Source organism: Streptomyces diversicolor, from assembly GCF_057537855.1.
In genome coordinates, this window is sequence record NZ_BAAJXA010000001.1 from 1 (window position 1) to 461373 (window position 461373).

At 72.5% G+C, this 461373-nt stretch carries 371 protein-coding genes, 3 tRNA genes, 12 pseudogenes and 2 riboswitches (1 of these 388 only partly in view); of the genes and pseudogenes, 218 read left to right on the top strand and 168 right to left on the bottom strand.

Going from position 1 to position 461373, the window contains the following annotated elements:
- Positions 1–229: 229 nt before the first annotated feature.
- From AC27LF_RS00005 to AC27LF_RS00020, 4 genes are all read right to left on the bottom strand, one after another.
- Positions 230–1333, bottom strand: a complete 1104-nt coding sequence (locus AC27LF_RS00005; RefSeq protein ID WP_479660488.1) for an ATP-grasp domain-containing protein — start codon at positions 1331–1333, stop codon at positions 230–232.
- Between the two features lie 304 nt (positions 1334–1637).
- Positions 1638–1865, bottom strand: a complete 228-nt coding sequence (locus tag AC27LF_RS00010) for a hypothetical protein (protein WP_479660489.1) — start codon at positions 1863–1865, stop codon at positions 1638–1640.
- A 185-nt stretch (positions 1866–2050) separates the two neighbouring features.
- Complete coding sequence (locus tag AC27LF_RS00015; protein ID WP_479660552.1) at positions 2051–2599, bottom strand: M48 family metalloprotease; 549 nt, start codon at positions 2597–2599, stop codon at positions 2051–2053.
- A 32-nt stretch (positions 2600–2631) separates the two neighbouring features.
- Positions 2632–3288, bottom strand: a complete 657-nt coding sequence (locus AC27LF_RS00020; RefSeq protein ID WP_479660490.1) for a helix-turn-helix domain-containing protein — start codon at positions 3286–3288, stop codon at positions 2632–2634.
- Positions 3289–3520: 232 nt separating this feature from the next.
- Between AC27LF_RS00020 and AC27LF_RS00025 the strand changes: the two genes are divergently transcribed.
- Complete coding sequence (locus AC27LF_RS00025; RefSeq protein WP_479660491.1) at positions 3521–4192, top strand: MmyB family transcriptional regulator; 672 nt, start codon at positions 3521–3523, stop codon at positions 4190–4192.
- A 245-nt stretch (positions 4193–4437) separates the two neighbouring features.
- Here AC27LF_RS00025 and AC27LF_RS00030 read toward each other — a convergent pair whose 3' ends face one another.
- Complete coding sequence (locus tag AC27LF_RS00030) at positions 4438–5220, bottom strand: cache domain-containing protein (RefSeq protein WP_479660492.1); 783 nt, start codon at positions 5218–5220, stop codon at positions 4438–4440.
- A gap of 33 nt (positions 5221–5253) precedes the next feature.
- On the bottom strand, positions 5254–6012 hold the full coding sequence (locus AC27LF_RS00035; protein WP_479660493.1) for a FadR/GntR family transcriptional regulator: 759 nt from the start codon (positions 6010–6012) through the stop codon (positions 5254–5256).
- 95 nt (positions 6013–6107) lie between these two features.
- Between AC27LF_RS00035 and AC27LF_RS00040 the strand changes: the two genes are divergently transcribed.
- The 12 genes from AC27LF_RS00040 to AC27LF_RS00095 all read left to right on the top strand — a co-directional run bounded on the left by AC27LF_RS00040 (position 6108) and on the right by AC27LF_RS00095 (position 22508).
- A complete protein-coding gene (locus AC27LF_RS00040) occupies positions 6108–7145 on the top strand; it encodes an ABC transporter ATP-binding protein (protein WP_479660494.1) in 1038 nt (345 codons plus the stop codon).
- A 25-nt stretch (positions 7146–7170) separates the two neighbouring features.
- On the top strand, positions 7171–8370 hold the full coding sequence (locus tag AC27LF_RS00045; RefSeq protein WP_479660495.1) for an ABC transporter substrate-binding protein: 1200 nt from the start codon (positions 7171–7173) through the stop codon (positions 8368–8370).
- Between the two features lie 4 nt (positions 8371–8374).
- Positions 8375–9280, top strand: coding sequence for an ABC transporter permease (locus AC27LF_RS00050; RefSeq protein WP_479660496.1), 906 nt, complete (start codon positions 8375–8377; stop codon positions 9278–9280).
- A gap of 10 nt (positions 9281–9290) precedes the next feature.
- The gene (locus AC27LF_RS00055; RefSeq protein ID WP_479660497.1) at positions 9291–10106 is read left to right on the top strand and encodes an ABC transporter permease; all 816 of its coding nucleotides are present in this window, start codon (positions 9291–9293) and stop codon (positions 10104–10106) included.
- An 865-nt stretch (positions 10107–10971) separates the two neighbouring features.
- Complete coding sequence (locus AC27LF_RS00060) at positions 10972–11970, top strand: LacI family DNA-binding transcriptional regulator (protein ID WP_404032719.1); 999 nt, start codon at positions 10972–10974, stop codon at positions 11968–11970.
- Between the two features lie 119 nt (positions 11971–12089).
- On the top strand, positions 12090–13442 hold the full coding sequence (locus AC27LF_RS00065; RefSeq protein ID WP_479660498.1) for an ABC transporter substrate-binding protein: 1353 nt from the start codon (positions 12090–12092) through the stop codon (positions 13440–13442).
- A 5-nt stretch (positions 13443–13447) separates the two neighbouring features.
- Entirely contained in the window at positions 13448–14401 is a 954-nt protein-coding gene (locus tag AC27LF_RS00070; protein ID WP_479660499.1) for a carbohydrate ABC transporter permease, read from the top strand.
- Positions 14398–15273, top strand: a complete 876-nt coding sequence (locus AC27LF_RS00075; RefSeq protein ID WP_479660500.1) for a carbohydrate ABC transporter permease — start codon at positions 14398–14400, stop codon at positions 15271–15273. The genes AC27LF_RS00070 and AC27LF_RS00075 overlap by 4 nt, the downstream gene beginning before the upstream one ends.
- A 30-nt stretch (positions 15274–15303) precedes the next feature.
- On the top strand, positions 15304–16911 hold the full coding sequence (locus AC27LF_RS00080; protein WP_479660501.1) for a glycoside hydrolase family 13 protein: 1608 nt from the start codon (positions 15304–15306) through the stop codon (positions 16909–16911).
- 174 nt (positions 16912–17085) lie between these two features.
- Positions 17086–19263: a discoidin domain-containing protein gene (locus tag AC27LF_RS00085; RefSeq protein WP_479660502.1), complete on the top strand. Its 2178-nt coding sequence runs from the start codon at positions 17086–17088 to the stop codon at positions 19261–19263.
- A 293-nt stretch (positions 19264–19556) separates the two neighbouring features.
- A complete protein-coding gene (locus AC27LF_RS00090) occupies positions 19557–21608 on the top strand; it encodes a phosphocholine-specific phospholipase C (RefSeq protein ID WP_479660503.1) in 2052 nt (683 codons plus the stop codon).
- Between the two features lie 66 nt (positions 21609–21674).
- Positions 21675–22508 (top strand): LURP-one-related family protein, encoded by an 834-nt coding sequence (locus tag AC27LF_RS00095; RefSeq protein WP_479660504.1) that lies wholly within the window; start codon positions 21675–21677, stop codon positions 22506–22508.
- On the opposite strand, the gene AC27LF_RS00100 is transcribed toward AC27LF_RS00095, so the two are convergent.
- Positions 22491–23456, bottom strand: a complete 966-nt coding sequence (locus AC27LF_RS00100) for a DMT family protein (protein ID WP_479660553.1) — start codon at positions 23454–23456, stop codon at positions 22491–22493. The two genes, AC27LF_RS00095 and AC27LF_RS00100, sit on opposite strands and share 18 nt — an antisense overlap.
- A 5-nt stretch (positions 23457–23461) precedes the next feature.
- Positions 23462–24259 carry a phosphatase PAP2 family protein gene (locus tag AC27LF_RS00105; protein WP_479660505.1) on the bottom strand — a complete coding sequence of 266 codons (798 nt, stop codon included), beginning with the start codon at positions 24257–24259 and terminating at the stop codon, positions 23462–23464.
- Between the two features lie 222 nt (positions 24260–24481).
- Between AC27LF_RS00105 and AC27LF_RS00110 the strand changes: the two genes are divergently transcribed.
- A complete protein-coding gene (locus tag AC27LF_RS00110) occupies positions 24482–25096 on the top strand; it encodes a TetR/AcrR family transcriptional regulator (RefSeq protein WP_479660506.1) in 615 nt (204 codons plus the stop codon).
- Between the two features lie 783 nt (positions 25097–25879).
- Here the strand turns inward: AC27LF_RS00110 and AC27LF_RS00115 are convergent.
- A complete protein-coding gene (locus AC27LF_RS00115) occupies positions 25880–26884 on the bottom strand; it encodes a DUF2510 domain-containing protein (protein WP_479660507.1) in 1005 nt (334 codons plus the stop codon).
- Positions 26885–27134: 250 nt separating this feature from the next.
- On the opposite strand from AC27LF_RS00115, the gene AC27LF_RS00120 reads away from it, so the two are divergent.
- Entirely contained in the window at positions 27135–29816 is a 2682-nt protein-coding gene (locus AC27LF_RS00120; RefSeq protein ID WP_479660508.1) for an ATP-binding protein, read from the top strand.
- A 204-nt stretch (positions 29817–30020) separates the two neighbouring features.
- Here the strand turns inward: AC27LF_RS00120 and AC27LF_RS00125 are convergent, their stop codons facing one another.
- Positions 30021–31091 carry an ATP-dependent DNA ligase gene (locus AC27LF_RS00125; protein ID WP_479660509.1) on the bottom strand — a complete coding sequence of 357 codons (1071 nt, stop codon included), beginning with the start codon at positions 31089–31091 and terminating at the stop codon, positions 30021–30023.
- 89 nt (positions 31092–31180) lie between these two features.
- On the opposite strand from AC27LF_RS00125, the gene ligD reads away from it, so the two are divergent.
- Complete coding sequence (gene ligD / locus AC27LF_RS00130; protein WP_479660510.1) at positions 31181–32206, top strand: non-homologous end-joining DNA ligase; 1026 nt, start codon at positions 31181–31183, stop codon at positions 32204–32206.
- A 62-nt stretch (positions 32207–32268) separates the two neighbouring features.
- Here ligD and AC27LF_RS00135 read toward each other — a convergent pair whose 3' ends face one another.
- Together AC27LF_RS00135 and AC27LF_RS00140 are read right to left on the bottom strand one after the other, a co-directional pair.
- Complete coding sequence (locus tag AC27LF_RS00135) at positions 32269–34416, bottom strand: OmpL47-type beta-barrel domain-containing protein (protein ID WP_479660554.1); 2148 nt, start codon at positions 34414–34416, stop codon at positions 32269–32271.
- 47 nt (positions 34417–34463) lie between these two features.
- On the bottom strand, positions 34464–36944 hold the full coding sequence (locus AC27LF_RS00140) for a ThuA domain-containing protein (RefSeq protein ID WP_479660511.1): 2481 nt from the start codon (positions 36942–36944) through the stop codon (positions 34464–34466).
- Between the two features lie 189 nt (positions 36945–37133).
- On the opposite strand from AC27LF_RS00140, the gene AC27LF_RS00145 reads away from it, so the two are divergent.
- Complete coding sequence (locus tag AC27LF_RS00145; RefSeq protein WP_479660512.1) at positions 37134–38117, top strand: multicopper oxidase domain-containing protein; 984 nt, start codon at positions 37134–37136, stop codon at positions 38115–38117.
- A 315-nt stretch (positions 38118–38432) separates the two neighbouring features.
- Positions 38433–39470 carry a LacI family DNA-binding transcriptional regulator gene (locus AC27LF_RS00150; protein WP_479660513.1) on the top strand — a complete coding sequence of 346 codons (1038 nt, stop codon included), beginning with the start codon at positions 38433–38435 and terminating at the stop codon, positions 39468–39470.
- Between the two features lie 16 nt (positions 39471–39486).
- Here AC27LF_RS00150 and AC27LF_RS00155 read toward each other — a convergent pair whose 3' ends face one another.
- Positions 39487–40278, bottom strand: a complete 792-nt coding sequence (locus AC27LF_RS00155) for a VOC family protein (RefSeq protein ID WP_479660514.1) — start codon at positions 40276–40278, stop codon at positions 39487–39489.
- A gap of 268 nt (positions 40279–40546) precedes the next feature.
- Between AC27LF_RS00155 and AC27LF_RS00160 the strand changes: the two genes are divergently transcribed.
- Positions 40547–40792 carry a WhiB family transcriptional regulator gene (locus tag AC27LF_RS00160; RefSeq protein WP_479660555.1) on the top strand — a complete coding sequence of 82 codons (246 nt, stop codon included), beginning with the start codon at positions 40547–40549 and terminating at the stop codon, positions 40790–40792.
- Positions 40793–40852: 60 nt separating this feature from the next.
- Positions 40853–41344, top strand: a complete 492-nt coding sequence (locus AC27LF_RS00165; protein WP_479660515.1) for a peptidylprolyl isomerase — start codon at positions 40853–40855, stop codon at positions 41342–41344.
- 68 nt (positions 41345–41412) lie between these two features.
- Here AC27LF_RS00165 and AC27LF_RS00170 read toward each other — a convergent pair whose 3' ends face one another.
- The 4 genes from AC27LF_RS00170 to ssgD all read right to left on the bottom strand — a co-directional run bounded on the left by AC27LF_RS00170 (position 41413) and on the right by ssgD (position 45823).
- Positions 41413–42387, bottom strand: coding sequence for an acyl-ACP desaturase (locus tag AC27LF_RS00170; protein WP_479660516.1), 975 nt, complete (start codon positions 42385–42387; stop codon positions 41413–41415).
- Between the two features lie 226 nt (positions 42388–42613).
- Positions 42614–43390 (bottom strand): dimethylargininase, encoded by a 777-nt coding sequence (gene ddaH, locus AC27LF_RS00175; protein WP_479660517.1) that lies wholly within the window; start codon positions 43388–43390, stop codon positions 42614–42616.
- Between the two features lie 100 nt (positions 43391–43490).
- Positions 43491–45107: an ABC-F family ATP-binding cassette domain-containing protein gene (locus tag AC27LF_RS00180; RefSeq protein WP_479660518.1), complete on the bottom strand. Its 1617-nt coding sequence runs from the start codon at positions 45105–45107 to the stop codon at positions 43491–43493.
- A 302-nt stretch (positions 45108–45409) separates the two neighbouring features.
- A complete protein-coding gene (gene ssgD, locus AC27LF_RS00185) occupies positions 45410–45823 on the bottom strand; it encodes a spore wall synthesis regulator SsgD (protein ID WP_479660519.1) in 414 nt (137 codons plus the stop codon).
- Positions 45824–46106: 283 nt separating this feature from the next.
- On the opposite strand from ssgD, the gene AC27LF_RS00190 reads away from it, so the two are divergent.
- The 8 genes and pseudogenes from AC27LF_RS00190 (at position 46107) to AC27LF_RS00225 (ending at position 54896) form a co-directional block, all read left to right on the top strand.
- On the top strand, positions 46107–46829 hold the full coding sequence (locus AC27LF_RS00190) for an endonuclease V (protein ID WP_479660520.1): 723 nt from the start codon (positions 46107–46109) through the stop codon (positions 46827–46829).
- 118 nt (positions 46830–46947) lie between these two features.
- Positions 46948–47094 carry a morphogenic membrane protein MmpA gene (mmpA, locus tag AC27LF_RS00195; protein ID WP_479660521.1) on the top strand — a complete coding sequence of 49 codons (147 nt, stop codon included), beginning with the start codon at positions 46948–46950 and terminating at the stop codon, positions 47092–47094.
- A 101-nt stretch (positions 47095–47195) separates the two neighbouring features.
- Positions 47196–48350 carry a CaiB/BaiF CoA transferase family protein gene (locus AC27LF_RS00200; protein WP_479660522.1) on the top strand — a complete coding sequence of 385 codons (1155 nt, stop codon included), beginning with the start codon at positions 47196–47198 and terminating at the stop codon, positions 48348–48350.
- 130 nt (positions 48351–48480) lie between these two features.
- The gene (locus AC27LF_RS00205; RefSeq protein WP_479660523.1) at positions 48481–49695 is read left to right on the top strand and encodes an acetyl-CoA C-acetyltransferase; all 1215 of its coding nucleotides are present in this window, start codon (positions 48481–48483) and stop codon (positions 49693–49695) included.
- A gap of 40 nt (positions 49696–49735) precedes the next feature.
- Complete coding sequence (locus tag AC27LF_RS00210) at positions 49736–51931, top strand: 3-hydroxyacyl-CoA dehydrogenase NAD-binding domain-containing protein (protein WP_479660524.1); 2196 nt, start codon at positions 49736–49738, stop codon at positions 51929–51931.
- A 139-nt stretch (positions 51932–52070) separates the two neighbouring features.
- Positions 52071–52244, top strand: a pseudogene (locus tag AC27LF_RS00215) (transcriptional regulator); the annotation flags it as partial.
- Positions 52245–52422: 178 nt separating this feature from the next.
- The gene (locus tag AC27LF_RS00220) at positions 52423–53889 is read left to right on the top strand and encodes an amino acid permease (protein WP_479660525.1); all 1467 of its coding nucleotides are present in this window, start codon (positions 52423–52425) and stop codon (positions 53887–53889) included.
- A 98-nt stretch (positions 53890–53987) separates the two neighbouring features.
- Entirely contained in the window at positions 53988–54896 is a 909-nt protein-coding gene (locus AC27LF_RS00225) for a PfkB family carbohydrate kinase (protein WP_479660526.1), read from the top strand.
- A 54-nt stretch (positions 54897–54950) separates the two neighbouring features.
- Here AC27LF_RS00225 and AC27LF_RS00230 read toward each other — a convergent pair whose 3' ends face one another.
- On the bottom strand, positions 54951–56444 hold the full coding sequence (locus AC27LF_RS00230) for a M1 family metallopeptidase (RefSeq protein WP_479660527.1): 1494 nt from the start codon (positions 56442–56444) through the stop codon (positions 54951–54953).
- A 322-nt stretch (positions 56445–56766) separates the two neighbouring features.
- Positions 56767–57681, bottom strand: a complete 915-nt coding sequence (locus tag AC27LF_RS00235; protein WP_479660556.1) for an FAD-dependent oxidoreductase — start codon at positions 57679–57681, stop codon at positions 56767–56769.
- 121 nt (positions 57682–57802) lie between these two features.
- On the opposite strand from AC27LF_RS00235, the gene AC27LF_RS00240 reads away from it, so the two are divergent.
- The gene (locus AC27LF_RS00240; protein WP_479660528.1) at positions 57803–58843 is read left to right on the top strand and encodes an oxidoreductase; all 1041 of its coding nucleotides are present in this window, start codon (positions 57803–57805) and stop codon (positions 58841–58843) included.
- A 35-nt stretch (positions 58844–58878) separates the two neighbouring features.
- A complete protein-coding gene (locus AC27LF_RS00245) occupies positions 58879–60519 on the top strand; it encodes an ABC-F family ATP-binding cassette domain-containing protein (RefSeq protein ID WP_479660529.1) in 1641 nt (546 codons plus the stop codon).
- A gap of 286 nt (positions 60520–60805) precedes the next feature.
- Here AC27LF_RS00245 and AC27LF_RS00250 read toward each other — a convergent pair whose 3' ends face one another.
- Complete coding sequence (locus AC27LF_RS00250) at positions 60806–63196, bottom strand: Tex family protein (RefSeq protein WP_479660530.1); 2391 nt, start codon at positions 63194–63196, stop codon at positions 60806–60808.
- A gap of 169 nt (positions 63197–63365) precedes the next feature.
- Between AC27LF_RS00250 and AC27LF_RS00255 the strand changes: the two genes are divergently transcribed.
- Entirely contained in the window at positions 63366–64325 is a 960-nt protein-coding gene (locus AC27LF_RS00255) for a GlxA family transcriptional regulator (RefSeq protein WP_479660531.1), read from the top strand.
- 98 nt (positions 64326–64423) lie between these two features.
- The gene (locus AC27LF_RS00260; protein ID WP_479660532.1) at positions 64424–65074 is read left to right on the top strand and encodes a DJ-1/PfpI family protein; all 651 of its coding nucleotides are present in this window, start codon (positions 64424–64426) and stop codon (positions 65072–65074) included.
- Here the strand turns inward: AC27LF_RS00260 and AC27LF_RS00265 are convergent.
- A complete protein-coding gene (locus tag AC27LF_RS00265) occupies positions 65046–65801 on the bottom strand; it encodes an enoyl-CoA hydratase/isomerase family protein (RefSeq protein WP_479660533.1) in 756 nt (251 codons plus the stop codon). The genes AC27LF_RS00260 and AC27LF_RS00265 overlap by 29 nt on opposite strands.
- Positions 65802–66025: 224 nt before the next feature.
- On the opposite strand from AC27LF_RS00265, the gene AC27LF_RS00270 reads away from it, so the two are divergent.
- Positions 66026–66520 (top strand): ATP-binding protein, encoded by a 495-nt coding sequence (locus tag AC27LF_RS00270; protein ID WP_388720664.1) that lies wholly within the window; start codon positions 66026–66028, stop codon positions 66518–66520.
- Between the two features lie 6 nt (positions 66521–66526).
- Here AC27LF_RS00270 and idi read toward each other — a convergent pair whose 3' ends face one another.
- The 3 genes from idi to galE all read right to left on the bottom strand — a co-directional run bounded on the left by idi (position 66527) and on the right by galE (position 69407).
- Complete coding sequence (gene idi / locus AC27LF_RS00275) at positions 66527–67120, bottom strand: isopentenyl-diphosphate Delta-isomerase (RefSeq protein ID WP_479660534.1); 594 nt, start codon at positions 67118–67120, stop codon at positions 66527–66529.
- 251 nt (positions 67121–67371) lie between these two features.
- Positions 67372–68298 (bottom strand): cation diffusion facilitator family transporter, encoded by a 927-nt coding sequence (locus AC27LF_RS00280; RefSeq protein WP_479660535.1) that lies wholly within the window; start codon positions 68296–68298, stop codon positions 67372–67374.
- Between the two features lie 134 nt (positions 68299–68432).
- The gene (gene galE, locus AC27LF_RS00285) at positions 68433–69407 is read right to left on the bottom strand and encodes a UDP-glucose 4-epimerase GalE (protein WP_479660536.1); all 975 of its coding nucleotides are present in this window, start codon (positions 69405–69407) and stop codon (positions 68433–68435) included.
- Between the two features lie 313 nt (positions 69408–69720).
- On the opposite strand from galE, the gene AC27LF_RS00290 reads away from it, so the two are divergent.
- The 20 genes from AC27LF_RS00290 (at position 69721) to AC27LF_RS00385 (ending at position 90811) form a co-directional block, all read left to right on the top strand.
- Positions 69721–71550: a DUF5941 domain-containing protein gene (locus AC27LF_RS00290; RefSeq protein ID WP_479660537.1), complete on the top strand. Its 1830-nt coding sequence runs from the start codon at positions 69721–69723 to the stop codon at positions 71548–71550.
- Positions 71547–72308, top strand: coding sequence for a phosphocholine cytidylyltransferase family protein (locus AC27LF_RS00295; protein WP_479660538.1), 762 nt, complete (start codon positions 71547–71549; stop codon positions 72306–72308). The genes AC27LF_RS00290 and AC27LF_RS00295 overlap by 4 nt, the downstream gene beginning before the upstream one ends.
- Positions 72296–73357, top strand: coding sequence for an iron-containing alcohol dehydrogenase family protein (locus tag AC27LF_RS00300; protein WP_479660539.1), 1062 nt, complete (start codon positions 72296–72298; stop codon positions 73355–73357). Before AC27LF_RS00295 ends, AC27LF_RS00300 begins: the two co-directional genes overlap by 13 nt.
- Positions 73335–74114 carry a CDP-alcohol phosphatidyltransferase family protein gene (locus AC27LF_RS00305; protein WP_479660540.1) on the top strand — a complete coding sequence of 260 codons (780 nt, stop codon included), beginning with the start codon at positions 73335–73337 and terminating at the stop codon, positions 74112–74114. Before AC27LF_RS00300 ends, AC27LF_RS00305 begins: the two co-directional genes overlap by 23 nt.
- A gap of 50 nt (positions 74115–74164) precedes the next feature.
- Positions 74165–75010, top strand: a complete 846-nt coding sequence (locus tag AC27LF_RS00310; protein WP_388720666.1) for a glycosyltransferase family 2 protein — start codon at positions 74165–74167, stop codon at positions 75008–75010.
- A gap of 61 nt (positions 75011–75071) precedes the next feature.
- Positions 75072–76001, top strand: a complete 930-nt coding sequence (locus AC27LF_RS00315; RefSeq protein WP_479660541.1) for an ABC transporter permease — start codon at positions 75072–75074, stop codon at positions 75999–76001.
- On the top strand, positions 75994–76782 hold the full coding sequence (locus tag AC27LF_RS00320; protein WP_479660542.1) for an ABC transporter ATP-binding protein: 789 nt from the start codon (positions 75994–75996) through the stop codon (positions 76780–76782). Before AC27LF_RS00315 ends, AC27LF_RS00320 begins: the two co-directional genes overlap by 8 nt.
- Before the next feature lie 359 nt (positions 76783–77141).
- Positions 77142–78044 (top strand): squalene synthase HpnC, encoded by a 903-nt coding sequence (gene hpnC / locus AC27LF_RS00325; protein ID WP_479660543.1) that lies wholly within the window; start codon positions 77142–77144, stop codon positions 78042–78044.
- On the top strand, positions 78041–78991 hold the full coding sequence (gene hpnD / locus AC27LF_RS00330) for a presqualene diphosphate synthase HpnD (protein ID WP_479660544.1): 951 nt from the start codon (positions 78041–78043) through the stop codon (positions 78989–78991). The genes hpnC and hpnD overlap by 4 nt, the downstream gene beginning before the upstream one ends.
- Positions 78991–79137 carry a DUF6380 family protein gene (locus AC27LF_RS00335; protein WP_479660545.1) on the top strand — a complete coding sequence of 49 codons (147 nt, stop codon included), beginning with the start codon at positions 78991–78993 and terminating at the stop codon, positions 79135–79137. Before hpnD ends, AC27LF_RS00335 begins: the two co-directional genes overlap by 1 nt.
- Positions 79134–80561, top strand: a complete 1428-nt coding sequence (hpnE, locus tag AC27LF_RS00340; RefSeq protein ID WP_479660546.1) for a hydroxysqualene dehydroxylase HpnE — start codon at positions 79134–79136, stop codon at positions 80559–80561. The genes AC27LF_RS00335 and hpnE overlap by 4 nt, the downstream gene beginning before the upstream one ends.
- Positions 80561–81694, top strand: coding sequence for a polyprenyl synthetase family protein (locus AC27LF_RS00345; RefSeq protein WP_479660547.1), 1134 nt, complete (start codon positions 80561–80563; stop codon positions 81692–81694). Before hpnE ends, AC27LF_RS00345 begins: the two co-directional genes overlap by 1 nt.
- A 116-nt stretch (positions 81695–81810) precedes the next feature.
- Positions 81811–83838: a squalene--hopene cyclase gene (shc, locus tag AC27LF_RS00350; RefSeq protein WP_479660548.1), complete on the top strand. Its 2028-nt coding sequence runs from the start codon at positions 81811–81813 to the stop codon at positions 83836–83838.
- Positions 83838–84479, top strand: coding sequence for a phosphorylase family protein (locus tag AC27LF_RS00355; protein WP_479660549.1), 642 nt, complete (start codon positions 83838–83840; stop codon positions 84477–84479). The genes shc and AC27LF_RS00355 overlap by 1 nt, the downstream gene beginning before the upstream one ends.
- A gap of 5 nt (positions 84480–84484) precedes the next feature.
- Positions 84485–85507, top strand: a complete 1023-nt coding sequence (gene hpnH, locus AC27LF_RS00360; protein ID WP_479660550.1) for an adenosyl-hopene transferase HpnH — start codon at positions 84485–84487, stop codon at positions 85505–85507.
- 4 nt (positions 85508–85511) lie between these two features.
- Positions 85512–86675 (top strand): flavodoxin-dependent (E)-4-hydroxy-3-methylbut-2-enyl-diphosphate synthase, encoded by a 1164-nt coding sequence (ispG, locus tag AC27LF_RS00365; RefSeq protein ID WP_487227776.1) that lies wholly within the window; start codon positions 85512–85514, stop codon positions 86673–86675.
- Between the two features lie 28 nt (positions 86676–86703).
- The gene (gene dxs, locus AC27LF_RS00370) at positions 86704–88608 is read left to right on the top strand and encodes a 1-deoxy-D-xylulose-5-phosphate synthase (protein WP_479662004.1); all 1905 of its coding nucleotides are present in this window, start codon (positions 86704–86706) and stop codon (positions 88606–88608) included.
- Positions 88605–89990: an aspartate aminotransferase family protein gene (locus AC27LF_RS00375; protein WP_479662003.1), complete on the top strand. Its 1386-nt coding sequence runs from the start codon at positions 88605–88607 to the stop codon at positions 89988–89990. The genes dxs and AC27LF_RS00375 overlap by 4 nt, the downstream gene beginning before the upstream one ends.
- Before the next feature lie 102 nt (positions 89991–90092).
- Positions 90093–90692 carry a helix-turn-helix domain-containing protein gene (locus AC27LF_RS00380; protein WP_479662002.1) on the top strand — a complete coding sequence of 200 codons (600 nt, stop codon included), beginning with the start codon at positions 90093–90095 and terminating at the stop codon, positions 90690–90692.
- On the top strand, positions 90689–90811 hold the full coding sequence (locus tag AC27LF_RS00385) for a DUF6126 family protein (protein WP_479662001.1): 123 nt from the start codon (positions 90689–90691) through the stop codon (positions 90809–90811). Before AC27LF_RS00380 ends, AC27LF_RS00385 begins: the two co-directional genes overlap by 4 nt.
- A gap of 47 nt (positions 90812–90858) precedes the next feature.
- On the opposite strand, the gene AC27LF_RS00390 is transcribed toward AC27LF_RS00385, so the two are convergent.
- The gene (locus tag AC27LF_RS00390) at positions 90859–91656 is read right to left on the bottom strand and encodes a tyrosine-protein phosphatase (protein ID WP_479662000.1); all 798 of its coding nucleotides are present in this window, start codon (positions 91654–91656) and stop codon (positions 90859–90861) included.
- A gap of 668 nt (positions 91657–92324) precedes the next feature.
- A riboswitch (cyclic di-AMP (ydaO/yuaA leader) is annotated at positions 92325–92482 on the top strand.
- A gap of 4 nt (positions 92483–92486) precedes the next feature.
- Here AC27LF_RS00390 and AC27LF_RS00395 point away from each other — a divergent pair.
- The 6 genes from AC27LF_RS00395 (at position 92487) to AC27LF_RS00420 (ending at position 100351) form a co-directional block, all read left to right on the top strand.
- Positions 92487–93461 carry a M23 family metallopeptidase gene (locus AC27LF_RS00395; RefSeq protein WP_479661999.1) on the top strand — a complete coding sequence of 325 codons (975 nt, stop codon included), beginning with the start codon at positions 92487–92489 and terminating at the stop codon, positions 93459–93461.
- Positions 93462–93708: 247 nt separating this feature from the next.
- Positions 93709–94494 (top strand): SGNH/GDSL hydrolase family protein, encoded by a 786-nt coding sequence (locus AC27LF_RS00400; protein ID WP_479662006.1) that lies wholly within the window; start codon positions 93709–93711, stop codon positions 94492–94494.
- An 843-nt stretch (positions 94495–95337) separates the two neighbouring features.
- Complete coding sequence (locus AC27LF_RS00405; protein ID WP_479661998.1) at positions 95338–96522, top strand: MBL fold metallo-hydrolase; 1185 nt, start codon at positions 95338–95340, stop codon at positions 96520–96522.
- 656 nt (positions 96523–97178) lie between these two features.
- Positions 97179–98114: an extracellular solute-binding protein gene (locus tag AC27LF_RS00410; RefSeq protein ID WP_479661997.1), complete on the top strand. Its 936-nt coding sequence runs from the start codon at positions 97179–97181 to the stop codon at positions 98112–98114.
- A 28-nt stretch (positions 98115–98142) separates the two neighbouring features.
- Complete coding sequence (locus AC27LF_RS00415; RefSeq protein WP_479661996.1) at positions 98143–100050, top strand: ABC transporter ATP-binding protein/permease; 1908 nt, start codon at positions 98143–98145, stop codon at positions 100048–100050.
- A gap of 79 nt (positions 100051–100129) precedes the next feature.
- The gene (locus AC27LF_RS00420) at positions 100130–100351 is read left to right on the top strand and encodes a hypothetical protein (protein WP_479661995.1); all 222 of its coding nucleotides are present in this window, start codon (positions 100130–100132) and stop codon (positions 100349–100351) included.
- A 226-nt stretch (positions 100352–100577) separates the two neighbouring features.
- Here AC27LF_RS00420 and AC27LF_RS00425 read toward each other — a convergent pair whose 3' ends face one another.
- The gene (locus AC27LF_RS00425) at positions 100578–100967 is read right to left on the bottom strand and encodes a hypothetical protein (protein ID WP_479661994.1); all 390 of its coding nucleotides are present in this window, start codon (positions 100965–100967) and stop codon (positions 100578–100580) included.
- 142 nt (positions 100968–101109) lie between these two features.
- Complete coding sequence (locus tag AC27LF_RS00430; protein WP_479661993.1) at positions 101110–102330, bottom strand: metallophosphoesterase; 1221 nt, start codon at positions 102328–102330, stop codon at positions 101110–101112.
- Between the two features lie 179 nt (positions 102331–102509).
- Between AC27LF_RS00430 and AC27LF_RS00435 the strand changes: the two genes are divergently transcribed.
- The gene (locus AC27LF_RS00435) at positions 102510–102692 is read left to right on the top strand and encodes a hypothetical protein (RefSeq protein WP_479661992.1); all 183 of its coding nucleotides are present in this window, start codon (positions 102510–102512) and stop codon (positions 102690–102692) included.
- Positions 102693–102831: 139 nt separating this feature from the next.
- On the opposite strand, the gene AC27LF_RS00440 is transcribed toward AC27LF_RS00435, so the two are convergent.
- On the bottom strand, positions 102832–103749 hold the full coding sequence (locus AC27LF_RS00440) for an endo-beta-N-acetylglucosaminidase H (RefSeq protein WP_479661991.1): 918 nt from the start codon (positions 103747–103749) through the stop codon (positions 102832–102834).
- 580 nt (positions 103750–104329) lie between these two features.
- Here AC27LF_RS00440 and AC27LF_RS00445 point away from each other — a divergent pair.
- Positions 104330–107050 (top strand): SdrD B-like domain-containing protein, encoded by a 2721-nt coding sequence (locus AC27LF_RS00445; protein ID WP_479661990.1) that lies wholly within the window; start codon positions 104330–104332, stop codon positions 107048–107050.
- A gap of 199 nt (positions 107051–107249) precedes the next feature.
- Here AC27LF_RS00445 and AC27LF_RS00450 read toward each other — a convergent pair.
- Positions 107250–107673: pseudogene (locus AC27LF_RS00450) on the bottom strand (DNA polymerase III subunit beta family protein); the annotation flags it as partial.
- Between AC27LF_RS00450 and AC27LF_RS00455 the strand changes: the two are divergent.
- Positions 107645–108046: pseudogene (locus tag AC27LF_RS00455) on the top strand (transposase); the annotation flags it as partial. The pseudogenes AC27LF_RS00450 and AC27LF_RS00455 overlap by 29 nt on opposite strands.
- Before the next feature lie 106 nt (positions 108047–108152).
- Positions 108153–108422, top strand: coding sequence for a polymorphic toxin type 27 domain-containing protein (locus AC27LF_RS00460; protein WP_479664405.1), 270 nt, complete (start codon positions 108153–108155; stop codon positions 108420–108422).
- An 814-nt stretch (positions 108423–109236) separates the two neighbouring features.
- Here AC27LF_RS00460 and AC27LF_RS00465 read toward each other — a convergent pair.
- Genes AC27LF_RS00465 through AC27LF_RS00475 form a run of 3 tightly spaced genes read right to left on the bottom strand, consistent with a single transcriptional unit; the run spans position 109237 to position 120778 of the window.
- Positions 109237–110163 carry a ricin-type beta-trefoil lectin domain protein gene (locus AC27LF_RS00465; RefSeq protein ID WP_479661989.1) on the bottom strand — a complete coding sequence of 309 codons (927 nt, stop codon included), beginning with the start codon at positions 110161–110163 and terminating at the stop codon, positions 109237–109239.
- Between the two features lie 29 nt (positions 110164–110192).
- Positions 110193–112799, bottom strand: coding sequence for a right-handed parallel beta-helix repeat-containing protein (locus tag AC27LF_RS00470; protein ID WP_479661988.1), 2607 nt, complete (start codon positions 112797–112799; stop codon positions 110193–110195).
- Complete coding sequence (locus AC27LF_RS00475; RefSeq protein ID WP_487227775.1) at positions 112796–120778, bottom strand: hypothetical protein; 7983 nt, start codon at positions 120776–120778, stop codon at positions 112796–112798. The genes AC27LF_RS00470 and AC27LF_RS00475 overlap by 4 nt, the downstream gene beginning before the upstream one ends.
- Before the next feature lie 211 nt (positions 120779–120989).
- Here AC27LF_RS00475 and AC27LF_RS00480 point away from each other — a divergent pair, with 211 nt between their 5' ends.
- Genes AC27LF_RS00480 through AC27LF_RS00490 form a run of 3 tightly spaced genes read left to right on the top strand, consistent with a single transcriptional unit; the run spans position 120990 to position 122642 of the window.
- The gene (locus AC27LF_RS00480; RefSeq protein WP_479662258.1) at positions 120990–121919 is read left to right on the top strand and encodes a serine/arginine repetitive matrix protein 2; all 930 of its coding nucleotides are present in this window, start codon (positions 120990–120992) and stop codon (positions 121917–121919) included.
- A 37-nt stretch (positions 121920–121956) separates the two neighbouring features.
- Positions 121957–122268: a hypothetical protein gene (locus AC27LF_RS00485; protein ID WP_404036370.1), complete on the top strand. Its 312-nt coding sequence runs from the start codon at positions 121957–121959 to the stop codon at positions 122266–122268.
- 47 nt (positions 122269–122315) lie between these two features.
- The gene (locus AC27LF_RS00490) at positions 122316–122642 is read left to right on the top strand and encodes a WXG100 family type VII secretion target (RefSeq protein ID WP_479662257.1); all 327 of its coding nucleotides are present in this window, start codon (positions 122316–122318) and stop codon (positions 122640–122642) included.
- Between the two features lie 315 nt (positions 122643–122957).
- On the opposite strand, the gene AC27LF_RS00495 is transcribed toward AC27LF_RS00490, so the two are convergent.
- From AC27LF_RS00495 to AC27LF_RS00505, 3 genes are read right to left on the bottom strand one after another with little or no spacing between them, the layout of a single operon-like run.
- A complete protein-coding gene (locus AC27LF_RS00495; protein ID WP_479662256.1) occupies positions 122958–127538 on the bottom strand; it encodes an FtsK/SpoIIIE domain-containing protein in 4581 nt (1526 codons plus the stop codon).
- Positions 127535–128704, bottom strand: coding sequence for a hypothetical protein (locus AC27LF_RS00500; protein WP_479662255.1), 1170 nt, complete (start codon positions 128702–128704; stop codon positions 127535–127537). Before AC27LF_RS00500 ends, AC27LF_RS00495 begins: the two co-directional genes overlap by 4 nt.
- Before the next feature lie 16 nt (positions 128705–128720).
- Complete coding sequence (locus AC27LF_RS00505; protein WP_404036381.1) at positions 128721–129236, bottom strand: sigma-70 family RNA polymerase sigma factor; 516 nt, start codon at positions 129234–129236, stop codon at positions 128721–128723.
- Between the two features lie 1034 nt (positions 129237–130270).
- Between AC27LF_RS00505 and AC27LF_RS00510 the strand changes: the two are divergent.
- The 11 genes and pseudogenes from AC27LF_RS00510 to AC27LF_RS00560 form a co-directional block, all read left to right on the top strand.
- Positions 130271–131884: pseudogene (locus AC27LF_RS00510) on the top strand (sensor histidine kinase); the annotation flags it as partial.
- Positions 131885–133376: 1492 nt separating this feature from the next.
- Positions 133377–133811 (top strand): roadblock/LC7 domain-containing protein, encoded by a 435-nt coding sequence (locus tag AC27LF_RS00515; protein WP_479662253.1) that lies wholly within the window; start codon positions 133377–133379, stop codon positions 133809–133811.
- Positions 133812–133813: 2 nt separating this feature from the next.
- Positions 133814–134185, top strand: a complete 372-nt coding sequence (locus tag AC27LF_RS00520) for a DUF742 domain-containing protein (RefSeq protein WP_479662259.1) — start codon at positions 133814–133816, stop codon at positions 134183–134185.
- Positions 134163–134762, top strand: coding sequence for a GTP-binding protein (locus AC27LF_RS00525; RefSeq protein ID WP_479662252.1), 600 nt, complete (start codon positions 134163–134165; stop codon positions 134760–134762). The genes AC27LF_RS00520 and AC27LF_RS00525 overlap by 23 nt, the downstream gene beginning before the upstream one ends.
- Before the next feature lie 178 nt (positions 134763–134940).
- Positions 134941–135969 carry an L-threonine 3-dehydrogenase gene (gene tdh, locus AC27LF_RS00530; protein WP_479664402.1) on the top strand — a complete coding sequence of 343 codons (1029 nt, stop codon included), beginning with the start codon at positions 134941–134943 and terminating at the stop codon, positions 135967–135969.
- Between the two features lie 60 nt (positions 135970–136029).
- The gene (locus AC27LF_RS00535; RefSeq protein WP_479661739.1) at positions 136030–137223 is read left to right on the top strand and encodes a glycine C-acetyltransferase; all 1194 of its coding nucleotides are present in this window, start codon (positions 136030–136032) and stop codon (positions 137221–137223) included.
- Between the two features lie 31 nt (positions 137224–137254).
- The gene (locus AC27LF_RS00540; protein ID WP_479661740.1) at positions 137255–138157 is read left to right on the top strand and encodes a LysR family transcriptional regulator; all 903 of its coding nucleotides are present in this window, start codon (positions 137255–137257) and stop codon (positions 138155–138157) included.
- A 73-nt stretch (positions 138158–138230) separates the two neighbouring features.
- Complete coding sequence (locus AC27LF_RS00545) at positions 138231–138797, top strand: helix-turn-helix domain-containing protein (RefSeq protein ID WP_479661769.1); 567 nt, start codon at positions 138231–138233, stop codon at positions 138795–138797.
- Positions 138794–139318 (top strand): GNAT family N-acetyltransferase, encoded by a 525-nt coding sequence (locus AC27LF_RS00550; protein WP_479661741.1) that lies wholly within the window; start codon positions 138794–138796, stop codon positions 139316–139318. The genes AC27LF_RS00545 and AC27LF_RS00550 overlap by 4 nt, the downstream gene beginning before the upstream one ends.
- A 39-nt stretch (positions 139319–139357) precedes the next feature.
- Entirely contained in the window at positions 139358–139717 is a 360-nt protein-coding gene (locus tag AC27LF_RS00555; protein ID WP_479661742.1) for an MmcQ/YjbR family DNA-binding protein, read from the top strand.
- Positions 139718–139793: 76 nt separating this feature from the next.
- Positions 139794–141089, top strand: a complete 1296-nt coding sequence (locus AC27LF_RS00560) for an MFS transporter (protein WP_479661743.1) — start codon at positions 139794–139796, stop codon at positions 141087–141089.
- Between the two features lie 80 nt (positions 141090–141169).
- Here AC27LF_RS00560 and AC27LF_RS00565 read toward each other — a convergent pair whose 3' ends face one another.
- On the bottom strand, positions 141170–142081 hold the full coding sequence (locus tag AC27LF_RS00565; protein WP_479661744.1) for a transketolase family protein: 912 nt from the start codon (positions 142079–142081) through the stop codon (positions 141170–141172).
- A 34-nt stretch (positions 142082–142115) separates the two neighbouring features.
- Positions 142116–142823: a transketolase gene (locus tag AC27LF_RS00570; RefSeq protein ID WP_479661745.1), complete on the bottom strand. Its 708-nt coding sequence runs from the start codon at positions 142821–142823 to the stop codon at positions 142116–142118.
- 146 nt (positions 142824–142969) lie between these two features.
- Here AC27LF_RS00570 and AC27LF_RS00575 point away from each other — a divergent pair.
- Positions 142970–143043, top strand: a tRNA-Pro gene (locus tag AC27LF_RS00575).
- Positions 143044–143236: 193 nt separating this feature from the next.
- On the opposite strand, the gene AC27LF_RS00580 is transcribed toward AC27LF_RS00575, so the two are convergent.
- Positions 143237–146668 carry an FG-GAP-like repeat-containing protein gene (locus AC27LF_RS00580; protein WP_479661746.1) on the bottom strand — a complete coding sequence of 1144 codons (3432 nt, stop codon included), beginning with the start codon at positions 146666–146668 and terminating at the stop codon, positions 143237–143239.
- 477 nt (positions 146669–147145) lie between these two features.
- Between AC27LF_RS00580 and AC27LF_RS00585 the strand changes: the two genes are divergently transcribed.
- Positions 147146–155407, top strand: coding sequence for a ricin-type beta-trefoil lectin domain protein (locus AC27LF_RS00585; RefSeq protein WP_479661747.1), 8262 nt, complete (start codon positions 147146–147148; stop codon positions 155405–155407).
- On the top strand, positions 155385–156227 hold the full coding sequence (locus tag AC27LF_RS00590; RefSeq protein ID WP_479661748.1) for a hypothetical protein: 843 nt from the start codon (positions 155385–155387) through the stop codon (positions 156225–156227). The genes AC27LF_RS00585 and AC27LF_RS00590 overlap by 23 nt, the downstream gene beginning before the upstream one ends.
- A 235-nt stretch (positions 156228–156462) precedes the next feature.
- On the opposite strand, the pseudogene AC27LF_RS00595 reads toward AC27LF_RS00590, so the two are convergent.
- The 3 genes and pseudogenes from AC27LF_RS00595 to AC27LF_RS00605 all read right to left on the bottom strand — a co-directional run.
- Positions 156463–156752, bottom strand: a pseudogene (locus AC27LF_RS00595) (hypothetical protein); the annotation flags it as partial.
- 279 nt (positions 156753–157031) lie between these two features.
- The gene (pabB, locus tag AC27LF_RS00600; RefSeq protein WP_479661749.1) at positions 157032–159140 is read right to left on the bottom strand and encodes an aminodeoxychorismate synthase component I; all 2109 of its coding nucleotides are present in this window, start codon (positions 159138–159140) and stop codon (positions 157032–157034) included.
- 32 nt (positions 159141–159172) lie between these two features.
- Positions 159173–159883 carry a methyltransferase domain-containing protein gene (locus tag AC27LF_RS00605; protein WP_479661750.1) on the bottom strand — a complete coding sequence of 237 codons (711 nt, stop codon included), beginning with the start codon at positions 159881–159883 and terminating at the stop codon, positions 159173–159175.
- A gap of 186 nt (positions 159884–160069) precedes the next feature.
- Between AC27LF_RS00605 and AC27LF_RS00610 the strand changes: the two genes are divergently transcribed.
- Positions 160070–162037, top strand: coding sequence for a helix-turn-helix domain-containing protein (locus AC27LF_RS00610; protein ID WP_479661751.1), 1968 nt, complete (start codon positions 160070–160072; stop codon positions 162035–162037).
- Here the strand turns inward: AC27LF_RS00610 and AC27LF_RS00615 are convergent.
- Entirely contained in the window at positions 162013–163152 is a 1140-nt protein-coding gene (locus AC27LF_RS00615) for an IS701 family transposase (RefSeq protein ID WP_479661752.1), read from the bottom strand. The genes AC27LF_RS00610 and AC27LF_RS00615 overlap by 25 nt on opposite strands.
- 234 nt (positions 163153–163386) lie before the next feature.
- Here AC27LF_RS00615 and soxR point away from each other — a divergent pair, with 234 nt between their 5' ends.
- Complete coding sequence (soxR, locus tag AC27LF_RS00620) at positions 163387–163842, top strand: redox-sensitive transcriptional activator SoxR (protein ID WP_479661753.1); 456 nt, start codon at positions 163387–163389, stop codon at positions 163840–163842.
- Here the strand turns inward: soxR and AC27LF_RS00625 are convergent.
- Positions 163805–164821, bottom strand: coding sequence for a Gfo/Idh/MocA family protein (locus AC27LF_RS00625; protein ID WP_479661754.1), 1017 nt, complete (start codon positions 164819–164821; stop codon positions 163805–163807). The genes soxR and AC27LF_RS00625 overlap by 38 nt on opposite strands.
- Positions 164818–166125, bottom strand: coding sequence for an NDP-hexose 2,3-dehydratase family protein (locus AC27LF_RS00630; protein ID WP_479661755.1), 1308 nt, complete (start codon positions 166123–166125; stop codon positions 164818–164820). Before AC27LF_RS00630 ends, AC27LF_RS00625 begins: the two co-directional genes overlap by 4 nt.
- A gap of 257 nt (positions 166126–166382) precedes the next feature.
- Between AC27LF_RS00630 and AC27LF_RS00635 the strand changes: the two genes are divergently transcribed.
- From AC27LF_RS00635 to AC27LF_RS00650, 4 genes are all read left to right on the top strand, one after another.
- Positions 166383–167855, top strand: coding sequence for an MFS transporter (locus AC27LF_RS00635; RefSeq protein ID WP_479661756.1), 1473 nt, complete (start codon positions 166383–166385; stop codon positions 167853–167855).
- A gap of 103 nt (positions 167856–167958) precedes the next feature.
- Positions 167959–168264: an antibiotic biosynthesis monooxygenase family protein gene (locus AC27LF_RS00640; RefSeq protein WP_479661757.1), complete on the top strand. Its 306-nt coding sequence runs from the start codon at positions 167959–167961 to the stop codon at positions 168262–168264.
- A 32-nt stretch (positions 168265–168296) separates the two neighbouring features.
- Positions 168297–169196 (top strand): LLM class flavin-dependent oxidoreductase, encoded by a 900-nt coding sequence (locus tag AC27LF_RS00645; protein ID WP_479661758.1) that lies wholly within the window; start codon positions 168297–168299, stop codon positions 169194–169196.
- A 153-nt stretch (positions 169197–169349) separates the two neighbouring features.
- Positions 169350–170195: an AfsR/SARP family transcriptional regulator gene (locus AC27LF_RS00650; RefSeq protein ID WP_479661759.1), complete on the top strand. Its 846-nt coding sequence runs from the start codon at positions 169350–169352 to the stop codon at positions 170193–170195.
- A gap of 91 nt (positions 170196–170286) precedes the next feature.
- Here the strand turns inward: AC27LF_RS00650 and AC27LF_RS00655 are convergent, their stop codons facing one another.
- Positions 170287–171417 (bottom strand): nucleotide disphospho-sugar-binding domain-containing protein, encoded by a 1131-nt coding sequence (locus AC27LF_RS00655; protein ID WP_479661760.1) that lies wholly within the window; start codon positions 171415–171417, stop codon positions 170287–170289.
- 162 nt (positions 171418–171579) lie between these two features.
- Here AC27LF_RS00655 and AC27LF_RS00660 point away from each other — a divergent pair, with 162 nt between their 5' ends.
- Positions 171580–172641, top strand: a complete 1062-nt coding sequence (locus AC27LF_RS00660; RefSeq protein ID WP_479661761.1) for a glucose-1-phosphate thymidylyltransferase — start codon at positions 171580–171582, stop codon at positions 172639–172641.
- The gene (gene rfbB / locus AC27LF_RS00665; protein WP_479661762.1) at positions 172638–173627 is read left to right on the top strand and encodes a dTDP-glucose 4,6-dehydratase; all 990 of its coding nucleotides are present in this window, start codon (positions 172638–172640) and stop codon (positions 173625–173627) included. The genes AC27LF_RS00660 and rfbB (AC27LF_RS00665) overlap by 4 nt, the downstream gene beginning before the upstream one ends.
- A gap of 65 nt (positions 173628–173692) precedes the next feature.
- On the opposite strand, the gene AC27LF_RS00670 is transcribed toward rfbB (AC27LF_RS00665), so the two are convergent.
- The 9 genes from AC27LF_RS00670 to asnB (AC27LF_RS00710) all read right to left on the bottom strand — a co-directional run bounded on the left by AC27LF_RS00670 (position 173693) and on the right by asnB (AC27LF_RS00710) (position 184073).
- Entirely contained in the window at positions 173693–174880 is a 1188-nt protein-coding gene (locus AC27LF_RS00670) for a 3-hydroxybenzoate 6-monooxygenase (protein WP_479661763.1), read from the bottom strand.
- Entirely contained in the window at positions 174880–175227 is a 348-nt protein-coding gene (locus AC27LF_RS00675) for a hypothetical protein (protein WP_479661764.1), read from the bottom strand. Before AC27LF_RS00675 ends, AC27LF_RS00670 begins: the two co-directional genes overlap by 1 nt.
- On the bottom strand, positions 175224–177098 hold the full coding sequence (locus AC27LF_RS00680) for an anthranilate synthase family protein (protein WP_479661765.1): 1875 nt from the start codon (positions 177096–177098) through the stop codon (positions 175224–175226). Before AC27LF_RS00680 ends, AC27LF_RS00675 begins: the two co-directional genes overlap by 4 nt.
- On the bottom strand, positions 177095–177772 hold the full coding sequence (locus tag AC27LF_RS00685; RefSeq protein ID WP_479661766.1) for an isochorismatase family protein: 678 nt from the start codon (positions 177770–177772) through the stop codon (positions 177095–177097). Before AC27LF_RS00685 ends, AC27LF_RS00680 begins: the two co-directional genes overlap by 4 nt.
- Entirely contained in the window at positions 177769–178548 is a 780-nt protein-coding gene (locus AC27LF_RS00690; protein WP_479661770.1) for a 2,3-dihydro-2,3-dihydroxybenzoate dehydrogenase, read from the bottom strand. Before AC27LF_RS00690 ends, AC27LF_RS00685 begins: the two co-directional genes overlap by 4 nt.
- A 55-nt stretch (positions 178549–178603) precedes the next feature.
- Positions 178604–179776 carry a 3-deoxy-7-phosphoheptulonate synthase gene (locus tag AC27LF_RS00695; protein WP_479661767.1) on the bottom strand — a complete coding sequence of 391 codons (1173 nt, stop codon included), beginning with the start codon at positions 179774–179776 and terminating at the stop codon, positions 178604–178606.
- Positions 179777–179984: 208 nt separating this feature from the next.
- Positions 179985–181286, bottom strand: coding sequence for a multidrug effflux MFS transporter (locus AC27LF_RS00700; RefSeq protein WP_479661768.1), 1302 nt, complete (start codon positions 181284–181286; stop codon positions 179985–179987).
- A 236-nt stretch (positions 181287–181522) separates the two neighbouring features.
- Positions 181523–182215 carry a DsbA family oxidoreductase gene (locus AC27LF_RS00705; RefSeq protein ID WP_479658003.1) on the bottom strand — a complete coding sequence of 231 codons (693 nt, stop codon included), beginning with the start codon at positions 182213–182215 and terminating at the stop codon, positions 181523–181525.
- 4 nt (positions 182216–182219) lie between these two features.
- Positions 182220–184073, bottom strand: a complete 1854-nt coding sequence (gene asnB, locus AC27LF_RS00710; RefSeq protein ID WP_479658002.1) for an asparagine synthase (glutamine-hydrolyzing) — start codon at positions 184071–184073, stop codon at positions 182220–182222.
- Between the two features lie 264 nt (positions 184074–184337).
- On the opposite strand from asnB (AC27LF_RS00710), the gene AC27LF_RS00715 reads away from it, so the two are divergent.
- Entirely contained in the window at positions 184338–185450 is a 1113-nt protein-coding gene (locus AC27LF_RS00715) for a transaldolase family protein (RefSeq protein ID WP_479658001.1), read from the top strand.
- An 800-nt stretch (positions 185451–186250) separates the two neighbouring features.
- The gene (locus tag AC27LF_RS00720) at positions 186251–188065 is read left to right on the top strand and encodes an ABC transporter ATP-binding protein (protein WP_479658000.1); all 1815 of its coding nucleotides are present in this window, start codon (positions 186251–186253) and stop codon (positions 188063–188065) included.
- A gap of 41 nt (positions 188066–188106) precedes the next feature.
- Here AC27LF_RS00720 and AC27LF_RS00725 read toward each other — a convergent pair whose 3' ends face one another.
- The 5 genes from AC27LF_RS00725 to AC27LF_RS00745 all read right to left on the bottom strand — a co-directional run bounded on the left by AC27LF_RS00725 (position 188107) and on the right by AC27LF_RS00745 (position 193119).
- A complete protein-coding gene (locus AC27LF_RS00725) occupies positions 188107–188634 on the bottom strand; it encodes an NUDIX hydrolase family protein (RefSeq protein ID WP_404029879.1) in 528 nt (175 codons plus the stop codon).
- A gap of 41 nt (positions 188635–188675) precedes the next feature.
- Positions 188676–189821 (bottom strand): amidohydrolase family protein, encoded by a 1146-nt coding sequence (locus AC27LF_RS00730; protein WP_479657999.1) that lies wholly within the window; start codon positions 189819–189821, stop codon positions 188676–188678.
- 2 nt (positions 189822–189823) lie between these two features.
- Complete coding sequence (locus AC27LF_RS00735; RefSeq protein ID WP_479657998.1) at positions 189824–191227, bottom strand: type I glutamate--ammonia ligase; 1404 nt, start codon at positions 191225–191227, stop codon at positions 189824–189826.
- A gap of 37 nt (positions 191228–191264) precedes the next feature.
- A complete protein-coding gene (locus AC27LF_RS00740) occupies positions 191265–192077 on the bottom strand; it encodes an SAM-dependent methyltransferase (RefSeq protein WP_479657997.1) in 813 nt (270 codons plus the stop codon).
- Between the two features lie 232 nt (positions 192078–192309).
- Positions 192310–193119 carry an alpha/beta hydrolase gene (locus AC27LF_RS00745; RefSeq protein WP_479657996.1) on the bottom strand — a complete coding sequence of 270 codons (810 nt, stop codon included), beginning with the start codon at positions 193117–193119 and terminating at the stop codon, positions 192310–192312.
- A gap of 130 nt (positions 193120–193249) precedes the next feature.
- Here AC27LF_RS00745 and AC27LF_RS00750 point away from each other — a divergent pair, with 130 nt between their 5' ends.
- Together AC27LF_RS00750 and AC27LF_RS00755 are read left to right on the top strand one after the other, a co-directional pair.
- Positions 193250–194437: a thiolase family protein gene (locus tag AC27LF_RS00750; RefSeq protein WP_479657995.1), complete on the top strand. Its 1188-nt coding sequence runs from the start codon at positions 193250–193252 to the stop codon at positions 194435–194437.
- A 218-nt stretch (positions 194438–194655) separates the two neighbouring features.
- The gene (locus AC27LF_RS00755) at positions 194656–195429 is read left to right on the top strand and encodes a sulfite exporter TauE/SafE family protein (protein ID WP_479657994.1); all 774 of its coding nucleotides are present in this window, start codon (positions 194656–194658) and stop codon (positions 195427–195429) included.
- A 74-nt stretch (positions 195430–195503) separates the two neighbouring features.
- On the opposite strand, the gene AC27LF_RS00760 is transcribed toward AC27LF_RS00755, so the two are convergent.
- Positions 195504–196319: an HAD-IIA family hydrolase gene (locus tag AC27LF_RS00760; RefSeq protein ID WP_479657993.1), complete on the bottom strand. Its 816-nt coding sequence runs from the start codon at positions 196317–196319 to the stop codon at positions 195504–195506.
- A 165-nt stretch (positions 196320–196484) separates the two neighbouring features.
- Here AC27LF_RS00760 and AC27LF_RS00765 point away from each other — a divergent pair, with 165 nt between their 5' ends.
- The gene (locus tag AC27LF_RS00765) at positions 196485–197243 is read left to right on the top strand and encodes a cobalt-precorrin-6A reductase (protein ID WP_479657992.1); all 759 of its coding nucleotides are present in this window, start codon (positions 196485–196487) and stop codon (positions 197241–197243) included.
- 39 nt (positions 197244–197282) lie between these two features.
- On the opposite strand, the gene cobF is transcribed toward AC27LF_RS00765, so the two are convergent.
- Both cobF and AC27LF_RS00775 read right to left on the bottom strand, forming a co-directional pair.
- The gene (gene cobF, locus AC27LF_RS00770; protein ID WP_479657991.1) at positions 197283–198056 is read right to left on the bottom strand and encodes a precorrin-6A synthase (deacetylating); all 774 of its coding nucleotides are present in this window, start codon (positions 198054–198056) and stop codon (positions 197283–197285) included.
- Between the two features lie 226 nt (positions 198057–198282).
- Complete coding sequence (locus tag AC27LF_RS00775) at positions 198283–198828, bottom strand: DUF309 domain-containing protein (protein WP_479657990.1); 546 nt, start codon at positions 198826–198828, stop codon at positions 198283–198285.
- Positions 198829–198942: 114 nt separating this feature from the next.
- Here AC27LF_RS00775 and AC27LF_RS00780 point away from each other — a divergent pair.
- Positions 198943–199016 (top strand) — tRNA-Pro (locus tag AC27LF_RS00780).
- Between the two features lie 355 nt (positions 199017–199371).
- Here AC27LF_RS00780 and AC27LF_RS00785 read toward each other — a convergent pair.
- Together AC27LF_RS00785 and AC27LF_RS00790 are read right to left on the bottom strand one after the other, a co-directional pair.
- Positions 199372–200355: a hypothetical protein gene (locus tag AC27LF_RS00785; RefSeq protein ID WP_479657989.1), complete on the bottom strand. Its 984-nt coding sequence runs from the start codon at positions 200353–200355 to the stop codon at positions 199372–199374.
- Positions 200356–200362: 7 nt separating this feature from the next.
- Complete coding sequence (locus AC27LF_RS00790) at positions 200363–200803, bottom strand: peptidase inhibitor family I36 protein (protein WP_479657988.1); 441 nt, start codon at positions 200801–200803, stop codon at positions 200363–200365.
- 311 nt (positions 200804–201114) lie between these two features.
- Between AC27LF_RS00790 and AC27LF_RS00795 the strand changes: the two genes are divergently transcribed.
- Positions 201115–202266 carry a sensor histidine kinase gene (locus tag AC27LF_RS00795; RefSeq protein WP_479657987.1) on the top strand — a complete coding sequence of 384 codons (1152 nt, stop codon included), beginning with the start codon at positions 201115–201117 and terminating at the stop codon, positions 202264–202266.
- On the top strand, positions 202263–202919 hold the full coding sequence (locus tag AC27LF_RS00800; protein ID WP_479657986.1) for a response regulator: 657 nt from the start codon (positions 202263–202265) through the stop codon (positions 202917–202919). The genes AC27LF_RS00795 and AC27LF_RS00800 overlap by 4 nt, the downstream gene beginning before the upstream one ends.
- Positions 202920–203029: 110 nt before the next feature.
- Here AC27LF_RS00800 and AC27LF_RS00805 read toward each other — a convergent pair whose 3' ends face one another.
- The gene (locus AC27LF_RS00805; protein ID WP_479657985.1) at positions 203030–203302 is read right to left on the bottom strand and encodes a hypothetical protein; all 273 of its coding nucleotides are present in this window, start codon (positions 203300–203302) and stop codon (positions 203030–203032) included.
- 229 nt (positions 203303–203531) lie between these two features.
- Between AC27LF_RS00805 and AC27LF_RS00810 the strand changes: the two genes are divergently transcribed.
- The 4 genes from AC27LF_RS00810 (at position 203532) to AC27LF_RS00825 (ending at position 207239) form a co-directional block, all read left to right on the top strand.
- Positions 203532–204332, top strand: a complete 801-nt coding sequence (locus AC27LF_RS00810) for an AfsR/SARP family transcriptional regulator (RefSeq protein ID WP_479657984.1) — start codon at positions 203532–203534, stop codon at positions 204330–204332.
- A 107-nt stretch (positions 204333–204439) separates the two neighbouring features.
- Positions 204440–205213, top strand: coding sequence for a thioesterase II family protein (locus tag AC27LF_RS00815; RefSeq protein WP_479657983.1), 774 nt, complete (start codon positions 204440–204442; stop codon positions 205211–205213).
- A gap of 232 nt (positions 205214–205445) precedes the next feature.
- A complete protein-coding gene (locus tag AC27LF_RS00820) occupies positions 205446–205859 on the top strand; it encodes a DUF4260 family protein (RefSeq protein WP_479657982.1) in 414 nt (137 codons plus the stop codon).
- A 144-nt stretch (positions 205860–206003) separates the two neighbouring features.
- Complete coding sequence (locus AC27LF_RS00825; protein WP_479657981.1) at positions 206004–207239, top strand: cytochrome P450; 1236 nt, start codon at positions 206004–206006, stop codon at positions 207237–207239.
- Positions 207240–207785: 546 nt separating this feature from the next.
- Here the strand turns inward: AC27LF_RS00825 and AC27LF_RS00830 are convergent.
- The gene (locus AC27LF_RS00830; protein WP_479657980.1) at positions 207786–209048 is read right to left on the bottom strand and encodes an FAD-dependent oxidoreductase; all 1263 of its coding nucleotides are present in this window, start codon (positions 209046–209048) and stop codon (positions 207786–207788) included.
- Between the two features lie 195 nt (positions 209049–209243).
- On the opposite strand from AC27LF_RS00830, the gene AC27LF_RS00835 reads away from it, so the two are divergent.
- From AC27LF_RS00835 to AC27LF_RS00880, 10 genes are all read left to right on the top strand, one after another.
- A complete protein-coding gene (locus AC27LF_RS00835; RefSeq protein ID WP_479657979.1) occupies positions 209244–211178 on the top strand; it encodes an HAD-IIIC family phosphatase in 1935 nt (644 codons plus the stop codon).
- Positions 211179–211352: 174 nt separating this feature from the next.
- Positions 211353–213158, top strand: a complete 1806-nt coding sequence (locus AC27LF_RS00840; protein ID WP_479657978.1) for a fatty acyl-AMP ligase — start codon at positions 211353–211355, stop codon at positions 213156–213158.
- Position 213159: 1 nt separating this feature from the next.
- Entirely contained in the window at positions 213160–215262 is a 2103-nt protein-coding gene (locus AC27LF_RS00845) for an acyl-CoA dehydrogenase family protein (RefSeq protein WP_479657977.1), read from the top strand.
- Positions 215256–217043: an acyl-CoA dehydrogenase family protein gene (locus AC27LF_RS00850; RefSeq protein ID WP_479657976.1), complete on the top strand. Its 1788-nt coding sequence runs from the start codon at positions 215256–215258 to the stop codon at positions 217041–217043. The genes AC27LF_RS00845 and AC27LF_RS00850 overlap by 7 nt, the downstream gene beginning before the upstream one ends.
- Positions 217044–217145: 102 nt before the next feature.
- On the top strand, positions 217146–217430 hold the full coding sequence (locus tag AC27LF_RS00855; protein ID WP_388704254.1) for an acyl carrier protein: 285 nt from the start codon (positions 217146–217148) through the stop codon (positions 217428–217430).
- Positions 217430–220492 (top strand): type I polyketide synthase, encoded by a 3063-nt coding sequence (locus tag AC27LF_RS00860; RefSeq protein ID WP_479657975.1) that lies wholly within the window; start codon positions 217430–217432, stop codon positions 220490–220492. Before AC27LF_RS00855 ends, AC27LF_RS00860 begins: the two co-directional genes overlap by 1 nt.
- Positions 220489–221520, top strand: coding sequence for a 3-oxoacyl-ACP synthase III family protein (locus tag AC27LF_RS00865; protein ID WP_479657974.1), 1032 nt, complete (start codon positions 220489–220491; stop codon positions 221518–221520). The genes AC27LF_RS00860 and AC27LF_RS00865 overlap by 4 nt, the downstream gene beginning before the upstream one ends.
- Positions 221517–221783, top strand: a complete 267-nt coding sequence (locus tag AC27LF_RS00870) for an acyl carrier protein (RefSeq protein ID WP_479657973.1) — start codon at positions 221517–221519, stop codon at positions 221781–221783. Before AC27LF_RS00865 ends, AC27LF_RS00870 begins: the two co-directional genes overlap by 4 nt.
- Positions 221780–222640, top strand: a complete 861-nt coding sequence (locus AC27LF_RS00875) for a 2-oxo acid dehydrogenase subunit E2 (RefSeq protein ID WP_479657972.1) — start codon at positions 221780–221782, stop codon at positions 222638–222640. The genes AC27LF_RS00870 and AC27LF_RS00875 overlap by 4 nt, the downstream gene beginning before the upstream one ends.
- Complete coding sequence (locus AC27LF_RS00880; protein WP_479657971.1) at positions 222546–223397, top strand: 4'-phosphopantetheinyl transferase family protein; 852 nt, start codon at positions 222546–222548, stop codon at positions 223395–223397. The genes AC27LF_RS00875 and AC27LF_RS00880 overlap by 95 nt, the downstream gene beginning before the upstream one ends.
- A gap of 49 nt (positions 223398–223446) precedes the next feature.
- Here the strand turns inward: AC27LF_RS00880 and AC27LF_RS00885 are convergent, their stop codons facing one another.
- The 7 genes and pseudogenes from AC27LF_RS00885 to AC27LF_RS00915 form a co-directional block, all read right to left on the bottom strand.
- The gene (locus tag AC27LF_RS00885; protein ID WP_479657970.1) at positions 223447–226218 is read right to left on the bottom strand and encodes an AfsR/SARP family transcriptional regulator; all 2772 of its coding nucleotides are present in this window, start codon (positions 226216–226218) and stop codon (positions 223447–223449) included.
- An 8-nt stretch (positions 226219–226226) separates the two neighbouring features.
- The gene (locus AC27LF_RS00890; protein WP_479657969.1) at positions 226227–227234 is read right to left on the bottom strand and encodes an AfsA-related hotdog domain-containing protein; all 1008 of its coding nucleotides are present in this window, start codon (positions 227232–227234) and stop codon (positions 226227–226229) included.
- Positions 227235–227567: 333 nt separating this feature from the next.
- A pseudogene (gene fdxA, locus AC27LF_RS00895) lies at positions 227568–227834 on the bottom strand (ferredoxin); the annotation flags it as partial.
- Positions 227831–228886: a 2-oxoacid:ferredoxin oxidoreductase subunit beta gene (locus tag AC27LF_RS00900; protein WP_479657968.1), complete on the bottom strand. Its 1056-nt coding sequence runs from the start codon at positions 228884–228886 to the stop codon at positions 227831–227833. The pseudogene fdxA and the gene AC27LF_RS00900, both read right to left, overlap by 4 nt.
- Entirely contained in the window at positions 228876–230714 is a 1839-nt protein-coding gene (locus AC27LF_RS00905) for a 2-oxoacid:acceptor oxidoreductase subunit alpha (RefSeq protein WP_479658012.1), read from the bottom strand. The genes AC27LF_RS00900 and AC27LF_RS00905 overlap by 11 nt, the downstream gene beginning before the upstream one ends.
- A 1193-nt stretch (positions 230715–231907) precedes the next feature.
- The gene (locus AC27LF_RS00910) at positions 231908–232516 is read right to left on the bottom strand and encodes a response regulator transcription factor (protein WP_404029766.1); all 609 of its coding nucleotides are present in this window, start codon (positions 232514–232516) and stop codon (positions 231908–231910) included.
- 80 nt (positions 232517–232596) lie between these two features.
- Positions 232597–233784, bottom strand: coding sequence for a sensor histidine kinase (locus AC27LF_RS00915; RefSeq protein WP_479657967.1), 1188 nt, complete (start codon positions 233782–233784; stop codon positions 232597–232599).
- Between the two features lie 488 nt (positions 233785–234272).
- On the opposite strand from AC27LF_RS00915, the gene AC27LF_RS00920 reads away from it, so the two are divergent.
- The 11 genes from AC27LF_RS00920 to AC27LF_RS00970 all read left to right on the top strand — a co-directional run bounded on the left by AC27LF_RS00920 (position 234273) and on the right by AC27LF_RS00970 (position 246414).
- The gene (locus AC27LF_RS00920; protein ID WP_479657966.1) at positions 234273–235559 is read left to right on the top strand and encodes an activator-dependent family glycosyltransferase; all 1287 of its coding nucleotides are present in this window, start codon (positions 234273–234275) and stop codon (positions 235557–235559) included.
- A 47-nt stretch (positions 235560–235606) separates the two neighbouring features.
- A complete protein-coding gene (locus AC27LF_RS00925) occupies positions 235607–236179 on the top strand; it encodes a dTDP-4-dehydrorhamnose 3,5-epimerase family protein (RefSeq protein ID WP_479657965.1) in 573 nt (190 codons plus the stop codon).
- A gap of 123 nt (positions 236180–236302) precedes the next feature.
- A complete protein-coding gene (locus AC27LF_RS00930) occupies positions 236303–237370 on the top strand; it encodes a glucose-1-phosphate thymidylyltransferase (protein ID WP_479657964.1) in 1068 nt (355 codons plus the stop codon).
- A complete protein-coding gene (gene rfbB, locus AC27LF_RS00935; protein ID WP_479657963.1) occupies positions 237367–238353 on the top strand; it encodes a dTDP-glucose 4,6-dehydratase in 987 nt (328 codons plus the stop codon). The genes AC27LF_RS00930 and rfbB (AC27LF_RS00935) overlap by 4 nt, the downstream gene beginning before the upstream one ends.
- A complete protein-coding gene (locus AC27LF_RS00940) occupies positions 238340–239338 on the top strand; it encodes an NAD-dependent epimerase/dehydratase family protein (RefSeq protein ID WP_479657962.1) in 999 nt (332 codons plus the stop codon). Before rfbB (AC27LF_RS00935) ends, AC27LF_RS00940 begins: the two co-directional genes overlap by 14 nt.
- A gap of 2 nt (positions 239339–239340) precedes the next feature.
- Positions 239341–240669: a lipopolysaccharide biosynthesis protein RfbH gene (gene rfbH / locus AC27LF_RS00945; protein ID WP_479657961.1), complete on the top strand. Its 1329-nt coding sequence runs from the start codon at positions 239341–239343 to the stop codon at positions 240667–240669.
- Positions 240670–240711: 42 nt separating this feature from the next.
- Positions 240712–241455 (top strand): NAD-dependent epimerase/dehydratase family protein, encoded by a 744-nt coding sequence (locus AC27LF_RS00950; RefSeq protein ID WP_479657960.1) that lies wholly within the window; start codon positions 240712–240714, stop codon positions 241453–241455.
- Between the two features lie 43 nt (positions 241456–241498).
- Positions 241499–242896 (top strand): NDP-hexose 2,3-dehydratase family protein, encoded by a 1398-nt coding sequence (locus AC27LF_RS00955; RefSeq protein WP_479657959.1) that lies wholly within the window; start codon positions 241499–241501, stop codon positions 242894–242896.
- Positions 242897–242910: 14 nt separating this feature from the next.
- The gene (locus tag AC27LF_RS00960) at positions 242911–243879 is read left to right on the top strand and encodes a Gfo/Idh/MocA family protein (protein WP_479658011.1); all 969 of its coding nucleotides are present in this window, start codon (positions 242911–242913) and stop codon (positions 243877–243879) included.
- A 73-nt stretch (positions 243880–243952) separates the two neighbouring features.
- The gene (locus AC27LF_RS00965; protein ID WP_479657958.1) at positions 243953–245134 is read left to right on the top strand and encodes a macrolide family glycosyltransferase; all 1182 of its coding nucleotides are present in this window, start codon (positions 243953–243955) and stop codon (positions 245132–245134) included.
- Positions 245135–245349: 215 nt separating this feature from the next.
- Complete coding sequence (locus AC27LF_RS00970; protein ID WP_479657957.1) at positions 245350–246414, top strand: alpha/beta fold hydrolase; 1065 nt, start codon at positions 245350–245352, stop codon at positions 246412–246414.
- A 133-nt stretch (positions 246415–246547) separates the two neighbouring features.
- Here the strand turns inward: AC27LF_RS00970 and AC27LF_RS00975 are convergent, their stop codons facing one another.
- Both AC27LF_RS00975 and AC27LF_RS00980 read right to left on the bottom strand, forming a co-directional pair.
- Positions 246548–248410, bottom strand: a complete 1863-nt coding sequence (locus AC27LF_RS00975) for a glycoside hydrolase family 76 protein (protein WP_479657956.1) — start codon at positions 248408–248410, stop codon at positions 246548–246550.
- A 128-nt stretch (positions 248411–248538) separates the two neighbouring features.
- Entirely contained in the window at positions 248539–250008 is a 1470-nt protein-coding gene (locus AC27LF_RS00980) for a glycoside hydrolase family 76 protein (protein WP_479657955.1), read from the bottom strand.
- A gap of 345 nt (positions 250009–250353) precedes the next feature.
- On the opposite strand from AC27LF_RS00980, the gene AC27LF_RS00985 reads away from it, so the two are divergent.
- Both AC27LF_RS00985 and AC27LF_RS00990 read left to right on the top strand, forming a co-directional pair.
- A complete protein-coding gene (locus tag AC27LF_RS00985) occupies positions 250354–251019 on the top strand; it encodes an NUDIX domain-containing protein (protein WP_479657954.1) in 666 nt (221 codons plus the stop codon).
- A gap of 75 nt (positions 251020–251094) precedes the next feature.
- Positions 251095–252081 carry an aldo/keto reductase gene (locus tag AC27LF_RS00990; RefSeq protein ID WP_479657953.1) on the top strand — a complete coding sequence of 329 codons (987 nt, stop codon included), beginning with the start codon at positions 251095–251097 and terminating at the stop codon, positions 252079–252081.
- 40 nt (positions 252082–252121) lie between these two features.
- On the opposite strand, the gene AC27LF_RS00995 is transcribed toward AC27LF_RS00990, so the two are convergent.
- The 4 genes from AC27LF_RS00995 to AC27LF_RS01010 all read right to left on the bottom strand — a co-directional run bounded on the left by AC27LF_RS00995 (position 252122) and on the right by AC27LF_RS01010 (position 255681).
- Complete coding sequence (locus AC27LF_RS00995; RefSeq protein WP_479657952.1) at positions 252122–253021, bottom strand: carbohydrate ABC transporter permease; 900 nt, start codon at positions 253019–253021, stop codon at positions 252122–252124.
- Positions 253018–253998 (bottom strand): carbohydrate ABC transporter permease, encoded by a 981-nt coding sequence (locus tag AC27LF_RS01000; protein ID WP_479657951.1) that lies wholly within the window; start codon positions 253996–253998, stop codon positions 253018–253020. The genes AC27LF_RS00995 and AC27LF_RS01000 overlap by 4 nt, the downstream gene beginning before the upstream one ends.
- Positions 253995–255308, bottom strand: a complete 1314-nt coding sequence (locus AC27LF_RS01005) for an ABC transporter substrate-binding protein (RefSeq protein WP_479657950.1) — start codon at positions 255306–255308, stop codon at positions 253995–253997. Before AC27LF_RS01005 ends, AC27LF_RS01000 begins: the two co-directional genes overlap by 4 nt.
- Before the next feature lie 202 nt (positions 255309–255510).
- Positions 255511–255681, bottom strand: coding sequence for a hypothetical protein (locus tag AC27LF_RS01010; RefSeq protein WP_479657949.1), 171 nt, complete (start codon positions 255679–255681; stop codon positions 255511–255513).
- Positions 255682–256024: 343 nt separating this feature from the next.
- Between AC27LF_RS01010 and AC27LF_RS01015 the strand changes: the two genes are divergently transcribed.
- The 4 genes from AC27LF_RS01015 to AC27LF_RS01030 all read left to right on the top strand — a co-directional run bounded on the left by AC27LF_RS01015 (position 256025) and on the right by AC27LF_RS01030 (position 259683).
- Positions 256025–257044: a sugar ABC transporter substrate-binding protein gene (locus AC27LF_RS01015; protein WP_479657948.1), complete on the top strand. Its 1020-nt coding sequence runs from the start codon at positions 256025–256027 to the stop codon at positions 257042–257044.
- The gene (locus tag AC27LF_RS01020) at positions 257044–258120 is read left to right on the top strand and encodes an ABC transporter permease (RefSeq protein ID WP_479657947.1); all 1077 of its coding nucleotides are present in this window, start codon (positions 257044–257046) and stop codon (positions 258118–258120) included. Before AC27LF_RS01015 ends, AC27LF_RS01020 begins: the two co-directional genes overlap by 1 nt.
- Before the next feature lie 4 nt (positions 258121–258124).
- Positions 258125–259033, top strand: a complete 909-nt coding sequence (locus AC27LF_RS01025; RefSeq protein ID WP_479657946.1) for an ATP-binding cassette domain-containing protein — start codon at positions 258125–258127, stop codon at positions 259031–259033.
- 458 nt (positions 259034–259491) lie between these two features.
- On the top strand, positions 259492–259683 hold the full coding sequence (locus AC27LF_RS01030; protein ID WP_479657945.1) for a hypothetical protein: 192 nt from the start codon (positions 259492–259494) through the stop codon (positions 259681–259683).
- Between the two features lie 46 nt (positions 259684–259729).
- On the opposite strand, the gene AC27LF_RS01035 is transcribed toward AC27LF_RS01030, so the two are convergent.
- The 3 genes from AC27LF_RS01035 to AC27LF_RS01045 form a co-directional block, all read right to left on the bottom strand.
- On the bottom strand, positions 259730–260734 hold the full coding sequence (locus AC27LF_RS01035) for a Gfo/Idh/MocA family protein (protein ID WP_479657944.1): 1005 nt from the start codon (positions 260732–260734) through the stop codon (positions 259730–259732).
- 128 nt (positions 260735–260862) lie between these two features.
- A complete protein-coding gene (locus AC27LF_RS01040) occupies positions 260863–261639 on the bottom strand; it encodes an SDR family oxidoreductase (RefSeq protein WP_479657943.1) in 777 nt (258 codons plus the stop codon).
- Positions 261640–261735: 96 nt separating this feature from the next.
- Positions 261736–262902, bottom strand: coding sequence for a phytanoyl-CoA dioxygenase family protein (locus tag AC27LF_RS01045; RefSeq protein WP_479657942.1), 1167 nt, complete (start codon positions 262900–262902; stop codon positions 261736–261738).
- A 121-nt stretch (positions 262903–263023) separates the two neighbouring features.
- Here AC27LF_RS01045 and AC27LF_RS01050 point away from each other — a divergent pair, with 121 nt between their 5' ends.
- A complete protein-coding gene (locus tag AC27LF_RS01050; protein ID WP_479657941.1) occupies positions 263024–264055 on the top strand; it encodes a LacI family DNA-binding transcriptional regulator in 1032 nt (343 codons plus the stop codon).
- Here the strand turns inward: AC27LF_RS01050 and AC27LF_RS01055 are convergent.
- Positions 264036–265196, bottom strand: a complete 1161-nt coding sequence (locus tag AC27LF_RS01055) for a Gfo/Idh/MocA family protein (protein WP_479657940.1) — start codon at positions 265194–265196, stop codon at positions 264036–264038. The two genes, AC27LF_RS01050 and AC27LF_RS01055, sit on opposite strands and share 20 nt — an antisense overlap.
- A 112-nt stretch (positions 265197–265308) precedes the next feature.
- Between AC27LF_RS01055 and AC27LF_RS01060 the strand changes: the two genes are divergently transcribed.
- Positions 265309–266319 carry a LacI family DNA-binding transcriptional regulator gene (locus AC27LF_RS01060; protein ID WP_479657939.1) on the top strand — a complete coding sequence of 337 codons (1011 nt, stop codon included), beginning with the start codon at positions 265309–265311 and terminating at the stop codon, positions 266317–266319.
- Here AC27LF_RS01060 and AC27LF_RS01065 read toward each other — a convergent pair.
- The gene (locus AC27LF_RS01065) at positions 266309–266653 is read right to left on the bottom strand and encodes a cupin domain-containing protein (RefSeq protein WP_479657938.1); all 345 of its coding nucleotides are present in this window, start codon (positions 266651–266653) and stop codon (positions 266309–266311) included. The two genes, AC27LF_RS01060 and AC27LF_RS01065, sit on opposite strands and share 11 nt — an antisense overlap.
- Positions 266654–267023: 370 nt before the next feature.
- Positions 267024–267602, bottom strand: a complete 579-nt coding sequence (locus AC27LF_RS01070) for a TetR/AcrR family transcriptional regulator (RefSeq protein ID WP_479657937.1) — start codon at positions 267600–267602, stop codon at positions 267024–267026.
- A 187-nt stretch (positions 267603–267789) separates the two neighbouring features.
- Here AC27LF_RS01070 and AC27LF_RS01075 point away from each other — a divergent pair, with 187 nt between their 5' ends.
- On the top strand, positions 267790–269217 hold the full coding sequence (locus AC27LF_RS01075) for an MFS transporter (RefSeq protein ID WP_479657936.1): 1428 nt from the start codon (positions 267790–267792) through the stop codon (positions 269215–269217).
- Between the two features lie 45 nt (positions 269218–269262).
- Positions 269263–269336, top strand: a tRNA-Pro gene (locus tag AC27LF_RS01080).
- A gap of 99 nt (positions 269337–269435) precedes the next feature.
- Here AC27LF_RS01080 and AC27LF_RS01085 read toward each other — a convergent pair.
- Complete coding sequence (locus AC27LF_RS01085) at positions 269436–269999, bottom strand: tyrosine-type recombinase/integrase (RefSeq protein ID WP_479657935.1); 564 nt, start codon at positions 269997–269999, stop codon at positions 269436–269438.
- A gap of 6 nt (positions 270000–270005) precedes the next feature.
- Entirely contained in the window at positions 270006–270653 is a 648-nt protein-coding gene (locus AC27LF_RS01090) for a hypothetical protein (protein WP_479657934.1), read from the bottom strand.
- Between the two features lie 727 nt (positions 270654–271380).
- On the opposite strand from AC27LF_RS01090, the gene AC27LF_RS01095 reads away from it, so the two are divergent.
- The 8 genes from AC27LF_RS01095 (at position 271381) to AC27LF_RS01130 (ending at position 277393) form a co-directional block, all read left to right on the top strand.
- Entirely contained in the window at positions 271381–271752 is a 372-nt protein-coding gene (locus tag AC27LF_RS01095) for a hypothetical protein (protein WP_479657933.1), read from the top strand.
- Between the two features lie 1399 nt (positions 271753–273151).
- Positions 273152–273316: a hypothetical protein gene (locus tag AC27LF_RS01100; RefSeq protein WP_479657932.1), complete on the top strand. Its 165-nt coding sequence runs from the start codon at positions 273152–273154 to the stop codon at positions 273314–273316.
- A 254-nt stretch (positions 273317–273570) separates the two neighbouring features.
- Positions 273571–273927 carry a hypothetical protein gene (locus AC27LF_RS01105; protein WP_479657931.1) on the top strand — a complete coding sequence of 119 codons (357 nt, stop codon included), beginning with the start codon at positions 273571–273573 and terminating at the stop codon, positions 273925–273927.
- Positions 273928–274267: 340 nt separating this feature from the next.
- Complete coding sequence (locus AC27LF_RS01110) at positions 274268–274648, top strand: hypothetical protein (RefSeq protein ID WP_479657930.1); 381 nt, start codon at positions 274268–274270, stop codon at positions 274646–274648.
- 391 nt (positions 274649–275039) lie between these two features.
- Positions 275040–275342, top strand: a complete 303-nt coding sequence (locus tag AC27LF_RS01115) for a hypothetical protein (protein ID WP_479657929.1) — start codon at positions 275040–275042, stop codon at positions 275340–275342.
- Positions 275343–276236: 894 nt separating this feature from the next.
- Complete coding sequence (locus tag AC27LF_RS01120; RefSeq protein ID WP_479657928.1) at positions 276237–276518, top strand: hypothetical protein; 282 nt, start codon at positions 276237–276239, stop codon at positions 276516–276518.
- Positions 276505–276915: a type II toxin-antitoxin system VapC family toxin gene (locus AC27LF_RS01125; RefSeq protein WP_479657927.1), complete on the top strand. Its 411-nt coding sequence runs from the start codon at positions 276505–276507 to the stop codon at positions 276913–276915. The genes AC27LF_RS01120 and AC27LF_RS01125 overlap by 14 nt, the downstream gene beginning before the upstream one ends.
- Positions 276916–276988: 73 nt before the next feature.
- Complete coding sequence (locus tag AC27LF_RS01130; protein WP_479657926.1) at positions 276989–277393, top strand: hypothetical protein; 405 nt, start codon at positions 276989–276991, stop codon at positions 277391–277393.
- Between the two features lie 182 nt (positions 277394–277575).
- Here AC27LF_RS01130 and AC27LF_RS01135 read toward each other — a convergent pair whose 3' ends face one another.
- From AC27LF_RS01135 to AC27LF_RS01150, 4 genes and pseudogenes are all read right to left on the bottom strand, one after another.
- Positions 277576–278115 (bottom strand): hypothetical protein, encoded by a 540-nt coding sequence (locus AC27LF_RS01135; protein WP_479657925.1) that lies wholly within the window; start codon positions 278113–278115, stop codon positions 277576–277578.
- 308 nt (positions 278116–278423) lie between these two features.
- A pseudogene (locus AC27LF_RS01140) lies at positions 278424–279038 on the bottom strand (IS256 family transposase); the annotation flags it as partial.
- Positions 279039–279290: 252 nt separating this feature from the next.
- Entirely contained in the window at positions 279291–281030 is a 1740-nt protein-coding gene (locus AC27LF_RS01145; RefSeq protein WP_479657924.1) for an AIPR family protein, read from the bottom strand.
- Positions 281031–281270: 240 nt separating this feature from the next.
- Positions 281271–281882: a GNAT family N-acetyltransferase gene (locus AC27LF_RS01150; protein ID WP_479657923.1), complete on the bottom strand. Its 612-nt coding sequence runs from the start codon at positions 281880–281882 to the stop codon at positions 281271–281273.
- Between the two features lie 461 nt (positions 281883–282343).
- Between AC27LF_RS01150 and AC27LF_RS01155 the strand changes: the two genes are divergently transcribed.
- Positions 282344–283024: a phosphatase PAP2 family protein gene (locus AC27LF_RS01155; protein WP_479657922.1), complete on the top strand. Its 681-nt coding sequence runs from the start codon at positions 282344–282346 to the stop codon at positions 283022–283024.
- Between the two features lie 7 nt (positions 283025–283031).
- On the opposite strand, the gene AC27LF_RS01160 is transcribed toward AC27LF_RS01155, so the two are convergent.
- The 21 genes from AC27LF_RS01160 to AC27LF_RS01260 all read right to left on the bottom strand — a co-directional run bounded on the left by AC27LF_RS01160 (position 283032) and on the right by AC27LF_RS01260 (position 310681).
- On the bottom strand, positions 283032–284357 hold the full coding sequence (locus AC27LF_RS01160; RefSeq protein ID WP_479657921.1) for a glutamate-1-semialdehyde 2,1-aminomutase: 1326 nt from the start codon (positions 284355–284357) through the stop codon (positions 283032–283034).
- A gap of 7 nt (positions 284358–284364) precedes the next feature.
- A complete protein-coding gene (rfbC, locus tag AC27LF_RS01165; RefSeq protein ID WP_479657920.1) occupies positions 284365–284916 on the bottom strand; it encodes a dTDP-4-dehydrorhamnose 3,5-epimerase in 552 nt (183 codons plus the stop codon).
- Entirely contained in the window at positions 284913–286151 is a 1239-nt protein-coding gene (locus tag AC27LF_RS01170; protein ID WP_479657919.1) for a polysaccharide pyruvyl transferase family protein, read from the bottom strand. Before AC27LF_RS01170 ends, rfbC begins: the two co-directional genes overlap by 4 nt.
- Entirely contained in the window at positions 286148–287095 is a 948-nt protein-coding gene (locus AC27LF_RS01175) for a glycosyltransferase family 2 protein (protein WP_479657918.1), read from the bottom strand. Before AC27LF_RS01175 ends, AC27LF_RS01170 begins: the two co-directional genes overlap by 4 nt.
- The gene (locus AC27LF_RS01180; RefSeq protein ID WP_479657917.1) at positions 287092–288399 is read right to left on the bottom strand and encodes an MATE family efflux transporter; all 1308 of its coding nucleotides are present in this window, start codon (positions 288397–288399) and stop codon (positions 287092–287094) included. The genes AC27LF_RS01175 and AC27LF_RS01180 overlap by 4 nt, the downstream gene beginning before the upstream one ends.
- Entirely contained in the window at positions 288396–289649 is a 1254-nt protein-coding gene (locus AC27LF_RS01185) for a DUF4910 domain-containing protein (RefSeq protein WP_479658010.1), read from the bottom strand. Before AC27LF_RS01185 ends, AC27LF_RS01180 begins: the two co-directional genes overlap by 4 nt.
- Before the next feature lie 17 nt (positions 289650–289666).
- A complete protein-coding gene (locus tag AC27LF_RS01190; RefSeq protein WP_479657916.1) occupies positions 289667–290692 on the bottom strand; it encodes an NAD-dependent epimerase/dehydratase family protein in 1026 nt (341 codons plus the stop codon).
- Between the two features lie 3 nt (positions 290693–290695).
- The gene (locus AC27LF_RS01195; RefSeq protein WP_479657915.1) at positions 290696–291343 is read right to left on the bottom strand and encodes a PIG-L deacetylase family protein; all 648 of its coding nucleotides are present in this window, start codon (positions 291341–291343) and stop codon (positions 290696–290698) included.
- Complete coding sequence (locus AC27LF_RS01200) at positions 291340–292134, bottom strand: glycosyltransferase family protein (RefSeq protein ID WP_479657914.1); 795 nt, start codon at positions 292132–292134, stop codon at positions 291340–291342. The genes AC27LF_RS01195 and AC27LF_RS01200 overlap by 4 nt, the downstream gene beginning before the upstream one ends.
- Positions 292135–292145: 11 nt before the next feature.
- Positions 292146–293381: a class I SAM-dependent methyltransferase gene (locus AC27LF_RS01205; RefSeq protein WP_479657913.1), complete on the bottom strand. Its 1236-nt coding sequence runs from the start codon at positions 293379–293381 to the stop codon at positions 292146–292148.
- On the bottom strand, positions 293382–294605 hold the full coding sequence (locus tag AC27LF_RS01210) for a glycosyltransferase family 4 protein (protein ID WP_479657912.1): 1224 nt from the start codon (positions 294603–294605) through the stop codon (positions 293382–293384).
- A 2-nt stretch (positions 294606–294607) separates the two neighbouring features.
- Positions 294608–295930, bottom strand: a complete 1323-nt coding sequence (locus tag AC27LF_RS01215) for an O-antigen ligase domain-containing protein (protein ID WP_479657911.1) — start codon at positions 295928–295930, stop codon at positions 294608–294610.
- A gap of 1 nt (position 295931) precedes the next feature.
- Positions 295932–297461 (bottom strand): right-handed parallel beta-helix repeat-containing protein, encoded by a 1530-nt coding sequence (locus AC27LF_RS01220; RefSeq protein ID WP_479658009.1) that lies wholly within the window; start codon positions 297459–297461, stop codon positions 295932–295934.
- 18 nt (positions 297462–297479) lie between these two features.
- Positions 297480–299447: a heparinase II/III family protein gene (locus AC27LF_RS01225; RefSeq protein WP_479657910.1), complete on the bottom strand. Its 1968-nt coding sequence runs from the start codon at positions 299445–299447 to the stop codon at positions 297480–297482.
- Positions 299444–301639 carry a bi-domain-containing oxidoreductase gene (locus AC27LF_RS01230; RefSeq protein WP_479657909.1) on the bottom strand — a complete coding sequence of 732 codons (2196 nt, stop codon included), beginning with the start codon at positions 301637–301639 and terminating at the stop codon, positions 299444–299446. The genes AC27LF_RS01225 and AC27LF_RS01230 overlap by 4 nt, the downstream gene beginning before the upstream one ends.
- Positions 301640–301687: 48 nt before the next feature.
- Positions 301688–303622 carry an asparagine synthase (glutamine-hydrolyzing) gene (gene asnB / locus AC27LF_RS01235; protein ID WP_479657908.1) on the bottom strand — a complete coding sequence of 645 codons (1935 nt, stop codon included), beginning with the start codon at positions 303620–303622 and terminating at the stop codon, positions 301688–301690.
- 3 nt (positions 303623–303625) lie between these two features.
- Positions 303626–305179 (bottom strand): Wzz/FepE/Etk N-terminal domain-containing protein, encoded by a 1554-nt coding sequence (locus tag AC27LF_RS01240; protein ID WP_479657907.1) that lies wholly within the window; start codon positions 305177–305179, stop codon positions 303626–303628.
- On the bottom strand, positions 305176–306543 hold the full coding sequence (locus AC27LF_RS01245) for a Wzz/FepE/Etk N-terminal domain-containing protein (protein ID WP_479657906.1): 1368 nt from the start codon (positions 306541–306543) through the stop codon (positions 305176–305178). Before AC27LF_RS01245 ends, AC27LF_RS01240 begins: the two co-directional genes overlap by 4 nt.
- Positions 306540–307805, bottom strand: coding sequence for a glycosyltransferase family 4 protein (locus AC27LF_RS01250; RefSeq protein WP_479657905.1), 1266 nt, complete (start codon positions 307803–307805; stop codon positions 306540–306542). The genes AC27LF_RS01245 and AC27LF_RS01250 overlap by 4 nt, the downstream gene beginning before the upstream one ends.
- Positions 307795–309120 (bottom strand): nucleotide sugar dehydrogenase, encoded by a 1326-nt coding sequence (locus AC27LF_RS01255; protein ID WP_479657904.1) that lies wholly within the window; start codon positions 309118–309120, stop codon positions 307795–307797. Before AC27LF_RS01255 ends, AC27LF_RS01250 begins: the two co-directional genes overlap by 11 nt.
- A gap of 82 nt (positions 309121–309202) precedes the next feature.
- A complete protein-coding gene (locus AC27LF_RS01260) occupies positions 309203–310681 on the bottom strand; it encodes a sugar transferase (protein WP_479657903.1) in 1479 nt (492 codons plus the stop codon).
- Positions 310682–311596: 915 nt separating this feature from the next.
- Here AC27LF_RS01260 and AC27LF_RS01265 point away from each other — a divergent pair.
- Positions 311597–312520, top strand: a complete 924-nt coding sequence (locus tag AC27LF_RS01265; protein WP_479658008.1) for an alpha/beta fold hydrolase — start codon at positions 311597–311599, stop codon at positions 312518–312520.
- Between the two features lie 67 nt (positions 312521–312587).
- On the opposite strand, the gene AC27LF_RS01270 is transcribed toward AC27LF_RS01265, so the two are convergent.
- Positions 312588–313424 (bottom strand): hypothetical protein, encoded by an 837-nt coding sequence (locus tag AC27LF_RS01270; protein WP_479657902.1) that lies wholly within the window; start codon positions 313422–313424, stop codon positions 312588–312590.
- A 281-nt stretch (positions 313425–313705) separates the two neighbouring features.
- On the opposite strand from AC27LF_RS01270, the gene AC27LF_RS01275 reads away from it, so the two are divergent.
- From AC27LF_RS01275 to AC27LF_RS01320, 10 genes and pseudogenes are all read left to right on the top strand, one after another.
- On the top strand, positions 313706–313825 hold the full coding sequence (locus tag AC27LF_RS01275; RefSeq protein ID WP_479657901.1) for a putative leader peptide: 120 nt from the start codon (positions 313706–313708) through the stop codon (positions 313823–313825).
- A gap of 94 nt (positions 313826–313919) precedes the next feature.
- Positions 313920–314810: a glutathione S-transferase C-terminal domain-containing protein gene (locus tag AC27LF_RS01280; protein ID WP_479657900.1), complete on the top strand. Its 891-nt coding sequence runs from the start codon at positions 313920–313922 to the stop codon at positions 314808–314810.
- 77 nt (positions 314811–314887) lie between these two features.
- Positions 314888–314997: riboswitch (SAM riboswitch) on the top strand.
- A gap of 390 nt (positions 314998–315387) precedes the next feature.
- A complete protein-coding gene (locus AC27LF_RS01285; RefSeq protein WP_479657899.1) occupies positions 315388–316368 on the top strand; it encodes an amino acid ABC transporter permease in 981 nt (326 codons plus the stop codon).
- Positions 316365–317153, top strand: a complete 789-nt coding sequence (locus AC27LF_RS01290; RefSeq protein WP_479657898.1) for an amino acid ABC transporter ATP-binding protein — start codon at positions 316365–316367, stop codon at positions 317151–317153. Before AC27LF_RS01285 ends, AC27LF_RS01290 begins: the two co-directional genes overlap by 4 nt.
- Positions 317154–317346: 193 nt before the next feature.
- Positions 317347–318366 (top strand): ABC transporter substrate-binding protein, encoded by a 1020-nt coding sequence (locus AC27LF_RS01295; RefSeq protein WP_479657897.1) that lies wholly within the window; start codon positions 317347–317349, stop codon positions 318364–318366.
- A gap of 114 nt (positions 318367–318480) precedes the next feature.
- Positions 318481–318564, top strand: a complete 84-nt coding sequence (locus AC27LF_RS01300; protein WP_487231262.1) for a putative leader peptide — start codon at positions 318481–318483, stop codon at positions 318562–318564.
- 81 nt (positions 318565–318645) lie between these two features.
- Positions 318646–319848, top strand: coding sequence for an LLM class flavin-dependent oxidoreductase (locus tag AC27LF_RS01305; protein WP_479657896.1), 1203 nt, complete (start codon positions 318646–318648; stop codon positions 319846–319848).
- 20 nt (positions 319849–319868) lie between these two features.
- Positions 319869–321248: an NtaA/DmoA family FMN-dependent monooxygenase gene (locus AC27LF_RS01310; protein ID WP_479657895.1), complete on the top strand. Its 1380-nt coding sequence runs from the start codon at positions 319869–319871 to the stop codon at positions 321246–321248.
- The gene (locus AC27LF_RS01315; protein ID WP_479657894.1) at positions 321245–322336 is read left to right on the top strand and encodes an LLM class flavin-dependent oxidoreductase; all 1092 of its coding nucleotides are present in this window, start codon (positions 321245–321247) and stop codon (positions 322334–322336) included. The genes AC27LF_RS01310 and AC27LF_RS01315 overlap by 4 nt, the downstream gene beginning before the upstream one ends.
- Positions 322333–322608 (top strand): annotated as a pseudogene (locus tag AC27LF_RS01320) (LLM class flavin-dependent oxidoreductase); the annotation flags it as partial. The gene AC27LF_RS01315 and the pseudogene AC27LF_RS01320, both read left to right, overlap by 4 nt.
- Before the next feature lie 155 nt (positions 322609–322763).
- On the opposite strand, the gene absR1 reads toward AC27LF_RS01320, so the two are convergent.
- Complete coding sequence (gene absR1, locus AC27LF_RS01325; protein WP_479657893.1) at positions 322764–323864, bottom strand: beta-glucuronidase AbsR1; 1101 nt, start codon at positions 323862–323864, stop codon at positions 322764–322766.
- Between the two features lie 94 nt (positions 323865–323958).
- On the opposite strand from absR1, the gene AC27LF_RS01330 reads away from it, so the two are divergent.
- Positions 323959–325896 carry a LuxR family transcriptional regulator AbsR2 gene (locus AC27LF_RS01330; protein WP_479657892.1) on the top strand — a complete coding sequence of 646 codons (1938 nt, stop codon included), beginning with the start codon at positions 323959–323961 and terminating at the stop codon, positions 325894–325896.
- A gap of 217 nt (positions 325897–326113) precedes the next feature.
- Here AC27LF_RS01330 and AC27LF_RS01335 read toward each other — a convergent pair whose 3' ends face one another.
- Entirely contained in the window at positions 326114–328678 is a 2565-nt protein-coding gene (locus tag AC27LF_RS01335; protein WP_479658006.1) for a CHAT domain-containing protein, read from the bottom strand.
- 168 nt (positions 328679–328846) lie between these two features.
- On the opposite strand from AC27LF_RS01335, the gene AC27LF_RS01340 reads away from it, so the two are divergent.
- The 3 genes from AC27LF_RS01340 to AC27LF_RS01350 all read left to right on the top strand — a co-directional run bounded on the left by AC27LF_RS01340 (position 328847) and on the right by AC27LF_RS01350 (position 331550).
- Positions 328847–330292: a S8/S53 family peptidase gene (locus tag AC27LF_RS01340; RefSeq protein WP_479657891.1), complete on the top strand. Its 1446-nt coding sequence runs from the start codon at positions 328847–328849 to the stop codon at positions 330290–330292.
- Positions 330289–330927 (top strand): RNA polymerase sigma factor, encoded by a 639-nt coding sequence (locus tag AC27LF_RS01345; protein WP_479657890.1) that lies wholly within the window; start codon positions 330289–330291, stop codon positions 330925–330927. Before AC27LF_RS01340 ends, AC27LF_RS01345 begins: the two co-directional genes overlap by 4 nt.
- A 161-nt stretch (positions 330928–331088) precedes the next feature.
- Positions 331089–331550: a hypothetical protein gene (locus tag AC27LF_RS01350; RefSeq protein ID WP_479658005.1), complete on the top strand. Its 462-nt coding sequence runs from the start codon at positions 331089–331091 to the stop codon at positions 331548–331550.
- A gap of 68 nt (positions 331551–331618) precedes the next feature.
- Here AC27LF_RS01350 and AC27LF_RS01355 read toward each other — a convergent pair whose 3' ends face one another.
- The 5 genes from AC27LF_RS01355 to AC27LF_RS01375 all read right to left on the bottom strand — a co-directional run bounded on the left by AC27LF_RS01355 (position 331619) and on the right by AC27LF_RS01375 (position 338494).
- Complete coding sequence (locus AC27LF_RS01355) at positions 331619–332416, bottom strand: N-formylglutamate amidohydrolase (protein WP_479657889.1); 798 nt, start codon at positions 332414–332416, stop codon at positions 331619–331621.
- 163 nt (positions 332417–332579) lie between these two features.
- On the bottom strand, positions 332580–334799 hold the full coding sequence (locus AC27LF_RS01360) for an NADP-dependent isocitrate dehydrogenase (RefSeq protein ID WP_479657888.1): 2220 nt from the start codon (positions 334797–334799) through the stop codon (positions 332580–332582).
- A 575-nt stretch (positions 334800–335374) separates the two neighbouring features.
- Positions 335375–336463 carry a mechanosensitive ion channel family protein gene (locus tag AC27LF_RS01365; protein WP_479657887.1) on the bottom strand — a complete coding sequence of 363 codons (1089 nt, stop codon included), beginning with the start codon at positions 336461–336463 and terminating at the stop codon, positions 335375–335377.
- A 220-nt stretch (positions 336464–336683) separates the two neighbouring features.
- Positions 336684–337448, bottom strand: a complete 765-nt coding sequence (locus AC27LF_RS01370) for a crotonase/enoyl-CoA hydratase family protein (RefSeq protein ID WP_479657886.1) — start codon at positions 337446–337448, stop codon at positions 336684–336686.
- A gap of 68 nt (positions 337449–337516) precedes the next feature.
- On the bottom strand, positions 337517–338494 hold the full coding sequence (locus AC27LF_RS01375; protein ID WP_479657885.1) for a lysylphosphatidylglycerol synthase transmembrane domain-containing protein: 978 nt from the start codon (positions 338492–338494) through the stop codon (positions 337517–337519).
- Between the two features lie 196 nt (positions 338495–338690).
- On the opposite strand from AC27LF_RS01375, the gene AC27LF_RS01380 reads away from it, so the two are divergent.
- The gene (locus tag AC27LF_RS01380) at positions 338691–339035 is read left to right on the top strand and encodes a GNAT family N-acetyltransferase (protein WP_479657884.1); all 345 of its coding nucleotides are present in this window, start codon (positions 338691–338693) and stop codon (positions 339033–339035) included.
- Positions 339036–339594: 559 nt separating this feature from the next.
- Here the strand turns inward: AC27LF_RS01380 and gndA are convergent.
- On the bottom strand, positions 339595–341034 hold the full coding sequence (gene gndA, locus AC27LF_RS01385) for an NADP-dependent phosphogluconate dehydrogenase (RefSeq protein ID WP_479657883.1): 1440 nt from the start codon (positions 341032–341034) through the stop codon (positions 339595–339597).
- A 306-nt stretch (positions 341035–341340) separates the two neighbouring features.
- Between gndA and AC27LF_RS01390 the strand changes: the two genes are divergently transcribed.
- The gene (locus AC27LF_RS01390; protein ID WP_479657882.1) at positions 341341–342558 is read left to right on the top strand and encodes a transglycosylase family protein; all 1218 of its coding nucleotides are present in this window, start codon (positions 341341–341343) and stop codon (positions 342556–342558) included.
- Here AC27LF_RS01390 and AC27LF_RS01395 read toward each other — a convergent pair.
- Positions 342548–343732 (bottom strand): DMT family transporter, encoded by a 1185-nt coding sequence (locus AC27LF_RS01395; RefSeq protein ID WP_479657881.1) that lies wholly within the window; start codon positions 343730–343732, stop codon positions 342548–342550. The genes AC27LF_RS01390 and AC27LF_RS01395 overlap by 11 nt on opposite strands.
- 318 nt (positions 343733–344050) lie before the next feature.
- On the opposite strand from AC27LF_RS01395, the gene glgA reads away from it, so the two are divergent.
- The 5 genes from glgA (at position 344051) to AC27LF_RS01420 (ending at position 352418) form a co-directional block, all read left to right on the top strand.
- Positions 344051–345202, top strand: a complete 1152-nt coding sequence (gene glgA / locus AC27LF_RS01400) for a glycogen synthase (RefSeq protein ID WP_479657880.1) — start codon at positions 344051–344053, stop codon at positions 345200–345202.
- Between the two features lie 52 nt (positions 345203–345254).
- Entirely contained in the window at positions 345255–346475 is a 1221-nt protein-coding gene (glgC, locus tag AC27LF_RS01405; protein WP_479657879.1) for a glucose-1-phosphate adenylyltransferase, read from the top strand.
- 442 nt (positions 346476–346917) lie between these two features.
- Positions 346918–349239: a GH92 family glycosyl hydrolase gene (locus AC27LF_RS01410; protein ID WP_479657878.1), complete on the top strand. Its 2322-nt coding sequence runs from the start codon at positions 346918–346920 to the stop codon at positions 349237–349239.
- 145 nt (positions 349240–349384) lie between these two features.
- On the top strand, positions 349385–350728 hold the full coding sequence (locus AC27LF_RS01415) for a wax ester/triacylglycerol synthase family O-acyltransferase (RefSeq protein WP_479657877.1): 1344 nt from the start codon (positions 349385–349387) through the stop codon (positions 350726–350728).
- 193 nt (positions 350729–350921) lie between these two features.
- The gene (locus tag AC27LF_RS01420; RefSeq protein ID WP_479657876.1) at positions 350922–352418 is read left to right on the top strand and encodes an SDR family NAD(P)-dependent oxidoreductase; all 1497 of its coding nucleotides are present in this window, start codon (positions 350922–350924) and stop codon (positions 352416–352418) included.
- 314 nt (positions 352419–352732) lie between these two features.
- Here the strand turns inward: AC27LF_RS01420 and AC27LF_RS01425 are convergent, their stop codons facing one another.
- A complete protein-coding gene (locus AC27LF_RS01425; protein WP_479657875.1) occupies positions 352733–353149 on the bottom strand; it encodes a hypothetical protein in 417 nt (138 codons plus the stop codon).
- A 460-nt stretch (positions 353150–353609) separates the two neighbouring features.
- Here AC27LF_RS01425 and AC27LF_RS01430 point away from each other — a divergent pair, with 460 nt between their 5' ends.
- Positions 353610–353786 (top strand): hypothetical protein, encoded by a 177-nt coding sequence (locus AC27LF_RS01430; protein ID WP_479657874.1) that lies wholly within the window; start codon positions 353610–353612, stop codon positions 353784–353786.
- Positions 353787–353841: 55 nt separating this feature from the next.
- Positions 353842–354333, top strand: a complete 492-nt coding sequence (locus tag AC27LF_RS01435) for a GNAT family N-acetyltransferase (RefSeq protein WP_479657873.1) — start codon at positions 353842–353844, stop codon at positions 354331–354333.
- Between the two features lie 128 nt (positions 354334–354461).
- Here the strand turns inward: AC27LF_RS01435 and AC27LF_RS01440 are convergent, their stop codons facing one another.
- Positions 354462–355883: a lipase maturation factor family protein gene (locus tag AC27LF_RS01440; RefSeq protein WP_479657872.1), complete on the bottom strand. Its 1422-nt coding sequence runs from the start codon at positions 355881–355883 to the stop codon at positions 354462–354464.
- Positions 355884–356021: 138 nt separating this feature from the next.
- Between AC27LF_RS01440 and AC27LF_RS01445 the strand changes: the two genes are divergently transcribed.
- Genes AC27LF_RS01445 through AC27LF_RS01455 form a run of 3 tightly spaced genes read left to right on the top strand, consistent with a single transcriptional unit; the run spans position 356022 to position 359283 of the window.
- The gene (locus AC27LF_RS01445) at positions 356022–356609 is read left to right on the top strand and encodes a hypothetical protein (RefSeq protein WP_479657871.1); all 588 of its coding nucleotides are present in this window, start codon (positions 356022–356024) and stop codon (positions 356607–356609) included.
- Positions 356610–356669: 60 nt separating this feature from the next.
- Positions 356670–358388 (top strand): SpoIIE family protein phosphatase, encoded by a 1719-nt coding sequence (locus AC27LF_RS01450; RefSeq protein WP_479657870.1) that lies wholly within the window; start codon positions 356670–356672, stop codon positions 358386–358388.
- A gap of 31 nt (positions 358389–358419) precedes the next feature.
- Positions 358420–359283, top strand: coding sequence for an Fpg/Nei family DNA glycosylase (locus AC27LF_RS01455; RefSeq protein ID WP_479657869.1), 864 nt, complete (start codon positions 358420–358422; stop codon positions 359281–359283).
- A gap of 121 nt (positions 359284–359404) precedes the next feature.
- On the opposite strand, the gene AC27LF_RS01460 is transcribed toward AC27LF_RS01455, so the two are convergent.
- The 3 genes from AC27LF_RS01460 to AC27LF_RS01470 form a co-directional block, all read right to left on the bottom strand.
- The gene (locus AC27LF_RS01460) at positions 359405–360058 is read right to left on the bottom strand and encodes an anti-sigma factor family protein (RefSeq protein ID WP_479657868.1); all 654 of its coding nucleotides are present in this window, start codon (positions 360056–360058) and stop codon (positions 359405–359407) included.
- 174 nt (positions 360059–360232) lie between these two features.
- Complete coding sequence (locus tag AC27LF_RS01465; RefSeq protein WP_479657867.1) at positions 360233–360748, bottom strand: hypothetical protein; 516 nt, start codon at positions 360746–360748, stop codon at positions 360233–360235.
- A 134-nt stretch (positions 360749–360882) separates the two neighbouring features.
- Positions 360883–361431 (bottom strand): sigma-70 family RNA polymerase sigma factor, encoded by a 549-nt coding sequence (locus tag AC27LF_RS01470; RefSeq protein ID WP_479658004.1) that lies wholly within the window; start codon positions 361429–361431, stop codon positions 360883–360885.
- Positions 361432–361662: 231 nt separating this feature from the next.
- Between AC27LF_RS01470 and AC27LF_RS01475 the strand changes: the two genes are divergently transcribed.
- Positions 361663–362817, top strand: a complete 1155-nt coding sequence (locus AC27LF_RS01475) for a CapA family protein (protein ID WP_479657866.1) — start codon at positions 361663–361665, stop codon at positions 362815–362817.
- Here the strand turns inward: AC27LF_RS01475 and AC27LF_RS01480 are convergent.
- Positions 362804–364234 carry an amino acid permease gene (locus AC27LF_RS01480; protein ID WP_479657865.1) on the bottom strand — a complete coding sequence of 477 codons (1431 nt, stop codon included), beginning with the start codon at positions 364232–364234 and terminating at the stop codon, positions 362804–362806. The genes AC27LF_RS01475 and AC27LF_RS01480 overlap by 14 nt on opposite strands.
- 403 nt (positions 364235–364637) lie before the next feature.
- Positions 364638–365108, bottom strand: coding sequence for a universal stress protein (locus AC27LF_RS01485; RefSeq protein ID WP_404030841.1), 471 nt, complete (start codon positions 365106–365108; stop codon positions 364638–364640).
- 90 nt (positions 365109–365198) lie between these two features.
- On the opposite strand from AC27LF_RS01485, the gene lysX reads away from it, so the two are divergent.
- Complete coding sequence (gene lysX, locus AC27LF_RS01490; RefSeq protein WP_487227774.1) at positions 365199–368483, top strand: bifunctional lysylphosphatidylglycerol synthetase/lysine--tRNA ligase LysX; 3285 nt, start codon at positions 365199–365201, stop codon at positions 368481–368483.
- A gap of 106 nt (positions 368484–368589) precedes the next feature.
- Positions 368590–369429 (top strand): polysaccharide deacetylase family protein, encoded by an 840-nt coding sequence (locus AC27LF_RS01495; protein ID WP_479660201.1) that lies wholly within the window; start codon positions 368590–368592, stop codon positions 369427–369429.
- Positions 369430–369452: 23 nt separating this feature from the next.
- Here AC27LF_RS01495 and AC27LF_RS01500 read toward each other — a convergent pair whose 3' ends face one another.
- On the bottom strand, positions 369453–370124 hold the full coding sequence (locus AC27LF_RS01500; RefSeq protein WP_479660202.1) for a class F sortase: 672 nt from the start codon (positions 370122–370124) through the stop codon (positions 369453–369455).
- Between the two features lie 334 nt (positions 370125–370458).
- On the opposite strand from AC27LF_RS01500, the gene AC27LF_RS01505 reads away from it, so the two are divergent.
- The gene (locus AC27LF_RS01505; RefSeq protein WP_479660203.1) at positions 370459–371133 is read left to right on the top strand and encodes a hypothetical protein; all 675 of its coding nucleotides are present in this window, start codon (positions 370459–370461) and stop codon (positions 371131–371133) included.
- Between the two features lie 162 nt (positions 371134–371295).
- On the opposite strand, the gene AC27LF_RS01510 is transcribed toward AC27LF_RS01505, so the two are convergent.
- Positions 371296–371856 (bottom strand): hypothetical protein, encoded by a 561-nt coding sequence (locus tag AC27LF_RS01510; protein ID WP_479660204.1) that lies wholly within the window; start codon positions 371854–371856, stop codon positions 371296–371298.
- Between the two features lie 225 nt (positions 371857–372081).
- Positions 372082–372846 carry a bestrophin-like domain gene (locus AC27LF_RS01515; protein WP_479660205.1) on the bottom strand — a complete coding sequence of 255 codons (765 nt, stop codon included), beginning with the start codon at positions 372844–372846 and terminating at the stop codon, positions 372082–372084.
- 191 nt (positions 372847–373037) lie between these two features.
- On the opposite strand from AC27LF_RS01515, the gene AC27LF_RS01520 reads away from it, so the two are divergent.
- The 4 genes from AC27LF_RS01520 (at position 373038) to AC27LF_RS01535 (ending at position 378204) form a co-directional block, all read left to right on the top strand.
- Positions 373038–373373, top strand: a complete 336-nt coding sequence (locus tag AC27LF_RS01520; protein ID WP_479660206.1) for a hypothetical protein — start codon at positions 373038–373040, stop codon at positions 373371–373373.
- A gap of 605 nt (positions 373374–373978) precedes the next feature.
- On the top strand, positions 373979–374935 hold the full coding sequence (locus AC27LF_RS01525; RefSeq protein ID WP_479660279.1) for an SCO0930 family lipoprotein: 957 nt from the start codon (positions 373979–373981) through the stop codon (positions 374933–374935).
- A 309-nt stretch (positions 374936–375244) separates the two neighbouring features.
- The gene (locus AC27LF_RS01530) at positions 375245–376063 is read left to right on the top strand and encodes an SAM-dependent methyltransferase (RefSeq protein ID WP_479660207.1); all 819 of its coding nucleotides are present in this window, start codon (positions 375245–375247) and stop codon (positions 376061–376063) included.
- Positions 376060–378204 (top strand): putative bifunctional diguanylate cyclase/phosphodiesterase, encoded by a 2145-nt coding sequence (locus AC27LF_RS01535; protein ID WP_479660208.1) that lies wholly within the window; start codon positions 376060–376062, stop codon positions 378202–378204. Before AC27LF_RS01530 ends, AC27LF_RS01535 begins: the two co-directional genes overlap by 4 nt.
- Before the next feature lie 407 nt (positions 378205–378611).
- Here AC27LF_RS01535 and AC27LF_RS01540 read toward each other — a convergent pair whose 3' ends face one another.
- Positions 378612–379499, bottom strand: a complete 888-nt coding sequence (locus tag AC27LF_RS01540; protein WP_479664442.1) for a LysR family transcriptional regulator — start codon at positions 379497–379499, stop codon at positions 378612–378614.
- A gap of 130 nt (positions 379500–379629) precedes the next feature.
- Here AC27LF_RS01540 and AC27LF_RS01545 point away from each other — a divergent pair, with 130 nt between their 5' ends.
- From AC27LF_RS01545 to AC27LF_RS01565, 5 genes are all read left to right on the top strand, one after another.
- Positions 379630–380301 (top strand): succinate dehydrogenase, encoded by a 672-nt coding sequence (locus AC27LF_RS01545; RefSeq protein ID WP_479660280.1) that lies wholly within the window; start codon positions 379630–379632, stop codon positions 380299–380301.
- A gap of 1 nt (position 380302) precedes the next feature.
- Positions 380303–382261, top strand: coding sequence for a fumarate reductase/succinate dehydrogenase flavoprotein subunit (locus tag AC27LF_RS01550; RefSeq protein ID WP_479660210.1), 1959 nt, complete (start codon positions 380303–380305; stop codon positions 382259–382261).
- Positions 382258–382998, top strand: coding sequence for a succinate dehydrogenase/fumarate reductase iron-sulfur subunit (locus AC27LF_RS01555; protein ID WP_351739529.1), 741 nt, complete (start codon positions 382258–382260; stop codon positions 382996–382998). The genes AC27LF_RS01550 and AC27LF_RS01555 overlap by 4 nt, the downstream gene beginning before the upstream one ends.
- A 440-nt stretch (positions 382999–383438) precedes the next feature.
- The gene (locus AC27LF_RS01560; RefSeq protein WP_479660211.1) at positions 383439–384209 is read left to right on the top strand and encodes a GNAT family N-acetyltransferase; all 771 of its coding nucleotides are present in this window, start codon (positions 383439–383441) and stop codon (positions 384207–384209) included.
- Positions 384209–385066, top strand: coding sequence for a lysophospholipid acyltransferase family protein (locus AC27LF_RS01565; RefSeq protein ID WP_479660212.1), 858 nt, complete (start codon positions 384209–384211; stop codon positions 385064–385066). The genes AC27LF_RS01560 and AC27LF_RS01565 overlap by 1 nt, the downstream gene beginning before the upstream one ends.
- Before the next feature lie 66 nt (positions 385067–385132).
- Here the strand turns inward: AC27LF_RS01565 and AC27LF_RS01570 are convergent, their stop codons facing one another.
- Complete coding sequence (locus tag AC27LF_RS01570; protein WP_404030879.1) at positions 385133–385324, bottom strand: antitoxin; 192 nt, start codon at positions 385322–385324, stop codon at positions 385133–385135.
- 156 nt (positions 385325–385480) lie between these two features.
- Here AC27LF_RS01570 and AC27LF_RS01575 point away from each other — a divergent pair, with 156 nt between their 5' ends.
- A complete protein-coding gene (locus AC27LF_RS01575) occupies positions 385481–387955 on the top strand; it encodes an ATP-dependent Clp protease ATP-binding subunit (RefSeq protein WP_479660213.1) in 2475 nt (824 codons plus the stop codon).
- A gap of 15 nt (positions 387956–387970) precedes the next feature.
- On the opposite strand, the gene AC27LF_RS01580 is transcribed toward AC27LF_RS01575, so the two are convergent.
- A complete protein-coding gene (locus tag AC27LF_RS01580) occupies positions 387971–388984 on the bottom strand; it encodes an LLM class flavin-dependent oxidoreductase (protein ID WP_479660214.1) in 1014 nt (337 codons plus the stop codon).
- Positions 388985–389304: 320 nt separating this feature from the next.
- Here AC27LF_RS01580 and AC27LF_RS01585 point away from each other — a divergent pair, with 320 nt between their 5' ends.
- Positions 389305–389793, top strand: a complete 489-nt coding sequence (locus AC27LF_RS01585) for a phosphatase domain-containing protein (protein ID WP_479660215.1) — start codon at positions 389305–389307, stop codon at positions 389791–389793.
- A gap of 36 nt (positions 389794–389829) precedes the next feature.
- Here AC27LF_RS01585 and AC27LF_RS01590 read toward each other — a convergent pair whose 3' ends face one another.
- The gene (locus AC27LF_RS01590) at positions 389830–390045 is read right to left on the bottom strand and encodes a dodecin (protein WP_479660216.1); all 216 of its coding nucleotides are present in this window, start codon (positions 390043–390045) and stop codon (positions 389830–389832) included.
- 257 nt (positions 390046–390302) lie between these two features.
- On the opposite strand from AC27LF_RS01590, the gene AC27LF_RS01595 reads away from it, so the two are divergent.
- Entirely contained in the window at positions 390303–391559 is a 1257-nt protein-coding gene (locus tag AC27LF_RS01595) for an extracellular solute-binding protein (RefSeq protein WP_479660281.1), read from the top strand.
- Positions 391560–391589: 30 nt separating this feature from the next.
- On the opposite strand, the gene egtD is transcribed toward AC27LF_RS01595, so the two are convergent.
- The 6 genes from egtD to AC27LF_RS01625 form a co-directional block, all read right to left on the bottom strand.
- On the bottom strand, positions 391590–392552 hold the full coding sequence (egtD, locus tag AC27LF_RS01600; RefSeq protein WP_479660217.1) for an L-histidine N(alpha)-methyltransferase: 963 nt from the start codon (positions 392550–392552) through the stop codon (positions 391590–391592).
- Positions 392549–393325: an ergothioneine biosynthesis protein EgtC gene (gene egtC, locus AC27LF_RS01605; protein WP_479660218.1), complete on the bottom strand. Its 777-nt coding sequence runs from the start codon at positions 393323–393325 to the stop codon at positions 392549–392551. The genes egtD and egtC overlap by 4 nt, the downstream gene beginning before the upstream one ends.
- On the bottom strand, positions 393325–394641 hold the full coding sequence (egtB, locus tag AC27LF_RS01610; RefSeq protein WP_479660219.1) for an ergothioneine biosynthesis protein EgtB: 1317 nt from the start codon (positions 394639–394641) through the stop codon (positions 393325–393327). The genes egtC and egtB overlap by 1 nt, the downstream gene beginning before the upstream one ends.
- Complete coding sequence (gene egtA / locus AC27LF_RS01615; RefSeq protein ID WP_479660220.1) at positions 394638–395981, bottom strand: ergothioneine biosynthesis glutamate--cysteine ligase EgtA; 1344 nt, start codon at positions 395979–395981, stop codon at positions 394638–394640. Before egtA ends, egtB begins: the two co-directional genes overlap by 4 nt.
- Before the next feature lie 693 nt (positions 395982–396674).
- Positions 396675–397121: a type II toxin-antitoxin system PemK/MazF family toxin gene (locus AC27LF_RS01620; protein ID WP_479660221.1), complete on the bottom strand. Its 447-nt coding sequence runs from the start codon at positions 397119–397121 to the stop codon at positions 396675–396677.
- A gap of 121 nt (positions 397122–397242) precedes the next feature.
- Positions 397243–397743, bottom strand: a complete 501-nt coding sequence (locus tag AC27LF_RS01625) for a MarR family winged helix-turn-helix transcriptional regulator (protein WP_479660222.1) — start codon at positions 397741–397743, stop codon at positions 397243–397245.
- Between the two features lie 190 nt (positions 397744–397933).
- On the opposite strand from AC27LF_RS01625, the gene AC27LF_RS01630 reads away from it, so the two are divergent.
- Both AC27LF_RS01630 and AC27LF_RS01635 read left to right on the top strand, forming a co-directional pair.
- On the top strand, positions 397934–399151 hold the full coding sequence (locus AC27LF_RS01630) for a cytochrome P450 (protein ID WP_479660223.1): 1218 nt from the start codon (positions 397934–397936) through the stop codon (positions 399149–399151).
- A gap of 31 nt (positions 399152–399182) precedes the next feature.
- Entirely contained in the window at positions 399183–399389 is a 207-nt protein-coding gene (locus AC27LF_RS01635; RefSeq protein ID WP_479660224.1) for a ferredoxin, read from the top strand.
- A 616-nt stretch (positions 399390–400005) separates the two neighbouring features.
- Here the strand turns inward: AC27LF_RS01635 and AC27LF_RS01640 are convergent.
- Positions 400006–400452 (bottom strand): ATP-binding protein, encoded by a 447-nt coding sequence (locus AC27LF_RS01640; protein ID WP_479660225.1) that lies wholly within the window; start codon positions 400450–400452, stop codon positions 400006–400008.
- A gap of 311 nt (positions 400453–400763) precedes the next feature.
- Between AC27LF_RS01640 and AC27LF_RS01645 the strand changes: the two genes are divergently transcribed.
- The 6 genes and pseudogenes from AC27LF_RS01645 to AC27LF_RS01670 form a co-directional block, all read left to right on the top strand.
- Positions 400764–401636 carry a helix-turn-helix domain-containing protein gene (locus AC27LF_RS01645; protein ID WP_479660226.1) on the top strand — a complete coding sequence of 291 codons (873 nt, stop codon included), beginning with the start codon at positions 400764–400766 and terminating at the stop codon, positions 401634–401636.
- A complete protein-coding gene (locus AC27LF_RS01650) occupies positions 401633–401884 on the top strand; it encodes a DUF397 domain-containing protein (RefSeq protein WP_479660227.1) in 252 nt (83 codons plus the stop codon). Before AC27LF_RS01645 ends, AC27LF_RS01650 begins: the two co-directional genes overlap by 4 nt.
- A gap of 43 nt (positions 401885–401927) precedes the next feature.
- Positions 401928–402737, top strand: a complete 810-nt coding sequence (locus AC27LF_RS01655; RefSeq protein WP_479660228.1) for an SAM-dependent methyltransferase — start codon at positions 401928–401930, stop codon at positions 402735–402737.
- A gap of 119 nt (positions 402738–402856) precedes the next feature.
- The gene (locus tag AC27LF_RS01660; RefSeq protein ID WP_479660229.1) at positions 402857–403270 is read left to right on the top strand and encodes a VOC family protein; all 414 of its coding nucleotides are present in this window, start codon (positions 402857–402859) and stop codon (positions 403268–403270) included.
- A 107-nt stretch (positions 403271–403377) separates the two neighbouring features.
- Positions 403378–404403: an alcohol dehydrogenase gene (locus AC27LF_RS01665; protein WP_479660230.1), complete on the top strand. Its 1026-nt coding sequence runs from the start codon at positions 403378–403380 to the stop codon at positions 404401–404403.
- A 125-nt stretch (positions 404404–404528) separates the two neighbouring features.
- Positions 404529–404753: pseudogene (locus AC27LF_RS01670) on the top strand (ATP-binding protein); the annotation flags it as partial.
- 155 nt (positions 404754–404908) lie between these two features.
- Here the strand turns inward: AC27LF_RS01670 and AC27LF_RS01675 are convergent.
- From AC27LF_RS01675 to AC27LF_RS01685, 3 genes are all read right to left on the bottom strand, one after another.
- Positions 404909–406234 (bottom strand): MFS transporter, encoded by a 1326-nt coding sequence (locus tag AC27LF_RS01675; protein WP_479660231.1) that lies wholly within the window; start codon positions 406232–406234, stop codon positions 404909–404911.
- A complete protein-coding gene (locus AC27LF_RS01680; RefSeq protein ID WP_479660232.1) occupies positions 406231–406842 on the bottom strand; it encodes an ArsR/SmtB family transcription factor in 612 nt (203 codons plus the stop codon). The genes AC27LF_RS01675 and AC27LF_RS01680 overlap by 4 nt, the downstream gene beginning before the upstream one ends.
- A 174-nt stretch (positions 406843–407016) precedes the next feature.
- The gene (locus AC27LF_RS01685) at positions 407017–408438 is read right to left on the bottom strand and encodes a hypothetical protein (RefSeq protein WP_479660233.1); all 1422 of its coding nucleotides are present in this window, start codon (positions 408436–408438) and stop codon (positions 407017–407019) included.
- A 113-nt stretch (positions 408439–408551) separates the two neighbouring features.
- Here AC27LF_RS01685 and AC27LF_RS01690 point away from each other — a divergent pair, with 113 nt between their 5' ends.
- Together AC27LF_RS01690 and AC27LF_RS01695 are read left to right on the top strand one after the other, a co-directional pair.
- Positions 408552–409781, top strand: a complete 1230-nt coding sequence (locus AC27LF_RS01690; protein WP_479660234.1) for a molybdopterin-dependent oxidoreductase — start codon at positions 408552–408554, stop codon at positions 409779–409781.
- The gene (locus AC27LF_RS01695; protein WP_479660235.1) at positions 409745–410290 is read left to right on the top strand and encodes a hypothetical protein; all 546 of its coding nucleotides are present in this window, start codon (positions 409745–409747) and stop codon (positions 410288–410290) included. The genes AC27LF_RS01690 and AC27LF_RS01695 overlap by 37 nt, the downstream gene beginning before the upstream one ends.
- Here AC27LF_RS01695 and AC27LF_RS01700 read toward each other — a convergent pair.
- The 3 genes and pseudogenes from AC27LF_RS01700 to AC27LF_RS01710 form a co-directional block, all read right to left on the bottom strand.
- On the bottom strand, positions 410179–410916 hold the full coding sequence (locus AC27LF_RS01700; RefSeq protein ID WP_479660236.1) for a class I SAM-dependent methyltransferase: 738 nt from the start codon (positions 410914–410916) through the stop codon (positions 410179–410181). The two genes, AC27LF_RS01695 and AC27LF_RS01700, sit on opposite strands and share 112 nt — an antisense overlap.
- Positions 410913–411530 (bottom strand): TIGR04282 family arsenosugar biosynthesis glycosyltransferase, encoded by a 618-nt coding sequence (locus AC27LF_RS01705; RefSeq protein ID WP_479660237.1) that lies wholly within the window; start codon positions 411528–411530, stop codon positions 410913–410915. Before AC27LF_RS01705 ends, AC27LF_RS01700 begins: the two co-directional genes overlap by 4 nt.
- A gap of 407 nt (positions 411531–411937) precedes the next feature.
- Positions 411938–412633: pseudogene (locus AC27LF_RS01710) on the bottom strand (glycosyltransferase family 2 protein); the annotation flags it as partial.
- Positions 412634–412747: 114 nt separating this feature from the next.
- Between AC27LF_RS01710 and AC27LF_RS01715 the strand changes: the two are divergent.
- Together AC27LF_RS01715 and AC27LF_RS01720 are read left to right on the top strand one after the other, a co-directional pair.
- Entirely contained in the window at positions 412748–413497 is a 750-nt protein-coding gene (locus tag AC27LF_RS01715; RefSeq protein ID WP_479660238.1) for a response regulator transcription factor, read from the top strand.
- Positions 413494–414606 carry a sensor histidine kinase gene (locus AC27LF_RS01720; protein WP_479660239.1) on the top strand — a complete coding sequence of 371 codons (1113 nt, stop codon included), beginning with the start codon at positions 413494–413496 and terminating at the stop codon, positions 414604–414606. The genes AC27LF_RS01715 and AC27LF_RS01720 overlap by 4 nt, the downstream gene beginning before the upstream one ends.
- A 26-nt stretch (positions 414607–414632) precedes the next feature.
- Here AC27LF_RS01720 and AC27LF_RS01725 read toward each other — a convergent pair whose 3' ends face one another.
- Positions 414633–415634: an NAD-dependent epimerase/dehydratase family protein gene (locus tag AC27LF_RS01725; protein WP_479660240.1), complete on the bottom strand. Its 1002-nt coding sequence runs from the start codon at positions 415632–415634 to the stop codon at positions 414633–414635.
- 231 nt (positions 415635–415865) lie between these two features.
- Here AC27LF_RS01725 and AC27LF_RS01730 point away from each other — a divergent pair, with 231 nt between their 5' ends.
- The 5 genes from AC27LF_RS01730 (at position 415866) to crcB (AC27LF_RS01750) (ending at position 419243) form a co-directional block, all read left to right on the top strand.
- Complete coding sequence (locus AC27LF_RS01730) at positions 415866–416675, top strand: hypothetical protein (RefSeq protein ID WP_479660241.1); 810 nt, start codon at positions 415866–415868, stop codon at positions 416673–416675.
- Between the two features lie 743 nt (positions 416676–417418).
- Entirely contained in the window at positions 417419–417826 is a 408-nt protein-coding gene (locus AC27LF_RS01735; protein WP_479660242.1) for a hypothetical protein, read from the top strand.
- 177 nt (positions 417827–418003) lie between these two features.
- Positions 418004–418126 carry a hypothetical protein gene (locus AC27LF_RS01740; protein WP_479660243.1) on the top strand — a complete coding sequence of 41 codons (123 nt, stop codon included), beginning with the start codon at positions 418004–418006 and terminating at the stop codon, positions 418124–418126.
- 160 nt (positions 418127–418286) lie between these two features.
- Positions 418287–418775, top strand: a complete 489-nt coding sequence (crcB, locus tag AC27LF_RS01745) for a fluoride efflux transporter CrcB (protein ID WP_479660244.1) — start codon at positions 418287–418289, stop codon at positions 418773–418775.
- Positions 418776–418868: 93 nt separating this feature from the next.
- Complete coding sequence (gene crcB / locus AC27LF_RS01750; RefSeq protein WP_479660282.1) at positions 418869–419243, top strand: fluoride efflux transporter CrcB; 375 nt, start codon at positions 418869–418871, stop codon at positions 419241–419243.
- A gap of 19 nt (positions 419244–419262) precedes the next feature.
- On the opposite strand, the gene AC27LF_RS01755 is transcribed toward crcB (AC27LF_RS01750), so the two are convergent.
- The 4 genes from AC27LF_RS01755 to AC27LF_RS01770 form a co-directional block, all read right to left on the bottom strand.
- Complete coding sequence (locus AC27LF_RS01755; protein ID WP_479660245.1) at positions 419263–419760, bottom strand: universal stress protein; 498 nt, start codon at positions 419758–419760, stop codon at positions 419263–419265.
- Between the two features lie 36 nt (positions 419761–419796).
- The gene (locus AC27LF_RS01760; RefSeq protein WP_479660246.1) at positions 419797–421026 is read right to left on the bottom strand and encodes an SLC13 family permease; all 1230 of its coding nucleotides are present in this window, start codon (positions 421024–421026) and stop codon (positions 419797–419799) included.
- 166 nt (positions 421027–421192) lie between these two features.
- Positions 421193–421648 carry a MarR family winged helix-turn-helix transcriptional regulator gene (locus AC27LF_RS01765; protein ID WP_479660247.1) on the bottom strand — a complete coding sequence of 152 codons (456 nt, stop codon included), beginning with the start codon at positions 421646–421648 and terminating at the stop codon, positions 421193–421195.
- An 820-nt stretch (positions 421649–422468) separates the two neighbouring features.
- Positions 422469–423026, bottom strand: coding sequence for an NADPH-dependent FMN reductase (locus tag AC27LF_RS01770; protein ID WP_479660248.1), 558 nt, complete (start codon positions 423024–423026; stop codon positions 422469–422471).
- Positions 423027–423124: 98 nt separating this feature from the next.
- On the opposite strand from AC27LF_RS01770, the pseudogene AC27LF_RS01775 reads away from it, so the two are divergent.
- Positions 423125–423793: pseudogene (locus tag AC27LF_RS01775) on the top strand (TetR/AcrR family transcriptional regulator); the annotation flags it as partial.
- A 14-nt stretch (positions 423794–423807) separates the two neighbouring features.
- On the opposite strand, the gene AC27LF_RS01780 reads toward AC27LF_RS01775, so the two are convergent.
- Both AC27LF_RS01780 and trxA read right to left on the bottom strand, forming a co-directional pair.
- Positions 423808–424266: a hypothetical protein gene (locus AC27LF_RS01780; protein WP_479660249.1), complete on the bottom strand. Its 459-nt coding sequence runs from the start codon at positions 424264–424266 to the stop codon at positions 423808–423810.
- A 396-nt stretch (positions 424267–424662) separates the two neighbouring features.
- A complete protein-coding gene (gene trxA, locus AC27LF_RS01785; RefSeq protein WP_479660250.1) occupies positions 424663–425166 on the bottom strand; it encodes a thioredoxin in 504 nt (167 codons plus the stop codon).
- A 17-nt stretch (positions 425167–425183) separates the two neighbouring features.
- Here trxA and AC27LF_RS01790 point away from each other — a divergent pair, with 17 nt between their 5' ends.
- Entirely contained in the window at positions 425184–426611 is a 1428-nt protein-coding gene (locus AC27LF_RS01790; RefSeq protein WP_479660251.1) for a dihydrolipoyl dehydrogenase family protein, read from the top strand.
- 19 nt (positions 426612–426630) lie between these two features.
- Here the strand turns inward: AC27LF_RS01790 and AC27LF_RS01795 are convergent, their stop codons facing one another.
- The gene (locus tag AC27LF_RS01795; RefSeq protein WP_479660252.1) at positions 426631–427275 is read right to left on the bottom strand and encodes a peptide deformylase; all 645 of its coding nucleotides are present in this window, start codon (positions 427273–427275) and stop codon (positions 426631–426633) included.
- 150 nt (positions 427276–427425) lie between these two features.
- Here AC27LF_RS01795 and AC27LF_RS01800 point away from each other — a divergent pair, with 150 nt between their 5' ends.
- Positions 427426–428838, top strand: coding sequence for a PepSY-associated TM helix domain-containing protein (locus AC27LF_RS01800; RefSeq protein WP_479660253.1), 1413 nt, complete (start codon positions 427426–427428; stop codon positions 428836–428838).
- Positions 428839–429472: 634 nt separating this feature from the next.
- On the opposite strand, the gene AC27LF_RS01805 is transcribed toward AC27LF_RS01800, so the two are convergent.
- On the bottom strand, positions 429473–429820 hold the full coding sequence (locus AC27LF_RS01805; RefSeq protein ID WP_479660254.1) for a tetratricopeptide repeat protein: 348 nt from the start codon (positions 429818–429820) through the stop codon (positions 429473–429475).
- Positions 429821–429886: 66 nt separating this feature from the next.
- Positions 429887–430852 carry a pirin family protein gene (locus AC27LF_RS01810; RefSeq protein WP_479660255.1) on the bottom strand — a complete coding sequence of 322 codons (966 nt, stop codon included), beginning with the start codon at positions 430850–430852 and terminating at the stop codon, positions 429887–429889.
- A 189-nt stretch (positions 430853–431041) separates the two neighbouring features.
- Between AC27LF_RS01810 and AC27LF_RS01815 the strand changes: the two genes are divergently transcribed.
- The 3 genes and pseudogenes from AC27LF_RS01815 to AC27LF_RS01825 all read left to right on the top strand — a co-directional run.
- Complete coding sequence (locus tag AC27LF_RS01815; RefSeq protein WP_479660256.1) at positions 431042–433387, top strand: MFS transporter; 2346 nt, start codon at positions 431042–431044, stop codon at positions 433385–433387.
- 400 nt (positions 433388–433787) lie between these two features.
- Positions 433788–434153 carry a cupin domain-containing protein gene (locus tag AC27LF_RS01820; protein ID WP_479660257.1) on the top strand — a complete coding sequence of 122 codons (366 nt, stop codon included), beginning with the start codon at positions 433788–433790 and terminating at the stop codon, positions 434151–434153.
- 130 nt (positions 434154–434283) lie between these two features.
- A pseudogene (locus tag AC27LF_RS01825) lies at positions 434284–434454 on the top strand (TetR/AcrR family transcriptional regulator); the annotation flags it as partial.
- Between the two features lie 204 nt (positions 434455–434658).
- Here AC27LF_RS01825 and AC27LF_RS01830 read toward each other — a convergent pair.
- Both AC27LF_RS01830 and AC27LF_RS01835 read right to left on the bottom strand, forming a co-directional pair.
- Positions 434659–435969, bottom strand: a complete 1311-nt coding sequence (locus AC27LF_RS01830) for an FtsX-like permease family protein (protein ID WP_479660258.1) — start codon at positions 435967–435969, stop codon at positions 434659–434661.
- A 3-nt stretch (positions 435970–435972) separates the two neighbouring features.
- Positions 435973–436758: an ABC transporter ATP-binding protein gene (locus AC27LF_RS01835; protein WP_479660259.1), complete on the bottom strand. Its 786-nt coding sequence runs from the start codon at positions 436756–436758 to the stop codon at positions 435973–435975.
- A gap of 183 nt (positions 436759–436941) precedes the next feature.
- On the opposite strand from AC27LF_RS01835, the gene AC27LF_RS01840 reads away from it, so the two are divergent.
- From AC27LF_RS01840 to AC27LF_RS01850, 3 genes are all read left to right on the top strand, one after another.
- Positions 436942–437622 carry an ABC transporter permease gene (locus AC27LF_RS01840; protein WP_479660260.1) on the top strand — a complete coding sequence of 227 codons (681 nt, stop codon included), beginning with the start codon at positions 436942–436944 and terminating at the stop codon, positions 437620–437622.
- Positions 437619–438290: an ABC transporter permease gene (locus AC27LF_RS01845; protein ID WP_479660261.1), complete on the top strand. Its 672-nt coding sequence runs from the start codon at positions 437619–437621 to the stop codon at positions 438288–438290. Before AC27LF_RS01840 ends, AC27LF_RS01845 begins: the two co-directional genes overlap by 4 nt.
- A gap of 270 nt (positions 438291–438560) precedes the next feature.
- On the top strand, positions 438561–439718 hold the full coding sequence (locus AC27LF_RS01850; protein WP_479660262.1) for an ABC transporter substrate-binding protein: 1158 nt from the start codon (positions 438561–438563) through the stop codon (positions 439716–439718).
- A 293-nt stretch (positions 439719–440011) separates the two neighbouring features.
- Here AC27LF_RS01850 and AC27LF_RS01855 read toward each other — a convergent pair whose 3' ends face one another.
- On the bottom strand, positions 440012–441166 hold the full coding sequence (locus AC27LF_RS01855) for an ATP-binding cassette domain-containing protein (RefSeq protein ID WP_479660263.1): 1155 nt from the start codon (positions 441164–441166) through the stop codon (positions 440012–440014).
- A gap of 314 nt (positions 441167–441480) precedes the next feature.
- Here AC27LF_RS01855 and AC27LF_RS01860 point away from each other — a divergent pair, with 314 nt between their 5' ends.
- Positions 441481–444498, top strand: coding sequence for a family 78 glycoside hydrolase catalytic domain (locus AC27LF_RS01860; RefSeq protein ID WP_479660283.1), 3018 nt, complete (start codon positions 441481–441483; stop codon positions 444496–444498).
- A 185-nt stretch (positions 444499–444683) separates the two neighbouring features.
- Here AC27LF_RS01860 and AC27LF_RS01865 read toward each other — a convergent pair whose 3' ends face one another.
- The 6 genes from AC27LF_RS01865 to rhaI all read right to left on the bottom strand — a co-directional run bounded on the left by AC27LF_RS01865 (position 444684) and on the right by rhaI (position 452722).
- Entirely contained in the window at positions 444684–445325 is a 642-nt protein-coding gene (locus tag AC27LF_RS01865) for a LutC/YkgG family protein (protein WP_479660264.1), read from the bottom strand.
- Positions 445322–446854: a LutB/LldF family L-lactate oxidation iron-sulfur protein gene (locus AC27LF_RS01870; protein ID WP_479660265.1), complete on the bottom strand. Its 1533-nt coding sequence runs from the start codon at positions 446852–446854 to the stop codon at positions 445322–445324. Before AC27LF_RS01870 ends, AC27LF_RS01865 begins: the two co-directional genes overlap by 4 nt.
- Entirely contained in the window at positions 446851–447606 is a 756-nt protein-coding gene (locus AC27LF_RS01875) for a (Fe-S)-binding protein (protein WP_479660266.1), read from the bottom strand. The genes AC27LF_RS01870 and AC27LF_RS01875 overlap by 4 nt, the downstream gene beginning before the upstream one ends.
- A 72-nt stretch (positions 447607–447678) precedes the next feature.
- A complete protein-coding gene (locus AC27LF_RS01880; RefSeq protein ID WP_479660267.1) occupies positions 447679–449127 on the bottom strand; it encodes a rhamnulokinase in 1449 nt (482 codons plus the stop codon).
- A complete protein-coding gene (locus AC27LF_RS01885) occupies positions 449124–451160 on the bottom strand; it encodes a bifunctional aldolase/short-chain dehydrogenase (RefSeq protein ID WP_479660268.1) in 2037 nt (678 codons plus the stop codon). Before AC27LF_RS01885 ends, AC27LF_RS01880 begins: the two co-directional genes overlap by 4 nt.
- 401 nt (positions 451161–451561) lie before the next feature.
- A complete protein-coding gene (rhaI, locus tag AC27LF_RS01890) occupies positions 451562–452722 on the bottom strand; it encodes an L-rhamnose isomerase (RefSeq protein ID WP_479660269.1) in 1161 nt (386 codons plus the stop codon).
- A gap of 262 nt (positions 452723–452984) precedes the next feature.
- Here rhaI and AC27LF_RS01895 point away from each other — a divergent pair, with 262 nt between their 5' ends.
- The 8 genes from AC27LF_RS01895 to AC27LF_RS01930 form a co-directional block, all read left to right on the top strand.
- Positions 452985–454502, top strand: coding sequence for a sugar ABC transporter ATP-binding protein (locus AC27LF_RS01895; protein WP_404039361.1), 1518 nt, complete (start codon positions 452985–452987; stop codon positions 454500–454502).
- Positions 454499–455614, top strand: coding sequence for an ABC transporter permease (locus tag AC27LF_RS01900; RefSeq protein ID WP_479660270.1), 1116 nt, complete (start codon positions 454499–454501; stop codon positions 455612–455614). The genes AC27LF_RS01895 and AC27LF_RS01900 overlap by 4 nt, the downstream gene beginning before the upstream one ends.
- Positions 455607–456581 (top strand): ABC transporter permease, encoded by a 975-nt coding sequence (locus AC27LF_RS01905; protein ID WP_479660271.1) that lies wholly within the window; start codon positions 455607–455609, stop codon positions 456579–456581. The genes AC27LF_RS01900 and AC27LF_RS01905 overlap by 8 nt, the downstream gene beginning before the upstream one ends.
- 95 nt (positions 456582–456676) lie before the next feature.
- A complete protein-coding gene (gene rhaS / locus AC27LF_RS01910; RefSeq protein ID WP_479660272.1) occupies positions 456677–457756 on the top strand; it encodes a rhamnose ABC transporter substrate-binding protein in 1080 nt (359 codons plus the stop codon).
- Positions 457757–457840: 84 nt separating this feature from the next.
- Positions 457841–458161 (top strand): L-rhamnose mutarotase, encoded by a 321-nt coding sequence (locus AC27LF_RS01915; protein ID WP_404039371.1) that lies wholly within the window; start codon positions 457841–457843, stop codon positions 458159–458161.
- Positions 458162–458300: 139 nt separating this feature from the next.
- Positions 458301–459320, top strand: coding sequence for a LacI family DNA-binding transcriptional regulator (locus AC27LF_RS01920; protein WP_479660273.1), 1020 nt, complete (start codon positions 458301–458303; stop codon positions 459318–459320).
- Between the two features lie 98 nt (positions 459321–459418).
- Positions 459419–460720, top strand: a complete 1302-nt coding sequence (locus AC27LF_RS01925) for an alpha/beta fold hydrolase (RefSeq protein WP_479660274.1) — start codon at positions 459419–459421, stop codon at positions 460718–460720.
- Positions 460721–460815: 95 nt separating this feature from the next.
- A protein-coding gene (locus AC27LF_RS01930) for a pentapeptide repeat-containing protein (protein ID WP_479660275.1) crosses the window boundary here: on the top strand, positions 460816–461373 show its 5' portion. The gene runs 282 nt beyond the window's last position; 558 of the gene's 840 nt are visible here — the first part of the coding sequence; its start codon is at positions 460816–460818; its stop codon lies off the right edge, out of view.

Sequence of the window (461373 nt, forward strand, 5' to 3'; positions counted from 1 at the left end):
GCAAGGGGCGCGGGGAACTGCGCGAGCAACCACAACTCACCCGCAGCCGTCCGACATCCCTGCCCCCCGGTTGGCCGACGCGTTTGCGCACACGGCCGCAGGTTGCCGACGAGGCCCAGCGCCCCGCAGGGGGGGCGCGAGCAACCACAACCCACCCGCAGCCGCCGAACCGCGCCAACACCCCCACTTCCGGCGCACTACCCGCGCCGCCCCCGCCCCGCAGGGACGGTCAGCCCAACGGCAGCACCACAGCCGCCGAAACCGCCGGAGGCAACGGTGAGGTCTCCTCCGGCCGCGGCCGGTCGACCGGAACGGCCCGCACCGGACGCGGCCCCGACACCACCGTGTAGTCCTGCCCGAGGAACGGCGGCACGATCTGCCCGGGGTCCTCCCCGAGCGCCAACTGCACCGCCGCCCAGGGGGCGTTGATGCCGCACAGGGACAGCTGGTACAGGCCGCCCGCGGGCCGTGTGTTGACGTCGAGCAGCACCGGCCGGTCGCCGTACATCCGGAACTGGATGTTGGACAGATGGTGCAGCCCGAAGCCCTCGGCGATCAGCCGGGCCGGCTCCAGCCACTGCTCGTGGAGCGTGAACCCGCGGCGGCGGCCGTTCTTGGTGCGGCCGACGGCCAGCCGGACGCGGTTGTCCGGCCCGGTCAGGCAGTCCACGGACACCTCCGGCTGCTCAAGGCGCGGCATCACCAGCCAGTCCACCGGATGGTCGGCCCGGCGGAGCGCGGAAACGACCAGGTCCAGCTGGACGTAGGGACCGGGGAACCCGCCGAGGTGCAGCAGCGAGAAGGGGCTGCGGGTGATCACACGGAAGCCCACCCCACCGGCGCCGGAGGCCGGTTTGAAGCATGCCGTGTGCCCGCCCGCCTCCAACTCCTCGACGGCGGCGATGAGTTCGTCGGCCGTCCGGACCCGCTGGAACGGCGGCACCGGCACCCCCACCGAGCGGACCGCCTCGTACGCGGTCGCCTTGTCCTCGAAGACGGCGATCGCCTGCGGGGTCGGCGCCAGCAGCGCCGTGCCGGCCGCCTCGAACTCGCCGCGGTGCGCGACGACGGCCGCCTGGTGCAGCCGGGGCACGAACACGTCGATGCCACGCCGGGCGCACTGGTCCAGCGCGTACTCGACATACCCGGCAGGCGACAGGCCCTCGGGTTCCAGGTCGGCGGTGTCGGCGGCGGCGAGCACGGGGGAGTCGGCGTCCCCGTGGGTGGCGTGGATCTCGACCGCGCGGTCGCTCGGGTTTCTGCGCAGCTGATCCATGAAGAACACGTTCTCCGCGTACGTGCGGTTGAGCCAGACGCGTACGCGAGAGAGCATGCAGGCCGCCTTTCGGGGTTTTCGGGCAGGGCGCAGCCGCCCGTGCCCGGGCAAGGTGGTGGGAGGGACACCGAACCGCCCGTGCTGAGGGAGATCGGGACGGTGGTGTTGGGGCGATCATACGGCTTTCCGGAGGCCCGTCTGCAACGTGCGTGTTACGGATTCCCCCCTGCCGGGTGTCGGTTCTTGCGCAACGCGGATCCCGCCGTCCGGACGCCCGCCGCCGGCCCTGCGTCCGGACGGCGGGCGGTGTCACCGGAGCGCCCGCCGCGCCGCGACCCGCGCGGCGCGGCGGCGCCGCCGCTCAGGGCCGCGGGCACCAGGTGTGCAGCAGCCGGAAGAACGCCTCCTCGTTGCCGGCGAGTCCCGCGTCCGTCAGGGCCTGTTCCGCCTCGGCGAGCGCCTGGGGCGGGACCAGGAACGGCCCGCCGCCGTCCGGTGGGCCGTCGAAGGCGGCGCGCACCGTATGGAGCAGCCGGAGATAGGACTGTACGGCGGTACGCTCGCGGTCGGTCAGTACGGCGGTGGTCATCGGTCGGCTCTCCCCGGGTCGGCTCTGCGGTCACGCGCCGGGACGGCGCGTACGCCGCGCGTGGCGGCGGCGCACCTCCAGCTTGCCGTCCGCCACTGACAACGCCGTCCGTCCACACCCGTTGTCGCCCGCTCGGCCGAGCCGGAACCCGCTGGGACCGCCGCGTGCCGTGCGGCGGGGCGGTCTCAGCCCTGGGGGCCGCGGTAGCCCAGGGACGCCTCGATCCGGCCCGCCAGATGGTCGCGTTGCGCGGGGCCGCGCAGCGCCGAACCCGTCAGCCACGTACGGCACTTGCTGGCCAGGAGCAGGCCGAAGGTCTCGGCCTCGCGCTCGTCGTGGAGGTCGAAGCGGGTGCGTGCGGCGACCCGGTGCACCGCCGCCTGGAGGGCGGCCCGGCCGGTGTCGCCGGCGCCGTCGCCGAGCAGCCGCGCGGTCACGGCCGCGCCGCCGACCTGATGGCCGCGGTGCCCGGCCTGCATGTGCCACAGCTCGTGGCCGAGAATCACCAACTGGTGGTCGGGCGCGGTGCGTTCCTCGACCACGATGAGGTCCTGGTCCGTCATGTCCAGCCACAGCCCGCTGGCCGTCCCGGTCGGGAAGACGGCCGTACGGAAGTGGACGGGACGGCCGCGGCGGCGGCTCATCGCGTCGCACAGGGCGGTGTAGAGATCCCGCGGACGGGCAGGCGTGGGCAGTGTCAGTTCTCCGAGCAGCGCCCCGCACAGCCGTCGCATGTCCTTGCCGATGCCCACGTTCCTCCCCCGGCTCACGACTCGGGCCGCTTGACGCTCTCCAGGAGCATGTCCAGCCACTCGGCGACCTTGTCCCGGTGCTGGTCGGTGGGCAGCTGCGCGGCGCGCCAGGCGATGCCCCGCACCCCGTGGTCCTGCAGCAGCCGTTCCAAGGGGTCCGCGGCGGCCTCGGCCGCCGCCCGCTCGCGGTCGGCGAGCTTTTGCAGCAGTTCCTGCTCGGTGCGCTGGAGGGCGCCCGCGACGGCCTCGGGGTCCTCCGCGGTGAGGAATCCGGCGTGCACGCGGAAGAAGCGCTGGAGGGCGTCGCAGTGCTCCATGGTGGGCCGGCGGTCGCCGTTGATGAGGGCGCCGGCCTGCTGCCGGGACATGCCGGCGCCGTCGGCGATCTCCTGCTGGGTGTACTTGCGTCCGTTGGGTTTGAGCCGGGTGCGGCGCAACAGGTCAAGGCGTTGCAGAAAGCGGGCCTGCACATCGGGTTCGCCCGCGGACCTGCCGCTCAGCAGGGCCCTGACGACGGGCTCGGGGACGCCGCAGGCGACGGAGAGCCGCGGGGCGTCGAAGACGTCGGGGTGCGGCACGCCGAGCCGGTCGGCGAGCGCGGTGACGCGGGCGACGACGGCCGGCAGCTGGGCGGTCGCCGCGGCGCCCGGATCCTCGTAGCCATCCGTCACCGACAGAACTCCTACGTCTCTCAAGGGATTCAGTGCCCTGCCACCAGAGATTGCCGTGAACTTCCCGGAGGGTAGCCCGTGCCTCGAACCCACATCCAGGTCTCGCCACAACTGTGGCCAATTTCAGCCGTCAACGGCCCCGAAATGCCACGATAGTTGACATGACTGTCGTCGGGGCAGCAGGATCACCTCGCCGCGTGAAGGCCGCATAGGCAAGAGGGGTGACCTCCCGATGGCATATCAGGCAGGTGGGCAGCGGCCGGCGCCGCGGCCGGTCCCCGAGGGCCGCGAGGCCCAGGCGTACCTCCAGGACTACGCCACGCTCCTCGAATCCGTGCCGTTCCCGTCCCTCGTCGCCGACCACCGCTGGGACGTGGTCCTCACCAACGGCGCGTTCGAGACGCTGTTCCGCGGGATCGGCCCGCATCCCACGGCCATGCCCGGTGACAACTTCCTCCGCTTCGTCCTGTTCCACCCCGACGCGGGCACGGTCCTCAGGGACCACGAGTCGAGCTGGGCCCTGCCGATGCTGGCCCACTTCAAGTGCGCCCTGGAGCGGTACGCCCACGACCACGGACTCCAGGCGGTCCGCCGGGAGATCGCCCAGGACCCGATCATGGAGGCGGCCTTCCGGCAGGGCCTGCCGCACTGGATCCGCGCGGTCGGCGAGGGCGCGGCCGAGCACGACGGCGCCGTCCGTCCGCTGCTGCACCCGGACCCGCGCTGGGGTGCCACCGACTGCCGGATCGTGATCGACACCCCGAAGACCCTTGGGGACCTCGGCTACCTCCGTCTCACGCTCGTGCTGCGCGACCCCCGCCGCCCCGCGGTCACCGCGCGCCGCCCGCGCCGCGCCCCCGGCACGGCCACCCATCTGACCGTCGTACCCACCCCGGAGCCCTGACCCGGCACCGCCGGCGTTCAGGTCGCCGACGGCGCCGGGCGGGTCCGCCGCGCGCCGGCTGAGCGCTCCGCCGGATGTACCGCGGCGCGCCGTCGCTCGTCCGCGGCACCGTCGTGGCCGGCCGGTCCCCGAGTTCTCGACTTCGCTCGCACAGGGGGACCCCCATCGCGGCGGGGCCGTATATCGATACGGTCCCGCGCCCCTTCGGGCCGCTGTCGAACCGCGGCGTACGTCACCGGACCCGCTCACCCCGCCGCCACGACCAGCACCAGCGGGACGTCACGGCAGGGCACCAGCCGCCGCCCGCCGGACCGCTCGGCTCGCGCCCGCTTGAGGACGGCCGCGAAGTCGGGCCCCCTGGTGAGCGATCCGGCCAGATGGGCCGGGTCCGCGGAGGCCGCCACCCGGCCGCGGGCGTTCACCAGATGGGCGGGGCCGGGCAGCCGGCGCAACAGGGGCAGCGCGGCGGCCTCGAAGTCACGCAGGCGGACATCGGCCGCGGCCACACCCGTGAACCGGCCGGCCACCCTGACCGGCGCGGACAGGGTGAGGATGTACTCGGCGGAGCAGAGGTAGTCGACATACGGCCCGACCACGGCCCGCAGCCCCGTGTCCCGGGGCAGCGCGAACCAGTCCCAGTGCGTGTAGTCCGCGTACGCCGACCGCTCGGGATCGAGCAGCGGCGCGAGCGGCCGTACGTCCCCCTCGGCGCTGGTCTGCCACCACTCAAGCCAGGCCGGTACGTCGGCCAGCAGGCCCGGCGCGGCGATGAAGCCGCTGCCGCAGACCAACTCCTGCCGGGCGAGCCGCAGATGCAGTCCCGGCCGCAGGGCGGCCAGATCGGCGGAGCCCGGCGGCCGGCCCCGCGCGGCGACGCTGGTCAGCAACTCGGCCGTGTCGGCGCGGGTCTGCGCGACGGCGTCGAAGACCGCCTCCAGTACGGCGCCCACCCGGGCCGCGACCCGTTCCTCCGCCCGCGCGTCGAGCGTGGCGGGCGCGGCGCCGACGGGTCCGTGGCTGCTGCGCATGGCGCCCTCCAGCGGACGGGGACCGGCGGGTCCCTACAGGGTGAGCCGCACCGCGATCAGCCGCGCCGTCGACTCCTGCACGCACCGCTCGGCCAGCGAACCGGCCGAGGCGTGCGCCCCATCCTGCACGGCCGCGATCACACGGAGTTGACGGTCTGCGACTTCTTCACGATATTCGTCGTCCCCGAGCACGAGACAGAGCAGCGCACCGACCTCCGTCTGCAGGGCGACCTGCTCCCGGGTGAGGCGGGCGGACTGGGCCGCCGCCGCGAGTTCCACATGGAAGCGGCCGTACACCCGGCTGCGGGCCGCCGGGTCCGCGGCCTGGGCCAGTTCCCCGGCGGTGCGGCGCAGCGGGGCCAGGTCGTCCGGCTCGGTGCGCCGCGCCGCGAGCCCGGCCGCCGCGCCGGACAGCGCCGCCCAGTGGTCGCCGAGATCGCGCAGTTCCTCCGTGCTCCAGCCGCGCAGCCGGGCCCGGAGCCGGTCCGCGCCGGGGAGTTCGGGCAGCGAGACGAAGCTGCCGCCGCCACGGCCCCGCCGGGTGGTGACCAGGCCCTGCTGGCGCAGCGCCATCAGCGCCTCCCGCAGCGTCACCGTGGACACCCCGAGCCGGCCGGCCAGTTCGCTCTCGCCGGGCAACTGCTCCCCGTCGGCGAGCAGTCCGAGTTCTATGGCGTCACCGAGCCGGTGCACGACCGCGTCGACCCGTGCCCGGCTGCCCACCGGGGCGAAGACGGCCCGGCGGGCGCCGCCGCCGTACCTCTGCTGTTTCACGGTCACCACCCTGCGCATTGACCCAGGCTTTACCCCGAGGCGGTCTTGAGCTTTGAACTATGACTTCATATGTTTCTGGGCAACGACCGCGAGCGCCAGAAAGGTTCCCGCCCATGGAGGGAAGCGCGATCCGGCTGCAGGGACTGCGGAAGTCCTTCGGCGAGACGACCGCCGTGGCCGGGATCGACCTGGAGGTCAGGGAAGGGGAGTTCTTCTCGATGCTCGGCCCGTCCGGCTCGGGCAAGACGACGGTCCTGCGGCTCGTGGCCGGCTTCGAGACCCCGACCGAGGGCCGGATCGAACTGGCCGGTCAGGAGGTCACCGGCCGCGCCCCCTTCGAGCGGGACGTGCACACCGTCTTCCAGGACTACGCCCTCTTCCCGCACATGACGGTCGAACAGAACGTCGCCTACGCCCTCAAGATACGCAAGGTACCCAAGGCCGAACGCCTCGTGCGGGCCCGCAAGGCGCTCGCCGAGGTCCGCCTGGACGGCTACGGCAAGCGGCGTCCCGGCCGGCTCTCCGGCGGCCAGCGCCAGCGCGTCGCGCTCGCCCGCGCCCTGGTGGGCCGGCCCCGCGTGCTGCTGCTCGACGAGCCCCTGGGCGCCCTCGACCGCACACTGCGCGAGCAGATGCAGGCCGAACTCAAGGCGCTGCAACGGGAGGTGGGCATCACCTTCGTCTTCGTCACCCACGACCAGCAGGAGGCCCTGGCGATCAGCGACCGCATCGCCGTCTTCCACCAGGGCCGCGTCGAACAGGTCGGCACCCCCGCCGAGATCTACGAACGCCCCGCCACCCCGTTCGTCGCCTCCTTCGTCGGCACCTCCAACCTGCTCGCAGGCGAGGCGGCCCAGCGCGTCGTCGGCACCCCCGGCACCTACAGCATCCGCCCCGAGAAGATCCGCCTGCTGAAGGAGTCCGCCGTCGCCGACGAACCCGGGCACGCCACCACCACCGGCACCGTCGCCGAGGTCGTCTACCTGGGCGACACCACCCGCTTCCTGGTCGACCTCGACGCCGGCGGCCGGCTCACCGTGCTCCAGCAGAACCTTCAGACCACCGCCGAGGACGTGGCCGCCCACCGCGGCGCCCGGGTCCGCCTCCAGTGGCACAGGCGCCACACGGTCCACGTGCCCGCCCCCCGTTGAAACCGCCCGACGTAGGGAGAACCGCGTGCGCCCCATCCGAACCCTCCAGACGACGGCCACCGCCGCGCTGCTCCTGGCCGTCACCGCCTGCGGCTCCTCCGGCTCCGGCGGCGGCCGGGCGTCCGGCGGCCTCAACCCGCCCGACCTGAAGGCGCCGACGAAGCTCGGCGCGAGCGAGGGCAGCGTCAATCTGATCGCCTGGGCCGGCTATGTGGAGGACGGCTCCAACGACCCGAAGGCCGACTGGGTCAGCGGCTTCGAGAAGGAGACGGGCTGCCAGGTCCACTCCAAAGTGGCCGCCAGTTCGGACGAGATGGTCAAACTGATGAAGACGGGGGAGTACGACGCGGTCTCGGCCTCGGGCGACGCGTCCCTGCGCCTCATCGCCTCCGGGGACGCCGCCCCCGTCAACACCGCCCTTGTGCCGAACTACAAGGACGTCTTCGCCGACCTGAAGACGCAGCCATGGAACTCCGTCGACGGCAGGGCCTACGGCATCCCGCACGGCCGGGGCGCCAACCTCCTCATGTACAACACGCGGAAGGTCACCCCCGCACCGACATCCTGGGCCGCCGTCTTCGACGACGCCGGCCGCCACAAGGGCCACGTCACGGCCTACGACTCGCCGATCTACATCGCCGACGCCGCGCTCTATCTCAAGGCCACCCGGCCCGAGTTGGGCATCAAGGACCCCTACGCGCTCGACCAGAAGCAGTTCGACGCCGCCGTCGCGCTGCTGAAGAAGCAGAACGCAGACATCGGCGAGTACTGGAGCGACTACCTCAAGGAGGTCTCCGCCTTCAAGAGCGGCGACTCCGTCGTCGGCACCACCTGGCAGGTCATCGCCAACCTCGCCGCCGATGAGGGCGCCGCGGTCAAGGCCGTCGTACCGAAGGAGGGTTCGACCGGCTGGTCGGACACCTGGATGGTCTCCGCCAAGGCCAAGCACCCCGACTGCGCCTACAAGTGGCTCGACTGGATCGTCTCGCCGAAGGTCAACGCCCAGGTCGCCGAGTACTTCGGGGAGGCACCCGCCAACGCCAGGGCCTGCGCCGAGACCACCGACAAGAACTTCTGCACCATCTACCACGCGGCCGACACGGCCTACTGGAAGCGGATCGCCTTCTGGAACACGCCCATCGAGCAGTGCCTCGACGGCCGCACCGACGTGACATGCGTGCCCTACGCCCGGTGGGTCCAGGCGTGGACCGAGATCAAGGGCTGACGCCATGACCGCCGTCGCGCAGGGCACCGGGCGCGGCACCCCGGACCCCGGACCGCTCGGGCGGCTCGCCGGGGCGCTGCACCGCCGCCCCCGCCTCCGGCTCGCCCTGCTGCTCAGCGCCCCGCTGCTGTGGCTGGCCGTGCTCTACCTCGGCTCGCTGGCCGTGCTGTTCGTCTCCGCGTTCTGGACGACGGACTCCTTCACCTCCGAGGTGGTGAAGGTCTGGTCGACCGACACCTTCCGCACGCTGCTGACCACCCCCGTCTACCGGCAGGTGGTCCTGCGCAGCATCGGCGTGGCCCTCGCGGTCACCGCCCTGTGCGCGGTGATCGCCTTCCCGGTCGCCTTCTACACCGCACGGGTCGCCCGCCCGCGCCTGCGCCCGCTGCTCGTCGTCGCCATCCTCACCCCGCTGTGGGCGAGTTACCTGGTCAAGGTGTACGCCTGGCGGCTGATCCTGTCCCAGGGCGGGCTCGCCGACTGGATGCTGGCGCCGTTCGGGCTCGGCGGGCCCGGGTTCGGACTCCCGGCCACCGTGCTGACCCTCACCTACCTCTGGCTGCCGTACATGATCCTGCCCGTCCACACGGCGCTGGCCCGGCTGCCCGACCAACTGCTCGACGCCTCCGCCGACCTCGGGGCACGCCCGGGGCGCACCTTCCGCTCCGTGGTGCTGCCGATGGTGCTGCCGTCGGTCGCCGCCGGATCGGTGTTCACCTTCTCGCTCAGCCTCGGCGACTACATCACCGTGCAGATCGTCGGCGGCAAGACCCAGCTGATCGGCAACCTCGTCTACTCCAACATCGAACTGAACCTGCCCATGGCCGCCGCGCTCGGCACCGTCCCCGTCGTCGTCATCGTGCTGTACCTGCTGGCGATGCGCCGCACCGGCGCGCTGAGCAGCCTGTAGAGGAGCCGCCGTGCAACTCTCCCGTACCGCGCGGATCGCGCTGCGCGTCGCCGCCGGGTTCGGCTTCGCCGTCGTCTATGTGCCCCTGCTGCTGGTCCTCGTCAACTCGCTGAACCCGGACCGCAGCGCGAGCTGGCCGCCGCCCGGGCTGACCGGCCGCTGGTGGTCGGCCGCCTGGCACAACGCGGGGGCGCGCGCGGCGCTGTGGGTGTCCGTCAAGGCGGGCCTCGGGGCCACGGCCGTCGCGCTGGTGCTGGGCACGCTGATCGCCTTCGCGGTGGCCCGCCACCGGTTCTTCGGGCGGGACACCGTCTCCTTCGTGGTCGTCCTGCCGATCGCGCTGCCCGGCATCGTCACCGGCATCGCGCTCAACTCGGCTTTCGGTACGGTCCTCGAACCGCTGGGCGTGGGGCTCGGACTGTTCACCGTGGTCGTCGGGCACGCCACCTTCTGCATCGTGATCGTCTTCAACAACGTCGTCGCCCGGCTGCGGCGCACCTCCGCCGTGTACGAGGAGGCGGCGATGGACCTGGGCGCGCACACCTTCCGCGCGTTCCTCGACGTCACCTTTCCGCTGGTGCGCTCCGCGCTGTTCGCGGGCGGGCTGCTCGCCTTCGCGCTCTCCTTCGACGAGATCGTGGTCACCACCTTCACCGCGGGGCCCGGTATCCAGACCCTGCCCCTGTGGATCTTCGAGAACATGACCAGGCCGCAGCAGGCACCGGTGGTCAACGTGGTGGCGGCGGTGCTCGTCCTGCTCTCGGTGATCCCGATCTACCTGGCTCAACGCCTGTCATCGGACACGGCGACCGAGAGCCGGATCTAGTTGCCGCCAAGCGCTCCGCTGGACATGCCGTGATATGCCGTCGGTCGTCTACGGCGCCGTCGTGGCTGGTCGCGCAGTTCCCCGCGCCCCTTCGGGGCGCTGTCGAACCGCAGCGGACCTTACTGGACCTGCTTGGCGGCGGAGAGTGCCGTCCCCGCCGGCCCCGGCCGCGCTCCGCTGGACATGCCGCGCTATGCCGTCGGTCGTCTACGGCGCCGTTGTGGCTGGTCGCGCTGTTCCCCGCGCCCCTTCGGGGCGCTGTCGAACCGCAGCGGACCTTACTGGACCTGCTTGGCGGCGGAGAGTGCCGTCCCCGCCGGCCCCGGCCGCGCACCGCGCACTTCGGCCGCGCACCGGCGCGGCACCGCGTAGGGCCACCTCCCGTTCCGCGCAGGCCCGCGTCACCGCCCCTCCGCGCGCAGGAACCGAACCTTCCACGGCGGTCCCACCCGGCGGGGCGCTGCGCAAGCCGGACGTGAAGCGGGTCCGTGGCGGCCATGACGGCGACGAGTGCGATCACAGGCCCGGGACGGGCGGAGAACGCCGGAAACCCCTGGACCTCGCGGAACCGCCTGGCCCCTCCAGAACCGCCTGGCCCCCTGACGCCTGGCGAGCCCCGGCAACGGCGGCAACCCCGGTAATTCCCAGGACCCCGGGCACCCCGGGAACGGCCGGAACCCCGGCAATCCTCAGGACTCCGGGCACCCCGGGCACCCCGGGCACCCCGGGAACGGCCAGAACCCCGGCAACCCCCAGAACTCCCGGGAGCACCGGGGACCGTCGGCGAGGCGGGGCAGCATGCGCGGGGTGTTCCCGCAGGTCTCCTACGCAAGCGGCTTGCGTAGCTTGCGCTAGGCTTGCGGGTATGACGCGACGACTTGCGGAAGTGGCCAAGAAGGTCGGGGTCAGCGAGGCCACGGTCAGCCGGGTGCTCAACGGCAAGCCCGGAGTCTCCGAGGCCACCCGGCAGGCGGTGCTGTCCGCCCTCGACGTCCTCGGCTACGAGCGGCCCACCCAACTGCGCGGTGAGCGGGCCCGGCTCGTCGGCCTCGTCCTGCCCGAGCTGCAGAACCCCATCTTCCCGGCGTTCGCCGAGGCCATCGGGGGCGCGCTGGCCCAGCTCGGGCTCACCCCGGTGCTGTGCACCCAGACCAAGGGCGGGGTCTCCGAGGCGGACTACGTCGAACTGCTGCTGCAACAGCAGGTCTCCGGCGTGGTCTTCGCCGGCGGCCTGTACGCGCAGGCGGACGCGCCGCACGACCACTACCGGCAGCTCGCCGACCGCAACATCCCGGTGGTGCTCGTCAACGCGGCCATCGACGACCTCGGTTTCCCGGGCGTGTCGTGCGACGACGCGGTCGCCGTGGAGCAGGCATGGCGGCACCTGGCCTCCCTCGGGCACGAGCGGATCGGCCTGGTGCTCGGGCCGGGCGACCACGTTCCCTCGGCGCGCAAGCTCGCGGCGGCCCGCGCCCTCGCGGGCGGGCTGCCCGACGCCCACGTGGCCCGGGCGATCTTCTCCATCGAGGGCGGCCACGCGGCCGGGGCCAAGCTGATCGACCGCGGGGTCACCGGCTTCATCTGCGCCAGCGACCCGCTCGCGCTGGGCGTCGTACGGGCCGCCCGGCGCAAGGGGCTCGACGTGCCCGCACAGGTCTCCGTCGTGGGCTACGACGACTCCGCGCTGATGAACTGCACGGAACCGCCGCTCACCACGGTCCGCCAGCCCATCGAGTCGATGGGCCGGGCCGCGGTCGAGCTGCTCAACGCGCAGATCGGCGGCACCTCCGTACCGGCCGACGAGCTGCTGTTCGAGCCGGAGCTGGTGGTCCGCGGCTCCACCGCGCAAGCACCGCGTGCCTGAGATCCAGTAGATCCCATCGACTGTCGAATAATTACAGATTCTGCGCGACATCTTGCGAAGCGCTGTTGCCGGTGCTTGAGTGTGCGACGCCCACAGCTCCTGTCCAGAGGGGTCCACCGATGTCAAGCACCGGCCTGAGCCGCACCTTTGTCGCGATCGGCGTCTGTTCCTGCCTTGCCCTCGCCGCCTCGGCCTGCGGGTCGTCCGACGACGAGTCGGCCGGCGGCAAGACCCGCATCACCGTCAACTGCGAGCCGCCCAAGAGCGCCAAGGTCGACCGGAAGTTCTTCGAGGAGGACATCGCCGCCTTCGAGAAGAAGAACCCGGACATCGACGTCGTCGCACACGACGCCTTCCCCTGCCAGGACCCGAAGACGTTCGACGCGAAACTGGCCGGCGGCCAGATGGAAGACGTCTTCTACACCTACTTCACCAACGCCAAGCACGTCGTGGACATCAACCAGGCCGCCGACCTCACCCCGTACGTCAAGGAGCTGAAGAGCTACGAGACCATCCAGAAGCAGCTGCGCGACATCTACACCGTCGACGGCAAGGTCTACGGCATCCCGCGCACCGGCTACTCGATGGGCCTGATCTACAACCGCAAGCTCTTCGAGAAGGCGGGCCTCGACCCCGACAAGCCGCCGGCCACCTGGCAGGAGGTCCGCGCCGACGCCAAGAAGATCGCCGCGCTCGGCGGCGGCACCGTCGGCTACGCCGACTACAGCGCCCAGAACCAGGGCGGCTGGCACTTCACCGCCGAGCTGTACTCGCAGGGCGGCGACGTCGTCGGCGCCGACGGCAAGAAGGCCACCATCGACACCCCCGAGGGCCACGCCGTCCTGCAGAACCTGCACGACATGCGCTGGAGCGACGACTCGATGGGCAGCAAACAGCTCCTCATCATCAACGACGTGCAGCAGATGATGGGCTCGGGCAAGCTCGGCATGTACCTCGCCGCCCCCGACAACATCCCGATCCTCGTCAAGGAGAAGGGCGGCGACTACAAGGACCTGGCGCTCGCCCCGATGCCCGGCGGCAAGGCCACGCTCATCGGCGGCGACGGCTACATGTTCAACAAGAAGGCGACACCCGAGCAGATCCGGGCCGGCCTCAAGTGGCTCGACCACATGTTCCTCACCCCGGGCTCCGGCTTCCTCGGCGACTACGCCCGCGGCCGGCAGAACGACGCCCCGGTCGGCCTGCCGGAGCCGCGCCTGTTCACCGGAGCGGCCGACGCCAAGGACCAGGAGATCAAGAAGGCCAACGCCAACGTCCCGGTGGAGAACTACCGTGCCTTCCTCGACGGCAACCAGAACCTCCGGATGAAGATCGAGCCGCCGAACGCCCAGCAGATCTACTCCGTCCTCGACGGGGTCGTCTCCGCCGTCCTCACCAAGGAGGACGCGAACATCGACCAGCTCCTCAAGGACGCCTCCGGCAAGATCGACGGCATTCTGGCCCGGAGCTGACCGCGATGACGAAGACGGCAGCGCGGCGGGACGTCCCGGCCCTCGCCGTACGCCCCCTTCCGGCGCCGCCCCCGGTAGGGGGCCGGGGGCGGCGCCGCCTGAACGACCAGCTCCGGGCCTACGGATTCCTGCTCGGCGGGCTCGTCTGCTTCGCCCTGTTCTCCTGGTACCCGGCGATCCGCGCGGTCGTGATCGCCTTCCAGAAGTACACACCGGGCTCCCCGCCCGAGTGGGTCGGCACCGCCAACTTCACCCGTGTCCTGCACGATCCGGAGTTCGCGGCGGCCTGGCGCAACACGCTCACCTTCACCCTGCTCGCCCTGCTCATCGGCTTCGCGATCCCGTTCGTCCTCGCCCTGGTGCTCAACGAACTGCGGCACGCCAAAGCCTTCTTCCGGGTCGTGGTCTACCTGCCGGTGATGATCCCGCCGGTGGTCAGCGCCCTGCTGTGGAAGTGGTTCTACGACCCGGGGGCCGGCCTCGCCAACGAGGCGCTGCGCTTTCTGCATCTGCCGACCTCCACCTGGTCCAACGGCGCCGACACCGCCCTGGTCTCCCTGGTGATCGTGGCGACCTGGGCCAACCTGGGCGGCACCGTGCTGATCTACCTGGCCGCTCTCCAGTCCATCCCCGGCGAGCTGTACGAGGCGGCCGAACTGGACGGCGCGAGTCTCCTGCAACGCGTGCGGCATGTGACGATCCCGCAGACCAGGTTCGTCATCCTCATGCTGATGCTGCTTCAGATCATCGCCACCATGCAGGTGTTCACGGAGCCGTTCGTCATCACGGGCGGCGGCCCGGAGAACGCCACGGTCACCGTCCTGTACCTCATCTACAAGTATGCCTTCCTCTACAACGACTTCGGCGGCGCCTGCGCGCTCAGCGTGATGCTCCTGGTCCTGCTCGGGGCGTTCTCCGCCGTCTATCTCAGGCTCACCCGCTCGGAGGGGGACGCATGAGCACCCGGACCCTTCTCTCCCCGTCCGTGCTGGCCCGGCCGCGCGGCAAGGCCCTCTACTGGACCGTGTTCACCGGCACCGTCGTGCTCTTCGCGCTCGCCTTCCTCTTCCCCGTCTACTGGATGGTGACCGGCGCGATGAAGTCGCCGGACGAGGTGGCACGGACCCCGCCCACCCTCGTCCCCGAACGCTGGCACATCGACGGCTTCACCGACGCCTGGGACCTCATGCAGCTGCCCCAGCACCTGTGGAACACGGTGGTGCAGGCCGCCGGTGCCTGGGCGTTCCAGCTGGTGTTCTGCACGGCCGCCGCCTACGCCCTGTCCACACTCAGACCCGCCTTCGGCAAGGTGGTGCTCGGCGGCATCCTGGCCACCCTGATGGTCCCGGCCCAGGCCCTGGTCGTACCGAAGTACCTGACGGTCGCCGATCTGCCGCTGATCCACACGAGCCTGCTCAACGACCCCCTCGCGATCTGGCTGCCGGCCGTCGCCAACGCCTTCAACCTCTATCTCCTCAAGCGGTTCTTCGACCAGCTCCCGCGGGATGTGCTGGAGGCGGCCGAGATCGACGGCGCCGGAAAGCTGCGCACCCTGTGGTCCATCGTGCTGCCCATGTCCCGGCCGGTCCTCGGCGTGGTCTCCATCTTCGCGCTGGTCGCCGTCTGGCAGGACTTCCTGTGGCCGCTGATGGTCTTCTCCGACACCGACAAACAGCCGATCAGCGTGGCCCTGGTCCAGCTGTCCCAGAACATCCAGCTGACCGTGCTGGTCGCCGCCATGGTGATCGCCAGCATCCCCATGGTCGCCCTGTTCCTCGTCTTCCAGCGGCACATCATCGCCGGGATCAGCGCCGGCAGCACCAAGGGCTGACACGGCCCCCTCGACAGAAAGGCACGCACTGTGGGACAGCCCACCCAGGCCCGTGACCAGAGCGACTGGTGGCGCTCCGCCGTCATCTACCAGGTCTACGTACGCAGTTTCGCCGACGGCGACGGCGACGGCACCGGGGACCTCGCGGGAGTCCGCGCGAAGCTCCCCTACCTCGCCGAACTCGGCGTGGACGCACTCTGGTTCAACCCCTGGTACCTGTCGCCGATGAAGGACGGCGGCTACGACGTCGCCGACTACCGGGTGATCGACCCGGCCTTCGGGACCCTCGCGGAGGCGGAGAAGCTGATCTCGGAGGCCCGGGAACTGGGCATCCGCACCATCGTCGACGTCGTACCGAACCACGTCTCCGACCAGCACCCCTGGTTCCGCGCCGCGCGCGCCGCGAAACCGGGCAGCCCCGAGCGCGCGCTGTTCCACTTCCGGCCCGGGCGCGGCGAGCACGGCGAACTGCCGCCCAACGACTGGCCGTCCCAGTTCGTCGGCTCCACCGAACCGGTGTGGACCCGGCTGCCCGACGGCGACTGGTACCTGCATCTGTTCACGCCCGAGCAGCCCGACCTCAACTGGGCCCACCCTGCGGTCCGTCAGGAACACGAGGACGTCCTGCGCTTCTGGTTCGAGCGGGGCGTCGCGGGCGTCCGCATCGACTCGGCGGCCCTGCTCGCCAAGGACCCCGCGCTGCCGGATTTCACCGAGGGACAGGACCCGCACCCGTTCGTCGACCGCGACGAACTCCACGACATCTACCGCTCCTGGCGCACCGTCGCCGACACCTACGACGGCGTCTTCGTCGGCGAGGTGTGGCTGCCCGACCCCGAGCGCTTCGCCCGCTATCTGCGCCCCGACGAACTGCACACCGCCTTCAACTTCTCCTTTCTGTCCTGCCCCTGGGACGCCGGGCGGCTGCGGGAGGCGATCGACACGACGCTCGCCGAGCACGCCCCGGTGGGCGCCCCGGCCACCTGGGTGCTGTGCAACCACGACGTGACCCGCACCGTCACCCGCTACGGCCGTGCGGACACCGGCTTCGACTTCGCCGCGAAGACCTTCGGCACCCCGACCGATCTTGCCCTGGGCACCCGGCGGGCCCGGGCCGCCGCGCTGCTGTCCCTGGCGCTGCCCGGCGCGGTCTACCTCTACCAGGGCGAGGAACTGGGCCTGCCCGAGGCCGACATACCGGTGGACCGCATCGAGGACCCGATGTACGCCCGCTCCGGCGGCACCGACCCGGGCCGCGACGGCTGCCGGGTGCCGCTGCCCTGGGTGGCCGAGGCGCCGTACGCGGGCTTCGGATCCCGGCAGGAGCCCTGGCTGCCGCAGCCGGCCGGCTGGGCCGACTACGCCGCCGACCGGCAGCAGCGGGACCCCGCCTCGATGCTCGCCCTCTACCGCGCGGCGATCCGGCTGCGCGCCGCCTTCGGGCACGGCCCGCTGACCTGGCTGCCCGCCCCCGAGGGCGTCCTCGCCTTCACCCGCGTACAGGGCGCCACCTGTGTGGTGAACCTCGCCGCTGCCCCCGCCGACCTGCCCGCGCACAGCGAACTCCTGCTCACCAGCGGCCCGCTGGACGACGAGGGCCGGCTGCCCCAGGACACGGCGGCCTGGCTGCGCACCTGAGCCGCCGGCACCCCTGCTGTCCCCGTCCACCGGACCGTCCACCGGAACCCCGCGATTGCCTCCACCGCACGCCCGTGATCCCCGCGCACCGCACGCCCCGCCGTCCTGCTCCACGGCACCCCGCTGTTCCGCACCTCGCTCATCCCCGCACCCCCACCACGAAGGGATCAGCACATGTCCAGCAGCACCCGCAGAAATGTCAGGCGCATGCCGGCCATCGGCGCGGCCGTCGCCCTCGCGGCCGGCATGCTCGTCACCCTCGCGCCGTCCGCGCACGCGGCGGCCGGCGCCACCCTGCCGTTCACCTCGGTCGAGGCCGAGTCGGCGACCACCACCGGCACCAAGATCGGCCCCGACTACACCCAGGGCACCCTCGCCTCCGAGGCATCCGGCCGCCAGGCCGTGCGGCTCACCTCGGGCCAGCGCGTCGAGTTCACCGTGCCGCGCGCGGCCAACGCGGTGAACGTCGCCTACAGCGTCCCGGACGGCCAGTCCGGCACCCTCGACGTGTACGTCAACGGGCAGAAACTGGCGAAGACCCTCACGGTCACCTCCAAGTACTCCTACGTCGACACCGGCTGGATTCCGGGCGCCAAGACCCATCACTTCTTCGACAACGCCCGGCTGCTGCTCGGCCAGAACGTGCAGGCGGGCGACAAGGTCGCCTTCCAGTCGACGGGCACCCAGGTCACCGTGGACGTCGCCGACTTCGAGCAGGTGGCCGCGGCGGCCACCCAGCCCGCCGGATCGGTCTCCGTCACCTCCAAGGGCGCCGACCCCAGCGGCAACGGCGACTCCACCCAGGCCTTCCGGGACGCCATCGCCGCCGCGCAGGGCTCAGTGGTCTGGATCCCGCCGGGCGACTACCGGCTGACCTCGTCGCTCAGCGGCGTGCAGAACGTCACCCTCCAGGGCGCCGGCAGCTGGCACTCCGTCGTGCACACCTCCCGTTTCATCGACCAGTCCGGCTCCGCCGGCAACGTCCGCATCAAGGACTTCGCGGTCATCGGCGAGGTCACCGAACGCGTCGACTCAAGCCCCGACAACTTCGTCAACGGGTCCCTGGGGCCGAATAGTTCGGTGTCCGGCATGTGGATCCAGCATGTCAAGGTCGGCCTCTGGCTGATGGGCAACAACGACAACCTGGTCGTCGAGAACAACCGCATCCTCGACACCACCGCCGACGGCCTCAACCTCAACGGCAACGCCAAGGGCGTCCGGGTCCGCAACAACTTCCTGCGCAACCAGGGCGACGACTCGCTCGCCATGTGGTCGCTGTACGCGCCGGACACCGACAGCAGCTTCGAGAACAACACCGTCTCGCAGCCCAACCTTGCCAACGGCATCGCCGTCTACGGCGGCACGAACATCACCGTCAAGAACAACCTGATCTCCGACACCAACGCCCTCGGCAGCGGCATCGCGATCTCCAACCAGAAGTTCCTCGACCCCTTCTCCCCGCTGGCCGGCACCATCACCGTCGACGGCAACACCCTCGTGCGCACCGGCGCCATGAACCCGAACTGGAACCACCCGATGGGCGCGCTGCGCGTCGACTCCTACGACAGCGCCATCAACGCGACCGTCAACATCACCAACACCACCATCACCGACAGCCCCTACAGCGCCTTCGAGTTCGTCTCCGGCGGCGGGCAGGGCTACCCGGTCCGCAACGTCACCGTGGACGGCGCGACGGTGCGCAACACCGGAACCGTCGTGGTGCAGGCCGAGGCCCAGGGCGCCGCCACCCTCCGCAACGTCACCGCCACCGCGGTCGGCGCCGCCGGCATCTACAACTGCCCCTACCCGGCGAACTCCGGCTCCTTCGCCCTCACCGACGGCGGCGGCAACTCCGGCTGGAACAGCACCTGGTCGGACTGCTCCACCTGGCCCCAGCCGGGCCAGGGCAACCCGGACCCCGACCCGGCCCGCAACCTGGCCAAGGGCCGCCCCGCCAGCGCCACCGGCTCCGTGGACGTCTACACACCCGGCAAGGCGGTCGACGGCGACGCGAACAGCTACTGGGAGTCCACCAACAACGCCTTCCCGCAGTCCCTGACGGTCGACCTCGGGTCCGCGCAGGCGGTACGCCGCCTGGTGCTGAAGCTGCCGCCGTCCACGGCCTGGGGCGCACGCACCCAGACCATCACCGTGCTCGGCAGCACCGACGGCCAGAACTACACCACGGTGGTCGGCGCCCAGGGGTACCGGTTCGACCCGGCCACCGGCAACACGGCCACCGTCGCCCTGCCGAGCGGCACCGGCCTGCGCCACCTGCGGCTGACGGTCAGCGCCAACACCGGCTGGCCGGCGGCCCAGTTCAGCGAGGTGGAGGCATACCTGACCCCCTGACCCGCCCGCGGGCGCCGGTCCCCCGAGCGCCGTAGCACGCGAGTCGGTGCCGAGCACGGCATGCCACCGCCCGTACAGCGAACGAGCCACGACCGCGGCCCGCGCCCACCCGACACGGGGCGCGGGCCGCGGCACGAGCGGTTGCGCGGACCGCGCCCGCCGGCTGTACCGCCGACCTTCACATCGGCGCCATCACGCCCTTCCCTGACGTCCGCCGCTCTTGGAACACTCGCACCGCGCACCTTCCGTCACACCCCTGACGTTCCGTACGCCAGAGATGAGAGGCCCCTCGCATGCCCGAAGTCAACCGGCGCAGATTCCTCCAACTCGCGGGCGCCACCTCGGCCTTCACCGCCCTGTCCGGCAGCATCGAGCGGGCCGCCGCGCTGCCCGCGAACCACCGCACCGGCTCGGTCGAGGACGTGGAGCACATCGTCGTCCTCATGCAGGAGAACCGCTCCTTCGACCACTACTTCGGCTCGCTCGGCGGCGTCCGCGGCTTCGGCGACCCGCGCCCGGTGGCCCGGCCCGACGGCAGGCCCGTCTGGTACCAGTCGGACGGCGGGAAGGACCTGCTGCCCTTCCGCCCCGACGCCGACGACCTGGGACTCGCCTTCATCCAGGACCTGCCGCACGGCTGGAACGACACACAGGCCGCCTTCGCCGAGGGCAGGTACGACGCGTGGGTGCCGGCCAAGGGCGCCACGACCATGGCGTACCTGACCCGGCAGGACATCCCCTTCCACTACGCGCTCGCGGACGCGTTCACCATCTGCGACGCCTACCACTGCTCGTTCATCGGCTCGACCGACCCGAACCGCTACTACATGTGGACGGGCCACACGGGCAACGACGGCCGTGGCGGCGGCCCGGTCCTCGGCAACGACGAGGCGGGCTACTCCTGGACGACCTACCCCGAACGCCTGGAGCGGGCCGGGATCTCCTGGAAGATCTACCAGGACATCGGCGACGGCCTCGACGCGAAGGGCGGCTGGGGCTGGATACCGGACGCCTACCGCGGCAACTACGGCGACAACTCGCTGCTGTACTTCAAGCAGTACCAGAACGCCGCGCCCGGCGACCCGCTGTACGACAAGGCACGCACCGGCACCGACGCCCGCAAGGGCGAGGGCTTCTTCGACCGGCTGCGGGCGGACGTGGCGTCCGGCAGCCTGCCGCAGATCTCCTGGATCGTCGCCCCCGAGGCGTTCACCGAGCACCCCAACTGGCCCGCGAACTACGGCGCCTGGTACATCGCACAGGTACTCGACGCGCTCACCTCGAACCCCGAGGTGTGGTCGAGGACGGCGCTGTTCCTCACCTACGACGAGAACGACGGCTTCTTCGACCACCTGGTCCCGCCGTTCCCGCCGGCCTCCGCGGCGCAGGGCAAGTCGACCGTCGACGCGGGCCTCGACCTGTTCAAGGGCGACGGCGGCCATGTCGCGGGACCCTACGGGCTGGGCCAGCGGGTGCCGATGCTGGTCGTCTCCCCGTGGAGCAGGGGCGGCTTCGTCTGCTCCGAGACGTTCGACCACACCTCGATCATCCGGTTCATGGAGCGCCGCTTCGGCGTGCACGAGCCGAACATCTCGCCCTGGCGGCGCACGGTCTGCGGCGACCTGACCGCCGCCTTCGACTTCTCCCGCAGGGACACCCGGCCCCTCGCCCTGCCCGCGACCGACGGCTATCTGCCGCCCGACCGGGACCGGCACCCCGACTATGTGCCCACCCCGCCCGCCGACCCGGCGCTGCCGCGGCAGGAGCGCGGCCTGCGGCCCACCCGGCCGCTCGGCTACGCCCCCGTGGTGGACGGCTCGGCCGATCATGCGGCCGGGACGTTCACGCTGCGCTTCGCCTCCGGCGCGCGGGCCGGCGCCGCCTTCCTCGTCACCTCCGGCAACCGCACCGACGGCCCCTGGACGTACACCACCGAGGCGGGCACGTCCGTCGCCGACACCTGGAACTCGGCGTACTCGAAGGGCTCGTACGACCTGACCGTGCACGGTCCCAACGGCTTCCTGCGGGTGTTCAAGGGCCGCGGCAGGAGCGCGGGGCCCGAGGTCACCGTGCGTCCCCTGGGCGACGACGTGCAGCTCACCTTCACCAACAAGGGTTCAGGCACGGTACGGCTGAGGGTCGCCGACGGGTACGGCGGCAGACCGTGGACGGTGTCGGTGCGGGCCGGGGCCACCGTCCGGCGCACCGTGGACCTCTCGGCGAGCCGGCGCTGGTACGACCTGACCGTGACGTCCGAGGCCGATGCGGGCTTCCTGCGCGGGTTCGCCGGACACGTCGAGAACGGACGCCCAGGGGTCAGCGATCCGGCGATCGCCGCGACGTGACGCCCCGGTGACGACCGGGGCGGACGGACCGGACGGGTACCGGCCTGATCGGGGTAGTGTGCCCCGGTGACCACGCAATCGAACACACCCGCGGGCTGGTACCCCGATCCGCACGGAGCGCCCCGGACGCTCCGTTACTGGGACGGCGCGCAATGGACCGAACACACCACTGCGGACCAGCCCGGGGCCCAGCAGGCGGCCGCCCCGCAGTCCTCGGTGCCGCAGCAGCCCGCCGCCGACCCGCGCGTCCAGCGGCAGGTGCAACAGCAGGCCGGGGTCGCGGGCGGCGCGGCCGGCGGCGGGACGCTGTTCACCGAGCCGGTGCTGGTGGTGAACCAGAAGGCCAAGCTGATCGAGCTGACCAACGAGTACAAGGTCATGGACCAGCAGGGCCGCGACCTCGGCGCCGTGGTCGAGGTCGGACAGAGCGCCCTGAAGAAGGTCCTGCGCTTCGTCTCCAGCCTCGACCAGTTCATGACGCACCGGCTGGAGATCCGCGACCCCCACGGGCAGCCCCAGCTGGTGCTCACCCGGCCCGCGAAGGTCTTCAAGTCCCGGGTGATCGTGACCCGCCCGGACGGCTCGCCGGTCGGTGAGATCGTCCAGCAGAACATGATCGGGAAGATCAACTGCGCGATGAACGCGGACGGCCGGCAGGTCGGCGCGATCAGGGCGGAGAACTGGCGGGCGTGGAACTTCGCGATCGTCGACCACGCGGACAACGAGGTGGCCCGGATCACCAAGACCTGGGAAGGGCTCGCCAAGACGATGTTCACGACCGCGGACAACTACGTCCTGCAGATCCACTACCAGCTCCCCGAGCCCCTGCTGAGCCTCGTGGTGGCCACGGCCCTGACCGTCGACACCGCACTCAAGCAGGACTCACGGGGCCTCGGCTGACCCTCCCGACAGGGTGGTGAAAGGCCCCGGATCCGGGCGAGGGGATGTGCGGTACGGTCCGGCCGGGCCGGTACGCGGCTCCCGAGCCGGCACCGCGGCCACCGGGTGCGCCTTCGCCTGGTCGGCGACGGGCCCCGGCACCCGGGTCAGCACCACCACCCCCCAGGACGCCACCGCCGCCCCGGCCAGCGCCAGCAGCACACCGCCGACGCCGCCCCTGAGGCCCTGCCCGAGCAGGGCGAGGCCGATCACCGCGGCGGCCACCGGATTGGCCAGCGTCACCACGGCGAGCGGCGCGCCCAGGCCGTCCCGGTAGGCGGTCTGCGAGAGCAGCAGCCCGCCGGTGGCGAACCCGGCGACCAGCAGCGCGACCACGATCACCGCCAGGCTCAGCACCGGTCCCGTGCGGTCCGTCGCCGCCACCGTCACCGTCTGGGTGAGCGCCGAGGCCACGCCCGAGGCCACGCCGGAGGCCGTCGCGTGCCGCAGGCCCGGCCGGGTGCCGGGCCGGGCCAGCACGCCGACCAGGGCGGCCGTCGAACCGGCCACGGCCAGCGCCTCGGTCAGGGACAGCACCCGGTGCGGCGCCGGTCCGGACGCCGTGACCAGCAGCGCCGCGAGTCCGAGCAGCGTCAGGGCGGTGCCCCGCCATTCGGCGGCGCCGACCCGCCGCCCCGCCAGCCGGGCCCCCATCGGCACCGCGGCCACCAGGGTGAGCGCGCCGAGCGGCTGTACGACGGTCAGCGGACCGTACTTGAGGGCCGCCACGTGCAGCACCGCGGCGCCCCCGTTCAGCCCGACCGACGTCCACCACGCGCCGGTGCCCAGCAGCCGCAGCAGGCCGGTACCGGAGCTGCGGGCGGCCAGCCGCTCCTGCGCGACCGCGGCGGCCGCGTACGCGACGGCGGAGACCAGGGAGAGGGCGACGGCGAGCAGCGCTGAGCTCATCGGGCTCATCGGGCGTCCGCTCCCACCAGGACCCGCTCCTTCGGCACGGACCGCCGGGTGCCGCGGCCCGCCGTCCCGGCGCCGTGCCGCGGGCGATGGATCGCGGCGAGGGCGAGGCCGAGCAGGGCCGCGGCGACGATCGCGTCCAGCCAGTAGTGGTTCGCCGTCCCGACGATCACCGCGAGGGTGATCAGCGGGTGCAGCAGCCACAGCCAGCGCCAGTGCGAGCGGGTCGCCGCGATCAGGCCGAGCGCCACCATCAGGGCCCAGCCGAAGTGCAGCGACGGCATCGCCGCGAACTGGTTGGACAGGTGGTCGCTCGACGGCGGCCCGTACACCGACGGTCCGTAGACGCGGGCGGTGTCCACCAGACCGGTGGCGGCCAGCATGCGCGGCGGCGCGAGCGGGAACGTGAAGGGCAGCACCAGGGCGGCGGTGGTGACCGCGGCGAGCACCCGGCGGGCCCAGAGGTAGTGCGCCGGGCGCCGCAGGTACAGCCAGACCAGGAAGGCCAGCGTGGCCGGGAAGTGGACCGTCGCGTAATAGGTGTTCGCCAGGTGGACGAGCGGGCCGCCGTGCAGCAGTGCGGACTGCACGGAGCCCTCGCCGGGGAGGTGCAGTGTCCGTTCCAGGTCCCAGACGCGGTGGGCGTTGCGGAACGCCTCGCCGGTGTGGCCCGTGGCCAGTTGCCGGCCGAACTTGTAGACGAGGAAGAGCCCCGCGACGAGCAGGAACTCTCGGACGAGCGGGGGCCGGGCTATGGAGCCCGGGTCCGCTTCTGCAGGCTCGGTTCGGGCATTCATCCCCCGGCCCTTTCGCTGACGGTCGTGCGTGTGGCGGTGCGGAGCCCCGGGCCCCCGACCGGAACTCATCGATACGTATGCGTACCGAAACGACAGTGTACCGATACGCTCCTGTACCGGTACACTGACGTATCGATTGATGTGCGACACACTGGGAACGGATGGTGGACCCGCCCGTCGAGCGCAGCCCCGGGGCGGGCCGAGGAGTGAGGAGACCAGCGCATGACGTCGCAGGCCGCGAACGGACCGGAGACGGTCGCCGCCTCGCGCCGCTCCAAGATCACGCCCGAGCGTGAGCGGGAGTTCTTCGACGCCGTGCTCGAACAGATCCGCGAATGCGGCTACGACTCCGTCACCATGGAGGGCGTCGCCGCCAGCACGCGGTGCAGCAAGTCCACGCTCTACCGGCAGTGGAAGACGAAACCCCGGTTCGTGGCGGCGGCGCTGCGCGCGAACAGCCGGGTGCGGTTCGGCGGGATCGACACCGGGTCGCTCGCTGACGACCTGCGCGAGGCCGCGCACGCCGCGGGTGACTGGTCCGGCAAGGACACCCGGCTGCTCCAGTCGCTCGGCCATGCGATCACGGCCGACCACGAACTCAAGGGCGTGCTCCGGGAGGCGCTGGTCGACCCCGAGATCGCCGCGCTCCAGGAGATGCTGCGACGCGGGGTCGAACGCGGCGAGGTGCGCCCGGACAACCCCGCGCTGGAGTACGTGCCCGCCATGATGTTCGGCGTGCTGCGCATCCGGCCCGTGCTGACCGGCCAGTACGCCGACTCCGCCTATCTCGTCGGGTTCGTGGAGGCGGCCGTGCTGCCCGCGCTGGGCCTGACCTGAGACTCAGGCCACCGTCCACGGGATGACGGGACGGTGGCCTGTGCGCGCCGCACCGTGGGGACGGGGGCGGCGCACCCCGGCCGGGTGGGACTCCCTGGAGCGGAGGCAGCCCCACCCGGCCACCCACTTCCCCGGGGCGGTGTCGTCCCGGCATCACCGGCGAGGCGCCCCACCCGCCCGCTCCACGGACAACCCCCACCGCCCCACACGCACGCGGGCCCGCGACGGCCGTCCCCACGCGGCGGGCCGCACCGGAGGGTGGGTCGCGCGCGGGCGGCGGCTGGTCGTTTGTTTCACGGGGTGAGGATACGGGGGCCGTGTGGCGTGAGCGCGGGCCCCGCGGTGGCCGTCGCCGCGTGGTGGGCCGCGGCGGAGGGTGGGTCGCGCGCGGGCGGCGGCCGGTCGGTTGTTTCACGGGGCGAGGATCCGGGGCGGCCGCCCCGCACGCACGAGGGCCCGCGATGGCCGTCGCCGCGTGGTGGGCCGCACCGGAGGGTGGGGCGCGTGTGGGCGGCGGCCGGTCGGCCGGCTCACGGGGTGAGGGTCCGGGACGGCCGTCTGGCGTGAGCACGGGCCCGCGGTGGCCGTCGCCGCGTGGTGGGCCGCACCGGAGGGTGGGTCGCGTGTGGGCGGCGGCCGGTCGGTTGTTTCGTGGGGCGAGGGTCCGAGCCGGCCGTCCGGTGTGAGTGACGTGCCCTTGGGCGGTCGTTCCGCGGGGGCGCGGCGGCCGTGCCGCGCGGCCAACCGCCCCGGTCGGCGCTTCCGCGCGGGCGCGGTTGTGGGTCAGACGTTCTGGCCGTTGCCGCCGCCCGACGAGACCTTGATGCCCTTGGTGATGTCGTCGATCACCGACGTGCCCTCCCCGGCGTCGACGCCGAAGCGGACCACCACCATCTGCCGGGCGTTGGCGGGGGAGGGGAACGCCAGCGACTCGACGTAGCCGTCGCTGCCCTTGCTCGTGACCGCCTTCCAGCGGACCATGTACCCCTTCTGCCCGGCCACGGTGACCGCCTTGGCGGCCAGCACCTCGTGCGAGGTGATGCTGCCGTAGGTCTTGCCCCCGTACGACTCCTCCGCGTTGGCCGCGATGTCCGCCTTGGCGACCTCCTCGGGCGTGCTCCCGTCGGTGCCGAGCACCAGCGCGGGCGCCGAGTAGGCACCGCCGTCGGTGCACGTCTTGGAGGTGTCGCCCGGGCACTTGTAGGAGTGGCCGGAGGTCACCTGCGCGCCCGCGTTGAATACCTGCCCGGTCCAGCCGTCCGGCACCGGCAGACTGATGCCGTTGACCGGGTCCGACACCGTGCCGCCGCCCTCGACCTTCGGCGCCTCGGACTCCCCGGGCGCCGGCGAGCCGCCACCGGACTCGCCCGAGCCGCCGGATCCGCCTCCCGGACCACCGCCCGAGCCGCCGCCCGGCCCGCCGAACGGACCGCCCGGCCCGCCGCTCTGCCCCTCGGTACCGCCCGGCACCCGCGGGGAACCGGCCCGGTCGCCACCGGAGCCGCCGTCGGACAGCGCGTACACGCCGACCCCGATGCCCGCGAGCACCGCCGCCGCCACGCCGATCGCGATCCCGGTGCGCAGCCCCCGCCGGGGCCCGGCCGGCGGCTGCGCGGGATAGGGCGGATAAAGCCCGGCCGGCTGCGTCGGGGGACCCCATGCGGCGGCCGGCCCGGCGGGGCGGGTCTGGTCCGTCCATGCCTTGCCGTCCCACCAGCGTTCGGTGGGCGGACCGTCATTCGTCTGCCCGGGGTCGGGGTACCACCCGGGAGGAGTCACCTGCGTCATGCCCCCACCGTATGAGGCGTCGGTGAAAGCCGGATGAGAGGACCCGCGACCGACGCCACCGCCCGGCCGCCCCGGGCCGGTTGACCCACCGTTCGCTCGGCACCGGCACGCCCGGGCCGGGACCCGGCGCCCGGTCGGCAAGCGGTTCACCCGTCATGACAGGAGCTGCACGGACGCTCCTCCGCGCGACCCGCCGGACGGCTACGCTCGGGATCCGTACGTCGTTCGGGCGACTTGGGGAGGTAACGGGATGACGCAGGTACGGCCCCGCGCGGCCGCCTCCGCCTCCCTGTGGGAGCGCGACGCGGAGATCGCCGCCGTCACGCGGGCGCTCGACGTCCTGTGCGCCGACCGGTCGTCCGCGGGAAGCCTGCTGGTGTTCCAGGGCGAGGCGGGACTCGGCAAGACGGCGCTGCTCGCCGAGAGCAGGCGCATCGCCGAGCGCCGCGGCTGCACGGTGTGGTCCGCCCGCGGCAGCGAGACGCTGCGGTCCGTCCCGTTCAACGTGGTACGCCAACTGCTCCAGCCCGCCCTGGTGTCGCTGCGACCCGAGGAGGCGCGCGACCACCTCGGCGACTCGTACGACATCGCGGGCCCCGCCCTCGGTATCGCGGACCCCGTCGCGGGGCGGCCCGACCCGCGGGACGTGTGCGACGGACTCGTCGCCGCCGTCGGCCGGCTGGCCGAACGGGAGCGGCCGTTGGTGCTGCTGATCGACGACGCCCACTGGGCCGACCAGGAGACCCTGTGCTGGCTGGCCGCCTTCGCGCAGCGCCTGCACGAGCTGCCCGTGCTGGTCGTGGTCGCCAGCAGGCCCGGCGAGGTGAGCGGCGAGAGCGGCCGGCACCTCGACGCCGTGGCCGCCGTCGCGGCCGGCCCTGTCGCCCGGCTCAGCGCCCTCACCCCGCACGCCACGGCCGGACTGACCCGCGCCACCCTCGGCCCGCACGCCGACGCCCCGTTCTGCCGCGAGGTCTGGGCGGTCACCGGCGGCAACCCGTACGAGACGGTCGAACTCCTCGCCAAGGTCCAGGACAGCGAACTCGAACCGGTCGAGGCCCGGGCCGGCGACCTGCGCCCGCTCAACCGCTCGGCCCGCGGCGGCGAACTCGTCGCCCGGCTTGAGGGCCTTGGCATGGACGCCACCCGGTGCGCCTGGGCCGCCGCCGTCCTCGGCACCGGCATCACCGTGGATCAGGTCGCCCGACTCGCCACCATGAACGTCGAGGCGGCGCAGCGCTGCGTCGACCTGCTGTGCACCGCCCGCATCCTCGCCCGGCCCGACCCGGCGGACGCCCGCCAGGACCAGGGCGACCTGGAGTTCGTCCACCCGCTGATCGCCTCCGCGGTCTACCACTCGATCCCCGAGGCCCTGTGCACCGCCATGCACGGCATCGCCGCCCAGGTCGTCACCGACTCGGGGCGCGGTGCCGCCGCGGCCTCCCGGCACCTCCTGCGGGTGCACCCGGACGACGACGAGGAACTGGTCGAGCAGTTGCGCGAGGCCGCCCGGGAACACCTCGCCGTCGGCGCGCCCGACGCGGCCCGGCGCTGTCTGGAGCGCGCCCTGCTGGAGCCGCCGCTGCCCGAGGTGCACGCCCTCGTGCTCTTCGAACTGGGCTGCGCCACCCTGCTGACGGCACCCGCCGCCACCGTCGACCACCTGCGGAGCGCCCTCGCCATGCCCGGCCTCGACGGTGCCACCCGTGTCGACGCCGTCGTCCGGCTCTCCCAGGCGCTGCTGCACAACGACCAGGTCGAGGACGCCGTGCGCACCGTCGAGGCCGAGGCGGCGCGGCACGCACCGGGTCCCGCCCGGATGCGGTTGCAGGCCGTGCGCTTCATGGGGGAGGTCATCCACGGCGAGGCCGCGGCGCCCGGCCGTTCCCAGCGGCTCGCCGACCTGGCCAGGACCTGCACCGGCCGCGACAACTCCGAAAGGGCCCTGCTGATCCTGCGTGGATTCGACGCGATGACGCACGGCGAGAGCGCCGAGGAGGTCGTCGAGTGGTGCGACCGCGCCCTGGTCGACGGCCGTCCGGCGCCGGGCCTCGGCTGGACCGACACCGAGTGGGGCATCGAACTGCTGATGATGCTGGGCGGCTCGTACGCCTACGCCGACCGGCTCGACCGTGCCGAGAACCTGTTCACGGAGGCGCTGCGCGTCTACACGAACGCCCGCTGGAGCGGTGGCCACCTCGCCCTGGCGAACGCGTCCCTCGGGCTCGCCCTGCGCAGACAGGGCCGGCTGAAGGAAGCGGAGGCCGTCCTGCGCGATGCGCTGGAACTGGCCGAGGGAGTCGGCCGCCGGCTGCATCTGCACTGGTCGGCCATCTGCGGACTCGTCGACACGCTGCTGGCCCGCGGCCGGGTCGAGGAGGCATGGACGGTCGCCGAGCAGTACGACTTCGCGCCGCCCCATCCGTCGACCATCGTGCTGCCCGACACCCGCTGTGTGCGCGGCCGGCTGCTGCTCGCCGTCGGCCGCACCGAGGAGGGCATCAACGAACTGGAGGCCGCCGAGAAGGCCGCCGCGTCCCGCGGGGGCCACAATCCGGTGCTCGCGCCCTGGGCCGTCGACCTGGCCAGGGCGCTCGCCGCGACGGACCCGGCGCGGGCCGCCCGACTGGCCACCGACGCCCGCCGGCAGGCCGAACGGTTCGGCACCGACACGGCGATCGGCGAGGCCCTGCGCTGTGCGGCGGCCCTGGAGACCGGGCAGCGCGCGGTGCGGCTCGCCGCGCAGGCCGTGGCGCATCTGGAGACCTCGCCCTGTCGGTACGAGCACGCGGCGGCCCGCATCGAGTACGGCATCGCGGCGCGCTCGCCCGCCGAACTCGACCGGGGCCTGTCGCTGGCGCGGTCCTGCGGCGCGGACGGGCTGGTGACGCGGGCGGAGCAGGCGCTCAGCGCTCCGCTGCGGGCGCCGTGATGTGTCGTCCCTTGTCTGCGGCACCGTTTGCGTGCGGCGCCGTTTGCCTGCGGCGGCGTCGTGGCTGGTCGCGCAGTTCCCCGCGCCCCTTCGGGGGCGCTGTCGGGTTGTTGCTCGTCTGCGGCGGCGTCGTGGCTGGTCGCGCTCGCGCGGTGGAGCCGCATGTCGATGCAGCCCCGCGGCCCTAGGGGGCGCTGTCGATTGTCAGGGCTGGGGGCCGAAGATTTCTGCGAGGTCGTAGCGCACCGGTTCCTCCAACTGGGCGTAGGTGCAGCTTTCGGCGGTGCGGTCGGGGCGCCAGCGGCGGAAGCGGGCCGTGTGCCGGAAACGGGCGCCGCTTTCCATGTGGTCGTACGCCACCTCCGCCACCCGCTCCGGCCGCAGCGGCACCCAGGACAGGTCCTTCTTGCCCGACCAGCGGCTCGGCGCCCCGGGCAGCCGGGCCGTCTCGTGCGCGGACTCCTCGGCCCAGGCCGCCCACGGGTGCCCGGTCACGTCCGTCATCCGCAGCGGCTCCAGCTCCTCGATCAGCTCCGCGCGCCGCTTCATCGGGAAGGCGGCGGACACGCCCACATGCTGGAGCGTGCCGCGGTCGTCGTACAGGCCGAGCAGCAGCGAGCCCACCACCGGGCCGCTCTTGTGGAGGCGGTAGCCGGCCACCACGACGTCCGCGGTGCGCTCGTGTTTGATCTTGAACATCACCCGCTCGTCCTGCCGGTAGTGCCCCGCCGGCGGCTTGGCGATGACGCCGTCCAGACCCGCGCCCTCGTACTGTTCGAACCACTGCCGCGCCACGTCGATGTCCGTGGTGGCCGGCGCCACGTGCACCGGAGCCGTCGCCCCGGACAGCGCCCGCACCAGCAGCGCCCGCCGGTCCGTCAGCGGCACGTCGAGCAGCGACTCGTCGTCCAGCGCCAGCAGGTCGAAGGCGACGAACGAGGCCGGCGTCCGCTCGGCGAGCGTGCGCACCCGGGAGTCGGCCGGATGGATGCGCTCCGTCAGCGCGTCGAAGTCCAGCCGCCCGTTCAGGGCGATCACGATCTCCCCGTCCAGCACGCACCGCTTCGGCACCCGCTCCTTGAGCGCCGCGACCAGCTCGGGAAAGTACCTGGTCAGCGGCTTCCCGGTGCGGCTGCCCAGCTCCACCTCGGGTCCATCGCGGAACACGATGGCGCGAAAACCGTCCCACTTGGCCTCGTAGTGCATGCCCGGCGGGATCCTCGCCACCGGCTTGGCGAGCATCGGCTTCACGGGCGGCATGACCGGTAGATCCATGGTCTGATTCTGCGCGTGTGACCGACATTGTGCATACGCCGCGTTTCTCCCGGTGTGCGAGGTGTGCCCGGTACGCCTACCGTGGCGGCATGGCTGACGCGGTGGAACTGGAAGTGGGCGCGAGGACGGTGCGGCTGTCCAGCCCGGACAAGGTCTTCTTCCCGGAGCGCGGTTTCACCAAGCTGGACCTCGCCCGGTACTACCTGGCGGTCGGCCCCGGCATCCTGCGCGCCCTGCGCGACCGCCCCACCACCCTGGAGCGCTACCCCGAGGGTGTGACCGGCGAGTCCTTCTTCCAGAAACGGGCGCCCAGAAACATGCCCGACTGGATCCCGACCGCCCACATCACCTTCCCCAGCGGTCGCAGCGCGGACGAGATGTGCCCCACCGAGGAGGCCGCCGTCGTGTGGGCGGCGCAGTTCGGCACGCTCACCTTTCACCCCTGGCCGGTGCGCCGCCACGACGTCGACCGGCCCGACGAACTGCGCATCGACCTCGACCCGCAGCCCGGCACCGACTTCGCCGACGCCGTGCGCGCCGCCCATGAACTGCGGGCCGTCCTCGACGAGTTCGGCGGGCTGCGCGGCTGGCCCAAGACCTCCGGCGGACGCGGCCTGCATGTCTTCGTGCCGATCGAGCCGCGCTGGACCTTCACCCAGGTGCGGCGCGCGGCGATCGCCGTGGGCCGGGAGATGGAACGCCGGATGCCGGACCTGGTGACGATCAGATGGTGGAAGGAGGAGCGCGGCGCGCGCATCTTCCTCGACTACAACCAGACCGCGCGCGACCGCACCATCGCCTCCGCCTACTCCGTGCGCCCCCGCCCGAACGCCCCCGTCTCGGCCCCGCTGCGCTGGCCCGAACTGGACGGGGTACGGCCCGAGGACTTCGACCTCGCGACCATGCCCGCGCGCTTCGCCGAACTGGGCGATGTGCACGCGGACATGGACGACCACGCCTTCTGTCTTGAGGCCCTGCTCGACCTGGCGCGCCGGGACGAGCACGAGCACGGCCTCGGGGACCTGCCGTATCCGCCCGAGTACCCGAAGATGCCGGGGGAGCCCAAGCGGGTGCAGCCGAGCCGGGCGCGCAAGGAGAAGCCGGCCGGGTCCTGACGGCCGGCCGGCTCCTCGGCGCGCGGTTCCTCGGTGCGCGGTTCCTTGGTGTTCCGCGTCTCCTACAGGTCCTTGATCCGCACGTCCCGGTAGGAGATCACGTCCGCCGTGCTGTGCACCTGGAGTCCGACATAGCCGGAGGCGAACCGCCGCCCGTCCGTGCCCGGGTCGTCCGAGCGGGGCGGGTAGAAGTCCTGGCCGCCGATGTTGTCGAACTCGTTGATCAGCACGCCGTTGCGGTAGACGGAGTAGTGCTGGTCGACCACGCGGATCTCGTAGTCGTTCCAGGTGCCCTTCTGCGTCACACCGGCACCGGCCAGCCCGACCCGGTCGAAGCCGTAGATCGAGCCGGTCTTGTACATGTCGCCGTCGGGCCGGTCGAACACCTGCACCTCGTGCCCGAACTTGATGGCGACCCACTCCGGCCGCGACTCCTCCGGATTGTCGTGGACCTGCGGGAAGCGCACGAACACACCGGAGTTGGCGTTGCCGGTGCCCGGAGCGTCGTCACGCCACTGCAGCCGCAGCGAGAAGTCGCCGTACTTGCGCTGCGGGTACCACAGCATGCCCAGGCCGTCCTTGCTGGTGCCGCTGGTGATCGACCCGTCGCCGTTGCGGGCGAAGGAACCGCCGCCCACGTGCTCCCACTTGGCGAAGGAGTCGGCTGAGCCGTCCAGGATCGTGCGGTAGCCCGTCGTCTGGCCCGGCTTGCCGATGCCGGACTGGCGGGCGGCCTTCTGGATGGCGTTGTACTCCCGCTGGTCGATGACCCCTTCCTTGCGGAGCCGGTCCAGGACCGTCTTCACATGCTTGAGGAACAGCGCCTGGGACGTCCACTCCTTCTCGTCCTCGATCAACTCGTTGATGCGGCACCGATTGTTGGTGACCCGGTTCGGCACGCCCGAGTCGACCGTGCCGACGATCACCGTCAACCGTTCATCGTACTCGGGGCAGTTGGGTGCCGGCACGCCCCCGCCCGCGACGACCGTGAAGCTCACGGACCGCGGTTCGGAGGTGTTGCCGGCCTTGTCGCTCGCCCGGTACGCCACCGTGTGCGCACCGGCCCGGTCCACCACCACGGGGCCGGTGTACGCCAGGTAGGGCCCGGCGTCCAGCGAGTACTCGATGCCGGCCACCCCGGAACCGCCCTCGTCCGTGGCGGTGACGGTCACCTTGGCGTTGCCCACGTACGCCCCGTCCGAGTTGCGGGTGCCGTCGACGCTCACACCGGTGACCGGCGGGACGGTGTCCTGCGGCGGGGCGGAGACCACGGTGAACTCCACGCTCTTGTCGGCGGACACATTGCCCGCCTTGTCCGTGGCCCGGTAGCGGACCGTGTGGGTGCCGGTCTGGTGCACCATCACCGGTCCGGTGTACGGCTGCCAGGCGCCGGTGCCGATGGCGTACTCGATGGTGTTGACCCCCGACCCGGTGTCCGAGGCGGTGACCGTGACCGTCGCCATGTCGATGTAGGCGCCGTCGGCGTTGCGCTCACCGCTGACGGTCGCCGAGGTCTCCGGCGCCGTCGTGTCGTCCGAGGGCGGGGCGACGACGGTGAAGTCGACGCTCTTCTCCGCGGACACGTTGCCCGCCTTGTCGGTCGCCCGGTAGCGCACGGTGTGGCTGCCCACCTGGTCGATGACCACGGGGGCGGTGTACGGCTGCCAGGCGCCCTCGGCGCCGATCGCGTACTCGACGCGGTCCACGCCGGAGCCCTCGTCGGTGGCCGCGATCGACACGCTCGCCGAACCCACGTACTGGCCCTGCGCATTGCGGGCGCCGTCGACCGTCGCCGAGGTCTCAGGCGCCGTCGTGTCCGAGCCGCCGCCCTCGGTCACCACCAGGACGCCCTGCATCTGGCCGTGGCCGGGGATGGTGCAGTGGTAGAAGTAGCGGCCCGGCGTCAGGGTGACCTCGGCGGTGTGCCGGCCGCCCTGGGCGTCGAACGGGTTGGCGAGGATGTTGACCTGGACGTCGCTGTTGTACTCCGGGTCGGTGGTCACGAAGGTCAGTGTGTGCGGCATGCCGGTGGTGTTGCCGGTCGCCGCGCTGTTCTCGAAGACGATCGTGGCCTGCCCCGCGACGGCCGTCGTGGGCGCCGAGAGGTACTTGGTGATGTCGTCGCCCGCGGTCCAGGTGAGCACCTGCTCGGCCGCCGCCGCGGGGGCGTCGTCGCGTCCGGCGGCGGGCGTCGCCTGGAGCCCGAGCATCACGAGGACGGCGGCCAGCAGCGCCGTCAGGATTCTTCGTGGTCGTATCACTGTGTCCCCCTGGCGAGTTGGTCGGCGGGCGGCGTCGGACCGCCGCCGGTGTACGTCACCCGCCACAGCGCCGACTTGCCGTCCGAGGTGAAGAAGCCGCGCCCGTAGTCGAGGACGTACAGCGCGCCGTCCGGACCGAACTTCCAGTCCATGAGGTTCTTGATGCCGTCGTTGCCGACCGGCACGATCTTCTTCAGGGACTCCGAGTGCACCGGCAGCCCGCCGTCGCCCTGGGTCTTGGGATCCATGAGCACGGCGTTGCGCGGCTGGTCGGCGTCGTAGAAGTCGCCGATGAACCACTTGCCGTCCCAGTACGCGGGCCACTTCACGGCGCTGTCGCTCGTCGTGTCGTAGCGGTAGACGGGACCGTTCATCGCGGCCTGCCCGCCGCCCTTGAGCCACGGCAGCCGGTAGGTGGCCTCCTCCTTCTTGTACGAGGGAATCCCGTTCGCGTCACGCGGGTAGTCCGGGCCGCCGCCCTGGGGCGAGTACCAGACGTTGTTGCCGGTGACCGGCGGGATGTTGACGAGCCCGTCGTTGTTCGGCGACTCGTTCTTCGGGTGGTCGCAGTCGTACCAGCCCAGCGGCTTCGACGGGTCGGGCAGATTGCGGTCCCGGTAGGGCTGCTTGTTGCCCATGCAGTACGGCCAGCCCCGGTTGCCCGCCTCGGTGATGACGGCGAACGTGTCGTACTTGGCCGGACCCCAGGTGGTCGACGGCTCGCCCGCGTCCGGGCCGACCCAGCCCGCGTACAGGATGTCCGTCGTCTTGTCGACGAAGATGCGTGCGGGGTTGCGCACACCCATCACATAGATCTCGCCGCGCGTCTTGCCGCCGCCCTCGTCGGTCTCCTTGCCGGTGAAGAGGTTGCCCTGCGGCAGCGTGTACGTCCCGTCGGGCTCCGGGTGGATGCGCAGGATCTTGCCGTTGAGGTTGTTGGTGTTGCCCGCGGTGCGGCGCGCGTCGGCGAACGACACGCCCTTGTAGCTCGGCTGCGGGTTGTTGCCGGAGTACCCGTCGCTGAACCCGCTGGAGTTGTTGTCGCCGGTGGCGATGTACAGGTTGCCCTGGGAGTCCCAGGTCATCCCGCCGCCCGCGTGGCAGCAACTGTGCACCTGCACTGGCCACTTGAGCAGCACCTTCTCACTGCTCAGGTCGAGCTTGTTGGTGGCCTGATCGAGGGTGAAGCGGGAGACGCGCCGCTCCGCCATCTGGGTGTCGCGGTTGAGCTGCGAGTGGGGTGTGTAGTGCAGGTACACCCAGCCGTTCTGCTCGAAGCGCGGGTCCAGCTCGATCCCGAGCAGGCCCTCCTCGACCTTCGTCAGCTCGTCGCCGCCGCCCTTGTTGCCGAAGACGGTCAACTCCCCGGCCAGGGTGACCTTCTTGGTCTTCGGGTCGTAGACATGGATCTGCCCCTTGCCCTTGCCCACGTCCGGGTTGTTCCAGTCGGTGATCACGGGCTGCGAGGAGTCCGCGCCGCCGCGGCCGATGTACAGCACCCGGCCGTCGGGCGCGGCGACAAGGCCGTGCGGCTCGCCGATCTGGTCGTTCTGCCCGGGCTGGTTGGGCTGGGTGAGGCGTTCGGCCCGGTAGTTGGCGTTGATGGTCGCCTTGCAGTCGGCCTGGCTGAGCCGGGTCGTCCACAGCAGGGCGCCGCGCAGATGGGCACGGAAGTCGCTCTCGTCGTACGACGAGACGGTGCCGCCCATGCCGGTGTAGAAGGACCGGCCGCCGTCGTAGTCCCGGCACCAGCTGACCGGGTGGTCCGCGCCGTTGGCGCTCGCCCCGGGCTGGTACGTCGACTCGCGCACCCGGGCCACCGTGTGCACGGCGCCGGAGGGGTTCTTCACCCAGTTGAACCACTGGTCAGGCCGCTTCCACTGCAGCGGCAGATCCTTGGTGGCCGGATGCCGGCGGTCGCCCACCTCGACCGTGGCCCGCTGGACCGCCGCCGGGCTTGAGGCGGCCGGGCGCGCGCCGATCAGACCGGTGAACCAGTCGGAGTACGGCTCGGCGCGGGCCGCGTCATGGATGCCGACGAAACCGCCGCCCGCCTCCATGTATGCCTCAAGTCCGGCCTCCTGGTCCGGATCGAGGACGTCACCGCCGCCGGTCAGGAAGACGACGGAGTTGAAGCGGCCGAGTTTCGTCGCGTTGGTGAACACGGCGGCGTCGTCCGTCGCCTCGACCGCGAAGCGCTCCTTCGTGGGGCCGGACAGACCGATCTTCTCGATCGCCTCGATCCCGGCGTTCACCAGCGGTGACTCGTCACCGGCGGCTGCGGAGCCGTAGAAGAGCAGCACTTTCACGTTCGCGCCGCCCGGTGGCGACTTGATCGACATCGTTGTCAGGGACGGGTCGGGACGCGCGCTCGCGGCCTGACCCGAGAGCAGTCCGGCCGCGACGATCCCCGCGGTCACGGTGGCCGCCCAGGCCCGTCTCCTCCTGCTTGTGGCGCTCAACCCTCGTAAGTGCATGGGCACCTCCTCGGTCACGGCAACAGCGCCAAGAAAGCTAGGCCCCTTTGCACGGCTCGCCAATACCTATGACCGCAATCAAACGAACTTTGTCCTGAGAGTGGATAAACAGGCGCGGGGCAGGTACCGTCGCACAGGTTCATCACAGGTACGCCTCCGCAAAGTCCTTACCAGGGTGGGGAGTTCCGCATGGACAGACGCGCGTTCAACCGGAGGGTGCTGCTGGGCGGCGCGGCGGTCGCGACATCGTTGTCACTGGCGCCCGAGGCCGTCAGCGCGGCCACGCCGCCGCGCACCGCACCGGCCGGCGGCGAGGTCAGACACATCAAGCTGTACGCCGAGAAGCTGGCCGACGGACAGATGGGCTACGGCTTCGAGAAGGGCAAGGCGACGATCCCCGGGCCGCTCATCGAGCTGAACGAGGGCGACACGCTGCACATCGAGTTCGAGAACACCATGGACGTGACCGCGAGCCTGCATGTCCACGGACTCGACTACGAGATATCCAGCGACGGCACCAAGCTGAACAAGAGCGACGTCGAGCCCGGTGGCACCCGCACCTACACCTGGCGCACCCATGCGCCCGGCCGCCGGTCGGACGGCACCTGGCGCTCCGGCAGCGCCGGCTACTGGCACTACCACGACCACGTCGTCGGCACCGAGCACGGCACCGGGGGCATCCGCAAGGGTCTGTACGGCCCGGTGATCGTGCGCCGCAAGGGCGACATCCTGCCCGACCGCACCCATACGATCGTCTTCAACGACATGACCATCAACAACCGTCCGCCGCACACCGGGCCCGACTTCGAGGCGACGGTGGGGGACCGGGTCGAGTTCGTGATGATCACGCACGGTGAGTACTACCACACCTTCCATATGCACGGTCACCGCTGGGCGGACAACCGGACCGGGCTGCTCACCGGGCCCGACGATCCGAGCCAGGTGATCGACAACAAGATCGTGGGGCCCGCCGACTCCTTCGGGTTCCAGGTGCTGGCGGGGGAGGGCGTCGGTGCGGGCGCCTGGATGTACCACTGCCATGTCCAGAGCCATTCCGACATGGGGATGGTCGGGCTGTTCCTGGTGAAGAAGCCGGACGGGACGATTCCCGGGTACGAGCCGCACGGGCCCCATGCGGGGGGCTCGGCGGACGGGGACCACTCCGCCCACTGAGCGCTCCGCTATGGGGGCCGCTGGTCCGTCGTCGTTTGTCTGCGGTTGGGGTGTGGCTGGGCGCGCAGTTCCCCGCGCCCCTTTGGGGCGTGCTGCGGCGGGTGTGTCGAGTGGGGTGGGTTGGACTGTCGTCGTTCGTGTGCGGTTTGGGTGTGGCTGGGCGCGCAGTTCCCCGCGCCCCTTTGGGGCGCGTTCGGGGCTGGGCGCGTAGTTCCCCGCGGCCCTATTGGGGCGCGTTTGGGGCTGGGGTGGGGGTGGGGAGAGCGCTCTCGGGGCGGGGCTATCCTGAGGCGGAGTCGCCGAGGGAGGTCCGTCGTGACCGAGACAGCGCCGCGTCCCACGCTGGAGGCCGTCGCCGCGCTCGCCGGGGTGTCCCGGGCCACCGTGTCCCGGGTGGTCAACGGCGGTGACGGGGTCAGGGAACCGCTCGTCCAACGGGTGCGGCGGGCGGTCGAAGAACTCGGTTACGTCCCCAACCGGGCCGCGCGCAGCCTGGTGACCCGGCGGCACGACGCCGTCGCCGTGGTCATCGCCGAACCGGAGGCCAGGGTCTTCGCCGATCCCTTCTTCGGCCTTCAACTCCGCGGGATCAGCAAGGAGCTGACGGCCCACGACAGTCAGCTGGTGCTGCTGCTGACGGAGGGCAGGGACGACCACGCGCGCGTGGCCCGCTATCTCGCCGGCGGCCATGTCGACGGGGCGCTCGTCTTCTCGCTGCACCTCGACGACCCGCTGCCCCGTCTGATCCGGGGCGCGGGGGTGCCCACGGTCTTCGGCGGGCGGCCCGACTGGAGCGACGCGCCGGGCAGTTCGGTGTACGTCGACTGCGACAACCGCGGCGGGGCCCGCGCGGCCGTACGCCATCTCGTCGGTCTCGGCCGGACCCGGATCGCGCACATCACCGGCGCCCTCGACCAGACCTCCGCGGTGGACCGGCTCGACGGCTTCCGGGACGTCATGGGGGACACCGATCCACGGCTGATCGTGGAGAGCGACTTCACCCCCGTCGGCGGGGAGCGCGCCATGCGGGAACTCCTCGACCGCCGCCCGGACGTGGACGCCGTGTTCGCCGCCAACGACCTCACCGCCTCCGGTGCCCTGCGGGTGCTGCGCGAGCGCGGCCGGCGCGTGCCCGAGGACGTCGCGGTGATCGGCTTCGACGACATGCTGCCCGTCGCCGAGCAGACCGACCCGCCCCTGACGACGGTCCGTCAGGACATCGAGGAGATGGGCCGGCTGATGGCGAACCTGCTGCTGACCGGCCTCGACCGCGGCCACCGTGAGGACACCGCGCCGGACACACCACCCGGTGTGATCCTGCCGACGACGCTGGTGCACCGCGGCTCGGCCTAGGACACCGACCGGCCGCTCACTCCGTCGGGGGCTCACCGCGGATCACCGCGAAGCGGGCGCCCTGGGGGTCGGCGAGCCGGGCGATACGGCCGACGCCCTCCACCGTGACGGCGGGCATCCGTACCGTGCCGCCCAGTTCCAGCGCCCGCGCGACCACCGCGTCCGGGTCCTCGGCCCCGAAGTACGGCAGCCAGTACGGGCCGGCCGCCGCCTCCGTGGGATCGTCGGCCAGCGGGACCATTCCGCCGAACATCGCCTCCTCCCCGCCCTCGGCCGGATTGACGCAGGTGTATGTGCCGCCGGGGAAAGGCACGGCCGACGTCTCCAGGCCGAGCGTGCGGTGGTAGAACGCGGCGGCCGCCGCGACATCCGGTGTGTACAGCTCGACCCAGCACAGCGAACCCGCCTGACCCGCCAGGTCCAGGCCCTTCAGACGCTGGGGCTGCCAGATACCGAAGGGCACACCCGCGGTGTCGGCCAGCACCGCCATGCGGCCCTGCCCCATCACATCCATCGGCGGGAAGGACACCCGGCCGTGTGCCCCTTCGGCCGCGTCCGCGGTGGCCTGCGCGTCCCCGCTGCGGAAGTACACCGTCCAGGACGGCGGGCCCTGCTCCGCGGCGACGGGCGCGCCGCCGGCGACGACTCTGCCGTCCAGCTCGAAGAAGCCGTAGCCGCCGGCGTCGGGGCCCGCCGAACGGAACCGCCAGCCGAAGATGCCGCCGTAGAAGGCGGCGGTGCCGTCGATGTCGGACGTGGTGACGTCGATCCAGTTCGGAGCGCCGTCGACGAAACGGGTGGTGAGCATCATCGCCCTCCTCGGAAGGGTCCCGTCCTGTGCACAGCCGAGTCTCGCACCGCCCACTGACAATCGCCGCCCGGCGCCGCCGCCCGCCGGGACGGTTCCCGGTCACCCAGCGTGACCGGCGGCGATCCCGTTGTTTTCGTCCGGCTCCCGCGCGCCGCCGTGCGCCACGCCAAGACCGTGTCGCATCATCGGGGCGGCCCAGGGCCCCGGCCGCGGCGTTGAGCCGGCGTTGATCGAACGTTTTTCGCCGGACGGCACCATCCTGGCCATGCACTTCGACACGATCACCGCGCCCGACCTGGCCTGGCAGGAGGGGGCGTTGTGCGCGCAGACCGGGGCCGACTTCTTCTTCCCCGAGCCCGGCAGCTCCGTGCGTGAGGCGAAACGGATCTGCGGTCTGTGCCCGATCCGCTCCGCCTGCCTGGACTACGCGCTGGATCACGACGAGCGCTTCGGCGTCTGGGGCGGCCTGTCCGAGAAGGAACGCCTGGAACTGCGCCGCGCGCCCCGCTGACGAGCGGGTGGCGCGACCGTCGTCGCGGGTCGGGTGCCGTCGGGCGATAGATTGATCGCCATGAGTGACAACGTGTACTTCGACATCACGATCGACGAGCAGCCCGCCGGCCGGATCGTGTTCCGGCTCTTCGACGACGTGGTGCCCCGCACCGCGGAGAACTTCCGGCAGCTCGCCACCGGCAAGCCCGGCTTCGGCTACGCCGGATCGGCGTTCCACCGGGTGATACCCGACTTCATGCTGCAGGGCGGCGACTTCACCGCGGGCAACGGCACCGGCGGCAAGAGCATCTACGGCGGCACCTTCGAGGACGAGAACTTCACCCTCAAGCACGACCGCCCCTACCTGCTGAGCATGGCGAACAGGGGGCCCGGCACCAACGGCTCGCAGTTCTTCATCACCACGGTCGTCACGGACTGGCTGGACGGCAAGCACGTGGTCTTCGGCGAGGTCGTCGAGGGGCAGGAGATCGTGGACCGGGTCGAGGCCCTGGGCAGCCACACCGGCCGGACCCGGGCCACCATCAAGATCGCCGAGAGCGGCGTCTGCTGAACACCGGCCCCCGGGCACGGGCCGCGGACAGGGCGCACCGATAGGCCGGTGCGCCCCGGCGGTGTCGGTCAGCCGGCCGCCCGTGCCGCCATCCTGGCCTTGCGCGCGGCCAGCTTCTCGTCGAACCGCGCGGCCTCCGTGTCCAGGCCGCCCATGAACAACCCCAGTTCCTCCTGCGCCCGAAGCCCCTCGGGGCCGAGCCCGTCGATCTCCAGGACCTTCAGGAAGCGCAGGACGGGCTGGAGCACGTCGTCGTGGTGGATGCGCAGGTTGTAGACCTCCCCGATCGCCATCTGGGCGGCGGCCCGCTCGAAGCCGGGGATGCCGTGGCCGGGCATGCGGAAGTTCACGACGACATCCCGGACGGCCAGCATGGTCGGGTCGGGCGCGATCTCGAAGGCCGCCTTCAGCAGATTGCGGTAGAAGACCATGTGCAGGTTCTCGTCGGTCGAGATCCGGGCCAGCATCCGGTCGCAGACCGGATCGCCCGACTGGTGACCGGTGTTGCGGTGCGAGATGCGGGTCGCCAGTTCCTGGAAGGCGACGTAGGCGATCGAGTGCAGCATCGAGTGCCGGTTGTCGGACTCGAAACCCTCGCTCATGTGGGCCATCCGGAACCGCTCCAGCTTGTCCGGGTCCACCGCGCGCGAGGCGAGCAGATAGTCGCGCATCACGATGCCGTGCCGGCCCTCCTCGGCCGTCCAGCGGTGCACCCAGGTGCCCCACGCGCCGTCCCGGCCGAAGAGGGTGGCGATCTCGTGGTGGTAGCTGGGGAGGTTGTCCTCGGTCAGCAGGTTCACCACGAGCGCGGTCCGGCCGATCTCGGTCACCTTCGACTGCTCCTTGTCCCAGGGCTCGCCGTCGGCGAAGAACCCGGGGAAGTTGCGGCCGTCGCTCCAGGGCACGTACTCGTGCGGCATCCAGTCCTTGGCGGCCTTCAGATGGCGGTTGAGTTCCCTCTCGACCACGTCCTCCAGTGCGTACAGCAGCCGTGCGTCGGTCCACACGGACGGGCTACCGAGGTGGGGAGAGGTGATCGTCACAGGAACTCCAGGGGGACGGCGAACAGGGGGGAGCGGAACGGCTCGTGCCGGCGAGCGGCGCCGGAAACCTACGTGATCGTAGGCTACGAGACCGTAGGTTACGAAACCGTAGGTTAAGCGCGTCGTAAAGAGCGCTGTTCAGGCGTGTTCCCTGGCAAAGGAGGGACAACGAAAAGGCTCCGGGTACCCGAAGGATCCCGGAGCCGGCGCGGTGCGGAGCAGGGGATCAGGCGTACAACTCCCGCAGCCGCACCGACAGACACGTCACACAGCCCTCCAGTTTCTCGAACTCGCCGATGTCCACCGGGACCACCTCGTGACCGAGGTCGGTCAGCAGCTCACGGGTCTTCGGGGCGCTCGACGCCATCAGCAGCTTGCCCCCGCCGAGCAGCACCACATGGGCTCCGGACTCCTCGGGCACCGCCAGGAAACCGGGGAAGAGCGAGGGCCGGTCCACGTGCGGGATGTGCCCGAGCACCGTGCCGTCGGGCAGGGCGGTCACCGCGGACTTCAGATGCAGCACCTTGCTCACCGGAACGGCGACCACCCGCGCACCCAACGGTTCGAAGGCGGCCCGCAGTTGCTGCACCCCGGCGGCGTTGGTGCGTCCGCCGCGGCCGACGTAGACCGTGTCCCCGACCTTGAGGACGTCCCCGCCGTCCAGGGTGCCGGGTTCCCAGATCCAGTTCACCGAGCAGCCGAGGCGGGCCACGGCCTCCTCCACACCGAAGGTCTCGGCGCGCCGTGACTCGGCGCCGGGCCGGGCGATCAGCGCCACGTTCCGGTACATCACCACGGTGTCCTCGACGAACACGGAGTCCGGGCAGTCGTCGGCCGGGTCCACCTCGATGGTCTCCCAGCCGTGCGCGCGCAGCGTGCCGACGTACGCCTCCCACTGCTCCACGGCGCGCCCCACATCGACCGTCGTGCGTTCGACGTGTGTCACCAGACCTTCGGCGAGGCGCGGACCGGGGCGGCGGACGAGGGCCTTCTTGCTGGGCACGGCTGGTCTCCGTATCGGCGGGGCGGTGTGCGGTCTCCATCGTGCGGTGCCGGTCCGCCATGATGCAGGACGGGGCGGCCCGGCCGACACCCCCATCGGGTCACCCGACGGCCTCCGGTGTGATCTCCCGGAGTTCGCCGTCCTCCAGGAGCAGCCAGCGGGTGATGCCGGCCGACCTCAGGAACGGCACGTCATGACTGGCCACCAGCAGGGCACCCTGGTACGACTCCAGGGCCGTGGTCAGCTGCCGCACGCTCGCCATGTCCAGGTTGTTCGTGGGCTCGTCCAGCATGAGCAGCTGCGGCGCGGGCTCCGCCAGCATCAGCGCGGCCAGCGCGGCCCGGAAGCGTTCCCCGCCGGACAGGGTGGCCGCCTTCCGGTCGGCCCGGGCGCCGCGGAACAGGAACCGGGCGAGGCGGGCCCGGATCCGGTTGGGGGTGGCGCCCGGCGCGTACCGGGCCACGTTCTCGGTGATGGTCAGCTCACCGTCGAGGACGTCGAGCCGCTGCGGCAGGAAGCGCAGCGGGACATGCGCCGTCGCCTCGCCCGCGACCGGGGCCAGCTGCCCGGCGATGGTGCGCAGCAGCGTCGTCTTGCCCGCGCCGTTGCGTCCGAGCAGCGCGATCCGCTCCGGCCCGCGCACGTCGAGGACGCCGCCGACCCGTGCTCCGTACGTCAGCTCCAGGTCCCGCAGGGTGAGCACGTCCCGGCCCGGCGGTACGGCCGTGTACGGCAGGTCGACGCGGATCTCGGCGTCGTCGCGTACGGCGTCCACCGCCTCGTCGAGCCGGTCCCTGGCCTCGGCCAGCCGTTCCTCGTGCAGGACGCGGTGCTTGCCCGCGGACTCCTGGGCGGCCCGCTTGCGCGCCCCCATGACGATCTTCGGCTCGCGTTTCTGCTCGAACATCTTCTGCCCGTACCGCTTTCGGCGGGCCAGCTTCGTGCGGGCGTCGGCCAGCTCGCGCCGCTGCCTGCGCACATCGGCCTCCGCGACCCGCACCATGCGCTCGGCGGCCTCCTGTTCGGCGGCGAGAGCCGCCTCGTACACCGAGAAGTTGCCGCCGTACCAGGTGACCCGTCCGGCCCGCAGGTCGGCGATCTGGTCGACCAGGTCGAGGAGTTCGCGGTCGTGGCTGACCACGACCAGTACGCCCGGCCAGGACGCGACGGCCGCGTGCAGCCGTCGGCGGGCGTACAGGTCGAGGTTGTTGGTGGGCTCGTCGAGCAGCAGCGCGTCCGGGCGGCGCAGCAGCAGCGCGGCCAGCCGCAGCAGCACCGACTCGCCGCCGGAGACCTCGCCGACGGTGCGGTCAAGACCGATGTGGCCGAGGCCGAGTTCGCCCAGGGTGGCGAGCGCGCGCTCCTCGACGTCCCAGTCGTCGCCGAGCGTTTCGAAGTGCCCCTCGGTCGTGTCGCCGGCCTCGATGGCGTGCAGCGCGGCCCGGCGGGCGGCGATGCCCAGCGCCTCGTCGACGCGGAGCGCGGTGTCGAGCGTGACGTTCTGCGGGAGGTAGCCGATCTCGCCGGTCACCCGGACGGTGCCGGCCGACGGGGTCAGCTCCCCGGCGATCAGCTTCAACAGGGTCGATTTGCCTGATCCGTTGACGCCGACGAGTCCGGTCCTGCCGGGGCCGAAGGAGAGGTCGAGGCCGTCCAGGACGGGTGTGCCGTCGGGCCAGGCGAAGGACAGGGAGGTGCAGGTGAGGGAAAGTGACATGGAGCCTCGCGGTTGTTCGTGCGGTCGGGGCACATGCGCGTCGAGGCACCGCGGGGCGGCAACCGGGGGACCGGGGCCGTGGAAAGGCCCTGTGCCGGGGGACGGCTCGGACGCCGAGGTCGCACGCGACGCCCACACCTCGGGTGTGGAACGCGGTGACTCAGGACCTCAGACGAGCAACGTCCTTCTCCTATCGACGGCAACAGAACCGCCAGAGACGCTACGAGGGGGCCGGAAGGCTGTCAACGCGATTAAAGCGCTCCATCGCCGACGCGCCGCCGTGCGGCGCGCAGCGGCGGCGCTCAGGCGCCCCGCATCAGCTCCGCCAGATCGTGGTCGAGGTCGAACTGAAGGTGCTCACGGCCGAGCGGCACCAACGCGCTGGTGGCGTCCAGGAACCGGCGGATCTCGGCGGAGTGGACGTGCACGACGGCCGTGCCCTCGGGTGCGTGGAACTCCAGGACGGTCCGGTCGTACCCGTACGGCCGCACGCGTACGTCGCCGTGCCCCTGCGGGCCGTGCAGGCCGGCCGTGAGGAGGTCGCGGGCGAACGTCCAGCAGACCTCCACACCCTCCAGGGTGGCCGGGGCGGGGAACGACATGCGGATGGCGAACGGGTCGCGCCGGTCGTAGTGCAGCGTGGCGGGAATGCTGGGCATGCGCGGGGCGGCGGCGACGAGACGGGCCTGTACGGAGTGCTCGATGACGATGGACAACGCCTTGCTCCCTCGTGACGGCTGGACGGACGTCCGGGTGGACGAGACCTGGCACTGGAAGAGACGACGGAACGGCCTCGTACGTGCACAGAAAATCCGAGTGACCTCTGTCACCGCTTTCATGCACGCACGTTTCGCCCGCGCCCGGCTCGTGCCCGGCCACATCGCGTCTGGCCGCGCAGCCGGTGGCGCCCACACGCGCGTGCTGCCTGGCGCGGACCCCCGTACGGGGTGGGAGCGCGGTGACGGCCGGCCCGCAGCGGCGCGTACCCTCGTGGCCACCATGACGACCGTACCGACGCCCGGGGACCGGCCCGTGACCGAGGAGCAGGCCCGCGCCGTGCAGGACGCACTGCGCGGGCGGGTGGTGCTGGACGAGGCCGGGCCGCCGCCCGGGACGGGCCGCATCACGGGGGTCGACGTCGCCTACGACGACGAGCGCGACCTCGTCGCGGCGGCGGCCGTCACGCTCGACGGGGCCACCCTGGACGTGCTCGCCGAGGCCACCGCCGTCGGCGAGGTCGCCTTCCCGTACGTGCCAGGACTGCTCGCCTTCCGCGAGATCCCCACCGTGCTGGCCGCTCTCGACAGGCTGCCCGGACCCGCGGGTCTGGTCGTCTGCGACGGCTACGGGCTGGCCCACCCGCGCCGCTTCGGGCTCGCCTGTCATCTGGGCGTGCTCACCGGCCTGCCCACGATCGGCGTCGCCAAGAACCCGTTCACCTTCACCTACGACGCCCCGGCGGGCGAGCGCGGCAGCGCCTCGCCGCTGCGAGCAGGCGACGAGGAGGTCGGCCGCGCCCTGCGCACCCGGGACGCCGTCAAACCGGTCTTCGTCTCCGTCGGCCACCGGGTGAGCCTCGACAACGCCTGCGCCCACACGCTCGCGCTCACCCCGCGCCACCGGCTCCCGGAGACGACGCGCCGCGCGGACGCCCTGTGCCGCCGGGCGCTTCAGGAGGCGACGCTCCACCGCTCTCCGGCCTCGCGCTCCCCGCGGTCGTAGACGGCCGGGCCGTCTTCGGGGCCGAGCGCGGCACGGCCCTGGAAAGTCCCGAACACCACTACGCCGTCTGAGTATGTGTACGGATGTGGCGGCGGCGCCGCACCAGCAGGCTGGGTCCATGACGACGCACCCCCGCCCGCGCGCCCTCGCCCGACGCCACGGCCCCACCGGCCGTCCCGCGACGGTCGCGCTGGTCCTCGCCGTCCTGGCGGGACTCGCCTGGACGGCCGGAATGATCTACACCCTGCTGCGGTGGACCCTGTAACGTGGCCAAGCGCTTGCTCTTTCGGCCTTGTGCCGGGACAAAGCGTGTTCCTAGCATCGCTGGTGCTACATCGGCTGTGTCACATCGACCGGAGGCCGCCCATGACGACGGCAGGGACGCCGACGCGGGGAGCGGGCCCGCTCACGGGCGTGCGCGTGGTGGAACTGGCCGGCATCGGCCCCGGCCCGTTCGCCGCCATGCTCCTCGCCGACCTGGGTGCCGACGTCGTCCGCGTGGACCGGCCCGGCGGTCCCGGCATCGGCGTCGACCCCGCCCACGACGTCACCAACCGCAACAAGCGCTCGGTGATCGTCGACCTGAAGTCCGCGGACGGCCCGGCCCGCGTCCTCGACCTGGCCGAACGCGCGGACATCCTGATCGAGGGCTACCGTCCGGGCGTCGCCGAACGGCTCGGCGTCGGCCCCGAGGTCTGCCACGCCCGTAATCCACGGCTGGTCTACGGCCGGATGACCGGCTGGGGGCAGCAGGGCCCGCTCGCCCGGCGGGCCGGCCACGACGTGGCGTACATCGCCGTCACCGGCGCCCTCGGCATGATCGGGCAACCGGACCGGCCCCCGGCGGCCCCCGCCAACCTGATCGGCGACTACGCGGGCGGCTCCCTCTACCTGGTCGTCGGCGTGCTCGCCGCGCTCCACCACGCGCGCGTGACCGGCGCCGGACAGATCGTCGACGCGGCCATCGTGGACGGCACCGCCCACCTCACCACCATGATCCACGGCATGCTCGCCGTCGGCGGCTGGCAGGACCGCCGCGCCGCCAACCTGCTGGACGGCGGCTGCCCGTACTACGGCACCTACGAGACCGCCGACGGCCGGTACATGGCGGTCGGCGCCCTGGAGCAGCGGTTCTACGAGGATTTCCTGCGGCGGCTCGGCCTCGCCGATCTGATCCCGGCCCGCACCGACCCGACCCGGTGGGGCGAGCTGCGCGAGCGGATCGCCGCCCGCTTCAAGTCCCGCACCCGCGACGCCTGGACGGCCGTCTTCGAGGGCTCCGACGCGTGCGTGGCGCCCGTCCTGTCACTGCGCGAGGCCCCCCGCCACCCGCACCTGGCCGCCCGGGGCACCTTCACCGAGCACGCCGGCCTCACCCAGCCGGCCCCGGCACCCAGGTTCTCCGCGACCCCCACCGCCGTCCGCACCGCCCCCGCGCTGCCCGGCACCGGCACCGCGGACGTGGCCCGCGACTGGGACGTGCCGCGCCTGCTCTGCGACCCCGCCGCGGACGACGCATGATGGAACCGCCGTTCCCCCTCGACCGCGCGCCATGCCCGGAACGCCCGGGCGGGCGAGCCGAGGACGGGCCGTGACCCCTGGCCGCCCCGATGACCCCAGCGCCGTGAAACCCTCGTGGAAAGGCTTGCCAGTGAGCACCGAAGCGTACGTGTACGACGCGATCCGCACCCCGCGCGGCCGCGGCAAGGCGAACGGCGCCCTGCACGGCACGAAGCCCATCGACCTGGTCGTCGGCCTCATCCACGAGATCCGTGCCCGCTTCCCCGGCCTCGACCCGGCGGCCATCGACGACATCGTGCTCGGCGTCGTCGGCCCGGTCGGCGACCAGGGTTCGGACATCGCCCGCATCGCCGCGATCGCGGCCGGGCTGCCGGACACGGTGGCCGGCGTCCAGGAGAACCGCTTCTGCGCTTCCGGCCTCGAAGCGGTCAACCTGGCCGCCGCCAAGGTCCGTTCCGGATGGGAGGACCTGGTGCTCGCCGGCGGCGTCGAGTCGATGTCCCGGGTGCCGATGGCCTCCGACGGCGGCGCCTGGTTCAACGACCCGATGACCAACCTCGCCGTCGACTTCGTGCCGCAGGGCATCGGCGCCGACCTGATCGCCACCGTGGAGGGCTTCACCCGGCGCGACGTCGACGAGTACGCCGCGCTCTCCCAGGAACGCGCGGCCACCGCCTGGAAGGAGGGCCGCTTCGCTCGCTCCGTCGTCCCGGTCCTGGACCGCAGCGGACTCGTCGTCCTCGACCACGACGAGCATCCGCGCCCCGGCACCACCGCGGACTCGCTGGCCAAGCTGAAGCCGTCGTTCGCCGACATCGGCGAGCTGGGCGGGTTCGACGCCGTGGCCCTGCAGAAGTACCACTGGGTCGAGAAGATCGACCACGTCCACCACGCGGGCAACTCCTCCGGCATCGTCGACGGCGCCGCCCTGGTCGCGATCGGCTCCCGTCAGGCCGGCGAGCGCAACGGCCTGATGCCGCGCGCGCGGATCGTCTCCGCCGCCGTCTCCGGTTCCGAGCCCACCATCATGCTCACCGGTCCCGCGCCCGCCACCCGCAAGGCCCTCGCCAGGGCCGGGTTGACCATCGCCGACATCGACCTGGTCGAGATCAACGAGGCGTTCGCGGCCGTCGTGCTGCGGTTCGCCAAGGACATGGGCCTGTCCCTGGACAAGGTCAACGTCAACGGCGGCGCCATCGCCCTCGGTCATCCGCTCGGCGCCACCGGCGCCATGATCCTCGGCACCCTCGTCGACGAACTGGAACGCCAGGACAAGCGGTACGGCCTCGCCACGCTGTGCGTGGGCGGCGGCATGGGCATCGCCACCATTGTCGAGCGCGTCTGACCAGCCGGCGGATCACCAGACTTCTACGGAGACCCCTCACATGACCGAGAGCACCGCCATCCGCTGGGAGCAGGACGACACCGGAGTCGTCACCCTCGTCCTGGACGACCCGAACCAGTCCGCGAACACCATGAACCAGGCGTTCCGCGACTCCCTCGCCGCGATCACCGACCGGCTGGAGGCCGAACGGGACTCCCTGCGCGGCATCATCGTCACCTCCGCCAAGAAGACCTTCTTCGCCGGCGGCGACCTGCGCGACCTGATCCGGGTGACGCCCGAGACCGCGCAGGACCTGTTCGACGCGGGCCTCGCCGTCAAGCGTCATCTGCGGCGCATCGAGACCCTGGGCAAGCCGGTGGTCGCCGCGATCAACGGCGCGGCCCTGGGCGGCGGCTACGAACTGGCCCTGGCCTGCCACCACCGGATCGCCCTCGACACCCCCGGCACCAAGATCGGCTGCCCCGAGGTCACCCTGGGACTGCTCCCCGGAGGCGGCGGCGTCGTGCGCACCGTGCGCCTGCTGGGCATCGCCGACGCCCTGCTGAAGGTGCTGCTCCAGGGCACCCAGTACACCGCGCGCCGCGCCCAGGACAACGGCCTCGTCCACGAGGTCGCCGACAGCCACGGGGAACTGCTCGCCAAGGCCCGCGCCTTCATCGACGCCAACCCCGAGTCCCAGCAGCCCTGGGACCGGCCCGGCTACCGCATCCCGGGCGGCACCCCGGCGAACCCGAAGTTCGCCGCCAACCTGCCCGCCTTCCCGGCCACCCTGCGCAAGCAGACCGGGGGCGCCCCCTATCCGGCGCCGCGCCGCATCCTCGCCGCGGCCGTGGAGGGATCCCAGGTCGACTTCGAGACCGCCCAGGTCATCGAGGCCCGCTACTTCGTGGAGCTGGCCGCGGGACAGATCTCGAAGAACATGATCCAGGCGTTCTTCTTCGACCTCCAGGCCGTCAACTCCGGCGCCAACCGCCCCCAGGGCATCGACACCCGCGAGGTACGCAGGGTCGCCGTGCTCGGCGCCGGGACGATGGGCGCCGGCATCGCCTACGCGTGCGCACGCGCGGGCATCGACGTCGTCCTCAAGGACGTCTCCCTCAAGGCCGCCCTCACGGGCAAGGCCCACTCCGAGAAGCTGTGCGCCAAGGCCGTCGCCAAGGGCCGCACCACCAAGGAGAAGGCGGACGCGCTGCTCGCCCGCATCACCCCCACCGGCGACATCCAGGACCTCGCGGGATGCGACGCGGTCATCGAGGCAGTCTTCGAGGACCCCGCGCTCAAGCACAAGGTGTTCCAGGAGATCGAGCACGTCGTCGCCCCCGACGCGCTGCTGTGCTCCAACACCTCCACCCTGCCGATCACCGCGCTCGCCGAGGGCGTCCAGCGCCAGGCCGACTTCATCGGGCTGCACTTCTTCTCACCGGTCGACAAGATGCCGCTGGTCGAGATCATCAAGGCCGAGCGCTCCGGGGACGAGGCGCTTGCACGCGCCTTCGACCTGGTCCGGCAGATCAGGAAGACACCGATCGTCGTGAACGACTCGCGGGGCTTCTTCACCTCCCGCGTCATCGGCCACTTCCTCAACGAAGGCGTGGCCATGGTGGGCGAGGGCATCGAGCCCGCGTCGATCGAACAGGCCGCGGCGCAGGCGGGCTACCCGGCGAAGGTGCTCTCCCTCATGGACGAGCTGACGCTCACCCTGCCCCGCAAGATCCGCGACGAGTCGCGGCGCGCCGTCGAGGAAGCGGGCGGCACCTGGACTCCGCATCCCGCCGAGGCGGTCATCGACCGCATGGTCGACGAGTTCGGCCGCACCGGCCGCGGCGGCTGCGCCGGGTTCTACGACTACGACGCGGACGGCGGACGCACCGGGCTGTGGCCGGGGCTGCGGGAGCACTTCACCCGGCCCGGACACCGGATCCCGTTCACGGACATGCAGGAGCGCATGCTCTTCGCGGAGGCGCTGGACACCGTGCGGCTCCTCGAAGAGGGCGTGCTGACCTCCGTCGCCGACGCCAACATCGGCTCAATCTTCGGGATCGGTTTCCCCGGCTGGACCGGCGGTGTGCTCCAGTACATCAACGGCTACGAGGGCGGCGCCGGGGCGGGCACGGGGCTGCCCGGCTTCGTCGCACGCGCGCGTGAACTCGCCGAACGCTACGGCGAGCGGTTCACGCCACCGGCCCTGCTGATCGAGAAGGCCGAGAAGGGCGAGACCTTCACCGACACCCACTGAGGCCCCCGCCCCCGCCGCCGAGCGGCCCCACCCGGACGCCCTCGCCGTCGGGCGGCGCCGGTGGGGCGGCCTCGGTCGCCCCTCGGCCCGCCTGGGCCTCAGGTTTCACCGCGGTGGTGGCCCAGGGATGCGTCCGCGCCTGACGACCGACGTCGATGAGCCGACCCTCACGATCGAAGAGCCGGCCGCGCGGGCGGGCGCCACGGTCCGCTTCTACGGCACCAAGGGCCCGCCGCGGCCGGTGATCGGCCCGCGCCGGATGGGCCGCTACGGGCGCGGCCACCTCGCACGACTGGCGCTGATGACGGGCCTGTGTGGAATTATCGCCTTTCGTGTGAGAAGTACCGCTCTGTGAGGTGGACCACCGCATGACGGGCGGCCCGGCTGGGAAGCTGCTGCCTTGGTCTGTGCCGCGACACCACGGTGGCGTGGACCGGGACCGTATCAGCCCGGGACCCCACGCCCGGACGCGCCAGAAAGTGGAACCACCCGTGAGCAAGGACGCCGTGGCACCGGCACAGGTCGCCGCCCCACCCCGGGCGACCGGAACCCCCGCGGACGCGGGCGACGCCGGCTACAGCAAGGCACTCAAGCACCGCCACGTCAACATGATCGCCATCGGCGGCGCCATCGGCACCGGACTCTTCCTCGGCGCCGGCGGCCGACTGCACAGCGCGGGACCGGCCCTCGCCCTGGCCTATCTGGTCTGCGGAGTCTTCGCCTTCTTCGTCGTACGGGCCCTCGGCGAGCTGGTCCTGTACCGGCCCTCGTCCGGCTCCTTCGTCTCCTACGCCCGCGAATTCCTCGGCGAGAAGGGCGCCTACGTCGCCGGCTGGATGTACTTCCTGAACTGGTCCACGACCGGTATCGCCGATATCACCGCGATCGCGCTCTACACCCACTACTGGAGCCTGTTCACCAGCGTCCCGCAGTGGCTGCTCGCGCTGATCGCCCTGGCGGTGGTGCTCGCGGTGAACCTGATCTCGGTGAAGATCTTCGGCGAGATGGAGTTCTGGTTCGCGATCGTCAAGGTCGCCACCCTCCTCGGCTTCATGCTGATCGGCATCTTCCTGCTGGCCACCCGGCACGACGTCGGCGGCAGCACCCCCGGCCCGGGCGTCATCGCCGACCACGGCGGGATCTTCCCGCACGGACTGATGCCGGTCGTCCTGGTGATGCAGGGCGTGATCTTCGCGTACGCCGCCCTGGAACTGGTCGGTGTCGCGGCCGGCGAGACCGCCGAGCCGGAGCGGGTCGTCCCGCGCGCGGTGAACTCGATCATGTGGCGGGTCGGCCTGTTCTACGTCGGCTCGGTCGTGCTGCTGGCCCTGCTGCTGCCCGGCTCCGCCTACTCGGCCGACCAGAGCCCCTTCGTGACGGTCCTGTCCCGGATCGGCGTCCCCGCGGCCGGCGACGTGATGAACCTGGTCGTACTGACCGCCGCCATGTCCTCGCTGAACTCCGGCCTGTACTCGACCGGCCGCATCCTGCGCTCCATGGCCATGGCGGGCTCAGCCCCGAGGTTCACCGCCCGCATGAACCGCAGCCAGGTACCCTACGGCGGCATCCTGCTGACCTGCGCGGTGTGCGTCCTCGGTGTCGGACTGAACTACCTGGTGCCGAGCCGGGCCTTCGAGATCGTGCTGAACGTCGCCTCACTGGGCATCATCAGCACCTGGGTGATCATCATGGTCTGCCATCTCGTCTTCGTCCGGCGGGCCGCGGCCGGACTGCTCGCCCGGCCCGCCTTCCGGCTGAAGGGCAGCCCCGTCACGGAGATCGCCACCATCGCCTTCCTGCTGGCCTGCCTCGGCATGATGGGCAACGACCCCGAGGTCGGCCGCAAGACCCTGCTGCTCGTCCCGGTGATCGCGGTCCTGCTGGTCGCCGGCTGGTTCGGGGTGCGCCGCCGGGTGCTCCGGCAGGCCGCCCGCGAGCCGGGCGACCGCACGACGTAGCAGCGTGCGGCCACTGATGTCAGTGGCAGCGCCTACGGTGGGTCATCGATGGGGCGCGGCAGCGCCGTGACGGTGTACGACCACGGGGAGGGCGACGGATGGGCGCGCAGACGGACGTGCTGGTGCTGGGCGGTGCGGGAGTGGACACCATCGTCCATGTCCCCGAGCTGCCGCTCCCGTACGCCGACAGCTACATGATCGACTCCGGGATCCGCACCCGGGCCGGACAGACCGGTGACTTCGTCGCGCTGGGCCTGAGCGCCCTCGGGCTGCGCACCCACCATCTCGACCTGCTCGGCGAGGATCCCGAGGGCGACCTGGTGCGCGCGCTGCACGAGGAGCGGGGCACCGCGCTCCCGCAGCCCGCCGGCACCAAGCGCGCGGTGAACCTGGTCGGCCCGGACGGCCGCCGCCTGTCCCTGTACGACACCAGCCGCGTGCACGCCGCCGACCGATTCCCCGAGCCGCTGGTGCGCGGCCTGGCCGCGGCGAGCCGGCACGTCCATGTGACCATCACCCAGCCGTGCGCCCACGCGCTGCCCGTGCTGCGCGAGACCGGCGTGCCGCTCTCCACCGACCTGCACGACTGGGACGGCGAGAACCCGTACCAGGAGCCGTTCGCGCTCGCGGCGGACGTCGTCTTCCTGTCGGCCGCGGCCCTGTCCGATCCCGAGCGGACCATGCGGCGCATCGCCGAGCGCGGCCGGGCCGAGGTGGTCGTCGCCACCGCCGGGGCCGACGGCGCCCATCTGCTGGCCGGCGGCGAGCTGACCCGCATACCGGTCGCCGCGCCGCCCGGGCCGGTGGTCGACTCCAACGGCGCGGGCGACGCCTTCGCCGCCGCGTTCCTCTTCGGCCGTCTCACGGGCGAGCCACCCGCGCGCTGTGCCTGGTACGGCGCGGTGGCCGGGGCGTACGCCTGCACGGTCCCGGCCACCCGGACGGCGGCGGTGGGCCGGGCGGACCTGCTGGCCGCGGCGGCCGGGCCGACGCCCGCCGGGCGGTGAGGGACCGGGACCCACCCGGCCCCCACCTCGGGCTCATCGCCCGCGCGGGGTCGTTCAGCGCCCGTGCACGTCGTTCGTGGCCTCGATCTTCGTCCATGACTTCGGCCGGACCGGGGCCGCGGCCGCATCGGCGACGGCCGCAGCGCGGGCCGCGGCGCCCGCGGGCTTGACCGGCTGGAACAGCCAGGTGTCGAACAACCCGGCCAGCGGCTTCCCGGACACCCGCTCGGCGTACCGCTGGAAGTCGGCCACCGAGGCGTTCCCGTACGCGTGTTCCTTCGGCCAGCCCTTCAGGACGGCGAAGAACGCGTCGTCGCCGATCTCGTTGCGCAGCGCCTGGACGGCCAGCGCGCCCCGGTCGTACACGGCGGTGTCGAACTGGTTGTCCGGCCCGGGGTCGCCGGGCGCGACGGTCCAGAACGGGTCGTCGACCGGGTGCGAGGCGTACACGTAGTCCGCCAGTTCCTGCGCGGTGCCCTCGCCCTCGTGCTCGGACCACAGCCACTGCGCGTACCGGGCGAAGCCCTCGTTGATCCAGATGTCCTTCCAGCCCTTCAGCGACACGGAGTCGCCATACCACTGGTGGGCCAATTCGTGCACGACCACGGAGGTGTTGGAGCCGTTCGCGAACTGCCGCGGGCTGTAGTACACGCGGGTCTGCGTCTCCAGCGCGTACCCGGTGGTCGTGTTGGGCACATAGCCGCCGGCCGAGCCGAACGGGTACGGCCCGAGGTATCCGCTCAGCCAGTCGACGATCTCCCCGGTCCGCTCCACACTGGCCCGCGCCGCACCGTCGTTGTCGCCGAGGTCCTTGCTGTAGGCGTTGACGACCGGGACGCCGCCCTCGGAGGTGCTGGTCGTGATGTCGAACCTGCCGACCGCGAGGGTGGTCAGATAGGTGGCCTGCGGCTTGTTCTGCCGCCAGGTGTACCGGGTCCAGCCGAGCCTGGAAGCGGTCGACTGGAGCGTGCCGTTGGAGATGGCCTGGGTGCCGTCCGGGACGGCGATCGACACGTCGTAGGTGGCCTTGTCGAGCGGGTGGTCGTTGCTCGGGTACCACCACCACGCCGCCTCGGGTTCGTCCGCGGCGACGGCGCCGTCCGGGGTGCGGTGCCAGGTCGAGAAGCCGTACGCGGTCTTCGTGGACGGCACCCCGCTGTAGCGGACGACGACCGTGATCGCGGTGCCCTTCGCCAGCGGGGTCTTCGGGGTGACCACCAGCTCGTGCTCGCCCGAGGTGGCGAAGCCGGCCTTGGCGCCGTTGACCCGGACCTCGCTCACGTCCAGCAGGAAGTCCAGGTCGAACCGGGACAGGTCCTGTGTGGTCCGCGCCAGGATCGTCGCCGTGCCGTCCAACTCGTCCGTCGCCGGCTGGTACTGCAGCCGCAGGTCGTAGTGGGAGACGTCGTAGCCGCCGTTGCCGTAGTTCGGGTAGTACGGGTCGCCGATGCCCGGGGCGCCGGGGGCGTAGCTCGCGGCCGAAGCGGGGACCGCCAGCAGCAGGCAGGCCGCCGCGAGCGCGCCCGGCACGAAGATTCTGCGGTGCACGAGAACTCCAAGTCGTAGGGGCACGAAGTCTGTTCGGAGCCTATTCAGTCCCCACCCCTCCTGACGTGTCCACGCCCTGTGCCGTCACACGATCGCCATTCGGCCGTCATGAGCCACCTGCCGCACGGCGCTGCGGTGACGCCCTGAAGGGACGCGGGGAACTGCGCGCTCCGCCCCGACAAAGCCGCACCCGCCCGCAAGCGCGCTGTGCCACGGCGAGCACCCGCCCCGCGCGAGCGCCGCCGGCACGCCGTGCCACGGCGAGCGCCCGCCCCGTACGAGCGCCGCTGCCGCACTCGGTCGGTCCCCGCGGCAAGCGGACTCAGGCGTCCGCCAGCCCCGCGGCCTCCCGCGCGCATCCCCAGGCCACGGTCACCCCGGCCCCGCCGTGCCCGTAGTTGTGCACCAGCGACCGGCCGTCCGGCAGCGGCCGGTGCTCCAGCCGCACCGCGGCCCGCGCCGGGCGCAGACCCACCCGGTGCTCCAGCACCCGCGCCCCCGCGATCTCCGGCACGAGAGCCGCGCACCGGGCGACGATCTCCTCGGCGGTCCGCGGATCGGGCTCCAGGGACCACGCGTCCTCCTGCGCGGTGCCGCCCAGGACCAGCCCGCCCGGCTGCGGGAACACATAGGCCGTGGCGCCCCCGGCATCGTCGACCGAGGTGAGCCACGTGGTGACGCCCGGGTTCCGCACGACGACCAGCTGCCCGCGGACCGGCCGCACCGCCGGATCGGGCACCAGCGAACGGGCGCCCAGCCCGGTGCAGTTGACCACGACGGCGGCCGGAACCGCGGCCAGGTCCGACACCGTCCGCTCCTCGACCAGACCGCCCGCCGCCGTCAACCGCTCCAGCAGCCACGCCAGATGAGCCGGCATGTCGATCAACGGCAGCCGCGCCCGCAGCCCGTCGCCGCCGTCCGCGACCCGCAGCCCCGGCACCCGCCCGGCCCACGGCCCCAACTCGTCCAGGCGCACCCCGAGATGTACGCCCTCGACCATGCGTACGCCCGTCCGCTCCGGCCGCCGCGCCAACTCCTCGTACACCACGAGCGAGGTGAGCGCCCAGTCGCCGACCAGCGGCTCCGGCTCGATGCGGTACGGCCACCACAGCGCGCCCGCCACCGCCGAGGTCGTCCGCCCGACGGGCTCCCGCGTCCACACCCGGACCCGCCGACCGGCCTCCGCCAGCACCACGGCCGTCGTCAGCCCGATGACCCCGCCGCCGACCACGATCACTTCGTCACTCAGCCGATGCTCCACGCGGGGACGATAAGCCCTGCACGGCCCGGCGGGGCGCAGCCGGGCGGAATATGTCATGCCGTGCGCACATCCGTGCCGCTCTGGGGATACTCACAGCATGTCTGGCGCATACGCGACCTTCGCCCTGGCACCGGCGACGCGGGCGGGCGCCGTCCTGGCCGACGGCGGTTACCAGGTTCACCGGGACTTCGTGGACTTCGTCGTGGACGGACGCCCGCTGCTGTTCCGGCTCTCCGATCTGGACGCCGTCTCGCCGCTGGCCTCCGACGTGCCGCCCGCGATCTTCACCGCACAGGTGCGCGGCCTGCTGCTGGAGACCGGGGCGCCGCTGCCCGGCGGCCGGTACGTGGTCTACGGCTGCCCCGAGTGCGCGGACCTGGCCTGCGGAGCGGTCACCGCCGTCATCGAACGCGACGGTGACGACTATGTCTGGCGCGACTTCGCCTGGCAGACCGACGAGCACGCCGACCTGGAATTCAACGGCTACCGCGGCATAGGCCCGTTCCGCTTCCACGGCCCCGGCTACCGCGCTGCCCTCGCCGCGCTCCTGGACGACACGGCGCCCCCGGCCGCGCCCCGCCGGCGCGTCCTGCTGATCGGCGCCCGCGTCGCCGTCCTCGCCAAGCTCGCCGCCGCCCTGCGCACCATCGGCATCGGCGCCGACATCACCCGTGACGCCACCGGCGTACCGGCCGAGGAACTGCGCGGCTACGGCGCCGTCGCCTTCGGCCGCGCGGTCGCCGAACCCGAACGGGCCGCCGTGCGCGACGCGTTCGAGCGGGCCGGGGTCGACGTGGCCTACGTCGACGGCCTCGCCCCGATCGTCCCCCTGCTCGTCGCGCAGATCGAGCAGGCCCTGGACCGCGGCCCGCACCGGCGGCACCGCCTCACCGCGCTCGCCGCCGCCGACAGGGAGGCGGGCATCGAGGTCACCTCACCGTGCCGGATCAGCCTCACCGCGTACCGGCTCGACCGGCTCTACCGCAGCCACGCCCGGGAGGTGTTCGACGGCGTCCTGGAGCCCGGCCGGCACCGCATCCCGCTGGACGCCCGGGCCGTGAAGGGGGAGTCCTTCGTCGTGGCCCGCACCGCCGGAGGAGTGCTGGTGGCGGCGGTGACCCACGGCAAACCCGGCTGAGCGGCACACCGCGGGACGACTAGGATCGCGGTCTGATGACTGCCACCCTCGTCGCCAAGAACCTCGCCGCCGGGCACGGCGACCGCTCGCTCTTCACCGGCCTCGACCTCGTCGTCGCGCCCGCCGACGTGATCGGGCTGGTCGGCGCCAACGGCGCCGGCAAGTCCACGCTGCTGCGGCTGCTCGCCGGGCTCACCCGGCCCGAGCAGGGCGAACTGCGGCTGTCCCCGCCGACCGCGACCGTCGGCCATCTGCCGCAGGAGCCCGAGCGCAGGCCCGGCGAGACCCTGGGCGAGTTCCTTGCCCGCCGCACCGGCGTCGCCCGGGCGCAGCGGCTGATGGACGAGGCCACCCAGGCCCTCGTGGACCAGGCGCCCGGTGCCGACGACGCCTACGCCACCGCCCTGGAGCGCTGGCTCGGCCTCGGCGGCGCGGACCTGGAGGAGCGGGCCGAGGAGGTCACCGACTCGCTCGGCCTGGCCGTCGGCCCAGACGCGGCGATGACCTCGCTGTCCGGCGGCCAGGCCGCCCGCGCGGGCCTCGCCTCGCTGCTGCTGTCCCGCTACGACGTCTTCCTGCTCGACGAGCCCACCAACGACCTCGACCTCGACGGCCTGGAACGCCTCGAACGCTTCGTGACCGGACTGCGCGCGGGCACGGTCGTGGTCAGCCACGACCGCGAATTCCTCACCCGCACCGTCACCAAGGTCCTCGAACTCGACCTCGCCCAACGGCAGATCAACCTCTACGGCGGCGGCTACGAGGCTTATCTGGACGAGCGGGAGGTGGCCCGGCGGCACGCCCGGGACGACTACGAGGAGTACGCCGACAAGAAGGCGGCCCTCCAGGAGCGGGCCCAGACCCAGCGCGCCTGGATGGACAAGGGCGTGCGCAACGCGCGCCGCAAGGCGGGCAACGACAACGACAAGATCGGCCGCAAGTTCCGCAGCGAGGCCAGCGAGAAACAGGCCGCCAAGGCACGCCAGACCCAGCGCATGATCGAACGGCTGGAAACCGTCGAGGAGCCGCGCAAGGAGTGGGAACTGCGCATGGAGATCGCCGCCGCGCCCCGCTCCGGCGCCGTGGTCGCCACGCTCAGGGACGCCAAGGTGCGCCGCGGGGACTTCGTCCTCGGCCCGGTGACGCTGCAGATCGACTGGGCGGACCGGATCGCGGTGACCGGAGCGAACGGCGCGGGCAAGTCCACCCTGCTCGGCGCGCTGCTCGGCCGGGTGCCGCTGACCGCCGGGCACGCCGCGCTGGGCTCGGGCGTCCTGGTCGGCGAGGTGGACCAGGCCCGTGCGCTGTTCCACGGCCCGGAGTCGCTTCTGGACGCCTTCCGTACGGCCGTCCCGGACACCGAACCGGCCGACGTACGCACCCTGCTGGCCAAGTTCGGCCTGAAGGCGGAGCATGTGCTGCGCCCCGCCGCGACGCTCTCCCCGGGCGAACGCACCCGGGCCGCCCTGGCGCTGCTCCAGGGCCGGGGCGTCAACCTCCTGGTCCTGGACGAGCCGACCAACCATCTCGACCTGCCCGCCATCGAACAGCTCGAATCGGCCCTCGACGCCTACCGCGGCACGCTGCTGCTGGTCACCCACGACCGCCGCATGCTGGACGCCGTCCACGTCACCCGCCGCCTGGAGGTGACGGCCGGCAAGGTCACGGAACACTGACCGACCGGCCACGAGCCGCCGGGCCGGGCGCGGCTGGTCGACGACAAGACCGTCCGCGCCCAGGGGCGCAACTCCCGTCGGCCCGGCGCCCGATGGAGCCCGCTTCGCAGCACGCCCTCGCCCCGCTCGGCCCGGCCGTTCCCGTGCCCCTTGCTCTTTCACACCTGCCAGGCGGGGACACGGGAAGCCGGCATGGCGCACGCCAGGGGCCCGTGCCGGGCCCGGCTCCTGTCTTAGCGGTCCGAGGAGCCGGGCCCGAACGGTCCGGCGGCGGTTCGCCGGCCGGTCAGCGGCGGTCGTTCTTCGCGGAGTCGAGCAGGCCGGCGCGCCGCAGCGCGTCCGCCATCGCGCTGTTGGCCGGCGGCGGCGCCTGACGTCCGCCCCGGTCACCGCCGCGGCCCTGGCCCTGCCGCTGGCGCTGGCCCTGCCGCTGCTGCGGCGGACGGCCGCCGCCGCGCTGCTGCTGCCCCTGCGGCGCGGCCTCGTCGTCCAGCCGCAGCGTCAGCGAGATCCGTTTGCGCGGGATGTCCACGTCGAGGACCTTCACCTTCACGATGTCCCCGGGCTTCACGACGTCCCGCGGGTCCTTCACGAACGTCCGGGACATCGCGGATACGTGCACCAGACCGTCCTGGTGGACACCGACATCCACGAACGCCCCGAACGCCGCCACGTTCGTGACCACGCCCTCCAGGATCATCCCGGAGGCGAGGTCGGAGATCTTCTCCACGCCCTCCTTGAAGGTGGCCGTCTTGAACGCCGGCCGCGGGTCGCGCCCCGGCTTCTCCAGTTCCTTCAGGATGTCGGTCACGGTCGGCAGCCCGAACGTGTCGTCGACGAACTCCGTCGGCTTCAGCGAGCGCAGCAGCGCCGTGTTGCCGACCAGGGCGGCCACCTCCTGGCCGCTGGTCTTCACCATGCGCCGCACCACCGGGTACGCCTCCGGGTGCACGCTGGAGGCGTCCAGCGGGTCGCTGCCGCCGCGGATGCGCAGGAAGCCCGCGCACTGCTCGTACGCCTTCGGACCCAGCCGGGCCACGTTCTTCAGCTCGGCGCGCGAGCTGAACGGACCGTTCGCGTCACGGTGCGCCACGATGTTCTCGGCGAGGCCCGAGGAGATCCCGGACACGCGCGCGAGCAGCGGCACCGACGCCGTGTTGACGTCCACGCCCACGCCGTTCACACAGTCCTCGACCACCGCGTCCAGCGAACGGGACAGCTTCACCTCGGACAGGTCGTGCTGGTACTGGCCCACCCCGATCGACTTCGGGTCGATCTTGACCAGTTCGGCCAGCGGGTCCTGCAGACGGCGGGCGATCGACACCGCGCCGCGCAGCGACACGTCCATGTCCGGCAGTTCCTGCGAGGCGAAGGCGGACGCCGAGTACACGGAGGCGCCGGCCTCCGACACCATCACCTTGGTGAGCTTCAACTCCGGGTGCCTGGAGATGAGATCGCCGGCGAGCTTGTCGGTCTCGCGGGACGCCGTGCCGTTGCCGATCGCGATCAGCTCGACCGCGTGCTGCTTCGCCAGCCGGGCCAGCGTGGCGATCGCCTCGTCCCACCGGTTGGCCGGCACATGCGGGTGGATGACGTCCGTCGCCGCCACCTTGCCGGTCGCGTCGACCACGGCCACCTTCACACCCGTACGGAAGCCGGGGTCGAGACCGAGCGTCGCGCGGGTGCCGGCCGGCGCGGCGAGCAGCAGGTCCCGCAGATTGGCGGCGAACACGTCGACCGCCTCGTCCTCGGCGGCCGTGCGCAGCCGCAGGCGCAGGTCGATGCCGAGGTGGACGAGGATGCGGGTGCGCCACGCCCAGCGCACCGTGTCCAGCAGCCACTTGTCGCCCGGACGGCCGCGGTCGGCGATGCCGAAGCGGTGCGCCACGATCTGCTCGTACGACGACGGGGTCCCCGGGGTCTCGGCCGGCTCCTCCGGCTCCAGGACGAGGTCCAGGACCTCCTCCTTCTCCCCGCGCAGCATCGCGAGCACCCGGTGCGAGGGCAGTTCGGTGAACGGCTCGGCGAAGTCGAAGTAGTCGGCGAACTTGGCGCCCGCCTCCTCCTTGCCCTCGCGCACCTTGGCGGCCAGCCGCCCGCGCACCCACATGCGCTCGCGCAGCTCGCCGATCAGGTCGGCGTCCTCCGAGAACCGCTCGGTGAGGATCGCCCGCGCGCCCTCCAGGGCGGCCTGCGGATCGGCGACGCCCTTGTCGGCGTCCACGAAGGCGGCGGCAGCGGCGAGCGGTTCGATCCCGGGATCGCCCAGCAGGCCCTCGGCCAGCGGCTGAAGACCCGCCTCGCGCGCGATCTGCGCCTTGGTCCGCCGCTTCGGCTTGTACGGCAGATAGACGTCCTCCAGGCGCGCCTTGGTCTGCGCACCGCGGATCTGCGCCTCCAGCTCTTCGGTGAGCTTGCCCTGCTCGCGCACCGACTCCAGGATCGCCGTCCGCCGCTCCTCAAGCTCCCGCAGATAGCGCAGCCGCTCCTCGACGGTGCGCAGCTGCGCGTCGTCGAGCATCTCGGTCGCTTCCTTGCGGTAGCGGGCGATGAAGGGCACCGTCGAGCCGCCGTCCAGCAGCTCCACCGCGGCCTTCACCTGCCGCTCCCGCACGCCGAGCTCCTCGGCGATCCTGCCTTCGATGGACCCTACTTCGAGGGTCCCGGGTGTCGTCACGATCCCGTACCGCCTTCTCCACTGGGGTTGCGCGGCAATTGTGGCAGGTGGCACCGACAACAGGGGCTCAGGGCGTCCCCGCCGCGCGGTCGCGTCCACCGGTCCGATGGCAGGAAAGGTGGGGAAGGCGTCGTTGCGGCCGTCCCCGGGTCGGCGAAGAATCGAGGGCATGGCGCAGCGAACCGTCCTCGTCGTCCTCTTCGACGGCGTGCAGAGCCTGGACGTCAGCGGCCCGGTGGAGGTCTTCACCGGGGCCGAGTCGTGCTCTGCGGGGACGTACCGGATCCGCACCGCGTCCCTGGACGGGGCCGCGGTGCGCACCTCAAGCGGGCTCACCCTGGTGCCGGACCACCGCCTCGGCGAGGTGCCCGACCCGCACACGCTGCTCGTCCCCGGCGGGGCCGGCACCCGCCGGTCCGATCCCCGGCTCACGGCGTGGCTGGCCGCCCGCGGCCCGCGTGCCGAGCGTCTGGTGTCCGTGTGCACGGGCGCGATCCTGCTCGCCGAGGCGGGACTGCTGGACGGCCGCCGGGTCACCACCCACTGGGCGTACTGCGAGCGGCTGGCCCGCGACCACCCGGCCGTGCGGGTCGAACCGGACCCCGTCTATGTGCGCGACGGACCGGTCGCCACCTCGGCCGGGGTCACCGCGGGCATCGACCTGGCCCTCGCCCTCGTAGAGGAGGATCTGGGCCGGGACGTGGCGCTCACGGTCGCCCGCCATCTGGTGGTGTTCCTGCGCAGGCCCGGCAACCAGGCCCAGTTCAGCGCCCAGTTGGCGGCCCAGACCGCCCGCCGTGAGCCCCTGCGGGAGGTGCAGCGCTGGATCACCGAGCACCCGGCGGACGATCTGGGCGTCGAGGCGCTGGCCGCCCGGGCCGCGCTCTCCCCGCGTCACTTCGCCCGCGCCTTCCACACCGAGACCGGCATGACGCCCGGCCGCTACGTCGACCGGGTGCGCCTGGAACACGCCCGCCGTCTGCTGGAGGAGACCGGCGACGGCATCGAGGAGATATCCCGGGCGAGCGGCTACGGCACGCCCGAGGCGATGCGCCGCGCCTTCACCAGAGCGCTGGGCGCGCCCCCGGCCGAATACCGCCGCCGCTTCCAGCCCACCCCACCCCCCTGACCCACCGCCCCGCCCCGACGGCTCGCCGGACCCGATCCAGCCCAGCGACGCGGCTGGCCGGCGGTGCCCCCGGTGGCGTGTCCGGAAAGGAAACACCCGTGCAGATCGCCATCGTCCTCTTCGACCGCTTCACCGCCCTGGACGCCGTCGGACCCTACGAGACCCTGGGGCGTCTTCCCGGCGCCGAGACCGTCTTCGTCGCCGAACGCACCGGGCCCGTCCGCGACGCGTCCGGGAACCTCGCGCTCACCGCCGACCGGACGCTCGCCGACGTGCCGGCCCCCGGCATCCTGGTCGTGCCCGGCGGCCCCGGCCAGAGTGCCCAGATGGACGACGCGGCCCTCCTGGACTGGCTGCGGGCCGCCGACGCCACCAGCACCTGGACGACGTCGGTGTGCACCGGCTCGCTGCTGCTGGCCGCCGCGGGCCTGCTCGACGGCCGCCGCGCCACCTCCCACTGGCTGGCGCTCGACGCCCTCAAGGGGTTCGGCGCGCGGCCGACGGGGGAGCGGGTCGTCTTCGACGGCAAGTACGTCACCGCGGCCGGCGTCTCCTCCGGCATCGACATGGGCCTCGCCCTGCTGGGCCGGATCGCCGGCGACGAACACGCGCGGGCGGTGCAGCTGATGATCGAGTACGACCCGCAGCCGCCCTACGACGCGGGCTCCCCGGCGAAGGCGCCCGCGCACCTCGTCGAGAGGTTCCGCGCCGACAGCAGGTTCAGCGTGGCACCGGAACGCTCCAGGTGAACCGCGGCGCCCTGCGCTCCAGGAACGCGGCGACGCCTTCCGCGGTGTCGCCGCTGCCGCGTGCCTGCCCGGCCCAGTGGCCGTCCCGGTCGGTGCGCCCGTCGGCGAACTCCTTGGCCGCGGCCTGCGTCAGCTGCGAGCGGGCCGCCAGGATCCGGCCGAACTCCGCCACCCGCTTGTCCAGTTGGCCCTCCGGCAGCACCTCGTCCACGAGCCCGGTGCGCAGTGCCCGCTCCGCGTCGATCAACTCGCCCGAGAACAGCAGGTACTTGGCGGTGGCCGGCCCCACCAGCGACACCAGCCGCCGGGTGGCGGACGCCGGATAGACGATGCCGAGCTTGGCCGGCGTCACCCCGAACAGCGCGCCGGCCTCGGCGAACCGCAGATCGCAGGCGGCCGCGAGCTGCGCCCCGCCGCCCACGCAGTGGCCCCGGACGGCCGCCAGCGTCGGCTTCGGGAACGCGGCCAGCGCCTCCTCGGCGGCCACGGCGAGCCGCTGCGCCTCGTCGGGCGCCTCACGCAGGGTGGTGATGTCGGCGCCGGCGCAGAAGGTCCCGCCCTCGCCGGTGAGCACCAGTGCCCGCACGCCGGGATCGGCGGCCAGGGCGTCGAGCAGCGGGGGCAGCGACCGCCACATCGCGCCCGTCATGGCGTTGCGTCTGGCCGGGTGGTGGACGACGACGGTGGCGACCGAGTCGATGACCGAGTGCAACAGCTGGGGCTCCATGCGCCGGATGCTATCGGGCGCGGTCCGACGAGCCGTACAACCCGAAGAGTTCGCGAAGACGGCCCGCGGGCGACAGGAGCAGTCCCGGCACCCGACCGGGTCATGCGCAGGTGGTCAGAAACGCTCGATACCAGCTGACTTGTGTTCAGTTCCGTGGACGGCGGCGGCGCATTGCCAACACTCGACGTGTGGTGACAATCGAGCGCAAGGGCGGCGACCGGACCATGGACGACGACGGGCGCGGGTACGGCCCGCGCCCCGAGGAAGGCGACCGGCGACCGCCGGATCCACTGCCGTACGAAGGAGTGTGGCGGTTCACCGCCCCCGCCGTCGACGCCTCGGTGCCGCAGGCACGACGCGCCGTGCGGGACCTGCTCGCCCGCCAGGGCGTGCCGGTCTGCGAGGACCTGGTCCACGGCCTGCTGCTGATCGTGTCCGAACTGGTCACCAACGCGGTCAAGCACGCGGCGCTGCTGTCGCCGATACTCGCCGTGGAGGTCGCCGTCGGCGCCGAGTGGGTGCGCGTGTCCGTGGAGGACAACCATCCCTACCGGCCGAGCGCCCTGGAGGCCGACCACGGCAGGACCGGCGGGCGGGGGCTGCTCCTGGTGCGCGAGGTGGCCCGGGAGGCGGGCGGCACGGTCGACGTGGCGCACACGGCGAGCGGCGGCAAGGTGATCTGGGCCGCCCTGCCGCTCAAGCCCGTATGGACCGTATGAGGCCGCTCACCAGCCGGCGTCCGGCCCCGTCAGCTCCCTGATCGCGGGCCGGGCCGCGTCCAGCACGGTCATGAACCAGGCGGAGAAGGGATCGCGCGCGTGCCGCTCGGCCAGCTCGGCCGGGGTCACGAAGGCCGTCGCCGCGACCTCCTCCGCATCCGGCACCACCTCGGCCTGCACCAGACCGACGAACAGATGGTTGTACTCCTGCTCGACCAGCCCCGAGGCGGGATCCGGATGGTTGTAGCGGACCGTTCCGGCCTCGCCGAGCAGCGAGGGGGACACCCCCAGCTCCTCGTACGTGCGCCGGGCCGCCGCCGCGAACGGCGCCTCGCCCGGGTAGGGGTGACCGCAGCAGGTGTTGGACCACACACCGGGGGAGTGGTATTTGCCGAGCGCCCGCTGCTGGAGCAGCAGCCGGCCGCGCTCGTCGAACAGGAACACGGAGAACGCGCGGTGCAAGCGCCCCGGCGGCTGATGGGCGGCGAGCTTTTCCGCGGTGCCGATCGTCACACCCTTCTCGTCGACCAGTTCCAGCAAAATCGCCTCTGCGGTGCCGTTCGACGCGCTGTGCGTCGCGCTGGCAGGTGTGATCGGCATACCCATCCTTCGCCTCGGTCTTCGCGCCCCAAGTCTGCCGTACTGATCCGGCACTCCCGGAACTCCCCGGCGCGTCCGCATGTCCCGCGCCCGGCGCGGGCCGCGACCGCCCCGGCCGGCCGCCGGGAAGGGGACCCGGTAGAAGATCGTGCCCGAGCCGTCCGGCGCAGAACCGCCCGGGGGCCTCGCACACGCGGGCGAAGGGGCCCGCCGGGCCGCCCCGCCCGGAGTCCGACCCTACGGGGCGTGCCTCAGTGGCACAGCCTCGCCTCGTGCTCCGCGTGCCCGCCCGGCTCCAGCTGGAACGTGCAGTGCGCCAGATCGAAGTGGTGCCCGAGGCAGCCCTGCAACTCGTGCAGCATCTTCTCGTGCCCGATGGCGCTGAGCACGTCCGAGCGCACGACCACGTGCGCGGACAGTACCGGCAGGCCGGAGGTGATCGTCCAGGCGTGCAGGTCGTGGACGTCCTCCACGCCGTCGAGCGCCAGGATGTGCGCCCGCACCCGCGCCATGTCGACGTCCTTCGGGGCCGCCTCCAGCAGCACGTCCAGGGTCTCGCGCAGCAGCTTCACGGTGCGCGGGACGATCATCAGGCCGATGACGAGCGAGGCGATCGGGTCGGCCGGCTGCCAGCCGGTGACCAGGATCAGCCCCGCCGAGACGAGCACCGCGAGCGAGCCCAGGGCGTCCGCGGCCACCTCCAGGAACGCGCCGCGCACGTTCAGGCTCTCCTGCCGGCCCCGCAGCAACAGCGTGAGCGAGATCATGTTCGCGACCAGACCGATCGCGCCGAACACGATCATCAGTGCGCCCTCGGTCTCGGCGGGCGCGAAGAACCGCTGGACCGCCTCGTACAGCACATAGCCGCCGACGCCGAGCAGCAGCAGACAGTTGGCGAGCGCGGCCAGGATCTCGGCGCGCGCGTAGCCGAAGGTGCGGTGCGCGCTCGCGGGGCGGCCCGCGAAGTGGATGGCGAGCAGCGCCATGCCGAGCCCCAGCGCGTCCGTCGCCATGTGCGCCGCGTCCGCGATCAGCGCGAGCGAATCCGCGAGCACACCACCGACGATCTCGACCACCATGACGGCGAGCGTGATCGACAGGGCGACGCGCAGCCGCCCCCGGTACGCCGCTGCCGCCGTACCGGTCGGCGCGGGCCCGTGCCCGTGCCCAGCCCCCATGAAGACCGCCCTTCCGTGTTCCGTCCGGGAGCACAGTGAACTACGGGTGGGGGGTATCAGGCAACGCGGCATCGAACACCGTTGTCATATGCTCTGACCTGGGCAAACCAAGCCCGGGTCAGGGCGGCCGCCGGTCACCGGACAAGGCGTGCGCGCCACCCCCGCCAGGCGGACTCCACCATCTCGGGCACCCCGCGCCGCGCCCGCCAGCCCAGCGTCTTCGCGGCCAGTTCCGCCGATGCGACCGCGCGCGGCGCGTCCCCGGGGCGCCGGCCTTCCACCACGGGCGTGCGCCGGTCGCCGGTCACCTCGCCGATGACCGCGATCAGTTCGCGGACGGAAACGCCCTGGCCGCGGCCGATGTTCACGGTCAGGTCGGCGCCGCTCAGGCTCCGCTCGGTGAGCCCGCGCGCCGCCGCCAGGTGCGCCTCGGCCAGGTCGGCGACATGGATGTAGTCGCGGACGCATGTGCCGTCCGGCGTCGGGTAGTCGGCGCCGAAGATCCGCGGGGCCTCGTCCCGGGTGAGCCGGTCGAACACCATGGGCACGATGTTGGACACGCCCGTGTCGGCCAGTTCGGGCGCGCCCGCGCCCGCCACGTTGAAGTAGCGCAGGCACACCGTGGCGATGCCGTGCGCCCGCCCCGCCGCCCGCACCAGCCACTCCCCGGCGAGCTTGGTCTCGCCGTACGGGTTCACCGGCGCGCACGGCGTGTCCTCGGTGATCAGTTCCACGTCCGGGTTCCCGTACACGGCCGCCGACGAGGAGAAGACGAACCGCTCGACCCCGGCGCCCGCGACCGCCTCCAGGAGCGTGCCGAGGCCGCCCACGTTCTCCCGGTAGTAGCGGGTCGGCAGCGCCACGGACTCGGCGACCTGCTTGCGCGCGGCCAGATGCACCACCCCGGTCACCGCGTGCTCGGTGAGGACCCGCGCGACCAGCGCGCCGTCCAGCGTGGACCCCTCGACCAGCGGAATGTCCGCGGGCAGCCGCTCGGGCACCCCGGCCGACAGATCGTCCAGGGCCACCACGCGCTCCCCGGCATCCGCCATGGCCCGCGCCACATGCGCCCCGATGTATCCGGCCCCGCCGGTGATCAGCCACGTCATGGTCGCCCAGCCTATGCCGTCCTCCGCCACCCATCCGCTATGCCCTCGATGCCCCGTTTCCCAGGCGTTTGGCGGGTGTCCCCCGCGGGCGGCCCCCCGGGGCGCGGTTTGTGGGCCGGGCCCCCGATCACTGATGATGATCTCGGCACGGGGCGAGCAGACCGCGTCGACCGGCCCGTGAACGGCCGGTGAACAAGGTCTTCCGGCTATCCGATAACCTCTGCCGACAATGCCGCCCGGGCGCCCGGACGAGCGGCGCCCCACCCAGCAGACGACCGGCGCGCACGCGCCGGCACCCAGGGAGTGAGTTCGGTTGTCGACCGCCATCGTCACCGGTCAGCCGGTGCCCGGATCGTCACTGGAGAACGATCTGCGGTCCCTCGGCTTCGAGGTGCGGGTGGCCGCCGACGCCGCCGATGCCGCGACGCTCCTCGCGGCCGTACCCGCCGACCGCCGGGTGGCCCTGGTCGACGCCCGCTTCGTCGGCCACCCGCACGCGCTGCGCCTCGGCCTCACCGACCCCCGCTTCCCGCTCGCCGCCGTCACCGGCGCCGTCACCGCCCGGCCCGCCGGCCGCGAGGCCCTGACCCGCGCCCTGGCCCGGCAGACCACGACGGGCGGCGGCACCGCGGTGGCCGTCGACAGCCTCGCCGACCGCGTCGTCACCGCCCTCGACGCCGAGGGCGCCGAGGTGCACCGCCCCGACCTCGGCAGCCTGGTCGCCGCCGTCCCCGCCGACCCGCAGACGCGCAACGAGGCGCGGCAGGCCGTCGCCGCCGTCGACGACGAGGCCGTCCGTCTGAAGTCGGCGGTCAAGGCCCGCGACGGCTTCTTCACCACGTTCTTCGTCAGCCCCTACTCGCGCTACCTCGCCCGCTGGTGCGCCCGCCGCGGCCTGACCCCCAACCAGGTCACCACCGCCTCGCTGCTCACCGCGCTGATCGCGGCGGGCTGCGCGGCCACCGGCACCCGCGGCGGCTTCGTCGCCGCCGGACTGCTGCTCATCCTCTCCTTCGTGCTGGACTGCACCGACGGCCAGCTCGCCCGCTACTCGCTGCAGTACTCCACGCTCGGCGCCTGGCTCGACGCCACCTTCGACCGGGCCAAGGAGTACGCCTACTACGCCGGTCTCGCCCTCGGCGCGGCCCGCGGCGGCGACGACGTGTGGGCGCTCGCCCTCGGCGCGATGATCCTGCAGACCTGCCGGCACGTCGTGGACTTCTCCTTCAACGAGGCGAACGCCCAGGCGGCCACCGCCGGCGCCAGTCCCACCGCCGCGCTGTCCGACCGGCTCGACAGCGTCGGCTGGACGGTGTGGCTGCGCCGGATGATAGTGCTGCCCATCGGCGAACGATGGGCCATGATCGCCGTTCTCACGGCCGTGACCACCCCCCGCATCACCTTCTGTGTGCTGCTCGTCGGCTGCGCCTTCGCCGCCGCCTACACCACCGCGGGCCGCGTGCTGCGCTCCGTGGCCCGCCGGCCCACGGATGCCGGGCACGCGGCGGGCAGGGACCGGGCCGCGCGAGCGCTGGCGGACCTCGCCGACTCGGGCCCGCTCGCCCGGGTGCTCGCCCGCACCGTCGGGCGGGGGCTGCCCGGCCTCGCCGTCCCCGCCGTCGCGGCGGCCGGCGCGGCCGTCGTCGTCTGCGCCGCCGCGCTGTCCGGCTTCGGCGGGCCGCTGCCCGTGGCCGCCGCCGTCGTCTACGTGGTGACCTCGGCGCTCGCCGTCGCCCGCCCCCCGTCCGGCGCCCTCGACTGGCTGGTCCCGCCCTTCTTCCGGGCCGCCGAGTACGGCACCGTGCTCGCCCTCGCGGCCGAAGCGGAGGTGAACGGAGCCCTTCCTGCGGCTTTCGGCCTGGTGGCCGCCGTCGCCTACCATCACTACGACACGGTGTACCGGATCCGGGGCGGCGCCGGAGCGCCACCGGCCTGGCTGGTGCGCGCCATCGGAGGGCACGAGGGGCGGACGCTGCTCGTCACCGTCCTGGCCGCGTCGCTCACCGCCGCGCAGTTCAAGGTCGCGCTCACGGTACTCGCCGTGGCCGTCGCCCTGCTGGTGCTCGCCGAGAGCATCCGCTTCTGGGTGGCCTCCCACCTGGGGGGCGCGCCCGCCGTACATGACGAAGGAGAACCCGCATGATCGGCCTCGTGCTGGCGGCCGGCGCCGGACGGCGTCTGCGCCCCTACACCGACAGCCTTCCCAAGGCTCTGGTGCCGGTGCGTCCCGCGGGGGCATCGGGCATAGAGGACCCGGTCACGGTGCTCGACCTCACCCTCGGCAACTTCGCCGAGATCGGCCTGACCGAGGCCGCGATCATCGTCGGGTACCGCAAGGAGGCCGTGTACGAGCGCAAGGCGGCCCTGGAGCGGACCTACGGCCTGCGGCTCACCCTCATCGACAACGACAAGGCCGAGGAGTGGAACAACGCCTACTCCCTGTGGTGCGGCCGTGACGCCCTCAAGGACGGGGTGATCCTCGCCAACGGCGACACCGTCCACCCGGTCTCCGTCGAGCACACCCTGCTGGCCGCCCGCGGCGAAGGCAAGAAGATCATCCTCGCCGTGGACACGGTGAAGTCGCTGGCCGACGAGGAGATGAAGGTCGTCGTCGACCCCGCCAAGGGCGTTCAGCGGATCACCAAGCTGATGGACCCGGCCGAGGCCACCGGCGAGTACATCGGCGTCACCCTCATCGAGGGCGACGCCGCCCCCGAACTGGCCGACGCGCTCCGGGCCGTGTGGGAGACCGACCCGCAGCAGTTCTACGAGCACGGCTACCAGGAACTCGTCAACCGCGGCTTCCGGATCGACGCGGCGCCGATCGGCGACGTCCAGTGGGTCGAGATCGACAACCACGACGATCTCGCCAGGGGACGGGAGATCGCGTGCCAGTACTGACCCGGCTCATCCCCTCGCCGGTCGTCGTGGACATCCGCCCGGGCGCCCTGGACGACCTGGCCGGCGTCCTGGCCGACGAACGCATCTCGCACTCCGGGCGGCTCGCCGTCGCCGTCAGCGGCGGCTCGGGCACCCGGCTGCGCGAGCGCGTCGCCCCCTCGCTGCCGGGCGCCTCCTGGTACGAGGTCGGCGGCGGCACCCTCGACGACGCGGTCCGGCTGGCCGGCGCCATAAAGGCCGGCCACTACGACGCCGTGGTGGGCCTCGGCGGCGGCAAGATCATCGACTGTGCCAAGTTCGCCGCGGCCCGCGTCGGCCTGCCGCTGGTCGCCGTGCCGACCAACCTCGCGCACGACGGCCTGTGCTCCCCGGTCGCCACCCTCGACAACGACGCGGGCCGCGGCTCCTACGGCGTGCCCAACCCGATCGCGGTCGTCATCGACCTGGACGTGATCCACGAGGCCCCGGTCCGCTTCGTACGCTCGGGCATCGGCGACGCCGTCTCGAACATCAACGCGATCGCGGACTGGGAACTGGCCAACCGCGTCAACGCCGAGAAGATCGACGGGCTGGCCGCGGCCATGGCCCGGCAGGCCGGCGAGGCGGTGCTGCGGCACCCCGGCGGCGTCGGGGACAACGGTTTCCTCCAGGTGCTGGCCGAGGCGCTGGTCCTCACCGGTGTCGCCATGTCGATCTCGGGTGACTCGCGGCCCGCCTCCGGCTCCTGCCACGAGATCAACCACGCCTTCGACCTGCTCTTCCCGAAGCGCGCGGCGAGCCACGGCGAGCAGTGCGGCCTCGGCGCGGCCTTCGCGATGTACCTGCGCGGCGCCCACGACGAGGCGGCGAACATGGCCGAGGTGCTGCGCAGACACGGCCTGCCCGTGCTGCCGCACGAGATCGGCTTCACGCAGGACGAGTTCGTCCGGGTCGTGGAGTTCGCCCCGGAGACCCGGCCCGGCCGCTACACGATCCTCGAACACCTCGACCTCAAGCCCCATCAGATCAAGGACATTTACGCCGACTATGTCAAGGCCATCGGTAGCTGAACTGCGTACGGTCGTCCATCCCCCCGGGGTGAAGGACCGGCGCAGCGGTGAGCACTGGATGGGACGCCTCTATATGCGCGAGGTGTCCCTGCGGGTCGACCGCTTCGTGGTCACCACGCGCGTCACGCCCAACCAGCTCACGTACCTGATGACCGTCTTCGGTGTGCTCGCCGCCCCGGCGCTGCTGGTGCCGGGGATCGCGGGCGCCGTGCTCGGCGTGCTCGCGGTCCAGCTGTATCTGCTGCTGGACTGCGTCGACGGCGAGGTCGCCCGCTGGAAGCAGCAGTACTCGCTCGGCGGGGTCTACCTCGACCGGGTCGGCGCCTATCTGACCGACGCCGCGGTCCTGGTCGGCCTCGGCCTGCGGGCGGCCGACCTGTGGGGGCCCGGCCGCATCGACTGGCTGTGGGCCTTCCTCGGGACCCTCGCCGCCCTCGGCGCGATCCTGGTCAAGGCCGAGACCGACCTGGTGGGCGTCGCCCGCCACCAGGGCGGGCTGCCGCCGGTCCAGGAGGCCGCGGCCGAGCCGCGCTCCTCGGGCGTGGCGCTGGCCCGCCGGGCCGCCGCGGCCCTGAAGTTCCACCGGCTGATCCTCGGGATCGAGGCGTCCTTGCTGATCCTGGTCCTGGCCGTCGCGGACGCGCTCAGGGGCGACCTGTTCTTCACCCGGCTCGGCACCGCCGTGCTGGCCGGCATCGCCCTGCTGCAGACCGTGCTGCACCTGGTGTCCGTCCTCGCCTCCAGCAGGCTGCGGTGAGCGCCGTCAAGGCGCCGGCCCCGCTGAAGGTCGGCGCGGTGATCATCACCATGGGCAACCGCCCCGACGAACTGCGCGCCCTGCTGGACTCGGTCGCCAAGCAGGACGGCGACCCGGTCGAGGTGGTCGTCGTCGGCAACGGCTCGCCCGTGCCGGAGGTCCCCGCGGGCGTGCGCACCATAGAACTGCCGGAGAACCTGGGCATCCCGGGCGGACGCAACGTCGGCACCGAGGCATTCGGGCCCGGCGGTCGCGATGTCGACATATTGCTCTTCCTGGACGACGACGGGCTGCTCGCCCAGCACGACACCGCCGAGCTGTGCCGCGCCGCCTTCGCCGCGGACCCGCGGCTCGGCATCATCAGCTTCCGCATCGCCGACCCGGACACCGGCGAGACCCAGCGCCGGCACGTGCCGCGGCTGCGCGCCGCCGATCCGATGCGCTCCTCCCGGGTCACCACCTTCCTCGGCGGTGCCAACGCCGTCCGCACCCGGGTCTTCGCCGAGGTCGGCGGGCTGCCGGACGCGTTCTTCTACGCCCATGAGGAGACCGATCTGGCCTGGCGCGCCCTCGACGCCGGCTGGATGATCGACTACCGCTCCGACATGGTGCTGTACCACCCGACGACCGCCCCCTCCCGGCATGCGGTGTACCACCGCATGGTCGCCCGCAACCGGGTCTGGCTGGCCCGCCGCAACCTCCCCGCGCCGCTCGTCCCCGTCTATCTGGGCGTCTGGCTGCTGCTGACCCTGGTGCGCCGCCCCTCCCGCCCCGCCCTGCGGGCCTGGTTCGGCGGGTTCCGGGAGGGCTGGACGACCGCGTGCGGACCCCGCCGGCCCATGAAGTGGCGTACGGTGTGGCGGCTGACCCGGCTGGGCCGGCCCCCGGTGATCTGACAAGCTCGACCCAAGGGGGCGCGCGGCGCCACGACGAACTCGAAGACGAAAGTTTCCACGCGTGAGTGAGACAACGCATGACGGCACGGTCGCGGTGACCGCGGCCGCGGCGCCCGACGAGGGACTGACGGCGGCGCAGCTCGCCGCCAAGTACGGGCTGGCCGTGAGCGGCGCCAGGCCCTCGCTCGTCGAGTACGTGCGTCAGCTGTGGGGGCGGCGGCACTTCATCCTGGCCTTCTCCCAGGCGAAGCTGACGGCCCAGTACAGCCAGGCCAAGCTCGGCCAGCTGTGGCAGGTCGCCACCCCGCTGCTGAACGCGGCCGTCTACTACCTCATCTTCGGCCTGATCCTCAAGGCCAGCCGGGGCATGTCGCACGACGTGTACATCCCCTTCCTGGTCACGGGCGTGTTCGTGTTCACCTTCACGCAGAGTTCGATCATGTCGGGCGTGCGCGCCATCTCCGGGAACCTGGGCCTGGTGCGCGCCCTGCACTTTCCGCGCGCCTCGCTGCCGATGTCCTTCGCGCTCCAGCAGCTCCAGCAGCTGCTGTTCTCGATGATCGTGATGTTCCTGGTCGTGATCGGCTTCGGCAGCTACCCCGGCCTGTCCTGGCTGCTGATCCTGCCGGCGCTCGCGCTGCAGTTCCTCTTCAACACCGGGCTCGCGCTGATCGTGGCCCGCATGGGCGCCAAGACGCCCGACCTGGCCCAGCTGATGCCGTTCGTGCTGCGTACCTGGATGTACACCTCCGGCGTCATGTTCTCGATCAACAAGATGCTCGAAGGCCGTCCCGAGTGGATCGTGCGGCTGCTCCAGGTCAACCCGGCCGCGGTCTACATGGACCTGATGCGCTTCGCGCTCATCGACGGCTACGGCTCCTCGAATCTGCCGCCGCATGTCTGGGCCATCGCCCTGTTCTGGGCCGTCGTCGTGTTCGTCGGCGGCTTCGTGTACTTCTGGAAGGCCGAGGAGCGCTACGGCCGTGGCTGAGCAGAGCACCGGGCAGACGGCCCCGACCGTCATCGCGGACGACCTGCACATCGTCTACCGCGTCAACGGCGCGCGGACCGGCAGGGGCAGCGCCACCGCGGCCCTCAGCCGCATCCTGCGGCGGGGCTCCGACGACACGGCGCGGGGCGTGCGCAAGGTGCACGCCGTGCGGGGTGTCTCCTTCGTCGCCCACCGGGGCGAGGCCATCGGCCTGATCGGCTCCAACGGGTCCGGCAAGTCCACCCTGCTGCGGGCCATCGCCGGACTGCTGCCGGCCGAACGCGGCAAGGTCTACACCGACGGCCAGCCCTCGCTGCTCGGCGTGAACGCGGCCCTGATGAACGACCTGACGGGCGAGCGCAACATCATCCTCGGCGGTCTCGCCATGGGCATGTCGCGCGAGCAGATCAGGGACCGCTACCAGGAGATCGTCGACTTCTCCGGCATCAACGAGAAGGGCGACTTCATCACCCTTCCGATGCGCACCTACTCCTCCGGCATGGCGGCCCGGCTGCGGTTCTCCATCGCCGCCGCCAAGGACCACGACGTCCTCATGATCGACGAGGCGCTGGCCACCGGCGACCGCAAGTTCCAAAAGCGCTCCGAGGAACGCATCAGGGCGCTGCGCAAGGAAGCCGGCACGGTGTTTCTGGTCAGCCACAACAACAAGTCGATCCGTGACACCTGCAACCGCGTGCTGTGGCTGGAACGCGGCGAGCTGCGGATGGACGGACCCACCGACGAGGTCCTCAAGGAGTACGAGAAGTTCACGGGCAAGTAGCCCGACACGCCCGGGGCCCCGCCGGAACCTTTCCGGCGGGGCCCGCGTCTGCAAAGGAAAAGTCAACTCGGGGGGCGCTTAGGAATCTTGACGCCAATCGGTGTGTTGTTGTGATGTGCAGGACACCCCGACGGACCTCGCTGCGTTGTACAACGTAAGCTGTAGCGGTCCTGGAATGCGGCAAGTGGGGCGATAATGCGCGACACCCTGCGCCAGGGCCGCCGTGCGGACGGCCGGGCGGCGTGTCCGAAATAGTGTGTATTGGTTCGGCAGTGTAGAACGGGAGATGTGACGGCAATGGCTACGGAGACTCCCCAGCTCAGCGCAGCATGTGCCGTCCCTGCCCCGGGTAGCGCACGGTGACGGGAACCGATACGGCGCGCCCGGGAAGCCCGGTGCGCGACACGCTCGACAAGGCCGCGGGCGAGAACTTCCCCGTGGCTCCGTTCTTCCTGCCCCGGGCCTGGCGCGAGGACCTGATGGCGGTCTACGGCTTCGCCCGCCTCGTCGACGACATCGGCGACGGCGACCTCGCCCCGGGCGGCGCCGACGCCCGGCTGCTCGGCGTGTCGCCCGAGCGGGCCGAGGACCGGCTCGCCCTCCTCGACGCCTTCGAGGCCGATCTGCGCCGCGTGTTCGACGCCACCCCGCGCCACCCGCTGCTGCGCCGCCTGCAACCCACCGTCCGGCGCCGCCTTCTCACCCCGGACCCCTTCCTCGGCCTGATCGCCGCCAACCGCCAGGACCAGCTCGTCAAGCGGTACGAGACCTACGACGACCTCCTCGCGTACTGCGAACTGTCCGCCAACCCCGTCGGCCGCCTCGTCCTCGCCGTCACCGGCACCTCGACCCCCGAGCGGATCCGCCTGTCCGACAAGATCTGCACCGCCCTGCAGATCGTCGAACACCTCCAGGATGTGGCCGAGGACTTCGGGCGCGACCGGATCTATCTGCCCGCCGCGGACATGAAGCGCTTTCATGTCCAGGAGGCGGATCTCGCCACGAAAATCACGGGCGCATCGGTGCGCGCCCTGGTTGCATACGAAGCCCAACGCGCCCACGATCTACTGAATGAAGGCGCCCCCCTGGTGGGTAGCGTCCACGGCAGGCTGAAGCTGCTGCTCGCGGGGTTCGTGGCAGGGGGGAGGGCGGCGATCCGGGCGATCGCCGCCGCCGAATACGACGTACTTCCCGGCCCGCCCAAGCCCGGCAAGGTCCAGTTGCTGCGCGAGGTGGGCGTGACTCTGCGAGGAGAGGGGTGATCCGGACCGTGGAGTCGCAAGCACACGCGTCCGCACCGGTACTCGCCGCCTACAGCTACTGCGAGGCCGTGACCGGACAACAGGCCCGTAACTTCGCGTACGGCATCAGACTGCTGCCGACGCGGAAGCGGCGCGCGATGTCGGCGCTGTACGCCTTCTCCCGGCGCATCGACGACATCGGCGACGGCGGGCTGGCGGACGACGTCAAGATCGCGCGGCTCGACGAGGCCCGGGCGCTGCTCGCCCGGGTCCGCGACGGCGCGGTCGCCGAGGACGACACGGACCCGGTCGCGGTCGCCCTCGCCCATGCCGCCGGCGCCTTCCCGATCCCGCTCGGCGGCCTCGACGAACTCATCGACGGCGTCCAGATGGACGTCCGCGGCGAGACCTACGAGACCTGGGACGACCTGAAGGTCTACTGCCGGTGCGTGGCGGGCGCCATCGGCCGGCTCTCGCTCGGCGTGTTCGGCACCGAACCCGGGGCGCGCGCCGCCGAGCGCGCCGCCGAGTACGCCGACACCCTGGGCCTGGCCCTGCAACTGACCAACATCCTGCGAGACGTCCGCGAGGACGCCGAGGGCGGCCGCACCTATCTGCCCGCGGACGACCTCGCCAAGTTCGGCTGCTCGGCCGGCTTCGACGGGCCGAAACCGCCTCAGGGCTCCGACTTCGCGGGCCTCGTGCACTTCGAAGTGCGACGGGCCCGCGCCCTTTTCGCCGAGGGCTACCGGCTGCTGCCCATGCTCGACCGGCGCAGCGGCGCGTGCGTGGCCGCCATGGCCGGGATCTACCGCAGGCTGCTCGACCGCATCGAACGCGAGCCCGAGGCCGTGCTGCGCGGCCGGGTCTCGCTGCCCGGACACGAGAAGGCGTATGTCGCCGTGCGCGGACTGTCCGGCCTCGACACCCGGCATGTGGCCCGGCGGACCGTCAGGAGGCGCGCCTGATGGACACGAGGAGCCAGGAGGAGCCGGGCGAGCCGGCCGGGCACCGGCAGGCAACCCTCCGGCGCGGCGCGGCGTCCCTGACGGAGACGACCCGCCGTGCACCGTTCGACCGGCGCGGCGGGCGGGCACGGAAGGACGCACCATGACCGACGGCACGCGGTCCGAGGGGCCGCACGCGGGCAGCCCGGAAGGCGCCGGGCGCAGCGCCGTCGTGGTCGGCGGCGGGCTGGCCGGAATCACGGCCGCGCTCGCGCTCGCCGACGCGGGCGTCCGTGTCACCCTGCTCGAAGGCAGGCCGAGACTGGGCGGCCTCGCCTTCTCCTTCCCGCGCGGCGAGCTGACCGTGGACAACGGCCAACACGTGTATCTGCGCTGCTGCACCGCCTACCGCTGGTTCCTCGACCGCATCGAGGGCGCGGAGCTGGCACCGCTGCAGAACCGTCTCGACGTGCCCGTCGTCGACCTCGACAAGCCCGAGGGACGGCGGCTCGGCAGACTGCGACGCGACCCGCTGCCCGTACCCCTGCACCTGGGCCGGAGCCTGGCCGCGTATCCGCACCTGTCGCTCGCCGAGCGGGCCAGGGTGGGGCGTGCCGCGCTCGCGCTCAAGGGGCTCGACCTCGCCGATCCGACCCTGGACACACAGGACTTCGGCAGCTGGCTGGCCGCTCACGGCCAGTCGGCGCGTGCCATCGAGGCCCTGTGGGACCTGGTCGGGGTCGCCACCCTCAACGCGGTCGCGGGCGACGCCTCGCTGGGGCTCGCCGCGATGGTGTTCAAGACCGGTCTGCTGTCCGACCCGGGCGCCGCCGACATCGGCTGGGCCCATGTACCGCTGGGCGAACTGCACGACCGGCTCGCCCGCAAGGCGCTCGACTCCGCGGGCGTGCGTACCGAGGTCCGTACACGCGTCACCTCCGTCTCTCATAACGAGAACGGCAGTTGGAGCGTTCAGGTTCCCGGCGAAGCACTCCGCGCCGACGCGGTCGTACTCGCCGTACCCCAGCGCGAGGCGCACGGCCTGCTGCCGCCCGGCGCCCTCGACGAACCCGACCGGCTGCTCGGCATCGGCACCGCGCCGATCCTCAACGTCCATGTGATCTACGACCGCAAGGTGCTCGGCCGGCCGTTCTTCACCGCCCTCGGCACCCCCGTGCAGTGGGTCTTCGACCGCACCCACGCCTCCGGGCTCGGCAGCGGCCAGTATCTCGCCGTGTCCCAGTCGGCCGTGCAGGACGAGATCGACCTGCCCGTGGCCGTGCTGCGTGAGCGCTATCTGCCCGAACTGGAACGGCTGCTGCCGGGCACGCGCGAGGCACGGGTGAAGGACTTCTTCGTCACCAGGGAGCGCACGGCGACGTTCGCCCCCACCCCCGGCGTCGGACGGCTGCGGCCCGGCGCCCGCACCAAGGCCCCCGGCCTGTACCTGGCCGGAGCGTGGACCGCCACCGGGTGGCCCGCGACCATGGAGAGTGCGGTCCGCAGCGGTGTGAGCGCGGCGGACGCCGCGCTCGGCGCCCTGGGCCGGCCCCGCCCGAGTCACCTCTTCGCGTTCGAGGAGGCGGCCTGATGCCCGATCAGCACACGGCAGGCCCCCGCACCCCCGGCACCGCAACAAGAGGAGAGACTGTGCCCCCTGTGCCCGAGGCCGCGACGGCCGCTCAAGCGACCGCGGTGGACGTGACCGCGCTCCTGGAGCGCGGCCGGACCCTGGCCACACCGGTACTGCGGGCGGCCGTCGACCGCCTGGCCCCTCCCATGGACACCGTGGCCGCCTACCACTTCGGCTGGATCGACGCCCAGGGCAACCCCGCCGACGGGGACGGCGGCAAGGCCGTGCGTCCCGCGCTCGCCGTGCTGTCAGCCGAGGTCACCGGCGCCCCCGCGGAAACCGGCATCCCCGGTGCCGTCGCCGTCGAACTGGTCCACAACTTCTCGCTGCTGCACGACGACCTGATGGACGGCGACGAGCAGCGCCGGCACCGCGACACCGTCTGGAAGGTGCACGGCCCCGCCCAGGCCATCCTGGTCGGCGACGCCCTGTTCGCCCTCGCCAACGAGATCCTGCTGGAACTGGGCACCGTCGAGGCGGGCCGCGCCACCCGCCGGCTGACCTCCGCCACCCGGGCCCTGATCGACGGCCAGGCGCAGGACATCTCCTACGAGCACCGCGACCGCGTCAGCGTCGAGGAGTGCCTGGAGATGGAGGGCAACAAGACCGGCGCGCTGCTCGCCTGCGCCTCCTCCATCGGCGCGGTGCTCGGCGGCGCCGACGACCGTACCGCCGACACCCTGGGAAGGTACGGCTACCACCTCGGCCTGGCCTTCCAGGCCGTCGACGACCTGCTCGGCATCTGGGGCGACCCGGAGGCCACCGGCAAGCAGACCTGGAGCGATCTGCGCCAACGCAAGAAGTCCCTGCCGGTCGTGGCCGCGCTCGCGGCGGGCGGCCCCGCCTCCACGCGGCTCGGCGAGATGCTTGCCGCCGACGCCAAGAGCAGTGACTTCGAGAACTTCTCCGAGGAGGAGTTCGCGGCCCGCGCCGCCCTCATCGAGGAGGCGGGCGGCCGCGAATGGACCGCCGACGAGGCGCGCCGCCAGTACACCATCGCCATCGAAGCCCTCGACGCCGTCGACATGCCCGACCAGGTACGGGCCCGGTTCACGGCGCTCGCCGACTTCGTCGTAGTCCGAAAGAGATGATCACTATCGGTCGAATAACCCTCGCGTAGTCGCCGGCCGGTGTCGAGGGATGACGGACACCGGCCGACGGCGGACCCACAGCAGCACGACTCGCACGACTGCACGAAGGGGAAGCCATGACAGCGACGACCGACGGAAGCACCGGGGCACTGCCGCCCCGCGCTGCCTCGGCCAGCGAAGCCCACCTCACGACCCCCGTGGCGGCCGGGGTACAAGAAGCCGCCGCACGCGCCGTACAGCGCGCCACCGACTTCCTGCTGGCACAGCAGGACGCCGAGGGCTGGTGGAAGGGCGACCTCGAAACGAACGTCACCATGGACGCCGAGGACCTGCTGCTCCGTCAGTTCCTGGGCATCCGCGACGACGCGACGACCCAGGCCGCCGCGCTGTTCATCCGCGGCGAACAGCGCCCGGACGGCACCTGGGCCACCTTCTTCGGCGGCCCGGGCGAACTGTCCACCACCATCGAGGCGTACGTCGCCCTCCGGTTGGCCGGCGACGCGCCCGACGCACCGCACATGGCCAGGGCCGCCGCCTGGATCCGCGAGCGGGGCGGCATCGCCGCCGCCCGCGTGTTCACCCGGATCTGGCTGGCTCTGTTCGGCTGGTGGAAGTGGGAGGACCTGCCCGAACTCCCGCCGGAGCTCATCTACTTCCCGAAGTGGTTCCCGCTGAACATCTACAACTTCGGGTGCTGGGCGCGGCAGACCATCGTGCCGCTCACCGTCGTCTCGGCGAAGCGCCCGGTGCGTCCTGCGCCGTTCACGCTCGACGAGCTGCACACCGACCCGGCCCGCCCCAACCCGCCCCGGCCGCTCGCCCCGGCGGCGAGCTGGGACGGCCTGTTCCAGCGGCTCGACAAGGTCGTGCGCGGCTACCGCACGATCGCCTCCCGGCGCCTGCGCAGGGCCGCGATGAACTCGGCGGCCAGTTGGATCATCGAGCGCCAGGAGAACGACGGCTGCTGGGGCGGCATCCAGCCGCCCGCCGTGTACTCCGTCATCGCCCTGCATCTGCTGGGCTACGACCTGGAACACCCCGTGATGCGGGCCGGACTTGAGTCGCTGGACCGTTACGCCGTGTGGCGCGAGGACGGCGCCCGGATGATCGAGGCGTGCCAGTCGCCGGTGTGGGACACCTGCCTGGCCACCATCGCCCTCGCCGACGCGGGCGTCCCCGCCGACCATCCGCAGTTGGTCAAGGCCGCCGACTGGATGCTCGGCGAGGAGATCGTGCGGCCCGGCGACTGGTCCGTGCGGCGTCCCGGACTCCCGCCGGGCGGCTGGGCGTTCGAGTTCCACAACGACAACTACCCCGACACCGACGACACCGCCGAGGTGCTGCTGGCGCTGCGCCGGGTCAGGCACCACGACCCGGAACGGGTCGAGAAGGCCATCGGGCGCGGGGTGCGCTGGGAACTCGGCATGCAGTCCAAGAACGGCGCGTGGGGCGCCTTCGACGCCGACAACACCAGCCCGTTCCCCAACCGGCTGCCGTTCTGCGACTTCGGCGAGGTCATCGACCCGCCGTCGGCCGACGTCACCGCGCATGTCGTCGAGATGCTGGCGGTCGAGGGCCTGGCGAACGACCCGCGCACCCGGCGCGGCGTCGACTGGCTGCTGGCCGAACAGGAGCCGGACGGCTCGTGGTTCGGACGCTGGGGCGTCAACTACGTCTATGGCACCGGATCGGTGGTGCCCGCGCTGGTCGCGGCCGGCCTGCCCGCCTCGCACCCGGCGATCAGGCGCGCCGTCGCCTGGCTGGAGTCGGTGCAGAACGACGACGGCGGCTGGGGCGAGGACCTGCGCTCCTACCATGACGCCAAGGGGTGGAGCGGGCGCGGCGCCTCGACCGCCTCGCAGACCGCGTGGGCGCTGATGGCGCTGCTCGCGGCGGGGGAGAAGGACGCCAAGTCCGTGCGGCGCGGCGTCCAGTGGCTCGCCGAGGCTCAGCGCGAGGACGGCTCATGGGACGAGCCGTACTTCACGGGCACCGGCTTCCCCTGGGACTTCTCCATCAACTACCACCTCTACCGCCAGGTGTTCCCGCTCACCGCGCTCGGCCGGTACGTGCACGGCGAGCCCTTCGCCGGCCAGGGCGCCGGTGCGGCCGGGAAGCCACGCGCCGACGCGGAGGCAAGCTGATGGACGCCCAGCCCGCCCCGGCACCGCTGCTGATCGCCTGCGCGCTCGGCATCGAGCACCTTGCCCTGCGCGCCGGTGAACGCGGTGGCGCGGGCGGGCCGGTCACCGTACTGCGCACCGGTATGGGGCCCAGGGCGGCGGAGCGCTCCGTCGCCCGGCTGCTGGCCGATCCCGCGCTCGCCGGGGCCGCGGTCCTCGCGACCGGCTTCTGCGCGGGACTCGCTCCCGGCATGCACCCCGGCGACCTGGTGGTCGCCGAGGAGACCCGGCACCCGCGCGGCGACGTCCCCTGCGTCGGGACCGAACTGCTCGTGAAGGAACTCGTGCGCACCGTGCCGGGGCGCACCGTCCACACCGGCCCGCTCACCGGCTCCGACCATGTGGTCCGCGGCCACGAGCGGTCCGATCTGCTCGCCACGGGCGCGATCGCGGTCGACATGGAGTCGGCCGCCACCCTGCTGAGCGCCGTCCGCGAGGGCGAGCGCCCTGTTGCGGCCGTCCGGGTGGTCGTGGATGCTCCAGAACATGAACTCGTCCGGATTGGCACGGTGCGCGGTGGGATATCCGCTTTCCGTGTTCTTCGTTCCGTACTTCCCGCATTTTTTGAATGGCACCGTTCGTTGCTGCTCCCTCGGAGGTGAGCCAGATGGCCATGCCCCTGCGCCAGTCCATCAAGGTCGCTACATACCTGGCTGAACAGAAGATCCGCAGGCGGGACAAGTTCCCGCTCATCGTAGAGCTGGAGCCGCTGTTCGCCTGCAACCTCAAGTGCGAGGGCTGCGGCAAGATCCAGCATCCGGCCGGCGTCCTCAAGCAGCGCATGCCGGTGGCCCAGGCCGTCGGCGCGGTGCTGGAGTCCGGTGCGCCGATGGTGTCCATCGCCGGCGGCGAGCCCCTGATGCACCCTCAGATCGACGAGATCGTGCGTCAGTTGGTCGCCAAGCGGAAATATGTGTTCCTGTGCACCAACGCGATGCTGTTGCGCAAGAAGATGGACAAGTTCACGCCCTCGCCCTACTTCGCCTTCGCCGTGCACATCGACGGGCTGCGCGAGCGGCACGACGAATCCGTTGCCAAGGAAGGCGTGTTCGACGAGGCCGTGGCGGCGATCAAGGAGGCCAAGCGGCGCGGCTTCCGGGTCACCACCAACTCGACCTTCTTCAATACGGACACCCCGCAGACCATCGTGGAGGTGCTCAACTTCCTGAACGACGACCTCAAGGTCGACGAGATGATGATCTCGCCCGCCTACGCCTACGAGAAGGCCCCGGACCAGGAGCACTTCCTCGGCGTCGAGCAGACCCGCGAACTGTTCAAGAAGGCGTTCTCGGGCGGCAACCGGCGGCGCTGGAGGCTCAACCACTCCCCGCTCTTCCTGGACTTCCTGGAGGGCAAGGTCGACTTCCCGTGCACCGCCTGGGCGATCCCCAACTACTCGCTGTTCGGCTGGCAGCGCCCCTGCTACCTGATGAGCGACGGGTATGTGCCGACGTACCGCGAACTGATCGAGAAGACCGACTGGGACAAGTACGGCCGGGGCAAGGACCCGCGCTGCGCCAACTGCATGGCGCACTGCGGCTACGAGCCCACCGCCGTGCTCGCCACCATGGGATCGCTCAAGGAGTCGCTGCGCGCCATGCGCGAGACCGTCTCCGGGAACCGGGAGTGACCCGATGACCGCCATCTCCCTGGGCGTCCCCGCAATCCCGCCCCGGCCGGTCGCCGAGCGTCGGCGCAGCCGGCAGATCCAGGTCGGTTCGGTGGCGGTGGGTGGGGACGCGCCGGTGTCGGTGCAGTCGATGACGACGACGCGTACGTCGGATGTGGGCGCGACGTTGCAGCAGATCGCGGAGTTGACGGCGTCGGGTTGTCAGATCGTGCGGGTGGCGTGTCCGACGCAGGACGATGCGGACGCGTTGGCGACGATCGCGCGCAAGTCGCAGATTCCGGTGATCGCGGACATTCATTTCCAGCCGAAGTATGTGTTCGCGGCGATCGAGGCCGGGTGTGCGGCGGTGCGGGTGAATCCGGGCAATATCAAGAAGTTCGATGATCAGGTGCGGGAGATCGCGAGGGCGGCTGCGGATCATGGCACTCCGATCCGGATCGGGGTGAACGCGGGGTCGTTGGACCGGCGGTTGCTGCAGAAGTACGGGAAGGCGACGCCGGAGGCGCTGGTGGAGTCGGCGCTGTGGGAGGCGTCGTTGTTCGAGGAGCACGGTTTCCGCGACATCAAGATCTCGGTGAAGCACAACGATCCGGTGGTGATGATCGAGGCGTACCGGCAGTTGGCGGAGCAGTGTGACTATCCGTTGCATCTGGGGGTGACGGAGGCGGGTCCGGCGTTCCAGGGGACGGTGAAGTCGGCGGTGGCGTTCGGTGCGCTGTTGTCGCAGGGGATCGGTGACACGATCCGGGTGTCGTTGTCGGCTCCGCCGGTGGAGGAGATCAAGGTCGGTATCCAGATTCTGGAGTCGTTGAATCTGCGGCAGCGGGGTCTGGAGATCGTGTCGTGTCCGTCGTGCGGGCGTGCGCAGGTGGATGTGTACAAGTTGGCGGAGGAGGTCACGGCGGGTCTGACGGGGATGGAGGTGCCGTTGCGGGTCGCGGTGATGGGGTGTGTGGTCAATGGTCCGGGTGAGGCGCGGGAGGCGGATCTGGGTGTGGCCTCGGGCAATGGCAAGGGGCAGATCTTTGTGAAGGGTGAGGTGATCAAGACGGTGCCCGAGTCGAAGATCGTCGAGACCCTGATCGAGGAGGCGATGAAGATCGCCGAGCAGATGGAGGCCGACGGCGCCCCCACCGGCACGGGGACACCGGCAGTGACAGTGAGTTGAGCAAGCACGAACCGAGAGGGGGCCGAGCGTGACGATTCTGGAGAGCATCCGGGGACCACGCGACCTGAAAGGGCTGTCCGAGGCGGAACTCGGTGAACTGTCCGAAGAAATACGCGAGTTCCTGGTGACCGCGGTGGCCAGGACCGGCGGTCACCTCGGGCCCAACCTGGGCGTGGTGGAACTCACCGTCGCACTGCACCGGGTCTTCGAGTCGCCGGTCGACCGCATCCTGTGGGACACCGGCCACCAGAGCTATGTGCACAAACTCTTGACAGGACGTCAGGACTTCTCGAAGCTGCGCGGCAAGGGCGGCCTGTCCGGCTATCCCTCCCGCGAGGAGTCCGAGCACGACGTCATCGAGAACAGCCACGCCTCCACCGCGCTCGGCTGGGCCGACGGGCTCGCCAAGGCCCGCCAGGTGCAGGGCGAGAAGGGCCATGTGGTCGCGGTCATCGGCGACGGCGCGCTCACCGGCGGCATGGCCTGGGAGGCGCTGAACAACATCGCCGCCGCGAAGGACCGCCCACTGATCATCGTGGTCAACGACAACGAGCGGTCGTACGCCCCCACCATCGGCGGCCTCGCCAACCACCTCGCCGCCCTGCGCACGACCGACTCCTACGAGAAGGTGCTCGCCTGGGGCAAGGACGTCCTGCTGCGCACCCCGGTGGTCGGCCCCACCGTCTACGAGTCGCTGCACGGCGCGAAGAAGGGCTTCAAGGACGCCTTCGCCCCGCAGGGCATGTTCGAGGACCTGGGCCTGAAGTACGTCGGCCCGATCGACGGCCACGACATCAAGGCCGTCGAGTCCGCGCTGCGCCGCGCCAAACGCTTCCACGGTCCGGTCCTCGTGCACTGCCTCACCGAGAAGGGCCGCGGCTACGAGCCGGCCCTGGCGCACGAGGAGGACCACTTCCACACCGTCGGCGTGATGGACCCGCTCACCTGCGAGCCGCTGGCGCCCGCCGACGGGCCGTCCTGGACGTCGGTGTTCGGCGACGAGATCGTCCGCATCGGGGAACAGCGGGACGACGTCGTGGCGATCACGGCGGCCATGCTGCACCCGGTGGGCCTCGGCAAGTTCGCCGAGCGCTTCCCCGACCGGGTGTGGGACGTCGGCATCGCCGAGCAGCACGCGGCCGTGTCGGCGGCGGGCCTGGCGACCGGCGGGCTGCACCCGGTCGTCGCCGTCTACGCCACCTTCCTCAACCGCGCCTTCGACCAGCTGCTGATGGACGTCGCCCTGCACCGCTGCGGCGTGACCTTCGTCCTGGACCGGGCCGGCGTCACCGGCAGCGACGGCGCATCCCACAACGGCATGTGGGACATGTCGGTCCTCCAGGTCGTGCCCGGCCTCAGAATCGCCGCGCCGCGCGACGCCGACCAGCTGCGCGCCCAGTTGCGGGAGGCCGTCGCCGTCGACGACGCGCCCACGCTGGTCCGCTTCCCGAAGGAGTCGGTCGGGCCGCGGATCCCCGCGGTCGACCGCGTCGGCGGCATGGACGTGCTGCACCGGGCCGGGCGGCCCGACGTCCTGCTGGTGGCCGTCGGCGTCATGGCCCCGGTGTGTCTGCAGACCGCGGAGCTGCTTCAGGCACGCGGCATCGGCTGCACGGTGGTCGACCCGCGCTGGGTCAAACCGGTCGACCCGGATCTGCCCGGGCTCGCCGCGGGCCACCGCCTGGTGGCCGTCGTGGAGGACAACAGCCGGGCCGCCGGGGTGGGTTCCGCCGTGGCGCTGGCGCTCGGCGACGCGGACGTCGACGTGCCGGTGCGCCGGTTCGGCATCCCGGAGCAGTTCCTCGCGCACGCCAAGCGCGGGGAGGTGCTGGCAGACATCGGCCTCACCCCCGTCGAGATCGCCGGACGGATCGGCGCGAGCCTCGCCGTCAGGGAGCTGAGCGACGGCACAGTCAAGGAGACAGCTGAATGACCAAGGAGTTCGACCTCGGCGCCCTCCTGGCCGAGCGCGGAGCCGAGCGCTACGAGCTGCACACCGCGTACCTGAACCACCAGCTCCCGCGCATGCTGCACACCATCGGCTTCGACAAGGTCTACGAGCGGGCCGAGGGCGCCTACTTCTGGGACGCGGACGGCAACGACTACCTGGACATGCTCGCCGGGTTCGGGGTGATGGGCCTGGGCCGCCACCACCCGGTCGTACGCAAGGCGCTGCACGACGTCCTCGACGCCCAGCTCGCCGACCTGACCCGGTTCGACTGCCAGCCGCTGCCCGGACTGCTGGCCGAACGGCTCCTCGCGCACAGCCCGCACCTGGACCGGGTGTTCTTCGGCAACAGCGGCACGGAGGCGGTGGAGACCGCGCTGAAGTTCGCCCGGTTCGCCACCGGCAGGCCGCGGATCCTCTACTGCGACCACGCCTTCCACGGCCTGACCACGGGCTCGCTGTCGGTCAACGGCGAGAAGGGCTTCCGGGACGGCTTCGCCCCGCTGCTGCCCGACACGGCCGTACCCCTCGGCGATCTCGACGCCCTCGCCCGGGAACTGGCGAAGGGCGACGTCGCCGCGCTGGTCGTCGAACCGATCCAGGGCAAGGGCGTGCACGAGGCACCGCCCGGCTATCTGCGCGCGGCCCAGGACCTGCTGCACCGGCACAAGGCCCTGCTGATCGCCGACGAGGTGCAGACCGGACTCGGCCGGACCGGTGACTTCTACGCCTACCAGCACGAGGACGGCGTCGAACCGGACCTGGTGTGTGTGGCCAAGGCACTGTCCGGTGGGTATGTGCCGGTCGGCGCCACCCTCGGCAAGGACTGGATCTTCAAGAAGGTCTACTCGTCCATGGACCGGGTGCTGGTCCACTCGGCGAGCTTCGGCTCCAACGCGCAGGCGATGGCCGCCGGTCTTGCCGTGCTGGCCGTGATGGAGGACGAGCAGATCGTCGCACGCGCCCGGGCGACCGGCGAGCAGTTGCGCTCGCGGCTGGCCGCGCTCGTCGACAAGTACGAACTGCTCGCCGACGTCCGCGGCCGGGGCCTGATGATCGGCATCGAGTTCGGCAGGCCCAGCTCGCTCAAGCTGCGCAGCCGCTGGGCCATGCTCCAGGCCGCCCGCAAGGGCCTGTTCGCACAGATGGTCGTGGTCCCGCTGCTCCAGCGGCACCGCATCCTGACCCAGGTCTCCGGCGACCACCTGGAGGTGATCAAGCTGATTCCGCCGCTGGTCATCGGGGAGGCCGAGGTCGACCGGTTCGTGGACGCCTTCACCGCGGTGATGGACGACGCGCACAGCGGTGGCGGTCTGATGTGGGACTTCGGCAAGACGCTCATCAAGCAGGCGGTCGCCAACCGCTGACGATCCCGCCCGGCGCCGCCGGTTGCCTCTGAGGTCTTTGCGTCCTTTGCCTCAGAGGCAAGAAATTTGCCCCACGGGTAAAAGCTGCGGCTCAATGGAGGCATGTCCTCCTCCGAAGCCGAGCTGTCCGCGGTCGCGCCCCAGCTCCGCTCGCTGCGCCGCCGCGCCGGCCTCACGCTGGAGGCGGCGGCGCACTCCGCGGGGCTGTCGCCCGCCCATCTGTCCCGGCTGGAGACCGGGCAGCGCCAGCCCTCCCTGCCGATGCTGCTCGCACTGGCCCGCGTCTACGGTACGACCGTCTCGGACCTGCTCGGCGAGACCGTCGCCGACCGGGACGCGATCGTGCGCGCCGCCGACATGGAACCGACCCGTGCGGGCGGCTGGACCTACTGGCAGGCCGGCGCTCCCGGCCGCGGCATGCAGGCATTGCGCGTCCATGTGCCCCACGGCTCGCAGCGCGACATCGTGCGCGTGCACCCCGGCGAGGAGTGGCTGTACGTCCTCAAGGGCCGGCTCGCACTGCGCCTCGGGGACACCGCCCATGTCCTCGCTCCCGGCGACAGCGCGCACTTCGACTCGCTGACCCCGCACCGCCTCGCCGCCGAGGACCACGACGGGGTGGAGCTCCTGTTCGTCCACACCCTGCTGCAAAGTCCCACGGCCGCGCTGTGCCTGGGCCCCATCACTGGAGAGCTGCCATGAGTGACATGGAGGAGAAGTTCCCGCGCGCCCTGTGGATCCGGCTGATCATCTACATCGCCGTCGGCCACCTCGTGGCGGGCTTCATCTATCTGCTGTTCGAGGTGGGTGCCAAGGGATGAGCGGCGACGGGACGACGGCCGGGTGACGGCCCCGGGGTGAGCGTCCGTCAGTCCAGCAGCCGCTCGCGCAGCCGCTCCCGGGTCCGCGGCGCCAGACCCAGCCCCTGTTCCAGATAGGCGTCGACACCACCCCAGGTCTGCTCCACCGTCTCCATGGCGGCCGTCAGATACGCGGCGCGCGCGTCGAACAGCGGGCTGAGCAGTTCCATGATCTCGGGCGTGTACGCGGTGTCCGCGCTGCCGCTGCGGCGCACCCGGTAGCGGCGGTGCTTGGCGTTCGACTCCAGGTAGTCGGCCAGGATCGCCTCGCGCTCCACGCCGAGGGCCAGCAGGGTCACGGCGATGGACAGGCCCGCGCGGTCCTTGCCCGCCGCGCAGTGCATCAGCGCCGGGACGCTGTCCTCCGCCAGCGCGTGCAGCACCCTGGAGTGCTCGGCGGTGCGCTCCGTGATGATCGAGCGGTACGAGACGATCATCCGGTGCTCGGCCTTTCCGTCGCCCAGCAGCTGCCGCAGCTGGCCGACGTCGCCGTCGCGGACCATCGTCCAGAACTCGGCGCCGTCCGCCGGGTCGGTCAGCGGCAGGTTGACGTTGCGTACGCCGGGCAGCGCGACGTCCGGCCCCTCCAGCTTCTGGTCGGCGGCGTTGCGGAAGTCGAAGATCGTGTGCAGGCCCAGGGAGGAGAGGAACGCGGCGTCGGACTCGGTGGCATGCGCCAGGTGGCCGCTGCGGAACAGCACGCCGGGGCGCACCCGCCGGCCGTCCGCGGTCGGCAGTCCGCCCACGTCACGGAAGTTGCGCACACCGGCGAGTTCGGGCTCGGTCGAGGGGACCTGCTGCGTCACGGAGGCTCCTTGTGGTCGGACCCCGCGACGCGGCTCGTCGACGGGCACGCCGTCGACCATACGACATGGTTTTCCCGCGGCAACGAGTTGTCCACAGGCGTCGCCCCACGGGCCCGCGGCACTTGATGACGTCGAGGCGTGAGCGCAGCCGTGGGCCCTTGTGGCATCCGATGACGGACGGCGCCGAGGACGGTCGTACCCGGCTCCTGGGCGACGCAGCGATACGGCGACCCGTTCCGGCGTACGGCTGGCGGACTCGATCCGCCGGCGTCGTATAAATGCCGCTAAACGGGCGAAATGCCTCGTGGTGCGGTGCTGTTGGCGTCCAGGTCGTCGCGGAGTCCGGTGTGCGGCCCGTGGCGCGCGGTCCTTCGACCACATCACCTCTGACCCTTATGGCCGAATTGCGGGTTATGCGATGGAGGGCGTGAGGAGCGTCATAGCCGTGACGGTGCGTCGTCCGTCATGACCACGTAATGCACAAGCCCCTTGCGGGACTTGGGAAGGCTCGCCACCCGGAGATGCACGGACGGTGACCGGGAATTCCCGTGACGGATCAACGGAAACGCGCACCGGGTGAAGCGGCTCCTTGTCCGTTCGCGTCCCGCTCGCTTACGTTCGCCACCAATCCGGACGGACCGCCGAATCCTGCCGCCGCCCGGATCCCGACACACCACTCACCCGTGCACGGCAGGAGCGGGGGACCCACCAGGCACGACCGCCTGTCCCGGTCTCCGGGACGGCTAGGGGTGAAGCCGCGCCACGCGCGGCCGGGCAGCTCCAGCCCGAACCCGACAGCTCACCTCGCAGGCGCCGGAGAGGAATTCGCCATGCCCGCGAAGGGTAAGCACCGCCGCCCCAAGTCACAGCGCCTCACCCGCTCCCTCGCCGCCGCCGGAACCGGCGGCGCCGCGCTCGCCCTGCCGCTGATCGGCGCCGCCGGGGCACACGCCGCCACCCCCGAGACGGCACCCCACGCCGCCGCGCAGCAGTCCGTCCCATCAGGCGCCGGCACCGTCGAGAAGAAGACGGGCGCCGCTGACTCCGGCACCCGGACCTACTCGGTGCGGCCCGGCGACTGGCTCGCCAAGATCGCCGAGGAACAGGGCGTCGGCGGCGGCTGGCAGCGGATCTACCAGGACAACCGTGAGGCGATCGGCGGCAATCCCTCGCTGATCCACCCCGGTCTGAAGCTCACGCTCGGCGAGCGGGCCGCGACGGGGACCGGCTCCTCGTCGTCCACCGAGCCTTCCTCCGCGAAGTCCTCGTCCGACAGGTCCGGCGGGTCCGACGGGTCCTACGGGTCCGCACAGCCGTCGACGCCGCCGTCGTCCGACACCTCGTCCGACAGTGCTCCGGTCGCCCAGAACACCGGGGCCGCCGACACCGCCGCCACCACCGGCTACGGCCTCCCCGTCGACGGCGCCCGCATCGGGACCGCCTACCGCACGGCGGGCAGCATGTGGTCCAGCGGCTATCACACCGGTGTCGACTTCGTCGTCCCGACCGGCACCTCGCTCAAGGCGGTCGGCGCGGGCACCGTCGTCTCCGCCGGCTGGGGCGGCGCCTACGGCAACCAGGTGGTCCTCAGGCTCGGCGACGGCCACTACGCGCAGTACGCCCACCTGTCACAGCTGTCCGTCTCGGCCGGCCAGACCGTGACCCCGGGCCAGCAGGTCGGCCTGTCCGGTGCGACCGGCAATGTGACGGGCCCGCACCTGCACTTCGAGATACGCACCACGCCGAACTACGGCTCGGACGTCGACCCGCTCGCCTACCTCCGCTCGCACGGCGTCACCGTCTGACGCAGCGGCACCCCCACACGGGGAGGGGCGCACCGGGAACCCGGTGCGCCCCTCCCCGTGTGGGCCCTGCGGGCACGGCAATTCTCAGCCCAACACCCCTGCCGTCCGGCCTATTCCCGCGTTGGGAATCTCTTGGGGAGTGTCTTATCTCACCGTTCGTCAACCCCTTCCTACGATCGCGTAGGTCACATCCGAAGGGGAATCATGGGCCGACGTGGCAGACGATTCGAAGAGTGACAACACAGCTGTGATCGGGTCGTACGTGGCGGTGGGGGACAGCTTCACCGAGGGCGTCGGCGACCCCGGCCCCGACGGGGCGTTCGTCGGCTGGGCCGACCGGTTCGCGGTCCTGCTCGCGGACCGCCGGCCCGAGGGCGACTTCCAGTACACCAATCTCGCCGTGCGCGGGCGGCTGCTCGACCAGATCGTGGCCGAGCAGATCCCCCAGGCGGTCCAACTCGCCCCGGACCTCGTCTCCTTCTGCGCCGGCGGCAACGACATCCTGCGGCCCGGCACCGACCCGGACGAGGTGGCCGAGCGTTTCGAACGGGCCGTGGCCCGGCTCACCGCGGCGGCCGGCACCGTCATGGTGACGACCGGCTTCGACACCCGCGGCGTGCCCGTGCTCAAGCATCTGCGCGGCAGGATCGCCACCTACAACGGGCACGTCCGGGCGATCGCCGACCGGTACGGCTGCCCCGTGCTCGACCTGTGGTCCCTGAAGGCCGTACAGGACCGCAGGGCCTGGGACGACGACCGCCTCCACCTCTCGCCGGAGGGTCACACCCGTGTCGCGCTGCGGGCCGGCCAGGTCCTCGGCGTCGAGGTCCCGGCCGACCCGGAACAGCCCTGGCCGCCGCTGCCGCCCCGCGGCACCCTCGAAGTGCGCCGCGACGACGTCCACTGGGCCCGCGAGTACCTGGTCCCGTGGATCGGGCGCCGGCTGCGCGGAGAGTCCTCGGGCGACCATGTGACGGCCAAGGGCACGCTCTCCCCGGACGACATCCGGACGCGCATCGCCTCCGTGGCCTGAACCGCCGGGGCGGGGGCCGCACCGGGCCCCGCCCCGGCGCGCGCGCCGTTCGGCGCAGCCGTGCCGGGTCCCTGTCCTGGCGCGCGCCGTTCGGCGCAGCCGTGCCGTCAGCGCCTCCGGCACCAGACACAGTTCGCAGGAGACCGCCTCGTCCGCCCACACCCGGCGCCCGGGACCGCGGCACCGCGCCCGGGTACGACGTGAGCCGCACGCGAGCCCGCACAGCAGTGCCGTCGGACACCGCCCCGCGACCGGCTGGGCCTGCGCAGGCGACCTCGCCCGAGGCGATCACCGTCCTCCACCGGCTGCCCGGGCCCAGGGCGACGTCCCGGCCCGCCGGCTCACGAGGCGCCACCGCCCAGCCGTCGGTCCGCGGCTCGGCTTTGTCGACGCATACACCGGCGCACGACCGCGAGCAGCGCGCTCGTACGACGTCCGGCAGCCCGTGAGAGTGCGCCAGGTCACCGTCGGCGGCATGGGCGAAGGCGGCGGCGACCGGTTTCTCCTTGGTCGAGTAGCGGTCCAGCACGAGCCCGTTGCCCCCTGCACGGCGGCCGCATCGGCGATCCGGCCCGCCGCCATGCCCCGTGGCTCGGTCTGCTCGACGGCGTTCCGCGGCAGCTTCTCCTGCCGCTCGGCCGCGCTCTCGCCCCGCGGTCACCCGCACCTCACCGGCCGCCAGGGCCTCGTGAGGGCGCTCGCCCCGCGGGCGCTCGGTGCGCGACCGGTCGACCAGGTGCCGGCCCGCGCGGCCGGCGCGGGCGTACGACCCCAGGTACCGCCGGTGGCACGCCCGGGGATTGACCATAATGGAGGACTCCACCGACTCCACCAGGAGGTACCGTGTCCGGTTTGCGTTCCCTGAGCTCCGGGCTCCGCTCGCTGCAGCCCGCGGCCTTCGGCGCTGACCCGGGCGGGGCCCGCCTGGCGCGCATCCGCACGTCGCCCCACTTCAAGGACGGCGTCTTCCAGAACCCCGGCGGCCCCGCCCGGACCCGGCCCTCCGGGTCGATGCTGGACTTCGCCAAGGTCTACTTCGACCGGGACCAGCGGCCCCGCCGCGCCCCGCGAGGCGCGGTCCGGGTGCACGCCACCACCCTCGCCGACCTGTCCCGGCCGCCCGCCACCGGGCTCCGGCTCACCTGGATGGGCCACTCCAGCGTGCTCGCGGAGATCGACGGGCACCGGGTGCTCTTCGACCCCGTCTGGGGCGAGCGCTGCTCCCCGTTCGCGTTCGCCGGGCCCAAGCGGCTGCACCCGGTGCCGCTGCCGCTGGCCGCGCTCGGCCCCGTCGACGTCGTGGTCATCTCGCACGACCACTACGACCACCTGGACCTGCCCACGATCAAGGTGCTGGCCGGCACGGACACCCTGTTCGCGGTGCCCCTCGGCGTCGGCGCCCACCTCGAACACTGGGGGGTGTCCGCCGACCGGCTGCGGGAGCTTGACTGGCACGAGTCGACCCGCGTCGGCGGGCTCACCCTCACGGCCACCCCCGCCCGGCACTTCTGCGGTCGCGGCCTGCGCAACACGCAGCACACCCTCTGGGCCTCCTGGGCCGTCGTCGGCGACCGCCACCGGATCTACCACAGCGGCGACACCGGCTACTTCGAGGGCTTCAAGGACATGGGAGCCGAGCACGGCCCGTTCGACGCCACGATGATCCAGATCGGCGCCTACAGCGAGTTCTGGCCCGACATCCACATGACCCCCGAGGAGGGCCTGCGAGCCCACCTCGATCTCCAGGGCGGGCGGGCGCACGGGGCGCTGCTACCGATCCACTGGGGCACCTTCAACCTGGCCGCCCACGCCTGGGCCGAGCCGGGGGAGTGGACGCTGGCCGCGGCCGACGCGGTCGGCCAGGCGGTCGCCGTCCCCGTCCCGGGCCAGCCCTTCGAGCCCGCAGGCGACCTTCCCACGCGCCCCTGGTGGCGGGATGTCTCCCTGCCGCTGAACCGCACGTGGCCCGTTCCGGAGACCGCCCCGACGACGACCCCCGACGACCTCGACCTCGTGGGCGAGGGCTGACCGTGGATGAGTTGAGGCGCGTGACGGAAGTTCTCGCAGCCATGACGGAGACCGAGCGAGACCAGGCCCTGCGGCCCATCGACGGGCCGACGCGAACAGGCGTCGCAGCTCCGGGTGTTGCCCTCCGCCTGTCGTAGGGGCGCGAGGATGCGCGTGACCGTGAACGGCGCGGCGCCGCGACAGAGATGACCGTGCCGCGACAGGCCGGCCACTCTCCTGACGAAGGAGAACCACCCCGGTCAAGGTCGCTGGATCAAGTGCCCGGTCGGTTCTGTCGGCGAGAACGACAGACACTCCTGGACCATCCGCTCACGCCTGTCGTGCCTGCGGCGTGGACGTGCCAGCCCCGCCCCCGCTGTGCTGTCGGGACCGCGGCAGGCCGGCCGGTTAGGATGGATTTCAGCCCTTTTCCCTGTGCGGCTCGTTCGGGGCGGCAGGGAGCCAAGGTACATCCCACGTGAACATGCCCGGGGTGGCGCGGGCTGCGGCGCCTCGTAGCCGGTCCCGGTGCAGTGCACGAGTGTGCACCAAGCGCGATCCGCAGCCGCGGCGCGGCGGCACGGCGAGTGCCACCGCGTGCCCGAGCGGGCCTGATACGTACAGGTGGCGGCCGGTGCGTACCCGTGCTCCGCAGTCAGCGGGAAGGGGGAACGTACATGCGTATGACAGGGTGGACTCGTCGTTGGACGCGGGTGCAGGCGCTGGGTGCGCTGGCGGCGGCTGCGGCCCTTGTCGCCGGTTGCGGCAGTGCCGGCGGCGGCCAGGCAGCCGGGCAGGCCGCGGCCGGTGCCGGGGGGCACGGCGTCGTGCAGGTGCTGTACTGCGGGTCGCTGCAGAACTTGATGGAACACGATCTCGGCCCGAAGTTCGGCGCTGCCACGGGCTATCAGTACCGCGGGGTTGGCGGAGGCTCCACCGAACTCGCCCACCAGATCAAGGGCAAGGTACGCCAGGCCGATGTCTTCGTCAGTGCCAAACCCGACGTCAACGACTCCCTGAAGGGCGCGGCCAACGGTGACTGGGTGTCGTGGTACGCCACGTTCGGCAGCGCCCCAGTGAAGATCGCGTACAACCCGCACAGCAAGTTCGCCGCCGAACTGAAGGCGAAACCCTGGTACCAGGTGATCACCGAGCCGGGCTTCCGGCTGGGCCGGACCGATCCCAAGCTCGACCCCAAGGGAGAGCTTTCCGTGCAGGCCCTCCAGCAGGCGTCCCGGATCTACAAGGAGCCCGGCCTGGCCTCCTCGGTCGAGAAGACCTCCCAGGTCTTCCCGGAACAGGAACTCGACGGGCGGCTGCAGTCGGGCCAGCTCGATGCCGCCTTCTACTACAGCAACGAAGCCACCGAGCAGCACTTGCCCACCGTCGACCTCGGCAAGGTGCAGGTCGCCGCCCACTTCACCGTCACGGTCCTCAACCGCGCGGCCAACCCCGCGGGGGCCACCGCCTTCGTGCGCTACCTGCTGGGTGACCAGGGCAGGGCCGGCCTGACTGCGCACAACGTGACCCTCTCTTCACCCACCGTCTCCGGGAACACCGCGGCCGTCCCCGCAAAGCTGCGTTCCGTACTGCAGACGAAGGCTGCCGGCTGACCACGAACCCTTGAGGAAGGAGAAGGCGGTGGGTCCGCGACCAGCGCAGGGACGTCGCGGTCGTGTCCGCTTCCTGGGCACGCCGCTGCCCTGGCTCGCCGCTCTCCTCCTGCTGTACCTGCTGGCCCCGCTGGGTGCCTTCGTCGCTTGGGCGGCCGGCGCTCCGCGCGGTGCGCTGACCGCGCCCGGCCTCGGGGACGCGTTGACCGTCTCATTGGAGACCGCGACGATCGCCACCGCGATCATCACCGTCCTCGGCGTGCCCCTGGCCTACCTCCTCGCCCAGACCCACGGCCGCATCGCCACCCTGGTGGGGGTGGCAGTGCAGCTCCCGCTGGCCCTGCCACCGCTGATGAGCGGCATCCTGCTGCTCTACATCGTCGGCCCGTACGCGCCGCTCGGACGGTTCTTCGGCGGCCGGCTCACCGACCACGTGGCCGGGATCATGCTGGCCCAGGTCTTCGTCGCGGCCCCCTTCCTCATCATCGCCGCACGCTCCGCCTTCGCCGCCCTCGACCCGGATCTGTCCGATGTCGCCGCCACCCTGGGCCATGGACGCCTCTCCCGATTCACCCGCGTCTCCCTGCCCGGCGCCGCCCCGGGCATCCAGGCCGGCCTGCTCCTGACCTGGCTGCGCGCCTTCGGCGAGTTCGGCGCCACCGTCGTCCTCGCCTACCACCCCTACTCGCTCCCGGTATACACCTACGTCCAATTCGGCAGCACCGGGCTGACCGCGACCTTGCTGCCCGTCGCCGTGAGCCTTGCCGCCGCCGTGGCCGTCCTGGCCGTCAGCCTCTGCACCGCACACCTGCGACTGCCCCGCCGCCGTCGCACCGCGCTCCCCACTCCCCGCGCCCCACGCGCCCGGACCAGCTCACGCCTCGCCTTCGACCTGCGCGCCCGATCCGGCAGCTTCCAACTGCACGTCGCGCACGCATCCCGCGGGCGTCACCTGGCCATACTGGGCCCCTCAGGCGCCGGCAAGTCACTGACCCTGCGCCTGGTGGCCGGCCTCACCCGCCCCGACGACGGACACGTCCTCTTGGACGACGACGACCTCACGGCACTGCCTCCCGAGCGCCGGGGCGTCGGCTACGTCCCCCAGGACGCCAGCCTCATCCCGCACCTGTCGGTGTGGCAACAGGTCACCTTCGGCACCGACACCGACCCGGCCCTGGCCGTCCACTGGCTCCGCCAGCTCGGCCTCGACGGTCTACAGCACCGCCTGCCCCACCAGCTCTCCGGCGGCCAGCGCCGACGCGTCGCCCTCGCCCGCGCCCTCGCCCGCGACCCCCGTCTCCTCCTGCTCGACGAGCCGTTCACCGGCCTGGACACCCTCGTCCGCGACGAACTGCGATGGGAACTGCGCCGCCTCCAGCAGGGCACCGCCCCCACCACCGTGATCATCACCCACGATCCCCAGGACGCGGCCCTCCTCGCCGACGACATACTCATCCTCGCCCACGGCCGGCTCGTTCAGGCCGGAAACCAGCGCGAGGTCTTCGCCCACCCCGCCACCCCGGAGGCCGCACGCCTGCTCGGCATCCGCAACCTGCACACCGGTCGCCTCACGGACCCCCACACCCTCGAAGTCGACGGCGCCCACATCACCGTGACCACCGATCTCCCCGCCGGCACGCCGGTCGCCTGGTGCATCCGCCCCGAGGACATCCGCCTCACCGACACCGGCGGACACCCGGCGACCATCATCGACACCGTGCACCTGGGCCCCATCACCGAGATCCGCGCCCTCCTGGCCAACGGACACGAAATGAGCATTGCCGTCCCGCCACAGGGCGTCCCCGCGACCACCGACGGCTGCCGAATCCAGTTGCCCCCAGAAGCCATCACCGTCTGGCCGGCGCCTCCCGACTCCATCCAGCACCCGCTCGCCTCCCGCACCGGCCGGCACCCACCCACCTACCGCACCCCCTGACCGAAGGCGCGACCGGCACAACTCCATCGACCTCACCCGCGAACCGGTCACCGCCCTGCCCGTCGTCTTCGTCCTCGCCGTGTACCTGCTGGCCGCCGCCGCGCTGCGCCTGGTGGAACACATGCGCACCCAGGCCGCCGCCGTCACCGAAGACACCCCCGACCACCGGCTCGACGCGCCGCCCAGCCGCGGCAGCTTGACTCTGCGCGTGATCGCGCCGCTTACGACGGCTGGTAGGGGGAATGCCCAAACATGTTTCGGGCGCACCCCGGCAGCACTCGAACGTGCGGCCACGCGCTGAGAAAGCTCCCGCTCCCCGAGGCAGAATGCACGCCGCGCCGGTTCGACCTCCGCCGCCACCGCATGCTCCTGCCCGGGCAGCCACCCGGCGTCAACCACCGACCACGGGCCGGCCCATGCACCATGACACCCCGAAACCGGCACCCGCGGCGGCCGGCGGGCCGCTCCCTGTGATCGACCGCTGTAGCTCACGCGGTCGGCGTCGGTCGGGTCGCCGCGTCCGCGGTCTAGTGGGCGATGCGGTTGACCCAGAGCCGCATCTGACCGTTTGCCGGATCGAGGGTCACGTAGTCGTCGTCACCGTCCTTGTCGGCGTCCATGAACCGGACCTTGTTGCCGTCGCCCGTGCCGGCCGCGACGAGGCCCAGGCTCTTCCAGCCGTTCCCGCCGGGGATGTCGCCGCCGTCGTTGCGCCAGACGTTCAGCTCACCGGCGGCACCGAGGATCCCATAGTCGTCATCGCCGTCCCCGTCGAAGTCCATCAGACGAATGCCGGCCGCCGGGGCGAGGCCGCCCAGCGCGTGGACCCCCGTGCCGAGCCACCTGGCGACATCGTTGAGCGTGTAGTCCGCCGTGTTGATCGTGGCGAGCCCGCCGCCCACCACGCAGTTGCTCACCCGAAGCCTCTCGCCGAACTCGACCGGGCCGCGGCGGCCTTCCTCATCCGCCAGGGCATCGCCGAGGAGCCGCTGACCCGGGAACCTCCCCTGAACTTCGCACCGGCCCCGGCCTCACCAGGATGTGCCGGCTCGGCCAGTGCTACGGCGAGGTGGGCAGGTGCGGGCTGCGGAGGACCAGCAGGGTGATCTCGCTGGGGGCGAAGACGCGGAACGGCGGGCCCCAGAAGCCGGTGCCGCGGCTGGTGTAGAGGAGGGTGCGGGGGCCGTGGTGGCTGAGGCCGGCGAGGGCGGGTTGGTCGATGCGGACGAGGTGGTGGAAGGGCCAGATCTGGCCGCCGTGGGTGTGGCCGGAGAGCTGGAGGTCGATGCCGGCGGCCGCCGCCCGGTCGACGAACTTGGGCTGGTGTGCCAAGAGCAGGACGGGCAGGCCGGGGTCGGCGCCGTGCAGGGCTCCGGCAAGGTGGGCGCGGTGGCCTGCCAGGCCGGAGGACTCGGCGGTGACGTCGTCCACGCCGGCGACCACGAGCAAGTCGCCGCCGCGTTCGAGCAGCAGATGCCGGTTGCGCAGCGGCTCCCAGCCCAGCTCGTCCATCAGGTCGACCCAGCCTTGGGCCTCGCTGTAGTACTCGTGGTTGCCGGTGACGTAAACACGGGCCCGGGTGGCCCGCACGGTACCGAGTGGCACGGCCTGGGCGCGACGGCGTTCGGCCGTGCCGTCCGCGATGTCGCCGGTGTGGCAGACCAGGTCGGCGTCCAGAGCGTTCACGGTCTCGCACACCCGTGCCGACCAGCGAGTGCGATCGAGTGGGCCGTAGTGGGTGTCGGTGATGAGGACGACACGGATGCCGTCCAGCCCGGCACCCAGGCGCGGGAGTTGCACGTCGAGTCGGCGTACGCGTGGCACGCGGCGGGCCTCGGCGTACCCCCAGGCGAGCAGTACGGCGGTTACGCCGAGGACGGCCCATGTGACGATTCGGGCGCGGTCCTGACTCTCCTCGACGCCGGCCACGGTCAGGGCGAGCCGCAGGAGGACGCCGAGCAGAACGGACCAGGTGAACAGGACCCAACTGGTACCCAGCAGGGTGTCACCGATGATCGCCGCCCGGTCCTGTTGGCGCCGCCCGTGGCCGCGTGCCATCGCGAGCGGCATACATATGAGGCCGAGGGCGAACAGGGCGGTGCCGGCCAGCGTGACGGGCAGCGGCCAGTGCTGGCCGGCGTACAGGAGCACCCAACAGGGCACGGCCCACAGCAGGAAGGGGGCGATCAGCGGGATGTAGCGCGTCAGACGGTGCAGTCGGCTCTGCCGCGGCGCTTGCGCCTCACCCTCGGCGGGCCGGGTGTCGCTGGTGTCGGTCACGCTTCCCCTCTCTGGCCGGACTGCCGTCTCGCGCACTGTATCCGGTCGTCCTCGGGCCGGCCGGACCGGCATTCATGGGGAGCGGCCCCTTGGGCCGAGGGGCCCTCCAGAGCGTGGGACGGACGGTGCCCGTCAGCCGTCCTCGGCGATCAGGAAGCCGCGCAGGCCGGGAAGCCTCCGTGCCGTCCACCGTTGACGACCAGAAGGTCCACCCCTCCACCTGGTCGTCCCCGGTCGCCATCCGTGCTGCGGACGTGGGCGTGGCCAAGGGCTGCCGGAAGCACATGATGATGCCGTCCGGGGGCATGCCGCACGCCTCGCAAGCCATGTCGGGACCGTCGGCCCCGTCGAGGCCGCAGTAGACGCCGCCGCGCTTCCCGGGGATCAGCCGGGTTCCGCGGACATCGCCGGGCGTGATGCCGACCGCCCCGGGCACACCGCCGGACACCTCGTGACCCGCGCCGCTGACATCGTTGTCGGCGGCGCGGTCCGTGCGGTGTCCTACGGCGTGCGGACGGCGTCACTGCCGTACAGCTCCCTGGTGAACGCGGAGACGTCGGCGCTGCGATCGGTGCCGTCGAGGTTGTACGTCAGATAGACGCCGTATCCCTCGCTGACGGTGCGACGGGCGAGACTGGCGGCCGTGCTCCGTGAGGTCCGGCCGATCTCGACGGCCGCCGGTGACAGCTTCGACTTGGGCAGTGCGATGCCGGGGACCTGCCAGGTGCCGTAGTAGGGGTTCCAGGCGTAGTCGAACTTGGTGGAGACGTCGACGCCGCCGTAGGACAGGCGCGAGGCGGCCGGGCCGATGTTGTAGAGGCTGATGATCTTGTCCGGCATGTTCGCGCGCAGTGCCGTCACGAGGTGCACGAACGAGCTGTCGTTGGGCTGGGTGGTGCCGTTGTTGCCGTACTCGGCGTATTCGTCGTCGAAGTCGATGCCGTCGAGACCGTACGTGCCCACGGCGTCCGACATCTGCTTCGCGAATGCCGAAGCCGCCTGCTGAGACGTGAAGTTGGCGAATCCCGCGCCCTGGTGGTTGCCGAGCACCGAGAGCACGACCTTGATGCCCTTCTGCTGCAACGGCCGTATCTCCGTGGCGGCGTTGTCGAGGACGCGCTGCACGTTCTCGTTGAAGTGCAGATACGCCGCCTTCGTGCTCGTGTCGTAGTTGATGTTCGCCGCGAAGATCACGGCGACGTCGAAGACGTTGCCGCCACCGTTGGCGAGTGTGTACTTGCCTACGTTGAGCATGCTGTTGTTGTTCACCTCGACGTAGGCCACCGAGGTCGGCCCCTGCTTGGCGGCGGCGGGGGCCGCCGCCGCGCCGGTCGTGGCGGTCGTGCCGAAGGCGAGGGCCGCTACGGCCGAGAGCGCGAGCACGGTGGTCCGCGCTCTGCTCCGTACCAGAGTGAACATCGTTGGTCGTCTCCTATCGCGTGGTCGGCGCCCGCCTTGTTCGGAAGCGCCGAGTGAGCTATCCGAGCTTTCCGCCGCCGCGACCGGATACCGAGACGCGTGGGCGAACTCTTCACGACTTCCCCACGCGACTCCTCGCAACTCCGAGTCGCCGCAACTCCGAGACAGCCCATACGAGTTGGGCTCGCTGCTACGAACGCCGTATGACGGTCATTGACGCCTGCCTCGGCCTCGCGGACACGGTCGGCGCCATCCGCAGCCTCGTCCGCCGCGCCTGGACCACTCACCGCCGGAACAACCGACCCGACCGCCATCCGTGCACACACGCCCGCCGGCGCGTCGAGCTGCGATTCCCAGAGCCGGGTGCGGCAGTACTCCAGAGCCCGGTCAGCGCCCGAACCGCTCGGTGGTGCGCCGTTGTGGGACTCCCCTTCGTCGCTCATTCGGCTTGTCTGTTCGTCATATCAAAGGGTCGTGGAGATCTTTACCTACGCGAGCAGGCTCGCTCCGGATGCATGTTCAGCGACGGAGGAAGGAATCGGTAGTGGATCAGTGGCAGCGCCGGCGATGGTCCGGCGGTATGTCCTTGGCCCTGTCGGCCGCGTTATCGGCGTCGCTCGCGGCGACGGGGGTGGTCACGGCGGTGTCCCCGGCGGTGGCCGACTCCGGGGACGGTGACGCGACCGTCCGGGTCGTGCGTGAGGTGAACGCGAACGGCAAGTGGGACCAGGCGCTGGAACCGGGCATGGCCGGGGTCACGGTCGTACTGACCGACGACGCCGGGCGGTCGGTCACCGGGACGACGCAGGCGGACGGCACGGTGAAGCTGACGCCGGGCAACAGCCTGGGCGGCGGCAAGTACCGGATCGAGGTGAAGAACCCCGACCAGGGCGTGCTGTTCCCCGGGTTCGCCTCGGCGCGGCCCAACCTGATCGACCCGACGGTGCTGTCGTCCAACGTGGAGTTCGTGGACCTGTCCGGCGGCAAGAACGTGGAGATCACCACCTCGTTCTGGTCCCCGGAGGACTACTGCCAGAAGAACGTCACCCTGGTCGCCATCTGCCAGAACCCCACGATCCCGCCGCCGAACCCGACGCCGCCGGGCAAGCGCACGGTGTCGTCGTTCTCGTTCAACACGCGGGGTGACGCCGTCAAGAACCCGGACCTGGTCACCGACCTGGCGGACGAGGCCACCACCGGCACGCTGTGGGGCTCCGGCTACAACCGGGTGACCAAGCAGCTGTTCACCGCCGCGTACGCCAAGCGGGGCACCGAGTACGGTCCCGGCGGTGCGGGTGCGATCTACCGGATCGACCCGGCCACCAAGCAGACCTCGCTGTTCACCAAGGTCCCCAACGCGGGCACCACCCAGCACCGGCCGGACGTCAACATGGACCTGGCGTTCGGTCCCCGGGTGGGCAAGGAGTCGCTGGGCGACCTGGACGTCAGCCCGGACGGCAAGGACCTGTACGTCGTCAACCTGAACGACCGCAGGCTCTACCGCTACGACGCCACGCAGACCTCCGCGGCCCAGGAGAAGGCGTCGTACGCCATCAAGGACCCGGGCTGTGCCGCGCCCGGCGACTGGCGCCCCTTCGGCCTGGGCATCCAGGACGGCAAGGTGTACGTCGGCGGTGTCTGCTCGGGCGAGTCCACCGGCAGCAGGGCCGACATGCGGGCCGTCGTGCAGGTCTTCGACCCGGTCACCGGCCAGTTCACCGGCACGGTCATGGACCAGCCGCTGAGCTACCCGCGCGGCGGCTGGGCGGGGGAGGGCTCCGAGACCTGGTGCAGTGGCCGTGGCTGGTTCCCGTGGACCAACACCCGGCCCGCGACCCAGAACGGCGTGGAATGCACCCGCGCCGTGATCCAGAACCCGGAGCCGGAGCTCTCAGACATCGACTTCGAGACCAACGGCGACATGGTCGTCAGCTTCGCCGACCGCTTCGCCGACCGCGCCGGCTGGGCCCTGCCCGAGTTCCCCGGCACCGGCTGGCCGGCCACGACCGCGACCAACGGCGGTGACATCAACCGGGCCTGCCGTGGCGGCAACCACATGTTCGTCCTGGACGGCAACGGCGGCTGCAAGAACAACGCCACCCCGGAGAACAACGGCGGATACCAGGCTCCGGACGTCCGGGAGTTCTACCCGGGTGACTACGCGGCGGGCGGGGCCGGCTGGCACTCGGAGACCGCCGAGGGGTCTGTGGTCATCTCCAAGGTGGAGGACACCCTGGCCCTCATTTCGGAGGACCCCATCCAGGACCCGATCACCGGGCACGGTCTGGCGTGGATCAACCGCAGTGACGGCACCCGTGCGGCCCATGACAACACCGGTGGCATCTACCTGAACAACGACTTCGGCAAGGCCCGTGGCATCGGCGACCTGGAGATGATGTGCGACGAGGCGCCGTTGCAGATCGGCAACCGGGTCTGGAAGGACACGGACCAGGACGGCATCCAGGACCCCGGTGAGGAGCCGGTGGTGGGTGCCACGGTCAACCTGTACGACGCGGCCGGCAACAAGGTCGGTACGGCGGTCACCAACGAGCGGGGCGAGTACTACTTCGACTCGACCGTGACCAAGAACGTCAAGCCGGAGGACTTCCAGTACGGCAAGACGTACACCGTGAAGATGGACAACCCGGCCGACTACCAGGCCGGTGGCGTCCTGGACGGCTGGAAGCCGACCCGGCCCAACCAGGGCGGCAACGACCAGATCGACTCCAGCGGTGAGACGTCCGGCAACCCGTTCCCGGCCGTCCAGGTCACCCCGAAGGGCGCCGGCCAGAACGACCACGGCGCCGACTTCGGCTTCGTGAACCCGCAGGCCGACCTGTCCGTGATCAAGATCGGCCCGGCCATGGTGGGCCCGGGCGAGGACATCGAGTACCAGATCATCGTCACCAACAACGGGCCCAACCGCTCCACGCGTTGGACGATCACCGACCCGCTGCCCGACGGGATCACCAACGCCCGTACCTCCAACGCGGACTGCGGTATCGCCGCCGGCAAACTGACCTGCTCCGGCGGCCCGCTGGACGTCGGTGAGAGCCACACCATCACCGTCCGCGCCAACGCGCCCATGGAGACCGTAGCCGTGCTGGAGAACTGCGCGAAGGTCGAGGGCGCGGAGCCCGACCCCAACCCCGACAACAACAACTCCTGCTGGGTGAGCGAGGTTCCGATCCCCGGGACCCCGGTCATCGACCCGGCCATCGGTGGCGCGGCCGCCGCGGCGGCCCTCGGCGGCTTCCTCCTGATCCGCCGCCGCCGCACCACCAGCGGAGCCGCCATGTAACAAGCCACCATCCCTCTCTGCCAATGGAACGAGCGGTCCCTCCCCGTCACCACGGGGAGGGACCGCTCGTCTCAGGTGACGCCGTTCGGCAGTGGCGGTGTGCCTCACGCAGGGGAACCGGGCGCGGCGGCTCGTGGTGCGCGGTCCCGCCCGGCGATGGCCTCGGCGACCTCATGGATGGCACCACGAAGCAGGTCACCGCGATGGGCATGGCCAGGGTGGTGAGATCGCCGCGGTCGGCGGAGCGGATCGTGACGGGCCGTTCGTCTCCCCTCAGGTCGAGCATCACGTCGGGCCCGATCGCGGTGCTCACTGCGGGATAGAGCGTGGTATCGGCAATGCCGGTCCTCTCGGCCGGCCAGGCGCAGCCAGATCCCGTGCGGCACCGCTTCGAGCCGTACCAGCGCGCTGCGGCGGATTTCGGTCACCGCGGCCCGCATCTCGTCCCCGTCGACCGTGCCGGCCCACGTCTGCCCGGGTGGTTCAGCCGGCACGAGAGTGCGGGTGGAGAGCCGGTACCGGTCGGTCGCGGTGAGGGCGACCGCCTCATGACTCGCCTCGATGCGCAGGCCGGCCAGTACCGGAAGCCCGGACGCGAAGGCGCTCAGGCCCGTCTGCACCGCGCCGACCGAGGAGGCCGCGCTGGAGCGGTTCGTGGAGTTCACCGATGCCCGGGGCGGGAAGTATCCGGCGATCGTCCGGCTCTGGGAGGCGGCCTGGGCGGAGTTCGTACCCTTCCTTCAGTTCGACGTGGAGATCCGCAAGATCGTCTGTACCACCAACGCGATCGAGAGCATCAACGCGCGGATACGCAAGGCCGTCCGGGTCCGGGGGCACTTCCCCGCCGTCCAAGCCGCCCTCACATGCGTATACCTCGCCGTCATGAGCCTGGACCCGACCGGCACCGGACGCAAACGCTGGACCATGCGTTGGAAGGCCGCGCTCCAAGCCTTCGACATCACCTTCGACGGCCGGCTCACCGCCGGGCGCCGCTGAACAAAACCGACCGAGTTCCACCGTTCGCTACAAAGACCCGCTGCGCAAGAACGGCCTGAGAGAATTCGCCGACGGTAAGGGCTATACTCACTATCTGGATAGCGATATTTGGGAGGCAGAAGTTCGTGCGGCCGCCCATAACCCGAATGTCAGGCTTCATGTGTCGCTCGATGGGTTCCGTGGAGCCGACCCCGCTGAACAGTTTGCCAGCGCCTATCGCAATGGCAGTGGAAATAATTGGTTTGCGACAGAGCGGGAGATGTATCACGTGGGGAAGGCTGTGCGAGTGGGTGATCGATCGTGGGATAGTATCACGTTCTATCGAGGTGGATCCGAAGTGAAGGTTCCCATGCCTGATTTTCTTTCTGGAGGGTGACACATGGAGAAAGTCGTAGGATGGGAACGCGAGTTCCAGGTGTGGCAGTACTCCGTCAGTCACTCCACGTTGCTCCTGCGTAGCGTCAACGTGGAAGGCTTTGAGACGCGAATCGATGTCCTTTTCACGGCGGTTGAACTGATGCACCTGCAGCCCTACTGTGCGCGCCTGGAAATCAGTGAGGCAACTAGTGAGGAGAAGGGGGAATTTTTGGGTGACCGACTAGTCGCAAAGGTCCCTGGGAAGCTCTATCTCCTTAACGGTGGGGAAGGCTATGTTCTGGCGCGACGATGTGCCTGGCACGAGGATCTTGGCGATCATCATTCGCCCTCAAAATTCGGTCCACTCAGGGGTACTGAATAATTTTCGCGTAGTCTGGTCTGGGGTTCTTTCCTTCGTTACCTCCGAGTCGGCGAACGGGCAGCCTCGGTTGACATCGGAATGAATCCCAGGGACGCTTCACAGGATTTCCTCCCGCAGATATCGGCGAGAAATCCACGGTGGCGGTGACGCGGATGTGGGCCTGGCCGAGGAATTCCTTGTTGGCGACGGGTTCGACGCCCTGTTCGAGGGGCAGGGTGGCGGTCGAGTGGCGAAGGCGGTGGAAGCGGGTGCGGCGGAGCCCGGCGCGGTTGAGGAAGCTGTCGGTGTGGTTGGCCGGTTCGCGAGGGCGGGTAGTCGGAGTGGTGTAGACGAGGCCGGTGTCACTCCGGGCTGCCACCGGCCTGTGCCGTTTCCTGTCCTGCCGCTGCCTGTGCTCTTCGAGGGAGGGGGCCGTGCACCTGAGACGTGGGTGGCGTGGCGGCGCCGAGGGTCAGGGCACGTTCCACTTCTGGGCCGCGTTGCCTGAGCACCAGGCGATCTGGAGGGGGGTGCCGTTGGCTGTGGAGGCGTTCGCGACGTCCAGGCACTTGTCCGCGGCGACGTTGACGATGTCGTTGCCGGGCGAGTAGCGCCACTGCGTGGTGTTCGTCGTGTCGCAGGCCGCCATGACCACCCGCGTCCCGTCGTTGGTGGACCGCCCCGCCAGCGACAGACAGCGCCCGTCCTTGCGCAGTGTGCCGTTCGCGGCGAACTGCCAGGTCTGGTCAGCGCCGCCGTCACAGGGGTACAACTGCAATGCGGTGCCCACGAGTTGGACGCAGCGGCCGACGAACGCGCCGTAGCGGCCCACGATCGGTCCGAGCGGGCGGGAGAAGTCCTGCGCCGGCGCCTTCACCGTCGAGCCCTGCTCGGTGGCGGTCTTCTCGCCGGACGACTTCGACGACGACCCCGACGAGCCCGACGAGCCCGACGACGACCCCGACGATTTCCCGCCGCCCGACTCCGGTGCCCGCTGGGTCACCGTGACCGGAGCGGCCGGCTGGACCACCCTGGGCTGGTCACTCTTCGGGTGGCTCTCGGCCTTCTTCGACGCGGACGCGGACGCGCTCGGCCGGGGCGACGTCACACTCGGCGACGGGGCGGCCGGCGCGGACGTCGCCGGCGGGGACGTCGCCCGGTCGGCCGAGGCGGTGGTGATCTCGTCCGTGCCGTGCCGCCCGGTGTCGGCGGCGACCACCGCGGACACGGTGACGGTGGCCGAGACGGCGGCGGCCCAGCCCAGCGTGACCCACACCCGGCGGCCGGGCACCAGCCCGTGCGGCGCACGGGCTGGTCGGCGCCGGAACGCCTCGGCGAAGGGACGCTCGGCCCCGGTACGAACCGGGGTCTTCGGGGACGGCGAGTCGGGTGCGGGCATGATGTCGGCGCTCCTGTGGGGGACGGGGGTCACAACAGGTCTTGCTCGTCCAGCTGCATCAGCTGTGCGGGCGCGGGATCGGTCAGTTCGGACATGCGCAACGCCTGGCGTTCCGTCATGGCCTGGAACAGCTGCCGTGCGGTGCGTCCGTTGCCGAACTGCGCACCGCGCGGGATGTTCTCGACGTGCGTCGCAAGGGCCCGGCGGGCCGCGTCGGTGAGTTCGTAGCGGTGCCGCTGGGCGTGGTGCTCCACGATGCTGACCAACTCGGCCGAGGTGTAGTCGGCGAACAGCAGCGTGCGGCTGAACCGCGACGACAGACCCGGGTTCGAGGCGACGAACCGGTCCATGTCGCCGGGGTAGCCGGCCGCGATGACGACCACCTCGTCGCGGTGGTCCTCCATCAGCTTCACCAGCGTCGAGATCGCCTCGGTTCCGAAGTCGTTGGCCGCGCCGGCCGGCACCAGCGCGTACGCCTCGTCGATGAACAGCACCCCGCCGCGCGCCCGGTGGAATGCCTCCGTGGTCTTCGGGCCCGTGTGTCCGACGTACTCGCCCACCAGGGCGCTGCGGTCGACCTCGACCAGATGGCCGCGCGCCAGCAGCCCCAGCGCCTTCAGCAGCCGGCCGTACAGCCGGGCCACCGTGGTCTTGCCGGTGCCCGGGTTGCCGGCGAACACCAGATGGCGGCTGAGCGGCGGCGCGGGCAGGCCCGCCTGCTCCCGCAGCCGTACCGTCTGCATGAGCTTGACCATGCCGTTCACATCGCGTTTGACGCCGTCAAGACCGACCAGTTCGTCCAGCTCGGCCAGCAGGTCCTCCAGCGTCTCGGGCTCCGGCTCGGGCTCCCCCTGCTGCCACAGCTCGTCCGTACCCGACGCGCTCCCACGGGCCCTCGGGCCCTCCGGCTGCTCCGGGGCGCCCGGGAACGTCACCGGCGCGGACGGTCCGGGACGGTCCGCGAGGGCGGGCAGCACGGGGGTGCGCACCCGGACCGCGGCGCAGTCCTCGAACACCGGGTCCGCGCCGTCCGCGAGTGCCACGTCCTGGCCGCAGTCGAAGAACCGGCAGCCCCTGAAACGCACTTCGGCGCCCTTGCCGACGTGCACCGCGGGGAAGGCGGATGCGGACAGGTCGCAGTGGTCGAAGGAGCCGCTGACCGCCTCCCCGACGAGAATGCCGTTCTTGCCGCAGTCCGCGACCCGCAGGTCCCGCACCTGAACGGACGCGGCGCGCTCCAGGACCAGACCGCTGCCCGCCGCCCCGGACACCGCGCCGCCCGTGAGCCGCAGCCGTCCGCCGCCGTCCACGGCCACGCCCGCGCCGCCGGCCTCGGCGATGCGGACGTCCGCCACGACGGCCTCCGCGTCCGGCCCGATCTCCACCCCGCTGCGCCGCTGCCCGCTCACCGCACAGCCGCGCACCTCGGACGCGACCGCGGCCACGGACCGCAGACGCACCCCGGTGTCGCCGCCGCGCAGCCGCAGCCCGGTCAGCGTCACCCGGGCCTCGTCCTGGACGTCCACCCCGCAACTGGCCGGATCCACCACAAAGGTGTCCTCGACCTCGGCTGTGGCCGTACCTGAGGCGGCGATGCCGTGGTCCCGGCCGCCGCGCACCCGGCAGCCGGTCAGCACGGCCGTGGCCCGGTCCGTGAGCCGTACGGCGGTGGCACCCGCGCCGTCGACCAGCGTGCCCGCGCAGAACGCGGACGCGGCGGAGGCCAGCAGCACACCGTGCCCGTGCGGCGCCTCCAGACGGCAGTCGCGCACCTCGATACGGGCCTGGTCGGATGCCGTGACGGCGTGGTCGAGCGCACCGCTGACCCGGCAGTCCACCAGTGTCGTACGGGCCGTGTGCGAGGAGCGCACCCCGGTCCGGGCCGGGCCGACGACGCGGCAGTCGGACAGCTCCGCCAGCGCCTCGTCCTGCACCAGCACCCCGTGCCGGCCCGCGCCGACGACCGAACAGTCCCGGGCGAGCAGCCGCGACGCCCCCTTGGCCCGCAGCGCCGAACCCGACGTACCGCTCACCCGCAGCCGCTCGGCGATCAGCACCGAACGACCGGACAGCACCACACCGATGCCGTCCACCTCGTCGACCACCGAGTCCACGGCCCGGGCCCGCGCGTCCCCGGTCAGATGCAGGGCGGTGCCCAGCGCGCCGCTCAGCCGTGTGTCGCTCAGCAGCAGCACCCCGCCGCCGTCCACCGGGTCGGCCAGCTCAGCCGCCAGGGTGTGGTCCGGCCCGAGTACGGCGTTCGCCGCCGCGGACCTCCCGTCCGCGGAGCCGAGCACCTCGATCCGCCCGCCGGTCACCTCGCACCGGTCGACCGTCAGGCCCGCCGCGTCCTCGACCCGGACCAGCGGCTGCGCCGGGTCGGCGCCCGTCAGGTGCAGTCCGCGCAGCACACAGCCCGGGGCGGTCACCGTGACCGCCGGGCCCTGCGGGGACCGCAGCACGACGGAGCCGGGGCCTGCCTCCGCCTCCAGCACCACCCTGCGGGTGAACGTCACGGACTCCGTGTAGTGGCCCGGTGCCACCGTCACGACGGCCCCCGCGGGGGCGGCGGCCAGTGCCGCGGCGATGCTCCGATGGGTGCCCCGGCCCCTGGCGGCGACCTTGACGGCCGTCATCGCGGCCCCCCGTTCTGGTTGTCCTCGCCCGAGCCCTGGTACCAGCCCGGGTTGATCGACTCGCGCAGCGCGCCCGCGAGGTACATGTTCGCGAAGACCTTGTCGATGAGCTTGCCGAGCCCGGCGACCGCGAAGATGTCGAAGAAACCCTGCCGGTGGTACCAGCGGCCGGCCAGGTTCTGGGTGATCGCGGTACGGGCCATGCCCAGGCTGACCGCGCCGGCCACGCCGCCCGCCATGCCGAACAGGCCGGCCAGCAGCGCGTCACCGCCCTGGAGGTGCACGGTGTTGCCGTCCTTGTCCTTGATGCCGAAGATCGCCGCGGTGGCGGCACCGCCGATGAACCCGGACACCGACCCGCTGACCAGGCCCACGCCGAAGTCGTAGGCGCCCGAACGCCAGCGTGTCACCTTCTCGTTGCCGCCGAACTCGCCCGCCCACGTGTCGTCGTTGGGGCGCCGCGGATAGGGGTTGCCCTGGTCGACCTGGCTCAGCCCGGTCTTCCACGGGCCGCCGCGGTGCGCGGCGAAGTGCCCGGCCGCGAAGCCGCCCTTGACACCCGCGGCCACACTGGCGCCGAACGCCGCCTTGCCCACGTCCGACCAGCCGAACGGGGTGCCGGTGGCCGCCGCGATGATGCCGTACACGGCGAGGTTCATGCCGAAGTCGAGCAGCCACTCCTGGAGCATGTCGACGACGACCGCCTGGACCGCCTTGTCGACGAACGGGGTGTAGGTGGACACGCCGTTGTAGGTGTGGCCCCACTCCCACCGGTTGGGCTCGCGCCACATCCGGCTGAAGCCCCGGTACTCGTTGAAGACGCCGGTGAAGTTGGTCTCCCGGCCGATGAGCGTGTGACGGCCGAGGAAGTCGGTCTGCCACACGTATCCGGAGATGGTGCGCTCCTCGATGAGCGTGACACCGTCCTTGCCGAAGCGGCGCCACTGCTTGTGCCAGTCCTCGCTCTCCAGGAAGGTGCCGTCCGGCAGTTCGACCTTGCGGCCCAGCTCGATGCCGTTCTCGTACTCCTTCCAGGCGTGCGCCTTGAACGCGTCGCCGGGCGAGGGCACGTACTCCCGGACGCGGTGCGGGGAGTCGGCGAAGTGGGGGGTGCCGGCCGGGCGGGCGGGGATCTCCTGGACGACCCGGTGGTTGAGGCTGGTGACCGAGTCCTCGAACCGCGCTCCGGGCCGCCAGTCGGCGAGCGCGTTGCCGTGCCCGTCGAACCACCGGCGGACCCGGTCGCCGGCGCCGGTGCCGAAGTTCTTCACCGCGCCGTCCGCTCCGACCTTGTTCCAGTGCCAGCCGCTGCCCGCGGCCGGCCCGCGCCAGGCGTCCACGACCGTGCCGTCGGAGAGCAGCCGGTGGTCGCGCACCAGCGCGCCCGTGGCGTCGAAGTCCTGGTACGACTCGCGGTCCCAGCCCCAGCGGGTGACGTCCCCGCGCTCGAAGTTGACCTTGCGGACGCCGCTGCTGCCCAGGCTGTCCGTCCAGCGGATCGTGCCGTCCGGCATCCTGGTCGCGGTGACCTCCACGGGCCGGCCGCCGCCGGGCGCCGGCCAGGTGTCCTTGCGGGCCACGACCAGGCCGTGGTGGTCGTAGCGGGTCCAGTCGCCGCCCCCGAGGTGCCCGAGCCGGCCGGGACGGCCGGGCGTGGGACGGAAGTCGATGACGGTGCCGTCGGCCAGACCGACCCGCACCACCTTCCACTCCTTGGCCGCGTCGGGCGAGTACCAGTCGAAGTCGCGCAGGTCCGTGGTGACCCGCTCCTGCCAGCGCACCGGCGGCAGGCCGTTGCCGAACCCGGCGGGCAGCGGGGTGAAGTCCCCCTGGTGGTACGTGCGATGGCCCCGGGGCCCGCCCTCGCCCTGGGAGAACGGCAGATAGCCCCTCTCCTGCCCGGCGACCCCGTCCGGCAGCTCCACGTCGCCGGTCTTCACGGTGTCACCGCTGAGCAGCTTGCGGGTCTCGCGCACCACCTCGCCGCCGCGGGTCACATCGGTGACGGTCCCGTTCATGCTGACGAAGCGGATGCCGTGCGTGCTGGCGCCGCTCGCCGCGGTCTCGGTCCAGTGGTGCACCTGGAGCCTGCTGTCGCCGCGCAGCCAGGGCACCTCGTGCAGGTTCGCGGCCCGGTAGTCGCCGCTCATCGCCCAGCGGAAGGCGACCGGCGGGCGCTGCTCGGCGAACCGGCGGCTCTCCAGGAAACCGCCGTTCGCGAGGGTCAGTCCGCGGCCGTTCTCCTTGCCGTGCGCGGACCAGGACGTGTAGTCCCTCTTCGGCACGCCGTCGGCGCCCAACTCGGTCTGCTGATAGCGCCGTACGTCGTGCGCGGAGAACTGGAACCGTCCCCACTTCTCCTGCATCACGACCCGTTCGCCGCTGACCGGGTGGGGCATCGTGTCGGTGAAGCCGCGCCCCGGACCCCAGTGCCGGGTGCCCTCGGCGACCTGCTGGAACTCGCTGTCGAACCGGGTCCACCGGGTCGGTCCGGAAAAGCCCTGCGTGACCGGGCGGTTGTCGAGTTCGGCGAGTACGTGGCCGCCGTCCGGGTTCTCCTGGAAGTGGCGCACGCGCGGGCTGCCGCTGCCCGAACCGGTCACGTCGAACCAGCTGCGTCCGCTCTCGCCCCAGTGCCGCGTCCCGACCCGGACGACCGTGCCGTCCGCGGCGAACTCCGTCCACACGCCCCGCTGGTTGAACCGGCCGAAGGTGCCGACGCCGGCCCGGGAGTGGTAGGCGTCCACGGTGTGCCCGCCGGGCAGCGGGCGCCGCTCCATGACCTGGACCCCGGAGTGGCTGACCAGGCTCACCCGGCCGTTGGCCAGGCCCTTGCCGTCGATCGTGCCCGTGTCGTACCAGCGCCGGGTGGACGGGGCCCGCACGGGCACACCGGTGCCGTCCAGCCGGACCCGCTCCCAACTGGGCTTGGCGGCCCCGTCGGGGGCGTGGTCCAGGCGCAGGTACTCGTTCGGTTTGACCGTGCCCCGGTCGATGACGTTGATCCGCTGCTCGGTGAGCCGGCCGTCGGCGTCGTACACCTTGTACTCGCCGTGGTGCGGGCCGGGGCCCGGGTGGTCGATGCGGTAACCGCCGCCCGGGGTGCGGCTGAACGTGCCGTGCGGGGTGTCGGGTACGGCGTTCAGATCGCCGTCGAGCAGGGTGTGGGTGTCCGTGCGCACGAAGCGCGTACCCACCCCGTCCGAGAGCTGTACGGCGTCGAAGGCGTGCGTGCCCTGGCCGTCGGCGACGCGGACGACATGGCCGCCGTCGGCGGGCGGGGTGAGGGTGTGCGTGTGGGCGCCGCCGCCGTCGAAGAGCCGTACCGTGCCGTCGGATCCGGTGATGTGGTGCCCGCCGTGCGGCCGGACGGTCACCGTGGCGCCGTCGATCCTCGTCAGATCCGTGTCCAGCAACTCCCGCGCCCCGCCCGGATGGAGGCGGATCGACTCACCTGTGGACAGCCGGGCCGCGGTGAACTCCGTTCGGCCGTCGGGGGTGTGCAGCCGCGTGGTGGCGCCGTCGACGACGACCAGCCGGCCGTCCGGCAGGGCGGTCACCGAACCGTGCGGGACGTTCGTGCCGTCGGCGGCCTTCAACGCCGCGGGACCGCCGCCGTGCGGCAGATGCGCGAAGTGCGCGGTGCCCGCCAGCGCCACCACGTCGTGGGTGAACGTGCCGTCAGGTGCCACGACGACGCCCCGATCGCCCTGCTGGATCCGCCAGGCACCGCCGGGCTGGGCATGCACCGTCGCGCCGTCGAGGGCGGCCGTGCCGTCCGGCGCGATGTGCAGCCGCTGACCCGCGTGCGGGCCGCCCTGAAGAGTGAGCAGATCGTGCGTGTGCGCCCCGTCCAGGGCGTGGATCCGCGTCCGGTTGGCGATGCCGCTCGGGATGTGGAACTCGTTGTTGTGGAGGGTGATGGGGCCGCGGTGGGTGCCGTGGGTGTCGACGCGGGTGGGGGTGTGGGTGTGGAGGTCTTGGTAGGCGTATTCGTCGGTGCCGTGGAGGGGGGTGGCGTGGTGGGTGGGTGTGCCGTGGGGGTTGATGACGGTGTGGGTGGTGCCGTGGTCGACGCGGAAGCCGCCGCCTGTTTGGGGGGTGGCGGTGGTGTGGTGGGGTGGTGGGGTGGGTGTGCCGTGGGCGTCGGTGAAGTGGAGGGTGGTGCCGTCGCGGCTGGGCAGGACGTGTATGTCGCCGCCTGCGCCGTCGGTGAGCCGGGTGCCGGTGCGGGTGGGCAGTCCGGTGGTGGCGTCGTGGAGTCGGAAGCCGGTGGCGGTGGGGATGTGGAATTCGTCGTTGTGGAGGGTGATGGGGCCGCGGTGGGTGCCGTGGGTGTCGACGCGGGTGGGGGTGTGGGTGTGGAGGTCTTGGTAGGCGTATTCGTCGGTGCCGTGGAGGGGGGTGGCGTGGTGGGTGGGGGTGCCGTGGGGGTTGATGACGGTGTGGGTGGTGCCGTGGTCGACGCGGAAGCCGCCGCCTGTTTGGGGGGTGGCGGTGGTGTGGTGGGGTGGTGGGGTGGGTGTGCCGTGGGCGTCGGTGAAGTGGAGGGTGGTGCCGTCGCGGCTGGGCAGGACGTGTATGTCGCCGCCTGCGCCGTCGGTGAGCCGCGTCCCGGTCCGGGTGGGCAGTCCGGTGCCGGGGTCGAACAGCTGGAAGCCCCGGCCGCTCGGCACCAGCAGCTCGCTGCCGTCCCAGCCCACCCGTCCCACCGGCGCCGGGGTGTTCGCGAGCGGCACATGCCGGGCCGTGTTGGCGTTCAGGACGTCGATGGCGACCGTCGTACCGCGGAAGTCGCCGCCGGCCAGGGTGATCAGCCGCTCGTCGGACACCGGACGCAGCCCGTCCGCGCCGGGCACCAGATCGATGCTGCGCACCTCCACCGGGCCCACCCGCCGCTCCACGTGCACCAGATCGGTGCCGTCCGGCTGCGGCACGTGCCGCACCGTCACCGGCCCCGGCCCATGCACCCCGTCGCCTGCCGCCCTGACCCCGACGACGCCGCCCGTGGAGGCGTCGAACCGCAGCTCGATACGGGTGCCCTGGAGCCCCGGCACGTCCAGGACACGCGGCGCGGGCGCGGCGGACGCCGCGACGGCGGTGCCCGGCGCGGGCGTGTGCGACGACGAACCCGCAACCGGCATCAGCTCGATGTGCGAGGTGTGCCCGCCCGCCGGAATGACCTGCATGTCCCCGATACGGCCGTAGTCGGGCGCCTGGAGTGCGTAGCTCCAGCGGTGCGTCGTACCGTCCGGCAGGACGTGCTCGATCCGCAGGACGTCCTGGCCGTTCACCTCGATGTGCCGGGCCGACAGGCCCCGCACACCGTCCGGGTTGACCAGGGTGACATGGGCGCGCTCGGCGCCGCTGCCCGGCCGGACGTCCACCCGCACCCCCGGCAGCGAGACGTCGATGTCGCCGAACGTGTGCTGGAGGTTCAACTGCACGCTGTGCACCATCCGCACCTCCACGGTGCGCTGCGCCAGCGCCGACAGGTCCACCCGGCCCAGCTTCGGCAGGTCCACGAACACCGCGCCGCCGCCCGGATGGCCGAGCCCCCCGGAGGCGGCCGGGGACGGCGCCGGTGTCGGGCTCACCCGGGACACCTCCAGGGAGGCCGGCGGCACCGCGGTGGCGTGCGGGCCCGGCGCGGCCTGGCCGACGGCCGGCGTGCGCACCCCGTCGAGCGGGACGGTCTGCGCCGGGGCCTCCAGATGCCCGGTCCGAACGACGGGCGTCTCCGCGTGCGGCGCGGATATAGAGGGCACGGCCATATGCCGGACATCTACCACACCGGCCTCCACAGTGGATGGCGCCACCACATCCGGGTGGCCGGCCCGGCCCGCGACCGCCATGTCGACCTGCGCGACCGACGGTGTGGAGACGTCCACGGACCGGCCGATCGCGGGCACCTCGACCCGCGCCACGGACGGCGCCGTCACATCCACGTTCCGGGCGGCCGACGTCAGGTTGACCTGCGCCACGGACGGCGCCGTCACATCCACGTTCCGGGCGGCCGACGTCAGGTTGACCTGCGCCACGGACGGCACGTCCATCCTGCCCGCAGCGCCCACGGCCGGCAGGTCGCTCACCCGGGCGCCCACCGCCGGCGGGTCCAGCTTCGCGACGGCGGGACCGTGCGTCACCGAGCCCAGGCTCGGCACGTTCACCTGCCCCACGGCCGGCACGTTCACCTGCCCCGGCGTGGGCACGTGCACCTGGCCGGGCGTCGGCACGCCGAGCTGCCCGAGGGCCGGGGTGTGCACCGCGCCCAGCCCGCCCACCGCCGTCTGGTCGAGCCGGCCCACGCCGCTCGTGCCCAGGTGCGGCAGGCCGATGTGCTGGGCGGTGACGGTGCCGACGCCCGCGCCCGCGGACGGCACATGCACCCCGTGCGGGCCCGGGGCGGCCACCGAGGACACCGGGCCCAGCGTGGGTAGATGGACACCCGCCACGCCCAGCGATCCGGTCGCCGGCACATCGACCAGCTTGGCGCCCATGCCGGGCACCGGAGCGCGGAAGGACGCCCCGAGCCCCTGCAGCCCGCCGACGTCGACGCGGCCGATCGCGTCGGACACCGACAGCGACGGCAGCCCGTGCAGGCCGGTGCCGAAGGAGCCGCCGCCGCTCGGGGCGAACCGGGAGGCGTTGAGGTGCGGCAGCGACCCCAGATCGCCCACCGGGTGCATCAGGGAGAGACCGGACGCCACCCCGCCGCTGATCTTGCTGCCCGCCCCGAGGAACTGCCCGCCGGCGAAGGCGCCGTAGCGGTACATGCCGAAGATGCCGCGGTCGATGACGCCGACCTTCAACGCGAAGACCAGACCGTGGCCCAACTCGTCGGCGGCGACCGGCAGGAACAGCCGCAGCCCGTTCAGCCCGCGCACCCCATTGACCAGACTGCTGCCCAGCGAGGCGCCGATACCGCGGATGCCGTTGACGGCGCCCATCAGCGACCGCAGCCCGAAGAACGTCTTGGCACCCATCAGGTTGATGACGGTCATCTCGACCGCGGCCGGCACGAAACGCACCCCGCCCCCCAGGGTGTTACCGCCCATGGTGAAGCCCTTGGGGCCGGGCATGAACCGCACACCGGCCGTGAACTTCAGCCCGTTCAGGCCGTTCAGGCCGCGCAGCCAGGCGTTGCTCGCCTGGAACACGTCATCGACGCCGAGGGTGAGGCGACCGAGCAGCCCGAACGCGTTGGGGCCGCCCATGAAGAGGTCCCGGGCGCCCTTGAACGCGCCGCTGCCGAGCCCCTTCAGCCCCTTCCACAGATCACCGAGGCGCATGCCCTTGGTGGTGGGCGCGATCACCCCGATGATCGACAGCACCAGATCGGTGATGCTCGCCTTGCCCTGCGAGAAGTCCACGGCCGTCTTGATCAGCAGGGCCACGTTCAGACCGATGGTGAACAGGGCCAGCGGACCGCCCACGATCATCGCCGGGATCACCAGGATCAGCGCCAGCCAGCCCAGCGCCTTCCAGAACTCCTCGCACTCGTCGATCGGCGAGGCGATGCTGTACGCCGCCTCGCGCAGCACCGACGCCGCCGTGCCGGCCGCCGACTCCAACTGGCTCCCGGCGTCCTCGGCGATCGACTTCTGCGCCTCGCGCCCGGCCTCGTCGTCCTCCGCGAGACCGGCCGCCGCGGCCAGCGCCTCGTCCGCCCGCCGCTGCTGCTCGCGCATCACACCCACATAGGTGCGCAGCGCGCCCTGCACGTCCTTGTGGGCCTGCCGGAACGTCGACACGTAATTGCGCAGGTCCTCGTCGATCACCTTGCGCAGCGCGTCCGCGGTCTTGCCGACGAACACACCGTCCGTGGTGTTCTTGATCGAGGTCAGGCCCTCGTCGATGGTGTCCGCCAGCGTGACGAGGGAGTCCTGGGAGGTGATCACCGCGTCGATTCCGTCCGGATCGCCCGGAGTCGGGTCGCCGCCCAGGCCGAGTGCGCTCCAGTCGGTGGGACGGGGCATCGCGCTGCGCTCTCCTTCCGCCGGCACCCGGACGGGGCCGCTCGCCGAGCGGGCCCGCAGGCCCCCTGAGTACAACGAACCAGCACCCGCGAACGGTTCAACGAACGGCGGGGGTTTTTCCGGCGCGTTGAACCTTTCCGGGGTTCCGGTGCGTGGATGTGCCGGACAGCGAACCGGGACGACCGGGTCAGGCGAGCGACCAGGAGGCGCGGTGCCCGACTTCTCCATCGACTACACGGCGCTGCACACCGTGCAGCAGAAGATGCGCGATCTGGCCGACGCCGCCGACTCCGGCGGCGCCACGGGCGCGTTCAAGGACGCCGGCGAGGCCGGCAGCTCCGAACGCAAGGCCATGTTCGGCAGTTCCGACCTGTCCTACGCCTTCAACCTGTTCTACTCGCATTCCAGTTCCCGCACGAAACAGGCCAAGGACGGGCTCGGTCAGCTCGCCGACACCTTCTCCGGGGTCGCCGACACCTTCTTCAACGCGGACGCCCAACTCGCCTCCGCGGCCGGACTGATGACCCAGAGCCTCGGCCTGGACGACTGGCGCGGACAGAAGGAGGCGTACGACGCCTGGCAGGAGGACAAGACCGCCTGGGACGCCTACCTCGACAAGATCGGCGCCGCCGACTACTTCGACCAGCACCCGGACGCCCAGATCGGCGAGGTGTGCCGGGCCGACGACGCCCCGTCCTTCTGCGAGACCTGGATCAACGACGACGACGCGCCCGACGACCCCGGCCCGGCGCCGCAGAAACCCGCCGACGACCCGCCGACCTCGTACCACTACGAGGACGAGCAGGGGAAGGTCGACGTGACGGTCGAACTGGACGACGACTACAACGTGATGAAGGAGACTTCCACCATCACGACCCCGGACGGCCAGTCCTACACCTCCGTCACGACCTACCACTCCGCCCCGGAGATCATCACCCCGGCGCAGGGCGACAAGTTCGACGCGCGTGACTACACGATGGAGACCACCTACGCCGACGGCTCGAAGACCACCATCGACGTGGTGATCGACACGGACGGCTCCGGGACCATGACCACCACGGACCAGGACGGCAAGGTCACCGTCTCCACCCGTTCGGGACCGGACGAGGACTGGTCCGAGCCCGAGGAATCGGACGACTAGTCCGCCCCGACCCCCGAAGAGAAAGGCCACCCGACCCGTGCCAGCCAACATCAGCCTGTCCTACGGCGAGATCGAGCGCGTCTCCAACCTGCTGGACACCAGCGTCGAGGAGACCCTGGTGCCCCGCATGGACGAGGCCAAGACCGAGGTCGACACCCTCCTCGACACGGCGCTCGTCCTCACCCAGGCCAGCCCGGCGCTGCAGACCCAGTACGAGAAGTTCACCACCTCGCTCAAGGACGCCACAGAGAGCATCAAGGGCTACGCCGAGCAGTTCCGCCAGATCATGAACTCCGTGAAGGACATGGACCAGGACATCGCCGACAAGGTCAACAGCAGCGGTCAGTAGCCCCGTCGTCCCCAGCAACCGGCACCAGCAGTCAGGAGACAACCACCGTGGCCACCACCCCCGATGTCCTGGTCGACTACGACGAGATCGCCCGGGTCGCCACCACCATGGGCACCAAACTCACCGACATCTCCAGCGAGTTGACCAACCTGGAGACCACCGTCAGCGGGCTGCTCCAGGACGGCCTCGTCTTCGAGAAGGCCAGCCCCGCACTGCAGAACGCGTACACCGACTTCAGCAACCAGATGAAGACCTCGGCGAAGAACATCCAGGAGTACGCGAACACGTTCAACGACATCGCCAAGTCCCTGTCGGAATCCGACCAGACAATCGCCACCGACGTGACCAACGCAGCCAACCAGAACAACAACTGACCCCACACAGCCCCGCGCCTCGAAGGGGCGCGGGGCTGTGTCACTGTGTGGCTCCGCCGCGCGGGCGCGACGAGCCACGATGCTGCCGCAGACGGATGGCGGCGCGTCACGGCCGTGTCGGCGGACGCCAGTCACCTTGCTGCCGCAGCTGGCGCCCCGAAGGGGCGCGGGGAACTGCGCGACCAGCCACGATGGTGCCGCAGACGAGTGACGGCGTAACCTGGCCGGCCCCGCGGGGGCGACCCGCCGCAAGCGGGTGACGGACCGGCCCAGCGGACGCCGGTCACGACGCCGACGTACGCGGGCGGCGGCGTGTCACGGTCCAGCCGGCGGAGCGCTCAGCACGGTGAGCGGCACCTGCACAGTGATCGCCGTACCCGTCTCGCTCGCCGTCCAGCCGCGCCCCGTGACCAGCGGAGTGCGCACCTGCTCCGCGGAGATCCGCACCCCGATGAGATCGCCCTCGCCGATGCTCTTCGGCCCCAGCAGAATGCCGCGCCGCGACCGCCGCGCCATGCCGACCCAGCCGAGCGAACTCATCGACTCCGGCAGACCGGCGAGCAGCAGCCCCTGCCCGTGGTCGCGCCCCGACGTGGCGACCTGCCGCAGCACCTTGTCAGCCCGGCAGCTCAGCAGCAGATCCGCGTCGTCCACGACCACCACCACCGGCCGCCCCGCCACCGCCCGCAGCGCCTCGCTCACCGTCTCCGCGGCGGGATCCGGATCCGTGATCACCCGGGCCAGGTCGTGCGCCGCCAACTGCCGCAGCTGCGACTCACGGGGCGCCAGGACGACCAGGGACGTACCGCCGAGCAGCAGCGACACGCACATCGACGCGAGCGTGGTGCTGCGCCCGGTGCGCGGCGGCCCGGCCACCATGAACGACCCACCGCTCGCGGCGAAGTCGTAGCCGAGCGGTTCACCGGCGTCACCGCCCACCCCGATGAGCGCCCACAGCGGCCGGCGGTGGGCCTGCGGAACCAGGTCCATGGCCTCCTGGAACCCGATCATCGCCGGAAGCTCCTCGATGCGGAACGGACGCCGCGCGTCGCTGACCGCCGTGTCCCGGGCGGTGGCACGCCGGCCGATCTCGCGCACCGCGTCCGCCTGGTCGGCGCCGTCCTCGGCGGGCAGCAGCGCGATCTGCGCCTCGATCCGCTCAGGCGCCAGCCAGCCACGCCCCGGCGGGATGTGCGCCGGCACCTTGGTGCGGCTGAGACCGGCGACGTTGTAGTCGCTGGGATCGGCCTGCCGCAGCAGCAGCCGGCGGTCGTTGTGCGCGGCGAGCCGGCCGCCCAGCAGCACCCGCTCCGAGGTGGCGATCACATGGATGCCGGCCGCGGCGCCCTCCCTGAGCAGCCGTACCACCTCGGCGTAGACCCGGCCGCCGTCGTAGTCGTCGAGCATCGCGCCGAGCGCGTCCCAGCCGTCGATGAGCAGCAGCAGCCGGGCCGGCCGGCGCTCCTTGGACAGCTTGGCCCGCAGATCGGCGAGATCGGCACAGCCCTGCTGCGAGATCAACCGCTGACGTGCCGTCAGTTCCGTGTTGAGCCGGGCGATCAGCCGCTCCAGCCGCTCGGTGTCGTGCCGGGAGACCACCGCCCCGCAGTGCGGCAGCGACTCCAGCACGCTCAGGCCGCCGCCGGCCGCGTCGATGCCGTACACGTGCAGATCCGCGGTGGAGATGGCGAGCGCCGCCGCCCCCGCCACCGTCCGCAGCACCTGGGTGCGGCCCGAGCGGGGCGAGCCGATCACATACAGATGCCCGAACGTGGCGAAGTCGATGGTGCCGAGCCGCCGCTCCTGGAGCTGCGGCAGATCCAGCAGCGCGTACGGCACCGGCGGCAGGGCTCCCGGCGGTACGGGCGGCACCGGCGGCAGGTCCGCCGCGTCCACCCGGTCGGCCAGCGGTGGCAGCCAGGGGCTGGGCTGCGGCACGAAGTCGTCGAGCAGCCCGGCCGCCTGCCGGATCGCCTCCACCAGGACCCTCAGGTCGGTGACCGGTTCCTGCGCGGAGACCTCCACCAGCTGTTCGTCCTCGCCGTCGGTGAGTTCCGTGGGCCGGCCCAGCCGCTGCCATGCCACCTCCACCGCGCGCACCGGCCGTGCGGAGGCGGTGCGCGCTGCGGACGTACCCTCGCGCTCGGCTCCGGCCCAGGCCGTCTGGAACGGGGTCGGCGCGTCCGAGCCGCGCCGCACCAGTGCCCGACCGGGCAGAGCGGGGGAGATGCTGACCGCGTCCGGGGCGTTGATGATGTCCTGGCTCTCGGCGCGGTCCGTGACCCGCAGCGCGATCCGCAGGTTGGTGTTGGCCCGGATCTCGTGGCTGACCGAGCCGCCGGGCCGCTGCGTGGCGAGGATCAGGTGCAGGCCCAGCGAACGCCCGCGCTGCGCCAGCCCGATCAACCCGGGGACGAAGTCCGGCAGCTCGCGCACCAGGGTGGCGAACTCGTCGATCACGAGCAGCAGCCGGGGCAGCGGCGGCACCTGGGAGTTCCGCGCCCGCTTGGCCCGGTACTCGGCGTGGTCCTTCGCCTCCACCTCGGCCAGCACCCGCTCCCGGCGCCGCAGTTCCGCGTCCAGCGAGGCCAGCGCGCGCTGCACGAGATGACCGTCCAGGTCGGTGATCATGCCCAGGGTGTGCGGCAGTTCGGCGCACTCCCGAAAGGCGCTGCCGCCCTTGTAGTCGACCAGGACGAAGGTCAGCTCGTCCGGGCGGTTGGCCGCGGCCAGCGAGGCGATCATGGTCTGGAGCAGTTCCGACTTGCCGGACCCGGTGGTGCCGCCGATCAGCCCGTGCGGGCCGTCGCGCACCAGGTCCAGGCGGAGCGGCCCCTCGTAGCCCGCGCCCAGCACGAACCCGGTCGACGCGGGCCGGCGCGCCCAACGGGCCAGCAGCGCGGCCGGATCCGGCGGCTCCTGCTCCAGCAGCGGCAGCAGCCGCACATCCGAGGGCAGCCCGGAGTCGCTGTCGACGGTCACGTCCCGCACCGGCGCCAGCGCGCGCGCCACCTCCTCGCACCACTCGGGCTCGACCAGATCCGCCCGCACCTCCTGCACCACGGGCACCCCCGAAGTGCGCACGGTCAGCCGGTTGCCCTCGGTGGTGACGACCGCGGTGCACTCCTCAGGCAGCAGCCGCTGATGCTCGTCCACACAGAGCCCGAACACCCTGACACCCGGACCCTCGGTGAGCACCTGCACCATCCCCGGCACGTCCCGCAGCCGGCGCGCCCCGTCGAGCACCACCAGCACGTCCGGCTCCCGCGACAGGCTGTGCCCGAGCGCGCTGTTGCCCCGTGCGGTGGTACGGGCCTGGATGTCGGCCACCAGCTCGTTGACGCGGTGCGCGGTGCTCTCCGGGTCGTTGCCGACCGCGACGAGGCCGCCAGGACGCCCGGAGCCGAGGTGCGGCAGCCAGCGCACCCAGTTCCACTGTGCCGCGTGCTCCTCCGTGGTGAGCACGACGATCCGCAGGTCGCGCGGGCTGTGCAGCACGGCCGCCTGCGCCACCGCCCAGCGCGCCAGCGTCCGCGGCAGCCCACCGGGCCCGGCCATGCCCGCCACACCGAGGTCGGCGAGTTCCAGGCCGTAGGGCACATCGGCGAGCCGCCAGTGCACCTGCCGGTGGTTGGCCTCCCGGGCGTGGTCGTCGATGCGCTTCAGGGACGGCCGGGTGACCGTGCCGAGCCGCAGCGTCAGATGGTCCGGGTCCCGGCGCCTGCGCTGCCACAGCAGGCCGCCAGGACCGGTCGCGGTCAGCAGCACGGTCGCCGGGTCCGGGAAGGTCAGGTTGCGCAGCTCGCGTTCGTCCAGGATGGCGTCCCGGACCTCCAGCTCAAGGGCCGCCCGGCGCAGCCGGTACAGCCGCAGCGCCTCCTGCTGCTGCTTGCGGCCCGAACGGCGCCCGGTCAGCCAGTTGCCGATCGCCATCAGCGGCGTGAAGAAGATGAACACCACGAAGTAGAAGGTGCGGAACAGGCTCATCATGACCAGCCCCATGACGAGCGGCGTCATCAACATCACGAACGGGAAGGGCCGGTTCTTGCGTTCGCCGGGCGGGCCCTGCATCCGGATCGACTCGGTGTCCAGGTGCGGGGTGATGCGCGGCGGACGGTTGTACTCCACCGCGAACCCGTCCGCCGAGACATTGACGGCCGCGTCCGGCTCGAACGGGTCAGCCAGCCGCAGCAGATGGTCGCCGAGCGCGAGATCGGCGTACGGCGGCCAGTCGTTCGAACCGTCGTCCGGCGGCGGCCGGTGACCCGGCGCGGGCAGCGGCGGCGGGGTCGGCAGCCCGTCCGGGCCGGGCGGTGCCGGTTCCGGGGTGTGTCCGCCGGGGCCGCCGTCCACCGGCCCGGCCGGCTCCTCCGCGGTCAGCGGGGTGCCCGTCTCGGGGTCGACCGGCGGGGGCGGGGTGAGGCTGCGCAGCCCGTGCCGTGCCGGATCGGCGTCGCCGGGCAGCCGGAAGGTGACGGTGCCGTCCGTGCCCACGGTCACCCACACCCCGCGCTCGGGAGCGTGCCCGCCGGTCAGCCGCAGCGCACACCCGCGGTCGGTGCCGATCTCGTGGCTGCCCGGGCCCAGCCGCCAGGTACGGCCCGCGCCGGGTCCGCCCACATGGCGCACCTCCACCAGCGCCGGGTCACCGGGCGGCGGCTCCCAGACCCGGGCCGCGGTGCCCGACGCCACCGGCGCGCCCAGGCCGAGGACGGCTCCGGCGCGGATGCCGCTGGCCCCGACCGTCGCATCGGGACTGACCGGCCGGTCGCCGAGATAGAGCCGCCGCGCGCCGAGCGCGGCACCGAGTTCGGCGACCGTGGCGCCCTCGGGCAGGTCCAGGAGGTGATCCGCGCGCCGGGCGGCGGAGTCGATCGTGGTGAGCGTGAGTTTCACGTGGCGGTCCGTTTCGCGGCCGGGGCCGGCTCCGTGGTGCGGGGGGCGGTACGGGCGGGTGCGGACTGCTCCGCGGCGCCCTCGTCGGCACGGCGGCCGGCGCCCGCGGCGGACGGCCGCCCCCGGACGCCGGCCCGCTCCTGCTCCGTCTCCTCCTCGAACAGGTCGGTGTCCTCCAGGAGATCGTCGGCCGCCTGCGCGGCCGACGCGGGCACCAGCACCGGCGGCAGGGTGTCCAGCACCCGGGCCACGGCCCTGCCCAGCCCGTCGCAGCGCGGCACCAACGGGGTGCCCATGACGGCGACCCGGCCGTGCCGCTCGGTGACCAGCAGCCGTGCGTAGCCCCGGGCCTCGCCGAGGACCAGCACCCGCAGCACCGGCTCGCCGCCGGGCGGCGCCGCCAGCTCCGGCGGCAGCGGATCGGGCAGTTCGGTGGTGACCAGCACGGGGGCCAGGCCCAGCCGGTGCCGGGTGTCCCGCGCGGACCGGTAGGCGGTGCGCACCGGCTGCCCGGGGTGGCGGCGGTGGACGCCTTCCGCGACGACCACGAGGGGACGCGGCAGCCGCGCCTCCAACTGCGCGGCGAGCGCCTGGAGAAGGGCCCGAGCGGCCTTTCCGTCACCGGCCGCGGACAGCACCGGCGGTCCCACGGCCAGATCGAGGAAGACGCACTGCTGCTCGCCGCCGTCGCGCTGGGTGCCGAGCGCGACCACGATCGGGCGGGCGCCGGCCGCCTGCGGGGTCACCGGCGGCAGGTCGGCGCGGGCGACGGTCCAGGGCTCGGGCGCCTCACGGCCGGCCAGCAGCACGGTCACGGTACGGGCGCCGACCAGGGCGGCGTAGGGCGCTTTGGGCAGGTCCGCGGCGCGCGCCGCGGCCAGGGCGCGCTCCGCGTCCTGCCAGGTCGCCGGCTCGCGCAGCCGCCGCACCAGCAGCCGCAGGGCGCTGCGGTGCCGCAGCCAGGACCGCGGCGGCTCGGCGAACGCGGCGGCCGTCAGCGCCAGTTCCCGGCCCAGCCGGGCAGCCCAGGCGCGCCAGCCGCCCCACCGCATCGCCCAGTACTGCAGCAGGACGAAGCACAGGACGGCCAGTCCGATGATGCCGAGCCAACGGAACAGCGCGTCGCTGTGCTGCCGGAACCAGACGAAGGGGTCGGTGTTTCTCATCGGCGGTCGTTCCCCTTCACGCGGCCCGGAACTCGCGGCGCAGGGCCTCCAGCGCGTAGTGGTTGCGCGACTTGACCGTGCCCTGCGGCACACCGAGCACGCGGGCGGCCTCGGCGCGGGTACGGTCGTCGAGGTGGACGTGGTACAGCACTTCACGGTGCTCGGGCGTCAGCCGCGCCATGGCTCCGTGCACCATGTGCCGCTCCACCACGAGATCGGCGATGTCGCCGGTGGTGTGTGCCGGGTGCGGGAGGTCGTCGGGGCTGATGCCCACGGGTATCGCCCGGTCCCGGCGGTGCGCGTCGATCGCCAGGTTGCGGGCGACCCGGAACAGCCATGCCTGCAGGCGCTGGTCGCCCTGCTGGTCCAGCTCGTCGGTGGTGAGCCACGCGCGCAGCATGGTCTCCTGCACGATGTCCTCGGCGCGATGCCGGTCGCCCGAGGCGTACCGCGTCACATAGCGCAACAGGCGTGCTCGATGACGCTCGGCGAGGGGGACGGCGGGCCGGGCATCCGAGGGAACATGGGACATGCTCTGCTCCAAGACGCACTCGGGTCGGGCAAGGGGGGACTGATGAAGCGCTTGGCGGAACTGTATTCACGTCATATCACTTTCGCCTGGGGGCTCTTCTTCGGAAAGACGGCAAATTGGGCACGGAAACCTCAGACAAAGCTCTGAACTTTTCCGACGGGCCCGGTACGGCGCATGCCGCAGGGCCGCCGGCAACTTCTCCTCCACGCAATGCATTTCCCGGTTCGGTGCCGGTCGGCCGCCCGTTTCCCGGCAAACGCTGCCCGTTTGGCCGACCGGGCGCTGCCCGTTTGCCCGGTTTCCCTCGTGCCGGAAATCGGCGGGCGGTCGCGCGCGGCGGAACCCGGACGGCGACCGGCGTCCGGCGCGCGGCTGCGGCACCAGGGGCGAAGGAAAGCCCCGGCGGGCTCGGGGCGGTCCGGGACACGGAACTCCCGGCGGGCGAGCGGCGGGGCCATGGGGCATGGGGACGGGGTGTGGCGCGGAACTCCCGTGGACGAGGGGCGTCGAACGGCCGCGCCGTGAACGGGGACGCGGCCCGCTGACGGCCCCGGGGTCCGGTTGTCCGTCGGTGGGAGACCTCGGCGCGGCGGACACGGCCGGTGACGCTTCGGGGCGGGAGCCCGGAGCCTCGCCCCGCGGGAGCGCACCCGCCCGGACGGCCGGGCACGGACAAGAGGGAGGAAACGGACGGGTGATGCGGGCCGCGGAGCGAGCGGCCTCCCGACCCCCGCCGCCCCTTCCTGATCGCTTCCGACCAGGTCGGACCGGTCACTTTCGGTTCGGCTCTGCGTCCCCCGCGAGGTTGTCGCGCTGTCGTACGAGTCCTCATACCAGAGCGGGACCCTCGACGGGGGACTTTGCCAACTGCCCATCGCGCACGAGGCACAGACGACTACTGTCAGTGTCCGTCGGCCGGGCAGGGCCGGACGCCCCACGTCCTCGGCCCCTTCGACCGGCACCGCGATGGCGCATGCCCACGTCGTGCACCCCGCGCGAGGAAACAGGCCCGACGGACCAGTACGAGGACACCGATGTCTCACCTCCGTGCACCGGCCGCCCGTGCCGCCCGCCGAGAGGGCGGCCGGCACGGGCGACCGGCGACCCGCCCCGTACCCGCGCCGCGCGAGCCGCGCCTACGGCCCCAACTCCTGCGCCTCGCCGTGCTGCCGCCCCTCGCCGTCGCCCTCGGCGCCGGCGCGGCCGTCCTGTTCACCGTCCGCGCCACCGGCGCGCGACCCGGACTCGCCCTGTGGGGCGTGCTGGCCGCAGCGGCCTCGGTGACCGTGGTGGGCATCGCCGTCGCCGCCGTGGCCGCGGACCGCGCCGCCCGCGCGGTCGGCGACCGCGTCGCCGCGCTGCGCCGCAGCACCGCGCGCGGCGAGAGCGACCTGCTCGCCCTCGTGGAGGCGCTGCGCCGCGGCGAGGGAGCGCCGCGGCGCAAGCCGCCCCGCAGACCGCCCGCGGACGCCGACGACTTCGAACTGCTCGCCGCCGACCTGGGCCGCGCCCACGACGGCGCCGTGCACGCCGTCGTCCAGGCCGCCCAGCTCTCCAGCCAGGCCGGCAGCGAGCAGAAACTGGAGGTCTTCGTCAACCTCGCCCGACGGCTGCAGTCCCTCGTGCACCGGGAGATCTCCACCCTCGACGAACTGGAGAACGAGATCGAGGACCCCGACCTGCTCAAGGGCCTCTTCCACGTCGACCACCTGGCCACCCGCATCCGGCGCCACGCCGAGAACCTGGCCGTGCTCGGCGGCGCCGTCTCCCGCCGGCAGTGGAGCAACCCGGTGTCCATGACGGAGGTGCTGCGCTCCGCCATCGCCGAGGTCGAGCAGTACTCCCGGGTCAAACTGGTCCCGCCGATCGACGGCGAACTGCGCGGCCACGCCGTCGCCGACGTCATCCATCTGCTCGCCGAACTCGTCGAGAACGCCACCGTGTTCTCCGCCCCGCACACCCAGGTGCTGCTCCGCGCGGACCTCGTCACCTCCGGGCTCGCCGTGGAGGTCGAGGACCGCGGCCTCGGACTGCCGCTCGTCGCGCAGCGGAAAATGAACGCCCTGCTCGCCGACCCCGACCAGGTCAACGTCGCCAGCCTGCTCGCGGACGGCCGGATCGGACTCTTCGTGGTCTCCCAGCTGGCCCGGCGCCACGGCATCAACGTCCGCCTGCAGACCAACATCTACGGCGGCGTACAGGCCGTGGTCGTCCTCCCGCAGGCACTGCTGGGCACGGGACCGTGCGCGCAGACCGGCACCCGGGGTACGGCGGCTGACGCTTCCCCGGCCGGGACGCCGGACGAGGCGTGGCGCCCGCCGACGGAGCCTCCGGCCGACGGACCGGCGGGCACGACGACCGAACGACCGGCCGTTCCCAGCCAGCCGCCGGCCCGCCGAGGACGCCACGCGCAACGCGACTCGGCGGCAGCGGCGGAAGAGGCGGGATACGCGGGCGTCCCGGGAGCGGTTGGGGTTGCGGGAACCGTCGGGGTTGCCGGGGTCGCGGACGTCATGGGGGCCGCGGGAGGCGCCGGGGCGGCGGGAGTCGGTGAGGCCGCGGGGGTCGCCGGGGCCGGGGGAGACGCAGGGGACTCGGTAGCCGCCGAGGCTGCGGGAGTTGCGGAGGTTGCGGGGGCTCCGGGAGCCGTCGGCGGCACGGGAGCCGTTGGGGTTGCGGAAGTTGCGGGAGTTGCGGAGGCACTGGGGGTCGTCGGGGCGCCGGGAGTTGGGGACGTCACGCGGCACGTCGGGGCGGAGGGAGTCGCTGGAGTCCCGCAGGTTGCGGGAGTTGGGGAGGTCGCGGGGGTCGGCGGTGTCGTGGGAGCCGCCGAGGTCACGGGTGCCGCCGCCCAGGCCGCCGGGGTCGTGGGGAGCGCCGGGGCCGGGGGAGTTGCCGGGGGCATGGGGTTTGCGGAGGTGGGGGGAGTCGCCGGGGTCATGGGGCCGGCCGCCGGTGACGGGCCCGCGCCGTTGCCGGTGCGCGGGGTTCATGAGGAGCGGCCCAATCCCGCGGAGGCCGTCCCCGGCATCCGGTCCGGCGACCGATGGGCCGTCGAGCGGCAGGCGAGCCTGACACCCACCCCGCACGTCGGCGTCGTGCGCGGCACCATGGACCGGCCCCGGCTGCCACGCCGCCGAGCCCAGGAACACATCGCGCCCCAATTGCGCGGCGGCCCCGCGCCCCGCCCGGAGCGGGAGACTCCCGCCGGACACGATCCCGGCCTGATGGCGGCCTTCCAACGGGGCATCGGGCTCGCCGAGGCGCAGCAGTACACGGAGTCGACACAGAGCCGGCCCCAGCAGCCGACCCAGACACGTACGGAGCCACGGCACACAGAGCCGCCCCACATGGACGGGGCTCACACGGACGGGGCTCACATGGACGGGGCCCATAGGGAGGGGGCCCACATGGAGGAGCCGCCCGTACAGGCGAGGCACACGGAGGCGGCACACACGGCGGCAGCGCCCGTCGCGGCTCCCCACACGGACGTGCCGCACAGAGACGCATGGCACATGGATGTACCCCGCGACGTCACGGCCGACGCCCACCTGACGCACACCTATGTGACACACACCCACGCCCTCCCCATGGATGCGGCCCACACGGAGAGAACCCACAGAGACGCAGGACACACAAACACGCCCTACGCGGACGAGCCCCACACGGACGGACACCACACACACGAATCCCCTGCGGGCGCCCCGCACGCGAACGAGCCCTACGCGGGCGCCCCTCACGCGGAGCCGGCCCCCAGGAGCGCGGCCCGCGCGGAGGCGGCCCACATGGAGCTGGCCCACATGGAGCCGGCCCACATGCAGGCGGCGGCCCACGCGGAGGCGGCGGCCTCCACGGAGGTGGCCCACATGGAGCCGGCGGCCCGTGCGGAGGCGGACCACATGGAGCCGGACCAAACCCACGCCGCCCCCACGGCCGAGCCGTACCCCCACGCGCTCGTCTCCGATCCGGCCGTCCGCCCCGACGGGAGCGCACCCACCGGATGACGCCACCCACCCCGACGTCCCCCGCAACACCCGCCCCCACGACGGCCGGTGCGCCGCCCCCGACCCCACGCCACCCCCCGTCCCCACCCCCACCCTCACCCCCACACCCAGCCCGAACCCAAGGAGTCGATCCACCATGGCGAGCGATGCGCCGACCGCCCGGGTATCCGACCTCGACTGGCTGATGAGCGGCCTGGTACAGCGCGTACCGCACACCACCAGCGCCGTGCTGCTGTCCTGCGACGGGCTGGTGAAGTCCGTCCACGGCCTCGACCCCGACAGCGCCGACCACATGGCGGCCCTCGCCTCCGGCCTGTACTCGCTGGGCCGCAGCGCGGGCGCCCGGTTCGGCGACGGCGGGGACGTCCGCCAGGTGGTCGTCGAACTCGACTCGACCCTGCTGTTCGTCACCACCGCCGGCTCCGGCACCTGCCTCGCCGTACTGGCCGGCCGCGAGGCCGACGCCGCGGTGCTCGGCTACGAGATGGCGATGCTGGTCAAGAGCGTCCGCCCCTACCTGGTGACCGCGGCACGGCAGCACGCCGGTGAGCCCCCGGCGATGACGCCTTGAGCGTGACGGCGGCCGGTGACGGGCCGTGGCTCGACGACGCGGCCGGACGGCTCGTACGCCCGTTCACGGTCAGCAACGGCCGCACCCGGCCCACCGTCGCGCTCGATCTGATGTCCCAGGTGATGGCCACCGGCGCCGGGCCCCTCGGCTATCTCGGCCCCGAGCACGCCCAGGCGCTCGACCTGTGCCGCGCACCCGTCTCGGTCGCCGAGATCGCCGCGCATCTGCGGCTGCCGGCCGCGGTCGCCAAGGTGCTCCTCGCGGATCTCGTCGACTGCGGGGCGCTGACCGCCAAGCCCCCCGCCTTCCACCACAACCCCACTGACCGGTCTCTGCTGGAGGCAGTGCTCGATGGACTACGACGACAGCTGTGACCCGTTCCCCACCGCGCTCAAGATCCTGGTGGCGGGCGGGTTCGGAGTGGGCAAGACCACCTTCGTGGGCGCGGTGAGCGAGATCGCGCCGCTCAGCACGGAGGAACTGCTCACCACGGTCAGCGCCGGGACCGACGACCTCGACGGCATCGAGAACAAGGTCGTCACGACCGTGGCGATGGACTTCGGCCGCATCACGCTCGGCCCGGAGCACGTGCTGTACCTGTTCGGCACGCCCGGCCAGGAACGTTTCTGGTTCATGTGGGACGAGCTGTCCGAGGGCGCGCTCGGCGCGGTGGTCCTCGCCGACACCCGCCGCCTGGAGGACTGCTTCGCGGCCGTCGACTTCTTCGAGGAGCGCGGCCTCGGCTTCGTCGTCGCCGTCAACGAGTTCGACGGCGCCCACCGTTACGAGCCCGAGGAGGTGCGCGCCGCCATCGACCTCGATCCGGCGATCCCCGTGGTCCGCTGCGACGCGCGCATCTCCAGCTCCGGCATCCAGACGCTGCTCACCCTCGTGCGCCATCTGATCGCGCACGCACCGGCCCGCGCGCCGAGCCATGGCGCCCACATGTGAGCCCCGCACACCCACGGAACCGGCGGGGTGTGAAGGAAAGCTGTGGCGGCGGTTAAGAAAACCTCGATGGACCGGGCCTCACGGATGCGGCACATTGCTACGGGAATCCACCCTCGTCCCCCGCTGCGGGCTCTTCCGGCCTGCGCGCGGCCGGGATCTCACCACAGGAGCCGTAGCGTTGAAGGCGCTGGTCAAGGAGAAGGCGGAGCCCGGGTTGTGGCTCGCGGACGTCCCGGAGCCGGAGATCGGCCCTGGTGATGTGCTGATCGAGGTGCAGCGGACCGGGATCTGCGGTACCGATCTGCACATCAGGTCCTGGGACGGCTGGGCGCGGCAGGCGATCCGTACGCCGCTGGTGATCGGGCACGAGTTCGTGGGGCGGGTCGTGGAGACCGGCCGGGACGTCACCGACATCCGCAGCGGGGACCTGGTCAGCGGCGAGGGCCACCTGGTGTGCGGCAGGTGCCGCAACTGCCTGGCCGGCCGCCGTCATCTGTGCCGGGCCACGGTGGGCCTTGGGGTGGGCCGTGACGGGGCGTTCGCGCAGTATGTGGCGCTGCCCGCGTCCAACGTGTGGGTGCACCGGGTGCCGGTCGACCTGGATGTGGCGGCGATCTTCGACCCGTTCGGCAACGCGGTGCACACCGCGTTGTCGTTCCCGCTGGTCGGTGAGGATGTGCTGATCACCGGTGCCGGGCCGATCGGTCTGATGGCCGCCGCGGTGGCCCGGCACGCGGGTGCGCGCCATGTGGTCGTCACCGATGTGAGCGAGGAGCGTCTGGAGCTGGCCCGTAAGATCGGGGTGAGTCTGGCGCTGAACGTCTCGGGTGCGTCGATCGCGGACGGGCAGCGGGAGTTGGGGCTGCGTGAGGGTTTCGACGTCGGTCTGGAGATGTCGGGGCGGCCGGAGGCCGTGCGGGACATGATCGCCAACATGACGCACGGCGGCCGGATCGCGATGCTCGGGCTGCCGTCCCAGGAGTTCCCGGTGGACTGGTCCCGGATCGTCACCTCGATGCTCACGATCAAGGGGATCTACGGCCGGGAGATGTTCGAGACCTGGTACGCGATGACGGTGCTGCTGGAGGGCGGCCTGGACCTCGCCCCGGTGATCACCGGCCGGTACGGCTACCGCGACTTCGAGGCGGCGTTCGCCGACGCGGCCGGCGGCAAGGGCGGCAAGGTCATCCTCGACTGGACCGCTTGATGCCCCGCCCCATCGGCGCACCCCTTCGCACCACTCACCCCCGCACGTGATGGAGACCCTGTGTTCGACTCTGTACGCGACGACCTGCGCGCCACCCTCGACGAGATCCGCGCCGCCGGACTGCACAAGCCCGAGCGGGTCATCGGCACCCCGCAGTCCGCGACCGTCGCCGTCACCGCGGGCGGCCGCCCCGGCGAAGTCCTCAACTTCTGCGCGAACAACTACCTCGGCCTCGCCGACCACCCGGAGGTCGTCGCCGCCGCCCACGCCGCCCTGGACCGCTGGGGCTACGGCATGGCGTCGGTGCGCTTCATCTGCGGGACGCAGGAGGTCCACAAGGAGCTGGAGGCGCGGCTGTCCGCGTTCGTCGGCCAGGAGGACACCATCTTGTACTCCTCCTGCTTCGACGCCAACGGCGGCGTCTTCGAGACGCTGCTCGGCCCCGAGGACGCCGTCATCTCCGACGCGCTCAACCACGCCTCGATCATCGACGGCATCCGGCTGTCCAAGGCCCGCCGGCTGCGCTACGCCAACCGCGACCTCGCCGACCTGGAGGCGCGGCTCAAGGAGGCCGCCGACGCGCGCAGGCGGCTGATCGTCACCGACGGCGTGTTCTCCATGGACGGATACGTCGCCCCGCTCCGGGAGATCTGCGACCTCGCCGACCGCTACGACGCCATGGTCATGGTCGACGACTCGCACGCCGTGGGCTTCGTCGGCCCGACCGGGCGCGGCACACCCGAACTGCACGGCGTCAGGGACCGCGTCGACATCGTCACCGGCACCCTCGGCAAGGCCCTCGGCGGCGCCTCCGGCGGCTATGTCGCCGCCCGCGCCGAGATCGTCGCCCTGCTGCGCCAGCGTTCCCGGCCGTACCTGTTCTCGAACACCCTCGCGCCGGTGATCGCCGCGGCCTCCCTGAAGGTCCTCGACCTGCTGGAGTCGGCGGACGACCTGCGGGTGCGGCTCGCCGAGAACACCGCGCTGTTCCGCCGCCGGATGACCGAGGAGGGCTTCGACATCCTGCCCGGCGACCACGCCATCGCGCCGGTGATGATCGGCGACGCCGCGCAGGCGGCCCGGATGGCCGACCTGCTGCTGGAGCGGGGCGTGTATGTGATCGGCTTCTCCTACCCGGTGGTGCCGCAGGGCCAGGCCCGCATCCGGGTGCAGCTGTCCGCCGCGCACTCCGCCGCCGACGTCAACCGCGCGGTCGACGCCTTCGTCGCGGCGCGGGCCGAGTCGGCCGCATGACCGGCCCGGACATATTGCGATAATCCTCGGCATGATCGAAGCGCGGCGGCTCCACATCCTGAGAGCGGTGGCCGACCACCGCACGGTGACGGCGGCGGCCGCCGCGCTGTACCTCACCCCGTCCGCGGTCTCCCAGCAGCTCGCGGCCCTGGAGCAGGAGACCGGCCACCGCCTGGTCGAGCGGAGCGCGAAGGGGGTACGGCTCACCGCGGCCGGGGAGATCCTGCTGAGCCACACCAACGCCGTCCTCGCCCAGCTGGAGCGGGCCGAGGCGGAGCTGGCGGCGTACGGCTCCGGCGAGGCCGGCACGGTCACGGTGGCCGCCTTCGCGACCGGGATCGCCCAGGTCGTGGCTCCCGCGGTGGCCCGTCTCGCCCGGTCGGCGCCCGGCATCCGCATCCGGGTCCGGGACGCCGAGGGCGACGCCAGCCTGCCGATGGTCCTGGACCGGCAGGTGGATGTGGCGGTCGCCGTCGAGTACCGCGGCGCCCCGCCGGCCGACGACCCGCGCCTGACCCATGTCCCGCTGTACGCCGAGCCGTTCGACGCGGTCGTGCCGCCCGGTCACCGGCTGGCCGGCGCCGCCGTCGTCCCGCTCGCCGAACTGGCCAAGGACTCGTGGATCGGCCCGTACCCGGGCAACCCCTGCCACGACGTGGTCGTCCTCGCCTGTGAGAGCGCCGGTTTCCAGCCGCGCCTGGAGCACTCCTCGGACGACTTCCGCGCGGTCGTGTCGCTGGCCTCGGCCGACGCCGGTGTGGCGCTCGTTCCGCGCTCGGCGCTGCGCGGCATGGACCTGTCGGGTGTGGTCGTACGGCCCGTGGACGGGGTGGCCCCCACCCGCCGGGTCTTCGCGGCGGTGCGGCGCGGGGCCGAGGGGCACCCCCTGATCAGGCCGGTGCTGGACGCACTGGACGAGGCAGCCCGGACGTGAGCGCTCCGTAACCCGCCCGTCTCATATGCGGGATAGCATCCCGGATGTGAGAAACGAACGGGAAGCGCGGGCCATGCCCGCCCTGGACCCCGTGGACGCCCGCCTCGGCGCGAGGCTGGCCGAACTGCGGGCCGAACACGGCTGGTCGCTGGGCGAGTTGGCGGAGCGCAGCGCAGTGAGCAGGTCGACCCTGTCCCGGGTGGAGCGGGCGGAGGTCAGCCCGACGGCCGCCCTCCTGAACCGGCTCTGCCATGTCTACGGACGGACCATGTCCCGGTTGCTCAGCGAGGTGGAGTCGGGGCCCGCCCCGCTGGTGCGCGCCGCCGAGCAGACGGTGTGGCAGGACCGGGCCGGCGGGTTCGTACGGCGCTCGGTGTCGCCCCCGCACGCCTCGCTGCGCGGCGAACTCGTCGAGGGACGGCTCGCCGCCGGCGCCGACATCGCCTACGACCGCCCGCCGGTGCCGGGCCTGGAACAGCACATCTGGGTCCTCGACGGGACGCTTGAGGTGACCGCGGGCGACGTCGTGCACCGCGTCGGCACCGGGGACTGCCTGCGGCTGCGGGTGTGGGGGCCGACCCGGTTCCGCTGCCCCGGAGCCGAGGACGCGCGGTACGTCCTGGCGGTGGTGCTGCCATGACCGTGACCCGCCTGACCGCGGCCCGCCTGGACGCGTCCGCGCCCGAGTTGGCCGATCTGCTGACCGAAGTGGTGGCCGACGGGGCGTCCGTCGGCTTCCTCGCACCGCTCGACCGCGCCACCGCGCTGGCCTGGTGGCGGGAGCGGGCGCGGGCCGTGGCCGCCGGACGGCTCGCCGTCTGGCTGGCGCGGGACGCCGCGGGACGGCCGGCCGGCACCGTCTCGCTGGCCTTCGCCGACAAGCCCAACAGCCGGCACCGTGCCGAGGTCGTCAAGCTGATGGTCCGCCCCGACGGCCGCGGCCGGGGCCTCGGCCGCCGGCTGCTCGGCACCGCGGAGGAGGCCGCCGCCGCTGCCGGGATCACCCTGCTCCACCTGGACACCGAGAGCGGCAGTGACGCCGAACTGCTCTACCGCTCGGCCGGCTGGGTGCGGGCCGGAGCCATCCCGGACTACGCGGCGAGCCCGGCCGGGGTGCTGCGGCCGACGACGCTCTACTACAAGCGGGTGGGCACCGGGTGATCGGGGCCGTTGTCAGTGGCAGCGGCTAGCGTGCCTGTCATGCCGGACGCCGAAGACGTACGCCGTATCGCCCTGTCCCTGCCCGAGACGACCGAGAAGACCGCCTGGAGCATGCCCACGTTCCGGGTGGCCGGGAAGATGTTCGCCACACTGCCCGAGGACGAGACGTCCATCGCCGTGCGCTGTCCCAAGGAGGAGCGCGACGAACTGGCGCGGGCCGAGCCGGAGAAGTTCTGGATCGCCGCACACGAGGCCCAATTCGCCTGGGTCCGGGCCCGGCTCGCCGCGCTGGAGGACGAGGCCGAACTGCGTGACATCCTCGCCGACTCCTGGCGCCAGGCGGCCCCGCCACGGCTGCTGGAGGCCCACCCGGGGATCGGTGTGCCGGGCGGCCGGTAAACCCCTGGGCCGGCGTCCGCGCACCGTGGCATGATCCGACGGCGACAGCGGCGAACGGCGGGGGAGCGGGCAGCGGATGACCGGGGCGTCGGCACGGCAGGACACCGTTTCCCGGTCCGGACCCGGCGGCGCGCGCGGCCCCCGGGAGCGGGCCGTGTGGTCCCGGGACTTCGCCCTGTTCTTCGTGGCCCGGGCCGTCGCCCGGCTGGGCGACACCATGCTGCCGGTGGCGCTCGCCGCGGGCCTGCTGCAACACGGCTACGGCGCGGGCGCGGTCGGCATCGCCATGGCCTCGACGGCCGCCGCCTTCGCCGGCCTCGTCGTCTTCGGCGGGGTCATCGCCGACCGGTTCAGCACCCGCCGGCTGATGATCGGCGCCGACCTGGTTAGGCTCGGCACACAGGCGCTGGCCGCCGCGCTGTTCTTCGCGGGCCATGTGGTCCTGTGGGAGATCTGCGCGATCGGGGTCGTGGGCGGTGTGGCGAGCGCGGTCTTCCAGCCCGGCGTGGCGAGCACCGTCCCCCGCCTGGCCTCGGACATCCAGGGGGCGAACGGCGCCATCCGGATCGCCGAGTCCGCGGCCCAGCTGGCGGGCCCCGCCCTCGCCGGTCTGCTGGTCGGCCTCGCCTCGCCCGGCGGCGTGTTCGCGGCCCACGCCGCCACCTACGCGGTCAGCGCCCTGTGCCTGCTGCTGCTCCGCCTGCCCCCGCCGCCCGAGGCCCCGCACGGCACCGGCGGGGGCCTGCGCGCCTTCCGTGCCGAACTGGTCGTGGGCTTTCGCGAGTTCAGATCACGGACCTGGCTGTGGGCTGTGATCGCCGTGTGGTGCCTCTTCATGATCGCGGTATGGGGTCCGACGGTCCCGCTGGTCGCGACGGAAGTGGTGCAGCGGCACGGCCCGCGCGCCTACGGCCTGATCAACTCCGCGCTCGGGGCGGGCACCGTCGTCGGCGGGCTGCTCGCGCTGCGGCTGCGCCCCCGCCGCATGCTGCGGGCCGGCGCCGTCGCCCTGTTCGCCTTCGCCGGCTTCCCGGCCACCGTCGGCGCGGGTCTCGGCGTGCCGGCCATGGCGGCCGGGGCGGCCGTCGCCGGCGCCGGGCTGTCCTTCTGGGGCGTGATGTGGGCGACCACCGTGCAGACCCAGGTGCCCGCCGACGTGCTCAACCGCATCCACGCGTACGACGTCGCGGGTTCCCTCGCGATGATGCCCGTCGGCCAGGCCCTCGCCGGTCCGGCGGCCGGTGCCCTAGGCGCCGGCCATGTACTGCTGGTCGCCGGGGCGACGAGCCTGGTGGTCGCCGCCGCCCTGCTCGCGGTCCCCGCGATCCGCGGTCTGGTACGTGCCGACGCGGCGACCGGGCCGGCCGGCTGACCCCCCTCGGGCCACCGGACGACGGACGGCCGCACGCCGCTCGTCCCGGCCGCACGCCGGTCATCCCGGCCGCACGCCGCTCATCCCCGGGCGGGTACGGCGGCGAACGCCTCGATCCGCCCGCGCAGGCCCGCCGCGTCAAGACCGTGCGCGGCGGCGTGCTCCTCGGCGGTCCCGTACCGCCGCAGCTCGCGCCGCCCCACCCCGAGGCCGAGCACCCGGTGCGGCAGGTCGGCCAGCGCCTCGTTCACCGCCGCCGTCGAGGTCCCGGCCAGATACGGCTCGACGAGGACCACGTCCGTGCCCGCCGTCTCGGTGGCACGGCGCAGCCCCGCCGCGTCGAAGGGCCGCACGGTCGTCGCGTACAGGACGGTGACGTCCAGCCCCTCGGTGGCGGCGAGCACGGCGTCCAGCAACGGACCGACGGCGACGACCACCGCGGCACGCCCCTCACGGATGGTGCGCAGACCCCGCCCGTCGACCTCGTAGGCCCGCCGGTTGGCGAGCATGGACAGCCGGACGTACACCTTGTCGTCGTCGGCCGCGACCGCGTGCCGCAGCAGGGTCTCGGCCTCGTCCGGGTGGCCCGGCACATGCACGGTCCAGCCGTCCAGGGTGTCGAGCAGCGCCACGTCGCCGGGCGCCATGTGGGTGTGACCGGCTGGCGGCCAGTCGTACGAGGCGTGCGCGCTGACCAGCACCGCCCCGGCGTTCTGGTGCCCGAGGTCCAGTTTGACCTGCTCGAAGGGGCGCTCCACGAGGAAGCTGGCGAAGGTGTGCACCACCGGCCGCATTCCGGTCAGCGCAAGACCGGCCCCCGCCCCGACGAGCAGCTGCTCGCGAATGCCGACGTTGATCACCCGGTCCGGATGCCGGCGCCGCGCGTCGGCGAACGCGTCCTTGCCGACCTCCGCGAGGACGACGGCGACCCGCGGGTCCTCGTCGAGCAGCCGGGTGACGACGGGGGCGAACCGGTCACGCATGGTGTCCATGGGGGAAGCTCCTTCTTGCTGAAGTGGGGGGAGTTCAGGTGGACTTGGGCTCGACGCGGGCCACCGTCACATGCGGGCGGCCCGGGTGCGCGGCGGTGAAGGCGGCGTACAGCGCCTCGTGGTCCCGTCCGTCGACGGTGACGGCCGACCAGCCGGCCGCCTCGAAGCGGGCCGCGATCCCGCCGGGCCGGGCGTGGCTGGCGGAGGCGTTGTCCACGACGACGGTGTGCAGCCGGTCGAGCCCGGCCGGCCCGGCGAAGGCGATCGCCTCGTGGTTGCTGCCCTCGTCCAGTTCGGCGTCCCCGGTCAGCACCCACACCCGTGGCTCGGTCCGCCCCTGGGCCCGCAGCCCCAGCGCCGTGCCCACGGCGATGGGCAGCCCGTGGCCGAGCGACCCGCTGCTGATCTCGACGCCCGGCACCAGCACCCGGTCCGGGTGGTGCCCGAGCGGCGAGTCGTACGTCCCGAACGCGGGCAGCCACTCCACCGGGACGAAGCCCTTCGCGGCGAGCACCGCGTAGTAGGCCATCGGACCGTGCCCCTTGCTCAGCAGGAACCGGTCCCGGTCCGGGTCGTCCGTCCGGTCGGGTCCGACCCGCAGCACCCGGTCGTAGAGCACCCACAGCACGTCCAGCGTGGACGTGGCCGCCGGTCCGTGCTTCTCGTCGCCGGTCATCAGCCCCATCAGCCGGGGCAGCTCGGTATAGGCATATGCGGTGCGCCGTTCCTCGATGGTCGTCATGCCGACGAGCCTGCAACCTCAATCGAGGTTCAGGTCAAGCGAAGCCACCCTGTGTCGCGCCGGGAAACGGATGCGTGACCACCGGCCCGAGTGCGGTATGGTTTCCCTGCGCGTTCGGATGGGGGAAACCCCAGGTCAAACGGCACCGGGACGTGGCGCAGCTTGGTAGCGCACTTGACTGGGGGTCAAGGGGTCGCAGGTTCAAATCCTGTCGTCCCGACTTTGTGGAGTCGCGGATCAGGGGCGGTTTCGGAGGAATCCGAAACCGCCCCTGATCATTGTTCGGGGACCGGCGGAGCGGGAGTGGCCGGCGCAGGGGAGCGGACGGGAAACCCGCGGTGCGACCCGGCGGCGCGCGGAGGGCCGGACGCTGCCGTCCGGCCCTCCGCGATGTCGTCGACATCCCCTGCGGATCAGCCCAGTTGCTGCACCACCGTCGCTCCCCAGCCGCTGCTGCGGACCGTGATCGGCGAGCCCAGGCCCGCCGCACCGCCCTTGTAGAGGAGCAGGGCGCCGGCCGCGTCGGTGGTCCACAGGTCGGGGATGCCGTCGCCGGTGACGTCGGGGGTGCCGTAGACCAGCGGGAAGGCGGCCCGGGTGAAGGAGGACGCGGCGTAGACCTTGTCCCCGTCCAGGCTCCAGCCGGACTGCCCGAGGCTCTTGAGGACCGTGCCCTTGCCGCCGCTGTCGCGGATGCCCTTGCGCAGGATGATGTTGCCGGCCGCGGTGCGGAAGGTCAGATCCGCCGCGCCGTCGCCGTTGTAGTCGCCGACGGCGACGAAGTCCCGTTCGGCGTCACCCCACGCGCTCGTCGTCATCTGGACCGCCTCGGCGAACGTGCCGCCGCTGTATCCGCTGAACACCCACAGCTCGGCCCCGCCCGCGCCACCGGCCACGAACAGCTCCGGCCGCCCGTCGCCGGTGATGTCGCCCGCCGCCTTGATCTCCGAGAACGTCGACGGGGCGGGGGCGTTGGCGGGCAGCCGCACCTCGATGCGCTTGCTCACGTCGATCGAGCCGTAGCCGTCGCCGGGATAGACGAACAGGCGGCCCTCGGGGGTGCGGACCACCCAGTCCGTGACGCCGTCTCCCGGTGCGAAGTCGCCGTTGTGGGTGACGAGGGAGTAGGTGCCGTCGCCGTCCCAGATGTGCGGCGCGGTGGCGCCGCCCTTGAGCGAGGTGCCCTTCTCGTGTGTGCCGTAGGTGTTGACCTGGTAGGCGCCGTTCTGCGAGACCGCGCCGATCCAGAGGTTGCCCGCGAGGGTGACATGGCCGAGGTCGGCGGTTCCGTCGCCGTTCAGATCGCCCGGGCCGTCCGGCTTGGAGCGCGGTTTGACGTTGAAGACGTGCTTGGTGGGGCTGGGCGAGATGTTGCCGGCCGCGTCGACGGCCTTGACGTACAGGGTGTTCGGTCCTGCGGCCGGTGGCTGGACGCCGGTGACGGTGGCCGTCTTGATGGGCGTCGTACAGGACTTGGTGAGACCGCCCGTGGTGCCCTGCGCGCCGTTCGCGCAGACCCACCCGGCGTAGGTGGTGTTGTTGATGGAGTAGACGAACTTGACGATGTCCGCGTTCGGGTCCTTCGCCGGGTCGATCGGCTTTTGGACCTCGAAGGTGAAACTTCCGGGTTTGCCGAAGGGCTGCCTCGACCAGACGTCGGGAACATCGTCCTCCTCGTTCCCCTCGATCTCGTCGTCCTTGTCGCTCGGGAAGTCCGTCGAGATCACCGGCGCGGGGGAGTCGGGCAGGGTGGTGTCGTACGTGAACCGGCACACGCCGGCACCGCCGGTGGGCGCCCAACCGCCGCTCACCTTGGCGTCCCAGCCGCGCACCCGCCACGAGTAGGTCTTCCCGTTGGTCAGGTACGACTTGATCGCAACGGCGCCGGTCTCCCCGTCGTCCACGTTCTTGGTGAGCTTGCGCGTGGTGGTGTCCTGCTTGCCCGTCTCCCAGAGTTCGTACTCCAGCTTGGCGAGGTCGCCGTCCGGATCGGTCGCCTTGGCGCTGATCGCCAGCGTCTCGGACTTGCCGACCTTGACGTACGGGGAGGTACTGGTGTCGCAGGTGCCCGGGCTCATCGTCACCGACGTCGGGGTGTTGGGCTTGCGGTTGTAGGTGATGGTCACGGACGGCGAGCCGCTGCCCTCCGCCTGGAACTTCTTCCAGGAGTACGTGTCCGTCTCCAGGCTGCTCGCCGAACCCGTCGGCGCGGACGACGACGTCGACGCCACCATGCCCACGTTGAAGTCCGTCCAGCCGTTGTCGGCCGCCTCCTGGGCCAGCGTCGTGACGGTGAAGTTGACGTTCGTGTCCGGGCAGGCGCTGTTGGACTTCCAGCCGTAGGCGAACGACTTCGAGGTGATCTTCCGTTTCCAGGCGGGCTGGCGGTTCCAGGTGGTCTTGGTGTTGAAGGCGTCGGTGCGCCACAGCTGAACCGTGCGCTTGCTGCACGACCAGGAGTGCGTCTCCAGGACCTTCAGGGTGGCGCTTGAGACGTCCGCGCCCTTGATGGATTTCTTCAGCTTCAGCTTGAAGAACGACCGGGCCGTGCCCCAGGTCTGCCGCTCGAACCCGACCCGGGCCTCCTTGGTGTCCTCGTTGTAGTTCGCCCCGTCGTAGAAGCTGGAACCGGGGTATTTCTTGTACACCGTCGTCCAGTTGGAGCGGGTACCGATGGTGGAGGGGTCGAGGAACAGCGGGTAGGTCAGCCCCTCGGTCCGGGAGAGGTAGTCCTTCGGCGGGGTGATCGTCAGGATGTCACCGGCGAAGGACGCGCCCGCCGTGGAGGCGTGGGCGCCCTCACCGGGGCCGCCCGCCGCGGGCAGAGCGAGCGCGTTGCCCGCCGCGAAGGCGACCGGATCGGCGTCCGTGTCCGGTTCCTGCTCCACTGCGTGTTCGTCCGGGTCCTCGTCCCGGCTCTCCTCGGTCTCGGGAGCCTCGGGCGTACGGGACGGGCCTTCCTCCACCCGCTCGGGGTTCTCGTTGGTGCCGGCCGCGGCGTCCGGGTCGGCGGCCGGCTCGTCGCTGTCGTGGGTGCCCGCCGAGTCCCACAGGAACGGCGTCGGGGAGACCACGATCTCCTGGCCCGCTTCGTTCTTCGCCGTGAGCACATCGGTGGCCGGATCGAGCGTGAAGGAGAGGGTCGGCGAGGTGACCCGGTAGCGCGGCGGATCGGCGGCCAACGCGGCGGCGGCCTCGGCCGAGTGGACCACCAGGACATGGGTGAACCCGGTGTCGCGCGCCGACAGCATCAGGTCCACGCCCGGCAACACGCCCTCGTACAGCGCCCTGTTGTTCTCGACGACCGGCTCGGGCAGCGGCCCCGGCCACGCGAACGCGACCTCATGACCCTCGGCGGTCATCGTCAGCAGAGGAGACCAGGTGTCCCCGTCGGCCGCCTCGACGGCGTCGGCGCGGAACACGGCGGACCGGACCGACGCCCCGGACGTGCGCGTGCCCGCTCGGTTCGCGCCGGTACCGCCACCGGACGAAAAGGTCACTGGGTAAGGAGAGTTGACGGTGCGCCAGCCGTCCTTTCCGTCCGGCTCCAGCCTGGTGTCGACCGGGGCCCATGCGCCCTCTTCGGTGCGCGCGCGGAGCGGAGCGACCGACGCCCGGTACGTGAACGTGCCGTCCGGGTTGGCGTAGGTCGTGGAGAACTCGTCGTTCAGCGCCGTGACTTCGACCTTCCGGTCGGTCTCCCGCGCCCGCCGTTGCGCCTCGTCCTCGGACACCAGCCGGGCGGCGCGCGGTGACTTGGCGGCTGATCCGGTGTCGTCCTGAGCCCGCAGGGCCAGCACGATGCCGCCACCGGCCAGTACGGCGAGCGCGACGGTGGCCGCCACGGCACGCCGAACGCGCCCTCGGCCAGGGGGAGTCGGCCCGGCCGACTGCGCCGGGGCGCTCGTTCCGATGGCGCTGTCGAGGTCGCTCAAGGGCCCTTCTCCAACAGGCTGGGACGCGACACGGCGGTCACCGCGGCGGCGTGCTCTTTCTCGGCTGCCCTGGGCGTGGTGACTGCTCGTGACGGTCGCACGACATGCCGGAGTGGGCGCTTGGAGTATGAACAGCTCTACCGGGAGAGATCAACACCCCACGTTCGGCGACGACTTGGCAACGACCGGGCAAAGGGTGGAGGAGTCTTTCTTTGCGGTTCTTTGTCTGTTTTTGGAACGTGACATAGCTAACACAGAATCAGCACAGCTTGACGAAGATCTTCACGACCTCCGTATCTTCGTGCTCATTCTGTAAACCATTGCTCACCATGTGCCATCGGAGCGACCGCATCCGATCGTGGTGACGGGGGAAAGGTCGGCCTGGCCGTGCGTACGGTGCTGTCCTGGTGCGGTCGGGGTTCGCTGGCGAGATCGCCGCGCGAACGCCTGATCCGACGCAGAGCACGAATCGGTGTCGTCGCCGGTCTGTTCCTCGCCCTCAACGTCACCCTCCTGCCCGGCGCCGCGGCCGTCGGCCCCGCCGACTCCCGCACCGCCGTCGACCTCGCCGAGGAACAGCGGACGGATCCCGTCGAGATCGACGAGAAGAAGAGCGGCGACCTGGAGGAGCTCGCCGGCACGACCATCGAGGGCGTGCGGGCGTACGACCCGGACGCCGTGGCCGAGGTGCCCGCCGCATCCGGCACCAAGACCCTCGACCACCCGCCCGTGGGCGCCACCACCGAGGTCGCCAAGTCGGCCGACGGCACCATGACCATCGGTGTCGGCGCGCCCGAGGGCGCCTCCGCCGCCGACGCCGAGGCACTCAAGGGGGCCTGGAGCGTGGCCGCCGCGTCGGAGGGCGACGCGGTGGCGGGCGGCGCCCAGGGCTTCCTGCTCGCCGTCGACGCCCCCGCCACCGCCACCGGTGACGCCGTCGTCTCCATCGACGCCAGCAAGCTCGCCGAGGCCTACAGCGCCCACTGGCTCGACCGGCTCTCCTTCAGCCTGATGCCGGCCTGCTACACCACGACGCCCGAGCTGGAGGAGTGCTCCGCCGGTATTCCGGTGACCACTGCCGTCGAGCGCACCGGTTCGACCGTCACCGTGCCGCTCGACCCGGGGGACTCCTCCGGCTCCGAACCGGACCCGGGCGAGGACGGCGCGGGCGACGAGACGGAGGAGCCCGGCGCCACCACCGCCGACGTCCCCGAGACCTTCGTCAACGTCACCCTGGACACCGCCGATCTGAAGACCGTCGCGGCGGGTACGTCCACCGCGAACACGGCGGCGGACACCGGCGACAAGGCGGCCGTCGACTCCGCCGTGTGGCGCGGCGGCAGGGCGGCCGACGCCGTACGGCGGATCGCCGACTCCGCGAGCGGCGGACTGCTGGTGGGCGGCTCCTACGGCTCCGGCGCCGGCGGCGACTTCGGCGCGAGCCCGATCGTCTCGGCCGGGTCCTGGACGGCCGGCGGTTCCTCCGGCGCGTTCACCTACTCCTACACGATGGCCGCCCCGCAGGTCCCGTCGGGACCGTCGCCGAACGTCACCCTCAGCTACAACTCGCAGACCTCAGACGGCCGTACGTCCGCCACCAACAACCAGGTCTCCTGGGCCGGTGAGGGCTGGGACTACAACCCCGGCTCCATCACCCGCACGTTCGTGGGCTGCGCCGCCGACACCGCGAACGCCAACAACAAGGGCCACTTCACCGGCGACCAGTGCTGGGGTTCGTACAACGCGGTCCTCTCCCTGAACGGCACCACCACCGAACTGGTACGCGACGACACCACCAAGCAGTGGAAGAGCGCCCGCGGGGACAACCTGCGCGTGGAACTGCTCGACGCCGCCGACTACAAGACCCTGACGGGCATCAGCGGCTCCGGCAACGGTGACGACAACGGGGAGTTCTGGCGGGTCACCACCAGCGACGGCACCCAGTACTACTTCGGCATGAACCGGCTGCCGGGCTGGAGTCCGGGCAAGCCCGAGACCAACTCCGTGCTCAGTGTCCCCGTCGCCGGCAACCACACCGAGGACCCCTGCTACAAGCCGGCGTTCAAGGACTCCTTCTGCGACCAGGGCTGGCGCTTCCAGCTCGACTACGTCCTCGACACCAGCGGCAACGCGATGACCCTGTGGTGGGAGAAGGAGAAGAACGCCTACGCGCAGGACATGAAGGAGGCCAAGGCCGTCGCCTACGACCGGGCCGGCTACCTCTCCCACATCGACTACGGGCAGCGCGAGGGCACGCTCTACAGCGCCGAGCCGCTCGGCCGGATGCTGTTCACCGCCAAGGAACGATGCTTCGAGGACAACTCCCTCAAGGTGGAGTGCTCCGAGGCCAACTTCGCCTCCAAGCGCTCCGACCGCACCCGCCCCTGGTTCGACACCCCCGCCGACCTCGCCTGCACGAGCGGCAAGAAGTGCACGACCTACGCCCCCACCTTCTGGTCGCGCAAGCGCCTCGCCTCCGTCGACGCGTGCGCCCAGCGCCAGCAGGGCGTCCGGCTGACCGAGTACAGCGTCGACGCCGACGGCAACGAGACCGGCAGCCGCAACGCCTGCGGCCTGTCCGGCGACTCCGCGACCACGACACTGCTGTCCAAGGTCGACTCCTGGGGCCTGAAGCAGTCGTTCCCGTGGAACCTGACCGGCGAGTACACCGCGCTGTGGCTGGAGTCCGTCTCCCGCACCGGTTACGCGGTCGACGGCTCCACCCAGCGCCTCAACCCGGTCACCTTCGGCCACAACGGCGCCCCGCTGCCCAACCGGGTCAAGAACGGCTCCTCCGACACCGACCCGCTCTTCGCCCGGCTGCGCATCCAGGACGTCGTCTCCGAGTACGGCGGCCGCACCGAGGTCGTGTACAAGGCGCCCACCGACAAGTGCCTCACCGGCTCCGGCCGTCCGGCCAAGGACAGGAACGACCAGCTCTGCTATCCCGCGTACTGGCACGCCGACGGCGAGCTGGAGGACAAGCGGATCTCCTGGTTCCACAAGTATGTCGTCGAGAAGATCACCGAGCACCCGCGTCTGGCGGGGGCCGAGGAATCCAAGGACATCACCACGACGTACACGTACGCCACCGTCGGCGACGCCGTCGACAGCGCGCTGTGGGCCAAGAACCAGAGCGAGTTCACCCGGCCCAAGAAGCGCACCTGGGACGACTGGCGGGGCTATCCCCTCGTCACCACCGTCACCTCGGCCACGGACGAGGCCGAAGGCACCACCGGTGCCAAGTCGGTCACCCGCTACTTCCGGGGCATGGCCGACGACGTCCTCGCGGACGACACTCCCGAGAAGTCGTCCGATGACGTCAAGCGCGGCTCCAGGACGACCGACGTCACCGGCGCGGTCCTCGCCACCGACCGCAAGGCGTACGCCGGCATGGTCGCCGAGTCGCTGACCTACCCCGACGACCGGGCGGCCACCGCGTCCGGATGGATATCCCGATCCGTCAACATTCCCGACGCCCCGGTCCGCCTCGCCACCCGCAAGCGCACCGACGGCCCCGACGTCACCTCGGAGCGCGTCACCCTCGGCGAGACCAGGACGATCACCAAGGCTTCCGGCAAGGGCGCGGACGGCTCCACCCTGCGCACGGTCACCACCAGGACCGAGTACGACGAAACGTACGGACTGCCCACGCTGGTCCGGGAGCTGGGCGACGAGGCCGATCCCAAGGACAACTCCTGCACGGCGACCTCGTACGTGCACAACACCTCTGGGACCACCTACCTCGTCGGCCTGGTCGCCCAGACCGTCACCACCACCGGCACCAGCACGTGCTCCACCGACCTCTCCAGCGCCACCGCCAAGACCGTGGTCAGCGGTTCGCGCATGTACTACGACGGTGCGAGTTCGCACACCGCCACCCCCACCAAGGGCCTGGTCACCAAGACCGTCGCCCCGACCGGCGCGGGCACCGGCTGGCAGACCACCAACCCCGAGTCGCGCACCGAGTACGACACCACCGGCCGGGTCGTGAAGGCCACCGATCCGACCGGCGTCGAGAGCACCACGACGTACACACCGTCCGACGGTCAGGTCTACAAGACAGAGACGGTCACGGGCCACAAGATCGTCGACGGCACGGAGACCGGCTTCCGGGAAACCACCCTCGTCGAGCCCGGTCGCGGCGCCACCCTGAAGTCCACCGACGCCAACGACCGGGTCACCTCCTACGAGTACGACCCGCTCGGCCGCACCGTCGCCGCCTGGGACGCCACCCAGTCCGCCACCGACGACCCCACGGTCCGCTACGCCTACCACACCGACCCGGGCAAGCCGGTCTCCGTGGTCACCGAATCCCTCAAGGACAACCCCACCCGCGCCGCGGGTGACGGCACCTACCAGGCGTCCACCGCGATCTACGACGGCCTCGGCCGCGAGCGGCAGACCCAGACCCCCGCGGTCGGCGGCGGCCGGCTGGTCACCGACACCCTGCACAACGACGCGGGCCAGGTGCGCTACACGCGCAACGCCTACTACACGGAGGGCGAACCCGGCACCGAACTCGTCGTCCCCAGATCCGAGTCCGAGATCCCCAACGCCACCGGCTACACCTACGACGGCCTCGGCCGGGTCCTCACCGTCACCCCGGTGCACCACTCGTACCCGCAGACCGGCGCGACCGCCATGAACGGCGACAAGCCGGTGCCGACCACGGACCGCCGCACCCGCTACGAGTACGGCCTGGACTACACGGTGATCCGCCAGCCCCAGGGCACGCCCTCCTCCCGGGTATGGACGGACGCGCTGGGCCGCACGGTCCGCCAGGACACCTTCACCGACGCCGCCCTGACCGAGGCCGGCGCCGTCACCACGACGTACGACTACGACGTCCGCGGTGACCTGGTCACCACCACCGACGACGTCGGCAACACCCGCACCCGGACCTACGACGCGCTCGGGCGCGTCACCGACACCACCGACCCGGACACCGGTGCCACCCACACCGAGTACGACGCCTACGGGCGGGTCGACTCGGTGCGCGACGCCCGCGGCCAGACCGTCAACTACACCTACGAGCGCCTCAACCGCGTGGAACAGGTCAAGGCGACCCCGCCGGACTCCGCCACCGCCACGCTCGTCCAGACCTACACCTACGACACCGCGTCCGGCGGCAAGGGGCAGCTCGCCTCGGCCACCCGGTACACCGACGGCAAGCCGTACACCACCGCCATCACCGGGTACACCGCCGACTACCAGCCCACCGAGATGACGCTGGCCCTGCCGCCGGGCTCCACCGCCGGCCGGACCGCCGACGGCTTCTCGACCCAGTACCGCTACCAGTACGCCTACAACGACGACGGCCAGCTGGAGAAGTACACCGCCCCGGCAGCCGGCGGCCTCAGCGCCGAGGACGTCATCACCCGGTACAACGAGGCCGGCCTGCCGACCTCCGTCTCCGGTCAGGACTGGTACGCGGCCGAGACCTCCTACTCGCCCTACGGTCAGGTGCTCACCGCCACCGTCGGCGAGGCGGGCCACCGGCTGTGGCAGGAGAACACCTTCGACGAGTCCACCGGCGAACTCGCCACCAGCCGACTCGTCCGGGAGGCCGAGGACCCCGACACGGCGGTGGTCCCCGACAGTGAGGTCAGCAAGCGCTCCTACGCCTACGACCCCTCGGGCAACGTCCTGTCCGTCGCCGACCGCATGGGCACGACCACCGACCGGCAGTGCTTCACCTACGACGTCATCGGTCAGCTCAAGGAGGCGTGGACCACACCGGGTGGCGGCGCCTGCACCGCCACCGGCAGGACCACAGCCGCACCGGTCTACTCCGACGGACGGGTCAACGTCTCCTCGAACAACTCCGGCTACTGGCAGTCCTACGAGTACGACGTCCTCGGCAACCGCACGGCCAAGACCGACCACCGGGCCGACCCGACCTTCACCGACGGCAAGGTCGACACCAAGAACGACGTGGTCACCGAGTACGCCTTCGGCACCAGCGACACGGCGAAGAACGACCAGCCGCACACGCTGACCTCGTACACCACGACCTCCACGACCGCGGCCGGCGCGAGCGTGAAGACCCGCTCGACGCAGACGTACGACGCGGCCGGCAGCATGAAGACGCGCTCCACCGGTGGCGACACCGCCCAGGCCATCTCCTGGACCTGGGACGGCAAGACCGAGTCCGTCACCGGCTTCGGCGCCGACGGCTCCGGGGCCTGGGTGGGCGCCGGCGCCATGTGCCTCGACCTGGCCGGCGGCACCCCCGCCGCGGGCACCGCGCTCCAGCTCTACGTCTGCAACGGGAGCAGGGCACAGAACTTCCGCGTCCAGGCCGCCGACAAGGACGACGACGGCACGGTCGACGACACCACCATCGGCTCGCTCGTCGTCGCCGGACAGTGCGCCCAGCCGAAGAGCACCGCCATCGGGTCCGCTGTGCTGATCCAGCCCTGCGACAAGAGCGTGGAGTCCCAGCGCTGGGAGACGCTGAGCACCGGCCAGATCAAGCACGTCGACTCGAAGCTGTGCCTGTCCGCGCCCACCGCCACATCGGGCGCGGACCTGACCCTCGCGACCTGCGACACGACGGCGGCGACCCAGCTGTGGACTCCCGCCTCGAAGACCAGCTACGTCTACGACGCCATGGGCAACCGGCTGCTGGAGCGCACCAGCGCGGGCGCGGTGCTCAGCCTGCCGGACACGAGGATCTCCCTGACCACCGCGGGCAGGGTCCGCTACGTGGAGCGCACCTACGCGGGCATCGGCGGCCCGTCCGTGACGCGCTACCTTGAGGGCACCACCGCCGCGTCCGGTGTCACGGAACAGGTCTTCGCCCAGGCGACCGACCTCAACGGAACCCCGCTGGCGGAGGTCCGCCTCGACGGCGGCATGAGTGTGCGGGTGGCCAAGAAGGACCCGTGGGGTGAGGACCGCGCACCGAACCTCGCGCCCCGCTCGCACACCGGCTTCCACACCGGCGACGACGACACCGGCACCGGCCTGACCCACCTGGGCGCCCGCGAGTACGACCCCGGCACGGGCCGATTCATCTCGGCGGACCCGGTCCTGGACGACAGCGACCCACTCCAGGCGAACGGCTACGCCTACGCCAACAACAACCCGGTCACCCATGCGGACCCGTCCGGTCTGACGTCGTCGGCGTCCAGCTTCGACGCGTCGATCGCCGCGCTGGACGCGAAGATCGCCGACTACCAGAAGACGCTGAACCGCTCGATCGGCGACGTCATCCTGGCGACCGGCTGGGCCGTCTTCAAGGAGTTCGTCGGCTGGAACGACGTCGTCGGCTGCTTCTCCCAGGGCGACCTGTGGGCCTGCGGCAGCCTGCTGATGGACGCCATTCCGTGGACCAGCATCTTCTCCAAGGGCAAGAAGATGTGGCGTGCCTTCGAGGCGACGATGGGCGCGGTGAAGGCGTTCCGTGCCGCGAAGCGGGCCGCGGAAGCCGGCATCAAGGCGGCCCGCGCGGCGAAGGCGGCGCTGATCAGGGCGAAGAAGGCGGCGGAAGCGGCCGCGGCGGAGGCGAAACGCAAGGCACGTGAAGCAGCCAAGGCCGCGGCGGCCGCGGCCCGCAAGAAGGCCCACACCGGCTCTACGGGAGCCCGGGGCAACCCGGTCCAGGTGAAGGCCCGGACCCAGGCCCAGCACAAGGGCTCTGTGGGCGGCGGCAAGGCGGAGAACAAGTCCGGGGGATCGAGAAGCCGTTCGGGCAAGGAGGACTCAGGCGGCGGAGGCGACGGCGGCGGAGGTGGCGCTGACGCCTGCACGGCGAACAGCTTCGTCCCCCAGACTTTTGTCCTGATGGCCGACGGTTCCACCAAGCCGATCAAGGACGTCAAGGCCGGCGACCGGGTCCTGGCGACGGACCCGGAAACGGGCGAGACCCGGGCGGAGACCGTCACCGCGGAGATCAAGGGCCAGGGTGTGAAGCACCTGGTCGAGGTCACCGTCGCCATCGACGGCAAGAAGGGCGACAAGGGCGACAAGGGCAAGAAGGGCAAGAAGACAGCCGAGGTCACGGCGACGGCGGGTCACCCGTTCTGGGTCCCGGAACTCGGCGAGTGGATCGACGCGACGAACCTGAAGACGGGTCAGTGGCTACGGACGGGGTCCGGGACCCTGGTCCAGATCACGGCGATCCGACGCTGGACGGCGCAGGCCGCGACGGTCCACAACCTGACCGTCAGCAGCGCACACACGTACTATGTGCTGGCGGGCGCCACGCCGGTTCTCGTTCACAATTGCGGGGATAAGGTCTGGGAGCCGTTCCGTGATGGCGTCGACCACACCGACCAGGGAACTCTTCCGGCAGGTGCAGGGATTTCAGCAGGGTCCCCCCTTGCGGCAGGCGAGTATCACTTTGTTGTTCGTCACGACGGTTCCCTGCGCGCCATGCAGAACGAATCGATGTGGGACCTCAACCCCGATGCCGGACACACATCTCTAGGTGACCGTCGAGGGGTGCTCATGGCAGGAACGTTCGATGTTGATGCAAGCGGCATGATCTCCAGGATCGATAATTTCTCCGGCCACTATCGTCCGACGAACCTCCCGGGGTTCACTCCGCTGCTGGACGTCACACGTGGCGCCTTCCGCCGACATGGTTGGGACTTCGGAGATAATTCCTGGGACTACTATGCTGGACCACCAGGCCTCTAAAGTGGCACGTGTTTCCGTTGGGGGCAGTCTTGCGAAGGCTCCCCTCAATGGGCGTGACAATTTTCGCGATATGGCGGTGATGATGGGACATCAGGCGTACCCCGAGCCCGGCGTGCTCCTGGCGCGTCTCGCGCAGAGTCAAGAAGGCAGCCTCTTGCGGAGCGGCGAATTTTCAGTAGGCGAGCCTTCCTCGTTTTCTCCGGAGCAGCCTCCGACCAAGGCGTTCCTTCGCCGACTGGCGGATCAGGTCGGAATGCAGAGCCAGGACCTCTACCTCGTGGCAGGGCTTCCTGTCCTGGACGACACCTTGAGCTTCGACGAGGAGGCAGGCCGGGAGCTCCCTGAACTGGTACGTCTTACTCTCTCTTTGCCGCCATCGGGCAAGCAGCAGCTGCGTGAGTTCGCCCAGTCCTTGCATCGACTGCCGCGAACCGTGCCTCCACGGAAGCCGCGTCCTTACGAGCAGTACCCTCCGGGTTATGGCTCACTCTTCGTGAGGATGCTTGCCCTCCGGAACCTAGGGTGGTCTTCGGCAGCCAAGATTATGTATCTGATGTCCGGTGTCTACGTGTCAGCAGCGACGATTGGAGCGGTAGGGCGCGGGGTGAAGGAACTCGATACTGAGCTTCTCAACGGATTTGCTGCTGTTCTCGGCATTCCGGTCGAGATTCTGGGAAATCTAACTGGAATGCCTGAACTGGCCGTAGGTAGCGGTCTTTCGGTGAAAAATGCCGACACGGCCGCGCTGCTCTGGGATGTTCGGGATCTGGCCGCAGCGCAAGTGGGTGAAGTTTCTCGGCTGGCAGAGGCGCTGGGATGAAGTAAATCGGGGTATCGCAGTGAGTAGACCTTTCTGTCCAGCCTGTTCTCAGTTCCTGACGTGGTGCACGACGGAAGCGTTGGCTGTGGAGTCGATTTCTGCCGCCGCTTTGGCATTGTGCGCCTATCTTGAAGGGTCGTGAAACGGTGCATTTGATGCCACGGTCGGTGATCTTGAAGTCGATATGGTTTGAGCGGAGGGCGAAGCTGATTCTTCGTGCTCCGGAAGGTGTGTTTCATGGGACAGGTTGATGACTCAATGCGGACAGCAAATGCGCGATATTGCCGTCCTGTCTGACGGTGGAAATTCTGACGAGAAGCGCCTGTTCCACTGCGGTGGCGGGTGGGGCGTCGGGGCTGTTGTCGGTCTGGTCGAGGGCGGTGCCGAGAGTGTCGATGGCTTCGCGTTGGAGGCGGAGTAGGCCATGGGCGTAGACCCGGCGGTAACGCTGATGTGGGCGTGACCCGACAGCTCCTTGATCACGACGAGGTCGACTCCCGGAGAATCGGTTGTTGTTGCGCTGGATCCGCCCATGCTCGGAATGGGTGATCCGCGTGACGAGTCGGCCCCGGCCTCAGTGGCCCTGGCGATCGAAGTCCTTCTGCATGAGTGAACGGAAACCCGTCCGAAAAGCCGCTCCGGTGGGTCGCATGCGGTCTGGCGTCCTATGGCCGAGACCGCGTCAGGGGTGGGGTGGCTGGTTCTGGGGGCTGGTGGAGTTGGGGGGCAGGGGCGGGTTTCGGGGGCATCCGACGCCCGCCCCTGGTCATGTGTGCGGCCGGGCCTGCCCGGTGTGGGGGCGGCTCAGCGGGCCGGTTCTGGGGTGCGTCCGGGGAAGCCCTCCCGGGACAGGGTGAGCAGGGGACGTGCCTTGACCGCGGTTTCCTCGAACTCGTCCTCCGGGTCCGACAGGGCGACGATCGCGCCGCCGACCCCGTAGCGGACCTGGCCCGGGGTGACGACGAGCGTGCGGATGACGATGCTCAGGTCGGCCGCTCCGGACAGCGAGAGGTAACCGAGCCCGCCCGAGTAGATGCCGCGGGGTCCGCCTTCGAGCCGGTCGATGATCTGCATCGTGCGCAGTTTCGGGGCGCCCGTCATCGAACCGCCGGGGAAGGCGGCCCGTACGCAGTCGATGACGCTCGCGTCGTCGCGCAGTCGCGCCCGGATGGTGCTCACCAGCTGATGGACCGTGGCGTAGCTCTCGACATGGAACAGTTCGTCGGCCGTGACCGAGCCGGTGCGGGCGGTGCGGCCCAGGTCGTTGCGGACCAGATCGACGATCATGAGGTTCTCCGACCGGTCCTTCTCGCTGCCGCGCAGGTCCGCGACGAGCGCCGCGTCCTCGGCGGCGGAGGCGCCGCGCGGCCGGGTCCCCTTGATGGGCTTCGACTCGGCGACACCCTCGGCGGACACGCGCAGGAACCGCTCCGGTGATGTGCTCAGCACGGACAGGCCGGGGCCGAAGGTGAGCAGGGCGGCGAACGGAGCGGGGCTGGTGCGGCGCAGCCGCCGGTACGCCTGCCAGGGGTCGAGGTCGCCGCCGGCCGTGATCATGTTCGTCAGACAGACCTCGTAGGTCTCGCCCGCCCTGATCTCCTCCTGGCAGCGGTCGATCAGCCCGAGGTAGGTCTCCCGGTCGTGCCTGAGACGGATGTCGGTCAGGGGGGCGGTGTCCGGGTCCTCGCCGAGCGGGGGCGGCTCCTCGGCGGCGAGGCGTCCGAGACGGGCCGCCGTGGCGTCGAGCCAGGCCAGGGCCGGCGCCTCGTCGTCCTCGGCGAGGGCCAGCAGATGGGTCGTGCCCAGCAGGTGGTCGAAGACGATCGCCCGGTCGGCGAAGATCATCGCCGCGTCGGGTTCCGGGGAGCGATGGGCGCGCGCGCCGCCGCACTCGGCCTTGAGTTCGTAGCCGAGCACACCGACCCAGCCGAGTGCGAAGTCACAGGGCAGCGGGGGCAGTCGGGTGTCCATCGAGCGCAGGTCGGCGTCGAGCCAGTCCAGGAAGGCGCCGCGTTCGGTGCGGGTGCCCGTCGCGGTGGTGACCGTGACGGTGCCGTGCCACACGTCGGCGGTCGCGACGCGGGCCAGCGGACCGGCCGCGTCGCCCATCATCGTGAACCGGCCGCTGGCGCCGTCCCTGCGGCTGCTGTCGAGCCAGAACGCGTGGCCGCTGGCGCGGTAGAGGTGCCCGTAGACGGTCTCGCTGTCCCAGCGTGTCCGCAACTGCCGGGTGAGAACCCTGAGCCGGCGCCGCGGCGCCGCCGCACGGCCCGGCCGGGGCGGGCGCGGGGCCCGGCGCGCGGCGGCCGGGCGGACGGGCAGGCCGTGGCGCACCCGGTGCTCGCGGCTCAGCCGGGCGAAGTTGGCGAGTATCTCGTGCCCGTACTCGGTGGATATCGACTCCGGATGGAACTGCACGCCCCACAGCGGGCGTCGGCGGTGCCGCAGTGCCATGAGCACACCGTCCGGGGTGCGGGCGGTGGCCTGAAGCTCCTCGGGCAGGTCCGTGGCGGCGAGCGAGTGGTAGCGCACCGCCTGGAACCGGTCGGGAAGGCCGGCGAACAGGTCGGTGCCGTCGTGCAGGACGGGCGAGAGCCGGCCGTGCCGCGGTTCCGCGGCACGGCCGACCCTGGCCCCGTGCCACAGGGCCAGGGCCTGGTGGCCGAGGCAGACGCCCAGCACCGGCAGGGTGCCGTGCTCGACGACCTCGCGGCAGATGCCGACGTCGTCTGCGCGCACGGGGGTGCCCGGGCCGGGGGAGAGGATGACGTTGTCGTACGTGTCGAGCACCCCGGGGTGCCAGGTGGGGTCGTCGTTGCGGATCACGGTCGGTTCGACCCCCGTCACCTGGGCGACGTAATGGGCGAGGTTGAACGTGAAGGAGTCGTAGTTGTCGACGATCAGCGTGCGCACGTCTGCTCCGGTGGTCAGTGGGCCGCGGCCGGTCAGCCTGCCGCGGTGATCAGTTCAAGCAGCGTGTACTCGATGTCCTCCGTGCCCTCCCGCACGGTCGCCGAGGCGATCGGGCGCAGGTCCCTGCCGTCGTCGGCGACGCTGCGGCGCAGCGTCGCGAGGTCGCCGCGGCTGGAGAAGTGCAGGAGCACCCGGCCCCCTTCGGTCAGCCGCCGCGGGGCCTGCCGCAGATAGCGCAGGTGCGCTTCGTAGCCCGGGTCCACATAGGCCCGCTCGTGGACGTCGCGGTGACGGTAGTCGGGCGGGGCCAGCACGAAGTTGGAGTGCCAGTACACGGTGTCGAAGCGGTCCGCTTCGGGAAGGTGTGCGAACAGGTCGCTGCGCAGGGCCCGCACCCGTGAGGCGACGCCGTGGCGCGCCGCGTTCAGCTCGGTGTTGCGGACCGCGTGCGGGTTGATGTCGGCGGCGACGACACGGTCGCAGCCGGCGAGGGCCGCCGACACGGCGATGACGCCGGTGCCGCAGCCGATCTCCAGGAAGGAACCGGAGGGCGGCCGGCCGGACCCGGTGAGGCCGAGGAGATCCATGGCCACACCGGTCGACGGGGAAAAGGGCGGGGCGAACACATCGTCCAGCAGGTCCCACTGCCGGCCGTGCAGCGTGAAGACCTCAGGGCGGTCCTCGCGGCTGCGTGCGGCCCTGCTGCGGGCGAGCGAGCGTTCGTAGCTGCGGACGCTCTTCATGGGTCCCCTCCCTGGGTTCGCGGGCGCGTAGCCCCCGCCTCCTGCGCACCGCGATCCATCGCGCCTGCCATTGTGTGCACGGTAATGACCACGCAAAAGGTGGTCTCATGACAAGGTTGACGGTCTCTTGTAGTGCTCGCGTCACCACCGGGCGTCACGGCCCACCGCCCTTGGAGAGGAAGGACCATGTCCCCAGCGTCCCGCCGGCTTCCCACGGTGATGGATGTCCTGTCCGCACTCGCCGAGCAAGGAGCCGCGCATCGACTGGACGAACTGCTCCTGGACGCACGGACGCTCGGCGCGAGCACGCAGCAGATGCGGGAACTGGAGCAGGCGGTCGCGCTCGGCTCGTCCGTCCTGGACCGGTTCGCGCAGGCCCAGGACAGAGAGGCGACGCTGGTCTCGCTCGTGGACACCTCCCGTGATCTGGCCGAGGCGATGGCCGAGAGCGTGCAGGGCACCCTGCGCACCGCGGCGCAGCGGGCCCGCCGATTACTCCGGGTCGATCTCGCCTATCTGGGGCTGCACGAGCAGGCCGACGGGTCGATCACGGTCGTGGCGTCGGAGGGCGATGTGACGGCGCTGAACATAGGGCTGCGGGTCGTCGCCCCGTTCGGGATCGGGCGCGCCGCCCTGGACAAGGGGGCACCGTTCTCCACCTCCGACTATCTGGCCGACCCCTCCATCGAGCACTCGGAGGAGATCGACGAGGTGGTGCGCGCGGAGGGCCTGCACGGGATGGTGGCCGTGCCGTTCCGGGCCTCCGGCGGGGTGTCGGGAGCCCTGTACGCCGCGCATCGCGAGGTGCGCTGGTTCACCGCGCAGGAGATCAGCTCGCTGTCCACGCTCGCTTCCCTGACCGCGACCACCATCGGCACGGCCCGGCTGATCGAATCGCTCGGCGCGCAGAAGGCGGAGCTGGAGAGCGACGGCGCCCAGGCGTGGTCCATCGTCGGCGCGCACCGCCGGATGGAGGCGGCGTACGACCATCTGCTGACCCTGGTGGACGACGGCAGCCCACTGGAGACGATCACCGAGGTGGCGGCGACCGCGCTGGGCGGGGCGCTGGCGGTGCGCGAACTGGGCGGCGAACTGCTCGCCGCGCACGGCCGGCTGCCCGAGTACGAGGACGAGATCCTGACCCAGCGCAGTCTCGACGCGATGGCGGCGGGCGAACCGGTGCCGCTGGACGACGGGGCGTGGGTGGCCCCGCTCACCGGCGGCGGCGATCCGCTGGGCACGGTGCTGTTCCTGCCGGACACGCCGTTCACCGGGCAGCGGGGTCCGCGCGCGCTGCGGCTGGTGGTCAGGACGATCGCGCTGTCCCTGCTGCGCGACCGGAACCGGGCGACGGCCGAGGGGCGTTCCCGTGACGCCCTGTTCGAGGCGCTGCTGGCACCGGACTCCACGGGCCTTGCGTGGCGGCAGCTGGGGGAGCAGGCGAGCCGGCTCGGGATCGCGCCCGAGACGCCGTACGTCGTGGTCGTGGCGCGTCCGGAGGGCGGTTCGCTGCGGCGGGCGACCGCGTGGGCGACGTCGTACGCGCATCGCAAGCGGGGACTGAAGAGCGTGCGGGGCGACTGTCTGTCGTTGCTGCTGCCCGGCGGTGACGCGGCGGCCGCCGCGCAGGCCGCGCACAAGGAGCTGTCGCCGCTGCTGGGCGTGCCGGTGACGGTGGGGGCCGCGGGGCCGCGGACGGGCCTGCTGGAGGTGGCGGGGCTGCACGCCGACGCCCAGCGCTGTCTGACCGCGCTGACCGAGCTCGGCAGCCAGGGCAGTGTCGCCACTCCGGAACAACTGGGCTTTCTGGGCGTGCTGTTGACGGATGTGCTGAGCGTTCCGTCGTATGTGGAGTCGGTGCTCGGACCGGTGCTGGCCCACGACGAACAGCGCTACACGGAGTTCGCCCGCACCCTGGAGGTGTACTTCGCGGCCGGGGCGAGCCCGCGGCGGGCGGCCCGCGTGCTGCACATCCACCCGAACACGGTCGCCCGCCGCCTCGACCGCATCACCGAACTGCTCGGGGAGAACTGGCAGGAGCCGGGCCGCACCCTGGAGATCCAGCTGGCGCTGCGGCTGCACCGGACCCGCAACACACTGCTCGGCAGGCTGCCGCGCACGGCCCGGCGTCAGGCGGACAGCGGCAACGCGTAGGAGGTGTGCGCGTCCGAGGCCGCCGACACCGTGTGGGCCACCGAGGCGAGGGTCATGTGCCGGTGCCAGCCCGGGAAGGAGCGGCCCTCGAAGTCGCGCAGGCCGACCCGGTCGCCCAGCGGCTCGCCGTCGGCGCGCACCCGGGCCGCGTACTTGGTCAGGCGCAGCAGCGTGCCCGCGGAGGCGCCGCGCACCCAGGTCAGCCACAGGGCCGCGGGCGGGCGCCGCGGATCGGTCCACTCGCCGAGCAGCAGCAGCCGGTGCCCGGCGGCGGCGCGGCCCGCGCGGACCGGGACGGCGGCCACCAGGGAGCTGCGGCGCACCCGGGTGCGGCCGGGGTCGGGCCAGGTCACCGGGCGGCGCAGCCCGCGCAGCGCCTGCAGGATCTGCCCGGCGGGCAGCGGTCCCGCCCCGGCGCCCGGCAGCGCGGGGTCCGCCACGGTGAGCGGGGTGCGCGCGGTGATCCGGGCGAGGAAGGGCACACCGGCCCGGGTGAACGCGTCGGCGACGGCGCCGGGCCTGGCCGGTATGTGATCCAGCGCCACCGGGCGTCCCGTGGTGCGGCCCGCGCCGCCGATCGCCAGGGAGACGGCGCACTCGTCCAGGTCCTCCGGTGCGGCGGACGCGGGTATCTCGGCGCGGGCGCGTCGCGGGGCCTCGCTCAGCCAGCTGTCCGGCAGATGCAGCCGCCAGTCGACGGGGGCGGCCAGCTGCTCGGCGGCGCACCACAGGCCGAACGCCAACTGGCCGTGCACGGACTGGCCGAGGCCGGGCACATAGAGCCGGTCCACGCCGACCGAGTGGGTGCCCGCCTTGGGTATCGGCAGGGCCCGCACCGTCCACACATGCCGCGGGGCGCGTTCGGCCAGCGTCTCGGCGAGCGCCGCGCGCACCGGGGCCCAGTCCCAGGTCGAACTGGTGATGAAGTGGTGCAGGCTCTGTTCCGTGGCGCCGTCGCCCGCGCCGCTGAGCGAAGCGGAGATGTTGCGCACCGATTTGCGGCCCTCGGTGGCGAGCAGTCCCGTGAGGTAGAGCTCCGCCTTGGTGCGCTGGTCACGGCGGCGCAGGGACGCGAAGAGCCTGGAGGACAGTCCGGGTCCGGCGGATGCGATCACGATGCTTCTTCTCCCGCTGTCACAGGGGTACGGTCACCACGCGATGTGTGTCTCCACCGTCGGTGCCACAGCCCGCTCGGCGGGAGGGCCGCCGACCACACACTTCGGTGCCTCCCTCGTTGTCCAGGTCACCGGGGAGCGCCGCCACCTGGGGAAACGTCGGGTGCTCCGGTGACATGACACAGTCGGTGCGAGTCGATCGGGAGGACGCGCCAAGGCTCATAGCGTGGGTGGATGGACCGAGAACCGTCCCGTCCGCCGGCCAGGGAACTCACCGTGGGGGAGCTCGCGGCACGCAGCGGCGTACGCCCCTCGGCACTGCGTTTCTACGAGCGCCAGGGGCTGATCCACAGCCGTCGTACGGGCGGCAACCAGCGGCGCTACCGCCGGGACACGCTGCGCCGGGTCGCCGTCATCAGGACCGCGCAGGCGGTGGGGATCTCTCTGGCCGCGATCCGGGAGGCGTTCGCCGAACTGCCCGAGGGCCGCACCCCCACCCGGGAGGACTGGGCCAGACTGGCCCGGTCCTGGCAGCCGGAACTGGACGCCCGTATCCGCCAGTTGCGGGCGTTGCAACAGCGGTTGACGGAGTGCATCGGCTGCGGCTGTCTGTCGCTGGAACACTGCGCGCTGTCCAATCCGCACGATGTGCTCAGCCGGCAGGGCCCGGGGGCGCGACGGCTGCCGTGAGGTGCCCGGCGGCACGGGCGGCGGCGCGGACGTCGTCGGTCAGACGGGCCAGGTCCGCGGAGCGCTCGGCCGCCGCACGGCAGGACTCCGGGTCGCGGACGGCCGCGGCGAACGCGGCGACGGCCGCCGCGCACTGGTCGGCCGCGGGCAGTGCGATGCCGCGGACGGCGCCGTCCCGCTCCAGCGTCACAGCGGGCCGGTGGTCCGCGGGTGGCGTAAACGCCCGGTCGACGGTGATACGTCCCCGGGTGCCCCACAGTTCGTAGCGGGACGTGTAGGCGTGCTCCATGCCGAAGGACAGCTGGGCGCACACCCCGTCCGCGCGGCGCAGCAGCACCGACCCCTCGACGTCGACGCCGGTGGGGCCCTGCCGCAGGGCGGCTCCGACGACGGCGAGGCCGGTGCCGAGGAAGTGCTGCGCGGCCCTGAGCGGATAGACACCGACGTCCAGCAGGGCGCCGCCGCCGAGGTCCGGCCGGTGGCGTATGTCGTCGGCGGGGCGCGGCGGGATCGCGAACGCGGCGGACATCTGCCGGAGTTCACCGATCTCGTCCCGGAGCAGGCGGCGCACCCGGGCGTGCTGCGGATGGTGCACGAACAGGAAGTTCTCCACGAGGGCGAGCCCGCGCCCCGCGGCCCGCCGCACGGCCTCCCGGGTGAGGCCGGCGCCGGTGGTGAGGGGCTTCTCCGCCAGGACGTGACGGCCCGCGTCCAGGGCGCGCAGCACCCACTCGGCGTGCAGCGCGTTCGGCAGGGGGATGTACACGGCGTCCAGGCCCGGGAAGTCCAGCAGCCGCTCATAGCCGCGTACGGGGCTGCCGCCGAAGCGCGCGGCGACCTCGCGGGCCGCCGTCGGGCGGCGGCTGGCGACGGCGGCCAGTTCGATGTCCGGGCTGCCGGCCATGGCGGGCAGCATGCGGCGCAGCGCGAACTCGGCGCAGCCCATGACCCCCACGCGTACCGGCCGCTGCGGTCTCATGCGATGAACCCCATGCAGGTCAGCAGGTTGCGTGTCTCCACGTTGAGCAGTCCCCCGTACTGGTTGATCCGGGCCAGCTGGCCGCAGGTCGCCCAGTGGAAGCCGTCGGGGACGTCGACGGGGAAGTCGTCATGGACCTCGACGGCCCGGTAGCGGTTGCGGGCGTGGTAGAAGCGGCCGCCCTCCTCGGAGTGCACCACGTCGAACAGGACGCGCTCGGGGTGTGCGGACAGGACGGTGTCGAGGTAGCGGGGGCGCACCCCGTCGGCGAGGTGCGCGTAGTTGCCCGGGCTGCACTGCACGGTCGGGGCGATCTCGACGCCGTCCGGGGTGCCGGCCTCGGCCCTGGCCTGCACGAGGACGTGCGGGACACCGTCGATCCGGCGGACGACGAAGGCGACGACGCCCTCCCCGCAGGGCGCGAGCATCGGCTGGGACCAGTGCGCGACCTCGCGGTTCTCGGCCCGTACGTCGACGCCGACGACACGGAAGTAGCGGTCGTGCTCGTGCCGCAGTTCCTCGTCGGTCAGCCGCCAGCCCTCGGTCTTGGCGAGCGGCACGGTACGGCGCGTCGTGCGGTCCATGGTCTTGTGGTGGGTCAGCCAGCTGAGCAGGTCCGCCAGGGAGTGGGCGGGGGCACCGCGAAAACGCCCGCCCGCGGGCAGCAGCGCGTCCGGCAGGTGCGACAGCACGGTACGGGTGTCCATGTTGACCAGGTCGTGCACCTTCAGCAGGTCGCCGATCTGGTCGAGGGAGAGCCAGCAGAAGTCGTCGAGGACCGGGATGTCGTCGTCGATCAGCAGCACGATGTTGCGGTTGCGCTTGGCCAGGAACCACGAGCCCTGTTCGCTCTGCAGCGCGTCGGCCAGCGGGCGGCCGTGTCCGCGCGCGATGAACAGCTCCAGGTAGGGCACCGCGCGCCCGCGGTGCACGCGGGTGTAGTTGCTCCGGGTCGCCTGCACGGTCGGGGAGAGCTGGAGGGTGTTGATGTTGCCCGGCTCCATCTTGGCCTGGAGCAGGCAGTGCGGCACACCGTCGAACTCCTTGACCAGGATGCCGAGGACACCGTGTTCCGGCTGGTTGATGATCGGCTGCTGCCAGTGCCCGACCTCGCGCCCCGAGCCGGTCACGTCCAGGCCGTGCACCGTGAAGAAGCGGCCGCTGGTGTGGTGGAGATCGCCGGTGACCGGGTCCGCGGTCCAGCCGTCGAGCCGGTTCAGCGGCGCGGGCGTCACCCGGTACTCGTTCGCTTCGTGACGTTTCGCAAGCCAGTGGTGGAAGTCCGCCAGGTCCGTGAACACCATCGCACTCTCCTCGAAAGACCGTCGTGGGCCGGCCGGCGGGGGCAAGCCCCGGCCGTCGGGACCCAGGCTCGCCCACGGCCCTAGAGACTTCCTGACGGGAATCTGGGCCCCCGACCGACCTGACGAAGTGCGCGAGCCGCACTGGACCTCAACCGAACTTGACCTTCTACGTTCGGTGCTGTCCGCGTCATATCCGGGAAGGGAAAGCGATGAGCACAGCCGGAACGAAGTCATCTCCACCACAGTCGAGTCCGGCCATGACGCTCGTCGTTGTGCTGCTCGGCGTCCTCGTCGTCCCCATGTCCATCTCCGGGGCGGCCGTGGCGCTGCCGGACATCGGCAAGGACCTGGACACCTCGGGCGCCCCCCTGATGTGGGTGGTGAACATCTACAACCTGCTCTTCGCGGCGATCACGCTCGTCGCGGGCTCGCTGTCCGACCTGTTCGGACGGCGCCGGATCTTCGTGCTGGGCGGCGGGCTGTTCGCCGTGGGCTCGCTGATCAGCGCGCTCGCTCCGCACATCGCGGTGCTCGACCTGGCCCGCGCCGTCGCGGGCGTCGGCGCCGCCGGCGTCCTGGCCAGTTCCGGTGCGATCCTGGCGACCACGTTCGACGGGGCGGCACGCACCCGTGCCTTCGCCGCCATGGGCACCGTGGTCGGCATCGGCATCGCCTTCGGGCCGACACTGTCCGGCTGGCTCGTGGGCAGCCTCGGCTGGCGCGCCAGCTTCCTATTCTACGTGGTGGTGCTGGTCTTCGTGCTGCTGGGCACCGTCAAGGTCGGCGAGTCGCGGGCCGGGGAACGACCGCGCGTCGACGTCCCCGGCGTGGTCACCTTCGTGCTCGGTCTGGCCCTGGTGATGATCGGCCTGGTGCAGGGGCCGGAGAGCGGCTGGACGGATCCGCTGATCGTGGTCAGCCTCGTCCTCGGCGTGGTGCTGCTCATCGTGTTCTCGATCGTCGAGCGCCGCAGCGCCCACCCGGTCCTCGACCTGACCCTGATCAAGAACCGCCGCTACACCGGCTGGTGCGTCGGCACACTGATCACCTCGATCGGATTCGTCGGCACGCTGACCTATCTGCCGACCTACTTCCAGGGCGCGAGCGACGCCTCGGCGACCAGCGCCGGTGTGACCATGCTCCTGATGACGGTGCCGGTGCTGGTCGCCCCGCAGATCGGCGGCTGGCTGATCACCCACGGCTTCCCGCCGCGCATCCTGATGATGCTCGCCCTGCTGTTCATCGCGGCGGGCAGCGCATGGCTGACCGTCCTGGAGCCCGGGATCGGCGCGGGCCGGCTCGCCGGGCCGCTGGTCGTGATCGGCATCGGCATGGGCATCTCGTTCGGCATCACGGACGGCCAGGCCATGAGCCAGGTCGAGCCGGAGCGGGCGGGCATGGCGGCCGGGTTCCTCAACACGATCCGCGGCGGCGCCGAGGCCCTGGTCCTGGCGATCTTCGGGTCCCTGCTGGTCAGCCTGATCCAGAGCCGGGTCGGTTCGGCGCACCTGGCCAAGGAGATCTCCGCGGGCAATCTGCCCGAGGGCCCCGAACACGCCGTGCTCGCCGACCACTTCAGCAGCGCCTGGCACATCGCCTTGTGGTGGGTGGCGGGCGTCTGCGCCCTCGGCGCGGTCCTCGTGACGGCCATGCTCTCCGGCTCCGCCGCGCCCCGCTCCGCGGGCCCGGCCCCGAAGCGTGCGTCCGAGTCCGAGAACCAGCCCGTCTGAGACCGGCGGCCGGAGCCGGAGCCATTCCCCCGTCGCCGGCTCCGGCCGTCCTTTCGTCCACCGTCAGGCCCGACGCGCCACCCCCTCACCCTTGGGAGCCCGCATGTACGTCATAGCCAACCGGATCACCGTCACCGGTTCGACCGAGCTGTACGAGGAGATCTACGCCCGAGGCGGCGCCTTCATGGAGCGGCAGCCGGGGCTGATCCGCCATCAGCTGGTGCGGTCGCTGCACGAGCCCGACGTGTACTTCTCGCTCGCGCTGTGGGACGACCAGGAGTCCTTCGAACGGTGCGCGGCGCAGGCGGAGTTCCAGCAGATCTTCGGCCGGACCAAGGGGCTCGTCGACATCGACCATCATCGCTGCGCCGTCGTCAGCATGGGGGAGCCGGCCCCGGCCGCGCAGTGACCGCCGCCCGCTCATCCGCCGGAGGAGAACTCATGGTCAAGACAGGCATCTCGTACTCGTCCCTCAGCGCGCCCGACGGCTCGCTGCCCACCCCGCAGGAGGTGGCACACCGCGCCGAACAGGCCGGCCTCGACTCCCTGTGGGCCAGCGACCACCTGGCCACCGGTGCCCCGTTCCTGGAGAGCACCGTGGCGCTGGCCGCCGCTGCCGCCGCCACCAGCAGGCTCGAAGTGGGCTTCGGGGTCTTGCAGTTGGCCCTGCGCAGGCTGTCCTGGGCGGCCAAGCAGATCGGTTCACTGCACGCACTGGCACCGGGCCGGCTGCACCTGGGCGTCGGCCTGGGCGGCGTACCGGCCGAGGAATGGCAGGCCGCCGGGGTGCCGGTCGCCGAGCGGGCCCGGCGCACCGACGCGGCGCTGCGCGCGCTGCCCTCGCTGCTGGCCGGCGAGGTGACACCGCTTCCCGACCTGCCGCACACGACGGTGGCCCTGGCCCCCGCGGTGCCCGTGCCGCCGGTGTGGATCGGCGGCGGCTCACCGGCCGCCCTGCGCCGGGCCGCGGCACTCGGCGACGGCTGGCTGCCGGCCGCGATCACCCCTGAGGGCGTCGCCGAAGGACGGGAGACATTACGGGAGTTGAGCGCGGCGGCCGGGCGGTCGGTGTCGCGTGTCACGGTCACCGTGTTCGCCGCGCTCGACGGGCACATGGGCGGACTGTCGCACGACGCGCTGGTGGACGTGCTGCACGGACAGTTCGGGTTCCCGCGTGAACTCGCCGACGCGGTCGCGGTGTCCGGGCCGCCCGAACTGATCGCCGAGCGCATCACGGCGTACGCGTCCGCGGGCGCCGAACACGTCGTGGTCTGCCCCGTCGGCGGGTCCTGGGAGCAGCAGATCGAACTGCTCGGGAAGGCGCGGCAGTTGATCTCCTGATTGCACGGCGGGGCCGACAACGCATTGTGCCCGGCGTCCTTCGCCACCTGACAGAATATACCCGGTTCCGTTGCACCCCGATCGATCCGTGCCAGAAAGTGGGGGCCTCACGCGGCAGGATCCGAACTGCCCCCATATCGTTCAGGGGAATCAATGGAATTTCGTGTCCTGGGGCCGATCTCCGCCATGGACGATGGGATCGAGTATCTTCCGACGGCGCCCAAGCAGCGGCATCTGCTGGCCCTGTTACTGCTTCACGCAAATCTTCCGGTGTCCACCGAGATATGCAGTCAGGAACTGTGGGAGAACAATCCACCGCCGAGCGCCTTACCGACCCTGCAGACCTACATCCTGCAGATCCGGCGCTCCCTCGCCCGCTCGCCCTCGATCTGCTCGTTGAAGTCCGCCCGGAAGAAGCTGGTCACGGGCTCGCGCAGCTATCGCATCGTCACCGAACCCGACGCCCTCGACCTCACCCGCTTCAGCCGGCTGCTCCAGGAGGGCCGGGTGGCGCAGCGGGGCGGTGACGACCGGGCCGTGTCGCGGATCTTCCGGGCCGCGCTGTCCCTGTGGCGGGGTGAGGTCCTGGCCGACGTGACGCCGGGGCCTCATCTGCGCGAGCGGGTCAACAGCCTCACCGAGCTGCGGCTCGGCATGATGGAACAGTGCTTCGAGGCCGAGCTGCGACTCGGCCTGCATCACCAACTCCTCAGCGAACTGGGCGCGTTGTCCGCACGGCATCCGCTGAACGAGAACCTGACCGCCCAGTACATGCTGGCCCTGTACCGGTCCAGCCGGCAGGTGGAGGCGCTGGAGGCGTTCCACCGGCTGCGGCGGACCCTCGCCGAAGAACTCGGCATCGAACCGTGCCTGCGGGTCCGGCTGCTGCACGAGGCCATCCTCACGGGCGACCCCCGGCTCGACACCGACCTCGTGGACGGGCTCACCCCGGGCCGGGAGAGGGCGGCCGCCGGTTCCTCGGCCCGCCCGTCGTGGTGAGGGGCCGTGCGGAGCGTCCCGCGCACTCAAGGCCGCGGGGTGGCACCGGGAACCCGGTGCCACCCCGCGGCCGTGTCCGTGGCCGGTGGAATCAGCCGGCCAGGTCCTCCAGGGCGCCCACGACCCGAGCGGGCAGCGGCATGGCGGCGATCTCCGCGGCGAGCGCCTGCGAGCGCTCCCGGTAGGAGGGGTCGCCGAGGATCTTCTCGCAGGCGGCGACCACGGCGTCCTGGGAGTCCTCGCCGTCCGGCACCATCAGCGCGGCACCGAAGTCGACGAGGCGGCGCGAGGGCGGCACCAGCTTGGGCATGTTGGGGATGAGCAGCTGCGGAACGCCCGCGTTCATCGCCGTCAGGGCAGTGCCGCCGCCCGCGTGGTGGACGACCAGGTCGCAGGTGGGCGCGACCACGTCCAGCGGCATCCAGCCGGCCCGCACATGGTGCAGCCCCTCGGTCAGCTCGCCCGCGACCTCGTCGGGCACGGCGATGAGCAGTTCGGTGGCCAACGCGCTGACCTTGCACGCCAGTTCACGCACATACTCGAAGTACTGATGGCGGCTGACCCGGCTGCCCGCGGTCACCAGGATCCTCCGGCGGTCACCGGGGACGTACATCCACGGCTTAAGGGCGCGCTGTCCGTTGCCGGGGACGTACCGCATCGGCAGCGCGTCGAAGGCGTCCTCGGGGCGCAGGCTGGGCGGGCAGATGTCGATGTACAGATCGTGCTCCGGCAGCCGGTCCAGGCCCAGCGCGGTCAGCTCGGGCTCCATGACGCTCGCCGCGGCGCCGTCCACCTCGGCGGGCTCGCCGGTGTCCCAGGCCTGGCGCACATAGGGGACGCCGAGGGCCTTCGCTGCCAGCGGCGCGGCGAAGCAGAGCATGCCGCCGACCACCAGGTCGGCCTTCCAGGCGCGGCCCACCTCGATCAGCGCGGGCAGACTGTCGGCGGCCATGCGGCCGAAGCCGCGGCCGATGAAACGGATGTGCTCCTCGGGGTCCTTCGGCCACTGAAGGGCCTCGCCCGAGCGGCCGGTCGTCATGAAGTCACGGATCGAGCGGGCGGTGACGGGGACGCCCGGCAGCCCGGCGCCGGCGGCCACCGGCATCATCTCCTCGGTGGAGGCGAGGAACACCTGGTGCCCCGCGTTCCGGGCGGCCGTGGCGAGCGGCGCCAGGCCGAAAATCGTCGCCGGGCTTCCCCCGGCCAGAAAGAGAATATGCATGGCCGTCACCCTAGGAATGCGTTCTAGGGAACTCACAGGAGATTTCTGGAGGGCACTCGCCGGCCTGCCTTGGCAGACCGCTAAGACTTCTCAAGGGCACCGCAAGACCGTTGCGGCATTGTCGTACCCGGCGCTTCCCCACCTATTGAGTGAGAGGTTGCAATGAAAGCACTCGTCCTGTCGGGTGGAATGGGAACCCGGCTCCGCCCCCTGACCCACTCGATGGCCAAGCAGTTGGTCCCGGTGGCGAACAAACCGGTCCTGGTGCACTGCCTGGAGAACATCCGCGCCATCGGCGTGAGCGAGGTCGGCATCATCGTCGGGGACCACGCCGCGGAGATCGCCGCCGCGGTCGGCGACGGCACGCGGCTCGGCCTGCGGATCACCTACATACGGCAGCAGGCGCCGCTGGGCCTCGCGCACTGCGTGGCCATCGCCGAGGACTTCCTGGGCGACGACGACTTCGTGATGTACCTCGGGGACAACGTGCTCGTCGAGGGCGTCGCAGAGGCCGCCGAGTCCTTCCTGGCGCGCCGCCCGGCCGCCCAGATCATGGTCACCAAGGTGCTGGACCCGCGGCAGTACGGCGTCGCCGAGGTCGGCCCGGACCGCGTCGTGCGGGCCCTGGTGGAGAAGCCGCGGCACCCGCGCAGCGATCTCGCCGTCATCGGCGTGTACTTCTTCACCCCGCTCATCCACGAAGCGGTGCGCGCCGTCCCGCCCGGCGCGCGGGGCGAACTGGAGATCACCGACGCCATCCAGCACCTGGTCACGCGGGGCCGCACGGTCACCGCCGTGGAGTACGCCGGATACTGGCAGGACACCGGGAAGATCGACGGCCTGCTGGAGTGCAACCGCGTGCTGCTCGACCGGGTCGTGTCCGACGTACGCGGCCGGGTCGACGAGGAGAGCGTGCTGGGCGGCGCCGTGATCGTCGAGCCCGGCGCCACCGTGGTGCGCTCCCGGCTCACCGGACCGCTCGTCGTGGGCGCCGACACCGTCGTCCAGGACAGCCGGATCGGCCCGCACACCGCGCTCGGCGCCGGCTGCACCGTGCACGGCGCCGACATCGAGGACTCCATCCTGCTGGACGGCGCCGTGCTGGACGGGGTCCGGCCGGTGCGCGCCTCGCTGATCGGCCGCGGCGCGAAGGTCACCTCGCCGCCCGGCACCCGTGCGCACCAGCTCGTCGTCGGCGACGACTGCCGGGCGGTGGTCGCGTGACACACCGCGTCCTGGTCACCGGCGGCGCCGGGTTCATCGGCTCGCACTTCGTGCGCAGCCTCCTTCAGGGCCGTTACGAAGGCTACGAGAGAGCCGAGGTGACCGTCCTCGATCTGCTCACCTACGCCGGCAACACCGCCAATCTGCCGCTCGACCACCCGCGGTTGACGCTGGTCAAGGGCGACATCTGCGACGAGGAACTGGTGCGGGCGCTGCTGCCCGGCCACCGCGAGGTCGTGCACTTCGCGGCCGAGTCGCACGTGGACCGCTCGCTGCTCGGGCCGCGCGCCTTCGTCACGACCAATGTGCTCGGCACCCAGACGCTTCTGGAGGCCGCCCTGCACTGCGGTGTCCGGACGTTCGTGCACATCTCCACCGACGAGGTGTACGGCTCCATCGAGACGGGCAGCTGGGACGAGGCGGAGCCGCTGCTGCCCAACTCCCCCTACGCGGCGTCCAAGGCGTCCGCGGACCTGCTGGCCCGCGCCTACTGGCGCACGCACGGCCTGGACGTGCGGATCAGCCGCTGCTCCAACAACTACGGTCCGCGCCAGCACCCCGAGAAGCTGATCCCGCTGTTCACCACCAACCTGATCAGCGGCCTGAGCGTGCCGCTGTACGGGACGGGCCACCAGATGCGCGAGTGGCTGCATGTGGACGACCACTGCCGGGCCGTGCATCTGGTGCTCGCCCGGGGCCGGGCCGGCGAGATATACAACGTGGGCGGCGGCACGGGCCTGACGAACCGTGAGATCACCGAACGGCTCCTGGAGCTGTGCGGCGCGGACGCCTCCCGGATCCGGCTCGTCACCGACCGCAAGGGCCACGATCTGCGGTACGCGATCGACGACTCGAAGATCCGCGAGGAGCTGGGCTACCGGCCGCTGAAGCCCTTCGACACGGGACTGCGGGAGACGGTCGAGTGGTACCGCGGCCACGAGGACTGGTGGCGCCCGCTCAAGCAGGGCGGGACCGGCCCGGCGTGACGCCCGGGCCCCCGTGACGCGAAGGCCGCCCCGTGCACCGGGGCGGCCTTCGCGTGCGGCGTGTCTCAGCCGACGCCGGGGGCGGCGAAGGAGCGCTCGCCGTGCAGCCACTGCACGGCGTCGTACAGATCGGTCACCGACAACGCCCCGAGCATCGCGTTGCGTTCGGCCGCGGCCCGGCCCGCGGGGTGGTAAAGGCGCTCGCCCATCTGGCGCGCGACCCGCTGCGCCCTGGCCGTCCGCTCGCGGCGCGCGGCGGCGTACTTCTCCAGCCGCTGCGGTACGTCGTCCAGGGCCGCCCCGTCGAGCAGCCCGCCCAGCACCACCGCGTCCTCCAGCGCCTGGCAGGCGCCCTGGGCGGCGTACTGGAGCATGGGATGCGCGGCGTCGCCGAGCAGGGCGACGCGGCCCTCGGTCCAGGTCCCGACGGGGTCACGGTCGCACAGCACCCAGCTGCGCCAGTCACGGCCCAGCTCCAGCAGCCGGCGGGCGAAGGCGCCGAGGCCGGGGAACTCGCCGAGCACCCGTTGCCTGGGCACCGGCACCCCGGCCACCGCCTCGCGCGCGCCGTCGTCCCGGGTGACCGCGAGATTCAGGAACGCGCCGGAGGCTATCGGGTAGTGGACGAAGTGCCACTTCGGGCCCGCCCACAGCGTGACGGCGTTCCAGCGCAGCTCCCGGGGCACCGTGTCCATCGGCACCACGGACCGGTAGATCGTGTGCCCCGACACGCGCGGTTCGCCGTCGCCGACGAGCTGGGCGCGCACGGTGGAGCGGATGCCGTCGGCACCGATCAGGGCGTGGCCCCTGGCCCGTCGGCCGTCGGCCAGGACGGCGGTGACGCCGGCCGCGTTCTGTTCGTAGCGCACCAGGCCGCTCGCCACCCGCAGGCCGACCCCGGCCTCGCGGCAGGCGTCCAGCAGCGGCCGGTGCAGGTCGGCGCGGTGCACGACGGCGTACGGGTTGCCGAAGCGGGTCACATACGCGCCGGTCAGCGGCATCGCGGCGATCGTCTCGTCCGTGGTGCCGTCCATCAGGCGCAGCGCGTCGATGCGCACGGCACGGTCACGGACGGCGTCGCCGACGCCGAGCCGGTCCAGGGCGTGGAAGGCGTTCGGGCCGAGCTGGATGCCGGCCCCCAACTCGCCGAAGGCATCCTGGCGTTCGAGTACGGTGACCCGGCATCCGGCCCGGGCCGCGGCCAGGGCGGCGGCGAGCCCTCCGATGCCGCCGCCCACGACGACGAGATCCATCACGCGGCCGGGCTCCTCTCCGCGTAGGCGAGACCGAGCCCCGCGAGATCCGGCGTGCCGTGCCGGCCCTCGGTCACCGCCTCCACGTCGAAGACATGCACCTCCGCGGGCGGATAGCCGATGATCTCCGCGGCGCGCGCCGGCAGTTGCTGAGCCGCGGCCTGCGCGGACTCCCACAGGAAGAACGCGCCCCAGCGGCCGGTCGGCGCGTCGGACATCCACACCTTCAGCCGCAGGCCCGCCACCTGAGCGAACCGGGCGACGGCCTCCTCGCGCAGGAACGCCCGCAGCGACGCGGCGTCGCGTCCGGACGGCGCGAGATCCCACCAGGCAACGACGGCCTTCACGACCTGAGCACCTCCTTGATCAGCGAGCCCACGATGCGCGGGCCGTTCTGGGTGAGCAGTGACTCGGGGTGGAACTGAAGCGACGCGAAGCCCGGTCCGCGCAGGGCGTGCACCTCCCCGGTGTCCGGGTCCCGGCAGACCTCCACCGCGCCGACGCCGCCCACGTACACCTTGTCGTCGGTGCCGTGCGCGGCGAAGGTGTTGTAGAAGCCGGCCCGGACCGGCTCGCCGAACAGGTCGATGCGCCGCTGCTCGCCCTGGCTCGGGCGGGGCCTGCGGCGCACGTCGAGCCCGAGCAGCGAGGCCAGCACCTGGTGGCTGAGACAGACCCCGAGGAACGGCAGCCGGCGGTCCAGGAGTTCATGGAGGCCCGCGCGCAGATACGCGATCTTCGGATGGCCGGTGTCGGTGGGATCGCCCGGTCCCGGGCCCATGACGACGAGGTCGTGCGCGCCGAGGACATGCGGCTCGTCGTAGCGGCGTACGGTGACCGCCATGCCGAGCGCGCGCAGCTGATGGGCGAGCATCGAGGTGAAGGTGTCCTCGGCGTCGACCACCAGCGCGGTCCGCCCGCCGAGACCGGCCGGTGTGTCGTCCGCGCCGGACGCCAGCCAGAAACCGGCGACGCGGGTGTTGCGGCGGGCGAGTTCGGCACGCACCTCGGGGTGGTCGGCGAGCCTGCCGCCGCGGCCGGCGAGCGCGTCGAGCAGCCCGGCCGCCTTCGCCCGGGTCTCGGCGACCTCGGCGGCGGGATCGGAGTGGCGGACCAGGGTGGCCCCGACCCCGATCTCGACCCTGCCGTCCTGGGCCAGGTCCGCGGTGCGGATGAGGATGGCGGAGTCCAGGGCAGGACCGCCCCGCTCGTCCCGTCCGATGAGCGCGGCCAGCCCCGCGTAGTAGCCGCGCCCGCCCGGCTCGTAGCGCGCGATGACACGCGCGGCGTTCTCCAGCGGGCTGCCGGTGACCGTCGGGGCGAACAGGGTCTCGTGCAGGATGTCCGGGATCGGGCGGCTGCAGCGGCCCTCGATGAAGTACTCGGTGTGGGCGAGCCGCGCCATCTCCTTCAGCCGCGGGCCCACGACCCGGCCGCCGCCCTCGCAGATACGGCCCATCATCTTCAGTTCCTCGTCGACGACCATGTACAGCTCGTCGGTCTCCTTGGTGTCCCGCAGGAACTCCATGACCTCGTCGAGGACCGGGCCGGTGGGCGGATAGCGGTAGGTGCCGCTGATCGGGTTCATCACCGCCCGCCCGGCGTCCAGGCTGAGGTGCCGCTCCGGGGAGGCACCGACGAGGGTGCGTTCCCCGGTGTGCACCAGGAACGTCCAGTACGCCCCGCTCTCCTGGCCGAGCAGCCGGCGGAAGAAGCGGACGGCGGTGTGCGCGTCGTGGCCGTCGACCCGGGCCACGAAGGAACGCTTCAGGACGAAGTTGGCGCCCTCCCCGGTGCCGATCTCGTCCTCGACGACGCGCCGGACGGCCGCCGCGTAGGTCTCGTCGTCGGGTTCGAAGCGGCCACCGCGCAGCACGGCGGGGGTGGCGGGGACGCGGGCCAGCACATCGGCGAGCGCCACGCGGGCCTGCTCGCGCACGACGAGGGCGGTGAGCGGCGTGCCGTCGTCGGGTGCCGCGTAGCCGCGTTCGGCGAGCTGCCGGTACGGCACGAGGACCAGGGCGTCATGGCGTACCGCGGCGCCGTCCGGGCCTGAGGCGGCAGCGGGCAGGGCCGAGAGGTCGGACAGGGTGTCCAGGGTCACGGTGTCACCCGCCAGCACCTCCACGACGCCGGGCCCCGTGGCCTCGGGCCGGTACAGCAGCGCGTAGGCGGCCACGGCCCCGCCGAGCACACGCTCCACAAGGGCGTCGGTCATGGCCGCTCCCCGCGCCCGCCGGCCGCACGCACCGCCGCGTCGAAGTGCCCGGCCCCGATGACGACGGCGCACCGCCGGGCCGCGTACCGCAGGGCCATGCGGTGCTCGTCCGCGCCGAAGTCGGCGACCGCGTCGGCCACGACGAACGGCTGGATGTCGTGCGAGAACGCCTCGCACGCCGTCATCAGGACACCCACATGGGCGTACACGCCGCAGATGACGAGCTGGTCGCGCCGCTTGCTCCGCATCCAGTCGAGCAGCCGGGTGTTGACGAAGGCGCTGTAGCGCCATTTGGTGAAGGTGTGGTCGGCCGGGGACGGCGCGAGGTCGCCGACGACCGCGCGGTCCTCGGCCGACGGGGTCATGCCCGGCCCCCAGAAGTCCTTGAGGAGACCGCGCTGACGCGGTGTCATACCGCCCGGCTGCGCCGTGTAGGCGACGGGCATCCCGGTGTCGGCCGCGGCGCGCCGCACCAGCGCCGTGTGGGCGATCAGCGGTGTGCGCACCGATTCCGGGAAGGGGCGCAGGAAGAAGCGCTGCATGTCGTGGACGAGAAGCGCGGCGCGCCGCGGATCGGGCGTCCAGCGCGCCGTGTTGGCGGGCAGATCGCCGGGGCCCGGCAGCGGATAGTCCTCGATCGCGGGGATGCCGGGGGCGTCCAGCGCCCGGGTCATGCGGACACCCCCAGAGCGGCGCCGCCGTCGACGGTCAGGGACTGCAGCGTGATGTGCCGGGCCTGGTCGGAGAGCAGGTAGACGACGGCGTCGGCGACATCGCCGGGACGGGCGATCCGGCCGAGCGGGATGCCCACCCGGTACGCGTCGGGCACGCCCTCCAGGGTGCCGGTGCGCCCGGACGGATCGCGCCACAGCGAGGCGAGCATGGGGGTCTCGGTGGAGCCGGGCGCGACGACGTTGCAGCGGATGCCGTACCGGGCCACTTCGAGGCCGAGGCACTTGGTGAACATGGTCGCGGCCGCCTTCGACGCCGCGTACGCCGCCATGTCCGTGCGGGGCGTCGCCGCGGCGTTCGAGGCGACCGTGACCACGGCTCCCCGGCGGCGCGCGTCGAGCATGCGGCGCACCACGCCGCGGGAGACCAGGAAGACCCCGGTCGCGTTGACGGCGAAGGTGCCGGCCCAGTCCTCGTGGCTGAGGGTGTGGGCGGGTCCGGGCCTGAGCACTCCGGCCGCGTTCACCAGGCTGCCGACGCCGCCGAGGCGCTGCTCGACATCGTCGAGCAGCGCCTCGACGGCCCGTTCGTCGCTGACGTCGGCGGTGAACGCGTGGACGTCGAGCCCGTCGGCGCGGGCCTTCTGCGCGAGGACGTCGGGCCGGGCCCCGGCCCGGTCCACGGCGGCGACGGTGACGCCGTGCTCACCCAGGGCCCGTACGATCGCGACTCCGATGCCGCCTGCCGCGCCGGTGACCAGGGCCGTGGCCCGGGGCAGGTCCGTTTTCGGGTTCAACTTGCCTCCAATGACATGTCGTTGGTCCCCCGTGCCGTCAGCCGCGCCAGGCCGCGGCCACGGCGATGGCCTGGGCGGGGTTGAGCCGCGGGTCGCAGAAGCTGGTGTACTTGCCGGCGTCCCGTTCCTCGGGCGCCTCCCGGGACAGGCACTCGGCGACGTCGTCGGGCGTGGTCTCCAGGTGCAGCCCGGTCGCGGTGCCGCCGGCCTCGTAGACCGCTTCGTAGAAGGTCTCCACCTCGTGGACGACCGTTTCGAGGAAGCGGGTCTTCAGGCCGTCCGGGCCGGTGACGGTGTTGCCGTGCATCGGGTCGCACAGCCACAGGACGGGGTGGCCGGCCTGCCGTACGGCGCGGACCAGCCGGGGCAGCCGGGTGCTGACGGCGGCGGCGCCCATGCGGGCGATCAGCGTCAGCCGGCCCGGGTCGCGGTGCGGGTCGAGCCGGTCGCACAGGGCGAGCAGTTCCTCGGGGGTAATGCCGGGACCCACCTTGCAGGCGACCGGGTTCACGACGGCGGAGTGCAGGGCGACGTGCGCGCCGTCCACCTGCCGGGTGCGCTCGCCGATCCAGGGCCAGTGCGTGGACGCCAGATACGGGGAACCGTCCGCGTCCTCGCGCAGCAGGGGCAGTTCGTAGTCGAGGACGAGCGCCTCGTGGCTGGTCCACACCGCGGCGTCCACGTCATGCCCCGGAGTGGGCTGCTGCCAGCCGAGGTGGCGCAGCACGCTGCTCGCCGCGTCGTAACCGGTCAGCAGCCGGCGCGGGTCCGGTGTGCGCAGCAGCGGGTCCGGCTCGGGGCTGTTGACGAGGTGCCCGCGGTAGACCGCGAGGGCCCGCCCGGCCACGGTCTCCGTCGGCTGCGAGCGGGGCTTGGCGAACTGGCCGGCGATCCTCCCGACGCGCAGCACCGGCTTGTGGGACAGCGACTTGAGGGTGCCGGCGAGCAGGTCGAGCAGCGCCGCCTTGCGCGCGACGTATCCGCGCGTGCACTCCTCGGGGTCCTCCGCGCAGTCTCCCGCCTGGATGACCTGGACGGCTCCGGAGGCGGCCCGCGCCAGCAGGGAGCGCAGCCGGTGGACATCCCGCGCCCGCACCAGCGGGGGCCGGGCCGCGAGATCGTCCCGTACCTGGTGCAGTGTGTCGTCGTCCTCCCACTCCGGCTGCTGGGAGGCGGGCAGTCGGCGCAGGAGCGCGAGATAGTGGTCCACTGAAACCTCCTTCTGGACGGGTGCCGTGAATTCTCCGGGGCTGGAAATAGCACCGGAAAGGAATCGCTGCGGACTCCGTCAAGTCATCTTCCGGGAAGGCGAGGTGGGCCATCGGCGCACTTCACGGGCTGTGGAGCGGCCTGCTGAAATTCCCTTTCGGGGCGCGCTCGATCCTTTGGCCTCCCTATAGAACGCCTCCAGAACTCCATCAAGAATTCCCCAGGAAATCCCTGTGCGGCGCGGGTGCCGGACGGGACCCCGCGCTCGCCAGGCACAGCAGGGCGAGCGCGGCGGACCCGGTCATCCCGAGGAACATCGGCAGTGCGGTGCGGTCACCGCCGAGCCCCATCAGCGGGGCGGCCAGGGCGCCGAGCGCGCTCTGCGCGGTGCCGAGGACGGCGGAGCCCGCGCCGGCCGCGTGGGGCACCGCGCCGACGGCGAGGGTCGTGCCGTTGGCGAAGACCAGGCCGAGTCCGAGGAAGGCGAGCCCCAGCAGGGTGAAGGCCTCGATCCGGCCGAGCCGGCCCAGGGCCGTGACGGCGAGCGCGGCCGTCGCGGCAGCGGCCAGCAGGACCAGCCCGGCCAGCAGCAGGGACCACGGGCTGAACCTGCCGACGAGGCGGGCGCTCAGGGCGCTGGACAGGGTGGCCGTCAAGGCGCCAGCGGCGAAGGCCGCCGATGCCTGCCCGACGCTCAGTCCGAGCACGTTCTGCAGCAGGAACGGCGAACCGGCGATGTAGCAGAACAGCGCGGCGCTGCCGAACGCGAAGGCTCCGGTGAAGCCCAGGTAGGCGCGGTCGGCCAGGACGGAACGCACCGACCGGGCCACCGCGGCCGCCCCGACGGGGGTGCGCCGCGCGGGCGGCAGGCTCTCGGGGACGATCGCGTAGGCGGCGGCGAAGGTCACCAGGGAGGCCGCCGCGAGGACCCAGAACACGAGGCGCCACCCGGTCGCGGTGACCACGGCACCGCCCGCGAGCGGCGCCACGACCGGGGCCACGCCGCCCAGCGCCATGAGGATGCCGAACAGCCGTGCCGCCCGTTCGCCCCGGGCGAGGTCGGCGACCACCGCGCGCCCGACGACGAGTCCGGCCGCGCCGCCGACGCCGGTCAGCCAGCGCAGCAGGATCATCCACTCCAGTGTGGGTGCGACGGCGCACAGGGCGGTGGCACAGGCGCACACACCGGTGCCGACCAGAATCGGCCGCCGCCTGCCGAACCGGTCGGACAACGGCCCGAACACCAGTTGTCCGAGGGCCAGTCCCACCATGAAGGCGGTCAGTGTGAGCTGCACCCCGGAGGCGTCGGTGCCCAGGTCCCTCGCCATCCGCGGAAACGCGGGCAGGTACATGTCGGTGGCGAGCGGCATGACGAACGACAGCAGTGCGAGGACCGCGGTGAGCGCGGCGGACTCCCGCGCCGGCCGGACGGCACGGGACGGGCGCGGGGGCGACGACGGCGACGACGGCGACGACGACGGCGATGACGGCGACGGGGGCGGCGAGGGCATACGAGGCTCCGAGGGCGAGGAGCCCGCGCGCCCGAGGCACCGGGCTCCGGACGGGTGCACGGAAGTACGGGAGATAGGTCAGACGCGGAGGGGGTGTGGTCGGTAGTGGTGTGAGCAACTGGTGTGGGCGGAAGGCGTGGATGCGGGTGGTGTGGCGGGGCCCCATGTGGGCGGGACCGGTGTGGGCGGGGAGGGGGCGGGGTGCCGGGGTGTGGGCTGTGGCCTGGTGGTGGGGGTCAGGTGGGCGGTGGGAGGCCGTGCCGGGCCTCGGCGGCGTCGAGGAACGCGTCGGCCCAGCCGGGGTCGAACGCCTCCAGGCGGGGCAGGCCGCCGGTCTGCGGGTCACCGGTCCAGGTGAGCCGGACGCCCGGGTTGTGCGCGGTCCAGCCGTACGGTCCGAACAGGTGCGGGCTGCCCCGCACTGCGGTGTCCCGCGCGGCACGCCACTGCGCGAAGACCTCGGCGCGGCCGGACCCGCGGGCCAGCGCCCCGGCCAGCGCGTCCGCGTCGACCTCCGGGCACCCGGCCGCGACGTCGAGGATCACCGGGACGACGCTGACGCAGCGGCTCTCGGCGTAGAAGGCGTGCCGCAGCGCGGCGTCCAGCGCGTCCGAGCCGCGCAGCCCGCCGATCGCCGGATCCTTCGCCGCCTGGACGGCCTCCAGTGCGGGCAGCGTGGTGCACGGATAGGCGGCGTCCCGGCCGGCCCAGACCCGCCAGCCGAGTTCGGGCCGCGCGGCCCCGATGACGACGACCTCCGGTTCCACGATGTGCCGCGGCGTCGGCTCGGCGTTGAACAGCTCCAGCGGGAAGGCCCGGTGGTCGATCAGCAGCTCATGGCCCCGGGACCGGGCGGCGGTCCGCACGGTGTGCAGCGCGAGCCCGGCCCAGGGACAGCCGATGTCCGACCAGACGGTGAGCACGGTCACGGGCTCAGAGCTCCACCTGTACGCCGTACCGGGTGACCCAGGCGTCGAACTCCAACAGCCGCTCCAGGACCGCGCGGGCGCTCCACGGCCCGCCCATCGCATACGCGCCGACGGGCCGGCCGAGAAGCTTGCGGACGGCGTCGGCCGAGACCAGCCGGAGCACCGGGGAGCCCTCGGTGAGCAGGCCCTCCACCATGCGGCGCAGGGCGAGTTCGTAGGTCACGTCCTGGGTCGAGGGGTAGGGGTTCTTCTTGCGGTCCAGGACGGAGTCCGGGAGGATCCCGCGCATCGCGGCGCGCAGCAGGCTCTTCTCACGGCCGTCGTGGGTCTTCATGGCCCAGGGGACGTTGAAGACGTAGTCGACGAGCCGGTGGTCGGTGAAGGGGACCCGCACCTCCAGGCTGACGGCCATGCTCATGCGGTCCTTGCGGTCGAGCAGGAAGTTCTCCCAGCGGGTGATGTTGAGGTAGCCGACCTCCCGCATCCGGGCCTCCAGACCCTGCTCGCCGTCCAGTCGCGGCACTTCGGCCAGGGCCTCGGCGTACCGCTGCTTGATGTACTCGCCAAGACCGAGCCGGTCCCAGATGCCGGCGTCGCGCAGGGCGCCGATGCCGCCCGCCTGCTCGAAGGGGTGGTGCCAGGGGAAGGTGTCGGCCTCGACGGCCGCCTTGTCGTGGAACCAGGTGTATCCGCCGAACAGTTCGTCCGCCGCCTCCCCGGACAGGGCGACGGTCATCCGCTTCCTCAGGGCGCGGCACAGCAGATACAGCGAGTACTCCATGTCGCCGGTGGACACCGGCAGGTCCTGCGCGCGCAGCACCTTGGCCCGCACCTCGGGGTCGAGCACGTCGTCGCTGTCGAGTTCGACGACGACATGCTCGGCGCCGACGTGCCGGGCGACCTCGATCGCGAACGGGGTGTCCGGGTCCTCCCACTGGACGTTGGCCTCGAAACGCTCGCTGTGCCCGGTGAAGTCCACGGAGAAAGCGCGCAGCGGCTGCCGTTCGCCCTGGGCGGCCAGGGCGCGGGCGGCGAGCGCGGTGACGGCGCTGGAGTCCAGACCACCGGAGAGCAGCGTGCCGACGGTGACGTCGGCGACGAGCTGCCGTTCGACGATGTCCTCCAGCAGTTCGCGCACCCGGCCGATCGTCGTGGGCAGGTCGTCCGTGTGCTCGCGCGCCGTGAGCCGCCAGTACTCGTGCTCGCTCAGCCCGTTCTCGTCGAACCGCACGACGGTCGCCGGACGCACCTCGCGCATGCCGCGGAACACCGCGTGCCCGGGCGTCTTGACGATGCTGAACATCTCGCGCAGCCCGTCGGCGTCCACGACCGCCTCGGCCTCCGGGTGGCTGAGGATCGCCTTGGGCTCGGAGCCAAAGAGGATGCCGTCGTCGGTGAGGAAGTAGTAGAGAGGCTTGACACCCATCCGGTCGCGGACCAGGAGGAGCCGTTCGGTGCGCGGGTCCCACAGGGCGAAGGCATACATGCCGTTCAGCCGCTCCGTGAAGTCCTCGCCCCACTCCAGGTAGCAGCGGAGCAGCACCTCGGTGTCGCTCGCGGTGCGGAAGCGGTGCCCGCGGCGTTCCAGCTCACCGCGCAGTTCACGGAAGTTGTAGATCTCACCGGTGTACGTGACGACCGGCGCGTCCGGTGCGCCGGGCGCGGCGGCCATCGGCTGCTTGCCGCCCTCCAGGTCGATGATGCTGAGGCGCTGGTGTCCGAGCAGCGCGTGGGCGGAGGCCCACAGCCCGTGTTCATCGGGGCCACGGCACTCCAGGGTGCGCGTCATTGCGGACGCGATGCCGGTGTGCCGGGTCAGATCACGTCGCAGACTCACCCATCCCGCGAGACCGCACATCGTCAATCGGTTCCTTTCACTAGGGTCCGTGGGCAGCATGTGCGGGGCGCCGACCCCGAACCACAGGAGCGCGGTTACCTCGTCAGGTCCCGCTCCGCGACCGGGACTTGGGGCCGCGGACCTGACGAAGTGGCGGGCCGCCCCTGCACCGACCGGGCCCGGCCCGCCTAACCTGGCTCCTCACGATCCGCGAGATGTACGGAGCGCCAACGCGAGGCGGCTCCCCGGTGTTCGCGCGGAAGGCAAGAGAAGAAGGGCCACTCGATGAACGCCGGTGACACGACCGGCCGTCACCTCAAGCGGTTGCGCGCCGAGGGGGTCTCCGTCTGGCTGCGGGGGTTCCATCATCCCGATCCGGAGGGCGAGTTGCCCGGCCTCGTGGCGGCCTGGGACCTGGGGGGAGTGACCTGGACGGTCGACGACGTCCTCGCGGGGGGCGGCCGGGCCCGCCTCGCCGAACTCCGCGAGGGCGGGGCCGACCCGGCCCGGGCCTGGCGCCGGCTGTCGGCGGACGCCACCCGCGCCGCCTGCGACGCGCTGCTCCCGCTGTACGAGGCGAGCCGCAGCCGGACGGGGCTTGTCTCGGCCGATCTGCCGCCGGCCGTGCCCGGCCGGTCCGCGGCGCAGGAGGCGCGGGCCCTGTGGTGGGCCGTCGACCGCTCCAATCTGCTGCTGAAGATCCCGGGCACCCCCGGCGCCCTGGAGACGGTCAGCGCCCTGGTCGCCGACGGCATCGGCGTCGACGTCACACCGGTGTTCAGCGCCATGCGGTACGAGCAGGTCTTCGACGCGCTGTGCGCGGGCCTTGAGCAGGCGCGGGGGGCGGGCCGCGCGCTGCACCGCATCTGCTCGGCGGTGTCGCTGCCCATCGCCCCGGTCGACGCCCTGGTGGACCGCCGGCTGCGCGAGCAGGGGCTTGCCGCCGCCCGCTACCCGACGGGCGAGGCGGCCCGCGCCCACGCCCGTGTCGTGTACCACCTGCACGAGCAGGCGATGAGCGCGCCGCGCTGGCAGCGGCTCGCCACGCACGGCGCGCGGCTGCCGCACCTCGTGTGGACGGACCTGGAGCCGGCCGGACCGGTCCGCTACGCCGACCACCTCGTCGCGTGGGGAGTGGTGCACGCCCTCAGCCGTCCCGCGCTCCCCGCCGTCGCCGGTTCCACCCTGATCGGCGACGCCCTGTCAGGCCGCCACATCACCGCGCGCCAGGACCTGGAGGCGCTGTACGCCTTCGGCCTGTCCTACGAGGAACTGGCGAGGGAACTGGAGACGGCGTGGCTGGCCGACCGGGAGGAGCAGGGGCGGGCCCTGTGGCGGGATCCGGCACACGGAACCAACCCCACGACCCCGCCCCCGGCAACCACAAACCCCACCTGAGCCCGACCCCCACCTGGGCCGGACTCCGTCGGGGCCGGACTCCGCCTGGGCCGGGTTCCGCCTTGGCTGGGCCCCGCCTGGACTGGCCGCCGGCTGGGCTGGGCTCTGCCTAAGGCCGGCCCTCACCCGAGACGGCTCCGCCGGGGACGGACTCCGCCCGGGCCGGATTCCGCCTGAGACGGCCCCGCCGGGGACGGATTCCGCCCGAGACGGATTCCGCCCGAGACGGACTCCGCCCGAGACGGGCTCCGCCGGGGGCGGACCTCGCCCGGGCTGGGCTCCGCCTGAGGCCGGGCTCCGCCTGGGCTGGGCTCTGTCTGAGACCGGTCCCCGCCCGGGACGGTCCCGCCGGGGGCGGACCCCGCCTGGGCCGGGTTCCGCCTGAGGCCGGGCTCCGCCTGGGCTGGGCTCTGTCTGAGACCGGTCCCTGCCCGGGACGGTCCCGCCGGGGGCGGACCCCGCCTGGGCTGGGCTCCGCCTGAGGCCGGGCTCCGCCTGGGCTGGGCCCTGTCTGACACCGGTCCCCACCCGAGACGGCCCCGCCGGGGACGGACCTCGCCCGGGCTGGGCCCCGCCGGGGGCGGAACCCGTCGGGGGCGGAACCCGTCGGGGGAGGGCCCCGGCTGGGCTGGGGCCTTGGTTGGGCTCGGGTGGCGGCCGGTTCGGGGCGTTGGGTGGGAAAACGCTTGGACCGGGTGAGGGCGACCGCGGGACACTGCCCGTCCTGTCCGCCCGTACCGCGGGTGGCCGTCGTCGGCCGCGTGCGGACGCGGGCCGCCCTACGACACCACAGGGTTGGGATGCAAACGCCTGAATCGCGTGGGAATCCTCAGCGCAGGGGCTCCGTGCTCCTCGCACTTCGTTACTACGGACGGGAGTTGGCCCGACTGCGACGGCTCACCGCGCCCGCGATGCTGCTGCCGGCGCTGGGCAACATCGGCATCGCCTACATCGCGCCGCTGATCGTCGCCAAGCTCGTCGCCGACCTCGCGCACGACCCCGGAACCGCCGTCGGCTCCGTGCTGCCGTACGTCCTCGGCTTCGCCGGCGTACTGCTGCTCGCCGAAGCGCTGTGGCGGATCGGACTGCACTGCCTCAACCGCGTCGACGCCCTCGGCATCGAGCACCTGTACGTCATCGGCATGGACGAACTGTTCGCCAAGGACGCCGCGTTCTTCCACGACAACTTCGCCGGGTCGCTGACCAAACGGGTGTTGAGCTTCGCCTCCCGCTTCGAGGAGTTCGTCGACACCCTCACCTTCAACGTCGTCGGCAGCTTCGTACCGCTGGCGTTCGGCTCGGTCGTCCTGTGGCGCTACGAACCGCTGCTCGTCGTCGGCCTGTTGACGATGATCGCGCTCACCGCGGTGTGCGTGGTGCCCCTGATCCGCCGCCGCCAGGCCCTCGTCGACGAACGCGAGGAGGCCATCGCCCGGGTGTCCGGGCATGTCGCCGACAGCCTGATGAACATGGACACGGTCCGGGCGTTCGCCGCCGAGGAACGCGAGGCCGCCGAGCACCGCTCCCGCGTCGCCGCCTCCCGCCGGCTCACCCTGCGGTCGTGGGACTACGGCAATCTGCGCATCGACACCCTCGTCGCACCGATGTCCGTGCTCACCAACGCGCTCGGCCTGCTGCTCGCGGTCGCGCTCGGCGGCGCCGAGCACGGCGTGGAGGCCGTCGTCGTCGCCTTCACGTACTACACCAACGCCACCCGGATCATGTTCGAGTTCAACCAGATCTACCGGCGTCTGGAGAGTTCCATGACGGAGGCGGCGCAGTTCACCGAACTGCTGCGGACGTCGCCGACCGTGCTCGACCCCCCGTCGCCGCAGCCGCTGCCGACCCGGCCCGCCGACGTCCGGTTCGAGCGGGTGAGCTTCGCCCACGCGGGCGCCGAGCCGCTGTTCCAGGGCCTCGACCTGACCGTGCCCAGCGGAACGAAGGTCGGGCTCGTCGGCCGGTCCGGCGGCGGCAAGACCACGCTCACCCGGCTGCTGCTGCGGATGACGGACATCGACTCCGGCCGGATCCTGATCGGCGGCCGGGAGATCAACCGGCTGCGCCAGGCGGACCTGCGCGGCCTGATCGCCTATGTGCCGCAGGACCCGGCCATGTTCCACCGTTCGTTGCGGGACAACATCGCGTTCGCCCGGCCTGACGCCACCGACGCCGAGATCCGCCGCGCCGCCGAGGCGGCGCACGTCACGGAGTTCGCCGACGCGCTGCCCGACGGCTTCGAGACCATGGTGGGCGAGCGCGGCGTCAAGCTGTCCGGCGGTCAGCGCCAGCGGGTCGCCCTCGCCCGGGCGATCCTGCGCGACGCGCCGGTCCTGCTGCTGGACGAGGCGACCAGCGCCCTCGACTCGGAGAGCGAGATCCTGGTCCAGGAGGCGCTGTGGCGGCTCATGGAAGGGCGGACGGCGCTGGTGGTGGCGCACCGGCTGAGCACGGTCGCCTCCATGGACCGGCTGGTCGTGCTCGACCGCGGGCGGATCGTCGAGCAGGGCACCCACCGGGAACTGCTCACCGCGGACGGCGCGTACGCCAAGCTGTGGCAGCACCAGTCGGGCGGCTTCCTCGACGCCGTCCCGCCCCAGGCAGGGCCGCGCTGAGGACCGCCTGAACTACTGGACGAACCGGGGACCGCGGCGGGTCAGAACACCTGGCCGACGTGGGCGAGTGCCTGCTTCAGCAGCGCCCCGTGCCCGCCGGGCATCTCGCTCAGCACCGCCTCGGACGCGGCCTCCCGCGGCGTGAACCACACCAGGTCCAGCGCGTCCTGCCGGGGGCGGCAGTCCCCGGTCACCGGGACGACGTAGGCGAGGGACACCGCGTGCTGCCGTGGATCGTGGTACGCGGTGATCCCCGCCGTCGGGAAGTACTCGGCGACCGTGAACGGTTGCAGCGAGGCCGGCACCCGCGGCAGTGCCACCGGCCCGAGGTCCTTCTCCAGATGGCGCAGCAGTGCGTCGCGCACCCGTTCGTGGTGCAGCACCCGGCCGGAGACCAGGGTCCTGCTGACCGTGCCGTCCGGCCCGATGCGCAGCAGCAGACCGACACTGGTGACTTCGCCGCTGTCGTCCACGCGCACGGGCACGGCCTCGACGTACAGGATCGGCATGCGGGCGCGCGCCATCTCCAGCTCGTCGCTGGTCAGCCAGCCCGGCGTGGTTTCGGTCATGTCAGACATTGCTTGATCATACTTTCCGGTGCGGTGCGCGCTCAGTCGCGAGCGGGGTCGGATGCGGGCAGTCGGTACAGGCGGCGGGCGTTGTCCCGGCCCGTCCAGGCGGCGATCCGCAGGGCGTCGGGCAGGCTCAGCTCGTCCGCGTCCACCCGGTCCTGGAGCAGCGCGGCGAGCCCCTGCCGGAAGCACAGCGCGCCGAGGTGGTGGAACTCGGCCAAAGCGTACGCGTCGGAGCTGTACAGCAGTTTGCGGAACGGGGTGATCTCCAGCGCCTCCTCCAGGATCGCCCGGGCCCTGGCCGGTCCCGCGTGGTGCAGGGCCAGCCCGACGTCCAGGTACACCTGCTCGAACACCGCCGCCAGATAGGCGGCGTTGCGCTGGTAGGGCCAGCAGTGCAGCAGCAGCACGGGCACCGTGCCCCGGATCAGCCGCAGCCAGTCCGTCAGCAGGGCGGGGTCGGCCCGGTGCAGCCGCAGGTCGGCGTCCCCGAACCCGGTGTGCAGCTGAAGCGGCAGCCCCAGGTCGACGGCGGTCCACAGCAGATGGCGTACCAGCACCGGGTCGGCCAGCCGGCCGCCCGCCGCGAGCCGGCGCCGGGCCGCCGCGGTCACCTCCGCGTCCGTCGGCCGGGCCGGATCCAGGGCGAAGCCGGTGCGGTAGGCGGCCACCGACTTCACCGCGACCACGCCGGGCCGGCGCACCGCCCGCTCGGCCGCGGCGCGGAACACGCGCGCGTACTCGCCCGGTTCGACCCCGTCACGGGCCACCGTCTCGGCGACTGTCTCCAGCCGCACCACCTCGTACGCCGTCGCGCCCGCCGCCGCGGCCAGCTCGGCGGGCGTGGTGAGGGGACGCGGGGCGTACCCGGTGTCGACGCAGAACGCCCCGGCCGCCGCCGCGGACAGCAGGCGCCGGTTGACCTCCGCCCAGCCCAGGGCGGTGCGCCGGGCCAGATAGTCGGCGGCGCTCGCGTGCCGGGGCAGGTCGAGCAGGGGCGCGCAGTGCCGGCGCACGGCCACACCGACCGGCGTGTCGAACGGGGAGATCCCGCTGCCGGGCCGGGCCTCGCCCTCGGTGAGCAGCGACGCGAACTCGGCCGGGGCGAGCTGGGCGGTGACCGCGCCGTGGCAGTGGTGGTCCACCAACGGCAGTGCGGCGAGCGCTTCCTGGAGTGCGCCCATGGTCAGTACCGCCAGCGGTAGGCCGCCGCCACCCGCGCGTCGTCGAGGCCGTCGACGGCCCGGGCCTCGCCGAGGCGGACCGCGCTCACCGCGTCGGCCAGGACCGGCCCCAGCGCGGCGCGCAGCACCGGATCGGCACGGAACGCCTCGACCGCCGCCGTGAGCGTGGTCGGCAGCCGGCGCACGCCCCGCGCTGCCGCCTCGTCGGCGTCGAACCGGGCCGGGTCCCCGGTGATCTCCTCGGGCAGCGGGGCCGCGCCGGCGAGACCGTCGAGACCGGCGGCGATGACACAGCCGAGCGCGAGATACGGGTTGGCGGCCAGGTCGACCGGTTTCACCTCCAGATTGGCCTCCCGCTCCCGGCGGCCCGCCATGCCGGTGACGACCCGCAGCGCCGCCTCCCGGGTCTCCCGGCCCCAGCAGGTGAACACGCCCGCCCACTGGGAGGGTCGCAGCCGCAGATAGCTGGCCGGGCTGGGCGCGGTCACCGCGGCCAGCGCGGGCAGCCGGGCGAGCACCCCGGCCGTGAACGACTCCGCGGCGGCCGTCATGCCGTACCGGCCCGTGCCACCCGCGTGCAGGTTCGCCCCGCCGCGCCAGCAGGACAGATGCAGATGCCCGCCGTTGCCGACGCCGGTGGCGAGCACGGCCGGGGCGAACGACACCCGCAGTCCGTGCCGCCGCGCCACCGCCCGGACGGTCTGCCGCACGAGCACGCTGCGGTCGGCCGCCGCCACCGGGTCGAGCGCGCCCACCGACACCTCGAACTGCCCGGCCGCGTACTCCGGGTGGACCTGGTCGACGGCCACGCCCTGCGCGGCGAGCGCGGCGAGCAGATCGGCGGTGCAGTCGCTCAGCTCGACCTGCCGGGTGGCGCTGTAGGCCGGGCCGGACACCGCCGGGACGAACGCACCATCGGGCGCCGTGTCCAGGCCGACGGTCCACTCGATCTCGACGGCCGCCCGGACGGTGATGCCGAGCCGGGCCTCGGCGTCCGCGACGACCCGGCGCAGAAAGGTGCGGCCGCACCCGGGGTGCGGCTCGCCCTCCTGTGTGATCCGGTCCACCGGTGCCCAGGCCCAGCCGGGCTGGCCGGCCAGCTCCACCAGCTGGTCCAGGTCCGGGTACAGCCGCAGATCGCCGTCGGGGGAGCCGAGGACGTCCGTGGTGACGTTCGAGTCGTCGGCCAGGAACGTGTCGAAGACCGGTGACATGCCGACGCCCCAGGCCGCCGCGTCGGCGAGCCGGGCCGTCGGGACCGTCTTGACCCGGCCCACGCCCGCCGTGTCGACGTAGGCCAGCACGATCCCGTGAACGCCCCGGCCGGTCAGCTCGGCGGCGCGGGCCACGGCCCGCTCCACGTCACCGGGGCGCCCTCCGGGCACGGGGTCGGCCAGCGTGGTCATACGTCCTCCATGACGGGCTCGGCACTCCGGTCGGGGGTCAGGGTTTCACGGCCACCGCGCCGAACTGGGGCACCACCGCGGGGGAGTCGGGTCCGGCGCGCCACTGCGAGCACGGCACCAGGCCCGGTTCGAGCAGGTCGAGTCCGTCGAGGAAGGCGGCTACCTCGTCCTTCGTGCGGGCGATGATGGGCGGCGTGGCGTTCTCGTTCCAGAACTCCATGGCGGCCACATTGCCCGCGCCGCCGAACTCGGCGTCGAACGTGGGGTGGGTCAGCGCCAGGAAGCTGCCGGCGGGCGCCGCCGCCATGACCTGGCGCACGATGTCCCGCGCCGTGTCCGTGTCGAGCACGAAGTTCAGGATGCCCAGCATCATCACCGCGACCGGCCGCGACAGGTCCAGGGTCTCGGCGGCCCGCCGCAGGATCGCCTCCGGGTCGTGCACATCGGCGTCGATGTAGTCGGTGACGCCCTCGGCGCTGCTGGTGAGCAGGGTGCGGGCGTGCGCCAGCACGATCGGGTCGTTGTCGACGTACACGATCCGTGACGCGGGCGCGATCCGCTGCGCTATCTCATGGGTGTTGTTCACGGTCGGCAGCCCGGTGCCGATGTCGAGGAACTGCCGCACCCCGCGCTCCTCGGCCAGGAACCGGACCGCCCGCCCCAGGAACTCCCGGTCCGCGCGCGCGACCGCCCGGATCACCGGGAACAGCCCGGCGACATGCTCGCCGACCTGCTGGTCGACCTCGTAGTTGTCCTTGCCGCCGATCCAGTAGTTCCAGACCCGCGCGTTGTGGGCCACGGAGGTGTTCAGCCTCACCGGCCCGTCCGCAGGGGGGTGCCCCTCGCTCACGTCACTGCCCTTCTCGTCCGGGGTGGCCCGCCCCTCTCGTCCGGGGCGGCCCGCCGACATTCTGCCGCCCCATGATCGGGACTGTCCCGGGAACAGCGCAGCGGACGGCCCCCGGGGGACACCGGGTCCGGTACGCGGGGCGGCGGGCGCTCGCCGAGTCCGCCGTGCGGCGCGGGCGTTCGGGCCCCGGACGGTTCCCGGTACGGCTCAGGCCGGCGGCACGGGGTACGGCTCAGGTGGGCAGCACGGTGTCCAGGAAGCGGAGCAGGTCCGTGAAGACCTCGGCCCGGTTCGTCTCGTTGAAGACCTCGTGCCGGGCCCCGGCGTAGATCCGCTCGACCGCCGTGCCGCCGCTCAGCCGTGCCACGCCTGGCCGGCTGCCGGCCGGCGGGACCAGCCGGTCCTCGGCGCCGTGCAGCCACAGCACGGGGAGTCGGCCGACGGCGCCGCCCGCGGCCACGGCATCCAGGGTGCGCGCGAACGCCCGCAGCGTCGGCCGCTTCATCGGGCCGTGCCACACCAGCGGATCGGCGGCGTACGCGGCACCCACGGCCGGATCGCGGGACAGCGCCGCCGGGCTGACCGGGGTGTCCGGGATCTCGTCGCGGGCCAGCAGCAGCCCGGGCAGCTCCCAGTCGCCGATCACCGGTCCGGACAGCACGAGCGCGGCGGCCTCGCCGGGGTGCCGCTGCGCGTGGCGTGCGGCGATCAGACCGCCCATGGAGTGGCCGAGCACGACCAGCGGCAGCCCGGGGTGCGCGGCGCGGGCGAGGTCCGCCACGGCGTGCAGATCGGTGACCACGTCCTCGAAGTCCTCGATCAGCACGCGCTCGCCCGCCGATCTGCCGTGGCCCAGATGGTCGGGCCCGTACACGGCCGCGCCGTGCCCGGACAGGACGTCGGCGAGGTGTTCGTAGCGGCCGGTGTGCTCGCCGTAACCGTGCGCCAGCAGGACGAGGCGGCGCGGCGCCGGGTGCGGCCACTCGCGTGCGCTGAGCGCGCCCCGGACGCCGGTCAGGACATGCTCGCGGGCGTGGGCCATGGGACCTCCGGGTGCCTCGGCGCGGGTACGGGTAGATCTTCCCAGCGGTCCGGGCGACGGGCTAGAGTCTGAAACTAGCAGTGCTCGTTAAGTCCGCTGGTCACCAGCGCCGACGGTCAGGAGCCCAGCCGTGCGCCCCGTCCATTTCGCGGCCGCCCGCCGCACCCCCATCGGCAGGCTGCGCGGAGCCCTGTCCTCGGTGCGGCCCGACGACCTCGCGGCGGCCGTCATCCGCCGACTGGTCGCCGACGTGCCCGCGCTCGACCCGGCCCGGATCGACGACGTCTACTGGGGCGCCGCCAACCAGGCAGGCGAGGACAACCGCAACGTCGCCCGGATGGCCGCCCTGCTCGCGGGCCTGCCCGAGACCGTGCCCGGCGCCACCGTCAACCGGCTGTGCGCCTCCGGCCTGGAGGCGGTCACCGCCGCCGCCCGCACCGTCGCGGCCGGCGAGGCCGACATCGTGCTGGCGGGCGGCTCCGAGTCGATGAGCCGCGCCCCCTTCGTGCTGCCCCGCCCCGACGAGGCGCTGCCGCACCGGATCGAGACCGCCGACACCCGGCTCGGCTGGCGCCTGGTCAACCCGGCCATGCGTGAGCTGCACGGGCTGCTGTCCATGGGCGAGACCGCCGAGCAGGTCGCCGAACGGTACGGCATCCCGCGCGAGCGCCAGGACGAGTTCGCGCTGCGCAGCCACCAACGGGCCGCGGCGGCCCGCAAGATGGGCCACTTCGACGACGAACTGCTGCCCGTCGAGCGCCCGGACGGCATCCTCGTCGAGGACGACGAGGGCATCCGCGAGGACACGTCGCCGGAGAAACTGGCCCGGCTGAGGCCGGTCTTCCGCGAGGACGGCACGGTCACCGCGGGCAACGCCTCGCCGATGAACGACGGCGCCGCCGGACTGCTGCTGGTCAGCGAGGAGGCCCTGAACGAGCTGGGGCTCGTGTCCCTCGGCCGGTACACGGCAGGCGCCAGTGCCGGCGTCCACCCCGATGTGATGGGCATCGGTCCTGTGCCCGCCACCCGCAAGGCGCTGGCCCGGGCCGGCTGGCGGATCGGCGACATCCAGGAGGCCGAGGTCAACGAGGCGTTCGCCGCCCAGGCGCTCGCCTGCGTCGACCTGCTCGGCATCGACCACGAGCTGGTCAACCCGTACGGCGGGGCGATCGCCCTCGGCCACCCCCTCGGCTGCTCGGGCGCCCGTATCCTCACCACCCTGCTGCACCGCATGCGCCGCACGGGTGCCCGGCGGGGGCTCGCGACCATGTGTGTGGGGGTGGGACAGGGCAGCGCGGTGCTCGTCGAGCGGCCCTGAGCACTCCGCCCGGACCCGCCTGGGCACACCGTGCGGCTGGGCACACCGTGCGGCCGGGCGTGCGGTGTCGTTGGACATGCGGTGCCGTCGGACGCGCCGTGCCGTGCCGCGCCGTCGGCCGGCCCCCTCGGCGCCGTGACCGGTCGGATGCCTCCCGCGGCCCCACGGGAACGCTTCCTTACGCGCCCCGAATGCGTGGGCATAGCATCGGTGCCCGCATGAACACGATGACGCTCTGGCACATATCAGGCGGGGAGTTCGCCGCGCTGGCCTTCGCGGCGCTCCTGGTCGGCTTCTCCAAGACCGCGGTGAGCGGGGCCAACACGGTCAGCCTCGCCGTCTTCGCGGCGGTGCTGCCCGCCCGCGCCTCCACCGGCGTACTGCTCCCGGTGCTGATCGCGGGCGATCTGCTCGCCGTCGCCACCTACCGGCGGCACGCCCACTGGCCCACGCTGTGGCGGCTGTTCCCCGCCGTCGCGGCCGGTGTGGTCGTCGGCACGCTGTTCCTGATGTGGGCCGACGACGGGATCGTACGGACCTCGATCGGCGCGATCCTGCTGCTGATGGCCGCCGTCACGCTCTGGCGGCGGCGCCGGTCAGGCACCGAGGAGACGCCCGAACCGGACACCGGCCGGGCGGGCCGCGTCAAGGCCCGCTCGTACGGCGTGCTCGGCGGCTTCACCACCATGGTCGCCAACGCGGGCGGCCCGGTGATGTCGATGTACCTGCTGTCCGCGGGCTTCCGAAAGCTGGGCTTCCTGGGTACGTCGGCGTTCTTCTTCCTGATCGTGAACGTGTCCAAGGTCCCCTTCAGCGTCGGCCTCGGACTGATCGACGGCCACTCGCTGCTCCTCGACGCCGCGCTCGTCGTGTTCGTCGTGCCCGGCGCGTTCCTCGGTACCTGGGCCGTGGGCCGGATCAACCAGCGGCTGTTCGAGCGCCTGGTGATCGCGGCGACGGTCGTGGGCGGCGTACAACTGCTGCTGCGCTGACACCGACCGCTGTCCGCGCGGTCCGAGAAACGCGGGCGGGTCCGCCAACGAGTCCGGCAAGCCGACGCCGACCGTCAACCGCCCAGTCCGAGGAGCGCGGGCAGGTCGGCGAACGAGTCCAGCACATGGTCCGGGGTGCCGCTCGCCGCGGCGAGCGCCTCGGGCTGGTACTTGCCCGTGCGGACCAGCACCCCGCCGATCCCGGCCCGCTGCGCCGCCAGCACATCCGACTCGATGTCGTCGCCCACCATCAGCGCCCGGTCCGCGCCCACCCCGAGCCGGGCCAGCGCCGCCGCGAAGAACGCCGGCGACGGCTTGCCGGTCACCACCGCCTCGGTGCGCGCCGCCCGCTCCAGGCCCAGCAGGAAGGCGCCGGTGTCCAACTGCAGACCGCGGTCCGTGCGCCAGAACAGATTGCGGTGCATCGCCACAAGCCGCGCGCCCCGCTGGAGATGCCCGAAGACCCGGTTGAGCGCCGCGTAGCCGAACTCAGGTCCTGCGCCGCCCACGACCACCACGTCCGGGTCGGTGTTGTCGTCGTAGTCGTCGTTTTCGTCGACGAGCCGCACGCCCTCCAGGTCCTCCCGGACGTCCCCGCTGTTCAGCAGGGCGCAGCGGGCGCCCGGGAAGTGCTCGGCGAGATGCCTCGCGGTGACGGCGGGCGCGGTGAGCACGTCCTCGGCGCCCACCGCGAAACCGGCCTCGTCCAGGGCCTCGGCGATCGACGCCCGCGTCCGGGACGTCGTGTTGGTGACCAGGGCGACGCCGAGCCCGGCCGCGCGGATCTCCCGCAGCGCCGCCACCGCGCCGGGCAGGGCCCGCCACGAGACGGTGAGCACCCCGTCGATGTCGATCAGCACGGCACGCACGGACGTCGAACGGCTCTCCATACCGGCCAGGTACCCCGACCACCGCACCCCGACCACACCACCGGCCTGGACGCCCGCACGGCACGCCCGGATGCCGGTGCCGTACGCGGATGCCCGGACCGGACGCCCCGACGTCCGCGGGCCGCACCCGGACGGCGGCGGTCCGGGACCCCGTACGCTCACCGCATGTCCCCGCACGTCCTGATCCTCGGCGGCACCGCCGAGGCACGCCTGCTCGCCGCCGAACTCGCGTCCGTCCCCGGTGTCCGGGTCACCGTGTCACTGGCCGGGCGGGTGACCCGGCCGGCTCCGGCGGCCGGGGACGTCCGCACCGGAGGGTTCGGCGGGGCCGAGGGGCTGGCCGCGTGGCTCGCCGAGCGGCGGGTGACCGCCGTCGTCGACGCCACGCACCCCTTCGCGGCCCGGATCACCGCCCATGCGGCGCGGGCCACGGCGGCGACCGGGGTGCCGCTGGTGGTGCTGCGCCGCCCGGGCTGGCGGCCCGGCGACGGCGACCGCTGGCACCCGGTGGCCTCCCTGGCCGCCGCCGCGGACGCGCTGCCCGGCCTCGGCCGGCGCGCCTTCGTGACCACCGGCCGGCTCGGTCTCGCCGCGTTCGCCCACCTCGCCGGCGTACACCTCGTCGTACGGTCCGTGGAGCCGCCCGAGCCGCCGCTGCCGCCGCACGCCGACGTCCTCCTCGCCCGGGGCCCGTTCACGGTGGCCGACGAGACGGCGCTGCTGCGCCGGCACCGGATCGACGTCCTGGTCACCAAGGACAGCGGGGGAGCGGCCACGGCCGCCAAGCTGACGGCCGCCCGCACGCTCGGCCTGCCCGTGGTCGTCGTCCGCAGGCCGCCACTGCCGGCCGCAGTGACCGCGGTGCCCGACGTCGCGGCCGTACTGGAACGACTGGGCCACATCCCGCCACGCCCGACGCCCTGAGCCGGCCGCCGCACCCGACCCCGCGGTACGGGGCCGTCGTCACCGCTCGTGCGGACGGCGGCGCAGCAGATACGTGTCCATGATCCAGCCCTTGCGGGCACGGGCCTCGGCGCGCAGCCGCTCGATGCGCGGACCGGCCTGCGCGATCGGACCGGAGTCCAGGATCTCGTCCGGGGTGCCCAGGTAGGCGCCCCAGTAGATGTCGATGTCCTCGCCGGCGTACCGCCGGAACGCCTGCTGGGCGTCGAGCATCACCACCACGTCGTCCACGCCCTCGGGGAAGCCCTCGGCCAGCCGCCGCCCGGTGGTGATCTGCACGGGCCGGGCCACCCGGTTCAGGCCGGTGCGGTGCCGGGCGACGAGCGCCGAGACACTGCTGATGCCCGGCACGACCTCATGGGCGAAGGCCACGGCGCCCCGGGCCAGCACCTCCTCCAGGATGCCCAGCGTGCTGTCGTACAGCGCGGGATCCCCCCACACCAGGAACGCCCCGGTCTCGTCCTCGCCCAACTCCTCGGCGATCAGCCGCTCGTAGACGTCGGCACGGGCGCTGCGCCAGGCGTCGACGGCCGGCGGGTACGCCGCGCCGCCCGCGCCCCGGTCCCGCTCCGGGTCGCGCGCCTGAACCAGCCGGTACCTCCCCGGCGGCAGGTGCGCGTCCAGCATCTCCCGGCGCACCCGGGCCAGATCGCTCTTCACCTCGCCCTTGTCGAGGAGGAAGAACACGTCCGTGCCGCGCAGCGCCCGGACCGCCTGGAGGGTCAGCTGCTCCGGGTCGCCCGCGCCGATACCGATGACAAGAATCCTTCGCACGCCCCGAGTCTGCCCCATGCCCCTGACCGCGCCCGCACCCCGTCCCACCGGGCGCTGAGCGCTCCGCTGGACATGCCGCGCTGTGCCGTCGGTCGGCTGCGGCGCCGTCGTGGCCGGTCGCGCCCCACGTTCTCGGCCTCGCTCGAACAGGGGGACCCCATCGCGGCGCAGCCGCCTGTCCATACAGCCCCGCACCCCTTTGGGCGCTGTCGAACCGCACCGGACTTCACCGGACCTGCTCGGGACGGCTGCCGCCGCGCAGCCGAGGAGCCCGCGCGGCGGCGTCGACGGGCTTCTCCGTCCGCTCCACCGCGCCCGCCAGTTCACGCGCCCAGGCCCCGAGCCCGGCGACGTCCAGCCCGTACGGCCGCTGCCGCCCGCTGTGCGCCGCCCACTCCTCGACCGCGCCCGCGCCCCGCCGCAGCAGCCGCGGCCCGCCGGTGACATTGCCCCGGGCCGCATGGGTGAGCCCCACCGCCAGCTGGGCCAGACCCCGCCACAGCGTGCGCTCGTCCTCGGGCCCGGACTTCCAGGCGTCCTCGAAGACCTCGTGCGCATGGAAGGGCCTGCCCGCGTCCAGCAGTTCCTGCGCCTCGGCGAGGGTCCGCGACGGCGTGCGCACGACCCCTTCGGGCTGACGCGCCACGCCGTCCGCGCCGTACGGCAGGGGCCGCCCAAGACCGTCCCGGGGCCGTGCGTTGCGGGCCCGGCCCGCGCTGTCCCGGTCCCGGGTGCCGGCCGGCCCTTGCGATGATGCGCCCGTGCTTCCCATACGACGATTGTCCCCCACCGGTCCGGCCGCACCCGGCGCCGCTTTCGGCACGGCCCGGTGCTTGGGGTAAAGTGCTCCTCGCGCGCTCGCACGGGCCACCACCCACGAGCGCACCGGGACGTGGCGCAGCTTGGTAGCGCACTTGACTGGGGGTCAAGGGGTCGCAGGTTCAAATCCTGTCGTCCCGACTGGAGACAGTCGCAGGTCAGGGGCGGTTTCGGAGGAATCCGAAGCCGCCCCTCGATCGTTTTCGGGGACCAGGTGGGCACCGGTGCTCCTTGACCGGTGCCAGCGAGTCATGACGATCGCGCTCGGCGAAGAGCGTGGGGCGCGCAGCGCGCTCAAGCGTGCGCAGAGGGCGGCCTTGGCGGCCGTGATCCTGTGCACGTCGGGGTGCGGACGGCGCTGGGTGGCGATCAGCGACCCGTGGCCGTCGCGCGACGTGCTCGATGAGCGGCCCGGCCGACGGATCGCCAGGCACAGCGCGGTCTCGCCTCGCACGCGGCGAGCCCTGCGCGCGCCCACTTGATGATCCTTCGTGTCTCACCCTTCCCTCTCCGGCGGCACCCCGTCGTGAGGTCCCGGTGCGGGGCGACTGAGGAGTTCAGCCAGCACGGCAGCGGCTCGACGCACCGCCGCAGCACGGTGGGACGCCAGTTCCTCAAGGGATCTGTGGTCGGCTGCGGAAAGTGAGGCCACCAGAGTCCGCCGCGCGGCCAGGGCGGTTGACGGCAGATGGACCTGGGCAGCGCATTCGCCGTCGGCTACTGCCACTGCTCTTTCCTGTCGGCGGACGGCTGCTGTGGCGCCGTTGCGCTGATATCGCTCCCGCAGCGCGCTTTGCGCGGCCGAGGGCGTGTCGTACCGGTAACCGCGGCTGGTCATGCACCTCCGCCAGGCGGCGAGCGCCGCACGATATGCGGGCGCCTGTGCCACCTGCCCGGCCAGCCGGTTGTCGTACTGGTCCGGGGTGTAGACGATGCGCGCCCACAGGGCAAGACTGCCGGCCACGGCCCGACGCCCGTCCGCTTCGCACCCCTGTCCCGGCATGCCCACGGTCTGCCGCCCGCCGACACCCAGGGTGACCCGGTCCGTTTTCTGGCCGAACAGGACTATGTCGTAACGTCGTTGCTCCCGCGGGGGCAGCCGCTCGTAGTACCGCTCCTGCGCCTGCCGCGGCGGCGAGCCGTCCCGGTCCGGTCCCAGGCCGTATCCGTGATCGCGGCGGCCTGGCAGGTCGATCGCCGCGGTCTCGTCCTCCGGCGCGGGCAGGGGCGGCGGATCCCCGTCAGGGACATCGAATCCATGTGCGTCGAGGCACCGCTGCACCAGTCGGCTGACCGCCGTTTCAAGGAGGTGCTGGGAGGCCGGCCACGCGCCCGATCGGGTCGCCAGGTCGGTGACCGATACGCGGGGCGAGGCCGGTGCGGTGCCATCCGGGTGCCGGGCCGGCCGCGCGGAGACGCAGCCGGCCAGACCCAGGGCCAGGATCAGTGTCAGACACCGGCCCCCACGTGCGATTCTCACCGTCGGCCTACCTCGGTGTGCACCAGTGCAGCGAGCTCACCGAGTCATTGAACGACGGGTCCCCGTATCCGGCCGGTGGTCCGGAACGCGACCCGAAGTCCACGATGTAGTCCCCCCGGGACAGACTGTGGTAACTCCCGCGGTAGTTGATGCTCGTCCACAGGTACACGGTGCACTGGCGACCGTCGTTGTAGGCCGAACTCGCACAGTCGTTGAACCCCGCGTGAGTGCACCCCGCGGGCCGGCTCAACCGGGTGAAGTCGGCGTAGTCGTCCTTGAAGTAGTACGCCGATCCGCGGAAGTTCGCGTGGGGCCACAGGCAGGTTCGCCCCGACTGACAGGAGGGTGCCGCCAGTTGACCGGCCGAGGACGCCGTGCCGGCGGCGGGTCCTGGACCGGCCACGGCGGCCGTGGTGCCGGCGAAGAGCAGGGCGGACACCAGGGCCATGGCACCGGTTCCCCAGCGAGCGAGGCGCAGCTTCGTCTGTCTGCCCTCCTCCGTGCGACGAGGAAGCCGCCGCGATGCGGACCACGAGGGTTCCGACGACCTGTTCATACGTTCCCCCTTTCGAGCGTGGTGCCGGTGGTCGTCCGGCACCGTCGTGATCCCAGAACGTACGGTCCGAGCTGTGTGACCCGCGTCCCACAGGGGGTTGAACTCCCTTGCAGACCGGTGCAGTAGCCCTCCCGTTCCTACAACTTGCGGGGTACCGCGAAAGGTTGACGTCCGCCCGCCGGGGCCGGCGTTACGCTGCCACGGTGCGGATCCGCCCTGTCGCCGTCGACACGCTGATCGCCGCGGCGCTGGCCGGTGTGGCCCTGCTGCTGGGGCCGGAGGCCGCGCGGCAGGGGCAGCACCCGCTCGATGCGAGCGCGTATGCGCTGGTGGTCCTGGTCCACCTGCCGCTCGTGCCGCGCAGCCGGGCTCCCGTCGCGGTCTGCTGCCTCGTGCACGCGAGCTGGCTGGTGTACATCACCGCCGGCTACTGGCCCGTGGTGTGCAGCTTCGGCCCCATGCTCGCCGTCTACACGGTCGCCTCCCTGCGCCCCGTGGGCATCTCTGTGCCGTGTGCGGGCCTGATGGGCGGGGTCTGGATCTACGCGGGCGCGGTGAACCACACCGACGGCTGGCCGTCCGTCGTCGGTCAGGCGATCGTCTACCCGGCGGTGCTGTGGCGATTCGGCGTCGTCGCCCGCCGCTCTGCCGAACTGGCCCGGCAGCTACGCCGTGAACAGGCCGAGCGCGCCCGGCGCGAGGTCGCCGAGGAGCGCGGCAGGATCGCCCGCGAACTGCACGACGTGGTCGCCCACCACATGTCCGTGATCTCGGTGCAGACCGGTCTCGCCCGCTTCGTCTTCGACACCGACCACAACACCGCACGCACCGCGCTGGAGACCATCGACGCCACCGGCAAGGAGGCCCTTGAAGAACTGCGCCGCATGCTCATGGTGCTGCGTGCCGCCGACGACGGCGCCCCGGCCGCACCGATGCCGGACCTCACCCGTCTCGACGACATGGCCGAACGCGTCCGCACCGGCGGCGTTCCGGTCACCCTTGCCGTCGAGGGTACCCCGCGCCCGCTCGCTCCCGGCGTCGAACTGTGCGCCTACCGAGTGGTGCAAGAGGCGCTCACCAACGTGCTCAGACACGCACCCGGATCGTGTGCGGAAATACGGCTGAGGTATGAGCCGCATCAGGTGACCGTTTCGGTCACGGACGATGGAGAGGGGGTGATTTCGGACAGAGTACGAACCGGCGGCGGGCACGGCTTGATCGGCATGCGCGAACGGGCCAGGCTTTACGGCGGGCAGATCAGCATTGGCCCGCGGGACCAGGGCGGCTTCGCCGTACGGCTGACCTTGCCGACCTCCGCGCGGGCCGCGGCGCAGGGGGACGACGCGACCACATGACCACCGTGCTCGTCGTCGACGACCAGTTCCTCATCCGAGCCGGACTGGTCGGGCTGCTGCATGCCGCACCGGGCATCGAGGTGGTCGGCGAGGCGAGCGACGGCGCGGAGGCTGTGGCGCTCGCCGCCGAGACGGCCCCCGAGGTGATCCTCATGGACATCCGGATGCCCGGCATGAACGGCATCGACGCCACCGAACGCATCCTCGCCCAGGCCGCCGACCCCGCGCCCAGGATCCTCATGCTGACCACCTTCGACCTCGACGAGTACGTGTACGGTGCGCTGCGCGCCGGAGCGTGCGGGTTTCTCCTCAAGGACTCCGGCCCGGAACGGCTGCTCGCCGCGGTGGCCGCGGTCCGCGGTGGCGATGCGCTCTTCGCGCCCAGCGTCACTCGCCGCCTGATCGAGGCGTACGCGCGTCAGTCCGCGGGCCGGCAGCCCGTCGCCCTGAACGCGCTGACCTCCCGGGAGGTGGAGGTCCTGAAACTGATCGCACGTGGCCTGTCCAACCTGGAGATCGCCGGCCGCCTCTACATCAGTGAGGCGACCGTCAAGACCCACCTCAACCGCACGATGACCAAACTGGACCTGGCCAGCAGGGCGCAGGCGGTCGTGGTGGCGTACGAATCAGGGCTTGTGACCCCGGGCCGATAGCGGCGTCGGCGATGCCGGCGCGGGTTCACATCCTGTCGTCGCGACGGGAGAAAGTCGCAGGTCAGGGGCTCTCTTTGGAGGAGCCCAGGGCGCCGTGGCACGAGGGGCGGCTAGGTCTCGGTTTGTTTTACGTCGATGCCGAGGGCGGCCCACAGCTCCCGCTCCAGCTCGCTCGGCGGTGTCGTGCACGGGCGCTCCGGGTGCCAGGCCGGGGGCGTGTGCGGGGCTGCCGGCGGTTCGGCGCCCCGCTCCGGGCGGTCGGGGTCCGGGCCGGGGTCGGCGTAGTGGATGCCGGGCAGCGGTCCGACGGAGAAGGCGCCGAGCTGGATGAGCAGCTTCATCGCACCGGCGCCGGCCCTGCCGAGCCAGAACCTCAGCCTCATGCCGCCCCTCTCCTTTCGAGCCGGTCCCGTGGCCGCCCTGGGACGGCACCCGTCGGCGCCCAGGGTCGCCGCTCGCCCTGAAGCATTGCTTAAAGCGGGCCGCGCAATGCCGTGACCATGAAAAATTCATACCCCGGGGCAGCCAGATTCCCGGCCGAAATCATGATCGGCTAAGTGTCGGTGTAGCCGACAACGTGTCAGTGTTCCGGCAGGCGGAAGGAGCAGTGGCATGGAGATCGGGGTTCTCGGGCCGCTCGTGGTGAGCATCGACGGCACCTCCGTGGTGCCGAGCGCGGCCAAGCCGCGGCAGCTGCTCGCGCTGCTGGCGGTCAACGCGGGCTGGGACGTCAATGTGACGACCCTGACGGAGGAGCTGTGGGAGTCCAGACCCCCCAGCGGGCCCGCCGGAGTGGTACAGACCTATGTCAAGCAGTTGCGCCGGGCCATCGGGCACGCCCTGGGACCGGAGCACGCATGCGCGCCGAAAGAGGTGCTGAGCCGCGGCTACGCCGGATACGCGCTGAACATGCCGGCGCCCGTCCTGGAGGCCGACATCTTCCAGCAGCTCAGCGGGCGCGGCCTGCGGGCCCTGGAAGCGGGCGACGACGAGACGGCCGCGAAGCTGCTGGGGCGGGCGCTCGCCATGTGGCGCGGCCCGGTCCTCGCCGACGTACGCATCGGACCGGCGCTCCGCGTCGAGCTGCTGCGGCTTGAGGAGGCACGGCGCTCCGCGCTGGAGGGCCGCATCACCGCGGATCTGCGGCTCGGCAGACACGCCGAGGTGATCGGTGAACTCCTCGCGCTCACCGAGCGTTTCCCGCTCCAGGAGAGTCTGCACGCCCTGCTGATGCTGGCGCTCTACCGGTGTGGACGCTCATGGCAGGCGCTTGAGATTTTTCGGAAGCTACGCGCGTCGACCAGTCAGGAGCTGGGCATAGAGCCCTCTCTGCGCCTGCAGAAGCTGCATCGGGCGATCCTGGCCGCCGACCCCCGGCTCGACCTCACCGTGCCGAGTTTGGCGGCCTTTTAGCGGGCCGGGGCACCGTGGGGGCGCGTCGGCCGGGTCCGGCCCACCCGTCGTCGCACCGCGGACCCGGTCGGCCCGCTCACCCCTGGACGGAACCGAGACGGAGCACCATGACGCGATACCTGTCCCGGAAGCGCCCGGACGACGAACCCGGCCCCGCGACCCGGCTGTTCTGCTTCCCGTACGCGGGCGGCGGAGCCTCGGCGTACCGGCGATGGCAGCGCGGCCTCGACGCCCACGACGCCGGGGTACGGGTGCTGCCCGTGCAACTGCCCGGCCGCGAGGAACGGTTCGCCGAACCCAGGTTCACCGATCTGGACGCCCTCATCGACGACATGGACGCACAGCTCGACGAGGAGCTGTCCGCACCCCACATCCTCTACGGACACAGCATGGGGGCGCTCATCGCGTACGCGCTCACCCGGCGACGGCAGCGGCGCGGCGCGGCGCTGCCCCGGGCACTCGTGCTGAGCGCCTACCGCGCCCCGCACCTGCCGGCCCCGCCGATCGCCGACCCGGACGCCGGGGACGCGGAACTCGTCGCCGGCCTGGCGGCACTCGGCGGCATCCCGCAGACGCTGCTCGACCACCCCGAATTCCTCTCCGCGCTGCTCCCGGTGGCCCGCGACGACCTGCGGCTGTGTCTGCGCAGCCGCGCCGTGCCCACCGAGCCGCTGCGGGTGCCGCTGCACCTGTTCGCGGGACGCGGGGACCGGCTGGTCGGCGTGTCCGAGGTGGCAGCCTGGGGACGGCACGCGGGACGCGGCTGCGATCTGCGCACCATGCCCGGCGGGCACTTCTTCGTCAGATCCGACGAGGGAGCCTTCCTGGCCGAACTCGCCTCCCTGACACGCCGGTACGCCACGGAGCGGGTCGCGGCGTGACGGACGGTCACCGCGACCGCGGCGGGCCGGTCGTGAGAATCTCACGCACCGGTCATTTACCCGTCATACCGGGGCCATGGCGGCGTCCCTGCCGCCCGCTTGCGTTCCGTCGGCCCCGAGGACCGGCAAACGGCGGGCACATCGGCCCGTCCACGACCACCGCCGCGCGGCCGCCGTGCCGTCCCGAGCCCGTACGGAACCACCGAACCCCCCGCGAAAGGAAACACCTCCCGTGCCACACCACGCCGCCGAAGGCGCCCCGAGGAGTCCCGCCCCGCCGCAGTTCCGCGTCGCCTGGGGGGTGCTGGCCGCCCTCCTGCTGATCTGGCTGGTGTTCGAGACGGCGAAGTACGGCGGCTGGGTGATCGTCGCCGCCGTCGCCGGTGTCGTCGTACCCGACCTCTCCTTCCTCGCCGGGATCACCGGCCCGCACGAGCACGGCCGGATGCCGCGCAGGGCCGTTCCCCTCTACAACCTGCTGCACCGGCCCGTCGTCGCCGTCGTCGTCATGCTCGCCTGTCTGATCCCGGACTCCTCTGCCGTCGCCGTCCCGCTGTTCAACTTCGGTCTGGCCTGGCTGGTGCACATCGCCGCGGACCGGGCCCTCGGGTTCGGGCTGCGCGGCGCGGACGGCCGGCCCCGCTGATCCGCGCCCGCGGGGCGCTTTGGTGCCGCGCAAGGCCCCGCTGCGAGGCTCGTCCGGGTTCCCGGCCGCGCCTCGCGCCGGGCGGCGGCCCCTCGCAGCACCGCACCCAAGTAACCGCTGAGCACCTGTTGCCGGAGGAAACGCATGGACACGACGGACACGACGCACGGCGGGCCGCAGACCGGCCGGCCCCTCATGGACTACCCGTTCCACCGCCCTTCGGCCGTCGAAGTACCCCCCGTCTACGAGGAGTTGCGGGCCAAGTGCCCCGTCGCCCATGTCCGGCTGCCCAGCGGCGACGAGGGCTATGTGGTGACCCGCTACGACGATGTGCGCACCGTGCTCGCCGACGCCAGGTTCAGCCGGGCCGCCACCATCGCACCCGACGCGCCCCAGTTGACCACCACGCCTCCGGTGCCGGGCAGCCTGTTCACCACGGACCCGCCCGAGCACACCCGGCTGCGCAGGCTCGTCTCACGGGAGTTCACCGCCCGCCGGGTGCAGAACATGCGGCCCCGGATCCAGGAACTCACCGACGCGCTCCTCGACGAGATGGAGAAGCAGGGCGGGCCGGTCGACCTCAACACGGCGCTGGCCTTCCCGCTGCCGGTGATGGTGATCTGCGAACTGCTCGGTGTGCCCTTCGAGGACCGCGACCGCTTCCGCGAGTGGTCCGACGCCTTCGTCTCGCTGACCGCGCACACCCCGGAGGAGACCGCCGCCCAGCGCCAGCAGATGATCGAGTACCTGGCGGCACTCGTCGGGCGCAAGCGGGAGGAGCCGACGGACGACCTGATGGGGGCGCTCGTCGCCGCCCACGACGAGGAGGGCAGCCTCAACGAGTTCGAGCTGATCGTCATGGCGGCGACCATCCTCGTCGCCGGCCACGAGACCACCGTCAGCATGATCGGCAAGATCGTGCTGACCCTGCTGCGCCACCCGGAGCACCTGGCCACGCTGCGCGAGCACCCCGAGATGATCGACCACGCCATCGAGGAGCTGCTGCGGGTCAACCCGATCGGCGACGGCGGACCGCTGCGGATCACCCTGGAGGACGTGGAGATCGGCGGCACCGTCATCCCCAAGGGCAGCGCGGTGCTGGCGGCGGTGTGCTCCGCCAACCAGGACCCCGCGCGCTTCCCCGGCGCCGGGGCCGACGAGTTCGACCCCACCCGGCCGGAGGCCGTCCACCACGTCGCGTTCGGCCACGGCCCGCACTTCTGCGTGGGCGCGGCGCTGGCCAGGGCGGAGCTGCAGATCGTCGTCACCTCGCTGCTGAACCGGTTCCCCGGGCTGCGGCTCGCGGAGGACGTCGAGGCGCTGGAGCTGACGACCGGAATGATGGTCCACGGCCTGACCCGCCTGCCCGTCACCTGGTGACACCCCCCACGACCACCGGCTGACGCCAGGCCGCCGGCCCACCCCACCACCCCGAGCACGGCGGCGACCGGCCGACGCGCCTGCCCTGCCCTGCCGGGCTGGGTGCGGCGGCGGCTGGATGGCCGGTCGGCGTGGCTGCCTTGCCCGGGTCGGGTGTGGTGGCGTCGGGGTGGTGGTTGGGGGTGCTGGGCCGGGTGCTGTGGCCGGGTGGCGGGCCAACCCGCTGGTCGGGGCGTGGCGGTGGCCGGTCGCTGTGGGGCGGCTCGGTTCGTTGGTGCGGTGTCTTGACCGCGCGGTCCCTGCACGCGCGCGGTCTTCGCATGCGCGCGGTGCGCGGTCTTTGCGTGCGTGTGGTCCGCGCACGCGGTCGTTTCGGTGCGTGCGGGCTCGGGGGCGTTCGGGCAGGGGGAGGGCCCGGCCGTACGGTTTCGTACGGGCCGGGGCCTTGGTGTGCGGTACGGGGCCGGTCGGCGTCCGTGGGACCGGGGGCGTCGGCCTGATGCTCAACCGGCCCCGACGGCCACCGGGCAGGTGCCGAGCCGTCGGTCAGACGCGGGCGGTCGGGGACTGTGCCTCCACGGCGTGCGGTCCCGGTCGCTGCAACTGGAAGTACGCGCCTGACAGCACCCGCTCCTTCAGCTTCTGGCTGCGGTCGACCACCCGGTACAGCGAGCGGCGCGCCACACCGCCGGCGCCGTGCAGCGCGAACAGCCTCTCCTGGCGCAGTTGCAGACCGCGCGACGTGGCGACCGACTCCTCCCGTGCCCGCTGGAACCGCGCGCCCGCCTGAAGCAGCGCCCCCTCGTCCCCGCCCGCGTCGAACGCCTCGCGCAGCAGCGGGGCCAGCGTCACCCCGTCGATGATCGCGTGATTGACACCCTGCCCGAGGATCGGCGTCAGCGTGTGCGCCGCGTCGCCGATCAGCACCAGACCCGGCATGGACCAGCGCGGCACCACCGTGGTGAAGATGTCCAGCATCGAGGTGTCGGACCAGGACCGGATCTGTGAGCGCACCGACTCGGCCAGCTCCGGAGCGAGCCGGTCCAGCCGCTCGTACAGCGCGGGCAGACCCTCGGCGCGCAGCTCCTTCAGCCCGCCCTTCGGGATGTTGAAGCCGACGCGCACACTGTCCGGGTGGGTCGGGATGAACAGCCCGTGGTGGTCCCCGCGGATCCGGATCCGGTACGTGCGGTCGTCCCACTCGGTGGGGAACGGCAGCTTCAGCCACACCACGTCACGGTCCAGCGGCAGCTTCGTGTACGACAGCCCCGACATCTCGCGGACCTTGCTGAACCGGCCGTCCGCCGCCACCGTGAGCGCCGCGCGCACCGTCAGCTCGCCCTCCGGGGTGCGCGCCGCCACCCCCGTGACCGGGCCGCGCTCGCCGTCGGCGCGCAGCAGCCGGGTGGCCGTCGCCCGGCGCACCAGGGTGAAGTGCTCCGGGTGCTCCTCCTGCCCGAGCGCCGCGAGGGCCGAGAGCAGCGCGGGCTGGGGCAGCTCCACCGGATAGGGGTGCGGGTACCGGAAGCGGCGGAAGTCGGCGCGCAGCACCGTGCTGCCGGAGTCGACGATCTCCATTCTGTGCATCTGCTGGTAGGCGCCGCCCAGCCGGCCGAGGACGCCCAGGCTGTCCAGCAGCCACACCGAGTCGGGGGAGACCGACTCGCCCCGGAACGACCGGTCGAAGTGACCGCTCTGCTCCAGAACCACGACGGAGACCGAACGCCTGGCGAGTTCCACGGCCAGGGTGAGTCCCGCCGGACCTCCTCCGACCACACACACGTCCGCGGTCAGCTCAGTTGTCGTCATCGGTGCTGCCTTTCCGAAGGAGTCATCCTCCACCGATGGTCCGCAGCCCGCCTAAAGCAGCTCTTGCGGGCGCTGCGCGCGCCCCTGCACGCCCCCTGCCCGTGCCCTGCCCGCTCGCCCGGGCGCAAGCCCGTCTTTAGGGCCGGGGCACAAGCTCCCAAGCGCCCGCCCGCCCCGCAGAGAGGCGAACCGACCGTGAGCACAGCAGTGACGACGTCCGACCCGGAGCGCACCGGCCCCGCCGGCCCCCTCGACCGGCTGCGCGCGCTGTACGGCGAGCGACGGCTCGCCGCCGAGTACCCGGCGGTGCCCGGACTGCTCGCCGAACTCGCCGAGCCGGACGACGGATTCGCCCAGCTGTCCCGCGCGGGCCGGCTGCTCGCCAAGGTCGCCCCCGAGGACATCGTGGCGGCGCACCCCGGCATCGTGCCCGCCACCGTCGCCGTCACCGGACACGGCACCCTGGACGCGCTGACCGCGTCGCTCACCGCGGAACTCGCCCGGCACGGCGTCCCGTTGCGGCTGAGCGCCGCCGACCACGACGCCTGGCTGCGCGACGTGCAGGACACCGGAAGCCACCTGTACGCGCCCGGCACCGAACTCGCCCTGTGCCTGCTCGACGCCCAGATCGTCTTCGACGAACTGCCGCTGCCCTGGCGGGCGGACGACGTCGCCGAGGCCGCCGCCGGCACACTCGAACTGCTCGACCGGCTCGCCGCCCGCTACGACGAACACGGCACCGGCACGCTCGTACTCAACACCCTGCCGCTGCTGCCCCAGCACACCCGGCAACTGGTCGACCACCGTTCCCGTACCGAACTGTCCATTCTCTGGCGGGAGTTCAATGCCGGTCTGCTGCGGCTTGCCGCCCCGCACCCGCGGCTGCACGTCGTCGACCTGGAGCCGCTGATCGCCGACGGCGGACCGGTGCGCGATGCGCGGCTCGCCGCCTACGCGCAGGTGCACCTGGGCGAGGGGGTGCTCGCCGGCTACGCGCGGGAGGCGGGCCATCTGCTGCGCACCCTGCGCGGCCGGGCCAAGAAGGTGCTCGTCCTGGACCTCGACAACACCCTGTGGGACGGCGTCCTCGGCGACGACGGACCCGACGGGATCGCCGCCGCCACCACCTACCGCGGCGCGGCCTTCGGCCGGTTCCAGCGGGTCGTCAAGCAGATCGGCAGCCAGGGCGTCCTGCTCGCGGTGTGCAGCAAGAACGACCGCGAGCCGGTGCTCGACGTGCTCCGCGACCATCCCGACATGACCCTGCGGGAGGCCGACTTCGTGCGGATCAGCGCCGACTGGGAACCCAAGGACGGCACCATCCGCGCCATCGCCGCCCGTCTCAATCTCGGCACCGACAGCTTCGTGTTCGCCGACGACTCGCCCTTCGAACGCGGACTCGTCGCCGCCACGCTCCCCGAGGTCGCGGTGATCGCGCTGGACGAGGAACCGGCGCTGCACATCGACCGGTTGCTCGCCGACGGCTGGTTCGACGTGCGGGAACTGACCGCCGAGGACCGGGGCCGCGCCGTGCAGTACCGCCAGGAGGCGGAACGGCAGGACCTGCGGCAGGCCGCGGGCTCGATGGAGGAGTACCTGCGCGCCCTCGACGTGCGGGTCGAGGTGGCCCCGGTGCGCGACCACGAGGTGGCCCGGGTCGCCCAGATCACCCTGCGCACCAACCAGTTCAACCTCACCACCCGCCGGCTCCAGGTGCCCGACGTCCGCGAACGGCTCGACTCCCCGGACCATCTGGTGCTCGCCGTGCGCTCCCGCGACCGCTTCGGCGACAACGGAGTCGTCGGCGCCCTGTTCGCGCACCGGGAGGACGAGGCCCTGCGCATCGACAACATGCTGCTCAGCTGCCGGGTGTTCGCCCGCGGTATCGAGCAGGCCGCCGTCGCCGCGCTGCTGGCGCACGCGGCGGACTCGGGCGCCGCCGAGGTACGCGCCGGCTACCGGCCCACCGCCAAGAACCACAAGGTGCGCGACTTCTACCCGTCGCTCGGCTTCGAGCGGGCCGCCGAATCACCGGACGGCACCGTCGAGTTCAGGCATCCGCTGACCGAACTGCCGGACGTACCCGGGCATGTGGGTCTCGACGCGGACTTCCGGGCCGGTACCGGCTGACCTGAACAGGGGCGGGCCCTCGGCCCGGTCACTGAAGGACGGACCGCCGTCCAACGGCCACCGGGTGCCCGGAACGCACAAGCGTCTCCTTAGTGCCCCGGACGACGATCGTGATGTCAGAGCAACCCGTGCCGGCGCCACGCCAGCGGAACTCGCAGAGGTCGGAGAAAGACGTTGACGAACTTCCGGACCTTCACGGAACTGGTTCTGGAACGCACCGAAGCCCGCAGCGCCGCGGATGCCTTCATCTTCCTGCCCGACGACGCCCGCGGCTCGGTGCCGCAGCACCTCAGCTTCGCGGGGCTCGACCAGGAGGCGCGCCGGGTCGCCTCCTGGCTCCAGGAGCGCGGGGCCGCGAACCGCCAGGTGCTGCTGCTCTACCCGGCGGGCCTGGACTTCATCAAGGCGTTCACGGCCTGCCTGTACGCCGGTGCCGTCGCCGTGCCAGGGCCGCTGCCCACCGAGCAGGGCCAGCACTTCTCCCGGGTGTCGGGCATTCTGCGCGACGCCGAGGCGTGCGCCGTGCTCACCGACTCGGCGCACGCCCCCGAGATCTCCGCCTGGCTCGCCGCGGAGGGCTTCACCGATGTGCCGTGCCTGGCCACCGACGATCCGGCCCAGGGCGCCGCGGACGCCTGGCACGCCCCCGCCCTCACCCCGGACAGCCTCGCCTTCCTGCAGTACACCTCCGGCTCGACCAGCGATCCCAAGGGCGTCGTGGTCTCGCACCGCAATCTGCTCGCCAACGAGGCGGCGATCCAGCGGTCCATCGGCACCGGCCCGCAGACCGTGTGCGGGGGCTGGCTGCCCTTCTACCACGACATGGGCCTGATCGGGCACATCCTGCACCCGCTCTATCTGGGCATCCCCGCCGTGCTGATGGCGCCCTTCACCTTCCTCAAGCGGCCCGTGCGCTGGCTGAAGATGGTCGGCGACTACAAGATCACCACCGGCGGCGGCCCCAACTTCGCGTACGACCTGTGTGTGCGCAGGGTCACCGACGCACAGCTCCAGACGCTCGACCTGTCCTCCTGGACGACCGCCTGCAACGGCGCCGAACCGGTCCGGGCCGAGACCGTCCGTGCCTTCACCGAGCGTTTCGCGCCCGCGGGCTTCCGGTCCGAGGCGTTCTTCCCCTGCTACGGCATGGCCGAGACGACCCTGCTGGTCTCCGGCATCCCGCGCGGCGCCGCGCCCCGTGTGCTCGACGTCGACGCCGAGGCCCTGGAGCGCGGCGAACTCGCCGACCCGCGTGCGGACCGGCCCACCCGTTCCCTCGTCAGCAGCGGGGTCGTGCGGGACTTCGAGGTCCGCGTCGTCGACCCGGAGACCCGCGTCGAGCGGCCCGCGGGAGGCGTCGGCGAGATCTGGCTCAAGGGTGACAGCGTCGCCTGCGGCTACTGGAAGCGGCCGCGGACCAGCGAGGAGATCTTCGACGCGGCGATCTGTGACGCCACCGGCGAGGACGGCGGCGGCTGGCTGCGCACCGGGGACATGGGCGTCCTGCGGGACGGACAGCTCTATGTCACCGGCCGGCTCAAGGAGATGGTCATCCTCGCGGGCCGCAACCTCTACCCGCAGGACGTCGAACGCGCCGTCCAGTCCGTGGACCCGGCCTTCGGCACCGGCGCGGGCGCCGTCTTCGCCGTCGAGAGCGACCGCGAACACCTGGTGGCGGTCCAGGAGGTCCGCCCCGGCGCGGTCGCCGGCGACCTGCGCACCCTCGCCTCCGGCGTGCAGAGCTTCATCGGCAAGGAGTTCAGCGTCCCGGCCGGCAACATCCTGCTGGTCCGCCCCGGAACGGTACGCAAGACCACCAGCGGCAAGATCCAGCGGACCCTGATGCGCAAGCTGTTCCTGGAGGGCCGGATCACCGCGCTGTACGAGGCACTGGAGCCGGCCGTGCGCGAACTGATCGCCCCCGCCGAGGCCGGCCCGGCCGCCGGCGCCGCCGCCGAGTCCCTGGAATCGGTGGTCTGACGTGGAACACCCGCCCTACCGGCTCGCGGAGGAGTTCGACCGCTTCCTCGGCGACCCCGACGACCCCGACGAGGTCTTCTCCTACGCGCGCTGCGCGGAACTCGACGACAGGGAGGAGTTCCCCGCCGACATCTGCCGCCGCTTCGAGGAGTGGGGCCTGCCCGACCAGTACGTACCCGTCGAGCACGGCGGCCGGCTGCGCGACTACGAGCAGGTGCTCCAGCTCGTCCGCGCCGTCGCCCGCCGCGACCTGACCTGCGCCATCGGCCACGGCAAGACCTACCTCGGCGGGGTCTGCGTCTGGGTGGCGGGCTCCGCGGAACAGGGCGCCCGGCTCGGCGCGGACATCATGGCAGGGGTCCCGGTCTCCCTCGGCCTCACCGAACGCGCCCACGGCAGCGACCTGCTGGCCGGCGAGGTGCACACCGTTGGCGCGGCGCCCGGTACGCCGCCCGGGGCGGCCCCGGACGCGGCGTCCAGCGCGGCCTCTGACGCGGCGTCCGGAGTGGTCCGTGGACCGGCCCCCGACACGGCGTCCGGAGTGGCGCCCGAGGCGGCCCCTGAAGCGGCCCCCGACGGCACGGCGCCCGAGGCGGCCCCCGCCGCGGCTTCCAGCGCGGCCTCTGACGCGGCGTCCGGTGTGGTCCGTGGAGCGGCCCCTGAAGCGGTGTCCGGCGGTGCGGAGCACTGGCTGGTCAGCGGGGAGAAGTGGCTGATCAACAACGCCACCCGGGGGTCGGTGCTGTCGCTGCTGACCCGCACCCGCCCGGAGGGCGGCCCGCGCGGCTTCAGCGTCCTCCTCGTCGACAAGCGCGAACTCGACGAGGGCAGCTACCGCCACCTGCCGAAGATCCGCACCCACGGCATCCGCGGCGCCGACATCTCCGGCATCGCCTTCGACGGCGCCCGGGTGCCGCGCGGCGCGCTCGTCGGCGCCGAGGGCGCCGGACTGGAGATCGTGCTGAAGGCCCTCCAGCTCACCCGCACCATGTGCGCGGCGCTCTCGCTCGGCGCCGGCGACCACGCGCTTCGGCTCGGCCTTGACTTCGCCGAGGAACGCGAGCTGTACGGCAGGCGGCTGATCGATCTCCCGCAGGCCCGGCACCAGCTCACCGGCGCCGCCGCCGACGTTCTGCTGCACGAGGCGGTCGCCCTGGTCGCCGCCCGCGCCGTGCAGAGCCAGACGGCGGAACTCGGCGTCACCTCGGCCGTCACCAAGTATCTGCTGCCCACCGGCACCGACCAGGTCATCGCCGACCTGACCGGGCTGCTCGGCGCCCGCGCCTTCCTCAAGGGCGTGCACGCCGACGGCCGGTTCGCCAAGCTCCAGCGTGACCACCGCATCGTCGGGCTCTTCGACGGCAACACCCTGGTCAACCTCAACTCCCTGGTGAACCAGTTCCGTTCACTGGTGCGCGGCTTCAGTCGCGGCACCGGCGACACGGCGGGCGGCGCCACCGCCTGCGACCTCGGCGCACCGCTGCCGCCGCTGGACCCGGCGAAGCTGTCGCTTCTCGCCCGGCACGGCAGCGGACTCATGGCGGGGCTTCCCGCGTCCGTCGAGGAGGTCGCCCGGCGCGCGGTGCCGAACCCGGCGCTCGGCCCGGTCGCCGAGGCCGCGCGGCGGCTGCTCGCCGTCACCACCGCGGTGCACGCCGAGATGGAGGAGTACCAGGGGGCGCTCACCGAGGTGCCGCCCGCCGCCTTCGAGACCGCGCGCCGCTACACCCTGTGCTGGGCAGGGGCGGCCTGCCTCGGCCTGTGGACGCACAGCGTCGACCGCTTCGTCGGCGACCCCGGCGACCCCGGTGAGGCCGGTGCCCCCGCCGGTCCCGGTACCCCCGGCGGCCCCGGCGACTTCGCCACCGGTGTGCTGTGGCGTGACGGCCTGTGGCTGCACACCGCCCTCGACCGGCTCCTGGTCCGCCTCGGCGAACCGGCGGCGGCCGGCCCCGAGACCTACGAAGAACTGCTCGGCGCCCTGCGGGCGGCCCGCTCCTCGGGCCGGCTGTTCTCGCTGCTGCCGCAGCGGGGCCCCGAGCGGCGGCCCGCGGCGCCCGGCGAGAGGGACCAGAGGGACGAGAGGGAGAGGACGTCATGCTGATCGCCACCGAGGCCCAGGAGCCGCACCCGGCGGGAGCCGCCGGGGACGGTCAGGGGCCGGCGGGCCAGGAAGCGCGGGCCGCGGCACGCGTCGCCGAGCTGGACCGGCGCCTCGGCGACCCCACCGACGAGTCGGGCGAACTGTGCTACGCCCGGCTGATCGAGGCCGACGAGGCCGGTGAACTGTCCGCGGCCGGCGAGCGCGCCCTGGACGAACTGCGCCTCGGCGCCGACTTCGTGCCGAGCGCCGAGGGCGGCCGCCTGGAGCGGCTTGACACCCTGGTGCGCGTCATGCGCCAGGTGTTCCGCCGCGACGTCGCCCTCGGCCTCGGTTACGGCGTGACCTCCTTCATGGCCGCTGTGAACGTCTGGACCTCCGGCGACGCCGCGCAACGCGCCCGCCTCGCCCGGATCCTCACCGGCGGCGGCAAGGTCTCGGTCGCCTACCACGAACTCGCGCACGGCAACGACTTCGTACGCAACGAGTTCGCGGCCCGCCCCGCGCCGGACGGCGGATACCTGCTCAGCGGCGCCAAGCAGGTCATCAACAACGCCGACCGGGCGGACGCCTGGGTGCTGTTCGGCCGCACCAGCCCCGCACCGGGCAGCCGCAGCCACTCCGTGCTGTTCGTCGAGCGCGCGGGACTCGACGCGGACACCTGGCGGGTGCTGCCCCGCTACGACGCCGTCGGCGTGCGCGGCTGCCACCTGTCAGGACTGCGCTTCGACGACACACCGGTGCCGTCCTCGGCCCTGGTCGGCGCGAGCGGCACCGGCGTCGAAACCGCGCTGCGCGCCTTCCAGATCACGAGGGCCGCGCTCCCCGGCATGGCCGTCGGCACCACCGACACGGCCCTGCGCACCGTCGTGCGCTTCGCCCTGGGCCGCCGGCTCTACCGCAGGTCCGTCCTGGACATCCCGCACGCGAGGGCCACCCTGTCCGGCGCCTTCACCGACCTGCTGACCTGCGACAGCCTCTCGCTGGCCGCGACCCGGGCGGTGCATCTGCTGCCCGAGCAGACCAGCGTCCTCGCCGCCGCCGCCAAGTACCTTCTCCCGAAGCTGCTCACCGACGCCCTGCACGAGCTGTCCATCGTGCTCGGCGCCCGCTTCTACCTCCGCGACGGTGAGCACGGCATCTTCCAGAAGCACCTGCGTGACCTGCCCGTGCTCAGTCTCGGCCACGCCGGCTCCGCGGCCTGCCAGGCCACGATCATCCCCCAGCTGTCCCGGCTCGCCCGGCACTCCTGGTTCCGCGACGAACCGGCACCCGCGGACCTCTTCCGGCCGCGCGCCGGACTGCCTCAGCTGCCCTTCGACCGGCTCACCCTGGCCGGCGGGCGCGACGGGCTCGGCGCCACCCTGGTCGCCGCCGCCGACACACCGCCCGGCGCGAGCCCCGAGGAGCGGGCCGTGCACGGCCTCGTGCGGCACCTGGTGGACGAGCTGCGGCAGGTCCAGGAGGCCGCCAGGACCCTCGCGCCCCAGGACCGTACGGCGCTCGCCCGTCCCGCCGCGTTCGCGCTGGCCGACCGGTACGCCGTCCTGCTCGCGGCCGGAGCGGCGCTCGGCGTCCGGCAGCAGGCGGTGCGCGACGGCGGCGACGCGTATCTCGCCGACCCCGCCTGGCTCGCCGCCGCACTGCACCGGCTCGCCCGCCGGCTCGGCAGGCGGCCCGCCGCGCTCCCGGCGTCCGTGGACGCCCGGGTGCACGACGAAGTGCTGCGCCGATTCCACGCGCGCACCAGCTACGACCTGTACGACACCCCGCTCACCGGCTGACCGACGCCGGCCGGCCCGCCATGGACCCCGGCCGTCCACGACGGCCGCCGGACGGCACCGCGACAGCACGCCACCACCGCTCACCCCGCCGAGGAGTGCACCATGCCCGTTCCGACCACCGGACACACCACCGAGTCTTTGACCACGTGGTTGGCCGAGCGCATCGCCCTCTACCTCAAGCGGCAGCCCGCCGACATCGACCCGGACGTGCCGCTCGCGGAGTACGGCCTCGACTCCGTCGCCGCGCTCAGCCTGTGCGGCGACATCGAGGACGACTTCGACGTCGTGATGGAGCCGACGGTCGCCTGGGACTACCCGACCGTGCACGCGCTCGCCGGCCACCTGCTGGAGGAGCTGGCCGCGGACACCGCGCAGGGCGGCGCTTGATGGAACCCGTGGCCATCGTCGGCATCGACTGCAGATTCCCGGGGGCGCCCGACACCGGCGCCTACTGGGACCTGCTGATGCGCGGCGCAGACGGGGTGGGGCAGGTGCCCCGGCAGCGGTGGGACGCCGAGGCGTTCCACTCGCCGGCCGGGCAGGAGGGACGCACCAACACCACCGAGGGCGGCTTCATCGCCGACCCGGACGCCTTCGACAACGAGTTCTTCACCATCTCCCCGCGGGAGGCCGCCGCCATGGACCCCCAGCAGCGGGTGCTGCTGCAGTCCGCGTGGCGGGCGGTCGAGGACGCGGGAGTCGCGCCGCGCAACCTCGCCGGCACCCGCACCGGGGTGTTCGTCGGCATCATGGGCAACGAGTGGGCGCATCTGCACCTGACCGACTACGCCAACGTCACCGCCCAGGTCGGCTCCGGCAACGGCTACTGCATGACCGCCAACCGGATCTCCTACCACCTCGACCTGAAGGGCCCGAGCCTCGCCGTCGACACCGCCTGCTCGTCCTCGCTGGTCGCCGCGCACCTCGCGGTCAACGCCCTGCTGGCCGAGGAGTGCGACCACGCGCTCGTCGCCGGCGTCAACGTGGCCCTCACCCCGGCCCTGTCGATCTTCTACACCCAGGCCGGGCTCTCCGCCCCCGACGGCCGCTGCAAGCCGTTCAGCAGCGAGGCGAACGGCATCGGCCGCGGCGAGGGCGTCGGCACCGTCGTGCTGCGCAGGCTGCGGGACGCGATCGCCGACGGCCAGCGCGTGTACGCCGTCATCCGCGGCAGCGCCGTCAACCAGGACGGCCGCAGCAACGGGCTGACCGCGCCCAACCGGTGGGCCCAGCAGGAGGTGCTGGGCGCCGCCTACCGCAGGGCCGGGATCGAGCCCGGCGACGTGGTCTTCACCGAGGCCCACGGCACCGGCACCGCCCTAGGCGACATGATGGAGGTCAAGGCGCTCGGCCACCACCACGCCGGCCGCGCCGGCACGCCCATGGCGCTCGGGTCGGTCAAGGGCAACCTCGGCCACACCGAGGGCGCCGCCGGCATCGCCGGCCTGATCAAGGTCGCCCTGTCCCTGCACCACCGGGTGGTCCCGGCCAGCCGGTACGCGGCCAAGGAGAGCAAGCAGCTCAAGCTGCGCGACCACGGGCTGCGACTGCTGAAGGCACCGCTGCGGCTGCCCGCGGGACCCACCGTCGCCGGGCTCAGCAGCTTCGGCATGGGCGGCACCAACGCCCACGCCGTCCTGGAGTCCGCGCCCGCGCCCGCCGCCCGCCCCGTACCCGCGGCCGGCGCCGCGCCCGGCGGCATCGGCGCCGCCGTCTTCACCCTCACCGCGCCGAACGCCGAGGCGCTGCGCCGCAACCTGCTGGCCCAGGCGGACGCCGCCGCGGCCCGCCGGGTGCCGCTCGGCCCGCTGGCCAGGTCGAGCAACCGGGTCAAGACCGGCCACCGGCACCGCTTCGCGACCGCCGCCGGCGACACCGGTGAACTCGTCGCCCGCCTGCGCGAGTCGGCGGCCGACCCCGAACTGCTCGCCCGGCTGTGCGGCGGTCCGGCCGGCCGGCCGCGCATCGCGTTCCTGTTCACCGGTCAGGGCTCCCAGTTCCCGCGGATGACCGCCGCACTGCACGCGGGTTCGCCGCTGTACCGGCACTTCTTCGACGAGGCCGACGCCGCGCTGCTGCCGCACACCGGGCGGTCCGTGCGCGATCTGGTCCTCGCCGGCGACGAGGCGGTGCACCAGACCCGGTGGACTCAGCCGGCGCTGTTCGCGGTCGGCTACGCCCTCGGCCGCACCCTGACGGAACTCGGCGTGCACCCCGGCATGCTCCTCGGGCACAGCGTCGGCGAGTTCGCCGCCGCCGTGCTCGCCCGGGCGCTCCCGCTGGACGGCGCCGCCCGGCTGGTCGCCGCCCGCGGCGCCCTGATGCAGGAACTGCCCGCCGGCGGCGGCATGCTGGCCGTCCGGGCGGCCCCCGCCGACCTGGCGGAGTGGATCGAGTCGGAACCCCTCGTCGGCGTCGCCGCGGTCAACGGCCCCAATGCCACGGTGCTCTCCGGTGACCTGGCGGCGCTGGAACGCGTCGGCGCCGAGATCGCCGCGAAGGGGTTCGGCACCCGCAGGCTCCAGGTCTCGCACGCCTTCCACTCACCGCTGATGCGGCCCGTGCTGGACCGCTTCGCGGCGATCGCCGGCGAGGTCGGCGGCACGGTGCCCGAGATCCCGGTGTACTCGACCGTACGCGGCCGGGTGCTCGACGGCGAGGCGATGGACGCCCCGTACTGGGTCGAACACATCGGCGCCACCGTGCTGTTCGGCGACGCGGCCGGCGCGCTGCTCGCCGCGGACCCGACCCACCTGGTGGAGATCGGCCCCCAGCCGGTGCTCTCCGGGCTGGTGCGCCGCCTCGACGGGCCCGCCACGGGCGCCGACCCGGCCCATGTGCTGCCGGTGCGCGGCCCCGAGTCCGCCGGCCGTGACCTCGCCGAGGCGCTTGCCGAGCTGTACCGCGGTGGCGTCGAACCCCACTGGGACGCCGCGTACCCGGTGGGGGAACGGGTCGCGCACCCGCTGCCGCCGTACGCGTTCTCCACCCGGACGCGCTACTGGGCGAGGCATTCCGTGCGGAGCGCGGAAACGGCGGCCGGGCCCGCGGCCCCCGACCCCGTACCGCACCGGGACGCGCGGACCGCCCCCGGCCCCGCCGCCGTCCGAGCCCCGGACCGGCCCGCCGGCCCGGCGGACCCGGTCGCGGACGCCGTCCTCGACGCCGTACGGCTGGTCGGCGGCTACGCCGAGACCGAGATCCGCCCGCACGACCGGCTCTACGAGGACCTGGGCTTCGACTCCGTCATGATCATGGAACTGAAGAACCGGCTGGAGGCCCGGCTCGCCGGCATCGGCACCCTGACCGTCCAGGACCTGCTGCCCCGGCTCTCCTCCGTCGGCGACCTCGTCGCCTTCCTGCGCGAACGCGGCGCGAGTCCGGTCCCGCCCGGGCACCGCGGCGACGGCGCGCAGAACCAGACGCCCAGGCAACAGGAGACGGCATGACCACCCCGACGACCGCGACAAGCCATCTCGCCGCCATCGGCACCGCGCTGCCCGGGGACCCGGTGGACAACGCCACCCTGGCCAAGGTGCTCGGCATCAACGAGGAGTGGATCGAGGTCTTCATCGGCACCAGGACCCGGTACTTCGCGCGGGACCTCGGCACCGGCGTGGTGCGCTGGTCGCTCGCCGACCTGTGCGCGCAGGCCGCCGAGCGGGCGCTCGCCGCCCACGGCACCGACCCGTCCGAGATCGAGTTCATCGTGCTCGGCACGGCCACCCCCGACACCCTGATGCCCGCCACCGTCAACCATGTCGCCGACCAGCTCGGCCTCGACCAGGTGCCCACCTTCCAGCTCCAGTCCGGCTGCGCGGGCGCCGTACAGGCCCTCGGCGTCGCCCAGGCGATGATCGCCTCCGGTCAGTACCGCACCGGACTCGTCATCGGCGGCGACGTGTGCAGCAAACACCTCGACCTGGGGCGCGACGTGTCCGGCGCCGCCCCCGGCGACCTCGTCAACTACGTGCTGTTCGGCGACGGCGCGGGCGCGGCCGTCCTCACCGACGAGCCGCGCGGACAGGGCGTCGCGCTGCGCCACGTCCTCAACCGGTTCACCGGTCTGGGCCGTGCGCCCGGGCAGATCATCGAGTGGTTCGGGCTCGCCGACCGGTACGACGACCGGCAGGCCCTCACCGAGGACTACAAGGCCATCGAGGAGTCGGTGCCCGTCATGGCCGTCGAGATCCTCTGGGAGATGCTGGGCGAACTCGACTGGGAGGCCGACCAGCTCGACTATCTGCTGCCGCCCCAGCTGTCCGGCCGGATGACCCGCCGCATCACCGAGGAGCTCGACATGCCGACCGCGAAGGACATCTCGTGCGTCGCGGACACCGGCAACAACGGAAACGCCCTGCCCTTCCTGCAGATCGAGAAGTTGCTGGAGCGGATGTCCGGCGGCGAGCGGGCCCTCGCTCTCGCCGTCGAGTCCAGCAAGTGGATCAAGGCCGGCTTCGCACTGGAGAAGATATGAGCACCGACGGCACCGCCCCCGCGCCCGCCACGGGCGGCTTCACCCTCGACGACTACGTCCGGCTCGTCAACGACGAGATCGGCATGCCGCTCACCGCCGAACAGGTGGCCGCCGACTTCGACGAACTGCCCGACTGGGACTCGCTGTACCTCCTGAAGCTCGTCACCGCCCTGGAAGCCGCCATCGGCCGCAAGGTCCCGGTCGGCAGCATCCTGGAGGCCCGCAGCCTCAAGGAGATCCACGACCTGGCGGTGGGCGGGTGAGCACCACCGCCGCCGCCGTACGGCGCCGCCGCCACACCCTGTACTTCCTGGAGTGGGCGGCGGCCCAGCGGCCCGTGCACCTGGACACGGACGTCGACATGACCCGTATCCAGGCGCACCGTGCCGCCGCCCGGGAAGGCGGCCGGCGCTACTCGGTCGTCAGCTATCTGCTGTACGCGGCAGGCCGGGTCCTCGACCGGCACCCGGACGCCAACGCCGTCATGGCGCCCGGCTGGCCCGCGCTGCTGCGCCGCCCGAGGATCGTCCGCTTCGACGGCGTCACCGCCAAGGTCGCCCTCGACCGGCCCGTCGAGGGCGAGCGCACCGTCCTGTCGGCGCTCGTGCCCGGCCTTGAGGCGGCGAACCTGCGCGAGATCCAGCAGCGCATCGACCGCTACCGGGGGGAACAGGCCGCCGAACTCCCCGAGTTCAAGGGCGTACGGATGCTGGGCCGGCTTCCGGTCCCGGTCGGCAGGGCCGCCTTCGCCGCGGCGCTGCGCGACCCGCACCGGCGGGCCGGCGTCTTCGGCACCGTCTCGGTCAGCTCGCTCGGAAACCGGACCGTCGACGGCTTCCACTCGGCCGGCGGCACCGCCGTGACCCTGTGCGCCGGCCGCATCGTGGACCGTGCGGTGGTCCGCGACGGCGTCGTGGTGCCCGCGCCGATGATGCGGCTCGGACTCACCTTCGACCACCGGGTGATCGACGGCGCGACCGCGGCCGACGTGCTGTCCGATCTCCACCACACGATGGAGACCTTCGATGACGGCACCTGGGCGGCGGATTCCGGGACTGACCCTCGCGGAGCCGACCGCGATCCGCGGCCCCTCGGCGGGCTGGAGCAGAGTACGCGCTGACCTGGACCGGCACGGCGCCGTGGTGCTCGGCGCCCACCAGGACGACTGGCGACCGGAAGGGGCGGGCGAGCGGCGGCTGCGCGCGCTCCTCGGCCACGACTGGGAGCGCTACCGGGAACTGACGCATCCGAAGGTCCGTACCCGGTTCGCCGCCTCCCGCGTCCTGCTGAAGTTCGCCGCCGCGACGGCGCTCGGCGTGCGCCCCCAGTGCGTCGAACTCGGCTACGGCCTCACCGGACGCCCCTGTCTGCGCGGCTACGACGGCCTGCACATCAGCCTCAGCCACACCGATGACCTGCTGCTGGTCGGCCTCGCCACCGACGGCGCCATCGGCGTCGACGCCGAACGCGGCGACCGCGTCCTGTACGGCTCGGGCATCGGCCGGCACATGTGCACCCCGTACGAGACGGAACGGATCGAGGCCCTGCCCCTCGCGGAGCGCAACCCGGCCCTGCTGCGCCTGTGGACCCTGAAGGAGGCATACAGCAAGGCCATCGGCCTCGGCCTGCTGTTCCGCTTCACCGACTTCGGCTTCAGTCCGGACCGGGCGCCCACGGATGTGCTGCGCCCCGACGGCACCCCCGGCACGGTCGGTGCCTGGGCCTTCCACACCCTGTCGTTCGCCGGCCGCTACACCCTGGGCGTCGCGGTCGGCGACGCCGGCTTCGGCCGCACCGCGGATGTGGCGGCGGCCACGGCACTCGACCCGGGCATCGTCGACATGCTGGTGGCGGCGCAGCGCGAACAGCAGCCGTAGCCGCCCGCCCGGCGCCGGGGACGGTCCCGCGGCACCGGGCGGGCGGCCCTCACGCGGCCCGTCGGCCCGGCCCTACCGGATGGAACAGCCAGACCCCGGGCCTGACTTCGAGCGGGATCGAGGCCGCCGCGGCCGACTGGCCGGACCCGAGTGCCAGGCGCAGGGCCAGGGCCGTGCGCCGCGCGTACTCCGTCCAGCGGTGGTCGCCGGCGCGGCGCGCGGCGTCCTCGCACTCCTCCAGGCGGGCCAGCGCCTCCTCGTGGCGGCCCTCGCGCTGCGCCACCAGGGCCAGTCCGCGCAGCGACTCGGCGGCGCCCCGCACGTCGTCGTCCAGCCGGCTCACCGACAGGGCGCGTGCGTAGCCCCGTCCGGCCCGGGCGACCTGCCCCATCGCGAGGAGCGCGTCCGCCTCAGCGGACAGACAGCGGCCCGCCGCCGCCCGGTCACCGTGGCGGGTGAACAGGTCACCGGCGAGCCGGTACCGTTCGACGGCCTGCCCGGTCCGGTGGCGCTGCCAGGCCAGGTCGCCGAGGGAACGCAGGATCACGGCCTGCGCGTGCACGTCACCGGCCGTGCGGGCCGCGTCCAGCGCGAGGTCGTGCGTCGACTCCCACTCGTCCCACAGGGCGCCCGCCTCGTAGTAGCCGGAGGCGGCCGAGGCCAGCGCGCAGCACAGCGACCACAGCCCGGCCGCATGGGCCTGCCGCACGGCCTCCGACAGGCCCGCGGACTCCTCCTGGAACCACCGCAGCGGCGCGCGGCCGACCATCTCCTCGGGCGGTATCCCGGCCACCGGTTCGCCGTCGTGGGCGAGCAGGTCCCGGCCGGGCGCCAGCTGTGCGTCGGCGTACCGGGCCGCCGCCAGGTAGGCACGGCACAGCCGTGCCACGGCCGCGGGGCCCTCCTGCGGCAACTCCTCGGCCAGGACGTCGAGGGCCAGCGAGCGCAGCAGCGCGTGGAAGCCGTAGCGGACGGGGGCCAGCCGCCCCGGCCGCCGCCGCGCCTGAAGCAGATGGGCCTGCACCAGCCGCTCGGTGAGCCGTTCGGCCCGAGCCGGGTCGGTGCCGAGCAGCGCGGTCGCGGTCCACGGCGCGAAGTCGGGCAGCGGGGCAAGCGCGAGCATCCGGAAGGCGTGCCGGGCCTCCTCGTCCACGTCGTGGTAGGCGGTCAGCAGGGTGCTGCGCACATCGAGGTCGCCGAGGGCGAGCGCGGCCAGCCGGGTCCGTTCGTCACGCAGCCGCTGGGCGAGCCCGGCGGCGGTCCAGTGCGGTCGGGCGACGAGCCCGGCGGCGGCCACCCGAAGGGCCAGCGGCAGACGTCCGCACAGCCGGGCGATCTCCGCCGCCGCCTCGGCGTCGTCCCGCATCCGCTGTCCGCCGCACGCGGCGAGCAGCGCCTCGGCCTCGGCCGCGGAGAGCACGTCGCAGGTCAGCTGCCGCACGCTCGCCAGCGCGCCGAGCACCTGACGGCTCGTCACGATCACCGTGCTGTCGGGCAGCGCCGACAGCACCGGCCGCACCTGCGCCTCCGAGACGGCGTCGTCCAGGACGACCAGCATCCTGCGGCCCTCGGTGGCCCGGTGCAGCAGCTCCGCGAGTTCCGCCTCCGACGACGGCAGCGGCGTGGTGTCCACGTCACCTGCCGCGCCCGGCGCCCGCGGCACGCGCAGCCGTCGCAGCAGGGTGGCCATGGCGGTCCTCGGTTCCACGGCCCGCCCGCCGGCGTCCCGCAACGTCACCAGGATCCGCCCGTCGGGGAACCGGTCGGCGGCGCCGTGGGCCAGTCGCACGGCCAGCGCCGTCTTTCCGGCGCCCGCCCGGCCCGACACCACGAGCACCCTGTTGCGGCCGGCGGTGTCGTTCGCCAGCAGCCGCTCGCCGGCGGCCAGTTGCTCCTGGCGTCCGGTGAAGTCCGACACGGCGGGCGGCAGCCACACCGTGGGGCCCGCGGCCCGGCCGCCGCCCGCGGACTCCCGGGCCGGTCCGCCGGGTGCCGCGCCGGCCGGGCCGTCGCCGGATCCGCCGGCCGTGGCGAGCCGGCGCTCCGGCCCGCCGTGCCGGGCCAGCGAGGGATCGGAGGCGAGGATGCGTTCCTGGAGCCTGCTCAGCACCGGCCCGGGCTCCACCCCCAGCTCCTCGACGAGCGAGCGCCGCGCCTGCTGATAGACCTGGAGGGCGTCGGACTGCCGGCCGGACCGGTACAGCGCCACCATCAGATGACAGTGCAGCGTCTCGCGCAGCGGGTGTTCATGGGCCAGGGCCATCAGCTCACCGACCAGTTCCTGGTGCAGCCCGAGCCGCAGGTCCGCGGAGATCCGCTGTTCCAGCACCTCCGCGCGCAGCTCGTTCAGCCGGATCGCGGAGGTCTCCAGCGAGGGACCGTGCGGTATGCCCGACAGCGCGGGTCCCGTCCACAGTCCGAGCGCCCGGCCCAGCGCCCGCGAGGCGGCCTCGTACTCGCCGCGGCCGTAGGCGGCCCGGCCCTCGGCCCGCAGCGACTCGAAGACGGCCAGGTCCAGTTCCTCCGGGGCGACCCGCATCAGATAGCCGGGCGGCCGGGTCAGCAGGGGCTGCGCCGCGCCCGGCCGGGCCCCGGCGCCGTCGGTGCCCTCCAGCAGGGCCTTGCGCAACTGGGACACATACACCTGAAGGGTGGTGGTGGCCGTGCGCGGTGGCCGCGCCCCCCACAGTTCGTCGATCAGCGTGTGCGTGGAGACCACCGTGTTGCGCTGTACCAGCAGGGTGGCGAGGACCGCGCGCGGCTTGGCCGCGGACGGCGTACGAGGCGTCATGTGCACGGGGCCGAGCACTCGGTATCTCATCGCGCGGCTCAGCAGTCCTGCAGCACGGACGCGGAGACGCGGGCCACGACCCGGCTGCCCTGGAGGAAGGAGAGCCGCAGCTCGACCACCGGCCGGCCCTCCGCGTCCCGGCTCACCCGTCCGTCCGTGCGGCGCGCGCCCTCGCGCACCGTGCAGCGCAGCGGCAGCCCCGGCTCGGCGAAGCCCCGGAACGTGGCCTGCCAGCGGGACAGCACGGCATACGAGGGCACGAAGCCGCGCAGTGCGGCGGTGGCGAGCAGGCCCACCTGGCGGGACACCTCCAGGAACAGCAGCGGCGGCACCTCGCCCGGCGCGTCGGCCTCAAGGCGCAGCCCGGCCGCCGCCCTCGCGTCGACGGGGAAGTCCAGTTCCTCGTGGCCGGCCGTCCCGGTGTGCTCGGGCAGCCCGACCAGGACGTTGCGGGCGTCCCGGTGCCCCACCTGGTCGGGCAGCGGCACGCCCGCGGGCCGCCGGTCCTCGTCCCGGTCCGCTCCTGACTCCTCGCTCTGCCGCCGCCCGAGGTCGCGGTGGCCGCGGTAGACGCCCTGGGTGAGGAAGACCAGCCGGGCCGAGGCGGTGCCGCAGCGCTCGCCGTCGATGAGGACGGCGGCCTCGCAGTCCAGGCCGCGCGGCACACCGGCCACGACGTCGAGCGGTGTCATCCCGAGTTCCAGGGCGATCCCGGCCGGCGGGCCGCCGCGCCGCCAGGCGTCCAGCCGGGTGATCGCGGCGCTGCCCGAGGCCACCACGGGGTGCCAGCCGGGCGGCACTCTGAAGTACCGGCGCGCCGCGAACAGCATGGTCTGGCGCAGCGACTCCACGGGGAACAGCAGATCGTGGTACCGCGTCGCACTGTCACCGAACAGCGGGTGTTCTTCGGGCAGTTGTGCAGAGAATGCGAAGTTCTGCCGTACCGGCGCGGTCGCCTTCAGCAGAAATGCCTCGGGGCTGGCCGGCCTGTGGACCAGATGGTGCGCTCCGAGGAGGGAGGGGGACGGTGCGGTGTGGGTGTCCATGGGATTCCTCTGCGGCGGTGTCCGGCGGCTCTGCGGAACGCTTGCTGGGCACGTGCGCTTGACGGGGTGCACGTTGCCCGACTCCGCTGAAGGACGGGGGAAGCCGCACTGAAGCCCGGGAGCCCACACCCCCGCGACCTGGCAGGTTCAGCCCGCCCGTGCCGGTTCCGCCGCCACGACCGGATGGTCCCTGGGCAGCAGCCGCGCCCCGCTGGGCAGGTCCGGCGAAGTCCCTCGCGGTTCGGCAGCGCCCCGCAGGGGCGCGGGGGACTGCGCGACCGGCCCCGGTGGTGCCGCAGACGACCGACGGCACGGCGCGGCATTTCCGGCGGAGCGCTCGGCGCCGCCGGACGCGCCGGTTCCGGTCGTCGTGAAGACCTCCCGTTCGGCGGTGAGATAGCCGGACCACTCGTCGGGCAGGGCGTCCTCGTAGAAGATCGCCTCCACCGGGCAGACGGGCTCGCAGGCGCCGCAGTCGACGCATTCGTCCGGGTTGACATACATCTTGCGCGGGCCTTCGTAGATGCAGTCGACGGGGCACTCCTCTACGCAGGCCATGTCCTTGAGGTCCACGCAGGGCTGGGCGATGACGTACGTCACGGGCTCTCCACGGTCCAGGTGTCGGTGCCGGCGAGGAGGGCGGCGAGATCGCCCTTGCCCTGCCGCTCGACGGCGGTTTCGAGTTGGCCGGACATCAGGGCGTCGTAGACCGGCCGGGCCACGGACCGGAAGACACCGATGGGCGTGCGGTGCAGGGTGTCGGGGTCGGAGAGGCGGGACAGGGCGAACGCCGTGGCCGGCGAGGCAGCGTGGGCGTCGTGGACGAGGACCTGTGCCTCGTTGCCCCGGGTGAGGGTGACCACCCGCAGATCGCCGGTTGGCGCATCGCGTACGACGCCCTGGGCGCGGTCGGCGCCGCAGCGGATCGCCCGGCCGTGCTCCAGGCGGATCACGGCGTCCTCGGCCCGCCGGCGGTCCCGGACGGCGTCGAAGGCGCCGTCGTTGAAGATGTTGCAGTTCTGGTAGATCTCGACCAGCGCGGTGCCGGGGTGGGCGGCGGCCTGCCGCAGCACCTCGGTGAGATGGGCGCGGTCGGAGTCCACGGTGCGGGCCACGAAGGACGCCTCGGCGCCGATGGCCAGGGACACCGGGTTGAAGGGCGCGTCGAGCGAGCCCATCGGGGTCGATTTGGTGATCTTGCCGACCTCGGATGTGGGGGAGTACTGGCCCTTGGTGAGGCCGTAGATCCGGTTGTTGAACAGCAGGATCTTCAGGTTGACGTTGCGGCGCAGCGCGTGGATGAGATGGTTGCCGCCGATGGACAGGGCGTCCCCGTCACCGGTGACGACCCACACGGACAGATCGCGGCGCGAGGTGGCGAGCCCGGTGGCGATCGCGGGGGCGCGGCCGTGGATGGAGTGCATCCCGTAGGTGTTCATGTAGTACGGGAAGCGGGAGGAGCAGCCGATGCCGGAGACGAAGACGATGTTCTCCCGGGCCAGGCCGAGTTCGGGCATGAAGCCCTGCACGGCCGCCAGGATCGCGTAGTCGCCGCAGCCGGGGCACCAGCGCACCTCCTGGTCGGACTTGAAGTCGCGTGCCGACAGCGGAACGTCCGCCTTCGGCACCAGGGACAGGGCCTCAACGGGCATGGACGGCCTCCTTGAGAACGGTGACGAGCCGCTCGACCCTGAACGGCATGCCGTCGACCTGGCTGTACGAGTCCGCGTCGACCAGGTATCTGGCCCGCAGCAGGGCGGCGAGCTGGCCGAGGTTCATCTCGGGGACGACGACCTTGTCGTAACGCGCCAGCGCCGCCCCGAGGTTGGCGGGGAACGGGTTGAGGTGACGCAGATGGGCCTGGGCGATCGGCTCGCCCGCCGCGCGCAGCCCGCGGACGGCGGCCGTGATCGGCCCGTAGGTGGATCCCCAGCCGAGGACGAGCGTGCGGGCGCGGTGCGGGTCGTCGACCGTGAGATCGGGTACGGCGATGTTGTCGACCTTGGCCTGGCGGGTGCGGACCATGAAGTCGTGGTTGGCCGGGTCGTAGGAGATGTTCCCCGTGCCGTCCTGCTTCTCGATGCCGCCGATGCGGTGCTCAAGACCCGGCGTGCCGGGCACCGCCCAGGGCCGGGCCAGCGTCTCGGGGTCGCGCTTGTACGGCCGGAACACCTCGGTGCCGTCGTCCAGGGTGTGGTTCGGTCCGGTGGCGAAGGGCACGCGCAGATCGGGCAGTTCGGTGAGGCGGGGGATGCGCCAGGGCTCGGAGCCGCCCGCGAGGTAGCCGTCGGAGAGCAGCAGGACCGGGGTGCGGTAGGTCAGCGCGATCCGGGCCGCGTCGAGCGCGGCGTCGAAGCAGTCGGCGGGGGTCCGCGGGGCGAGTACGGGCACGGGGGCCTCGCCGTTGCGGCCGTACATGGCCTGGAGCAGGTCGGCCTGCTCGGTCTTGGTGGGCAGGCCGGTGGAGGGTCCGCCGCGCTGGATGTCCACGACCAGCAGCGGCAGTTCCAGGGACACCGCGAGCCCGATGGTCTCCGACTTCAGTGCCACGCCGGGACCTGAGGTGGTGGTCACGGCGAGGGCCCCGCCGAACGCGGCGCCGAGCGCGGCGCCGACGGCGGCGATCTCGTCCTCGGCCTGGAAGGTCCGTACGCCGAAGTTCTTGTGCCGGGACAGCTCGTGCAGGATGTCCGAGGCCGGGGTGATCGGATACGACCCCAGGTAGAGCGGCAGGTCCGCCTGCCGGGACGCGGCGATCAGCCCGTAGGACAGCGCCAGGTTCCCGGAGATGTTGCGGTACGTGCCGGCCGGGAACGCCTCGGCGGCGGGCGCCACCTCGTAGGAGACGGCGAACTCCTCGGTGGTCTCGCCGAAGTTCCAGCCGGCCCGGAACGCGGCGACGTTCGCCTCGGCGATCCGCGGCTTCTTGCCGAACTTCCGCCGCAGGAACGCCTCGGTGCCCTCGGCCGGGCGGTGGTACATCCACGACAGCAGGCCCAGCGCGAACATGTTCTTGCTCCGCTCGGCCTCCTTGCGGGTCAGCCCGAAGTCCTTCAGCGCCTGCACGGTCAGCGTGGTCAGCGGCACCGGGTGCAGCGCGTAGGCGTCCAGGGAGCCGTCCTCAAGCGGGGAGGCGGCCCAGCCGGCTCTCGTCAGCGCGCGCCCGGTGAACTCGTCGGAGTCGACGATGATCTCGGCGCCGCGCGGCAGATCGCCGAGGTTCGCCCGCAGGGCGGCCGGGTTCATCGCCACCAGCACGTCCGGTGCGTCGCCGGGGGTGAGGACGTCGTGGTCGGCGAACTGCACCTGGAAGGAGGACACGCCCGGCAGGGTGCCGGCGGGCGCCCGGATCTCGGCGGGGAAGCTCGGCAGCGTCGCCAGGTCGTTGCCGAAGGACGCGGTCTGCGCGGTGAAGCGGTCACCGGTGAGCTGCATTCCGTCGCCGGAGTCCCCCGCGAACCGGATGACCACCCGGTCCAGACGGCGGACTTCGCGCGCCGTCCCGTCTCTGACGTCGGGGGCGCTCGTGCCCCCGGTGTCACTCGTGTCAGTCGTCTCAACGGCCACCGGCCGCTCCTTCCCGTCGACGCAGCTGGCTGCCTGCCGCCGCACGCTAGTGAGCGCCCCTTGCGACCGGCCAAAGCGCCCCGCGGGGCCCCGGGCCCCGACAACACGCCCATGCCGGGTGGGTGCCGGCCTGATCTCGGCCGTGGGTGGCGGTCCGACGGGCGGTGCGGTGGGCGTCGACCGCCGGTGGCCTGCCGACACCTCGCGAGAACGGCGGGCGCGCCCTGAGCCATGGCCCCGCGGACGGTCCGCCGCCACGTGTGCGGGGGCCGTCCGGGGGCGGTGCGGGGCGGCTGGTGACCGCTGCGGGTGTGGGTGTCGGCTTGGGTTCGGTCGTGGGTGCCGGGTCGGCGGGCGGCGGGGTGGGCGTGGTGCCCGCGGGCGATTCCAGGCTGCCTGCCGCCCGCCTCGGGCACGGCCCGCCCCGCGAGGCCCGCGGACGGTCCGCCGTCACGTGCGGTGAGGCCGTCCGGGGGCGGTGCGGGGCGGCTGGTGACCGCTGCGGGTGTGGGTTGCGGTGGGGCGGGTGGGCGCCGGCTCGGTCATCAGCCGGGGTTGCCGGGTCGACGGTCGGCCCGGCGGACGCGGCACCCGCGGCCGACCGCCGTCGGCGTGCCGCCCGTCCCGCGAGGACCGCGGGCGCGGCCCGGGCCATGGGCCCGCGGACAGCCCGCCGTCACGCGGGGTGGATTCGTCCGGAGGTGGTGCGGGGCCGCTGGTGACCGCCGCGGGCGCGGGCTCCGGCGTGCGGGAAGGGCGTTGGCTGGGTCACAGCCGTGGGGTGCCCGGTCGGCGGTCGGTGTGGTGGACCTGGCTCCCCGCGGCCGACCATCAACGGTCCGCCGCCCGTCCCGCGAGGACCGTCAACGTGCCCCAGGTCACGGTCCCGCGGACGGCCCGTTGTCAGGCGTGGTGGATTCGCCCGGGGGCGGTGCGGGGCGACCGGTAGCCGTCGTGGACGCCGGCTGCGGTGGGCCGGGTGGGCGCCGGCTCGGTCACCAGCCGGGGTTGCCGGGTCGACGGTCGGCCCGGCGAACGCGGCACCCGCGGCCGACCGCCACCGGCTTGCCGTCCGGTCCGCGAGGAGCGTGGGCGCGGTGTTGTCGTCATGGCAGCCAGTCCGCGTCTCGGGCGATGCGGATCGCGTCGACGCGGTTACGCGCGTTGAGCTTGCTGACGATGGTGGTCAGGTAGTTGCGCACCGTGCCCGCCGACAACCGCAGCATGGACGCGATCTCCCGGGCCTCCGCGCCCTCCGCCGCGAGCCGCAGCACCTGGGTCTCCCGGTCGGTGAGCGGGCTCTCGAACTCGCCCCAGGCGGCCAGCGCCAGCTCCGGGTCCACGGCCCGGTGACCGGCCGCCACCCGCCGTACCGCCAGGGCGAGTTCGCCGGACGGCGCGTCCTTGAGGAGATAGCCGGAGACCCGTGCCTCCAGGGCCCGGCGCAGCGTGCCGGGGCGGCCGAGGCTGGTCAGGATGAGAGTGCGGCACTGGGGGAGCCGTTCCCGCAGCAGGGTCGCGGCCGACAGCCCGTCGACACCGGGCAGGTCGATGTCGATGATGGCCACATCGGGCCGGTGCTTGAGCGCCATGTCGACGATCTGGTCGCCGCGTTCCACCTCGCAGACCACTTCGAGATCGTCCTGGAGGTTCAGCAGTGCGACCAGGGCGCCGCGGACCATGTTCATGTCCTCGGCGAGCAGTATCCGTATCACTGAGCTCCCGTCTGCGGTCCGTGAGGGGCCGGATCGTGGCGAGGTGTCGTGGTCCGTACTGTTGCCGCAAAGGCACGTGATCATGCGGCCGATCCGTTGCGCGGGACCATGATGTCCCGTGGTTCCGCGGAGGTTTCCGGTGGTTTTCTGACGGGCGCTTCCGCGACGAGGCGGAATGTGCCGTCCTTTCCGGCACCCGATTCGAGGCGCCCGCCTATTGCGGTCATACGGGTGCGCAGGTTGCCGAGCCCGTTGCCGCTGTGCGGCGCCGGGTTGTGGTAGGCGGGATCGACACCGTCGTTTTCCACCAGGAGCCTTACGACACCGTCGTGCCGGGCGACGCTGATGCGGCAGTGCGCGGCGTTGCTGTGCCGCAGCAGATTGGTGACGGCTTCGCGCAGGGTGGTGGCGAACGCGGTGTCCAGGTGCGGGGAGAGCGCGCCGAGTTCGCCTTCCGTGCGTACCTGGAGGCCGGCGGCGTGCAGTATGGACTGCGCCGCCTTGATCTCCTGCTGGAGCGACAGGGTGCGGTAACCGCTGGCGGCCTTGCGGACATCGGTGAGGGACTGGCCGGCGATGGCCAGGACCTCGTCGATCTCCTTCATGGCGCGGGCGGGCTGGGTCGCGATGAGCTGGTGGACGAGTTCGCTCTTGAGCGTGATGGCGGAGAGGCTGAAGCCGAGGAGGTCGTGCAGGTCGCGGGCGAAGCGGAGGCGTTCCCCGGTGACCGCCTGCCGGGCCAGTTCGCCCCGGGTGGTGTGCAGGTGCGTGATGAGCCCGCTGAGCCGGGCGAGCCCGTACAGCACGAGCCCGCTGAGCAGGGTGGTGTGGGTGAGGTGGACGCTCTGGAGCGGGGGACGGCCCTGGAGCAGGGCCGGGACGAGGACGCTGAGCCCCACGGCCGCGTACAGGGGCCAGGCCGCGCGGCGGGGCAGCAGGAGCAGGAGCGAGGCGGCGAGGCAGCCGGCCATGCTCTCCCAGAGGACCTGGAAGATCACGAGCGGCAGATAGGTCAGGAGCGCCTGCACGGCCAGGGTCAGGCAGCTGCGCCTGAGGGACGCCCGGTCGCCGGACGGCGCGCTGTGCAGGAGTTGCAGCGCGAGCAGCGCGGGAAGCAGGACCAGGCCCGTCGCCTGGGCCGCTGGGGAGGCGCCGGAGGTCAGGATGCCGGTCGTGGTGAGGAGCGCGTGGCCCAGCAGCGCGGTGACGAGGACGGTGCGGGCGATCCGGGGTGCGGGGAGGTGATGGACGGGTCCGGGCGGGGCCACCGCCCCGGGTCTGCCGCCCCTCGACTCGTCCGCACTGTCGGAACGGTCGTGACTGTCCATCATCCGCACGGCCTCTCGCAACTATGTGCGCCATCCTGCCTGCGGGGGATGATAAGTCACCGTCGTAAAGACTGTGCAGCAATCAGGGTGTGACGAGCTCAATTTTGCGGAACCGGCGGCCTTACTGCGAAGAGTTGAAACGGATTCACCTTTTCCGCGCGGGCGAACCCGTCGTTTCTCGCTAAGAGTACGGGTAGTCGAAAAAGCGGCCCGAACGCAAGCACATCCGGAACTCCCGCATCCGGCGGGAGGCCATTTCAGTCATCGGATGCCGGGCCGCGTCCGCTCCCGCCGGGCGGGCCGCGCGGGCCCGGACCCGGCGGCCACCCGCCGCGCGCCGTGCACAAGCGGCTCTTTAGAGCCCCCTCGCAGGATTCGAGCGAACAGCATGCGTCGGCGTCGGGCCGGCAGTCTCGGAGAGGTCAGCGATGCGCGTTCTATTCACCATCTTTCCGACATCGGCACACCTGTATCCGGCCATCCCGCTGGCCTGGGCGTTGCAGAGTGCCGGCCACGAGGTCGTCCTGGCGAGCCCCGAGGGCGTGGTCGACCCGAAGGTGATCCCGAACATCACCGCGGCCGGCCTCACCGCCGTGTCGCTGGGCGGCAAGGAGGAACTCACCGCCTCGCTGGCGCCGCTCATCGCCGCCGCGGGACCCGACCGGCCCACCCTGGCCCTCGACCCCGACGACGAGAACGCCTGGCGCACCACCAGGGCCGTCCTCGCGGGCATGTTCCAGGCGTACTACCCGCCCGAGCAGGCCGCGGGCGGACGGCGACCGGTCCTCGACGACCTGGTCGAGTTCGCCCGCAACTGGCGCCCGGACCTGGTGCTCTGGGACCCGCTGGCGCCGACCGGGGCCGTTGCCGCACGCGGCTGCGGCGCCGCCCACGCGCGGCTGCTGTTCGGCATGGACAACATCGGCCTGATCCGCGCCAGGACGCGGCAGGAGCTGGCCGATCCGTCCGCCGAGCTGGCCGAGGACCCGTGGATGCGGTGGCTGGGCCCGGTGCTGGAGCGCTACGGCCTCGACTTCACCGAGGAGACACTGGTCGGCCAGTGGACCCTTGACCTCACCCAGTCCCGGATGCGCACCCCGCTGGACCTGACGTACGTCCCGGTCCGCCGGGTCCCCTACAACGGGGCCGCCACGCTGCCCCCGTGGCTGCACTCCCGGCCCGAGCGGCCCCGCGCGGTGCTCACCCTCGGGGTGAGCCGCCGGCTGCTCGCCGGCCGGCACAGCGGCTTCCCGATGCGGGAGTTCTTCGACTCCGTGTCCGGCCTCGACCTGGAACTCGTCGCGACACTCAACGGCGAGCAGCTGAGCGCGGTGGGCACCCTCCCGGACAACGTCCGCGCCATCGAGTACGTACCGCTCAACCAGCTGCTGCCCACCAGCTCGGCGATCATCCACCACGGCGGCGGCGGAACGTTCGCCGCGGCCGTGGCCTTCCAGGTGCCCCAGCTCGTCGTGCCGCTGCCGATGTGGGACGAGGTGGTCACCGCGCGCTACGTCGTGCGCCGGGGCGCGGGACTGGCCGCAGACCCCGCCGCGATCGACGTCGCCGACCTGCACAAGGACCTCGTCCGGCTCCTTGAGGAGCCCTCCTTCCGGCTCGGCGCCCGCGGTCTGTACGACGACATGCTGGCCGCCCCGGCACCCAAGGACGTGGTCCCCGTCCTGGAGCGGCTGACCGCGGAACACCGCGGCTGAGGCCCGCACCGCACGTACCGAATCCAGGACGGGAAGGCGAGCGAGCCGTGCGCATCGAGGAAACCACCATCCCCGGCACGTTCCTGATCGAGCCGGAGCAGATAGCCGACGACCGGGGCGTGTTCTACGAGGCGATGCGGTCCGACGCACTGGAGCGGTCCGCGGGCATCGACTTTCGGCCCCGGCAGATCAACTACTCGGTGTCCAGGCGGCACACCCTGCGCGGCATCCACAGCGTGACCATCCCCCCGGGCCAGGCCAAGTTCGTCACCTGCGTCCGGGGCGCGCTGCGGGACATCGTCGTCGACCTCAGGGTCGGCTCGCCCGCCTTCGGCCGGCACCAGGTGAACGAACTCGACGCCGCCTCCGGCCGGTCCGTGTACGTCCCGGAGGGCGTCGGCCACGGCTTCCTCGCGCTCACCGACGACGCCTGCATCTGCTACGTCGTCTCCAGCACCTACGTCCCCGGCACCCAGATCGACATCAACCCGCTCGACCCCGACCTGGACCTGCCCTGGGACTGCGCCGGGACACCGCTGCTCTCCGACAAGGACGCGAAGGCACCCACGCTGGCCGAGGCCCTGGCGGCGGGCACGCTGTCCCCCTACCACGCCGCCTGACGCGGCAAAACCCCCTGTCCCTGCCGGCCGCCGCCGCACCGGGACCGCCTGCGCACGGCCGAGCGGCCGCGAGAGGCGCACCAGACCGAAGAGGCACCACCACATGAACCGAGAGGACCTGCCATGAAGGCTCTGGTGCTGTCCGGCGGATCGGGCACCCGCCTACGGCCCTTCAGCTACTCGATGCCCAAACAGCTCATCCCCATCGCCAACACACCCGTCCTGGAATACGTCCTGAGGAACATCCTCGACCTGGGCGTCACCGAGATCGGGGTCATCGTCGGCGACCGCGGCCCCGAGATCCGCCAGGCGCTCGGGGACGGCACGCGGTTCGGGGCCCGGCTGACCTACATCCAGCAGGACGCACCGCTCGGCCTCGCCCACACCGTCGCCATCGCCCGCGACTTCCTCGGCGACGACGACTTCGTGATGTACCTCGGCGACAACATGCTGCCCGAGGGCATCGCGGGCATCGCCGAGGAGTTCGCCGCGCACCGCCCGGCCGCCCATGTCGTGGTGTACAAGGTCCCCGACCCGCGCGCCTTCGGCGTGGCCGAACTCGGCGCGGGCGGCGAGGTGCTGCGCCTGGTGGAGAAGCCGCAGCAGCCGCGCAGCGACCTGGCCCTGATGGGCGTGTACTTCTTCACCGCCGCCATCCACGAGGCGGTGCGGGCCATCGAGCCCAGCGCCCGCGGCGAGCTGGAGATCACCGACGCCGTCCAGTGGCTGGTGTCGTCGGGCGCGGACGTACGGGCCGGCCAGTACGAGGGCTACTGGAAGGACACCGGGAACGTCGAGGACGTCCTGGACTGCAACCGGCACATCCTGGAGAGCCTGCGGCCCCACATGGCCGGCGCGGTCGACGACGCCAGCGTGCTGGCGGGTCCGGTCGTCGTGGAGGAGGGCGCGCGCATCGTGCGCTCCCGCGTCGAGGGACCGGCGATCATCGGCGCCGGCACCGTCGTTCAGGACAGCCACATCGGCCCGCACACCTCCATCGGGCGCGGCTGCACCGTCAGCGGAAGCCGGCTGGAGTACTCCATCGCCCTGGACGGGGCGTCGGTCACCGGCGTCCAGGGCCTGCGCAGTTCCGTCATCGGCCGCTCCGCCTGCGTCGGCACCAGCGAGCAGAGCGCGGACGGTTACCGCCTGGTCGTCGGAGACCACACCCGAGTGGAAGTCGCGGCATGAGGATCCTCATCACCGGCGCGGCCGGTTTCATCGGCTCCAACTTCGTCCGCAACCTCCTCGCGGACACCTACGCGGGCTGGGAAGGCGCCCAGGTCACCGCCCTGGACAAGCTCACCTACGCCGGCAACCGCGCCAATCTGCCGGCCGCGCACCCGCGCCTTGAGTTCGTCCGGGGCGACATCTGCGACGCGGGACTGCTGCGCGAACTGCTGCCCGGACACGACGCCGTGGTGCACTTCGCCGCGGAATCCCACGTGGACCGCTCACTCAAGGGCGCGGGAGAGTTCTTCCGCACCAATGTGCTCGGCACCCAGACGCTCCTCGACGCCGTGCTGGACAGCGGGGTCGAACGGGTCGTGCACGTCTCCACCGACGAGGTGTACGGCTCGATCGCCGAGGGCTCCTGGAGCGAGGACTGGCCGCTGCTGCCCAACACCCCCTACGCGGCCTCCAAGGCATGCTCCGACCTGGTCGCCCGCACCTACTGGCGCACCCACGGCGTGAACCTCTCCATCACCCGCTGCTCCAACAACTACGGGCCCTACCAGCACCCGGAAAAGCTCATCCCGCTGTTCGTCACCAACCTCCTGGAGGGGCGGCAGGTGCCGCTGTACGGCGACGGACGCAACATCCGCGAATGGCTGCACGTGGACGACCACTGCCGCGGCATCCACCTGGTGCTGAAGGGCGGCCGGGCCGGCGAGGTCTACAACATCGGCGGCGGCAACGAGCGGACCAACCGCGCCATCACCGAGCGGCTGCTCGAACTGACCGGCTCCGGCCCGGAGATGATCCGCCATGTCGCCGACCGCAAGGCACACGACCTGCGCTACTCCATCGACGAGTCCAAGATCCGCGAGGAGTTGGGCTACGCGCCGCTGACCGGCTTCGACGAGGGCCTGGCCGCCACGGTCGCCTGGTACCGGGACAACCCCGACTGGTGGAAGACCGTCAAGTACGGGGCCGACCGTGCGGCCGGCTGACGGCGGCGCGGCGGCCGGGCTCCGTGTCGTGGTGCTCGGCGGCACCGGCTACCTGGGCCGCCGCATCGGCGAGGCGTTCCGCGCCGACGGCGCCCTGGTGCACCCGGTGTCCCGCGGCCCCGCCCGGCCCGGCCCCGCGGGCGACCGGCACGTCCGCCTGGACCTGCTGGCCGCGGGCACACGCCGGCTCACCGGGCTCTTCGCCTCGGTACGCCCCGATGTGGTGGTCAACGCCGCGGGCCTGGTCTGGCGGGGCGACGAGGCCGAGATGACCGCGGGCAACGCCGACCTGGTCGCCCGGGTCACCGAAGCGCTCACCCGTCTGCCCCGCCCGCCGCGGCTGATCCAGCTCGGCACCGTCCACGAGTACGGTGCCGGCACACCCGGCGCCGGCACCAGCGAGGACCAGGAGCCCGCTCCCGTCACACCGTACGGGCGCACCAAACTGCTCGGCACCCGGACCGTCCTGCGGGCCGCCGCCGAGGACGGCCTGGACGGCGTGGTGCTCCGCCTCGCCAATGTGATCGGCGCCGGGGTGCCGGCCGGCAGCCTCTTCGGCCGCGTCGCCGCACACCTCGGCGAGGCCGCCCGCGCCCGGCACCAGGGCGAGGAACCGGAGGAGCTGAGGCTCCCACCGCTGCGCGCCCACCGCGACGTCCTCGACGTGCACGACGCCGTCGACGCCGTACGGGCCGCCGCCACCGCGCCCCGCACCGGCGTCAGCGGCCTGGTGGTCAACATCGGCCGCGGCGCCGCGGTCCCGATGGACACGCTGGTCCACCGCATGGTCGAACTCAGCGGCGTGCGCCTTGCGGTCGTCGAGACCGTCGCCGACCAGCCCGCGCGCACCGACACGCAGTGGCAGCAACTGGACGTCTCACGGGCGCTGCGGGTCCTGGGCTGGCAGCCGCGGCGCACCCTCGACGACTCGCTGCGCGACCTGCTCTCGGCCACGGTGCCGACGCCCGTCAACGGAAGGACATGACGATGAGCGGCAACAGCCACCACAGCGGCATCGACGGCAAGGAACGGGTGCTGGACGCGGTCCGCGGCTACCACCGGCAGACCGCGCCCGACCGGGAGTTCGTGCCCGGCGTCACCGAGATCTGGCCCTCCGGCGCGGTCCTGGACGAAGCGGACCGGGTCGCCCTGGTCGAGGCCGCGCTGACCATGCGCATCGCCGCCGGACCCAGCTCCAAGAAGTTCGAGTCCGCGTTCGCCAAGCGCCTCGGGCGCCGCAAGGCCCATCTGACCAACTCCGGTTCGTCGGCGAACCTCCTCGCCGTCACGGCCCTCACCTCGCACCAGCTCGGCGACCGGCGGCTGCGGCCCGGCGACGAGGTGATCACCGTCGCGGCCGGCTTCCCCACCACCGTCAACCCGATCCTGCAGAACGGGCTCCTGCCGGTCTTCGTGGACGTCGACCTGGCCACCTACAACACCACCGCCGACCGGGTGGCGCGGGCCATCGGACCGAAGACCCGGGCGATCATCATCGCGCATGCGCTCGGCAACCCCTTCGAGGTCGCCGAGGTGGCCCAACTCGCCAAGGAACACGACCTCTTCCTCATCGAGGACAACTGCGACGCGGTCGGCTCCACCTACGACGGACAGCTCACCGGCAGCTTCGGCGACCTGACCACGGTCAGCTTCTACCCGGCACACCACCTCACCATGGGCGAGGGCGGCTGCGTCCTCACCTCCAACCTGGTCCTCGCCCGCATCGTGGAGTCGCTGCGCGACTGGGGCCGGGACTGCTGGTGCGAACCCGGCAAGAACAACACCTGCTTCAAGCGGTTCGAGTACCAGATGGGCGACCTGCCCGCCGGATACGACCACAAGTACATCTTCTCCCACGTCGGTTACAACCTGAAGGGAACCGACATCCAGGCCGCCCTCGGCCTCGCACAGCTCGACAAGCTGGACGGCTTCATCGAGGCACGGCGGCGCAACTGGCGCCGGCTGCGCGAGGGACTGGACGGCGTGCCCGGCCTGCTGCTGCCCGAGCCGACCCCGCGGTCCGAACCGAGCTGGTTCGGTTTCGTCATCACCGTCGATCCCGAGGCCCCCTTCACCCGCGCCGAACTCGTCGCCCACCTGGAGGAGCGGAAGATCGGCACCCGCCGGCTGTTCGCCGGCAACCTCACCCGCCAGCCGGCCTACATCGGCCGCCCCCACCGCGTCGTCGGCGACCTCACCCACAGCGACGTCATCACCGAGCACACCTTCTGGATCGGCGTCTACCCGGGGCTCACCGACGAAATGCTCGACTACATGACCGCCACGATCAAGGAGTTCGTCGCCCAGCGCGGCTGAGCCCGACCAACCGCCTCCCACCCACAGATCAGGACGAGGACGATGGAGATAGTGGGAACCGGATTCCTGGCGCGCAGCCTGCGTCCGCTGGCCGGCCGGCATCCGGGCACCGTGGCCCTCGCGGCGGGGGAGTCCAGGACGAGCGGCGCCTCCGACGCGGACTTCGCGCGGGAGGCCGCGCTGCTGCGCGACGTCGCCAAGCAGTGCGCGGCCACCGGACAGCGGCTGGTGTTCTTCTCGACGGCCGCGACGGGCATGTACGGGTTCGCCGAGGGACCCGGCAGGGAGGACACCCCGGTGACCCCCTACACCCCCTACGGCGCACACAAACTCGCCCTTGAGGAGCAACTGCGCGACTCCGGGGCCGACCATCTGATCCTGCGGCTGGCGCACCTGGTGGGCCCGCACGGCCGGTACCACCAGCTCATACCCACGCTGTTCCGGCAGGTCCGGGAAGGGGCGGTGGCCATGCACCGGGGCGCCTGCCGGGACCTGATCCGGGTCCGCGACGCGATCACGATCATCGACCGGCTGCTCGCCGCCGGTCTGCGGGCCGACACGGTCAACGTGGCCTCCGGACACGCCGTCCCGGTGGAGGACATCGTCGACCACCTCGCCGGCGCGCTCGGGCTCACACCGCGCAAGGAGTACGTGGACACCGGCGTCCGGTACGCCATCTCCACCGAGAAGCTGCGCGCCCTGGTCCCTCAGGTGGCGGACATGGGCTTCGGCCCCGGCTACTACCGCCTCGTACTCAACGACTTCCTCGCGGCCGAACATGCCTGATTGGACCGCGTACGCATCACGAGAAAGGCGGGGAGTCTCTCCGATGCCGTCCCACATCCTCCAGACGCGTGAGAACACGAGCCTGCCCGCCCGCATCGCGCTGTCGGCCGCCGCCACCGAGGGCGCACACCTGCGCACCGAGCACTTCGGCGACTGGCTGGCCGAACGGGGCAGGGCCCATACCTTCCGGGTGGAGCGGATACCGTTCGCGGAGCTGGACGGCTGGTCCTTCCAGGAGTCCACCGGCAACCTGGTGCACCGCAGCGGCCGGTTCTTCACCGTCGAGGGCCTGCACGTCACGGAGGAGGGGGAACCCTACGGCGACGGCCCGTACGCCGACTGGTACCAGCCCATCATCAAACAGCCCGAGGTCGGTGTCCTCGGCATCCTCGTCAAGGAGTTCGACGGGGTGCTGCACTTCCTGATGCAGGCGAAGATGGAGCCCGGCAACCCGAACCTGCTCCAGCTCTCGCCGACGGTCCAGGCGACCCGCAGCAACTACACCAAGGCCCACCAGGGCGCCGACGTCAAGTACATCGAGTACTTCGTCGGACCGGACCGCGGCCGGATCGTCGCGGACGTGCTGCAGTCCGAGCACGGCTCGTGGTTCTACCGCAAGGCCAACCGCAACATGGTGGTGGAGGCCGTCGGCGACGTGCCGCTGCACGACGACTTCTGCTGGCTCACCCTCGGCCAGATCCACGCACTGCTGCACCGGGACAACGTGGTCAACATGGACTCCCGTACCGTGCTGTCCTGCCTGCCCGTCGCGGACGCCGCGCCCGGCGCGCTGCTCTCCGACACCGAACTGCACTCGTGGATCACGGGCGAGCGCACCCGGCACAGCGTACGGGCCGAGCGCGTCCCGCTGGACTCCATCCCCGGCTGGAAGCGCGGCGAGAGCGCGATCGAGCACGGCGAAGGCCGCTACTTCAAGGTCGTGGCCGTGTCCGTACGGGCGGAGAACCGCGAGGTGACCGGCTGGACCCAGCCCCTGTTCGAGCCGGTCGGCCTCGGCGTCACCGCCTTCCTCACCCGCGAGTTCGGCGGCGTTCCGCATGTACTGGTGCACGCCCGGGTCGAGGGCGGCTTCCTCGACACCGTCGAACTGGGACCGACCGTGCAGTGCACCCCGGACAACTACGCCCACCTGCCCGACAGACAACGCCCCAGATTCCTGGACACCGTGCTGGGCGCGGGTCCCGACCGCATCCGTTACGAGGTCGTGCACTCCGAGGAGGGCGGCCGCTTCCTCAACGCCGAGAGCCGCTTCCTCGTCGTCCGCGCCGACGAGACCGACGCGCCGCTCACCCCGCCGCCCGGCTACGCCTGGGTCACCCCCGGACAGCTCACGTCCCTGGTCCGGCACGGCCACTACCTCAACGTCCAGGCCCGCACCATGCTCGCCTGCCTCAACGCGATCGCGGAGCGGGACCGGTGACACAGCCCTTGCGGATGGGGGTGCTCGGATGCGCGGGCATCGCGGTGCGCCGCATGCTCCCCGCCTTCGCCGCCTGCCCCGACATCGAGATCGCTGCCGTCGCCAGCCGGGACGCGGCCAAGGCACGGCAGGTCGCGGAACGCTTCGGCTGCCGTGCCGTGCACGGCTACGCCGAACTCCTCGCACAGGACGACGTCCAGGCCGTCTACGTGCCGCTGCCCGCGGCCCTGCACGCCCGGTGGACCGAGGCGGCGCTGCGCACGGGCCGGCCCGTCCTCGCCGAGAAGCCCCTGACCACACATCCCCGGCGCACCGCGGAACTCCTCGAACTCGCCGGCAAGAGCGGTCTGGTGCTCATGGAGAACGTCATGTTCGTCCACCACCACCGGCACGAGGCGGTGCGGCGCCTGGTCGCCGACGGCGCGATCGGTGAACCGCGCGCGTTCCACGCGGCGTTCACCATCCCGCCGCTGGCGGACACGGACATCCGCTACGACCCGGAACTCGGCGGCGGGGCGCTGGCCGACGTCGGCGTCTACCCGCTGCGGGCCGCACTGCACTTCCTGGGCAGCCGGCTCGACGTCGTCGGCGCCCGCCTCACCCGGGGCCCGGGGCGGCGGGTCGAGACCGCGGGCGCCGCGCTGCTGGCCACCCCGGGCGCCGTCACGGCCCAGATCACCTTCGGCATGGAGCACGCCTACCGCTCGTCGTACGAACTGTGGGGCAGCGAGGGCAGCATCACCGTCGACCGGGCGTTCACCCCGCCCGCCGACCACGTCCCCGTGATCGGCCTGCACCGCGGCCGAACCGCCGAGGAGATCCGGCTCGCACCGCACGACCAGGTGGCGGCCACCGTCGCGGCCTTCGCCGCCGCGGTGCGCACCGGTATCCCGCCGGACGACGGCGCCACCCTGCGGCAGGCCGAACTCCTCGACGCGATACACCGGTCCGCCGCGCGCGAAGAACCCCACACCACTGGATGAGCGGCCGCTGCCCGGGGCGCTTCGGCGACGACCGGCCGAAGGACACCGGCAGCGCATGGAAGGAGACACACGCGTGCAACGCCACATCGCTTTCTTCAACTTTCCGGCCGTAGGCCATGTCAACCCCACGATCGGCGTGGTCGAGGAGCTGGTCAGGCGCGGCCATCGCGTCACCTGCACCGTGACGGACCACTTCGCCCCCATCGTGAAGGCCGCGGGCGCCGAACCGGTCCGCTACGACTCGGTCTTCGGCGACTTCTACCGGGCCCCGCTGACCGCCGAGGAGAACGCGGGCGAGGGACTGCGGTGCCTGGACGAAAGCACCTCGCTCGTGGAACAGGTCACGCCGTTCTACGAGGAGAACCGGCCGGACGTGATCGTCCACGACTTCATGGCGTGGGGAGCGCGTCTGTTCGCCGCGCAGAACGACATCCCGCTGATCCGCACCTATCCGGTGTTCGGCGCGAACGAACACTTCTCGCTGCGGGAGAAGTTCCCGGTCGCCGAGCTGACCGACCCGCAGATCATGGAGGCGGTGCGGAAGCTCGCCGGCGTGCTGCCCCGGTTCGGCCTGCCCGCCGACCCGATGGGTTTCCTCTCGTCGATCGAGAAGCTCGCCATCGTCTTTCTCCCGCGTGAATTCCAGTACGCGGGCGAGACCTTCGACGAACGGTTCGTCTTCACCGGCCCCTGCATCGCCGAACGCCCCTACCAGGGCAGCTGGCAGCCGGCCTCGGCGGACCGGCCCGTGCTGCTGATCTCGCTCGGCACCTCGGCCAGGGGCTGGCCGGAGTTCTTCACCATGGCCGTCGAAGCCTTCGGCGACTCCGAGTGGGACGTCCTCATCACCGTCGGCGAGCACACCGACCCGGCCGGACTCGGGCCGCTGCCCGCGAACGTCGACGTACGGCGGTACGCGCCGCAGCTCGACGTGCTGCGCCACGCCCGGCTGTTCATCACCCACGGCGGGATGAACAGCACCATGGAGTCGCTGGACAACGGCGTGCCCATGGTGGTCGTCCCGCAGACGAGCGAGCAGCGCGCGAACGCCCAGCGCGTCGCGGAGCTGGGCCTCGGCCGCCGGCTGGCCAAGGAGGACGTCACGGTGCACAGCCTGCGCGAGGCCGCGGCCCAGGTGACGGGTGACGCCGCCGTGACCGAGCGGGTGCGGGCCATGCGGGAGCGCATGCGGTCCGTGAACGGTCCCGCCGTCGCCGCCGACGCCGTCGAGCACCACCTCGCCCGGCTGGGCTGACCACCGACGCCGCGGCACGCCCCCGTGCCGCGGGCGGCCGCACCGGTGTCGTACGGCCCCGCTCACAGGCCGTACGACACCGACCGGCCCGACAGCGCCCCGAAGGGGCGCGGGGAACTGCGCGACCAGCCACGACGATGCCGCAGACGACCGACGGCATATCGCGGCATTTCCAGCGGAGCGCGTCGCACCGACCGGGGACGGTGACCGACCTGATGGACCATCTCGAAGAACTCAAGGAATTCGCCCGCCTGCACGCCCGCGGGCAGGGCATGACGGCCGAGCACGCCACACGTGTGCTCGCCCGGATCACCAACGACACCACCGGGGAGCCGGACTCCTGGGCCGCGGTGTGGACCGCCGAGGGCCGGGCCGCCGCCGACCGCGGCGACCTGCTCGACGCGTGCCGGCACTACGCGCTCGCCCGCTTCCCGTACCACGGCGACCCCGACCGACGAACCGCCCAGCGGCTCTGCGTCGACACCTTCGACCAGTGGCGCCGCGGCCAGGACGGCATCGAACGCCTGGAGTTCGACCACGGCGGCGAAACCGTCGCCTGCTGGGCCGCAGGACTCGACAGGCCACGCCCGCTGCTGATCGTCATGGGCGGCATCGTCAGCGTCAAGGAACAGTGGGCGCCGCTGCTGCCCCTGCTGCGCAGGCTCGGCCACGCCGCCGTCGTCACCGAACTGCCGGGCGTCGGCGAGAACACTCTCACCTACAACCCCGACTCCTGGCGCACCCTCGGCCTGCTGCTCGACGGGCTCGCCGACCGCGCCCGGGTCGACGACACCTCGATGCTCGCCCTCAGCTTCAGCGGCCACCTCGCCCTGCGCGCCGCCGCCGAGGACGTGCGCATCCGCCGCGTCCTCACCGTGGGCGCGCCCGTCGCCGGCTTCTTCGCCGACCCGACGTGGTGGCCGCGCGTGCCCGGCATCACCGCCGACACCCTGCGCCGGCTCACCGGCAGCGACGATCTCACCCAACTCCGTGCCCGGCTACCGGAGTTCGCCCTCACACCGAAGCAGCTCGGGCAGCTGCGCATCCCCGTGAGGTACGTCGCCAGCAGCCGCGACGAGATCATCCCGGACACCGAGCGCACGCTGCTGCGCGACACACTCCACGACGTCCGGTTCAGGACGTTCGACGACGTGCACGGCTCACCCGCCCATCTCGGCGCGATGCGACGCTGGCTCATCACCCAGCTGCTGTGGCTGCGCGTCGCCCGCCGCGGCGCCCGGCCAGGCTCCCGCGCCCCGCTCGGCGGGAGAGCCGCGTGAGCGGGCGCGGAAGCCGGGACGCCGCGATCAGCGGCGCCGTGAGCGGCACGGTGCGGCCGTGGCAGTCGCCTGCCTCGCTCGGCCTCACCGAGGACGACCTGACGCCCCTCCGGCACGGGCCTGCGCACGACGGTCAGCCCGAGCCGGCCAGGCGCTCCGCCGCCGTCAGCGCCTCCAGCGCGCTCGCCTGGGTGCGCCAGTCCACCGGGTTGGGGGAGGTGCCCGACCAGCGCTGGCCGAGGCGGTTGAGCGGGTCACGGTCGACGGCCCAGAGCGAATCGGCCTGCCGCGTGAGGTAGGCCCGGTAGGCGGCGGACCCGGTGGCGTCCGCCAGGTCGGCGAGGTGGCGCACGAAGATCCCCTTGAACTGCTTCTGGTTGTCGTCGCAGGAGTTCGCGCCGAGGTCGCAGGACTCGGTCAGCACGCCGTCGCGGGTCAGCGCCGGCGAGGAGATCGCCGCGTCGGCCAGCCGCTTCGCCGTCCGCAGATACCGGCCGTCGCCGGTGGACCGCCACAGCTGGGTGAACGCGCCGATGGCCAGGCCCTGGTTGTAACTCCACACGGTCTGGCCGTTGTTGCCGCACGACGCGGTCAGCCCGTCGTTGACAAGACCGGAGGAGTTGATCATCCCGCTGGCCAGGTACCAGTCGGCCGCCGTGGCCGCGCGGGCACCCCACACCGTGTCGCCGCCGATCCGCTGGTGCAGCGAGGTGGCCAGCCACAGATACAGGCCGTTGGTCACGGCGTTCTTGTAGGTGCGCTCCCGGTCCCACCACACCCCGCCGCCGCAGCTGCCGGTGTCCCAGTACCCGTGGACGTAGTCGGCGATCGTCACCGCCTCGTCCAGATAGCGGCGCTCGCCGGTGTGGTCGTACGCGGTCAGCCAGGCCACCGCCCACCAGGCCGCGTCGTCGACGGCCCGGCTGATGAAGTGTCCCTCGACCGGGTCCGAACTGCGCGCGCCCGCCGGGAAGACACCGCGGTTCTGCTCGAAGGTACGGGCGATCGCCCAGTCGTAGTCGTGCCGTCCCCTCTGCTCGGCGAAGTCGACCAGCGCAGTGAGTGTCGCCGCCGAGTTCCACCAACTGCTGCGCCACCAGCCCTCGGTCGTGTGGTACGACGCCATCAGCGCGTCCGCCGCGGCGCGCGCCCGGGTCGGCACGGGCCTGGCCCAGGCCGTGCAACTGCCCTCCTGGTGCCCGGCCTCACGGCCGCAGGCGCGGACGGCCCCGCCGTACAGCAGACCGCGCGGGTCCCGCGTGGCGAACATGGCCGTACGGGCCGATGCGGCACCGGACGGCACGCTCGTACGGCCGAGGGAGGACCCCTCGGGCCGGCTCGCGCCGCCGTCCCAGGAGCGGTCCAGCCAGATCTCGTCGCCCGCCGCGCCGCCCGAGACGACGCCCCAGGCCATGCCGCCTTGCTGGTCGACATGCAGGCTGATGGTGCGTCCGAACAGGCTGGTGGACGGCACGGGTGTGTCGTCGCCCGCCGCCGTGGCGGGGTCGGCCCCGTCGCACCGCGAGCCGTCACACACCGTCGGGTACACCCAGTCGGTGCAGGTGACGGCGTTCGCGTCACCGCAGGCGCGGATCCAGCCGCGCCGGTGCCCGACCGGATCGGTGATGTTGTACATCAGCGTACGGGTGCCGGTCCAGGTGCCGGGGATGCTCGCCTTGCCGAGCAGGGGCTCCCAGGTCGCGCCCCGGTCCCAGGACCGGTCGAGCCACACCGAGTCGCCGCTGACACCGTTGTCGATGCTCGCCCAGGCCATGTCGTCCGGGTCGGAGACGTGCAGCCGCAGGATCCGGCCGTTGATGGTCAGGTCCGGCACCGGGAAGCCGTCCTGGCGGGCCCGCGAGGGGTCCAGGGTGTCGCACGCCAGGGCACAGACCTGCGTCGCGGCACGGGCGGGTGCGGGCAGGGCCAGCAGCCCGGCCAGAGCCAGGAACAGGGCCAGGAGTCCGCCGAGGAGGGGCTGGGTCCGCGCTGTCATGGGATTACCGTCCGTCCCTGGTCATGGCGTTCACGGCGTACATGGCGTTCATGGCGTTCACGGTGTTCACGGCGCTGGTGGTGTTCACAGCGTTCGCGGGGTGGGTGGCTTCATCGCGTACAGGGTGTTCACGGCGTCGCGTCGAGCAGGTCGAGGGCGCTGTGCTGGCGCGCCGCGTCCACCGTGTCGACGGGGCCCGACCAGCGCAGCCCGTACTGGTCGAGGGCGTTGCGGTCGCCCGACTGGGCGCGGTCCGCCTGGCGGCGCAGATAGGCCGTGTAGGGATGGTCCGGCAGCGCCGCGTCGAGCCGGCCGAGGCCCCGCACATGCGCGCCCTTGAAGGACGGCCCGTCGCCGCCGCAGTCGCCGTCCTCGCACGGGTCGCGCAGGACGCCCCCCGCGGTGTGCAGCGAGGGTGCCGTGGTCGCCGCGTCGGCGATCTGCCGGGCGCGGGTGAGCAGGGCGCCGTCGCCGGTGGCCCGGTGCAACTCGGTGAGCGCGCCGAGCAGCACGCCCTGGTTGTACGACCAGACGGCCTGGCCGTTGTTGCGGCAGGTGGACAGGTCGATGCCGTCGTTGACCAGCTGGGAGCCGTTGATCATGCCGGTGCCCTGGAACCAGGACCAGCCGGCCCGGGCCCGGTCCAGATACGTCGTGTCGCCCGGGATCCGGTTGTGCAGGGCCGCGCTCAGCTGGATGTACAGGGAGTTGGCGATGGCGTTCTTGTAGGTCCGCGCCGTGCTCCACCACACACCGCCGCCGCAGGTGCCGTCCCAGTACGCGGCCATGTGGTCGGCGTCGGCGCGGGCGGTGTTCAGATAGCGGCGCTCGCCTGTCAGGTCGTAGGCGGCGATCCAGGCCAGTCCCCACCAGCCGGTGTCGTCGATGTACTCGTTGCGGAACTGCCCGTCACGGGAGTTCACGTTCAGGTCGTATGTGCGGGAGACCGCGTAGGCGTAACTGCCCATGCCGGTCACCCGGATGTTGTCGATGACGGCGGTCAGGGCGTTGGCCGAGTTCCACCAGCCGGTCGTGTCGAACAGTCCGGTTCCGTAGTCGTAGAAGGTCATCAGAGCGGTGGCCGCCGCCGTGCGCCGCTCGCCGGCGTTCCAGGTGGTACGGGCCCACGGGGTGCACGCGATCTCGGCGCGGTCCCCGGCCCTGCCGCAGGCGCGCAGGGCGCCTACGCCGTGGTTGTTCCAGTCGTCCACGTTGTACATGAGCGTGCGCCAGTCGCGCCGGCCGTCGGGGACGGCGGTGGCGCCGAGCCTGCTGCCCGCACTCCAGGTGCGGCCGCCGTCGAAGGAGCGGTCGAGCCAGACCTCGTCACCCGGGCTGCCGTTGCCGATGGACGCCCAGCCCATCGCGTCGGCGTCGTCGAAGTGGAGGACGACCGACCGTCCGTACAGGGTCGCGGTGACCGGGGTCCGGTCGCCCGGGGAGAGGGCGGGATCACGGGTGTCGCAGTACCGGTTGCAGACGGTCGCCGCCGCCGCGGTGCCGGCGGCGGACGCCGGGCGCGGGGCGAGGGCGGCGAGCAGCGCCAGAGCGAGCGCCGCGGCCGGGCGGCGCAGGCCGAGGCGTGGTACGGGAGTCATGGGGCCTCCCCGTCGGGACGTGCCGCGGTGTGCGGGATGTGAGAGCGCTCTCGGACGGTAGTGAGCGGTGGGCCGGGCGTCAACGGGGCACACACGTACGGGAGTTGAAGAAGAACCCGGTGGGCGTGGCGGGGCGTGTGCGCGCCCCGGCGCCCTGGACGGCAAGCGCACCGTTGGAAAGGCCGTGCTGTGCCATCGGCCGACTGCGGCATCATCGTGGCTGGTCGCGCGGTTCCCCGCGCCCCTCCAGGGCGCCGGCGAACCGCGGCGGACTTCACCGGACCTGCTGGGAGAGGGAGCAACCATGAACGACTCGTACGCCGTCGCCGACCCGGCGGCCGGCCGATGACCGCCGGCATCGACACCCCCGACCGCCGGGGCCGCACCGGACTCGACCGGACCGGCCTCGACCTCACCGGCAACCCGCGCGTCAGGGTACGCGAGGTGGAACTCCTCTCCAGCCACTGGTACGTCGAACGCGCCACCACCTTCGACTTCCGCCGCGCCGACGGCACCTGGAGCACCCAGCAGCGCGAGACGCACGACCGCGGCAACGGAGCCACCCTGCTGCTGTACGACGCCGAACGGGCGACCGTGCTGCTCACCCGGCAGTTCCGCTTCCCGGTCTACGTCAACGGCCACCCTGACGGCATGCTGATCGAGACCCCGGGCGGGCTGCTCGACGACGAGGACGAGCACCCCGAGGTCGCCGTGCGGCGCGAGGCGGTGGAGGAGACCGGGCACACCGTGGGCGCGGTCCGGCATGTCTTCGACGTCTATATGAGCCCCGGCTCGGTCACCGAACGCGTCTCCTTCTACGCCGCCGCCTACGGCCCCTCGACCCGCACCCACGAGGGCGGCGGTCTCGACGAGGAGGGCGAGGACATCGAGATCCTCGAACTGCCCTTCCGCCGGGCCCTGGAGATGATCCGCACCGGCGAGATCGCCGACGCCAAGACGATCATGTTGCTCCAATGGGCGGCGCTGGAAGGGCCGTTCGCCGCCGCTTGACTTGAAGAGCGCTCCAGGCGTGAGACTCCGTTGCACGCACCCGACATGCCGGGTGCGTGAAACGGAGGGACACCCATGAAGTACCGCACCATCGGCACCGATCCGGCCACCCGCCGCCGGGTGAGCGTGCTCGCGCTCGGCGCCATGCTGTTCGGCTCGCAGACCGACGAGAAGACCTCCTTCGCCGTGCTCGACCGCTATGTCGAGGCCGGCGGGAACTTCATCGACACATCGGACAACTACGCGTTCTGGGAGGACGGCGGCCAGGGCGGGCAGAGCGAGGAACTGCTCGGCCGCTGGCGGCGCAGCCGGGGCGTCGGCGACGAGATCGTCATCGCGACCAAGGTCGGCGCCCGGCCGCTCGCCCCCGGCACCGGTTATGTCGACAACCCCGAGGGACTGTCGGCGAAGGTGATCCGCGAGTCCGCCGAGCGCAGCCGCGAACGCCTGGGCGTGGCGAAACTCGACCTGCTGTACGCGCACATAACGGACCCGAGGGTGGAACTGCGGGAGACCGTCGAGGGGTTCGCCGCCCTGGTCGCCGAGGGCACCGTCGGGCTGCTCGGCGTGAGCAACCACGCCGTGTGGCGCGTGGAGCGGGCCCGCGCGCTGGCCGCCGGGGCCGGCCTGCCCGGCTACGAGGTCCTTCAGTACCAGCACAGCTACCTCAGGCCGCGCACCGACGTGCCCAGCGACCTGTTCCCGGACGGCTCCCTGGGCGGCACGGACGCGGCGCTGATCGACTATCTGCGGGCCGAGCCGGGGCTGACCCTGGTCGCCTACTCACCGCTGCTGACCGGCGCGTACACCCGGGCGGACAAGCCGCTGCGGCCCGACTACGACCACCCGGGCACCCCGGTGCGGCTCGCGGCCCTGCGCGATGTGGCCCGGCAGACCGGCGCGACCCCCAACCAGGTAGTGCTCGCCTGGCAGTTGGGCGGACCGCTGCCCGTCGTCCCGCTCGCCGGTGCGTCCTCGGTGGCCCAACTGGAGGAGAACCTGGCCGCCGTGGACCTGGAGCTGACGGCGGAGCAGCGGGCCCGGCTGGACGGGGCCCACTGAGAGTGCGCTCCCGGTGCCGGGCGGCCCACTCGGTGCCGGATCAGCCCTTGTGGGAGCCCAGGGTGAGCCCGCCCACGAACTGGCGCTGCAACAGGAAGTACACGACCAGCGTGGGGATCGCGGTGAGCAGGGCGCCGGCGGCGACCAGGTTGGGGTCGGTGAAGTACTGCCCGGACAGGTTGTTCAGGGCGGAGGTGATCGGCATGTTCTCCCCGGTCGAGACGAGGACGATGGCCCAGAAGAAGTCGTTGTAGATCCAGATCGACAGCAGCGTGGCCAGCGCCGCCATCGCCGGCTTGCACAGCGGCAGCGTGATCTGCCAGTACAGCCGCCACACCGAGGCCCCGTCGACGAGCGCGGCCTCGGTCAGCTCCTGCGGCAGCGAACGCATGTAGTTGCTCAGCACGAACGCGCAGAACCCGGACTGGAACGCCACATGGATGAGGACCAGGCCGAGCGCGGAATCGTAGAGCTTGCCGCTGGCGGTGACGCCGGGCAGATCGACCAGGAGGTACAGCCGGTACAGGGGGGTGATGACGACCTGCTGCGGCAGCAGATTGCCCGCGGTGAACACCAGCAGCAGCGCCAGGTTGAGCCGGAAGTCGAAGCGGGCCACGTAGAAGGCCACACAGGAGGACAGGAACAGCGTCAGCAGCACGGCGGGCACCGCGATCAGCAGCGTGTTGCCGAAGTAGTGCGTCATGTCCGACTGCTGGAAGGCGTTGGTGAAGTTGTCCAGGCTCAGCCTGTCGGGCCAGGACACATAGCCCTTGGCGCTGGTCTCGCCGTACGGGCGCAGCGCCGAGAAGACCGCCCACACGAGCGGCGCGAGCCATGCCAGCGCGGCACCCGCGAGGAAGACGTGCAGCAGGACCCGGGCCGGGCGGACGGGCGGGCGCCGCCGCCGGTCCGCGCCGGTGGCGAGGGTAGGTGCGCTCATGCCCGCCGCTCCTTGTGGAAGGTGGCCACCAGATAGGGGATGATCACGGCGAGCGAGATGACCAGCAGGACCACCGCGATCGCCGACCCGTACCCGATGCGGCTCGACTCGCCGATGATGTTGTTGGTCACCAGGATCGACAGCAACTCGGTGCCCTGGGCGCCCTTGTTGAAGACGAAGACCAGGTCGAAGGCGCGCAGCGCCTCGATGATGGTGACGACCAGGACGATGGTGTTGGTGGGGCGCAGCGTCGGGAAGACGACGTGCCGGAACGTCTGCCACTCGCTTGCCCCGTCCAGCGCGGCGGCCTCCCGAAGCGAGGGGTCGACGCTCTTGAGACCGGCCAGGTACAGGATCATCATGTAGCCGGTGTGCCGCCAGGAGGCGGCGATCAGGACCGCCCACAGATTCAGGTCGGGGTCGCCGATCCAGTCGATGTAGTGGCCGGGCTCGTTTGCGCCGATCAGGCTGTTGATGAGGCCCGTGTCGGGGTTGTAGACGAGCTGCCAGACGAAGCCGATCGAGGCCATGGAGATGACGACGGGCAGGAAGAACGCCGTCTGGTAGACGCGGCTGAAGCGGATCCGCTTGTCCAACTGGGTGGCGAGGAACAGGCCGAGCGGCGTCGGGACGAGGATGAGCACCACGAACCAGATGAGGTTGTGCTCGACGGCGGGCCAGAACTGCGGGTTTTCGGTGAACAGTTCCCTGAAGTTCGCCAGGCCGACCCACCGGATCGTCTCGATGCCGATGCCGTCCCAGGTGGTGAAGGCGAGCGCGACGGAGGCCAGGGCGGTGACCCACACGAGGGCCACATGCAGGACCGTGGGCACGCCGGCCATCAGGGCGAGCGTGATCCGGTCACGGCGGGTCAGCAGCCGCCGGTGGCTCGGCGCGACCCGCTGGGCGTCGGATGCGGAGCCCGGTGGCGGCGCGGCGGACGCCCCCCGGCTCTTGGTCGTCGTGTCGGTGGTCATGCCGACGCGAAGATCGTCTTCTTCTGGCGCTCGATGGAGGACAGCAGGGAGTCGATGCCCTTGGGGTTCTGGATGTACTTCTGCAGCGAGGGCTGCATCACCGTGGAGGTGAAGTCAGGACGGCTGTCGCGGTCCATGAACTGGGTGAGGTTCTTCGCGCCGCTGATCATCGTGAACGCCTTCTTCTGCAGCGGACTGTAGGCGGAGGTGTCGGCCTTGTCGGAGGCGGCGACCACGCTGGAGTCGGTCTTGAGGTAGGTCTCCTCGGCCCCCGGGGTGCCCAGGTACTCCAGCAGTTTCACGACACCCGCGTGGTTCTTCGGGGATCTGCTGACCATGAAGCCGTCGGTGGGCGCCTCCACGGTGTCCTGGCCGTACGCCGGGTTGATCTCGGGGAAGGGGAAGAAGTCGAGGTCGTCCAGGTCGGCCTTGTCGGTGAACTGCTGGGCCACGAAGCTGCCCAGCAGATACATGCCGGACTTCTTCGCCACCAGTGACTGCGCGGCGTTCTGCCAGGTGCGGCCCATCGCGCCGTCCTGGTGGTAGGGCAGGATCTGCGACCAGTGGTCGAAGACGGCCCGCACCCTCGCGTCGGTCCACGACGCCTTGCCCGCCATCAGCTCGACATGGAAGTCGTAGCTGTTCAGACGGAAGTTGATCTGGTCGAAGGTGCCCATCGCGGGCCAGGCGTCCTTGTCGCCGAACGCGATCGGGACCAGCCCGTCCTTCCGCATCTGCCGGCACAGCGCGACGAACTGGTCCCAGGTGCCGGGGACCTCGTACCCGTACTGCTGGAAGACGCCTTGGCGGTAGAACACCGCCCACGGGTACGTGGTCAGCGGCACGAAGTAGTACGTGCCGTCCTTACCCTTGCTGAGTTTCTTCATCGCCTCGGGGAAGTTGCCCCCGATCTTCGCCCAGACGTCGTCGATGGGCGTGGCGAGCTTCTTCGCGGCGAAGAACTGCATACGGAAACCGGCGAACCAGTTGAACACGTCGTCAGGCGTGCCCTGCAGATAGGAGTTGATCTGCTCCTGGAAGGTGTTGTGGTCCTTGGTGTTCACCTCGACGGTGAGGCCGGACTGCTTCTTGAAAGCCGCGTAGACCTCCTCGAAAGCCTTCTTCGGCACCGCGTCCGACGCGTTGGAGCCCACGGTGACGGTCTTGGGGTCAGAGGATGTGCCGCTGCCGCCGCAGGCGCTCAGCAGAGGGGTGCCGGCGCCGGCGAGCACGGCCGCGCCGCCGGTCAGGCGCAACAGGGAACGACGGCTGGGGCCCTGGACGGAATGACCTGACGGGGAGTGACGCATGGCGGCTCCTGGAGGCAGGGTTCGGCCAAGGGAGAGCCGGCGCTGAAAGGTAGTCGAAACCGATCAGAAACCAACTCGACCGAACAGTGTGGGCGTTATCACAGCCGCATGTCCGGCCACCGTCAATAGGCCGCGTCTCTCTTGCCCGAAACGTGACCGCCACCGCCAGGGGCCCGCCTGCAAGGCTCCTCAACTGCCGGGTTCACGGGTGCCGGCGGCCGGCGACCTGCTGGTCGTACTCCTCGCGTGCCCGCACCGCGGCCTGGCGGCCGGCACGTCCCACCAGGCCGCGGCCGGGGGAGCGGTGGACGCCGGGTCCGAAGCGCTCGCCGCCCGCTGCACACCGCGGCGTCCGGGGCCGCCTGCTGGACACCGGGGATCTCGTACCCCATGCGGGAGTAGCCGTACGCATCGTGATCAGATCGTAGGGCGTGGCCGACTCGGCCGTGCCTGACGCTGCCTAGGCTGTCCTCCGGGCCGGGGTCCGACGCCTTCCCGGTGGAGGACCCGGCGGGTCACGCTGTCCCTCGTTTGTACTTACATTCGGACCTGATTGTGAAATGATGTCTTAACAAAGTATTGACAGCAGGCGCGTCAGGCACTTGGATCCCGTCCCAGCACACACCGCACAACGACCCGGACACCGCCCCGGTTCAGGGACCCGGATCCTCGCGGATCCCTCCCTTTCCCCCGTAGCACAGTGAGGTGCAGGAAAGATGGACCGCTCTTCTCGCTCCCGCTCCCGCAGACTGGCCCCCGTCGTGGCCGTCGCCGCCGCGGCCGCTCTGGCTCTCGCCGGCTGTTCCAGCAGCTCCGGTGGAAAGAAGGCCGACGAGTCGGGGTCGGGCGCCTCCGCGGGCAAGGCCACCACGCCCCGGATGACGGTCGCCCTGGTCACCCACCAGGCCCCGGGCGACACCTTCTGGGACATCGTGCGCAAGGGAGCCGAGGCGGCGGCGGCCAAGGACAACATCAAGCTCGTCTACGCCCACGACCCGAACGCCGGCGCCCAGGCCAACCTGGTGCAGAACGCCGTCGACCAGCACGTCGACGGCATCGCCGTGACCCTCGCCAAGCCGGACGCCATGAAGGACGTCATCGCCAAGGCGAAGGCCGCGAACATCCCCGTCGTCGGCCTCAACTCCGGTGTGAGCGACTGGAAGAAGCTCGGGCTGCTGGAGTTCTTCGGCCAGGACGAGAGCGTCGCCGGCGAAGCGCTCGGCAAGCGGCTGAACGAGGAGGGCGCCAAGAAGGCCGTGTGCGTGATCCAGGAGCAGGGCAACGTCGGCCTCACCCAGCGCTGCGACGGCGTGAAGAAGACGTTCTCCGGCACCACGCAGACGCTGTACGTGAACGGCACCGACATGCCGTCCGTGCAGTCGACGATCACCGCCAAGCTGAAGCAGGACAACGGCATCGACTACGTCGTCGCCCTCGGCGCCCCCTACGCCCTGGCCGCGGTCCAGTCCGCCGGGGACGCGGGCAGCAAGGCGAAGATCGCCACCTTCGACCTGAACAAGGACCTGACCGGCGCCATCTCCAAGGGCACGATCCAGTTCGCGGTGGACCAGCAGCCGTATCTGCAGGGCTACCTGGCGGTCGACTCCCTGTGGCTGTACAAGAACAACGGCAACTACAGCGGCGGCGGTGAGCAGCCGGTGCTGACCGGGCCCGCCTTCGTCGACAAGTCGAACGTCGACAGGGTCGCCCAGTTCGCCGCGAAGGGCACCCGGTGATGAGCATGACCCAACGGGCTGAGCCGGCGGTCGGCACACCGCCGGGCCCCGGCCGCAAGGAGAGCGACGGCCGCACCGCCGAGCGCCCCCTGGTACTGCGCATGCTGGCCCGCCCCGAGGTGGGCGTCTTCCTCGGCGCGCTGGCCGTCCTCGTCTTCTTCCTCGTCGCCGCGCCCGCGGTCCGCCAGGGCAGCTCGATGGCCACCGTCCTCTACCAGTCCTCGACCATCGGCATCATGGCCCTGCCCGTGGCCCTGCTGATGATCGGCGGCGAGTTCGACCTCTCCTCCGGCGTGGCCGTGGTCTCCTCGGCGCTGACCGCGAGCATGCTCAGCTACCAGCTGACGCTGAACGTCTGGATGGGCGTGATCGTCGCCCTGATCGTCTCCCTCGCCATCGGCGCGTTCAACGGCTGGATGGTGGTCAGGACCGGACTGCCCAGCTTCCTGGTCACCCTCGGCACCTTCCTGATCCTCCAGGGCCTCAACCTCGCCGTGACCAAGCTGGTCACCGGCAACGTCGCCACCGACGACATCAGCGACATGGACGGCTTCGACCAGGCGAAGAAGATCTTCGCGTCCTCCTTCGACGTCGGCGGCGTCCAGGTGAAGATCACCGTGGTGTGGTGGCTGGTCTTCGCCGCCCTGGCCACCTGGGTGCTGCTGCGCACCAAGTACGGCAACTGGATCTTCGCCGTGGGCGGCAACAAGGAAAGCGCCCGCGCGGTCGGCGTCCCCGTCGACTTCACCAAGATCACGCTGTTCATGGCGGTGGGCTTCGGCGCCTGGTTCGTCGGCATGCACCAGCTCTTCGCCTTCAACACCGTGCAGTCCGGCGAGGGCGTCGGCCAGGAGCTGATCTACATCGCCGCGGCGGTGATCGGCGGCTGTCTGCTCACCGGCGGTTACGGCTCCGCGATCGGCCCGGTCTTCGGCGCCTTCATGTTCGGCATGGTGAACCAGGGCATCGTCTACGCCGGCTGGAACCCCGACTGGTTCAAGGCGTTCCTCGGCGTCATGCTGCTCGGCGCCGTCCTCATCAATCTGTGGGTCCAGCGCACGGCGACCCGGAGGTGACCCGATGACCAGCGACACGACCGGAACCCACGGCGCCGTCCTGCACGACGCGCCCGACGAGAACGCACCGCTCGTCGAACTGCGCGGCGCGGGCAAGTCCTACGGGAACATCCGCGCCCTGCACGGCGTCGACCTCACGGTGCACCCGAGCCGGGTGACCTGCGTCCTGGGCGACAACGGCGCCGGCAAGTCCACCCTCATCAAGATCATCTCGGGGCTGCACCAGCACACCGAGGGCGACTTCCTCGTCGACGGGCGGCCGGTGCGCTTCGGCACCCCGCGCGAAGCCCTCGACCTGGGCATCGCCACCGTCTACCAGGACCTGGCGACCGTCCCCCTGATGCCGGTGTGGCGCAACTTCTTCCTCGGCTCCGAGATGACCAAGGGCCCCTGGCCGGTCCGCCGCCTGGACATCGCCCGCATGAAGCAGACCGCCGACCGGGAACTGCGCAACATGGGCATCGTCCTGGACGACCTGGAGCAGCCCATCGGCACGCTCTCCGGCGGCCAGCGCCAGTGCGTCGCCATCGCCCGCGCCGTCTACTTCGGCGCCCGCGTCCTGATCCTGGACGAGCCGACCGCCGCGCTCGGCGTGAAGCAGTCCGGTGTCGTCCTGAAGTACATCGCCGCCGCCCGCGACCGCGGGCTCGGCGTCATCTTCATCACCCACAACCCGCACCACGCCTATATGGTCGGCGACCACTTCAACGTGCTGCGCCTCGGCACCCTCGAACTCAGCGCCGAGCGCTCGAAGATCACCCTGGAGGAACTGACCAACCACATGGCGGGCGGCGCCGAACTCGCGGCCCTCAAGCACGAGTTGGCGCAGGTGCGCGGTGTCGACGTGGAGGAGCTTCCCGAGGCGGGCGATCTCACCGCGCCGACCGCGGATGCTCCCGAACAGACGCCCTGACCATGGTGGACGCCCTCGACCACATCCGGGTCGGGGGCCCCGGCTCCTGGGCCGGGGGCTCGGCGGCCCCTGCGGCGTGCTCGGGGCGAACCGCCCGTCGGCTCACCGGAGTCGGAGCCGGTGCCACTGCCGACCGTCGCCAGGCGGCGCGGGGTGGAGCCGTCCGCGCCCTGGAACAGGACGCGAACCCGTGCGAGCCGGACGCGCCGCCGCCCATCGCCCACCGCACGCGCCGCCGCCCATCGCCGAGCGCACGCGCCGACGCCCATCGCCGGGCACACGCGCCGCCGCCCGCGCCCCTGCGGGGCGTGAGCCCGCGGGCGCGCTTCCGCGTCCGGCCTCGGCGTCGCCCTTCCGGACCGGCTCTTCGGCCCGGACGGGAACCCGCGGCTCGCCGCACGCGTTCACCCGGTGCACGGGTGTGCGCACCAGGAGCCGGCACGACGGGGAGGACCGGGATGACACACACGCGAGCCGAGGAGCAGACGCCGGACGCGGCGGCCGAGGCCGCCCTGCGCCGCTCCCGCTTCGGCACGCTGCCGCGGCGGATCCATCCGCGGGACACGGTGGAGACGAACCAGGCCACGCCCCGGGACCCCGCCCGGGACGCCTACCACCCCGACGACTGGCTGGTCCGCTACTGCCTGTGAATCCGGGCACGGTCGGTGCCTCGTCGCCGGGGCGGTGCGGCCCGTGTCAGGCCGTGCGGACCTCCTCGACCGTCACCGGACGGTGCTCGCGCAGGGACAGCGTGCATGCCTCCGCGATCCAGCCGGCCTCCAGGGCGTCCGCGATCGTGCACGGAGAGGGCCGGCGGCCGGCCACGACCTCGGTGAACGCCGTCAGCTCGGCGCGGTAGGCGTCGGTGAAGCGGTCCATGAAGAAGTCGTGCGGGGGGCCGGCCGGGAAGGTCACCCCGGGCTCGACGGAGCGCAGCGGGAGCTTGTCCTCCAGGCCGACGGCGATGGAGTCCCGGAAGCCGTGCACCTCCATGCGGACGTCGTAGCCCCGGGCGTTGTGGCGGCTGTTGGAGACCACCGCGATGGTGCCGTCGTCCAGCGTCAGGATCGCACCGGTGGTGTCCGCGTCGCCCGCCTCCTTGATGTAGTCGGCGCCCCGGTTGCCGCCCACCGCGTACACCTCGGTCACCTCGCGGCCGGTCACCCAGCGGATGATGTCGAAGTCGTGCACGCTGCAATCGCGGAAGATGCCGCCGGATGCCGCGATGTACGCGGCCGGCGGCGGGGCCGGGTCAAGCGTGGTCGAGCGGATCGTGTGCAGCGTGCCGAGTTCACCGCCCCGCACCGCGGCCCGCGCGGCGGCGAAGCCCGCGTCGAAGCGCCGGTTGTAGCCGATCTGGACGGGCACATCGCTGTCCGCCACGGACCTGAGCACCGCCACGCCCTCCGCCATCGTGCGGGCGACGGGCTTCTCGCAGAAGACGGGGATCCCCGCCTCGACGCCGGCCAGGATCAGGGCCGGATGGGCGTCGGTCGCCGCCGCCACGACGAGGCCGTCCACGCCGGCGGCCAGCACCGCCTCGGGCGAGTCCGCGACCTGCGCCCCGAACCGCTCGGCGGCGGCCTTGGCCGCGTCCGCGAACGGATCGGCGACAACCAGGGACTCGACCGCGTCCAGTGCGGACAGGGTCTCGGCATGAAAGCCCCCGATCCGCCCGAGCCCAAGAATTCCGATACGCATAAACGTGCAACTCCTTGATGCAAAGCGCCCCAAAGGGGCGCGGGGAACGGCGCGACCAGCCACAACGCGGCCGCACCCGACCGACGGCAGACGAACGACGGCGCACAACGGCCCGACCAGCGGAGCGCTCAGTCGAGGCCGCCCAGCACGTTCTGGTCCCAGTCGATCACGGACCCGGTCACCACACCGGACCGCTCGGACAGCAGGAACACCACGAAGTCGGCGATCTCCTCCGGCTGACCGAGCTTGCCCATCGGCAGCCGGGCGGCCGCCTGCTCGCGCCAGTCGTCCCCGGCCCCGTGAAAGGTCCGCTGTGTCGCGTCCTCGCCCTCGGTGGCCGTCCAGCCGATGTTCAGGCCGTTGATCCGGATCCGGTCCCAGCGGTGGGCGTGCGCCGCGTTGCGGGTCAGACCGATCAGGCCCGCCTTGGCGGCGACGTACGGGGCGAGGAACGGCTGACCGCCGTGCGCCGAGGACGTGATGATGTTGACGATCGTGCCGGGCGCCCCGCGCGCCACCATGTCGGCGACCGCCGCCTGCATGGCGAAGAACGGCCCCTTCAGGTTGATCGCGATGTGCGCGTCGAACAGCTCGGGCGTGGTGTCCAGCAGGGTGCCGCGCGAGGTGAGCCCCGCCGAGTTGACCAGGCAGTCGATCCGGCCGTACGCGGCGACCACCTCAGCCACGGCCGCCTTGGCCTGCTCGGCGTCGGCGAGGTCGGCCCGCACGTACCGTGCCTTGCCGCCCGCCGCCGCCAGCTCGGCGACCAGCGCCTCGCCCGGCTCGGGGCGCCGCCCGGTCACGGCGACGGTGGCTCCCTCGCTCACGGCGACCCGCGCGACGGCGGCGCCCACGCCCTGGCTGCCGCCGTTGACGAGGACCACCTTGTCGTCGAGAAGTCCCATGATGTGCCTGCCTTTTCAGCTTTCGTGCGTTCTTCGTCCGCCCTCGGCGGCTTTCATCGACCCTCACCGGTTCCAGTCGGTTTCAGAAGGTCTTCGTCAGCTCGCGCGCCGCTCGGCGCCGGCCCGCAGCCCGTCCCGCAGGGCCTGCGGGGTCCACTCCTCGCGCACCGCCCGCCGTACCAGGTCCGCCTGGCTGGGCGGGGCCAGACCGTCGAGCGGCGGGTCGCGGTCGAGGTTGGTGGGGAACGGGTAGCCCTCGGCGCTCGCCGCGATCACCCGGTCCAGCCACGGCTCGCCCACACCCTCGGCGTGCCGCTTCAGCAGCACCGGGAAGACCGCGTTCACCACGGCCTGCCGGTCCACCGTCTCCATCGCCCGGCCGAACGCCGAGGACACCTGGAGCAGATTGGCCATGCGCCGCACGTCCGCGGAGCGGTTCGCGCCGGCGGCGTGGAACAGCGCGGGGTTGAAGAAGACCGCGTCGCCCTTGGCCAGCGGGAGCTGGACGTGGTGCTCCTCGAAGTACGCCCGGAACCGCGGGAGCCGCCAGGCCAGATAACCGGGCTCGTACCGCTGCGAGTACGGCAGATACAGCGTCGGCCCCGACTCGACGGGCATGTCGCAGTGGGCGACCGCGCCTTGGAGGGTCAGCACGGGCGAGAGACGGTGCACATGCGCCGGGTAGGCGGCGGCGGCCTCACCCGTGAGGAAGCCCAGGTGGTAGTCGCGGTGCGGGAACTGGGCGGCGCCGCCCGGGTTGACGACGTTGATCTGCGAGGTGACCTGGTAGCCGGGCCCGAGCCAGGCCGTCGAGACGAGGGCCAGGATGTCGTTGGCGTAGTAGTCGGCGAACGTTTCAGGGTCGGCGAGCGCCGCCTTCTCCAGGGCGTTCCACACCCGGTCGTTGGTGCCCGGCGCGGCGAAGTGGTCGCCGGCCGACGCACCCGCGGCCCGCTGCTCGGCGATCAGCGCGTCGAACACGGCGGTGGCCCGGTCCACGACCGAGGTGTCGGGGAAGGCGCCCTCGAAGACCACGACACCGGGCCCGTCGGTCAGCGCGCGGACCAGCTCCGCCGCGACCTCGCGCGCGTCGCCGGCGGCGCGCAGCCGGGCGCTGTCGTAGACGAGGACGTTGTGCCGCACCGCCGAGGCGTGTGGATGGTCGGCGAGCCGGGTGGTCCGCCCGACGAGCGCCCGGAACGCGTCGAGATCGCAGTCCCGTTCGGACAGCCAGGCACGGCCCTGCGCGGCGGTGACGGACATCGGCGTCCCTCTTTTCGGTCACGGGGCTGACGTGGTGGTGCCATTCTTGTCAGTACAAACCCCTCGAACAACCAGCAGGCAGCCATCAAAAACCCCTCACCGAACCGAGGAGCCTCCTGCCATGGGCCACCCCTTCCCGATCCGTGAGATCGCCCGCCAGGCCGGTCTGAGCGAGGCCACCGTGGACCGTGTCCTGAACGGCAGGGGAGGGGTCCGGGAGAGCACCGCGCGGGAGGTGCACCGGGCCATCGCCGACCTGGACCGGCAGCGCACCCAGGTGCGGCTCGTCGGGCGCACCTTCATGGTCGACATCGTGATGCAGGCGCCCGAGCGGTTCACCACCGCCGTGCGCGCCGCCCTGGAGGCCGAACTGCCCGGCCTGCACCCGGCGGTGCTGCGCTCCCGCTTCCACTTCCGGGAGACCGGGCCGGCCGCCGAGCAGGTCAGCACCCTGGACCGGATAGCCAGGCGCGGTTCGCAGGGCGTGATCCTCAAGGCACCGGACGTCCCCGAGGTGACCGCGGCCGTCGGCCGGCTCACCGCCGCGGGCGTCCCCGTGGTCACCCTGGTGACCGATCTGCCCGCCAGCGGCCGGCTCGCCTACGTCGGCATCGACAACCGGGCGGCGGGCGCGACGGCCGCCTACCTCATGGGCCAGTGGCTCGGCGACCGTCCCGGCCATGTGCTCACCAGCCTGAGCAGCGGCTTCTTCCGCAACGAGGAGGAGCGCGAGATGGGCTTCCGCAGCGCCATGCGGGCCCTGCACCCGGAGCGCAGGCTCATCGAGATCGCCGAGGGGCAGGGCCTGGACGCCACCCAGTACGACCTCGTCCGGGCCGCCCTGGAACACGAACCGGAGATCCGCGCGGTCTACTCGATCGGCGGTGGCAACATCGCCACCCTGCGGGCCTTCGCCGACCTCGGCCGCGAGTGCGCCGTGTTCGTCGCCCACGACCTGGACCACGACAACACCGCGCTGCTGCGCGAACACCGGCTGTCCGCGGTGCTCCACCACGATCTGCGCCACGATCTGCGCGAGGCATGTCATCTGGTGATGCGCGCCCACGGCGCGCTGCCGCCCGCCGGGCCCACCCTGCCGTCCGCGATCCAGGTGGTCACGCCCTACAACATGCCTACGACACCGGCAGGTTGACCCAGGACCCGGTTTCCGCGGACCGGGCCATCGCGTCCAGCACGACGGCGCTGTGCACGGCGTCCGCGAGGGTGGTGCCGTGCGGGGTGCCCTCGGCGATCGACCGCAGGAACCGGTACGCCTCGATGACCTTGAGGTCGTCGTAGCCCATGGCGTTGGCCGCCCCGGGCTGGAAGGCGCCGAACTCGCCCTGGCCGGGGCCCACATACACCGTACTGACCGGCTGGTCCTGGTACGTCGTGCCGCGGCTGACCGCGAGTTCGTTCATCCGGCGGAAGTCCCAGGACACCGCGCCCCTGGTGCCGTGCACCTCGAAGCCGTAGTTGTTCTGTTCGCCGACCGACACCCGGCAGGCCTCAAGGACGCCCCGGGCACCGGAGGCGAAGCGCAGCAGACAGCTGACGTAGTCCTCGTTCTCCACCGGGCCCGACACACCTCCGGAGGCGAGCGCATGGCCCGCGGTCGCGCCCGTGGGGCGGGCCCGCTCGGGGACGAAGATCGCGGTGTCGGCGGTCAGCGACGCGATGTCGCCGAGCAGGAAGCGGGCCAGGTCGGCGCCGTGCGAGGCGAGGTCGCCGAGGACCCCGCTGCCGCCGCGCTCACGCTCGTAGCGCCAGGTCAGGGCGCCGTCCGGATGGGCCGCGTAGTCGCTGAACAGGCGGATGCGGACATGGGTGACGGCGCCGATCTCGCCGCCGGCGATCAGCTCGCGGGCACTTTCCACGGCAGGCGCGTTGCGGTAGTTGAAGCCGACCGCGCCCTGCACCCCGGTCCCGGCCACGGCGTCCGCCACCGCCCGCGCGTCGTCGGCGGTCAGCCCCACCGGCTTCTCGATCCAGATGTGCTTGCCCGCCTCGGCCATCGCGACACCGATCTGGCGGTGCAGGAAGTTGGGCGCGGTGATGCTGACCGCCCGCACCCGGGGGTCGGCCGCCACCTCGCGCCAGTCGCGGGTGGTCGAGGCGAACCCGAACTGCCGGGCCGCCTCCTCGGCCCGGCCCGGCACCTCCTCGGCGACGGTGACCAGCCGGGGCCGCAGACCCAGTTGCGGATAGTGGTGCGGGACCCGGGCGTACGCCTGGGTGTGCACCCGGCCCATCCAGCCGAACCCGATGACGGCGACACCGAGCGCATCCACCATGGCAGCCCCTCTTTGGAACGGTCCACATCCTGTCCACGCCACCCTCGGAGGCGGAAACCGCCTGTGTCAAGCCCTTTGACAGGCGCGGGTGCCGCGTGGAACGGTCCATGCCATGAGACCTCCGACGATTCGCGATGTGGCCGACCGGGCCGGCGTCTCCAAGTCGCTGGTCTCCCTGGTGCTGCGCGGCTCGGGTCAGGTGCGCCCGGAGAAGCGGGACGCCGTGCTCAGGGCCGTACGGGAACTCGGCTACCGGCCGAACGCCGCCGCGCGCAGCCTCAGCGAGCAGCGCTCGCGCACCGTGGGTGTGCTCCTCGACGACCTGCGCAACCCCTGGTTCGTCGACCTGCTCGACGGACTGAACCCCCTGCTGCACGCGGGCGGTCTGCACATGCTGCTGGCCGACGCCCGACTGAGCCGCCGCACCGGCGGCCGGCTCACCGGCCCCTTCCTCGACCTCGGGGTGGACGGCCTCGTGGTGGTCGGCACGCTGCCCGATCCGGGCGTCCTCGACACGGTCGCGCAGCGGCTCCCGGTGGTCGTCGCGGGCGCCCGGGAGCCGACGCCCGCGGGCGTGGACCTCGTGGCGGGCGACGACGAGGCCGGCGCGCGCCTCGCCACCGAACACCTCATCGGGCTCGGCCACCGGCGCATCGCCCATCTCGTGGGCCAGGGAGCCGTCGGCGAGCTGCGGCGGCGCGGTTTCGAGGCGACGATGCGCGCGCACGGCCTCGCGGACCAGGCGCTCGTCGAGCCCGGCGACATGACGGAGGAGGGCGGATACCGCGGCGCCGTGCGGCTGCTCGGCCGCCCGGACCGGCCCACCGCCGTCTTCGCGGTCAACGACATCGCCTGCGTGGGCGTGCTGTCGGCGGCCGGCGAACTGGGCCTGCGGATCCCCGGGGACCTCTCCGTGGCCGGGTACGACAACACGAGCATCGCCCGGCTGCGCCACCTGTGGCTCACCACCGTCGACACGGCCCCGCACGAGGTCGGCCACCGGGCCGCCCGCTTCCTCCTCGACCGCTTCGAGCGGCCCGAAGGACCCGGGCGGCTGCACCTGGCCACCCCGACGCTGCGGATCCGGGGCACCACGGCGGCGCCGCCGGGCCTCACAGGTTGATCGCGTACACCTTGCGCAGCGTCTCGTGCACCGTCCACGTCGTACGGTCGCCCGCGCGCAGCACGACCAGGTCACCGGGCCCGACCCGCAGGGTCGGCCCGCCCTCGACCTCGATCGTGGCACGGCCGCTGACCACCGTGAACAGCTCGTCGGACTCGGTGTCGGTGACGACGCCCGGGGTGATCTGCCAGATCCCGCGCAGCTGCCGGCCGTCCGGCGACTCCCAGAGCACCTTCCCGGTCACCTGCGGCGAGCCGGAGACGATCTGCGCCGCGTCCAGCGGCTCGGGTTCGAGGTCGGCGTCCGGGACGTGGAGAGCGAAGCTGTGCGTCATGGGGCGACCCTAGCGAGCCCGTACGGCCGCCGGCCGTGGACAGGGTGTGCGGCATCGGGCCCGGCGGACGGACACTGCGTCGGGTGGCGCGGCGGCGCCCCCGGCCCGGCGCGGGTGACCGTGGGAGACATGCCCGACTCCACGCCGGCCGGCGCGGCGGCGCACCGGCACGGCGTCCGGGATGCCGCCCTGTTCGGCGGGGTCCACGGCGCCGTACCGGCCGGCTCGATTCTCGCCGCGCTCTGCGCCGGCGGAGGGATTCCCGGGGTGTGTTGCGCGGTGGTCGTCGTGTCGGCGGACGGAGTGCCGTGTGCGGCGGGCGGTGGTCGTCGAGTGGGCGGTGACCCGGGGGTGGGTCGTCGCCGTGGTCTCAGGGGGTCGTGCGGACGCCGTCCAGGGCGATGGCCAGGACGCGGTCGCGTTGCGCGTCGTCCTCGAAGGCCGTCGCGGTGATCCCGGCGACCATCCGCAGCAGATCGCCGAACTCCATGTCCGCGCGCGCCACCCCGGCCCGCTGCGCCCGCTCCAGCAGCGGGCCGCCGGCGGCGTACATCGAGCCGCGGCAGGCCTGGAAGATCTCCGACTCGTCGTCCAGTGCCTCGCGCACCGCGCGCTTGGTGACCATGTAGCCCGCGAACCGGTCGAGCCAGGCCACCAGCGCCTCCCACGGCTCCAGCACGGCGACCTCGGCGGCGGCCCGGCACAGGGCGTTGACGTCGTCCGCGTAGACGCTCTCGAACAGATCACGGCGGGTGGGGAAGTTCCGGTACAGCGTGCCGATGCCGACGCCCGCGCGGCGGGCGATGTCCTCCAGGGACGCCTCGGCGCCGTTCTCCGCGAACGCGTCGCGCGCGGCGGCGAGCAGGGCGTCGTAGTTGCGGGCGGCGTCCTTACGGTGCGGACGCCGGGACGCGACGATCTCGCTGACGGGGAACTGCGGGGCGGTCACTGCTGCCTCCCGGGGCCGACCGGATTGAAGCGGAGGAATCCCTCCGGTACAGTGGAGGTGTGCCTCCACTTTAGCAGTGCGGAGTGGATACGCCGCGGGCAGACGTGCCCGCGCCGCGACGGCACCTCCCTGACTCGTTCGCTCCGCGCCACGTTCCTTGCGCGCTCCCCTTCAAAGAGGCCCTTTCATGCCCCGGAAGTCCTCCCGCCTCACGTTCGCGGTCCTCGCGACCGGTGCGGGCGTGTTCTCCATGCTGCAGTCACTGATCGCGCCGGCCCTGCCGACCGTCCAGCACGCACTGCACACCTCACAGTCCACCGCGACCTGGGTGATGACCGCCTACCTGCTGTCCGCCTCGGTCTTCACCCCCATCCTCGGCCGCGTCGGCGACCTCGTCGGCCGGAAGCGCACCCTCGTCGCGGTCCTCGTCGCCGTGCTGGCCGGCTGTCTGCTCGCGGCGCTCGCGCCCACCGTCGGCGTGCTGATCGTCGCCCGGGTCGTGCAGGGCGCCGGCGGTGCCCTGTTCCCGCTGTCCTTCGGCATCATCCGCGACGAGTTCGCCCCGTCGCAGGTGAGCCGCAGCATCAGCAACCTGTCCGCGGTGATCGCGGCGGGCGGCGGCGTCGGCATCGTGGCCGCGGGCCCCATCGTCTCCGCCCTGGACTACCGCTGGCTGTTCTGGATACCGGTCGCCGTCGTCGCCGTGACCACGCTGATCGCCCTCCGCTATGTCCCCGAATCGGCCCACAGGGCCGAGGGGAGCGTCAGCTGGCTGGGCGCCGTGCTGCTCTCCGGCTGGCTGGTGGCGCTGCTGCTGCCGCTGAGCCAGGCGGTGCGCTGGGGCTGGGGCTCGGCCAGGGTGCTCGGGCTGTTCGCCGCCGCCGTGCTCCTGTTCGCGCTGTGGCTGCGCGTCGAGGCCCGCTCCCGTAACCCGCTCATCGACCTGCGCGTCATGCGGCTGCCCGCCGTGTGGACCACCAACACCGCCGCCCTGCTGTTCGGCGCCGGCATGTACGCGATCTGGTCCTTCCTGCCCGCCTTCGTCCAGACGCCCCGCACGGCCGGATACGGCTTCGGCGCCGGCGTCACCGCGTCCGGACTGCTCATGCTGCCGATGCTCCTCGCCATGTTCCTCTCCGGCCTGCTCGGCGGCCGGCTCGCCCCCGTCCTCAGCGCCCGGGTGCAGCTCACCACCGGCGCCGCGCTCGGCGCGTTCGCCTGCGGCTTCCTCGCGCTGTGGCACGACCGGCAGTGGCAGATCGGTTTTGTCTCGGGCGTGTTCGGACTCGGCATCGGGCTGGCCTTCGCCTCGATGGCCAACCTCATCGTGGGCAGCGTGCCGCCCGCCGAGACCGGCGCCGCCACCGGCATGAACGCCAACATCCGCACCATCGGCGGCTCCATCGGCGCCGCGCTGACCAGCGTCCTGGTCACCGGCCGGCTCCAGCCCTCCGGCCTGCCCGAGGCCGCCGGGTACACGCACGCCTTCGCCCTGCTGGCGCTGCTGTGCCTGGGCGCCGCCGGCGCCGCGCTCCTCGTACCGTCCCGCCCGGCCGGCCGCCCCACCGAGCCGCCCGCCGCACGCCCGGCACCGGCACCCGCCCGCGTGCGGTAGGGTTGACCTGCGCGATCACGCGGAACCCACCGCGTGACACCGCACCGGGACGTGGCGCAGCTTGGTAGCGCACTTGACTGGGGGTCAAGGGGTCGCAGGTTCAAATCCTGTCGTCCCGACTTGAGAGAGTCGCAGGTCAGGGCCGGTTTCGGAGGTGTCCGAAACCGGCCCTTGATCATTCTTGGGGACCAGTTGGGGACCGGCGGCCTTGACCGGGGTCAGCGGGTCACGACGATCGGGCTCGGCAGCGAGCGCGGAGCCCGGAGCACGCTGAGGTGCGCGGAGAGCGCCGCCCCGGCGGCCGTGATCTTGTGTACGTCCGGGTGCAGGTAGCGCTGGGTGGTGGTCAGGGACCCGTGGCCGGCGATCCTGCGTAGGACATGTACCTGGACTCCGGCGTCGGCGAACCAGGTCAGTCCGGTGTGCCGGAGGTCGTGGCGGCGCAGGTGCTCGTAGCCGAGCTTGGTGACCACGTCGTCCCAGTGTGTGGCGTCGCGCAGGACGGCGGTGGAGATGCGTCCGCCGCGAGGGCCGGTGAACAGGCGGGCGTCGGGATCGGGGCCGGCGGACAGGATGCGCTGGGCGACGAGGGGGCGGATCTCCTCGACGATGGGAACCTTGCGGGTCCGCTTGCCTTTGGTGCCCTTGTCGGTCAGCCCGCCGGGCGCGGGTGTGGTCTGGCGCCGCACGGTCCAGATCCACTGGGTGGTGTCGATGTCCCCGGCACGGCAGCCTGAGGCCTCGCCGATCCGTGCGGCGGTGCACGCGGCGAAGATGACCACGTTCCCTCAGCTGCGGTACTGGTCGTGGGAGGTGGCCACGAGTGCGTCGGCCGGCGCGATGAGGGTCTCCCAGTTGGGCAGGGCCAGTGCGCGTGGGTTGAGGAGTTCGTCCTCGGCCTGCTTGTAGAGTTTCTGCCAGCCGGTCACCCGGGCGGGGTTGGCCTTGATGATGCCGTCACGCACTGCCTGTTCCATGACGCGGACCAGGACGGCGATGGTGTTCTTCACCGTGGAGCGGCTGTGCTCTTCGGCGATCCAGTTCTGCACGGTGCGGTCGACGACACCATTGGTGATCATCCGCACCGCGAGGTGGCCCAGGGCGGGGACAACACGCGTCCGCCACCCCGACAGGTAGGGGTCCAGCGTTTTCAACTCCAGGCCGCGCAGGGCGAGGTCCATGTTCGCGTCGCCGTATTCGGCGAGCTTCATGGTGGCCTGCGACGGGCTCAGGCCGGCCTCTGCGGCCTCGATGATGGCCTGGAGCCATTCCTGTGCTTCTTCTTCGCTGTCCTTTCCCTCGGACAGTGACTGGCGGCGCTTGCTGGTCGGATCGGTCCACCGGACGCGTGCCCGGTAGGGAGTGGGGCGGTCAGGACGGTACTCGATATCGGTCGAGAGCCGGACACCGACAGGAACGTTGGTCTTATCGGCCATTGAGTCCCTTGGTCGGGACGGTACGTCGGTGGCGCAGCCATTCCTCGACGTCGAGGGCGCTGTACATGACGACGCGTTCCGAGATCGTGACGAATGGCGGCCCCTGGGGTGGCTGGGCGGTGCGCCGGCGGCGCAGGGTGGAGGCGTCGACTCTCAGGCAGGCAGCGAGGTCACTGGTTGAATACCAGGCGCTGGTGAGGAGAGGCGCTCGGCTGTCAGGTGATACGGCATGATGGTGAGTAACTGCGGGGTCCGCTGTGGACTCCTTCTCACGGTGCGGTTCGGTGTTGGCAATGGTTGCTATCGGTTCATTGAGCAAGTGCGGCTATTTTCCCGGGAGTACGGAACACCAGACGGATCTGCGGAAGAGTCCCGAGACGGACAGCACAGCTCGCGAACGGAGAACGCGCAGGGGGTTTCCAGCAGGCAGCGGCGACGCGCCTTCGTCATCGCTTCGATCTGTGGTTGTGCTCGGGTGTGGACGTTGGTGCATTAATCGTCTCCGGAAACGCCGGTTTGGCTAACCGGCGTTTCCGGGCTGTGTTGCCGCCGAGTGGGACGGCGATAAGCGGTCATTCGGATGTTTCACTGCCATGTCCATTGACGCAGCCTGGAAGTCCCAGGAGGGTCCCAGAGGTCTTGGTTTCTGCTGATCAGGCATGGTTTTGCTCGGGTTGAGGGAGGCATCGTGACGTCTTGTGTCCGCTTCATGGCCGAGGGGTGCGCGGTGACGTCGGTGCTGCGAATGCTGGAGGAGCGAGAGGCGGCTGCCCGCGTGCGGGTGGAGGGCTTGCGGGAGGAAGTCTCGCGGCTGGCTGACGTGTTGGAGGCCGCGGAGATCGAGCTGGACCGGCGGGTGATCGCGCGGGAGGAACTGGTCGAGGCCCTGGCAGTCTGCTCGGCCGAGTCCAGTGCCGTGACCACGACCGAGGCGGAGGAGAAAACGGCGCCGTCGCTCGCGCCGGTGCTGGGCTCGACGGTGCCGCCCTGGCGGGAAGGGCTGCCAGTGACGGTTCTGGCGCCGGACTACCAGCGGATTCTTGGTCTGCTGGTGGTACACCCCGTACGTGACATTGACCTGCGCGTACGGGGGTCTTAGCTGTCTGATGACATACCCTGGCCCGCGCATGGTCCGGATCTTGGTCGCCGGTCGGTTAGGGGATGGAGCGCGGCCACATAATACGGACGCCGAAACCGGGCGTTGTGGCGACAAGGCTGTAGGCCATGGGGCTCTCAATTGGTGTGAGGAGTACGGAACCGCGGCTGTCACGGGGCGAGACCATGACGCCTTGACACCTGGGTACGAACCGGACCCCTCCGCTCGCGCGGAGACGACACGGCGACCGGGCTGCACTGGCGACACGCGAACGGACCCCCTCCGCTCGCGCGGAGACGACCGCAACTACGAGCACGACTTCGACGTGCCGTACGGACCACCTCCGCTCGCGCGGAGACGACATCAACGGCGCCGCACTGCGCCGCGAGACCGGCGGACCACCTCCGCTCGCGCGGAGACGACGAGCAGACCAGGCCGAACTCGTACTCGACGCCCGGAGCACCTCCGCTCGCGCGGAGACGACTCTACAGGCGCGTATGGAGCAAAGCACGCGAGGCGCTGCTTACGCCGTACGAGTACACATCCCCCGCAGGAAAGCGCGTTTACGACTGCCGTCATACCTGCCTCACGGGATGGCTGAACGCCGGCATCCCCCCAGCGCAGGTCGCCGAATGGGCCGGCAACAGTGTGGCCGTGCTTCTTGCGACCTACGCCCGATGCGTTACGGGGCAGCTCGCGAACTACCAGAAGCAGATCGAGGCGGTCCACCCGGTAACGGCGCGAGTAGCGCCGATGCCTCTTGCCGGCGCGGCGCGGCGCGGCCCGGCACGTCTCGGTGGCGTCGCGTAGCGGTCCGTGGCTCATGGTGATGGGTCACGGACCGCTTGTGTGACTGGAGGCTCGCTCGGGGAGACAGAGGGCCCGATCCCTGGGGGGAGCATGGGGGACAGATACCCGTAGAGACCCGGGTTCAGCCGGTGTCAGCCGGAACTCGGCAGGGTCGACGCCCTCAACCGGATCAACCTGAAAATCCGGCGCGTACCCCATCTGACCAGCGAGAATACCCTCCCGCGGGAGGGTGGTGACTGGCGCCCCCGGCAGGACTCGAACCTGCGGCCAAGCGCTTAGAAGGCTCCTGGCCGGTCATGATCTAAACCGCCGCTGACCTGCGCCTTCTCTTCAACCTGGCGATCCGTCAATTGCGCTGGGGGACAAATAGGGGAACGGCGCCGGATTGGAGGGGGCCGGGGATGCGTCCCCTCCCTGGGGCCGCTCGCTCCACCGTTATTACGCGGCAGAGAGGTCTCTCGACTTTCGCCTTTCTGACCAACTGTCAGTTAGTCAGCTCGCACGGGTGACCTGTGGCCATCGGCCCGGCCGGGAGGCAGACGCCAAGGAAGCATCGGCGGTGCTTATGTCGCCTGCTGTGAGGGACCCGCCGATGCTTCCGGATCCGACCGTACCCGCATCTCTGCTCGCTGTGCTGGGCTCTTTACGCGGCAGCTTCACCTCGCCGACCTTCTCCACCTTCGCCGCGCTGGTCACCGGGCTGATCGCGAACACCGGCGGGGGCACCGTCACCGGGATGCTGCTGGGCGTGACTTGACGCGTCACTGGTCTCACGACCGGGCCCGGGCCGGGACGCGACATTGCCCGAATTGGCGTCCTCTATGGGGCACTCCGCCCGGCCTGTGCCGCTCGACCAGCACCGCCCGCCGGCCCTGCGGCCCAGCGCCGTCACACTGAGTAGTGCATTACTCACGACATGACACCGCCTCAAAGGTAGGTTTCCCACCGCCCGCGTATGACGTAGGGGTGTTCAAGCCCGAGCCCCTTGCGACTTTCTCATGGAGGTCAATCATGCACCGGAGACGAATTGTCGCCCTGGCGGCTGCCCCCACCACCCTGCTCATTGGGTTGGCGATCTTTTCGGCGTCGGCTGCGGACGCGTCCGCCCCAAAGGCACCGACAGCCGTGAGTTCCACCTGCAACGCGCCGACCAGTAACAAGGTCCTCACCGTCCAAGAAGGAATTGCGCTCGTCAAGCAGTGCTCCGCCACGAAGGCGGCGGCCGCCGTGCCGGGGTGGCACTGGATGGGCAATTACGGCTCGGTTTACGACGTGGTCAACGTCGCGAACGGCGGAGGAATTGGAGCCGGCGAACTCATCGCTCAGCCGGGCCCCACGGGCCTCGTCCCTGCCTTTATGTACTACTAAGCCCGCACGCCCTTGGTCAGCACGCCGGCCGGCCAAGGGCTTTACACGGGGGAGGGCCGGGTGCGGCGCCGTTGGTGGCGCCGCACCCGGCCGTCCGTGCGCATGATCAGAAAGCTCAGCAGCAGCTATCTACAACTGCCGTACCTGCGGAATGACATGGATCGTCTTGATCAAGGCGATGAAGACCAGCACCACCAGAATGATCAGGACGATGAAGATCGGTGCGGCCACAGCAGTTCCCTGCCCTTCATGCGTCCCTGGACTGACGTCAGATAGTGCCGTGCAGGAATCTTCCAGATCCACCCCGTGAGTGGGCTTGAGTTCGTGGACAGGAGGTCAGGTGCTTGTCCCAGCGGTGGGTGACGGGCGTGCGAAGCTCACGGAGTACTGGCGCATGTGCCAGGAACGGGATCGCCTGATCCTGGAAGCGAAGAAAGGGGGCTTCTCCAAGGTGGCCATCGCCAAGCTCTCAGGACACTCCCGCAACACAGTGCGGAGTGTCTTGAAGAGGCACGGGATCTCCTACTGTAGGGAACTGGGCCGTACTCCGGACACCGTGCTTCTACACAACCTCGAATCCTCAGTTGAGGGCTTCGTCGGCGCGTGCGCCGTGCTCCAGGAGATGCGCGACGCGGGACTCCGCAAGAACTGGGGGTTTTCCACCTGGATCCACGGTGCCTCCTCGATGCCCACTGGGCCATCCCCCGTCCGGACGTCGTGATGGTCTGCGCCGGCCTGACGGTATCCGCCACAACCCTCAACGCAGTGGACGAACTCATCGACCGTGCGGAAATCACTGAGCTGTGGGGAATGGCCCCCTTCGCGGCACATGCGGGCGATCCGATATGGGAGACCGTGGGCACCTCCACTTTTCTCCTCCTGGGCCAGCAGGGCAGTGCACTGCAGGCAAGCGTCGCCACAGCGTTCGCGATACCCGAAGTCACCAGAGTCGCGGTCGGCACTTCTGTCGTCGAGCATCTCGCCGAAGTGGTCGGTGGCTCGCGACTTGAGGCCAGTGCTGAAAGGGTGACGGAGTATCGGGCGCTGCTGGGTGAGAGGGCTACCGTGAGCGCAGGAGCCATGTCCAGGAAGGACCGACAGCGCAAGCCGCCTTGCATGGCCTCTCGACCGTTGCGCTCGATGACGTCCTCGACGATGTCGAGCGGCGGCTCGGACGGCGGCTCAAGCGCGGGGACAGCCATTTCAGCAAGTGCAACGGCACCGCCGGCTTCCGAACCGACGAAGCCACGTGGGTCCGGCTCGCCTGGCGGCGCCCGGTGGAGATCGACCCCCAGGCTTGGACCGGCTACGAGGCTGCGGCCGCCATCAAAGGTGTGCCTCGTCCCGAATGGGTGGCAGCAGCCGTCTGGACCGACCAGACACACGGCGACTTCACCGGGTGCGTCCACAGGTGACCCAAGGAGGCCGTCAGCAGCCCAGCAGGTGGCGGACGACTACCATGGACCACAGGCGGCCTGGCGCCCTATTGCCGAGGTGATATCGCCCGCCGCGATGTCAGAGTGAACTGCTCTGAGACCGGCAGAGCCTCCAGCCCCGGAGCGGTTCACACCTCAACGAGACGACTTCCTGACCGGAGAGCAGTCTTCGGGCGACCACGTCATGGGCGGGGCGCCTGCTCCTGGGGACCGGATGGGGACCACACGGTGCCCGCACGCCGGAACGGTATGCACGATACCGCGCGTCTCGCTCCCTTGTATCTGATTATATATCCTAGCAAAAGGGATGCCCCCTACTCCTGGGGGTCAAGGGGGCGCAGGTTCAAATCCTGTCGTCCCGACGGTGTCGACCAGCGGGTCTGCCGACCATGGCAGACCCGCCGGATGCGTTCGTGTGACATGTGGCGGCGGCGTGATGGCAATCTGTGACCGCCCGGCGGCCGGACTCAGACCGGTTTGCTGCTGCCGGGGCGCTGTGATGGTGGTGCTTGCGGTCGGTGCGCTTTCCGGGGCAGGCCGATCTCCGTGGAGCGCCGGCGCAACGCGATCAGGACGCTCTGCGGGCGCGGCGGGGAGCCGTCCGGCAAGCCGCTGCGGCAGTGGGCCTGCGGCTGCCGGCGCCGGACGGCAGGCGAACGACGAAGACCCACGAGTCGTGCCGTTCGGCGGGCCTTGAGCTTCGGACAACTGGCGCCGAACTGCCGGCCGTCGGTTCGGCGGCAGCCGCAGCGCCGGTAGAGACGACCGCGGAGGGGGGCGCAGTGCGCTCGGCTGAGGCGGGCCCGGATGCCGCGAGTGCGGCAGCGCTGTCGGCGGAATCCGACTCCGACGACTACCCGGAGCCGTACTGGCATGTCCAAGGTTCTGGACGCCGACGCTATCGTTGAGGCACGACGCGGCGGAGAGGAAGCGGCCATGACCTCGGCGTACGACTACAGAGAGCTGCACGAGCTCATCGATCGTCTGGAGCCCGAGCAGGCGGAGGAACTGCGTCGTCACGCTCTGCGTCTGGTGCAGCCGGCGCCGAGTCGGTTCCGGATACTGCGGAGCTTCGATGGCCCGGCGACCGATCTCGGCGCTCGGGCGAAGGACATCGCGCGGGCGGAGATCGGCGAGGACGATGCTGATCGTTGACACTGGTCCGCTGGTCGCCTTTCTCAACCGCAACGACCCTGATCACGAGCGGTGCGTCGAGTTGCTGGAATCGTACGACGGCGATCTCCTCGTCACTCCGTATGTGCTGACCGAATGCTGTTATCTGGTCGGGAAGTATCTGGGTGCCGATGCTGAAGTCAACCTGGTGGAGTCTGTGGTCGGCGGTGATCTGGCGCAGGTGTTTCCCGATGCGCGGGACATGGCCCGGATCGCTGAGCTGATGCACCGCTACCGTGGCTTTCCGCTGGGCGTCGCGGATGCTTCGGTGGTCGCTGTGGCGGAGCGGCTGAAGCTGACGGAGGTCGCGACGCTCGACCACCGGCACTTCCGGGCAGTCGTGCCCGAGCACGTTCCTGCGTTCACGCTGCTTCCCTGACGACCTCTGCCCGGGCTTCCTCGGCCCCGTGGCGCGAGAGCCGACTTCTTGGGCGCGTGCCCTGGGCCAGGCCGTGAGCGGGTCGGCGTCGACCAAGCTTCTGAGCCCCGCCCTCGCCGCCACGTTTCTGGCCTCAGTCACCGCCTGCGGCACGTCGTCCGTGCCGGATGTCTCGGCGAGCACCACGACCGGCTCGGGGTCCGCCGAGACGCGTCGCTCGGCAAACCCCGAGCGGCTGGTCACCGCCACCATGCCGGATGTCATCGGCGGCAACGCCGGGCGTGCGTACGAGCAGATGAGTTCCGAACTCGACATGACCTTCGAGGACGCGAGCGGACAGGGCCGTCCGGTGAACGACCCGGCTGAGTGGAAGATCTGCAACTCCCAGCCGGGCCCGAACCAGCAGATCACCGATTTTCCCGTGGTCTTCGGCGTGGTGAGGGTTTCGGAGAGTTGTAAGGACATGACGCCGAAGTGATGTGTCCGAGGACGCCAGCGCGTTCCACTACGGTCTTCCATGCTGAGCATCGCGGGACTGGTGGGGCGACCCACAACGATAGAGAACACGGCATCGGAACTGGTCAGATGCCGTGGGCTTCTTCAGTCATGCTGGTCGGCCGGAGGGCTGATCAGTAGGCCGGCAACTTTCCACCGTGCGCGTCAGTGGAGGTTGTAGGTGACCACGGCGCGGGCCGGGAAACGGAAGGAGTCGTTGACCGTGGGAGAGCGCTCGACCGTGACGTTGACGCTGGACCCGGTGGCGCTTGTGGAGTGGTAGATCCAGACGGGGCCACGCAGGGGAGAGCCGCACAGCCCATCGGGGAGCTCGATCTCGTCGTCGGCGACCGCTTTGGTGCCGTACTTCTCATCGAACAGGGGCTCGCCGTCCGGGAGGATGCCGGCACGGTGAAGGTAGTCCGGTATCTGGCCGCTCACGAAGGTGACCTCAGCGCTGCCGTTCCGGGTGAAGTAGTGGACGTCGGAGGCGCCGGCGGGGATCGATGCGCCCCCGGCGCGGATCACTCCTGGCAACTGTACGTCGCTTCCCTCGCATGCCCGGACGTCGCCGAACGGGTGGAACAGCTCATCCTGGAACAGCCAGACGATCCCTCCGGCCAGCACGGCCAGGACGAGTACGACGATCCCCAGGCACGACAGCATGCGCCACAGCCCGGTCCCGCCGTCAGGCGCACCGCTCACGTTTTCTGGAAACGGCGTCCCTCCCTCCTCGCCCACCCAGTCTCCGCCCCTGGTCTCCGAACCGGCACTCCAGGAATCATTCATGAATGCCCCCCTTGGTCTGCCTTGCATGCGAGCACGCGGAGCATATGCCAGTGATCAACCAGAACGGCACTGGACTATGCGCCACGTCGAGGAGACACCGTGGCCACGGCGCGCCCGAAGGGGCCGTCTTCGGCATTTCCACTCGCGCCCCTCCCAGGCGATCACCCCACCCAGTCCGACAGGGCCTTGGCCTCTCGGTGGGAGGCATCCGCTCTTCCTTTCAGTCAGGCCGCATGAGCTTCCGGGCGTTCGACGAGGTGTCCGCGTTCGAAGCGGTATCCGGCGCGGACGAGGGCGACGAGGTGGGGTGCGTTCCCGGCTCGCCACCGCTGCTGGGCGGACTCGACGAGTTTGAAGACCATGGCCAGGGCGGCGGTGCGGGATTCGGCGCCGCGGGTGACCTTGGTCCGCAGCCGGACGGTGGAGAAGGTCGACTCGATGGGGTTCGTGGTGCGCAGGTGGATCCAGTGCTCGGCCGGGAAGTCGTAGAACGCCAGCAGCTGCTCCTGGTCGTCGTTGATCTTTTTGACCGCCTTGGGGAACTTCGCGCCGTAGAGCTTGGCGAATGTCTTGACCGCCGCCTCGGTGTGGTCGCGGTCCTCGGCGTTGTAGATGTCCTGGATGGCCTTCTTCGCGCCGGGCTGCGCGGACTTCGGCATGGAGTCAAGGACCTTGGCCGTTTTGTGAACCCAGCACCTCTGTTCGCGGGTGGCGGGGAACACCTCGGCCAGGGCCTTCCAAAAGCCTAGGGCGCCGTCGCCGACCGCCAGCCCCGGGGCGCGCATGCCCCGGCGGGCGCAGTCCCCCAGCAGCGCGGTTGCTGTTCGGCGGTGCTCGGCTCGCCGGTGGAGCGGGCGCCGGGCAGGGGCGAGGTGGGTGGCGGTCTTGTAGGTCAGCGGCCAGAACACCCTGTCCGCCTCGGCCTGCCACATCGGGGCGGACGCGCAACTCGTCAGGACCGAGGCAATCGGACCAGCCCACCACGCCGCTTGTGATCCAGACCGCGGCTGCTTGGGAGACACCTGAATCAATTGCGGAACCGGGAAGGGCCCCGGACCGCGGTGTTCTTGAGTGACGACGCTCTCACAGCGCTAGCGTTCGATGTGGTAGCGGCTTTGGGAGACAACAGCTTGGCGGAGTTTGGTGGTGAAGTCGGGGGTGCGGGCGATGCGGTCGACGCCGCCGGCTTTGCTCTGGCGCAGCGCGCTCTTGAAGTTCTGCTCCAGGGTGCCCGTCATGCGGGACATCAGATCGTCGCTGAGATGGTCGAGGTCGATGTTGAGCAGGTCCCGGGCGCTGGGCTGCCGCAGCCGGGTGAGGGCGTAGGCGGACATGGCGGCCAGGGGATAGAGCCAGTTCTCAAGGGTTTCGCCCAGGAGCGGTTGGTCCTCGGCGTATTGGGTGAGGAAGCTGCGCAGTCGTGTGTGGACGTCGAGGCAGAGGCGGTAGATGTCCAGGTCGTGGCGCGTGGAGAAGATCTGGGCGTAGTGCTGGTCCTCCAGAAGCAGTGCGTCGGAGTGGCGCAGGGCGGTGTGTGGCTCGCGCAGGACGAAGGCGGTGAACTCCCTTGCCATGCGGGCCATGCTGACGACGCGGTCGAGGGGGAATCCGAGATTGCGGTAGTAGCCGGCGCGGCGTTCGTAATAGTAACCACCGGCGTGGGTGAGGCTCTCCTCGATGTCTTTCTGGATGGATTCAGTGGCCCGTAAGGCGCCGGCCGGCAGCTGGGTCTGGCTGTTGGTGGCTCGGATGATGCGGTCGCGGGCGGTGCCGGACTCTGGCGCGACGACGACCTTGACCAGAAGTGAGCGGTCGCGGTGCTGGCCGCCGTTTTGGATGTAGCTGTAGATTTCGTGACTGGTCTGCAGTCCGTTGACGATCTGCGGTTCCCTGACGACGATCTTCTTACCCGCAATCTGGGCGGCATCGGCAACAACGGTGACGCCGTTGTTGAACCACCAGAAGTCCTCGCCGGTACCGGACTTGAGCGTGTGGCCGATGGCATTGTTGACCGCGGTCGATCCTGCGTAGTCGCGTACGTTGGACTCGAACAGCTCAAGCCGCAACGCCTCGTTGTCAGAGGTGATGAAGCGGTAGTACTCGTCCAGCCGGGCCAGGCATACGTAACCCTCACCGAGTGAGGTGCTCATCGGGGTTTCGGTGAACACCAGCTGCGCGACCGCCTTGGCACCCCTGGCGGTCCGTTCGCGTAGATCGGCAGCGTTGAGGTATTCGAGGTCGGCCGTAGTGTCGGAAGTGATCTTCGCGAGTTCCCTTCGTAGCCGGTCGCCTTTGGCCTTGACGTTTGGGTGCGGGGTCTCGGCCGACTTGTTGGCATAGATCACCTCGATCCGTACCTGAGGGAACGAGGAGGCCAGTTCCTCAAGGACGTGCAGGAACCGCCGTGTGCGGTCCAGGAGTTTGGCGTTGGTGTGCGAGATGAGGTCTTCCTCGTCCCGGTTCATGTCCAGCAGCGTCGGCAGGTGGAAGTGCAGCTTCTCGATGACTGTTTCCTGGTAGCCCGAGTTGTTCTTGGCTTGCAGGATCACCAACTCGATCTTGTCGGCCCGTTGCGACAGGAACTGATGGGCGTCGGCGGTGATGTAGCGCCTGTCTACGAAGGTCCAGATGCCGTCGATTCCGCAGTCGTGGGCCCCGTCCACGATGCCATCCATGATCTCGTCGTTGTCGAGATCCCAGTCCTGCAGGGCCTTGTCGGCGGCGAAGAACGTGAAGAAATCGTCCCTGGTCTTTTCAGGCGCCAGCTTCCGGTGCTGGTCCTCCAGGATCCGGTCCAGCAGCCGCTGATCGTTGTTCTGGACTGACGTCATGCAACACCCCCACCACACCATCAGAACCCGGATAAAAGGATGTTGGCAGGTTCGCGTGACTGTGAAAACCCCGCGGGCTGAGGTGCGTTGATGGGAATCTCCGTGAAGCCGCGGGGCAACTCACCGAAACCGGTCGACGGTCGGGTGGCGGTGGTGCGAGGCGACGGGGCTGGTCGGTGGCGGTCTGTACCCACAGACTCCATTTCGGACCCCGTTCCGTCGAAGGTGACCTTCGGCTGGTCATGCGGGGTCGGTTGTCTGCGGGTGGCCGTGGTGGTGGGACCATTCCGGGGCCAGGATCGACATCACCGTCGCGTTCACCCGCGTGCCCTCCCACAGCAGTGCGTCGCGGAGTACGCCTTCGGTGACGAACCCCACTTTCTCGTAGGCGCGACGGGCCCTCGGGTTGAAGGCGTAGACCTCCAGCGAGATGCGGTGCACACCCAGCGTCTCGAAGCCGTGGCCGACGATCAGCCGGGTCGCCTCCGTTCCCAGGCCGCGCCCATGAGTTCCGGGTACGAGACAGATGCGGAAGCCGCAGCTTTCGTTGGCCGGGTCCCACTCATTGAGTACCGCCTCGCCGATGACGTTCCCCGTCGTCTGCTCGACCACGGCGAGGTCCAGCCGGTCATCCTGATCCCGACGGGTGTCGTACCAGGTGCGGATCTGTGCCTCATCCGGCTCGCCGACGCCATGACTGCCGGTCAGCCGTGACACCTCCGCGTCCCGGAACATCGGCATCAGCGCGGGCACGTCGTCCACCGTGACCGGCCGGAGCAGCACCCGCTGCCCCCTCAGTGTGGGTTTGCTGAGGAAGTCAGGGCGCGCAGCACGTCGAGGGTGATCAGCCATTGCCGTATTGTGCCCAGCGGCCCCGCCCGGCGTCCTGCCGGTATCCGTCACACGGTGTTCTGCGCAGTACGGTCGTGCGGATGCCGTGTCCGCCGGGCAGGCAGTCGGACCCGGTCGGGTCGGAGCGCCCTGTGCGGCGGCGGTTTGCCGTGGCCGCGTTGTGGTTAGGGTGGCGAGCAGGGACCGACTCCGGGGGAGGTGCGTCGCGTCTGCCGGACGGTCTGCGAGGGGGTGGCGGAAGTCGGTGACCAGAGCCCGGCATGCGAGGCGCGCGGCGCGGGCCCGGACCATCAGGGAGGCGGCCGGCCGGCCCTTGGTGCGGAACGCCCGATCGGCGCGGCCTCGGGAGCCCAGGCAGTGACGGGACACACAGGCCATGGCAGGCCCGGACGCACGGTCACCGGAGTCGTCCGGACACAGGGCCCCGGCGTCGGCGCAGGCCGGCCGGGCGCGGTGGGCCTGTGACCGGGCGGTCGGGGGCCGCCGTGCTGCCGCCGTCGGTGCGGGGCCGGCTCGGGCCGGTCGCGGGCCTCGCCGCGCTGGTGGTCGTCGTGCTCGGGGTCCGGTACGCCGGCGACGGCGAGCCCGGCACGGTGGACGCGCGGATCGGGGCGGCGGTGGACGGCGTGCGGCCGCCGTGGCGGCATGTCGCCCTGGCCATCGACTTCCTGGGGGAGCCCGTGGGCGCGGCGACGCTGGTCGTGGCCGCCGTGACGGGCTGCCTGCTGCTTCGGCGTCCTCGCGCGGCGGTGCTCGTCGTTGCCGGCGCCGGCCTGACCGTGGGGACGGCGACGGTGCTCAAGTCCCTGGTGGGACGCACCATCCACGACGGGAGCCTGTCCTATCCGAGCGGGCACACCGCCTTCGCCACCGCGCTCGCCCTCGGGGTGGCGCTGCCCGCGACCGGCCGGCTCGGCCTCGGCAGGACGGCCGGCACATCACTCGTGCTCGCGGCGGCGCTGGTCGCCGGCGCCGCCATGGGCTGGGCGCAGGTCGCCCTGGGCGCGCACTACCCGACCGATGTCCTCGGCGGCTGGTGCACCGCGCTGGCGGTGACACCGGCGACCGCGTGGCTGGTCGACCGGATCGCCGACCGGCGGGCCGGCCCGGTGGCCGACGCCAGCCGGCGGGAGGCTCGCTGACGGCACGTCAGGCCAGGCGGCGGAACACGGGCTTCACCGGTCGTCCGGCCAGCCAGGGGGTGGGGTCGCCGGCGTCCAGTGCCTTCCGGTACACCGCACATGCCTGGCCCACCACCTCGACGGTGTGATCGATGTCGGCGTCGTCGAGCGCGCTGCTCACCACGAACGACGGGGCCAGCACCCCGCCCGCGAGGAGCCGGCGCAGGAACAGGGTGCGGTACCGCTGCGACGGCTGCCGGTTCTCGTCGAGGGTGGCGAAGACCAGGTTGCTCGCCCGGCCCCGGACGAGCACGTGGTCGCCGACGCCCATGCCGGCCGCGGCGTCGCGGACCCCGGCGGCCAGCCGCTCGCCGAGGGCGTGCAGCCGTGCGGTGACGCCCTCTTCGACGTAGGTGGCGAGCACGGCCATCGCGGCCGCCAGGGAGTGGGTCTCCGCACCGTGCGTGGTCGACAGCAGGAACACCCGGTCGCCGGAGTGACGCAGCCCGCCGCGTTCCATCAGGTCGCGGCGCCCGGCCAGCGCGGAGACGGCGCATCCGTTGCCCAGCGCCTTGCCGAACGTGGACAGGTCGGGGACGACGCCGTACAGGCCCTGGGCGCCCGCCTCGGACCAGCGGAAGCCGGTGATCATCTCGTCGAAGACCAGTACGCAGCCGTGCCGGTCGGCCAGCTCGCGCAGGCCGGCCAGATAGCCGGGCGGCGGCTCGGTGTGGGTGGCGGGTTCGAGGATCAGGCAGGCGACCTCGTCCCGGTACCGGGTGAGCAGTTCCTCCGTGGCGGCCAGGTCCCCGTAAGGGAACGCCACGGTGAGTTCGTCGGTCGCCGCCGGAACGCCGGCGGACATCGGCGTGGTGCCGATGAACCAGTCGTCGACGGAGAAGAACGGATGGTCGGCGCAGACCGCCACCCGCGGGCGCCCGGTGGCGGCGCGGGCGAGGCGTACCGCGGCGGTGGTGGCGTCGGAGCCGTTCTTCGCGAACTTCACCATCTCGGCGGTCGGCACCGTGGCCAGGAAGCGTTCCGCGGCTTCGACCTCCACGAAGGACGGCCGGACGAAGTTGCTGCCGCGGTCCAGTTCCCGCCGTACCGCCTCGATCACGCGGGGGTGGGCGTGGCCGAGGCTGACCGACCGCAGGCCGGAGCCGTACTCGATGTAGCGGTTGCCGTCGATGTCCCACACGTGGGCGCCGCGGCCGTGGCTGATGACCGGGGCCAGGTTCTCGGGGTACTGGTCGTCGCCCTTGGCGTAGGTGTGCGCACCCCCGGGGATCATGGCGTGCAGCCGCTCGTTCGCCCTCCGTGACCGGGGCAGGGAAAGCTCTTCGGTGTCCACGCCGACCTCAACTCTCTTTCTTCCGCAGGACCTCGGCGAGGCTCGGCGCCTTGCGGTCCCGCTGGGACATCGATGTGACCGGCAGCGGCCAGGCAATGGCCAGCTCCGGGTCGTCGAAGGCGATCGTCACGTCCTCGGCCGGATCGTGCGGGCGGTCGATCCGGTACGAGACGTCGGCGGTCTCCGTCAGAGCCTGGAAGCCGTGCGCGCACCCCGCCGGGACGTACAGGGTGGTCTGCGTCGTGTCGGACAGCTCGAAGAACGCCCGGCCCAGGTACGTCGGCGAGTCCGCCCGCAGATCCACGACGACGTCGAAGATCCTCCCGTACGAGCACCGCACCAGCTTGGCCTCGCCGGCGCCGGAGCGCAGGTGCAGGCCGCGCAGCACGCCCTGGACCGAGCGGGACAGGCTGTCCTGGACGAAGGCGTCCGGGTCGAGGCCCACCGAGCGGACGACGTCGGCGTCGAAGGTGCGGCAGAAGAAGCCGCGTTCGTCGACGTACGGCGTCGGCTCGAACAGGTAGGCGCCGGCGATCTCAGGGACTTCGGTCGCTTTCATGGAGCCTCCTGCCGTGCGGGGGTGGGGGCCTTGCCGGTCGTCGGGAACAGGGCCGTGGTCAAGGCGGTGAACTGGTCGTCGAGGCGCCGGACGGCGACCTGGTTCCGCTCGGCGAGGGTCCGCCGCAGCTGCGCCGATCTCCGCTCCAGCGCCCGGAACTGTCCGAGCAGCCGGTCGGCGTCGACCTCGCGAGCCGGGTGGCAGTACGCGGCAAGACCCATCTGGGCCATGAGCGCGTCGCTCTTCGCCGCATAGCTGAGGGCGAGCGTCGGCGTGCCGGCCTTCAGCGCGCAGATCAGGTTGTGATACCGGGTCGCCACCACGGTGTCGGCAGCCGCCGTCTCCTTCATCACATCGGCGAGCGAGGCCGTCTCGGCGGCGGTGACCAGCGGTGAGTCCACCGCGTCGAGGATCGCGGCGACCACCTGCGCGTCGACCCGGTCGCCGGTGAGCAGCCGGACCGGCCTGCCGTCCTCGACCAGCGCGCGCACGAACCGGGTCGTCCCGTCGAGATAGCGCCGGTGGATCTCCTCGGCCCGGGCGCGGTCGTCGTCGCCGCCGTGGAAGGCCATGACGCCGACACAGACATGGCCCGGCCGGCCCGAGGGCGCGCTCGCCGGCGGCGTCGGCAGGGCGAACGCGAGATCCGGGTGGACCTCGTCGCGCGCGGTGTCCACGCCCATCTCCCGCATCGCGTCGCGGGACGGGACGTCCCGGTACGACCGGTAGGCGGCCAGCCGCGCCGACCAGCGCACCAGGGCCCGGGTCGCCCGGTTGCCGATCGGGGCGGCGCCGACACCGACCAGCGCGACCGGGGTGCCGAACAGCCGGCCGGACGCGCACAGCAGGAACAGCGCGTACGGGAAGCCCCAGGGCCGCAGCGGCAGCGTGGCCTCCAGGACGCCCATGCCCGGCACGATCACCACCTCGTGCCGGCGCACCCAGGCGGCGGTGCGCACGGCGTCGACGAGTTTGCCGAGCCCCTTGGCCGCGACCGCGCCCGCACCTGCCGCGGTCCGGTACTCCCCGCGGTACCAGTGCAGCCGCGTCGCGGGGATCCCGTACCGGGCCGAGACGACCTCGGGTCCGCCGCACAGCGCGTCCACGACCGCCTCCGGATGCCCGGCGCGCAGGTACCCGAGCACGGCCTCCAGCGACCCGTCGTTGCCGAGGTTGCCGGAGCCGAGCAGCCCGAACACCCCGACGCGCACCGGGGTTTCGTGCGCGGACGTCACGCCCGCCTCCCCTCACGGCCGGCGACGAGGTCGTCGACGCGGACGGTGAGCCGGTCCGGGTCGACCGGGGCGCGGTCCTCGACCCGCTCGCCGGCGCCCGGCCGGGCCCGGCTGGCCAGCCACGCGGCCAGGTGCCGGTAGCAGGCGCGCCGGTCGGCCGGGGACAGCGGCGCCCGCCGGATCGCCGCGACGAACCCCCAGACGTACTCGGCGAGCAGCCGGGGCGTCGGGTGCAGCGGACCGGCCCGGCGCGGGTCCAGGTTGACGCACCGGGCACGCTTGGACGGGTTCGCCCGCTCGGCCCGGGTGGGGTGGTCGCGGCGGAAGTACAGCAGCTCCGGCACCTGGTGGAAGGGTCCGTGCAGGCCGATCTCGGCGACGAACGTGCGGTCCGCGTGGTGGTAGCTGTCGTGCGGCTTCACCCGGCGCAGCACGTCGGCCCGCATCACCCCGTAGAAGTCGTCGCCGCCGGGCTCGAACAGCATGCTGCGGAACCGCTCGGGCGCGCTCGGCGAGTCGGTGGCGAGCCCGTACTCGTAGGGGACCTTCACCCGGCCGTCGCCGTCGATGACCGCCTGGTCGGCGTGCGCGAGGATCACCTCCGGCCGCTCGTCCAGCGCCTGAACGCAGCGCCGTAGCAGGTCCCGGGCGTACAGGTCGTCGTGCGAGGCCCACTTGAACAGCTCGCCGCGGCACTCGGTGAACACATAGTTGTGGTTCGGCGCGGCGCCGATGTTCCGGGGCAGCCGGATGTACCGGATGCGCGAGTCCTGCGCGGCGTACGCGCGGCAGATCTCCCCAGTCCCGTCGGTCGAGGCGTTGTCGGAGACGACCAGCTCGAAGTCCTCGTAGGTCTGGCCGAGCAGCGCGTCGAGCGATTCGGCCAGATACTCCTCGCCGTTGTACACGGGCAGGCCGATGCTCAGCCGGGGGTGGGCGGTCATGACGTCCTCACTTCGGGGATGGGGTTGTGGTGGTGCCCGCGCAGGGCGGGGCGCAGCTGCAGCCACCACACGGCCGAGCCGCAGCCGGTCGCGGCGGCGACGCCCCAGGCCGAGCCGACCGTGCCGGCCACGGCCGCGCCGCCCAGCCCGCCGGCGACATAGCAGGCGGAGGCGATCAGTTGGCTGCGCAGGCTGCGCCGGGCCGCGCCGAGCGCGCGCAGCCCGGCCGCCGCGCCGGTGCCGAGGCCGGCGCCCGCGACGCCCAGCGTGACCGGCACGATCAGCTGTGAGGCGGAGCTCCAGACGCCGCCGAGCACCAGCTCGCCGGCCCGGTCCGGCACCAGCAGCAGCGCCCCGCCCCACAGCAGCGCGGCGACGGCCTGCCCGCCGCCGAGCAGGAGACAGAAGGTGCCGAGGCGGTGCGGGGCCCGCCGCAGCACCCGGGCCGCCTCCGCGACGGTGACCAGCGAAAGACCCATCAGCACGGCCATGAACGGGCCGAGCAGCAGCTCGGCGCCCCGGATCACGCCCACCGCGCCGACCCCGGCGATCGCGCCGAGCCCGTACGCCCGCAGCTGGCTCGCGCCGCTGTTGCTGATGTTCTCGACCAGGTACCGGTAGCCGAGGTCGCGGTGCTCACGAAGCCACGCGCGCGCCCCGGTCGACCGGGGCCGGATGCCGGACTGGAAGCAGCCGTACACCGCGGCCACCGCGGCGGACGCGCCCCAGGCGAGCACGAAAGCGGCCACGCTGCCCACGCGGGCCGCCACCACCATGGCCGGGACGAGCACGACGCCCCACACGAGGTCGTTGACGAACGCCTTGCGCCCGGTGCCGGCGGCGAAGAACGCGAACCGCCACGCGTCCTGGACCAGCAGCCCCGGCAGTACGACGCCGAGGCAGGCGAACGCGGGCCCCACACGGCCGCCGAGCGCGAGCCCGGCCACCAGACAGGCCGCGCCGAGGGCGGTACCGACACCGAGCGCGGTACCCGACGACCGGGCCACCGCCCCGCGCCAGGACGACTCCGGCACGCCGCTGAAACGCACCACGAGCGGGTCGGTGGCCAGCCCGCGGGAGACGTTGAGCACCACGCCGTAGGTCACCCAGGCGAGGCTGAACACACCGAACGCGGTCACCCCCAGCGAGCGGGCCACGTAGATGCCCACCACGAAGTTGGACATGCTGGAGGCCGCCTGGTCGGCCAGCCCCCAGGACAGCCGGCCGACCAGGGCCCGCTTGGCGGATCCGGCCGGTGGCCCCGTGGTCCGCCGCATCTCCTCCTCGCCGGTCATCGGCGTCATGCCTTGATCAGCCCGGCGTCGCGCAGGGCGTCGGCCGCGTCGGCGACGGTGGCGAACGGCAGCCCGGACCGCTCGGCGACGTCCAGCAGACTGTGCTCTCCGTCGGAGAGGTTGAGCACCCAGAGCATGGCCATCTGGGCCTGCTTCGCGTCGCTGCGGCCGCCGAGCGAGTCGTACAACCCGCGCCGGCCCAGCTGCGGTTCGCCGTAGGGACTGAGGTTGACGTACCGCCGGTTGCGGTCGAGCACGGCGCATGCCTCACGGCAGACGGCGAGGGTGTCCGCCATCGCCTGCGGGGAGACGAAGTCCAGGTTGTCCGCCGACGTGTGGTACTCGGGATAGCCGGCGTACGGGGTGCGGGTGAGCGAACCCACACCGAGATCGAACCCGGGGGAGCAGAACTGCCGCTCGTCGTAGCCGTACGGCGTGAACTCGGTGATGCGGTGCGGGCGTCCGGAGGTGGCCAGCACATGGTGCAGCACCCGGTCGATGTCCGCGTCGCCGCGCCTGCTCCGCTTGTACGTCAGCCGGCCCGGGTCGCCGGCGCAGGCCAGCACGAGCCCGTGCTTGACCCGTTCCACCCGTTCCTTGTTGCGGGCCAGCCAGGTGATCGCCCCGATGGTGCCGGGCGCGAACAGGAACCGGTAGGTGTAGTACGGCGTACGCTCCGCCAGCGCCCGGGCCAGGAACGTCGCCACCGCGATGCCGGCCAGATTGTCGTTGGCCAGCGCCGGGTGGCAGACGTGGCAGGAGACGATCACCTCGTCGGGGACCCGCCCGGGGACGACGTGTTCGGCGTAGGTGAGGTGACCGTCTGCGAGCGTGGAGTCGATGTGCACCTGGTACTCGCCGTCCGGCAGCTCGTCCAGGGTCTTGTGGGCCAGACAGAACCCCCAGTCCGGCCGGTAGTAACTGGTGCGGTACGGCACCCAGTCCGGGTGCTCGGGCAGGGTGTGCAGATGGCCGCGCAGCTCGGCCAGCGGCATGGTCGCCGACACCGGCACGCTGTAGCCGAGCACATGCAGGCTGGACGCGGCGAAGTCGACGACCCGGTGGCCGGCGCTGTCCGCGATGTACGCGTCCCGGATGTTCCACTCCTTGGGCACCGTCCAGTCGAGCACCTGCGTCCCGGTCGGCACCTCGTGCATCTGCAACGGAACGTACTCGTCGACGATCTTCAAGGTGGCGCGCACGCCGTCGCCCGTGATGCTCCGGCACAGCGGATACAACCGCTCCACCAGGGCGTACATCTGCTCGCCGGCCGTGCTCACCGGCGCCGCCGCAGGGTGGCGTCGACGGCGCCGGCGTCGGACGCGGCGCGCAGCACGGCGAGCCGGGTGAAGCGGCGCTCGAAGTCCTCGCGGGTCAGCCCGTACGTCCGGTAGGCGTCGGCGAGTTCGAGCGCGCCCTGCTTCACCGTCCACGCGCAGTCGAAGCCGGGCACGGCGGCCCGGAACCGGGAGAAGTCCACCCGGTACGACCGCGGATCGGCACCGGTCTCCCCGGTGATCACCACCTTGGATCCGGGCACCGCCGCGGCGACCTGCTCGGCGATCTCGGCGACCGTGACGTTGTTGGTCTCGCTGCCGATGTTGAACGCCCGGTCGTGCACCGCCTCCCGCGGCGCGGTCAGCGCGGCCGTGAAGGCCCGTGCGATGTCGGCGGCGTGCACCAGCGGGCGCCAGGGCGTGCCGTCGGAGAGCACCAGGACCTCGCCGGACAACAGGGCGTGCCCCACCAGGTTGTTCAGCACGATGTCGGCGCGCAGCCGGGGCGAGTGGCCGAAGGCGGTGGCGTTGCGCAGGAACACCGGGCTGAAGTCGCCGTCGGCCAGCGCGTGCAGGTCGTCCTCCACCCGCACCTTGGACTCCGCGTACGGCGTCACCGGGCGCAGCGGCGCGTCCTCGGTCACCAGGTCGCCACCGCCGGCGGCGCCGTAGACCGAGCAGGTCGACGCGTACAGGAAGCGCCGCACTCCGGCGTCGCGGGCCAGCCGGGCAAGCCGCACGGACGCGTGGTGGTTGATGTCGTAGGTCAGGTCGGGCGCCAGCGCTCCGAGCGGGTCGTTGGACAGCGCGGCCAGGTGGATCACGGCGTCCACCCCGGCCACCTGGTCGGCCGTGACATCACGCAGGTCCACCCGGTACCCCGGCGGGTCGGCGGGCGGCGGCCCGAGCACGCAGTCGGCGAACAGTCCCGCGTCGAGACCGACGACGTCGTGCCCGGCGGCCGTGAGCGCCGGAGCCATCACGGTGCCCAGATAGCCCTGGTGCCCGGTCAGCAGTACGCGCAAGGTTCAACCCCCCAGGTTGAGAGTGAGTTTGGTGACGGCGAACGCCTCGGCGTAGCGCGCGTGGCATTCGATGCCGCGGATCCGGGCAAGGCCGAGGAATGCCTCCCGGTCGTACCAGGGCCGGTGCCGCTGCGAGGGGTAGTGCTCCTGCAGCAGCCGCACCTTGCGTTCGGCGACGTCCGGCGACAGCGGCTGGTAGGCCGCCGGACGGCCCAGATCGCCGTCCCACTTGACGATCTCGTAGCCGAGCACGAGGTGGTCGCGGAACGCGGTGGACACCAGCTTCGCCAGGCCGCGGTGATCCTGGTGCGCGTCATCGGTGCGCGGGGCCAGCACCAGGTCCGGCTCGGTGCGCGCCCGCACCTCCTCGATAGCGGCCTTGGCCTCGTCCCAGTGCGCGGGCAGCCGGCCGTCCGGCAGCTTGAGCACGGTCAGCCGCAGGTCGGCGCCCGGGCAGAACGCGGCGAGCGCGGCCTGCTCCTCCTGCTCCCGCTCGCCGCCACCGCCGGAGAGCACCAGCGCGTCGACGCGGACACCCGGCCGCGCCAGGCACAGCGTCAGCAGGGTGCCGCCGGCGCCGATGGCGATGTCGTCGCAGTGCGCGCCCAACGCGACGAGCCGGTCCAGGCGCCCGGCGCCGAGCCGGATCACGCGGTCCTCACCGCGGCGTCGCGTTCCCACACGGCCCACGGGCGGTCGCCCCGGGTGTAGGCGTCGTCGAGCGCGGCCCGCTCCTTGACGGTGTCGGTCGGCTTCCAGAAGCCGCGGTGCTGGTGCGCCACCAGCCGTCCCCGCTTGGCCAGTTCGGCGCATCCGTCGGCGACCAGGTCCCCGTTCTCCGGTAGGTGCTCGAAGATCTCCTGGCGGAGCACGAAGTAGCCGCCGTTCTCCCACAACGGCAGCTCGCTCACCGGGGTGATGCCCCCCACCAGGCCGTCGTCGCCGAGATCCACGCAGTGGAACGAGGACTGCGGCGGCACCACCATCATCGACGCACCGGCGTCGCGCCGGGCGAACCGGTCGATCATCTCCGGCAGCGGGGCGTCGGTGAGCACGTCGGCGTAGTTGGCGAGGAACATCTCGTCGCCGTCCAGATGGTGCCGCACCCGGCGCAGCCGCTCCCCGATCGGTGACTCGACGCCGGTCTGCGCGAACGTGATCGTCCAGTCGGCGATGTCGGTGGACAGCAGCTCGGTCCGCCCGCCCCGCAGCACGAAGTCGTTGGACGTCGTCTCCTCGTAGTTGAGGAAGAACTCCTTGATGTGGTGCGCCCCGTACCCGAGGCACAGGATGAACTCCGTGTGCCCGAAGTGCGCGTAGTAGCGCATGACATGCCAGATCAGCGGCCTGGGGCCGACCATCGCCATCGGCTTGGGCATGTCGTCGAGGGCTCCGCTGCGCATCCGCATCCCGTAGCCGCCGCAGAACAGTACGACCTTCATGCTGTGCCCTTTCACGACGCGACCTCGACAATGCTCAGTTCCGGGATGGGGAAGACCAGCCGGCCGCCCCACTCGTGGATGAAGGAGAGTTGCCCGACCAGTTCGGCCCGCAGGTTCCACGGGAGGACGAGGACGTAGTCGGGCCGGTCGGCGCCGATCCGCTCGGGCGGCAGGATCGGGATGCGGGTGCCCGGGGTGAACCTGCCGTGCTTGTACGGGTTGCGGTCGACCGTGTACGGGAGCAGATCGGGCCGGATGCCGCAGTGGTTGAGCAGGGTGTTGCCCTTGCCCGGTGCGCCGTAGCCGACGACCGTCTCGCCGCGCTCGGCCGCCCCGATGAGGAACTTCAGAAGGTCCCGGCGGACCTTGGCCACCCGGGCGGAGAACTCGGAGTACCCGGCAAGCTCCCGCAGTCCGGCGGCCTTCTCCCGGTCCAGCACATCGGCCACCCGCCGGGTCGGCTCGCCCGCCGCCTCGGCCGGCCGGGCCCACAGCCGGACGGAGCCGCCGTGCGTGGGCAGCAACTCGACGTCCACGAGCGCGAGTCCGCCGCTCGCAAGCGCCCGGATCGCGGACGCGACCGAGTAGTACTGGAAGTGCTCGTGGTAGATCGTGTCGTACTGGTTCTGCTCGATCAGGGTCAGCAGATGCTGCACCTCGATGGAGACCCAGCCGTCGTCGGCGACCAGGGCGCGCAGGCCCCGGGTGAACCCGACCACGTCGGGGATGTGCGCGTACACGTTGTTGGCCACGACCAGATCCGCCGGGCCGTGCTCGGCGCGGACGCCGGAGCCGGTGGCCGGGTCGAGGAACGCCGTGAGCGTGGGCACACCCGCGTCCCGCGCCGCGGCGCCCACGTTCACCGACGGCTCGATGCCGAGGCAGCGGATCCCCCTGTCCACCATGTGCCTGAGCAGATACCCGTCGTTGCTCGCGACCTCGACCACGAAGGCGTCGGGCCCCAGCGCGAGCCGCTGTACGGCGTCGGCGACGAACGTACGCGCGTGCTCCACCCAGGACGTCGAGTAGGAGGAGAAGTACGCGTACTGCGTGAACGTCTCCTCCGGTGTGATCAGCGGAGGTATCTGCGCCAGCCAGCAGTCCGTGCAGACCCGCAGATGCAGCGGGTACGCCGGCTCCGGCCGGTCCAGTCGGTCCGCGGCGAGAAAGCTCTCACACGGCGGCGTCGCCCCGAGATCGACGACGCTCGCCAGCGCCGCCGAGCCGCACAGTCGGCATCGTGTCATCTACTGCCCCCCATTGATTCCGTCCCCCATCGATTCCAACCGGCCCGCGATCGCGGTGCGGTACCCCTCCACCAGGCGTTCCAGGCCGACGGCCGGGCTGAAGCGCTGTTCGTAACGGCGCCGGGCCGCCCGGCCCATCTCCCGGCCCAGGGCCTGCCCGGCTGTGATCCGGCGCAGGCAGGACGCCAGCGAGGCGGGCTCGCCCGGCCGGTGCAGCAGCCCGGTCACCCCGTCCTCGACGAGTTCTGCGAAGGCGCCGTGACCGGCGGCGACGGCCGGGACCCCGGCCGCCATCGCTTCCGCGACCACCAGCCCGAACGTCTCCAGGGCCAACGAGGGAGCCACCACGGCGACCGACCGTCCGACTGCCTGCCGGCACTGATCCGGGTCGAGCAGGCCGACGTAGCGCACGTCGTCCCGGCCCGCGGCCCAGGCGGTCACCTCACGCTCCAGTGGCCCCGCGCCCGCGAGCACGAGCGGCACGCCCACACCGCCGTCCGCGGCGATCTCGTCCCACGCGCCCATGAGCAGCCGCACCCCTTTGGCCTCGGCGAGCCGGCCGAGGAAGAGCAGGTGCTCGCCGTCGCCCGCCCGGCAGGAGCCGGGGTCGGGTACGAAGTTGTGCTTCACCGTCAGCCGCTCGGGCGGCATGCCGGCTCGCACCAGGACGTCGCGCTGCGCCGCCGAGATGCAGAAGAACCGCTGCACGCCGGACCACCACCGCCGCCGGTTGACCGTCAGGCTGACCGCGAGCGGCACCGTCGCGAGCCGGGAGTTCCGGTAGCAGCCGTGCCGGACGGCGGGCAGCGACGCCGTCGAGCCGACGCACTCGGTGCACGTGCGGCCGTCCCGGTGCAGCGTGCCGGGCGGGCAGACCTGGGTGTAGTTGTGCAGCGTGGCGACGGCGGGCACGCCGGCGTCCGCGCAGGCGGCGAGGACGGCGGGCGACAGCAGCGGGAAGACGTTGTGGACGTGGACGACGTCCGGCCGCTCGGTGCGCAGCCGCGCGGTGAGTTCCCTGCGGACCGCCGGGTTCCACGGCACAAGGAGCGGCACGGCGGCCTTGCCGGGCAGGGACAGGTCCGCGATGTCGTCGCTGCGCCGCTCGAACACCTCGACCCGGTGGCCGGCCGCGCGCAGCAGCCCCACTTCCTGGTCGACGACCCTGTTCTCCCCGCTCGGCTGCGCCGAGGAGTAGCGGTTGTGCACCACGAGGACGTGCATGGTCAGCTCACCTCCCGATGACGGGCCCAGCGCGGGACGCGTTGTCGAGGGACCGCGGGCGTCGCCGGGGGCGTGCCCTTCGTCAGGGGCGCGTGCGCGGCGGGTGCCGCCAGCAGCGAGGCGGCCAGGGCCAGATGCAGCAGGTACGGCGAGGCGTCGCCGAGGCCGGCCTCGGTGTACGACGAGATCGCGACGTAGCTGATCAGGAAGATCGCGCAGGCCCTCGACAGCGACGGCGGCCGCAGCAACGCGACGCCGCCCAGCACGATGACGAACGCCGCCACCAAGGCGACACCGGTCACACCCTGCTCGTTGTAGACGGCCAGCCAGCTGTTGTCGATCGGCAGCCCGCCGAACGACTTGTCGCCGAGGCCCGTGCCGAACAGATACTCCGCGGTCGTCCGGGGCGCCGCAAGCAGGGCGTCCCAGACCTTGGCCCGACCGGTCAGGCTGGAGAAGTTTTCCTTGCTCTGTCCACGCAGGAACCACGCCTGCAGCGCCGAGCTGAACACCACCGCGGCCACCGTGGCGCACAGCACCGCCCAGGCGAAGAACCGGCGGGCGGCGGAGCTGGTCAGGATGAGCGAGCCGATCGCCAACGCCAGCCCGACGAGCAGCCCCAGGGTGGCCGTCCGGGTATGGGTCAACGCGAGCAGGACGAGTGACGGCACGATGACGAACGCCGCGCCGGCCCTGTCGATGCGGCGGCCCAGTACGAGCAGCACGGTGAGCCCGATGATCACCGCGGCGTACTGTCCGATCTGCGGCGGGGTGAGCGGCCACAACGCGCCGACAAGGCGTCCGCCGTAGTACTCGGGCAGGGCCGTGCCCGGCGAGATGACCAGGCCGGCGGCCACCGACCCGAGCACCGCGAAGTACATCCGGATGTGGTACCGGACGAAGGTCGGGCCGCCGTCCCACCAGCGGCTGAGCAGCCAGAGCGTGCCGACGAAGAGAGCCAGCCGGGCGCAGCGGAACAGCGCGCCGAACCCGACCTCCAGGTTGGCGCTGGAGATCACGCTCGGCACCAGCAGCAGGGTGAGCAGGGACAGGAAGGCGCTGGCCCGGATGCGCAGCCGGAGATTGAGCAGGAGCGCCAGCGCGAACGCGGCGGCCAGCGCGCCCATGGTGACCATCTGGATGAGGGAGCGGGGCAGCGTGACGATGGTCTTCGCCCCGGCGGAGCCGAGCGTGTTGAGGCCCAGCAACGCCCAGACGATCCCGACGGCCTTCGGTGTGCCGGCGGGGCGCGGTTCGGCGCCGGGCCGCGTGCCCGCCGTGTCCGGTCCGTCCGGCAGGACGCCCCGCCTCAGGTTCCCCTCCATCTCAACCACCGGCCCGTGGGTCGAAGGTGCTGCCCGCGTCCTGCCGGGACGGCGGGCCCTGCCACTGCCCGGAGTCGAGCTTGTGGTCCGTGTCGACCGCGATGAAGCTCCACGGTCCGCGGTAGACGTTGTCGTGCCAGCGGTTGTGCTGCTTGTGGGCGATCGCCTCGGCCACCCGCTTGCCCTTGTACGGCGACCAGTCCGGATAGGTGCCGTAGTTGGCGAGGACCGCCATCCGGCCGCACTTCGCCGTGCACTTGACGACGGACGTGTCCAGCAGGAAGCGGTTGTGGTGGATGTCCACCCGCTGGGTCTTCCACCGGCAGTCGGCGTACAGCGGTGCGGTGGCGATCGCCGGCCTCGCGCAGCGGTCGGTGTCCTTCACCAGCAACGTGCAGTAACCGGTCGAGGTGTTGGCCGGGCTGTTGCAGAACCGGTCGGCGTTCTCCCACAGGGTGATCCCGTTCCAGTTGTCCTCCAGCACGTTCCGGTAGATCTCGATCTTGTCCGTGCGCGCGGGGATCCGTGGTTCGCCCCCGGCCTCGGACACGTAGACGGTCGCGTACGGGAAGTCGTCGCCGCGGTCGGCGTACCTGCGGCCCTCGACCCAGTTGTTGCGCCGGATCGTGTTCTTCCGGATGACCGCGTTGTAGCTGGTCTCGTACATCAGCGCGGCACCGTCGTTGGCCTCAAGCAGGTTGTCCTCGATCAGGAAGTCGTTGTTGTTGTTGTCCGCCCAGAGCCCGGCCCCGCGGTTGTCGTGCACCCAGTTGCCGCGTATCTCCGCGCCGTCGACGGCCCAGAACTTGACGCCCCCGGTGCAGCCGCAGCCCGGCTTGCGGCGCTCCCAGTCGTCGGTGTTGTTGCCCACGATCTCGTTGCCCTCGACCACCAGGCCGCGAATGGAGTCACCGGTCTTGTACGCGTTCATTCCGTACTGTCCGTTGCCGCGCAGACAGCTGGCGCGGACCTGCTGGCGTGCACCGGCCATCAGCCCCGCGCCGGAGTTGTACTGGATCTTCGTGTGCTCGATCACCCACCCGTCGGCCATGTCATGGTTGACCACGCCCTCATCGGGTGGCGCGACGAAATGCTGCACGGTCAGATAGCGGATGGTGACGTCGCGGGCGGTACCGCTGAACGCGTAGTTGTTCTTCTTCTGGCCGTCGAGCACCGCGCCCGGCGCGCCGAGGTAGCGGTTCCCCTTCTTGGCGATGACCTGGGCGTAGCGGTCCGCATCGAGCCGGTGCCTGCCCGGTCGAAGCCAGAACATGGTGCCCGGGGGGCTGCTCCTGGTCTTCGCGGCCAGGTCACCGACCACCGCGGGGTCGACCGTCACCGCGCCCGGGGGCGCCTTCCGCGGCCCGGCCGTGGGCTCGGCGCACACCCGGGCCACGGGCGCGGAGGGCGCCTTGGACGTGGCCGGCGCATCGGCCGGCTCTGTCCGGGCGTCCGGCGTGTGCGTACAGCCGGCCGCCGCCAGCAGGGCCAGCGCCAGCGGTGCCGCCGGCCACGCCCGGCGCCGCCACATGATCCCCACGCGTCCTCCCTAGCCGCGGAACCTGAGTACGGTGGTGAACCCCTGCGCGCCGTCGGTGAAGCCGGTGCCGACCAGCGTGGTGGCGGGTTCCTTGCGGCCGAAGCCGGCGGAGTACCAGCCGAGCGGCGGGTCGCTCTCGCCGCGATGCGCCCGCCAGGACATCTGCCCGGGCAGGTCGAGCGCCGCGGAGCGGTCCTCGCCGTCCCGGGTCCAGGTGAGCACCGCCCGGTTCCCCTCCAGGTCCGCGGCGATCGCCGGGCCGAGGTGGAACGCGAGCCGCACCGCACGGCGCGGGCCGCGCACCTCGTCGACGACCTTCAACTCCTGCCGTGCGGCCGTCAGTTCCACCTGGCGGCGGTGCACGGAGGGCCGGTAGCCGTCGTGCTCGGCACACCAGCGGGCCACACCCTCGCCGGATGTGTCCGCGACCAGGACGCGGCTGCGGGCATGCCGGGTCCACAGGAACGGACCGCCGGAGACGGACTGGTCACCGCCGTCCAACTGCAGGGTGTTGTGGCCGAGGGTCGACCGGAAGTACCGCCGCCACTCGGGCTGCCCGTGATAGCAGAACGTCCCCGGGTCGGCGAGCACATCCACCCCGTCGTGCCGGACCTCCACGGACAGCGCGTCCGCGTGAGCATGCGCGGCGATCGACAGGAATCCGTGCGGGCCGCCGTCGCAGCGGCACCAGATCCCCGCCGGGCCGCGCAGGATGGTGAGCCCCGCGTCGGCGAAGTGGGCCGGCCGGCTGGCCGGGCGGGTCACGGCCGGTGCGCTGCCGTCTTTCGCGTACGGCCGGATGAGCGCGGCCAGCAGCGGGGTGCGCACATCGGTGCCGGTCGCCTCCGGCCACCAGGCGAGCCGGCCGAACACGGCGTCCCCGGTGGCCAGCAGCGAGGCCCAGCGGTCGGTGCCCGCGCCGTCCACGACCAGACCGTGCCCGTCGTCCGCGTCGCCCTGGCGCGGCGGCCGTAGCCGGCCGTCCACGACGGCGGCGAGCGCGTCGGTCATCCGCAGCAGCACCAGCCGGACGGACGCGGGGACCGGCACGCCCGCGGCGTCCGCCTCGGCCACCGCGGCCAGGCCCAGCTCCAAAACCAGTCCGTGATACTCGGTGGCCAGTTCGCGGTTGAGGCCGGAGCCGAAGGTGTTGCCGCGCAGATGCCGCTCCAGCGACCGCAGCGCGTCGGCCCGCCAGCGCGCCGAGGCGGGGAACCAGCCGAACGCGCAGGCCGCGGCGGACTGCCCGGCGGCCTCGGCGATGACGTGGTTGTTCGCCGAAGACCCCCGGCTCGGGAAGGCGGCCAGCCAGCGCTGGTGGTGCCAGATCTGCCGGAGCGCCACCGGGTTGCCCTCGAACAGGCCGGCCGCGCCCGGCCAGCCGTCGAGCAGCCGGCGGATCCACACCCAGGACAGCAGCCGGATGCCCAGCTCGATGCCGCTGGTCCAGTGCACTCCGCGCAGCGGCGCGTTGGCCGCCCACCACGACCGCAGATGCTCGGCCACCCGCTCGGCGTACCGCTCGTTCCCGGTGAGCGCGTAGGCGGCGGCGAGCTGGGTCAGGTACTGATGCCGGGACAGTTCCCAGATCTGCTTGATGTCCCCGACCGTGTCCTCGTCCCGGTACGGCACGTCGAAGGCGTAGCCCCATGGAGCGCGGCGCCCGGTCTTCGGGTCGTGGCACCAGTCAGGGTCGGCCAGGTCGTCGCGGTCCACCCCGAAGAACTCGGCGTGCCCGGCCATCAGCCGGTCCGCCTCGGCGACGAGTCGTTTCGCGGCGTCCGGCGGCACCGCGGCGATCGTGCCCGCGGGCAGGACCGCGGTGAACCGGGCGCCGGTCACGCTCGGGCACACCGGCAGCGCCGACCGCCACCGCCGTCTGCGCACCGTGTCGCCCACCCGGCCGCCGATCTCCCGCGGTCCCATCCGGGACAGTCGCCGCAGATACCAGCCAGGACTTCCCGAGCTCACCGTCATCGCGCCCTCGCCAACGTCACGGGCGCACCGCCGGCCAGGCCGGCCCGCACGGCGAGGGTGGCGGCCGTGGTGGCGGCCAGCGACTCCAGCGGCACCGGCATCGGGCCGCCGGTCCGCACGGCCTTGATGAACGCGGCCAGTTCGGCGTTCTGGCCCTTGTCCCGGGCCTTGGGAAGGCGCGAGCCGACCCACCGCTTGCGGCGGCCGTCGTACACAGTGGCACGGACGAAGTCGTCGAGCCGCAGCGCCTTGCCGTCGGCGACGAGGTCCAGCGTCTCCTTGGGCAGGCCGACCGGGCCGGTGGTGACGTAGCCGATCGTGGCGGTGGAGCCGTCGGGATAGCGCAGTACGACCTGAAGGTCCTCGTCGCCGGGCGTGCTGATCGCGTACACCGAGACCGGGTCGGCGCCGAGCAGCCAGCTCGCCGTGTCGATGAAGTGCCCGCCCTCGCCGGCGAACCGCGAGCCCTCGGTGCTCTGTCGGAGATACCAGCTGCCGTGCTCAAGCCGGCCCGCGTTGACCAGGTAGCGCAGGCTCGCCGGGCCGGTCCTGGCACCGAACCGCTTCCTGGCCTCGTTCAGCAGCGGCGCGAACCGGCGGTTGAAGCCGATCTGCAGCCGGTCGTTGCCGGACTCCCGCACCGCCGCGAGCACGCCGGCCAGCTCGTCCTCGGTGAGCGCCAGCGGCTTCTCCACGAAGACCGCCTTGCCCGCCAGGAGTGCCTGCCGGGTCAGTTCGGCGTGCGAGCTGTGGCGGGTGACCACGAACACCGCGTCGATGGACTTGTCGCCGAGCACCGCGTCGAGATCGGTGCTCGCCTCGGCGAAGCCGAACTTGCGTTGCGCGTTGGCACCCGACAGCGCCGTCGTGGTGACGACCGTGGACAACTCGACGCCGTCGCGCCGGGCCAGGTGCGGCAGCAGCATCGACGTCGCGTAATTGCCCGCGCCGACGAACGCCAGCTTCACCGGTGTCCCGGCGGCCCGGGCCCGGCCCGGTCTCACGTTCACCGCGGGCACGGCCACTTCCGGGGCCTGCGCTTGTGCGGCCCGGCCGGGGTGGCCGGGGTGGCCGGGGTAGCGGAACAGCACGGCCACGGCCTTCAAGTCGCCGTCCTTCAGGCGCTGATACGTCTGAACGGCGTCATCGAAGTCGGCGACGTGCGAGACCAACGGCTCCACGTCGACGCGCCCACGGGCGACGAGATCGAGGAAGCACGCCAGGTTGCGGCGCTCGGTCCAGCGCACATAGCCGATCGGGTAGTCCCGCCCCTCCAGCTCGTACTCCGGGTCGTAGCGCCCCGGGCCGTACGAGCGGGAGAACCGGACGTCGAGCTCCTTCTCGTAGTACGCGTTCCACGGCAGGTCCAGGCGGCACTTGCCGATGTCGACCACCCGGCCGCGGTCCCGGCTCATCCGCGCGGCCAGCTCCACGGGCTGGTTGCCGGTGCCGCCGGCGGCCAGATACACCTGGTCCACGCCCAGGCCGCCGGTGAGTTCGGCGACGGAGTTCGCCACGGCCGCGGAGTCGGGATCGCCGCAGGCCGCCGCGCCCAGGCGTGCGGCCAGCTCGCAGCGCACCGGGTCGGGGTCGGCGCCGACGACCCGGACACCGGAGGCGGCCAGCAACTGCACCACCAGCTGCCCGATCAGCCCGAGGCCGATGACCAGCGCCACCTCGCCCAGTTGCGGCTCGCCGCGGCGGACGCCCTGCAACGCGATCGAGCCGACGGTGCCGAAGGCCGCGTGCCGCGGCGCGAGGCCGTCCGGCACCCGGGCACAGAGGTTCTTCGGCACCCAGTTCACCTCGGCGTGCAAGGCGTGCTCGTTGCCGGCGCAGGCCACGAGGTCGCCGGCCTTCACGTCCTCGATCCCGGCGCCGACCTGCTCGACCACCCCGCACAGCGAATAGCCCAGCGGCGTGTAGGAGTCCAGCTTGCCCATCACCTTGCGGTAGGTGGCGGGCACCCCGTTGGTGGCCACGCTCTGCACCACCTTGGCCACCTGGTCCGGCCGGGAGCGGGCCTTGCCCAGCATCGACATGCCCGCCTCGGACACCTTCATGAGTTCGGTCCCGGTGGAGATCAGCGAGTAGGCGCTCCGCACCAGCACACCGCCCGGCTTGCACCGGGGCATCGGCACGTCGAGCAGCGCCAGCTCGCCGCTCTTGTAGTTCTGCACAACCTGTTTCACCCGAAGTCCTCTTGTCTCTATGCCGGTTGTCTCTATGCCGGCGAGGCGCTACGCCGCCGAGGGGGAGTTCCGGCCGGCCCCCGAGGTCGCGCCGCGGTACCAGTACTCAAGGGTCAGCACATGCCACAGATGCTTGGAGAAGTCCCGGTGCCCGGCGGCGTCCTCGGCGACGAGCCGCGCCAGCGCGTCACGGCGCAGGAACCCGGAACGCACGAGCACACCGTCGTGCACCACCTCGCGCACCAGCGGTGCCAGATCCCGGCTCATCCAGGCGCGCAGCGGGGCGCTGAACAGGCCCTTGGGCCGGTACACGATCTCCTGGGGCAGGATCGAGCGGGCCGCTTCCTTGAGCACGGCCTTGCCCTGCCGTCCGACGATCTTGCGATCACCGGGCACGGCGAACGCCGCCTTGACCACCTCGACGTCCACATACGGCACCCGCACCTCGGTCGACGCGGCCATGCTCGACCGGTCCGTGTAGGCGAGGTTCAGGCCCGGCAGGAACATCCGGGCGTCACCCAGGCACATGCGGTTGACGAAGTCGTCCAGGTCGTTGTCCCGGTAGATGTCCGCATGCTCCGTCAGCACGTCCTCGACCGTCCCGGCCAGGTCAGGATCGACCAGGGCCAGCAACTCGTCCCGGTCGTACATGGTGTAGCTGCGCCGGAACGCGGTCTCCTCCGGCAGCTCGGCGAAGGACAGGAACCGCTTCGCGAAGCGCACCGACCGGTACCCCCGGCGGCGCGTCGCGACCGGCAGCCGGTCCACGGCCCCGGACAGGCCGCGCCGCAGGGGCCGCGGGACGCGCTGGTAGCGCAGCGCGATCACGTTGGCCAGGTGCTTGCGGTACCCGGCGAACAGCTCGTCGGCCCCCATCCCCGAGAGCATCACCTTGACCCCGGCATCCCGGGCGGCCGAGCAGATCAGAAACGTGTTGATCGCGGCGGGGTCGCCGATCGGCTCGTCCAGGTGGTACGTCATCCGCGGCAGCAGATCGAGGACCTGCGGGGCGATCTCGATCTCGTGCAGGTCGACGCCGAACCGCTCGGCCACCCGCCGGGCATGGCGCAGGTCGTCCGGCATCGCCTCGATGCGGGCGTCCTCGGCGCGGAACCCGATCGTGTAAGCGGAGATCCCGGGTCGGTCGCGGGCCGCCAGCGCGGTCAGATAGCTGGAGTCGAGCCCGCCGGACAGGAAGGTCGCCACGGGCACGTCGGAGAGCAGATGGCGCCGGGTCGACTCCTCGACGACGGCGGCCAGGTCCGGCTGCTCGCCGGCCCGGGCCCGCTCCCGGCCCTCGGCGGCGACGTCCTTCAGGTTCCAGAACCGGCCGCGCTCCACCCGGCCGTCCGGCCGGCACCGCAGCCAGCTGCCCGGCGGCAGCTTCTCCGCCTCACGGAACGCGCACCGGGTGTCCGGCACCCAGTAGTACAGCAGCGAGGCCACCAGCGCCGCATGGTCCACCTGGAGCGACCCGCCGGTCACGGCGGCGAGCGCCTTCAGCTCGGAGGCGAACACCAGGCCCTCGCCGCGCCGCAGCAGGAACAGCGGCTTGACGCCGAGCTGGTCGCGGGCGAGCACCAGGTCACCGGTGCGCTCGTCGAAGATCCCGAACGCGAACATGCCGCGCAGCCGGGGCAGACAGTCCGTGCCCCAGCGCCGCCAGGACTCCAGCAGCACCTCGGTGTCGGAGGTGCCGCGAAAACGCACCCCGGCGGCGGCCAGTTCGGCACGCAGCTCGGGCGCGTTGTACAGCTCGCCGTTGTACGTCAGGGCGAGGCCGCCGGAGACCATCGGCTGGGCGCCGGTGCCGGACAGGTCGATGATGGCCAGCCTGCGATGCCCGAGGTGCACCTCGCCGTCACCGACGGGGTGGCTGTAGCGGCCCGCCCCGTCCGGACCGCGGTGGGCGAGGGTGTCGGTGAGCCGGTCGGCGACGGCCTTCCCGTCCGGCCATCGGTATGTGCCCGCGATGCCACACATGTCCTACCGCGCCTCCTGGTCGCTGTCGGGGATCCGTGCCGCCCACGTCGGCAGCCGCTCCGTCTGCCGCCGGCCGTCCCCCACTGCCTGAACGGCGTGGGTGGTACCCCCACCGTTGTGCCGGGCCGTCCGCTCGCTCGGGCCGCGCAGCGCGGTGTGCAGCCCGTCCCACAGCGTGCCGTCGGTCCGGTCACGCGGATCGGGGTCGATCAGGACCACACCGATCACCGCGATGCGCTGGTCCGCGAGCTGCCGCGCCACGGTGTGCAGCCATGCGGCGCTGCCGTGCCCGGCACGCACGACGAGCACGGTCTGTGTGCCGAGGTACTTCAGGTCGGTCCACGCCGTACCGGGCGCCACCGAGCCGACGCCGAGCCGGCGCTCCTGGTGCGACACGGCCGCGGCACGCTCGCCGCTGACCACGGTGGGGTCGCCCGGTTTCGGGCGGCGGTTCGCGAGGTGCAGGCCGGGCAGCGCGTCGACGACGACCACCGGCCCGTTCGCCGCCAGTGCCCTGCCGAGGTCAAGGGCGATCACGCCCGTGCTGCGCGCACAGCCCAGTTCCAGCAGCGACAGCGGTTCCGCGGAGCCGCGCGCGGTGCGGGCCAGCGACGCGGTGAGCCGTTCGCGTGCCACCCGGGTCCGCCGGCGCTGCCCCGGCCTGCCCGATCCGCGGGGCAGTTCCGCGATGACGGAGGCGCCGAGGTTCGCCGCGATGTCCCGGCGCAGCACGGGGCGGTCCGCCACCACCGTGCCGACCGCGGCCACCGCGAGCCCGAGGACGAGCCCGAGGACGAGCCCGATCGCGGCGTTCGTGGCGGCGGTCCTGGGCAGGGAGTGCCGCACCGTGCGCGGCGCGTCCACGATCTGGGTGCCGGCGACGAGCCGGGGCGTGCCGACGCGTGCCTCCGCGGCGCGCTGGCCGAAATCGGCGATCCGCGAGGTGAGTTCGGCCCGGCGGGCGAACAGCGACTCCAGGTGCGCCGACGCCTCCGGCCCGCCCTGCGGTGATCCCTCTCCGATCGCCTTGTCGACCTGGGCGAGTTCGCCCTGCAACCGGTCACGTTCGTCGAGCAGGGCCTTGGCCTCGGCGTTCGCGGCTGCCCGTATCCGCCGCACATGGTCCGCGACGAACGCGTCGGCCAGCGCCTTGGCACGGGTCACCGCTTCCGTGTCGCTGTCACCGGTCACAGTGATCTGGAGCAGGTTGTTGGTCAAGCCGGTCCCCCCGTAGTCCCGCATGAAGTCCTCCGGTCTTTCCGGGGAGTGGAGCAAGCGCAGGGCGTCACCGGCGATCCGCGTGGTGTGCAGCAGCGCGACATCGGTGCGGATCAGCGTTCCGGGGTCGTTCGGCTGGTCCTCCTGATGCGCGACCAGCACCTTGGTCACCGCGGTCGGCGGCGGCGGCCGCAGGACCGCAAGCGCCGCGCCGACGAGCAGCCCCAGCAGCGCCATGGAGCACCACAGGCGGCGCCGCCTGCGCACCGCCACCACCAGCGCCTGCAGGTCGAGCAGCGGAGCGGCGGTGGACGACTGCGACGTCGTACTCGTCGTCACCCTGGGCTTCCCTTCGCGTCGTCGCCCACCGCGAGCACCGGCGCGGCGGCATGCCGGGGACGGCCGGCGGACCGCGTCGCACGGGCCAGGACCGGGCCGGCCAGGACGATGCCGACGACCTCGTGCTTGGCGTCCGCACACGCCTCGGCGATGCCGGCGAGTTCCGCCGCGGTCCAGCTGCCCGCGCTGAGCACGACCAGGGCACCGGACTCGTCGTCGCGGTCCGCCACCAGCGGCTGGGACACGCAGACCCCCACCACCCGCAGCAGCGGATCGCTTCCGGCCTCGGCGGCGAGCCGCCCGGCGGCCCGGCGGGCGATCTCGTCGCCGTCCGGGACGAGAACCAGCAGCCGCCGGGGGGCCGGCAGCCGGTCCCGAAGACGGGCGCACACCCGCCGGTAGCGGATCTGCCGGCCGGTCTCGTCGCCGGACGCCGGCGGGGTCGGTACGTCCCACCGGATGTCGGCGCCCAGCAGCCGGCGGATCCGGGCCCGCGGGCCACGGCCTTCCGCCCGGTGCCCGGGCCGTTCGTCGGGCACGTCGACGGTACCCAGCAGCGCCGAACCCAGCGCCGCGGCGATCTCCGGCGGGGTGCGCAGCCGGCGACTCATCCGCGCGGCGGCCAGCTGGCCGATGACCGCGAGCAGGAAGAACAGCAGCGCCCCGGCGACGATGAGCTGGATCCTCGTCGGCGGTGCCTCGCCGGCCGGCCGGGCCGCAGGACCCATGACGACCATGTGGGCCTTGCCGGCGGCCGGGTCCGCCTGGTCCAGCTTGTTGACGGCCTCCTGCAACGAGGTGCGCAGCTTCGCGAGTTCGGTGCGGGTCTGCACGCTCTCGACGGTCCGCCCCGGATCGGTCGCGTCGGCCAGTTCGGTGATACGGCGGCTGGTCCGCTCCACCATCTGCTGCAGCGCCGTGAGCTGTGCCGCCGACTCGGGGTCGGTGCCGTCGTCCACGATCCGCGCGGCGAATGTGACGAACTGCTGGGCCACCTCGTCGGCGAGTCGCTGTGCGCGCTCCGGGGTGCCGGCCGTGCCCGAGATCGTGATGATGTTCCCGTCGGCGGCCTTGGCACCGACCCGGTCCCTGAGGTCGCGGCCGTCGACCCCGGGCCAGTCGAGCGCGGCGGCCGCGCGGTCCACCACGGCCGAACTGGTCGCGATCTCCGACTGGGTCAGCAGCTCGCGCTCCTCCCACGCCCCCGGCAGCAGTACCGACGCCGACGTCGTGTAGCGCGGCGGAACCAGCACAGAGGTGCCGTAGCCGACGAGCGCGCCCAGCAGGGTGAGGATGGTGAGGAGCCGCCGGCGCCGACGGATCATCCGCCCGATCGTGACCAGGCGTATCGTGTCGTCGCTCAACGGCGCGGCCTCCGCCCTGCCCGGTCCGGGCCGCCCGCCGGCGCCGGGGCGCGGTCACGGCAGGCGGCGGCGTAGGCGGCGAGCAGCGACGCCTGCGAGTTCCGCCAGGACAGCGGCCCGCTGATCCGCTCCTGGCCGATCTTGCCCATCAGGTCCCGCTTCTCCGGATCGTCCAGCAGCAGCGCGATGAGCCCTGCGAACTCGGCCTCGTCGTCGGCGGACGCGTAGACGGCGGCGTCACCGGCGGAGACACGCGCCTCCCTCAGATCGAAGGAGACGACCGGCCGGCCCATCACCATGTACTCCAGGACCTTGTTCATGGTCGACACGTCGTTGAGCGGATTGCACGGGTCGGGGGAGAGGCACACGTCCGCGGTGGACAGGTAGCGCACCAGGTCGGCGTCCGCGATGCGCCCGGTGAACTGCACCTGCTCCGACAGCCCGAGCCGCCGGGACAGCTCCACCATCGCGTCGAAGGTGTCGCCGGCGCCGATGAACACCGCGTGCCAGTCGGTCCGTCCGAGGTCGTCGCGCAGCTTCGCGAGGGCCCGCAGGGCGTAGTCGACGCCGTCCTGCGGGCCCATGACGCCGAGGTAGCACAGCAGATGGGGCTTGCCGCGCTTCAGCTCAGGCTCGGGCAGTACGGGGTGGAACCGGTCGATGTCGGGCGCGCTGCGCACCACGAAGACGTCCGCGGGCCGCCGGCCGCCGCGGCGCACCGCGACGTCCCGGTAGCTCTCGTTCGTGGCGAGCACGACGTCAGCGGCCCGGTAGGTCAGCCGTTCCAGCGCGCACACGGCCCGGTAGAGCAGGTCCTCGCCGCGGCCGAACCGGGACAGGTACAGCTCGGGCACCAGGTCGTGCTGGTCGAAGACGAACCGGGCGCCGCGCCGCTTGAGCCACAGGGCCGGCAGGAACAGCAGGTCGGGCGGGTTGCAGGCGTGCACCACGTCGACCGGGCCGACCTTCCGGGCCAGCCGGAGGGTGTGCCAGAGCGCCGATCCGTACTCCCGCAGATATCCGGCCGGTCCTCCGGTGGCCGCGCGCAACGGGTAGCGGTGGATCCGCACCCCGTCGATCTCCGCCTCCGCCTCCGTGTCCCGCTTGCTGCCCCGGGGACAGATGACGTGCACCGTCCAGCCCGCATCGCGCAGCGTCGTGCACTCCTGCCACACCCGCCGGTCGAACGGCACCGACAGGTTCTCCACGAGGATCAGCGCGCGCCGGCCCGGCCGGTCGCCGCTCGACGTGTCACCAAGCAAGGCCCATGTACCCCGGTTCGGCCCGACGCGCTTCGGCGTCGGGAAGGCGGATGAGGTCGACTATCAGCGGGCCGTCGCCATGGGGCAGCGCCGACAGCACGTCCGGATCCCTGGTTCCGACCAGGCACACCTCGGCGTGCTCAAGCACCTCCTCGACGGAGTCCGCGAGCAGGTGCGCGAGGTGCGGCAGCCGGGTCTCGATGTACTCGCGGTTCGCGCCGAGCAGCCGGGACAGGCTGACGTTGGCGTCGTAGATCTTGAGGTCGTACCCCTTGCCGAAGAGTCTTTCCGCCAGCTCGACGAGCGGGCTCTCGCGGAGGTCGTCGGTGCCGGGTTTGAAGGACAGCCCGAACAGGCCCGCCCGGCGCTTGCCGGTGCGCTCGACCAGCTCCACCGCGCGCTGGAGATGGTCGGAGTTGGAGGGCAGCACATGGGCGAGGATGGGCACCGAGACATCGGCCCGCTGCGCGGCGTGGACCAGGCTGCGCAGGTCCTTGGGCAGGCAGGAGCCGCCGAAGGCGAAGCCGGGCCGCAGGTAGGCGGGGGAGATGTTCAGCTTGCGGTCGGCGAGGAACACGTCCATCACCTGGTGCGAGTCCACCCCGAGCGCCTGGCACACCGCGCCCAGTTCGTTCGCGAAGCCGATCTTGAGGCCGTGGAACGCGTTGTCCGCGTATTTGATCGCCTCGGCCGTCGGGACGGGCACCCGGAACACCTCGCCGGGCAAGCCGTCGTACAGCGCCGCCACCGCGTCGCCGCTTGCCTCATCGAGTTCGCCGATGACGGTCTTGGGCGGGTCGAAGAAGTCCCGCACGCTCGTGCCCTCGCGCAGGAACTCCGGGTTGACCGCGACCCCGATGTCCGCCCCGGCCGTGCCGCCGACGTACTTCTCCAGGATCGGTACCAGCAGGTTCAGGCAGGTGCCCGGGAGCATGGTGCTGCGGAACACGACGGTGTGCCGCCCGCCGCGCCCGGCGCGATCCGCCAGCGCGGCGCCGATCTGCTCGGTGACCCGCTCCAAGTACGTGGTGCACAGGCTGCCGTTGGCCTCGGACGGGGTGCCCACGCAGACCAGCGACATCTCGCTGTCCCTGATCGCCTCGCCGACGTCGCCGGTGGCGCGTAACGCTCCGGTCCGCACGACCTCGGCGACGAGCTCGCCGATCCGCTCCTCGACCACCGGGGCCTTGCCGTCGTTGACCAGGTCGACCTTCACCTGGTTCACGTCCACCCCGATGACCTCGTGACCCATGCCGGCCAGGCACGCGGCCGACACACAGCCCACGTAGCCGAGCCCGAACACGCTGATTCTCATGACTCGTTCCTCCCCCCGGGCAGGCCCCTGCGGCCTGCGGTCCGCGCGCCGGCCGGGCCGTCGAGTCGCCGGCTCCCGCGCATCAGTAGGCCCCCTGTCCGTGGAGCACCGCACGCAGCGTCTTCCACAAGATCACCGTGTCCAGGGCGAGCGACCAGTCCTCCACGTACCGCAGGTCCAGCCGGACCGCCTCCTCCCACGACAGGTCGCTGCGCCCGCTGATCTGCCACAGGCCGGTGAGTCCTGGCTTGACCAGCAGCCGCCGCCGGATGTCCGGGCCGTAGGCGGCGGATTCCTCCGGCAGCGGAGGCCGTGGACCGACGAGCGACATCGATCCGGTGAGCACATTGAAAAGCTGCGGGAGTTCATCGATCGAGTACCGGCGCAACACGGTTCCCACCCGGGTCACCCGCGGGTCCCGGCGGAGCTTGAACAGCAGGCCGGCGCCCTCGTTGCGGTCGGCCAGTTCGGCACGTGCCCCGTGCGCCCCGGCGACCATGGTGCGGAACTTGAACATGGTGAACTCGCGGCCGTCCTTGCCGACCCTGCGCTGGCGGTAGAACGCCCCGCCCCGGCTGTCCGCCAGCACGAGCAGCCCGACGAACACCATCAGCGGCGCGAACAGCACCAGCAGGAGCGCCGCGCCCAGCCGGTCGACGACCTCCTTGACCGCCCGGCGGCCCCCGGTGAAGGACGGCATGCTGACCCGCAGCAGCGGGATCCCGAGCACCGCGTCGACGTGCAGCCGCGGGCCGGCCACCTCCATCAGCACGGGGGCCACGATCATCTCGGCGTCGCTGCCTTCGAGGTTCCAGGCCAGCCGCTGGAGCCGGTCCGGTGACCAGTGCGGGTCCGGTGTGACCGCGACGACCCGGTAGCCGTCTCGGCGGACGTGACCCGCGACGTCCGCCAGCCGGCCGACGACCGGCACTCCGTCCAGTTGGTCGCCGTCGAGCCCGGCACCGCCCGTCGTGCACACCGCGTCCACCCGCCAGCCGAGGTGCGGGAACTTACGGGTCCGGGTGATCAGGTCGCGCACGGTGGCGGTGCTCCCGGCGGCGAGCACCGGTCGCAGGCATCGCCCTTCCTTGCGCTGTCTGTGCAGCCACAGGCGCAGCACATAGCGCGCGGTCATGGTGATGAGCGCGATCGCGGGGATCGCGACGAAGATCCAGAGCTTGATGTTGCGCGAGGTCAGGGCGATCCCGCCGAGTGCCAGTACGACGGTCGCCGCGAACAGTGAGCGTCCGAGCCGGCGGAATTCCTCGGCGCCCTGGCCGAGCACGGCCGGGGCCCACGACCGGCTCACCGCGAGCGCCCCCAGCACCAGCAGTTCGGTGCCGAATGCGAGAATCCCCCACTTCTCGTGCCAGTTGGCCGCGTCCCGGGCCCCGAAGAAGTTGCCGATCGCCGTCACCACGAAGGCGGTGGCCGCGGTGTCGCTGATGATCACGGTACGGCGGTACCGCTGCTCCCAGTCGATCGCGGGCCGGCCGATGTCCCCGTTCGCCAGTTGCCCGTGTGCCGACGGAAACGGGCTGACCAATCCCCCTTGCCGCACAGAACCCCCCAGGTCCGGTCCGCAGTGGTTCGACGTGTTCGCCTCGCACTGTTCTCCGCGCGGGAGGCCCCCGCCCCCCGTGCCGCGCTGTTCCTCCCCCCGGGAGGCCCCCGCCTCCCGTGCCGCGCTGTTCCTCCCCCGGGGCCCCCGCCCCCGCGCATGGCATCCCGGCTATGTCAGAGACAGGTGGACAACCCGCCCTGACGGCAGCGGACTTGCCGGTCCTGCCGGACTCCTGAGGTGCGCCGGAACCCGTCGCGGCCTCGGGTGCTCCCCGCACCCGGGACCCCCCTCGGGCCCCACGAATCGATCACCCCCACGTCCGGCGCCGGGGACACGACTGCCGGCCTTCCGCAGCACCGGACCTATAGATCATTAATGGTCGCCTCGTGTCCGAACAGCTGAAGCACGGTCAATCTAGACCATCGGGGCCGGTATGAAGAGAGGATGTGTGGAATTTGTGCGCAAGCTTTGAGACGGCCGGAGTCGCAACGGGCCTTCAGCGGAGCCCAGTTGGCGGGCGGCGTGGTGCCGCACCGCCGGTACCCGGCGGAATCCGGGTCCAGTGGCGGACCACCCCGCGACCCGGCGCGGACAGATGCTCCGCAGTGGCGATGACCGCAGACCGGGCGGTTTTGTGCGCTTGTGAAGCGCGCAAGCGCGGGCGTGATTCCCCGCAGCGACTCCGCCGTCACACGGCCCCCTGCTGTCCGCTTTATCCGGTTGTTGCCATGGCGTATCTCACGTCCGACTGGCGTCGTTCTGTGACGTAGCCGACTTCGATAAGTCGACTTGTTGATTTAGATTCCAGCAGCGCGTATGAGTGACGAGCACGTCAACCGGTGCCGAGGGGCTTCGCCCTGGAGAGGAGCCACCGTGGCAAGCATCCCCCCGCAGCGTGGCGGGTCCACGCGGTTGCGTGCGATCCAGGAGCCCGTCCCACGGCAGTACCGGTTCGTACACGGCCACCGCTGGGCCTTCCGCATGGCGGGCAGCGGTCCTGCCGTGCTGCTGATCCACGGCATCGGCGACTCGTCCGACACCTGGGCCGAACTGATTCCCGCGCTGGCCCGGCACCACACGGTCATCGCCCCGGACCTGCTGGGCCACGGCTGCTCCGACAAGCCGCGCGGCGACTACTCGGTCCCCGCGTACGCCAACGGCATGCGGGACCTGCTGGGCGTGCTGGACATCGACCGGGTGACGCTGGTCGGACACTCCCTCGGCGGCGGTGTGGCCATGCAGTTCGCCTACCAGTACCCGGGCCGCACCGAGCGGCTGGCGCTGGTGAGCACCGGCGGGGTGGGCCGCGGTGTCACCCCGGCGTTGCGCCTGGCCTCGCTGCCCGGGGCCCATCTCGGCCTGGCCCTGTTGCGGCTTCCGACGGTACGGGTGCAGACCGCCGTCGTGGTCCGGCTGCTGCGTCTGCTCGACACCGGGCTCGGCGTGGACGCGCCGGACCTGTTGCGCGTGGTGGACGCCCTGCCCGACTCGGCGTCCCGTGACGCGTTCATCCGCACGCTGCGCGCGGTGGTGGACTGGCGTGGTCAGGTGGTGTCCATGCTGGACCGCTGCTACCTCACCGCCGGCATGCCGACCCTGCTGGTCTGGGGCTCACGCGACCAGGTGGTGCCCGCCGGGCACGCCGGCGTGGCGCACGCGGCGATGCCCGGCAGCCGTCTGGAGATCTTCGAGGGCTCGGGGCACTTTCCGTTCCGTGCCGATCCGCAGCGTTTTCTGGCGGTGCTGGAGGACTTCATCGCCACGACGCAGCCGGTCAGCGGCAGCGCGGAGGAATGGCGGGAGCGGCTGCGCTCCGAGGGACGCCGGGCGCACTGACCCATGAGCGTGCGGCGAGCCGGTCCCGGCCGACGGGCTCCGCGACCCACCCGCGCGCAGCACGCCGTCAGTCGAACTCGCTGGGGTGGGGTGCCGGGGTCTTTCCGGCGAGTACGTCCTTCAGCCGCTGCGAACCCGCCCGCACGGCCGCCTCGGTGCTCGTGCGCTCGGCGCCCGAGAGTCCGCCGTTGATGACGGTGGCCCCGGAGGCGACCACCCTGAGCGCGGCGACATCCGTGGTGAGGGTGATCGGCTGCCCGTTGGCGGTGCCCTTCACCGTCACGGTGACACCCGCCCGGTCGTCGCCGGCGGCGGGCAGCGGGGCCGACACCACCTGGACGGTCCGCTTGCCGCCGTCGGACCCGGTCGCGGTGAACTGGCCGCACGTGCGCGGCAGGCTCCGGAACCAGTCCAGGGACTTCTTCACCGAGGCCTCGCCGTAGTCGCCGACCTGGTACAGCAGCCGGGCCCGCGGATCGGTGAACCCGGTGAGTGCCGAGGCGCCGGGCGCACGGCCCAGCAGGCTGTCGGAGTACAGGCCGTCGAGGAGCCGCTGGCAGTCGGCCGCGGCTGCCTTGCCCTTGAGGAACGCGGCGACGTCGACCTTGCCCATCAGCAGTCTGTCCCGCCAGGAGGCGGCGTCGTTCGCCTGCGTCCAGTCGTCCTCAAGGTCGGCCGCGGTGATCAGCGCGGCCTTCGCGCCCGCCCTGGTGAGCGCGGGGGTGGCGGACGGGCTCGGGGACCGCCCGGGGTCGGCCGCGGCTTGCGAGGACCGCTCGACGGCGGGGGAGGCGGGCACCGTGTCCAAGGCCCCGTCGGCGTCGGAGCAGGCACCGGCGGCCAGCAGCGACCCGGCGGCCAGGGCCGAGGCGAGAACACGCGCGGGACGGTACGGACGGTTCATCGGGGCTGCCTCCTCGCGACGCGGTACGTCCCTCCACGCCACCACCGAGCAGTCCGGCCGACCAGTGTGACCGGACCGTTCGGGTGAACCGGCGGGACCCGACCTGGAAGCGGGTGTGCCGCGTCCTCCCGGGTGTGCCGCGCCCTTCCCGGTGTGCCTACGTCCTCCTCCCGGCTGTGCCGCGCGGCGGGGGGTGTCCCAGGGGTGGACGCCCTCTTGACGTGCCTGTGGGCGCGGATCGACACTCCAGAAGGGAATCCTAGTGAAAAGGTAGGGAAACGATGGGGCGCCGTGGGACGAGCACCGGCCGTGGCCGCCGAGCGCCGTCGCTGCCCCTGCTGACCTCCCGCCGGCACATCGACCTGCTGCGGGTCTGCAGCGCGATCAGCCTCCCGGGCTGACCGTCCGCGCTCCCGGCCGACCGGGGCCCCTCGCACCCACCGACCGACGACGCTTTGGCCGCGCACACCCGCGCGCCCGCACCCGGGGAGACGCATGTCCACGTCCAGCACGCCGCTCGCCGCCCTCCCGTCCGCCCAGCGGCCCGCCCGCTTCCGGGGCAGGATCGGCCGGGACGCGCGCAGCGGCCACTACGCCGTGCCCCGCCGCTACCGGCTCCACCTCACGACCGCCTGTCCCGACGGCCTGCGGATAGCCGTCGGCCACAGCCTCCTCGCCCTCGACGACATCTGTCCGGTCACCTTCCTCGACGCCGTCCCCGACTGTCCCGGCGGCGGCCACTCGGCGCTGCGCCCGCTGTACGAGGCGAGCGCGCACCGCTACCCCGGACCGGCGCTCGCGCCGGTGCTCAGCGACGACTGGTCGGGCCGGATCGTCAGCACCCACGCCCCCGACATCCTGCGCGACCTCGACCGCTGCTTCGGCGACGGACGCGACCGGCTCTACCCCTGCGGCACCGAGGCCGGGATCGAGGAGATCGAGCGGCTGTGCGCGCAGGGCATCGAGGAGGCGGCGCAGCGGGCGGGCCGGGCCGGCGCGGACGCGGCCGAGCGGGCCGCGGCGCTCGACGTCCTGCTCGGCACCCTGGCCGCACTGGAACGGCGGCTCACCGGACGGGAGTTCCTGGTCGGCGGCAAACTCACCGCCGCCGACATCGAGGTGTGGGTCGCGCTGGTGCAACTCGACACCGTGCACCGCCATCACCTCGACGCCGCCGCCGTGCACCGCGTGGCCGCTCATCCGGCGCTGTGGGCGCACGCCCGGCGCCTGGCGGCCCGGCCCGCCTTCGGCGCGCACCTCGACCTGGACGGCATCGCCCGCCGTCATCACGCCCGCTGCGCCGGTCTGGAGGCGGCCGGCTCCGCCGTGCAGATCCTGGACTGGGCGCGGCATGCGGCCGGCGCCCCAAGGCCCCGGCGCGGCTGAGCGGGCCGGGGGCCGGTCCATTCAGCGGACGGGCGTTGACATACGTCGGCCCACCTGCCTTACTTACCGCTCAGCACGGTCATGAGTGTCAGCGACAAGCCCTGGCTCGCTGGCCGGCAACCCTCGCGCCGCGGTGGGGTGCCCCAGGTGACGACCGGACCGGATGACGCTTCGGTAAGCGCGAGGGCCCCGCGGGGGCCGGAAATGCGAGTGACGCGAGTGACGGACCTGTACGCAGCCGACGGGACGGCCGACGGCCGCACCCGAAGCCGCGTACATCCGTACGCGGGTCTGCTCGTCGCCGACCGCGCGGTCGACCTGCTCCGCGTGAACAGCGCACTGTGTACCGCTTCGGGCCCTGCCCGTCGCCGCGGCTGACGCCGCCTCAGGCCCCCGCGTTCCCGACGCACACCGACCGAGCGGTGTGCCGCTGCCCGCCCCTCCCCGGTCCCCGTGCCCCTCCCGTGTTGCCGCGCCGCACCCTGGCCCGCCGGCTCGACGCCGCCGGCCCAGCGCCGCCGCGGCCGACGGGTCGCGCCGCCGGCCCGGGGGTGCCCCGACCCCGCCGGAGCCCGCCATGTCCGAATCCCCGGGCGGCGCCGTGTACCTCACCGCGCCGCCACCAGCCGACACCCCGTCAAAAACCCTGTCCGCTCAGCGAGTCGTGCCGCTGCGCCGGCCCGGCCGATGGATCGCCACGGCCGTCGTGCTGGTGGTCGTGGCACAGATCGCGCACGGGCTGGCCACGAACCCCTTCTACCAGTGGGACCGCTTCCGCTACTGGTTCCTGCGCCCCACCATCCTCGACGGACTGCTCGTCACCCTCGAAGTGACCGCGCTCAGCGCCGTGCTGGGCCTGCTCGGCGGCATCCTGCTGGCCCTCGGCCGGCTCTCCGGGAGCCCCGTGCTGCGCGCCGTCAGCTGGACGTACACCTGGCTGTTCCGGTCCGTGCCGCTCATCGTCGTACTGATCTTCCTCTACAACTTCTCGGCCCTGTACCGGACGGTGAGCCTCGGCGTACCCTTCGGTCCCGCGTTCGTCACCTTCGACGAGTCGCGACTGGCCACCGACATGGTGGTCGCCGTGGTCGGGCTCGGCCTCAACGAGGCGGCGTACGCCTCGGAGGTGGTCCGCGGCGGCATCCTCTCCGTCGACCAGGGCCAGCACGAGGCCGCCGCCGCGCTCGGCCTGCCGCGGCGCTACCAGTTCACCCGGATCGTGTTCCCGCAGGCCCTCAGGTCCATCACCCCGAACTACGTCAACCAGCTCATCGGCCTGATCAAGGCCACGTCCCTGGTGTTCTACGTGTCGCTGCTCGACCTGTTCGGCTCGGTGCAGACCATGGGCAGCACCTATCCCGGTGACATCGTGCCGCTGCTGCTGGTCGCCACCGTCTGGTACCTGATCCTCACCAGTGTCGTGTCCGTCGTCCAGTTCTACGTCGAGCGGTACTTCGCCCGGGGCGCCACCCGCACCCTGCCGCCGACGCCCTGGCAGCGGGCCCGCTTGGGCCTCGGCGCACTGCGCGCCCGACTGCGCCGGGAGGCCGCCGTATGACCGCGGGCCCGCCCGCCCAGCAGGCACCCGTCGCCCTGGAGGTGCACAACGTGCACAAGTGGTACGGCGCCCACCGCGTCCTCGACGGCATCGACCTGACCGTGCGCCCCGGCGAGGTCACCGTCGTCATCGGCCCGTCCGGGTCAGGCAAGTCCACGCTGCTGCGGGTGATCAACCACCTGGAGCGGCCCGAGATCGGACACGTCAGCGTCGGCGGCGAACCGATCGGGGTCAGACGCAGCGGCAAGCGGCTGAAGGAACTGAGCGAGCGGGCCATCCTGGCCCAGCGCAGCCGGATCGGTTTCGTCTTCCAGAACTTCAACCTGTTCCCGCACCTGACCGCGCTCGACAACGTGGCCGCCGCCCCCGTGGCCACCGGGCGGCTCACCCGGCCCGCGGCCCAGGAACTCGCCCGTGACCTGCTCACCCGGGTCGGACTCGGCGACCGGACGGGCGCCTATCCGCGCCAGCTGTCCGGCGGCCAGCAGCAGCGCGTCGCGATCGCCCGCGCCCTCGCGCTGCGCCCCGGCATCATCCTGTTCGACGAGCCGACCTCGGCGCTCGACCCGGAACTCGTCGGCGAGGTGCTGTCCGTCATCAAGGACCTCGCGACCAGCGGCACCACGCTCGTCATCGTCACCCACGAGATCGGATTCGCCCGCGAGGTCGCCGACCGGATCGTCTTCATCGACGGCGGACGGATCGTCGAACAGGGCACGCCCGCCGCGGTGCTCGACCACCCACGGCACGAGCGGACCAGGGACTTCCTGAGCAAGGTCCTGTGACCACCGGCCCGTTCCCCGCACCCTCCCGCACTCCCGCGCTCCCGCTCTCTCGCAGCCACTCACACCCAGCTCACACCCAGCAAACCCCGCACCCGCTCACACCCAGCTCGCACCCAGCGACCCCGCACCCGCTCACACCCAGCTCGCACCCACCGACCCCGCACCCGCTCACACCCAGCGACGAAGGACAACCATGCCCAGCCAGCTCTCCGGACGCCGTCTGATCCGCGGCATCGCCACGGCCGCCGCCGCGGCCACCCTCGCCACCGGCCTCACCGCCTGCGGGGGCGACAGCGACGCCGCCACCACCACCGACACCGCGGGCACGGTCACGGTGGGCCGGGTGTCCAACGGCGCCGCCACACAGACCCGACTCAAGGTCTCGGAGGTGAAGTCGATCAGCGCCGAACTGCCCGAGTCCGTCCGCGGCAGCGGCACCCTGAAGATCGTCGTCGGCGCCCTGCCCGACGGCTTCCCGCCGCTCGCCTACGTCGGCTCCGACCAGAAGACCCTCACCGGCGCCGAACCCGACCTCGCCCGCCTGGTCGCCGCCGTGCTCGGGCTCGAACCGGACATATCCAACGCCACCTGGGAGAACATGTTCGTCGGCATCGACAGCGGCCGGGCCGACATCGGCTTCTCCAACATCACCGACACCGAGGAACGCAAGAAGAAGTACGACTTCGCCTCCTACCGCAAGGACAACCTCGGCTTCGAAGTGCTGAAGAAGAGCACCTGGAACTTCGACGGCGACTACCGGAACCTGGCCGGCCGGACCGTCGCCGTGGACAACGGCACCAACCAGGAGAAGATCCTCCTGGAGTGGCAGGCGAAGCTGAAAAAGGAGGGCAAGCAGCTCACCGTCAAGCACTACGCGAGCAAGAACGCCACCTCGCTCGCGCTGACCGGCGGCAAGATCGACGCCTACTTCTCCGCCAACCCCGGGATCGCCTACCACATCAGGCAGACGGCCACATCACCGAACCCGACCCGCAGCGGCGGCACCTTCTCCGGCGCGGGCGCCACCCTCCAGGGCCTGATCGCGGCGACCACGAAGAAGGGCAGCGGCCTCGCCCGGCCGGTCGCCGACGCGATCAACCACCTGATCGAGAACGGGCAGTACGCCAAGTGGCTGGCCGCCTACAACCTGTCCGACGAGGCCGTCAGCAAGGCCGAGGTCAACCCGCCCGGACTGCCCCTCGACAACTCCTGACCCGCCGCCGCGGCCACGGAACACACCGGAGGGACGGCGTGTTGTGACTGACGCCGAGATGTGCACGGCGCGGCGGCACGGCCGCCGAGACGACGGGCGGAGGTGACGGACATGATGCGGGTCCGTCGCGCCGTCCGGCTCCACTCCAGGCCGCACATCGATCTGCTGCGCGTCGCCGGCGCGCTCTGTTGTTCCTGACCCGTTGCCCCAGCCGCCACCGCCCCCCACCGCCGGGGCGGGCCGGCGATCCCGTACGGACCTCCAGGAAGGCGCCCACTCGTGTCCTCATCCTCCCCTGCCCCCCTGCACCTCGCCGTAGCACTCGACGGCACCGGCTGGCACCCCGCGTCCTGGCGGGAGCCGGTCGCCCGCCCCCGCGACCTGTTCACGGCCGGCTACTGGGCCCATCTGGTCGGCGAGGCCGAACGCGGCCTGATCGACTTCGTCACCTTCGAGGACGGCCTGGGCCCGCAGTCCTCGCGCTTGTTCGAACCGGACGAGCGCACCGACCAGGTGCGCGGCCGGCTCGACGCGGTCCTCATCGCCTCCCGCGTCGCACCGCTCACCCGCCACATAGGTCTGGTGCCGACGGTGGTGGCCACCCACACGGAGCCGTTCCATATCTCCAAGGCGATCGCCACCCTCGACTACGTCAGCACCGGCCGCGCCGGCCTGCGCGTCCAGATCACCGCACGCCCCAATGAGGCCGCCCACTTCGGCCGCCGCACCCTGCCCAGGATCGACGCCTACGACAGCCCGGCCGCCCAGGACCTGGTCACCGACCTGTTCGACGAGGCCGCCGACCACGTCGAGGTCGTCCGCAGGCTCTGGGACAGCTGGGAGGACGACGCCGAGATCCGGGACGCGGCCACCGGCCGCTTCATCGACCGGGACAAGCTGCACTACATCGACTTCGAGGGCCGGCACTTCAGCGTCAAGGGCCCGAGCATCACCCCCCGCCCGCCGCAGGGACAGCCGCTCGTCACCGCGCTGGCCCACCAGACCGTCCCCTACCGGCTCGTGGCCCGCCGGGCCGACGTCGGATACATCACCCCGCACGACCCGGAGCAGGCCCGCGCGATCGTCGCCGAGATCCGGGCCGAACAGGCGGCGGCCGGCCGCGCCGAAGAGCCCCTGCACCTCTTCGGCGACCTGCTGGTCTTCCTCGACGACGACCCCGCCGAGGCGTCGGCGCGCCGCGCCCGCCTGGACGAGAAGGCCGGTGAGCCGTACACCTCGGACGCCCGGATCTTCACCGGCACACCCACCCAACTCGCCGACCTCCTGGTCGAGTTGCGGCAGGGCGGGCTCACCGGTTTCCGGCTGCGGCCCGCCGTACTCGGCCACGACCTGCCGCGGATCACCCGGGGCCTGGTGCCCGAACTCCAGCGCCGTGGCCTGTTCCGGCGCGCCTACGAAGCAGCCACCCTGCGCGGGCTGCTCGGCCTCGCCCGTCCCGCCAATCGCTACACAGCTGTCTGAGCCGGAGGGACCGCACCGACATGAGCAAGCCGCTGAAGCAGATCCACCTGGCCGCCCACTTCCCCGGCGTCAACAACACCACCGTGTGGAGCGATCCGGCCGCCGGCAGCCACATCGAGTTCGCCTCCTTCGCGCACTTCGCGCGCACCGCCGAACGCGCCAAGTTCGACTTCCTGTTCCTCGCCGAGGGCCTCAGACTGCGCGAACAGGGCGGACGGATCTACGACCTGGACGTCGTCGGCCGGCCCGACACCTTCACCGTCCTCGCCGGGCTGGCCGCCGTCACCGAACGGCTCGGCCTGACCGGCACCATCAACTCCACCTTCAACGAGCCCTACGAGGTGGCCCGCCAGTTCGCCAGCCTCGACCACCTCTCCGGCGGCCGGGCCGCCTGGAACGTGGTCACCTCCTGGGACGCCTTCACCGGCGAGAACTTCCGCCGCGGCGGCTTCCTGCCCCAGCAGGAGCGGTACTCCCGGGCCAAGGAGTTCCTGGCCACCGCGAACGAGCTGTTCGACTCCTGGAGCGGCGACGAGATCCTGGCCGACCAGGCCACCGGCGCCTTCCTGCGCGACGCCCGGGCCGGCGCCTTCGTGCACCGGGGCCGGCACTTCGACATCCACGGCCGGTTCAACGTGCCGCGCTCCCCGCAGGGCCGACCGGTGATCTTCCAGGCCGGCGACTCCGACGAGGGCCGCGAGTTCGCCGCGGCGAGCGCCGACGCGATCTTCAGCCGGCACGCCACGCTCACGGAGGGCCAGGCGTTCTACGCCGACGTCAAGCGGCGCCTGGCCGCCCACGGCCGGCGCCGCGACCAGCTGCTCATCCTGCCCGCGGCGACCTTCGTGCTCGGCGACACCGACGCCGAGGCCGAGGACGCGGCCCGCGAGGTGCGCCGGCAGCAGGTCAGCGGCGCCACCGCGATCAAGCACCTGGAGTTCGTGTGGAACCGGGACCTGTCCGGGTACGACCCGGACGGCCCGCTGCCCGAGATCGACCCGAACGTGGACGAGGAGCACATCGCGCGGGGCCGCGCCCAGGTGCGCATGTACCGGGACCCGCTGGCCACCGCCCACGAGTGGCGGGAGCTGGCCGCCGCGCACCGGTGGTCCATCCGCGACCTGGTCATCAACACCGGCAACCGGCAGACCTTCGTCGGCTCCCCGGCCACCGTCGCCGGCGCCATCGACGCGTTCGTCCAGGCCGACGCCGCCGACGGCTTCATCCTCGTCCCGCACATCACACCGGGCGGCCTCGACGCGTTCGCCGACAGCGTCGTCCCGCTGCTCCAGGAGCGCGGCGTCTTCCGCGCCGACTACGAGGGCTCCACCCTGCGCGACCACCTCGGCCTCGCCCACCCCGACGACGCGCGGGGCGAGCGGGAACGGGCGGCCTCGTGAAGTTCCTCGCCATCACCCTGATCGCGCACCGCCCCGATCCGGTCACCGGCTTACGGAAGACGACACACGAGCGGTTCCGGGAAGTCCTCGACAACGCGCTGCTCGCCGAGGAGCTGGGCTTCGACGGCTTCGGCGTGGGGGAGCGGCACGAGCGGCCGTTCATCTCCTCCTCGCCCCCGGTCGTGCTCAGCCACATCGCCGCCCGCACCTGGCGGATCCGGCTGTTCACCGCGGTGACGACGCTGAGCCTGCTGGACCCGGTGCGCGCCTACGAGGACTACGCCACCCTCGACCATCTCGCCGACGGACGCCTCGACCTGATCATCGGCAAGGGCAACGGCGCCGCGCAGCGCGAGCTGTTCCACGTCACCCCCGAGGACCAGTGGGAGCGCAACGCCGAGAGCTACGAGGTGTTCCGGCGGATCTGGCGCGAGGACCGGGTGACCGCCAGGACCCGCTTCCGGCCCGAGCTGACGGACGCCGAGGTCTGGCCGCGCCCCTACCAGCGGCCTGTACGGGTCTGGCACGGCAGCGCCACCAGCGAGCAGAGCGTGGACCTCGCCGCCCGCTACGGCGACCCGCTGTTCTCCGCGAACGTCACCCACCCGGTGGAGCCGTACGCCGCACTGGTCCGCCACTACCGGGAACGCTGGGAGCACCACGGCCACGACCCGGCCGCGATCGCCGTCGGCGCCGGCTCGGCGGGCCTGTGCGTCGCCCGGACCACACAGGAGGCGCTCGCCGCTTACCGGCCGGTCTTCGAGAGCAACCTCGCCTTCCAGCGGGCGACCGGCCTGCCCGTGGTCTTCGAGACCCTGGAGGACTTCGCCGAGCGCAGCTCGGCGCTGATCGGCAGCCCCCAGCAGGTCATCGAGAAGGTGCACCGCTACCACGCGCGGCTCGGGCACACCGTGCAGCATGTGCCCGCGGACGCGAGCGGGCTGAGCGACACCCGGCACCGGGACTCGCTGGAGCGGTTCCAGAGCGAGGTCGCCCCGGTGCTGCGCGGGGACATCCCGGACCCGCCGTTCCCCTGGGGCCCGGCGCTCGCGCCACCGGGCCCCGCGCCCGTGCCCGACGCGCGCTGAGGGAGAGCCCGCATGCCTTCCAGCACACCCTCGGCGTCCTCGACCTGGTCCCCGTCCCCTCCGGGGCCACGGCCGGCGAGGCGCCGCGCAACTCCATCGACCTGGGCCAGCGCGCCGAACGCCTCGGCCACCACCGGTACCGGTCCGCCGAGCACCACCTCGGCCCCGGGATGGCGGGCACTTGACCGGCGGTCGTCCTCGCGCTGACGGCCGCCGCCGCCTCCACCGTCCGGCTCGGCTCGGGCGCCGTGCAGCCCGGCCGTCGCACGGCGTGGCGTGGTCGAGGACGTCACCCGCGATGTCCGGCTGAGACTCTGCTCCCCCCGAACAGTGTCTGAGCGACATCGCCCCCCGAAGGTGACGTCCTCGACCGCTCCCCCGGTGCCGGACTGTGGTCCGAGCGTCCGCGTGGCGCGGTCCTGTGCTGTCACCAGCACATGACGGCCGTCTCGCCCGTTCCCCACGTGGAGTACAGGCGGACACGGACGAAATAGCGGCGGCCCTTGACGAGCCTGACCCTGAGTACGGCGTTGTGCGGTGTGCCCCCGTCGTCCCGCCCGGCGAGGTAGCGCGGTACGCCGTCGCGTTCCTCGAAGGCGACCACGACGCCGTCCCCGTCGCCGAAGGTGCCCACCGAGTAGTCGCGTGTCTCGGGCGGATCGACGGTGAAGTCGGCCTGCCCGCCCGGCCCCAGGCCGAGCGGCACCGAGCGGAACGGCACCAGCGCGGCCGGCCGGCCGGGTCCGTCCGCGTCCGGGCCGGCCGGCGGGTACCAGCGCAGCACGAACTCCTTGTCCGCCGGGGACAGCGTGCCCGGCGGATGCAGCCCCCCGTGGTACTGCTCCGGCTCCAGGACCAGCCCCGCCCCGAACCAGAAGCCCATCACGGACTGCGGGTCCCAGACCGACCCGTTGACCTCGGCCGGGTCCAGCCGGCGCAGGATGTTGAAGAACGTCCTGTCCCGGCTCCAGTGGTTCGGCGGGCCCGCCAGCTCGGCGTACACCGCCTCGTCGTCCCAGTGGATGCCGGCCAGCGGGTTCTGGTGCTCGTGCTGCATGCCGAGCACATGCCCGATCTCATGCAGGGCCGTGACCCGCTGCCCGGGCCGGGTGAGGTCCCAGCCGAGGTTCATGGTGCGCTCGTTGAGACCGACCCCGAGAGCGTCCCGGCCCACCCGCGACCAGGAGCCGTCACCGTACTGGAACCCGATCCGCAGCTCCGCCTCGCGCCGGTCGGCGACCTCCGCGAACATCACCCCGATGCCGAGGTCCTGCCACTGGCGGAAGCACTCCCGTACGACATCGCACTGTTCCTTGGCGCCGGCCCACGGCACCCACCGGGTCTCCCCGGTCCCCGGCACGGGGATGACGGAGCCGTCGGTGTCGGCGTCGAAGAAGTAGTAGTGCAGGACCGTGCCGTTGACCCACATGCGCCGCCCCGCGACGAGCGCGCTCAGCCGCTCGGCGGCCAGCCCCGGCGCGAAGGACGGGGCAGGCTGCTGCGGCAGTGAGCAGTAGCGCTGGGTCATGCGCCAAGACTGCCGTGGCCCCGCCCGGCGCGCCTGAGTCGGGGGCTACTCAAGTCCCCCTGTATCAGGCGTGAGTACCGGGACTCACCATGACGTGACGACTTACGTACAGGACGCCAAGACCCTCGAACTGCCCTGGCCGTTCACCGGCCGCGAGGACGAACTGGAGCTGATCCGCGGGTCATTGGCCGGGGGACGGCAGGGCATCGTGGTGACCGGCCCGGCCGGCCGCGGCAAGACCCGGCTGGTCACCGAGGCCGTGCGCGGCACCGACTGCGCGCGGGTGACCGGGACGCCCGAGACCCGCTCGCTGCCCTTCGCCGCGTTCGCCCCGCTGCTGCCCGGGACCCTCTCGCTGCACCGCGCGGTGCGGTCGCTGTCCGGCACGCGCCTCCTCGTCATCGACGACGCCCAGCTGCTCGACGGGGCCTCGGCCGCCCTGGTCCATCAGCTCGCCGTGCACGGCCGCACCCGGCTGATCGTGATCGCCGACGACAGCGCCCCCGTCCCGGGCGCGGTGTCCCGGCTGTGGACGGGTGAACTCCTGCCGCGGCTGGCCCTGGAGCCGCTGCCGCACGAGGAGACGGCCCGTCTGCTCGCCCGCGGCACCGCCCTGGAACCGCTCACGGTGCGCCGGCTGCACCGGACCTGCCAGGGCGATCTGCGGCTGCTGCGCGACCTGTCGGGCGCGCTGCGCACCCAGGGGCTGCTCACCCCGGTGCCCGGCACGGACACCTGGGCCTGGCGCGGCCCGGTGCCGATGACACCCACCGTGCGCGAGCGGGCCGCCGGTGTCCTGGACCGCCGCGGTCCCGAACGCGAGGTGCTGGAACGCCTCGCCTTCGCCGAACCCCTGCCGCTGCACCCGGACGACCTCGACATCGACGCCCTCGAACGCGTCGAGGCCGACGGCCTGGTGCACGTCGACGAGCAGGGCACCGTCCGCCTCGCCCACCCGCTGCACGGCCCGGCGCTGCGCGCCCGCGCGGGACGGCTGCGGGCCCGGCGGGCGGCCCACGGCCCGCGGCACCACGGCCCGGCCCTGGCCGCCGAACAGCAGGCCCTGGCCCGGCGGATCGACGCGATGGACGTACGGGCGCTGCCGGCCCCGGTGGGGGAGTGGCTGCTCGCACAGGGGGCGGCGGTACCGGCCGGATACGCGGCGCTGCGGGCCCGGTTCGCGCGGCTGCGCGGCGAGTTGCGGGACGCGGCGGCCTGGGCGCGGGAAGGGCTGCGGGCGACGCCGGGCGACGCCGCGTGCCGCACCGAACTCGCCCTCGCCGCGGCCCAGTCGGGCGAGGCGGGCCGGACCGGCGGGGACCCGGCAGGCGGGGCGGCGGGCGGTCTGGGCCGCGGCGGCGCACCGGACCGCGCCGCCGGGCCGTCACCGGCGGACGGCACGGCGGTCTGGGCCGCGGCGGCCCGCGGCGACGTGGACGGCGCCCTACGGGCACTCGCCGGCCGCGCCGATGACGCCGATGACGCCGACGGCCGCGACGCCGCCGGTGACCCGGGCGGCCGGCAGAACACCGCGTACGCCCGCTACGACGCCGTACGCCTCGGCGCGCCCGAGCTGGCCGTCGGACGGCTGCCCGGCGACGGGGTGCTGGCCGGGCACGCCGACGCGCTCGCCCGCGGCGACGGGCCCGCTCTCGACCGGGCCGCCGCGGCGCTGGCGGAGCGCGGCTTCCTGCTGTTCGCGGCCGAGGCGTACGCCCAGGCCGTACGCGCGCACCGCGACCCCGCCGCCGCCCGCACCGCCCGCACCCGCGCGGTCGCCCTCGCCCGCCGCTGCCAGGGCGCCCGCACCCCGGCGCTGGCCGGGCTGGTGCTCGGCGAACTCACCGCCCGGCAGCGGCAGATCGTCACTCTCGCCGCCGCAGGGCTGAGCAACCGGCAGATCGCCGAACGGCTCACGCTGTCCGTGCGCACCGTCGGCAACCATCTGTACGGCGCCTACACCCGGCTGGGCGCCGGCGACCGGGGCGCGCTGCCCTGGCTGGTGGACCTGCCGGGCACGGCATCGGCCTGACACCGGCGGCGGGCTGACCCGGCGGCGGCGTGACACCGGCGGCGGGCTGACCCGGCGGCGGCCCGACATCGACAGCGGGCTGACACCGGTATCCGGCTGACACAGGTATCGGGCTGACACCGCATCGCCCCGGCACGGAGTGGGCCCGGCCGTTCGTCGCCACCGGCCATCGCCGACCCCGACCGGTTGCCGATCCGAAGCGGCCGCCGGTCGGGTCTCATGCCGCGCCGAACGCCGCGAACGCCCACCCCGTCGCCTGGTGGACCGCGTCACCCGGCAGGGCCGCCCGCGCGTCACGCAGGGCCTCGGCCAGACAGAGCCCCGCGTCGAGGCCCTTGTGCAGGGCGAGCATCAGCGGCACCACCGCCGCGTCGTTGACGGGCGCGCTGCTCGCCACCACCCCGGCCGTGCCCAGCGGGAGCAACGCGGTGACCAGGCCGAGCAGTTCGTCGGCGCCCACCGAGGCGAGCCGCGCGGTGTCACAGCTGGACAGGACGATCCGGTACGGGCTGCGGTCGAGACGTTCGAAGTCGTGCACGATCAGCGGGCCGTCGGCCATCCGCAGCGAGGAGAACATCGGGCTGTCCGCGCGGAACGTGCCGTGCGCGGCGAGGTGCGCAAGCGCCGCCCCGTCCAGTTCCCGCAGCACCCGCGGCACCCGCGCGTCCGCCTGCTCCAGGACCGTCGCCGTGCGGTACCGGCCGGCCGCCTCGGGCACTTCGGCGCCGCCGGTGGCCAGGCCGGGCCCGCGCACGAAGACCTGCCGGCCGCCCGGCGGCGCCTCGGTCTCCCGGGCCCGCAGCCAACTGCCCGCCGACGGCGAGACGCTGAGCACCCGCTCGCGCAGCGCGGGCAGCAGCGCCCACGGCACCCGGTGCAGCACCCCGGGCGGCACGATCACGACCGGGCCGCCGCCGAGCCGGCGCACGGCACCGCCCAGCAGCAGCTCCTCCAGCCGGCGGCCGGCCGCCTCCACCACCGGCAGCCGCCGCTCCGCCCCGGGATGGGCGAGCCGCCTGAGCCCCGCCTGGACGTGCTCTGCCTCGGTCAGCGCCTGCGCCAGCGCCCCGGCCTCGAACCGCCGTACCCGGCCCTGCCCGCACAGCAGCACCTGCACCCGCCCGTCCAGCACGGCGAGTTCGACCAGCGTCGTGTCACCGAGCCGCGCCAGCAGCCGGGCGGTGTCGAAGCGGCGGCCGTCGCCGGAGGCGTCGCCGCGCAGGTGATGGGTGCGCGAGCGGATCTCCCGTTCCAGGCGCCGTTGTTCCCGCTCCAGGGCGGGCACCGGGCGGCCCTCGACCCGGGCGGACTCGGCGCGGGCCGCGATCTCCCGGAACGCGGTCAGCGCGCTCAGCAGCGCCGGATCGGCGGGCGGCCGGGTCGGCGGCGCGGACAGCACCGTGGCCCGCCACCGCTCGCTCCACTCCAGCAGCCGCCGTGGACCGCCCCGGGCCAGACTGACCTGCTGGGCCAGCGCGGCCAGTTCCGCGCCCTGCGCCGTGGCCCGGGCCCGCAACTCCGAGGCGCCCAGCGTCATCCGGTGGTCGTCGAGCACGTCGAGCCCGCGCCGGCATGCCTCCAGCACACCCCGCCCGGAACCGGCCGCCCGCGCCCGCAGCGCCTGCGCCGCCCAGCCCGTCATCCGGGCCTGCGGCGGCCCCGCGTGTCTGCCGCGCGCCGCGAGCGCGAGATGCCGCTCCGCGTCCGCCGTCCAGCCCAGGCCGAGCGCGATCCGGCCCGCCAGCAAGGACGCCTCCGGCGCGGCCGGCGAGCCGAAGGACGCCAGCCGCTCGGCGACCGCGGCGGCGTCCGCGACCAGCCGCCCCGAGCCGCGCCCGGTCGCCACGCGCGCCTCGATCAGCACCAGCCGGGCGTGCGTCTCCCACCAGGCGCGCCGCTGCGCCGCGAACAGCCGTACGGCGACGGCGGCCCGGGCGATCGCCGTGTGCGCGTCGCCCGCCGAACGCGCGGCCCGGGCGGCGGCCAGCAGCAGCTCCGCCTTGCGGGTGGACTGCCCGCCGATCCCGTCGAGCGTGGCGATCGCCGCGTCCGCCTCGGCCAGCGCCTCCGGGGCCAGCCCGGCGGCCATCAGCACCTCGCAGCGGCGGATGGTGAGCATGAAGGTCGGCGTGCCCAGCTTGGCGTACCGCTCCTCGGCCTCGTCCAGCAGGCGCAGCGCGGCCGGGATGTCGCCCGACCGGAACGCGGCCAGCCCCCGGCTCTCCACGGCGTCGGCCTTGTCGTGCTCCTGCCCGGTGGTCTCCCACAGCCGCTCCGCCGCCGTGAAGTCGGCGTCCGCCCGGTCCACCGCGCCCAGCGCCAGATGCACCGTGGCCCGCAGCGTCAGCGCCCGCGCCGTCCAGATGACGTCGTCGGCCTGGCGGAGCACAAAGATCGCCCGGCGCACGTCCTCCAGCGCCTCCCGGTGGCGGCCGAGCACCCACCAGACATAGGCCCGGCGATACAGCACCCGGGCCCGGGTGTGCCCGGTACCCCGGGCCACCCCCCGCTCGAACGCCGAAAGTCCCTGCCGGGTGCGCCCGGCGTGCACCAGCGCGACCCCGAGGGTGGCGAGGACATCCGCCTCGCGCTCCGCGGACTCGGCGCGCGCCGCGAGATCACGGGCCCGCCGCAGATGGCGCAGCGCGATCCGCAGATCGCCGAAGTCCCGCTGCCAGATGCCGATCACCTGGTGTGCGACACAGGCGTGCAGCGGCGGCGGACCGGTCTTCAGCACCCGTTCCGCGCGCGCCAGGGCCTCCATGGGGTCGGCGAACACCATCGGCAGCAGTTCGAGAACCGATTCGCTTCCCGCTGTCACCCCTCGGATGGTAGTGGCCCCATGCCGCACGTCACACGGGTCCGACGCGGGGGATGACGGTATCGGCTGTATCAACCGGCGGCCCCGGGGCTCTGACTGACGACCGCCGCCCGAGTGGGAGGACCCGCCATGGCACCCCAGCGATTCCGCGAGCAGTTCGACCAGATCCAGCGCTCGATGCCCGACGTACCGCTGGCGATGGGCCCGGACGACGCCGCCGAGTTCTTCTACGAGAAGGGCGTCGTCCTCGCCCGCGACGGCGAGGAGGCGCGCCTCGTCGAGGAGAGGGTGCGCGGCCACTTCGCCGCGGCGCCCGACCTGGCCGCCGACGATGTGCGCCGCGCGGGCCCGGAGACCAACCGGACCGGCATCACCCGCATCGGGGTCGGCGACCCGGGCCGCGGGGTGCGCGACGGCGACCCGGCCGTGGCCCACGCGCTGCGCGCCCTGCGCGAGGCGGAGCAACGCCGCGGCCACCGGCTGGTCAGCCGCAACCACGTGGTCTCGATCTCGGTCAACGCCTGCCCCGGCGACGAGCCGGTGCCCGCCCCGGCCGGCGAGCCGCCCAACCCGGCCGCGGACGGCACCCCCTACGACCAGGACACGGCCGTCGGCGTCCTGGTCGTGGACACCGGCCTCATGCACGACCACCGCCGCTACCCGCCGCTCGCGCACACCGAGGGCGACGCGCAGGTCGCGGAGACCGACGAGGAGGGCGTCCTGCGGCAGTACGTCGGGCACGGCACGTTCATCGCCGGGCTGGTCGCCGCGGTCGCGCCCAACACCGACATCACCGTGCGGGGCACCCTCAACGACGCCGGGGCCGTCCTGGAGTCGGAGTTCGGGGCCAGGCTCTTCGATGCCGTCGACCGAGACGGCTGGCCGGACGTCATCAGCCTGTCCGCCGGCACCTCCAACGGCCGCACCGACGGGCTGCTCGGCGTCGAGGCGTTCATGCGCGAACTGCGCGAGCAGCAGACCCTGTTGGTCGCCGCGGCCGGCAACAACGGCAGCGCCACCCCGTTCTGGCCCGCCGCCTACGCCTCGCTGCCCGGCTACCAGGACGCCGTGCTGTCGGTCGGCGCCCTGCGTGGCGACGGCGAGCGGGGCGCCTGCTTCAGCAACCACGGCCCCTGGGTGGCGGCCTACGCGCCCGGCGAACGCCTCGTCAGCTCCCTCACCGGCTTCGAGACCCCCGTGCCGTACGTGTACCAGCACTCCACCTACGACGCCTGCCGGTACGGCTTCGGCTACGCCTGCACCTGTCAGTTCCCGCGCCACACGGGCGTGTTGAGCGAGGAGAACGAGGAGGGGGTCAGCGGCCCGAGCACGCCCGACCGGGTGACGTTCGCGGGGCTCGCGCACTGGAGCGGCACCTCGTTCGCCACCCCGCTGGCCGCCGGGCTCGTCGCCGCCCACATGAGCGCGCACAAGGAGAGCGACCCGCGCGCGGCCCGCTGGCAACTGCTCGAAGCCACCACCGCGTTCGCGGAAGTGCGCGGGGCGTACGTGCCGGCGCTTGTGCCACCCACCTGGCGCCCGGCTCCGGTTGTCCCTTCGGGCGCCGAGGCATGACGGCCGGAACCGCCCCCTCCACGGCGTACGATGACAGGCCGTACACGAGGGGTGGGGCCGTGGAGCGAGCAGAGGTCGGCGCGCTGGTCCGGGCCGCCGTCGACGGCGACGCGGGGGCCTGGAAGGCGCTGGTGGAAGGGCTGAGTCCACTGGTGTGGGCGGTGGTCAGGGCCCACCGGCTGTCCGACGCCGACGGCCACGAGGTCTACCAGACCGTGTGGTTCCGCTTCGCCCAGCACCTCGGCCGGATCCGGGAGCCGGACAAGGCCGGGTCCTGGCTCGCCAGTACGGCCCGGCACGAGTGCATCAAGGTCATCAAGAGCCTCACCCGGCTGATGCCCACGGACGACCCGCTCGTCCTGGACCGGGCGAGCGAGGACCGCACCCCGGAGCAGTTGCTGATCGACTCCGAGGACGCGGCCGCCGAGGCCGAACGGGTGCGCCGCCTGTGGCAGGAGTTCGAGGAACTGGGCGACCGCTGCCGCCGGTTGCTGCGCGTCCTGATGGCCTCGCCGCCGCCCAGCTATCTGGAGGTGTCGGCCGCCCTGGGCATCGCGGTCGGCAGCATCGGACCGCTGCGCCAGCGCTGTCTGCGCCGGCTGCGGGCCCGGCTCGACGCACGGGGGGCGGTGTGAGCGGCATGCGGGAGGAGAACGACCGGTACGACGAGAACGAGCGGCGCGGTGCGGACGGGCGGCGCGGTGAGGCCGGGCGGCGGGGTGAGGTCGAGCGCGAACTCGCCGTCGGTGCCTTCGACCGGGCCGAGTTCGACGAGGCTGACGTCGGTCCGGCCGAGTTGGGTCCGGCCGAGTTCGATTCGGCCGAGTTCGACGACGGGCTGCTGGAGGAGGAACTGCGCCAGGCGGCCGCCGTCCGGGACCCCGTCCCCACCGAGCTGCGCCAACTGGCCCTCGACGCCTACGCGTTGTACGACCTCGACGCCCGCGTCGCCGAACTGGCCTTCGACTCCCTGGTGGACGCCCTGCCCATCAGAGGTGTGACGGACGCGCCCCGCATGCTCACCTTCCACGCCGGCGACCTGACCGTCGACGTCGAGGTCACCGGGCAGGGCCTGGTGGGGCAGGTGCTGCCGCCGCAGCCGGCGCGGATCGAGGTGCTCGGTGGGCCGCAGTCGGCGGTGCCGGTCCCCGTCGACGAACTGGGCCGCTTCACCAGCGACGCGCGCCCCGCCGGCCCGTTCGCGCTGCGGCTGCGCACGGGCGGGGACGTCGTCGTCACCGAGTGGCTGCGCGCCTGAGCCGGCCCGGGCCACCGGGTGACGGGCAACGGCGAAGGGCTTCCGCCGGAGGGCCGCGGGCGTAGCGGTCAGCGGCCCGCGCCGTCCACCAGGGCGGCGAGCGCGGACGCGAGCCGGTGCAGCCCGGGCCCGGCCGGGCCGCCCGGCTCCGTCATATAGCCGTCCCTGCGGATCTCCACCATCAGCGCGCCGACCCGGGGCTGCGTCCCGTAGAACTCCAGCGGCACGTACGCCCCGGCGAACGGACTGTCCAGCCCCGTCCCGCCGCACCCGGCGAACGCCTCGCGGGCCGCCTCCACCAGCTGGGCCGGGGTGTGGAAGGCGTCGGTGCCCAGACAGACCGGCGGCCGGGGCCCGTCGCCGTGCAGCTCGTAGGGCAGCCGCTCGGTGGGATAGGAGTGCACGTCGATCACGACGGCACGGCCGGTCGCGGCGAGCCGGTTTCGTACGGCCTCGGTCATGGCCCGCGCGTACGGCCGGAAGTACCGCTCGATCAGGGGCCCCGGATCGGTGTCGGCGGGCCGCAGCGTGCCCCGCCGGGTGGTCCGGGTGTAGACGGCCCCCATGCCCGCGGACAGCATCTCCTCCCGCTCGTCGGGGAACCGCTCGGGATCGACCACCAGCCGGGACAGCCGGTTCACGAACCGCCACGGGGTGAGCCGGGCCAGCCCGGCGGCGACCTCGGCCAGCCGGGCCGTGTGCGCGTCCGTGATGTCGTCCAGCTCCCGCTCCAGCGCGGCGTCGTCCAGCACGATGCCCGCGCGCACCGCCGGAGGTATCTCCCGCGCGGAGTGCGGCACATGCAGGATCACCGGGGAGTCGGCCGCGCCGGGGTGCAGGTCGAAGGACGGTGCGGCGGCATGCATGCGGTGGCTCCCTGGGCGCGGTCGGCACTACGGCGGACGATCACCGCCCACCGTACGCGGCGCCCCGGGCACCGGCGGACACGGCTCCGCCCCGGCCGGAGGGTACGCCGGCCGGGGCGGAGCGGACGGGCCGCGGGGTGCGCGTGCGGTCGCCGGACGGAGGTCAGCTCAGCGAGGCCAGCGCCTCGTTCCAGGTGGCCGACGGGCGCATCACCTGGTCGGCCTTGGCCCGGTCCGGCCGGTAGTAGCCGCCGATGTCGGCCGGGGAGCCCTGGACGGCGATCAGCTCGTCCACGATCTTCTGCTCCTGCGCGCCGAGCGTGTCGGCGAACGCGGCGAACGCCTTGGCCAGTTCCGCGTCGTCGGTCTGCCGGGCCAGCTCCTGCGCCCAGTACAGGGACAGATAGAAGTGGCTGCCGCGGTTGTCGATGCCGCCCACCCGGCGGGTCGGCGACTTGTTCTCGTTGAGGAAGCTCGCCGTGGCCCGGTCCAGGGTGTCCGCGAGGACCTGGGCGCGGGCGTTGCCTGTGGTCTTCGCGTACTGCTCGAAGGACGGCACCAGCGCGAAGAACTCACCGAGGGAGTCCCAGCGCAGGTAGTTCTCCTTGACCAGCTGCTGGACGTGCTTGGGCGCGGAACCGCCGGCCCCCGTCTCGAACAGGCCGCCGCCCGCCATCAGCGGGACCACGGACAGCATCTTGGCGCTGGTGCCCAGCTCCAGGATCGGGAACAGGTCGGTGAGGTAGTCGCGGAGCACGTTGCCGGTGACGGAGATGGTGTTCTCGCTGCGGCGGATGCGCTCCACGGACAGCTTGGTGGCCTCGACCGGGGGCAGGATCCTGATGTCCAGGCCCTCGGTGTCGTGCTCCGGCAGGTATGCCTTGACCTTCTCGATCAGTACGGCGTCGTGGGCGCGGTTCTCGTCCAGCCAGAACACGGCCGGGTCGCCGGTGGCGCGGGCGCGGGTCACGGCCAGCTTGACCCAGTCGCGGATCGGGGCGTCCTTGGTCTGGCAGGAGCGGAAGATGTCGCCGGCCGAGACGGTCTGCTCCAGGACGACGGTGCCGGACTGGTCGACGAGGCGGACGGTGCCGGTGACCGGGATCTCGAAGGTCTTGTCGTGGCTGCCGTACTCCTCGGCCTTCTGCGCCATGAGGCCCACGTTCGGCACCGAGCCCATGGTCGAGGGGTCGTAGGCGCCGTGCGCGCGGCAGTCGTCGATCACGGCCTGGTAGACGCCGGAGTAGCTGGAGTCCGGCAGCACCGCGAGGGTGTCGTGCTCCTGGCCGTCCGGGCCCCACATGTGGCCGGAGGTGCGGATCATGGCCGGCATGGAGGCGTCCACGATCACGTCGGAGGGCACGTGCAGATTGGTGATGCCCTTGTCCGAGTCGACCATCGCAAGCCGGGGGCCCTCGGCCAGCTCGGCGTCGAAGGACGCCTTGATCTCGTCGCCGTTCGGCAGGGACTGAAGGCCCTTGAAGATGCCGCCCAGACCGTCGTTCGGGGTCAGACCGGCCGCGGCGAACGTCTCGCCGTACTTCGCGAAGGTCTTCGGGAAGAAGGCGCGCACCACATGGCCGAAGATGATCGGGTCGGAGACCTTCATCATGGTGGCCTTCAGGTGCACGGAGAACAGGACGCCCTCCTCCTTGGCGCGGGCCACCTGCGCGGTGAGGAATTCGCGCAGCGCGGCGACGCGCATCACGGAGGCGTCGACGACCTCGCCCGCGAGCACCGGCACGGACTCGCGCAGCACGGTGGTGGAGCCGTCGTCGCCCTTCAGCTCGATGCGCAGCGCACCGGCCTCGGAGATCACCGCGGACTTCTCGGTGGAACGGAAGTCGTCGACGCCCATGGTGGCCACGTTCGTCCTGGACTCGGGGGTCCAGGCGCCCATGCGGTGCGGGTGGGTCTTGGCGTAGTTCTTCACCGACGCCGGTGCGCGGCGGTCGGAGTTGCCCTCGCGCAGCACCGGGTTCACGGCGGAGCCCTTGATCTTGTCGTAGCGGGCGCGGATCTCCCGCTCCTCGTCGCTCTTCGGGTCGTCCGGGTACTCCGGCAGCGCGTAGCCCTTGCCCTGGAGCTCGGCGATCGCGGCCTTCAGCTGGGGGATCGACGCCGAGATGTTCGGCAGCTTGACGATGTTGGCCTCGGGCGTCTTGGCCAGCTCGCCCAGCTCCGACAGGGCGTCGGGGATGCGCTGGTCCTCGTTCAGGTACTCCGGGAAGACGGCGATGATGCGGCCCGCCAGCGAGATGTCCCGGGTCTCCACGGCGACACCGGCCCGCGAGGCGTACGCCTGGATCACCGGCAGGAACGAATGCGTCGCCAGGGCCGGGGCCTCGTCTGTGTAGGTGTAGATGATGGTCGAGTCAGTCACCGGGTGCTCCGCTCCACGTCTGCAACATTGCTCGACATCAAGATATCTCCTACGGCCCCCCGACTCGACAGCACCCGACAACTCACCCCACGAACCACTGCGCGCGACGCCCGGCATCGGCACAGGCCGACGCGAGGCACCCGCGTCCCGAAGGGGCGCGGGGAACGGCGCGACAAGCCACAACGCCCCCGCACCCGGCAACACTCCCGCTCCACGAACGGCGCGTCCCCGAGGGGGCGCGGGGAACGGCGCGATCAGCCACAACGCCCCCGCACCCGGCAACTCTCCCGCTCCACGAACGGCGCGTCCCGAGGGGGCGCGGGGAACTGCGCGATCAGCCACAACGCCCCCGCACCCGGCAACTCTCCCCCTCCACGAACGGCGCGTCCCCGAGGGGGCGCGGGGAACTGCGCGATCAGCCACAATGCCCCCGCACCCGGCAACACTCCCGCTCCACGAACGGCGCGATCCAAAGGGGCGCGGGGAACTGCGCGACAAGGCCAAAGACACCCCGCACCGCCGCGCGAGCGCGCCGCGGGGAACCGGTGCCCTGCCGTGGGGCGACCCGGTGGGGGTCAGGGATGGTGCGGGGGCGTGGGTTCGTTGTCGGTGGCTCGTTGGTGGGGGATCAGGAGCGCCCCCTGCTGGAGGGCCACCGTCCGTGCCGGGGCCGGGATGCGGATGCCCTCCGCGCGGTAACGCCGGTGCAGGCGCTTGATGAACTCGTGCTTGATCCGGTACTGGTCGCTGAACTCGCCCACGCCCAGGATCACCGTGAAGCCGATCCGGGAGTCCCCGAAGGTGTGGAAGCGGATCGCGGGCTCGTGGTCGGGCACCGCCCCGGTGATCTCCGTCATCACCTCCGTGACGACCTCGCCGGTCACCCGCTCCACCTGGTCCAGGTCACTGTCGTAGCTGACCCCCACCTGCACCAGGATCGTCAGCTCCTGCTCAGGGCGGGTGAAGTTGGTCATGTTGGTCTTCGCGAGCTGCCCGTTGGGGATGACCACCAGGTTGTTGGACAGCTGGCGGACCGTGGTCTGCCGCCAGTTGATGTCCACGACGTAGCCCTCCTCGCCGCTGCTCAGCCGGATGTAGTCGCCGGGCTGCACGGTCTTGGAGGCGAGGATGTGGATGCCCGCGAACAGGTTGGCGAGGGTGTCCTGGAGCGCGAGGGCCACGGCAAGGCCGCCGACGCCGAGGGCGGTCAGCAGCGGTGCGATCGAGATGCCCAGTGTCTGCAGCATCACCAGGAACCCGATGGCGAGGACCAGCACCCGGGTGATGTTCACGAAGATGGTGGCCGAACCGGCGACCCCGGACCGGGACTGGGTGACCGTCCGCACCAGACCGGCGACCACGCGGGCCGCGGTGCCGCTCACCACGAGGATCAGCAGCACCTGGAGCGCCTGGTCGGTGTGGTGCCGCACGGTCCGGGTCAGCGGCAGCACGGCCGCCGCGACGGCCACGCCGCCCGCGATCGCCGCCCAGGGCACCACGGTCCGCAGGGCGTCCACGACGACGTCGTCGCCGCTCCAGCGGGTCCGCTTCGCGTGCTTGGCCAGCCAGCGCAGCAGCGTCCGCGACAGGAACGCCGCCACCAGGCCCGCCGCCACGGCGATCGCGGCGAGGATCAGGTCGTGCGCGGTCAGTGCCCGGTTCACCGGTCACCTCCGGTGCGGCGCCGTGCGGCGTGCCGCGCGTGCGACGGCCGGATGCGATGTCTCGTCACGTTGTCACCTGTTCGGGTCCGGGATGTGCGGGCGCGCCGGCTCCACGGTGCGAGGGACCGGCCGCGCCCGTTCATCCTGCCGTATCCGGCACGGGAGTTCGCACCGCTGCCGCCCGGCGGGAGGCGGCCCCCGGCGGGCCCGGGCCGGTGGTTCACAGGTCGGTGAAGGACCCGTGCCGCCCGGCACCGTCGGCGAACCGCGCCGCCCCCTCCACGGCCTCGGTCAACACCGCGGCCCCGTGCCGGAGTTCGTTCCGCAGCGCGTCCTGTTCCGGCAGTCCCTCCTGCTCCAGCACCGACGCCCGGTCGGAGCGCAGACACGCCTGCGGGAAGCGCGCGAGGTCAGCGGCCAGCGCCTGCGCCGCGTCCCGCGCCCGCCCGGCGGGCACGATCCGGTCGGCCAGGCCCATCCGGTACGCCTCCGGGGCCGGCACCGGCCGCCCGGTGAGGATCATGTCCAGGGCCCGTCCGGTGCCGATCAGCCGGGGGAGCCGTACCGTGCCGCCGTCGACGAGCGGGACGCCCCAGCGGCGGCAGTACACGCCGAAGACCGCGTCCTCCTCCGCCACCCGCAGATCGCACCACAGGGCGAGTTCCAGGCCCCCGGCCACCGCGTGCCCGGCGACCGCGGCGATCACCGGCTTGGACAGCCGCATCCGGGTCGGCCCCATCGGGCCGTCCCCGTCCTCGGCCACCCGGTTGCCCCGCCCGGTGCCCAGCGCCTTCAGGTCCGCGCCCGCGCAGAACGTGCCGCCCTCACCCCACAGCACCGCCACCCGCGCCTGCTCGTCGGCCTCGAACGCTCTGAAGGCGGCGGCGAGTTCGGCCGCGGTCGGCCCGTCCACCGCGTTGCGGACCTCGGGCCGGGACAGGACGACGGTGGTGACGTGTTCCTCGCGTTCCAGGCGCACCGGCACGGGCGGCTCTCCTCCCTGGCAGGCCGGCCGGGCCGCGTCCCCGGTCGGCTCGGAGGGCCAACTCTGCCTCAGATCACCTTCAGCCGCACCAGCGCGCCCAGCGTCAGCGCCCCCGGCAGCAGCGGCACCCACACGGTGATGATGCGGTAGGCGAGGACCACCGCGGTGGCGACCGCGACCGGCCCGCCCGCCGCCACCAGGGCCACGATCAGCGCGGCCTCGACGGAGCCGAGCCCGCCCGGCGTGGGCACCAGCGCCACCGCGACCGTCGCCGCGAGATAGGCCAGCGCCATGTGCGCCGGCGCCACCGGCAGGTCCAGCGCCCGCCCCACCGCGGCGAGGCCCGCGGCCTGCAGCGCCGGGAAGGCCAGCGATCCGCCCCACAGGGCCAGCGCCCGCGACGGACGCGTGTGCACCGAGCGCGCCTCGCCCAGCGCGCTGCGCAGGAACGACCACACGGCCGTGCGCAGCCGCCTAACGAGCGCCAGCACGCCCGCGGCCACGGCCAGTAGCAGGCCGGCGGCCAGCAGCAGCGGTCCGAGCGTTCCCGCGGGCAGCAGACCGCCCACCCGCAGCGCGTGCGGGAACGCGATCAGCAGAGCCGCCAGCAGGCCCACCCGGCCCACCGACTCGGCCAGCAGGTACAGCGCGACCGCGGCCGAGGAACGGGCGAGCGGCACCCCGCACACGGTCATGAAGCGCAGGTTCACCGCGCTCGACCCGAGCCCCGTCGGCAGCAGGTGGTTGGCCGCGTACGCCGCGAACTGGGTGGCCAGCAGGCGTCGTTTCGGCAGCGGCTGCACCACCGCCCCCTGCCGGGTCACCGCGGCCGCCACCCAGGTCAGACAGGTGGCGCCGCCCGCCGCCAGCAGCCAGGGCCAGGACGCGGCGCGCAGATGGCCGAAGCCCTCGGCGAGCACGGAGCGGTGCCGCACCGCGATCACGGTGACGAGCACGAGCGGGGCCAGACACAGCACCTGGCGGACGGGCAGGCGCCGCAGGAGACGTCGTGGCCCGCGGGGATCGGGGAGGTGTGCCGCTGTCACATCCGCAGAGGTTCTCCGCCCCACGTCAACGGCGGGTGGCCGGATCGGGGACGGCGGCTTACGTACGGGAAGCGGATGAGGGCGGGCCCGCCACCGCGCCTGCCGTCCGCGCCCGCCTGCGGGGTGCCGCAGGCGCCGTCCTGCCGCTGATCACATGGGTTACGCTCGGCAGACCGAAGCAGGAGGGCACGCAGCCATGGGTGACATCGAGATCCGCGACGACCGGGCGGCGGGCCGTCTGGAGGCCGTCTTCGACGCCGAAGTCGTGGGCCGCATCGAGTACTTCGTGCTGGAGTCACCGGGGCGCGCCCTGGTCCCCGTGCACACCGTCGTGGAACCCGCGCACGAGGGGAAGGGCATCGCCGGCTCCCTGGCCCGCGAGCTGTACGCCATGGCCGGGCGCGAGGGCGTCGCGGTGGCCCCGCTGTGCCCGTACGTCGTCAGGTGGGCCGCCCGCCATCCCGAGGATGCGCCGCCCGCCGGCCCTGACCTGCTGCGGGCCGCGAAGTCCTGGCTGGCGGCGCACCCCGGCCGGTTCTGACCGCGTGCCGGGGCGTTCCCGGGCCGTCTCCGCACGGCCGGACAGGGCACGCGGCTCCGTTGGTCGCGCAGCGTGGTGACGCCGCCCGGCGGGCCGAGGAACCGCGCGGAGGCGACCGCGGGCGCCGTACCGCCGCCACGGTCCGGCCGCGGCGGGGACGGTCCGGGTGTGCCCGGGTGAGTGGTGGACGTGCTGCCGGGTACGCGGGGGAATAGTCCAGTGGCGCTGTCGAGTGGCCCGCCGGAGGACGTCATGAGCAATCCGCATCCCGAACCCGCCCCGCCCGGACCCGCGCCGGGTCCGGGCCCCCGGCCGCCGGACCCGTATCCGAGCCCGGTCCCGGCCCCCGAGCCGCCGCCGGCCCCGCAACCGCCGGCCCCCGGCCCGGCCCCGACTCCGCCGCCCGCCCCGCATCCGGGGCCGCCGCCGGAGCCGTCGCCGTCCCCGATCCCGCCCGGCCCGGAGCCCGTGCCGAACCCCGAACCGGGTCCACCGCTGACCTGACCCGGCCGGAAGCGGGCGGCCCCGCACGGGCCGCCCGCCCCCGGCCGGCGTCCCGCTACGCCTCGACCTGCGAGCGGTCACCGCCCCACAGCGTGTGGAACGAGCCGTCGCGGTCGATCCGCCGGTAGGTGTGCGCCCCGAAGAAGTCCCGCTGCCCCTGGGTCAGCGCCGCCGGCAGCCGCTCGGCGCGCAGAGCGTCGTAATAGGCGAGAGCCGCGGCGAACCCGGGGGCCGCGACGCCCTGCCGGGTCGCCGCGACCAGCACCTCGCGCCAGTCGTCCTGCGCCGCCGCGATCTCCTGCGCGAACGTCTCGTCGGACAGCAGGCTCGGCAGGTCGGGCCGGGCGTCGTAGGCCGCGCGGATGCGGTCCAGGAACGCCGCCCTGATGATGCAGCCGCCGCGCCAGATGGCGGAGACCGCGCCGAGGTCGATGTTCCAGTCGTACTCCGTGCTGCCCGCGGCGATCTCGTGGAAGCCCTGCGTGTACGACACGATCTTCGACGCGTACAGCGCCTGCTCCACCCGGTCGGCGAACGCCGCCGCCTCCGCCTCGCCGAGCGGGGCCGGCTTCGGCCCGGCCAGATCCCGCGACGCCGCCCGCAGCGCGGCATGCCCCGACAGCGAGCGGGCGAACACGGCCTCCGCGATGCCCGACACCGGAACACCGAGGTCGAGGGCGATCTGGACCGTCCAGCGGCCGGTGCCCTTCTGCTCCGCCTGGTCCACCACGACGTCCACGAACGGCTTGCCCGTGGCCGCGTCCACATGGGAGAGCACCTCGGCCGTGATCTCGATCAGATACGAGTCGAGACGGCCCGTGTTCCAGGTGCGGAAGATGTCCGCGATCCGCGCGGGGGAGTACCCGGCGACATCGCGCAGCAACTGGTACGCCTCGCCGATCAGCTGCATGTCGGCGTACTCGATGCCGTTGTGCACCATCTTCACGAAGTGACCGGCGCCGTCGGGGCCGACATGCGTCACACAGGGCGCCCCGTCCGCGGCCTTCGCGGAGATCTTCTCCAGCATCGGGCCGAGGGAGTCGTACGACTCCTTCGAGCCACCCGGCATGATGCTCGGCCCGTGCAGCGCGCCCTCCTCACCGCCGGAGATCCCCGTGCCCACGAAGTGGATGCCCTTGCCGCGCAGCTCGCGTTCGCGGCGCCGGGTGTCCGCGAAGTGCGCGTTGCCGCCGTCGATGATCATGTCGCCGGGCTCCAGCAGCGGGGCGAACTCCTGGATCACGGCGTCGGTCGGGTCGCCCGCCTTCACCATGATGACCAGGCGCCGCGGCCGCTCCAGCGCCGCCACGAACTCCTTGGCGGTCTCGGCGGCGACGAAGTCCCCCTCGTGTCCGAACTCCGCCACCAGCTCCCGGGTCCGGGTCGCGGTGCGGTTGTGCACCGCGACCGTGTACCCGTTGCGCGCGAAGTTGCGGGCGAGATTGCGGCCCATGACCGCGAGACCCGTGACGCCGATCTGGGCTGAAGTGCTCATACGGTTGGCTCCTAAAGATCTGGACATCGGTGGTGCCGGTCGTGCCGCCAGTATTGCCCCTGACCATCCTGACTTGCCGGTACGCCGCCCGCACGTCCTGGGTGTTCCGGCTGCCGCGTCGCAGTCGATCCGGTCGTTCCGGCTGCGCAGGCAGATACGTATGACAAGTCCCACCTGCCTCAGCCGTATTCCAACTGGGGACGGATTCCCGGTCACTTGTCACACGGTGCGGCCGATTGCCGTCTTGTCATGGCCTGTTCGCGGCGCTTACCTTTGCCGCTCCTGCGCATGTCGAGGGGGCTCTCCATGGCCGTACGCGGCCGGCACCGCCGGTACCAGCCGAACAGGATCAACCGCGCCTCGCTCACGGCCACGGCGGGCGGCGTCGGCATCGCGATCCCGCTGATCGGCACCGGAACCGCCCACGCGGCCGACGCGGCCACCTGGAACAAGGTCGCCGCCTGCGAGTCGAGCGGCAACTGGAGCGTCAACACCGGCAACGGGTATTACGGCGGGCTCCAGTTCACCCAGTCCACCTGGGCCGCGTACGGCGGCTCGGCGTACGCGGCGCGCGCCGATCTGGCCACCCGGGACGAGCAGATCGCGGTGGCGGAGCGGGTGCTCGACGGGCAGGGGCCCGGCGCCTGGCCGACGTGCTCTGAGCGGGCCGGGCTGACCCGGGGCGGCGACGCGCCGGGCACACACCCGCGGAGCGCCGCGACCCGGCCCGCGCAGAGCCCCGTGCGCGACGTGCAGCCGCAGACCACGCCGCAGTCCCGGGCGGGCCGGGCCCGGATGTACACGGTGGTGCACGGCGACACACTCTCCGGCATCGCCGAGGACCAGCGGGTGCGGGGCGGCTGGCAGCGGCTGTACTCGGCCAACCGCAGCACGATCGGCTCCGACCCCGATCTGATCCTGCCGGGGCAGCGGCTCGATCTGCACGCCCCGGCGACCGGGGGCCGCTCCGCCGCCCCACCGCAGAAGCGGACCTCGCGACCGAAGAAGGCCACGAAGGACAAGCAGGCCCCGGAACGGAAGAAGGCCGCCCCCGAGGCGAAGAAGTCGTCCTCGGCGAAGAAGACGGCCGGCGGCAGCGGCCACGGGTCGGCGTCCGCCCACTCCCTCGTGGCGCCGGTGCAGGCCGCCATGGGCACGCCGTACCACGCCTCGGGCGGGCACTGGTCGAAGGGCTACCACACCGGCGTCGACTTCCCGGTGCCCACCGGCACCTCGGTCAAGGCGGTCGCGGCAGGCCAGGTGGTCGCGGCCGGCTGGGGCGGCTCCTTCGGCTACCAGGTGGTGATCCGGCACGCCGACGGCCGCTACTCGCAGTACGCGCATCTCTCGGCGATCTCCGTGAAGGCCGGCCGGCCGGTCACCGCGGGACAGCGCATCGGGCGTTCCGGGTCGACCGGGAACTCCACGGGGCCGCATCTGCATTTCGAGGTGCGGACGGGCCCGGAGTTCGGTTCGGACATCGACCCGGTCGCCTATCTCCGCTCGGGCGGCGTCAGAATCTGACCCGCGCCCGGCACCGCCCCCGCAGGGGCAGGGGCACGCGGTAGACGCCGCTGTGCAGCGGGGCGCAGGGGGCGAAGAGCGTGTACGCGTCCCATGCCCGCCCTTCGCCGTGGCCCGGCGGCGCGTCCAAGGGCGTCTCCTCGGCGACCGGTCCGCGGTCCGGCTCCGGCCGGCCCGCCGTGCCCAGTTGCCGCGGCAGCACCACGGCCGGCTCCCCGCCCGCCGCCGTCCTGGCGAGGGCGGGCACGGGCAGCGGGGCCGCACCCGTCGCGGGCGGCGGTTCCGCGGGCAGCGGTTCGCCGGGGTGCGGTTCGCCGGGGTGCGGTTCGCCGGGGTGTGGGGCGGCCCCGATGCGCTCGGTCGTCAGCAGGACAAGTCCGCACGCCGCCAGCACGCCGCAGCCCACCGCGAGGACGGTGCCCGCGGCGCCGTACCGGAAGGTCTCGCCGAACAGGGTGAGACCGACCACGGCGGCCAGCACCGGGTTCACCACGGTCAGCGTGGCCAGCGGCGCGGCCAGGCCGCCACCGCGGTACGCGGCCTGCGACAGCAGGACGCCACCCACGGCGAACGCGCCGATCACGGCCAGCGACGGCAGCTCCGCCGGGGCGATCCCACTGCTCCAGTCGACCGCGACGGTCTTGGTGAACACGGAGGACATGCCGAACGCTATGCCGGAGGCGGTCGCGAGCAGCACGCTGCGCACCGCCGGATGCCGGTGCGCCACCCGGCCCGCGATCATCAGGGCCACGACCGCACCGCCGGTGACCAGCCCGACCGCCGACTGCGCCGCGCCGTCGAGCGCGTGCCCGTCGGACGCGCCCACCAGGGACAGCAGGCCCGCCAGGCCGACCGTGGCCATGATCGCACCGCGCCAGCCGGCGGCCCCGGCCCTGCGCCCCACGAACAGCGCCGCCATGGGCAGCGCGAACACGATGGTCAGGGCGCCCAGCGGCTGCACCAGGCTGAGCGGGCCATAGGCCAGCGCCACCACGTGCAACAGCCCGCCGAGCCCGTTGAGCGCCATCGCCGCCCACCAGCTTGCCCGGCGCAGCGGCCCGTACCGGTCGTCCGGGGAGGAGGACACCGCCACCCGCTCCTGCACGATCGCCCCGCCGGCGTAGGCGACGGCGGAGACGATCGAGAGCACCACGGACAACGCGAGAGCACTCATGAACTGCTCCTCTGCGTGGAACGGGGGCGCGCGGCCCGGTGCGGCGAACGATCGTCTTGCATGGGCAACACTCTGCCCGCCCGAACGCTTCCCGTCGTCGTACCTGAGCAGGCAATGCGTCCTACTGCCGTTGGAGTACGGTCCGATCCCCGTCATCCCACGGGTGGGCGACGCAGGGTGGACAACCCGGTCACCCCGCCGGGTCCCCGGCGGCGGGCTCCTCGGCTGCTGCTGCCCGAGCCGGCCGCCGGGGCCTTCCCCGCGCGCCCCGTCCGGGCCACCATGAGGGGACCGGCCGGTGAGAGCAGGGGGTTACGGGTGCGAGTGGGACTGCTGAGCCGGGAATACCCCCCGGACGTGTACGGCGGCGCGGGCGTCCACGTCGAGTTCCTTGCCCGCGAGCTGGCCTGCCTGGTCGACCTGGAGGTGCACTGCTGGGGCGAGGGCCGCGGCGCCGGCGTCGTACGGCACCGCCCGTGGACCGCGCTGGACACCGCCAACGACGCGCTGCGCACCTTCTCCGTGGACCTGTCCATCGCCGCGGCCCTGGCGGGCCGCGAACTCGTTCACTCGCACACCTGGTACGCCAACCTCGCCGGCCACCTCGGCAAGCTCCTGTACGGGGTCCCGCACGTGGTGACCGCCCACTCCCTGGAGCCGCTGCGGCCCTGGAAGGCCGAGCAACTGGGCGGCGGCTACGCCCTGTCCGGCTGGTCCGAGCGCACCGCGATCGAGGCCGCCGACGCGGTGATCGCCGTGTCCGGGGCGATGCGCGAGGACATCCTCGGCTGCTACCCGGCGCTCGATGCGGCCCGGGTCCGCGTCGTGCACAACGGCATCGACACCGCCCTGTACCGGCCCGACCCCGGCACCGACGTGCTCACCCGCAACGGCCTTGACCCGCACCGGCCCTACGTCCTGTTCGTCGGCCGCATCACCCGCCAGAAGGGCGTGCCCGGGCTGCTGCGCGCCGCGCGCGACATCGACCCGGCGGCCCAGGTCGTGCTGTGTGCCGGCGCCCCCGACACCCCAGAGATCGACCGGGAGTTCCGCGACCTGTTCGGTGAGCTGAGCCGCGTCCGCGCCGGTGTGCACTGGATCCCGCGGATGCTGCCGCGCGCCGATGTCGTGCAACTCCTCACGCACGCCGCCGTGTTCGTCTGCCCGTCGGTGTACGAACCGCTCGGCATCGTCAACCTGGAGGCGATGGCCTGCGGCACCCCGGTGGTGGCGTCCCGGGTCGGCGGCATCCCCGAGGTCGTCGAGGACGGCCGGACCGGGCTGCTGGTCGACATGGACGACGATTTCGAGGCGTCCCTGGCGCGGGCCCTGAACCGCGTGCTCGGCGATCCGGCGACGGCCCGGCGGATGGGCGAGGCCGGACGGGAGCGCGCCGTGCGCGAGTTCGGCTGGGACGCGGTGGCCCGGCGCACGGTCGCGCTGTACGAGGAGGTCGTCAAGCAGGCTTAACGCGTGCCTCGCCAGGGCACGATGGGGGAACCAGGGTGAGGGGGGAGCGGCCATGCGTCGTGGTGGACCTTCAGTGCTCGGCATCGTCCTCGCGGGCGGCGAGGGCAAGCGGCTGATGCCCCTGACCGCGGACCGGGCCAAACCGGCGGTCACCTTCGGCGGCACCTACCGCCTGGTGGACTTCGTGCTCTCCAACCTCGTCAACGCCGACATCCTGCGCATCTGCGTGCTCACCCAGTACAAGTCGCACTCGCTGGACCGGCACATCACCACCACCTGGCGGATGTCGAGCCTGCTCGGCAACTATGTGACCCCGGTCCCGGCGCAGCAGCGGCTCGGCCCGCGCTGGTACCTGGGCAGCGCCGACGCGATCCTCCAGTCCCTCAACCTCGTGCACGACGAACAGCCCGACTACGTGGCGGTGTTCGGCGCCGACCACGTCTACCGCATGGACCCGCGGCAGATGCTCCGGCAGCACATCGAGGGCGGCGCGGGCGTGACCGTCGCGGGCATCCGCGTGCCGCGCTCCGAGTCCTCGGCGTTCGGGGTGATCACGCCCGGCTCCGACGGGCGCGGCATCCAGCGGTTCCTGGAGAAGCCCGCCGACCCTCCCGGCCTGCCGGACGACCCGGAGCGGGTCTTCGCCTCGATGGGCAACTACCTGTTCACCACCAAGGCGCTGATCGAGGCGTTGCAGCGGGACGCCGAGGACGAGTCCTCGGCGCACGACATGGGCGGTTCGATCCTGCCCCGGCTCACCGGCCGCGGCGAGGCGCAGCTGTACGACTTCGGCGACAACCACGTGCCCGGCGAGACCAGCCGCGACCGGGGCTACTGGCGGGACGTCGGCACGCTGGACGCGTACTACGACGCGCACATGGACCTGATCGCCGAGCGTCCCGCCTTCAACCTGTTCAACCGGAGCTGGCCCGTCTACACCCACTCCAACCAGCTCTCGCCGGCCCGGTTCAACGCCGGCGGCATGGCGAGCGAGTCCATCATCAGCGCCGGCTGTCTGATCCGCGGCCAGGTCACCCGGTCCGTGCTCTCCCCGGGCGTGGTGGTCGATCCGGGTGCCGTCGTCCAGGGCTCGGTGCTGCACGACAACGTGCACGTCGGACGGGGCGCGGTGGTCCGCGGCGCCGTACTCGACAAGAACGTCGACGTGCCGCCCGGCGCGACCATCGGCGTCAACCCGGAGCGGGACGCGGAGCTGTACACGGTCTCCGCGGCCGGGGTGATCGCGCTCGGCAAGGGACAACGCGTCTCCTGACGCCCCACCGGAAGCGCCCCGGATCGCGCGGTTCGTGGAGCGGGAGTGTTGCCGGGTGCGGGTGCGTTGTGGCTGATCGCGCAGTTCCCCGCGCCCCCTCGGGGACGCGCCGTTCACTGAGCGCGAGCGTTGCCGGGTGCGGGGGCATTGTGGCTGATCGCGCGCGGGGTGGCGCGGGGGCGCGCTGGGGACCACCCCGTGTGCGGCTTCTGGGGTCGGCGGGGCTGCGTGGGTGGTGGGTCGTGGACGGCCGTCGTGCGCGGCTTTCGGGATCGGCGGGGCTGCGTGGGGCGCGTCGTGTACCGCTGTCGTGCGCCGCTGCCGGGGTCGGTAGGGCCGCGTGGGCGACGCGTCGGGCACCGTCGCCGCGGGGATCCCCGGCTTCCATGCCCGCGGACCTCAGGATGCAGGCAACGATGTCGAGATCCGGAGGTCATCCGAGATGAGAGTGACCCGGCGTCCGCGACTGTGCCTGGCCGGGGTGATGGCGGCGTCCGCGCTGTTCGCCACCCCCGCCGCACGGGCCGCCGAGCCGACCGTCGGCCACCTCACCGACCTGGTCGACCCGTTCATCGGGACCCAGAACGAGGGCAACACCTTCCCCGGCGCCGCCGTGCCCTTCGGCATGGTGCAACTGTCCCCGGACACCGGGCACAGCACCGGCTACGACTACTCCCACCGCCGGATCCGCGGCTTCTCGCTGGTCCATCTCTCGGGCGTCGGCTGCCGCATCGGCGGCGACCTGCCCGCGCTGCCGACCACCGGCGACGTCACGCGGACGGACTACGCCCGGTACGCGGCCGGGTTCCGGCACGACGACGAACGGGCGAGCCCCGGCTACTACCGGGTGCACCTGGCCTCCGGAATCCGCGCCGAACTCACCGCCACCGCCCGCACCGGCGTACAGCGCTACACCTTCCCCGCCACCGACAGGGCGAACGTGCTGCTGAACGCGGCCCAGTCGCTGCACAAGCCGGTCGCGAGCGAGGTGCGGATCCTCGACGACCGGACGGTGCGCACCACGATCACCGGCCGTGGCTTCTGCCGGAACACCCCGCCCTACACCGTGCACACGCTGACCCGCTTCGACCGGCCCTTCACGGCGTACGGCACCTGGGACGGCGCCACCGTCGCGCCCGGCGCGCGGACCGGTCCGGGCGGCGCCTACCTGCGCTTCGACACGACCCGGCAGCGCACCGTCACGGCGACCACCGCCCTGTCGTACGTCGACGCGCACGGCGCGGAGGTCAACCTGCGCGCGGAGGGCGGCCGTTCCTTCGACGCCGTGCGCGCGGCGGCGCGGCGGGCGTGGGAGGAGCGGCTGGGCACGGTCCGCGTCACGGGCGGCGACCCGACGCGCCTGCGCACCTTCTACTCGTCGCTGTACCGGTCGTTCCTCGCGCCGAACGTCGGCAGCGACGCGGACCGCCGCTACCGGGGCTGGGACCTGCGGGTGCGCCGCGCGCGGGACTTCACGTACTACCAGAACTGGTCCCTGTGGGACACCTACCGCACCCAGTGCCAGCTGCTCGCCCTGCTCGCGCCGCGCGAGGCCCGCGACATGGCGCTCTCCGTGGTCAGGGTCGGCGAGGAGGGCGGCTGGCTGCCCAAGTGGGGCTACGGCACGGTCGAGACGAACATCATGACGGGCGATCCGGTCACCCCGTTCCTGACCACCGCCTACCAGCAGGGCCTGCTCGCCGGGTTCGAGGAGCGGGCGTACCGGGTGCTGAAGCGCAACGCCGACGGTGTGCCGCCGGCTGGCCTGCCGATGGCGGGCCGCGAGGCCAACGCGGAGTACATCGCGCACGGCTTCGCCCCCTACGACAAGGACCGCCCGCGGGCCAAGCTCGGCGACTCCGACTACCACCAGGGCGGCTCGGTGACCCTGGAGTACGCGCTGTCCGACGCGATGCTCGCGCAGATGGCGCGCGGCCTCGGCCACACCGGCGACGCCGCACGCTACGCGGCCCGGTCCCGCAACTACCGCACCGTCTTCGACCCGTCGACCGGCTTCTTCCGGGCCCGGGACGTATCCGGCGCCTTCACCGGACCGGCCGACCCGGCGCACAGCGTCGGCTTCCACGAGGGCACCGCCTGGCAGTACCAGTGGCTGGTCCCGCAGGACCTGCCCGGCCTGATCGGCCTGCTCGGCGGCGAGCGGGCGACGAACGACCGGCTGGACGCGTTCTTCGCCTACGACCGGCTGCTGGCCGACCCCGAGGGCACCGCCCGTCGGGTGTGGGTGCACGGCGATCCGTACGCGTACTACCACGCGGACAAGTACAACCCGCAGAACGAGCCCGACCTCATCGCCCCGTACACCTATCTGTCCACCGGTCAGCCCTGGAAGACCACCGACGTGGTGCACGCGGCGCTCACCCTGTTCACGGACGCGCCGACCGGGGTCACCGGCAACGACGACCTCGGCACCATGTCCGCCTGGCATGTGCTCTCCTCGATCGGGCTCTTCCCCGTGCAGCCCGGTTACGGCACCTGGGGCCTGTCCACGCCCGTCTTCGACCGGGTCGAGCTGGTCCTCGACCGGCGGCACTGGCCGAACGGCGGGCTGATGGTCACCGCGCCCGGCACCTCGGCCGCCGACCGCTACGTCCAGTCGGTCCGCGCCGACGGAGTGCCGCACGCCCGGACCTATCTGACGACGGGTGCGCTGCGCTCCCTGCGGACGCTCGCGTTCACGGTCGGCCCGCGCCCGTCAGAGTGGGGTACATCACCTCAGGCGGCCCCACCTGCCCTGACATGACCTCAGGCGCCTCATGCGTCCCGGCGCTTTCCGAGGGTCGGTGGCTTCATGTGGCGGTAACTGTGCGTAGTCTGATCGTACTTGACCGTAATCTCCGGTGGGGGGTTGACTGCTTGTCCACCCTCCGCCGACGCGAGGCAAGCCATTGACATCCCATCTGCTCGCACCTCTCGACCTTGCGTTCTGGAACATCGAGTCCGACCTGCACCCGATGCACCTGGGCGCGCTCGGTGTCTTCGCCACGCACTCGCCCACCGCCGGCGCGCACGCGGCCGACCTGCTCGCCGCCCGCGCCGCCGCCGTGCTCGGCCTGCGCATGCGCATCCGGGACGTGTGGCAGCCGACGGGCTCCCCGCTTTCCCTCCCGCTCGCCTTCGGCGGCGCGGCCCGCGAACCCGACCCCGGCTTCGACCCCCTGAACCATGTGCGCCTGCACGCCCCCACCGACGACTTCCACGCCGTCGCCGGCCGGCTGATGCAGCGTCCGCTGGAACGCGGTCTGCCCCCCTGGGAGGCACACGTCCTGCCCGGCGCGGACGGCGTCTCCTTCGCCGTGCTGTTCAAGTTCCACCACGCGCTGGCCGACGGCCTGCGCGCGCTCAAGCTCGCCGCCGGCCTGCTCGACCCGGTGGACCTGCCGCGGCGCGGCCCCCGCCCCGCCGCGCCGCCGCGCCGCACGGTGCCCGATGTGCGCAGACTGCCCGGCCTGCTGCGCGGCGCCCTGTCCGACCTCGGCCGCGCCCTCGACATCGGCGCCTCCGTGGCCCTGTCCGGCGTGGGCGTGCGCTCCTCGGCCGCGCTCGCCTCCGCCGCCAGCGGTACCCGCCGCACCGCGGGCGTCGTCCTCGACATCGACGAGGTGCACCGGGTCCGCAAGACCGCGGGCGGCACCGTCAACGACGTCCTGATCGCCGTCGTCGCGGGCGCCCTGCGGCGCTGGCTCGACGAGCGCGGCGACGGCAGCGAGGGGGTCGCGCCGCGCGCCCTGATCCCGGTCTCCAAGCGCCGCCCGCGCACCGCCCACCCGCAGGGCAACCGGCTCTCCGGGTACCTGATACGGCTTCCCGTGGGCGAGCCCGACCCGCTGCGCCGCCTCGGCACGGTGCGTGCCGCGATGGACCGCAACAAGGACGCGGGACCCAACCGGGGCGCGGGCGCCGTCGCGCTGCTCGCCGATCATGTGCCCGCCCTCGGGCACCGGCTCGGCGGACCGTTCGTCGGCCAGGCCGCCCGGCTCTGGTTCGACATCCTGGTCACCAGCGTGCCGCTGCCCGGTCTCGGCCTGCGGCTCGGCGGCCACCAGCTGACCGAGGTCTACCCCTTCGCCCCGCTCGCCCCCGGCCAGTCGCTGGCGGTCGCGATCTCGACGTACCGCGGCCGTGTCCACTACGGACTCGTCGCCGACGCGCGGGCCGTGCCCGACCTCGACCGGCTGGCCCGGGCGGTGACCGACGAGGTCGAGGCCCTGATCGCGGTCTGCGAGCGCTGAGCACGGCGGGCGGGCCCGGTCGCCGGGGCGCCCGGGGCCGCGCGCCGCCGGCTCCCCGGCCCGCGAGCCGCACGCCGTCGCGCCGGCCCATGGGGCCCGGGTTTGGCGGTGCGGCCGGGCGCTCCGTAAAATTCCGCGTTCGACGGCGGGCGCGACCGGAGCGCCGTGCGGTGATCAGGGAAACGGCAGCGCGATGACGGTGACACAGGACGGCCCGGCGGCTCCCGAGGGGGCGCTGGAGCCCGGTGACGAGGCGGCGTACGGTCCGGGCATCGACCCCGAACGCCTCGCCGTGTGCCTCAGCGTGCTGGCGGAACTCGACCGGATCGAGGTCGACCACCCCGACGCGGTCACGGTGCGCCGGGCCACCTCGCAGATCTACCGCACGGTCAAGCAGCGCCGCCGCCAGGAGCGCCGGGCCGCCAAGACCGCCCACGACAAGGCGGTCACGGAGGCCACCGCGACCGGCTCCGCCCAGCGCATCGACGACGAGACCGAGGGCATCCTGCCCTCCTCGACGACACAGGCGGGCCGGATCGCGGGCGTGCTCCAGCGCCCGCGCTCCTGCTACATCTGCAAGCAGCGCTACGTCGAGGTCGACTACTTCTACCACCAGCTGTGCCAGGAGTGCGCCGCCGAGAACCGGGCCCGCCGCGAGGCCCGCGCCGACCTCGGCGGCAAGCGGGCGCTGCTCACCGGCGGCCGGGCCAAGATCGGCATGTACATCGCGCTCAGGCTGCTGCGCGACGGCGCGCACACGACGATCACGACGCGGTTCCCGAACGACGCGATCCGCCGTTTCAAGGCCCAGCCCGACAGCGACGAGTGGATCCACCGGCTGAAGATCGTCGGCATCGATCTGCGCGACCCCGCCCAGGTGGTGGCGCTGGCCGACGCGGTCGCCGCCGAGGGCCCGCTCGACATCCTGATCAACAACGCGGCGCAGACGGTGCGTCGCTCCCCGCAGGCCTACAGCGAGCTGGTCGCCGCCGAGTCCGCCCCGCTGCCGGCCGGTGAGCTGCCGGCCGCCCAGGTGATCGGCGCCTTCGGCTCGGGCGCGGTCGCCGCGCTCCCGGTGGCCGGCGGCGGCTCCCTGACCGCCGCGGACGTGACCGGCCTGGCGCTCGTCTCCGGCTCGGCGTCCCTGGAGCGGATCGCGGCCGGTACGGCCATCGACGCCGGCGGGCTGGTACCCGACCTGCACGACACCAACAGCTGGATCCAGTCGGTGGACGAGGTCACGCCGGTGGAGCTGCTTGAGGTCCAGCTGTGCAACTCGACGGCCCCGTTCATCCTGATCAGCCGGCTGCGCCCGGCCATGGCGGCATCCCCGGCCCGGCGGACGTACGTCGTCAACGTCTCTGCCATGGAGGGCGTCTTCAGCCGCGGCTACAAGGGCGCCGGGCATCCGCACACCAATATGGCCAAGGCCGCGCTCAACATGCTCACCCGCACCAGCGCGCAGGAGATGTTCGAGAAGGACCGCATCCTGATGACGGCCGTGGACACCGGCTGGATCACCGACGAGCGCCCGCACCCCGACAAGGTCCGGCTGGCCGAGGCCGGCTTCCACGCCCCACTGGACCTGATCGACGGCGCCGCCCGCGTCTACGACCCGATCGTCCGCGGCGAGCAGGGCGAAGACCTCCACGGCGTCTTCCTGAAGGACTACGCCCCCAGCAAGTGGTAACCACCCCAATCCCCGCACCCCAAAGAGCCGCGGCGAACGGCACGCCAAGCCACAACGCCCCCGCACCAAACCGCCGCCCGGTCGCGCCCCAAAGGGGCGCGGGGAACGGCGCGCCCAGCCACGACGCACCGGCACTGACCCGCCGCCCGGTTGCGCCCCAAGGGGGCGCGGGGAACGGCGCGCCCAGCCACGACGCACCCGCAGCGAACCGTCGGCCGTTGCGCCCCAAGGGGGCGCGGGGAACTGCGCGCCCGGCCACGACGCACCCGCAGTGGACCCCGCCGCCTGGCGGCAACGCTCCCGCAGGGGACCGCTCAGGCGGACCGACCATCACGGCCAACGCCCGGCGCGAGCCGAGCGTGTCGGGCCGCCACCAGTTCGAGCACCGTGCGCCAGTCCTCCAGCACCCCCGCGTCGAAGACGACGGTCCGGCCCTCCTCGGCCGCATGCTGCAGCCGCAGCAGATCGTCGTCGGCCGTCGGCCCACGCTGCCGCACCAGACCGTATACGCGCTCACCGAGCAGCGGCCGCACGGCCTCCGCGGCGCGCGCCGCCTGCCCGGCCGCATCGCCCGGCCCGAGCAGCTGCCCGATGCCGTGCACCAGCCCCGCCACCTGGAGCTCCTTGTCGGCGGGCCGGGTGCGGCGCAGCAGCGCGGCGGTGCGCAGCGCGTGCTCGTACCGGCAGGCGTACAGCAGATCCATCAGCTCCTCGACGCTGCGCAGCTCCATGCGTCAGTCCTCCCGCGAGACAGCCGTTGCCTGGTGTCAGCAGATCATGGAGAGCTTGCGACTCGGCCAACGGCACTTGAACTGCACAGCGCCGGGTTCCTGTGTTCGACTCTTGCTTCGAACGGGCGATCCCAAGAGGCGCATTGCGTTACAAATAGGGTCAAATCTCTGTCGGCGCGGCACGGAGTGACGCGGGAACGTTACAGCTTGTTTGCACTCCCGATCGAGCGGACCCCCGCTCATTTGGTTAACCTGGGGTGAGGCGGACGACAACACCGGGTCCCATCCACACCCACGGTCCGTCCGGGGCCGACCGGTCCATCACGGCCGGCTCTGCTGCGAGTACCGGCGCCACCGCGTCCGAACTGGCCTTTCATCCAGACCCGAGCGGGCGTCAAGCGCCGGAGACGCACACTGGCCGACACGCCCCGAGGGTGACCCGACACATAAGGAGTGCGCGGTGACACCGGAGAAGACGAATCGCGAACAGCGCCCCAAGGAACGCCCCGAGCGGTCGGGCGGGCGCAGGCCCGGACAGCTCGGCAGCCTCGACGTGTGGGCCCGTTCGGCCCCCATCCGCCTCGCGGGTTACGAGGACGACCTGGCCGAACCCCACATCCTGCCGAGCGTCGACTGATCCGAGGGGCGACCGGCGCGGTCGCCCGACGCATGGGCGTGCGAGACTCACGCCCATGCCGATCAGAGACGCCGTGCCCGGCGACTGGCCGCGGATCTGGCCGTTCTGGCACCGGATCGTCGCCGCCGGCGAGACGTACACCTGGGACCCGGACACCCCGGAGGAGAGTGCCCGCGCCCTGTGGACGGGCCCGGCCAAGCGGGTCTACGTCGCCGAGGACGAGGCCGGGGCCGTGGTGGGCTCCGCCTACCTCACCCCGAACTACGGCGGGCCCGCCGCCGACGTCGCCAACGCCGGTTTCATGGTCGACCCCGACCGGGGCGGTCGCGGCATCGGCCGCGCCCTCGCCGAGCACGTCCTGGCCGAGGCCGCCGCGCACGGCTACCGTGCGATGGTCTTCAACGCCGTCGTGGAGACCAACCCGGCCGTGGCCCTGTGGACGTCCCTCGGCTTCACGATCCTCGGCACGATCCCGCACGCCTTCAACCACCCCGCCCACGGCAGGGTGGGCCTGCACATCATGTACAAGCCGCTCGACCAGCCCTAGTCGCCGCAGCGTGCCCGGACCGAACTGCTGCCGGCCGCCGCCGCGTACCAGGCCGCCCACCGGGAGCTGGCCGTCCGCCGGGAATTGGCCGCCCGCCTTGGCGCGGCCGAGGGCATCGGCGCCCGTGGCTACGGTGTCCGGGCGCTCGTCGTCAGCCGGGTCGGTGGCAGGAACTCCCGGACGTACGTCCGCTCCCAGCAGGCGCCCGTCTGCCGCAGTTCGCGCCAGGTCGTGTACCGGTAGCGGAAGAGGCGGGCGCGGACATAGCGCGGCGGCCGGTCCGGCGGGAACGGCGAACGGCGCAGCAGCCGCAGCGTGTCCCGGTCGTTCTCCAGTAGCCGCTCCACCAGGCCGCCGAACCAGTCCCCGGCGTACGCGGGCGACAGCGCCGCGAACCACATCAGCCAGTCCAGCCGCAGATGGTAGGGGGCGAACTGGCGCGGCCAGCGCCGCGGGTCGCCCGGTTTGCCCTTGAACTCGTACTCCCGCCACCCCTCGTCCGGCCGCGGCACCGCGTCCAGCGTGCCCTCGACCACCACCTCGTAGCGGACCCGGCCGACGCTGCCGAACGCGCCGTAGGTGTTCACCAGGTGCAGCGGGTCGAAGGAGCGGTTCATCACCTGGCGGCGGGAGACCATGTTCAGCACCGGGCGGTAGCTCAGGAACACGAGCAGCGCGGCGGCGCCGAGCACCACGCACACGAACCACAGCGGCGTCGCTCCCACCGAAGGGGGCGTGCCGGGGAAGCGGATCGCCGGCAGCGCCAGCACGATGGTGATCCAGTTCAGCCAGGAGAAGTTGCCGGACAGCACCAGCCACAGCTGGGTGACGATCATCAGGGACGCGGCGACCGTCGCCACCGGCTGCGGGGCGAACAGCAGCACGGGCACCACGAGTTGGGTGACATGGTTCGCCGCCGCCTCCACCCGGTGCAGCGGCCCGGGCAGCCGGTGGAAGAACCAGCTCAGCGGGCCCGGCATCGGCTGGGTCTCATGGTGGTAGTACAGGCAGGTCAGGTTCCGCCAGCACGGATCGCCGCGCATCTTGATCAGGCCCGCGCCGAACTCCAGCCGGAACAGGATCCAGCGCAGCAGGAACAGCACCACCACCGGCGGCGCGACCTCGTCGTTGCCGAGGAACACGGCGAGGAAGCCCACCTCAAGCAGCAGCGACTCCCAGCCGAACGCGTACCAGGTCTGGCCGACGTTGACGATCGACAGGTACAGCGCCCAGGGCATCAGCCACAGGGCCATCGCGCCGGCCGTGGGAAGCAGCGAGTCCGCCCCCGCGAGCAGCGCCGCCGAGACGACGCAGCCCGCCCAGCAGCAGGCCGCGAAGAACCGGTCGGAGTAGTGCAGGTGGAACAGGCTCGGCGCGCGCCCAAAGCGCACCCGTGCCACGAACCGGGGGACCGGCAGCATGCCCCGCTCCCCGATCAGCGCGCGGAACTGGAGGGCGGCCGTCAGGAACGCGACGAGGTAGACGGCGGCCAGGGCCCGCTGGAACACCAGTCGGCTCAGCCAGTACTCGGATGCGGTGAACCAGTCCACGGTCCCGCGCTCCCTCCTTCGGTGTCCGCCCGCGGCGTGCGCATCACTGTGCGTACCGCGCCGCTGCGTTTGCGTAACCCGGGCGGCCGGTGCGGACAATGGTGTCGAAGGGTCGAATGTCACCACCTGGTCCGAACGATGTCGGAGAACGCGGTGCGGATACCCACCGGAACCATCCTCACGGTCAGTGTGCTCTCGGCGCTCTCGGCGGTGCCGCTCCTCGCCGGATGCGGCGCCGACGACGGCCGTGTCACCCGTACGGCGCAGTCGGCCGTGCCCGCCGCCGTGCCCGCCGACCCCGATCCGCTGCCGCGTACGGCGTCCCCGGCGCCGCACACCAGCCCCACCGGCGACGGCCCGCGCACCCCGGCGCCGACCTGCACGCCCCGGACGGCGTCCCCCGCACCGGAGCCGAACGCCAGTGCGGACACGGTCGCGGCGGACGCCGGCGCAGCCGCCCGTCCCGGCCCGGCCGACTGCGTCCGGGCCACCCGATCGGCCCCCTCGGCCCCCTCGGCCGCCCCGTCGGTCCCGCCGCCCGCCGCGCAGCCGGGCAGTTCCGCGCCCACCACCGACCAGTCCGGACGCGAGACCGTCCCAGAAGCGCCAGAGCTGCCCGACGGCGGCGGTCCGGTCCCCGACGACCTCGACAACCTCGACGACACCGACGGCACCGCCGTCACCGACGCGATCTTCGACAGCCCCACCGGCGTCCTCGGCGGCTGAAGGCACGCGGTGGAGTCGACACCGGTCGAAGATCCGGACGAACCCTGGCAAGGTGAGGCCATGTCCGATCGGGGAGCGAGCGCCCTGTCGGTCCCGGACGACTGGCCCGCCCACCCGGATCCATTCCTGGCGCTCAACCGCATGGGCACCTTCGACTGGGACCTGGACACCGGTCTGTACCACATGGACGCCCAGGCCCACGAGGTGTTCGATCTGCTTCCCGAGGAGTTCGACGGGCGCCTGGAATCGCTCGGCATCCGGGTGCCCCAGCCGGAGGCCAGTCGGATCGACGCCGTCGTCTCCAGCGCCATCAAGGACGGCAGCGAGAACTACGGGGCCTACTTCCGCATCCGCCGCCGCGACGGCCGCTACCGCTGGACGCACACCCAGGGCTACATCCGGCGCGACGAGAACGGCAGGCCGCGCCGGGTCATCGGGATCGTCCGCGACGCCACCCAGGAACTCGCGGACAGCGAGGAGCGCAGCCTGCGGGCCGCCCAGGACGCGGCCTTCCGCCGGCAGAGCGATGTCGTGCAGGTCATCACCGCCGCCCTCTCCCACGCCCGCAGCGTCCAGGACGTCATCGACGTGCTCAAGGACACCGACGGAGTACGGCACCTGGGCGCGACCAGCGTGGTGATCGGTCTGGTGGAGGCGGGCCGGATCCGGCTGGTCGCCGAGGGGCCCGAGGGCAGCTTCGTGCCCGGCACCCGGGTCACCGGGATCGACGAGCCGTACCCGATGAGCGAGGCCGTACGCCTGCTCAGCCCCCGCTTCATCGAGTCCCCGCAGGAGTTCGCCGAGGGCTATCCGATCCTGTGGCCGCACATCACCGACCTCGACATCACCTCGGCCGCCTATCTGCCGCTGATCGCCCAGGGCCGCCCGATCGGCGCCATGGGCCTGCTCTACAACGACCGGCGCCGCTTCTCCGCCGAGGAACGGGCCGTGCTGGTCGCCCTCGGCTCCAGCATCGCGCAGAGCCTGCAACGGGCCATGCTCTACGAACAGGAGCGGGACCTCGCCCAGAGCCTCCAGCAGGCCATGCTGCCGCGCACCATCCCGAGCGTCCGCGGCGCCGACGTCGCCGTCCGCTACCGCGCCGGCTCCGCCGCGGGCTCCCTCGGCCGGGACATCGGCGGCGACTGGTACGACCTCATCCCGCTGCCGGGCGGCCGGGTCGGTGCCGTCATCGGCGACGTCCAGGGGCACGACACGCACGCGGCGGCCGTCATGGGCCAGCTGCGCATCGTGCTGCGCGCGTACGCGGCCGAGGGGCACACCCCGGCCGCCGTGATCGCCCGGGCCTCGGTGTTCCTGCACGAACTGGACACCGACCGGTTCGCCACCTGCCTGTACGCGGAGGCCGACCTGTCCACCGGGGTGGTCCGGGTGGTCCGGGCCGGGCACATCGACCCGCTGATCCGGCACACGGACGGCGGCTGCCGCCGCATGCCGGTCGACGGCGGACTGCCGCTCGGCCTGTCCGCCGAGTTCGGACGGCTCGACTACCCGGTGACCACCCTCGAACTGGACCCCGGCCAGACCCTGCTGCTGTGCACCGACGGACTCGTCGAACAGCCCGGCACCGACCTCGACGACGGGGTGCGGACCCTCACCGAACTGATCGGCGCCGGCCCGAAGGACGTACGCGACCTCGCCGACCGGCTCATCGACCTGGCCGAGGAACGCGGCGGCGACGACGACGTGGCCCTGCTCCTGCTGCGCCGCCGTGACGCCCACACCGCGCAGGGCGGCGGCCGGCTCCACGGCGGCTGACCACTCCGGGCGGCGGTGGCACTCTGGAGCTATGCCGGAACTCCCCGAGGTGGAAGCGCTCAAGGACTTCCTGACCGAGCAACTGGTCGGCCGCGAGGTCGTCCGGGTGCTGCCGGTCGCGATCAGCGTCCTGAAGACCTACGACCCGCCGGTCTCCGCGTTCGAGGGCAGCGAGGTCACGGCCGTGCACCGGCACGGCAAGTTCCTCGACATCGAGGGCGACACGGGCCTGCACTTCGTGACGCACCTGGCCCGGGCGGGCTGGCTGCGGTGGAAGGACCGGCTGCCGGACGGTCCGCCGCGCCCCGGCAAGGGCCCGCTCGCCCTGCGGGCCGCCCTCGCGGACGGCGCGGGCTTCGACCTGACCGAGGCAGGCACCCAGAAGCGGCTAGCGGTGTACTTGGTACGGGACGTGCGGGAGGTGCCCGGCGTGGCCCGGCTCGGCCCCGACCCGCTCGCCGACGACTTCGACGAGGCCCGGCTCGCCGCCCTGCTGACGGGGGAGCGGCGGCAGCTCAAGGGCGCGCTGCGGGACCAGAGCCTGCTCGCCGGCGTGGGCAACGCCTACAGCGACGAGATCCTGCACGCCGCGAAGATGTCCCCGTTCAAGCTCGCCGCGTCCCTGACCCCGCAGGAGACCGGGCGGCTGTACAAGGCGCTGCGCAGCACGCTGACGGAGGCGGTCGACCGCTCCCGGGGGCTGGCCGCCGGGCGGCTCAAGGCGGAGAAGAAGGGCGGGCTGCGGGTGCACGGCCGCACCGGGGAGCCCTGTCCGGTCTGCGGCGACACCATCCGCGAGGTGTCTTTCAGTGATTCGTCGCTACAGTACTGTCCGACCTGCCAGACGGGCGGCAAGCCGCTGGCTGACCGCCGGATGTCGCGCCTGCTGAAGTAGTTTCCGCGGGGTGGGGTGCGTCTGTGTCGTCGTTCGGCTGCGGCGCCGTTGTGGCTGATCGCGCCCGCGCGGCGAAGCCGCATGTCGATACAGCCCCGCGCCCCTTTCGGGGCGATTGGGGTCAGGGGGACTTCAAGGTCACCAGGTGGTCTCCTGTGGTGGTGCGGACCTCGTAGTGGTCGATCTCCTCCGGGTGCAGCGCGGAGGCGCCCCGGAGGGTGTTGGTGCCGGTGTCATGGTCGGGCACCAACCAGCTGGTGAGGATCTGTTCGGTGCCGTCCTCGCCGACCGCCACCAGGCGGCAGGAACGCGGGCCCGCCCCGTCCCTGACCTTCAGCTCGACCTCGGTGCCGTACGCCTCGCCCTCGCTGGTCACCTGCGCCCACACACCGGAGTCCGGATCGGTCGTCGCCGTGACCCGTACGGACGCCGTACCGTGCCCGGCGTAGACGGCGATCCAGGGACCGGCGACGGCGAACACCACGGACGCGGCCAGCCCGTACAGCAGGCGCCGGCGGCGCGCCCGGTGGCGTGCCACGACCTCGGCGAGCAGCCGGTCGAGCATCCGGGGCCCCGGCTGGGCCAGGGGGTGCACAAGACGCGGGGTGGCCCGCCGGTACAGCATCAACTGCCGTGCCGCAGGGCCGAATTCGGTCACGTGTGCCGCGCAGCTGGGGCACTCCATGAGGTGGTCCTCGAAACGGAAGGTCTCCGCCTCGTCCAGCACGCCGAGCGCGTAAGCGCCGACGTCGCGATGCCTTTCCAGGGACCTCATGCCGAATCCTCGTGCCGTTGGGTGCGGGTGGGGTGACTGCGTGCACCCACCGGTACGCACCGGACAGCCGAATCACTCAAGCCACGTCCACAATCGCCGCCCCAGGGCCAACCAAGGGATTCGGAGCGGTCCGGCCGCCGGATTGGTCCTTCGGCGAAGAAGCTCAGAAGAAGCTCAGAAAAGGTGGATGGCGAGGTGGCCGAGGGGCAGCCCGAGCCGCCAGGCGGGTGTCCACACCTTCGGCCCGTCGTCCTCGCCGACCACCGGGCCGCCGCCCGGCACCGCGTCCAGGTCGGGGGCGAGCAGTTCGGTCTCCTGGAGCCAGCGCCAGGCCGCCGCGGCGAGGTCCAGGTCCGGCGCGGGGGTGCCGGAGGCGAGCGCCGCGGTGCCGAGCTGGGCCATGCGCTCGCGCACCCAGTCCTGCCAGGGCTGGTCGTACGCCGTCAGCGACAGCCAGGTCTCCAGCTGGGTGACGACCCGGATGCCGGAGAGTTCGCCGTCGGTGTCGGACAGGAAGACGGTCAGCGCCAGCGCGTCCCGGCCGGCCCGGAACTCGAAGGACGTGGGTGGCATCAGATCGCCGGTCCGCAGCAGTTCGTCGGCGATGTACTCGGCGTAGAACCAGGCCACCGGGACGGTCAGCGCGCCGCCGCCGGTGCCGTCCGTGCTCTCTTGACCTCTGTGCAGCATCCCGTCCTGCCTTCCTCCGGTACGTGCGCGTCGCCCGGACCCCGCCCCGGTCCGGAACACGGATGAAGACAGCTGATTGCTCCAACAGGGTCCGCAGCAAGGCGCTTTACCGAGGTTTGACCCAGGACCCGGTTTCACCGCAGGTCGGGCGCGTATCCCGGCAGAACCCGGCGCAGGGCGCGCAGCGCGTAGTACGCGCGGGACTTCACCGTACCGGGTGGGATGCCCAGCGTTTTCGCGGCTTCCGCAACACTCGCCCCTTGGAAATACACGAGCACCAGTACGTCACGGTGTTCCGGAGTGAGTGTCTTCACAGCCTCGCGGACATCCAGGGCGGCGGCCGACCGCTCGGCGTGGTCGGCGCACACCCGCGCGTTCTCCAGGATCGCGTCGCCGACCTCCGGCGGTCGCGCCTGCCGGGCCCGCCGCGCGTCGATCGCGAGCCGCCGGCCCACGGTCAGCAGCCAAGGCCGTACCGAGTCGAAGGCGTCGGCGCGCAGCGCCTCGGGGTGCTGCCAGGCGCGTACGAAGGTCTCCTGCACCAGGTCCTCGGCGCGTTGCCGGTCCCCGTCGCACAGCCGCAGCAGCAGCGCGAAGAGCGGTCGGCCGTGCTCGCGTTGCAGCGCGGCCAGCTCGTGCTCGGCGGTCGTCGTCCCGTGGTCAAGGGTGGTTCCGGCCGTCATGGCCATATGGCAGCGCAGGGTCCGCCGCCGGGACAGGGTGCGCACCGGGATCTGCGACGGACGGTCGATCGCGTCGGCGAACGGTTCGGCGAACGGTCGGTCACGGCCCGTCACCGACACCGGACGGGTTAAAGAGGACCATCGGGTCGTTTGGGGCGGCCGTCATCTTCGTACTCATTTGTCTGTAAATACGAATGTGACGGTGATATCGAGACCATCCGGGATGAGCCGATGATCGCACGCAGACGCCAGGTCGCCCTGGCCCTGACCGTACTCCTCACGGCGGCCGCCGCCTGCTCGGCCGAGGCCCGCAAACAGCCGTCCGCGCCCGCACACCCGGCGCCGACGGCGACGGCCCGCGGCTTCACCCTCGTCGCCTCCGGCGACGTCCTGCCGCACACCTCCGTGATCGAGCGGGCCCACTTCGACGCGGGCGGCGCCGGTTACGACTTCCGCCCGATGCTCGCCGGCGTCCAACCGGTCGTCAACCGCGCCGATCTGGCGCTGTGTCACATGGAGACCGTCTACGGCGCGAACGGCGACTACACCGGTTACCCCGCCTTCAAGTCCCCGCCGCAGATCGCCCCCAGCCTCGCCGCCACCGGCTACGACGCCTGCTCCACCGCCTCCAACCACGCCCTGGACGACGGCGCCGCGGGCATCGCCCGCACCCTGGACGCCATGGACCGGGCGGGCCTGCGGCACTCCGGAACGGCGCGCACCGAGGGGGAGGCCCGCGCGGTCACCCTGATGCGGGCCGGCCCGGCGCGGGTCGCGCACCTGGCGTACACCTACGACACCAACGGCTTCGCGCCGCCGGCCGGGCAGCCCTGGGCCGTCAACCTGATCGAGGAGGCCCGGATCGTGGCCGACGCCCGCGCCGCCCGCAAGCAGGGCGCGGACGTGGTCGTCGTGTCCCTGCACTGGGGCACCGAGTGGCAGGACGACCCCGACGACCGGCAGCTCGCCCTCGCCAAGCGGCTCACCGCCTCGCGCACGGCCGGCCGCCCCGACGTGGACCTGATCATCGGCACCCACGCCCATGTCCCGCAGGCGTACGAGAAGGTCAACGGGACCTGGGTCGTGTACGGCATGGGCGATCAGATCGCCGGCGAGATGTACAACCGGCAGGGCGTCCAGGACCCGCGCGGCAACCAATCCACGCTCGCCCGCTTCACCTTCTCCCCGCCCGCCCGGCCCGGCGCCCGCTGGGAGGTGACCCGCGCCGAGTTCGTCCCGCAACTGTACGACCTCGACGCGGGCCGCGTGGTCGACCTCAACGCGGCCATCGCCGACGGCGCCGAGCTGACCGACGTGCGCGACCGGATCCGGGACGTGGTGCTCGCCCGCGGCGCCGCCAAGGACGGCCTGGTCATGGGGGAGTGACCCGCCCCGCCCCGGCGAGCGCGGAGCGCCGGTAGGAGTACCCGAAGTAGACGACCACCCCGACCACGAACCACACCGCGAACCGCACCCAGGTCTGCCACTGCAGGAACGTGATCAGCCAGATCGAGAAGACGACGCCCAGCGCCGGTACGAACGGCATCCACGGCGTACGGAAGGTGCGCGGCAGATCCGGCTGCCGGTAGCGCAGCACGATCACCGCCGTGCACACCACCACGAACGCCAGCAGGATGCCGATGTTGGTCAGTTCGGCCGCCTCGCCGATCGGCAGGAACCCGGCGATGGCGGCCGAGGCCACCCCGACGATCCAGGTCACCCGCGTCGGCACATGCCGCGTCGGGTGCGTCTTCGCGAACCACTTGGGCAGCAGACCGTCCCGCGACATGGAGAACCACACCCGGGTCACGCCCAGCATGAACGTGAACATCACGGTGAGGATGCCGATGATCGCGCCCACCGCGATCACGTCCGCCAGCCCGCTCAGGCCCACCGACTTGAACGCCGTGGAGAAGCCGCTCGCCTTGTCGATGTGCCGGTAGTTCTGCATGCCGGTCAGCACCAGGCAGGCCGCCACGTACAGCACCATGGAGATCGCGAGCGAGTAGACGATCGCCCTCGGCATGTGCCGCTGCGCGTCCTTGGACTCCTCGGCGGCCGTGGACATGGCGTCGTAGCCGAAGACCGCGAAGAACACGGTGGCCGCTCCGGTGAACGCCCCGCCGACGCCGTACGGGAAGAACGGGTGGTAGTTGGCGGTGGTGATGTGGAAGACGCCCACACCGATCACCAGCAGCACCACCAGCACCTTCAGCCCCACCACGATGGTCTCGAAGCGGGCCGCGCTGCGGATGCCGAGGGTGAGCAGCCAGGCGATGAGCAGGCACAGCAGCGCGGCGAACAGATCCACCCGGTGTCCGGCCCCGGTGCCGGGCGCCCCCAGCATCCAGGCCGGCAGGTTCGCGCCCATCTCCTCGACCAGGAAGCTGAAGTAGCCGGAGATGCCGATGGCGACCACCGCGACGATCGCTGTGTACTCCAGCAGCAGGTCCCAGCCGATGAACCAGCCGGCGAACTCGCCGAGCACCGCGTAGCCGTAGGTGTAGGCGGAGCCCGCCTTCGGGATCAGCCCGGCGAACTCGGCGTACGACAGGGCCGCCGCGGCGCTGGCGAGACCGGCGATGAGGAAGGAGACGACCACCGCGGGACCCGCGACGCCGTTGGCCACCGTGCCGGCCAGGGTGAAGATGCCCGCGCCGATGATGCCGCCCACGCCGATCGCGGTGAGCTGCCACAGGCCGAGCGATCTGGCCAGCCGGGGGCCCTCGGCGCTCTCGGTGTCCTCGATGTGCTCGATGGGTTTGCGGCGGAGAATGCCCTCACCCGGCCGGATCTTGGCCATGTGCCTCACCTCTTCACCTACGGCGAACGGCTGACGGCGGATCATGATGGCCCACACCCACGCCCCGCAAAAGACACCACGCAAAAATCCCCTCCCCCACCGCACCCCCGACCACCGCGTCCGTCACCGGCGTACTGCCCCGGTCGCCGGGTCGCATGCAGACAGAGGGGGCCGAGTGCCTGTGGCCGGCCGGTGACGGTGGCCGGCCCGGTGGGGGTGCTGGGGCGGTCGTGGTCGGGTCGTTGCGTGGCCGTCGCCTGGCCCGGTCCGGCCTCGGGCAGCGGGAGGGTCGCGCGGGCCGCCCGGTCGGGCCGTCGTGGGCTCGTGCGGCGGCCTCTGGCCGCGGTCGACGTCCCCGTGTCGCGTTCGTCGGAGGGTGTCGGTGCTGACTTGGGCGGGGCGGTCAGGGGACGACCGTTACCGGCCAGCGGCCCGCCTTCACCAGGCGGATGGCCACCGAGCCGATGATGCGGTGGCCCGCCTGCTCGGACGCGCCGACCACGACCGCGTCGGCCTTCAGCTCGTCGGCCGCCTTCACCAGCCCGCTGTAGGGATCGCCACGGAACGTGTGGAACTCCCAGCGCACATCGAATATCCCCTTGACCTGCTCGGCGGACTCACGGATGTGGGTGACGAGGTCCTCGGCGATCTCGTCCGTCGTCTCCGCCACCGGCGCCCCGAGCGCGGCCCCCGCGGCCAGCACCGGCTGCACATAGACGACGGCGAGCAGCGCGTGCTGCCGCCGGGCCAGACCGGCGGCATAGGCGGCGGCCCGCAGCGAGGACTCGGAGCCGTCCAAACCGGCCACGATGACCTTCGGCCCGTCCGTGCCCCGCTCGAACCTGTGCGCATGCTGCTCGTGCTGTTCCGTCACGGCCGTGAGGCTATCGGAAACCGCAGGTCCCGCTCCCCTCCGGGAGCCCTCGACGGGCGGGTGGCCCCCGCGGTTCCTACAGTCGGAACCATGAGTGCCACCGCGGAGGCCGCCCAGGGGAAGGACGCCACGGGCCCGGCACCGCCGCCCGCGGACCGCTTTTCCGGCCGGGTGCCCGAGGGCTTCGCCGCCTTCTTCGGCGCCCTCGCCCTGCTCTGCGCCCTCCTGGCGTTCAGCGCGCCGCTGCGTGTCCTGCTCCGCCCGCTGGTCCGCGCCCTCGACCTGCTGATCGTCCCGGTCAGCGCGAACCTCGCGTACGCCGTGTTCCTGTTCCTGCTGGCCGCCGCGACCGCAGCCCGCAAGCGGGTCGCCTGGTGGCTGGTCGTGGTCTACCTCGGCCTGGTCGTCCTCACCGACGTACTGGGCCTCGCGGTCGGCCTGTACGCCGAGTCCGTCCCGTCCCTTGTGGTGTGCGGGCTCGCGCTGATCGTGCTGGTCGTGGCCCGCGGGGAGTTCTACGCGGCATCCCGGCGCGGCGCCGTGTGGCGGGCGCTCGGCGTCCTGCTGGCCGGGCTCGCCGCGGCGACCCTGCTCGGCTGGGGCCTGGTCGCGCTGTTCCCCGGCACCCTGCCGCCCGGCCAGCACCTGGCCTGGGCCGCCGCCCGGGTCTGCGGCGGACTGGTCTCCGGCACGGCCTTCGACGGCCGCCCGCCCCGCCCTGTCACCTTCCTGCTGGGCCTGTTCGGCGCGCTCGCCCTGCTCAACGCCGCCGCCGCGCTGTTCCGTTCGCAGCGCCTCGAAGCGGCCCTGCACGGCGACGAGGAGGCCCGTATCCGCACCCTGCTCCGGGCCCACGGCGAGGACGACTCCCTCGGCTACTTCGCCACCCGGCGCGACAAGGCCGTCGTCTTCTCGCCCAGCGGCAAAGCGGCCGTCACCTACCGCGTCGAGGCCGGGGTCTGCCTGGCCGGCGGCGACCCCGTCGGCGACCGCGAGGCATGGCCGCACGCCATCGCCGCCTGGCTCGGCACGGCCCGCCGGCACGCCTGGGTGCCCGCCGTGATGGGTGCGTCCGAGTCCGGCGCCACCGCGTACACGCGTGCCGGGCTCGGCGCGCTGCAACTCGGCGACGAGGCGATCCTGCGCGTGCCCGGCTTCGACCTCGACGGCCGCGACATGCGCGTCACCCGCCAGGCCGTGCACCGCGTCCGCCGCACCGGGGCCACCTGCCGCATCCGCCGCCACTCGGCCCTGACCGTGGCCGAAATGGGGGAGATCGTCGACCGGGCGGACGCCTGGCGGGACACCGAGACCGAACGCGGCTTCTCCATGGCCCTGGACCGGCTCGGCGACCCGGCGGACGGCGACTGCCTCCTCGTCGAGGCGCACGGCGCGGACGGCCGGCTGCTCGCCCTGCTCTCCTTCGTGCCGTGGGGCACCGACGGCGTCTCCCTCGACCTGATGCGCCGCGACCGCGGCGCCCCCAACGGCGTCATGGAGTTCATGGTCGCCTCACTGTGCGCGGCGGCCCCCAGGCTGGGCGTGCGCCGGATCTCCCTGAACTTCGCGGTGTTCCGCTCGGTCTTCGAGGAGGGCGCCCGCATCGGCGCCGGGCCCGTGCTGCGGCTGTGGCGGCGCATGCTGCTGTTCTTCTCCCGCTGGTGGCAGCTGGAGGCCCTGTACCGCTCCAACGCCAAGTACCGCCCCGAGTGGTATCCGCGCTTCCTCTGCTACGGCGAGGCCGCCTCGCTCGCCCGTATCGGCCTGGCCTCCGGCATCGCCGAGGGCTTCGTCGCCGTACCGTCGCTGCACAAGCTGTGGGGCAGGACCCGCCCCGCCGCCGAACGGCCCGCGACCGGCGGGGCGCCGCCGCACCCGCGGCCCGGCCCCGGCCCGGGCGCCGGCAGCGGCGGCGCGACCGGCCGTGCCGCGCCGGACGCGGGCCCGCCCGAACAGGTCCGCGTCCGCCGCCGCACGCTCGACCGGCTGTACGCGGCCGGCACCGACCCCTACCCGGTGGGCGTGCCACCGCCGACCCGGGCCCTCGCCGACGTCCGGGACGGCGAGGAGGTGACGGTCGCCGGCCGGATCATGCTGGTCCGTGACTTCGGCGGCATCGTCTTCGTGGTGCTGCGCGACTGGTCGGGCGACCATCAGCTCGCCCTCACCCGTTCCGGCACCGGACCGGCCCTTCACCGGTTCACCGCCGACACCGACATCGGCGACCACATCACCGCCACCGGGCGCGCCGGATCCAGCGACACGGGCGAACCGACCGTGTTCGTCACCGCCTGGCGGCTCACCGGGAAGTGTCTGCGTCCGCTGCCCGACAAGCGCCGCGGCCTGACCGACCCCGAGGCCCGGGTCCGCATGCGCCACCTCGATCTGGTGACGAGCCCCGACGCCCGCCGGGTGATCCGCGTCCGCGCCGCCGTCGTCCAGGCGCTGCGCCAGGGCCTCGCCGACCGCGGCTTCGTCGAGGTCGAGACGCCGATGCTGCAGCAGATCCACGGCGGCGCCGACGCCCGCCCGTTCACCACCCACAGCAACGCCTACGACCTCGCCCTCACCCTGCGCATCGCCCCCGAGCTGTACCTGAAGCGGCTGTGCGTCGGCGGCCTGGAGAAGGTCTTCGAACTGGGCCGCTGCTTCCGCAACGAGGGCGTCTCCCACAAGCACAACCCCGAGTTCACGATGCTGGAGGCGTACCAGGCGTTCGCCGACTACGACGTGATGCTCGACCTCACCCGCGAGCTGGTGCAGGGCGCCGCCACCGCCGCCTTCGGCCGCGCCGTCGTCCGCAGACAGGGCGAGGAGCACGACATCTCCGGGCCCTGGCCGGTCAGGACGGTGTACGACGCGCTCTCCCGGGCGCTCGGCGAACAGGTCGACGCCGGCACCCCGCTGCCCGTGCTGCACCGCCTGTGCGACCGCGCGGGCGTCCCGTACACCGCGGCGACCGGCCCGGCCGCGATCGTCCTGGAGATGTACGAGCGGCTGGTCGAGGAGCCGACCCGACTGCCCACCTTCTACAAGGACTTCCCGGTGGACGTCTCCCCGCTGACCCGCAGGCACCGCACCGACCCGCGGCTCGCCGAGCGCTGGGACCTCGTCGCCTTCGGCACCGAACTGGGCACCGCCTACTCGGAGCTGACCGACCCGGTCGAGCAGCGCCGCCGGCTGACCGCGCAGTCGCTGCGGGCCGCCGGGGGAGACGCGGAGGCGATGGAACTGGACGAGGACTTCCTCGACGCCCTTGAGTACGCGATGCCGCCGACCGGGGGACTCGGCCTCGGAGTCGACCGGCTCATCATGTTCCTGACCGGACTGACGATCCGGGAGACCCTTCCCTTCCCGCTCGTCCGCCGCCGCTGACGCACGGCCGTACAAGCGCGCGGACGGCTCCGCCGTGCGAGTGGAATCCCGTCGCGGCACCCGTGAGCGAGTGGTGCGCCGGTGCCCTGCGGGCGAGTGATGAGTCATGAAGAAGGATCAGATGCTCACGCGGCGCCGGGTGCTGCTGGCCGGCGCCGCTGCCCTGGGGGCGGCCGGCACCGCCGACCTCTTCCTGACCGGCCGCACGGCCACCGTCCCGGCACGGTCCGGCGCACCCGCCGCAGGACCCGGGGCACGGGCCGCGGTCAACTCCTCCGCGTTCCGCCTGCGGCCGCTGACCGGTGACGGACCGCCGCGCACCCTTCCCGCCAGGCCCCCCGTGCGCGACGAGCCGATCCTGCGGATGCCCGGCACCGGCCGGCGCATGCTGCTGACCTTCGACGACGGCCCCGACCCCGCCTACACCCCGCACATCCTGGACACCCTCGCGAAGTACGACGTCCGCGCGACGTTCTTCGTGTGCGGCGAGATGGCCGAGCGGAACGGACACCTGCTGGCCAGGATGGCCGACGAGGGACATGTCGTCGGCAACCACACCTGGTCCCATCCACTGCTCACCGAGCTGAACCGGGCACAGATCCGCTCCGAGATGGAACGCACCGGCGAGGCCATCGCGAGGGGCTACGGCGAGCACCCCCGCTGGTTCCGCGCGCCGTACGGTGCCTGGAACCGGGCGGCCTTCCAACTGGGCGCCGAGATGGGCATGGAGCCGCTGGCCTGGACGGTGGACAGCCTCGACTGGACCGAGCCGGGCACCCGCACCATCATCGACCGGATCGAGCGCGGCGCCGCCCCCGGCGTCGTGGTGCTCTCCCACGACGCCGGAGGCAACCGCGCGCAGAGCGTCAGCGCCCTGCGCAGCTATCTGCCCTGGCTGCTGGACCACGGCTACCACCTGACCGTCCCCCAACGGCCCTACGGCTGAGCGGCCGCCCGGCCGGGACGCCGTCAGCGGACCTCGGCCAGGCGGGCGAAGACGACGACGTTCCCGTCGTAACCGTTCTGCTTGGAGAACCCGCCTCCGCAGGTGATCACCCGGAGTTCGGGCGTGCCCTTGGAGCCGTAGACCCGGTCGCCGGGGAAGCCGTTCTTCGCGAAGACCTCGACACCGTAGATCTCGAAGACCGCCGTCTTCCGGTCCTTGCGCCGGACCTCGATCCGGTTGCCCTTCTTCAGCGATCCCAGTCCGTAGAACACCGCGGGGCCGGACGTGTTGTCCACATGGCCGACGATGACGGCCGTCCCCTTCTCACCGGGCGAGACGGCACCCGTGTACCAGCCGGCCAGGTTCGGGTCCTCCGGCGGCGGCGCGGTCACCCAGCCGTCCGCGTCCAGACCGACCGGCATGACCGGGGCGTCCACCCGGATCGCCGGGATCATCACCCGCTCCGCGGCGGAGAACGGCAGCGCGTCCGCCGCGCCGGCGAAGCCGGTGCCGGGTACGGGGCTGTCGGCGGCCGCGTTCTGCGCGGGCTGCGGCGGTCCGACGTCGAACTCGCCCGACCCGTTCCGGATGAGCGCGAGACCGGTCAGCAGAACAAGTGCTATCACGCCCCACGGAGCGCGCTTCCTGCGCCGTTCCTCCTCTTCGGGAAGCTCGGACAGCTCGAACGCAGACATTCGCCATCCCCTCTCGGCGCGGCCGACGCCGCGTCATCCACGCATACGAGAACGCTAAGTCGCGTGCGGACGGGCGGCGACGGGGGCGCTGGCGAACGGGTGACCGGGACGCCCTTGGGTGCGCCATCCGAGGTGTGGCGGAAAGGAATTTTCCTGACGGTCCGTGACCTGGGACAACATCCGATTGTGCGCTTTTGGGTCCGCGTATTTGATCACCGGGACGGAGCATTCTCGACATGCGGGCGTGTTCCGCTCATCCGAAGGTCTACCCCGGAGGTGCTTTTTCGCCGATCGACCGGGGACGGGTCCCGGGGTGCCTCTCGCGGAGGATCACATGGGTAACACTCGCGCCCTGGCGGCCACGGCCCTCGCCGTCGCCGTCCTCGGGCTCGCCGCCCCCACGGCCGTCGCGGACGGCGTGGGCAACGGGGGCGGACCGAGCAACACCGGCGGCGTCAACGGCACCGGAGTCCTGCCGGGCGGTGGAGTCGCGCCGGGCGGCGTCCTTCCGGGCGGTGGAGTCTTTCCGGGTGGTGGAGTCTTTCCGGGCGGAGTCGGCCCGGGTGGCGTCTTTCCCGGCGGCGGCTACTTTCCTGGTGGCGGCTACTTCCCTGGCGGTGGGTTCGTGCCGGGCGGGGTCGGCCCGGGCCTCGTCGTTCCGGGCGGCGGCTTCTTCCCCGGCAACAACGGCTTGCGCCCGGGCAACGGCCGCGAGGGCCTTGGCCGTGAAGGGTTCGGCCGTGAAGGCCGTGAAGGTCTTGGCCGTGAGGGACTTGGCCGTGAGGGCCTTGGTCGTGAAGGGTTCGGCCGTGAGGGCCTTGGCAACGGCCGCGAGGGCATTCGGCCCGGAAACGAGATCAGGCCGGGCCCGGTCCACGGCGGTCTCGGAGGCTCCGTCACCTCCGGAGCGGCCCCGGCCGACATGGCCATCGGCGGCGGCCTGGTGGCGGCGGGCGTGATCGGCGGCGGAGTGTTCTGGGTGCGCCGTCGGCACGAGAAGCGGATCTGACCCGGCCGGCACGAGAAGCGGATCTGGCCCGGCGACCACCGTGCCGGGCGGCCACCACGCGCGGAACGCAGCGCACGCGGCCGGACCTTCGCCCAGGATCCCGCGGCGGATCGGGGCGCAGGTCCGGGAGCGTGGCCCGGGAGCGTGGCCCGGGCGGCACGGTCAGCTCCCGTCGCCGGTGCGGCGGTGCGCCAGCCGCCAGGCCGCGGCGACCGCCCCGGCGGTCAGCACCATGCCCAGGCCGAGCTGCCCGAGGTCGAACCCGGCGATGCTGCCGCCGTCGCCGGCCTGCACCGCGCCCGGGACCGGCGTGCCCGTGAGGCCGTCGTCCCCGGGCGACCGGACGGCCGGCCCGCCGTCGGCACGCCCCTGTGCGATCTTCAGGTTCGTCGAGCCGGTCGCCCCGTCGCAGCTGAACGTCACCCGGTACGAGGAGCCGGACCTGACGTCCGGGCCGATCGTGGTCGTGGCCGACGACCGCCCCGACGGGATGCGGACCGTCTCGAAGACCTCCGAGGCGACCGTGGCGCTGCCCTTGCAGCCGTCGTTGCGGTCCAGGCGCAGGGTGACCGTGCTGCCCGCGGTGATGGTGGACGGTTCGACCCCGAAACCGAACGGCGTGACGCCGTGGCCGCCGCCGTCCTCCGCCACGGCGGCCGGGGCGCACAGGACGAGGGCGCCGGTGCCCAGCAGTGCGGCCGAAGCGACGCGTATCGCGCGCATGTGTTTCCTCCGGTCCCCGAGGAGCAGCCCGCGGACGTCTGCCGCCTGCGCCGTGCGTGCACCTCGATGTCCGGAACGCTAGGAATGTTCGCGCGGGTGCGCGAACCCAGTAGCGCGAACGGGTCATCCGTGTCGGCCGTCCGGGCGAAATCCCCGCTGCGGACGGGGGCGTGCGCGGTGCGGCGCGCACGCCCCCCGGTGGTCCGCCCTGGTGGGTGCGGTCCCTCAACCCTTGATGTTCGGGAAGAGGTCCAGGAACGGCTGTGCCGTCGCGTCCATGCCCCGGCTGTAGGGGGAGTCGAAGATCCAGATCAAGAAGAGCATGAACGCGATCGTGGCGGAGAACAGCCCGGCGAGGACGAGTTCCCGCGGGGTGCGCCGGATCTGCAGGGCGAAGACCATGCCGATGGTGACCACCGCTCCGAAGAGCAGCCCGAACCACACCACGCCGGGCATCGTGGCCCCCGTGGACTCGGCGCGGGCGCTGCGCGCCTGGTCCACCGCCGTCACCTGGTCGACGAGCGGTTGGTAGGCCTGCGCCTCGAAGTCCGTCCTCGGCTGGTAGTCGGTGACGTCGCGGCGGATGTGGTCGAGCAGCCGGGCACCGGTGTCGGTGAGGCGGTCGTCGCGCTCCATCGTCCTCCACTCGGTGCGGACGACGTGCCCGACATAGGCGTTGACATCGGCCCGAATGCCGTCGCGGATGTCGGGCGGGTAGACCCGGACCCGTTCGGAGATCTCGTGCAGCGCCTGGGCCTCCGCCTGCACATGGTCCTGGGCGGCGCTGCGTGCCTCCCAGACCCCGGCGATGGCCAGGCCCAGGACGATGGCGTAGACGACGCCGATCCACATGGTCATGTACTCGATGACGTCGGGGGTCTCGCTGGGGTCGTCGTCCTCGGCGGCGGTCCGGTGCCGCACCAGGGTGATGACGACCACCACGGCGCACGCGCCCAGCATCGCGAGGACGAGAACAAGCCAATCCGACAACAGGTGCCTCCAGGAACGAGCGGATCGAAACGGATCTAGGCGGATCGAGGTGCCGGGGGTCCCGGTGTCAGCGGGGACGCAGCGCGGCGACGGCGACGATCGCGGGGATGGCGATGAGCAGGACGTAGGTGACCGGGGAGGTCCGGTTGGGCGCCGGGGGGCCGGCCGGCCGGGGGCGGTGGCGCGGATAGGTGACCGGGGTCGCGGAGGACCGCGGGGCTGGTTCGGCCGACGGGCGGGGTGCGGGAGCCGGGGTACGGGTCGGCGTCGGCGTCGGCTTCGGCGTCGTGGTGGGGGCCGGCCGCGTCGGGGCCGGCGGTTTTGGTTTCGGCGGTGGCGGCGGTTCGGGCGTGGGCTTCGGTGGCGTGGACTTCGGCGGTGGTGGCGGCGGTGTCGGAGTGGGTGTGGGAGTGGGCGTGGGTGTGGTTGTGGGCGGAGGCGTGGGCGTGGGGCAGCCCGGGGGAATCGGCCAGGAGCCGCCCGCGACGGCCACCGCCACCGTGCCCTCCGGGCCCGTCGAGGCGTAGGCGCAGGCGTCGGCCCCGGCCGTGCCTGCCGGACAGCCCACGAAGGCCCACACCAGCGTCACCAGGGCCAACGCCCGTGCCGCGGGCGGGAATCGGGTCGCTTCGGGTCCATGCACGACCGAGAGCATGGGGTGTGCGGAGTCCGGCCACGCCGCAGAGTCCGCGGATTGCCTCGAAGGGGGGAAGCGGCTTTCGGACGGTTTGGAACACCGGGCCCCCGCCCCCCGCTCCCCGCGCACGCTTGTACGCCCCAGGACCCCCGCGCCCCTTCGGGGCGCGGGGCTGCATCGATGTGCGGCTTCGCCGCGTGGGCGCGGCCGGTCGCGTTGCCGCGGCAGTCGACCGACGGCACGGTGCGGCAGATCCGGCAGAGAGCTGGTGTGCGCGTGGGTACGGGCCCCGCGCCCAGCCCACCGCCACCTGCCTCCCCTGCCCCCACACCGGAGGGGGCCCGCTCCCGGAGACGCCGCCCTCGTCCTGCGCCGGAGGGTGGTGGCAAGAAATCTTCTGGGCCGTTGAACACGGGGGCCCGTCGCGTCCGTACCCAGTGTCGTGCGGCGGCGCAGCGGGCGCTGCAATATTCAGGCGACAATGGGGAGTTGACGATGAAGACCTCGTGGCGGGCCGCCTCACTGGTGGCGACGGCCGCTTCGGTGCTGGCACTGACGACGGCGTGCGGTCAGGACAATGTCACCACCCCCTCGTCGGCGGCCCAGAACGTCGGGGCCACGGCCCCGGCGGGCGGATACGGCGGCGCCGGCACGGGGACCGGCGCGGGCAACGGCTACGGCGCCGACGGCAGCCAGAGTTCCAGCTCCCCGACCCCGGCCGCGCCCGCGGGAGCCCTCACGGTCGCCGCCAACCCCGAGCTGGGCAAGGTCCTGACCGACGGCTCGGGCCTCACCCTGTACCGCTTCGACCAGGACACCGCCGAGCCGCCCAAGTCGAACTGCGACGGCGACTGCGCCACGACCTGGCCGCCGGTGCCCGCGGACGACGCGAGCGCCGGTACCGGCATCGACAAGGCACTGCTCGGCGAGGTGACCCGCGCGGACGGCAGCAAGCAGCTGACCGTGGGCGGCTGGCCCGCCTACCGGTACGCGAAGGACGTCAACGTCGGCGACGTCAACGGCCAGGGCGTGGGCGGCAAGTGGTTCGCGCTCGCCCCCGACGGCAAGAAGGCGGCCCAGTCCAACCTGCCCGGCCTGTCCACCCGCAAGGACCCCAAGCTGGGCGAGATCGTCGTCGACAAGAACGGCATGACGGTCTACCGCTTCATGAAGGACAAGGCGTGGCCCAAGCCCGTCTCGAACTGCACCGGGGACTGCCTGGAGAAGTGGCCGGCGGTCGCTCCGGTCGACGCCGACGACACCAAGGGCGTCGAGAAGAAGGGCCTGATGGGCTTCACCCGGTCCGACGGCGCCAAGCAGATGACCGTCGACTGCTGGCCGATCTACACCTTCGCCGGCGACGAGGCCCCGGGGGACACCAACGGTCAGGGCGTGGGCGGCACCTGGTACGCCGTCGCGCCCGACGGCAAGCCGGTCGGCGCGCCCAAGTAGGGATCACCGCCCCAGGGTTGATCTCCCCGCCCCAGTCAGCATCGGACCACCGCGGAAGGGAGGGACGACGGCAAGCGAGTGCCGCGAGCACGACACCAGGCGCACGACCACGGGTCCGCCCCCTTCGCACCGCACGGAGGGGGCGGACCGCTGCGCGACGGCGCGCTCATCACGCTGCGTCGTCGTTCCGGCACGTGCCGCAGGCAGTGACCGGGAACGGATGGTCAATTTCCGTTTCGGGTCGCTCCATTGGCAGGCGATCAGTAGCCTCAGCTCGAACACCGGATCGCCTACGCCTTGGAGAGATACATGGAGCGTCCCGCCTGGGCTCCACGGAGCATCGACATCACGGTGCCGAGCGTCGCGCGTATCCACGACTACTACCTGGGCGGTTCGTACAACTTCGAGGTCGACCGGGAGACGGCCCGCAGGGCAATGGAGTTCCTGCCGGGACTCCCCAAGATCGTGCAGGCGAACCGGGCGTTCATGCGCCGCGCCGTGCGCTTCGCGGTGCGCGACGGCATCACCCAGTTCCTCGACATCGGCTCCGGGATCCCCGCGTTCGGCAACGTCCACGAGGTGGCCGGGGCGGCCCTGCCGGGCGCCCGCGTGGTGTACGTCGACCACGACCCGGTGGCGGTGGCGCACAGTCAGGCGGTGCTGGCGGGCAACGAGAACGCGGGCGTCGTCGCCGCGGACCTCCGCAAGCCCCAGGACATCCTGTCGAGCCCCGAGGTCCGGTCACTGATCGACGTGAATCGGCCAGTGGCGCTGCTGCTCGTTGCCATACTGCACTTCGTGGAAGACGCGGACGACCCCTACGGTGCGGTGGCCGAGCTGCGCGAGGCATTCGCGCCGGGCAGCCTGCTGATCCTCACCCATGCCTCGTACGAGGGAATCCCGCTGCCGCCCGAACGGGCCGCGGGAGCGGTCGACGTGTACAAGGACATTCGCAACCCGCTGATCATGCGCTCGCGCGAGGAGATCGCGCGGTTCTTCGAGGGGTACGACATGGTGGAACCCGGACTGGTGGCGATGCCGCGCTGGCGCCCGGAGCCGGAGGACGACCCGGACGACGAGGATCCGTTCGCCTTCTCCGGCTTCGCGGGCGTGGGGCGTACGGCGTGAGCGCGGAGCCGGACGGGCCGGAGGACAGACTGCGGCGGTTCGCGACCATCTGGAGCCGGGCCGTGTTCCCGGTGACCTCGACGTCGCTGACCCGGCCGGAGTTCGAGGAACAACTCCTGCCGCTCGCGCGCCGGCTGAGCCGCGCGCTGCGCAGGCACGGCTTCGACGCGGAGGAGGCGAAGGCGGTCGGCGCCGCGCTGATCGACGCGCACTGCACCGACCCGGAGGCGCTGACCCGCACCCTGGACTGCGTCGACGCCTACCTGGTGCTGTACTGCGGCGAGGACGGGCCGCAGGACGAACTGCGCATGCGCTGCTCCCGGTTGCAGCACGCCATGGCGGCCGGGTTCGCGCAGGCGCTGCGCGAGCGGACCCTGGCCGAGCAGGAGGCCATCGCCCGGGCCGCGTTGCAGGCCCAGGGCGTGGTGGCGAAGGCCCTGCACGCCAGCGAGGCCCGGTTCCGCGCGGTGTTCGAGGGCGCGGCCATAGGGATCGGCATCGCCGACCTCGAAGGCCGGCTGCTCCAGGTCAACGAGGCGCTGCTGCGCATGTTCGGGCTCTCCGAACAGGCGCTGCGCGGCCGCCGGGTACCGGAGTGGACACACCCCGAGGACGCGCCGCAGACCTGGCGGCTCTACGACGAACTCGTGCGCGGCGAGCGCGAGCACTACCACGTGGAGAAGGCGTTCAACCGCACCGACGGAACGGTGCTGTGGACCAATCTCACGGTCTCCCTGCTGCGCGACGCGGACGGCAACCCGCAGTACCAGCTCGCGCTGATGGAGGACACCACCGAGCGGCGGCTGCTCAACCTGCGGCTGCGCTACGAGGCCACGCACGACGCGCTCACCGGACTACCCAACCGCACCCTGTTCTTCGAACGCCTGGAGAAGGCGCTCGGCGCGGGCGAGGGCCAGCGCTTCGGCCTGTGCTACCTGGACCTGGACGGCTTCAAGACCATCAACGACAGCCTGGGCCACGCGGCCGGCGACCGGCTGCTGGTCGAGGTCGCCGACCGGCTCCAGGCGTGCGCCACCGCGCCCGGTGAGATGGTGGCCCGGCTCGGCGGCGACGAGTTCGTGGCGCTGACCACCGGGCCCGACACCGAGCGGGAGGTCGACGAGCTGGCCGAGCGCATCATGAACGCCCTCGTCACCCCGGTCAGCGTCGACGGCCGTGAGCTGCTGGTGCGGGGCAGCATCGGCATCGTGGAGGGCGCGGCCGGCGAGCGTACCGCCGCGGAGGTGCTGCGCAGCGCCGACATCACCATGTACCGGGCCAAGTCGGCGGGCGGCAACCGCTTCGAGCTGGCCGACGCGGAGGCCGACGCCCGCGCCATCACCCGGCACGGGCTGACCACGGCGCTGCCCGCGGCCCTGGAGCGCGGCGAGTTCTTCATCGAGTACCAGCCGCTGGTGCACCTCGGCGACGGCAGCGTCCGCGGCGCCGAGGCGCTGGTCCGCTGGCTGCATCCGCAGCACGGGGTCATCGGACCCGACCGGTTCATCCCGCTCGCCGAGCACACGGGGCTGATCGTTCCGCTGGGCCGCTGGGTCCTGGAGCAGTCGGTGCGCCAGGCGCGCGAGTGGCGGGAACGGTACGGGGAGCAGACGCCGAGCGGCCCGCTGCGCATCAACGTCAATCTCTCGCCCTGCCAGCTGAGCCATCCCGGTCTGGTCCAGGACACGGTGGAGATCCTGGAGCGCACCGGTGTCGCGCCGGACGCGCTGTGCCTTGAGGTCACCGAGTCCGCGCTGATCGGTGCCGACGACGACCTGCTCAAGCCGTTGCGCCGGCTGGCCGAGATGGGCGTGGACATCGCCCTTGACGACTTCGGCACCGGCTACTCCAACCTCGCCAACCTGCGCCGTCTGCCGGTGAGCGTCCTCAAGCTGGACCGCTCCTTCACCCAGAGCATGCAGCGGTTCCCGGCCGACCCCGTCGACCTCAAGATCGTCGAGGGGATCGTTTCGCTCGCCCACAGCCTTGACCTGGCGGTCACCGTGGAGGGCGTGGAGACCGGCGCGCAGGCCGAACAACTGCGCATACTGGGCTGCGACACGGCCCAGGGCTGGTACTACGCCCGCCCCGGCCCCCCAGACCGCCTACACCACCTGGCCCTGGCAGACGCAACGAACTGACCCCCGACCGCGCCCACCCGTCGAGGACGAGTACGGAACCTTCCCGTGCCCCTGGCCCCCCAGGAGCACGGGAACCCACACCGCCACTCGCCGATGCCCCGCGAGCGCTTCGGCGCTGCGGCGAAGGAGCGCGGGGAACTGCGCAAAAGTCGCGTACCCCCACGGTCCCGCACTCCCCAACGATGCTGAAGCAATCTGAGGTGCCGGGCTTCAGGGGCGCGGGGAACTGCGCAAAAAAACGCGTACCCCCACGGTCCCGCACTCCCCAACGATGCTGAAGCAATCCGAGGTGCTGGGCTTCAGGGGCGCGGGGAACTGCGCAAAATACCCGCACCCCCACCCACCCGCACCTTCGAACAACACCGCCCCACCCAACCGCCCCCCAGGCCAAAGCGGCGCAGCCCCCGTTACCGTTCAAGCAACATCCGCTGCAACTCCCGAGCAGCCCGCGGCGGCGCCACGTCACTGCGGTGCGCCAACGCAATCGTCCGATGCAACCCCGGCCGAGCCAACGGAGTGACCCGCAGGCCCCGCCCCGACCGGGTAGCGACCATCCGCGGCACGACGGCCACCCCCAGCCCGGCCCGCACAAAACCCAGCACCGCGTCCATCTCACCCCCCTCCACCGCGAAATCCGGCTCGAACCCAGCGGAGCGACACGCGGCGACGGTCAGCTCCCGCAGGTCGTACCCGTGCCGGAACATCACCAGGCGCGCACCCTCAAGGTCGGCGATCCGCACGGGGCGGCGCCCGCCGCGGCCCGGTGCCGGGGCCTCAGGCGAGGAGACCACCACCAGGTCCTCGCGCAGCAGCTCCACCGTGGTCAGCGCCGGCGACGGCGTCGGCAGCGGCAGGACCACCAGCGCCAGATCGAGCGCGCCGCGCGCCAGCTCCCGCACCAGGTCGTGCGAGCCGCCCTCCTCGATCAGCAGCCGGATGCCGGGGTAGCGGTCGTGGAAGGCACGCAGCACGTCCGGGAGCAGCCCGGTGCACAGGCTCGGCGTGGCGCCCAGCCGGACCCGTCCGCCGCGCAGCTGCACCAGTTCCTGCACCTCGTGCCGGGCGGTGTCCGCGTCGGCCAGGATCCGCCGGGCCAGCGGCAGCAGCGCCTCGCCGGCGTCGGTGAGCGTGATGTTGCCGCTGGCCCGCTGGAACAGATCCGCCCCCAGCTCCCGTTCCAGCGCCCTGATCTGCTGGGACAACGAAGGCTGGGCCACATGGACCTGTTCCGCGGCCCGGGTGAAGTGCCGGGTCTCGGCGACCGCGACGAAGTACTGGAGCTGCTGGAACTGCACCCGGCCAGCATAGCCCCGTCATAGCCTGTGCCTATGGAAACGAGCTGGACCATGTCTTGGACCGATGGGGCCGAACGGCCCTAGCGTGCAGGGCATGGCACTGGCAACGCGGACGGACCGACGGCCGTCCATGGCGCGCGCGATGTGGGACAGCTCCGTCGGCAAGAAGACCGTGATGGCGGTCAGCGGCCTGATCATGCTGCTGTACCTGGCCGTCCACATGTTCGGCAATCTGAAGATCTTCTTCGGCCCGGGCGACTTCAACCGCTACGGCCACTGGCTGCGCACCATCGGCGAGCCGTTCATGCACTACGAGTGGACGCTGTGGGTCATCCGCGTCGTCCTGGTCGTCGCCGTCGTCGCGCACGCCGTCTGCGCGTACCAGCTCAGCCGCCGCGACCTCAGGGCCCGCCCGAGCAGGTACGTGCACAAGAAGCCGCGGGCGAGCTACGCGACCCGCACCATGCGCTGGGGCGGGATCATCCTCGCCCTGTTCATCGTCTGGCACGTCCTGGACCTGACCACCGGCACCGTGCACTCCGGCGGCTTCCAGGAGGGCCACCCCTACCAGAACGTCGTCGACACCTTCTCCACCTGGTACGGCAACGTCATCTACATCGTCGCGATGCTCGCGCTCGGCCTGCATGTGCGGCACGGCTTCTGGAGCGCCGCCCAGACCCTCGGCGTCGGCAGCCGCACCCGCGACCGCGCCCTGAAGACCGTCGCCGACGTCCTCGCGCTGCTGCTCACGGCCGGCTTCATCGCCGTACCCGTGGGCGTCATGACCGGAGTGGTGAGCTGACATGACCATCCCCACCGCCTACACGGACTACGCGACCGGCGAGCCGGTCGCCGACGCCAAGGCCCCGACCGGACCGATCGAGGAGCGCTGGGACAAGCGCCGCTTCGGGGCGAAGCTGGTCAACCCCGCCAACCGCCGCAAGCACACGGTCATCGTCGTCGGCACCGGCCTCGCCGGCGGCTCCGCGGGCGCCACACTCGCCGAACAGGGCTACCACGTCGTCCAGTTCTGCTACCAGGACTCCCCGCGCCGCGCCCACTCCATCGCCGCGCAGGGCGGCATCAACGCCGCGAAGAACTACCGCAACGACGGCGACTCGATCCACCGGCTGTTCTACGACACCGTCAAGGGCGGCGACTTCCGCGCCCGCGAGTCCAATGTGCACCGCCTCGCCCAGATCTCCGTGGAGATCATCGACCAGTGCGTGGCCCAGGGCGTGCCGTTCGCGCGCGAGTACGGCGGCCTGCTCGACACCCGCTCCTTCGGCGGCGTCCAGGTCTCCCGCACCTTCTACGCCCGCGGCCAGACGGGCCAGCAACTGCTGCTCGGCGCCTACCAGGCGCTGTCCCGGCAGATCGCCGCCGGGAACGTGGAGATGCATCCGCGCACCGAGATGCTGGACCTGATCGTCATCGACGGGCGGGCCCGCGGCATCGTGGCCCGCGACCTGATCACCGGGAAGATCGACACATACGTCGCCGACGCCGTCGTCCTCGCCAGCGGCGGCTACGGCAACGTCTTCTACCTGTCGACCAACGCCATGAACTCCAACGCCACCGCGATCTGGCGGGCCCATCGCCGCGGCGCCTACTTCGCCAACCCGTGCTTCACCCAGATCCACCCGACGTGCATCCCGCGCACCGGGGACCACCAGTCCAAGCTCACCCTGATGAGCGAGTCGCTGCGCAACGACGGCCGGATCTGGGTGCCGAAGGCCAAGGGCGACACCCGCCCGCCGAACCGGATCCCCGAGGACGAGCGCGACTACTACCTGGAGCGCATCTACCCGTCGTTCGGCAACCTGGTGCCCCGCGACATCGCCTCCCGCGCCGCCAAGAACGTCTGCGACGAGGGCAGGGGAGTGGGCCCCGGCGGGCAGGGCGTGTACCTGGACTTCGCCGAGGCGATCCAGCGGATGGGCCGCAAGGCCGTCGAGGCCAAGTACGGCAACCTCTTCGACATGTACCAGCGGATCACCGACGAGGATCCGTACGAGGTGCCGATGCGCATCTACCCGGCCGTGCACTACACGATGGGCGGCCTGTGGGTCGACTACGACCTGCAGACGACGATCCCCGGCCTGTTCGCCATCGGCGAGGCCAACTTCTCCGACCACGGCGCCAACCGGCTCGGCGCGTCGGCGCTGATGCAGGGGCTCGCGGACGGCTACTTCGTGCTGCCGGCCACCATCAACGACTACCTGGCCCGCCATCCGCACCAGGAGACGGTCACCGCCGAACACCCCGTCGTCCAGGAGGCGTTGGCCGAGACCGAGGACCGCCTCAACCTGCTGCTCGCCGTCGACGGCGACCGCACCCCGGACTCCTTCCACCGCGAACTCGGCGAACTCATGTGGGAGTTCTGCGGCATGGCACGCAGCGACGCCGGACTGCGCAAGGCGCTTGAGCGGATCCCGCAGATCCGCGAGGAGTTCTGGCGGCGCATCAAGGTGCCCGGCACCGGCGAGGAGTTCAACCAGTCGCTGGAGAAGGCCAACCGCATCGTCGACTACCTGGAACTGGCCGAGCTGATGTGCCTCGACGCGCTGCACCGCGACGAGTCCTGCGGCGGCCACTTCCGTGAGGAGTCGCAGACGCCCGACGGCGAGGCGGCCCGCAAGGACGACGCGTTCTCCTACGCCGCCGCCTGGGAGTTCACCGGCACCGGCGAGGCGCCCGTCCTGCACAAGGAAGACCTGGTCTTCGAGTACGTCCACCCCACTCAGCGGAGCTACGCATGAAGCTCACCCTGCGCGTCTGGCGGCAGCGCAACGCCGACGCCGAAGGCGCCATGTCCACCTACGAGGTGGACGGGATCTCCTCCGACATGTCCTTCCTGGAAATGCTCGACACGCTCAACGAGGAACTCATCCTCAAGGGCGAGGACCCGGTCGCCTTCGACCACGACTGCCGCGAGGGCATCTGCGGCGCGTGCAGCCTGGTGATCAACGGAGATGCGCACGGACCCGAGCGCACCACCACCTGCCAACTGCACATGCGGTCCTTCAAGGACGGCGACACGATCGACATCGAACCGTGGCGGGCCTCGGCGTTCCCGGTGATCAAGGACCTGGTGGTGGACCGGTCGGCGTTCGACCGGATCATCCAGGCCGGCGGCTACATCACGGCGCCGACCGGGGCCGCGCCCGAGGCCCATGCGACGCCCGTGCCCAAGCCGGACGCCGACTTCGCGTTCGAGCACGCGGAGTGCATCGGGTGCGGGGCGTGTGTCGCCGCATGCCCCAACGGGGCGGCGATGCTGTTCACCTCCGCCAAGGTCAACCATCTCAACGTGCTGCCGCAGGGGGCGCCCGAGCGGGAGACGCGTGTGCTGGACATGGTGGCGCAGATGGACGCGGAGGGGTTCGGTGGCTGCACGCTCGCCGGGGAGTGTGCCACCGCCTGCCCCAAGGGCATCCCGTTGATGTCGATCACCAGTATGAACAAGGAGTGGTTGCGGGCCGTGCGGAAGGGTTAGCGCGGGGGGTTTGCGCAGTTCCCCGCGCCCCTGTCGGGGTGGCTTGTCGTGTGGTGCGGGTGCGGGTGCGTTGTGGTTTGTCGCGCAGTTCCCCGCGCCCCTATCGGGTGGGCTTTCGTTTCGTTTCGGGTGCGGGTGGTCTGTGGCTGGTCGCGCAGTTCCCCGCGCCCCTGGCGGGGCTCGGGTGCGTTGTGGCTGGTCGGGCAGGGGGGTTTCGGGAGCGTTCGCCTTGGGGCGGACGGGCGGGGTCGGGAGTGGTGCTCACCGGCCCCGTCTCGCTTGTGCGGGGGCGCTGAGCGAGCCGTTCAACAACCTCACACCCGGTTTCTCTGCGCCGGTCACGCGGAGGTCAGGCGGCATCGGAAGAACAGGTGCGGCAGACCGAACGCCACCGGTCCGCCGTCCGCTCCGCCGACCCGGCCCGTGACCAGGAGAGAGCCATGACCGGCGTTTCCACCCTCGACCGCCCCCCACAGCCCGCGGCGCCCACCCGCTACACCGTCACGCTCGCCGCCGACGAGGCCGACGTGCGTGCCGCGCAGCGGCTGCGGCACGAGGTCTTCGCCGGGGAGATGGGCGCCCTGCTGTCCACCCCGCAGCCGGGCCACGACATCGACCCCTTCGACGCGTACTGCGACCACCTGCTCGTGCGCGACACCGTGACCGGGCAGGTCGTCGGCACCTACCGGCTGCTGCCGCCGGAGCGGGCCGCCGTCGCCGGACGACTCTACTCCGAGGGCGAGTTCGATCTGACCGCGCTCGACGGTATCCGGCCGGGCCTGGTCGAGGTCGGCCGCTCCTGTGTGCACCCCGACCACCGCGACGGCACCGTCATCGGGCTGATCTGGGCCGGGATAGCCCGCTACATGGTGGACCGGGGGCACGAGTGGCTGGCCGGCTGCTGCTCCATACCGCTCGCCGACGGCGGCGCCCTCGCCTCCGCCACCTGGCACCGGGTCAGCGCCAAGCACCTGGCCCCCGAGGAGTTCCGGGTACGGCCCCTGCTGCCCTGGGTGCCGAGCGCCGAGGCCCCGGCCGGGCGGACCGAACTGCCGGCGCTGCTGCGCGGCTACCTCCGGCTCGGCGCCTGGGTGTGCGCCGAGCCCGCGCACGACCCGGACTTCGGGGTCGCCGACCTGTACGTGCTGCTGTCGATGCGCCGGGTCAACCCGCGCTATCTGCGGCACTTCCTCTCGCTCGTCCCGGCCTGATGAGCGTCTGGCTGCCCAGCGCGCCCTGCACCCCGGGGGCGTGCGTGGAGCCGACGGGGTCCGCCGCGGCCGTACCGCGCGCCGTGCTGCGGATCACCGGGGTCGCGGTCCTGGTGCTGACCGGGATCGCGCTGTCCCCGCTCGGCGGGAGGATCCCCGCCGGGCTGGTCGGGCGGTGGTGCCGGGCGATCGTGCGGGCCGCAGGGGTCCAGGTCCGCATCACCGGCACCGCCGCGCCCACCGGCGGTCTGCTCCTGGTGGCCAACCACATCTCCTGGCTGGACATCCCGTTGCTGGCCGCCGTGCGCCCGGCGCGCATGCTCGCCAAGACGGAGATCCGCCGGTGGCCCGTGGCCGGGGCCCTGGCGGCCCGGGCGGGCGTCCTGTTCATCGAACGTGACCGGCTGCGCGCCCTGCCCGGCACCGTCGCCCGTATCGCGCAGGCGCTGCGCGGCGGCGCCGCGGTCGTGGCCTTCCCCGAGGGCAGCACCTGGTGCGGGCGGGCCCGGGGCCGCTTCCACCGGGCCGTCTTCCAGGCCGCCCTCGACGCGGACGTACCGGTCCAGCCGGTGCGGCTGCACTACCGGGTCGCGGACGGCCCGGCGAGCACCGCCCCGGCCTTCGTCGGCGAGGACACGCTGCTCGCCTCCATGTGGCGGGTGGCGACATCCCGCGGCCTGGTGGCCGAGGTGGAGGTCCGGCCGGTGATCCCGGCGGGCAGCCATCCCGACCGCCGTTGTCTGGCTCGTGCTGCCGAACCGGCCGCGCATGGACCCGACTGGACGCATGCGGCCCTGGTCACCGGCGCCTCGCGCGTGGAACCGGCGCTCGGCGCCCGCCCGGCCCGCGCGGCCTGAGACCGAAGCCGCAATTCAGCAGGGCGGCCGGCGTCTCGCCGGTCGCCTGCCCCGGTGACCGCTGGTCTACGGATGCGGAGGAACGTCCCTGTCCTGGCCGCCCAGCTCGTCCTTCATCTTCTGCTGCGCCGTGTCGACCTGGGACTGGTACTTGTTGCCGGTCCTCTCATCGGCGTAGTCGCCGGCCTTGTCGATGCCCTTGCTCGCCTGGTCCTCGTGACCTTTGAGCATGCCCTTGAGCTTGTCCATGAGGGACATGGCAACCCTCCTAGCTGATAGAGGCTTCTCTCCCAGATTCACCGGCCCGGACGCGGTTCGCATCTCGGCGGGGCGCGGTTGTACGGATGCAGCAGTGTCCCCTCTGTGCCATTTTGGGACGTAGGTATGCCTGCCGCCGCAGAAAGGCCCGCGAGGATGACTACTCCCGGATTCGGATTCGGACGCAGCCCCTTCGAGGAGTTCGACGAGCTGATGTCCCGCTTCTTCGGCGGGACCGGCCAGGCCGCGCCCGCCCGGCGGGTGCAGCGGGTCGACATCGGCAGCCTGCTGTCGGAACGGGGCCGCGAACTGGTCGCTCAGGCGCGGGACATCGCCGCGGCGGAGGGCAGCGAGGACCTGGACGCCCGGCATCTGCTGGCCGCCGCCACCGAGCACGATTCGACACGGCGACTGATCAGCGAGGCCGGCGCGGACCCCGACGGCATCCGGGAACGGCTCGGCACCGCCGCGGGCAGCGGCGAGAAGAGCGAGCCCGCCACCCTGACCCCGGCGGCCAAACGCGCCCTGCTCGACGCCTACCGGCTCTCGCGCGCCGAGGGCGCCTCGTACATCGGCCCGGAGCATCTGCTGCGGGCGCTCGCCGCGAACCCGGAGTCGGCGGCCGGCCGGGTGCTGGCGGAGGGCGGCTGGGAGCCGACCCGGATGCCCGCGGAGAGCGCCGCCGAGCGGCGCGGGCCCAGCAACACGCCGACCCTGGACGAGTACGGCCGTGACCTCACCGAGGACGCCAGGGCGGGCCGCCTGGACCCGGTGATCGGCCGCGACGACGAGGTCGAGCAGACCATCGAGGTGCTGTCGCGGCGCAGCAAGAACAACCCGGTCCTCATCGGCGACCCCGGCGTCGGCAAGACCGCCATCGTGGAGGGGATCGCCCAGCGCATCGCCGCCGGGGACGTACCCCAGACGCTCAAGGACAAGCGGCTGGTCTCCCTGGACCTGGCCGGCCTGGTGGCCGGGACCAAATACCGTGGCGAGTTCGAGGAACGGCTGAAGAAACTGCTCGCCGAGGTCGGCGAGCACGGCGACGAACTCGTGCTCTTCCTCGACGAGTTGCATACCGTCGTCGGGGCCGGTTCGGGCGGCGAGGGCGCCCTGGACGCGGGCAACATGCTCAAGCCCGCCCTGGCACGGGGGGAGCTGCACCTGATCGGCGCGACCACGGTGGACGAGTACCGCAGGCACATCGAGAAGGACGCCGCCCTTGAGCGCCGCTTCGCGCCGATCCTGGTCGGCGAGCCCACCGTGGACGACACCGTGGAGATCCTGCACGGCCTGCGGGACCGCTACGAGGCCCACCACCAGGTGCGTATCACCGACGAGGCGGTCGTGGCGGCGGCCGAACTGTCCGACCGGTACCTCACCTCCCGGTTCCTGCCCGACAAGGCGATCGACCTGATGGACCAGGCCGCCGCCCGGGTACGGCTGCGCGCGAAGACTCCGCTCGCCGACACCCGGGACGTCGAGGACCGGATCGCCGCGCTCAACCGGGAGAAGGACCAGGCGGTCGCCGACGAGGAGTACGAGCGCGCCAAGGAGCTGCGCGACCGGATCAAGGAGGCCGAGACCCGGCTGGCCGAGGCGGCCAAGGCGCAGGAGCGGACCCCCGAGGTCACCGCCGAGGACATCGCCGCCGTCGTCTCCCGTACCACCGGCATCCCCGTGGCCCAGCTCACCGAGGAGGAGCGGGAGCGGCTGATGCGGCTGGAGGAGCATCTGCACGAGCGGGTCGTCGGCCAGGACGAGGCGATCACCGCCGTCGCCCGCGCCGTCCGGCGGGCCCGCGCGGGCATGAGCGACCCGAACCGGCCCGTGGGCAGCTTTCTGTTCCTCGGCCCGACCGGCGTCGGCAAGACCGAGCTGGCCCGCGCCCTGGCCGCCGCCCTCTTCGGCGACGACACCCGCATGATCCGCCTCGACATGAGCGAGTTCCAGGAGCGGCACACCGTCTCCCGGCTGGTCGGCGCCCCGCCCGGATACGTCGGTCACGAGGAGGCCGGGCAGCTCACCGAGGCGGTGCGCAGACAGCCGTACGCGGTGCTGCTGCTGGACGAGGTGGAGAAGGCGCACCCGGACGTCTTCAACACGCTGCTCCAGCTGCTGGACGACGGCCGGCTGACCGACTCCCAGGGACGCACGGTCGATTTCAAGAACACGGTCGTCATCATGACGTCGAACATCGGCGCCGACCGGATCCTGGCCGCCGGCGTCGAGGACTACACGAAGGTCCGCGAGTCGGTGATGCCGGTCCTGCACCAGCACTTCCGGCCGGAGTTCCTGAACCGCATCGACGAGATCATCGTCTTCCGCGGCCTGGACCGCGCCCAGCTGCGGCAGATCGTCGACCTGCTCCTTGAGCACACCCGGCGCCGGCTGCGCGCGCAGGAGGTCGTCCTTGAGGTCACGGACGAGGCCGCCGCGCTGCTCGCGAGCATCGGCCATCAGCCGGACTTCGGGGCACGCCCGCTGCGCCGCACCATCCAGCGCGAGGTCGACGACCGGCTCGCCGACCTGCTGCTGTCCGGCGGGCTGTCGCCGGGCGACCGGGCCGTGGTGGACGTGGCCGACGGCTCGGTGACGGTCCGCGCCGCCAAGTCGGCGGCCGTGGGCTGACGGCCGCCCGGCGGATCACGCGGGGGCGGTCGCGGGGCGCACGATCCGGGCCAGGCGCCGGTAGGAGTCGAGCAGGGCCGCACGGTCGTAGGTGCTGGTCGTGACCAGGACCTCGTCGGCCCCGGTCTCCTTGAGCACCGTCTCCAGCTCGCTGTCGACCTGGTCCTCGGTGCCGGCGACATGACCGGTCAGGGCGGACTCGTAGGAGCCCCTTTCCCTCGCGGTCATGGCGCGGGCCTCCACGGCCTCGGCCGGGAGCAGCGGCGGGAAGGTGCCGTGCGTGCGGGAGTACGCCATGGACCACGCCTCCGGGACGAGCAGTCGCCGTGCCGCCGCCTCGGAGCCGGCCACCGCGATCGTGCCCGAGATCACCACGTAGGGCCGTGCCGCCCACGGCGAGGGCCGGAAGCCCGTCCGGTACGCGTCGATGCCGCGCAGCATCCGCTCGCGGTCGCGCAGATCGCCGATGACCAGGGGCAGCCCGGCGCGGGCCGCGATGCCCGCGCCCTCGCCCACGGCGAGCACGAACGGCGGCACGCGCAGCCCCTCCGCCGGGCGGGCGTGCACCCCGGTCGGTGAGCCGCCGGTGAACCAGCCGAGCAGTTCGCCGAGTTGCGCCGCGAAGTCCTCGGCGGCGTCCTTGTCGCGCCCGAGGGCCTTGCGGACCCCGTCGGTGAAACCCACGGAGCGGCCGAGGCCCATGTCGATCCGTCCCGGAAACAGCGACTCCAGAACGCCGAACTGCTCCGCAACGACCAGGGGTTGGTGGTTGGGCAGCATCACACCGCCGGTGCCGACCCGGATCGTGCGGGTCGCGGCGGCCACGGCCGCGGCCAGCACCGTCGGCGCGGAGCCGGCGACGCCGGGCACGCCGTGGTGTTCGGAGACCCAGAGGCGGTGGTAGCCGAGGGCTTCCAGCTCCCGGGCCAGCGCGACGGTGTCACGCAGCGCCTCGGCGTGCGGGTGGCCCTCGCGGGTGCGGGAGCGGTCGAGGACGGAGAACCGGGTTCTGTGGATCAGGGGGCTCACATGGGTGTCAACGCGGTGGGGGCCCCGGGATTCCCGGAGGGTGGCTGGCGCCGGCCTTGGCCGTCAGCGGAGGGTGGCTTGGCGTGGTTGTGGCGTGCGGGTTGTGGGTGGTTTTTTGCGCAGTTCCCCGCGCCCCTGGGGCCGTGGTGGCGGATCGGTTGAGCGTCGTCGGGGTGTGCGGGTTGTGGGTGGTTTTTTGCGCAGTTCCCCGCGCCCCTGGGGCCGCGGTGGCGGATTGCTTGAGCGTCGTCGGGGTGTGCGGGTTGTGGGTGGTTGTTCGCGCAGTTCCGCGCGCCCCTTCACTTAAGGTGAGGTGGGTGATGGACAGTGGTGGGCGGCCGGTGGCCGTGTTTGATCTTGACAACACCCTTGCCGACACCGCGCACCGGCAGCGGTTTCTGGAGGGCAGGCCGCGTGACTGGGACGGATTCTTCGCCGCCGCGCCGCAGGACCCGCCGATCGCCGAGGGCGTGGCGCTGGTCAAGGAGAGCGCGGGGGAGTGCGACATCGTCTATCTGACCGGGCGGCCCGAACGCTGCCGACGCGACACGCTCGATTGGCTCGCCGCGCAGGGGCTGCCGGAGGGCCGGCTTCTCATGCGCTCCCGTACCGACCGCAGGCCCGCCCGGTTCACCAAGCTGGAGATGCTGCGCCGGCTGGCCCGCGACCGTGAGGTCCGGGTCATCGTGGACGACGACGAGCTGGTGTGCGACGACGCCGAGCGGGCCGGGTTCACCGTGGTGCGCGCCCGCTGGGCCGACCGGTCCGCGGCGCTGGCGGACGCCCAGGAGCGGGAGGGCCGCACCTGAGCGGGCCGTGGGCGGGCCGACGGCGCGGGCGGGGCCTCAGTCCTCGTCCTCGATGCGGAACCCCACCTTCAGGCCGACCTGGTAGTGCTCGATGCGCCCCTCCTCGATCTGACCCCTGACCTGCGTCACCTCGAACCAGTCCAGGTTGCGCAGCGTCTGTGCGGCGCGGGCGATGCCGTTGCGGATGGCCTGGTCGACGCCTTCGTGCGAGGTGCCGACGATCTCGGTGACCCGGTAGGTGTGGTGGGACATGCGTGCTCCGTACGTTGTCTGCCGGCCCTCGCCGGGCGACGCGTGCCGCGCGGTCGGTGTGGCGCGTGTCACTCCACCGTGCCGTATGCGGCGGCGGGGCGCGAGGCGTCGGGTCCGTACCTCCGGGTAGTACTTGACCCCCGCATTGGTCCATACCAAAATCAGCACACCCGTACGAGCCACCGCTCGTCCCCCCACGTCGGGCCCCTTCCCCCTGTCCGTCAGACAGAACAGGACCCCTCGTGAGACAGGTTCCGGTGCGACGCCGTCTGCTCGCCCTCTGCTGTGCGTCCGCCTTCCTCGCCGTCGGCTGCGGCATGCTGCCGGGCGGCGACGAGCGCCACACGGTCACCGTGTGGCTGATGAAGGGCAGCGCCTCGCAGGACTTCCTCGACCGCTTCAGGAAGGACTTCGAACGCGGCCACCAGGACATCCGCCTCGAATTCCGCGTCCAGGAATGGACCGGAATCGTCGACAAGGTGCACAAGGCGCTCAGGGCGGACTCCGGGACCGGCCCCGACGTCATCGAGGTCGGCAACACCCAGGTCTCGCAGTACGTCGAGGGCGGCCGGCTGACCGACCTGACGCTGGAGTCGATGCGCGACTGGGACAAGCGCCACTGGCTGCCCGGCCTCGCCGAACCCGGCCAGGACGGCTCCCGCCAGTTCGGCATCCCCTGGTACGCCGCCAACCGCGTCGTCATCTACCGCAAGGACCTGTTCGAGCAGGCCGGCATCAGCCGGCCGCCCAGGACCCGCGACGAGTGGCTCACGGACACCGAGAAGCTCAACGCGGGCGGCAACCAGGGCATCTACCTCGCCGGCCAGGACTGGTACACGCTCTCCGGGTTCATCTGGGACGAGGGCGGGGAACTCGCCGAGGAGACGGACGGCCTGTGGCGGGGCACCCTGGACACCCCGGTCGCGCTGCGCGGCATGGACTTCTACCGCCGGCTCCAGGCGCTCGGGGCGGGCCCCGTCGACGCCGACGAGGAACACCCGCCGCAGGCAGGCGTGTTCGCGGACGGCAAGGTGGCGCAGATCGTGGCCGTTCCCGGGCTCACCCAGTCCATCCTCCAGCAGAACCCCGAACTCAAGGGCAAGCTCGGCTACTTCCCCGTGCCCGGCCGGAGCGCCGACCGGCCCGGGTCCGTGTTCACGGGAGGCTCCGACCTGGTCGTGCCGCAGAACACCGACGACCCGGACGGTGCCGTGGCCGTCGTCGCCGCGCTCACCGGCGCCAAGTGGAACACCGAACTGGCCCGCACCATGAACTACGTGCCCAACAAGACGACGCTGGCGGGCGCCGTCGACGGCGCGGAGGGGGTCGCCGCCATGGCGGCCGGTGCCGCACACGGCCGGGCGACCCCCAACACACCGCAGTGGACGGCGGTCGAGGCCGACAACCCGATCAAGGAGTACATGACCCGGGTGCTCGGCGGCGCGGACCCGCAGACCGAGGCCCGCCGCGCCTCCGAACGGATCACCGAGGCGCTCACCCCGGGCCTCGGGTGAGGGCCCCTCACCTTCGTACCGCTCGCCCTCTCACCGTGCTGTGCTCAGCGACAACGCGAAGCGGCCCGCCGCGTCGGTCCACCAGTGGGTCAACCCCAGCCCCGCGGCGGCCAGTTCCGCGGTCACCCCGGCCTCGCGGAACTTCGCCGACACCTCGGTGCGCAGCTCCTCGCCCGCCGCGAAGTCCACGGCGAGGTCCAGCGCGGGGATCTTCACACTCTGGGCCGTGCGGGCACGCAGCCGCATCTCGATCCACTCGTTCTCCGCGTCCCACAGCGCCACATGGTCGAACGCGTCCGGATCGAAGTCGGCGCCCAGCTCGCGGTTGACGACGGCCAGCACGTTCTTGTCGAACGCGGCCGTCACCCCGGCCGCGTCGTCGTACGCCCGGACCAGGGTCCGCTCGTCCTTGACCAGGTCCGTGCCGAGGAGCAGGGCGTCGCCCGGCGACAGCAGCCGCCGCACCGAGGCCAGGAAGGCGGCCCGTTCGGCCGGCAGCAGATTGCCGATCGTGCCGCCGAGGAAGGCCAGCAGCCTCGGGCCGGGCGTCCGCGGCAGGGTCAGCCCGGCCGTGAAGTCCGCGATCAGGGCGTGCACGGCGAGCCCCGGCCGTTCCTCGATGAGGGCCCGGCCTGCCCCGACGAGCGCGCTCTCGCTGACGTCCACCGGGACGTAGACGCGCAGGTCGGTGAGGGCGTCGATCAGATGCCGGGTCTTGTCCGAGGAACCCGAGCCCAGTTCGACCAGGGTGCGGGCCCGGGTCGCGGCGGCGATCTCGTCCGCCCGGGCGAGCAGGATCTCCCGCTCGGCGCGCGTCGGGTAGTACTCGGGCAGTTCGGTGATCCGCTCGAACAGCTCGCTGCCCCGCGCGTCGTAGAACCACTTCGGCGGCAGCGACTTGGGGTCGGCGGTCAGGCCGCGGCGTACGTCGGCGCGCAGCGCCGCGTCCGTGGCGTCCTCCGGGAGGGTGCGGGTGACGTGCAGGGGAGTCACGTGCAAGGCTCCTTAGGTGCGGGTGCCGGGTCCTTGAGCGAGCTGAGCCGGACCTCGGAGCGGTCCGCCCTGAGCAAGGTGCGGTCGGGCACCTCACGCCAGCGCGGATCGTCGTCGTACGGCTCGGAGGCGACGACGGTGCCGCCGCCCGGCCCGGTGCGGTACCAGAGGCTGTCGCCCCAGGCGGTGGCCAGCAGGGCGGCGCCGTCGGTCAGCAGCAGGTTGAGCCGCGAGGCCGGGGCCGCCTCGGCCAGCTCGCGGACCGTGCCGGCCAGCGCCCGGCCGGGGTCCTCGCCCGCGCGCAGCCGGTGCAGCAGCAGCGCCCAGACGAACGCCGAGTCGGTGCGCGCCTCAAGCGACAGCATCTCCACCGGCGGCAGACCGGGGACCAGCGGCGCCGCCGCCGCGGGCCACCCGGCCACGGCGCCGTTGTGGCTGAACAGCCAGCGGTCCCCGGCGAACGGCGCCGCCGCGGCCGCGCCGTCCGCGCCCGGCAGGGTGGCGTCGCGCACCGCGGCGAGCAGCGCGCCGGTGCGCACCACCCGGGCCAGGTCCGCGAAGGACGGATCGGCCCAGATCGGCCCGGGCTGCCGGTAGCGGGCGGGCACCGGGTCGCCCGGCGCGTACCAGCCCACCCCGAAACCGTCGGCGTTGACCGTCCCGGAGCGCTGCCGCCGCGGTGCCCACGACTGCCGGTACAGGCCGTGCGGCGGGTCCACCAGGAGCCGGCCGAGCGATTCCTCAGGACCCACATAGGCCAGATGCCGGCACATCAGACGTCTCCCGAGCGGGCGGTGCGGAACCCGGCGAAGATCTGCCGCCGGATCGGATAGTCCCAGTTGCGGAACGTGCCCCGGCAGGCCACCGGGTCCACAGCGAAGGAACCGCCGCGCAGCACCTTGTAGTCGGACCCGAAGAACACCTGCGAGTACTCCTTGTACGGGAACGCGGTGAAGCCCGGGTAGGGCAGGAAGTCGCTCGCCGTCCACTCCCAGACGTCGCCGATCAGCTGGTGCACGCCCAGCGGCGACGCGCCGGCCGGACAGCTGCCGGCCGGGGCCGGCCGCAGATGGCGCTGGCCCAGGTTGGCGTGCTCGGGCCCCGGGTCGGCGTCGCCCCACGGGTAGCGCGTCGAGCGGCCCTGGACGGGATCGTGCCGGGCGGCCTTCTCCCACTCCGCCTCGGTGGGCAGCCGCCGCCCGGCCCAGCGCGCGTACGCGTCCGCCTCGTACCAGGACACGTGCAGCACCGGCTCGTCGGGCGGGACGACCTCGGTGACACCGAAGTGCCGGCGCAGCCACTGCCCGCCGTCGCGGTGCCAGAACAGCGGCGCCACGATGCCGTGCCGGCGGATGTGCTCCCAGCCCGCCGGTGCCCACCAGCGTTCGTCGGTGTAGCCGCCGTCCTCGATGAACGCCTGGTACGCGGCGTTCGTCACCGCGGCCGTGTCGATGTGGAACGGCGCCACCTCGCGCCGGTGCGCGGGCCGTTCGTTGTCCAGCGCCCATGGTTCGGTGGAGGTGCCCATGGTGAACGGGCCTCCGGGGACCAGGACTTCGGCCGGTCCGTCGAACGGCGGCGCCGGGGCGGGGTCGGGCGCGGTCAGGGCCGGCGCTCCAGTGCGGAGCTGATGGGTGATCAGCATGGTCTCGTCGTGCTGCTGTTCGTGCTGCGCGATCATCCCGAAGGCGAAGCCCGCCTCGGTCAGCCGGCTCCCGTGGAACGGGGTGCTCTCCAGCAGGTCGAGGGCGTGGCCGCGCACCTCGGCCGCGTACCGGCGGGCCTCGTCGGGCGGCAGCAGCGGCAGCGTGGGACGTTCGGCGCGCGGGTGCTCGAAGGCGTCGTAGAGGCTGTCTATCTCCGGGCGCATCGCCTCCCGCCCGCCGACCGCCCGCAGCAGCCACAGCTCCTCCTGGTTGCCGATGTGGGCGAGGTCCCACACCAGCGGGGACATCAGCGGCGAGTGCTGTGCGACGAGGTCGGGCTCCTCGACACAGTCGGTCAGCAGGGTGGTGCGGGTCCGGGCCCGGGTGAGCGAGGCCAGCGCGCGGTCGCGGACGGCCTCGCCGTCCATCTCGGGGGCGGTCATGCGGGGAAGTCCTTCCCATGGGCGGGGTGCGCCCGCATCGGGCGGAGCCGGGTCCGGCCGTCCGGGGCGCGCAGTGCGTCGAGCAGGTCGTCGGCGGGGCAGCGGCCCCGGCGGACATAGCGGTCGTGGTACGCCGCGACGGCGTCCACGACCTCGGTGGTGGCGCCGAGCCGGGGCAGGGCCTCAAGGGCCGCCGTGAAACAGGCGACCGCCGCCTCGTGCAGCTCGGGGTCGCCGAGGCCGGAGCGTGCCGCGTCCAGCCACACCGGGTTGTGCGGCGCGGGCAGCGCGAGCGAGCGTTCGGCCAGGGGCTTCACGGCCCGGTAGGCGGTCTCGGCGGCCTGCGGGTCGTCGAAGAGCGCGGCCGTCACGGCGAGCGGCACGATCCAGCCGTCCTCGCCCGGCTGCGCGTCGATCATGCGCAGCTCCAGGTGGCCGCGCGGTCTGACCGGCGGGAACAGGGTCGTCAGATGGTAGTCCAGGTCCTCACGGGTGGGCGCCCGGGGCGTGCGGGAGCGGGTCCAGTCGCGGAAGCTGAGCCCGTCGGGGACCGTCCACGGGCCGCCGTCGCGGCGCACGCACATCACCGGCGCGTCCAGGACGTGCCGGGCCCAGGCGGCGCGCGGGTCGCCGCCCGGCGGGGGCGCGCCGGCCCGGCCCGGCCCGATCTCCATCCACAGCAGTTGCCGCGTGGAGAGCCAGCCGGTGGGCCGCCGCCCGGTCAGCGGCGAGTTGGCGAACGCGGCCACCAGGACCGGACCGAGCTGGTGCGCGAGCCACCAGCGCCGCCCGTGGCCGAGCGGTCCGGGCTCCTCGTGCCCGGCGTCCAGGCACACCTGGACGGAGGCCGAGGCGCACATCATGTGCCGGCCGGCCGGACCCGTACGGTCCAGGCATGCCTCCATCGCGTCGTAACGGGGTTCGCGCAGGAACCGGCGCGGCGGGTGCCAGGGGTCGTGGCCGAGGCCGACCAGGTGGAGGCCGTCGCGGCGCAGGGTCGCGCGGACGGCGTCGAGATCGGCGGAGACGGTGCCGATGCACTCCATCAGTGAGGCGGCGGGCGGCGAACTCAGCTCCAGCTGGCCGCCGGGCTCGACGGTGAGCGCCGACCTCAGGGGCACGGACCGCAGTGCGGCGTAGGCCGCTTCGAGTCGTTCGGGTGTCACGGGGAGCTGCGGTGTGCGCAGCTCATGGACGAGCCATTCCACTTCCACGCCGAGGGCGCGCGGCGGGCCCGTCTTGAAACAGATGCCGCGGACGAGCGCTTCGACCTCGGCCTCGGTGAGGGCGGTACGGTGGGCCGTACAGTCGCTCGCCGAAGCGGTAGATGCATCCGACATGTCGGGATCCTCCTGAGATTCCACCATGCCACCGGCCCGGATTCCGGTGGGGCCGGGCGGGCACTCGTCCCACCCAAGACCCTGGGAGCGAATCGCACAAGGGTGCGCAACCGGACGTTCCGGATCGGTCACCTCCGTTTCCGTGGGCGTTTCCAGCACGTTCCCGGGCCCGGGGGAAACCCCGTTGCACCGCAGCACCAGCATCGCCCACGATGCGTACGTGAGCACGGCGGGGGAGAGCGCACGGCGCGCGCTCAGGACGCCCACGGGGGTGGCGGCGTGAGCGCGCGCCCGCGTGCCGCGGCCCGGCCGTCCGCCGCGCCGGTCGCCGTCCTGAACGCCGCCCCGGCCGTCCCCGAGGCTCCCGACTTCGTTCGAGCGGTGGATACCCCCATCCGGGTGGCGAACACCGGCGCGCAGGCCCGGAAGGAGCCCTGTGCCGAGCCTGCGCAACCGTGTCCGCCGCGGCCCCCGGAACGCGGCGCCGGACGCCGGGGTGGCGCCTTCGCGAACACCACGTGTGCGCATGCCCGTGCGCGGCGGCGTCGGGCGCCTGAGCAGCGCCCCGAAGGGGCGCGGGGAACTGCGCGACCAGCCACGACGCAGCCGCAGCCGACCGACGGCGGGAGCCCCAAGGGGGACGCGGGGCTGTATCGACGTGCGGTCCAGCGCCGTGCGGGCGTGCGGGGTGTGTCAGTGCCAGCCGTAGCGTTCCCGCAGTCGGTGCACCACCAGGTCGAACCGCATCCGGTCCAGGGCGCACGCCTCCCGGCGCATGCCCTTCTCGTGCAGCCGCAGCACCCGGTCCACGTCCACCCAGGAGTCCCGCCCCGAGCGGTCCCACGGCCCGCTGCCGATCGCCACCCACTCCCGGTCGCCGTCGTGCCGCTTGCTCGACAGCTGCACCGCCAGCAGGGTGCCGGCCGCCTCGCGGGCCACGACCAGCACCGGCCGGTCCTTGCCGCGACCGTCGTTCTCCTCGAACGGCACCCAGGTCCACACGATCTCCCCGGGGTCCGGGTCGCCGTCGTGTGCGGGCGCGTACTCGGTGCGCACCCGGCCCACCTGGCGGGGATCGGCCTCGGTGGTGGCGGAGGGGCCGTAGCGGCCCGGGACGTCTTCATCGGTAAAGGCAGTCACGGGGAAACCCTAGAGTGTGCCCCCGGAGGACCCGCGTGGGGCCGGATCAGGTCCGCTCCGCGGTGAGCTGCTGGGTCCGGTTCCCGTCGAGCTGCCGGGGCCGGTGACCAGGAACCCCGTGTCAGGGCAGTTCGTCGGCGACGGCCGCGCGGCGGGGGGAGTCGGTTCTGGGCCAGGGGCGGTGGGTGAGGCGTTCGATGTCCGCGTTGAACCGGCGCAGGTCCGCGATGAAGCGCCGCCGGTGTTCGGGTGTCCACTCGGCGACGACCCGGGCGAGCCCGTCGGTCATGACCGCGCGCTGTACGGCCAGACGCCGCAGCCCCTCCTCGGTGATCCGGTACTTGCGGGCCATCCCGCCGGCCGGGTCGGGCGTCCGCTCCACCAGCCCCTGCCGCAGCAGGGCGGAGGTCTGCCGGGTGAACGTCGACGCGGCGAGCCCGAAGGCCCCGACGAAGTCCGGCACGGACATCGGGCCCTGTGCCTCCAGCCTGCTGAGCAGTACGTACGCGCTGCGATCCAGCTCGTCGCCGCCGCGCACACCGCGGGGCGAGGGCATGTCCCGGTGGCGCGTCAGTATCAGCAGCTCCCGCTCGATGCGTTCCCCTGCCTCTCGGGCGTCCACGCCGATTCCTCCGTCCCCCGCGGCCGTCGGCTCACCCTACGGTGAGAACACGCCATGCGAGAAGAAGTGCATCATGCACACTTGATGCATGATGCACGATGACAGTAGCGTCCCGTGCGTGACCGCATGCGCGTCTGCGCGCCACACCCCCCGCCCTGAATCTCCCACCCCCCCCCACGAGGAGAACCGGATGCGCCCCGACGACCAGGTCCTTCGTCTGCCCCTGCCCACCGACAGCCCCCTGGAGCCCCCCGCCGTATGGGAGCGGCTGCGCCGGCAGTGCCCGGTGGCCACCGTCGAACTCCCCAGCGGGGACCGGGCGGCCTATCTGACCCGCTACGACCACGTCAAGTCACTCCTGACCGACGCCCGCTTCACCCGGCCCAAGGCCGGGGACGGCGCCGCCCGCATCGCCCCCGAGGGCGTGGGCGGCCCCGCGGCCGACGGCGACGGGGCGCTGACCCTGCCGGACCGCGGCGAGCCCCATCAGCGGTGGCGGCGCCAGGTCGGCAAGTACTTCACCGCCAAGCGCATGACGGCACTGCGCCCCGGGATGGTGCGCACCGCCGAACACCTCGTCGACGACATGATCCGGCGCGGCCGGCCCGGTGATCTGAAGGCCGGTCTCGGCTTCCCGCTGCCCGTCTACGTCATCTGCGACATCCTCGGCGTGCCCGCCGAGGACCGCGACCGCTTCTCCCACTGGTCCGACGCCTTCCTGAACGTCACCCGCTTCTCCGGCGAGCACACCAGGGCGGCGCACGACGACTTCATCGCGTACATGTCGGCCCACATCGAGGCGACCCGGGCGCGGCCCGGCGACGACCTGCTCAGCATGCTGATCAAGGAGAGCGGGACGGACGGTCAGGGGCTGACCGACCAGGAACTCATCGCCACCGGCATGGGCCTGCTGGTCGCGGGCCACGAGACCACCGCGAACATGATCGGCAAGATGGTCTCCATGCTGCTCGCCGACCGCAGCCGGTGGGAGCGGCTGCTGGCCGACCCCTCCCTGGTGCGCACCGCGGTGGAGGAGTCGCTGCGGTTCGACGCCAACCTCGGCTTCGGCATGCGGCGGCACCTCACCGAGGACATCGAGATCGACGGGGAGCTGCTGCCGAGCGGCACCACCGTCGTGTGCAGCATGCCCGCGGCCAACCGGGACGAGCGGGCCTTCGCCGACGCCGACCGGATGGACCTCACCCGGTCCCCGAACCCGCATCTGACCTTCGGCGCCGGGCCGCACTCCTGCCTGGGGCAGGCCCTGGCCCGCACGGAGCTCCAGGTCGCCCTGGAGGTCCTGCTGCGCAGGCTGCCCACCCTGCGGCTGGCGGTGCCCGCCGAGGAACTGCCGCGCGTCCAGGGGCTCCTGGTGGGCGGACTGAGCGCGGTGCCGGTGGACTGGTGACCGGACCGCACCCGAAGGAAGGGGACAACCCGTGAAGGTCAGCGTGGATCAAGACCGTTGCTGCGGTGCGGGACAGTGCGTGCTGACCGCGCCCGAGGTGTTCGACCAGGGCGACGAGGACGGCGTCGTCGTCCTGCTCGACGCGCGGCCCACGCCGGAGTGGCACGCGTCCGTGCGCGAGGCGGCGGCCGTCTGCCCGGCGGGCGCCATCACGGTGACCGACGACCCGGACACCTGAGCCGGCCGGAGTACGCGGCCTGGCGGCCCCGGCCGGTCCGACGGGACGGGCCCCGGCCGCCCCCGAACCACACGCGGCCCCAACCCGCCCCACCGGCAAAGGAGTTCGCACGGGCCTGGCGTTCGCCCCGCACGGAGCCGCCACGTCCGAGGTTCGCCATGGCCCCGGACGGCTCACCCCTGCTCGCCGAGCCGGACACCGCTCGCTCCCCGATGATCACTGGCGGCGACAGCCTCCCGCGCACACCGACGCACCAGCCGGGCCGCTGGACACCGCGGGCGCGCGAGACCCGACCGGGCCCGCTGCCCCACCGCGACAACGAAACGGCGCCCGCCGGTGGTTCGAGTGGTCACGGGCCGACGCCGGACCGGCCGGAAAGACCCCCCAGGTTTCCCGGCCTTCGGCCCTGGCATCGCTGCCGGCGGCGCGTTGCCGCACGGCTCCTTGCCGCCCCGCCCCTTCGGGGCGCTGTCGAACCGCAGCGTGCTTCACCGGGCCCGCTTGGTACCGCGCCGGCGTCGGTCGTGCCGTCACCCCCGACGGCCAGGTCGACGCGAGGGCGCGGTGCCCCGGCCCGTTTCGTTGTCCGAGGGCCCGCCGGGCCCCCTCGGGTCGGTCAGGCGTCGGCGCGTAGATCCGCCCAGACCACCGTGCCGTCGGTCCGGGGTGACCGGTCGGCTCCCCAGGCCACGGCGAGCTGGTGGACCAGCAGCAGGCCCCGGCCGCCCTCGTCGCGGGGGCCGGGCCGGCGCCCGGCCGGACGGCGGGCGGTGAGGTCGTCGTCGTGCACCTCGATGCGCAGACACTCGTCGCCGGCCAGCGCTATGCCGCACAGGAATCGGGTGCTGTCCGTGTGGATGACCGCGTTGGTGGTCAGCTCGGACACCAGCAGTACGGCGTCGCAGCACAGGTCGCCCGGCACCCGCCAGGCGCACAGCCGCTCGCGCACGGTGTCGCGCGCGGCCTTCACGCTGGTGACCAGCGCCGGGAGGCCGAACCAGTGCTCACGGTGCGGCGCATGGGCGGTGCCGCGGTGGACGGTGGAGGTCGTGTGGGGGGTCACGGAGATCGCCTTCCAAGGGGGACGGGCGCGGGCGGGGCCTGGTCAGCTACGGGAAACCCCATGGGCGAGGGGCGCGTTCAGGGGGTGACCCGTTGTCTTTCGAACGCCCGAGGCGTCACCTTCCGTCTGATCAACAGAAGTTGACGGCACACCACAGCTGCGGCGAGTTCGCTCACATGCTCAACTATGCTCGGCACTCACTTCATGCTGCAACCGACTCTCTGATAATTTCAGCGAGACGGTATCGGTCTGGCGTTCTCTCCAAGTCACTGTCAGACTCGGATGGGTGACGGTTCTTCAGGAGGTAGGACGTGAGCGAAGGCAGGTCCGGCACCGGAACCAGCGCACCCACGGTCCTGCGCATGATCCTCGGCCGTCGCCTCCAGGACATGCGGCAGCAGGCGGGCGCCTCGCTGGAGGACGCGGCCAAGGCGCTGCGCGTCAAGCCGCTGACGATCAGGCGCCTGGAGAAGGCCGAGGTCGCCCTCAAACCGCTCTACGTCGAGAAGCTGCTGGAGACCTACGGGGCGGGGCGGCAGGAGATAGACGAGTTCGTCGCCATGGCCGAGCGGGCCAACGAGCCCGGCTGGTGGCACGCCTACCGTGATGTGCTGCCCAACTGGTTCACGGCGTACGTGAGTCTGGAGACCGGCGCGAAGACCCTGCGCACCTACGAACCCCACTACGTCACCGGCCTGCTCCAGACGCCCGCCTACGCGCGCGGCGTCCTGCGCGGCGGCATCCCCAACGGCAGCGACGAGGAGCTGGAGCGCCGCGTCGACCTGCGGCTGCGCCGCCAGGGCCTGCTGGAGAAGCCGGACGCGCCCACCCTGTGGGTGGTCATGGAGGAGGCCGTGCTGCACCGGGCGGTCGGCGGCCCCCAGGTGATGCGCGAGCAGATCGACCGGCTCCTGGAGGCGTCCGAACTCGACCACGTCAGCATCGACATCGTGCCCTTCGCCGCCGGCGCCCACGTCGGAGCGTGCGCTCCGTTCACCTACTTCCGGTTCGAGGAACCGGAACTGCCCGACATCGTCTACAGCGAGATCCTGTCCGCCTCGATGTACCTGGACGAACGCGAGGACGTGGTCGCCCACCTGGAGGCGCACACCCGCATGTCACTGCTGACCTCGTCCGAGGACAGCAAGGTGCTCTTGAACCGCATGCGCAAGGAGTACTCATGACCACCACCGACAACACTGTCTACAACGGGATGCCGGCCTTGGAGCTGGGCGAGCAGGGTTGGGAGCACCCGTGGAGCGGGCCCAACGGCGGTCAGTGCGTGGAGACGAAGCAACTCGCGGACGGCCGGGTCGCCGTCCGCCAGTCGACCGACCCGGCCGGACCCGCGCTGATCTACACACCCGAGGAGATCAGCGCCTTCGTCCGCGGGGTCAAACAGGGCATGGCCGACCACCTCACGGTCGGCTGAACCGGCCCGCCGGTACACCGACGCTCACTCCGAAAGGGACAGGATGAACAACAGCCACGCCGGCCGGGACCTGGACACCAGCAGGCCGCACTCGGCCCGGATGTACGACTACTACCTCGGCGGCAAGGACCACTTCGAGGTCGACAAGCGGGCCGCCGAGGCCGTCGCCGACGCCTACCCCGGGATCTTCGTGTGCGCCCGGGAGAACCGAGCCTTCATGCACCGGGCCACCCGGGTGCTGGCCCGGGAGCACGGCATCCGGCAGTGGCTCGACATCGGCACCGGCATCCCCACCGAGCCGAACCTGCACCAGGTCGCCCAGTCCGAGGTCCCCGAGGCCCGGGTGGTCTACGCCGACAACGACCCGCTCGTCCTCAAGTACGCCGAGCGCCTGATGCGCAGCACCCCGCAGGGCCGCACCACCTACATAGAGGCGGACGTCAACGACCCGGAGTCCCTGCTCGCGGCCGTGGAACTGGCCGAGGTGCTGGACTTCGAGCAGCCGGTCGCGCTGTCCCTGAACGCGCTGATGCACTTCATCACCGACGCGCAGGACCCGTACGGCATCGTGAACCGCTTCCTCGACGCACTCCCCGCCGGCAGCGCACTGGCCCTGAGCCACTGCACGCCCGACTTCGACCCCGCCACCTGGGAGAAGGTCACCGCGATCTACACCAACGCCGGGACCCCGGTGCAGTTCCGCGCCCAGAAGGAGGTCGCCCGCTTCTTCGACGGGCTCGACCTGATCGACCCGGGCATCACCGTCGGGCACCGCTGGCGGCCCTCCGACGGGGCCCAGGCGCTCACGGACGCCGAGGTCAGCCTCTGGGCGGGCGTGGGCATCAAGGCGTAGCCACAGGAACGGCCGCGGGGCGTCGCCGGCGGGCCCGGGGACGCCCTCGGCGGGCCGTTGCCGGTGGTCCGCGTTACGGTGCGAGCCAGTGACCACCCACTCATGTGCCGGAGGTTCCCATGGCCACGCGCCTCAACCCCTACCTCAGCTTCAGCGGCGACGCCCGGCAGGCGATGGAGTTCTACCGGGACGTCTTCGGCGGCACCCTGACCGTCAGCACGTACGGCGAATTCGGGGAGCCGGACGCCCCGGGCGCCGACCGCATCATGCACGCCATGCTGGAGACCCCGAGCGGCTTCACCCTGATGGGAGCCGACGCCCCGCCCGGCCTCGACCACACGGTCGGCAACGCCTTCGCGGTGAGCGTGAGCGGTGACGACGACAGCGAGCTGCGGGGCTACTGGGAGAAGCTGTCCGCCGGCGGCACGGTGTCCCTGCCGCTGGAGGAGCAGATGTGGGGCGATGTCTTCGGCATGTGCACGGACCGCTTCGGCGTGCCCTGGATGGTCGACATCGCACAGCCGCGGAGCTGACCCGCCCGGCGCGGATCCGCCGAGCGCGGGGCCGCTCGGCGCGCGCGATCGGCTGGAAGCTGGTGTGCTGGTTCACGGGGCCGTCGCACTCGTTCCCGGAGCGTCACATGAGCAGCTACACCGTCGCGCAGGTGCCCGCCGCGGGCGGACCGTTCGAGATCGTCGAGCGGGACCGGCCGCACCCGGGCCCCGGCCACGTCCGGATCGCCGTGGAAGCCTGCGGCGTCTGCCACAGCGATGCCTTCTTCGTGAACGCCGCCATGCCCGGCGTACGGTTCCCGGTGGTGCCCGGGCACGAGATCGCCGGGCGCGTCGAGGAACTGGGCGAGGGCACGCGCGACAAGGGCTGGCGGGTCGGCGACCGGGTCGCGGTGGGCTGGTTCGGCGGCAGCTGCGGCCACTGCACACCCTGCCGGCGGGGCGACTTCGTCGTCTGCGTGAACCTCAAGGTCCCCGGCTGGGCCTACGACGGCGGCTTCGCCCAGACGGTGGTCGCCCCCGTCGACGCCCTGGCCCGGATCCCGGAGGGCCTGGCCGCGACCGACGCGGGGCCCATGGCCTGCGCGGGCGTGACCACGTTCAACGGGCTGCGGCGCAGCTCCGCCCGGCCAGGCGACCTGGTCGCCGTGCTCGGCATCGGCGGCCTCGGCCACCTCGCGGTCAAGTACGCCGTCGCCATGGGCTTCGAGACCGTGGCCATCGCCCGCGGGCCCGAGAGGGCCGACCTCGCCAAGCAGCTCGGCGCCCACCACTACGTCGACAGCACGTCGGGCACGCCCGTCGCGGACGCGCTGCGCTCGCTCGGCGGGGTCAAGGTGCTGCTCGCCACCGCCGGCGACTCCGCCGCGATCACCCAGACCGTGGACGGGCTCGCGCCCCGCGGCGAACTGGTCGTCATCGGTGCGTCGGACGAACCGCTCGGGATCAGCCCGGTCCAGCTGCTGATGACCGGCAGGGTGGTCCGCGGCCACCCCTCCGGCACCGCGCAGGACGTGGCGGACACCATGGCGTTCAGCGTCCTGCACGGGATCCGGCCGATGACCGAGATCGTGTCGCTCGACCGGGCCGACGAGGCGTACCGGAAGATGCTCTCCGGACGCGCGCGGTTCCGGATGGTGCTCACCCCCGCCTGACGCCCCACCGCGACGCGTCCCCGACGCGCGGGCGGGACCCGGCCAGGGACTGCGGGGCCGGCCGGTCAGCCGTCGTCGCGGCCGTCGTCGCGGACGACGGCGCGGGCATCGCGCCGGGTGACCGGGAACGGATCTTCGCACGCTTCGTCCGCCTCGACGAGTCCCGCAGCGGGGGCGACGGCGGCGCGGGACTCGGCCTCGCCATCGCCCGTGACGCCGTGCACCGCCACGGCGGAACGCTCACCGCCGGCGAGTCCACCACCGGCGGCGCGGCGTTCCACATCCGGCTGCCTCGCCTCGCCGCAGTCCCCACGCGGTCGGTGCCGGACAGGCGGGTGACCGGCGGGTGAGGTCAGGCCGTGAGTGGGGGGTGGCGGGCTCGGGGGCGGCCGGGCGGCACGGCCACCGTCGTCGCGTCCGCCTCCGGTGGCGTGGCGCCTTCGGGGTCGCGCTGCCTTGCCTCGCCCCCCGACGCCGGATCCGGCGGGCAGCCGGCGGGGTGAGGTCAGGACGTGAGCTGGGGGTCGGTCGGGTCGGGGGTGGGCTCGGGGGTGTTTCGCGTGCCCGTGCGGCGCATCTGCCGCCACTCAGGTCGCAGCGCGGTCAGGTTCGAGGCGAGGAAGTACGCGGCCCCACCGGCGAGCAGCACCGGCACGAGCCCCACGGCGGCCACCGCCGCCCCGGCCAGCAGCCCGCCGAGCGGTATGCCCGCCCAGGCCAGCGAGTCGCCGAGCGCGTTGACCCGGCCCAGCATGCGGCGCGGTACCCGCTCGAAGAGCACGGCACTGAGCATGGGGTTGATGAACCCCGCCCCGAACCCGCCCACGGCGAACACGGCCACGACCACGCCGAGCGGCGCCCCCGAGGCGAGCACCAGGAACCTCGGCGCCCCGGCCAGCAGGAACCCGACGACGAACACCGCCCGGCGCGGCAGCCGGTGCGCGGCGATCGCCGCGATCAGGCTGCCCGCCACCGCCGTGGCCCCCATCGCGCTGCCCAGCAGACCGATCGCGGCGGCCCCGCCGCCCGACTCCTTGGCCCAGACGGGCAGCAGTACCGTGCCGAGCGCGGCGTCCAGCAGGTTCGTGACACCCAGCATGAGGATGACGGTGAACAGCAGCGGCTCGCCGCGCAGAAAGGCGAGCCCCTCGCCGAACCGGTGCCAGTAGCCCGCTCCCGTCTCCCCGTCCCCCGGCAGCGCCTCCTCGGCCGCCCGCCCCGTGCCGCGCGGCAGGACCAGCCTGATGAGCAGCGAACCCAGCGCGAAACAGGCCGCGTTGACGGCGAGCCCGGTCAGCGGGCCCACCAGGGCCACCAGGGCGCCACCGGCCGCAGGTCCGACGGTGGCGGCCAGCCGCTCGGTCACCCCGGCGAGCCCGGTGGCCCGCTCCAGCGGCATGCCGCCGCGCTCGGCCGCCTCCGGGACCATGACCTCCTTCGCCAGGTCACCGGGCCCGCGGGCCGCGCCGATCACCGCGACCAGGGCCAGCAGCAGCGGAAAGGACAGCAGGTCGAGGCCGTACAGCAGGGGGACCGCCGCGCAGGCGGTGGCGCTGGCCAGATCCGTGGTCCAGGACACGGCCCGCGGGCCCAACCGGTCGACCAGCGGCCCGGTCAACGCCTTGACCAGCACGTACGGGGTCATCTCGACGAAGGCGACCAGTCCGGTCCGGGTGGCGCTGCCGGTCGTGACGAGCACGAACCAGGGCAGCGCGACGGCGGACACCCGGGTCCCGGTCAGCGACACGGCCATGGCGGCCAGCACCCCGCCCAGCGCCCGTGCCGACCGCTTCGCCGACCCGTCGCCGGCCTTCGGCACGCGGTCCGTCACGGTGTGTCCACCTCGGGCAGGAAATGGGCGATGACGGAGAACCGCTCCGCCCCCGCGGGGGCCTGCGCCTTCGCCTGCCGCGTGTCCCGGCGGTAGCGGGCGATCACCGCCCATAGCTCCTCGCGCAGGGCGACGGCCTCGTCGGGCGTCAGCCGCAGCGCCTCGTCGCTCAGGCTGAACGCGTCACGCCAGGGGCGGGGCATCGTCTCCAGCTCGTTCAGCGCCTGCTGGGTGCGCAGCGCGTACGTCGCGGCGACCGACTGGAGATAGGCCAGGGTGGCCGCCGGCTCCCGCTCGGCGAGTTCGGGGTCGTTCAGCTCGGTCACCCGGTGCACCGAACGCCACCAGCGTTCGCGGGCGTTGCCCCGCTCCGTGTCCTCCTCGACGAATCCGGCGGCGCCGAGCTGGCGCAGATGGTAGCTGGCCGTCCCGGAGTTCACGCCCAGGCGTTCCGCGAGGCGGGTGGCCGTGGACGGGCCGTACATCCGCAGCAGTCCGAGCAGCCGTACGCGCACCGGGTGGGCCAGGGCGCGCAGCCCCTTGGCGTCCAGGACGACCGAGTCCGCCGCGCCGGACGGGGCGTCCGGCTTCTCCTCCGTGTTCGTCATGCAGGGCACCCTAGACCGCAAACAGTTCTTCGCAAAGACCTCTTCGCAAAGATTTCTTCGCGAAGAACTGTTTGCGGTTTTCCGGGCCCCTCCGCGTCCGCGCCTGCGGGCCCACCCGCGTCCCTGTCTCTGGGACCACCCGCGTCCGAGGTGCCCCAGGTCCCGCTGCCGGTGTCACCACCCCGTCAGCAGAAGGTGGTTGACGAGCAGGGCGAGCACCGCCTGGGCGGCCAGCCAGCAGCGCGGCCGGCCGAGGAACGCGCAGGACGCCAGGAGCCACATCGCGAAGGGCAGCCAGATGCGTTCCGTCTCGGCCTTGCTCATGCCGGAGACGTCGGCGACCAGCAGCGCGAGCAGGGCCGCGGCGACCAGCAGCGCGAGCCGGGCGGCGGCAGGGCCACGGTCGCTGTCCGGGTCGCCGCCGCCGTCTGGGCCACGGCCGCCGCCTGGGGCACCGTTGCCGTCCGGCCGGGACAGGGCCGCGCCGGGCCGCCGGGCGAGCGTCCCGCAGGACCGCGCGAGGCCCGCCGCCGTCGCGAGCCCCGTACAGACCACCGTGCAGGCAAGATCGGCCCACACCCAGTAGCCGTACGGACGGACCCCGCCCACGCCCTGGTAGTAGCGGGTGACCAGCAGCCGGTATCCCTGCCACCAGTCGAACCCGGCGAGCGTGAACGCCGCCGGAACCACCGCAAGCCCGGCCACCAGCGCCGCGAGCAGGGCGGGCCGCTCGCGGACCCGGTGCCGGCCGAGCAGCAGCACCGCCGCCGCGATCACCGCGAACAGGGTGAGCCCGTACGAGAGGTAGCAGGTCAGCCCGAACAGCAGACCGGAGCCGGCCGCCGGCCAGGGCGAGCCGCCGGTGACGGCCAGGGCGAGCAGCGCCACGGCCCACGCGGCGACGGCGGCGAAGTACGCGTCGGCCGAGGTGCCGAGCCACACCGCGGCCGGCGCCAGCACCAGGAACGACGCCGCCCGGCGTGCCAGCCGCTCGTCGGCCAGCGCCCGCACCGCGACCAGCACCGCCACGCACGCCGTCGCGCCCACCGTGATGCACCACGCGCCCGCCCAGCCGCCGCCGCGCAGCCCGATCCGGTCGAGCAGCACGAAGGTGAGCGTGGCACCCGGGGGATGCCCGGCGACGTGGGCGGGCCACGGGGCCGGGGAACCGGCCACGATGTGGTGGGTGAAGTCCCGCAGGGCGTCCGGGATGTCGGTGAAGCGGCCGATGACCCGCAGATACTCCTCGCGGGTGGTGAGCCGGCCGGCGACGCCCCGCCGCCAGCCGTCGACCAGCGCGAGCGACCAGATCCAGGCCATGGCCGCGGCCCAGGCCGTGACGAGCAGCGCCCGCCACGGCAGCCGGGCCGCCAGCGCGGGCCCGTACCCCACGGTGGCCGCCGCCAGGCAGACGGCCGGGAGGGTGCCGGGACCCATGTGCGGCTCCCACACCGCGAACAGCGGCGGCCAGTTGACGAACAGGGTGTGCCGGGTGTCCTGGATGTGCCGGCCGACCAGCACGGCCACGAGGACGAGCAGGGCGGCGGCCACGGGGGCGCACAGGGCACGGAGCGGGAGGCGGGGCGAGCGGGTCACAGCGGAACGCTAGGCGCGCGGGCGGCCCGGCCGCTGGCGCACACGACGGACGTCAGCGTTTCGTCATGGGTCGCGTACCGGTTCCCGGGGCGGTCGCGGCCTACGGTCGGGGCATGCGCGATCAACGGCTCCCCACCGCGCCGGGCTTTTGGCGCAGCCCCGTGCGCGGCACCTGGTTCACCGCGGTGCTCGGCCTCGTCCTGCTCGCCGGCATCACCGTGCTGTTCGTGACCGGCCTGCTCTCGTACGCCTCCTACAACCCGGACCTGTCGCCGGTCAACGACCAGACACCCGACAAGGGACTCCTCGGTTTCTACCTCTTCGCCTGGCCGACACGTCCGGCCTGGCTGTACCGGTTCACCCAGGGCGTCCACGTCACGCTGGGCATCACCCTGGTCCCGGTGCTGCTGGCCAAGCTGTGGTCGGTCGCGCCGAAGCTCTTCACCCTGCCGCCGGCCCGCTCGCTCGCCCACGCCCTGGAGCGGATCTCACTGCTGCTCCTGGTCGGCGGCGCGCTGTTCGAGTTCGTCACCGGCGTGCTCAACATCCAACTCGACTACGTCTTCCCGGGCTCCTTCTACCCGCTGCACTTCTACGGCGCCTGGGTGTTCTTCGCCGCGTTCGTCGCGCACGTCGTCCTGAAGCTGCCGGCCGCGCTGCGCGGTGTGCGGGGCCTGCGGCAGGAGCGGAGCGAACTGACCGCACCGCGGCCCGACCCGCCCACCGTGTCACGGCGCGGCGCCATGGGGCTGGTCGGCGGCGGCTCGCTGCTGCTGTTCGGTACGACCGTGGGGCACAGCTTCGACGGAGTGGCCCGGCAGACCGCCCTGCTCGCCCCGCACGGCGGATCCGAACCGGGCAGCGGCCCGAACGGCTTCCAGATCAACAAGACGGCCGCGTACGCCCGGATCGACCCGGCGCAGACCGCCGCGGACACCTGGCGGCTGGTGCTGGCAGGACCGAGCGGGACCCTCCGGCTGAGCCGGTCCGACCTGGAACGCATGCCGCTGCACAGCTCGGCGCTGCCGATCGCCTGCGTGGAGGGCTGGTCGACCTCCGACCAGTGGTGGCGCGGGGTGCGGCTGCGCGACCTGGCCGCGCTGGTCGGCCACGACCGTCCGACGGACGTGTACGTCGAGTCGCTGCAGCGGCACGGCGCCTTCCGCAGCGCCGCCCTGCGCGCCAACCAGGTCGGCGACGAGCGCTCCCTGCTCGCCCTGTACGTCAACGGCGAGGACCTGGACCCCGACCACGGCTACCCGGCCCGGGTCATCGTGCCCGCGGCACCCGGTGTGAACAACACCAAGTGGGTGGCCCGGATGACCTTCGGAGAGCTGCGATGAGGCGACGGAGCCCGGCCGGCGACCGGTCGCGGACGGCGCGGTGGCGGTTCGCCGGGCGCCGGGTCCCCGTCGGCAATCCGCTGCACATCCTCCTGCTGGCCTGCTCGTTCGCGCTGGCCGGCTATGCGGCCGTACGGCTGCTTGCCGGTGACTGGTTCGGTGTGGCCCTGTGGTTCGTGGGGGCGGCGCTGCTGCACGACCTGGTGCTGCTGCCGCTGTACTCGACGGCCGACCGCGCCCTGGTGCGGGGCTGTGCGGCGGTCGGCCGCCGCGAGCGTGCGCGGTATCTGCGGGTTCCCGCCGCCCTGTCCCTGCTGCTGTTCCTGATCTGGTCCCCGCTGATCACCGGGGCGGTGGACCAGTCCTACCGGCTGGCCGCCGGGCAGTCCACGGACGGCTACCTGGCCCGCTGGCTGCTGATCACGGCCCTGCTGTTCGCCGGTTCGGCGGTGGTGCTCGTGGTGCGGCTGCGCAGGGCGGCGAAGCACCGCCCGCCCGCCGCCCACTGACCGACGGCACGCCAGCCCGTACGCCGCGCGCACCGCAGCAGGGCCGGCGTGCCGAGCCGCGCCCAGGGGAAGGGGCTGCCCGCCGGGCCGCCGGTGCGGACGACCTGGACCCGGACGCGTTCGTCGACGTCCAGCGGCGCGGTCTCGACGACCAGCAGCCCGGCCGGGGCCGCAAGGCGGGCCAGCCGCCGCAGCAGCGCGGCCGGGTCGCCGCCGATGCCGATATTGCCGTCCATGAGCAGCAGCGTGCCCCAGCGGCCCTCGCCGGGGAGCCGTTCGAAGACCGAACGGCACAGCGCCTGGCCGCCTCTGTGCACGGTGTGGCGGACGGCGGTCTCGCTGACGTCTATGCCCAGGGCGGGGCGGCCTTGCGCGGCGAGCGCGGCCACCAGCCGGCCGGGCCCGCACCCCACGTCGAGCACGGTGCCCTCGCAGCGCTCCAGCACCTGAAGGTCGACCGCGTCGGCCGCGGCACACCAGCGTTCCACGTCCAGCGGCAGCAGCCAGCCGTCGCCGCGGCGCAGGAAGAGCGGGCCGCGACCGGCGCGCAGCGCGTCCGCGTAGGGGTCGTCGGCACCCCACGGCACGGAGACGGCCCGTGCCGGGGCGCCGGGCGCGCCGCTCACCGGCCGGTGCCCGTGCCGAGCCGGGCGAGCCGCGCGGCGAACCGCCCGCGCGGGGCCGCCGCGGCGACCGCGCGGGCGTCGGCGGCGGTGTCCACATCACGCAGCCGGGGCAGATCGCGCACCCGCAGACCGGCCGCGACGAGCCGGGCCCGCTGGACCGCGCCCGTTCTCGCCGTGGACATGGGTACGCCCCTGAGCAGTTCGGGGGCGGGCACCGCGAGGCCCAGCGCCCAGAAGCCGCCGTCCTCGGCCGGTCCGAAGTACGCGTCGCATCCCGCGAAGTCCACGGTGAGCAGCGCCGGGGTCACCTGCGGCGTGTCCATGCCGATCAGCAGAGCCGGTCCCGTACAGCCGGCGAAGGCGTCCGCCAGCCGCTCGTCCAGACCGCCCGCGGCCTGCGGTACGACGTCGAAGCCGGGCGGCAGCCAGGGGCCGGGCGAGCCGTCCAGCACGAGGACGCGCCGGGCGGCCGGCGCGTCCGCCACGGCCGCCAGCGTGTCGGCGAGCGCCGCCTCGGCCAGCTCCGCCGCCTGCCGCGGCGTGAACGGGGGAGTGAGCCGGGTCTTCACCCGCCCCGCCCGCGGTTCCTTGGCAATGACGACCAACGTGATCACCGCTCCGCACCCCCTCGGCCCCCCGCCGCACCATCTCCCGCACCGGCCACGCCCCTTCCTTCGACGGGCGCGGCACTTTCCTCGGCGGGCGGGTCGTCTTCCGCGGCGGGTGCGGCACTTTCCTTGGCGGGTGGGTCGTCTTCTGCGGTGGGCGTGCCGCTTTCCCCGGCGGGTGCGTCACCTCCATGGGACGGTGCGTCACTTGCTTTGGCGGGCGGGCCCTCTTCCGTGGTGGGCGTGCCGTCTTCCGTGGTGGGTGCGGCACTTTCCTCAGCGGGTGGGTCGTCTTCTACGGTGGGCGTGCCGCTTTCCCCGGCGGGTGCGTCACGTCCATCGGACGGTGTGTCACTTCCCTTGGCGGGTGGGCTCTCTTCCGTGGTGGGCGCGTCGTATTCCTCGGGCGGCGTACCGTCTTTCGCGGCGGAGGCCGTGAGTACCTGCCTCATGTCCTGGACTGTCTGCCAGGTGCCGCGCCAGGTGCCGGTCACCTTTGAGGTGCCGGTGCGCGGTAGGTAGGGGACGTCGTGCTCGGTGATACGCCAGCCCGCGTCGGCCGCCCGGACCACCATCTCCAGCGGATAGCCGCTGCGCCGGTCGGTGAGGCCGAGGGCGAGCAGCGGCTCGCGCCGGGCGGCGCGCAGCGGGCCGAGGTCGTGCAGGCGCAGCCCGGTGCGGCGGCGCAGCAGCCGGGCGAGGACGAGGTTGCCCGCGCGGGCGTGGGCCGGCCAGGCGCCCCGGCCGTGCGCGCGCCGCCGGCCGAGCACCAGATCGGCCGTGCCCGCGCGGACCTCGCGGACGAACGGCACCAGCAGCGCGGGATCCAGCGAGCCGTCGCAGTCGCAGAAGCAGACGATGTCGGCGGTGGCGGCGGCCAGTCCGGCGTGGCAGGCGGCGCCGAAACCGCGCCGCGGCTCATGGATGACGGTCGCGCCGAGGCCGCGGGCCACCTCGGCGGAGCCGTCGGTCGAGCCGTTGTCGACGACGAGGGCGCGCCAGCCGGGCGGGACCCGGCCGATCACCCAGGGCAGGGCCGCGGCCTCGTCCAGACAGGGCAGGACCACATCGACCGCCGGGGTCGTGGAAGAGAGCGTCACGGCCTTCACCCTACGATCACAAAAAGGGCATACCGGGCTTCCGCTCCTTACGAAACACGGACGTCGCGCCCGGCGCCCGGACCGGGAGGCGACGGCGCGCGGACCCGGTGCGAGGCTGGACGCATGCAACAGCCCCACCGGCCCGAGGACGCCGCCCCCGCCGCCCCGCCCCGCCCCGGCGGCGCCCGGGTCCTGGTCGTCGAGGACGACCCCACCGTCGCCGAGGTCGTCTGCGGCTATCTGGACCGCGCCGGGTACGCCGTGGACCGCGCCGAGGACGGCCCGGCGGCGCTGACCCGGGCCGCCGCGCACTGGCCCGATCTGGTCGTCCTCGACCTGATGCTGCCCGGCATGGACGGCCTTGAGGTCTGCCGCCGGCTGCGCGGCCGGGCGGCCGTGCCGGTCATCATGCTCACCGCACGCGGCGACGAGGACGACCGCGTCCTCGGCCTGGAGGTCGGCGCCGACGACTACGTCACCAAACCCTTCAGCCCCCGCGAACTCGTCCTGCGCGTCGAGTCGGTGCTGCGCCGCACCCGGCCACGCGCCGACCTGGGGCCGCTGGCCGCGGCGGGCCTCACCGTCGACAGGGCCGCGCGGCGCGCGGCCAAGGGTGGCGTCGAACTCGCCCTGACCCTGCGCGAGTTCGATCTGCTGGCCTTCTTCCTGCGCCATCCGGGACAGGCGTTCAGCCGGGCGGACCTGATGCGCGAGGTGTGGGGCTGGGACTTCGGCGACCTGTCCACCGTCACCGTGCACGTGCGCCGCCTGCGCGGCAAGGTCGAGGACGACCCGGCCCGGCCGCGGCTGATCCGGACCGTGTGGGGCGTGGGCTACCGGTTCGACCCCGAAGGGCAGGCCGAGCGGCCGTGACCGACATGCTGCTCATCGCCCTGTACGCGTTTCTCGGCGCCGCCGCCACGGGGCTCGCCGGGGCGGCCGTGCTGCGGCTCATCCGGCGTCGCTCGCTGACCGCGTCGCTCGCCGTGGTCGTCGCCGTCGCCGTGGCCGCGATGCTCGCGGGCACGCTCACCGTCGCCTGGGCGATGTTCCTGTCGCCGCACGACCTGAGCGTGGTGACCACGGTCGTCGCGATGGCCGCCGTGGTCTCCCTGGCCACCGCGCTGCTGCTGGGCCGCTGGGTCGTCGAGCGCAGCCGGGCCCTGGCCCGCGCCGCCCGCTCCTTCGGCGACGGCGGCGACTTCGCCGCACCGGCTGGCCCGGCCACCGCCGAACTCGACCAGCTCAGCCGCGAGTTGGCCGCGACCAGCGCCCGGCTCGCCCGGTCCCGTGAGCGGGAGCGCGCCCTGGAGTCGTCCCGGCGTGAACTGGTCGCCTGGATCTCGCACGACCTGCGCACCCCGCTGGCCGGGCTGCGCGCCATGGCGGAGGCCCTGGAGGACGGGGTGGCCGCCGACCCGGACCGCTATCTCCGGCAGATCCGCACCGAGGTCGAACGCCTCAACGACATGGTGGGCGACCTGTTCGAACTCTCCCGGATCCACGCCGGCGCGCTCGCCCTGGCCACGTCCCGGATGTCCCTGTACGACCTGGTCGGCGACGCCCTCGCGGGCGCGGACCCGCTGGCCCGCGAGCACGGGGTACGACTCGTCGGCGACCGCGTGGAGCCGGTGCCGGTCGAGGTGGACGGCAAGGAGATGAGCCGGGTGCTCGGCAACCTCCTCGTCAACGCGATCCGCCGCACCCCCGCCGACGGCACGGTCGCGGTGGCCGCCGAACGCTCGCCCGACGGCGTGGTGCTGTCCGTGACCGACGGGTGCGGCGGCATCCCCGAGGAGGACCTGGCGCGCGTCTTCGACACCGGCTGGCGCGGCACGCACGCCCGGACCCCGCCCGCGGGCGCGGGCCTCGGTCTCGCCATCGTCCGCGGCATCGTGGAGGCCCACCGGGGGCGGGCGAGCGTACGCAACATCCCCGGCGGCTGCCGCTTCGAGGTGACGCTGCCCGCGGCGGAGGGCTGACCCCGGCCGCCCCGCCGTCCGCGCCCTCACCCGGCGCGCAGCGGCTCGCTCGCGAACCCCCGCATCCCCGCCCGGAATCCGATCCGCGGCCGCCAGCCCAGTTCGGCCCGCAGCCGCGACGAGTCCGCCGTGATGTGCCGTACGTCGCCCAGCCGGTACTCCCCGGTCACCACGGGCGCCGGACCGCCGTGTGCCGCGGCCAGTTCGGCCGCCATCTCCCCGACGGTGTGCGGCTCGCCGCTGCCCGTGTTGTAGACGGTCAGCGCTCCGGGCGCCGAACCGGCCTCCAGGGCCAGCACATTGGCCGCGGCGACGTCCCGCACATGCACGAAGTCCCGCCGCTGGCGCCCGTCCTCGAAGACCCGCGGCGGCTCGCCCCGGGCGAGCGCCGACCGGAAGAAGGAGGCGACCCCCGCGTACGGGGTGTCGCGGGGCATCCGGGGCCCGTACACGTTGTGATAGCGCAGCGACACCGCCGCCCCGCCCGTCGCCCGCGCCCAGGCCCCCGCCAGATGCTCCTGGGCCAGCTTGGTCGCCGCGTAGACATTGCGCGGGTCCGTCGGCGCGTCCTCGCCGACCAGCCCCGGGGCGAGCTGCGCACCGCACACCGGGCAGCGCGGTTCGAAGCGCCCGGCGGCCAGATCGGCGACGGCCCGCGGGCCGGGCCGCACCACCCCGTGCAGCCGGCAGGCGTACCGGCCCTCGCCGTACACCACCATCGACCCGGCCAGTACGAGGCGCCGCACCCCGGCCTCGGCCATCGCGGCGAGCAGTACGGCCGTGCCGAGGTCGTTGCGGGAGACGTACCGCGGGGCGTCCGCGAAGCCGGTGCCGAGCCCCACCATGGCCGCCTGGTGGCAGACGGCGTCGATCCCGGCGAGGGCGCGGCCGACCGCGTCCCGGTCCCGTACGTCCGCGCCCGCCTCCCCGCGTACGTCGAACACCGACGGTTCGTGCCCGCGCTCCGCCAGCGCCTCGACCACATGGGACCCGATGAACCCGGCGCCGCCGGTGACCAGTACGCGCATGCGCCCACGCTAGGCCCGCAGCCCGCCCGCCCCACGGCCCCGCGCCCATCACGTCACACCTCCGTAAGCCCACCCCGGTCCTGTCACCGAACCCGTGCCGTCCACCGAGGGGCCCCACGGCGTCGACGGCCCCGGCGGGCCGGGCAGTTGCCGGGGTTCGGCAGGGCGGGGGCCGGGGGACTGCCGGGGCGCGGACTGGACCGCGGGTCCGCCGCCGACCACGCTGCACCCATGGTCTGCGTCAGCCACACCGTGGTCGTGGAGCCCGTCCCGCGAGCCTGGTTCGCCGACACCGTGGCCCTCCTCGAACGCCTGGCCGGGGACAGCCGGGCCGAGGGCGACCGGGTGGTGCTGCCGGACGGGCGGACCGTCCCGGACATCCGGCTGGCCGCGGGCCGCCACCTGCGACCCGGAGCGGTGTACGTCGCCCAGTACGCCGACGACGATGACGCCGCCGATACCGGCGCCGGGCCGAAGGGCGGCCCCGCCGCGGACACCACGGTCCGGGTCACTGTCCGGGAGTGGGACCCGCGGCGCGCGCTGCGGTTACGGCTCGCCCTGGCCGACACGGAGCTGAGCGGCGTCCTGGACGCCACCCTGACCAGCCCGCACCGCCCCCGCCTGCTGGAGGCGACGGGCAGTGTACGGACGGACGCGGCGCGGCCGGTGCTGTCCCAGGTGGCCGGGCGGGCCAGGGTCCGGTTCGACGACTGGTGGGACGCGGCGGACACCGGCCGCCTCCCGCGCCGGGCCCCGGCCCGGGCCCGGCTCGACCACCCCTTCGCCCGCGTCGAGGCACGCGCCGTCCCGAGGCCGGGCCGGCCGGACGGCCGCTGGGAGATCGACGTCATCGTGTCCGTGCGGGGCCGGCTGCTGCTGCGCCCGGTGGCCGCCGTGGCGCTGCGGGTGGCCCGGCGGCGCCTGCACCGTACGCTGGCCCGCACCCTGGACGAATGGGCCCGCCAATGGAACGCGCGCCTGCCGGAGTTGACGGCGATGGACCGGACCCGGCTCACCCGGACCCTGCTCGGCGACCCCTGAAGCACCCCGCCCGTCGCCGCACCCGGCCATTCCGCTCGCCGGGCGCGTCGGGGCCCTGCGGCCCGACGACCGCGCGAGCGTGCAGCGGGCGCGGGCCGAACCGCTCGGCGCGCTCGCCCGTCCCGGATCGCCGCGACCCGGGAACCGGGCCCTGGGCGAGCGGACCACACCGGGCAGGCGCGGCCCAAGCAGGTCCGGCGCGTATCCGGCGCCGCGACCGCGCGATCCGGCCCGGCCCCCGCTTCGGGCGGCGCGCGCCGCCGCGCGGCAGCCGACCGGCGCCTTCCCCAAGGGCCGCGCACCCGCCCGCCGCCGCGCCGTACGCCCGAGGCAGGCGGGCACGCCGCGGGTCCAAGGGCAACCTCGGGACTCCGGCTCGCCAGGGTCGGGCATCGGCCCACCCGGATCGGGCGCCGACCGTCGGCCGAGGCGTCGGCCGGGCTGCGGGCGCAGCCGTCCCTCCGAACAGCGGTCGGCGCCCGGCGCCTCGCGTGCTTGCCCGGTACCGCGTCGCGTCGGTGACGGGGTCTCGGCGGCTCATCGGCATCAAGGCACCGGAGAACGCTGCCGAGTTCCGGCAATGCGCGGGCGTGTGCCGGGCGGGCATCATGACGCCGGGGGAGCACTGAGGACGGCTCCGGTGCCGGGTACCGGCAGGTGCCCGGCACCGAGCCGGCAGCAGGCCCGGTGCCTCGCCCGAGTACGCCGTTTGGAGGTGCCGCAGACGGGGAGGGGGTCGGACGATGCGGACGCTCTGGGAGGCCGCCACCGGCCCGCTGTCCATCGTGGTCACCGCCGCCCTCGTCGTGGTCGCGTGCTTCTGGCTGCTGGTCGCCGTCGGCGCCGCCGCCGCGAACAGCTTCGACACCGACATCGACCTCGGCCGCTGGGGGATGGGTGGGGTACCGGTCGCGGTCGCGCTGACCCTGCTGACGGGGCTCGCCTGGCTCTTCGGTGTCGGCGCGCACGCGCTGCTGCTCGCCGCGGTGCTGTCCACGGGCGCGGTGCCCGGTGCGCTGCACGTGCTGGCGTCGGCCGCCTCGCTGCTCGTCGCCTGGCGGCTGACCTGCCTGTTCGTACGGCCGTTGCACCGCCTCTTCCCCGACGAACCCGGGCCCGCCCGCCCGGTGGCGGGCGACGGCGCCGGCTGAGGCAGCCGTACGGCCGGACCGCCGCACGGCCGGACCGCGCCCGGCCACACCGCGGCACCGCCCCGCGCGGCAGTCGCCCCCTCTGCTCGCCGGCCCGGAGTTTCCGCCGGCCGCCCCGGGCACCCCGCCCGCCGACACATGGGCCCGGTACGTCGCCGGGCCGAAGGAGGAGCAGCCGTGATCCCGTTCCTGGTCCCGCTCGCCGGCGCCGTGCTCATCGTGGCGTTCCGCACGGCCGTGCTGGTACGCCGCGACCGGCGGCAGGCCCGTGCCCTGCGTCCACCGCCCGACCGCGAGTGACCGGGGCACCGCGCTATGCTGGGGGCTTCGCTGCGGCCCCGGCCCAGCGCGGCGGTGGGGCCCGCCGTACCCGAACCGCGGCACCGGTGCCGCCAACGGTCCCTGCTTGCAACGGTGTGTGCCCCCATGCGCGGGCCCCGGCGAGTAGGAGACATGACGCATGACGGCCCCGGACTCCAGGACGGCGCAGCGGCTCCCGCGTACCGACCCCGCATCGTGCACCCCCGCCCGACGACGGCTCGCCACGGGGCAGGCGCCGGTCGTGGCGGTGGTGGCGCTCGGCGGTGGGATCGGCGCGGCGGCACGGTACGGCGCCGCCCTGCTGTGGCCCACCGCCCCGGACGCCTTTCCCTGGACCGTCCTGTGGGTCAACACGGCCGGCTGCGCGGTCATCGGCGCGTTCATGGTGATCATCAGCGAGGCGCGGTCGGTCCACCGGCTGGTGCGGCCCTTCTTCGGCACGGGAGTGCTCGGCGGCTTCACGACCTTCTCCACCTATGCCGTGGACATCCAGCGGCTGGTCGCGGAGGGACGCCCGCGCACCGCGCTGGCCTACCTGGCCGCGACCCTGGTGGCGGCGCTCACGGCGGTGTGGCTGGCGGCGACGGCGACCGGTCGGGCGCTGCGGGCGCGGCGAGGCGGGCGATGACGGCGACGACGAGACCATGACGGCGACGACCACAGCAACGGCAGCGACGGCGGAGACGACGGCGACGACGGCGGAACGATGACGGATCAGGGCATGAACTGGCTGCTGGTCGTGGCCGGCGCGATGGTCGGCGCGCCGCTGCGGTACCTCACCGACCGGGCCGTGCAGCGGCGGCACGACACCGGCTTCCCCTGGGGCACGTTCACCGTGAATGTGGCCGGCTCCGTGATCCTCGGCCTGCTGGCCGGTGCCGCGACGGCCGGTGCCGCCCCGGACCGGCTGCAACTGGCGCTGGGAACCGGGCTGTGCGGGGCGCTCACGACGTACTCGACGTTCTCCTACGAGACGCTGCGGCTCGCGCAGGACGGGGCGCGGTTCCTCGCCGCCGCCAACGCGGCGGCGAGCGTGGCGGCGGGCCTGGGCGCGGCGTTCACCGGTGCCGCCTGCGCCACCGCCCTGTGGGGCTGACGGCCGCCGGGACGGTCGGTCAAGGGCGGCGGCCCGGGTGCGGCGGAGACGGCGGGAGCGGGGTGCGCGGGGCCTCGCCGGGCCAGACCAGCAGGACCGGGCACGGGGCGTGGTCGACGACGAATCGGGCGGCCGGACCGAGGCTGCGCGGGCCGAGCCGTCCCGGGTCGCCGTCCCGGGCGCAGACCAGCAGAGCGGCGTCCCGTGCCGCGGCCACGACCTCCCGCTCCACGCGGCCTGCGCGCTCAAGGAACGTGCACGGGCGGCCCAGCCGTTCGGCGGCGGCCCGCAGCAGGTCCCGGCCCAAGGCCGCCGCCATCCGCTCCAGCCCGGTGCCCGGGTCGCGCTCGGGGTGCCCGCGGCCGAGCAGCCCGGCGAACGCGCCGTGCGCGGTCTCGGCGAGGGTGTCGTCGCGGACGTACAGCAGCGCGATCTCCTCGCCGGGCGCGGCCCGGTCGCGCGCCGCGTCGACGCAGGCGGGCCAGATGCCCTCGACGATCCAGACGATGACGCTCATCGGCGGCTCCGGCGGCGGTCCGTTGCGGTGGCGCGGTCAGGTCCCCACGAGGTGCAGCATCCCCCACAGGGCCAGGGTGGAGGCAAGCAGCGTGGCCGGAACGGTCACCACGCCGAGCCGGGTGAAGGAGCCGAGTTCGGCCCGGGCGTCGTGGGCGTGCAGGACGCGCCGCCACAGCAGGGTGGCGAGCGAGCCCACATAGGTCAGGTTGGGGCCGAGGTTGACGCCGATCAGCACCGCGAGGACCGGTCCCGCGCCGCCCGGCCGCACCAGGGGCAGCAGCGCCAGCACCGCGGGCAGATTGTTGATCACATTGGCGAGCAGCGCCGCCACGGCCGCGACGCCGAGCAGCGCGGGCAGCGAGGTGCCGCCGGGCAGCAGCCGGCCGAGCCCGGCGTCCAGTCCGTTGTCGACGACCGCCTTCACCACGATGCCCAGGGCGAGCACGAACAGACAGAACAACGGGGCCGCCGCGCCGGCCAGTTCGCGCGGCCCGGTCCGGCGCTGCCACAGCGCCCGCCCGCCGAGCACCAGCACCCCGGCGAGCGCCGCCCAGGCGGGCGCGAGCCCCGCGAACGACGTCACCACGAAGCCGCCCAGCGTCAGGGCCACCACGACCAGCGTGAACACCGGCACTCCCGGCCCGCTGTCCGGCGGCGGGCCGGGCGCCGGGGGCACGGCCAGGTCGGCGCGGAAGAAGCCGCGGAAGACGGCGTACTCGATCGCGACGGCGGCGAGCCAGGGAAGCGCCATCAGCGCCGCGAACCGGGTGAAGGACAGCCCGCTGGCCGCCAGCGCCAGCAGGTTCGTCAGATTCGACACCGGCAGCAGCAGGGAGGCGGAGTTGGCCAGGTGGGCGGTCGCGTACACATGCGGGCGGGCCCGCGCGCCGACCCGGGCGGCGGTCGCGAACACCACGGGCGTCAGCAGGACGACGGTCGCGTCCAGGCTGAGCACGGCCGTGACCGCGGCGGCGACCGCGAACACCCCGGTGAGCAGCCGTCGCGGGCTGCCGCCGCACCAGCGGGCGACGGCGGCCCCGGCCGCCTCGAACAGGCCCTCGTCCGCGCACAGTCGGGCGAGCATCAGGATCAGCGCGAGGAACACGACCACCGGCAGCAGGGCCCGCGTCTGCTGCCAGGCGTCCTCGGCGGACACGGCGCCCACCGCCACGGCGACCACGGCCGCCGGGACGGCCGCGGTGGCCTCCGGGAGCCCGCGCGGCCGTACGACGGCGAAGGCCAGCACGCTCAGCAGCAGGACCACCGAGACGGCCTCGGTGACGACGGTGTGGGTACTCAGGTGCGTTTCCTCCCGCGACGGGGCACCGGCGGGCCCGCCGGTGACCGGTTCCGCTCAAGGGTCGCACTCCGGGGCGGCGCCTTCGGTCAGGGCCCCGAGCGGGTTCCCGCCCGGCGGGCGGCGGCGCGCGCTACGGGCGGGGCCAGGGCCGGCCGCCGATGCGTTCGATGCCGGAGTTGAAGCGCTTGAGATAGTCGGCGAAGGCGGCGATGTCCTCGTCCGACCAGTCCGCCATGACCAGGTCCAGGCTGCGTACGATGCCCTCGCGCTCCTCGTCCAGCAGGCGCGCGCCCTGGTCGGTGATGCGGAACTTGCGGGCCATGCCGCCGGCCGGGTCGGGGATGCGGTCCACGAGGCTGGCGCGCATGGCCGCGGCGGTCTGCCGGTTGAGCGTGGAGGCGTCGAGTCCGAAGGCGTCGCTCAGCTCCCCGATCGACATCGGGCCCTGGACGCGGATGCGGCTGAGCAGGATGTACGCGCTGCGTTCCAGGACGCTGTCCTTGCGCCGGCCGCCCATCTGGTTCATGAACGTGTGGCGGCTGAGCAGCATCTGCTCGTACTCGACCTCGTGCGTCGGCCTGATCATGTGCCTGAGCCTCCTAACCCGTACGGCCGTCCCGCTGTATGTCCCCGCGCACGGCCGTTTCATCCTGGCACATGTACATGTATGGGCCACATTACATGCGCGATGCACATGACATGTAAGCTGCACGCACTTCGCGGCGCGGCTGCCGCAGGGCGCAACCGCGTCGACGGGGTGGGCCGCGGGTGGGGTCTCAGGGATGCGGTGATCGCGATCTAGGCAGGGAAGCGCGGTGGCATGTACCGCGGCGGCGCGTCGTCTCGCTGTCTTGCCGGTGGAGTATCGCCCGTGGGTCATGGCCTGACGCGCTGATCCGGCCAGGGCCGTGCCCCGAAGGGGCGCGGGGAACTGCGCGACCGGCCACGGCGGCGCGGTGGACGAAGGGTGGCGGGCCGAGTGTCCTCACCGAGTCGGCGCGCCGGGCGCCACGTGGGCGCCGGCCAGGGACGCGGCCGGTACGCGGTGACCGGGCCGGGCGGTCGTTGGCCGAGTGCCGGCGCCGGTCGCACGAGGGGTGGGCTCCGCCGACGCGCGCACGCGATCTCGCGCACCGCGCACCGCGCACCGCCACAGCCGTGGCGCGGCCCGCGCCGCGGCTGCCGAAGGACGCTTCGCTGCCCGATCGCGTCGACGCGCCCGAGTCGCTGGCCCGCACCGACGAAGGTGCGCGTCGGGGCGGACCTGGGGGATGGGGTGATCACGATCCTCGCCGCGGGGCGCACGTAGTCGCGCGAGGGGTGGGGCCGTCGTGGGCTGCGAGGCGGGTGTCGGGGACGGGGAGGGGGCCGGACCCGGGTGGGTCCGGCCCCCTGGGGTGGGGCCGTCAGGCGGCTGCGCCCACGTTGCCGTGCAGGCGCGCGACGACCTCGGTCAGCTGGGCGGCGACCTCGGCGTCGTCGGAGGGGTGGGTCTCGGCGAAGCGGGTCACCGAGCCGGGGATGGACAGCTTGATGTCCTCTATGACCTTGCCACCGGCGATGCCCACGGCCTTGCGGGCCTCGTCCTGGGCCCACACGCCGCCGTACTGACCGAACGCGGTACCGATCACGGCGACCGGCTTGCCGCCGAAGCCGCCGGCCCCGTACGGACGGGACAGCCAGTCGATGGCGTTCTTCAGCACGGCCGGGATGGTGCCGTTGTACTCGGGCGAGAAGAGCAGGAACGCGTCGGCGTCATGGGCCGTCTCGCGCAGCTTGGCGGCGGTGGCCGGGACGCTGCCCTCGACGTCGATGTCCTCGTTGTAGAAGGGGATGTCGGCCAGCCCCTCGAACACCGTGACCTCGGCGCCCTCGGGGGCGACCTGCACGGCGGCCTCGGCCAGCTGCCGGTTGGTGGAACCGGAGCGAAGGCTGCCGACGAGGGCGAGGATGCGAACAGACATGGGAACTCCAGGGGCTGAAACACTGACGTTACGAAGCGGACCGAGGTCCGTTTAATGTTGTAGCAGTCTAACCGGACCGCGGTCCAGTTTCATTCCGCGTGCTTTACGCTGTGTTCATGTCCAGCGCCCTGCCGCCTCTTACGCCGCCCTCGGAGCCGGTCGACATGCCGCTCCTCGAAGTCGGTTCGGTGGACGACGAGCCGTGCCTGCGCGCCGACGCCGCCCGCAACCGGGCCCGGCTGCTGGAGGCCGCGGCCCATCTGGTGCGGGAGCAGGGTGCCGCGAACCTCACCATGGAGGCGGTGGCCGTGGCGGCCTCGGTCGGCAAGGGCACCGTCTTCCGCCGCTTCGGCGACCGTACGGGCCTGCTGACGGCCCTGCTGGACCACTCGGAGAGGAAGTTCCAGGCCGCGTTCATGAGCGGCCCCCCGCCGCTGGGTCCCGGCGCGGGACCGGTGGAGCGGCTGGGCGCGTTCGGTGTCGCCCTGCTGCACCGCATGGGCGACGAACTGGAACTCCAACTGGCGGCCGAGCCCCAGCCGGAGCGCCGCTTCTCGTCGGCGCCGCGCCGCGTCCTGCACAGCCATGTGGTCATGCTGCTGCGCCAGGCCGTGCCCGCGGGGGACCACGAGCTGCTGGCGCAGACCCTCATGGGTTATCTCAGCCCCGTCCTGTTCCACCACCTCACCCGGCAGTGCGGCATGCCGCTGCAGCGGCTTGAGGCCGGCTGGCTGGACCTGGTCGCCCGGGTCACCCGTACATCGCCGCTGTTGAGCCACGCTCAGCCGTGCGCGGCGAACTCCTCCAGCAGCCCCTGCGGGCCGTCGCCGCGGAAGAGCGACGCGCCACCGCGCGCCGACGCCGCCACGGCCCGCCCGCTGCGCGGCAACAACCGCACCTCGTAGGCGGACAGGGCCGCCTCGTCGGCGAGCGCGATCTCGTGCCTGCCGCCCCGGAGCGGGTGCGCCGCCGTGACCTTCGTGCCCCAGTGGACGGTGCCCGGCGGCAGCGAGCCGAGCAGCAGGTCACGTACGTCACGCAGGTCACCGTGGTCGATCTCGTGCCGCCCGCCCGAGCCGTCGCCGAGGGCCCGCTGGAGGTCGTTGATGGACCGGGGGCGCCGCACTCCTGGGCGGGCGCCCGGGTCGCCGCCGAACTGGCCGCGTGTCGGCGTCGGTTGGGGCTGGGCGTGAGGATCGCGTACGACGGCGCGTACGCCATGCTGCTGCGGGCCCGCCACCGAGGGCACCGCCGTGATCGGCGCCGACGACCTCGTGCCGGACCGGCTGCCGCGCCCCCGGCTAATAGGCACCGTCCGCCGCCGGCTCAGCGGCGTCCGGCTCCGGCTCAGTGCCGTCCGCCCCCGGCTCAGTGCCGTCCGCCCCCGGCTCAGTGCCGTCCGGCCTCGGCTCAGCACCGTCCGGCCCCGGCTCAGCACCGTCCGCAGGGAGCCGCGTCGACCGGGCGGGACCTCGCCGGCCTGATCGGCAGCGCCGTATGCGACCCCCGCCGCGCGCCGACCGGTGGACTCGCCCGCCCGGAGCGACCGCGTCGTACGCGGCCCCGGCCGCGCGTCGCGGAGCCTCTGTGGTGCGGCGCGTCGGCCGGGGCGGTGCGTTTCAGGGGCGGTTCGGGGTCATTCGCCCTGGGCGTTCGACGCCTGCGCGTCGATGCTCTTGCGGACCTCGTCCATGTCCAGCCTGCGGGCCTGCCCGATGACGTCCGTCAGAGCGGCCTCCGGCAGCGCGCCCGGCTGGGCGAACACGGCGACCTGATCGCGGACGATCATCAGCGTCGGGATCGACTGGATGCCGAAGGCCGCGGCCAGCTCCGGCTGTGCCTCGGTGTCCACCTTGCCGAACACCAGGTCCGGGTTCTCCTCGGCCGCCTTCTCGTACACGGGTGCGAACTGACGGCACGGGCCGCACCAGGACGCCCAGAAGTCGATCAGGACGAACCCGTTCTCCGTGACCGTCTGGTCGAAGTTCTCCTTGGTGAGCTCCACGGTGCTGCTCATGCGTGATTCCCTCTTCCTGTGTGGGGTCGAGCCGTCTGCGCAACACGGCCACCCGCGTACGTATTCCGGCCGCGTACCCGTGTGGTCATCGGGCACACCCCGTGTGGCCGCCCGGTACACCACCCACCAGACTTGTCCCCATGACGGAAACGGAATCCATCGCTTATGACGTCGTGGTGCTCGGGGCCGGGCCCGTGGGGGAGAACGTGGCCGACCGCACCAGAGCGGCCGGCCTGTCCACCGCGATCGTGGAGAGCGAACTGGTCGGCGGCGAGTGCTCCTACTGGGCGTGCATGCCCAGCAAGGCCCTGCTGCGCCCGGTCATCGCCCGCGCCGACGCCCGCCGCCTGCCGGGCCTGAGCCAGGCCGTGCAGGGCCCCCTCGACGCGCCCGCGGTCCTCGCCCGCCGCGACGCGTACACCTCGCACTGGAAGGACGACGGCCAGGTCCGGTGGGTCGACGGCATCGGCGCCGACCTGTACCGCGGCCACGGGCGGCTGGCCGGACCGCGCACGGTCACCGTGACCGGCGCCGACGGCGTCGTACGGACCCTGACCGCCCGGCACGCCGTCGCCGTCTGCACCGGCACCCGCGCCCTGCTGCCCGACCTGCCCGGACTCGCCGACGTGACACCGTGGACCAGCCGGGAGGCGACCAGCGCGCGGTCCGTGCCCGGCCGCCTGATCGTGGTGGGCGGTGGCGTGGTCGCCACCGAGATGGCCACCGTCTGGCAGGCCCTCGGCTCCCAGGTCACCGTCCTGGTCCGCGGCAAGGGCCTGCTGCCCCGTATGGAACCCTTCGCCGGCGAACTGGTGGCCGAGGCGCTGGCGGACGCCGGCGCCGACATCCGTACCGGCACCTCCGTCGAGTCGGTGACCCGCGAGAACGGCACCGTCGTCGCGGTCACCGCGGCCGGCGACCGTGTCGAGGGCGACGAAATCCTCTTCGCCACCGGCCGTGTCCCGCACACCGACGACATCGGGCTGGACACCGTCGGACTCGAACCCGGGTCATGGCTGCCGGTGGACGACAGCCTCCGGGTCACCGGAACCGACTGGCTGTACGCGGTCGGCGACGTCAACCACCGCGCGCTGCTGACCCACCAGGGCAAGTACCAGGCTCGGATCGCGGGCACCGCCATCGCCGCCCGGGCCGCGGGCGACCCCGCCCGGGCCGAGCCCTGGGGCCCGCACAGCGCCACCGCCGACCACCACGCCGTACCCCAGGTCGTCTTCACCGACCCCGAGGCGGCCGCCGTCGGGCTCTCCCTGGCGGAGGCGGAACAGGTCGGCCACCGGGTGCGGGCCGTCGACGTCGAGTTCTCCTCGGTGGCCGGCGCCGGCCTGTACGGCGACGGCTACAAGGGCCGCGCCCGCATGGTCGTCGACCTGGAGGACGAGATCCTGCGCGGGGTCACCTTCGTCGGCCCCGGCGTCGGCGAGCTGATCCACTCGGCGACCGTCGCCGTCGCCGGACAGGTCCCGGTCAGCCGCCTGTGGCACGCCGTCCCGTCGTACCCGACGATCAGCGAGGTGTGGCTGCGCCTGCTGGAGGAGTACCGGGGCTGACCGCGCGGGCCGCGCCGCCTCAGGGCAGTTCGAAGCCCAGGGCCGCGGCGGCGGCCTCGGGCGTCGGCTGCGTCCACCGCCGCGTCATCGCCGTGTGCGAGGACAGGGAGCGCAGTTCGGCACGGTCGAGGTAGAGGGTGCCGTCGAGGTGGTCCGTCTCGTGCTGCACGATCCGGGCCGGCCACCCGGTGACCACCTCGTCCAGGGCTCGGCCCCGCTCGTCCTCGCCGCGCAGCCGCACCTCGGCGTGCCGGGCCACCACCGCCTGCCACCCCGGCACGCTCAGACAGCCCTCGAAGAAGGCGGCCCGGCTGCCGCCCACCGGCGTGTACGAGGGGTTCACCAGCACCCGGAAGGGCTGCGGCACCCGCCCGCGGGCCAGCCGCACCTCGTCCGGCACCGCCGCCGGGTCCTCGACGACCGCGATCCGCAGCCCCACGCCGACCTGCGGCGCGGCGAGCCCGACGCCCGGAGCCTCGCGCATGGTGCGGCGCAGTGCCTCGACGAACCGGGCCAGCAGCGCCGGCTCCAACTGCCCGTCGTACGGTTCGGCCGGGCGGCGCAGCACCGGTTCGCCCGCCGCCACGATGGGCAACGGACCGTCGACGGCGAGGAGTTGTTCGACCCGCTCGGCGAGGGGTGCTCGATCAGTGGGAGCTGCCATCGCGCCAGCATGCCACGGCGGTTCCCCCGGTACACGGTGGCTGCGCACCCTTGTGTGGCGTACGTCACTTCGAGACGCGGGAACTTGTCCGCCCGGCGCCCCGACCACTGGACCGTCACCCCTGACGATCGAGCCCCGGAGAAGCCGCCGATGCCCACCGCTCCCCCGACCACCACGGACGAGGCCGCACGGCCCCACGCCCCGTCGCCCTCCCCGAGCCGCTGGGCCCCGCTGCGCCCCCTGGTGCTGCGCCTGCACTTCTACGCCGGTGTGCTCGTCGCCCCGTTCCTGCTGGTCGCCGCCGTGACCGGATTCCTGTACGCCTGCTCCTACCAGGTGGAGAAGCTGGTCTACTCCCATGAACTGACGGTCCCGGTCGGCCCGACCGAACTGACCCTCTCGGAGCAGGTGGCCGCGGCCCGCAAGGCCCACCCCGAGGGCACCGTCGCCGCCGTGCGCCCCGCCCCGGGGCCGGAGGCCACCACCCGGGTGCTGCTCAGCGGCGTCCCGGGCGTCGACCCCGACCACACCTTCGCCGTCTTCGTCGACCCGTATACGGGCACCGTGCGCGGCGCGCTTGAGCAGTACGGCGCGAGCGGCGCGCTGCCGCTGCGCACCTGGATCGACGAACTCCACCGCGATCTGCACCTCGGCGACCCGGGCCGGCTCTACAGCGAACTCGCCGCGAGCTGGCTGTGGGTGATAGCGGGCGGCGGGCTCGTGCTGTGGTTCTCCCGGCGGCGCGCCCTGCGCAGGCTGCGGGGGACCAGCGGGCGACGCCGCACCCTCGGCCTGCACGGCGGCGTGGGTGCCTGGGCCGCGGCCGGTTTCCTCTTTCTGTCGGCGACCGGCCTGACCTGGTCGACGTATGCCGGCGCGAACATCGAGGACCTGCGCGCCTCGCTCGGCCAGGCCACCCCGTCGGTGTCGGCGGCGGTCTCCGGCGGCGAACACGCGGGCCACGGCGCCGCGGCCGGCACCGGCGGGGACGCCGCGCACGGCGTCGGCCTGGACACCGTGCTCGCGGCGGCCCGGGCACGGGGGCTGGGCGATCCGGTGGAGATCGTCCCGCCCGCCGACGCGACATCGGCGTACGTCGTCCGGCAGATCCAGCGCAGCTGGCCGGAGAAGCAGGACTCGGTCGCCGTCGACCCGGCCACCGGCCGGGTCACCGACGTCCTGCGGTTCGACGACTACCCGGTGCTCGCCAAGCTCAGCCGCTGGGGCATCGACCTGCACAGCGGCAGCCTGTTCGGGATCGTCAACCAGATCGGTCTTGCGCTGCTCGCGCTGGCCCTGGTGCTGCTCATCCTGTGGGGCTACCGCATGTGGTGGCAGCGTGGCCGCGGCACCGCCTTCGGCCGACCCCTGCCACGCGGCGCCTGGGCGCAGGTACCCCCGTACATCCTGGTCCCCGCGCTGGCGGCGACAGCCGTCCTCGGCTACTTCGTCCCCCTGCTCGGCATCCCGCTGGCCGCGTTCCTCATCGTGGACATGGCGCTCGGCGAAACGGCCCACCGCCGCGCACACCGCGCCCACGGCGGTGCGGCCGACACGAAGTGACGCGCTCCACCCAAGCCGGACGGCCCCGGGCCGCGCCGCCGGGTGCGGGCCGGTGACCGTCGTGTCCGTCCCGCTCTGCGAGACGGACTCTCCGGCGACCGCGATCCGGAGTCGGCCTCGGCTCGCCGGTGGTCTCGCCGCCCGGCGGCACCGCCCTCTGCTCGCCGTGCACTCGACGGCACGGGGCGGGCCCGTTCCCGCGGTCGCTGCGCACCACCGCCGTCTGCGCGGCCCGGCGGCGGGGGATTCACGGCCGAGCCGGCCTGGCGGCGACGCTCGCTAAGCAGGTCAAGTGAATCCCGCTGCGGTTCGACAGCGCCCCGAAGGGGCGCGGGGAACTGCGCGACCAGCCACGACGGTGCCGCAGACGACCGACGGCATAGCGCGGCTTTTCCAGCGGAGCGCTCAGCCCGGCCGCGACGGCACCCGTGCATCGGCGTACTCGCCGCCCTGCCGCCCCGGCGGGCACCTCGGTGGGCCTCGCCGCGGCATACCCCGCGGGGGTCCCGGCGAACTCCGCGGTCGCCCTGTTCCTGGCCGTGCGCGCGGTGATCCCCGCGCGAGCCGTCCGCGGCGTGCGTCGGTGTGGCGAGGGCCCGGCTCCTTCGGGAGCCGGGCCCTCGGCGCGGGGTGCTCAGGCGTCCGCGAAGTCGCCCGCGAGCGCCGAGGCGATCCGCAGGTGTGTCTCCGCCTCGTCGTGCCGTGCCTGCCGCTGGAGCGTGCGGCCCAGCATCAGCCGGGCGTAGTGCTCCACCGGGTCACGCTCCACGATCGCCCGCAACTCGGCCTCCGCACGGCTCAGTTGGGCCGAGTGGTAGTAGGCACGGGCCAGCAGCAGCCGGGGACCGGTCTGCTCCGGCACCTCCTCGACCAGCCCGGCCAGCACGCGCGCCGCGCCCGCGTAGTCCTGGGCGTCGAAGAACTGCCGCCCGCGCTCCCAGCGCTCGGCCGTGGTTCCGTGGTCGTAGTACGTCGTCTCCACTCGTGACCTCCTTCGACGCCCACAACCGAACCCAGTGGTTGAAAATTCCACCATCAGGTCCGGGCGCTACCTGGTCCGGCCGCGCCGCCTGAGCGGGGTCGACGGCAGCTCGGGCGCGGCGAGCGGGGCACCGTCGTACCCCTTCACCTCACCGAAGCGGGACCCCGTCAGCCACTGGGCGCGGGCCTGTTCGATCTCCTCCTGGGTGCGGGCGACGAAGTTCCACCACATGATCAGCTCCTCCTCGAACGGCTCGCCGCCGAGCAGCATCAGCCCCGCGTCCGACTCGGCGCGCAGCGGCAGTTCGCTCCGGCCGCAGCCGAGGTAGAGCATCGAACCCGGCAGCACGGGCACGCCGTCGACGTGTACCTCACCGGACATCGCCAGGACCCCGTACTCGAAGTCGGGCTCCAGCGGGAGGCGGACATCGCTGCCGCGGGCCAGCGCCAGATCGGCGCCCACGATCGGTGTGTACGCCGTACCGGGCGACGCGGTGCCGTCGAGGTCACCGAGGATCACGGTCGCCGTCAGGCCCGGCGCGCTGACCGTGGGCAGTTCGGGGTGGTACTCGAACCGCGGGTCGGTGTGGCGGTGCGCGTCCGGCAGCGCGACCCACAGCTGCGCGCCGTGCAGAAGGCGTGCGTGCGGGCGCGGGCTCTCCTCGGAGTGGCTGATCGCCCGGCCCGAGGTCATCAGGCCAAGCTGCCTCGGCCGGATGGTCTGGACACTGCCGGTCGAGTCACGGTGCAGCACCTCGCCCTCGTGCAGCCAGCTGACCGTCTGCAGTCCCATGTGCGGGTGCGGCGGGACCTGCATGCCCGGCTCGTCGGCGATGTCGTCGGGCCCGTAGTGGTCGACGAAGGCCCAGGCGCCGATCATGCGCCGGCCGAGGTTCGGCAGCAGCCGGCGCACCTCGGTCGACTCGCCGAGCCGCACCTCGCGGGGGCTCAGCAGCTCGCGGACGGGCTCGGCGACGACGAATCCGCGGCCGCCGCAGACACTGGGTACGGGCGCGCGGTCAAGGTTGCTCATGGCGCCCAACCTAGCGCCGGTCCCGCGGTCACCGAGCCCGGAACGGCCGCCCCGCCGCCGGGTGCCGCACTCCGGCGAGTACGGGATCTTCACCGGGCGGCCAGGGAATCCCACTCTCCTTGCTTAAGTCAATCAACGGACTTACAGTCGATGGGCCGCACACCCGAGTGCCCGGACGGAGGCCCGACCATGGCCCACGCACAACCCCGGCCCGTTCAGGAGGCGAGGCCGCAGGAGCCCACCGCGCCGCGGACGAACCTCGTCGTCGCCGTGCTGGCCTTCGGCGGCATCGTGGTCTCGCTGATGCAGACCCTGGTGATCCCGATCGTGCCCGAGCTGCCGAAACTGCTCGACGCGCCGGCCTCTGACGCGGCCTGGGCCGTCACGGCCACGCTCCTCGCGGCCGCCGTCGCCACCCCCGTCATGGGCCGGCTCGGCGACATGTACGGCAAGCGGCTCATGCTGCTGACCAGCCTCGGCATGCTGGTCGCCGGATCGGTCACCGCCGGGCTCAGCGACACCCTCGTCCCCATGATCGTCGGGCGGGCCATGCAAGGGCTGGCCGCCGGTGTGATCCCGCTCGGCATCAGCATCATGCGCGACGAACTGCCCGCCGAACGGCTCGGCTCCGCCACCGCCCTGATGAGCGCGTCCCTGGGCGTCGGCGGCGCCCTCGGGCTGCCCGCCGCCGCGCTCATCGCCGACCACTTCGACTGGCACACCCTGTTCTGGACGTCGGCGGTCCTCGGCGTCGTCGCCGCCGTGCTCGTGCTGCTCCTCGTCCCCGAGTCCCGGGTGCGCACCGGCGGCCGGTTCGACCTGCCCGGCGCCATCGGCATGGCGGCCGGCCTGGTCTGTCTGCTGCTGGCGATCTCCAAGGGCGCCGACTGGGGCTGGACCGGCGGCACGACCCTCGGCCTGTTCGGCGCCGCGGTCCTGGTGCTGTTCCTGTGGGGCCTGTACGAACTGCGCGCCGCGCACCCGCTGGTGGACCTGCGCACCACGGCCCGCCGCCAGGTGCTGGTGACCAACCTCGCCTCGGTCGCCTTCGGCTTCTCCATGTTCGCCATGTCCCTGGTGCTCCCGCAGCTGCTGCAACTGCCCGTGGCGACCGGCTACGGCCTGGGCAAGTCGCTGCTCTTCGCCGGACTCGTCATGGCGCCGACCGGCCTGGTGATGATGGCCATGGCGCCGGTGTCCGCGGCGGTGTCCCGCGCGTGGGGGCCGAAGGTGACCCTGATGTGCGGCGCCGTGATCGTGGCCGCCGGCTACGGCCTCAACATCGTGATGATGGACGCCGTCTGGCAGCTCGTCGTGGCCTCCTGCGTCATCGGCGCCGGCATCGGCTTCGCCTACGGCGCCATGCCCGCGCTCATCATGGGCGCCGTGGACCCGTCCGAGACGGCCGCCGCGAACAGCCTCAACACCCTGATGCGGTCCATCGGCACCTCCACCGCCAGCGCCGTCGCGGGCGTGATCCTGGCGCAGCTGACCACTCCGTTCGGCGCGGCCCTGCTGCCCTCCGAGAACGGCTTCAAGGTGGTCATGGCGGTCGGCTCGGGCGCCGCGGTCCTCGCGCTCCTCGTGGCCGCCTTCATTCCGCGCCGCCGCGAGGCCACGCCCGTGGTGGGACCGGCGACCGTGCAGGCGGCGGCGCCCGGCGCCATCCGGCAGCCCTCTGTGCCCCCCGAGTCCCCCGTGTCACCTGAGTTTCCCGTGTCCCCTGAGTTTCCCGAACCGGCGGCCACGCGGGCCACGGGCCCGAAGGCGGTGCCCGCGGTGCCCGCGGTGCCCGCCGGGCAGGGCGCGCGCGGCATCCCGGTGCGCGGGCGGGTGCGCGGCGCCGACGGCGCGCCCGTGGCCGGCGCGGCCATCACCCTGATCGCGCTCGAAGGACGGCAGCTGGGCCGGGCCGTCGCACGGCCCGACGGGGCGTACGCGCTCACCGCGCCGGGAGAGGGGACGTACGTCCTGATCGCCTCCGCCGCGGGCCACCGGCCGTGTGCCACCTCGCTCGTGGTCGGCGCGGACCCGACGGCCCACGACATCCTGCTGAGCGGCAACGGCGCGCTGACCGGCGTCGTGCGCTCGGCGGAGAGCGGGGCGCCGGTCGCGGGCGCGGTCGTCGTCGTGACCGACGTGCGCGGCGACGTCCTGGCCACCGCGCACACCGACACGCTCGGCGAGTTCGGCGTCGCCGGCCTGGTGCCCGGGACGGTGACCCTCGCCGTCGACTCGCCCGAGCACCGCCCGCTCGCGCTGCCCGTCGACCTGGCCGACACCGGTGACACGCGCGTGGAGATACAACTGCGGCCCGGGGCGTACGTACGCGGCACGGTACGCGGCGCCGGCGCCCCGCTGAGCGACGCCCGGGTGACGTTGGTGGACGCCACGGGCGACGTCGTCGCCACGACCACGACCGGCGTCGACGGGGCGTACGCCTTCACCGACCTGGACACCGGCCAGTACTCGGTCGTCGCGACCGGCTACCGCCGCGGGCCACCGGCGTGCGCCTCGACGGCGGCGACACGGTGAACCACGACATCGACCTCACGTGAGCGCTCCGCTGGGTTCGGCGGGATGCGCCGTTGGTTGTCTGCGGCTGTGTTGTGGCTGGTCGCGCAGTTCCCCGCGCCCCTTTGGGGCGGTGTTTTCGTCGGGGCTGCTTGGGCCGCGCTCGGCGCCTGAGTGTTTCGTTGGGTTTGGCGGGATGCGCTGTCGGTTGTCTGCGGCAGGGTCGTGGCTGGTCGCGCAGTTCCCCGCGCCCCTTTGGGGCGTTTCTGCTTGGGTTGTCGTCCGGGTCGGGTGGTGGGGGTGTGGGGGTGGGCGGACGATGGAGGGGTGGGGCGGTTGCCGTGTGCGCCGGCGCCACCCGACGTCGGGAGACGGTGACCGGCCCCGGCCGCGGTCGGCGGCCGGAAGGGAGGACACCGTCATGCTGGAAGTGAAGACGGTCGACAAGCCCGACGAGCGGCGCGATTTCCCCCGCGGCCATCTCGAAGCCGTCCACATGAGCGGGCTCGACTTCGCCGTGGCCACCTTCGAACCGGGCTGGCGCTGGTCGCAGTCCGTGGCGCCGATCGCGGGCACGGAGAGCTGCATGGTGCACCACAACGGCTTCGTGGTGCGGGGACGGATGCGGCTGCACATGGACGACGGCGGCGAGGCCGAGGTCGGCCCCGGCGACGTCTTCGTGTGCTCGCCCGGCCACGACGCCTGGGTCGTCGGCGACGAACAGGTCGTGGTCTACGACTTCGCCGGCGGCATGGCCCAGACCTACGCGAAGTCGCCGGGGCCATAAACGCGAGCGCCGACGGCCCTGGTCGCCGCGGGCGGTCGTCTGCGGGTGGGGCGCGGGGCGAGTCGATCTCACCGGTGCCCTCTCGCGGGCGCCGGTGCCGAAGGCGGGGTAGGAGCGGCTTGAGACCTAGTTCCGCGCGCTGGCCGAGCAGGGCGGTGCCCGCGAACCGGCCCTGCTGGCCCGCCAGTTGATGCTGGTCTTCGACGGGGCCCGCGCCGGCGCCCGCGTGGAGCGGCTGGACGGCGGACTCGCGACGGCGATGGTGACAGCGCTCCTGGACGCGGCCGGCGTACGGGCGTGACGCGGCCGGTGTCTCGTGCGGGCAGCGGCGCCCGGCGCCACCGGCCCGCAGGGCGCCCACGGCGACAGGGGCACCCGCCGCGGCCACCCCCGTGGCCCGCGAGCGGATCGCCCCTGTCACCGGCGACCGGCCTGCCCCGACAACGCGCGACGGCGGTGGCCCTGTGGCCCGCGATCGGCGTGCCCCCGTCACCGGCGACCGGCCTCACGTCGCCGCGGCCACCGCCCCGATCGCCGGGGTTCGCAGCGTCCGGCGTGCCGTGCCGAGGCTCGTGCCCAGCGTCACCGCCGCGGCCACCGCGCACACCGCGAGCCAGATGCCGAACGTCTGACCCGGCAGCACACCGTCGGTGCGGACCATCGTGAACGGGACGATCCCGGCGAGCGCGGCCACCGTGCCGAGCAGCACCCCCACCACCGTGAGCACCGCGGACTCGACGCCCACCGTGCCCAGCACCTGGCCCGGGGTGGCGCCCGCCAGCCGCTGCCGGCCGAACTCCGAGCCGCGGTACGTGGTCGCCGCGTACAGGGAGTTGACCAGCATGACGCAGACGAACACCGCGATGACGCCGACGACCGTCAGATTCAGCGTCTCCAGGTTCTTCGCGTCGACCGACTTGCGCAGCCCCGAGGCCGCGACGGCGTCGGACTCCACCGACTGCATGGTCACCGTCGCCGTACTGATGGCCGTGAACAGGACCAGCGACATCAGGATCCCGGACAGCTCGTCCACCCGGCGGCGCAGAGTACGCACCGCAAGCCACCCGCTCGCCCCGCCGAGCGGCAGCGCGGCGAGCACAGCGCCGAACAGCCGCGGCGCCAGCAGCGCGAGACCCACCGACAGCAGGATCGCCCCGTACGCGGGCGCCGCCATCAGCGCCGCGTCCGTCGCCGAGAACGCGTAGGTGCTCGCCGCGGACAGCGCACCGGCGGCCAGCGCGGCGTACGCGAGAAGCGTCCGCCCCCGGCCGCGCCGTACGCCCCGGCGCGTCGCCCGGCGCACGGCGAGGAACGCCGCGCCCGCGGACGCGAGCAGCGTGACACCGACCCCGGACAGCAACGCGACCGGACCGAAGGCGGCTTCCACGGTGCGGCCCACCTGGCCGCTGTCCCGGAACGCGCCGAGCAGCGCCCGCCCGCCGAGCACCGCGGGACCGACCGCCAGGACCGTGCCCACCAGGGCCACGGCGACGGCCTCACCGACGACCATCCGCCTGATCTGCGCGGGCGTCGCCCCCGAGCAGCGCAGCAACTCCATCTCGGCCGACCGCTGCCGCACGTTCACGGTCAGGGCGGAGGCGATGGCGAAGAAGACCAGCAGGGTGCCGTAGCCGCCGACGACGCCCGCCGTGGTGGTCAGCGTCCGCGCGCTCACATCGTCCACGCCCGGCTGCCCGGCCGTGTCGTGCAGCGAGTTGAAGGCCATGACGAGCGCCGCGCCGAGGAAGGCGGACAGCAGCGTCGCCAGGAACCGTCCGGGGCGCCCCCGGATCGACCGCAGAGCCAGTACGAGCATCGCTCACACCCCCGCCGGCACGTCGTCGCCGAGGTGCGCGAGCCATTCGGCGACCGCGTCGGCCGTCGGCGCGGGCAACCGCCCCGCGAGCCGGCCGTCGGCCAGGAACAGCACGGAGTCGGCGTACGAGGCGGCGACCGGGTCGTGCGTCACCATCACCACGGTCCTGCCGTGCACCCGCACCGCCTCCCGCAACAGCCGCAGCACCTCCCGCGCGCTGCGTGTGTCCAGCGCGCCGGTCGGCTCGTCCGCGAAGATCACCCGCGGTTCGGCGACCAGCGCCCGGGCGATCGCCACCCGCTGCCGCTGACCGCCGGACAGCTGTCCGGGCAGATGCCCGAGCCGGTCGCCGAGCCCGACGGCCGTCAGGACCTCCCGGGCCCGCTTCCGGTCCACGCGCCGGCCCGCGAGCTTCAGCGGCAGCACCGTGTTCTGCGCGACGGTCAGGGTGTCCAGCAGGTTGTACTGCTGGAAGACGAACCCGACCCGGCCGCGTCGGAACCGGGTCAGCTCCGCCTCGCCGGAACCCGTCAGCTCCGCGCCGTCCACCATCACGATCCCGCTGTCGGGCCGGTCGAGCCCGGCCGCGCACTGCAACAGCGTGGACTTGCCCGAGCCCGACGGGCCCATCACCGCCGTGAACGTGCCCCGGGCCAGGCCGAGCGTGACCCCGTCAAGCGCGGTCACGGCGGTGTCCCCGCTGCCGTACGTCTTGGTGACCTTGACCAGCCGCAGCGCCTCGGCGGCGGGTCCCGCGTCGTGCGTGCGTCGCGAAGGTGTGCGCAACATCGTCATCCCTCTCCGTCCGGCACCCGGTGCGCCCGTCTGTGCCCGTCTGTGCCTGTGACGAAGCTACGGAGCGGACGGCCGCGGCACACGGGGCGCAGAACCCGTATCGGCGGGTGTAGCCAGCGCCACCCGTACGGGTCAACACGACGAGCGGACCGCGTGGTCCGCCGGTGCAATGGAGTCGTGACCGCGGCCCCGCACGACTGCCTCGCACGCAACGAATGGATCTGCGGTGCGTATCTGAGCACCCGGCGCCACATCCTGCTCGACGCCGTGATCCAGCATGTGTGGCTGACCTCCCTCTCGGTGCTGATCGGCCTCGCGGTCGCGGTCCCGCTGGCCGTGCTCGCCCGCCGCTGGGCGTGGGCCGCCGGGCCCGTCCTCGGGGTCACGACGATCCTCTACACGATTCCCTCCCTGGCCATGTTCTCCCTGCTCCTGCCCCTGTACGGGCTCTCCGCCGGCCTCGTCGTCACCGGGCTCGTGCTCTACTCGCTGACCCTGCTCGTCCGCAACATCCTGGCCGGGCTGCGGGCCGTCCCCGAGGAGACCCGGCAGGCCGCGCGCGGCATGGGCTACGGCCCGATCCGCCTGCTGCTCACCGTCGAGCTGCCGCTCGCCCTGCCCGCCGCCATGGCCGGACTGCGCATCGCCACGGTCTCCGCGGTGTCCCTGGTGACCATCGGCGCGATCGTCGGGTTCGGAGGGCTCGGCAATCTCATCTACGCGGGAATGAACACCTACTTCAAGGCGCAGGTGCTGACGGCGTCGGTGCTGTGCGTACTGATCGCGGTCGCGGCCGATCTGCTGCTGCTCGGCGTGCAGTGGCTGATCACTCCCTGGGCGCGGGCGGCCCGCGCATGACGACCCTCACCGCCACCTGGCACTGGCTCGCCGACCCGGCACACTGGACGGGCGAGGACGGCATCCGGCACCGCCTGCTGCAACACCTCGTGCTGACCGTCGTCTGCCTGGCCGTCAGCTGCGCCGTCGCGCTGCCCGTCGCGCTGGTCCTCGGCCACCTCGGCAAGGGCGGCGTCCTCGCGGTGAACATCTCCAACGCCGGCCGGGCCGTGCCCACGTTCGCCGTGCTGGTCCTGCTGCTGCTCACCCCGGTCGGCCGCTGGGGGGAGGGGCCCACCGTGCTGGCCCTGGTGCTGTTCGCCGTGCCGCCGCTGCTCACCAACGCGTACGTCGGCATGCGCGAGGTCGACCGCGGTGTCGTGCGGGCGGCGCGGGGCATGGGCATGACCGGACGGCAGCTGCTGTTCCGGGTGGAGCTGCCGCTCGCCCTGCCGATGGTCCTGGGCGGCGTGCGGATCGCCGCCGTCCAGCTCGTCGCCACCGCGACCATCGCCGCGCTGGCGGGCGGGGGCGGTCTCGGCCGCATCATCACGGCGGGCTTCAACCTCGCCAGCACTCCGCAGGTGGTGGCAGGAGCGGTCCTGGTGGCCGCCTTCGCCCTCCTCGTCGAGGCCGTCTTCGAAACCACCGAACGCCTGTTCTCACGCCGGCTGAGACCACCCCGATGACCCCCCGCCCTGGGAGCACCCCCGGCCGACCGAGAGCCACCGCACGGCGGGAGACGCGAGGAGAGGCAAGAGACGCGGGAGGCGAAGGAGATGAGGGAGACGGGGGAGACGGGAGAGACGGGGAGACGGGGGAGACGGGGGAGATGCTGGAAACGGGGGTGATGCGCGAGACAAGGAGATGGGGGAGAGGGGGAGAGGCGGGAGAGGCGGGAAATCCCGGGGTTGCGGGAGAGGCGGGAGACGGAAAGATGCTGCGAGGGGGCAGCGGAGATGGGAGACCGGGAGGTGCGGGAGACGGCGGAGACCCGGGAGACCTGGGACGCGCGGGAGACCAGGGACAGGGCCGGCCGTGCGGGAGCGCCGCTCGCGGTGGCCGCCGGGCGGTGGTCGTACGGGTGGCTGCCGGGGCGCGGGCTCGGGCGGCTGGGGGGTCGGCGGCGGGCCGCTGACCGTCGGCGTCCGCGCGGTGCGTGGCGGGCCAGGGCGCTCTCGGCCGGTGCGGCCCTCGTGACGGCCGCGTCGCTGCTGCTCACCGGGTGTGTCACCGGGCCCTCCCTGGAGAACCGCGGCGCGGTCACCGCCTCGCCCGGCGACAGCCGGCGGCTGACCATCGGATCGGCCGGCTTCACCGAGAGCGATCTGCTCGCGCAGATGTACGCGCTGCTGCTGAACCGGGCCGGCTACCGTACGTCCATCCTCACGGTCGCCAACCGCGAACTGTACGAACCCGCCCTGGAATCCGGCCAGATCGACGTCGTGCCCGAGTACGCGGCCACCTTCGCCGACTGGCTGGCCGCCAAGGCCGACGGCCCGCACGCCGCACCGGCCGGCTCGCCCGACCTGGCCGCCACCATGACCGCCCTGCGCCGGCTCGCCACGCCCCGCGGCCTCACCGTCCTGGACCCCGGACGGGCGGTCGACCAGAACGCCTTCGCGGTGGCCCGCTCGTACGCCCGCGAGCACCGGCTGCGGACGCTCAGCGACCTCGGCGCGTCGGGGCTGGGGGTGCGGCTCGCCGCGGGCGACGAGTGCGTACGACGGCCGTACTGCGCACCGGGGTTGCGGAAGACCTACGGCATCGATGTCGTCGGCGTCGACCCCAAGGGCGTCGGCACCACCCAGGCCAAGCGGGCCGTGCAGAACGGTCAGGACCAGATGGTGCTCACCACCACCACGGACGCCACCCTCGACCAGTTCGGGCTGGTACTGCTCGCCGACGACCGGCACCTGCAGAACGCCGACTACATCGTCCCCGTGGTCAACCGCGCCCGCGCGGGCGGCACGGGCGTCACCACGGCGCTCGGCCGGCTCAACGACGTCCTCACCACGGCGGACCTGGCCGCCATGAACGAACAGGTGGACAGCTGGCGCCGACTACCCGCGGACGTGGCCCGAACCTACCTGCACAACAAGCACCTGCTGAGGTAGCCACCCCACGCTTTTCGGCCGCCCGCACCGTGCACGCACCTCGGCTGCCCCGCGCACACCGCTGGGCCGCGCGCCGCGCATGCCTGCCGGCCCTGTGCCCTGCACATGCCGCTCGACCGCGCGCACCGGCGCGCCTGTGGGCCGCGCGTGTCTCACCCATGCCGCTGGGCCGCGCGCCGTGCGTGCCCCTCGGCCGTGTGTCCGACCCACGCCCTCGGCCGTGCGTGCCCCGGCTGATCGTCGGCCGTGCCGGGTGGGCGTCGGTGCGTGTGCCTCGGGCGCGTTGCTGGTGGTCAGGCGTCCGATACCGAGTCGAAGGGGACCTGGCGGCGCGGTACGCCGCGGGCGTCCGCGTCCACCGAGCGGCGCAGCGCCTCGTGCAGCCTGGCAGGCGTCAGCACCCCGAGGAAACGCGCGCCGTCGAGCACCGCGACCCACCCGGCGTCGTACTGCAGCATCACCCCGAACGCCTGCTTCAGCGGCGCCCCCACCGGCACCCAGGCCGTCATCCGGTGCGCGAGCGGGCCGACGGACCCGCCCGCCGCGAGCCCGTCGATGCCCACCCAGCCGTGCAGGTCGCCGTCCGCGTCCAGGACGACGGCCCAGCGCGCCCCCTCGGCCCGCAGCCGCTCCCGGGCGCGTTCGGCGGGCTCGTCGAGGCGGGCCACGGGCGGCTGCTCCAGGTCGTCCGGCTCGATCGCGGTGACCGACAGCCGCTTCAGCCCCCGGTCGGCGCCCACGAACGAGGCCACGTACTCGGTCGCGGGCCTGCCCAGCACCGCGCCGGGCGTGTCGAACTGCTCGATGCGGCCCTGCCCGTACACCGCGATCCGGTCGCCGAGCCGTACCGCCTCCTCGATGTCGTGCGTGACCAGCAGCACCGTCTTGCGCACCGCGGCCTGCATGCGCAGGAACTCCTCCTGCAACTGCTCGCGCACCACCGGGTCGACCGCGCCGAACGGCTCGTCCATGAGCAGCACCGGCGGGTCGGCCGCGAGCGCCCGCGCCACGCCGACCCGCTGCCGCTGCCCGCCCGACAACTGGTCCGGATAGCGCGGCCCGTGCACGGCCGGGTCCAGCCCCACCAGGTCGAGCAGTTCGGCGGCCCGCGCCCGCGCCTTCGCCTTCTTCCAGCCGAGCAGCGCGGGGACGGTCGCGGTGTTGTCGAGGATCGTGCGGTGCGGGAACAGGCCCACCTGCTGGATGACGTACCCGATCCGGCGGCGCAGCCGCACCGGGTCGACCGCGGCGACGTCCTCACCGCTCACGAGGACGCGTCCGGAGGTCGGGTCGATGAGCCGGTTGACCATCATCATGGTCGTGGTCTTGCCGCAGCCGGACGGGCCCACCAGCGTGACGAGTTCGCCCTCGGACACCTCGAAGGAGAGGCCGTCCACGGCCGTCGTACCGTCCGGGTACCGCTTGGTGACCTGCTCGAACCGGATCATCACCCCACGCTAGCCGCGCCGCGTCCGGCGCGCCCGGCTCCGTTTTTGAAAAGTTTCAAACCGATCTCCGAAGCACCGGCCCCCTGCGGCCCGCGCGTGACGGAATCCCGGGAATTTTCGTCCTGCACGAGCCCTGGACACCCCTCACGCCCGCCACTAGCTTCAACCGTCGACCGTATTGAATCGATACAACTCCGAGGCAACTCCGACACGACTCCGATGTGACTCAGACTGGCCGAAGGGATGACGGCGTGACTGACGGAGTGCGACGAAGGACGGTTCTGACCACGGCTCTGGGGGCCGTACCGATCGCCATGGCGGGCGGCGCCGGCGGCGCCGGCACCGCGGAGGCCGCGCCCGGCGCCGCAAGCGCCGAGGTGACCGGCCTGACGGTGGAGCACCGCACCGATCCGCTCGGCGTCGACGCGGACCGGCCCCGGTTCGGCTGGCGCACGGACTCGGCGGTACGGGGCCGCCGCCAGCTCGCCTACCGCATCCGGGTGGCCTCCGCCCCCGCCCGGCTGACCGACGGCCGCCCCGACGTCTGGGACAGCGGCAGGATCGCCTCGGCGGACTCGGTCGCGGTGCCCTACGGCGGCCCCCCGCTCACCGCCGCCACCCGCTACCACTGGACGGTGACGGTCTGGCACGAGGACGGCCGCTCGGCCACCGCCCCGCCCGCCCGCTTCGAGACCGGCCTGCTCGGCACCGACGGCGTCACCGGCTGGACCGGCGCCAAGTGGATCACCATGGCGGGCAAGCGCCCCAACAGCGCCGGAGCGCCGCTGCTGCGCAGACAGACGGCGCTCACCGGCCGCCGGGTGCGCGAGGCCCGCCTGTACGTCTCGGCCCTCGGCGTGTACGACGCCTATGTCAACGGCCGGCGGGTCGCGGTGCCCCAGGGCACCGGCAGCACATACGAACTGCTCGCCCCGGGCTGGACGAACTACGACAGCCGGATCAGCTATCTGACCTACGACGTCACCGGCCTGGTGGCCGGCGAACGGCAGGTCACGCTCGCCGCGGTGCTCGGCAACGGCTGGTACAACTCCCGTGTCTCCGAGGGCAGCACCTACTACGCGCCGGCCGGCAATCCGCTCGCCCTCAAGGCCAAACTGCTCGTCCGCTACGCCGACGGCACCACCCAGACGGTCGTCACCGAACCCGGCGACGCCTGGCGCGCCACGGACCAGGGCCCGTACCGTGCCGACGACATCTACGACGGCCAGACCTACGACGCCCGCAGGGAACTGCCCGGCTGGAACGCGAACGGCTTCGACGCCACCGGCTGGACCGGCGTCGAGGAGCACGGCTTCGCCGCGGCGTTCCCCGCCGCGAAGCTGGTCGCCTACCCGGGCGAGAGCGCCCGGCTGATGCCCGAGTGGGACCGCAGACCGCGCTCGGTCACCGTCGTCACGGGCGTCACCGGCGAGGCCGGCAGCCGGGGCGGCAGGGGCCGCGTCGTCGCCGACCCGGCCCGCACGGTCACCGACCCCGAACGGGCGGCCACCGCCGAGGTGACCATCGACCCCGGCGAGACGGCGGTCTTCGACCTCGGCCAGAACCTGGTCGGCGTCCTGCGCTACACGCTGCGCGGCGCCGCGGGCACCGAAGTCGCCTTCCGCTTCGGCGAGATGCTCAACGACGACAGCCCGGGCGCCGACGGCCCGGCCGGCTCCGTGTACCGGGCCAACCTGCGCGGCGCGAAGGCCACCAGCACCTATGTCCTGCGGGGCGGCGGCCGGGCCGAGACCCACCAGGACTCCCTGACCTTCTACGGCTTCCGCTATGTCTCCGTGACCGCGACGGACCGGGTCACCGTCACCGGCCTGACCGGCAGGGTCGCCACCTCGGCGATCCATGACATCGGCGCCGTCACCACCGACGACGACAAGGTCAACCAGCTGATCTCCAATGTGCGTTGGGGCCAGCGCGGCAACTATCTGTGGGTGCCCACCGACTGCCCGCAGCGCGACGAGCGGCTGGGCTGGACCGGCGACACCCAGCTGTTCTGCAACACCGGGCTGTACAACGCCGACGCCGTCGCGTTCCTCAGCCACTTCGAGGAGAACCTGATCGACTCGCAGCGCGGCTACGGCCTCGACGGGGCCCAGTTCACCGCGGTCGCCCCCGGCAACCGGTACAACGCCGCCGCCCCGGTGAGCGGCTGGGCGGACTGCGGGGTGATCGTGCCCTGGACGGTGTGGCAGATGAGCGGCGACCGGACCATCGTCGACCGCAGTTGGGAGGCGATGACCCGCTACCTGGACTGGATCCGGCGCAAGGGCGGCGACAGCCACGCGGGTCAGGGCGCCCTCTTCGCCGACTGGCTGGCCCCGCAGAGCACCGGCACCCAGCTGATCAGCGACGTCTACTACGGGTATGTGACCCGGCTGATGGCCCAGATGGCCCGGGCGACCGGACGGGCCCGCGAAGCGGACGCGTACGACGGCCTGTTCGCCGACATCAAACGGGCCTTCATCGCGAAGTACCTCGTCGCCGACGGCGCACGGCTCACCGTACGCTCCAGCCTGGGCGGCAAACCGATCAACGGCCCCGACCCCGAGGACGACAGCCAGACCGCCCTGCTGTGGGTACTCAAGCTCGGTTTCTACGACACCGAGGCCCAGCGCCGCGGGCTCCTCGCGCTGCTCGCCGACAATATCGGCAACGATGCCGCCTACAAGGCCGCCCACCCCGGCAGCACCCGTGTCCAGTACGCGGAGAACACCCTGGCCGTGGGCTTTCTCGGGGTGAACGTGCTTGCCCCGGTGCTGACCGACGAGGGGCGCGCGGACCTCGCGTACCGGCTGGTCCACCAGAACGCGATGCCCTCCTGGCTGTACTCCGTGGACAACGGCGCCACGACGGTCTGGGAGCGCTGGAACTCCTACTCCGAGCAGGACGGTTTCGGCCCGGTCGAGATGAACTCGTTCAACCACTACTCCTACGGGGCGATCATGGAGTGGATGTACGAGAGCATGGCCGGCATCGCCAAGGACCCGGACCACCCGGGCTTCAAGCACTTCTTCCTGCGCCCGCACCCGGACCCCACCGGCAGGATCACCCAGGTGTCCGGCTCGCACCTGTCGCCGTACGGGCAGATCGTCAGCGCCTGGTCGGTGCGGGACCGCACGCTGCACTACCGGGCCGCCGTCCCCGCCAACAGCACGGCGACCCTGCGCATCCCGGCCGCCGGACCGCACGCCGTGCGGGAGGGCCGCACCCCGCTGTCCCGGGTGCCCGGCGTCGAGTTCGTGGGCTTCGCCGACGGGATCGCCGACTACCGCCTGCCGTCCGGCCGTTACGAACTGACCGCCACGCAGGGCTGACCGCCGTGCAGGGTCGAGCGTTGCGCAGGGCTGACCGCCGTGCAGGGCTGACCGTCGTGTAGGGCCGAGCGCCGTGCAGGGGCGACCGTCACGGCGGAGCCGGACGCGGCGGGGCTGGACGCGGCGGGGCGGGACGCGGACCGGGCCCGCGCGGCGCATCGTGCGGGCCCGGTCGAGGGCGGTCCTCAGCCGACCAAGACGACCTCCAGCGTCCGGGGCCCGTGCACCCCCTCCACCCGGTCCAGCTCGATGTCGCTGGTCGCCGACGGGCCGGAGATCCAGGTCAACGGCCGTAGCGGATCGAGGCGTTCGAGCGCCTGCGGCACGGCGGAGACGACCTGGTCGGGGACCCGGACCACACAGATGTGGTGGTCCGGGACCAGGGTGATCCGACGCCGGCCCTGGTCCGGGGCGCCGTCCAGCACGATGGTGCCGGTCTCGGCGATCGCCACCGCGCACGCCGTGACCACGCTGTCCACCCCGTCGAGTTCGCGCGCGGTGCTCTCGGCCCGGTCGGCGACCCGGGCGACGTCCGTCGCCGCGAGCCAGCCCGCGTCGAGACCGGGCGGCACCAGCACCGACCTCGTCCCGCGGTTCGCCAGCAAGCCGGCGATCAGCGAGGGCAGTTCACCGGCCGTGCAGCGGTGCACGAGCGCCCGGTAGTCGGCGAGGTTCTCCGCGAGCAGATCCACCGTCCGCGCGGCGTCGCGCTCCCCGTGCGCCCGCAGATAGTCCCGGGCGACGGCCCGTTCGTAGGGCGGGTCGTCGGCCGGTACGTCGGCGAGCGCGCGCCGCACCCGGCCCAGGATCCGTTCCCTGCCGCTCACCGCGCGGCCCCCTTCCCGCCGTCGGTTCCGTGTCTGCCGGGTGCGCTGTGTGTGCCGGTTGCGCCGGTTGCGCCCCGGGTGCGCTGCCACCAGTCGCGGAACGGCTCCGCCGGCACCGCCGGCAGATCCCGGGTGGCGCTCCACGCCCGGCCGGGTCCCGGCAGGGTGCGCGGGTGCAGCCGGCGGGTGCGGGAGGCCAGCCGCTGACCGGTGCGCAGCGCTTTGGGGCGGGTCAACGCCCAGCGGGCCGCCCGCATCGCGGCCCGTTCCGCCGCGTGCCCCTTGGCCGGCCGCAGCACCACCTTGTTGCCCTCACGGGTCGCCGGGCCGCCCTCGACGACCCGCTCCCGCAGATGCACCAGCACCTCGGGGATGTCGATGGCCACCGGGCACACCTCGTAGCAGGCCCCGCACAGCGAGGACGCGTACGGCAGCGAGGCGTCGATCTCACTGGCCGTGCCCCGCAGTTGGGGACTGAGGATGGCGCCGATCGGACCCGGGTACACCGAGCCGTAGGCGTGCCCGCCCGCCCGCTCGTACACCGGGCAGACGTTCAGACAGGCCGAGCAGCGGATGCAGCGCAGCGCCTGCCGGCCCACCTCGTCGGCCAGGGTGTCGGTGCGGCCGTTGTCGAGCAGCACCAGATGGAAGACGCGCGGACCGTCCTCGTCGGCGGTGCCCGTCCACGTCGACGTGTACGGGTTCATCCGCTCGGCCGTCGAGGAGCGGGGCAGCGTCTGCAGGAACACCTCCAGGTCCCGCCACGTCGGCACGATCTTCTCGATGCCGACGACCGAGATCAGCGTCTCGGGCAGGGTCAGGCACATCCGGCCGTTGCCCTCGGACTCCACGACGACCAGCGTGCCGGTCTCCGCGACCATGAAGTTGGCACCCGAGATGCCCACCTTGGCGCGCAGGAACTTCTCCCGCAGATGCAGCCGGGCGGCCTCGGCCAGCTCGGCGGGCGAGTCGGTCAGGCCGTCGGGGGCCGGACGGCCCCACTCGCCCATCTCCGCGCGGAAGATGTCGCGGATCTCGCCGCGGTTGCGGTGGATGGCCGGAACCAGGATGTGCGAGGGCCGGTCCTTGCCCAACTGCACGATCAGCTCCGCGAGATCGGTCTCGTAGGCGTGGATGCCCTCGGCCAGGAGGGCTTCGTTGAGCCCGATCTCCTGCGTGGCCATCGACTTGACCTTCACGACCTCCGACTCGCCGGTCTCCTTGACCAGTCGGGCGACGATCCGGTTGGCCTCCTCGGCGTCCGCCGCCCAGTGCACGACGCCGCCCGCGGCGGTCACCGACTCCTCCAACTGGAGGAGATATTGGTCCAGATGACGGAGCGTGTGGTCCTTGATCCGCTTGCCCGCCTCGCGCAGCTGCGCCCAGTCGGACACCTCCGCGACGGCCTTGGCCCGCTTGGCGCGGATGGTGTGCGTGGCGTGCCGCAGATTGCCCCGCAGCGTCGCGTTGCCGACCGCCTCGTGCGCGGCCTTCGGAAACGCCGGCATGCCGACGAACGTCCCGCTCATGGCGCCGGTTCCTCCTCGGTGCTCGCCAGGATCTCAGCGATGTGGACCGGCCGCAGGCCGGACTTCAGACGGGTCATCGTCCCGCCGATGTGCATCAGACAGGAGTTGTCGGCCGCGCACAGCACCTGCGCGCCCGTCGCCTCGGCGTTGCGGACCTTGTCCTCGCCCATCGCCGCCGACACGTCGGCGTTCTTCAGCGCGAACGTGCCGCCGAAGCCGCAGCACTCCTCGGCGCCCGGCAGCTCGACCAGCTCAAGGCCCCGCACCGCGTCGAGCAGCCGGCGGGGCCGGTCGCCGAGCCCGAGGCCGCGCAGCCCGTGACAGGTCGGGTGGTAGGTCACCCGGTGCGGGTAGTACGCCCCGACGTCGGTCACCCCCAGCACGTCCACCAGGAACTCCGTCAGCTCGTACGTCTTGGGCACGACGGGCGCGAGCGTGGCGGCGAGCGTGTCGCCGCGGCCCTCCGCCCGGGCCCGCTCGCCCATGCGCGGATACAGCTCCCGCACCATCGCCCCGCAGGAACCGGACGGCGTCACGATCGCCTCGTACTCCCCGAAGACATCGGAGAAATGCCGGGCCATCGGTTCCGCCTCATGCCGATAGCCGGTGTTGTAGTGGGCCTGTCCGCAGCAGGTCTGGGCCAGCGGGAAGTCCACGTCGACACCCAGCCTGGTCAGCAGTTTCACCACCGCGCGACCCGTGTCCGGATAGAGCGTGTCGTTGACACAGGTCAGGAACAGTGCGACACGCATCGCGGCTCCCTTGTGATCGATCATCCGATGAGTGCAGGGTAATGGGCGGCGCCCCGCCGGGCGAGACCCGGCTCACCTCGCGGTGAGCCGCGCCTCCGCCTCCCGCCACCGCGCGGCGTCGCCCCGCGGCTCGTAGCGGGTCAGCGGCTGGGTACGGGCCAGCAGCGCGCGCATGGCGGCGCGGTCCCCGACGAGCCCGTGGGCGCGGGCCTGGACCAGCACATTGCCGAGGGCCGCCGCCTCGGTCGGCCCCGCCACCACCGGCAGCCCGCAGGCGTCCGCGGTGAGCTGGCACAGCAGCGCGTTGCGGGTGCCGCCGCCGACGATGTGCACCACGTCGACCGGGTGGTCGGCCAGCCGCTCGGCGTCCGCGACGGCCCGGCGGTGGGCGAGCGCCAGGGAGTCCAGGATGCACCGGGTGACCTCGGCCGGGGTCCGCGGCACCGGCTGCCCGGACGCCCGGCAGGCTTCGGCGATCCGGTCCGGCATCCGCCCGGGCGCGAGGAAGGCCGCGTCGCCCGCGTCCACCACCGAGCGCAGCGCCGGCACCTCGGCCGCGTCCCGCAGCAGCCCGCCGAGGTCCGGGTCACCCCAGGCCCGTACGGACTCCTGGAGCAGCCACAGGCCCATGATGTTGCGCAGATAGCGGACCGTGCCGTCAAGACCCAGCTCATTGGTGAAGTTGGCGGCCCGGCTCTGCTCCGTCAGCACCGGCGCGGTCAGTTCCAGGCCCGCCAGGGACCAGGTGCCGGTGCAGATGTAGGCGAAGCGTTCGCCCCCGGCCGGTACGGCCGCCACCGCGGACGCGGTGTCGTGCGAGGCGACCGTGGTCAGCGGCACCGGACCGGTCAGGCCGGTCTCCTCCAGCACCTCGGCGCGCAGCAGGCCCGCCGGATCGCCGGGCCCGCGCAGCGGGGCGAACAGGGCGAGGTCGATGCCCAGCCGGTCCGCGACCGCGTGCGCCCAGGTGCCGGTGCGCGGGTCGACGAGCTGGGTGGTGGAGGCGTTGGTCAGCTCGGTGCCCTGCTGCCCGGTCAGCCAGTACGCCAGCAGATCGGGGATCAGCAACAGGCGCGCCGCGTGCGCGAACTGGTCGGTCGAGCGGGCCGCGGCCAGCTGGTACAGCGTGTTGAAGGGCGCGTACTGCACACCGGTGGCCGCGTACAGCTCGGCCGCCGGGACCGTCGCCCACACCTTCTCCGCGACGCCCTCGGTGCGCGGGTCGCGGTAGTGCACCGGGTTGCCGAGGAGGGCGCCGTCGGCGTCCAGCAGGCCGTAGTCGACGGCCCAGCTGTCGATGCCGACCGAATCCACCGGGCCGGCCGCCCGCAGCCCCTCAAGCACCCCCGCGTACAGGGCCAGGACGTCCCAGCGCAGCCCCTCCGGAAGCCGGACGGGCCGGTTGCCGAAGCGGTGCGCCTCGCGCAGCTGAAGCGTGTCGTGGCCGACGCGGCCGACCATCACGCGCCCGCTGGAGGCGCCGAGGTCGACCGCGGCGTACGCCCGGACGGCAGCGCTCATCGCAGGAACGCGGCCGCCACGCCCGCGTCGACCGGGATGTGCAGCCCGGTGGTGTGGGTGAGCTGTCCGCCGGTGAGGGCGAACACGGCGTTCGCCACGTGCTCGGGCAGCACCTCCCGCTTGAGGATGGTGCGCTGCGCGTAGAACTCGCCCAGCTTCTCCTCCTCGACGCCGTACACGGCGGCCCGCTGGGCGCCCCAGCCGCCCGCGAAGATCCCGGAGCCGCGCACCACCCCGTCCGGGTTGACCCCGTTGACCCGGATGCCGTGCTCGCCCAGCTCGGCCGCCAGCAGCCGGACCTGGTGGGCCTGGTCGGCCTTGGTCGCGGAGTAGGCGATGTTGTTGGGCCCGGCGAACACGGCGTTCTTCGAGGCGATGTAGACGATGTCGCCGCCGAGCCGCTGCGGGATCATCACCCGCGCCGCCTCCCGCGAGACGAGGAAGGACCCACGGGCCATGATGTCGTGCTGGAGGTCCCAGTCCCTCGTGGAGGTCTCCAGGAGCGGCTTGGAGACGGAGATCCCCGCGTTGTTGACGACGAGGTCGACGCCGCCGAAGGCCAGCAGCGCCGCCTTGAAGGCGTCCGCGATCTGCTGTTCGTCGGTGACGTCCACGGTCACGGCGACGGCCTTGTCGGGCCCGCCCAGCTCCTCGGCGACCTCGGCGGCGCCGTCCGCGTTGACGTCGGCGACGACGACGCACGCGCCCTCGGCCGCCAGCCGGTGCGCGATCGCCCTGCCGATCCCGCTGCCCGCGCCCGTCACCAGCGCCACCCGGGTGGCCAGGGGCCTGGGCCTGGGCATCCGCTGGAGCTTGGCCTCTTCGAGCGCCCAGTACTCGATGCGGAACTTCTCCGCCTCGTCGATCGGCGCGTACGCCGATACCGCCTCCGCGCCGCGCATCACGTTGATCGCGTTGACGTAGAACTCGCCCGCCACCCGGGCCGTCTGCTTGTCCTTGCCGAAGCTGAACATGCCGACGCCGGGCACGAGCACGATCGCCGGGTCGGCGCCGCGCATCGCGGGGGAGTCCGGCAGGGCGTGCCGCTCGTAGTAGGCGGCGTACTGCTCGCGGTACTCGGAGTGCAGCTCGGCCAGCCGGGCCACCGCCTCCTCAAGCGGCGCGGACGGCGCCACGTCCAGGACCAGCGGACGCACCTTGGTGCGCAGGAAGTGGTCGGGGCACGAGGTGCCGAGCGCCGCGAGCCGCGGGTGCTCGGCCCGGGCGAGGAAGTCGAGCACGACGTCGGAGTCGGTGAAGTGCCCGACCTGCGGCCGGTCCTGGGAGGCGACGGCCCGCACGTACGGCGCGAGCGCGGCGGCCCGCTCCCGCCGCTCGGCCTCGGGCAGGGCCGCGTAGCCCTCGATCACCGGCCCGAACGGCTCCGCCCTGCCCCACTGCGCGAGGAAGGTCTCCGCGGTGCGGATGATGTGCAGCGAGTTGCGCTCGCACTCCTCCGCGGTGTCGCCCCAGGCGGTGATCCCGTGCCCGCCGAGGACACAGCCGATCGCCTGCGGGTTGGCCTCCTTGACGGCCGCGATGTCCAGCCCGAGCTGGAACCCGGGCCGCCGCCACGGCACCCACACCACGGTGTCGCCGAAGCACTCGGCGGTCAGCTTCTCGCCGTCCGCGGCGCAGGCCAGCGCGATGCCCGAGTCGGGGTGCAGATGGTCCACGTGCGGGGCGTCCACAAGGCCGTGCATCGCGGTGTCGATGGACGGCGCCGCCCCGCCCTTGCCGTGCAGACAGTAGTCGAACGCGGCGACCATCTCGTCCTCGCGCTCCACGCCCGGGTAGACACCGGTGAGCGCGCGCAGCCGGTCGAGGCGCAGCACGGCGAGCCCGGCCTCGGTGAGCGTGCCGAGGTCACCGCCTGACCCCTTGACCCACATCAACTCGACGTCGCCGCCGGTGACGGGGTCGGTCGCGGTGCCCTTCGCGGACGCGTTGCCGCCGGCGTAGTTGGTGTTGCGCGGATCAGCGCCCAGCCGATGCGACCGAGCCAACAGACCGGCAACTTCAGGGTGCGTCATGAACGTTCAGTCCTTACTGAAAGTAGAGAAGAGAGGGAAAGCCCCAAAGAGCCGCGGGATCTTTGCCGTACCGTCCCACGAGGCCGCGCCCGACAGGGGCACGGGGAACGGCGCGCCCAGCCACAACGCACCCGCAGCCGCCCACCGACCGATCCGCGCCCCAAAGAGGCGCGGGATCTCTGTCGTACCGGCCCACGAAGGCGCGCCCCATAGGGGCGCGGGGAACGGCGCGCCCAGCCACAACGCACCCGCAGCCGACCACGACCGATCCGCGCCCACCCGGCGGAGCCCCCCGCGGGGAACGGCGCGCCCAACCACAACGCACCCGCACACAACTGACGCCGCATCGGCCGACGGCACGTCTCCGCCGACGCAGTATCCCGGCCAACCCAGCGGAGCGCCTACGCGCCCCATCCCGCCTGCCGCCCCCCAACCCGCTCCGCCACGATCTTCTCGGCCCACCCGGACCGGGCATACGCGCCCATCGGATCGGGGTCGAGCCCCATCTCCTCGCGCACCTCGGCCAGCAACGGCCGCACATCCGTGTTGTACGCGTCCATCAGCACGGCGTTCGCGCCGAGCACATCCTCGGCCCGCTGCGCGGCGGCCAGCGCCTCCGCGTCCACCAGCAGCGCCTTCGCGGTGGCCTCCTGGACGTTCATCACCGACCGGATGATGGCCGGCACCTTCGGCTCGATGTTGTGGCACTGGTCCAGCATGAACGCCACGTCGGCGGTGAACCCGCCCCCGCGCACCACCTCGTACATGATCCGGAACAGCTGGAACGGGTCGGCCGCACCGACCATCAGGTCGTCGTCCGCGTAGAAGCGCGAGTTGAAGTCGAATCCGCCGAGCTTGCCCTCGCGCAGCAGCGTGGCCACGATGAACTCGATGTTGGTCCCCGGCGCGTGGTGCCCCGTGTCCACCACGACCTGCGCCTTCGGCCCGAGCTTGAGGCAGTGGGCGTACGCGGTGCCCCAGTCGGGCACGTCGGTGGCGTAGAAGGCGGGCTCGAAGAACTTGTACTCCAGCAGCATCCGCTGCCCGTCGCCGAGCCGTGCGTACACCTCGGCGAGCCCTTCGGCGAGCCGGTCCTGGCGGCCGCGCAGATCGTCCTGGCCGGGGTAGTTGGTGCCGTCGGCGAACCACAGCTTCAGGTCCTTTGAGCCGGTGGCGTCCATGATGTCGACGCATTCCAGCAGATGGCCGATCGCCTTGCGGCGCACCGCGGCGTCCGGATGGCAGATGCTGCCCAGCCGGTAGTCGTCGTCCTGGAAGGTGTTGGAGTTGATCGCGCCGAGCCGCAGCCCGCGCTCCTCGGCGTACCCGGCGAGGGCGGCGTAGTCGTCCACGGTGTCCCAGGGGATGTGCAGGGCGACGGTCGGCGCGACCCCGGTGAGGGCGTGCACCTGTGCCGCGTCGTCCAGCTTCTCCCGCGGCGAGCGCGGAACGCCCTGCTGGGCGAACACCTTGAAACGGGTCCCCGAGTTGCCGTACGCCCACGACGGCGTCTCGACGGCCTGGGTCTTGAGCGCGGCTTTCACCGCGGCGAGGTCGGTCACTTCAGGGCTCCCGTGAAATCGGTTGGAACGGCTGAGCGGGTGAAACGATTCAGACCCGCAAGCTATGAGCCCTCCGAAGGGGTGTCAAGCTCTTCCGCGCACCCGGTTTTCCGTGATCCCGCCGTGACCTTCAACTATCGAAAGTTTTTCGACACGGACCCATTGACGTGACATGGCTGCCATGCCTAACGTCCCGGCAATCCAGTTGAAACCTTTCACGACGCCGTGGGGGCCATCCCGCAGGCGTCGTCGAGGAGCCCCCATGACCCACCCGTCCGACACGGGACCGGCGCCGGTGCTGGCGCTGAAGGACGTCTCCAAGTCCTTCGGCGCCGTACGGGCCCTGCGGGACGTCTCCCTTGAGCTGTTCCCCGGCGAGGTGCACGCCCTCGCCGGGGAGAACGGCGCGGGCAAGTCGACGCTCATCAAGACGCTCGCCGGGGTGCACCGACCGGACGCCGGTCAGGTGCTGCTCGACGGCGAGCCCGTCGTCTTCCACGGACCCGGTGACGCCCGCGACGCCGGCATCGCCGTGATCTACCAGGAACCCACCCTCTTCCCCGACCTCTCCATCGCCGAGAACATCTTCATGGGCCGCCAGCCGCGGCGCGCCCTCGGCCGCATCGACCACCGGGCCACCCACGCGGCCACCGCCGCCCTGATGAAGCGGCTCGGTGTCGAACTCGACCCGGACCGCCCGGCCCGCGGCCTGTCCATCGCCGACCAGCAGATCGTCGAGATCGCCAAGGCGCTGTCCTTCGACGCCCGGGTCCTGATCATGGACGAGCCGACGGCGGCGCTGACCGGCAGCGAGGTGGCCCGCCTCTTCGGCGTGGTCGAGACGCTGCGCGAGCAGGGCGCCGCCGTGCTGTTCATCTCGCACCGGCTGGAGGAGATCTTCCAGATCTGCCGGCGCGTGACCACCCTGCGCGACGGCGCCTGGATCGCCAGCGAACCGCTCGCCGGCATGACCGAGGACGACCTGGTACGCCGCATGGTCGGCCGCGACCTCGACGAGCTGTACCCGAAGCAGACCGTGCGGCCCGGCGAGGTCGCGCTCAGCGTCCGGCGGCTGACCCGCGAGGGCGTCTTCACCGACGTCTCCTTCGAGGTGCGCCGCGGTGAGATCGTCGGCCTCGCCGGGCTCGTGGGCGCCGGCCGCACCGAGGTCGCCCGTGCGGTCTTCGGCGTGGACCGCTGGGACGCCGGCGAGGTCGAGGTCGCCGGCCGGCGGCTGACCAACGGCGCGCCCTCCGCGGCCATGGCCGCCGGGCTCGCCCTGGTCCCCGAGGACCGGCGCGCCCAGGGCCTGGTGATGGACATGTCCATCGAGCGGAACATCGGGCTGACCGGGCTGCGCAGCACCGTGCGCGCGGGGCTCGTGGACCGCGGTGCCGAGCGCAGCCGCGCCCTGGACTGGGCGGTCAGGCTCCAGGTGAAGTACGCCCGGATCGCCGACGCCGTCGCCACGCTCTCCGGCGGCAACCAGCAGAAGGTCGTGCTCGCCAAGTGGCTGGCCACCGGCCCGAAGGTGCTGATCGTCGACGAGCCGACCCGCGGCATCGACGTCGGCACCAAGTCCGAGGTGCACCGGCTGCTCGGCGAACTGGCCGCCGACGGCGTCGCGGTCCTGATGATCTCCTCCGACCTGCCCGAGATCCTCGGCATGGCCGACCGCGTGCTCGTGATGCACGAGGGCCGGATCACCGCCGAGATCCCCCGCTCCGACGCCACCGAGGAAACCGTGATGGCCGCAGCCACGGGGAGGGCCGCCGCATGACGGTGACCACCCCGAACCAGACTCCCGTCGCCGAGGTGCCGAAGTCCAGCGGCACCCGGCTGGCCGACCGCGTCTTCAAGATGCGCGAACTCGCCATCCTGGTCGTCTTCCTGGTGATGATCGCCATCACCCAGGCGGGCAACAGCGAGTTCCTGTCCGAACAGGGCATCAAGGACCTGCTGCTCAACGCGACCATCCTGGTGCTGGTCGCCACCGGCCAGTCGCTGGTCGTCATCACCCGCAACGTCGACCTGTCGGTCGGCTCCACCCTGGGCATCAGCGCGTTCGCGGCCGGCACCTATCTGCACGGCGGCGGCAACCCGGTCGTCGCCGTCGTCCTCGCGGTCCTGCTGGGCGTCGGCTTCGGGCTCCTCAACGGCCTGCTGGTCAGCCTCGGCCAGGTGCCCGCCCTCGTCGTCACCCTCGGCACGCTGTACATCATCCGCGGCATCGACTCCATCTGGGTCGGCTCCCGGCAGATCACCGCGGCCGATCTGCCGGGCGGCTTCGTCGACTTCGGCTCCGGCGGGCTGTCCGCCGTGCCGTGGCTCGCCCTCATCGCGCTGGCCGTGCTGGTCGCCACCGCCTACTACCTCAAGCACTTCGGCAGCGGGCGCGAACTGTACGCGCTCGGCTCCAACCCGGAGGCCGCCCGGCTCGCCGGCATCCCGGTGCGCAAGCGGATCCTGGCCGCGTACACCTTCTGCGGCGCCCTGGCCGGCCTCGCCGGCGCGATGTACCTGGCCCGGTTCGGCAACGTCGACTCCGGCACCGGCAACGGCTACGAACTCACCGTGGTCAGCGCGGTCGTGGTCGGCGGCGTCGTCTTCACCGGCGGCTCCGGCAGCGTCTACGGCGCGGCCCTCGGCGCCCTGCTGCTGACCTCCGTCAACAGCGTGCTGCCCGCCCTCGGCGTCAGCTCGGTCTGGGTGCTCGCCATCAACGGCATCCTGCTGCTCCTCGCCATCGCGGTCGACCGGGTCGTCGCGCTGCGGGTGGCCTCCGCCCTGAAGAAGTCGGCTGCGAAGAAGACGGCCCCGAACGCCCCGAACGCCCCGAACGCTCCGAACGCCCCGAACGCTCCGAACAAGGAGAACGGCCGCCATGCCTGAGTCGTTGACGCGCGCGATCCGCTGGGACACGGTCGTCGGCGCGCTGCTCGTCGTCCTGCTGCTGCTCTCGTTCGGCTTCGTGGACGGCTTCGGCAACGCCCTGAACCTGTCCTTCCTGATCGGCAACACCCTCCCGATCGCGCTGATCGCCCTGCCGATGACCCTGCTGGTCGTCTCCGGGGAGATCGACCTGTCGGTTGCCTCCACCGCCGGCCTGTCGGGCGCCGTCATGGGCAAGCTGTGGAACCAGGGCATGACGATCGAGACGATCATCCCGCTGTGCCTGCTGCTCGGCCTGGTGTGCGGACTGATCAACGGGCTGCTGGTGACCCGGCTCGGACTGCCGTCGCTCGCCGTGACCATCGGCACCCTCGCCGCCTACCGGGGCATCGCCCAGATCGTGCTCGGCTCCGACGCGGTCACCGACTTCCCCACGCAGTACCTGGACTTCGCGGCCGGCCGGATCGGGGACACCTTCGTACCGCAGGCCCTGCTGCCCTTCCTGGTGCTGCTCGCCATCGCCGTGGTCGTCCTGCACGCCACCCCGTTCGGCCGGTCGCTGTTCGCGGTCGGCGCCAGCGAGGAGGCCGCCCGGTTCGCCGGCATCCGGGTCAAGCGGGCCAAGCTCTGGCTGTTCGCCGCCACCGGCCTGATGGCCTCCCTCACCGGCGTCTTCTGGGCCCTGCACTACGCCAGCGCCCGCTACGACAACGCCACCGGACTCGAACTCTCCGTCGTCGCCGCGGTGCTGCTCGGCGGCATCGACTTCGACGGCGGCAAGGGCACGCTCGGCGGCGCCATCGCGGGCGTGTTCCTGCTCGGCGCGCTGCAGAACGTGATGAGCCTGCTGAACGTCTCCGCGCAGTCGCAGATCGTCGTCACCGGTGTGCTGCTCGTCGTCTCCGTGCTCGGACCGCGGGTCGCGCGCCAGATCTCCGTCGCCAGAGCCGCACGCTCCACCGGATAGGCGGTCCGAACGCCGCGGGCCGTCCGTGGCCGGTCGCACAGTCCCCCGCGCCCCTGGGCCAACTCCGTACTCACCTCCGTCAGAAAGAACCCGCCATGCGAACGTCTTCGATCCGCCGTACCTGCGCGGCCCTCGCCGCCGCCACCTCCCTCGCCCTGGCCGTGACCGCCTGCGGCGGCACCACCAAGAACGACGTCAAGGACTCCGGCGGCTCGAACACCGCGGCCGGCACGGCGAACCCCGACGCCGCCCTGAAGAAGGGCCTCACCGTCGGCTTCCTGCCCAAGCAGGTCAACAACCCCTACTTCACCACCGCGGACAAGGGCGGCGAGAAGGCCGTCACCGAACTCGGCTCCACCTACAAGGAGGTCGGCCCCTCCAGCGCCACCGACACCGCGGGCCAGGTGAGTTACGTCAACACCCTCACCCAGCAGCAGGTGGACGCGATGGCCGTCTCCGCGCAGGACCCGGGTGCCCTGTGCACCGCGCTCAAGCAGGCGATGAAGAACGGCATCAAGGTCGTCACCTACGACTCCGACACCACCCCGGACTGCCGCAACGCCTTCATCTCCCAGGCCAGCGGCGAGGACCTGGGCCGCACCGAGGTGCAGCTGCTCGCCGAACAGATCGGCTACAAGGGCGAGATCGCGATCCTGTCCGCCGCGCAGACCGCGACCAACCAGAACGCCTGGATCGAGTACATGAAGGAGGAGCTGAAGGACCCCAAGTACAAGGACATCAAGCTCGTCAAGACCGCCTACGGCAACGACGACGCCCAGCAGTCCTTCCAGCAGACCCAGGGCCTGCTCCAGGAGTACCCGAACCTGAAGGGGATCATCTCCCCGACCACGGTCGGCATCAAGGCCGCGGCGCAGTACCTGTCCGGCTCCAAGTACAAGGGCAAGGTCAAGCTGACCGGCCTCGGCACCCCCAACGACATGCGCAAGTACGTCAAGAACGGCACCGTCGACGCCTTCGAGCTGTGGGACCCGGCCAGGCTCGGCGACCTCGCCGCCCGCACCGCCGTCGCGCTGGCCTCCGGACAGATCACCGGCAAGGAGGGCGAGACCTTCAAGGCCGGCGACACCGAGTACACCATCGGCAAGGACGGCGTGATCAACCTGGGCAAGCCGACCGTGTTCGACGCGAAGAACATCGACCAGTTCGACTTCTGAGCCGCGTCGGCCGCTGATCCGGGTCGGCCACCGATCCGGATCAGTCACCGAACCCTGTCACCTTCCCGTCCCCAAGGGGTGTTGATGCAGCGCGTGTGCTTCCTGCTGAAGGTCCGCGCGGACCGGCTCGACGCGTACCGCGAGCGGCACGCCGCCGTCTGGCCCGAGATGCGCGCGGCGCTCTCGGCCGCCGGCTGGCACAACTACTCGCTGTTCTTGCGCGAGGACGGCCTGCTCGTCGGCTACCTGGAGACCGAGGACTTCGCGGCGGCACAGGCGGCCATGGAAGCCACCGACGTCAACGCCCGCTGGCAGGCGGAGATGGCGCCGTTCTTCGAGTCGCTGGACGGCGCCAGACCCGACGAGGCCATGAGACCGCTCACCGAAGTGTTCCATCTGGCCTGAACCCCCGAGCCCGCTCATGAGAAGACGCACCGTGCCGGCCGGCTTCGACCTGCCCGCGTGACCAGACCGTAGCGGGGCGGCGCCGACGGTAGTGTGAAGGTTTCCCGCCGCCCCTCGTCCCTCAGGAGGTCCCCGCCCGATGGCCCAGTCGGTGGGTATCAAGGACGTCGCCCGCGCCGCCGGAGTGTCGGTGGGCACGGTCTCGAACGTCATCAACCGCCCGGACACCGTCGCGAGCGAGACCCGTGCCCGGGTGCAGTCCGCGATCGACCGGCTCGGCTATGTACGCAGCGAGTCCGCGCGCCAGTTGCGCGCGGGCCGCAGCCGGATCATGGGCCTGCTCGTCCTCGACATGGGCAACCCGTTCTTCGTCGACCTGGCGCGCGGCGCGGAACGGGCCGCGCGGGACGCCGGGCTCGGCGTGATGGTCTGCAACAGCGCGCAGAACGCCGGGGAGGAGGCCGAGTACCTGGCCCTGTTCGCCGAGCAGCGGGTGCGCGGGGTGCTGCTCACCCCGGCCGACGCCACCGGCCGCAACATCGCGGGCTTCCGCCGGCACGGCATCCCGTTCGTCCTGGTCGACCGGGTCGCCGAAGGCACCACCGAGTGCTCGGTCTCCGTCGACGACGTGGCGGGCGGCGCGCTGGCCGTGCGTCATCTGGTGGACGCCGGGCACCGCAGCATCGCCTACGTCAGCGGTCCGCCCGGCCTGAACCAGGTACGCGACCGGCGCACCGGCGCCCTGAACGCGCTCGCCGAGGCCGGGCTCGGCCCGCAGTCCCTTCGGGAGCTGCCCACCGAACGCCTCGACGTCGCCGCCGGACGGGACGCGGGTGCCCGGCTGCTCGGCCTCGCCGACCGGCCCACCGCCGTCTTCTGCGCCAACGACCTGCTCGCCCTCGGCGTGCTTCAGGCCATGTACGCGGCCGGGGTCGTCGTCCCGGACGACCTGGCGATCGTCGGCTACGACGACATCGAGTTCGCGGCTGCCGCCGCCGTCCCGCTCACCTCGGTCCGTCAGCCGGCGGTGACCATGGGCGCCCTCGCCGCCGAACTGCTCCTGGAGGAGATGGAGGCGCCGAACGGCACCCATGAGCACCGGCGGGTGGTGCTCCAGCCGGAGTTGGTGGTGCGCCGTTCGAGTCTCGCCGCCCGCTGACCGCCCGGCCCGCGGCCGAACCATGATCCCGGGTGTCCGACGGCCGGCGGACATGTGCTGAACTGGGACGCGTCCATTCGTCCGCCCTGGGAGACCTGTTGAGCCACCGTTACCGCCAGCCCGGCGTCGTCCTCACCGACCACCGCTTCACCGTGCCCCTGGACCACGCCGACCCCGCGGGCGAGACCATCGAGCTGTACGCCCGTGAGGTCGTCGCGAGCGACAAGGCCGACCGGGACCTGCCCTGGCTTGTCTTCCTCCAGGGCGGCCCGGGGCACGGGGCGAACCGTTTCATCGGCAGACAGGCGTGGCTCGGCCGGGCCCTGGAGGAGTACCGGGTGCTGCTCCTCGACCAGCGCGGCACCGGCCACTCCACGCCCGCCACCCGGCAGACGCTGCCGCTGCGCGGCGGCCCCGCCGAACAGGCCGGCTACCTCACCCACTTCCGTGCCGACTCGATCGTCCGCGACTGCGAGCACATCCGCCCGCGGCTGACCGGCGGCGCCCCCTGGACCGTGCTCGGCCAGAGCTACGGCGGCTTCTGCACGGTCACCTATCTGTCGCTCGCCCCCGAGGGCATGAACACCGCGGTGATCACCGGCGGGCTGCCCTCCCTGGACGCCCACGCCGAGGACGTCTACCGGGCCGCCTACCCGCGCATCGAACGCAAGGTCGCGGCCCACTACGCCCGCTACCCGCAGGACGTCGAGCGGGCCCGGCACATCGCCGAGCACCTGCTGAACCACGAGGTGGTCCTGCCGGGCGGCTACCGGCTGACCGTCGAGGCGTTCCAGTCCCTCGGCCTGATGCTCGGCACGGGCGACGGCAGCCACCGCCTGCACCACCTGCTGGAGGACGCCTTCGTGCGCACCCCGTCGGGCCCCGAGCTGTCCGACGCCTTCCAGGAGGCGGTCCGGGGCCTGCTCTCGTACGCGGCGTTCCCGCTGTACGCGCTCGTGCACGAGTCCATCTACGGCCAGGACGCCCGCCCCACCGCGTGGGCGGCCGAACGCGTCCGCGCCGAGTTCCCGCAGTTCGACGCGGCCAAGGCGCTCGCCGGTGACGCGCCGGTGCTGTTCACAGGGGAGACCGTGCACCCCTGGATGTTCGAGACCGACCCGGCCCTGCGTCCGCTGCGCGAGATCGCCGATCTGCTGGCCGCCCGCACCGACTGGCAGCCGCTGTACGACCCGGCCCGCCTCGCCGCCAACGAGGTCCCGGTCGCCGCGGCCGTCTACCACGACGACATGTACGTCGACACCGAACTCTCCCTGCGGACCGCCCGCGCGATCCGGGGCCTGCGCACCTGGGTCACCGACGAGTTCGAGCACGACGGCCTGCGCGTCGGCGCGCCCCGTGTCCTGGACCGTCTGCTGGCCCTGACCCGCGACGAGGCATGAGCGCCGCAGGTGACCGGCGGGCCGGGCGCGACCGGGCGGGGCGCCGTCGTTCGCCCGGCCGGGCGGCGGACGAGCAGGCCGGTAGGGTGGCCGGCATGCCGGACGAGAGGGACCGCCGAGCGGCGCTGCGCGGTGACTGCGCGCGCTGCTTCGGACTGTGCTGCGTCGCCCTGCCCTTCGCCGCCTCGGCGGACTTCGCCCTCGACAAGCCCGCCGGCCGGCCCTGCCCGAACCTGCGGGGCGACAACCGCTGCGGCATCCACACCGAGCTGCGCTCCAAGGGCTTCGCGGGCTGCACGGTCTACGACTGCTTCGGCGCCGGGCAGAAGGTCTCGCAGCTCACCTTCGGCGGGCGGGACTGGCGCACCGGCTCCGCCGAGCACGCCCGGAGCATGGTCGAGGTCTTCCCCGTCGTGCGGCAGCTCCACGAACTGCTCTGGTACCTCGCCGAGGCGCTGGAGCTGCCCGCGGCCCGCCCGCTGCGTACCGAGCTGCGCGAGGCATGGAGCAGCACCGACCGGCTCACCGGGCAGACCCCCGGGGAACTGGCCGTCCTGGACGTGGCCGCCCACCGGCGGCGCGTCGACGTACTGCTGCGGCGCGTCAGCGAGTCGGCGCGGTCGGCGATCCCGGGCGCCCGGGGCAGGAAGAAG

Excerpts from the sequence above, each read along its gene's own strand:
- AC27LF_RS00005 (WP_479660488.1), bottom strand. The coding sequence starts at position 1,333 with ATGCTCTCTCGCGTACGCGTCTGGCTCAACCGCACGTACGCGGAGAAC.
- AC27LF_RS00010 (WP_479660489.1), bottom strand. The coding sequence starts at position 1,865 with ATGACCACCGCCGTACTGACCGACCGCGAGCGTACCGCCGTACAGTCC.
- AC27LF_RS00015 (WP_479660552.1), bottom strand. The coding sequence starts at position 2,599 with ATGCGACGGCTGTGCGGGGCGCTGCTCGGAGAACTGACACTGCCCACG.
- AC27LF_RS00025 (WP_479660491.1), top strand. The coding sequence starts at position 3,521 with ATGGCATATCAGGCAGGTGGGCAGCGGCCGGCGCCGCGGCCGGTCCCC.
- AC27LF_RS00030 (WP_479660492.1), bottom strand. The coding sequence starts at position 5,220 with ATGCGCAGCAGCCACGGACCCGTCGGCGCCGCGCCCGCCACGCTCGAC.
- AC27LF_RS00035 (WP_479660493.1), bottom strand. The coding sequence starts at position 6,012 with ATGCGCAGGGTGGTGACCGTGAAACAGCAGAGGTACGGCGGCGGCGCC.
- AC27LF_RS00040 (WP_479660494.1), top strand. The coding sequence starts at position 6,108 with ATGGAGGGAAGCGCGATCCGGCTGCAGGGACTGCGGAAGTCCTTCGGC.
- AC27LF_RS00050 (WP_479660496.1), top strand. The coding sequence starts at position 8,375 with ATGACCGCCGTCGCGCAGGGCACCGGGCGCGGCACCCCGGACCCCGGA.
- AC27LF_RS00060 (WP_404032719.1), top strand. The coding sequence starts at position 10,972 with ATGACGCGACGACTTGCGGAAGTGGCCAAGAAGGTCGGGGTCAGCGAG.
- AC27LF_RS00065 (WP_479660498.1), top strand. The coding sequence starts at position 12,090 with ATGTCAAGCACCGGCCTGAGCCGCACCTTTGTCGCGATCGGCGTCTGT.
- AC27LF_RS00070 (WP_479660499.1), top strand. The coding sequence starts at position 13,448 with ATGACGAAGACGGCAGCGCGGCGGGACGTCCCGGCCCTCGCCGTACGC.
- AC27LF_RS00075 (WP_479660500.1), top strand. The coding sequence starts at position 14,398 with ATGAGCACCCGGACCCTTCTCTCCCCGTCCGTGCTGGCCCGGCCGCGC.
- AC27LF_RS00085 (WP_479660502.1), top strand. The coding sequence starts at position 17,086 with ATGTCCAGCAGCACCCGCAGAAATGTCAGGCGCATGCCGGCCATCGGC.
- AC27LF_RS00090 (WP_479660503.1), top strand. The coding sequence starts at position 19,557 with ATGCCCGAAGTCAACCGGCGCAGATTCCTCCAACTCGCGGGCGCCACC.
- AC27LF_RS00100 (WP_479660553.1), bottom strand. The coding sequence starts at position 23,456 with ATGAGCTCAGCGCTGCTCGCCGTCGCCCTCTCCCTGGTCTCCGCCGTC.
- AC27LF_RS00105 (WP_479660505.1), bottom strand. The coding sequence starts at position 24,259 with ATGAATGCCCGAACCGAGCCTGCAGAAGCGGACCCGGGCTCCATAGCC.
- AC27LF_RS00110 (WP_479660506.1), top strand. The coding sequence starts at position 24,482 with ATGACGTCGCAGGCCGCGAACGGACCGGAGACGGTCGCCGCCTCGCGC.
- AC27LF_RS00115 (WP_479660507.1), bottom strand. The coding sequence starts at position 26,884 with ATGACGCAGGTGACTCCTCCCGGGTGGTACCCCGACCCCGGGCAGACG.
- AC27LF_RS00120 (WP_479660508.1), top strand. The coding sequence starts at position 27,135 with ATGACGCAGGTACGGCCCCGCGCGGCCGCCTCCGCCTCCCTGTGGGAG.
- AC27LF_RS00125 (WP_479660509.1), bottom strand. The coding sequence starts at position 31,091 with ATGGATCTACCGGTCATGCCGCCCGTGAAGCCGATGCTCGCCAAGCCG.
- ligD (WP_479660510.1), top strand. The coding sequence starts at position 31,181 with ATGGCTGACGCGGTGGAACTGGAAGTGGGCGCGAGGACGGTGCGGCTG.
- AC27LF_RS00135 (WP_479660554.1), bottom strand. The coding sequence starts at position 34,416 with ATGCTCGGGCTCCAGGCGACGCCCGCCGCCGGACGCGACGACGCCCCC.
- AC27LF_RS00140 (WP_479660511.1), bottom strand. The coding sequence starts at position 36,944 with ATGCACTTACGAGGGTTGAGCGCCACAAGCAGGAGGAGACGGGCCTGG.
- AC27LF_RS00145 (WP_479660512.1), top strand. The coding sequence starts at position 37,134 with ATGGACAGACGCGCGTTCAACCGGAGGGTGCTGCTGGGCGGCGCGGCG.
- AC27LF_RS00155 (WP_479660514.1), bottom strand. The coding sequence starts at position 40,278 with ATGCTCACCACCCGTTTCGTCGACGGCGCTCCGAACTGGATCGACGTC.
- AC27LF_RS00160 (WP_479660555.1), top strand. The coding sequence starts at position 40,547 with ATGCACTTCGACACGATCACCGCGCCCGACCTGGCCTGGCAGGAGGGG.
- AC27LF_RS00165 (WP_479660515.1), top strand. The coding sequence starts at position 40,853 with ATGAGTGACAACGTGTACTTCGACATCACGATCGACGAGCAGCCCGCC.
- AC27LF_RS00180 (WP_479660518.1), bottom strand. The coding sequence starts at position 45,107 with ATGTCACTTTCCCTCACCTGCACCTCCCTGTCCTTCGCCTGGCCCGAC.
- AC27LF_RS00190 (WP_479660520.1), top strand. The coding sequence starts at position 46,107 with ATGACGACCGTACCGACGCCCGGGGACCGGCCCGTGACCGAGGAGCAG.
- mmpA (WP_479660521.1), top strand. The coding sequence starts at position 46,948 with ATGACGACGCACCCCCGCCCGCGCGCCCTCGCCCGACGCCACGGCCCC.
- AC27LF_RS00200 (WP_479660522.1), top strand. The coding sequence starts at position 47,196 with ATGACGACGGCAGGGACGCCGACGCGGGGAGCGGGCCCGCTCACGGGC.
- AC27LF_RS00210 (WP_479660524.1), top strand. The coding sequence starts at position 49,736 with ATGACCGAGAGCACCGCCATCCGCTGGGAGCAGGACGACACCGGAGTC.
- AC27LF_RS00225 (WP_479660526.1), top strand. The coding sequence starts at position 53,988 with ATGGGCGCGCAGACGGACGTGCTGGTGCTGGGCGGTGCGGGAGTGGAC.
- AC27LF_RS00240 (WP_479660528.1), top strand. The coding sequence starts at position 57,803 with ATGTCTGGCGCATACGCGACCTTCGCCCTGGCACCGGCGACGCGGGCG.
- AC27LF_RS00245 (WP_479660529.1), top strand. The coding sequence starts at position 58,879 with ATGACTGCCACCCTCGTCGCCAAGAACCTCGCCGCCGGGCACGGCGAC.
- AC27LF_RS00255 (WP_479660531.1), top strand. The coding sequence starts at position 63,366 with ATGGCGCAGCGAACCGTCCTCGTCGTCCTCTTCGACGGCGTGCAGAGC.
- AC27LF_RS00265 (WP_479660533.1), bottom strand. The coding sequence starts at position 65,801 with ATGGAGCCCCAGCTGTTGCACTCGGTCATCGACTCGGTCGCCACCGTC.
- AC27LF_RS00270 (WP_388720664.1), top strand. The coding sequence starts at position 66,026 with ATGGACGACGACGGGCGCGGGTACGGCCCGCGCCCCGAGGAAGGCGAC.
- idi (WP_479660534.1), bottom strand. The coding sequence starts at position 67,120 with ATGCCGATCACACCTGCCAGCGCGACGCACAGCGCGTCGAACGGCACC.
- AC27LF_RS00280 (WP_479660535.1), bottom strand. The coding sequence starts at position 68,298 with ATGGGGGCTGGGCACGGGCACGGGCCCGCGCCGACCGGTACGGCGGCA.
- galE (WP_479660536.1), bottom strand. The coding sequence starts at position 69,407 with ATGACGTGGCTGATCACCGGCGGGGCCGGATACATCGGGGCGCATGTG.
- AC27LF_RS00295 (WP_479660538.1), top strand. The coding sequence starts at position 71,547 with ATGATCGGCCTCGTGCTGGCGGCCGGCGCCGGACGGCGTCTGCGCCCC.
- AC27LF_RS00305 (WP_479660540.1), top strand. The coding sequence starts at position 73,335 with ATGTCAAGGCCATCGGTAGCTGAACTGCGTACGGTCGTCCATCCCCCC.
- AC27LF_RS00310 (WP_388720666.1), top strand. The coding sequence starts at position 74,165 with ATGGGCAACCGCCCCGACGAACTGCGCGCCCTGCTGGACTCGGTCGCC.
- AC27LF_RS00335 (WP_479660545.1), top strand. The coding sequence starts at position 78,991 with ATGGACACGAGGAGCCAGGAGGAGCCGGGCGAGCCGGCCGGGCACCGG.
- hpnE (WP_479660546.1), top strand. The coding sequence starts at position 79,134 with ATGACCGACGGCACGCGGTCCGAGGGGCCGCACGCGGGCAGCCCGGAA.
- AC27LF_RS00345 (WP_479660547.1), top strand. The coding sequence starts at position 80,561 with ATGCCCGATCAGCACACGGCAGGCCCCCGCACCCCCGGCACCGCAACA.
- shc (WP_479660548.1), top strand. The coding sequence starts at position 81,811 with ATGACAGCGACGACCGACGGAAGCACCGGGGCACTGCCGCCCCGCGCT.
- AC27LF_RS00355 (WP_479660549.1), top strand. The coding sequence starts at position 83,838 with ATGGACGCCCAGCCCGCCCCGGCACCGCTGCTGATCGCCTGCGCGCTC.
- hpnH (WP_479660550.1), top strand. The coding sequence starts at position 84,485 with ATGGCCATGCCCCTGCGCCAGTCCATCAAGGTCGCTACATACCTGGCT.
- ispG (WP_487227776.1), top strand. The coding sequence starts at position 85,512 with ATGACCGCCATCTCCCTGGGCGTCCCCGCAATCCCGCCCCGGCCGGTC.
- AC27LF_RS00375 (WP_479662003.1), top strand. The coding sequence starts at position 88,605 with ATGACCAAGGAGTTCGACCTCGGCGCCCTCCTGGCCGAGCGCGGAGCC.
- AC27LF_RS00380 (WP_479662002.1), top strand. The coding sequence starts at position 90,093 with ATGTCCTCCTCCGAAGCCGAGCTGTCCGCGGTCGCGCCCCAGCTCCGC.
- AC27LF_RS00385 (WP_479662001.1), top strand. The coding sequence starts at position 90,689 with ATGAGTGACATGGAGGAGAAGTTCCCGCGCGCCCTGTGGATCCGGCTG.
- AC27LF_RS00395 (WP_479661999.1), top strand. The coding sequence starts at position 92,487 with ATGCCCGCGAAGGGTAAGCACCGCCGCCCCAAGTCACAGCGCCTCACC.
- AC27LF_RS00410 (WP_479661997.1), top strand. The coding sequence starts at position 97,179 with ATGCGTATGACAGGGTGGACTCGTCGTTGGACGCGGGTGCAGGCGCTG.
- AC27LF_RS00440 (WP_479661991.1), bottom strand. The coding sequence starts at position 103,749 with ATGTTCACTCTGGTACGGAGCAGAGCGCGGACCACCGTGCTCGCGCTC.
- AC27LF_RS00445 (WP_479661990.1), top strand. The coding sequence starts at position 104,330 with ATGTCCTTGGCCCTGTCGGCCGCGTTATCGGCGTCGCTCGCGGCGACG.
- AC27LF_RS00465 (WP_479661989.1), bottom strand. The coding sequence starts at position 110,163 with ATGCCCGCACCCGACTCGCCGTCCCCGAAGACCCCGGTTCGTACCGGG.
- AC27LF_RS00470 (WP_479661988.1), bottom strand. The coding sequence starts at position 112,799 with ATGACGGCCGTCAAGGTCGCCGCCAGGGGCCGGGGCACCCATCGGAGC.
- AC27LF_RS00475 (WP_487227775.1), bottom strand. The coding sequence starts at position 120,778 with ATGCCCCGTCCCACCGACTGGAGCGCACTCGGCCTGGGCGGCGACCCG.
- AC27LF_RS00500 (WP_479662255.1), bottom strand. The coding sequence starts at position 128,704 with ATGAGAAACACCGACCCCTTCGTCTGGTTCCGGCAGCACAGCGACGCG.
- AC27LF_RS00505 (WP_404036381.1), bottom strand. The coding sequence starts at position 129,236 with ATGTCCCATGTTCCCTCGGATGCCCGGCCCGCCGTCCCCCTCGCCGAG.
- AC27LF_RS00515 (WP_479662253.1), top strand. The coding sequence starts at position 133,377 with ATGGCGAGCGATGCGCCGACCGCCCGGGTATCCGACCTCGACTGGCTG.
- AC27LF_RS00525 (WP_479662252.1), top strand. The coding sequence starts at position 134,163 with ATGGACTACGACGACAGCTGTGACCCGTTCCCCACCGCGCTCAAGATC.
- AC27LF_RS00540 (WP_479661740.1), top strand. The coding sequence starts at position 137,255 with ATGATCGAAGCGCGGCGGCTCCACATCCTGAGAGCGGTGGCCGACCAC.
- AC27LF_RS00545 (WP_479661769.1), top strand. The coding sequence starts at position 138,231 with ATGCCCGCCCTGGACCCCGTGGACGCCCGCCTCGGCGCGAGGCTGGCC.
- AC27LF_RS00550 (WP_479661741.1), top strand. The coding sequence starts at position 138,794 with ATGACCGTGACCCGCCTGACCGCGGCCCGCCTGGACGCGTCCGCGCCC.
- AC27LF_RS00555 (WP_479661742.1), top strand. The coding sequence starts at position 139,358 with ATGCCGGACGCCGAAGACGTACGCCGTATCGCCCTGTCCCTGCCCGAG.
- AC27LF_RS00560 (WP_479661743.1), top strand. The coding sequence starts at position 139,794 with ATGACCGGGGCGTCGGCACGGCAGGACACCGTTTCCCGGTCCGGACCC.
- AC27LF_RS00565 (WP_479661744.1), bottom strand. The coding sequence starts at position 142,081 with ATGGACACCATGCGTGACCGGTTCGCCCCCGTCGTCACCCGGCTGCTC.
- AC27LF_RS00570 (WP_479661745.1), bottom strand. The coding sequence starts at position 142,823 with ATGACGACCATCGAGGAACGGCGCACCGCATATGCCTATACCGAGCTG.
- AC27LF_RS00590 (WP_479661748.1), top strand. The coding sequence starts at position 155,385 with ATGCTGGACCACCAGGCCTCTAAAGTGGCACGTGTTTCCGTTGGGGGC.
- AC27LF_RS00605 (WP_479661750.1), bottom strand. The coding sequence starts at position 159,883 with ATGAAGAGCGTCCGCAGCTACGAACGCTCGCTCGCCCGCAGCAGGGCC.
- AC27LF_RS00610 (WP_479661751.1), top strand. The coding sequence starts at position 160,070 with ATGTCCCCAGCGTCCCGCCGGCTTCCCACGGTGATGGATGTCCTGTCC.
- soxR (WP_479661753.1), top strand. The coding sequence starts at position 163,387 with ATGGACCGAGAACCGTCCCGTCCGCCGGCCAGGGAACTCACCGTGGGG.
- AC27LF_RS00625 (WP_479661754.1), bottom strand. The coding sequence starts at position 164,821 with ATGAGACCGCAGCGGCCGGTACGCGTGGGGGTCATGGGCTGCGCCGAG.
- AC27LF_RS00630 (WP_479661755.1), bottom strand. The coding sequence starts at position 166,125 with ATGGTGTTCACGGACCTGGCGGACTTCCACCACTGGCTTGCGAAACGT.
- AC27LF_RS00635 (WP_479661756.1), top strand. The coding sequence starts at position 166,383 with ATGACGCTCGTCGTTGTGCTGCTCGGCGTCCTCGTCGTCCCCATGTCC.
- AC27LF_RS00640 (WP_479661757.1), top strand. The coding sequence starts at position 167,959 with ATGTACGTCATAGCCAACCGGATCACCGTCACCGGTTCGACCGAGCTG.
- AC27LF_RS00645 (WP_479661758.1), top strand. The coding sequence starts at position 168,297 with ATGGTCAAGACAGGCATCTCGTACTCGTCCCTCAGCGCGCCCGACGGC.
- AC27LF_RS00650 (WP_479661759.1), top strand. The coding sequence starts at position 169,350 with ATGGAATTTCGTGTCCTGGGGCCGATCTCCGCCATGGACGATGGGATC.
- AC27LF_RS00655 (WP_479661760.1), bottom strand. The coding sequence starts at position 171,417 with ATGCATATTCTCTTTCTGGCCGGGGGAAGCCCGGCGACGATTTTCGGC.
- AC27LF_RS00660 (WP_479661761.1), top strand. The coding sequence starts at position 171,580 with ATGAAAGCACTCGTCCTGTCGGGTGGAATGGGAACCCGGCTCCGCCCC.
- AC27LF_RS00670 (WP_479661763.1), bottom strand. The coding sequence starts at position 174,880 with ATGGATCTCGTCGTCGTGGGCGGCGGCATCGGAGGGCTCGCCGCCGCC.
- AC27LF_RS00680 (WP_479661765.1), bottom strand. The coding sequence starts at position 177,098 with ATGACCGACGCCCTTGTGGAGCGTGTGCTCGGCGGGGCCGTGGCCGCC.
- AC27LF_RS00685 (WP_479661766.1), bottom strand. The coding sequence starts at position 177,772 with ATGACCCGGGCGCTGGACGCCCCCGGCATCCCCGCGATCGAGGACTAT.
- AC27LF_RS00700 (WP_479661768.1), bottom strand. The coding sequence starts at position 181,286 with ATGCCCTCGCCGCCCCCGTCGCCGTCATCGCCGTCGTCGTCGCCGTCG.
- asnB (WP_479658002.1), bottom strand. The coding sequence starts at position 184,073 with ATGTGCGGTCTCGCGGGATGGGTGAGTCTGCGACGTGATCTGACCCGG.
- AC27LF_RS00715 (WP_479658001.1), top strand. The coding sequence starts at position 184,338 with ATGAACGCCGGTGACACGACCGGCCGTCACCTCAAGCGGTTGCGCGCC.
- AC27LF_RS00720 (WP_479658000.1), top strand. The coding sequence starts at position 186,251 with ATGCAAACGCCTGAATCGCGTGGGAATCCTCAGCGCAGGGGCTCCGTG.
- AC27LF_RS00725 (WP_404029879.1), bottom strand. The coding sequence starts at position 188,634 with ATGACCGAAACCACGCCGGGCTGGCTGACCAGCGACGAGCTGGAGATG.
- AC27LF_RS00730 (WP_479657999.1), bottom strand. The coding sequence starts at position 189,821 with ATGGGCGCACTCCAGGAAGCGCTCGCCGCACTGCCGTTGGTGGACCAC.
- AC27LF_RS00735 (WP_479657998.1), bottom strand. The coding sequence starts at position 191,227 with ATGACCACGCTGGCCGACCCCGTGCCCGGAGGGCGCCCCGGTGACGTG.
- AC27LF_RS00745 (WP_479657996.1), bottom strand. The coding sequence starts at position 193,119 with ATGGCCCACGCCCGCGAGCATGTCCTGACCGGCGTCCGGGGCGCGCTC.
- AC27LF_RS00755 (WP_479657994.1), top strand. The coding sequence starts at position 194,656 with ATGAACACGATGACGCTCTGGCACATATCAGGCGGGGAGTTCGCCGCG.
- AC27LF_RS00760 (WP_479657993.1), bottom strand. The coding sequence starts at position 196,319 with ATGGAGAGCCGTTCGACGTCCGTGCGTGCCGTGCTGATCGACATCGAC.
- AC27LF_RS00765 (WP_479657992.1), top strand. The coding sequence starts at position 196,485 with ATGTCCCCGCACGTCCTGATCCTCGGCGGCACCGCCGAGGCACGCCTG.
- AC27LF_RS00775 (WP_479657990.1), bottom strand. The coding sequence starts at position 198,828 with ATGGGAAGCACGGGCGCATCATCGCAAGGGCCGGCCGGCACCCGGGAC.
- AC27LF_RS00790 (WP_479657988.1), bottom strand. The coding sequence starts at position 200,803 with ATGGCCCTGGTGTCCGCCCTGCTCTTCGCCGGCACCACGGCCGCCGTG.
- AC27LF_RS00800 (WP_479657986.1), top strand. The coding sequence starts at position 202,263 with ATGACCACCGTGCTCGTCGTCGACGACCAGTTCCTCATCCGAGCCGGA.
- AC27LF_RS00805 (WP_479657985.1), bottom strand. The coding sequence starts at position 203,302 with ATGAGGCTGAGGTTCTGGCTCGGCAGGGCCGGCGCCGGTGCGATGAAG.
- AC27LF_RS00810 (WP_479657984.1), top strand. The coding sequence starts at position 203,532 with ATGGAGATCGGGGTTCTCGGGCCGCTCGTGGTGAGCATCGACGGCACC.
- AC27LF_RS00815 (WP_479657983.1), top strand. The coding sequence starts at position 204,440 with ATGACGCGATACCTGTCCCGGAAGCGCCCGGACGACGAACCCGGCCCC.
- AC27LF_RS00825 (WP_479657981.1), top strand. The coding sequence starts at position 206,004 with ATGGACACGACGGACACGACGCACGGCGGGCCGCAGACCGGCCGGCCC.
- AC27LF_RS00830 (WP_479657980.1), bottom strand. The coding sequence starts at position 209,048 with ATGACGACAACTGAGCTGACCGCGGACGTGTGTGTGGTCGGAGGAGGT.
- AC27LF_RS00850 (WP_479657976.1), top strand. The coding sequence starts at position 215,256 with ATGCTGATCGCCACCGAGGCCCAGGAGCCGCACCCGGCGGGAGCCGCC.
- AC27LF_RS00855 (WP_388704254.1), top strand. The coding sequence starts at position 217,146 with ATGCCCGTTCCGACCACCGGACACACCACCGAGTCTTTGACCACGTGG.
- AC27LF_RS00860 (WP_479657975.1), top strand. The coding sequence starts at position 217,430 with ATGGAACCCGTGGCCATCGTCGGCATCGACTGCAGATTCCCGGGGGCG.
- AC27LF_RS00865 (WP_479657974.1), top strand. The coding sequence starts at position 220,489 with ATGACCACCCCGACGACCGCGACAAGCCATCTCGCCGCCATCGGCACC.
- AC27LF_RS00870 (WP_479657973.1), top strand. The coding sequence starts at position 221,517 with ATGAGCACCGACGGCACCGCCCCCGCGCCCGCCACGGGCGGCTTCACC.
- AC27LF_RS00880 (WP_479657971.1), top strand. The coding sequence starts at position 222,546 with ATGACGGCACCTGGGCGGCGGATTCCGGGACTGACCCTCGCGGAGCCG.
- AC27LF_RS00885 (WP_479657970.1), bottom strand. The coding sequence starts at position 226,218 with ATGAGATACCGAGTGCTCGGCCCCGTGCACATGACGCCTCGTACGCCG.
- AC27LF_RS00890 (WP_479657969.1), bottom strand. The coding sequence starts at position 227,234 with ATGGACACCCACACCGCACCGTCCCCCTCCCTCCTCGGAGCGCACCAT.
- AC27LF_RS00900 (WP_479657968.1), bottom strand. The coding sequence starts at position 228,886 with ATGCCCGTTGAGGCCCTGTCCCTGGTGCCGAAGGCGGACGTTCCGCTG.
- AC27LF_RS00920 (WP_479657966.1), top strand. The coding sequence starts at position 234,273 with ATGCGCGTTCTATTCACCATCTTTCCGACATCGGCACACCTGTATCCG.
- AC27LF_RS00930 (WP_479657964.1), top strand. The coding sequence starts at position 236,303 with ATGAAGGCTCTGGTGCTGTCCGGCGGATCGGGCACCCGCCTACGGCCC.
- rfbB (WP_479657963.1), top strand. The coding sequence starts at position 237,367 with ATGAGGATCCTCATCACCGGCGCGGCCGGTTTCATCGGCTCCAACTTC.
- rfbH (WP_479657961.1), top strand. The coding sequence starts at position 239,341 with ATGAGCGGCAACAGCCACCACAGCGGCATCGACGGCAAGGAACGGGTG.
- AC27LF_RS00950 (WP_479657960.1), top strand. The coding sequence starts at position 240,712 with ATGGAGATAGTGGGAACCGGATTCCTGGCGCGCAGCCTGCGTCCGCTG.
- AC27LF_RS00955 (WP_479657959.1), top strand. The coding sequence starts at position 241,499 with ATGCCGTCCCACATCCTCCAGACGCGTGAGAACACGAGCCTGCCCGCC.
- AC27LF_RS00960 (WP_479658011.1), top strand. The coding sequence starts at position 242,911 with ATGGGGGTGCTCGGATGCGCGGGCATCGCGGTGCGCCGCATGCTCCCC.
- AC27LF_RS00970 (WP_479657957.1), top strand. The coding sequence starts at position 245,350 with ATGGACCATCTCGAAGAACTCAAGGAATTCGCCCGCCTGCACGCCCGC.
- AC27LF_RS00975 (WP_479657956.1), bottom strand. The coding sequence starts at position 248,410 with ATGACAGCGCGGACCCAGCCCCTCCTCGGCGGACTCCTGGCCCTGTTC.
- AC27LF_RS00980 (WP_479657955.1), bottom strand. The coding sequence starts at position 250,008 with ATGACTCCCGTACCACGCCTCGGCCTGCGCCGCCCGGCCGCGGCGCTC.
- AC27LF_RS00985 (WP_479657954.1), top strand. The coding sequence starts at position 250,354 with ATGACCGCCGGCATCGACACCCCCGACCGCCGGGGCCGCACCGGACTC.
- AC27LF_RS00990 (WP_479657953.1), top strand. The coding sequence starts at position 251,095 with ATGAAGTACCGCACCATCGGCACCGATCCGGCCACCCGCCGCCGGGTG.
- AC27LF_RS00995 (WP_479657952.1), bottom strand. The coding sequence starts at position 253,021 with ATGAGCGCACCTACCCTCGCCACCGGCGCGGACCGGCGGCGGCGCCCG.
- AC27LF_RS01000 (WP_479657951.1), bottom strand. The coding sequence starts at position 253,998 with ATGACCACCGACACGACGACCAAGAGCCGGGGGGCGTCCGCCGCGCCG.
- AC27LF_RS01005 (WP_479657950.1), bottom strand. The coding sequence starts at position 255,308 with ATGCGTCACTCCCCGTCAGGTCATTCCGTCCAGGGCCCCAGCCGTCGT.
- AC27LF_RS01015 (WP_479657948.1), top strand. The coding sequence starts at position 256,025 with ATGGACCGCTCTTCTCGCTCCCGCTCCCGCAGACTGGCCCCCGTCGTG.
- AC27LF_RS01020 (WP_479657947.1), top strand. The coding sequence starts at position 257,044 with ATGAGCATGACCCAACGGGCTGAGCCGGCGGTCGGCACACCGCCGGGC.
- AC27LF_RS01025 (WP_479657946.1), top strand. The coding sequence starts at position 258,125 with ATGACCAGCGACACGACCGGAACCCACGGCGCCGTCCTGCACGACGCG.
- AC27LF_RS01030 (WP_479657945.1), top strand. The coding sequence starts at position 259,492 with ATGACACACACGCGAGCCGAGGAGCAGACGCCGGACGCGGCGGCCGAG.
- AC27LF_RS01035 (WP_479657944.1), bottom strand. The coding sequence starts at position 260,734 with ATGCGTATCGGAATTCTTGGGCTCGGGCGGATCGGGGGCTTTCATGCC.
- AC27LF_RS01040 (WP_479657943.1), bottom strand. The coding sequence starts at position 261,639 with ATGGGACTTCTCGACGACAAGGTGGTCCTCGTCAACGGCGGCAGCCAG.
- AC27LF_RS01045 (WP_479657942.1), bottom strand. The coding sequence starts at position 262,902 with ATGTCCGTCACCGCCGCGCAGGGCCGTGCCTGGCTGTCCGAACGGGAC.
- AC27LF_RS01050 (WP_479657941.1), top strand. The coding sequence starts at position 263,024 with ATGGGCCACCCCTTCCCGATCCGTGAGATCGCCCGCCAGGCCGGTCTG.
- AC27LF_RS01055 (WP_479657940.1), bottom strand. The coding sequence starts at position 265,196 with ATGGTGGATGCGCTCGGTGTCGCCGTCATCGGGTTCGGCTGGATGGGC.
- AC27LF_RS01060 (WP_479657939.1), top strand. The coding sequence starts at position 265,309 with ATGAGACCTCCGACGATTCGCGATGTGGCCGACCGGGCCGGCGTCTCC.
- AC27LF_RS01065 (WP_479657938.1), bottom strand. The coding sequence starts at position 266,653 with ATGACGCACAGCTTCGCTCTCCACGTCCCGGACGCCGACCTCGAACCC.
- AC27LF_RS01075 (WP_479657936.1), top strand. The coding sequence starts at position 267,790 with ATGCCCCGGAAGTCCTCCCGCCTCACGTTCGCGGTCCTCGCGACCGGT.
- AC27LF_RS01090 (WP_479657934.1), bottom strand. The coding sequence starts at position 270,653 with ATGGCCGATAAGACCAACGTTCCTGTCGGTGTCCGGCTCTCGACCGAT.
- AC27LF_RS01100 (WP_479657932.1), top strand. The coding sequence starts at position 273,152 with ATGCTTCCGGATCCGACCGTACCCGCATCTCTGCTCGCTGTGCTGGGC.
- AC27LF_RS01105 (WP_479657931.1), top strand. The coding sequence starts at position 273,571 with ATGCACCGGAGACGAATTGTCGCCCTGGCGGCTGCCCCCACCACCCTG.
- AC27LF_RS01120 (WP_479657928.1), top strand. The coding sequence starts at position 276,237 with ATGTCCAAGGTTCTGGACGCCGACGCTATCGTTGAGGCACGACGCGGC.
- AC27LF_RS01125 (WP_479657927.1), top strand. The coding sequence starts at position 276,505 with ATGCTGATCGTTGACACTGGTCCGCTGGTCGCCTTTCTCAACCGCAAC.
- AC27LF_RS01145 (WP_479657924.1), bottom strand. The coding sequence starts at position 281,030 with ATGACGTCAGTCCAGAACAACGATCAGCGGCTGCTGGACCGGATCCTG.
- AC27LF_RS01150 (WP_479657923.1), bottom strand. The coding sequence starts at position 281,882 with ATGGCTGATCACCCTCGACGTGCTGCGCGCCCTGACTTCCTCAGCAAA.
- rfbC (WP_479657920.1), bottom strand. The coding sequence starts at position 284,916 with ATGAAAGCGACCGAAGTCCCTGAGATCGCCGGCGCCTACCTGTTCGAG.
- AC27LF_RS01175 (WP_479657918.1), bottom strand. The coding sequence starts at position 287,095 with ATGACCGCCCACCCCCGGCTGAGCATCGGCCTGCCCGTGTACAACGGC.
- AC27LF_RS01180 (WP_479657917.1), bottom strand. The coding sequence starts at position 288,399 with ATGACGCCGATGACCGGCGAGGAGGAGATGCGGCGGACCACGGGGCCA.
- AC27LF_RS01185 (WP_479658010.1), bottom strand. The coding sequence starts at position 289,649 with ATGTACGCCCTGGTGGAGCGGTTGTATCCGCTGTGCCGGAGCATCACG.
- AC27LF_RS01200 (WP_479657914.1), bottom strand. The coding sequence starts at position 292,134 with ATGAAGGTCGTACTGTTCTGCGGCGGCTACGGGATGCGGATGCGCAGC.
- AC27LF_RS01205 (WP_479657913.1), bottom strand. The coding sequence starts at position 293,381 with ATGACACGATGCCGACTGTGCGGCTCGGCGGCGCTGGCGAGCGTCGTC.
- AC27LF_RS01210 (WP_479657912.1), bottom strand. The coding sequence starts at position 294,605 with ATGCACGTCCTCGTGGTGCACAACCGCTACTCCTCGGCGCAGCCGAGC.
- AC27LF_RS01215 (WP_479657911.1), bottom strand. The coding sequence starts at position 295,930 with ATGGAGGGGAACCTGAGGCGGGGCGTCCTGCCGGACGGACCGGACACG.
- AC27LF_RS01220 (WP_479658009.1), bottom strand. The coding sequence starts at position 297,461 with ATGTGGCGGCGCCGGGCGTGGCCGGCGGCACCGCTGGCGCTGGCCCTG.
- AC27LF_RS01225 (WP_479657910.1), bottom strand. The coding sequence starts at position 299,447 with ATGACGGTGAGCTCGGGAAGTCCTGGCTGGTATCTGCGGCGACTGTCC.
- asnB (WP_479657908.1), bottom strand. The coding sequence starts at position 303,622 with ATGTGTGGCATCGCGGGCACATACCGATGGCCGGACGGGAAGGCCGTC.
- AC27LF_RS01255 (WP_479657904.1), bottom strand. The coding sequence starts at position 309,120 with ATGAGAATCAGCGTGTTCGGGCTCGGCTACGTGGGCTGTGTGTCGGCC.
- AC27LF_RS01270 (WP_479657902.1), bottom strand. The coding sequence starts at position 313,424 with ATGAACCGTCCGTACCGTCCCGCGCGTGTTCTCGCCTCGGCCCTGGCC.
- AC27LF_RS01275 (WP_479657901.1), top strand. The coding sequence starts at position 313,706 with ATGGGGCGCCGTGGGACGAGCACCGGCCGTGGCCGCCGAGCGCCGTCG.
- AC27LF_RS01280 (WP_479657900.1), top strand. The coding sequence starts at position 313,920 with ATGTCCACGTCCAGCACGCCGCTCGCCGCCCTCCCGTCCGCCCAGCGG.
- AC27LF_RS01285 (WP_479657899.1), top strand. The coding sequence starts at position 315,388 with ATGTCCGAATCCCCGGGCGGCGCCGTGTACCTCACCGCGCCGCCACCA.
- AC27LF_RS01290 (WP_479657898.1), top strand. The coding sequence starts at position 316,365 with ATGACCGCGGGCCCGCCCGCCCAGCAGGCACCCGTCGCCCTGGAGGTG.
- AC27LF_RS01295 (WP_479657897.1), top strand. The coding sequence starts at position 317,347 with ATGCCCAGCCAGCTCTCCGGACGCCGTCTGATCCGCGGCATCGCCACG.
- AC27LF_RS01300 (WP_487231262.1), top strand. The coding sequence starts at position 318,481 with ATGCGGGTCCGTCGCGCCGTCCGGCTCCACTCCAGGCCGCACATCGAT.
- AC27LF_RS01310 (WP_479657895.1), top strand. The coding sequence starts at position 319,869 with ATGAGCAAGCCGCTGAAGCAGATCCACCTGGCCGCCCACTTCCCCGGC.
- absR1 (WP_479657893.1), bottom strand. The coding sequence starts at position 323,864 with ATGACCCAGCGCTACTGCTCACTGCCGCAGCAGCCTGCCCCGTCCTTC.
- AC27LF_RS01335 (WP_479658006.1), bottom strand. The coding sequence starts at position 328,678 with ATGGTGTTCGCCGACCCCATGGAGGCCCTGGCGCGCGCGGAACGGGTG.
- AC27LF_RS01340 (WP_479657891.1), top strand. The coding sequence starts at position 328,847 with ATGGCACCCCAGCGATTCCGCGAGCAGTTCGACCAGATCCAGCGCTCG.
- AC27LF_RS01345 (WP_479657890.1), top strand. The coding sequence starts at position 330,289 with ATGACGGCCGGAACCGCCCCCTCCACGGCGTACGATGACAGGCCGTAC.
- AC27LF_RS01355 (WP_479657889.1), bottom strand. The coding sequence starts at position 332,416 with ATGCATGCCGCCGCACCGTCCTTCGACCTGCACCCCGGCGCGGCCGAC.
- AC27LF_RS01380 (WP_479657884.1), top strand. The coding sequence starts at position 338,691 with ATGGGTGACATCGAGATCCGCGACGACCGGGCGGCGGGCCGTCTGGAG.
- gndA (WP_479657883.1), bottom strand. The coding sequence starts at position 341,034 with ATGAGCACTTCAGCCCAGATCGGCGTCACGGGTCTCGCGGTCATGGGC.
- AC27LF_RS01390 (WP_479657882.1), top strand. The coding sequence starts at position 341,341 with ATGGCCGTACGCGGCCGGCACCGCCGGTACCAGCCGAACAGGATCAAC.
- AC27LF_RS01395 (WP_479657881.1), bottom strand. The coding sequence starts at position 343,732 with ATGAGTGCTCTCGCGTTGTCCGTGGTGCTCTCGATCGTCTCCGCCGTC.
- glgC (WP_479657879.1), top strand. The coding sequence starts at position 345,255 with ATGCGTCGTGGTGGACCTTCAGTGCTCGGCATCGTCCTCGCGGGCGGC.
- AC27LF_RS01410 (WP_479657878.1), top strand. The coding sequence starts at position 346,918 with ATGAGAGTGACCCGGCGTCCGCGACTGTGCCTGGCCGGGGTGATGGCG.
- AC27LF_RS01420 (WP_479657876.1), top strand. The coding sequence starts at position 350,922 with ATGACGGTGACACAGGACGGCCCGGCGGCTCCCGAGGGGGCGCTGGAG.
- AC27LF_RS01425 (WP_479657875.1), bottom strand. The coding sequence starts at position 353,149 with ATGGAGCTGCGCAGCGTCGAGGAGCTGATGGATCTGCTGTACGCCTGC.
- AC27LF_RS01435 (WP_479657873.1), top strand. The coding sequence starts at position 353,842 with ATGCCGATCAGAGACGCCGTGCCCGGCGACTGGCCGCGGATCTGGCCG.
- AC27LF_RS01445 (WP_479657871.1), top strand. The coding sequence starts at position 356,022 with ATGTCGGAGAACGCGGTGCGGATACCCACCGGAACCATCCTCACGGTC.
- AC27LF_RS01450 (WP_479657870.1), top strand. The coding sequence starts at position 356,670 with ATGTCCGATCGGGGAGCGAGCGCCCTGTCGGTCCCGGACGACTGGCCC.
- AC27LF_RS01455 (WP_479657869.1), top strand. The coding sequence starts at position 358,420 with ATGCCGGAACTCCCCGAGGTGGAAGCGCTCAAGGACTTCCTGACCGAG.
- AC27LF_RS01460 (WP_479657868.1), bottom strand. The coding sequence starts at position 360,058 with ATGAGGTCCCTGGAAAGGCATCGCGACGTCGGCGCTTACGCGCTCGGC.
- AC27LF_RS01465 (WP_479657867.1), bottom strand. The coding sequence starts at position 360,748 with ATGCTGCACAGAGGTCAAGAGAGCACGGACGGCACCGGCGGCGGCGCG.
- AC27LF_RS01470 (WP_479658004.1), bottom strand. The coding sequence starts at position 361,431 with ATGACGGCCGGAACCACCCTTGACCACGGGACGACGACCGCCGAGCAC.
- AC27LF_RS01475 (WP_479657866.1), top strand. The coding sequence starts at position 361,663 with ATGATCGCACGCAGACGCCAGGTCGCCCTGGCCCTGACCGTACTCCTC.
- AC27LF_RS01480 (WP_479657865.1), bottom strand. The coding sequence starts at position 364,234 with ATGGCCAAGATCCGGCCGGGTGAGGGCATTCTCCGCCGCAAACCCATC.
- lysX (WP_487227774.1), top strand. The coding sequence starts at position 365,199 with ATGAGTGCCACCGCGGAGGCCGCCCAGGGGAAGGACGCCACGGGCCCG.
- AC27LF_RS01495 (WP_479660201.1), top strand. The coding sequence starts at position 368,590 with ATGAAGAAGGATCAGATGCTCACGCGGCGCCGGGTGCTGCTGGCCGGC.
- AC27LF_RS01500 (WP_479660202.1), bottom strand. The coding sequence starts at position 370,124 with ATGTCTGCGTTCGAGCTGTCCGAGCTTCCCGAAGAGGAGGAACGGCGC.
- AC27LF_RS01505 (WP_479660203.1), top strand. The coding sequence starts at position 370,459 with ATGGGTAACACTCGCGCCCTGGCGGCCACGGCCCTCGCCGTCGCCGTC.
- AC27LF_RS01510 (WP_479660204.1), bottom strand. The coding sequence starts at position 371,856 with ATGCGCGCGATACGCGTCGCTTCGGCCGCACTGCTGGGCACCGGCGCC.
- AC27LF_RS01525 (WP_479660279.1), top strand. The coding sequence starts at position 373,979 with ATGAAGACCTCGTGGCGGGCCGCCTCACTGGTGGCGACGGCCGCTTCG.
- AC27LF_RS01530 (WP_479660207.1), top strand. The coding sequence starts at position 375,245 with ATGGAGCGTCCCGCCTGGGCTCCACGGAGCATCGACATCACGGTGCCG.
- AC27LF_RS01545 (WP_479660280.1), top strand. The coding sequence starts at position 379,630 with ATGGCGCGCGCGATGTGGGACAGCTCCGTCGGCAAGAAGACCGTGATG.
- AC27LF_RS01550 (WP_479660210.1), top strand. The coding sequence starts at position 380,303 with ATGACCATCCCCACCGCCTACACGGACTACGCGACCGGCGAGCCGGTC.
- AC27LF_RS01555 (WP_351739529.1), top strand. The coding sequence starts at position 382,258 with ATGAAGCTCACCCTGCGCGTCTGGCGGCAGCGCAACGCCGACGCCGAA.
- AC27LF_RS01560 (WP_479660211.1), top strand. The coding sequence starts at position 383,439 with ATGACCGGCGTTTCCACCCTCGACCGCCCCCCACAGCCCGCGGCGCCC.
- AC27LF_RS01565 (WP_479660212.1), top strand. The coding sequence starts at position 384,209 with ATGAGCGTCTGGCTGCCCAGCGCGCCCTGCACCCCGGGGGCGTGCGTG.
- AC27LF_RS01570 (WP_404030879.1), bottom strand. The coding sequence starts at position 385,324 with ATGTCCCTCATGGACAAGCTCAAGGGCATGCTCAAAGGTCACGAGGAC.
- AC27LF_RS01575 (WP_479660213.1), top strand. The coding sequence starts at position 385,481 with ATGACTACTCCCGGATTCGGATTCGGACGCAGCCCCTTCGAGGAGTTC.
- AC27LF_RS01585 (WP_479660215.1), top strand. The coding sequence starts at position 389,305 with ATGGACAGTGGTGGGCGGCCGGTGGCCGTGTTTGATCTTGACAACACC.
- AC27LF_RS01590 (WP_479660216.1), bottom strand. The coding sequence starts at position 390,045 with ATGTCCCACCACACCTACCGGGTCACCGAGATCGTCGGCACCTCGCAC.
- egtC (WP_479660218.1), bottom strand. The coding sequence starts at position 393,325 with ATGTGCCGGCATCTGGCCTATGTGGGTCCTGAGGAATCGCTCGGCCGG.
- egtB (WP_479660219.1), bottom strand. The coding sequence starts at position 394,641 with ATGACCGCCCCCGAGATGGACGGCGAGGCCGTCCGCGACCGCGCGCTG.
- egtA (WP_479660220.1), bottom strand. The coding sequence starts at position 395,981 with ATGTCGGATGCATCTACCGCTTCGGCGAGCGACTGTACGGCCCACCGT.
- AC27LF_RS01630 (WP_479660223.1), top strand. The coding sequence starts at position 397,934 with ATGCGCCCCGACGACCAGGTCCTTCGTCTGCCCCTGCCCACCGACAGC.
- AC27LF_RS01650 (WP_479660227.1), top strand. The coding sequence starts at position 401,633 with ATGACCACCACCGACAACACTGTCTACAACGGGATGCCGGCCTTGGAG.
- AC27LF_RS01655 (WP_479660228.1), top strand. The coding sequence starts at position 401,928 with ATGAACAACAGCCACGCCGGCCGGGACCTGGACACCAGCAGGCCGCAC.
- AC27LF_RS01660 (WP_479660229.1), top strand. The coding sequence starts at position 402,857 with ATGGCCACGCGCCTCAACCCCTACCTCAGCTTCAGCGGCGACGCCCGG.
- AC27LF_RS01665 (WP_479660230.1), top strand. The coding sequence starts at position 403,378 with ATGAGCAGCTACACCGTCGCGCAGGTGCCCGCCGCGGGCGGACCGTTC.
- AC27LF_RS01680 (WP_479660232.1), bottom strand. The coding sequence starts at position 406,842 with ATGACGAACACGGAGGAGAAGCCGGACGCCCCGTCCGGCGCGGCGGAC.
- AC27LF_RS01690 (WP_479660234.1), top strand. The coding sequence starts at position 408,552 with ATGCGCGATCAACGGCTCCCCACCGCGCCGGGCTTTTGGCGCAGCCCC.
- AC27LF_RS01715 (WP_479660238.1), top strand. The coding sequence starts at position 412,748 with ATGCAACAGCCCCACCGGCCCGAGGACGCCGCCCCCGCCGCCCCGCCC.
- AC27LF_RS01725 (WP_479660240.1), bottom strand. The coding sequence starts at position 415,634 with ATGCGCGTACTGGTCACCGGCGGCGCCGGGTTCATCGGGTCCCATGTG.
- AC27LF_RS01730 (WP_479660241.1), top strand. The coding sequence starts at position 415,866 with ATGGTCTGCGTCAGCCACACCGTGGTCGTGGAGCCCGTCCCGCGAGCC.
- AC27LF_RS01735 (WP_479660242.1), top strand. The coding sequence starts at position 417,419 with ATGCGGACGCTCTGGGAGGCCGCCACCGGCCCGCTGTCCATCGTGGTC.
- crcB (WP_479660244.1), top strand. The coding sequence starts at position 418,287 with ATGACGGCCCCGGACTCCAGGACGGCGCAGCGGCTCCCGCGTACCGAC.
- crcB (WP_479660282.1), top strand. The coding sequence starts at position 418,869 with ATGAACTGGCTGCTGGTCGTGGCCGGCGCGATGGTCGGCGCGCCGCTG.
- AC27LF_RS01755 (WP_479660245.1), bottom strand. The coding sequence starts at position 419,760 with ATGAGCGTCATCGTCTGGATCGTCGAGGGCATCTGGCCCGCCTGCGTC.
- AC27LF_RS01765 (WP_479660247.1), bottom strand. The coding sequence starts at position 421,648 with ATGATCAGGCCGACGCACGAGGTCGAGTACGAGCAGATGCTGCTCAGC.
- AC27LF_RS01770 (WP_479660248.1), bottom strand. The coding sequence starts at position 423,026 with ATGTCTGTTCGCATCCTCGCCCTCGTCGGCAGCCTTCGCTCCGGTTCC.
- AC27LF_RS01790 (WP_479660251.1), top strand. The coding sequence starts at position 425,184 with ATGACGGAAACGGAATCCATCGCTTATGACGTCGTGGTGCTCGGGGCC.
- AC27LF_RS01795 (WP_479660252.1), bottom strand. The coding sequence starts at position 427,275 with ATGGCAGCTCCCACTGATCGAGCACCCCTCGCCGAGCGGGTCGAACAA.
- AC27LF_RS01800 (WP_479660253.1), top strand. The coding sequence starts at position 427,426 with ATGCCCACCGCTCCCCCGACCACCACGGACGAGGCCGCACGGCCCCAC.
- AC27LF_RS01810 (WP_479660255.1), bottom strand. The coding sequence starts at position 430,852 with ATGAGCAACCTTGACCGCGCGCCCGTACCCAGTGTCTGCGGCGGCCGC.
- AC27LF_RS01815 (WP_479660256.1), top strand. The coding sequence starts at position 431,042 with ATGGCCCACGCACAACCCCGGCCCGTTCAGGAGGCGAGGCCGCAGGAG.
- AC27LF_RS01820 (WP_479660257.1), top strand. The coding sequence starts at position 433,788 with ATGCTGGAAGTGAAGACGGTCGACAAGCCCGACGAGCGGCGCGATTTC.
- AC27LF_RS01830 (WP_479660258.1), bottom strand. The coding sequence starts at position 435,969 with ATGCTCGTACTGGCTCTGCGGTCGATCCGGGGGCGCCCCGGACGGTTC.
- AC27LF_RS01835 (WP_479660259.1), bottom strand. The coding sequence starts at position 436,758 with ATGTTGCGCACACCTTCGCGACGCACGCACGACGCGGGACCCGCCGCC.
- AC27LF_RS01845 (WP_479660261.1), top strand. The coding sequence starts at position 437,619 with ATGACGACCCTCACCGCCACCTGGCACTGGCTCGCCGACCCGGCACAC.
- AC27LF_RS01850 (WP_479660262.1), top strand. The coding sequence starts at position 438,561 with ATGGGAGACCGGGAGGTGCGGGAGACGGCGGAGACCCGGGAGACCTGG.
- AC27LF_RS01855 (WP_479660263.1), bottom strand. The coding sequence starts at position 441,166 with ATGATCCGGTTCGAGCAGGTCACCAAGCGGTACCCGGACGGTACGACG.
- AC27LF_RS01860 (WP_479660283.1), top strand. The coding sequence starts at position 441,481 with ATGGCGGGCGGCGCCGGCGGCGCCGGCACCGCGGAGGCCGCGCCCGGC.
- AC27LF_RS01870 (WP_479660265.1), bottom strand. The coding sequence starts at position 446,854 with ATGAGCGGGACGTTCGTCGGCATGCCGGCGTTTCCGAAGGCCGCGCAC.
- AC27LF_RS01875 (WP_479660266.1), bottom strand. The coding sequence starts at position 447,606 with ATGCGTGTCGCACTGTTCCTGACCTGTGTCAACGACACGCTCTATCCG.
- AC27LF_RS01880 (WP_479660267.1), bottom strand. The coding sequence starts at position 449,127 with ATGAGCGCTGCCGTCCGGGCGTACGCCGCGGTCGACCTCGGCGCCTCC.
- AC27LF_RS01885 (WP_479660268.1), bottom strand. The coding sequence starts at position 451,160 with ATGACGCACCCTGAAGTTGCCGGTCTGTTGGCTCGGTCGCATCGGCTG.
- AC27LF_RS01895 (WP_404039361.1), top strand. The coding sequence starts at position 452,985 with ATGACCCACCCGTCCGACACGGGACCGGCGCCGGTGCTGGCGCTGAAG.
- AC27LF_RS01900 (WP_479660270.1), top strand. The coding sequence starts at position 454,499 with ATGACGGTGACCACCCCGAACCAGACTCCCGTCGCCGAGGTGCCGAAG.
- AC27LF_RS01905 (WP_479660271.1), top strand. The coding sequence starts at position 455,607 with ATGCCTGAGTCGTTGACGCGCGCGATCCGCTGGGACACGGTCGTCGGC.
- rhaS (WP_479660272.1), top strand. The coding sequence starts at position 456,677 with ATGCGAACGTCTTCGATCCGCCGTACCTGCGCGGCCCTCGCCGCCGCC.
- AC27LF_RS01915 (WP_404039371.1), top strand. The coding sequence starts at position 457,841 with ATGCAGCGCGTGTGCTTCCTGCTGAAGGTCCGCGCGGACCGGCTCGAC.
- AC27LF_RS01920 (WP_479660273.1), top strand. The coding sequence starts at position 458,301 with ATGGCCCAGTCGGTGGGTATCAAGGACGTCGCCCGCGCCGCCGGAGTG.